This window comes from Nocardioides marmoribigeumensis (assembly GCF_031458325.1).
In the GTDB taxonomy this organism is placed as follows: Bacteria; Actinomycetota; Actinomycetes; order Propionibacteriales; family Nocardioidaceae; genus Marmoricola_A; species Marmoricola_A marmoribigeumensis.
In genome coordinates, this window is sequence record NZ_JAVDYG010000001.1 from 3,098,463 (window position 1) to 3,554,820 (window position 456,358).

Sequence of the window (456,358 nt, forward strand, 5' to 3'; positions counted from 1 at the left end):
GCTGGCCACGCCCTTGCCGGTCGAGAAGCACAGCGTGACGGTGTCGTGGGTCCAGCGGGTGTCCTTGGCGCGCCACCCGGCCCACACGTCGAGCACCTTCTCGCCGTGGAGGTACGCCGCCACGGCGCCGCCCCCGTCGCCGCGCCGTTGGAACCGCTCGAAGAAGCGGTCGGCGGCCGACCGGAAACGCGGGTCGACGTACATCTCGCGGGCGGGGGCGTCCCGTGGCTGCGTGCTGCTCATGCCCCATGGTGCCCACGAGAGGGGTGCGGACCCAGGTCAGGTGTCCGTCGACGGCGTGGCGCGGGGGCCCCATCCCGGCGGCGGGCCCCACCCGTGCGGGCCACCGAAGCCGCGGCCGTGCCTCATGCCCATCCCGGGACCGCCGGTGCTGAGCTCGACCGTCCCGAGGTCCTTGCTGACCTCGGCGTGGACCGGCTCGTCGCCGCGGACGCCCATCACGTCGTAGGACCCGTCGTCCTCCTTGAGGACAGCGACCACCTTCACCGCCTTGTCCTTCTTGGTGACCGCGTCGACCACGTCGGCCTTCTCGGACCCCGTGACCGGCGTGTGCCCGCGCATCCCGCCGGGACCGCCGGGGCCGCCGGGGAAGCCCGGACCGCCCCGCATGCCGGGGACCCTCCCGGGAGCCCTGAGCTCGACGGTGCCCAGGTCATTGCTCACCTCGATGCGGACCGGCCGGCCGCCCCGGGTGCCCATCACGTCGTAGGACCCGTCCTCGTCCTTCATCACCACCCGGACGGTGACGTCGTCGTACTTCCCCGTGACCGCGGAGGCGACCTTGCTCCGCTCGCTGCCGGTGACGGGGGTGTGGTCGTGACCCCACCCGTGGCCTTGGCCCATGCGCGGACCCGGGGACTCGTCGTCGTCGGTGGCGGCGGTGGCGAGGTTGACCCCGCCGGCGATGACGGCGCCGGCGGCGAGCGCGGAGGCCCCGAGGAGGACGGTCTTCGTGCGGTTCATGGCTCCATGGTGCGCCCCCGACCTGTCAGGAGCATGTGGGTGCGCTTGGCGCTGGTGGAGAGGGTGGGGGCATGCCGGAGGGCCACACCATCCACGCGCTCGCGCAGCGGCTCGACGCCGCGTTCGCGGGCACGTCGCCGCGGGCCTCCTCGCCGCAGGGCCGGTTCACCGAGGAGGCGGCGCTGCTCGACGGCCAGGAGTACGCCGGCGCCGAGGCGTTCGGCAAGCACCTCACGATCCGCTTCGCCGGCGCGCCGCTCGTGCACGTGCACCTCGGGCTGTTCGGCAAGCTCTCGGTCACGCAGCACCGCCGCAAGCTCCCCGAGGGCGGCCTCGCCGGGCTCGAGGTGCCGGTGACCGGGCAGGTGCGGCTGCGGCTGCTCTCGGAGACGCACGTCGCCGACCTGCGCGGGGCGGCCACCTGCGAGCTGCTGACCGAGCAGGAGTGGTCGGACAAGGCGACCCGCATCGGGGCGGACCCCCTGCGCCGCAGGTCGATCCCCGCCGACACCGCGCATCGCATCCTCCGCAGCAACCGTCCGGTCGGTGCCCTGCTGATGGACCAGTCGCTGATCGCAGGCGTCGGCAACGTCTACCGCGCCGAGCTGCTCCACCGGCTGCGGCTCGACCCCCACCTGCCCGGTCGCGAGCTGACCGAGGGAGTCGTGCAGCGGGTCTGGGAGGAGCTCGTCCGGCTCATGCCCTACGGCGTGCGGACCGGTCGCATCCTCGTCGACGACGGTGACCTACGACGGGCCGCGGCGCTCCTGCGCGAGGGCCGGAGCGGACGCATCCGGCCGACGTACGCCGTCTACCGCCGGCACGGCAGGGCCTGCCCCCGCTGCGGGGAGACCGTCCTCAGGGCGACGATGGCCGCGCGCAACCTCTACTGGTGCCCGGGCTGCCAGGGTGGTCTGCCGGACCTCGAGGACCCCGCCGTCGCCCGGCTGCTGGCCGGCGACGTGCGCGAGCTGGTCGCCGCGCGCCCGGCCGGGAGCGTCTGCCCCTCCGAGGTGGCCCGCAGGGCGGCCGACGAGATCGGCACCCCGGGCTGGCGTGACCTCATGCCACTGGTCCGCGAAGTTTCATTGTCACTCGCACAAGAAGGTGCGATCGAGCTGCGCCGTCGCGGCGAGCGGCTCGACCCCGCCGACATCGGCGCGGGACCCATCCGGCTCGCCCCGGTGTGACGGGGCTTTGGGCCCTGGGGCGACCCGCGGCGCGGGCGGACAATCCCGGCATGAGACCGCGCCTCGCCCTCGTCCCCCCGGTCCTGCTCCTCGCCGCGTGGGGCCCGGGACTCGCGCAGCCGGCCGGCGCCGCCCTCGAGTGCTTCGGCCGGTCCCCGACCCACGTGATGGGGACGGCCGAGGGCACGTACACCGGCACCAACGGTCCCGACGTGATCATCGGGTCGTCGGCGAACGACGTCATCTACGCCCTCGACGGTGACGACCTGATCTGCGGGCGCGGGGGCAACGACGACCTCTGGGGGGCCGGCGGCTACAACCGGTTCCTGCCGGGCGACGGCGACGACCGGGTCTTCGGCAACTCGAGCCTGCGCCAGGACTCGGTCTGGTACACCGGCGCCCCGGGCCCGGTGACCGCGTCCCTCGCGACGGCGACCGTGACGGGTGAGGGCACCGACGACCTCAGCTACGTCCGCATCCTGCACGGCTCGCCCTACGCCGACGACCTCACCGGCTACGACGGTCTCGGCACGGTGTACGGCGGTCCAGGTGACGACACGCTCCGGCTGGGCAACGCCTCCGGGGCCGCCGCGGAAGGCGAGGAGGGCGACGACACGCTGCTGGGCGGTCCGGCCGACGACTCGCTCAACGGGGGCCCAGGCAACGACGTGCTGGAGGGCGGGTCGGGCAACGACGACCTGGTCGGTGACCACACCGCGACCAGCTCCGACGACGACGGCGGGCCCAACGGCGACGACGTCCTGCGGGGCGGGGAGGGCGACGACCACCTCTGGGGCATGGGTGGGGCCGACCAGCTGACCGGCGGCCCCGGCGACGACTGGCTCAACGGCGCCGGTGAGATCTACTGCGTCAAGATGCAGGGCTGCGAGAGCTACGACTCGAGCGGCGCGGACCGGGTCGTCTACTCCTCCGCCCCGGGTCCTGCCGAGGTCGACCTCGGCGCCGGTTCGGCCGAGGGCGACGGCGCCGACCAGGTGACCGATGTCGAGCAGGTCGTGGGCAGCCGCTTCGCCGACGTGCTGACCGGGTCGGCAGGGGCGGACCGGCTCAGTGGTGTGGGCGGCTCGGACACCCTCGCGGGCCTGGGCGGCGCCGACGTGCTGCTGGGCGGGGCCGGTGACGACGCGATCGGCGGGGGCGCCGACGTCGACACCGTCTCCTACACCTCGTCGTCCACGGCGGTCGTCGTCGACCTGACCGCGGGGACCGCCGCCGGCGAGGGACGCGACACCCTCACCGACGTGGAGAACGCGACCGGCTCGGCGTACGGCGACCGTTTGCGCGGCACGCCCACGGTCAACGTGCTGGTCGGCAGCACCGGCACCGACACGCTCCTCGGGCGTGGGGGCGCGGACACCCTCACCGGCGGAGAGGGCAGCGACTCACTCACCCCGGGCACCGGGGCCGACACCGTGTCGGGCGGGTCGGGCACCGACCTGCTGCGCTACGCCGAGGCGACGGCCGGCGTGGTCGTGGACCTCGCCGCCGGCACGGCGACCGGGGAGGGGCCGGACGCGTTCACCGGCATCGAGAACGTCCTGGGATCGAGCCACGCCGACACCCTTCGCGGCAACGACCTGGCCAACCGCCTCAGCGGCGGTGCCGGCCCGGACCGGCTGGTCGGTCGCGGCGGCACCGACACCTGCCTGGGAGGCAGCGGCACCGACACCGCCGGCACGTGCGAGGTCCTGTCGTCCGTGCCGTGACCGAGTGACCGTGTGACCGACCAGACGACCGATCGCCTGGTGACCCGGCCCTGGCGGGAGGACGCTGGAGGCATGAGGACAGAGCGAAGGCTCCTCGTCCTCGGCGCCGGCACCGCCGGGACGATGGTGGCCAACAAGGTGCACCGCAAGATCCCCGAGTGGCACGTCACGGTCGTCGCGAGGGACGACGACCACGACTACCAGCCCGGCTACCTCTTCGTCCCGTTCGGGGCCAACCGTCCCGAGCAGCTGCGACGCAGGGTGCCCGACCTGCTGGCGAGCGGTGTCGAGCTCGTCACCGGCGAGGTCGACCTGGTCGAGCCCGTCCAGCACCTCGTGCGGCTGGCCGACGGGCGCGAGCTGGCCTACGACGTGCTCGTCGTCGCGACGGGGACCACGCCGCGACCCGACCAGACCCCGGGGATGCTCGGGCCGGAGTGGCACCGGTCGGTCGGTGAGTTCTACACGCTCGAGGGTGCCACCGCGCTCGCCGACCAGCTCGCCGCCTTCCGCGGCGGACGCCTGGTGGTGCACGTGACCGAGATGCCGATCAAGTGCCCGGTCGCCCCGCTGGAGTTCACCTTCCTCGCCCACGACTTCCTGACCCGCCGCGGCCTGCGCGACGCGACCGAGCTCGTCTACGTCACCCCGCTCGACGGCGCGTTCACCAAGCCCGTCGCCAGCCGCCGGCTCGGCCACGCCCTCGCCGAGCGCGACATCCACCTCGAGACCGACTTCGTCGTCGAGGAGGTCGACCAGGACCGCCGCGTCCTGTCGTCGTACGACGGCCGCGAGGTCCCCTACGACCTGCTCGTCACCGTGCCCCTCAACATGGGGGCCGACGTGATCGGACGCTCGGGACTCGGCGACGAGCTCAACTACGTGCCCGTCGACAAGCACACGCTGCGCTCGACCGAGCACGACGACGTGTTCGCCGTCGGTGACGCCGCCGACCTCCCGACCTCCAAGGCCGGGTCGGTGGCGCACTTCGCCGCCGAGGTGCTCGTGGACAACCTCGTCGACCTCGCCGAGGGCCGACCGCTCTCGCACTCCTTCGACGGCCACGCCAACTGCTTCGTCGAGTCGGGGCACGGCAAGGCCCTGCTGCTCGACTTCAACTACGACACCGAGCCGCTCACCGGCACCTTCCCCCTGCCCGGGGTCGGGCCGCTGCGCCTGCTCGAGGAGTCGCGGCTCAACCACCTCGGGAAGCTCGCCTTCCGGCACGCCTACTGGAACGTCCTGCTCCCCGGCCGCCCGCTCGGGCTCCCCTCGGCCATGTCGATGGCCGGGAAGCACCCCGAGTGAGCACGACGCTCAGGAGGAAGGACATGACCACCACCACGATCGCCGGCCGTCAGGTCGACGTGAACGAGGAAGGGTTCCTCACCGACCCCGGCCAGTGGGACGACCAGCTGGGCACCGAGCTGGCCCACCTCATCGGGCTCGAGCTGACCGAGGACCACTGGAAGCTGATCCGCTTCCTGCGCGAGGACCACGCCGTCACCGGCGAGACCGCGACGTTGCGCCGGGTCAGCACGCGGACCGGCGTGCCGGTCAAGCAGCTGTTCGCGCTGTTCCCGGCCAAGCCCGCCAAGAAGCTGGCCTACGTGGCCGGCCTGCCCAAGCCGAAGGGATGTGTGTGATGACCACCGAGATCACCGAGACCGCCCCGATCGTGCCGTCGTTCGACGACGTGACCACCGACCGCAAGCTGGCGATCATCTGCTCCAAGGGGAACCTCGACATGGCCTACCCGGGTCTCATCCTCGCCAACGCAGCGCTGGGGGAGGGCATCGAGACGCACCTGTTCTTCACGTTCTGGGGCTTCGAGATGATCAACCGCAAGACGATGGGCCACCTGCACTTCTCGCCCATGGGCAACACCGCGACGCACATGCCCAACGCCCTCTCCGGGCTGCCCGGCATGACCGCGATGGCCACGCACATGATGAAGAAGCAGATCGCGGACCTCGACGTGCCCGAGGTCCCGGAGTTCCTCGAGCAGATCCACGAGTCCGGCGGTCACCTGTGGGCGTGCCGCATGTCGGCCGACATGATGAAGCTGCACGAGGAGGACCTCTACGAGGGCGTCGAGGGCATCATCTCGGCCAGCGACTTCATGGAGCTGACCGACGGCGCTCAGATCCTCTTCATCTGACCCGCCTGAGGACGTGAGAGGACCGGCCCTCCGGGGTAACAGGCGCCCATGACCGACCGCGACTCCCTCGTCGAGCGCCTCGGCCGGCTCGCCGCCGACCGAGGCGCCTCCATCGTCACCGCCGAGAGCCTCACCGCCGGCGCCATCGCCAGCGCCCTGGGGCAGGGCCCGGACTCCGCCGACTGGTTCCGCGGCGGCATCGTCGCCTACCAGGAGCCGGTCAAGTTCGACGTGCTCGGCGTGCCCGAGGGCCCCGTCGTCAGCGCCGCCTGCGCGGAGCAGATGGCCCGCGGCGCGCGCGACCTGCTCGGCGGCAGCTGGGCGGTCTCCGTCACCGGCGTCGGTGGACCCGACCCGAGCGAGGGCGAGCCCGCCGGCACCGTGTGGATGAGCGTGGCGACCGAGGACGACGTGGTCACCACCAAGGTGCAGCTCGACGGCGAGCCCGCCGAGGTGGTCGAGGCGACCGTCGACCAGGCGCTCGAGCTGCTGCACGACGTGCTGCGCCGTTGAGGAGAAGCCCACCTCAAAGTGGGTAGACCTCCCCCGTGACCGATCGACGCCGGGCGGGTCCGGCTGCCGTCGTGGGGGCGCTCGGTGTCGTGTTCGGCGACATCGGGACCAGCCCGCTCTACGCGATGCGCACGATCCTGGGCGAGAGCGGACCCGTCACCCCGGACACCGTCTACGGCGTCACCTCGACGGTGATCTGGTCGCTGGTCGTGGTCGTCACCGTGCTCTACGTCGGCGTGCTGCTGCGCGAGGACAACCAGGGCGAGGGCGGCCTGCTCGCCCTGCTCGGGCTGCTGCGCCGCGCCGGCACCGGTGCGCGACTGGTCGCGGCCACCACGGTCGTCGCGATGGTCGGCGCGGCCATGTTCATCGGTGACTCGGTGATCACCCCGGCCATCTCGGTGATCTCGGCCGCCGAGGGGCTGGAGACCGCCAGCCCCTCGCTCGCGGCGTGGGTCCTGCCGGTCGCGCTGACCATCCTCGGGGGAGTCTTCGTCCTGCAGCACCACGGCAGCGGCAAGATCGGCGCGGTCTACGGGCCGGTCATGGTCGCGTGGTTCGCCGTCCTCGCGCTCGGCGGCCTCGCCTCGCTGGTGCAGGACCCGGCCGCGGTGCAGGCCCTCTCGCCCCACCACGCCGTCCTCTACTTCGTGCACGACCCGCTCACCGCGTTCCTCTCGCTCGGTGCGGTCGTCCTGGCGGTCACCGGCGGCGAGGCGCTCTATGCCGACCTCGGCCACTTCGGGCGACCGGCCATCGCACGGGCCTGGTTGTTCGCCGTCCTGCCCGCCCTGCTGCTGGCCTACCTCGGGGAGGCCTCGGCCGTCGTACGCGACCCCAAGGCGGCCGGCGACCCGTTCTACGCCGTCGTCCCCTCGTGGGGCACGATCCCGGTGCTCGTGCTGGCCACCCTGGCCACGGTCATCGCCTCGCAGGCGGTCATCGCCGGTGGGTTCACGGTCTTCCACCAGGCCGGCGGGCTCGGCCTGTTCCCCTTCCTCCGCACCCGTCACCCGTCGGCCACCGAGAGCGGGAGGATCTACGTCCCGGCGGTCAACTGGGCCCTCGCGGTGGCGGTGCTGGGCGTCGTCCTGCTGTTCCGCAGCAGCGAGCGCCTCGCCGCGGCGTACGGCGTGGCCGTCGCGTTCACGATGCTCACCACCACCACGCTGTTCCTCGTGCTCGACCACGTGCGGGGCGAGCGCCACCCCGTGCGGCGCGCCGCGGCCTGGCTCGGCCTCGTCGTGATGGTCGTGTTCTGCGCAGCGGCCCTGCCCAAGATCCCCCAGGGCGGCTGGGCGCCCGTGCTGATCGGGGCCGTCGTGTTCGTGCTGCTGTGGACCTGGTGGAGCGGGCAGCGCCGGCTGGCGGCCGCCCGCGCCGCCGACGAGGTCTCCCCGCGCGACCTCCTCGCCGAGCTCCACCGCAGCGGCATCGAGCCCCACCGCACGCCCCACACGGCGGTCTTCCTCACCGAGGACGACGCCGTCGCGCCGTTCGCCCTGCGCACGATCACCGAGCAGGCGCAGGTCCTGCCCGAGCGGGTGCTGCTGCTCAGCTGGCAGGTCGAGGACACCCCGGGCTCCGAGGCCCACGTCAACCACGTCGAGCTCGACCCGTTCGAGGACTGCGAGGGCGTCACGGGCCTGTCGGTGACCCTCGGCTACCGCGAGCGGCTGTCGGTGCAGCACGTGCTCGAGTGCGCGATCGAGCAGCACCCCGAGGCGCTGCGCGGCGTCGACCCGGGCGAGGCGACCTACCTGGTCTCCGACTCGATCCCGCTGGTGGCCAAGGGGTGCGGCATGGCCGTCTGGCGCCAGCGGCTGTTCGTCCTCATGGCCAGGCTCTCCACCGACCGGGTCGACCAGCTCGAGCTGCCGCGTGCGCGGACCATCGTGATCGGGCGGGAGTTCCAGCTCGCCGTGCGCAGCTGACCGCGCGTCCCCACCCGCGCGTACTCCGACGTACGCGTCCCCACCCGCGCGTACTCCGACGTACGCGTGGCTGATGTCCGATTTGTCCAGCGCGTACGTCGGAGTACGCGGGGCGGGGCGGCCGGGCGGGGCGGCCGGGCGGGGCGGGGCGGGGCGGGGCGGCCGGGCCGGTCAGCGGCGGACGGTGATCCGGCCGTCGCCCGCGACCACCTCGCCCACGACGGGGTGGCCGGGGAGCTCGCCGACGACGAGGAGACCGCCGGAGGTCTGGGCGTCGGCCAGCAGGACCAGCTCGTCCTCGTCGACGTCGGCGTCGAGGTGGGGGCGGACCCAGTCGAGGTTGCGGCGGCTGCCGCCCGGCACGTAGCCGGCGGCGTACGACGAGCGCGCGCCCTCGACGTACGGCACGGCCGAGGCGTCGAGGACCGCCGAGACCCCGCTGGCGCGGCACAGCTTGAACAGGTGCCCGAGCAGGCCGAAGCCGGTCACGTCGGTGGCGCAGGTGTGGCCCGCGGCGAGCGCGGCGCGGGAGGCGTCGCGGTTGAGCGTGGTCATCACCTCGACCGCCTCGGGGAAGACCTCACCGGTCGCCTTGTGGCGGTTGTTGAGCACCCCGAGCCCCAGCGGCTTGGTCAGGGTGAGGGGCGTCCCGGGCACGGCGGTGTCGTTGCGCAGCAGGCGGTCGGGGTCGGCGAGACCGGTGACGGCCAGGCCGTACTTCGGCTCGGGGTCGTCGATGCTGTGGCCGCCGGCGAGGTGGCAGCCCGCCTGCGCCGCGACGGCAGCGCCACCGCGCAGCACCTCGGCGGCCAGCTCGAACGGCACGCGGTCGCGGGGCCAGGCGAGCAGGTTGACCGCGAGCAGAGGCTCACCGCCCATCGCGTAGACGTCGGAGATCGCGTTGGCCGCCGCGATCCGGCCCCAGTCGTAGGGGTCGTCGACGACGGGGGTGAAGAAGTCGGTGGTGAGCACGACCGCCCGGCCACCGTCGATGCGGACCACCGCGCCGTCGTCGCCGTTCTCGACGCCGACGAGCAGGTCGTCCGGGGTGGTCGGGGTGAGGCCGGAGAGCACCCGCTCGAGCTCCCCGGGCGGGACCTTGCAGGCGCAGCCGCCACCGGCGGCGAGCTGGGTGAGGCGGACGGGTGCGGAGACGGTCACCTCGCCATCATGGCGCGGGGCGGGTAGGAGCGCGCCCCGGCGGGGTACGACGAGCGCATGCGCATCGGATACTTCCTGTCGACCGAGGAGTACACCCCCGCCGAGCTCGTGGCCCAGGCCCGGGCCGCCGAGGCGGCGGGTTTCGAGAAGCTCTGGATCAGCGACCACTTCCACCCGTGGAACAACGAGCAGGGCAACAGCCCGCTGGTGTGGAGCGTGATCGGCGCGATCAGCCAGGTCTGCGACCTGCACGTCACGACGGCGGTCACCTGCCCGACGGTGCGGATCCACCCGGCGATCGTCGCCCAGGCCGCCGGCACCTGTGCCGAGCTGCTGGACGGGAAGTTCACGCTCGGCGTCGGCACGGGGGAGGCGCTCAACGAGAGCATCGTCGGCGGCCCGTGGCCGCCGCTCGACGTCCGTCTGGAGATGCTCGAGGAGGCGGTCGGGCTCATCCGCGAGCTGTGGACCGGCGAGGTCGTGACGCACCGCGGGCGGCACTACACCGTCGACCACGCGCGCATCTACAACGTGCCGGAGACCCCGCCGGAGATCTACGTCTCCGCCTTCGGGCCCAAGGTGCTCGAGGGCGCGGTCCGGTTCGGCGACGGCTTCATCTCCACCCAGCCCGACTCCGACTCGGTGAGCACGTGGAAGGAGCGCACCGGCGGCAAGCCCGCGCAGGCCGGCGCCAAGGTCGCCTACGCGAGCACCGCCGAGGAGGGGCTCGAGCACGCCTACCGGTTGTGGCCCAACGCGGGCGTGCCCGGCGAGCTGTCCCAGGTGCTGCCGACCCCGGAGCACTTCGAGCAGGCGACCCAGCTGGTCACCCCGGACACGATCCGCGACTCGACGGTCGCCGGCAACGACCCGGAGGCGCACCTGCGCCAGGTGCAGGAGTACGCCGACGCGGGCTTCGACGAGATCTACGTCGCCAACATGGGCCCGCACCACCAGGAGATGATCGAGTTCTACGGCAAGCAGGTGCTGCCGCAGCTCTGAGCCCCGTCAGGAGGCCTCGGCCCGCGCCTTCTCCCGCGCGGCCAGGCGCTCGCGCTGGGGAATGACGACGTACTTCGGGTCGCGCGCGGAGTCCAGGCCCGCCTCGAAGATGCCGAAGCGGGTCGCCAGGGAGGCGCCGACGTAGGTCGCGCCGGCGAGGACGGCGGCCGTGCGCGACCGCCCGCCGAGCAGCACGTTGGCCGCGGTCGCGACCGCCGTGGCGTTGCGCGAGAGCTTCATCAGCCGACCGGGTCGGCCCTTGCGGTAGGGCTCGGCGGCGAGCCCGCGACGGTGGATGATCGTCTCCGCGGCCGCGATCTCGACCGCCGCGCCGAGCAGCGCCATCGTGCGCGCGGGCCCGGCCTGGTCGAGCGGCACCAGCATCATCGCCAGGCCCCCGGCCGCCTGCGAGCCCGAGCCGGCGAAGACGAACGGCAGCTCGCGGTGCGCCTCGTGCCACGCGGGTACGGCGGTGTCGGCGACCAGCGCGGCGGTGTAGGTCGCCAGCGGGGGCCCGAACACGGCCGCCCCGACCCCGGCCAGGCGACCCAGCGCCGGCAGGACGCCGGTGACGTGGGAGGCGACGGCAGCGCCGGACAGTGCGGAGAACGGCGCGAGGATGAAGGAGCCGACCGAGAGGGGGGAGGTCGGCTTGACCACCCGCAGCATGTGGAGGAACCGCTCGGGCCGGCCGAGGTCGTGGATCAGCGCGACCGTGCCCACCGCGGCACCGCCCGCGGCGGCGAGCCGGGTGACGCGCTCGAGCTCGGGGTTGTCGGTCAGCGCCGCACCCTCGGCCAGGATCGCCGAGCAGCCGGCCAGCCCGCCGAGGAAGAGGTAGAGCGGAACGTCGGGGGTCTTCCACGTCGGGGTCTTGAGGATCTGGCGGCCGTAGTAGGACTGGAACTCCGCCTCGGGGACCATCAGCCGGTCACCCTTGCCGCCGCCGCCCCTGGGTCGCCGGCGCTGCTCCGGCTGCGCCGTCATCGGCGTCGCCCGACGAACGAGGCCACGCCGAGGCCCACGATGGTCACGGCCGCCGCGCCCACGTGACGCCACATCGAGCCGAGGTCCTTGGTGGTGACGACCGGGTCCGGGGGCAGGCCGTAGACCTCGGGCTCGTCGAGCAGCAGGAAGAACGCCCCGTCGCCGCCGACCCCGTCGTCGGGGTCGTGGCCGTAGAGCCGGGCGGCGTCGACGCCCTGCTCGTGCAGCTCGGCCAGGCGCAGGTCGGCCTTGGCCCGCAGCTCGGACAGGTCGCCGTACTGGATGGACTCCGTCGGGCAGGCCTGCGCGCACGCGGGCGTCTGGCCGTCCTTGAGCCGGTCGTAGCAGAGCGTGCACTTGAACGCCCGGCCGTCCTCCTTGCGGATGTCGATCACGCCGTAGGGGCAGGCCGCGACGCAGTAGCCGCAGCCGTTGCAGATGTCGGGCTGGACGACGACCGTGCCGAACTCGGTGCGGAACAGCGACCCGGTCGGGCAGACGTCGAGGCACGCCGCGTGCGTGCAGTGCTTGCAGACGTCGGAGGACATCAGCCAGCGCACGCCCGAGTCGCCGGACTCGGCGCCCTGCGGGTCGGGCGCCTGCGGGTCGGCGCCGGGGAGCGAGAACGACGGCATGCCGAGGTCGGTCGTCGCGCTGGGCACCGGCTGCTCGACGAACGCCACGTGGCGCCAGGTGCTCGCGCCGAGCTGGGCGGTGTTGTCGTAGGACATGCCGGTCATGAGGTAGCCGTCGTCGGGCACCTCGTTCCACTCCTTGCACGCCACCTCGCAGGCCTTGCAGCCGATGCACACCGAGGTGTCGGTGAAGAAGCCCTTGCGGGGCGGGTGGTCGTCGGCGTAGCCGGCGTCGCCGGTCACGTCGTCCAGCCGGCTCCACAGGCTCTCCTCGGAGAAGAGGCTCACGTCTGCGCACCTCCGTCGGTGTGGTCCGGCGCGTCGGAGACCCCGGCGCGGCGGCGGTAGTCCTCGACGTACGCCGTGAGGGCGGGTCCGCGCGGGCGTCGCCCGGGGCGGATGTCGCAGGTGCCGACCTTGTCCTGGATGTAGACGTTGGGGTCCATCGTCACGTTGACCAGGTCGTTGGGGGAGTCGCCCTGGCTGATGCCGTTGCGGCCCCAGTGGTAGGGCAGGCCGACCTGCTCCACCCACTGGTCGCCCAGGCGGAGCGACCGCAGCCGGTCGGTGACCAGCACCCGCGCCTCGATCGCGCTGCGCGCGGTGACGATCGTGGCCCACTCGCCGTGCTCCAGGCCGCGCTCGCGCGCCAGTCGCGGCGACACCTCGCAGAACGGCTCGGGCTGCAGCTCGGTGAGGTAGGGCAGCGTGCGGCTCATGCCGCCCGCCGTGTGGTGCTCGGTCAGGCGATAGCTGGTGAAGACGTAGGGGAAGACGTCGCTGCAGCTGGGGTTGATCGGGTTGCTCGGGTCGGAGATGCCCTGCCGGCCGGGGTTGTTCTGCTGGCCGTAGAGCGGGTTGCGCACCGGCGACTCGGGCGGCTCGTAGTGCGCGGGGAGCGGGCCGTCGGCCACGCCCAGCGGCGCGAACAGCCAGGCCTTGCCGTCGGTCTGCATGATGAACGGATCGGCGCCCCCGATCGCGTCGGGGCCCTTGGCGTCGTCGGGCGGGACGTAGGACGGGTCGCGGTCGGCGATGAAGTCGGGCACGTCGGGCCCGACCCACTTGCCCTGGTCGGCGTCCCAGGTGATGTAGCGCTTGCGCTCGCTCCACGGCGTGCCGTCGGGGGCGGCGGACGCGCGGTTGTAGAGCTGGCGGCGGTTGGCCGGCCACGCCCAGCCCCACTCCGAGGCGACCCAGTCCTGCTCCCAGTGCGGCTTGCGCCGACGCGCCTGGTTGACCCCGTCGGCGTAGACCCCGGAGTAGATCCAGCAGCCGCACGCCGTCGAGCCGTCGTCCTTGAGCTCGGTGTAGCCCGACAGCGGGTTGCCCTGCGCGTCGGTGCCGTTGATCTCCATCAGCACGGCCTCGCCGTCGACGTCGCCGTGCTCGTCGACGGGGTAGTCCCACGCCAGGTCGAGCAGCGGGCGGTCCATCTCGTCGGTGGAGTCCTTGAGCTTCTCGCGGATGCGCACGCCCAGCTCGTAGTAGAAGTCCAGCTCGCTGCGGCAGTCGCCCGGCGGGTCGACCGCCTTGTCGCGCCACTGCAGCATGCGCTGGGTCTGGGTGAACGACCCGGCCTTCTCCACGTGGGTGGCGGCCGGGAGGAAGAAGACCTCGGTGCCGATCTCCTCGGTGACCAGCTCACCGGTCTCGATCTCCGGGCCGTCCTTCCAGAAGGTCGCCGACTCGATCATCTGGAGGTCGCGGACGACCAGCCAGTCGAGGTTGGCCAGGCCGAGTCGCTGCATCTTGCCGTTGGCCGAGCCGACTGCGGGGTTCTCCCCGACGATGAAGTAGCCCTTGGACCGGCCGTCGATCTGCGCCTTGACGGTGGTGTACGTCGACGCGTCGCCGGTCAGCCGGGGGAGGTAGTCGAAGCAGAACTCGTTGTCCGGCGTCGCCGCGTCCCCCCAGTAGGACTTGAGCAGGCTCACGGCGTAGGCGCTCATGTTGCCCCAGAAGCCGGTCTTGCCGGCGTCGCCCGCGACGTAGGCGGCGAGGTCCTGGTGCTCGGCGGCGTGCGGCATGGGGAGGTAGCCCGGGAGGATGTTGAACAGCGTCGGGATGTCGGTCGAGCCCTGGATGCTCGCGTGTCCGCGCAGGGCCATGATGCCGCCGCCGGGACGGCCGATGTTGCCCAGCAGGGTCTGCAGGATCGCCGAGGTGCGGATCATCTGCGCGCCGACGCTGTGGTGGGTCCACCCGACGGCGTAGCAGATCGCGGAGGTGCGCTCCCGGCCGCTGTTGCTGGTCAGCGCGTCCGCGATGCGAGCGAACTGGTCCGGGCTGATGCCGCAGACCTCCTGCACCATCTCGGGGGTGTAGCGCGCGAAGTGACGCTTGAGGATCTGGAACACGCAGCGCGGGTGCTGCAGGGTCTCGTCGCGCTCGCCCTTGCTGGCCACGCCCGGACCGCCCGAGCCGTGGGTCTCGGACCGCGCGGCCTCGTGCTGCTGCCCGTGGGAGCCGGCGTCGCCCGCCGGCTGCGCCGGGTCGCGCTGACCGGCCGCGGGCGCCGACGTCGCGCCGACGTACTGCCAGGTCCCGGGGTCGTACTGCCCCGACTCGGGGTCGAAGCCGGAGAAGAGCCCGTCGAGGTCCTCGGTGTCCTGGAACCCCTCCTCGATGATCGAGGCCGCGTTGGTGTAGGCGACGACGTACTCGCGGAAGTCGAGGTCGTTGCTCAGCACGTGGTTGACCAGCGCACCGAGGAACGCGATGTCGGAGCCCGCGCGGATCGGCGCGTGGATGTCGGCGACCGCCGAGGTCCGCGTGAAGCGGGGGTCGACGTGGATGATCGTCGCGCCCCGGCGCTTGGCCTCCATCACCCACTGGAACCCGACCGGGTGTGCCTCGGCCATGTTGGAGCCCTGGATCAGGATGCAGTCACTCTGCGCGAGGTCCTGCAGGAAGGTGGTGGCCCCACCACGGCCGAACGAGGTCCCCAGACCGGGGACCGTGGAGGAGTGTCAAATCCGCGCCTGGTTCTCGATGGCGATCGCCCCCATCGCCGTGTAGAGCTTCTTCATGAGGTAGTTCTCCTCGTTGTCGAGGGTCGCTCCTCCGAGGCTGGCGATGCCGGTGGTGCGGCGGGTGCGACGACCCTGGTCGTCCTCCCACTCCCAGAACTGCTTGCGCGTCTTGATCACCCGGTCGGCGACCATGTCGACCGCCGTGTCGAGGTCGAGGTCCTCCCACTCGGTGCCGAAGGGGCGGCGGTAGCGCACCTTGGTCACCCGGCTGGGGGACGTGACGAGCTGCTTGCTGGCGCTGCCCTTGGGGCAGAGGCGGCCGCGGGAGACCGGGCTGGCGGGGTTGCCCTCGATCTGGACGATCTTGTCGTCCTTGACGAAGACCCGCTGGCCGCAGCCGACGGCGCAGAAGGGGCAGACCGAGTCGACCACGCGGTCGGCGGTCACGGTGCGGGGGGTGAGGCTCTCGCTCCGGGCGGACATCGCGGCCTGGCCACGGCCCAGGCGGTCCGCGCCCGTGACCTGCCGCAGCACCGGCCACCCCAGGAACGCCTTCACGTGGGTGATGTAACCACGGCCGTCAAGGACCAAACCCCTCGCAGGTAGGTTGACCTGCGGAGGCGTACCTCGTCTGGTGACGGGCGCGGTCCTCAACACCGTTGTGACCGGGCATCCCGGTCAGGCGGGTTCGATTCCCGTCCGCCTCCGCCAACTCTTCGCCCGGGAGGAGCACCGTGGACGACCCGCGCCGCCGTACGCCGCGCACGGACGCGGTGCTCGCCGCGCCGACGGTCGCAGCCGCGGCCGACCGGCTCGGGCGCGACCGGGTCAAGGCCGCGGTCGTCGAGGTCCTCGCCGAGTGCCGGGCGGGCTCGCTGGCCCCGGAGGACGTGGTGGACGCCGTGGTCGCGCGACTCCCCGGCTCGTCCACGTCGATGCGCCCGGTGGTCAACGCGACCGGGGTCGTCGTGCACACCAACCTGGGCCGCGCGCCGCTCTCGACCGCGGCGCTCGAGGCGGTCACGCTCGCGGCGGGCCCGACCGACGTCGAGCTGGACCTCGCCACGGGGACGCGTGGACGCCGGGGCGCGGGCGCGCTGGCGGCGCTCTCGGCCGCCTGCCCCGACGCCGGCGGGGTGCACGTGGTCAACAACGGCGCCGCGGCCCTGGCCCTGGTCGCCTGCGCGCTGGGGGCGGGTCGCGAGGTCGTCATCGCCCGTGGCGAGCTGGTCGAGATCGGCGACGGCTTCCGCATCCCCGACCTGGTGCAGTCCCTCGGCGTGCGCCTGGTCGAGGTCGGCACGACCAACCGGGTGCGACTGGCCGACTACGAGGCGGCGATCGGGCCCGACACCGCGTTCGTGCTCAAGGTGCACCCGTCGAACTTCACGGTGGAGGGCTTCACCTCCTCGGTGGACGTCTCCGCGCTCGCGACGCTGGGGGTCCCCGTCGTGGCCGACATCGGCTCCGGCCTGCTGGCCCCGCACCCGCGGCTGCCCGACGAGCCCGACGCCGCCACCACATTGCGTGCCGGCGCCGCGCTCGTGACCGCCTCGGGCGACAAGCTCCTCGGCGGCCCGCAGTGCGGGCTGCTGCTCGGGTCGGCGCCGCTGGTCGAGTCGCTGCGGCGGCACCCGTTCGCCCGTGCGCTGCGGGTCGACAAGCTCACGCTGGCCGCGCTGGAGGCGACGCTGACCGGCCCGACCCCGCCGGTCGCGGCGGCACTCGCGGCACGGCCCGAGGACCTGCTCGCCCGGGCCCGACGACTGGCCGTCGCGATCGGTCCGGGCCTGGCGACCGCGGTGGAGTCGGAGGGCCGGGTCGGGGGTGGCGGGGCGCCCGGCGTGCCCCTGCCCAGCGCCGCCGTCGCCCTCCCGTCGTCGCTCGCGACGCCCCTGCGGCTCGGTGACCCCTCGGTGGTCGGGCACGTCAAGGACGGCCGGCTGCTGCTCGACCTGCTGACGGTGCCCGAGGAGCGCGAGGCGGACGTGGTCGACGCCGTACGCCGGGCCGCGGCCGCGGCGGGCACCGCTGAGGGAGCCTCCTGAGGTGCACGTCGTCGTGACCGCCGGCCACGTCGACCACGGCAAGTCGACGCTGGTGCGGGTCCTGACCGGGTCGGACCCGGACCGGCTCGAGGAGGAGCGGCGGCGCGGGCTGTCGATCGAGCTGGGCTACTGCTGGACGAGCCTCGACGGCCTCGGGGAGGTCGCCTTCGTCGACGTGCCCGGGCACGAGCGCTTCATCGCGACCACGCTGTCGGGCATGGGGCCCGTGCCGGTCGCGATGCTCGTGGTCGCCGCCGACGACCCGTGGATGCCGCAGGCCGCCGAGCACCTCGCGGCTCTCGACGCCCTGGGTGTCGCGCATGGAATTGTCGTCGTGACCAGAAGTGACCTCGCCGATCCCGCGCCGGCTCTCGCGCGAGCGCGCAGCGAGGTCGACCGCACGTCTCTGGCCGGTGCGCCCGTGGTGGCGGTGAGCGGCGCGACGGGCGAGGGGCTCGACGAGCTCAGGGCCCTGCTGCACAAGGTCCTCTCCGGCCTCCCGGCCCCGGATCCCGCTGCCGACGTGCGGCTCTGGGTGGACCGCCGCTTCCACGTCAAGGGGTCCGGCACCGTCGTGACCGGCACCCTGCCGGCCGGCACCGTGCGGGTCGGCGACGTGCTCGAGGTGGGCGGCCGCGAGGCGCGGGTGCGCGGGGTCGAGGCGCTCGGCGTCGCTCGCGAGGCGATCTCCGGGGTCGCCCGCGTCGCGCTCGACCTGGGCGGCCGCGCGCCCGAGGTCGCACGGGGCGACGCGGTGGTCACGCCCGGCGCCTTCGAGCCGACCACCCTCGTCGACGTGCGGGTGACGGGCGAGGGGGCGGTCCCGGCCAAGCCGCTGCTCCACGTGGGTTCGGCGCTGCTGGCCGTCCACGCACGACCGCTCGGGGACGACCTCGTCCGCCTGTCGCTGGAGCGACCGCTCCCGCTGCGGGTGGGGGACCGCGCGATCCTGCGCGACCCGGGCAGCCGCGCCCTCTGGGGGCTCGAGGTCCTCGACCCGGCACCACCACCCCTGCGGCGTCGCGGAGCAGCCGGCGTCCGCGCGGCGACCCTGCGGGGCCACGACGGGTCCCTCGCCGCGGAGCTCGAGGTGCGAGGCGTCGTGCGCCGGTCGCTCCTGCGGCGCATCGGCGTGCCCGACGGACCCCTGCCGGACGGAGCCGTGGAGACAGCCGGCTGGCTGGTCGGCCCGCGTCGGGCCGAGGAGCTGCGTCAGCGGCTGGTCGCCCTCGCGTCGACCCGGCCGGTCGCGCCGGCGGCGGCCGCGCACGAGCTCGGCCTCCCGGCCGACGACCTGGTCCTCGCCGTCGTGCGGCCCCCGCTGCGCCTCGAGCAGGGTCGGATCACCACCGGGTCGGACGTGCCCGCCGCGCTGCGTGACGCGGCGGCGCGGGTGTGTGCCGAGACCGACGGCTTCGCCGCGGTCGAGGCCGGGCGTCTCGACCAGCTCGGCCTCGGGCCCGCGGAGCTCGCCCGGCTGCACGGGGCCGGGCTCCTGCTGCGCATCGACCCCCGGCTGGCCCTCCCGCCGGGCGCCGACGCCGCAGCGGTCGAGGTGCTCCGTGGCCTGGACCAGCCCTTCACCACCAGCGCGGCCCGGCAGGCCCTGGGCACCAGCCGTCGCGTCGTGCTCCCGCTCCTGGCGCACCTGGACCGCACCGGCCGCACCGTGCGGCTCGCCGACGACCGGCGTCGGCTGCGCTGACCCGGGCGGTCACTCCGCCCGCGCGACCACCTGCACGACGGTCTCGCCCTGGCATTTGCCCGACTCGCGGATCGCCCAGCGGCCCTCGAAGCCGTTGCCGCGCCAGTCCGCCTCGGCGTCGTGCTCCTCGGTCTCGCCGTGCTCGACCTCGAACCCCGCGTCCTGCGCCGGGCCGTTGAGCGCGGCGAGCACCTGCTCGAACGGCAGCGACGTCACGCCCGTGGCGATCACCCCGTCGGCGCCACGGTCCTCGGCGTCGTAGACGACCGTCCTGTCGGGGAAGGGGAAGTCGGTGGGGAACCCGTCGGGGAGCGAGGAGACCTGCTCGGCGTCGGCGACGCACGTCTCGGTCGCCGAGGCAGGCAGTGCCTCGTGCTCCGCCTCGGCCTCCGACTTCTTGTCCGATCCACAACCACCCAGCACGAGGGCGCCGGCCAGCGACACGGCGGCGAGGACCGCCGTGCGCCGGAGCGGTGCCGTCATCGGGTGCGCGTGCCGACCAGCGGCAGCCGGCCCAGCAGGCCGGTCCCGCTCGTCGTCGCCGTCGGTGCCCCGGTCGCCGTGGCCGTCCCGCCGTCGTACGCCGCGAAGAGGCCGAGACCGCTGCTGCTGCGGGCGATCGTGGCGTAGGCCGCCTGCGCGTCGGCCGGGCCGGCCCCGCTGGTGTGGGTCGGGTCGGTGACGCAGGCGTCGATGCAGCCGTCGGCGTAGCCGACCTCGATGTGCCCGGTCCGGTCCACCGTCGCGTCGATGAAGTCGAGCAGGTTGCGGTCGCCGCCACAGGTGGTGCCACCGGTGCAGATCGAGCCGCGCTGGACCGGGTCGTTCGGCGTGGTGTCGGTGGTCTGCCAGGTCTTGCCGCCGTCGTACGTCGTGGAGACGTAGAGGTGCCAGACGCCCTTGAAGCCGGCGGTGTCCTGGTAGTTGCCACCGGTCGGCGTGCCGATGAAGGCCACCGCCGCGCGGTCGTCGTCACCGGCCACCGCGGCCGGGAAGACGGCGTTCTGGATGCCGAACTCGCCGCCGAGCTCCTGGTTGTCGGTCCAGGTCGCGCCCTGGTCGTGGCTGACCGCGACGCCGGGCTTGCCGTCGGCGCCGACGTAGCCGAAGTACGTCGTGCCGTGGGCGCCCACGGCGATCGACGGGTCGGCGTCGCTCTCGGTCGTGCCCGGGACCGGGCGGACCTTCCACGTGGTGCCGTTGTCGGTCGACACGACCGCGGCCTGGGTGCCGTTGCAGCCCTTGTTGGGCAGGTAGGCGGTGCCGTCGGGGGCGACCTTGACGTGGCCGTGGAGGCCGCCGCAGTCGAGCAGGCTGTAGGTCGGGACGCCGACGCCGAAGGTCGTGCCGCCGTCGCGGGAGACCGCGCAGAAGGCGGTCGCGATGTCCTGGCTGCAGTAGTAGACGGCGTCGGGGTAACCGGTCAGCGGGAGGCCACCGATGCCGGCGGCGCTGAACGGGCCGCCGCCGACGGTCTGGTGGTCGACGCCGCTGGGGATGCCACCGCCGGTGCTCGGGTTCCAGGTGGCGCCGTCGTCGTCGGTCCAGCAGGTGGCCGAGTCGAGACCGGTGAGCTGGGACTCGAAGGTGCGGCCGGTGGTGTGGTCGGTGAAGAGGATCGGGTCGAGGCTGATCGTGCTGCCGAGCGGGCAGCCGTTGGAGAGGTTGGCCGAGACGTCCGACCACGAGACGGTGGCCGGGGAGACGGAGTCGTCGAAGACGGCCTTGTAGGTCGACAGGCTCGCCTGGTACATCGTCGCGCCGGACTTCCAGCTGCTGCCGATCGACGGCTCCCCGGCGTTGTTCACGTCGGTCAGCGACGCGGGAGCGGGGTAGGTGGTGAAGCCGGGTGCGGAGGCGGTGGTCGCGGCGCTCGCACCACTCTCGGCCCCGCCGATCACAGCGGCGGAGGTGACCGTGCCGAGGGCGAGCACGAGGGCGGCGGGAACGGACAGGCGACGCAGGCGCGTGGAGGCCATCTGGAACCTTTCGGCGGTCGCTGCTCCCGGGGTGGGGGAGAGGAGCAGACCAGAGGGCTCAACGACCTGCGCGGGGTCGCGTTACGCCGTCGCGGGCTGCACCATCTCCCGGGTGATGCCGGCCAGGTCGCGCACGCCGGTGAGGCCCATCGTCAGGTCGAGCTCGGCCACGACGTTGGTGATGACGTCCTCGATGCCCTGCCGGCCCGCCAGGGCCATGCCGTAGACGTAGGACCTGCCGAGCAGGACCGCGTCCGCCCCGAGCGCGCGGGCGACGTACACGTCCGCACCCGAGCGCACCCCGCTGTCGAGCAGGACGGTCGGCTCGGGCCCGATCGCCTCGCGGATCGCGACGAGCGCGTCGAGGGAGGCGATCGCGTTGTCGACCTGGCGGCCGCCGTGGTTGGACACCACGATGCCGTCGACGCCGAGGTCGAAGGCCCGCCTCGCGTCGTCGGGGTGCAGGACCCCCTTGAGCAGGACCGGCAGCTCGGTGCGCTCGCGCAGCGTGGCGAGGTGGTCCCAGCTCAGGCCGGGGTTGGAGTAGACGTCGAGGAAGGTCTCGACCGACCCGCGCGCCTCGCCGGAGCGCAGGTTGTCGAGGAACGCGCCGGGGTGGTTGCGCAGGATGTCGACCAGGCTCCGGACGGCGGCGAGCGTGACGTCGGGCTTGGGTCCCTGGACCGGGCGCGCGATCCGCTCGCGCACGAGCTCGAGGAAGCGGCTGTCCCGGGTGTACTGCGCGATGCCGATCCCGCGGCTGAACGGCAGCGAGCCCAGGTTGAGGTCGCGGGGACGCCATCCGAGCTGCGTGGTGTCGAGCGTGACCACGACGGCGCCGGCGTCGATCTTGGCCGCGCGGTCGAGCAGGCTCTGCACCAGTCCCTCGTCCTTGCTCCAGTAGAGCTGGAACCAGCGCGCCGCCCCCGGCGACACCTCGTCCATCGCCGCCGCGCAGTCCTCCATGGAGGAGCTGCCCTGGTTGGAGAAGACGTACGGCGTCCCGGTCGCCGCGCTCGCGCGTGCGGTCAGCAGGTCGGCGTCGGGACGGACCAGGCCGCAGGCGCCGATCGGCGCCAGCAGCACCGGAGCCGGCAGCCGGCGTCCGAACAGTTCCACCGACAGGTCGCGGTCGGTCGCGCCCGCCGCCATGCGCGGCACGACCTGCCACTTGTCGAACGCGGCCCGGTTGCGCCGCACGGTGCGCTCCTCGCCCGCACCGCCCGCGATGTAGGCCCAGGCCCGCGGGCTCATGCGCCGCTTCGCGCGTGCCTCGAGGGTGGGGGCGTCCGCCGGGACCGACGGCTTGCGGCCGGCGATCCCGGCGCGGTAGATCGCGGACTGCCGGGCCAGGCCCGGACCGGCCGAGACCGCGGGCGTCGACATCGAGGTGGGGCTGTCGGTCACGGGCTCTCCCGGGGTCAGGTCGCAGGTGGCCGCCAGGCTAGCCGCTCCCGACCCACCGCTGTCGAGCAGCGAGACCCAGGTGGTCGAGCGCCCGGGAGTCGCCCGTGCACCGGAGAGAAAATGTCGGAGCTCGGTGGTGGGATGAGGTCATGACAGCGACCGCCGGGTTCACCGCCCCCGCCCCTGAGGACCTGACCTCCCAGGGCCGTGGGTGGCGTCGCGGGGTGCTGTTGTCCGGGGTCCGCGCCGAGCAGCGCACGATCGAGGCCGCCGAGGCCCGCAAGCTGTCCTTTGTCACCGAGTGGGCCGACCTGCACCGCGCCGACCAGGCCGCCCTCGACGGCGACACCCTCGAGCCCGCCTCTGTCCCGGTGCCGGCCTCGGTGGGCCTGGGCAGCCTGCCGATCCTGATGTCCGGGGTGCCGGTCGAGGAGTACTGCGTGACCGAGCTGGCCACCGCGCTGCGCACCAGCCACGCCGCGGCGCGGTCGTTGACCGAGGACGCCCTGGAGCTCCGTGGGCGTCTGCCCCGCTGCTGGGCCCGGGTCCACGCCGGCGAGCTCTCCGCCTGGAAGGCCCGCACTGTGGCCCAGCAGACCCGGACCCTGCCGGAGGAGGCGGCGGACTGGGTCGACCGCAACCTCGCCCCGTTCGCCGCCAGCCTGTCGGTGACCCGGATCAAGAACGCCGTCGCCGCGGCGGTGCTGCGCTTCGACCCCGACCGTGCCGCGGCCGAGGCCGAGGCCGCGAGTGACAAGCGGGGGGTGTGGTTCGACTACGAGCACGGCTCGGCCGAGCTCCCCACCGACGACGCCCGACCCGACGGCACCGGCCGCCTCGACGCAGTCGCCTCGATCCCCGACCTACGGGCCCTGGACGACACCCTCGACGAGGTCGCCGCGGAGCTGAAGATCCTCGGCGACGAGTCCTCCCACCAGGTCCGACGCTCCAAGGCACTGGGCATCATCGCCGACCCCCAGCACGCCATCGACCTGTCCCACTCCGCCGACCAGGCCCTCGATGCCGAGGCCGAGCCCGACGCGAGTGGGGAGCCGGTGCCGCGTCGCCGGCCGAACCGGGCCCGGAGCCCGCTGGGGGTCGAGCGCCCGATCCACCTGCACCTGCACACCTCGACCGACGTCGCCCGCATCCAGGCCAGCGGTCTGCCCCACGCCGCGTCACCGATCAGCCGGGCCGCGGTCGAGCAGTGGCTCGCCGACCTCGCCCCCGGCACACGCGTGAAGGTCACCCCCGTGATCGACCTCAACCACCACCACGCCGTCGACGCCTACGAAGCCCCCGACCACCTCCGCGCCCTGGTCGACGAACGCGACCACGGCTGCGTGTTCCCCTACTGCACCAACCAAGGCCGCTACGACCTCGACCACACCGACCCGTTCCTCGACCCCGACGACGGCGGACCACCCGGGCAGACGTCCAACCACAACCTCGCCAAGCTCTGCCGACACCACCACCGAGCCAAGACCCACGGACACTGGACCTACCGACGCATCACCGACCCCTGGGACCTCGACATCGGCTGGCCCGAACACCACCGGGACGAGCAGCACGCAGACCCACCACCCGTGATCAGCGCCGACGACCGCGGCGGACCACCCGCCGCCTACCGCTGGGACTCACCCCTGGGCCACGCCTACCTCGTCACCGCCACCGGCACCTACCCCCTCGACTGACGCCGCCGGCGTCCACCTGCGCCCTGCGACACTTGACGCATGACCGATGAAGCCGTGGACGCGCTCGAGCGCTGGCTCGCCTCGGGTGGAGAGGCGCGCGTGCTGAGCGAGCGCGGGGACGAGCTGGTCGTCGGCCTCTTCACCTGCGACGGCGGCGAGCAGATGGGCCAGGTCGTCGGAGAGGCCTCGCAGCTGCGGCCGCTCCTCGACCCGAGCTGAAGGCCCGCCCGTTCGGACGAGGCCACGCACCGTGACGCGCCTCTAGGCTGCCGGGGCCGGGACTCGGGAACCCCGGCCGGAGGGGCTCATGAAGCAGGTCGTGGTGGCGGCGGTGGTGCTGGTGGCGTTCTTCGTCGGAGGCCCCTGGTTCGCCGGCAAGGTCGGGCCCGGGCTCGCTGACCTGATCACGCAGTGGGCCACGCCCGACCAGCCCTGCCCGACGGCGACCGCGACGCCGGCGCGGCGGAAGCACCAGGCGCGGCCGCACCGTGCGCACGACCACCGAGCGCATCCTTCGCGGAGGGAACCGGCGCGCAGGCACCACGCCGCGGCGCCCCACCCGAGGAAGCCGCGCCCCTCGCCGAGCGCGTCCGCGACCTGCGAGCCCAGCAGCTCCGCGTCCGCGAGGTGAGTGGTCCCGACCGCTCGCTCGCTGCTTGCCAACCGCCGGACACCTGGGACGATCGGTGCTCGTGACGTGGCGTGAGCGACTGCGGGCGATGCGGATCGACCTGACCCCGCTGCAGGACTCCCGCGACTTCCGGCTGCTGTTCAGCGCGGGGACGGTGTTCTACCTCGGCGGGATGGTCAGCTACGTCGCGATCCCGTTCCTCATCTACCGCCTCACCGACAGCAACTTCGCGGTCGGTGCCGTGGCCCTGGTGGAGCTGGTGCCGCTCGTCGTCTTCGGGCTGTACGGCGGGGCGCTGGCCGACCACGTCGACCGGCGTCGGCTGCTCATCGGCACCGGCGTCGCCCAGGCCGTGCTGACAGCGGTGCTCGCGGTCAACGCGATGCAGGACCGGCCGAGCGTGGCGCTGATCTTCGTCGTGGCGGCGTTCCTCCAGAGCGCGAGCGCGCTCCAGCGGCCGAGCCGCGAGGCGGTGATGCCCCGCACGGTGCGCCACGACCAGATCACCGCGGGCAACGCGCTGACCAGCCTGGGGATGCAGGCCGGCGTGCTGGTCGGCCCGGCGATCGGCGGGGTGCTGATCGCCTACGTCGGGCTGTCCTGGTGCTTCGTCATCGACGTGTGCGCGCTGGTGGTCGCGACGGTGCTCTACGCCGCGATGCGGCCCTACCCGCACACCGAGGAGACCACCCCGCCGAGCCTGCAGGGGATCGCCGAGGGGATGCGTTACGCGGTCGGTCGCCGTGACCTGCTCGGCACCTACCTGGTCGACATCGCCGCGATGCTGCTGGCGATCCCGGTGGTGCTCTTCCCGGCGCTGGTCGAAGACATCTTCGAGCGGCCCGAGCTGCTCGGCATGCTCTACTCCGCCGAGACGGTGGGGGCCGTGCTCGCCACCGCGCTGTCGGGGTGGACCAGCCGGGTGCACCACCACGGCCGGGCCATCGTGACGGCCGCCGCGGTCTACGGCGGGTTCATCGCGCTGGCCGGCATCGCGCCGAACATCTGGCTGTGCGCGGTCGCGCTGGCCGGGGCCGGGGCCAGCGACATGGTCTCGGCGGTCTTCCGGGGGACCGTCTGGAACCAGACCATCCCCGAGCACCTGCGTGGTCGCCTGGCCGGCATCGAGATGCTCTCCTACTCGCTCGGCCCCCTGGGCGGCCAGGTGCGGGCGGGCCTGGTCGCGGACCTGTGGAGCGTGCGCGGGTCGATCACCTCGGGCGGCCTCGCCTGCGTGGGCGGGGTCCTGCTGACCGCGGCCTGGCTGCGCGACTTCTGGTCCTACGACGCGCGCACCGACCCGTACGCCGTCGCGGAGCGCGAGCTGCGCGCCGCACGCGGCGAGCGACCCCAGCCCGAGCGACCCCAGCCCGAGCGACCCCAGCCCGAGCGACCCCAGCCCGAGGTGTAGGGCGAGGAGAAAGGCGGGAGTGCTGCGTGTCCTGGTGGCGAGTGGGTACCGAGCGGCCGTGCAGCCGAGGGCGAGGAGCGCATGCATGGAAAACCCCACCGGGAGGCACGGCCCCCAGGACCCGCGCGACGGCGGTGCCTCGGGCGACGGGTCGCAGTGGCTGCTGCGCTCGGCCCTGATGGCCTCCGCGGAGGCGCAGGTGCTCCTGGACCGCGAGGGCCGGCTGGTGCTGGCCAACCGCCACGCCGACGAACGGCTCGGCCTCGCCGGCCGGCACCTGGGCCGTCCGGTCGAGGAGCTGCCGATCCCCCTCGAGCTGCGCGACCACCTGGAGCACGCCCGCGAGCAGCGCGCCCCGCTGTGGGTCCACGACGTCCTGGGCCGCGACGACCGGGGGGTCCGCTGCTACGACGTCGAGGTGGTGCCGCTGAGCGGCCAAGGACCGCTCGAGCACGGATGGACGGTGATCCTGCACGACTGCTCTCAGCCGACGCAGCCGACGCAGCGCCCGCAGGTCGACGAGCCGGCGGACGACTCGGTGCCCGGCGCCGAGCTGGGCGAGGTCTCGGTGGTGGACCTGTTCGTGATCCTCGTGGAGCACCACCGGTTCGAGGTGCGCGAGGCGGTGCGCCGGCTGACGGTCGGGCTGCTGGCGTCGGGCTATCCCGAGGACAGCGAGCGGGTCTCGGCCTCGGACGCCATGGGCATCCTGGAGGACGTCCTCAGGACGCCCTGACCGCGCTCAGCTGCTGGGCAGCAGACCTGCGCGGATCGCCAGCGAGAGCGCCTCGAGCTTGGAGTGCGCCCCCAGCTTGGCCGACAGGTTGGCCACGTGGTTGCGCACCGTGTGGACGCTGACGACCAGCTCGTCGGCGATGGCCTGGTTCGACTTGCCCTCCGAGACCAGCACGAGCACCTCGCGCTCGCGGGCGGTGAGCTCCGCGCGCGCGGCAGGGGCGCCGCGGCGCATCCGCGGCAGCAGGCGGGCCAGCAGCTCGGGGGAGATCACCGACTCGCCGGCCGCGGCCGCGCGGACCGCTGCGGTGAGCTCGTCGAGGGACCGGGTCTTGGACAGGAAGCCGGAGGCGCCCGCCTCGATGGCGTCGACCAGCACCTGGTCGGCCGCGCTCGCGGTCACCATCACCACACGGACCCCTGGTCGGATCTCGAAGATGCTCGGCAGGGCGCTCACCCCGTCGCCGTCGGGGAGACGGTGGTCGAGCAGCACCACGTCGGGGGCCGCCGACCGGATCATCGACCGGGCCTGCTCGAGCGTGCCGGCGCTCCCCACGCAGAGCATGCCGTCCTGGGCGTCGATGGCCATCGCGATGCTGCCCGCGACGATCTGGTGGTCGTCGACGACGAGCACCCGGATGGGGTGCCGACCGTCGTCGCTGGTGGACTCCACCCGAGTCCCCCCTTCGGTCGAGAGGACCCCACGGTCCCACATCTAGTGCAGGCGTACTAGGACGCCCGGCGGATGGGGGTCACGCGCCACACCGGCCCGCGCGGGACGATCAGGTGACGGCACAGAGTGGAGGTGGCACGTGCCCACGATCACGGTCGTCCTCGCCGACGACGACGAGCAGGTGCGCGAGGCCCTCCGGCTCACGCTCGTCGCTGACGGGCGCTTCACCGTCGTCGGGGTGGCCGGCACGGGGGAGGGCGTCCGGGACGTCGTCGCCTCCACCCATCCCGACCTGGTCCTCATGGACGTGCACATGCCCGCCGGCGGGCCCGACCTGTGCCGCGCGGTGTCGGGCTTCCGCGACGGGGGCGACCCTCCGGTCGTCGTGGCGGTCTCGGCCGACCACCGCGTCACCACGGTCAGGTCGATGCTGCTCGCCGGCGCCACCGGCTATCTCGGCAAGGGGCTGCTCGGGGAGGGCCTCGGCGACCTGCTGGCCGCCTGCTCGCGCGGGCGCGTCGTCCTGGCGGTGCCGCACGCGCGCCGCGTGTTCCAGGGCTGGGGCGAGGACCCCACCGGCTAGCGCTGCGAGGAGCCCGGCAGCCACACCTCGACCAGGGCGCCGCCCGAGTCCGAGGCTCCGAGCCGGAAGGTTCCGCCGGCCAGGTCGGCACGGTCGGCCATCGTCCGGAGCCCGCGGTGCCACCGCGGCGACTGTGCGGTGCGCGGGTCGTCCAGCCCCCGGCCGTCGTCGGTGACGGTGAAGAGCGCCCCGCCGTCGTACGCCCTCACCTGGATGTGGACGCTGCTCGCCGCTGCGTGTCGCCGGACGTTGACCAGCGCCTCGGTGAGGATGCGGGCGGCCTGCCGCAGGACCCGCTCGTCGAGGTCGACGTGCTCGGCGTCGACGACCACCTCGACCGGCTGCTCGGCGAACACCTGGCCGGCCACCTGCTCGACCGTGTCGCCGAGGGAGGTGCCCGGGGTGGGCGGGTCGAGGTCGAACATCATCGTGCGCAGCGACTCGCCGGTCGCGACCACGATGTCGCGCACCTCCCGCAGCTGCTCCAGCGCGTCCGTCCGGCCGGCGGCGGCCAGCTGCTCGACCAGGCCCAGGCGCAGCACGGCGGCTGCGAGGGCCTGGACGGGCTCGTCGTGCAGGTCGGCGGCGATGCGGCGGCGCTCGTCCTCCTCGGCTCCCACCACGCGCTCGAGCAGCGACTCGACGCGGGCCGCGTCCGCGAAGCGGTCGAGGGCGAACGAGACGTTGTCGGCGAGACCGTCGAGCAGGTCGCGGGCCTCGGGCCCGACCGCGCCGCTGTCCGCGGCGTAGAGCGACAGCACCGCCACCGTGGTGCCACCACGGCACAGGGGCAGGCTGACCGACGCGGCGATGCCGTGCTCCGCGGCGCGCTCGTGCCAGGGCGTGGTCGTCACGTCCTGGGCGAAGACGGAGCTCACCACCGGGACACCACGGAGGAAGGCGGTGCCGGTCGGGCCTGCGCTGGTCGGCAACGCCGGGTCGGTGGTCACCTCGAGCCCGTCGACGTAGGCGTCGAGGCTGCCGGCCAGGGCGACCGGACGGAGCCGCCCGCGCTCGTCGGGCTCGCCGACCCAGGCGCCCAGGAAGCCGCCCTCGTCCACCGCCACCCGGCAGGTCTCGGAGAACAGCTCGGCGACGTCGTTGGCCCGGACCACGGCCTGGTTCATGCGGGCCAGGGTGCGGTAGGAGCGCGTCAGGCTGCGGATCCGTGCCGTGCTGTCGCGCTCCGACGACATGTCGAAGATCGTCACCACGACCCACACGCCGTGACGGTTGGTCATCTTGTTGGCGACGTACTGCATCGGGAACTCGCTGCCGTCGCGGCGGCGTGCCATGAAGTCGGGCCGCCCGCCCAGCGTGCGCGGGTCCGCCTGCGCGAGGAACTCGTCGACCCGGCCGGCGAGCTCCTCGCGGTGGCGCTCGGGGAAGAGCTGCTCGTAGGGGCGGCCGAACACCTCGGACGCCGCGTAGCCGAAGACGTGCTCGAAGGACCCGTTGGCGTAGAGCACCGTGTGCTCGGGGTCGAAGACCACGGTGGGCAGCGGTGACCCGTCCAGCAGCTCGCGGGTCAGCGTCACGCCCTCGCCGTACGGCACGTGCGCGGTGTCCGGCACGCGCGACGGCGTACGACGCGACGCCGGACGGGTGAGCATGCCGATCAGCCTTCCAGGTCCTGCTGGTCGCGCAGGTCGCGGATCACCTGGTCGAGGACCGCGATGGTCTCCGCGACGAGGCGGTCACGGGAGTGCGGGTCGCGCTGGGCCTTGCACAACGAGAGCGTGCACCGCAGGAGCCTCTCGAGGACGTCGTCCCGGTCGGTGCGCCCGGCGACGCCCGCTGGCGTCGGTCCGGCGAGGGAGTCGGTCGTGGTGGTGTGGCTCATCGGTGTCGTGTCCTCTCGAGCGGGGGCCGTACCCCTGCCCCACCATCGTCGGGCGGGCAGGGTGTCCGGGCCCAGGTGCCGAGGGGGTGACCGTGCTGGGGCACGGGGCCCAGAGGCGTCTGGTACATCGGCACCAGAAGGTTCGACGCGGCCGCGCCATGTGCTCGGCCCCCTCCCCGCGCCACACTGGTGACGTGGCCCTCTGGGCCCGGGCCGCGCCGGAGATCCCCCCTCTCCGGCGCGGCCGCTCCACGCAGCGCCGGCACCCCCCACCGTCGCTGCAGCGCACTCCGCCGGTCCGCGCGTTCTGGGAGGACTCGTGGACCGGTGGGTGCCGTGCCGCAGGTGCGGCCGCTCCCGATCTGGGTAGGTCGTCGGGAGAGGCACGCGACCGGAGGAGTGAGCGATGGAGGACCGCGACCCGCGGGTGGAGAGCCGGGCCGAGCTGCTGCCGGAGGAGCAGGTCGCCGGCAGCGAGGACCCGGAGGCGCAGGCCGAGGCGATCCTGGAGGAGTCCCAGGACCGCACCGACGACCCGTCGGGCACGCGCGCCGCGTCCAGCCAGACGCCTGGGGAGGACTGAGCGCCCGGGTCGCCTCGCGCAGCGGGACCACGCACGCCGGGTCGACGTCGGGTCGACGCCGGGTCGACGTCGGGTCGACGCCGGGACAGTCCGGCGATGCGCCTGGGACACCGGGCGGCCGAGCCTCGGGGCATGACCACGAACACCCTCCTCCCGTCCTCGTCCACCTCTCCCGCCGCCCGCCCGGGCGCCGGCCGGCGTACGGCGCTCGCCGTGACCGGCTTCCTGGCGTGCTTCCTGCCGGCGGTCTTCGCGTTCAACATGGCGCGGTTCCTGCTGACCGGCGAGCTGCCCGACCACCGCTTCCACCAGGCCACCGGGCAGGGGCTCCTGCTGTGCGCGGTGTGGCTCGTCCCGCTCCTCGGCCTGTTGCGGGCCGGCTGGGCGGGCAGACGGCCCAGCGCCGCCGCCGGGTGGCAGCACGTGTCCTTCCTCACCGTGGGGGCCGTGTGCGCCGCCGTCGCCCCCGGGGGCGGGGCGCCGTCCCTCGTCGCGGTCGTCGCCGTCACGGGCGCGCTGGTCTGGGCCGCGCTGCCGCTGCGCCCCCGCCTGCTCGAGCCCGTCCTGGTGGACCCGCTGGTCGCGCCCCTGGCGCTGCTCGCGACCGCCTGGTTCGCGCCGTACGCCGTCGGCCAGCTGCAGGCGCAGGACGCGGTGACCGCGGGCAACCACCTGCACAACCCGCACCTGTTCGACATGGCGTGGCTGGTCGGCGTGCTCATGGTGACCGGCCTGCTCGCCGCGCTCCTGCCGTCGGTGCGTCATCTGGTCGGCTGGCTGGCCGGTCCGGCGGTCGTCCTGGGAGCCGCAGGCCTCGCCTTCGGGGAGCCGACCACCTGGTCGTTGGTGACCCTCTCCCTCGGGGTGGTCTGTGCCGCAGGGTCCCTCCTGCGACGCCGATGACTCCTATGCTTCGCCGCATGCCCACCCTGCGTGCCACCGCCGGGCTCCTGCTGCCCGGGGTGGCGTGCGGGGCCGTCGGTGGCCTCGCCGGGGTCGGGCTCATGGCCGCGCACGACCTGTGGGACCTCGCCCCGGCGGCCCAGAACCTCACCGACGCGACCGTCGGCGTGAGCTACTCCCTCATCGCGGCGGTCGTGCTGCTCGCGGGCCGCCTGAACGACGGGGCCCGGTCCCTCGCGACGGTCCTGCTCGTCGCGGGCGCGGCCTCCGGGCTCACCGCCTGGACGACGGCGGTCGCGATGGGCGCGACGCAGGAGACCGGCTGGGTGCGGCTGGCCGTGCAGCTGCAGTCGTTCCTGTGGGTGCCGGGGTTCCTGCCGCTGCTCACGCTGGTGCCGCTGCTCCACCCCTCCGGCCTGCTGCCCGGGCGGCGGTGGCGCGCGGTCGCCGTCGCCGCCGTCGTCGGCATGCTGCTGCTCGCCGTCGGGGCGGGCCTGTTCCCCGAGACCTTCGAGGGGCGGATCCGCCTGGAGCGGCCGGTCACCGCCGAGCCCGTGGCGCGCGTGGCCTTCACGGCCGGCGCCCTCGTCCTCGTGCCCACCGTGGTGGCCTCGCTGGCCTCGCTCGGCGTGCGGCTGCGGCGCACGCGCGGCCTGGAGCGGCGGCAGGTCGTGGTGCTGCTCGTCGCCGCCGGGGCGCTGGCGGTGGTGACCGCCCTGCAGGGCGTCCTGCCCTCGCCGGTCGACGTCCTGCTGCAGGCGGGCGCGGCCGCGCTGGTGCCGCTCGCGATCGGCGTCGCGGTCACCCGGCACCGGCTCTACGAGCTCGACATCGCGGTCTGCCGGGCGCTGGCCCTGGCCAGCCTCGCGGTGTGCCTCGCGGGGGCCTACCTCACGGTGTTCGCGGTCCTCCAGGGCCTGCCCGGGCACGCCTCGGCGGTCAGCGCCGCGCTCGCCGCCGGGACGAGCGGCGCCCTGGTGCAGCCCCTCGGGCGGCGCCTGGCGCGAGGCGTGGACCGGCTGTACTACGGCGAGCGCGCCGAGCCGTGGGTCGTCGCCACGCGCATGTCGCAGGCACTCGCCGGGGTCGGGCTCGACGTCGACCGCGTCCCCGGCACCGTCTGCCGGACCGTCGTGAAGGCGCTGCGGCTGCCCCGCGCCGAGCTGCGACTCGACGACCTGTCGCTGGCGGTGGCCGGTGAGGGGACGGGCCCGACCGAGGAGTTCGACCTGCGCCACCACGGCGAGACGGTCGCCCGCCTCGTCGCGACCGCCCGTCCCGGGGAGCGGGAGCTCGCCGACTCGGACCGCTCGGTGCTGCAGGGGCTCGCCGACCAGGTCGCCCCGGCCGTCGCCGCGCTGCGCCTGCACCACGAGCTGCAGCGCAGCCGCGAGCTCCTCGTCGCGGCCCGTGAGACCGAGCGCCGGCAGCTGCGCCGCGACCTGCACGACGGCCTCGGCGCGAGCCTCGCCGGGCTGCGGCTCCAGCTCGAGACGGCCGCCGACCTCGTGGAGCAGCCCACCGCCTCCGACCTGCTCGACCGCGCCGCCGGCACGGTCACCCAGGCCGTGGCCGAGGTGCGCAGCCTCTGCGACGGTCTGCGACCCCCGGGCATCGACGACCTCGGGCTGGCCCGCACCCTCGCCGCCCTCGCCGAGCGGACCCGGACGCCGGCGCTCGACGTGCGCCTCGACGTACCCCAGGACCTCGCGGGGCTGCCCCCGGCCGTCGAGGTGGCCGTCCACCGGATCGCCGCCGAGGCGCTGGCCAACGCGGCCCGGCACTCCGGCGCGCGCTGCGTCGACGTGCGGCTGACCGCGGGCGACACCCTGGACCTGGTCGTCGCCGACGACGGGCACGGCGTCCTGACGGGTGCGGCGACGTCGGGCGGCGGCCTCGGGCTGGACTCCATGCGGCTGCGGGCCGAGGAGATCGGCGGACGGCTCGAGGTCCGCAGCGACCACACCGGCACCCGCGTCACCGCGCGGCTGCCCTTGACGCCCGGAGGCGCGCGATGACCCGACTGCTGCTGGTCGACGACCACCCGCTGTTCCTCGACGGGGTCCGCGCCGCGCTCGCGTCGCACCCCGACCTCGAGGTCGTGGCCGAGGCGCACACGGTCGCCGAGGCCCGCGCGCTCGCCGTCGAGCACCGGCCCGACGTCGTGCTGATGGACCTCAACCTGCCCGACGGCTCCGGCATCGACGCGACCCGTGACCTGCTCGCCGCCCACCCCGACCTGCACGTCCTGGTGATCACGATGTCGGCCGAGGACGACGCCGTCGTCGCCGCGATGCGCAACGGCGCGCGCGGCTACGTCGTCAAGGGCGCGGGCCGCACCGACCTGATCCAGGCCGTCACCACGGTCGCCGCGGGCGGAGCGGTGTTCAGCCCGACCGTCGCGGCCCGCCTCGGCGACTTCTTCACCGGGCTCGCCGCGCAGCCCGGACGCGAGGTCTTCCCCCAGCTGAGCGAGCGTGAGCGCGAGGTGCTCGACCTGGTCGCCCGCGGGTGGGACAACCGCCGCATCGCCCAGCGGCTGTTCCTCTCCGACAAGACGGTGCGCAACCACGTCTCGTCGGTCCTCACCAAGCTGGACGCCGGCGACCGGACCGAGGCCGTGCAGCGCGCCAGGCGGGCAGGCCTGGGTCAGGAGTGAGGCGCGTCGAGCCGCCGCGGCACAGCGCCACCGTGGCGCGGAAGAGCTCCTCCAGGACCCGGTCGCGGACGGTGGTCGTGGCGGTGGGGTGGTGCGGGCGCACTACCGCGCCAGCGACTCCGCCCGCCGCTTGAGGTCCGCGGCGTGCCGCTCGAACCCGGCTTGCACCCGCTTCGGCCCGGCCAGCGGCACCAGCGGCCCGCGGAACTCCTCGACGGTGTCGTAGCGCGTGGGGCCGCCCGGCTCCTGGGTCAGCCGCTGGTGACGCACCCCGCGCACCAGCCCGAGGCGGGCCGGCCAGCCCTCGAAGACGTAGGACAGCAGCGCGGTCCGGGTGCCCTCGCCGGCCGGGGGCTCCACGGCGCTGATCCGCTCCGGTGAGGTGATCCGCCGCCCCCCGGGGGTGAACTCGACGTGCAGCACGATCGGGTCGCCCACGCTCGGGGGACTCGGGCACTGCGCCTCGCGCACGAAGCTGTTCCACTCGGCGTACGCCGCGGTGTCGGTCATCACCGACCACACCACCTCGATCGGGGCGTCGATCTCGACGTGGGCCTCGGGGGTGCGCATGGGCTGATCCTGCCAGCCATCCCGGCCCCGCGTACTCCGACGTACGCGTGGCTGATGTCCGATTTGTCCAGCGCGTACGTCGGAGTACGCGCGGCGGGGCGGTGCGCGCGGCGGGGCGGGGCGCGGCGGGGCGGGGCGGGCTCAGTCGGCGAGGCGGGCCGGGAAGCCTCCCGTGGCGATCGGGCCCCAGCGGGTGGGGGTGACCCGGATCAGGGACTTGCCCTGGTCGACCATCGCCTGGCGGTACTCCGCCCAGTCGGGGTGCTCGCCGGAGATGCAGCGGAAGTACTCCTCGAACGCGTCGAGCGCCGTGTCGTCCGGGGTGCCGTCGGAGACCGCGTCGAGCACCTCGGCGTCACCGTCGACCTGCACCCAGGCGTCGTCCCACTCGTCGGACAGCACGAGCACGGTCGCGCGCCCGGAGCGACGGGCGTTCCTGGTCTTGGCGCGCTCGGGGTAGGTCGCGATGACCAGCCGCCCGCCGGCGTCGACGCCCCCGCTGACGGGGGACAGCTGGGGGCTGCCGTCCTGGCGCTCGGTGACCAGGACGTAGTGGTGGCGGGTCCGGGCGAAGTCGAGCAGCTCGTCGAGCTCGACCCGATCGGTGGTGGCGATGGAGCGTGGCATGGGTGAGGCTTACCCGCGTGACCCGCACCAGCACACCTGTCGACCATGACGTGGTCGTCGTCGGCGCCGGCTTCTCCGGCCTCGGCGCCGCCATCAAGCTCCGGGAGTCGGGCTTCGACGACTTCGTCCTCCTCGAGGACGGCGACGGGGTCGGCGGCACCTGGCACTGGAACACCTATCCCGGCGTCGCGGTCGACATCCCGTCGTTCAGCTACCAGTTCTCCTTCGCCCAGCGCTCCGACTGGTCGCGCACCTACGCCCCGGGCAGCGAGCTGAAGCAGTACGCCGAGGACCTCGCCGATCGCTACGGCCTGCGGGACCGCATCCGGCTGCGCACCCGGGTGGAGCGCGCGTCGTGGGACGAGGACGGGTCCTGCTGGCGGCTGGACCTGCGCGGCGGGGCGCAGGTGACCGCGCGCCACCTGCTCAACGCCTCGGGCGTGCTCACCACGCCCAGGCTGCCCGACATCCCGGGCATCGAGACCTTCGAGGGCACCTCGGTGCACACCGCCCGCTGGGACCACGACCTCGACCTGACCGGCCAGCGCGTCGCGGTGATCGGGACCGGCGCGTCGGCGGTGCAGGTGATCCCCGAGATCGCCCCTCACGTCGCCGGGCTGACCGTCTTCCAGCGCACCCCGATCTGGTGCTTCCCCAAGCTCGACCTGCCCCTGCCCGCGCCGCTGCGGGCCGGGCTGCGCCTGCCCGGTGCCAAGGCCGCGGTGCGGCTCGCCGCGCAGGGGTTCGTCGAGGTGACGTTCCCGATCGCCGCGCACTACCACCGGTGGTTCCCGCTGGCGACGCAGATGGAGAAGGCCGGCCGGCGCTACCTTGCCCAGCAGGTCGAGGACCGCGAGACGCGCCGCAAGCTCACCCCGTCGTACGGCGTCGGGTGCAAGCGGCCGAGCTTCCACAACGGCTACCTCGCGACCTACAACCAGCCGCACGTGCACCTGGAGACCACGCCGATCCTCGAGGTCACGCCGACCGGGGTCCGCACCTCCGACGGCATCCTGCACGAGGTCGACGTGCTCGTCCTGGCGACCGGCTTCCAGGTGATGGAGGGCGACAGCATTCCGACCTTCGAGCTCGTGGGGCGTGAGGGCACGCTCGCGGAGTTCTGGGACGAGCACCGGCTCCAGGCCTACCAGGGCGTGTCCGTGCCGGGCTTCCCGAACTTCTTCACGGTCTTCGGCCCCTACGGCTACAACGGGTCGTCCTACTTCGCGCTGATCGAGGCGCAGGTGCACCACATCGTCCGCTGCCTGCGCCGTGCCCGGAGCGTGGGCGCCGACCGGGTCGAGGTGACCGAGGAGGCCAACCAGCGCTACTTCGCCGAGATGCTGCGGCGGCGCGACCGGCAGGTGTTCTGGCAGGAGTCGTGCACGCGGGCCAACTCCTACTACTTCGACAAGCACGGCGACGTCGCCCTGCGGCCCACGACGACGATCGAGTCGGTGTGGGCGAGCCGGCGTTTCCCCTTGCAGGACTACGAGTTCAGCGCGGGCTGACCGTTTGGGTGCTCGAGCCACCGGGCACGTCACTGCCATGAGCGAAGACCAGCTGCAGCCCGCCGACACCCTCGACGACCGGGGCGTGGACGACGTCCTCGACGAGGGCTACTCGCCGCCCGAGAAGCTGCAGGGCAGCCGCTCCCACGGCACCACCGCACGCGAGCTCGCCGAGGGCGAGAGCCTCGAGGACCGCCTCGCCCAGGAGGAGCCGGAGCCCGACCCCTACGACGAGGCCCACGCCGGCATCCCCGACCAGGAGTCCGGTGAGGTCGTCGGCGACCAGCGCGCCGGGCGCCTGACCGCCCCGGACGAGGGCGTGCACGAGGACGTCGACGCCGAGCTGGTCGCCGACGACCACGGCATCGACGGCGCGGCCGCGAGCGCGGAGGAGGCCGCCGTCCACGTCATCGACGAGGACGCCGACCCGACCCGGCTCTGAGCGCCACCGAGCCGGTCAGACCGGCTCGACCATCCCGAAGGGGACGGTGTAGACCCCCGACGGCACGCGCAGGTGGTAGCGCGTGCGGCCGACCTTGACCACGCGCCCGATCTGTCCCTGCAGGACGCCGGGTGCGACCACCCGGGCCCGCATGCCCGGGCCCAGCCGCTGGAGCCGGGCGCCCCGGGTCAGCGCGGCCAGCTCGACGGCGTAGGTCGGGTGGAGCACCTCCGGCGCGACGGGGCGGCCGTGGTGGGTCCACGCGAAGACCCGCTCGAGCGTGGGCCGCGACGCGCACGGTCGGCAGAGCAGGACGCGCTCGGGGCGCCGGTGGCGGTCGGCGGTGTGGCCCTGGGGGCACACCCCCACCCAGGCACCCGTCACGCGCGGTGAGTCGGCCGAGACGCACCGCTCGCCGCTGCACCCGATGCGCCGGGCGACCGCCCGCCAGCGAGGGCCGTGGCCCGTGCCGGGCCCCACCAGGGCGTGGGCGATCTCGTGCAGCACCGTGTCGCGCACCTCGTCCTCGCTGTGCAGCGCGGTGAGCGGCCTGGACAGGCCGATGACCCGGTCGGAGTAGCGGCAGATGCCGGCCCGCCGCTTGGCGTTGTCGAGCTGCAGCCGCCAGCCGGACAGGCCGTGCTCGGCCATCAGCTCGAGGGCGAGCCTGCGGGCGGCGGCGATCTCCATGCCCCGGAGGCTAGGCGAGCCCACCGACAGCCCCACCGACAGCCCCGCCGACAGCCCCGCCGACAGCCCCGTCGACAGCCCGCCGAGAGCGCCGCGGACAGCACGGCCGACGGTCTGTTTCGGGACCGACGGTCCTGTCGGCCCGGGGGGCGGGGGAGCAGCATGGAGGTGCCCCCGACCCACAGGAGGTCCCCCGTGACCGTCAGCTTCGAGGGACTCAAGGGAGTCCAGCACCGCACGTGGACCAGCGGCGACTACGCCAACGTCGCGCGCCTGACGGTGCCGCTGGCCCAGGAGCTCGTGGAGGCGGTCGACCCCGCCCCGGGCACCCGCGTGCTCGACGTCGCGTGCGGCACGGGACACGTCGCCCTGGCCGCGGCGCGACGGTTCTGCGAGGTCACCGGCGTGGACTACGTCCCGGCGCTGGTCGAGCGGGCCCGGGAGCGGGCGCACGCCGAGCGGCTGCACGCCGACTTCGAGGTCGGCGACGCCGAGGCGCTGCCCTACCCCGACGGCTCCTTCGACACCGTCCTGTCCTCGATCGGCGTCATGTTCGTCGCCGACCACCAGCAGGGCGCCGACGAGCTCGTGCGCGTGACGCGTCCGGGCGGGAGCATCGGGGTGGCCAGCTGGACGCCCGACGGCTTCGTCGGCCGGCTCCTGCGCGTGGTGTCCGGGCACGTGCCGCCGCCGGCGGGCGCCCAGCCGCCGACGCGCTGGGGTGCACCCGGCGTCGCGGCGGAGATGTTCGGCGACCGCGTGGAGGACGTGGAGGAGCGGGTGCTCACGGTGCGCGAGCGGTTCCACTCCCCGGAGCACTTCGCCGACCTGTTCCTGCACGACTACGGCCCCACGCACCAGGCGGCGCTCACGCTGGACACCGACGCCCGCGAGGCCTTCCGCCAGGACCTGGTCGACCTCGCGGCGTCCTCCGACGTGGCCGACGACGGCACGCTGGCCACCGAGTGGGACTACCTCCTCGTCACCGCCCGGCGCCGCTGAGGCAGGTCAGCGGCGACGGTCCGCGGCGTACCCCTCGGTCGGGACGGCAACCCCGTCCAGCCGCACGCGGACCTCGTCGCTCACCGAGAACGCCCCGCCCAGGAAGCGGACCGGGGTGACGCCGAAGTCGGTCTGTCGCAGCGTCTCCTTGGCCCGCAGGACGCCGCCCTCGTCCCGCAGCCGCAGCGTGAACGGGCGCGACCGGCCGCGGATCCGCAGCGTCCCGGCGACCCGCCACCCGTCCCGGTCGGCCGTGACGTCCTCGGAGTGCAGCTCGACGGTCGGGTGCTCGGCAGCGCCCAGCTCCTTGAGCGCGCGCCGGCGCACGATCGCCTTCTCCGGACCCGACAGGCCCTTCACCCCGCCCTCGCCCCGGACCACCTCGACGCCGTCGACCGGGACGGTCACGCGCACCGACGTCGGGGTGCCCTCGGCGTGCTCCACCTCGGCGCGCCAGCGCGTCCACCGCAGCGTGAGCGCGTGCCCCATCCGAGCGGCCGGGCCCTCCACCCCGGTGAGGACGAGCAGGTCGCCCGCGGTCTCGTCGTACGTCCAGACACCCATGGGGGTGAAGCTAGTGAGCTCGGGCGCCCGCTGCCACGCGACCTGCGTCACCCCCGTCCCGGCGGGTGCTGCCGGGGACCGGTGGGTACGTGTCCGCCATGACCTCGTTGTGGCACGCCACCCACCAGCCCCGCGCCGACCGCGCCCACTCGCTCGAGCCGCTGCCGGACCGCACGGACCTCGTCGTCGTGGGCGCCGGCATCACCGGGCTCACCACCGCCCTGCTCGCACGTCGCGCAGGGCTGGAGGTGCTCCTGCTCGAGGCCCGCTCGATCGGCGCCGCCGCGACCGGCAACAGCACCGCCAAGGTCAGCCTGCTGCAGGGCACCGTGCTCTCCGGGATCCGCAGGCACCACGACCAGGAGGTCGTCGACGCCTACGTCCGCTCCAACACCGACGGGCGCGACCTGCTCACCGGCCTGATGGAGGAGCTCGGCGTCTCCTACCAGCGCGAGACCGCCTACACCTACGCCACCACCGACCAGGGCCTGCGCAGCCTGGAGCAGGAGTACGCCGCCGCCGTGGGCGCGGGCCTGCCGATGCGGTGGACCGACCGGACCGAGCTGCCGTACGACGTCGCCGGCACGATCGCGCTCGACGGCCAGCTGCAGGTGCACCCGATGGAGCTGCTGGAGGCCCTGGCCTCGGCGTTCGAGGACGCGGGCGGCCGGCTCGTGGAGGGCGTGCGCGTGGTGAAGGTCGGCAAGACCGAGACCGTCGTCCACACCACGGTCGGCGACGTGCGGGCCGACAAGGTCGTGATGACGACCGGCGCCCCGACGCTCGACCGCGCCGGCCACTTCGCACGCGTGGTCGCCGCCCGCTCCTACGCGCTGTCGTTCGCGCTGCCCGACGAGGCGGCCGTGCCGCACGGGATGTACCTCTCCGCCGACCAGCCGAGCCGCTCGATCCGCTGGACGCCGTCGGAGCAGGGACGTCTCCTGCTGGTCGGCGGCAACGGCCACGACGTCGGCCGCGACGGGCACACCGACCGCCGCGTGCAGCAGCTGGTCGACTGGACCCGCGAGCACTGGGGCGAGGTCTCGCTGACCCACCAGTGGTCGGCGCAGGACTACACGGCCGAGAACCTGCTCCCGATCGTCCAGAAGCTCCCCGGCGGCGCCGAGGTCTGGCAGGCCAGCGGCTTCCAGAAGTGGGGCTTCACCAACGGCCCGGCCTCGGCGCTCGCGCTGCTCGCCGCCGTCACGGGCGAGCCCGAGCCGTCTGGCGCCGCACGCTCCGCCGGCGCGTCCCCGGAATGCGCGACCTCGGCCACGCGGCGATGGCGCAGCAGAAGGTCGGCTGGCACATGACCCGCGGCTGGGCCCAGGCGCTGGTCGACGGCCAGGGCGACCCCGAGCCGGGCCAGGGCGTCGTACGCCGGGAGGGCGCCAAGGTGGTCGCCACCGCCAACGTCGACGGCCGGCTGTGCTCGGTGTCGGGCATCTGCCCCCACCTCGGCGGGATCCTCACGTGGAACGCCGCGGAGCAGTCCTGGGACTGCCCGCTGCACGGGTCGCGCTTCGACACCGACGGCCAGGTCCTGGAGGGCTTCGCGACCCGGGGTCTGGCCTGACCGTCCGGGGCGTCGGAGACTGACCGCATGAGCGGTGCGCACCCCGACCTCCCGACCCTCGCCGTCACCGGCTCGACCGGCGCCGTCGGCGGCGAGGTCGCGCGGACGCTGGCCGGCCGCGGCGTGCCGCTGCGGCTGCTGGTCCGGTCGCCGTCGAGGGCACCCTCGCTCGAGGGGGCCGCCGTCGTCGGGTGCACCTACGCCGAGCCGGGGGAGGCGCTCGAGGGCGTCCGCGTGCTGTTCATGGTCTCCGCCTCGGAGTCGGCCGACCGCCTGGCCGAGCACCGGTCGTTCGTCGAGGCCGCGGCGCGGGCCGGGGTGGAGCACGTCGTCTACACGTCGTTCCTCAACGCCTCTCCGGAGGCGACCTTCACCCTCGCGCGGGACCACCACGCGACCGAGCTGATGATCCGCGAGGCCGGGCTCGGGTTCACCTTCCTGCGCGACAGCCTCTACCTCGACTTCCTGGCGTCGCTGGTCGGCGACGACGGCGTGGTCCGGGGACCCGCGGGCTCCGGCGCCCTCGCCGGGGTGGCCCGCCACGACGTCGCGGCCTCGGCCGTCGCCGTCCTGCACGACCCCGCCGCGCACGCCGGGGCGACGTACGACCTGACCGGGCGCGAGGCCCTGACCTTCGCCGAGGTCGCCGGCGTCCTCGCGCGGCACCTGGGCCGGGAGGTGCGGTTCCACGACGAGACCGTGGAGGAGGCCTACGCCTCGCGCCGCCGCTACGGCGCGCCCGACTGGCAGCTGGACGCGTGGGTCTCGACCTACACCGCGATCGCGGCCGGAGAGCTGGCCACGGTGTCCGGCGACGTCGAGCGGCTGACCGGGCGCCCGCCCCTCACCCTCGACGAGCTGCTGACCCGGCGGGCCTGACGCGCCCGCGCTCAGCGCCGGAAGCCGCCCTCGGTGCTGAGCACCTGGCCGACCACCCACTCGCCCTCGTCGGAGACCAGCCACGCGATGAGCCGCGCGGGGTCGTCGGGCAGGCCGACGCGACCGGTGGGGAACCGCCGGGCGAGCTCGCCCTCGACCTCGTCGAGGTAGCCGCTGTTCACCGGCCCCGGGTTGACCGTGTTGAGCAGGATCCCGGACTCGACCAGCTCGTCGGCCACCGACCAGGTCGCGCCGGCGAGGGCGGCCTTGGAGACGGCGTAGGCGAGGTTGTCCGACATCGGGCCGTGCCCCTGGCCCGACGTCATCCAGATGACCCGCCCGCCGCGTCGCCCGTCGTGCTGGGCCGCGAACGCCTGGGTGAGCAGGAGCGTGCCGCGGGTGTTGACCTCCCAGTGCCGGTCGAGGGCCTCCACCGTGGCGGTGCGCAGCCACACCTCGTCGCCGGAGCGGGCGTGGTTGCACACCAGGACGTCGAGGTGGCCGACCGCGCCGCGCGCGGCGGCCACGACCGCGTGGGGGGCGTCGGGCGTGCCGAGGTCGCCCGCGACGGCCGTGACCTGCGCGCCCGGTGCGAGCTGCGCGCGGAGCTCCTCCAGCAGGGCGTCGAGGTCCTCGACCCCGCCGTAGACGTCCTGGTCGTGCGGCGCGTGGTGGTGCAGCACCACCGACGCGCCCCTGCGCACCAGCCGTGTCGCCACGGCGAAGCCGATCCCACGTCGCCTGCTCGCCCCGGTCACCAGGGCGGTGCGACCCGTCAGCGAGGTCTCGTCCGTCACGCAGCCATGGATAGCAGGCTCAGTGCTGGTCGCGGACGGAGGTGTCGGCCCCGGCCCCCGGGACCTCGGAGGTGTCGTCGTCCGACGGCGTGCTCTTCTCGGCGAACTCCGCCCCCTTGGCGGGGGTGTCGGAGGTCTTGTCGGGGACCGCGTCGGCGCCGTTGAGCGGCCCGTCGGCCTCGGTGACCTCGCTGGGCTCACTGTCGGTGGAGTGCGTCATGGTCGTGGAGTACCCGCCCCGGGGGTGGGCAACCCCGTCAGCCCGTCCCGTGCGCGAGCGCGTGCTGCTCGCAGTCGGTGTGGCCCTCGTCGTCGCAGCAGGTGGCCAGCGGCGGGGCGCCGAGGCCGCAGTGGCTGAGCTGCCTGAGGTGCTCCTTGGGGGCCGGCTCCTCCGCCGGGGCCGTCTCGAGGACCGTGTCGCGGATGCCCAGGGCGGCCAGGACCCCGGCGACGACCATGAGCCCGGCGCTGACCCACAGGGCCACGGCGAACCCGTCGGCGAAGGCGACCGGGTCGTCGTACACCCGGCCGTCGAGCCCGGCCAGGGCCGGGATGCCGGCGACGGCGACGAGGCCGCCGGTGCGGGCCACCGCGTTGTTGACCCCCGACGCGAGGCCGGCGTGCTCGTCGGGGGCGGAGGCGAGAGCGGTCGCGGTGAGCGGGGCGACCATCGTGGCGAGGCCGAGCCCGATGACGAGGACGGCGGGCACCACGTCGAGGAGGTAGGACGTGTCGCGGTCCACGCGCAGCAGGAGCAGGAAGCCGAGCGCGCAGACGAGCGGGCCCACGGCCATCTGCCGGCGGGGGCCGATGCGCGCGGCGAGCTCTCCCGAGCGCGAGGACAGCGCCAGCATCACCAGCGTGATCGGCAGCAGCGAGGTGCCGGCCGCGATCGGGCCGTAGCCGGCGACGACCTGCAGGTCGATGACGAGCAGGAAGAACGCGACCCCGATCGCGGCGTAGGCCACGAACGTCACCGCGTTGGCGGCGGTGAACTGGGCGGAGCGGAAGACCTCCGGCGGCAGCATCGGGTGGGCCGAGCGGCGCTCCACGAGGACGAAGGCGACGCCGGCGACGAGGCCGAGGACCCCGGCGGGCAGGGCGAGGGCGCCACCCGAGCCGGCCTCGATCAGCCCGAAGCTCAGGCCGCCCAGCGCGACGGCGCCGAGCACCGCACCCCACGGGTCGAGCGACGGGGCGGCGCGGGGGTCGCGGGTCTCGGGGACGTGGCGGACCGCGACCGCCACGACGACCGCGGCCAGCGGGAGGTTGATCAGGAACACCCAGCGCCACGACGCGACGTCGACCAGCCAGCCGCCGAGGAACGGCCCGACCGCGGTCGCGACGCCGCCGAGCCCCGACCAGGTGCCGATCGCGCGAGCGCGGTCCTCGGGGACGAACGACGCCTGGAGCATCGCCAGGCTGCCCGGGGTGAGCAGGGCGGCCCCCAGCCCCTGCAGCGCGCGGGCGGCGACCAGCACGCCGGCCGACGGGGCGAGCCCGCACAGCAGCGAGGCCAGGGCGAACCACACCACGCCGACGACGAACACCCGCCGTCGCCCGAACCGGTCGCCCAGGCCGCCCCCGAGGAGGATGAACGCCGCGAGCGTGAAGGCGTAGGCGGTGACGGTCCACTGCAGCGTCGTGAACGAGGTGTCGAACGACCGGCCGATCGCCGGCAGCGCCACGTTGACCACGGTCGCGTCGATGCCGGCCAGCCCCGAGCCCAGGATCGAGGCGAGCAGGAGCCAGCGGCCCTGCGGGCTGGCGAAGGTCACCACGCGCACAGTCTGCCCCCTGCCGACTGCCCCTGCCGGCGTACGGCGTTTGGTGCTCCGGGCGGTCGGGGACTGATCGTCCATGGGAGACATCGAGAGGGAGAGCACCGGGCCGCACCGCTTCGTCGAGGCCGTGGACGGCATCCGGATGGTCATGCTGACCACGCTCAGCGGCTCCGAGCCGCACGCGCGCCCGATGGCCGTGCAGGAGACCGACGACGACGGGGTCGTGTGGCTGTTCGCCGAGCACGGCTCCGACAAGGTCGAGCAGATCCGCCGCAGTCCGCAGGTGGGGCTGGTCTACGTCGACGGTGGTGACTACGTCTCGGCCACCGGGCGGGCCGAGGTCGTCACCGACGTGGCCCGCAAGCGGGAGCTGTGGAACCCGTTCGCCGAGGCGTGGCTGCAGTGCGAGCCCGAGGACGACAAGGCCGTGCTGCTGCGGGTCGAGGTGACCGGTGCCGAGCTGTGGGAAGCGCCCGACCCGGTCTCCCGGGTGCTCGGCGCGGCCAAGACGCTGGTGCTGCGCCGACCGCCGGGGGTCGGCGACAACGAGACCGTCGTCGTGCGCTGACCCACCGGCTCTGCCGGGCTCAGCCCCGCAGCACGGTCGCCGTCGCGAGGGCGGCCACGACCAGCAGGCCCAGGACCAGCCCGAGCGCCGGGCCCCGGGCAGGGTCGACCGCGCCACCCTCGACGCCGGCGGTCACCCGCCGGAGCCGTCGCTCGGCGGTGCCGAGCAGGGCGACGCCCAGGACCAGCGCGACCATCCACGCCACGCTCGGACCGGCGTGCGCGAGCAGCGCGGCGGTGCCGAGGACCCCGAGACCCGTGCGCTGCCAGGCCAGGAACGTGCGCTCGGCCTGCAGACCGGGTGGCTCGCCGGGCCTCATCGACCGACCGCGCCGAGCACCAGGACGACCGTGACCGCGGCGACCACGACCACCAGGAGGGCGAGGACCCGCGGCAGCGTGGAGGTCGGCAGCGGCTCCCCGGCCCGCATCGCCGCCTCGGCCGCGCGCCAGCGCCGGTAGGCCAGCACCCCTCCGGTGGCGCCGCACGCCACCAGCAGCAGCGCGAGGACCTCGCGCAGGACGCGGTCGCCCGAGACCAGCTCGGAGACCGCGATGCCGCCCGCGACGAAGGCGAGGCTCGTGCGGACCCACGCGAGGTAGGTCCGCTCGTTGGCCAGGGTGAAGCGGTAGTCGGCCTGAGGTCGGTCCGTCATGGACCCATCATCGCGGGGTCACACGCCGTAGACCGACACCTCGGTCGCCTTGACCGTCAGGCTCACCCGCAGCCCCGGCACCAGGCCGAGCTCGGCGACCGACTGCGGCGTGACGTCGGCGGCCAGGGTGAGCCCGCCCGACTCGCCGGTCACGCGGACCAGGTCGCCGCGCGGCTCCAGGGCCCGCACCACGAGGGGGAAGTGGTTGCGCGGGGAGCCAGACACGTCGTGGAGGTAGACCGCGACCGCCGAGGGACGGAAGACCGCTGTCGCGGTCGAGGAGTACGACGGGACGTCGCCGTGGGTGAGCCCGTGCACCTCGGTGCCCTCCTCGGTGACGAGCCGGTCGCCCCGCCAGGTCCCCCGCACCAGGTTGAGCCCGGCGATCCGGGCCGCGAAGGCGCTGCGCGGACGGGCCAGCACCTCGGCGGTGGGCCCCTCCTCGACGACCCGGCCGTCCTCGACCACGGCCACCCGGTCGGCGAGCAGCAGGGCGTCGAGCACGTCGTGGGTGGCGAGCACGGTGGTCTGCTCGGCCAGGACCTCGCGGAGGCGGTGGCGCAGGGCGGGGGCGACGTCGACGTCGAGGGCGGCCAGCGGCTCGTCGAGCAGCAGCACCTCGGGGTCGGCGGCCAGGGCCCGGGCGACGGCGACCCGTTGCGCCTGGCCGCCGCTCAGCTCGGTCGCGCGGGAGGCGGCCCGGTCCTCGAGCCCCACGGCGGCGAGCCATCGCCGCGCGGTCGCCCGGGCCGCGTCCGGTCGCACGCCCGCGCTGCGGGGGCCGAAGGCGACGTTGTCGGCCACGCTGAGGTGGGGGAAGAGCAGCGCGCGCTGGTCGAGCAGCCCGACGCGACGGCGGTGGGGCGCGACCCAGGTGCGGGTGGTCCCGGACCTCACCGAGGTGAGGACGCGGTGGCCGAGGGTGACCTGGCCGTCGTACGGCGCGATCAGGCCGGCGACCAGGGAGAGCAGCGTGGACTTGCCGGCGCCGTTGGGCCCGAGCAGCGCGAGGGTCTCGCCGCGGCCGACCGCGAGCGCGGCGTCGAGCCCGCGCTCGGGCACGGTGGCGGCCACGCGCAGGTGCGCGTCGTCCCGGTCCGCAGCAGGGGTCACAGCGACCTCGCCCCCCGCCGGGCGAACCCGATCACGACGACGGCGACCAGGACGAGCACGAGCGACAGCGCGACCGCGGCGTCGGGGTCGGTCTCGCGCTGGAGGTAGATCTCCAGCGGCAGCGTGCGGGTCACGCCCTGGAGGCTGCCGGCGAAGGTGATCGTGGCGCCGAACTCCCCGAGGGCCCGGGCGAAGCACAGGACCGTGCCGGAGGTGAGCGCCGGCAGGACGAGGGGGAGGGTCACCCGTCGCAGGACGGTGGTCGGCGTGGCGCCGAGGGTGGCGGCGACGGTCTCGTAGCGGTCGCCGGCGGTGCGCAGCGCCCCCTCGAGCGAGATCACCAGGAACGGCAGGGCGACGAACGACTGCGCGAGCACGACGGCGGTGGTGGAGAAGGCGATCTCGAGACCCGCGACCTCCAGCGAGTGTCCGAGCAGGCCCCGTCGGCCGAAGGTGTAGAGCAGCGCGATGCCGCCGACGACCGGAGGGAGCACGAGCGGCACGAGCACGAGGGCGCGGAGCAGGTCGCGCCCGGCGAACTCGGTGCGGGCGAGGACGACGGCCAGCGGCACGCCGAGGACCAGGCACACGACGGTGCTCGCCGTGCACGTGCGCAGCGAGAGCCACAGCGCGTCACGGGAGGACGGGCTGGTGACCAGCGACCCGAAGCTCGCCCAGTCCACCCGGGAGGTCATCGCGACCAGCGGGAGCAGCATGAAGACCGCGGCCGCTGCGGCCGGCAGGAAGGCCCAAGCGGGCAGGCCGACCCCGGGGCGCCTAGGGCTTGCCGAACCCCGCACCTGCGAGCACCTTCCGACCGTCGGGACCGGTGACCAGGTCGACGAACTCCTGCGCCAGCCGCTGCTCCTCGCTGTCCTTGACGGTGGCGATCGGGTAGCGGTTGACCACGTCGCGCGCCTCCGGCAGGTCGATGCTGGCGACCTTGTCGCCCGCCCCCTCGGCGTCGGTGACGTAGACCAGGCCCGCGTCGGCCTCGCCGGAGACCACCTTGTTGAGCACGTCGGTGACGCTCTGCTCCTCGCTGACCGGCTCGAACCTCACTCCGGCCGCCTCGGCGAGCCTGGCCGCCGCGGAGCCGCACGGCACCTGGGGGGCGCAGGTGACCAGCCTGACCCCGGCCCGCGTGAGGTCCTTCAGCGACTCGACGCCGGCGGGGTTGTCCGGCGGCACCGCGGCGGTGAGCGTGTTGGTCGCGAAGATCCTCGGGTCGTCGACCAGGTGGTCGCCGGTGAGCTCGCCCATGGTGGCCTCGTCGGCGGAGGCGAGGACGTCGGCGTCGGCGCCCTGCTGGACCTGCGAGACCAGGTCGGAGGAGCCGGCGAAGCTGAACGCCACCCGGACCCCGGCGTGGTCGCCCTCGAAGTCCTTGCCCAGCTGCTCGAAGGCGCCCTTGAGCGACGCGGCGGCGTAGACGGTCAGGGTCCGGTCGCCGCCGGCGTCGCCGCCCGCGGACCCGCAGCCGGTGAGGAGCAGGACGAGGGCCGCCGCCCCGGCCAGCGCCCTCACGCGTGCCGCCCGTCGGCGGTCTCGACGACCACGTGGGTGGACTTGATCGAGGCCACGGCCGCCGACCCGCGCTCGAGCCCGAGCTCGCGGACCGCCTCGCTGCTGAGCAGGGAGACCACGCGGAACGGCCCGCACTGCAGCTCGACCTGGGCCATCACCCCGTCGACCTGCAGGTCGGTGACCAGGCCGACGAAGCGGTTGCGCGCCGAGCTGGCGATCCCCTTGGGCAGCCCGGGCGTGGTCGCGTGCTGGCGGGCGACGAGGGCGACCTCGTAGCCGTCGACCACCTTGCGCCCCGCCTCGTCGGTCGTCGCCGCGAGGAGCCCACGGTCGACCCAGCGGCGGACCGTGTCGTCGCTGACGCCGAGATAGGTGGCGGCGTCGCGGATCCTCAGGTGCGGCATGCCGACGAGTCTAGGCACATGGGTGCGGATCCACCAGGCGCGCTGAACCGCAGGTGCGTGCCACGCCCACATGCGGGGCGGTCAGGCCTGGCCGGCCTCCTGCGGTGCGTCGGCCCGCTCGGCGACCACCTCCGCGGCGACGTCGCGCAGCTTGACGTTGGTCGTCGAGCTCATCCGCTGGAGGAGGGCGAAGGCCTGGTCGGGGCCGAGACCGTAGCGCTCCATGAAGATGCCCTGCGCCAGGCCGATGGTGTGGCGCGAGGTCATCGCCGTCTCGAGGCCGCTGAGCTGCTCGACGGCGGTGAGCGCCAGCGCCGCGTGCGTGGCGTAGAGGGCGGCGAGGTCGACCACGTCGCGGTCGGCGAAGCGGCCCTTCTGCTCGGCGTAGAAGTTGAGCGCCCCCATCGGCTCTCCCTGGGTCAGGAGCTGGACGCTGAGCAGCGACCGCAGCCCCAGCGCGGCGGCCTCGGGCCCCCAGGCCGGCCAGCGCTCGTCGGCGCCGATGTCGCCGCTGCGGAAGAAGTCGGCCTCCTCGATGGCGTCGACGCAGGGTCCCTCCCGCAGGGCGTACTGCGCCTCGTCGGCCCGGACCGCCAGCTCCGAGGTGGAGCCGAGCGAGATGAACCTCCCCCGGCCACGACGCACGGTGATGCTCGCGTGGTCCGCCTCCGGCACCACCTCGAGCGCGCTCTCCGCGACGCGGCGCGCGGTGAGGGGCGGGTCGTCGTCACCGGCGCGCAGGTGGCTGGCGAGCTGGGCGAGCAGGGCAGCGTCGTGCTGGGTTGCCATCACATCGTTTCCAGGGGCGGGGCCGGAGGCCGTCGTCTCGACCGCTCCCAGGCTAGAACCCGGTGGGTGAGAGCGACAACCGGCGGCGACCCCGCGAGTGCACGCCGGCTCAGGGCTGGAAGACGACCTTCACGTAGCCGTCGCTCTTCTCCTGGAACTTCTTGTAGGCCTCGGGCGCCTCGCTGAGCGGCAGGTGGTGCGTGGCGAAGGACTCCACGCCCCACGCGTCGCCCTCGCTCAGCCGCTGGAGCAGCTCGTCGCTCCACGACCGCACGTTGGCCTGGCCCATCCGCAGCTGCACCTGCTTGTCGAACATCTGGAACAGCGGCAGCGGGTCGACCGCTCCGCCGTACACGCCGGAGACCGAGATCGTGCCGCCTCGCCGCACGGCGTCGATGGCGGTCAGCAGCGCGGCGAGCCGGTCGACGCCCAGCTTCTTGAGCATCGGCTGCGCGATGACGTCGGGCATGAGCCCGGTCACCTGGTGCAGCAGGTTGCCGGCCGCGGAGCCGTGGGCCTCCATGCCGACCGCGTCGACCACGGCGTCGGCGCCACGGCCCTGCGTGTGGTCGCGCACCACGTCGGCCACGCTCGTGCCCTTGTCGAGCGCGTCGAGGTCGATCGTCTCGGCCCCTGCGCCGTGGACACGGGCCAGCCGCTCGGGCACCCGGTCGACGGCGATGACCCGGTGGCCCTGGGCGACGGCCATGCGGCTGACCATGTCGCCGATCGGTCCGGCGCCGAGGACGAGGAGCGTGCCGTCGTCGGGCATCTCGGCGTACTTCAGGCCCTGCCAGGCGGTCGGCACGACGTCGGAGAGGAACAGGAACCGGTCGTCCGGCGGCCCGTGGGGCACCTTGACCGGCAGGTGGTCGGCGAACGGGACGCGGAGGAGCTCCGCCTGCCCGCCCGGCACCTGGCCGTAGAGCTTGCTGTAGCCGAACAGGCTCGCGCCCGTGCCCTGGTCGCGGTTCTGGGTGGTCTCGCACTGACTGTGCAGGTTGCGCGAGCACATCCAGCAGGTGCCGCACGAGACGTTGAACGGGACGACGACGCGGTCGCCCGGCTTCAACGTGGTGACCTCGGCCCCGACCTCCTCCACGATGCCCATCGGCTCGTGGCCGACGACGTCGCCGCGGTCCATGAACGCACCGAGCACGGTGTAGAGGTGCAGGTCGCTGCCGCACAGCCCGGTGGAGGTGATCCGGATGATCGCGTCCGTCGGCTCCTCGATGCGGGGGTCGGGGACCTCCGTCACCTGCATGTCTTCCTTGCCCTGCCAGGTCACTGCGCGCACGGGTGGTCCTTCCGAGAACGAGGGGATGAGGGGCTCCGGGTCGGAGCCCCTGGTGAGGGGGTGGGGTCAGGAGGCGTCGTGGAGGAGGTCGCCCAGCTCGGGGCCGAGCTCCTCGCGCAGGGTGCCGAGCAGCCGGGTCAGCGTGCGGGAGACCTGCATCTGGCTGACGCCGATGTCCTCGCCGATCTCCTTCTGGGTCCAGTCCTCGAAGAAGCGGAGGAACAGCACCCGGCGGTCACGCTCGGAGAGACGGCGTACGACGGGCTGCAGGACCGTGCGCGCCTCCGAGGCCCGGGTCTCGCGGTCGTCGCCGGGCAGCAGCTCGCCGAGGGGAGTGGTGCTGCCCGGGTCCGAGCCGCCCTCCGCGGCGGGCTGGTCCAGCGAGGTCGGGTGGAACGCGCCGACCGCGGCGTCGGCCTCGGCGATCTCCGACGGCTCCACCTCGAGCCGGTCGGCGATCTCGCGGCGCGACGGCTCGCGGCCGAGCTGCTGGTGCAGCTGGTCGATCACGCGGCCGCGCTGCCACTGGAGGTCCTGGATGCGTCGCGGGGGCCGCACGGTCCAGCCCTGGTCGCGGAAGTAGCGGCGCACCTCGCCGCGCATCGTCGGCACGGCGTAGCTGAGGAAGTCGTGCTGCAGCTCGGGGTCGAAGCGCGAGATCGCCTTGACCAGGCCCTCGTTGGCAGCCTGGACCAGGTCGTCGAGCGGGATGCCACGCTCGCGGTAGCGCCCGGCGATGGACTGGGCGACGTCGAGGTAGAGCAGCGCGATGTCGTCGTGCAGCTCGTGGCGTCGCTGCGCGGAGGCGGTCGCGGCGTCGCGGAACATCTCGATCGCGCGGGCGTCGCGGTGGGTGGGGGACAGTCGCGGAGCGGGGAAGCTCAGGGGCTGAGCAAGTGCCGTCATGACGTGCTCCAGACGAGGGGCGAGGCTCCAGCCGGTGTCTTCAGCGGAGAGCTGCTCCTTCCTGCCTACCCGGGCCTGGCCCACTGATGCCCACCCCAACAGGTGAAATCCGTGCCATCAGTCCCGAAGGGGGACCCGAATGGTCCCGATCCGGACGTCGTGGGACCTGCTGTGGGGCGTCGGGACGCCGACTAGCCTGGGCAGGTGAGGGAGGAGGCGCTGCTGCGCGAGGCGGAGGTGCTGAGCTTCGGCGTCCTGGGGCACCCGGTGCTCCCCGCCCTGCAGGCGGTCGCCGACCTGGCCCGCGAGCTCGTCGGCGTCACGATGGCCGAGGTCAACGTGGTCACCAGCCTCCACACCGTCCACCTCGCCACCTCCGACCGCCACGAAGGACGCGTGCCGCTCGGGGACAGCTTCTGCAGTCGCGTGGTCACCCAGGACTCCCGGACCATGGTCGTGCCCGACGCGACCGTCGACGAGACCTTCAAGTCCAGCCCCTACGTCGACGGCACCCTGGGCTCGATCGTCACCTACGCCGGCACCCAGCTGGTCTCGTCCACCGGCGTGGTCTACGGGACCCTCTGCCTCTGGGACGACGACTTCCGCGCGCTGTCCGAGGCCGACCTGGCGCTCCTCGAGCGGCTGGGCACGATCGCCGCGCTCGTGATGGACCAGCAGCGCAGCGCCGCCCAGATGGCGGCCGGGCTCCAGCGGGTGGTGGAGTCCCACCGCGACGTCGACCGGTCCAACGAGTCGCTGGCGCAGCTGGCCGGCCAGCTCGGGCACGACCTGCGCGGCCCGCTGGCGTCGCTGAAGCTGTCGCTGGCGCTGCTCGCCGAGCGCGCCGCCGAGGTCGGGGACCCGATGGTCGGGCGGCTGGCGGACCGGGCGATGCAGGGGGCGGACCGGCTCAACCGCACGATCGCCGAGGTGATGGAGTTCGCGCTGGTCGGCGGGGACCTCCAGGTCGAGCCGGTCGACCTGCACGAGGTGCTCATCGAGGTGCTCGACGACCTGACGGCGATGGCCCACGGCGTGCACGTGACCGCGGAGCACCTCCCGGTCGTGCTCGGTCACCGCGCCTCCCTCGCGGCGGTGCTGCAGAACCTCGTGGCCAACGCGGTGAAGTTCAGCGCCCACCACGCCGGCACCCCGCAGATCCGGGTGAGCTCGGTCGTCGACCACGACCGTGCCTACGTCTCGGTCGAGGACAACGGCCCGGGGGTGCCGGAGGACCTGCGCGGCGCGATCTTCGCCCGAGGGCACCGCGGGCTGGTGCGCGACGAGGTCGAGGGCTTCGGCATCGGCCTGTCGACCTGCCTGCGGATCGTGCGCCACCTCGGCGGCTCGATCGGGGTCGGCGAGTCCGACCTGGGTGGCGCGACCTTCTGGTTCGAGCTGCCGCTCGCGGTCCCCACCTCAGGCTGAGGTGGGGCCGTCGGCCAGGAAGCTCGGCCGCCGCGCGTGCGCCCGTCCCACGGTCTCCCAGCCGGTGGCGCCCAGGGTCACCACGGAGACCGGGAAGATGCCGACGTCCTCCCGCTCGATGTGGACGTCCAGCGACTCCAGCAGCGTGCGCACGCGACCGGCGAACCCCTCGTCGTCCGGGCTGCCCAGCCGCTCCAGCGCCTCGGCGAAGGACAGGTGCTCGCCCTCCAGGGCCTCCACCTCCTCGACGAAGTCGCCCTGGTCCCGCAGCGCGGTGAACACCCCGTCCTCCTCACGGGCGACGTGGTGCTCCAGGTGCGCCACGAACGGGCCCAGCAGCCCGGCAGCCGCGCGGTGGTCGCCCGCGGCGAGTGCCCGGCGTACGGCGTAGGCCTGCTCCTGCAGGGCGTCGTGCTCGTCGACCAGCTCCCGGATCGCGGGGACGTCGTGGCAGCCGCAGTGCGCGCACACCGGGGGTCACCCGACCTTGTCCCAGCCGGGTCGTGGCTTGTGGGTGCCGAGCTGGCGGCCCGGCCCCACGTCGCGGCTGCGGTAGACGATGTAGGGGCGGGTGACGTAGCCCAGGGGCGCGCTGAAGACGTGCACGAGCCGGGTGAACGGCCACAGCGCGAACAGCGCGAACGCCACGAGCGCGTGCAGCTGGAAGCCGATCGGTGCCTCGCCCATCAGCTCGGGCCGGGGGTTGAAGGCGAGGAACGAGCGGAACCACACCGAGACGCCCTCGCGGTAGTTGTACTCCCCGCCGATGGTGAGGATCGACCCGGCGACGGTGTTCCACATCCCCAGCAGGATCACCACACCGAGGAAGGCGTACATCACCTTGTCCATCACGGTGGTCGCGGAGAAGACCGGGCCGACGGTCCGCCGGCGGTAGACCAGGATCGCCAGCCCCACCACGGCCATGACGCCGGCGACGAGGCCGCCGACGACGGCGACCACGTGGTAGCCCTCGTCGCTGATCCCGACCGCCGCGGTCCACGAGCGCGGCACCAGCAGCCCGATCACGTGGCCGCCGACGACGCCGAGCATGCCGAAGTGGAACAGCGGGCTGCCCCAGCGCAGCAGCCGGTCCTCGTAGAGCTGGGAGGACCGGGTGGTCCAGCCGAACTTGTCGTAGCGGTAGCGCCAGAAGTGCCCGACCACGAAGGTCGCCAGGCACACGTAGGGCACGATCACGAACAGCAGGACGTCCATCAGCGGGCTCCTCCCGACGGCACGGTCGACAGGACGGTCGGGAGCGGCAGGTCGACCGGTCCGGCCTGGCCGTAGGGCGAGAGCCCGACCTCCTCCTCCGGCGGGCCCTCCGCGGCCAGCCGGCGTACGGCGTCCCGCTCGTCCCCGCGCAGCGTGGGCAGCGTGGCGCTCACCGCGGCCACGGCCCCCGCCCACGGGGAGCCCAGGTCGCGCAGCGCCAGGCGCAGCACCTCGAGCCCGGCGCGGTGGTCGAGCAGCAGTCGGCGGCCCTGCTCGGGGTCGACCGTGGCGGCGTACTCGAGCACGACGGCGAGGTGGTCGGGCAGCTCGCTGTCGTCGAGGGCGTGGCCCGAGCGCAGGTAGGTCTGGCGGAAGCGCAGCAGCGCCGTGCCGCGCTTGCGGGTGTCGCCGTGCAGGAAGTAGGTCAGGAACAGGCTGCAGCGACGCCGGGTGTCGAAGGTGGCGACGTACTCCTCCTGGAGCCCCTGCAGGGGCCGTGCCCCCAGCGCCGTCGCCGTGTCGGTGAGCGGACGTCCCAGGCGGTCGGGCAGCCGGGCCGCCACGTCACCGACGAGCTCGAGGTGGCTGCGCTGCTCCTCGTCGGGGTAGGCGAGCAGCAGCGAGGCACACTGCCAGGCCAGCGTGTCGTTCACGACCCCTCCTCCCCGTCGTGGCGAGGCGGGAAGAGCCCTGGTGGCGCGCTCTTGCCGTCCCAGTCGAGCAGGTTGACCCGGCGCTGCTTGTCCGGCGGAGCGGCGACCGTGTCGGAGGTCTGTCGCGCCTGCAGCATCGCGAAGTTCTCCACCGCGATCGGCTGGGCCTGGTGGCCCGAGCCCTCGCCGAACGGCCCGGACTCCATCATCCCGGGGCCGCCGTCGTAGTCCAGCGAGCACTCGGTGGCCAGCTCCTCCAGGTTGTGCGCCTGCTCGGCGTGGGCCGGGGGGATGACGTAGCGCTCGTCGTACTTCGCCAGCGCGAGCAGGCGGTACATGTCGTACATCTCCTCCTCGGTCATGCCGACCGCGGCCGGGGTCGAGGCGTCGGGCTCGCGTCCCAGGTTGATGTCACGCATGTAGGACCGCATCGCGGCCAGCTGGCGCAGCACCCGGTCGACCGGGGCCACGTCACCGGCGGTGAACAGCTCGGCGAGGTACTCCACCGGGATGCGCAGCGCGTCGACCGCGGCGAAGAGGTTGCCCGCGTCCTCGGCGTCCTCGCCGGTGTCACGGACCACGTCGACGACGGGCGAGAGCGGCGGGACGTACCAGACCATCGGCATCGTGCGGTACTCCGGGTGGAGCGGCAGCGCGACCTTCCAGTCGCAGATCAGCTTGCGGATCGGGGACCGGCGCGCGGCCTCCATCCAGTCGAAGGGGATGCCGGCCTTCTCCGCCTCGCGCTGCACCTCGGGGTCGTCCGGGTCGAGGAAGACCCCGAGCTGGGCCTCGTAGAGCGCCTTGTCGTCGGTGACCGACGCGGCCTCCAGCACCTTGTCGGCGTCGTAGAGCACGAGCCCGATGTAGCGCAGGCGCCCGACGCAGGTCTCGGAGCAGACGGTCGGCAGCCCGACCTCCACGCGGGGGAAGCAGAACGTGCACTTCTCGGCCTTGCCGGTGCGGTGGTTGAAGTAGACCTTCTTGTAGGGGCAGCCGGAGACACACATGCGCCAGCCCCGGCAGCGGTCCTGGTCGACCAGCACGATGCCGTCCTCGCTGCGCTTGTAGATCGCACCGCTGGGGCACGACGCGGCGCACGACGGGTTGAGGCAGTGCTCGCAGATGCGCGGGAGGTAGAACATGAAGGTCTCCTCGAAGGAGCGCTTCACCTCCGTGGACACCTTCTGCAGGATCGGGTCCTTGGCGAAGGTCGCCTCGGAGCCGCCGAGGTTGTCGTCCCAGTTGGCCGACCACTCGATCTTCATGTCCTCGCCGGTCAGCAGCGACTTGGGCCGCGCGACCGGGGTGTGCTGCTGGGCGGGGGCGTCGGTGAGCGTGGCGTAGTCGTAGGTCCACGGCTCGTAGTAGTCCTGGATCGAGGGCAGCTTCGGGTTGGAGAAGATCGTGGCGAGCTTCTTCCACCGGCTGCCGGACTTGAGGGTCAGGCGACCCTTCCTGGTCAGCGTCCAGCCGCCCTTCCACTCCTCCTGGTCCTCGTAGGTGCGCGGGTAGCCCTGGCCGGGACGCGTCTCCACGTTGTTGAACCAGACGTACTCCGTGCCGGCGCGGTTGGTCCAGGCCTGCTTGCACGTGACCGAGCAGGTGTGGCACCCGATGCACTTGTCGAGGTTCATGACCATGGCCATCTGGGCCATCACCCTCATGAGTAGCGCACCTCCTGGGAACGACGACGGATCACGGTGACCTCGTCGCGCTGGTTGCCGGTGGGACCGAGGTAGTTGAACGCGTAGGACAGCTGGGCGTAGCCGCCGACCAGGTGGCTGGGCTTGACCAGCAGGCGGGTCAGCGAGTTGTGGATGCCGCCGCGCTTGCCGGAGGTCTCCGCCAGCGGGACGTCGATCAGCCGGTCCTGCGCGTGGTGCATGTAGACCGTGCCCTCGGGCATCCGGTGGCTCACCACCGCTCGTGCGACCACGACGCCGTTGCGGTTGACCGCCTCGATCCAGTCGTTGTCGGCGATGCCGGCCTTGGCGGCGTCGACCTCGCTCATCCAGATCAGCTGGCCGCCGCGGGACAGCGAGAGCATGAACAGGTTGTCCTGGTACTCCGAGTGGATCGACCACTTGTTGTGCGGCGTCAGGTAGCGCACGGTGATCGTCGCCGCGCCCCGCTCGTCCCCGACGGTGCCGGGCGCGGGCTCGGAGAACAGCGTCGCCATGTCGAGCGGTGGCCGGTAGACCGGCAGCTCCTCGCCCAGCTCCTGCATCCAGTCGTGGTCGAGGTAGAAGTGCTGCCGTCCGGTCAGCGTGTGCCAGGGCTTGAGCCGCTCCACGTTGATCGTGAACGGGCTGTAGCGCCTGCCACCGCTCTCCGAGCCCGACCACTCCGGTGAGGTGATCACCGGGACGGGCGCAGCCTGGGTGTCGGCGAAGGTGATCTGCTTGCCCTCGTGCTCGGCGGCCAGGTCGTGCATCACCGTGCCGGTGCGCTTCTCCAGGGTCTTGAAGCCCTGCACCGCCAGGTGGCCGTTGGTGGTGCCGGACAGCGCGAGGATCGCTTCACAGGCGTGGACGTCGCGCACCAGCGAGGGCCGCCCGTCGGCGGGTCCGCCCCGCACGGCGCCGTTCTTGGCGCGCAGGTAGTCGATCGACGCCGTCACGTCGTAGGTGACGCCCTTGGTCGTCGTGCCGAGCGTGTCGAGCAGCGGACCGAGGGCGCCCATCTGGGCGCCGACCGCGGCGTAGTCCCGCTCCACCTCGACCAGCTTGGGCATGGTCCTCCCCGGCTCGGGCCGGCACTCGCCGCGCTTCCAGTCCTTGACGACCCCGTGGGGCGTGGCCAGGGCGTCCGGGGTGTCGTGCAGCAGGGGCATGGCGACCACGTCGCGCCGCGTGCCGAGGTGGGTCCAGGCCAGCTCGCTGAACCGGGCCGCGATCGCCTGCCACGCGTCCCAGTCGGTGCGGGTCTGCCACGGCGGGGCGATCGCCGGGTTGAACGAGTGGATGAACGGGTGCATGTCGGTGGTGTTGAGGTCGTGCTTCTCGTACCACGTGGCCGCCGGGAGGACGACGTCGGAGAACAGCGTCGTGCTGGTCTGGCGGAAGTCGAGGGTGAGCAGCAGGTCGAGCTTGCCCTCCGGGGCCTCGTCGTGCCACTCCACGTCCCGCGGACGGTGCCCCGCACCGGCCTCCTCCGCTCGCAGCGAGGAGTCGGTGCCCAGCAGGTGCTTGAGGAAGTACTCGTCGCCCTTGGCCGAGGAGCCCAGCAGGTTGGCCCGCCAGATCGACAGCACCCGCGGGAAGTTCTCCGGGCTGTCAGGGTCCTCGCAGGCGAAGCGCAGCCGCCCGGCCTCGAGCTCCTCGACGACGTGCTCGGCCACCGGCCTGCCGGCCGCGGCGGCCTCGTCGGCGAGGTCGAGCGGATTGCGGTCGAAGGTCGGGTAGGACGGCATCCACCCCATGCGCGCGCTCTGCGCGATCAGGTCGGCGGTCGTCAGGCCGGCGAACCGCCCGTCCGAGCGGGTCGAGGACAGCGCGTCGGCGCTGAACGGGTCGTAGCGGAACTGGTCGGTGTGGAGGTACCAGTAGGCCGTCTGGATCATCTGGCGCGGCGGGCGCGACCAGTCCAGCGCCGAGGCCAGCTGCGCCCACCCGGTGACCGGGCGGCACTTCTCCTGGCCGACGTAGTGCGCCCAGCCGCCACCGTTGACGCCCTGGCAGCCCGTGAGCGTGGTGAGCGCGAGGAACGCGCGGTAGATCGTGTCGGAGTGGAACCAGTGGTTGGTGCCGGCGCCCATGATGATCATCGAGCGTCCGCGGGACTCCTCCGCGTTCTGCGCGAACTCCCGCGCGATGCGCCTCGCCGCAGCAGCCGGCACCCCCGTGATCGGCTCCTGCCACTCCGGGGTGTAGCCGGCGTAGCGCGCCAGCATCAGCTCGTAGACCGTGGTGACCAGGTGGCCGTCCACGCGCCGCGCCCGCACGGTGGCCGTGGTCTCGCCTGCGCTGCCGTCGACGTCGCCGAAGGCCGGCAGCGTGAGGGTCACGGTCTCGGTGGCGTCGCCACCCTCCAGCGACAGCAGGGGATCCACGTCGCCGAGGTCGAGGTTCCAGCGCCCCGCGCCCTGCTCGCCGAACCGGTCGCCCAGCGTGCCGTTGGGCACCACCGGCTCGCCGGTGCGCGCGTCGAGCAGCACGGTCTTGAACGCGGCGTTCTCGGTGCCCTCCGGCGTCGAGCCCAGGTCCTCGGCGGTCAGGAACTTCCCGGGCCGCATCTCGGTGGTCGAGCCTGTCGAGACCAGCTTCACCAGGAACGGCAGGTCGGAGTAGCGCTTGACGTAGTCGGTGAAGTACGGCGTGGTCCGCTCGACGAAGAACTCCTGCAGGATCACCTGCCCCATCGACAGCGCGAGCGCCCCGTCGGTGCCGGGCCGCGCGGGCAGCCACTCGTCGGCGAACTTCACGTTGTCGGCGTAGTCGGGGGAGACCGCGATCACCTTCTGGCCGCGGTAGCGCGCCTCGGCCATCCAGTGCGCGTCGGGCGTGCGGGTCACGGGGACGTTGGAGCCCCACATGATGAGGTAGCCCGCGTCCCACCAGTCGCCGGACTCCGGCACGTCGGTCTGGTCGCCGAACACCTGCGGGGAGGCGACCGGCAGGTCGGCGTACCAGTCGTAGAACGAGAGCATCGAGCCGCCGACGAGCGAGGTGAACCGCGCGCCGGAGGCGTGCGAGACCATCGACATCGCCGGGATCGGGGAGAAGCCGGCGACCCGGTCGGGTCCCCACTTCTTGATCGTGTGGACGTAGGCCGCCGCGACGATCTCGACGGCCTCCTCCCAGGTGGCGCGCACCATGCCGCCCTTGCCCCGCTGGGACTTGTAGTGCCGCGCACGGTCGGGGTGGTCGACGACGTGCGCCCACGCGGCCACCGGGTCGCCGTGCTGGGACTTGGCCTCGCGGTACATCTGCAGCAGGGCGCCGCGGACGTAGGGGTAGCGCACGCGGGTGGGGGAGTAGGTGTACCAGCTGAAGGCGGCGCCGCGCGGGCAGCCGCGGGGCTCGTACTCCGGCCGGTCGGGACCGGTGGAGGGGTAGTCGGTCTGCTGGGTCTCCCAGGTGATGATCCCGTCCTTGACGTAGACCTTCCACGAGCACGAGCCCGTGCAGTTCACGCCGTGGGTGGAGCGCACCACCTTGTCGTGGCTCCACCGGTCGCGGTAGAACGCGTCCGCGTCGCGACCGCCCTGGTGGTGCAGCGTGCGGAGGTCCTCCGACACCGTCCCCTTGGTGAAGTAGCGCCGCGTGCGCACCAGCGCCTCGGCGAGCCCGTCGTCGAGACCAGGACGGGTGTCGCTCATGCAGGCACTCCCTTGCGTACGACGGTGAGGGTGAGGAGGAGCGTGAGGGCCGCCGTGACCGACAGCAGGCCCAGGCCGATCGCGTAGGAGTCGGTGCGGCCGTAGATGTAGCCCATGAGCAGCGGCGGGACGAAGCCGCCGAGGCCGCCGGCCGCGCCGACGAGACCGGTCACTCCGCCGACCCGCGAGGGGTCGGTCACCCGGGCGACGAGGGCGAAGGTCGCGCCGCTGCCCGACCCGAGGGCCGCGGCCATCGCGAGAAACGCGACGGTGCCGACGTGCTCGAGCAGCGGGTGCGTGGCGGCGACCGCGGCTCCGACGACCACGACGGCGTAGCCGGTCGCGAGCACGGGCACCGGGCCGAACCGGTCGGAGAGCCACCCGCCGACGGGGCGCATCACCACGGCGACCACCACGAACCCGGCCATGCGGTTGGCGGCGTCGGCCGGCGTGAGCTGGTAGTCGGTCTTGAGGTAGGCCGGCAGGTAGACCGAGAACGCGACGTAGCCGCCGAACGCGACGGCGTAGAGCAGGCAGGCCTGCCAGGTGATCGGCAGCCGTGCGGTGGCGGCGAGCCGCTTCGCGAGGGGGACCGTGGGGATCGTGCGGCCGGGCGCGTCGCGCAGCACGACCCAGGCCAGGACGGCGTACGCCGCGAGGACCGCGGCCACGATGAAGAACGGCGCGGTCTCGCCCAGCCCGGTCCACAGCTTGACCGTGGTGAGCGCGCTGATCGCCGTGCCGCCCATGCCCGCGCCGAACACCCCGACCGCGAGGCCGCGCCGCTCGGGCGGGAACCACGCGTTGACGAAGGGCACGCCGACCGCGAAGGCGGTGCCGGCGATGCCGAGCACGAAGCCGCCGCCGATCATCGCCCAGTAGGAGGTCTGCGCGAACAGCCCGATGAACAGCACCGGCAGGATCGTGACCGCGGAGACCGCCGGGAACATCACCCGGCCGCCGAGCCGGTCGGTGAGGGCACCGACCAGGATGCGCCCCAGGGAGCCGACCACGACCGGCACCGCGACCAGCAGCGCGACGTCGGACTCGCTGAGCGTGCCGAGCGTGCCCTTCTCGCGGAACAGCGGGCCGAGCGGGCTGAGCAGGGCCCAGGCCCAGAAGCACACCGCGAACCCGAGCGTGGCCACGGCCAGCATCGTCCACGGGTTGCCGGCGGTCGGGGGGGCCGTCGGCTCGGTCGTCTGCGCCGTGTGGGTCATCGGGCCTGCCTTCCTGAGCACGGGGGCGGAACTCCGGATCGGTCGGGTCCATCCCTATCAGAAGATTTACTACACTCGGACCCGTGGAAAATAATCGGAGGCGGGGTCCAAGCGGCCCTTCTTCGCAGTCATCCGTCCCTCCTACGAGGGCCCTTCTGCTCCGGCGGCTGTCGGCGCAGGCGCAGCCGACGACCCTCGCCGCGCTCGCCCACCTCACCGGACGGCACGAGAACACCGTGCGCGAGCACCTCGAGGCGCTGGTGCGCAGCGGTCACGTCACCAGGTCCGCCGCCGAGCCCGACGGGCGGGGCCGGCCCGCGTGGCTCTACGAGGTGACCGGCGCGCCGGAGGACGGTGGGCAGCACGCGGAGTACGCCGGCCTGGCCGCGGCCCTCGCCGAGACGCTGCAGCGCACCAGCGACCGCCCGGTCGAGCTCGCCGTCGAGGCGGGCGAGCGGTGGGGCCACGAGCTGGCCGCCCGTCGAGGGGCGCAGCCGCAGCCGACCGCCGCCCTCGCGCGGCGCCGGGTCGTCGAGCTGGTCGACGACCTCGGCTTCGGCACCGAGAGCGACAGCCGGGCCACCCGGGTCACGCTCACGCGCTGCCCGCTGCTCGAGGCGGCCCACCGCTTCCCCGACGTGGTGTGCGCGGTCCACGAGGGCCTGGTCCGGGCGGCGATGGAGGACTACGGGGCCGACCCCGACGGCGTGTCGCTGGTGCCCTTCTCCGAGCCCGGGGCGTGCCTGTTGCGGCTGACCGCTTCTGGGCACACTCGGAGCCGTGAGCACCGACGAGACTGACCACCAGCCCGAGCAGCCCCAACCAGACCAGCCCGTGGTGGTGGTGACCGGCGCCAACGGCCTCGTCGGCGCGCGTGTCGTGCGGCACCTGCTCGACGCGGGCGCCCACGTGCGGGCCGTCGTACGCCGGGAGGGGGCGGCGCCGGAGGGCACCGAGGAGCACGTCGGCGAGTTCGGGGACCCCGAGGTCGCCGCGTCGGTGGTCGCCGGCGCGAGCGCCGTCGTCTCGACCGTCCACCCGCTCGGCGGCGAGGACGAGGAGCAGCGTCGGGTGGCCGTGGAGAGCACGCCGACGCTGGCGCGGGCCGCGCGCGACGCGGGCGTGCCGCTGCTCGTGCACGTCTCGACCGCCGCGGTCTACGACCGGTCCCCGTCGGCCGGTGACGTCGACGAGCAGGCCGACCTGGTCGGCGACGACGCCGACGTCTACGCCACGACCAAGCGCGACGCCGACGCCGCGCTGGCCGAGGTCGAGGACCTCACGACGGTGCTGGTCCGGCCGCCCGCCGTCCTGGGCCCGGGCGCGACCTCGGTGTGGAACACCAAGCGGCCCGCGCAGCTGCGCGACGACGAGTCCGAGCGGCACGCGGTGCCCGAGCGCGCCTTCGCGTGGGTGCACGTGGACGACCTCGCGCGCCTGGTCGCCGACGTCGCCCTCGGGCGCATCGCGACCTCCGACGACCCCGACCGCGGACCGGTCGAGGGCGGCTGCACCGTGGTCAACGCGGCAGCGGCGCCGGCCACGGTCCGCGACTACGTCGGGGCCGTGACCGGCGCGCTGGGCGTCGACCCGGTGTGGGAGGAGGGCGAGGCCTGGACGGGGCGCATCGTCGCCGACCGCGCCCACGCCTGGGGCTGGCAGCCCCGGGTCTCCCTCGCGGAGGCTCTGGACGAGCTCCGCGAGGGGATCAGCGGGTCCGGCCCTCGGCGGTGAAGCACCCGGTCTGGAAGTAGCCGGTCTTGCCGGTCGACCCGCTGATCCGCCAGTACGGCGTGATCGAGTGGGTGCCGCGACCGACCGGGATCACCGCGAGGGTCGAGCGGGTCTCCCAGTATTCGTCGTGGTTGGCCAGGTTGGCCGGACCCCAGACGCGCTCCTGGATCGGGCCGTTGTCGACCTGGTAGCCGACGCGGACCTCGGCCAGCGTGTCGACCCCGAGGTCGGCCGCGAGCTGGGTGACGACCTTGCGGGCGGTGTCCCCGTTGTTGATCGTCACGCCCAGCCCCAGCGGCTTCCACCCCTGGTCGCTGGTGATGCTGGAGTAGGAGAAGCTGCAGGTCTTCTGCGGCACCGGGATCGCCTCGGCGGTGCCACCGAGGACGGTGGTCGCCGCGGCGCCGGCGAGGGCGGCGGTGGTCAGGGCGAGGGCGGTACGACGGGTGGTGCTGCGCGGTGCGCTCATGGAGGTTCCTCCTGGGACGTGGTGCCCCTGGGTGGGCACGCGGAGGAGGAGCCGGGCCGGGGCGCGCTGATACGGCGCCGATCGTCGGTCGAGCCGGTCGAGACCCCCGCGTCAGCGCGGCACCGTCAGGCGCACCGTCGACCCGGAGGCGGAGGCCTGCCCGCCGTGGAGGTCGGCGACCGCCCGCACCAGGGCCAGCCCGAGCCCGGAGCCACGGGTCGAGCGGCTCTCGTCGGCGCGGGCGAACCGGTCGAACGCGCGGTCGACGAACTCCGGGGGGAAGCCCGGACCCTCGTCGTGGACCTCGAGCAGCACGTCGGCGGCGTGCCCGGTCACGGTGACCGTCACGTCCCCCTCGCCGTGGGTCAGCGCGTTGGTCACCAGGTTGCCGAGGGCCAGCTCGAGCCGCAGGGGGTCGCACCGCGCACGTGCCGGCCCGTGCACCCGCAGCCCCAGCTCGCGGTCGGCGCGGTGGGCCTGCGGCGCGAGGCGGTCGACGACGCGTCGCGCGACCTCCGCGACGTCGGCGTCCTCGTGGGGGGCGGGGGCCGCGCGGACCTCCTCCAGGTCGAGCAGCAGGTCGGACAGCTCGACCAGCCGGTCGACCTGGATCGCCAACGAGGCAAGGGACTCCTCCACCTCGACCGGGTCGTCGGCGTGGCCGCGGACCCACTCCAGGTCGGTCTTCATCACGGTCAGCGGCGAGCGGAGCTCGTGGGCCGCGTCGGCCAGGAACGCCCGCTGCTGCTCGTGCGCCGACGCGATGCGGGCGAGCAGGTGGTTGAGGGTGTGGCCGAGGCGGGTGACCTCGTCGTCGCGGCGGCGCGGGACCGGCAGCGCGACCTGCTGGTCCGGGTCGGCCGCCTCCGCCGCGGCGCGGTAGCGCTCGACCGGGCGCAGCGCGCCGTGGGCCGTGCGGTAGGCCGCGTAGGACGCCGCGGCCAGCACCGCGAGCCCCGCGAGCAGCAGCTGGAGCAGCAGCTCGCGCAGCGCCTCGTCGTGCCCCCGCCGGTCGGCGGCGACGGCGAGCACCCGCGTGCCGACGGGCGTGTCGACCCGGAGGCCGCGCACCCGCTGGGCGCGGTCGGACGGGGGGAGCAGGGAGCCGATCTCCCGGCGTACCTCCTCACCGACGGCGGCCGCACGCACCTCGGAGCGGCGGAGCAGCCGGTGGCCGGCGTCGCCCGAGATCAGCCGGCCGTCGACGTCGTAGACCTGGTGGACCAGGCCCGGGGTCCCGGTCGGCGGGGCGTGGCCGAGGCGCACGTCGCCGGCCACGACGTCGGAGTAGGCCGTGAGGTCGCGGTCGACCTGCCGGTCCAGCGCGAAGGAGACGCGCCACCACACCACCGCCCCGGAGACCAGCAGCACCACCGACATCGCCGCCGTCACGGCCAAGACCAGCCGGGTGACGATCGTCCGCTCGGCGAGCCGGCTCACCGGGTCGTCTCGAGCCGGTAGCCGACGCCGCGCACCGTCCGAATCTCGACGCCGCCGCCCTCGACGCGCTGCCGCAGCCGCGAGACGGTCACGTCGAGGGCGTTGCTGCTGATGTCGGTGTCGTCGTCCCAGACCTCGTCGAAGAGCCGGTCCCGGCTGACCGCGCGCCCCGGGGACTCCATGAGCGTGCGCAGCATCGCGAACTCGCGCCGCGGGACCTCGGTCTCGGTGCCGGCGACCCACAGCCGGTGGCCGTCGGGGTCGAGCACGAGCGCACCGACCCGCAGGTGGTCGTCCTCGCGCGGCGCGCGGCGCCGGGTGATCGCCTGGAGGCGGGCGTGCACCTCCTCGAGCGCGAAGGGCTTGACCAGGTAGTCGTCGGCCCCCTCGCCCAGCCCGGCCACCCGCTCGTCGAGGGTGCCCCGGGCGGTGAGCAGCAGGACGGGCAGGTCGTTGCCCTCGGCCCGGAGCGTGCGGCACACCTCGAGCCCCGACAGGCCCGGCAGCATCAGGTCGAGCACCATCGCGTCGGCGTCGCCCCGGCGGGCAGCGGCCAGGCCCGACGGCCCGTCGTGGCAGGCGGTGGTGGTGATCCCGCGCTCGGCGAGGTAGCGGGTCAGCAGCGTGACGATGCGCTCCTCGTCGTCGACCACCACCACGTGCACGCGGACCAGACTAGGGGCGGATCCCACGTGTCATGTTGACGACAGGTCGGCGCCCTACGGTTCCCGACATGTCCCTGATCGCCGCAATTCCCCACGGCTCGTCGGCCGAGGCCGTCGGCCGGCTGGGCCTGGACGTCCTCGCGATGGTCGCCCTCGTCCAGGTGCTCTACCGGCGCCGCCCCTCCGCCCCCGAGATGGCGCTCGTGCTCGCTGTGCTCAACGTCGGGCTCTTCGCCGCCGTGCAGGCGATCGCCTCGGGCGACTTCTCGACCGGCGTCGGGTTCGGCCTCTTCGGCCTGCTCAGCCTGGTCCGGCTGCGCAGCGCGGCGTTCTCCCTGCGCGAGATGGCCTACACCTTCGCCGCGCTCGTCCTCGGCCTGGTCAACGGGCTGGCCGGCGTGCCGCCGCTGGTCGTGCTGCTGCTCGACCTCCTGCTCCTCGGCGCCATCCTCGTGACCGACGCCGGGACCGGCGCCCGCACCTCGCGGACCATGCGGGTCACGCTCGACCAGGTCTTCCCCGACCTCACCGCGGCCTCCGCGGCGGTCGAGAGCCGCCTCGGCGTGCGGCCGATCGGGATCGCGGTGACCGACGTCGACTACGTGCGCGAGACCACGCGGGTCTGGGTGCGCTACGAGGTCGACCCGTCGATGGGCTCCGTGCCCGAGCTGGTCGGGGTGGAGGCCGGAGATGAGTGACCTCGACCTGACCGCGCCCGCGCCGCTGTCGCTGGAGGCCGTCACCGGCACCGCGTCCGCGCTGACCCGCGTCGACCGGAAGTACGTCGTCCCGGTCGCCGTGGCGCAGCACCTCGTCGAGGAGCTGGCGGGCAGCGCCGGGGTGCTCGAGATCGCCGGACGGCGCACGACGTCGTACCTCACCACCTACCTGGACACCGCGCGCCTGACCTCCTGCCGCGAGCACCTGCAGCGCCGCCGCCGGCGGTGGAAGGTCCGCGAGCGCGTGTACGTCGAGGACGGGCTGCGGCGTCTCGAGGTCAAGCTGCGCGTGGGGGACGGCCGCACGGTCAAGCACCTCTCGCCGCTGGCCCCCGTGCGCGAGGGCTCCGGCCCGCTGCTGGAGGAGGACCTGCCGACGCTCGAGGGCTCGCTCGGCGCGGCCGGCCACGTCGTCGCCGCCCGGACGCTGCGCCCGACGGTGACGGTCTCCTACGAGCGCGCCACCCTCGCCGACCTCGACTCCGGCACGCGCGTCACCCTCGACACCGGTGTCGTCAGCCGGCTCGGTGACGGTCAGGTCTGGCTCGACCCGTCGATGGTGATCGTCGAGACCAAGGGCCACACACGGCCGGGGACCGCCGACCGCCTGCTCGTGGGCGCCGGACACCGTCCGCTCGCGCTGAGCAAGTACGTCTCGGCCGCCGCGCTGCTGCGCGATGACCTGGCCGACAACGACCTGCGACGGCTGCGTGGCACCGTCCTGCACGTCGGTCGCGACCGGGACCGGGTGGCGTCGTGAGGCGCCGCGGGACCGGGGCCCTGGTCGCCCTCGCCACCGTCGCCGCGCTGGCGGGCACGGCCGGACCGGCTGCCTACGCCCAGTGGGGCGACACCTCCGCCAAGGACCGGGTCGAGGCCGACCCGCCGCCGGCGCTCTTCGCCGACGGCGACCTCGCCCCCGCCCAGCAGGCGCTGGCCGGGACCGCGACCCGGGCCCACGCCGCGATGCGGCAGTGGTGGGCGCAGCACGGCACGAAGGCCGACGACGCCGCGTTCATGACGTGGGCCGCCGCCCAGGTCCCCGCCCCGCCGGCCGCCGCTGCGCGCACGCGCGAGCTCACCCGGGTCCAGCAGCTGTCCTCCCACCGGAGCACGGCGGGGGAGACCGCCGCGACCTGGCTCGAGGTGCACGGCAAGAAGGACGTCTGGAAGCTCGCCGCCCACGACGCCGCCGAGGTGCTGCCGTCCGACCGCGGACAGGCGCTGAAGGACGCGGTCGACCTCGGGCTCACGATGACCAAGACGCTGGCCGACGGGCTCGCGGCCGAGGACCGGCAGCCGGCGCCCTACGTCGTGCACCCGGAGCTGCGCCCCGACCACCACGTGTCACCGGGCCAGACCTGCCCCTGCTCCTACCCCTCGCGCCACGCGGCCCGAGGCGCGGCCTCGCGCACGGTCCTGTCGCTGGTCGAGCCGCACCGGGCGGCGGACTACCGCTGGACCGAGGACGAGGTCGACTACTCCCGGCTCTACATGGCCGGGCACGTGCCGAGCGACCTGACCGGCGGTGCCTTCCTCGGCGACCTGGTCGGGGAGTACGTCGCCCGCACGCGGCTGGGGATCAGCGCCGCCACGGGGTGAGCCTCGCGTGGGCGAGCGCCGCACGCGCGGCGTTCATGCCGCACGCGCCATGGACCCCGCCACCGGGGTGCGCGGAGGCGGAGGCGAGGTAGAGGCCGGCGATCCCGGTCTCTGCCCGCCCCGCCCCGGGGACGGGTCGGAACACCAGCTGCTGGTGCAGCTGCGAGGTGCCGCCGTTGAGGGCGCCGCCGACCAGGTTGGCGTCGCGGGCCTCGAGCTCGCGCGGCCCGAGCACGCGACGGGCGACCACGCGCGAGCCGAACCCGGGGGCGAGCCGCTCGATGCGGGCCTGCATGCGATCGCCGAAGCGCTCGCAGTCGTCGTGGTCCCACACACCACGGACCCCGCCGTCGCCGGCGTCCGGCGACTCGCCGTGGGGGACGTGGGCGTAGGCCCACGCGGACTCGGTGCCCGCCGGTGACCGGGTGGGGTCGCTGGTGGTCATCTGGCCCATCAGCATGAACGGGTCGGCCGGGATGATGCCGGCCGCGACCTGCCCGAGCGCCTCGCCCATCTGGGACACCGAGTCGGCGACGTGGACGGTGCCGGGGGCGTGCGGGGGCGGGACGGTCCAGGGGACCGGCCCGTCGAGGGCCCAGTCCACCTTGACCGTGCCGGGGTCGAGCTCGAAGCTGCGCATCTCGCGCGCCACCCGCCGGGGCACGTCGCCCGGGGCGACGAGCCCGCCGTACAGGTGCGAGGCGAGGACGTCGGCGCAGACCGCCCTGCGCGCGCCGATGCGCTCGCCGTCGGCGGTGCGCACCCCGACCGCGCGGCCCCGCTCGACGTCGACGTGGTCCACCCGCGTGCGGCAGCGGATCTCGCCGCCCAGCGACTCGAAGCGGCGCGCCAGCGCGGCCGCGAGCTCTCCCGCGCCGCCGACCGGGACGGGGTAGCCGACCTGCTGGCCGACGAAGGTGAGGAGCATCCCCAGCAGCCCCGAGCCCGGTGAGGTGAGCGGGATGTCGGCGTGGCCGGCGTTGCCGGCCAGCAGCAGGCCGGGGGCCTCGCCGCTGAAGCGCTTGCCGAGGCTCTGGGCCGGGGTGAGCAGCTCCTTGACCAGGCCGAGTCCGCCGCCGCGGGCCACCTTGACGAGCGCGGCCGAGCCGTGGCGCACGGGCGGGAACGGTGTGAGCAGGGCCCCGACGACCTGCTCGCCGATCACGTCCCAGGTGTGGCTGAGCTCGAGCCAGGCCTCGCCGTCCCCGGGGGACTGCGCCTCCATCAGCTCGGCCGTCCGGTGCCGGTCGCGCAGCAGCATCGCCCACTCCGCGTCCGGCCGGGCGTGGCCGAGCACGGCCGGCGCGTGCGACCACTCCAGCCCGTGCCGCTCGAGGTGGAGCGACTGCAGGGCCGGGGAGGCCACCCCCAAGGGGTAGAACGCGGAGAACGTGTCCTGGACGTAGTCGGGGTGCAGCTCGCGGTCGCTGTGCACCGCACCGCCGACCTCCGGCTGGGCCTCGAGGAGGAGCACCGACCACCCGGCGTCGGCGAGGTGGTTGGCCGCGACGAGGCCGTTGGGGCCCGCGCCGACGACGACCGCGTCGTACGACCGCGACGACGGTGCCTCGGAGCCCTGGGTCACGGGTGCTCGTGCGAGGAGGTGAGCGTGCGGGCGGCCCGGCCCTCGACGACGTGCGCGAGACGGTTGAGGGTCTCCGCGTTGCGGAGCTTCATCAGCGGTGCCTCCAGCGGCTCGGGCAGCAGGCTCCCGGGGCCGGAGACGGACTTCTCGTGGATCGCGACGCGGGTGCGCTCGCCGTGGGCCTCGAGCTCGATCCGGACCTCGGCCTCACCGCCGGGCCAGGCCTTGGCCCGCAGCCGGAGCTCCTTGCCGGGGCGGCACTCGAGCACCCGGGTCTCGTCGTCGACGACGAGCGGCCAGGCGCCGACGGAGTGGTGCAGGGCGGAGCCCGCAGCGGGCCAGGTGTCGTCGACGTCCCGCATTCTTGTCGCTCCGACAACCCACAACGGGTAGAGCCAGCCGTCGGAGAGGACGTCCCAGACCTGGTCGGGGGTCGCCGCGATGTCGCGTGTGTTGGTGGCCATGGGTGAGAGGTACCCCCCGGCAGGCGGCCCCATGCGGCGTCAGGGGGCGGGGTAGGGGTTGCCGGCCAGGAGTCGCGCCAGGTGGACGGTGTTGAGGGCCGCGGTCTGCAGCGTCGAGGCGACCGCCTCGGGGGTCTCGTCGAGGTCGTTGTAGTCCGTCCCGTGCATCGCCTCGCCGACCCAGTAGACGCCGGTGTTGGCCGCGACGGAGAAGCCCGTGTCGTTGAGCGCCTGCAGGGCCTCCGCGACGACGTGGTGGGCGCCGTCCTCGTTGCCCACCGCCACGACGGCGGCGACCTTGCCGAACGTGAGCAGGCGGCCCTCGTCGTCGGTCTCGGAGATCTCGGCGTCGAGCCGTTCCATCACCAGCTTGGCGACGGAGGACGGCTGGCCCAGCCAGATCGGGGTCGCGAGGACCAGGACGTCGGCGTCGAGCATCTTCTGCCGGATCGCCGGCCACTCGTCGCCGTCGCCCTCGTCGGTCGAGACGCCGAAGCGGACGTCGTGGTCGACCACCCGCACGACCTCGCCGGTGGCGCCGCGGCCGCGCATCTCGTCGAGCAGCTGGGTGCCGAGCTTCTCCGCGCTCGACGGCGCCGGGGACTTCTTCAGCGTGCAGACGAGGACGAGGACGCGGGGACTGAGGTCGGTGTGCGCGGTGTCGGGCATGGGACCACGTGCCCCGTCACCGGCGCGGCGAACCCCCGCCCGGGGATCAGGAGTCCTGGCGGTCGTGGATCGGCTCGGCCGGGAGCTTCTTGACCCGCTTGGGCCGCTTGCGGCGGCTGGGGATCATCGAGCGCATCTCCTCGAGCTTGCCGAAGCACAGCAGCCGGTCGCCCGCCTCGAGCACGCGGCGCCCGTTGGGGTTGGGGAAGACCGAGGTGCCGCGCTGGAGCGTGAGCACGCTGATGTCGCGCTCGCGCAGGCCCGAGTCCTTGAGGGTGTGGCCGACCATGTCGGAGGCCTCCTGGACGAGGATCTCCGCCACGCCGTAGCCGGTGGAGACCGTGAGCCGCTGGCGCACGTCGATCTCGGGGAAGGCCACCTGGTTGTCGATGTGGTCGATGATCGCGCCGGCGACGTCGAGCTCGGTGGCGCGCTCGATGCCCTCCAGGCCCGGGGAGGAGTTGACCTCCATCACCAGGGGGCCGTCGTCGCCCTCGAGCATGTCGACGCCTGCGACGCGCAGGCCCATGATCTGGGCCGACCGCACCGCGGTGCGCTCGAACTCGGGGTCGAGGTGCACCCGCTCGACCGAGCCGCCACGGTGCACGTTGGAGCGGAACTCGTCGCCCTTGGCGACCCGGCGCATCGCGGCCACCACGCGGTCACCCACGACCAGCGCACGGATGTCGCGGCCCTTGCTCTCGGTGACGAAGCGCTGGATCAGGACGTTCTGCCGTGTGCTCTGCAGCGTCTCGATGATCGCCTCGGCGACCTTGAGGTCGGGCGCCAGGATCACGCCGATCCCCTGGGTGCCCTCGAGCAGCTTGATCACGACCGGGGCGCCCCCGACCCGCTCGATCGCGGGGATCACGTCGGCCCGGTCACGCACGAACGTCGTCGCCGGCATCGGGATCTCGTGGCGCATGAGGATCTGGGAGGCGCGCAGCTTGTCGCGCGAGTTGGCGATGCCCCACGAGGTGTTGGGGGTGTAGACGTCCATCTGCTCGAACTGCCGGACGACGGCGGTGCCGAAGTAGGTGATCGAGTTGCCGATGCGGGGCAGGATCGCGTCGTACGTCGACAGGTGCTTGCCGCGGAACTGCAGGTCCGGCTCGTCGCCGGACAGGTCGATCCCGAAGCGGAGGGTGTCGAGCACCTTGACCTGGTGCCCCCGGTCGAGGGCGGCGGTCCGCAGGCGCTGCGTACTGTACGAGCGGTACGCACGGGACAGGATCGCGATCTTCATGTGTTCCTTCGGCACGTGGGCGGCATCGGTGACAACGGGACTCGCACGGACGGAGAGGCGGTCGCATGACGGACCACACCGTGGTCGGCTGGCGGGAGTGGGTGTCGCTGCCGGGCGTGGGCGTCCCCTGGATCAAGGCCAAGATCGACACCGGCGCCCGGACCTCGGCGATCCACGCCTTCGACCAGCAGGAGATCGACCATAACGGGGAGCGGTGGGTGCGCTTCTCGGTGCACCCCTGGCAGGCCACCGACGAGGACGCGGTCACGGTCGAGTGCCCGCTGGTGGAGATGCGGACGGTGCGGTCCTCGTCCGGTCACGCGGAAGAGCGTCCCCTCGTGCGTGTGGACCTAACCCTGTCGGGCAGGACGGTGACGGCTGAGGTGACGTTGAGCAGGCGGGACGAGATGGGGTTCAGGATGCTGGTGGGTCGAGAGGCGCTGGAGCAGGGCTTCCTCGTGGACCCGGCGCTCAGCTACGCGGGCGGGCGTCCCCGCCTCGCCGTACGCCGGCGCAACCGGGGACGCTGATGCCGCGGCCCTCCTTCGAGATCGGCACCGTCCGGGTCCGTCCCGGGTCCGAGAAGTCGGTGACCCTGCCGATCACCCGCCTGGTCACCGGCGCCGACGTGGACCTGCCGATCCGCGTGGTGCACGGCAAGCACGACGGGCCGGTCGTCTGGGTCGACGCCGCCATCCACGGCGACGAGGCGGTCGGCGTCGAGGTGATCCGCCAGGTCCTCGCAGGGCTCGACCCCAAGACGCTGCGGGGCACGCTCATCGCGATCCCGATCGTCAACGTGCTCGGCTTCATGACCGGCAGCCGCTACCTGCCCGACCGCCGCGACCTCAACCGGTCCTTCCCCGGGTCCCCGCGCGGGTCACTGGCCGCCCGCATCGCGCACCTGATGATGGAGCAGGTGGTCGCCAAGTGCAGCGTCGGCATCGACCTGCACACCGGGTCCGACCGGCGCAGCAACCTCCCGCAGGTCCGGGCCGACCTGGAGGACCCCGAGACCCGCCGTCTCGCCGCCGCCTTCGCCTCCCCGGTCATGCTGCACGCGCCCCTGCGCGACGGGTCGCTGCGCAGCGCCGCCCGCGAGCGTGGCGCCAAGGTCCTGCTCTACGAGGCCGGGGAGGCCTGGCGCATGGACGAGTGGGCGATCGGCGCCGGCGTCCTCGGCGTACGACGGGTGCTCGCCGCGCTCGGCATGACCGACCCCGTGGCCGAGGACGAGCCGGCACCGTCCACCGCGTGCCACCGCAGCGGGTGGGTGCGCTCCCGCGGCACCGGCATGATCCACCTCGACGTCGAGCTGGGGCGGCACGTGGAGAAGGGCGAGCGGCTCGGGGGGCTCTTCGACTCCTTCGGCAAGCGGGTCCGGCTGGTCCACGCCGACCGCGACGGCATCGTCATCGGGCGCACCGAGGCCCCGGTGGTGAACCGCGGCGACGCGGTCGTCCACATCGCCGAGGTCACCGAGGTCACCGAGGTCACCGGGCCGGCCGAGGGCTGACCCGGGTCACTGCCGCTTGCGCGCCACGACCAGCCCGAGGACGGCGTAGCCCACGACCAGGTGCGCGGCCGCGACCGCGCGCCCGGCCTCCTCGCCCCGCAGCGCCAGGGTCGGGATCACCACGAAGGCCCAGGACTCGGCGACCATCGGCCACCAGCGGCTGACGCCCCGCCACCTGCCGGCGACGGCGGTGCGGATGCCGAGGAGGAACATGCCGGCCATCGACAACGGCCAGCACACGTCGAGCAGGGCCCACCCGAGCCGGTCGAGGTCGTCCAGGTGCGTCGCGGCGCCGACCGTCGACGCCATCGCGAGCAGGACCAGAGCGGTCTCGACCCGCAGCGCGGCCCGGGCCAGCCGCCCCTCTCCGAGGGCCCGGGTCCGCCACAGCACGCGCAGCAGCGCGAGCAGGCCGACCTGGAAGAGGCCGGACCCGGTGTGCTCGACGCTCTGCGCGAGCTCGGGGCCGTCGAAGCCGAGCACGGCGATCGCACCGGCCCAGGCGGTGGCGCCCGCGGTCAGGGTGAGGCCGTGCCGCCGGAACGCGGGGACCTCGCCGGGCGGGGTCGGGGTGGGGCTCGCGGTCCGGGCGGGTGCGGGGGTGTGCTGGATCGTCATCACGTTCTCCTGAGGTGCCGTCCTCCGGGCCCTTCCCGGTGACGAGGACGAGCCTCGGCGTCCCGACGGTCCCCGTGACAGGGAGCGCCGTCCCGCCGCGCGCACGGGGCGGTCCCGACCCGCGAGGGACCGTGCTCCCAGGACGACGGGACTCCGACCGGGCGATACTCGGCGCGTGACCAGCGCTCCCGACGCCGTGACGAGCGGCTTCCGCCTGCGTCCCGGCCCCGCCCTGCTGGTCGCCGCGAGCGTCCTGGTGGTGGTCGGGTCGGCCGCCCTCGACGCTGCGGTGACCGACGCGGACCGCACGGCGGCGATCACCTCGCGCGGGTGGCTGATCGGCCTGCCGGGCATGCCGCTGGTGGTCGCCGGCGCGCTGGTGCTGTCGGCGCTCCCACGCCACGCGGTGGGCCGGGCCCTGGCGTTCTTCGGCGTCTTCTGGGTCGTGGACGGGCTGGCCTTCTCGTGGGCCACCTACGCCCTGGTCCACGACCTGCCCGGCCTCTCGGTCGCCTACTGGCTCGTCGCGCGCGCCGGGGCCGGGCTGCTGCTCGCCGTACCCGTCGTGCTGCTGCTGTTCCCGACCGGTCACCTCGTGGGCGGTCGGGGCCGGTGGGCGGCGGTGGCCGCCCTGGTGCTCGGGTCCCTGCTGCCCCTCGCGCTGGTGCTGGCCCCGGACGCCGTCGTCTTCGACCAGTCCTGGCCGGGTCGCGTGCGGACCGAGATCGTCCCGCTGGACGTGCGGATGTCGGTGATGGAGCCGATCCTGCTCACGTCCCGCACCCTGACGCTGCTCTCGATCCCGGCGACGTTCGCGGTCGTGCTCGTCCGCGCCCGTCGTGCCGGGCCCGAGGAGCGTCGGCAGCTGGCGTGGCTGCTGTGGGCCGGCATGGTGACCCTGCTCTGCGTCGCGGTGCTGACCGTGGCCGCCAGCAGCGCTCTCGGCTCGGTCGCCCTGGCCGTCATCATCCTGGTCAACGCGGCCTCGGTCGGGATCGGTGTGCTGCGACCCGATCTCGGTGACGTCGACGCGCTGGTCGCTGCCACGCTGACCTTCACCGCGGTCGCCGTCGTCATGCTCGTCCTCGACCTCGCCGTGCTGTCGGCGGTCACCGCCCTGGTGGGGGAGCGCCTGACCCAGCGCGAGGTCACCGTGCTCGTGCTCCTGCTCGCGGTCTCCGCCTACGGCCCGCTGCGCGCCGCGATCGGCGGACTCGTGCGGCGGCTGCTCTTCGGCCTGCGGGCCGACCGCTACGACGTCGTCTCCGGCTTCGCCGCCCGGCTCGAGGAGGCGGCCAGCGTGGAGGGCCAGGTGCCGGTGCTGGCGAGCGCCGTCGCCCGGGCCTTCAAGGTGCCCTTCGCGAGGGTCGAGGTGGCCCTGCCGGGCGGGGGGTCGGTCTCGGCCGACCACGGCACCCCGACCAGCCAGGTGCACGAGGTCGAGATCGCCTACCGCGGCGAGCAGGTCGGCCGGCTGGTGCTGCCCCGCCAGGGCCTGCGGTCCCTGCTCTCGCGGCGCGACCGCGACCTGCTGGTCGACCTGGTCCGGCAGGCGGCGGTCGCGGTCCGCGCCGGGCTGCTGGCCCGGGAGGTGCAGGAGAGCCGCGAGCGTCTGGTGCTCTCCCGCGAGGAGGACCGCCGCCGGATCCGCCGCGACCTGCACGACGGGCTCGGCCCGGTCCTCGGCGGGGTCGCGATGCGCCTCGACGCCGCCGGCAACGCGATCGAGCGGGACCCGGCCTCGGCCCGCGCGCTGGTGCGCACGGCCCGCACGGAGGTCGCCGAGGCGCTGGATGACGTACGCCGGCTCGTGCACGACCTGCGTCCGCCCGCGCTCGACGACCTCGGGCTGCCCGCAGCGCTCGCCCAGCAGGCCGACCGGGCGCGCGGCGCGGTCGCGGTGGACCTCGACACCGACGGGCTGGGCTCGATGCCCGCCGCGGTGGAGGTGGCGGTCCTCCGCATCGTCTCCGAGGCGCTGACCAACGTCGTCCGCCACTCGGGAGCCACCCGCTGCCACGTCTCGGTCCGCCAGGAGCCGGCCGCCGTCGTGGTGACCGTGAGCGACGACGGGCGCGGGATCGGCCCCGACGTCGTCGCCGGCGTCGGCCTGCTGTCGCTGCGCGAGCGCGCCGAGGAGCTCGGCGGCCAGTGCGAGGTGGTCTGCCACGAGGGTGGGGGTACGACGGTCCGCGCGCTGCTGCCGCACGGCCTCGAGGCCACCGGACCCGTGCTGGAAGGAGCCCTCCCGTGACCGCACCGACCGCGATCCGGCTGGTGATCGCCGACGACCACCCCGTCTTCCGTGACGGGCTGGCCTCGCTGCTCGACCCCCTCGACGGGATCGAGGTGGTGGCGCGTGCCCGGGACGGCGCGGAGGCGGTCGCGGCCGCGCGGGAGCACCGCCCGGACGTGGTGATCATGGACGTCCAGATGCCCGAGCTCAACGGCATCGAGGCGACCCGTCGCGTCGTGGCGGACAACCCGGCGACGGGGGTCCTGGTGCTCACGATGGGGGAGGACGACGGCACCGTGCTGGCCGCGCTGCGGGCGGGTGCGCGGGGCTACCTCCGCAAGGGTGCCGAGCAGGACGAGATCGTGCGGGCGATCACGACGGTCCACGAGGGAGGAGTGGTGTTCGGGGCGTCCCTGGCGGCGCGCATCGCCGAGGTGCTGGCGCCCGCCCCGTCGGGGCCCGTGCGGCCGTTCCCCGAGCTGACCGAGCGCGAGACCGAGATCCTGGACCGCATCGCCGCGGGCCGCAGCAACCCGCAGATCGCCGCCGAGCTCTTCCTCTCGCCCAAGACGGTGCGCAACAACGTCACCCACATCCTGGCCAAGCTGCAGGCCACCGACCGGGCGGAGATCATCATCCGCGCCCGGGACAAGGGGCTCGGGTCGGGCTGAGGGCCCACCCGGCAGGATGAACCCGTGCAGCTGCTCAGGACCCCCGGCCTCCCCGGCTGGGGGTTCCTGCTGCTCGGGGTGGTGCTGGTGCTCACCGGCGTCCTCCCGGCCGGCGCGGCCCGTGACGTCGGGGCCCGCACCTGGCCGATCCTGCTGTTCCTCGTGCTCGCGGCCGTCGCGGCGGAGCTGCTCGACGAGATCGGGCTGTTCGACGTGATCACCCACCGCGCCGCCCGCTGGGCGCGGGGGCGGGTCCCGGTGCTCTTCGCCCTCCACGTCGCGATCTGCACCGCCTGCACGGTGCTGCTCAGCCTGGACACCACCGCGGTGATGCTGACGCCGCTGGCCGTCAGCGTGGCCCGCGAGCTCGCCGTCGAGGTCCTGCCCTTCGCGTTCGCCACGCTCTGGCTGGCCAACACCGCCTCGCTCCTGCTGCCGGTCTCCAACCTGACCAACCTGCTCGCGCACGAGCGGCTCCACCTCGGCGCGCTCGACTTCGCGGGGCTCATGTGGCGGCCTCAGCTGGTCGCCCTCGTCGCCACGGTCGTGGTCGTGCTGCTGCTCCACGGACGCGCCCTGCGCGGCCGGTTCGCGCTGCCGTCCGAGCCGGCGTCGCACGACGGGCGGGCAGTCGCGGTCGCCGGGGTCGCGACGATGGTGTTCACCGCCCTCGTCCTGGCCGGGGTGGTCCCGTGGCTGGCGGCCCTGGCCATGCTGGTGCTGCTCGTGCCCGCCCGCTCGCTGTCCGGCCCCGGGACGCTCGCGCGGCTGCCCCGGATCGTGCCGTGGGCGACGACCGCGCTGGCCCTCGGCCTCTTCCTGGTCGTGGGGTCGGTGGTGGCCCGCGACCCGGGCGGCCTGCTGTCCGGGGTGTCCGACCGCGTGGCCGGCCACCCGGTGCTGCTCGGCGCGGCGGGCGGAGTGGCCGGCAACCTGGTCAACAACCTGCCCGCCTACCTCGCGCTCGAGCCCGCCGCCACCTCGCCCGCCCTGTCCGCGGCGCTGCTGGTCGGCACCAACGCCGCGTCGGTCGTCCTGCCGTGGGGCTCGTTGGCCACCCTGCTCTGGCTCCAGGCGTGCCGGCGGCGCGGCGTCGCCGTACCCCTGCGGCAGGTGGTGGGCGGCGGTGCCCTCCTCGCCGTGCTCGTCGTGACGGGATCCGCGTTCGTCCTCGGCGGCGTGGGGTAGAAGGGGCTGGTGGACGCGCATGACGCATGACGAGCCGGCCTGGCTGCGGGCCGTCGCACTCCCCGGGGCCTTCGTCGTCGGGGTGATGGTGACCCTGCAGAGCAAGATCAACGGCACCCTCGCCGGGCGCCTCGGCTCCGGGCCGCGGGCGGGCCTGGGGGCCGCGCTGGTCAGCTTCGGCACCGGGCTCGTGGTGCTCTCGGCGCTGCTCCTGGTGCTCCCCGCCTGGCGGCGCGACCTGCGCCGCCTGCGCGCGGCGGTGTCCTCCGGTGACCTGCCGCGCTGGCACACCTTCGGCGGGCTCGCCGGCGCCGCGCTGGTGGCCACCCAGGGCCTCAGCGTCGAGACGATCGGGGTCGCCCTGTTCGTGGTCGCGGTGGTGGCCGGACAGACCAGCTCGGCGCTCGTGGTCGACCACTACGGCCTCGGACCGGCGGGGCGAGCCGTGGTGACCCCGGGCCGCGTCGTCGGCGCCGGGCTCGCGGTCCTCGCGGTCGTGATCTCCGGGGCGGACTCGCTCTCCGGCGGCCTCCTCGTCGTCGTCCTGGCGCTGCTCCCGCTCGTGGCCGGCGGTGGCACGGCGGTGCAGCAGGCGGTCAACGCCCAGGTCGGCCGGCGCAGCAGCCCCTGGATCGCCACCTGGAACAACTTCGTGGTCGGCACCGCCGGACTCGTCGTGGCGCTGCTCCTCACGCTGCTCCTGCCCGGGCACCTCGAGGGCCTGCCGGGTGAGTGGTGGCTCTACTCCGGTGGCCTGATCGGCGTCTGCTTCATCGCGGGCGCGGCGGCGCTGGTGCCCGTCGTCGGCGTGCTGATGTTCGGCCTCGCGACCGTGGCCGGGCAGGTGCTGGCCGCGGTCCTCGTCGACCTGGCGACCGACCCCTCCCGGGTCACGGTCCGCACCTACGTCGCGGCCGTCCTGACCTTCGTCGGCGTCGCCGTCGCCGGGTTGAGCCAGCGCCGCGCCCGGCGGCTCGCGTCGCAGCGGCCCGCGCCTGCGGAGGCCTCGTGATGCCCGACCCACGCCAGCCCCGGATCGCCGACGCGGTCTTCGTCACCGACCGGCTGCTCGTCGGTGGGGACCTCGACGCCCGCGACGACGACCTCGCCGGTCGCCAGCTCGCCGAGCTGGTCGAGCTCGGCGTGACGCACGTGGTCGACGTACGCGTGGAGTGGGACGACCTGGACTACGTCGCCGAGCGCGCCCCCGCGATCACCTACCTCCACCACGGCATGGACGACGCCGGCCAGCAGGTGCCGCTGGAGTGGTTCGACGAGGGCGTGGCCTGGATCCGGTCCGCCCTGGAGGAGGGCGGGACCGTCCTCGCGCACTGCCACATGGGCATCAACCGCGGACCCTCCCTGGGCTACGCCGTCATGCTCACCCTGGGCTGGGACCCCGTCGAGGCGCTCGACGCGATCCGCCGCGCCCGGCCCCAGGCCTACGTCGCGTACGCCGAGCAGGCGTTGCGCTGGCACCACATCCGCACCGGCGGCACGGTCGACCAGCACGCCGCCGACCAGGCGCGCCTCAAGGAGTGGCGGCGCAGCCACGCCCTCGACCTGGAGACGGTGATCCGGCTCAAGCGGGAGCAGGGTGAGGGAGGACCCTGACGGGGTGAGTCCCAGCCGATCGGGCGTCGATCTCACCTTTGGGGAGGGTGGGGCTGGGTAGGAGTGGGGGCATGGGTCTCTTCAGGCGCTCTGCGCCACCTTCGCCACCGGACCCGCACCTCCCGCTGACCCTGGCGCAGGCGGCGAAGCTGCGCGACCTGGTCCGCACGACGTTCGCCGAGGCGGGCCTGGAGGTCGTCGTCCACGCCGACCACATGGAGGACGACGGCGGCCGCACGCTCGGCCTGTGGAACCTCGCCGCGCTGTGCAACGACGCGCCCGAGCGCGAGTGGCCCGACCTCGTGCGTCGCCACGTCACCGCCCTCGTCGACCCCGAGGACATCGAGTCCCTGACCGACGACGACCTGCTCGGCAGCGTCCACCTGCGGCTGGTCGAGCGGGCGGGCTTCCCCGACCCGAGCTGGCACCCCCAGGCGGTCGCCGTCGGTGCGGACCTGCTCGCGATCCTCTCCGTCGACCTCCCCGAGACCGTGAGCACGCCGCGCGAGGACTACTGGGACGAGCGCGGCGGTCTCGCCCGCTGGCGCCTGACCGGCCGGGCCAACCTGGTCGCGGTGGCGCTGTCCGACGAGCTCGAGCACCGACGGGTCGGCACCGACGGGGGAGCCGGCGCCTTCGACGTCGTCACCGGCGACTCGTTCTTCACCGGCAGCACGGCGCTGGTCGCCGACCACCTGGTGCGCAGGTTCTCGCCGGGCACCGACTTCTCGCTCGGTCTGCTCGTGGGGGTGCCGTTCCGTCACCAGGTCGTGTGGCGGGTGCTCGACGGCACGCCCGACTCCGCGCTCGCGATGGAGAACCTCTTCCGCTTCACCATGGTGGGGTTCTCCGACGCGCCGGGTCCGCTGAGCCCCAACCTGTTCTGGGTGTGCGGCGACGAGTGGCGCCAGGTCACGCGCATCGCGGACGACAAGGCCCACGTCGAGGTCGACGAGGAGCTCGCCCGGGCGCTGGGGATCTCAGGCCCCTGAGTCACCGGCCGCGAGGTCGGCGTGCTCCTGCCGCAGCTCGCGCTTGAGGATCTTGCCCGAGGGGTTCTTGGGCAGGGAGTCGGCGACGACGACGTACTTCGGCGCCTTGTAGCCGGCCAGCACCGACCGCGCGTGCTCCCGCACCTGCTCGGGGTCCAGGCTGGCGCCCTCCTTGGGCACGACGACGGCCGCGACCGCCTCGATCCACCGCGGGTGGCTCACGCCGAAGACTGCGACCTCCGCGACGCCCTCCAGCTCGTAGATCGCCTCCTCCACCTCGCGCGAGGCGACGTTCTCCCCGCCGGTCTTGATCATGTCCTTCTTGCGGTCGACGACGTAGAGATGACCGGTCTCGTCGACGTAGCCGAGGTCGCCGGAGTGGAACCAGCCGTTGCGGAACGCCTCGGCGGTCTTGGCCTCGTCCTCGTAGTAGCCCAGCGTCGCGTGCGGCGACCGGTGCACGATCTCGCCGACCGTCCCGGCCGGCACGTCCTGGTCGGCGTCGTCGACGATGCGGGTCTCGACGTTGACCGACGCGCGGCCCGCCGAGCCGGCGTACGCCAGCTGCTCGTGCGGTTTGAGGATCGTGGCCAGCGGGGCCATCTCGGTCTGGCCGTAGAAGTTCCACAGCCGGATCGACGGCAGCCGCTCCTGCAGCTCGCGCAGCACCTCGACGGGCATGGCCGCGGCGCCGTAGTAGCCCTTGCGCAGCGACGAGAGGTCGGTGGAGTCGAAGTCGGGGTGCCGCAGCAGGCCGATCCACACCGTCGGGGGCGCGAAGTACTTCGTCACCTGGTGCTCGGCGATCGCGGCGAGGACCGCGCCCGGGTCGGGGCCGGGCAGGATCACGCTCGTGGCGCCGAGGTAGACGTCGGGGCCGAGGAAGCAGTCGAGCTGCGCGCAGTGGTACATCGGCAGCGTGTGCAGCTCGACGTCGTCGCCGCTCATCTCGCCGTCGATGACGCACGAGGCGTACTGCCACAGCAGCGAGCGGCTGGAGAGCAGCGCTCCCTTGGGACGCGACTCGGTGCCGGAGGTGAACATCATGCGGACCGGGTCGTCGTCGGCGACGAGCACCCCGGGTGGCGTGCCGTCGAAGTCGAACCAGGCCTGCGCGTCGGGCCACCCGGTGCCGGAGACGTCGGCTCCCCGCGGGCCGATGGCGGCGCGGACCGGCACCTCGAGCCCGCTCTCGGCGACCGCCTCGTCGGCGGTGGGCACGAGGGCGTCTTCGACGACGAACGCCTTCACCCCGGCCTTGGCCAGGATGAAGGCGATCTCGTGGGCGCCGAGCATGAAGTTCACCGGCACCAGCACCAGCCCGAGCCGGGCGGTGGCGAAGTCGAGCACGGCGAACTGCCAGCAATTGTGGCTGAGCAGCGCGACCCGGTCGCCCTTGACCAGCCCCTCGGCAGCCAGCGCGGCCGCCGTGCGGTCCACGCAGGCCGCCAGCTCGACGTACGTCATGGTCGTCGGGCCGTCGACGAGCGCGACCCGGTCGGGTGCGTTGCGGGAGGTGCGCCGGGGCAGGTCGCCCAGCGACTGCTGCCGTGCGGTGCTGATCAGGGAGGTCAGGTCGCTCACCCCGGCACCGTACGACGGGAGGGGTCAGTCGGGCACGTAGTCGAACGTGTCGGGGTTGGGACCCTGGCGGCCGTCCTCGCCCTTGTCGAGCCCGTCGATCAGCGACATCTGCTCCTTGTCGAGCTCGAAGTCGAAGATCTCGAAGTTCTCCTTCATGCGGGCCGGGGTGACCGACTTGGGGAAGACGATGTCGCCGCGCTGCACGTGCCACCGCAGGGTGACCTGCGCCGGGGTCCGGCCAACCTGCTCGGCGATGTCGGTGATCGTGCCGTCGTCCAGGACCTTGCCCTGGGCGATCGGCGACCAGGCCTCGACCGCGACGCCGTGCTTGTGCGAGGCCTCGCGGGCGGCGTTGTTGGCGAAGTAGGGGTGGACCTCGATCTGGTTGACCGCGGGCGCCTTGCCGGTCTCCTCGACGATGCGGTCGAGGTGGGCCGGCTGGAAGTTGGAGACGCCGACCGACGCGGCGCGGCCGTCCTCGACGAAGGACAGCATCGTCTGCCACGTGGAGACGAAGTCGCCGTCGTAGAGCGTCGGGAGCGGCCAGTGGATGAGGAAGAGGTCGACCTTGTCGAGGCCCAGCGCCGACATGGTGCCGTCGAAGGCGCGGCGCGCGTCGTCGGGCTTGTGGAACCCGTTGTTGAGCTTGGAGGTGATGTAGAGCTCGTCGCGGGCGAGGCCCGAGGCGGCGACGGCCTCGCCGACGCCCTTCTCGTTCTTGTACATCTGGGCGGTGTCGATGTGGCGGTAGCCGATCTCGAGCGCCTGCGTCACGACCTCGGCGGTGTCCTCCGGCGGGACCTGGAAGACACCGAACCCGAGCTGGGGGATCGAGGTGCCGTCGTTCAGGGTGATCGTGGGAATTGACATGTCACCTACCTACCCAGACCCGCGCGACGCCTAACCCCCGAGCGACACCCCGAGCGCCTCGGCGAAGCCCTCGCGGTCGGCCACGGTGAGCGTCGCGCCGGGGTGGACGATCCGCTTGGTCGGGTCGATCGCGGGCACCGGCCGGTCGAACCGCACGCAGACGCCGGCCCGCCCGTTGGTCGCGAAGGACACGCCGCGGTCGCTGAACGACAGGTGCGGCGGGCCGGCCGTCTTGACGAAGGTGTAGCCGCCCGTCCGCGTCGCCGAGGTGATGTTGGACAGCGCCGTGCGCAGCGACCACGGGCCGTAGCGCACGCGGAGCGCGGTCGGGCTCACCTCGGCGTACGCCGTCCAGGGCGTGATGCCGAAGGGCAGACCGGCCACGCGGTAGGCGGCGTCCCAGTCGAACGCGAATCTCTGGCTCACCACTCGATCCTGCCGCGCAGGGGCAAGTGGCGCGAGGACGTGCCGACCCGGACCCGGTAGGTGCCGGGCGTGACGACCCACGCGTGCCGGCTCGGGCTCCAGCGCGCGAAGGCGCGGCGGGGCAGGTGGATCGTCACCCGCCGGGACTCACCCGGCTGCAGGCGTACGGCGGCGAACCCGCGCAGCTGCCTCGGCGGCTCACCGGCCCTGGCCGGGTAGGCGACGTAGACCTGCGGGACGGCCTTGCCCGGCCGGGTCCCGGTGTTGCGGACCGTGACCCGGACCAGCGCGCCCCGGCCGTCGCGGCGCACCGCCAGGTCGCGGAAGGAGTACGTCGTGTAGCCGAGCCCGAAGCCGAACGGGAACAGCGGCGAGACGCCCTGGGCGTCGTACCACCGGTAGCCCACGTGCAGGCCCTCGGAGTAGGTGACGCGGCCGTCGCGGCCGGGGTACTGCGCCGGGGTGAACCGCACCTGGCGCTCGGAGCGCGGGAAGGTCTGCGGGAGCCGTCCGCCGGGCTCGAGCTCGCCGTAGAGCACCGCGCCGAGGGCGTTGCCGTGCTCCGCCCCGCCGTACCACGGGACGAGGACGGCGCCGGCGTCGGAGAGCCACGGCATCCGGACCGGAGCACCGATGTCGAGGACCACGACGTTGCGCCGGTTGGCCTGCGTGACCGCGGCGATCATCTTCTCCTGCTCCAGCGGCACCGACTGGCAGAACAGCGTGACGCAGGCCGAGGGACGAAGCCCGAGGTCGGGCCGGTCGGTCCCCTCCGAGGACCCGTCGGTCGCGACCACGACGGCGACGTCGGCGGCCTGCGCCGCGAGGCGGGCGTCCTCGACGTTCGACCCCTCGACGTAGACCACGCGGTCGCCGTGGGCGGCGGCCTGGGCCTGGATGCCCTCGAGCGCGCTGACGATGCGCGGCGGGAGGTTGGGGCCGCGCGAGGACCCGCCACCGGAGACCGAGTTGGCGGCGCCGACCGGGTTGGCGGCGTAGCCGACGACCGCGATCGTGCGCCCGCCGTCGACGTTGCGCAGCGGCAGGAGGTGCTCGTGGTTCTTGAGCATCACGGTCGCCTCGGCCGCGACGCGGCGGGCGAGCGCGCGGTGCTCGGGGGTGGAGACGTCGGAGAGGTAGGGCACGGGTCCGGGTGCCACGACGTGGTCGAACAGCCCCTGCGCGAACATCGAGCGGGTGATGTTGCGGACCATCGCGTCGATGCGGGTGCGCGTGATCGAGCCCTTCGCCATGGCGGCCCTGAGCGAGTCCGCGCCGTAGTAGCGGGACCCGGCGCCGAAGACGCTCGTCGCGGGCAGCGAGGAGGCGAAGGCGTGCATCTCCAGGTCCATCCCGGCGTTGGCCGACGGGGCGGTGGAGTGGGTCGCGCCCCAGTCGGAGACCACGAAGCCCCGGAACCCCCAGTCCCTGCGGAGGATCCCGGTGAGCAGTGCGCGGTTCTGGCAGGCGTGCTTGCCGTCGATGCGGTTGTAGGAGCACATGATCGACCCGACGCCGGCCCGCCTCACCGCCGCCTCGAACGGCGCGAGGTAGAGCTCGCGGGCGGCGCGCTCGGGCACGTGGGTGTCGATCGTCATGCGGTCGACTTCTTGTTCGTTGAACGCGAAGTGCTTCGCGTCGGCGATCACCGGGTTGTCCTGGATGCCGCGGATGAACGGCACGGTCATCTCCGAGGACAGGTGGGGGTCCTCGCCGAAGTACTCGAAGTTGCGGCCGTTGTACGGCGTGCGCGCGAGGTTCATGCCCGGGGCCAGCATCACGTTGACGCCCTTGCTGTGCGCCTCGGCCCCGATGGCCCGGCCGAGGTCGCGCTCGAGCGCCGGGTCCCAGGTCGAGGCCTGTGCGACGCCGGACGGGAAGACCGTGGTGGCGAGGTGCATCCCGGCCACGCCGGACCCGGCGTCGGACAGCACGAGGTCGGGGACGCACAGCTCGGGGATGCCGTCGACGTGGCCGGCGTTGCCGTAGTAGGTCACCCAGGGCGGGTCGCCGAAGGTGAGCATGTGGAGCTCCTGGTCGAGCGACATCGCCCCGACCAGCGCGTCGGCCCGCTCGGATGCGGAGTCGCGGCGGTCCATCCAGCGCGCGCAGGCCGGGTCCGTGCCGGCGGTGGCCGGGCTCGTGCCCACCAGGCTCAGCAGGCCACCGACCAGGGTGGCGGCCGCCGCGGCGGTCAGGCTTCGCGGCATCCTCGTCGGGGTCCTCATGGGCTGCTCAACGAGCGGTGGCACGATCAGTGACATGACTCGACTCACCGTCGCGGTGCTCGGCACCGGGATCATGGGCGCTGCGATGGCGCGCTCGCTGGCTCGCGAGGGCCACACCGTGCGGGTGTGGAACCGCTCGCCCGAGAAGGCGCAGGCCGTCGAGCAGGAGGGCATCACCGCCGTCGGCTCGGTCAGGGAGGCGGTCCGCAAGGCCGACGCGGTCCTGACCGTCCTCTTCGACGCCGACAGCGTCCTCGCGGTCACCGACGACATCGTCGACGCGCTGCGCCTCGACGCCGTCTGGCTCCAGGTGAGCACGGTCGGCCCCGAGGGCGCCCGCCGCATCGCCAAGGAGGTGCCCCAGGCCCACGAGCGCCTGCTCGACGCGCCCGTGCTCGGCACGCGGCAGCCCGCCGAGGACGGCAAGCTCGTCGTGCTCCTCTCGGGGCCGAAGAAGGCGCGGGCGAGGGCCGAGCCGGTGCTCGAGGCGATCGGCTCGCGCACGGTCGTGGTCGGCAAGGAGGTCGGCCAGGCCAGCGCGCTCAAGCTGGCGTGCAACTCCTGGGTCGCCACGGTCAACGCCGGGACCGCGCAGGCCCTCGCCCTCGCGCAGGGCATGGGGGTCGACCCCGCGCTGTTCCTCGAGGCGGTCAAGGGCGGCCCGGTCGACGCGCCCTACGTGCAGCTCAAGGGCGCGCTGATGATCGAGCAGGACTGGGACACCCCGTCCTTCGCCGTCGACGGCGTCCGCAAGGACATCGCCCTCATGGTCGAGGCCGCCAAGGCCGCCGACGTCCCGCCCAAGCTGCTCAAGGCGCTGGCGTCGTACTACGAGCGCGCGTCCGAGGACGGGCTCGGCGGCGCGGACATGGCAGCCGTGCGGGCCGCCTTCGACCGCTGACCGTTCTGCGCACAGCAGAACGAACCGCGACCGCTCGGCCCCACCGCCGCCGTACGCTCGACCCATGAGCAACGAGCCTCTGTGGCGCGAGCTGGTGGGCGCCACGCTCCGCACGGTCCGGACCCGACGTGGCGAGCGCCTCAGCGACGTCGCCGAGCGGGCCGGCGTCTCGACGCAGTACCTCTCCGAGATCGAGCGCGGCCTCAAGGACCCGTCCTCGGAGATGCTGGCCGCGGTCGCCGGCGCGCTCGACCTGTCGGTGCGCGAGCTCGGGCTGCTGACCGTGCAGTCGGTCGTCGCCGTCGCGTCGACGCCGTTCTCGGTGACCTCGGTGACCTCGGCGCCCGGTGCCTCAGGCGCCCCGCACGGCGCGCTCTGCCTGGCCGCCTGAGAAGGCGTTGCTCCTGAGCACCACGTCGGCGATGCCGTAGTCCACCGCCGCCTGCCCCGGCAGCACCAGGTCGCGGTCGGTGTCCTCGCGGACCTGCTCGGGCGTGCGTCCGGTGTGGCGGGCCAGGACCTCCTCCAGCAGGGTGCGCACCCGCGCGACCTCGTCGGCCTCGAGGATCAGGTCGGGGATCGTCCCGCGGCCCTGGGCGGCCGGCTGGTGCAGCACGACCCGACCGTGCGGGAGGATCGCGCGCTGCCCGGGCTCACCGCCGGCGAGCAGCACGGCCGCGGTCCAGGCGGCCTGCCCCACGCAGGTGGTGTGGACGGGCGTGGAGACGAACTGCATCGCGTCGTACACCGCCAGCATCGCGGTGATCGAGCCACCGGGGGAGTTGAGGTAGAGGTTGATCGGCGTCTCGGGCGACTCCGACGCCAGGTGCAGCAGCTGGGCGATGACCACGTTGGCGACGCCGTCGTCGAGCTCGGTGCCGAGGTAGACGATGCGGTCCGCGAGCAGCCGTGAGAACAGGTCCATCGTCCGCTCGCCCCGCGGCGTGTGCTGGACGACGTAGGGGATCGTGAAGGAGCTCACGCCATCAGCCCCATCGAGCGTGTGTGCGCCGGCGCCACGTCGTCGACCGACGAGATCACCCGGTCCACGAAGCCGTAGGCGAGCGCCTCCTGCGCGTCGAACCACCGGTCGCGGCGCGAGTCCCGCTCGATCGTCGCGACGTCCTGGCCGGTGTGCTCGGCGACCAGCCCGATCACGGTGTCGCGGGTCTTGCGCAGGTCCTCGGCCTGGATCTCGATGTCGATGGCCGTGCCGCCGATGCCGGCCGACCCCTGGTGCAGCAGGACCCGGGCGTGCGGGAGGGCGTAGCGCTTGCCCGGGGTGCCGGCCGAGAGCAGGAACTGCCCGGCGCTCGCCGCCATCCCCATCGCCAGCGTGCTGACGTCGTTGGGGACCAGCCGCATCACGTCGTGGATCGCGAGCATCGCCGAGACCGAGCCGCCCGGGGAGTTGATCCAGAGGCTGATGTCGGAGCGGGGGTCCTCGGCCGAGAGCAGCAGGAGCTGGTGCATCAGCCGGTTGCCGTTGCCCTCCTCGAGGGCCTCGCCCAGCACGATGATGCGCTGGTGCATGAGTCGCCGGACCAGCTCGTCCTCGAGCCGTCCGTAGGTCGTCGTGGTCGTCATGCGGCCAGCGTGCGTCGTCGGCCGGCCGGGCCCCAGAGCGTGCTGCTGCTAGTGGATCAGCCGCGGGCGGATCACCCGGAGGGCCACCGAGGCGACCACTCCCACCACGTCCAGGGCGAGCTCCGCGCCGCGGCGGCCGGGGTGGATCGAGCGGTCGGCCTCCGACCAGGTGTCGAACCAGCCGAGCACCCGCACGACGCCGCCGGACTCGCGCTGGACAGTCACGTAGTCCAGCCGGCCCTCCCGGGTGCGGTGGGCCCGCACCTCGGGAAGGCCGACGAGTGGCGGCCGTGTGGCGACGGCCGTCATGCCGGGACCCGCTGGTCGTGGGTGCGGAGCGAGTCGCGGCGGCGCAGGTCGAGCGGCGAGGGCCGCCGCTCGAGACGGGAGTCCAGGACGGCGCGGGCGCGGTCGGCCCACCCGGCATGCGCGAGGGCCAGGAGCAACGTCTCCTCGACCACCTCGCGCTGGGCGGCCGACCCGCCCACCTCGGGCAGGGCCGGGACGATCTCCTCGAGGGTGTCGGCGGCCTCGACCCAGCGATCCTCGAGCGAGGCGCCCGGGGCCGTGCCCAGGGGCGCGACGACGGTGCGCATCGCGCCGCGGGCCGACCGCATGCGGCGCTCGAGGGCGGCCAGCCGCGTGGCGTCACCGTCGGCCGCGAGCGCGAGCGCGGCGTGCACGGCCACGAACGGCGTGCGGGGCTCCGCCAGCAGCTCGGGCTCGATGGTCCCGAGCACGGAGGAGGCCGGCGGCGCGGCGCCGTCGGCGGCCCCGGCGGGCCACGCGGAGGTGGTCACCCGCCAGCGCCACAGCGGCGACGCGGAGTCGACGAGTGCGAGGACGCCGGTGACGGCCCCGGGTCCGAGCTGGGTGTAGGAGCGCTGACGCACCGCCTCGGTGTCTCCCAGCGCGAGCTCGTGCAGGGCGGCGTGCCACGAGAAGTGCGCCCGGTGGATGGCCGCGCGGCCGCTCTCGGTGACCCAGTGGTCGAGCCACGCCCGCCCGGACTCGTGCTGGCCGGTCTCGGCGCTGACGTGGGTCTGCGCGTGCACCGCGTGGCCCGAGGACGGTTCACAGGTCAGCGCGCTCTCCGCCAGCCAGCCCGCCTCCTCGAAGCGGCCCTGGTCCTGGCGGGTGAAGGCCGGCAGCGAGATGTACCACCAGTGGTCGCCGTACGCCGGGGCAAGGCCCTCGACCAGGTCCCACGCCCCCTGCTGCACGTCGGTCACGCCCGAGAACGCGATGGTCGGGACGGCGGCGGAGACGGCGAGCACGTCGCGGGGGTGCTGCGCGATGTGGTTCATCAGCGCTCCGGCGCCGTTGCCGTTGACGTCGGCCACGCGCCGGGGCACCACGTCGACCAGGGAGCGCTCGCGGTCGTCACCACGTCGTCGCACGGCCTCCTGGGCTGCCTCGAGCGCGGCGGTGACGTCCGTGGTGGCGCCGGCCTCGTGGCCGAGCATCGCCAACGCGGCGTGGCCCGGGGCGAAGCCGGGGTCGAACGCGGTCGAGGCCTCGGCGGTGGACTCCCACAGCTCGCCGCGGCGCAGCGAGCCGAGCGTCCACAGGGGGCCTCGGCGATCCCGTTGGCGTCGACCAGCCGGCCCCGCTCGGCGCGAAAGCCCATGCCGCCGGACGCGCCGGCCCCGAGGATGGCGATGCGGGAGCGAGCGGGTGCGGCCACTATTTCTCCTAATCTGAGTAAGTCACTACAGATTAGAGGGCGTGGTCCAGGTTTCGCCAGCCGGACACGCCGGGTAGGGGTGACGCACCACCGACTGGTCGGGCTGTCGCAGGAGGAGAGGAACGCATGATCCGCAAGGGCAGCACGGTCTCGTGGAAGTGGGGCTCCAGCGCCGCCGAGGGCAAGGTCGCCGAGGTCCACCACGACAAGGTGACGCGTCAGAGCAAGGGCGAGTCGATCAGTCGCAACGGCAGCGACGACGACCCGGCCTACGTCATCGAGCAGGAGGACGGCACGACCGTCCTCAAGCTCAGGTCCGAGCTCCAGGAGTCCTGAGCCACCGCACTCTCAGCGCGGGGTGACGACGACCCGCACCCGGGTCACGCCGGCCCTCTGGGCGACGACGAGCCGGGCGGCGTTCGCGTCGGAGACGACCCGGCCACCGGTCACCGTCACGCGGTAGCCCTTCGGGTAGACGTACGCCGGGGTCGAGACGACCGTCCGGGAGCCGTGGCGGAAGCGCCCCTTCAGCGCACCGGCCTTGGCCGGTCGCCACGTCACCACGAGGCGGCGGGTGGCCCGGTCGTAGCGATCGGTCAGCGGGGTGCCGGCGACCACTGCCGGGTGGGGCACGACGAGGGCGCGCATCTTGGCCCAGTCGACGTTCTTGCCGCGCGGTGCCTCGGCCGGGTCGAGCACGAGCGCCTGGGTCGCGCCGGGACCGGTGGTGGTCGGGTCGTCGCAGCCGCAGTAGGCCCAGTACTGCCAGCCGGTCAGGTGCGCGGCCGCGCGCTGCACCATGCCGCGCAGCGTCGGCTGGTCGGTGGTCGCACCGAACTCGGTGAGCAGCGGCGGGTCGCCGGTCTCGTCGGCGTGCGCGTCGGCGTTGTCGAAGACCAGGTCGTCGAAGATGTGGCAGGCCAGCTCGCCGGCCCCCTCGGCGTCGGCCTCGGCGGTCAGGCAGTAGTCGTGGAAGGAGAACGCCAGCCGGGACCCCGTGGGGCGCACGCTCGTCCTCGCGCCGTTGTTGAACAGCACGTGCGGCTCGTAGAACACCGGCGTGCGTGAGTCCACGCGGCGGATCGCGTCGATGCTGCGCTGGCTGAAGGCCTGCAGGGTGGCGTCGAAGACGGGGCACCCCTCGGTGTTGGCGCAGGTCTGCCAGCCCGTGCCGGGCCACGGCTCGTTGAACAGGTCGTGGCCCAGGACGCCCGGCGTCCCCTTGAAGTACGACGCGACGTGGCGCCAGGCGCGGGCGTAGCGCGTCTGCAGCCCCACGCCACCGGGGCCGGCGTCGTCGGCCCAGAAGTGGTCGAACGCCCGGTTGAGGGCCAGGTTGCCGAAGTAGTTGTAGGGGAAGCCCAGCTGCGGCTGCGCCGGGACGCCGTCGTCGAGCACGGCCCAGTCGGGGGCGCCCTCGCCTTGGAACCGCTCGTTCCAGAGGTCCTGGTGGAAGTCGAGGAGGACCCAGATCCCTTGTGCAGCAAGGATCCTGGTGGTCCGACGGATCTTGGCGAGGTAGTCGTCGTCGTACCTCCCCGGGCGGGGCTCGACGGCCTTCCAGATCAGCCCCAGCCGCACGGTGTCGAACCCGTGGCGTCGCAGGAACGCCGCGTCGTCGCGGCCGAACCCGACCTGGCTGGGGGAGTAGGACCGGCGCTTGTAGACCATGTTGACCCCGTGCAGCAGGCGCACGCGTCCTGACGGGTCGACGATCCAGCGGCCGACGGGCCGCAGCCGCGTGGGCAGGTCGGTGGCGCGGACCACGGTCGGCGCGCTGGTCGCGGGCGCGGCTTCCCGGGCGGACGCCTCGACCGCGCCGGTGAGCAGGCCGGCGAGGAGCGTGGGCAGGACGGCGAGCAGCACCAGCAGTCGGGTCACCGGCCCAGGCTAGGAGCCGCCCGCGGACCCTGCCACTGAAACTGAATGTCGGTGGGCGCTGGTCTGATGGATCCATGGCGCACTACCCGTTCGGCACGGCCGAGGTCGAGCACGACCTCGGTGAGCTGACCCGTGGGTGGGACCGCACGGCCCGGCTCTCGCGGATGCAGACCCGGCGCCGCGCCCGTGAGGCGTCCGAGGCCCAGGACCTGCTCGACCTGGTCGGGTGGGCCGACGACCACCGCACCGACGCTCTCGAGTCGTGGGCGGGCGCTGCCCTGCTGCCCGGCCACGAGGGCCACTCCGAGCCGATCATGATGTCCGGGGTGCCGGTCGACGACTTCTGTCTCGCCGAGCTGTCCGCCGCCCTCGGCATCAGCCAGGGCGCCGCCCGGGCCCGGACCGAGGAGGCGCTCGAGCTGCGCGAACGCCTGCCCCGGTTGTGGACCGCGGTCCACGCCGGCAGGCTGGCTGCCTGGATGGCGCGCCAGGTCGCCCGGGAGACCAGGTCCCTGTCCGACGAGGCCGCGGACTTCGTCGACCGGCAGCTCGCCCCGTTCGCACGCACCCTGACCCTCACGCGCATCAAGCGTCTGGTGGCGGCAGCGATCAAGCGCTTCGACCCCGAGCGCGCCGCGGCCGATGAGCGCGCAGCCGCCGAGGATCGCGGGGTCTGGTTCGACCTGGAGCACGGCGGTGACGAGCTGGTCACCGAGGACTCCCGGCCCAACGGCACCGGCCGCCTGGAGGCGGTCGCCGACGTCCCCGACCTCCTGGCGCTCAAGGACGCCCTGGAGGTCAAGGCGCACGAGCAGCAGCTCCTCGGCGACGAGTCCTCGCACCAGGTGCGCATGGCGAAGGGCCTCGGCATCCTGGCCGACCCGCAGCACGCCCTCGACCTCTCCGCCGCCGCCGTCGACGTGCTCGACCCGGAGAGCGGGTCCGCCGTCGCGACCGACTCCCGGGTCCGTCGCGACCGGCGGCCGCACCGCAGCCGGCCGGTCTTCGGTGGTGACCGTCCCCTCCACGTCCACCTCCACACCAGCTCGCAGGTCGCACGCGTCGAGGCCAGCGGCCTGCCCCACGCGGGTTCTCCGATCAGCCGCGAGGCGATCGAGCGCTGGATCGCCGAGCTCGCCCCGGGAGTCCGGGTCAAGGTCACCCCCGTGGTCGACCTCAACCGCAACCACTCGGTCGACGCCTACGAGGCCCCGGACCACGTCCGGGCGATGGTCGAGCTCCGGGACGACACGTGTGTCTTCCCGTTCTGCACCAACCGCGGCAGGTTCGACCTCGACCACACGACTGCCTACGTCCCGATGGACGACGGCGGACCACCCGGCCAGGCGTGGACCTACAAGCGGGTCGACTCGGTCTTCGACCTCGATCCCGCCGGTCCCGACCCGTGGATGCCCGACTGGCTGCGTGAGCAGAGCCCCGGCCCCCGAATCCGGTGGGCCTCCGTGCGCCTACCTGTGGACCTCGCCCATCGGCTTCAGCTACCTCGTCACCTCGACCGGCACCTACCCCCGCGACTGATGCGCGCCCGTCGCGGTGTCGGCCGAGCTGGGGGGGTGCCGGCGGTGAGGCTCAGGGCTCAGGGCTCAGGGCTCAGGGGCGGCGGGTGGCGCGCACGACGACGTCGTGGATGGTCCTCTCGCGGCCGCCGGGGCCGGTCATGGTGCGCTGGGACTCCTCGGCGGTCACGACGTCCCACGTGGCCGGCTCCAGGAGCGCGGTGATGGCGGCCGCAGTCGCGGAAGCCTCGGCCGGCGGGTGGCCCTCATCCCGGTGCGTGTGGTCGTGCTGGCCGGGGTGGAGGTGGCCGACGATGAGCAGGGTGCCGCCCGGGGCGACCCAGGTGGCGATGCGCCCGTAGAACTCCAGCTGCGGGATGGCGGGGTGCGCGTAGTGGGTGGTGACGAGGTCGTAGGTGGCCTCGGGCTGCCAGGTCGAGAGGTCGGCCTGGACCCACTCCACCCGGGCGCCGAGTCCCGCGGTGGCGGCGCGCTCGCGGCCGAAGTCCAGCGCGGTGCGGGCGATGTCGGCCGCGGTGACCGTCCACCCCCGGCTCGCCAGCCAGATGGCTTCGGCGCCGCCGCCGCAGCCGGCGTCGAGGGCCGAGCCGGGCGCCAGGTCGGCCGCCTGGGCGAGCAGGTGCGGGTTCGGTGCGCTCGACCTCATGGCAGTCGCGCGGTCGCCGGACCAGATCCGGTCCCAGTAGTCGCTGTCGAAGGTGTGGTCCATCGGGTTCTCGGTCTCCTCAGTCGGGGGGCTGCGGCGAGCAGCGCACGACGAGGATGTCTCTCAGCAGGGCAGGAACGCAAAGACTGTTGCCGAATGGCAAAAGGCAACGCACGATGGCCGGCGTGGACATCGACCAGACCCTCGACGCCGTCGGCCCCCGCCTCAAGGAGCTGCGCCAGCGGCGCGACCTCACCCTCAGCGAGCTCTCCGCGGAGACCGGCATCTCGGTCAGCACCCTGTCGCGCCTCGAGGCCGGGCTCCGTCGACCCACCCTCGAGCAGCTCCTGCCGCTGGCTGCCTCGCACGGCGTGACCATCGACGAGCTCGTCGACGCGCCACCCGCCGGCGACCCGCGCATCACCCTCGAGCCGCTGCCGACCGACGACGGGCGCACCATCCTGCCGCTGAGCAGACGCCCCGGGGGCATCCAGGCGTACAAGTTCGTGCTCCCCGCAGGCCGAGACGACGACGAACCGGACCTGCGCACCCACGAGGGCTACGACTGGGCGTTCGTCCTCGACGGACAGCTACGTCTCGTCCTCGGCCAGCACGACCTCATCCTCAAGCCCGGCGAGGCCGCCGAGTTCGACACCCGTACCCCGCACTGGTTCGGTGCCACCAGCGCCGGCCCTGTCGAGTTCCTCAGCCTGGTCGGCAAGCAGGGCGAGCGCGCACACCTGCGAGCCGCACCGAGGCGTCGCCTGACGGATCCGAGCACGTAGCAGCCGACTGGCCATCGGCAGCACGACGTCCCCTGCCGCGTCGGGGCGGGACGGCTCGTGCCGCTTAGGCTCACGGCGTGCGGATCACCGGCCTCAGCCTCTTCCCGGTCAAGTCGATGGGCGGGGTCGACCTGACCGAGTCGGTGGTGACCCCGCTGGGCCTCGAGGGCGACCGCCGGTGGGCGGTGCTCGACGAGCAGGGGCGGACCCTGACCAGCCTCGAGCGGGCGGTGCTGTTCGGGGTGCGGGCCACGCCGACCCCGGCGGGGGTCCGGCTCGACCGGGGCGAGGAGACCGTCGAGGTGGCCGTGCCCGCCCTCGACGCACCGATGGTCGCCACCACGCTGAGCCGCATGGACCGGCTGCGTGCCGCGGACCCGGGGGCGTCGCGCTGGCTGTCCGGCGTGGTCGGTCGTGAGGTCGTGCTCGTCCACCAGGGCGACGACCTGCCCCGCTCGGTCTCGGAGGGCCACGGCGGCCGTCCGGGCGACCGGCTGAGCCTGGCCGACACCAACCCGCTCCACCTGGTCACCGAGAGCTCGGTGGACCGGCTCCGCGACTGGGTCACCGAGACCCAGGGCGAGGAGTGGCTGGCGCGCGAGGACGCCGTACGCCGGTTCCGCGCCAACCTGGTCGTCGACGGCGAGGAGCCGTTCGCGGAGGACGGGTGGCAGCGCCTGCGGGTCGGCGCGACGACCTACCGCCTCGGCGAGCTGTGCGACCGCTGCACGATGACCACCGTCGACCGTGACCTGGCGACGACCAAGGAGCCGATCCGGACCCTGGCGCGGCACCGCCGCTGGGACGGCGCGACGTGGTTCGGCGTCCGGCTCGTGCCGGAGCTCGACGGGCCGTCGAGCATCGCGGTGGGTGACGAGGTCGAGGTCCTCCCCGCCGGGTCCTAGCGCGGTCGGTCGCCGCTCACGCGCCCATCATGGCGTCCGCCGGAGTGCCCTCGTCGTCGTCCGCCGCGCTCGCGGTGGCCGCGACCGGCAGGGTGACGGTGACGGTGAGGCCCTGCCCGGGCGGGCTGCTGGCCTCGATGCGACCGCCGTGCCCGTGGACGATCGCCGCGACGACCGACAGGCCGAGGCCGGTGCCGTTGGCGACGTGCGGCTCGGCGTTGCTGGCGCGGTAGAAGCGGTCGAAGATCAGGGCGACCTCCTCCGACGGCACGCCGATCCCGTCGTCGGAGACGACCAGGCGCACGTCGGTGAGGTGGTGGTGGCGCAGGCTCACGCGGACCCGGCCGCCGGGACGGGAGTACTTCACGGCGTTGTCGACCAGGTTGTCGACGACCTGGCGCAGCCGCACCGGGTCGGCGTCGACGGTCGCGGCCTCCAGGTCGAGCTCGAGGTCGACCTCGTGCTCCCGGGCGGCGGCCTCGAAGTCCTCGCGCGCGCCGACCAGCACCTCGTCGAGGCGCACGGGCTGCCTGGCGAGCCGGATCATGCCCGTCTCCAGGCGGCTGAGGTCGAAGAAGTCGGAGAGCAACGACTCCATCTGCCGGCTGCGGCGGCTGATCGCCTCGAGGCCGTGGCGCCGGGCGAGGGGGTCGACGTCCTCGGCCATGAGGTACTCCGCATAGCCGCGGATGATCGTGAGGGGCGTGCGCATCTCGTGCCCGGCGATGGCGAGGAACTGGTTGCGCTGCTGGTCCAGCCGCTTGCGCCGGTGGACGTCGGAGGTGATGCCGTCGACCACCAGCCGGGCCCCGTCACGCCGTGGGAACCCGCGCGACCACATCCAGCGCACGGTCCCGTCGTCGGCCCGCATGCGGGTCTCGACCTCGGCGGGGTCGCCGAGCGCGAGGGTGTCGAAGAACGCCTCCAGGTCGGGGCGGTCCTCCTCCAGCGTCCGGCGGCGCAGCTGCTCGGCGAGGTCGACGCCGCCGAGGTCGACGCCGGTGAGGTCGTCGAGGCCCAGGACCGCCGCCGCGCTGGGGCTCAGGAAGGCCGCCGGCATCGAGCCGTCGAGGTGGACCTCGGCCGACCAGATCAGGTCCTCCAGCCGGGTGGTGACCCCGCGCAGCTGCTCGTCGGCCTCACGGGCACGCGACTCCGCGCGGCTGTGCCGGGCCGACAGCGACTGCACGAGCCCGCCGAGGAGCAGCGTGATGAGGAGGCCGAGCACGACCAGCGGCCACGGGGACCACTCCATCAGCGGCACGATCCGGTGCGAGTCGCCGTACGTCGAGAGGGTCCAGGTGCGCTGGGCGACCCGGACCGTGGTGGTGCGCCGCAGGTCCGGCTCGCCGGGGTACGACGGCGCGACGGTCGCGACGTCGACGCGCTGCCCGTCGGCCCCGGTGGCGGTGACCCGGGCGCCGATGACCCCCTGGGCCGACCTGCTGAGGATCCCGCCGGCGAAGTCCTGGCCGCGGATGCCCATGAGGATCCAGCCGCGCAGTCGTCCGTCGTGGCGCACCGGGACGGTCAGGGCGAAGGAGGACTGGCGCTGGTCGAACGGCAGGTCCCGGTCGATGAGGAGGACGTAGGACGGGGTGATCGTTGCCCGTCGGGTCGCGGCCGACTCGCGCAGGGCGGCGGCCGGTGCGGGAGCGACGGCGACGTCGATGCCGGTCCGGACCTGGCTCGCGCCGTCGAGGGCCGTGCTCATGATCGAGAAGATGTGCTCGTCGACGTCCGGCGACGGGACCATCGTGAGGCCGGCTGCCCCTCGCTCCCGCCACCGACGCTGCAGCGGGGCGACCCCGGCGTCGTCGACGGGCGGGGCGAGGAAGGCCACGCTCGTGGCCCCGGCGAGCCCCATGTCCCGCAGCGGCGCGACGGCGGTGTCGAACTGCTCCTGGGTGAAGCGGTGCGTCGAGCCCGCCGAGGCGGCGATGAGCCGCAGCGCGTCCTGGTAGCGGTCGGCCTCGCTCTGCACGGCTTGGGTCACCAGCGAGGCGCGGCGGTCCAGCCGGTCCTCGGCAGCCACGCGCAGCTGACGCTGGACCAGGCCCGAGGCCGCGGTGGTCACGACGAGCCCCGCGACCAGCACGACCGCCGCCGGGCGCGACACCGACAGCACGGTGCGGCGTGGGGCGGGGGGCATGTCGCGACCATAGGCGGCGCGAGCAGGCCGACGACGCCGCTACGACCATCTCGGGACCTTGGTCCCTTGACGTGTCACCCACCCGTGTCACCGGTCGTCGTGCAGCATCCTCCGGACGCGTGGGACGACCTCGTCACCGTAGAGACCGACGCACTCGAGCAGGTGGTCGTGGGGGAGCGGGCCGTTGGCGTACTTGAGGTCGAACCGCTGTGCCCCCAGCACCCGCAGGGTCTCCGCGACGCGGCGCGCGACGGTCTCGGGCGAGCCGACGAACACCGCCCCACGGTCGGCCTCGGCCTCGAACTGGTCGCGGGTCGTCGCGGGCCAGCCGCGCTCGCGCCCGATGCGGTCGCGGTTGGCCTTGAACGGCCCGAAGAGCAGGTCGCGGGCGGTCTGGTCGTCGGCGGCGACGAAGCCCGGGGCGTGCACCCCGATCGGCTGCGGCGGGTGGCCGAGCTCGGCGAGTGCACGCCGGTGCAGGTCGGCGTACGGCGCGAAGCGGGCGGGCGCGCCGCCGATGACCGCCAGCATCATCGGGAGACCGTGCCGGGCCGCGCGCACCACGGACTCCGGTGACCCGCCGACACCGACCCAGGTCGGCAGGCTGCCGCGCTCGGTGGTGGGGAACGCCCGCTGCCCGGTCAGCGGAGGGCGGACCGTGCCCTCCCAGTGGAGGGGGCCCTCGCGGCGCAGCGCCGTGAAGATCTCCAGCTTCTCCTCGAACAGGCGCTCATAGTCGTCGAGGTCGTGGCCGAACAGCGGGAACGACTCGGTGAACGACCCGCGACCCACGGTGACCTCGGCCCGCCCGTGGGAGAGCGCGTCGAGGGTGGCGAAGCGCTCGAAGACCCGGACCGGGTCGTCGGTGCTGAGGACCGTGACGGCCGTGCCGAGCAGGATGCGGCTGGTGCGCGCGGCGACCGCCGCGAGCACGACGTCGGGGGCCGAGATCGCGAAGTCCTCGCGGTGGTGCTCCCCGAGGCCGATCGCGTCGACGCCGACCGCGTCGGCGAGCACCGCCTGCTCGACCACGTCGCGCAGCACCTGGGCCTGGGAGGTCCCCTCGGTCACGTCGCCGAAGGTGTCGAGCCCGAAGGAGTACGCCGGCACGTCGGTCACGCCGCACCGCCGGTCACCTGGAGGATGCCCAGGCACATCTCGTCCGTGGTGCCCTCGCCCCACACGACGTAGCGCTCCTCCTGGCCGTCGAAGGCGGGCAGGACGTCGCGCAGCCCCTGGTCGTGGCGGCAGGTCACGCGGACCACGTTGCCCGGCTCGAGCCGCGCGGGCCGGCGCAGCGGGCGCGCCTGCTGGTTGTCGAAGTCCCACAACGGCATGTCGAGCAGGGTGCGGTGGCCGGGCCTGCCGGGGTTGAGCTCGATGCGGATCGACCGGCCCAGCAGGTGCATGTGTCCGGCCACGCCCATCACCGTCGTCGGCCGGCGGATCGTCCGGTCGCAGGTGGTCACCTGCCCGGGCCGGATCGCGGTGCCGCACAGCAGGTGGAGCAGGTCGGCGGCTCCGCCGGCCATGCCGAACCGGCGGTTGACGTCGGCCACGGACGTCTCGCGGTCGCACAGGGGGCTCGCGTCGTGGCCGGGGCGGCAGGGCAGCTCGACCGGCGCCGGCAGCAGCATCGTGGTGACCGGGGCGACGGGGCCACCGTCGGGGGCGCGGTCGGCGACCCGCAGGCGTGCGGCGGAGACGTCGGGGCCGTGCCCGACGAGCAGGTTGTAGTGGACCTGCATGACGATGCGGGAGCCCGCGGCCAGCCGGGTGCCGTAGCCGGGGCGCATCACCGACTCCCGCCCGCCGGGCGCCCAGGCGCCGAGCCACGGGGCGTCGTCGAGGCCGGTGCTCCCGCCGCCCATGCCCGTGCCGCCGAAGCACGTCCAGCCCTGGCCGCTGCTCACCGCGTCCTGGTCCTCGGCCTCCGCGACGTGCTCGGGCGGGACGGCGTAGAGGATCACGTGGTGGACGACCTCGGGGTTGCCCGGGCGCACGTCGACGCCGGTCACGAAGGTGTCCTCGGTCAGGCCGGGGTCGAGCAGGAAGCAGCGGTAGTCGTCGGTGCCGCCGCGGGTCGGCGCGCTGGGCTCGTAGGCCTCGGGCATCCGCAGGTCGAGCCGGCGCTCGCCCTCGCGCAGCGGGCGCTCGCGTCCGGCGGGCACGGGTCCGGCGGAGTGGCCCCCGGCCGAGCTGTCGCCGGGGCCGGCGGGGGCAGCGCTCGTCGTCCCCGCGGGTGGCGCGGACGCCCGCTCCTCGGGGCCACAGGCCGCGAGGAGGCCCGCTGCCAGCACGGCGGCGGCCAGGGCGGCAAGGGCTCGCATGCTCAGGAGTCTAGGTCGTTGGTCACTTGACCGACTCCCGTCGGGGGGCGAGGGTGCAGCATGAGGATCCCCCGCCTTCGTCGAGCACCCCGCGTCCTGGCCGGCCTGCTCGCGCTCCCGCTGCTCCTGCCCCTCGCGACCGCGCCCGCCGACGCCGCGTCGCCCCCGGTCCCCGCCGTCGCGGCCGACCCCGGGCGCACCGCCACGGTGATGACGCGCAACCTCTACCTCGGTGCCGAGCTCACCGACATCATCGACGCGCTCAGCAGCGGCAGCCAGAGCGCCGTCGTGATCGCCGCGACCTCGACCTGGCAGACCGTCCAGGACTCCCACCCCGCCGAGCGCATGGCGGCGGTGGCCGACGAGATCGTCGCGGCCGACCCGGCCGCTGTCGGCCTGCAGGAGGTCAGCACCTGGACGACGCTCCCGCTCGACCCCCGGACCCTGCAGCCGGCAGGCGCCCCGACCGTTCGTTACGACTTCCTCCAGCTGCTGCTCGACGCCCTCGCCGCGCGTGGCGTGTCCTACCACGCGGTCGACGGTGCGACCTCCACCAACTTCACCTCTGCGTTCATCCCGGTCCTCGTGGGGGGCGCTCCGAGTCAGGCGGTCAAGCTCGTCGACCGTGACGTGATCCTCGTCCGCGACGGGATCACGGCGACCAACGCCCACCACGGCAACTTCCAGACCGTCCTCCAGCCGCCCGCCGCACCGCTCAAGGTCGACCGCGGCTGGGGCTCGGCCGACCTGAGCACGCGCCAGGCGACGTTCCGGCTCGTCAACGCCCACACCGAGGCGTGGGGCCCCGAGCAGATCCGGGTCGGCGAGGTGCTCGAGCTGTTCGCGGCCCAGGACCAGATCGCCGCGCAGACCGGCGCGCTGCCCACGGTCTACGTCGGCGACTACAACTCCGCGGCTCCGTCCGGAGGTGGCTACCAGGCGCTGCGGACCCGCCTGTCCGACCTGGGCGGCACGCGGCCGACGTGCTGCCAGGAGGGGACCCTGACCGACCCGGTGCCGGCCTTCGACACCCGCATCGACCTGGTGCTCGGCACGGCCGGCGTCCGGGGGATCTCCTCGACCCGCACCGGCACCCAGCCGGTCGACCTGCCCGGTGACACGTGGTGGGCCAGCGACCACGCCGGCGTCGTCAGCCGACTGGTCTTCCCCGCCTCGGGCCGCTGAGGCCGATTGTGGACTGATCCACGCGACATTCGCCGTGACGTCGGGCGGTGCCGGGTCGTTGAGCGCGCATGCACGTGCGTCGCCACCGACTCGTCACCGCCCTCGTCACGTCCGCCCTCGGCCTGGTCGCCCTGGCCGGCACCTCCGTCGCCGCGCCCGTCGCCCCGATCCCACCCGGACCGGGCGACGCGACGGTGCCGTCGTTCATCGGCAGGGCCGCGGTCGACCGGCCGGTCGACGCGTTCCGGGTGCCGCAGCACCCGCACATGGCGCGCACGGGCTTCAACTCGATGCACGACGACGCCTATGCCACCGACGCCTACCGCGGCGGCGGTCCGCTCGGCAGGAGCCTCACCGTCACCAGCGCGACGTACGGCGTGGTGGAGTGCGCGACAGTGACCTTCGACAGCCGGGGGAGGCTGGTCGGGCTCTGCGGCGGGCTCGACGGCTTCCAGCTGATGCTGATCGACCCCGACACGCTCGAGCCCAGGGCCACGATGCAGACCTCGCGGCGCGACCTCACCTCGGGCAGCAACCCGCTGAGCGACCTGTGCGGAGGGGCGTACTTCTACCTCGACGACCGTGACCGCGCGATCGTCGAGACCGTCGACGGCACGGTGCGGGTGGTGCAGGTGACCGCCGACGGCTTCCGCCTCCGGCGGACGTACGACGCCAACGCGGCGATCCCCGACGGCGACTGCCTGATCGCGCTCCTGCCCGACTGGGACGGACGGATCTGGTTCGTCACCAAGGGTGGCGGGGTCGGCACGATCGACCGCGCGACCGGCCGGGTCCGCTCGCTGCGGCTGCCCGGCGAGAAGATCGTCAACTCCTTCGCCACCGACGAGACCGGCGGCGTCTACGTCGTCAGCGACCACGCGCTCTACCGCTTCGACGCCACCTCGACGGGACGTCCCCGGGTCACGTGGCGACAGCGCTACGACCGCGGCTCGACCCAGAAGCCGGGTCAGCTCTCGCAGGGCTCGGGCACGACGCCGACGCTGGTCGGCAAGGACCTCGTCGTCATCACCGACAACGCCGACCCGCGCATGCACGTGATCTCCTACGACCGGCGCCGCGGCGTGACCGGCCCGCGCAAGGTGTGCTCGGTCGCGGTCTTCCCGCGCGGTGCGAGCGCGACGGAGAACAGCCTGGTCGCGGTCGGGCGGTCGGTCGTCGCCGAGAACAACTACGGCTACGAGAACCCCTCCTCGACGATGTTCGGCAGGACCACCACACCCGGTGTCGCCAAGGTCGGGGTGGGGCGCGGCAACTGCGGTCCCCAGTGGACCTCGAAGGTCGTCGCTCCGACGTCGGTGCCCAAGGTGTCGCTGAGGTCCGGGCTGCTCTACGTCTACGGCAAGCCCGCCGGCCAGCCCGCCGACCCGTGGTACCTCACCGCGATCGACGTCCGCACCGGCCGGACCGCCTGGCAGCAGCTGACCGGCACCGGCCCGCACTACAACAACCACTACGCCGCGATCTACCTCGGACCCGACCGCACGGCGTACGTCGCGACGCTGGCCGGCCTGCTGAAGATCAAGGACGGCTGACCCGGCAGGGGATGTCGCGCCCCGCTCGGGGAAGGCTGGCCGCATGAGCGACGGGTCGTCGGAGGAGGCGCGGTGGTTCGTCGTGGACGGCCGGCGCTGGCGGCGCTCCGACCCCACACTGCCCAGCGAGGTGGAGGAGCGGCTGCTGCACCACCTGGGCCGCGGCCGCTCCGGCGTACGCACCGCGAAGCGGGCCGGCGACGAGGAGGCGCTGGCGGCGGCGCGCCACCGCGTCCGGGTCGCCAAGGTGGGTCTGGGCGAGCGGGGCGACCCGTGGTGGGAGCAGGACCCCGACGTCCGCGAGCGTCGCTGGACCGACGCGCTCGCCGGGCTCGACGGGCTCGACGGGCTCGACGGGCGCGAGTGACCGGTTCAGTCCTCGGTGGCGAGGGTGAGGTCGACCATCAGCTCGTCGGCGAGCTGCTCCAGCGAGCTGCGCAGGGCGGCCTCGTCCGCACCTGCCGGCGCCGCGAGCGTGGCGTGCGCCTCGAACAGCAGCCCGCCGGCCATCGGCGCCTCGCGCACCTCGGTCGTGAGCTCCTCGATGCTCACCCCGGCCCCGGCCAGCAGCGCCGAGATGTCGGCGACGATGCCGGGGCGGTCGGCACCGATCAGGTCGAGGGTGAACGGGGTGCCCGCGGGCGCGACCTCAGGCTCCTTCTCCGTGCGTTCCACCTGCACCGAGAGCCCGTGGTCGGACAGGGCCTCGAGGTCGGCCGTCAGCGCGTCGACCGAGGAGCTGGCGACCGAGACCTCGACGATGCCCGCGAACTTGCCTGCCAGGCGCGCCATCTGGCTGCGCTCCCAGCTCGCGCCGTTGGCCTTGAGCGGGGCGGACACCGCGGAGACGAGCCCGGCGCGGTCGTCGCCGAGCACGGTGAGGACGAGCGTGGTCATCGGCATGCGAGCAGCCTAGATCGATCTCGGCCACTCCGGCCCGGCCGCATTGATCGGTCACGGCCCGAGGACTGGTGGAATCGGTGCCACGAGGCGTCACCGAGCCCCCAGCCTTCGCCGGTCCGGTGGGGCGGCTGGCGAGCACTGAACAGCTCGGTGTCGTCAGGTGGCACCGAACTGCTCAGTGCCCCTGTGGTGGCCGGGCCCCGGCCTCATCGGAGCGGTCGATCAGCCGGGGCCGACGTCAGCGGGCGCGCCAGCGCTTCCAGACCGCGCGGGCCTCGGCGCGAACCTTGTCCTCGAAGACGATGCGGGACAGGACGGTCATCTCGGCCTCGGAGGACTCCAGCAGCTCGGCCTCCAGCGAGAGGTCCTCGTCGAGCGGGGTGGGCCGGCGGAAGGAGACGTCGAGGCCGGCGGTGACGTAGGGCAGCAGGGCGCCCGGCGGCGGCTCCCAGCCGTTGCGGTCGGCCTCGAGGATGACGGCCGCAGCGCCGTGGCAGTCCAGGACGGTCGAGATGATCCCGCCGTTGAGGTAGCCCACGCCGTTGTCGTGCTCGGGCCACGGGTGGAAGGTCCCCACGACCAGGCCCGAGCCGACGACGGTCTCGGACTCGTAGGACCGCAGCTTGAGCCCGCGCTCGTTGGCGTGCCCGCACCCGAAGCACGGGAGGTCGGGGTAGAGCCGTTCCTGGATGCTGCGCGTGTGCTCGGTCGCCGCGGTCATGCGGCGATCCTGCCACCGGACGGCCGCCTGCGGGATGCTGGGCCCATGGCGTACGACGCACCCCCTGCCCGCGCGGGCCGGCGCACGCGGCCCCCGAGCTGGTGGTGGTTCGCCGCCCCGGTGGTCCTCGGCGTCCTGGCGGTGGTGGTCGGCGCCGGAGCCTTCGTCTCGCTGCTGCACACCGTCGACACGAGGTACGGCGAGGTGCGGCCCGACGGCGAGCCGCACGCGATCAGCGTGCCCACTGCTCACCGCGTCGTGGTGATGGTCCCGACGCTCGGCAACACGGGGGACTGGACCTGCCGGGTCACGGACAGCCAGGGACGCGCGGTGACGACCTCCGACCCGAGCGGGACCTTCACCCTCGGTGGCGGCGAGGCGTCGGGCTGGCAGTCACTGCTCACCTTCGACCCGGCGGACGTGGACGGCGTGGGCGACACGAGCAAGGTGAGGGTCTACGTCGCGTGCCGGACGTCCGGCGTCGACATCGACGGCAACTCGGGCACGGTGCTCGTCGCGAAGGCACCTCAGAGCGGCACCCTGGTCGCGCTCGTCGCGCTGATGGTGCTGGGCCCGATCCTCCTGGGCGGCGCGGCCCTGGTGTGGCTGGTCGTGCTGGTCGTCCTCCAGGTCGTCAGGAGGTCGGGCGCATGAGCGTCACGGTCGACCGGGACGGCCCGGTCACGACGGTCACGATCAGCCGGCCCGAGCGGCGCAACGCCGTCGACGGGCCGACGGCCGCCGCGCTGGCCGAGGCCTTCCGTGCCTTCGACGCCGACGAGGAGGCGAGCGTCGCGGTGCTGTACGGCGACCACGGCACCTTCTGCGCCGGCGCGGACCTGACCGCGGTCGGCGGGCCCGACGGCAACCGGGTCGACCCGATGGGTCACGACGGCCCGATGGGCCCGACGCGGATGCGCCTGTCCAAGCCGGTCGTCGCGGCGATCGAGGGCCATGCCGTCGCGGGCGGGCTCGAGCTGGCGCTGTGGTGCGACCTGCGGGTCGCGGCGAGCGACGCCGTCCTCGGGGTGTTCTGCCGGCGCTGGGGCGTGCCGCTGATCGACGGCGGCACGGTGCGCCTGCCGCGGCTGATCGGCATCAGCCGCGCGATGGACCTCGTGCTCACCGGCCGCGCGGTGCACGCCGACGAGGCCGAGCGGATCGGCCTGGTCAACCGGGTCGTCGCGCCGGGCACGGCCAAGGAGGAGGCGCAGGCGCTCGCGCGCCGGATCGCCGCCCACCCGCAGCGCTGCGCCCGCAACGACCGCCTGTCCCTGCTCGAGCAGCACGGCCTGACCGAGGAGGAGGCCCTGGCCCGCGAGCTGGCGCTGGGGGAGGACTCGCTGCAGGACGTCGGGGTCGGGCTGGAGCGGTTCCGCTCGGGGGAGGGACGCCACGGACAGGGCACGTGACCGCCTGACGACATGACTCGCGGGTAGCCAGCGGGTGCGTGAAACTGGCCCATGTGAACGATCTAACGGCCCTGCCGGACGACACCGACGACGTCGCCGCCCCCGACGAGGCGCTGCGGGCCGACGTCCGCCTGGTCACCTCGATGCTCGGTGAGGCGCTGGTCCGCTCGGAGGGCCAGGACCTGCTCGACCTGGTCGAGCAGGTGCGCGCGCACGCCAAGAGCGACACGCTCGAGGACCTGCCCGAGCTCGACCTCGCGACGAGCGCGCGCCTCGCGCACGCGTTCACGGCGTACTTCCACCTCGCCAACGTCACCGAGCAGGTCCACCGCAGCCGTGCCCTGCTGCGCGCGCAGGAGGCCGAGGGCGGCTGGCTCGAGCGCACCTTCCGCCGCATCGCGGACAGCGACGACGGGACCGAGGTGCTCGCCGACGTGCTCGGCCAGGTGGGCGTGCGGCCGGTCTTCACCGCGCACCCGACCGAGGTGCAGCGCCGGTCCACCCTCGACAAGATGCGCCACGTCGCGCGGCTGCTCGACGAGCCGGCCTCCCGCCGCCGCGACCGCCGGCTGCGTGAGGAGATCGACCTGCTCTGGCTCACCGACGAGATCCGGGTCGAGCCGCCGGAGCCGGTCGACGAGGCACGCAACGGCGTCTACTACCTCGAGGGACTGGCCGCCGGCGCGCTGCCCGACGTCCTCGAGGAGCTGCGCGACCAGCTCGACGAGCTCGGCATCGAGCTGCCCGACGACGCGCGCCCGCTGCGCTTCGGCAGCTGGATCGGCGGCGACCGTGACGGCAACCCCAACGTGACCCCGTCGACCACGCGCGAGGTGCTCGACCTGCAGGCCGTGCACGGCATCCGCATGCTGCGCGCCGCGGTCGACCACCTGCGCCGCGACCTGTCCGTCAGCGAGAAGCTGTCGGGGGTCTCCGAGGCCGTGCGCGAGCGGCTGACCCAGCGCCTCGAGCACCTGCCCGAGGTCGAGAAGCGCTACCTGCGGCTCAACGCCGAGGAGCCCTACCGGCTGTTCCTCACCTGCATCCACCTGCGCCTCCGGCTGACCGAGCAGCGCATCAGCGAGCGCACCGGCCACGTCCCCGGCCGCGACTACGCCGACGACGACGAGCTGCTCTCCGACCTGAGGCTGCTGCGCGACTCGGTGGCCGAGCACCAGGGCGAGCTGCTCGCCGCCGGCGAGCTCGAGCGGCTGATCCGCACGGTCGCGGCGACCGGCCTGACCCTGGCCACCCTCGACGTGCGCGAGCACGCCGAGAAGCACCACGCCGTCCTCGCCACCCTGCTCGACCGCACCGGCGAGCTCGACAAGCCCTACGACGAGCTGTCGTCCGCCGAGCGCCTCGAGGTCCTCGGCGCCGAGCTGGCCGGACGCCGCCCGCTGGCCACGCGACCGCTGCCGCTGGAGGGCGACGAGGCCACGACCGCGGAGACCTTCGACGCGGTGCGCGAGGCGCTCGACGCCCTGGGCCCGCGCACGATCGAGAGCTACGTCATCTCGATGACCCGCGACGCCGACGACGTGCTCGCCGCGGTCGTCCTGGCTCGCGAGGCGGGGCTGGTCGACCTCGCCGCGGGGGTCGCCCGCATCGGGTTCGTGCCGCTGCTGGAGACCGTCGAGGAGCTGCAGCGCACCGAGGAGATCCTGCGCCGCCTGTTCGCCGACGAGTCCTACCGCGAGGTGCTGCGGCTGCGCGGCGACCTGCAGGAGGTCATGCTCGGCTACTCCGACTCCAACAAGTCCGGCGGCATCGCCCCGTCGCAGTGGCAGATCCAGCGAGCCCAGCGCGTGGCCCGCGACGTGGCGCTGGAGCACGGCGTGCGGCTGCGGTTCTTCCACGGTCGCGGCGGCTCGGTCGGCCGGGGCGGCGGCCCGACCTACCAGGCGATCATGGCGCTGCCCTACGGCACGGTCGACGGCGAGGTGAAGATCACCGAGCAGGGCGAGGTGATCAGCGACAAGTACGCCCTGCCGATCCTCGCCCGGCAGAACCTCGAGCTCTCCCTCGCCGCCACCCTCGAGGCCAGCGTCCTGCACCAGAAGGGCCGCCGCACCGAGGACCAGGCGCGCCGCTGGGACGCGACGATGGACGCGGTCGCCGACGCCGCGCACACGCGCTACCGCTCGCTGGTCGACCACCCGGGCCTGGCCGACTACTTCCTGGCCAGCACCCCGGTCGACCTGCTCGCCGAGCTGCACATCGGCTCGCGCCCGTCGCGCCGCCCCGACGCCGACGGCGGCATCGAGGGCCTGCGCGCGATCCCGTGGGTCTTCGGCTGGACGCAGTCGCGCCAGATCATCCCCGGCTGGTACGGCGTGGGGTCGGGCCTCGCGGCGGTCACCGACGAGGAGGCGCTGCGGGAGATGTACGCCGAGTGGCCGTTCTTCCGCACCTTCCTCGACAACGTGTCGATGACGCTGGCCAAGACCGACCTCGACATCGCCGCGACCTACGTGGCGGCGCTCGTGCCCGAGGAGCTGCACGAGCTGTTCGAGGACATCAAGGACGAGCACGCGCGGACCGTGGAGCAGGTGCTCGCGGTGACCGGGGAGGGGACGCTGCTCGGGGACAACCCGATCCTGCGCACGACGCTGGAGATCCGCGACCTCTACCTCGACCCGCTGCACCACCTCCAGGTCCAGCTGCTCGCACGGCGTCGCTCCGGCGGTGCCGACGGGGAGGACCCGCTGCTCGCCCGCGCGCTGCTGCTCACGGTCAACGGCATCGCGGCCGGCATGCGCAACACGGGCTGAGCCGGCACCACGCTCAGGCGTCGAGGCGGGCGTGCAGCCACGGGCGCTCGAGGACGAACCGGCGTCCCGACAGCTGCTCGGGCACGATCTCCACCACGTCGTACTTCAGCGTCGGCACCCAGGGGCGCAGCGGCAGCTGCTCGGCGCGGTGCGCCTCGTCCTCCTCCAGCCGCCGGGCCCGCCCGCGCACGATGACGCTCGAGGCCTCGTGCTCGTCGTACCGGTCGATCTCGAAGACCACCTGCGGGTGCAGCAGGACGCCGAGCAGCTTGGACCCCTCCGCGGTGCGGAACAGCAGGGTGGGTCCGTCGCGACCGGCGTCGTCGACCGCGTAGTTGACCGGCACCAGACCGACCTCGTCGCCGAGCGCGTAGGCCAGTCGTCCGAACTCGTCGGCGCGGAGCGCCGCCCAGCACTCCTCCGTGCTCAGCACGGTGACGACCTCGTCGTCGATGTCCTCGCCCATGACCCACCTCCGGTGGCTTCGCCATCGGCCGCGGCCCGAGCGGTCGCGACCACCCACCTCGACTCTAGGAGCGCCGGGCCCCCAGCGGGAGGTGTGCGCCTGTCTGGTGCATCACCACGCGGCGCCCGGCGGGCCGGACAGGTAGGCCCCGAGCGCCTCGGCGAGCCCGAGCCGCGCCTCGCCGGCGTCGGCGTACGTCGACAGGCGGCGCTCCAGGTGCAGGCCGCGCACCGCCCCGGGCAGCAGGCTGCGCACCCGCGCCAGGCGCACCGGGTCGACGTCGTACGCCGCGAATGCCGCCCGCACCTCCTCCTCCCACCTCTCGTCCCAGGCCCGGAGGGCCAGGGCGGTGTGGGGGTGGCTCGCCTCGAGCGCCGCCCGGTCGGGCGGGAGCGCGAGGCGCAGGTGGAGGATCGCGCGCATCCGCGGCCGGTCCAGGCCGTCCCACAGCAGGTCGACGATCTCGCGGACGCGCTCGGCGACACCGACGCCCGGGGCGCCCTCGCCGAGCATGGGGCCGGCCGGGGTCGCGTGCGCGAGCACCGCCGCCCACAGCCCGTCGACGTCGCCGAACTGGTGCTGGAGGGTGCCCCACGTGACCTCCGCCCGGCGGGCGACGAGGCTGGCGCTCGCGGCCTCGGGTCCCTCGGCCAGGCAGGCCAGCGCCGCGTCGAGGACCCGCGCTCGCGTCTCGAGCCCGCGGCGGTTGAGCCGCGTGCCGCGGGCGCTGAGGGGATGGTCAGCGGTCGTCACGCTGGCTATCCTCCTCCGGTGTCATAGAGACGTCTATGACAAGTCGACACGTCGAGCACGTCGGGGAGCGCCATGCGGCACGGCATCGTCCTGTTCACCAGCGACCGCGGGATCACCCCCGCCGAGGCCGCGCGCGCCGCCGAGGCCCACGGGTTCGACACGTTCTACGTCCCCGAGCACACCCACATCCCGGTCCGCCGCGACGCCGCGCACCCGGGCACGGGCGACGAGACGCTCCCCGATGACCGCTACCTCCGCACGCTCGACCCGTGGGTCTCGCTGGCCACCGCCGCCGCGGTCACCGAACGGATCCGCCTGGCCACCGCGGTGTGCCTGCCGGTCGAGTCCGACCCGATCACGCTCGCCAAGACCATCGCCACCCTCGACCACCTCTCCGGCGGCCGCGTCACCGTCGGCGCCGGCTTCGGCTGGAACACCGACGAGCTGGCCGACCACCACGTCCCCGCGGGCCGGCGCCGCACGGTCCTCCGCGAGTACGTCGAGGCGATGCGCGCGCTGTGGACCCAGGACGAGGCGTCGTACGACGGGGAGCACGTCTCGTTCGGGCCGTCGTGGGCCTGGCCCAAGCCGACCCAGCCCCACGTGCCGCTGGTCGTGGGCGCCGGGGGCGGCCCGCGGACCTTCGCCTGGATCGCCCGGCACGCCGACGGCTGGATGACCACGCCGGGCGAGGCCGACGTCGCCGACAAGGTCGCCCTGCTGCGCAGGACGTGGGCCGACGAGGGCCGTGAGGGTGAGCCGCAGCTGCACGTGCTGGCGACCAGCCGGCCGACCCCCGAGCTGCTCGAGCAGTGGGAGGAGCTCGGCGTGACCGACGCGGTCTGGGGCCTTCCGGACAGGTCGGCCGACGAGGTGGTGGCCTTCGTGGGGCGGCACGCCGAACGGCTGGGGATCGGGCCCGAACGGACGTCTTGAACCACGCGCCGCTCATGGGAGAGGGTGTGGCGCTCGGGGTCCGGTGCGCGAGGGGGGAGGCCAGGCATGCCTGAGGACAGGCCACCCGTGCTCGTCACGGGCGCGCTCGGCCACGTCGGACGCCACACCGTCCGCGCGCTGCTCGGGCGACGACGCCGGGTGGTGGCCACCGACCGGCGCACCCCGGCCACCGAGGCGCTGGCCCGCACCCTCCCCGAGTCGGTCGAGCTCCGGTGGGCCGACCTGACCGACGCCGACGAGGTGCACCGGCTGGTCGAGGAGGTCGAGCCGCTGGCCGTCGTCCACCTGGCCGCGATGATCCCGCCCTCCTCCTACGCCGCGCCGGAGCTGGCTCGTCGCGTCAACGTCGAGGGCACGCGCCACCTGGTCGCGGCGATCGAGTCGCTGATGGTCCGCGCGGAGCGCAACTGCCGACTGGTGCACTGCTCGTCGGTGGCCGTGCACGGGCCGCGCAACCCGCGCCGGGGCACCCTGCTGAGCGCGGAGACGCCGGTGCGGCCCGCCGACGTCTACGGCGCGACCAAGGCCGAGGCCGAGGCCCTCGTGCGCCGCTCCGGGGTGGACTGGACGATCCTGCGCCTGGGCGCCGTGGTCTTCCCCGACCTGACGATGACCGGCGACGTCGACACGCAGTACTTCTCCGCGATGCTCCCCTCCGACGGCCGCGTGCAGACCGTCGACGGACGTGACGTCGCCTTCGCCCTCGCGACCGCCGTGGGCGCCGACTGCTCGGGCCGCACGCTGATGATCGGCGGGGGCGAGAGCCACCGCATGACGCAGGGCGACCTGGTCCGCGCGATGGCGTGGGCGGTGGGCGTGCCCGGCGCGCTGCCGCCGGGGCGGCCGGGCGACCCGGACGACGACGACTCGTGGTTCTGCACCGACTGGATGGACACCGCCGAGGCGCAGCGGGTGCTGGGCTTCCAGCACCACACGTGGCGCGAGACCCGCAACGCCGTCGCCCACCACGCCGGGGTGCGGCGGTGGGTCAGCTGGCCGGCGATCCTGCCCGTGCGGGCCCTGCTCAGCGCGCGGTCGCCGCTGCGGGGGTTCCCCGGTCCGTTCGCGCCGATGTGGCGCGGCGTCGAGGCCCGCTGGGGCGAGGAGTCCCTGGCGCCCTGAGCGGGCGGGCGGTCAGCGGGTCCGGCGCACGCGCCGGCGCAGCTGCAGGATGCGCAGCGAGGCGGCGATGACCGCCAGGGCCAGTCCGGCTGCGGTGGCGATGAGCAGGGCGACCGACTGTGGCGCGGTGCCGCTCCAGCCGAGGAAGTTGACCTCGGCCTCCTGGGTGTTCTGCGCGATGAAGATGATGAGGAGCACCAGGAGGAGGCCGAGCCCCACCACGCCCGTCCACACCGCGCTGGTGCGCGACCCGCGCAGCGGGTCGTCGGGCGGTGGACCGGATGCGTGCTCGCTCACGCTCCGAACCTACCCGTCCCACCCACGGTCGGACGCCGCACGAGGGGTGCCCGGCGCGCGGCCGGGCACCCCTCGTGGTGCAGCAAAGTGGGTCAGCTCTTCTTCTGCTTGACCACCCACCAGTCGTAGCCCGCGTCGAGGACCGAGAGGTCACCGGTCGGCAGGTTGCTGATCGCCACGGTGAAGTCGGACTTCTTGCCGTTGGCGCACTTGGTCTCCAGCGTGCCCGTCCGGACCTTGCCGTCCGCGCCGGCCTCGTAGCGGTAGACGAAGTTGCCGGCCCCGTCGCGGATCTCCTCCGGGCTGGTGGTGCCCGGGGTGAGGTCGCACGCCGAGATGACCTGCACGACCCAGTTGTTGGTCTGCTTGCCGTCGGTCTGGGTCCACTCGTCACCCTCGGACGAGACCGCGGCAGGGACGCCGTTCACGGTCACGTCGTCGATGAACCAGCCCGTGTCGAGGTAGGCCGCGTCGGTGGAGTAGCGCCACCTCACGTCGGTCGCCCCGGCGGGCAGGGTGACGGAGTACTGGCGGTAGGTCGGCTCGTCGACGAAGTACGCCCCGCCCGAGGTGCCGGTGATGCCGTTGCCCTCGGTGTTGTTGCCCTGCGGGTCGTCATCGGTCGAGACGACCGCGCCGGTCGCCTTGTCGGTGACGGGCACCGTCTGCCACTCGCCGTCGACCAGGGCCTCGACGAAGCCGTAGTCCCAGCCCTCCTCGATGAAGTGCCAGTTCCAGAAGTCGACCGTCTCGCCGCCGGTCACCGGGGTGTCGAGCCCGAGCACGTGGTCGGACTGGCTCTGGTAGCCGCCCCACCAGTGGGTGTCGCCGGAGTGCGGCGCGACCTGGGCGTTGGGGTCGCCGTCGAAGGCGAGCGAGACCCGCGGGCCGGGGTTGCGCAACTTCTCGTAGGAGACGCCGAACGGCAGCGCCTGCGAGGCCGGCCGGTTCTTCAGCCGGTTGAACTTCGCCTGGGGCAGCGCACCCTGGTAGCTGCCGCGGTCGTCCCAGAACAGCTCGTTGGCCAGGTCCACCGTCCAGCCACCGGAGGCGGGACCGAGGTCGATGTTCTTCAGGTCCCACAGCGGCGACTTCTCGTCGTCGAGGTACATCGCGACCGCCCAGTCCTTGAACAGCTCGGCAGCGGACTCCAGCTGCTTGTCGCCGGAGGCGTTCCAGGTGTCGATGGCGTTCTGCACGCCCTCCATGCCGTCGGCCGGCTCGGCGAAGATGTCCTTGATCAGCTGGTCCCCGGTCTGGCCGCCCTGGAACTCCAGGTCGGGCTCGAGGCTGCCACCGCCGTTGCCGCCGGCCTGCTCCCACAGGTAGAGGAAGTAGCTGAACGACGCGCCGTAGTTCTCCAGGCCGCCGCCCCACCGGGTCAGCGAGGTCTCGCGGTGGAAGACCTGCTGGTAGGTCAGGTGGCTGCCGGTCATGTCGAAGCCGTTGAGGAACGCCGCGGTGTCGGCCAGGCCCTCGTCGACCCAGGACAGCTCGCCGGGGTCGGAGTAGTTCATCAGCATGTGCTCGAGCTCGTGGGCGATGACGCCCTCGTAGAGCTCGGGGCGGTCGTTGTCGGGGTTGCCGTCGCTCCACGGCTCGGTGTTCGGGTCCTCGCCGATGCGGTTGGCCCAGTCGAGGGCGTCGATCACCATGACGTTCATCCCGAGGCTGTCGGCGGAGAGGTACTCCGGCGCGAAGTAGCCCGCGGTGTAGGTGCTCACCGAGCAGTCGTAGTAGTTCTCGTCCTGGACGTTGTAGACCAGCGTGACCAGGGCGTCGCTGTCGCCGCCCTCGGGGGTGCCCAGCTCGCCGAAGTGATCCTCGTCGACGGCGAGGATCTGGTCCTCCAGCTTGGCGCCGAGGTAGTCGACCTGGGCCTGGGTGACCTTGAAGTCCGCGGGGTCGGCATCCGCGCACGGGGTGAAGTCGTCCGCCGGGTTGGGGTCGAACGACGGGTCCAGGCTGTGCACGCCGGACGGACCGTCGAAGGCGCCCTGCGGGACGTAGACGTAGACCGGGGTCCCCGAGTCGGTCTCGCCCGCGTAGGCACGCTCGAACGGCTGGTAGTAGGTGCCGCCGGCCTCGCTGTCGGTGATCGGCACCGTGATGGTGGCGTCGCCGGCGCTGCCGTAGTCGGCCGGGGGGGTGCTGCTGTGGCTGGCCATCGCGGGGGCGGCCACCGCCCCGAGGCTGACCGAGGTGGCGAGTGCAACGCCTGCGGCGACCAAGCGCCGTCGTCGGAGAATCTTCATCGATCCTGCTTCCTGGGTGGGAGACGAGCAGTGCTGAGCGTCCAGGAGCGGACGCCCTGGCAACGTACGTCGACCTCCGGAAGGTTGTCGAGACACCTGCAGGGGTGGGTCGACCACCCCTCACTGAACGTGAGGACTGATCAGGTCTGCGTAGCCAGGGGCCGCCTGGGTCGTTGAGGAGCGCATGAGGTCACGTCCCCTGCTCGCCGCCGTGCTGAGCGTCGCCGCGTCGCTCGCGGTCCTGCCCGCCCTGACCAGCCCGGCCAGCGCCGCGGCGAGGCCGCTGTCGATCCAGGTGGTCTCGACCCGCGCCGACCTGGTCTCCGGTGGCGACGCCCTCCTGCGCGTCCCGCTGCCGTCGGGCGTCTCGCCGTCGTCGGTGCGGATGTCGCTCAACGGGCGTGACGTCACCTCCCAGTTCGCCCGGCGGCCCGACGGGACGTACGCCGGCCTGCTCACCGGCCTGCGTCTGGGCGACAACACCGTGCGGGCCACCGCCCCGGGCTGGTCCGGCAGCCGCACGGTCACCAACCACCCCCAGGGCGGACCGATCTTCGCGGGGCCGCAGCTGGGCCCCTACCAGTGCCAGGCAGGGGCGAAGGACGCGCAGTGCAACCAGGCGCCGACGTACTCCTTCCTCTACAAGAGCACCGACCCGACCAAGCAGGGCCTGCAGCCCTACGACCCGAAGAACCCGCCCTCGGACGTCGCCACGACCACGACCGACCAGGGCCGGACCGTCCCCTTCGTCGTACGCCGCGAGGACGGCATGGCCGACCGTGACCGCTACTCCGTCCTCACGCTCTTCACTCCCGGCAAGGGCTGGAAGCCGTGGGCGGCGCAGAAGCAGTGGAACCACAAGGTGCTGGTCACCCACGGCGGCGGCTGCGGGGCGTCCTTCACCCCGGGCACGGTGCGGCTCGAGGACTACGCCGGCACGATCCCCTTCGACTTCCCCGGCACCGAGCAGACCTACGTCACCGCGCTCGGCAAGGGCTTCGCGGTCGCGTCCGCGGCGCTCAACAACACCGGGCACCAGTGCAACCTCCCGCAGGAGGCCGAGGCGATGATGATGCTCAAGGAGCGCGTCGTCGAGGCCTACGGCCCGATCCGCTACACGATCGGCACCGGCTGCTCCGGCGGCTCGATCGCGCAGCACACGATCGCCAACGCCTACCCCGGCATCTACCAGGGCCTGGTCACCACCTGCTCCTACCCCGACGTGCTCACCGCCGGCGCGCAGTTCGCCGACTACCACCTGCTGCGCAACTACTTCGAGAACCCGCAGAAGTGGGGCGCTCCCTGGAGCCCGACCCAGATGGCCGACGTCGAGGGCCACCTGAGCCACGTCAACGCCGTCGTCGCCGACGAGGGGCTGTTCAAGGAGGCGATCAACCCCGAGTCGGCCTGCCCCGGCAGCAAGGACACCGTCCCCGGCGACCGGACCACGCGCTACGACTCCGAGACCAACCCCGGCGGCGTCCGCTGCTCGATCCTCGACATGATGGTCACCACCCTCGGCAAGCGCCCCAGCAGCGTCTGGACACCCTGGGAGAAGGCCGCGGGCACCGGGTTCACCGGGGTCCCGTTCGCCAACCAGGGCGTGATGTACGGCTTCGAGCCGCTGAAGCGCGGCACGATCACGCTGGCGCAGTTCCTCGACCTCAACGAGAAGGTCGGCGGGCTCGACATCAACGCCGACCACTCCGCGACCCGCATCGCGGGCGACCCGGTCGCCCTGCGCAACGTCTACCGCTCCGGGCTGGTCAACGAGGCCGACCACATGTCGGGGGTCGCGATGATCAACCACGGCGGCCCCGACCCGGGCATCGCGCACGACTACGCCCACGCGTTCTGGACCGAGGAGCGGCTGCAGCGCGCGCAGGGCGACACCGACAACCGCGTGATGTGGTTCGGCACCACCCCGCTGATCGGTGACCCGCGCTGGGCCGGCGAGGCGTTCCTCAAGATGGACAAGTGGCTCGCCGCGGTCGAGAAGGACAGGCGCGACCTGCCGCTGGCCACCAAGATCGCCGAGGACCGCCCGGCCGACGTCACCGACCGGTGCCAGGACGTGCCCGGCGTCGAGCTGGTGGGCACCCCCGCCGAGCCCGTGTGCCGGCAGGACGCGTTGCAGCTGCACCTGTCGACCCCGCGCGAGCAGGCCGGCGACGACGTCGCCAACGACCGGGTCGCCTGCCGGCTGAAGCCCCTGACCAAGGACCTGTTCTCGTTCCTGCTGGTCCCCCTGTCGGACGTCGACCTCGCCCGCCTGCAGAAGGTGTTCCCCGACGGCGTCTGCGACTACAGCAGGCCCGGGATCGGCCAGGGACCGGCGGAGACGTGGCTGACCTACGGCACGCCCACCACCCCGACGTACGGCGGGACGAACCTGCCCGCCCGGCCGGCCGGGTCCGCGACCGGCTGGCAGAGCGCGAGCTTCGCCGGCCTCCTCGCCGAGTGACCCGCACCCCGCCGTCCGCGGTGCGGCCCGTCCTGGTCACCGGTGCCCTCGGCAACCTCGGCCGCCTGCTCCTCGAGGAGCTCGCGGGACGTGGGGTGGCCGTGGTCGCCACCGACCTGCGGACCCCCGCGACCGAGAGGGCCGCGGCCGCGCACCCCGGGGTCCACGTGGACTGGGCCGACCTCCGTGACCCGGCAGAGGTACGCCGGCTGGTGGCGACCCACCGCCCGCGGGCGCTCGTGCACCTGGCCGCGATCATCCCGCCGGCGGCCTACCACGACCCGGACCTGACCCGGGCGGTCAACGTGACCGCCACCGGCCACGTCGCGGAGGCCGTCGCCGCGGCGGCCGAGCCCTGCCGGCTCGTGCTCGCCTCGAGCATGGCGGTCTACGGCTCGCGCAACCCGCACACTACCGAGCCGGGGGTGACCGCGCAGACGCCGGCCCGGCCGTGCGAGCTCTACGGCCACCACAAGCTCGAGGCCGAGGCGCTCGTGCGGCGCGTCCCGAGCCACGTCGTCCTGCGCGTCGCGGCCGTCGTGGTGCCCGACAGCCTGCTCGCCCTCGACCCGGAGTCGGCCCACCTCGAGGCGCTGCTGCCGGTCGACGGGCGGGTGCACGTGGTCGACGGGCGCGACGTGGCGACGGCCCTCGCCGCGGCCACCGACCCTGCCGTCGACTGCGAGGGCCGCACCCTGCTCGTCGGGGGCGACGACTCGTGCCGCCTGCGCCAGGGTCAGCTGACCGAGGAGATGACGGCGGCGGTGGGCCTGCGCGGCGCCCTGCCGCCGGGCCTGCCGGGCGACCCGGCCGACGAGGACGGCTGGTTCTGCGTGGAGTGGATGGACACCACCGAGGCGCAGGCGCTGCTCGGCTTCCAGCACCACTCCTGGCCCGACATGCTGCGTGAGGCCCGTGCGGCGGTCGGCTGGAAGCGGCCGCTGCTGCGGGCCGCGGCGCCGCTCGCTCGCCTGTGGTTCTCCCTCACCCCGCCCCGCCGCGGACGGCGCGGGCCGTGGGCGCACGTGTGGGCCGACGTCACCGCCCGGTGGGGCGACGGCGCGACCGGCCGCTGAGCGACCTGGGAGCGGGCCCCTAGGAGGGGACCCGCTCGCTCGCGCGGCTCGCGCGGTAGGGGTAGGCCCGCATGCCGTGCTCGACGCCCCACAGCACGGCCTGGCTGCGGCTGGTGATGCCGATCTTGCGGTAGGCGCTGCGGATGTAGGACTTCACCGTGTTGGGGGAGAGGTAGGCCAGCCGGCAGATCTCCTGGTTGCTGCGGCCCTGGGTGATCAGCGCGATCATCTCCGACTCGCGCAGCGACAGGCCCTCGGGGCGGCCCGGCCAGTCGCCGCTGACCACCGGCGTGTGGCCGGGGCTGGGGGAGACCACCACCTCGCCGTTGTGGATCCGCTCGACCGACTCGACCAGCTCCTTGGCCGGCAGGGTCTTGGCGAGGTAGCCGCGGGCGCCGGCGGCGAGCGCCCCGTCGATCAGCTCGGGCTCGAAGTTCCAGGTGTAGACCGCCACCGCCTCGACCCGGTCGTCGCCGGTGAGCTCCTGGACCCCGCGGGGGTCCTCGCGTGGGCGGGAGTAGGTGTCGTAGAGGACGACGTCGACGGGGCTGGAGACGCCGTCCCGGGTGCTGAGCTCGACGACGCGCACGCGGTCGGCGTAGCCGCCGAGCATGTCGGCGAGACCCCGGACGACGACCTCGTAGTCGTTGATGATGGCGACCCGGATCGGGCCCGCTGCGGCCGGCATGGCGCACATCATAGGGGTGAGCAGGGGCACCCCGAGGCGGCTTCGCTCACCTGCCCAGACCAGTGCTCAGGTGCGTGCGAGACTCCGGCCCATGACGCATCACCACGGCCCGACGCCCGCGGGCCCGCCGCCGGGCCGCTACGGCCAGCAGTTCGGCCCGGACTTCACCTTCCTCGGCGTCTCGAGGTGCGACCTGTCCGACGAGTCGACCTACGCCGACGCCGACGTCGTCGTCCTGGGGGCACCCTTCGACGGCGGGACCTCACACCGGCCCGGCGCCCGCTTCGGGCCGATGGCGATCCGGATGCAGGACTACCTCCCGCACGACGGCTCGCGCCCCAGCCTCGCCCTGCGCACCGACGGGCTGCGCGACCTGCGCGTGGTCGATGCCGGCGACGTGGAGATGTACTCCGGTGACGTCCTCACCTCCCTCGGGGCGCTCGAGGCGGCCGTGGAGCTCGTGGCCCGCGCCGGCGCCATCCCGGTCGTGCTCGGCGGCGACCACTCGATCGCCTTCCCCGACGCCAAGGGCGTGGCCAACGTGCTCGGCCACGGCCGGGTCTCGATGATCCACTTCGACGCCCACGCCGACACCGGCGACATCGAGTTCGGCTCGCTGTGGGGCCACGGCCAGCCGATGCGCCGGCTGATCGAGTCCGGTGCGCTGCGCGGCGACCGCTTCCTCCAGGTCGGGCTGCGGGGCTACTGGCCCGGGCCGGAGACGCTGGACTGGATGGCTGGCCAGCGGATGCGGTCCTACGAGATGACCGAGATCGTCCACCGCGGCCTGTCCGAGTGCCTCACCGAGGCGTTCACGATCGCCACCGACGAGTGCGACGGGGTCTTCCTGTCGGTCGACATCGACGTGTGCGACCCGGGCCACGCCCCGGGCACGGGCACCCCCGAACCGGGTGGGCTGAGCGCGCGCGAGCTGCTGGACGCCGTACGCCGGATCTGCCTGGAGCTGCCCGTCGTCGGCGTGGACGTGGTCGAGGTGAGCCCGCCCTACGACCACGCCGACATCACCGCCGCCCTGGCCAACCGGGTCGTGCTGGAGGCGCTGTCCGCGATCGCGCGCAAGCGACAGGACGAGCGCGACGGCACGAGCTGGGACCCGCTGCGACCCCTGCTGGACCGGTGAGCATGACCGACACCGGCGCCTACGACGAGCTCCCGCGCCCCGAGGGGACCCGGGAGCGACGCCGCAAGCCCCACGAGCGGGTCGCCGGCCGCGCGATGCACCGCGTCGACCAGACGACCGAGCAGATGGTGCGCAGCGTGCTGGCCTACGCCGAGAACCGCCTGCGGATGGACCCCGTGCCCCTCGACCAGGGCACGCTGACCAACGCCCAGCTCTACGAGCGCCTCGAGGGCGTGATCTGCGAGCAGGCGAGCACCCCCGACGAGGTGCTCGGCGTCTACGCCTCGGTGATCGCGCCGAGCGTGATCTCCGCCGACAGCCCGCGCTTCCTGGGCTTCATCCCGGCAGCGCCGACCAAGGCGAGCCTGCTGTTCGACATGCTCGTCTCCTGCGCCTCGATCCAGGGCATCTCGTGGCTCGAGGCGTCCGGTGCGATCGCGGCGGAGAACACCGTGCTCTCGCTCATCGCCGGCGAGGCAGGCCTCGACCCGCGGACCGCCGGCGGCACCTTCGTCTCCGGCGGCTCGGCGGGCAACCTGTCGGCGCTGGCCGTGGCGCGCGAGGAGGCCAAGCGCCGCGACCCGTCGGTGGGCCGCTGGCGCGTGGTCGTCGGCACCGACGCCCACTCCTCGGTGGTCAACACCCTGCGCCTGCTCGAGATGGACGCGCTGGTCGTCGAGACCCCCGACCACCGGCTGACCCGCGCCGACATCGAGCGCGGCACGGCCGGGCAGGACCTCTCCGACGTCGCGGCCGTCGTGTGCACCTCGGGCACCACCAACGCGGGCATCATCGACGACCTCGACTCGGTCGGCGCCCTCGCGCAGGAGCGCGGCTGGTGGTTCCACGTCGACGGGGCGTACGGCGGCGCCGGCATCTTCGCGCCGTCGCTGCGGGCGAAGTACGCCGGCCTGGAGCGGGCCGACTCGTTCATCCTCGACCCGCACAAGTGGATGTTCACGCCGTTCGACTGCTGCGCGCTGCTCTACGCCGACCCGGCCAAGGCACGGCGCACGCACACCCAGGACGCCTCCTACCTCGACGTGATCCACGAGCACGAGGCCTGGAACCCGACCGACTACGCCTACCACCTCACCCGGCGTGCCCGCGGTTTGCCGCTGTGGTTCTCCCTCGCGGTCCACGGCGTGGGCGCCTATCGCGACGCGATCGAGGTCGCGGTGCGGCTGGCGGCCGAGACCGCGGCGATGATCCGCGCCGAGGACCACCTCGAGCTGGTGCGCGAGCCCGACCTCGGCATCGTGCTGTTCCGCCGCCTGGGCTGGGAGGAGGAGGACTACCACGCCTGGGCGCGCGAGCTGCACCAGGACGAGGTCGCCTTCATCCCGCCGAGCGCGTGGGAGGGGGAGACGGTGGGCCGTTTCGCCTTCCTGCACCCCGACACCAGCCTCGACCTGGTCAGGGAGGTGCTGGACCGCACGCGCTGACCCCGGGTGAGGCAGGATGGTCGGACCAACCCACCCGGAGGTGACCAGTGCGCTCCCACAGCGCCGTCTACGTCGACGTCGGCTACCTGCTGGCCAGCTCGGCCACCCGGGTGACCGGCACCTCGCTGCGCAGCGGCGTCGAGGTCGACCACCGCGCCCTCATCGAGGCGATCATGGAGCAGGCCGCGGAGAGCAGCGGTCTCCCGGTGCTCCGGGTCAACTGGTACGACTCCGGCGGCGGCCGCGGCGGCACCCCCGACCGCGAGCAGGAGCAGATCGGCCTGCTGCCGCGGGTCAAGCTGCGCCTGGGCCGGCTGAGCCACTCCGGCGAGCAGAAGGGCGTCGACCTCAAGATCGGGCTCGACCTGGTCACCCACGCCCGCAACAGCGCGGTCGACGTGATGTTCCTGCTCTCCGGCGACGACGACCTCACCGAGGCCGTCGAGGAGGCCCAGGCCCACGGCATCGAGGTCGTGCTGCTCGCGGTCCCGGGTGACCGCGGCAAGCCGCACGCGGTGAGCAAGCACCTGCTGCGCGCGGCCGACCGGCTCGAGCTGATCGACGAGAAGGCCATCGACGCGGCCGTCACGACCGTGGTCCGCGAGATGTTCCAGCAGCCGATCGTGCCCTACGTCCCCGATGAGCCCGGTCCCGACCAGGCGCCCGCCAAGCCGGCCGCCCCGGTCGACGGCGCGTCCGCGGTGCCGGCCGCACCGCCCGCCCCGGCCGGCGCCCCCTCCGGCGCGGGCCCGGACCTGGGGTCGCACGCGGGCTCGGACCCCGTCGACTCGGGACCCAAGCCGCCGACCCCGGCCCTCATGCCCCGCAAGCTCCCGGCGCCCGCGCCGCCCGCGGCGCCCGTCCCGCCCGCCGCGGTGCTCGCCTACCAGTCGACGACCGGGCGCCCCTCGGGCGGCTGGTTCGAGTCCGTCGACCCCCAGGAGGAGGAGCGCCTCGTCGACGAGGTGTGCGCCAGTGTCCTGGAGTCGTGGGCGCGCACCGCGTCGGAGGAGGCCCGCGGCACCCTCCTCCGGGGGGAGCCGACCATCCCCAGCGAGATCGACCGCGCGCTGCTGGTCGACCTGTCCAACCGCCTCGGCATCTACGCCCTCGACGAGCCGACGCGCCACATCCTGCGCTCGCGGTTCTGGGTGGTCGCGAGCGCCAAGCTGCGCGAGACCTGACCCGCCTCCCGGGGCTCCTCCGGAGTCGCCAACGCCACACCCGCGCCGGCCTCCCGGGCCCGCGCGCGGGCGTAGCGTGAGCAGCAGGAGGGTGAGTCGACATGGTCACCTCGAGTCCGCAGTTCCTCAGCAACAGCGACGCCTTCACCTGGGAGATGGAGCACGACGCCGCGCTCCGCTCGACGGTCGTCACCGTCTTCGTCCTGGACCGTCCGCCGGACCCCGCCCGGGTCCGTGAGGGGTTCGAGCGGGCTGTCGCCACCGTCCCCCAGTTCCGGCAGCGGGTCGTGCCCTCGGCCCCGCCCGCCCCGCCCCGCTGGGAGGACGACCCCGACCTCGACCTCGACTTCCACCTGCGCCACGTCACCGCCAGCCCCGTCGACGGGCAGGCGCCCGGGCTCGACGTCGTGCTCGAGATGGCCCGGCGGGCCGAGATGGCCGACTTCGACCGCGCCCGGCCGCTGTGGGAGGCCACGATCGTCGACGGGCTCACCGTCGACGGGGTGCCCGGACGGGCCGCCCTGCTGGTCAAGCTCCACCACGCGCTGACCGACGGCATCGGCGGGGTCCAGCTGGCCCTGTCGATCCTCGACCTCGGCCCCGAGCCGACGGAGAGGGGACCGCTGCCCGCCGTACCCGTGGCGCCGGAGGCGGGGCGCTGGGCGCCCTGGACCGCGTCCGCGGCCTACGACCTCTCCGCCGTGCGCACGCTGGCCCGCACGACCCTGCGGTCGGTGCCGGGGATGCTGCGCGGCGCCCTGCACCCGGTCGAGACCGCGCGCGACGTCGCCGCGGTGGCCGGGTCGGTGGCGCGGACCGTGCGGCCGATCAACCGGACCGGCTCCGCGCTGATGTCCGAGCGTCGCCTGGTCCGGCAGCTGGGGGTGCACCAGGTCCCGCTCGCGGGCCTCAAGGAGGCCGCGCACGCCTGCGACGCGACCCTCAACGACGCCTTCCTCGCGGCCGTGACGGGCGGCGTGCGCCGCTACCACGAGCGCCACCGCGCGGAGGTCGGCGACCTGCACGTCACCATGCCGTTGAGCCTGCGGGACGACGGCGACGCCCTCGGCGGCAACCGCATCACGCTGATGCGCTTCGACGTGCCCGCCCGCATCCCGCGGGCCGACACCCGCATGCGCGCGATCCACGTGCGCGCGCAGCGGATGCGCTCCGAGCGCTCGCTGCCCTACACCCAGGCCATCGCCGGAGCCCTCAACCTGCTGCCGCACGCCTACCTCGCCGCGATGCTGCGCCACGTCGACGTGCTCGCCAGCGACGTGCCGGGGATCCCGGTCCCGGTGTGGCTCGGGGGAGCCAGGGTGCTCGTGCAGTACCCCTTCGGCCCGACGATCGGCTCGGCGGTCAACGTCACGCTCATGTCGTACGTCGACACGTGCGCGGTCGGCGTGGACGTCGACACCGGCGCCGTGCCGGACCTGGAGGTGTTCCTCGAGTGCCTGCGCGAGGGGTTCGACGAGGTGCTCGCCCTCGGGGTCAGCCGGTGATCACCGGGAACGGCCGGGCGGCCTCGAGCTCGTAGGCGACCTCGAGCAGGGTCCGCTCCTGGCCGTGGTCGGCCGAGAGCATCGCCGAGAGCGGGACCGAGCCGCCCTCGACCTCGCCGAGGCCGGTGGGCACGGTGATCGCCGGCCCGCCGGAGACGTTGGCGGCGGGGGTGAACCCGACGTAGGCGCGCAGCCGCTCGAAGACCAGGTCGAACTCGACGTCGGAGCCGAGGTGGCCGATCGGCGGCGTCACGTGGCCCAGCGTAGGGGTCAGCACGAGGTCGAAGCGGCGGAAGACCTCGTGGTAGAGCGCGCCCGCGCCGCGCAGCCGGCGGATCGCGCCGGGCAGCGAGCGCCACCGGCCTGGCACCATCGCGGCCAGCCCCTTGACGATCGGGTCGACCTGCGCGTGGTCGAAGTCGCGGGAGTAGAGCACCTTGCCCAGCCGCGAGGTGAGCAGGCCGAGCAGCGCCCAGTAGAGCGCGAAGTCGTCGGCGAACGCCGGGTCGATCGGGAGGCGCTCCTCGACCAGCTCGTGGCCCGCGGCCGCGAGGAGGTCGGCGGTGCCGAGCACGCTCGCGCGGGTCGCGTCGTCGGTCGGGATGTCGGTGACCGAGTCGGTCATGACGGCGATCCGCAGCCGGCGCGCGGCGGGCCCCTCGACGAGCCCGACGGGGCGCAGGCCCCGGCGGGCGGGGCGCACCCGCTCGGCGGCGGCGAGGAAGTGGGCGGTGTCGCGGACGGTCCGGCTGACCGCACCCTGGGCCACCACCTGCACCGGGAGCACGGTGTCGGCCAGCTCGGCGGCGAGCCGTCCGCGGGTGGGCTTGAGCCCGACCAGCCCGCAGGCCGCGGCCGGGATGCGGATCGAGCCGCCGCCGTCGTTGGCGTGGGCGAGGGGGACGACCCCCGCGGCGACCAGGGCCGCGGCGCCGCCGGAGGACGCGCCTGCGGAGTGGCCGGTGTGCCACGGGTTGCGGACCGGGTCCTCGGTGAGGAACTCCGTCGACGCGGTGAGCCCGAACTCCGGGAGCCTGCTCTTGCCCAGCGTCACGGTCCCGAGCCCGCGCCACTGCTTCATCACGCCGCCGTCGTGCCGGGCCGGCCGGGCGACGTACGCCACGCTGCCGAAGTTGGTCGGCATCCCCTCGACGTCGACGTTGTCCTTCATGAAGGTCGGCAGCCCGGCGAACGCCTCGTCCCCGAGGCCGTCCCGGTCGAGCCGCGCGGCCTCGCGCCGCGCCTCGTCGTACGCCGCGTGCTGGACCGGGCACAGCGCCGGCTGCACCTGCTCGGCGCGGGCGATCGCGGCGTCGACCGCCTCGAGGACGCCGACCTCGCGGCTCCGGAGGAGGGCGCTGAGCCCGACCGCGTCGTGGTCGGCGAGGACGTCGTCGGTGAAAGCGTGCACGCGAGTCATGTCCGCATCCTTGCCGATCCGTCCGATTGGTGTGAGGTCGAACCATTGACGGGGGTGGCCGCCTTCGCCACACTCCGAAGCATCACAGCCCTCGTGGAAGGCGGTCCCCGATGAGCAGCGCAGACCTCGACGACGCCGACGCCAAACGCCTGGCAGAGCTCGGCTACACCCAGGAGCTCCACCGGGGCATGTCCGGGTTCTCCAACTTCGCGGTGTCGTTCTCGATCATCTCGATCCTGGCCGGGTGCATCACGACCTACTACCTCGCGATGGACGCCGGCGGCCCGATCGTCATCTCGCTCGGCTGGCCGCTGGTCGGCATCTTCGTCCTCCTGGTCGCCCTCTCGATGGCCGAGATCTGTTCGACCTACCCCACGGCGGGCGGCCTCTACTACTGGGCGGGCCAGCTGGCCAGGCGCAACAAGCGCGTCTGGGCGTGGTACGTCGGGTGGTTCAACTTCCTCGGCGAGGTCGCGGTCACCGCGGCCATCGACTACGGCGCCGCGATCACGTGGATGGCGGCCCTCAACCTGATGTTCGGCATCTCGGTCACGCCGACCTCGACGTTCATCGCCTTCCTGGTCATCATCGCGCTGCACGGGCTGCTCAACACCTTCGGCGTCAACCTGGTCAACCTGCTGTCGATGGTCTCGGCCTGGTGGCACCTCGCGGGCGTGGGCCTGATCGTGGCGATCCTGTGGATCGTGCCCGACCAGCACCAGTCGCTGGCCTGGACCTTCACCGAGTTCAAGAACGACACCGGCTTCAGCAACCCGCTCTACGTCTTCATGATCGGCCTGCTGATGGCGCAGTACACCTACACCGGCTACGACGCCTCCGCCCACGTCGCCGAGGAGACCAAGAACGCCTCGGTCGAGGCGCCCAAGGGCATCGTGCGCAGCGTGTGGGTCTCGATCCTCGCCGGCTGGGTCCTGCTGGTCAGCGTGACCGCGGCCATCCAGAGCTACTCCGGCGCGCGCAACTCCGACACCGGCCTGCCGCCCGCCCAGATCTTCATCGACGCGGCCGGCAAGGACCTCGGCGTCTTCATGCTGCTCATCGCGGCCGTGGCGCAGTTCTTCTGCGGCATGGCGTCGGTGACGGCCAATTCGCGCATGTCCTACGCCTTCTCGCGCGACAACGCCCTCCCGGGCTCGCGCCTGTGGTCGAAGGTCAATCCGCGCACCGGCACGCCCACGAACTCGATCTGGTTCTGCGTGTTCTGGTCGGTGGTGCTGACGCTGCCCTCGCTGTGGTCGCTCACGGCCTACTTCGCGGTGACGTCGATCGCGGTCATCGGCCTCTACATCGCCTACGTCACGCCGGTGATGCTGCGCCGGCTCAAGCCCGACTTCCAGGACGGGCCGTTCAGCCTCGGTCGCTGGAGCGCCCCGGTCGGCTGGATCTCGGTGGTCTGGGTGATCTTCATCGTGATCCTGTTCATGCTGCCGCAGTACTCCCCGGGCACGCTCGGCGACAGCACGTTCAACTACGCGCCGGTGGCGGTCCTCACCGTGCTGCTGTTCGCGACCGTGACCTGGTTCGTCGGCGGCCGGCAGCACTTCATGCACGGCGCCAAGGGCGAGCACACGACCAAGGACCTCGAGGACATCTTCGACGAGGGGGAGGGGCAGGAGGAGGCCCGTCGGGAGATCCTGGCCGAGGACGACTAGGAGGGGTGCCATGCCTGGCGTCGCCCGGCAGCCCGGGCTGGGGCACGCGGTGCTGCGGCCCGTGCGCACCCACCACGCGTTCGAGGGCTGCGTGGAGCAGCTCGCGACCGCCATCCGGCTCGGGGCCTATCCCTACGGCTCGACGCTCCCCGCGGAGCGCGACCTGGCCGAGCGGATGTCGGTCTCGCGGGCGACCCTGCGCGAGGCCATCGCCGCGCTGCGCCAGGCCGGCATGGTCGAGACCACGCGGGGCCGCGGCGGCGGCACGCGCGTGGTCTACCGCCCGCCCGTCCCCTCCGAGGAGGAGCGCGGGCGGCTCGCGGGACGTCGCGAGGAGCTGCTCGACTCGCTGGTGCTGCGACGGGTCGTGGAGCCGGGGGCCTGCTGGACCGCCGCCTCGCGCGACCTGCCGGCCGCGGACCGGATGATGCTCACCTCGGCGCTGATCGAGGTCGAGCAGGCGCGCGAGCCGGGGCGGCACCGGCAGGCCGACTCCCGGCTGCACCTCGCGCTGGCCACGGCCTCCGGGTCACGGCTGCTCCTCGACGCCGTCACCGCCGCCCAGTCGATGCTGCACGACATGCTCCAGGCGATCCCCGTCCTGGAGGCCAACATCGCCCACTCCGACACCCAGCACCGCGCGATCGTCCAGGCGGTGCTGCAGCGCGACCCGCCCAAGGCGCGCCTGGTGATGGAGCGCCACTGCGACGACACCGCCGCGCTGCTGCGCGGGCTGCTCGACCTGACCGGACCCTGACCGAAAGGACCCCGCATGGCCCCGTCGAACCCCGACGCCCCGCCGCTGCGCAACGACCGCCACCTCGGCGTCGACGACCTCCGCCTGCGCATCGAGCGCGGCGAGATCGACACCGTCGTGGTGGCCTTCACCGACATGCAGGGGCGTCTGCAGGGCAAGCGCCTGCACGGGCGCTACTTCCTCGACCACGTCCTCGGCCACGGCACCGAGGGCTGCAACTACCTGCTGGGGGTCGACGTCGACATGAACACCGTCGACGGCTACGCGATCACCTCGTGGGAGCGCGGCTACGGCGACATGGAGTTCCAGCTCGACCTGTCCACGATCCGCCTGCTGCCCCACCTCCCGGGCTCGGCGATGGTGCAGTGCGACCTCGCCTGGCCGGCCTCGAGCAGCGGCGGCGACCACCAGCCGGTCGTCCAGTCGCCGCGGACGATCCTCAAGCGGCAGGTCGACCGGGCGGACGAGCTGGGCTACGTCGCGCTCGCCGGCACCGAGCTGGAGTTCGTGGCCTACCAGGACTCCTACGAGGCCGCCTCCGAGCTGAACTACCACGGGCTGACCCCGGTCAACCAGTACAACGTCGACTACTCGATCCTCGGCACCACCCGCATCGAGGGCCTGCTGCGCGAGATCCGCAACGCCACCTACGCCGCGGGCATGAACGTCGAGGGCGCCAAGGGGGAGTGCAACCTCGGCCAGCACGAGATCGGGTTCCTGTACGACGACGTGGTCGTCACCGCCGACAACCACGCGGTCTACAAGACGATGGCCAAGGAGATCGCCGCCCAGCAGGGCAGGTCGATCACGTTCATGGCCAAGGTCAACGAGCGCGAGGGCAGCTCGTGCCACATCCACCTGTCGCTGCGCGGCAAGGACGGGTCGATCGTCTTCTGGGACGACGACAGGGACGACCGCACCGAGCTCTACGACCAGTTCATCGCCGGCGTGCTGGCGACGATGGCGGACTTCACGCTGCTCTACGCCCCCAACATCAACTCCTACAAGCGGTTCGCCGACGGGTCCTTCGCCCCGACCGCGATCGCGTGGGGCGAGGACAACCGCACCTGCGCCGTCCGTCTGGTCGGCCGCGGGCCCGCCGCCCGCATGGAGAACCGGGTCCCCGGCGGCGACGTGAACCCCTACTTGGCCCTGGCCGCCATGCTGGCGGGAGGACTGCACGGGATCGAGCGGGGGCTCGAGCTCGAGCCGCCCACGGAGGGCAACGCCTACACGTCGGGACGCCCGACCGTGCCTCGTACACTGCGCGAGGCGCGCGAGGTGTTCACCGCCTCCGAGGTGGCCCGCGCGACCCTGGGCGACGAGGTCGTCGACCACTACACCAACATGGCCGACGTCGAGCTCGCCGCCTACCAGGCAGCCGTCACGGACTGGGAGCTCCGTCGCGGCTTCGAACGCCTCTAGGAAGGAAGAGATGACCCACACCGTCATCAACCCGGCCACCGGCGCGCCCGTCGCCGACGTGGCCTCCGCGAGCGTCGAGGAGACCGACGCCGCGATCGCGCGGGCCAAGGCGGCCTTCCCCGGCTGGCGCGACACCGCGCCGGGGGACAAGGCGCGGATCCTGCGCCGGTTCGCCGCGGTGATCGACGAGCACCTCGACGAGCTCGCCGACCTCGAGGTGCGCAACGCCGGCCACACGCTGGGCAACGCGCGCTGGGAGGCGGGCAACGTCCGCGACGTCGTCAACTACTACTCCGCCGCGCCGGAGCGGCTGTTCGGCCGCCAGATCCCGGTCGCCGGCGGGGTCGACGTCACCTTCCACGAGCCGCTGGGCGTGGTCGGCGTGATCGTGCCGTGGAACTTCCCGATGCCGATCGCCGGCTGGGGCTTCGCCCCGGCGATCGCGGCCGGCAACACGGTCGTGCTCAAGCCGGCCGAGCTGACCCCGCTGACCGCGATCCGGATCGGCGAGCTCGCGCTCGAGGCGGGCCTGCCCGAGGGCGTGCTCACCGTCGTGCCCGGCAAGGGCTCGGTGGTCGGCGAGCGCTTCGTCACCCACCCCGACGTCCGCAAGGTCTGCTTCACCGGGTCGACCGGGGTCGGCAAGCGCATCATGGCCGGCTGCGCCGACCAGGTGAAGCGGGTGACCCTCGAGCTGGGCGGCAAGTCGGCCAACGTGGTGTTCGCCGACGCCGACGTCGCCGCCGCGGCGGCCGCCGCGCCGTACGCCGTCTTCGACAACGCGGGCCAGGACTGCTGCGCCCGCTCCCGCATCCTGGTCCAGCGCTCGGCGTACGACGAGTTCCTCACCCACCTGCAGACCGCGGTGGAGGGGATGCGGGTGACCGACCCGAGCGACCCGGACAGCGAGATGGGCCCGTTGGTCTCGGCCCAGCAGCGCGAGACCGTGCAGGGCTACCTCGACGGGGTCGACGTGGCGTTCACCGGCTCCGCCCCGTCGGGCGGCGACTGGGACGGCGGCTTCTGGATGCCGCCGACGGTGGTGCTCAACGAGGACCCGGCCGCGCGGATCTGGCGCGAGGAGGTCTTCGGCCCGGTCGTCGCGGTGATGCCGTTCGACGACGAGGCCGACGCGGTGCGCCTGGCCAACGACACGGAGTTCGGCCTGTCGGGCTCCATCTACACCTCCGACCTCGGGCGGGCGCTGCGGGTCTCGCGCGCCATCGAGGCCGGCAACCTCTCGGTCAACTCGCACTCCTCGGTGCGCTACTGGACGCCGTTCGGCGGCTTCAAGCAGAGCGGCCTCGGCCGCGAGCTCGGGCCGGACGCACCCCACGCGTTCACCGAGGAGAAGAACGTGTTCTTCGCACAGTAATTGTGGTCTCGACAAGCTCGACCACCAGCACAGGGAAAGGGAGGCGCCCCATGGGCGGCAGGCTCGACGGCAAGGTCGCGGTCGTGACCGGAGGATGCTCCGGGATCGGACTCGCCACGGTGAAGCGGTTCCTCGAGGAGGGAGCGCAGGTCGTCGTCGGCGACCTCGACGACGCCAAGGGCGAGGCCCTCGCCGCCGAGGCGGGCATCACCTACGTCCACACGGACGTGACGAGCAAGGACGACGTCGACGCGCTCTTCGGGACGGCGCACTCGACCTACGGGCGGATCGACATCGCCTTCAACAACGCCGGCATCTCGCCGCCGCAGGACGACTCGATCCTCGACACCGACCTCGACGCGTGGCAGCTGGTGCAGGACGTCAACCTCAAGAGCGTCTACCTGTGCTGCAAGGCGGTGCTGCCCTACATGATCGAGCAGGGGAGCGGCTCGATCATCAACACGGCCTCGTTCGTGGCCGTCATGGGCGCGGCGACCTCGCAGATCTCCTACTCCGCGTCCAAGGGCGGCGTCCTGTCGATGACCCGCGAGCTCGGCGTGCAGTTCGCCCGCCAGGGCGTGCGGGTCAACGCGCTGTGCCCGGGGCCGGTCAACACGCCCCTGCTCAAGGAGCTGTTCGCCACCGACGAGGAGCGGGCCGCGCGCCGGCTCGTCCACGTGCCGATGGGCCGCTTCGGCGAGCCGGAGGAGATGGCCAACGCCGTGCTGTTCCTGGCCAGTGACGAGTCGTCCTTCATGACCGCGTCGACGTTCCTCGTCGACGGCGGCATCTCGGGCGCCTACGTCACGCCGCTGTGACCCCGCTGATCGGCCTGACCGCCTACCGCGAGCAGGCCCGGTGGGGCGTCTGGGACACCCGTGCCGACCTCCTGCCCGAGGTCTACGCGCGGGCGGTCGAGGCCGTGGGCGGCGTGCCCGTGCTGCTCCCGCCGACCACGCACCCCTCGGTCGAGGAGGCGGCGCGCCTGGTCGTCTCGCGCCTCGACGGGCTGGTGATCTCGGGGGGCGCGGACGTCTCGCCGCACCAGTACGCCGCCGAGCCGCACCCGCGCACCCGCGGCTGGCGTGACGACCGCGACACCTGGGAGATCGCGCTGCTCGACGCGGCCGAGGAGCGTGTCCTGCCGGTCCTCGGTGTGTGCCGCGGCATGCAGGTGATGGCCGTCCGCGCGGGCGGCACCCTGGAGCAGCACTTGCCCGACGAGGTGGGCCACGAGCAGCACGGCCCCTCGCCGGGGGAGTTCGGCGAGGTCGGGGTGCGCCTGGCCTCCGGCACCCGGCTCGCCTCGCTCGTCGGCGACCGCAGCGTCGAGGGTCTCGGGGTCCGCTGCCACCACCACCAGGCCGTCCGCGAGCACCCCGGCTTCGCCCCGGTCGCCTGGGCCGAGGACGGCACCCTCGAGGCGATGGAGGCCCCGGGCGCCCGGTTCTGCGTGGCCGTCCAGTGGCACCCCGAGATGCTGGCCGACGTCGGGCTGTTCGCCGGCCTGGTCGAGGCTGCCCGGCGCTAGCCGGCCAGGCCGGCCGCGGACTCGACGAGCCGCCCGCCGAAGCGGGCCGGCCGACGCTCGCCGGTGTTCTCCAGCAGCACGACCGCGAGGTCGTCGGTGAGGAGCCGGCCCGGGACGTGCCGGCGCGCCTGGTCCAGCACCGCGTCGAGGGCGTCCTCCAACGGGTGCGAGGCGACGGTCGGGGCCAGGTCGATCGGGGCGAGGAACCGTCCGGAGTCGTCCCGGGCCTCGCTCAGGCCGTCGGTGTAGAGCAGGAGCCGGTCGCCGGGGCTCCACGCGAAGTCGACCGCGACCGCGGAGTCGCCCAGACCGAGGGGCAGCCCGGGCGGCAGGTCGAGCAGCCGCGCGGTCCCGTCGCGGCGGAGCAGCAGCGGCGGTGGGTGGCCGCAGGAGGCCAGGGTGAGCCGGCCAGGAGTGGTGACGTCGACGAGCAGCGCGGTCACGAAGCCCTCGTCGTCCAGGAACGCCTGGAGGTAGGCGTCCATGTCGTGGGCGAGGGCCCCGAGGTCGTCCTGGACGCCGCTGGACTGCCGGAACGCACGGATCACGCGCGCGGCCTGCTCGACCGCGCCGATGCCCTTGCCGCGGGCGTCGCCGATGAGGAAGCGGACCTTGCCGCTGGTCAGCGAGCAGTCGTAGAGGTCTCCGCCCACCAGCGCGTCCCGGGAGGCCGAGCGGTAGCGCGCCTGCACCAGGACCTCGGCCGCCGAGTCCGGGAGCACGGGCAGGATGACCCGCTGTGCCGCCTCGGCGATGTGGGACACGCGCTCGAACTCCGCCTCCCGGCGGATCCGCACCGCGGCGATGAGCACCGCGGCGCCGCTGATCAGCACCACGCTGGAGAACCGCACCCACTGCTGGGCGGTGTCCCAGACGTCGTTGTAGGCGCCGGACCACCCCGACCAGGCCACGGTGACCAGGGCGACCGCGGCCGTCACCCGCGTGGGCAGCACCGCGCAGACCGCGAGCGGCGCCAGGGTGACCAGGGGGTCGGGGACGAAGGTCGACCGGAACGTCAGGTTGACCACGGTCATCGCGACGAGCCAGAGGCCGGCGACCATCGCACCCACCCGGGCGCTCTGGTCGTGGTGCAACCAGCCTCGCTCCTGCCTCACAGCTGCCTCCACAACGCCCCCGCCACGTGTGCCCAGCCTACGGCGTGCGGAGCGCGAGGGCCCCCTCCCGGTCCCCGATGAGTTCTCGGGCAGTGCGTGGTCTGCAGGATGACCGTGCACCCGACGTCCGGAGGACCCGTTGAAGCTCCTGCTCACCTCAGGTGGGGTCACCAACCCCACCATCCGCTCCGCCCTCGTGCGCCTCCTCGGCAAGCCGGTGGAGGAGAGCCGCGCGCTCTGCGTCCCGACCGCCCAGTGGGGGCACCCGAGCTGCGGGCCGGCCTCGGCCCGCGGGTTCGTCGCCGCCGAGCCGACGTGGCGGCACTCCACCGGGCTCGGCTGGGGCTCGGTGGGCCTGCTCGAGCTCACCGCCCTGCCCAGCATCGGCGCCGACCGCTGGGTGCCGTGGGTCCGGGAGGCCGACGTCCTCGTGGTCGACGGTGGTGACGCCACCTACCTGTGCCACTGGGTGCGCGAGTCCGGCCTGGCCGACCTGCTGCCGACGCTGCCCGACCTGGTCTGGGTGGGCATCAGCGCCGGCAGCATGGTGATGACCCCGCGGATCGGCGAGCGGTTCGTGGAGTGGCACGGCGCTCCCGACGACCGCACCCTCGGGGTCGTGGACTTCTCGGTCTTCCCGCACCTCGACCTGTTCCCGACCAACACGACGGCCCGCGCCGAGCAGTGGGCCGCCGGGCTCGACCACCCGTCGTACGCCCTCGACGAGCAGAGCGCGATCACGGTCGTCGACGGAGCCGTCGAGGTGGTGTCCGAGGGGGAGTGGCGCAGGTTCGAGGCCGGTGGTCAGGTCACCGACAGGTGCCGGAGGTAGGTTCCACCGAATGGTGCACAGCGTGATCGACGCGATCCGGACGGTGCCGCCGATCGTGGCCTACCTGATCATCGGGCTGCTCGTCTTCGGCGAGGCGGCGGTGTTCATCGGCTTCGTGTTCCCGGGCGAGACGGCGGTCCTCCTCGGCGGCTTCCTGGCCAGCCAGGGTGACCTCGGGATCGTGACGCTGGTCGTCCTGGTCGTCCTCTGCGCGATCGTGGGCGACTCGGTGGGCTACGAGGTCGGCAAGCGCCTCGGGCCGCGCGTGCTCCGGCTGAGGATGCTGCGCCGGCACGGGTCGAGGATCGACAGCGCCCAGGACGCGTTGCGCCGGCGAGGCGGGCCGGCGGTCTTCCTCGGCCGGTGGACGGCCTTCCTCCGTGCGGTCATGCCGGGGCTGGCCGGCCTGAGCCAGATGCGCTACCGCACGTTCCTGATGTGGAACGCGCTCGGCGGCCTCGTCTGGGGGGTGACCTTCAGCCTGGTCGGCTACTTCGCGGGTGCGTCCTACCAGAAGGTGGCCTCCACGATCGGCAAGGACTCCGCGATCGTGCTGGCCGTGCTGGTCGTCGGCGTGCTGGTGTTCTGGCACTTCCGGCGCCGGCAGGGCGAGCAGGAGGAGCACGAAGGGCAGGACGCCGCCTGACCCGTCCGGTGACGAGGGCGTGGACAGATGTCCGCGCGGGGCGCGCCGGCGTGCGCGGACGGGCGGTCGTCCAGGGGCGAGGGTCCCGGTGCGGTTGGGGACCTTCGGTCCGAGTTCCAGCGGAACGGCACCCGGGACCGTATGCCGCCTCCGGTGCCCAGGCCTAGATTCGCGAGCGGCTCGCCTGGGCGGGCCAGGGAGGACGCACCCACCGGACCTCCCGTCCTCGAGGGGTAGGGGTCTCCCACATGTCCACTCGCCTGTACTCGCTGCGCACGACCATCGACGAGGCGAGGGGACGGGTCCTCGGTCGCGGCAGCCGGTTCTCCGGGCGGTGGCGGGTCTCGACGCTGCTGGCCCTCGCCCTGGCGCTGATGTTCCTGCGCCCGGTCGCCTACACCGGCGAGGCGAGCGGCAGCCCGGCCGACGGCTACCTCGACGACGTGCCGGACACCACCCCGGCCGGCCTGGGGGACGTCGACCTGACCAGTCTGCAGTACGCCGACCCGACCGAGGGCGTGGACGTGATGCAGCCGCCGGTCGCGGCACCCGACGGTGGTGCGAGCGCCTCCCTGCCGCTGAGCCTGCCGGCCGGACGGGCCGGCGTGCAGCCCGACCTCGCGCTCTCCTACGACTCCGGCGGCGGCAACGGCTGGACCGGCGTGGGCTGGGACCTCTCGGCCGGGGCGATCACCCTCGACACCGAGTTCGGTGCGCCGCGCTACCTCGCCGCCAAGGAGTCCGAGACCTACCAGCTCGACGGGGACCGGCTGTTCCCCAACGCCATCCGCACCGACCTCGCCACGCGGACGAACCCCAAGGAGGACTTCGTCCGCACGGTCGACAACGAGCGCGAGCACATCGCGCGCTACGGCAGCGGACCGGCCGACTACTGCTGGAAGGTCAGCGACAAGGAGGGCAACACCCGCTACTACGGGGGCGAGCCCAACGACGCGGGCACCTGCGACCGCGACCCCTCGGCGATCCTGTCGACCGCCGGCAGCTCCGGGGTGGACGGCGGCGGCACCGGTGACTTCTTCTGGGGGCTCACCTGGGTCGAGGACATCAGCGGCAACGTGATGCGCTACCGCTACGACAAGCAGTCCGGGGTCTCCTTCGGGCTCAAGTCGGAGTCGGGCGGCGACCCGACCGGGGTGTCGATCTACCTCCGCTCGATCGAGTACACCGGATTCCGCTGGGCGGACACGGACAACCCTGACGAGCCGGCCTACCGGGTGACCTTCCTGCGGGACGGGGACGTCTCCGGCGCCAGCCGACGCAAGGACTTCGGCGTCGACGCCAGCAGCGGACGCCCCGTGGTGGTCAAGGACCTGCTGCGCCGGGTCAGGGTCGACTACCTCAGCCCCGAGCACTACGACGACGGAGCGGCACCCCAGCTGGTCAAGGGCTGGCGCCTGACCTACGACCAGAGCGGGCCCTACGACAAGTCGCTGCTGACCAAGGTGACCGAGTTCGGCAGCGACGGCGAGGACGGGCCCGAGCACGTCTTCACGTGGTACGACGACGTGCACGCCGCGGACGGGACCTACCAGGGATTCGGTCCCAGCGAGCAGTGGGGGCGGTCCGGCACGGCGGGCCCCAACAGCCACGTCAACATCGCGGCGCAGAGCGCCCTGGGCACGTCCTACCGCGGCGGCGCGGACGGGGGGAGCTACATCGGCTTCAACCCGGTCATCCCCAGCAAGATCGGCTCCTTCGGCGGGTCGTTCAACATCGCGGGCGGCCAGTCGGTCACCGAGAGCACCCTGGTCGACCTCAACGGCGACGGCCTTCCCGACCGGGTGTGGGCCGACGGGGGCGTGATCAAGTACCGCCCCAACCTGCACCGTCCCGGCGGGAGCGTGAACCCCTCCGACCTGTCGTGGTTCGGCCCGGAGAAGACCATCTCCGGCATCGACTCCCTGGGTCGCTCCAGCGACCTGCGCATCGACCTGCACTTCGAGGCCTACCCGGTCGTGGCGATCCAGGTCGGCGGCGGCTTCGGCTTCTCCTTCGGCCAGGAGTACTTCACCGACGCCAACGGTGACGGACGCGTCGACTTCATCAAGGGCGACCGCTCGGTCTGGTACAACGTGCTCGACCCGGCCACCGGCACCCCCAAGTTCGTCAGCAGCAAGGCGATCGACCCGATCGCGCAGCACCTCGAGGTCCCGCTCGACGACTTCGTCTCCGACCTGGCCGACTCCATGCCCCAGTCGGTGACCGACCTCCTCACCGACTCCAGCCCGCGTATCGACACCGTCCGCCGGTGGGTCGCGCCCTTCACCGGCGACGTCGAGGTCACCGGTCCCGTCTCGCTCACCGATGGTGCGAGCTACGACGGCGACGGCGCCCAGGTCAGCATCGAGCACCACGAGACGACGAGGTGGAAGACGGTCCTCGACGCGTCCACGACCTCGGCGAGCCCTGACGTCACCTTCCACGTGGACGCCGGCGACCAGGTCTGGTTCCGCGTCCACGTGATCAAGACCGCTGCGGGCGACCACGTCACGTGGGACCCGACGGTCACCTACACCGGCGCCTCGGGCTGGGCGACGGACGCGCAGGGACGCAGCCAGTCGACGTACCACGCCTCGAGCGACTTCACGACGTTCGGCCGGACCGGTGCGCGCACCAGCCTGACCGACCCCGGCAGCACCCAGGTCGAGGTGACGCTGACGCCCGGCGCGAAGCTCTCCGACGACGTCGAGGTGGTGCTGCTCTCCGGCCGCGGGCACGGCGCCGGCACGGCCACGACGATCGCGACCCTCCCGCAGCACACCGACGCCGCGGTCACCGGGACCAAGACCCTCACCGTGACCGCCCCGTCGACCAACCCGGGCGCGAAGGCCGACGACACCTCCGACGACTACGAGGAGAGCGACTGGATCGAGGTCCACGTCGTCAGCGACTCGCCCGTCGACCCCACCAAGCTGGGCGTCCAGATCACCCTGTCCAACCCCTCCGCGCCGGACCCGGCCCTGCAGCTGACCGCGGACGACCAGTCGACCGTCGACGACCTCGACGTCCCGCTGGACATCCCGGTCGTGCCCGACGTCCGGGTCTTCGGTCGGAGCACCCTGACGTCGAGCTACGTCCCGTGGACCGCCCCGAAGACCGGCAAGGCGTCGCTGCGGGTCGTGCTCGACTCCTCCGGCCTCACCCCGTCCTTCAGCACGAAGGACAGCGAGAAGCCGCGCTCGAGCGACATGGCGATCACCGTGAAGCGGCCGGACGACGGCCTGGTCGCCAAGAAGACGTTCGTCGCGACGGAGAAGAACGACACCCTGGTCACCAAGCGTCGCTTCGACGAGGACCAGACGCTCACCTTCGACGTCACGGAGGGCAGGACCTACTGGCTCGACGTCAGTGCCGCCGATCCTGCGGTGGGGGCACGGCTCGCTGACCAGCACGGCGTCAGCTCGACCATCCACGTCACCTACCAGGGCAAGGACGGCGACGGCAACGACGTCGACGTCAACACCGCCGACGTCGACTCCGGCGCACCGCTCAGCTGGCCCGACGTCGACGGGGTCTTCCCCTCGGCCAACCGGGGCTGGGGCTACGCCGGCTACAACGCCGACGCCGACGGCGCGCAGGGCGGCGACCCGCTCGTGGAGTCGCAGTTCGACGTCAAGGACGACTTCAGCTCCTACGACAAGGACACCGACATCCCCGACGCGCCCACCCCGGGCGACGCGCGGGGCGGGTCGGTGAGCCCGTCGGACTTCGACGAGGTCTTCCCGTTCATCCCGTGGGTCTCGGCCGGCAGCGACGTGGCCGACCAGTGGCGCTCCGGCCCCAAGGCCACGATCTTCGGCAAGGCCGGGGACCTGCAGGCCGACCGGCTGGGCGAGGACATCGTCGTGCCCAAGGCGGGTGCGGCCTCGCAGGGCCGGCGAGCGCCCCTGATGACCTCGGTCGACGGTGACTTCAACATCATGGTCGGCCTCATCGCCAACTTCACCGCGGCCGCCGGCGGCGGGCGCGAGATCAACGAGTTCGAGGACTACAACGGCGACGGGCTGCCCGACGTCCGTTCGGGGAGCTCGATCGAGATGACCGGTCCTCGCGGCGCGAAGGCCGGCGAGGTCCAGATCGGCGAGAACCCCTTCGACACCTCGCTCGCCCTCGGTGGAGGACTGAGCGGGTCGGCGATCGCGATCTCACCGAAGAGCAAGAGCGGGGCGGTCAAGGGCAGCGGCCCCAACAAGACCTCGAAGAAGACCTCCCGCGGCATGAACGTCGGGCTGGGGTTCGACCTCGGCGCGGAGTGGACCAACCCGATCGCCGACGGCGAGGCGCAGGCGTCCACCAGTGGTCACGGTGACAAGAACACGATCACCTCGGACCTGGCCGACTCGCGTGAGGGCCTGACGCCCGCGGCCGGGGCCTCGGGGACGATCTTCGAGCGCGGCATGGAGGACATGAACGGCGACGGCCTGCCCGACCGGGTCGACACCTACACCTCGGGCGAGATCTGGGTGCGGCTCAACCTCGGCTACCGCTTCGCCGACAAGGCGGTGCAGTGGTCCACCGGGCGCCTGTCCTACGGAAAGAACGTGACCGGCAACCTGTCGGCCGGCTTCCAGTTCGACGCCTACGAGTTCGCCGGCGGCATCGCCTACAGCGAGTCCGTGGGCTACGACCTGATGAGCTGGGACGACATCGACGGCGACGGCGTGCCGGACCGCACCAACAAGGTGCGTGGTGGCGGCGACGGCGAGCCGCGCACGGTGTTCGGCTCCGCGGACGGCATGGGCCGCACCGAGGTCGACTTCGGCAACTACTTCCACGGCAACGTGCGGGTCGACGCCAACAAGGCGGACACCACCCTGGCCGACAGCAACGGCGACATGGCCGGCGTCAGCCTGCCCGGCGGCCAGACGTCGGTGTCCCGCTCGACCAGCCTGACCGGCGGCGTCGACTTCAGCATCTACATCGGCCCGATCTGCCTGGTCGCCTGCTACGTCGTGATCAACCCCGGCGTCCACGGCGGCTACGACCGGTCCACCGACCAGGTGCAGCTGACCGACGTCAACGGCGACGGCTACCCCGACTCGGTGCGCAGCACGTCCGACAACGACCTGCAGGTGCGGCTCAACCAGCACGGCAGGACCAACCTGCTCGAGTCGGTGACCAACCCGCTCGGCGGGCAGTTCCGCCTCGACTACGAGCGGACCGGCAACACCACGACCAGCCCCGAGTCCACGTGGGTGATGAAGAGCGTCGAGATGGAGGACGGGCGCTCCGGCGACGGGGTCGACGTCCAGAAGTCGACCTTCGACTACTCGGGCGCGCTCTGGGACCCGGCCCTGCGGGAGCAGCTCGGGTTCAGCAAGGTGGTCGAGAAGCAGCTCGGCGCCGGCGGCGCGACCCTGCGCTCCTTCGAGCGCACCTACCGCAACGCCACCCCGTTCGACGAGGGCCTCCTGGTGCGCGAGACCACCAAGGACGCGAGCGGCGCCACGCTGCAGGACCGGAGGTACGCCTACGCCCTGCTCGACGCGGACCCGCACAGCCCCGACTTCGGGTCCACGGTCGACGCAACCGGGCTCCCGGCCGTCGGCGCCGCCGACCGGTTCGACCTGCTCGACCGGGCGATGGACCCGGTGCTCACCCGCGACGACCTGCGCGGCTACGACGCCGCGGGGCACGAGCAGCAGCAGCTCACCGACTACACCTACGACGAGCTCGGCAACGTCAAGGGCGTCCACGACGGCAACGAGTCGGAGACCACGGGCGACGACACCTTCACCCAGGTCACCTACCCGCAGTGCGCCACGCGCTCGGGCGACCGCGTGCTGGGTCCGGACGACAGCTGGGTGTCGGTCCCGCAGACGGTCACCGTCTTCGGCAGCGACCACGCGGGTGGCGACGTCATGCAACGTCGCGACGGGGGCCCGGACCTGTGCGTCAACGCGGCGCCCGTGCGCCTGGCGGAGCTGGTCTCCCCGGCCTCGCAGAACGACTGCCACCAGGACCTCTACGGCATCACGGAGATGACCTTCGACGCCCACGGCAGCGTCAACTCCGTGGCGCGGCCGGACAGCGAGCGGCCCGCGTGCGACGACTACCCGGCGGCCCACGTCGAGTCCGACGACCTCACCTTCGACGGCTGCTCGTCGCTGGACGCCGAGGCGGACGCGCGGCGCTCCTGCGTCGACTACGTCTTCGACCCGCACCGGTTCACCGACATCGCCGAGGTGACCGACAACCACGGCATCGGCTCGAGCGCGACCTACGACCCGCTGACGGGACGGCTGGCCACCCGCACGGACGAGAACGGCAACGTCACCTCGTTCACCTACGACGCGCTCGGCCGCACCGCCTCGGTGGCAGCCCCCCGCGAGCACGGCGACGGCAGGACGACGATCACCTTCGAGCACGGGCCGTCCAGCGCCAGGCTCGACCCGAGCGGTCCCCACATCTGGGCGGCGGCGCACCAGTACGACGCCTTCCACCCGGCCAACACGATCGACACCGCGACGTTCGTCGACGGTCTCGGACGCGTGGTGCAGCACAAGCGCGACGCCAACGTCGACGGCGTCGACGCCGAGGTGCGCGTGGTCGAGGGGGCCGTGGAGTACGACGCCCTCGGGCGCGCCACCAAGGAGTGGTACCCCACGGTCGAGCGTGCCTCGGCGCGCCCTCTGTCGGCGTACAACACCAACACCTCGGAGTCCGGCCAGGCCGACGCCGGCGTCCCGGTGACCGCACCGTTCGTCCGCACCTTCGACCTGCTCGACCGGCTGACCAAGCAGGTGCTGCCGGACGGGTCGCAGGAGACCATGGCCTACGACTACGCGGTGATCCCCGACCCGAACCACGTCTACAGCAGCGTCGCGGACGGCCCCCTCACGCTGGCGCACCTGACCAGCACCGACGTGCTGGGCAAGAAGGACGAGGCCTGGTCCGACGTCGGTGACGCGGTCTACCTCCGCAAGGAGACGCCGGTCTCCGCGAACAACCCGGACGGCTCCGCCGGCCCGATGGCGTCGCTGCCCTCGGCCAGCCCGGTGATCGCCGCTCGGCGGGTCAAGGCCTCGGTCGGCACGCCGGGACCGATCAGCACCTACTACGAGTACGACCGGCTGGGACGCCTGACGGCCGTCGTCGACGCGGCGGGTGCGCGCACCACCCACGTCTACGACCCGAAGGACAACGACATCGCCACGACGACGCCCGACGGCGGGCTGGTCGCCCGCACGTTCGCGCCGGCCGGCAACGCGCTGACCGAGACGCGGGCACGTGGCACCACGGCGACGTACCTCTGGGACCGCGACCGGATGGTCGGCACGGACTACTCCGACAGCACCCCCGACGTGAGCTACACCTACGGCGAGGCCGGCGCGGACGAGAACGGCGCCGGGCGCGTGGTCGAGGTCGTCGACGGTGCGATGGACCGCACCTACGGCTACGACGTCGACGGCAACGTCGCGCGCGAGACCGCGACGCAGGACCCCGACCCGTTCGGCAAGGGCGCGGTCGACGACCCGGCGTCGTGGACCACGAGGTGGGCCTACGACAGCCTCGCGCGGGTCAAGCGGCTGACCTATCCCAACGGTGAGGTGCTCGAGCACGACTACGACCTGGGCGGGCGGCCGACCAGCCTGGTCTCGCACACGCCGCAGAGCGACCTCTACGACCAGTACGGCAACGTGGTCCACCGACCCGACCTGGTCCTGCACTACGTCGACGGCGTGACCTACGACCAGTTCGGCGCGACGGTGTCGCGGATGGACGGCAACGGCGTCCGCACGCGCTCGACCTACGAGCCGACGCGTCGCTTCCTGGCCTCGGTGAAGACCGACTCGACCGTCAAGCAGCAGTACGACGGGTCGACGTCGGTGGCACGTCCGCTGCAGCGCCTGCAGTACACCTACGACGCGGCCGGCAACGTGCGCGACGCGGTCAACCGGCTCTACGACAACGGCACCGCCACCAAGGTGACCGGCCTCGGCCCGGTCCCGGAGAACAACGTCCCCGGGCCGTCGCAGCAGGCCTACACCTACGACGGCTTCTACCGCCTCACCGGCGGGGTGGGCACCTATGTCGACCGGCAGCAGAACCGCGACTTCAACCTCACGGTCGACTACGCCCCCAACGGCAACCTGCTCGGCAAGACGCAGGCGACCACGACCACCGGGACGACCGGCAAGACCGGCGGCAAGAAGGGCACGGCGGCGGCGTCGCTGGCGTCGGCGGGACTGGTGCTGTCCGCGTCCACGGTGCGGGCCGGCAAGCCCGGTCCCGGAGGTGGCGGCACGACGACCACCACGACCTGCGACTCCGACACCACCTCCGGTGGCGGCACGGCCAACCAGGACCTGCACAACACGTTCACCCAGACCGCCTCGGACGTGGAGTACCTCAAGAACGCCGACGGCACGACCTCGCACAAGCTCAAGAAGCGGGGTCCGCGCACCTACACCTACGACGCGACGGGCAACCTGACGGGCTGGCGCGAGCCGTGTGCCGGCGGGACGAGCGAGGTCCGGCGCAGCTGGGAGTGGGACGCGGAGAACCGGGTGACGCGGATCCACGACGGCAACAACGACACCGTCTACCGCTACGACGCCGAGGGTGACCGGACGCTCGAGTGGGGCCCGGGCGGGCACCTGTGGTTCGTCAACGACCACTGGAACACCGCCAACGACGGCCACCGCTACGCCAACGTCTACCTCGGCACCGAGCTGGTGGCGATCCACCGCACCAGTCCCGACAAGGTGCAGACGCAGCCGGCGTCGTGCACGGACACGACCGAGACCATGTGCGCCTGCCCGAAGGGCGGCGCGTGCGTGGTCGCGGCGGCGACGTCCTGCTCGAGCGGGCAGCTCTACGACCCGGGGACGAGCACCTGCCAGCCCCGTCCCGAGGTCAACATCCACCACCTGCACAAGGATCTGCAGGGGAGCCTGCGGGTGGCCACCGACGAGGTGGGCGGGGTGTTCCAGTACCTCGACTACCTCCCGACGGGCAAACCATGGGTGCTCGGGCAGAGCACGATCAAGGACACGCCCTACCTCTTCGGGAGCGGCTGGACCGACGCGACCTACGACCTGGTCAACTTCGGCGCCCGCTGGTTCGCCCCACGCGAGCAGGCGTTCCTCAGCCCGGAGCCGCTGCTGGCCGAGGACCCGATGGCCGCGGTCGACGACCCCTCGCTGCTGTCGGCCTACACCTACGCGGCCGCCAACCCGCTGCGCTACGTCGACCCGACCGGGGGGGCGCCCCGCGAGGCGTTCGACTTCGGGACCGACTTCAGCAAGCACCAGCGTGGGACGTTCACCATCTCCGACGAGAGCCGGGCCAAGCGCCCCGGTCCCGCCATCACGTTCGGCGGTCGCAACGACGGCACGACCCAGAAGCGGATCGATGCCTGGGACGACGCGAACAGCAAGGCGGGCGAGTTCTCGACCGCGCTCAAGATCGAGCAGGGCGACGACGGCTCGTGGAAGGTGAAGTTCTTCGGGGTCGGCAAGAAGGACGCCAAGAAGAGCCCGGCGCCCGACCCGCAGGCGGGTGACAGCGGGGACGACGACGCGGCTGCGCCTCAGGCGGCGCCGACGGTCGCCGACCCGCAGGCGCCGAACGCCGTGCCGGCCGCGGCCGCCCAGCCGGGTGGGGCCGGGGCCGACGACGCCGGGGCGGCCCAGGCGGCGCCTCCCGCGGCAGCGCCGGCCGACGCGGCCGCTGCGGGCGACGACGCCGGTGGCGACCAGCCCGCGCCGCCGCCCCCGCCGCCCCCGCCGCCGGCCCCCGCGGCACCGGCAGCACCGGGGCCCGACAAGGAGTGAGGTCAGCCTGCGCCGCGGCGGCGCAGGGTGAGCGCCAGGACGACCGTCGCGAGCAGCTGCAGCGCGACGGTCACCACGAACAGCCAGGTCACCGAGACGTCGTACAGCGCGCCGGCGAGGGTGCCACCCAGCGTCGCGGCCACCCCGACGACCGCCGCGAACACGCCGTACGCCGTCGCACGCCGGCCGGGGCCGACGAGGTCGGCCACGGTGGCGCGCATGGTCGACTCCTGGATGCCCAGCGCCACGCCCCACAGCAGGCAGCCCGCGGCGGCGACCCAGACCGTGCCGCTGAACCCGAGCACGGGGACGAGGGCCGCGACGGCCGGGAGCGAGAACAGCACGACCGGGCCCCGGGCGTCGTACCCCCAGCCGCTGAGCAGGGCGGCGGCCGCGTCGACCAGCTGGGCGCCGGCGTAGAGCAGCGGGACGACGGCGGCGGCCATCATCCCGGTGGTGACCAGGTGGAACGACAGCACGCTGAACGTCGCGAACCCCGCCATGGTGAGGGCGGTGAAGCCGGCGTAGGCCCAGAACAGCCCGGGCAGGCGGTCGACGTGCGCGACGGAGCCGGGGGAGGCGTGGGCTGCCGGGTGGTCCTCGTAGGCGGCGGGGTCGGGCACCTGCCGGCGCAGCCACAGCACGAGCGCGACGAGGCCGACGCCCGGGACGGCCAGCACCAGCAGGGAGGGGCCGTAGTCGTCGCCGGTCAGCCACAGCATCCCGGCCACCAGGAGCGGCCCGACCAGCGCGCCGAACTGGTCGAGCGCCTCGTGGACGGCGAACCCGCGGCCGCGGCCGGTGACCGCGGTGGCGTGGGAGAGGAGCGTGTCCTTGGCCGGTGCGCGGACGGCCTTGCCGACCCGCTCGAGGATGACCAGCGCACAGGCGATCCAGAGGGCCGACGCGAGCCCGAGGAAGGGCACGCTGACCGCGGTGATCACGTAGCCCGCGATCGTCCACTCCCAGAAGCGCCCGCTGTGGTCGACCGCCGGGCCGGAGACCAGGCGGAGCAGGAGCGCCGCGCCCTCACCGATCCCGGAGACCAGCCCGACCAGCGCGGCGCTCGCGCCGAACGACGCGAGCAGCGGCCCGGTGATCGACCGGGCGCCCTCGTAGAGGATGTCGCCGAGCAGCGCCACGATCCCGAACCAGGCCACGAAGCCCCAGGCGCCGAGGCGAGCCGGTGCACCTGTGCGTGAGGTCACCGTCACAGTCTGACCGGTGGGCGGCGGGTGCCCTGCCCCCGTGGCCCGCGCCTAGACTCCGGCGCATGAGAAACCCCTCGACCCGCGGCCTGCTCGGCGCCCGCGACCTCGCTCTGGTCGCTGTCTTCGTCGGCATCGTCGCGGCCTTCGGGCTCGTGCCGGCGTTCCAGCCGACGGGCCTCGCCGTGCCGATCACGCTGCAGTCGATGGGGGTCATGCTCGCCGGCAGCATCCTCGGGGCCCGCCGCGGCGGCCTCAGCCTGCTCGTCTTCGTGCTGCTCGTGGCCGCGGGTCTCCCGCTGCTGGCCGGCCAGGTCGGCGGTCTGGGCATGTTCACCACCCCGCGCGCCGGCTTCCTCGTCGGCTTCCCGGTCGCCGCGTTCGTCACCGGGCTGGTCGCCTCGGCGGCCGCACGCCCGGGCCGGGAGTACGACGTCCGCTGGGGCTTCCTCGCCAACGTCCTGGGCGGCGTGGTGGCGCTCTACGCCTGCGGGCTCCTCGGCGTGATGCGCTTCGCGCACCTGCCGGTCGACGAGGCCTTCACGGCGCTGTGGGTCTTCGTGCCCGGCGACCTGGTCAAGGCGGCCGTCGCCACGGTCGTCGCCGCCGGCGTCCACCGCGGCTACCCCGGCCTGCTGGTGCGGGAGCGTGACGAGCAGCCCGAGCCGGCCGCAGTCTGACGCGGTCGCGCCGCTCGACCGCCCCGACCCCGTCGCGGCGGTCCTGCAGGCGCACCACGACGGTGCCCCGTTGCTGCTCGGCACGTCCGGCAGCACCGGCGCCTCGCGCCCGGTCCGTCGCACGACGGCCTCGTGGTTCGACTCGTTCCCGGTCGTTGCCGGGCTGACCGGCCTCGGCCCGGACTCGCTGGTCTGGGTGCCGGGACCGCTCGCGGGCACGATGAACCTCTTCGCCTCCGTGCTCACCGCGTGGGCCGGCGCGACCCTGGTCGACCGGCTCGAGGCCGCCACGCACGCCCACGTCACGCCGACCGTGCTGCGCCGGCTCTCCGGGCTGGCGGGCCGGCACGTCACGGTGGCGGGGGACCGGCTCGACCAGGCGTCGTACGCCGCGGCGGCGGCGGCCGGCGCGAGGGTCGCGCACTACTACGGCGCGGCCGAGCTGTCCTTCGTCGGCTGGGGCTCCCACGAGGGCGACCTCGCCGTCTTCCCGGGCGTCGAGGTCTCGGTGCGCGACGGGGTGATCTGGGCGCGATCCCCTTACCTGGCTGACGTCCCGACGATCGACGGGTTCGCGACGGTGGGTGACCGCGGGTCGCTCGACGGGGACCGGCTGCGGGTGGTGGGCCGCGGGGACGCCGCGGTCGTCACCTCGGGCGCGACGGTGCTCGTCGAGGACGTCGAGACCGCGCTGCGTCCGGTGGCGCGCGGCGAGGTCGTCGTCCTCGGGGTCCCGCACGCCGAGCTGGGACAGGTCGTCGCGGCCGTGCTCACCGACCGGGCGGACCAGGCCCGCTGCCGCTCCGTCGAGCTGCCGGCCACCCACCGCCCTCGTCTCTGGTACGCCGTCCCGGCGCTGCCGCGCACGTCCGCCGGCAAGGTCGACCGGGCCGCCCTGGCGTCTCTGGTGCACGACGGCGCCGAACGGCTCGTGCGATGACCGCCTGGGTCGTCGCGGCCCGGCGCTCCCCGGTGGGCACGGCCGGCCACGCCTTCGCCGAGGTCGAGGCCGCCCGGCTGGCCGCCCCCGTCCTGCGCGCGGTCGCCGACGAGGCGCGCACCGTCACCGGGCTGGCGCCGGACGAGGTCGTGCTCGGCAACTGCATGGGTCCGGGCGGCGACGTCGCGCGGGTCGCGGCGCTGGCCGCGGGGCTCGACGTCCCGGCCCTCACCGTCGACCGGCAGTGCGCCAGCGGGCTGGCGGCGGTGGTCTCTGCCGTCGCGCAGGTCCGGGCGGGTTCGCCGCTGGTGCTCGCGGGCGGGGTCGAGTCCGCCTCCACGGCCCCGTGGCGGTCCTGGCCGCCGGCGCCGGGTCGGGAGCCGGTGCGCTACGAGCGCGCGCCCTTCGCCCCCGCCGAGGTCGGCGACCCCGACATGGGGGAGGCCAACGACCGCCTCGCCGCCCGCGCCGGGGTGAGCCGCGAGCGGCAGGACGCCTACGCCGCCGAGTCCCACCGCCGCGCGCACGCCTCGCGGGAGGCCGGGCGGTTCGACGCCGAGGTTGTCCCGGTCGCCGGGGTGGCTCGCGACGAGCGGCCCCGTGCCGGGATGAGCGCCGCGCGGCTCGCCCGTCTGCGCCCCGCCTTCCGCACCGCAGAGGAGGGCGGCACGGTCACCGCCGGCAACTCCTGCGGCGTCAACGACGGTGCCGCGGTGGTCGCGGTGGTCGGTGAGCGCCCCGGCGTCCCGGCCCTGCGCGTCCTGGGCTCGGCCACGGTCGCCTGCGACCCGAACGACCCCGGCCGGGGGCTGGTCCCCGCCACCCGCCGCGTCCTCGAGCGCACGGGCCGCTCCCTCGACGAGGTCGACGTGGTCGAGCTCAACGAGGCCTTCGCGGGCCAGGTCCTCGCCTGCTGCGACGAGCTCGGCCTCGACCCCGCCCGGGTCTGCCCCGAGGGCGGGGCGCTGGGGCTCGGCCACCCCTGGGGCGCCTCGGGCGCGCTGCTCGTCGTACGCCTCCACGCGCAGCTGGTCCGCTCCGGACACGGAGGCCTCGGCCTCGCCGCGATCGCCGCCGGCGGCGGCCAGGGCGTCGCCCTCCTGGTGGAGGCGACATGAGCCGCCTCGAGCTGACCGGTGTCACCCACGCCTACGGCGTCGGGTCCGCGCGCCGCGAGGTGCTGACGGACCTGTCGGTGACCCTGACCGAGCCGCGCATCGGCGTCGTGGGCGCCAACGGGTCGGGCAAGTCGACCTTCGCCCGGCTGCTCAACGGGCTGGTCGTCCCCACCCGCGGCACCGTGAGCGTCGACGGGCTCGACACCCGCACCCACGCCAAGGACGTACGTCGGCGTGTCGGCTTCTGCTTCACCGACCCCGACGCCCAGATCGTGATGCCCACCGTGCAGGAGGACGTCGGCTTCGGCCTGCGCCGGCGCATGTCCAAGTCGCAGGTGGCCGAGCGGGTCGCGGCGGTGCTCGAGACCTACGGGCTGGCCGGCCACGCCGACCACCCCACCCATCTCTTGTCGGGTGGACAAAAACAGTTGCTCGCCCTCGTCAGCGTGCTGGTCACCGAGCCGTCCGTGCTGGTGCTCGACGAGCCGACGACGCTGCTCGACCTGCGCAACACCCGCCGGGTGGCCGAGACGGTCGCCGGCCTGCCCCAGCAGGTCGTCATGGTGACCCACGACCTGGACCTGCTCGACGACTTCGACCGCGTCCTCGTGTTCGACCGGGCCCGCCTGGTGCTCGACGGGTCGCCGAGCGAGGCGCTCGCCCACTACCGCGCGCTGATGGGGGCCTGAGGTGCAGGCGCTCGGGCTCTACCAGCCAGGGGACTCGGTGCTCCACCGCCTGCCGGCCGGGGTGAAGCTGCTCGTGCTGCTCGTGCTCGGCGCCGGCTCGTTCCTGCTCGACCGGGCCTGGCAGGGCGGCGCGGCGGTCGCGGCGGCGCTCGTGCTCTACGCCGTGGCCGGGCTGGGCCCCCGCCTGGTGTGGTCGCAGGTCAAGCCGCTGGTGCTCCTGCTGCTCGTCCTCGGCACCTTCCACGCGCTGGTCAACGGCGTCGACCGCGCGCTGCTCGTCACCTCGTCGATCCTCGCGCTGGTGCTCCTGGCGGGGCTCGTCACGCTCACCACGCGCACCAGCGCCGTGGTCGACGTCGTCGTCCGTGTCGCCGGTCCGGTGCGGCGACCGTTGCGGACGGTAGGGCTCGACCCCGAGCGGATCGGCCTGCTGGTGGCCCTGAGCATCCGCGCCGTGCCGGTGGTCGCCGGCCTGGCCGTCGAGGTGCGCGACGCCCAACGCGCCCGCGGCCTCGAGTCGGATCCGCGCGCCTTCGCCGTGCCGCTGATCATCCGCTCGATCCGCCACGCCGACGCGGTCGGCGAGGCGCTCGTCGCCAGGGGCCTCGAGGACTAGTGGCCCCGACGCAGCGGCATCGCCGCGGTGGTGCCCCGACAGTGGCATGGGCGCGCATCTCCCGCTTGCACTGATCGAAGGCGAATCCCGTCGACTCGGCGCTCGGGCGTGCGATTCGCCTTCAGTTTCCCTCCGGCCCGAGGCGAGCGCTCATCGGCATCGTCGCGCGCCGATCACCGAGCAGACCGACTCCGCACCCGGGTGCCGCAGGACCCGGTCAGCGCGCGTAGAGCTCGACGAACCGCTGCAGCAGCCGCGGAGGCTCGCTGACGGCGGCCCGGGCGGCGTTGGCCTTGAGCCACTCGGCCTCGTGGGGCTCGAAGTAGCCGTAGTCGCGGTAGACCTCGATGCGCGTCTGCAGCCCCGGCACGTCGAGCTCGGGGTGGAACTGCGTGGCGTAGACGTGGCGCCCGACCCGGAACGCCTGGACCGGGCAGCTCGCCGAGGAGGCCAGCAGCACCGCGTGGTCGGGCAGCGTGGTGACCGCCTCCTTGTGGCCGACGAACGCCTCGAAGGACCCGGGCAGCGCCGAGGTCAGCGGGTCGACCGCGCCCTCGCCGGTGAGCTCGATCGCGACCGCGCCGATCGCCTCGCCGAACGTGCCGTCGACCACGCCACCCTGGTGCACCCCGAGCGTGCCGACGCCGTAGCAGGCGCCGAGGAACGGTCGGTCCTCCACGACCACGCGGTCCAGCAGGGCGAAGACGTCGGCCTCGACCCGCACCTGCTCCGCCGACTTGGTCCCGGCCGGCACCGAGGTGGTGAACGGGCTGCCCCCGAGGATCACCCCGGAGAACGCGTCGAGGTCCAGCGAGGCGGCCGGAGGGGCGTCGGGCTGCTCGAGCCGGATGCGGACCAGCTCGCTCTCGGACAGGCCGCCGAAGCGCAGGAAGGCGGCGTACTCGTCGTCCGCCGCCACGTCCTCCGCGCGCGTGGCGAGCAGGACGAAGGGCTTCACTCCCGCGACTCGACCACGGGCTGGGCGAACTGGCGCGGCATGTCGGCCACCCGGGGGGTGCCGGCCTTGACCTCGGCCACCTCGCGGGCCAGCGCACCCGGCACCATGCCGTAGCGCAGGCGGGTGGTCGCCTCGCCGTCGCGGCCGTCGGCCCGCACGGTGGCGCCGACCTCGCCGGGCGCGGCGACGAAGGTGCGCTCGCAGGTGCGCAGCGAGACGCCGCCGTCGGGCCACAGCACCTCCTCGAACGCCTCCTGGGGTCCGAGCCCACCGGCGAGGGTCATCCGGAGCAGGCCGTCGGGCCCGAGCCGGCACGAGAGGTAGGTGCCGTAGGGCGTGCAGAGCGCGACCCGCTCGTAGGGCAGCTGCACCCGGTCCCACACCCCACCGAACGACAGCCCACCGTCGGCGACCACCACAGGCGTGCCGGCCACGACCGGACGGGGGGCGACGAGGTGGTGCGCGCCGATCCTGAGCGCGGTGAGATGCATCGGTCCTCCATGGCGGCCGGGGTGCGGGGGGCGGTCGCGAAGGCGCCGGGCGCCTTCTGTCCCCAGCCTGTCACGTCCCGGTTTGTCGTCCCACGGACCAAGGGACCGAACAGGACCCGGATGGACGGGACGCACGTCCCGAGGACCCTCGTGCCTAGTCGTCCCGGGCGGCGTCGTAGTCCGCCCAGATCTGCTCGTCGCTCTTGCCCGCCGCCTTGCCGGCACGCCAGATCGGCCCCGGGTCGACGGACCGCGGCTGTCGGCGCAGCACGCTGCGCCAGTAGCCCATCACGTGGTACGACGCCGCGGGCAAGCCGCGCTCGCGCATCAGGTGGGTGCGGATCGCGCGCATCTGCGCCGACTCGCCGCCCATCCAGAAGTAGCCGCTGCCAGGGGGCAGGTCCAGCTCGCGCACGACGTCGGCCAGCGCGCTGTGGCCGGGCTCGGGCGGGGAGAGCCAGGTGGTCGACGCCAGGACCTCGGCGGGCAGGTAGGCGGAGAGGTCCTCGGGCACCTCGGCGTGGATCGCCAGCGTCCGCTCGCCCCCACGGGCCAGGTGCCACTCGCTGATCCGCGCGATCGCGGGCAGCGCGGTGAGGTCCCCGACCAACACCAGCCAGGTCGCGTCGGCCGGCAGGACGAAGGCGCCCTTGGGCTCGGTCACGACCACCTCGTCGCCGACGCAGTCGCGGGCCACCCACTCGGTGACCAGGCCGACGTCGTGGACCATCACGTCGAGGGTGAGCAGGCCGTCGCGCCAGGAGCGCACGGTGTAGTAGCGACTCTGGAACTGGCCCGGCACGACCAGCCCGACCCACTCGTCGGGGAGGCCGGTCGAGGTGAACCCCGCCAGCCCGGCGCCGCCGAGGACGACCCGCACGAGATGCTCGCTCAGCTGCTCCCGCGCCACGACCGTCGCGGTGAACCGTGCCGCCCGCGCCGTCATGCCCGCACCGCCCAGATCTCGTGGACGCCCCCGAGGCCGCGCAGCTCGAACTCCCCGCACGACTCGACGGCGTACTCCTGCAGCGCGTCCACGACCGGTGTGGTCACCAGCACCTGTCCTCCCTCGGCGCCAGCGGCGACCCGCGCCGCGATCGCGACCGCTCGCCCGAAGTAGTCGCCGTCCCTGGCGATCGCGGGCCCCTCGTGGATGCCGACCCGCACGCGCACCGGCGTACGACGGCGGCGGGCTGAGCCCGCGGTCTCCGCCTGGATCGCCATCGCCGCGTCGACCGCGTCCGAGGGGGAGCCGAACGCCATCATGAAGCCGTCGCCCTGCGTCTTGACCACGTGTCCTCGGTGCTTCCTGACCTGGTTAGTGACCACCCGTGCGTGCGCCCCGAGCAGCTTGACGAAGTCGGCGTCGCCCAGCTCCTCGTTGAGCGGGGTGGAGTCCTCGATGTCGGTGAACATGAGCGTCACCGTGCCGTCGGGTGCGGCGACCCGGACGATCTCCTCGCGGTCGGCCATCGCCCAGTCGGTGAGGTCCTCGATCGAGGCGGTGACGAGCCCGCCGTAGAGCCCGCGCTGGCGCACCCGGCTGGCGGTGTCGACCATCCGGCGCATCGCCCAGCCGGCGGCGTGCGTGGCCCGGGCCGCGGGGGTGTCCATGCTCGACCGCAGCTCCTCGTGGGCCCGGCGCTCGAGGCGCAGGGCGCGCACCGCGGCGAGGAGGGCGATCGCGGTCACGGACTGGCTGGCCGCCAGGGATACCGTCCACGTGTCCACCGGTCCAGGGTCCCATGCGTCGTGAGGAGGTCGGCATGCCGCTCCCCGCCGACGACGCGGTCCGCGCGGTCGTCGCGCAGGTCGGCCGGGCGGGGACCTACCGACTGCTGTTCTCGGTCCTCGCGTCGCACCAGGGGCACGACGTCCCGGCCGCCCTCGAGCACCCGTCGCTGGCGGACCGCGACCTTCCGCCGCTGCTGGCCCACCTCGCGGAGTCGGTCCCGCCGGGGGAGACGGACCCCACGGCGGACCTGCTCGGCCTCGGCGACCTGCACCAGCGGCTGCTCGCGGACGAGGAGCGGCGGTCAGCCGGGGCGTGGTTCACGCCGTGGCCGCTGGTCGAGCACCTGCTCGACCTGTCCATGCCCGCGGGGGACGACGTGACGACCGTCCTCGACCCGGCCTGCGGGGCAGGGGTGTTCCTCGCCGCGGCCACCCGGCGTCTCGTCGCTCGGGCCGGACCCGCCGCCGACGTCGTCGACCTCGTCGTCCGCCACGTGCACGGCGTCGACCTCGACGCCGACGCGGTCGAGCTCGCGAGGGTCGTGCTGTGGCTCGAGCTCCTGCCGTGGCTCGACCCGGCCGGTCCGCTGCCCGGGCTCGCGCTCCGCGTGGGCGACACGCTCGGTGACGCGGCACCTGACCACGCGGCGTACGACGTCGTCGTGGGCAACCCGCCCTTCCTCAACCAGCTCGAGCGGGCGACCGCCCAGGAGCGTGTGGCTGCGGAGCGGGTGCGGCGCGAGGACCCCGGCCTCTACGGCGCCTACACCGACCTGAGCGCGGTCTTCCTCGCCCGCGCGGCGACCTGGGTCCGCCCCGGTGGTCGGGTCGCCCTCGTCCAGCCGGTCTCGCTGCTCGCGGCCCGCGACGCGGGGGCGGTGCGTGCGCGGCTGGCCGAGACGTGCGTGGTGGAGGGCCTGTGGACCTCCGACGGCCGGGCCTTCGACGCCTCGGTGGAGACGTGCGCTCCCGTGCTGCGGCGACGGATGGGTGCGGAGGCGCAGGGGACCGTCGACCGGTCGGGGGGCGTCCCGCCCGTCCCGTCCCCGGCCGTGCCGGCGGGGGATCTCGGTGGCTCGTGGGGGCACCTGCTCGCCGCCGGGCTGGGGGTGCCCGCTCTCGTCTGGCGGACCGACGGGGCGCTGGGCGACCTCGCCACGTGCACCGCGGACTTCCGCGACCAGTACTACGGCCTGGCCGGCGCCGTCGAGGAGGGAGCCGGGCCGGGCCGCGCCCCGCTGGTCACCTCCGGCCTCGTCGAGCCCGCACGCTGCGACTGGGGCGAGCGGCCGACGCGTTTCCTCAAGCAGGCCTGGCAGGCGCCGGCCGTCGTCCTCGACCGGCTCCCCGCCGAGCTGGCCGCCTGGGCGGCCGCGCGCCTGGTCCCCAAGGTGCTCGTCGGCACCCAGGGGCGGGTGGTCGAGGCGGTCGCCGACCCCGAGGGGCGGTGGCTGCCGTCGGTGCCGGTGATCAGCGTCGTCCCGGAGCGGGACCGCCTGTGGCACGTGCTCGCCGTCCTCCTCGCACCCCCGGTGAGCGTGCACGCGGCGACGGCGTACGCCGGGGCCGCGATGAGCCCGACCGCGATCAAGCTCAGCGCCCGTCAGGTGGCCGCGATCCCGCTGCCCGTCCGCGTCGAGCAGTGGGACGAGGCGGCCTCTTTGTTGTCAGACGGACAAGAAGCAGGTCTGGTCGAGGCCGCCCGCCTGATGTGCACGGCGTACGACGTCCCGCCCGGCCCGGTGCTCGACTGGTGGCTCGGGCGCGCACTCAGGAGCCCGCGCGGTCGACCTCGATCCGCCCGCCCGGCGCCCGGTCGAGCGCACGGCCGATGACCAGGCGCTGGATCTGGTTGGTGCCCTCGAAGATCTGCATCACCTTGGCCTCGCGCATGAACCGCTCGACCGGGAAGTCCTTGGTGTAGCCGTAGCCGCCGAGCACCTGCACCGCGTCGGTGGTCACCTTCATCGCGTTGTCGGTGGCGACGAGCTTGGCGACCGAGGCCTCGGTGGAGAACGGCAGGCCGCGGTCCTTGAGACGGGCGGCGTGCAGCATCGTGGCGCGCGCGGTCTGCACCGCGGCGGCCATGTCGGCCAGCAGGAACGACAGGCCCTGGTGGTCGATGATCCGCGAGCCGAAGGCCTCCCGCTCCTTGGCGTAGGCGACCGCGTGGTCCAGCGCCCCCTGCGCGAGGCCGGTGGCGACCGCGGCGATGCCGAGACGGCCGGAGTCGAGACCGGCGAGGGCGATGCGCAGGCCGTCACCCTCCTCGCCGAGCCGGCGCTCGGCCGGGACCCGGACGCCCTCGAGGCGGATCGTGGTCGTGGCCGAGCCGGTGAGCCCCATCTTGCGCTCCGGCGGGTCGGCGACGAGGCCGTCGGCGTCGCCCGGCACGAGGAAGCAGGAGATGCCGTTGCGGTCCTCGGAGGTGCGCGCCATCACCTTGTAGAAGTCGGCGTGACCGCCATGGGTGATCCACGCCTTGGCGCCGTCGAGCACATAATCGCCGGCCCCTCCTGAGCTTGTCGAAGGGTCGCGACGCGCACGTGCCTTCATCGCGGCCGGGTCGGACCCGGCGTGCGCCTCGGACAGCGCGTAGGCGCCGAGCAGCTCACCGCTGAGCATCTCGGGCAGCCACTTCTGCTTCTGCTCGTCGGTGCCGCGGGTGAAGAGCCCGAAGCACGACAGCGCGTGCACGCTCACGCCCACCCCGACCGAGGCCCACACCGCCGCGATCTCCTCCAGCACCTGGAGGTAGACCTCGTAGGGCTGCGCCCCGCCGCCGTACTCCTCGGGGTAGGGCAGGCTCAGCAGCCCGGCGCGCCCGAGGGTGCGGAACGCCTCGCGCGGGAACGTCTCGGTGGCCTCGGCGGCCGCCACCTGCGGGGCCAGCTCCTTGGTCATCAGGTCGCGGGTGAGGCGGATGAGGTCCGCGGACTCCTCGGTCGGCATCAGGCGGTCGGCAGGCATGGGCCCATCTTGTCCCACCACTCCCCGTGGAGGTCCCCGTGGAGGTCCCCGTGGAGGTCCCCGTGGAGGTCCCTGTGGAGGCGGGGACCCGCCTGTCGGCACCGCCGCCTACCGTGGCTCGCGTGTGGAACGACGAACGAGCAGCGACCGCGTCCCGGGTGATCACGGCGATGGCCGGCGAGGGGGCGACCCTGCGCGAGGACCAGCTCACCGCGGTGGAGGCGCTCTCCGACGCCGGGTCACGGGTGCTGGTCGTCCAGGCGACCGGGTGGGGCAAGTCGGCGGTCTACTGGGCTGCGACGGCGGTGCGTCGCTCCGAGGGCGCCGGGCCGACCCTCGTGGTCTCGCCGCTGCTGTCGCTGATGCGCGACCAGGTCGCGGCCGCCTCGCGGGCCGGTCTGCGGGCAGCGACGCTCAACTCCGGCAACGTCGAGGCGTGGGGCGAGATCGAGGGCGCCCTGCGCACCGGTGACCTCGACGTCGTGCTGGTCTCGCCCGAGCGGCTGGCCAACCCCGGGTTCGGGCGCCGCGTGCTGGAGGGGCTGGCCGGCCGGCTGGGCCTGCTGGTGATCGACGAGGCCCACGCGGTCTCCGACTGGGGCCACGACTTCCGGCCCGACTACCGCCGGGTCAGCGACGTGCTGCAGCGGCTCAACCCCGACACCCCGGTGCTCGCCACGACGGCGACGGCCAACGAGCGGGTCACCGAGGACGTCGCCGCCCAGCTGGGCGAGGCGACCCTCGTGCTGCGCGGTCCGCTCGCGCGCGCCAGCCTGCAGCTCTCGGTGGTCGACGACCTCAGCCCGATCGAGCGCTACGCGTGGGTGGTCGACCAGCTGCCGACCCTGCCGGGCTCGGGCATCGTCTACGCCCTCACCGTCGCCGACGCCGAGCGGCTGACCTCCGCGATCGCGGCCGTGCACGGGGCCGACGTCCCCGTCGCCGCCTACACCGGCCAGCTCGACCCGCAGGCGCGCGAGGGCCTCGAGGACGCACTGCGCGACAACCGGCTCAAGGCGCTGGTCGCCACCTCCGCGCTCGGCATGGGCTACGACAAGCCCGACCTCGGCTTCGTCGTGCACGTCGGCGCCCCGCCGTCGCCGGTGTCCTACTACCAGCAGGTCGGCCGCGCCGGCCGGGCGATCGACCACGCCGCCGCGGTGCTGCTCCCGTCGTCGGCCGACGCGGGTGTGTGGGACTACTTCGCCACGGCGACCATCGCGCGACCCGAGCAGGTCGAGCGCCTGCTGGCCGCGCTCGGCCACGTCAGCGACCCGGTGAGCGTCCCGGCGCTGGAGGCCCAGACGGGGCTGCGCCGGGCGCGGGTCGAGCTGCTGCTCAAGCAGCTGGCCGTCGACGAGGTGGTCGAGCGCGTCGAGGGCGGCTGGCTGCCGACCGGCAAGGAGTGGGTGTACGACGAGGCGCGGGTCCAGGCGCTGCTCGCCGTGCGCCGCCGCGAGGCCGACATCATGGAGGCCTACACCCGCGGCGAGCGCTGCCTGATGGAGCTGCTGCAGAGCGCGCTGGACGACCCCCACGCCGAGCCGTGCGGTCGCTGCTCGGTCTGCCGGGGCGGCCTGCCCGACGGCCTCCTGGCCGCTCCCGACCCCGCGACCGTGCGCACGGTGGCCACCCTGCTGCGCTCGACCAACACGGTGCTGGAGCCGCGCAAGATGTGGCCCGGCGGGGCGTTCGGCGCACGGGGCCGCATCGCCCCCGACGAGCTGGCCGAGGAGGGCCGGGTCCTCATCCACGCCGACGCCCCCGAGTGGGCGGAGGCGCGGGCGGTGCTGGGTGGCCCCGACCGCCCCCTCGGCGAGGAGGTGCTCGAGGCGAGCGTGGGGCTGCTGTCGCGCTGGCGGCAGACCTGGGCCGAGCGTCCCGAGGTCGTGGTGGGGCTGCCGGCCGCCGGGCGAGCCGCCGCGGTCGCCTCGGTCGCCGACCACCTGGCCGGGGTGGGGCACCTCGAGCGGGCCGACCTCGCCGGGGTGCGCCCCCTGCAGGGCGACCCGCCCTCGGGCGAGGAGGCGGCCCACTGGCGCGACGCCCTCGGTGGACCGGTCGACGCGGTCGCCGACTCGGTCAAGGGCCGGTCGGTGCTGCTGGTGGTCGACGCGACCCGCAGCGGGTGGGCGGTCACGATCGCCGCGGCCCTGCTGCGCCGGGCCGGCGCGAGGGTGGTCCTCCCGTTGGTGCTGCACCGCACCGTCTGACAACCTGACTGCGTGAGTGAGCGCAGCGAGCGAACCAGCAGGTCACCCGTGGCTCCGCCGCCGAGCGAAGCGAAGGCGGTGGACGGGTGAGCCTCCTGTCGCGCGCTGCCCGGGCCTACCGCGCCACCGGCGCCGACGCGCCGTACTCCGACCCCTGCCGGGCCCACGGGGTGACGATGGAGGGCTACTTCTGGCGCTTCAGCGACGCCGCCTCGGGCCGCGTGCTGATCGCCCTCGACGGCGTCAACCGGGCCGACGACGGGCTGTGGGCGACCCTCGGGGTGGCGGCGCACCCCACCGGTCACCTGGTCACCGTCGAGCACCCCGAGGCCGCGGCCGACCCGCACGATCTCGGCGCCTCGGCGGGCTCGGCCTTCGTCGGCACGCGTGACCGGCTCCGGGTCGAGCTGCCCGGCACGAGCATCGACGTGGAGGTCCGTGACCGCGTCGAGTGGCCGCGGTCGTCCCTGGGGGGGTCGAGCGTCTTCCAGTCGGTGCCGGCGCTCAACCAGTACTGGCACCCGTGGCTGCTCGGCGGCCGCGCGCACGGCGAGGCCACGCTGGGTGACGAGACCTGGGTCCTCGACGGCTGGCAGGTCTACGGCGAGAAGAACTGGGGCAAGGGCGGCTTCCCCGACTCGTGGTGGTGGGGCCAGGCGCAAGGGTTCGCCGAGGAGGGCGCGTGCGTCGCCTTCGCCGGCGGCGAGGTCACGGCCGGCCCGCTGCGCACCACCGTGACCGCCCTGGTCGTGCGCCTGCCCGACGGCCGCCTGCTCCGGCTCGGCGACCCCGTGGTCTCACCGGTCCGCGCCGAGGTCTCCGACGACCGCTGGCTGCTCAGCGGCCGCGGGTTCGGCTGGCGGGTCGAGGTGGAGGGCGTCGGCGACCTCGGCGCGGCCCACGTGCTGCCCGTCCCGCTGCCGGCCGAGCGGCGCAACATCGCCGGCGCGATCGAGCACCTCGGCGCGACCTTGCGGGTCGACGTACGCCGCTCCGGTCGCCGGGTCTGGTCGGGGGAGTCCCGCGTCGCCGCGCTCGAGCACGGTGGCATCGAGCGCGCCCAGGCCGAGATCCTCCGTCGTGGAGGCACGCGCGAGGACACCGACGCCCGCCCCGAGCGGGCGGGTTGAGGAGGACCCATGGAGCGGATGAGCGGGCTCGACGCGAGCTTCCTCTACGTCGAGTCGCCGACCCAGCTGATGACGATCGGGGTCGTCGCCCTGGTCGACCCGGGGTCGTTCGACCGGGCCGAGGGCGGCTACTCCTTCGAGCGGATGCGCGACCGGCTCGCCGAGCGGGTCGCGGAGATCCCGGTCCTGCTCCGCAAGCCGCGGCCCGTGCCGCTGGGCCTCGACCACCCGTTGTGGGTGGTCGACGAGGACTTCGACCTCGACCGGCACGTGCACCGGCTGGCCGTCCCGAGCCCTGCCGGGCTCGAGGAGGTCAGCGACATCGTCGGCCACATGTCCGGCATCCCGATGCCCCACGACCGTCCCCTGTGGGAGATGTGGTTCATCGAGGGGATGGCCGACGGGCGGGTGGCGATCTTCGCCAAGCTCCACCACTCGATGGTCGACGGCGTGGCCAGCGCCGACGTGATCGGCCAGCTCTGCGGCCTGGCGCCGACCGACGAGCAGGCCGCTCGCGAGGCGAGGGCCGAGCGGCAACCGACCGCCGCCGAGCTGCTCGGCCGGGGGCTGCTCAAGTCGCTGGCCCGGCCGGTCGGCATCGTCCGGCTGCTGCCCCACACGGTCACCGGCATCAGCCGCACGGTCCGCCGCGCCGCGTCGGGCACCACGATGGCCGCACCCTTCCGCGCTCCGCGGCTGCCGTTCAACGGCGCGGTGACCGGCCATCGCACGGTGGCGCTGGCCGACCTGTCGCTGGAGGAGATGAAGGAGGTCCGCGCGCTCACCGGCGCGACCGTCAACGACGTGCTGCTCACGGTGTGCGGGGGCGCGCTGCGGCGCTACCTCGCCGAGCGTGACCTGCTCCCCGAGCAGACCCTGGTCGCCAACATCCCGGTCTCGGTGCGGGCGACCTCCGAACGCGCGACCGGCAGCAACAAGGTGAGCATCCTGTTCGTGCGGCTCGGCAGCCACGTCGAGGACCACCTCGAGCGGCTGATGACCGTGCACAAGGACACCCGCTCGGCCAAGGAGCACTCGACCGCGCTCGGGCCCGACACGCTGCACGACTGGGCCGAGGTGGGGTCCAGCCCGCTGGTCGGCGTGGTGATGCGGTCCTACAGCAACCTGCGGCTGGCCGACCGGCACCGCGTGGTCCACAACCTGACCATCTCCAACATCCCCGGCCCACCTGGCCCGCTGACCTTCCTCGGCGGCCGGCTCGACGCCGTCTACCCGCTCGGGCCCGTGATGGACGGGGCCGGGCTCAACCTCACCGCGATGTCGCTCGACGGGACGCTCCACGTCGGCCTGCACGGCTGCCGGGAGCAGATCCCCGACGTGTGGTCCCTGGCCGGCCACGTCGGTCCCGTGATGGCCGAGCTGCTCGCGCAGGTCCGCAGCCGTGCTTGACTCGGAGGCATGGGCCTGACCGACCCGGTCGAGGCTGCCTTCGCGGCCGTGCCGCGCGCGGACTTCCTGCCGCGGGCGCAGCGCTCCCACGCGTCGTACGACGGCCCGCTGGCGATCGGCCACGGGCAGACCTGCTCCCAGCCGAGCACGGTGGAGGCGATGCTGCGGCTGCTCGACGTCCACGCGGGTCACCGCGTCCTCGACGTGGGCAGCGGCTCGGGCTGGACGACGGCCCTGCTCGCCCACCTCGTCGGACCGACCGGACGGGTCGAGGGCGTCGAGGTCGTGCCCGAGCTGGCCCACACCGCGGCGGTCCGCCTCGCGCGCACGGGGATGACGTGGGCAACCGTGCACGGCGCCGTCCCGCACGTGCTCGGTCTGCCCGACCTCGCGCCGTACGACCGGGTGCTGGTCTCGGCCGATGGAGGCCGGATGCCGGCGGACCTGGTCGACCAGCTCGCCGTGCCGGGTCGGCTGGTGGCGCCCGTCGCCGGCCGGATGCTCGTGGTCGACCGCACCGAGGAGGACCTGGTCACCCAGGCCCACGGGCACTACCGGTTCGTGCCGCTGGTGTGACGGCGGGTCTTTGGTCGTCCAGGTGCCAGGCACCAAGTCCCACTGCTACGTTGCCGAGGTCATGGCCGTGATCCCCGCCGCCGGGCGCCGGACGCCCCACACAACGGCTCACCTCCTGGTCGCAGGGGCGGTGACGGTCGTCGCACTGGTGCTGCTCAGCCCCCTGTCCCTGTCGGTCCGGTCCGCGACCACCGGCATCGCACTGGTGGTGCTCGCGGTCGCCCTGGCCCACGGCACGTGGCGCAACGCCCGGGCCTGCACGGGCACCCGCCGGCTGGCCTGGCGGCTGTTCACCGCGGCCGCCGCCTCGGCGATCATCGGCAACGGCTGGGCCGCCGCGGTGGGGGCCGACCCGGTGTCCTCGCCCAGCGTCGTCTCGGACTGCTGGATCGCGCTGGGGCTCGCGCTCTCGGTGGGCGGCCTCCTTGCGCTGCGCGCGTCCGGCGTCCGCAGCGCGGAGAAGGCGCTGCTGGTGCTCGACGGCCTGGTCGCGGGCAGCGCGGTCCTGCTCATCACGACCATCGCGGTCTACTCGCAGGTGCTGGACTCGCTCAGCGGGCCGTGGCTGCACCAGGTGATGACGCTGACCTTCCCGTTCCTCGACGTCGTGATGGTGACCGTCGCTGCGCTGCTGCTCACCGAGAATCGCACCCAGCCGGTCCTGCTGGGCCTCATCGGCGGCGGGTTCGCGCTCTACGCCATCGGCGACCTGGCGTTCGCCGCCCGCACCGCAGCCGGCTCCTCCTCGTTCGGCACCCCCTGGGACCTGGCCTGGATCGCGGGCTACGGGATGTTCCTGGTCGCGGTCTGGCGTCCCGACGCCACGGTGACCCCGCCGGTCACGCAGACGGTGCGCACCCCCGTACGCCGGACCGTGCTGGTCTTCGGCCTGCTCGCCGGGGCCCTCGCCGTGGAGGTGACGACGTCCGGCCCCGGGCTGGACGTGGTGCGCCAGCCGCTGTGGGTCCTCCTCGCCGCGGCCGTCGGGGCGAGGCAGACGCTGCTCACCGCCGACAACGCCGGCCTCCGCGCGGGGCTCGAGCGACGGGTGCAGGAGCAGACCGCCGACCTGCGCCGCATGGCCCGCCAGACCGAGGCCCTGGTCACCTCCGTCGCCGACGGCATCTACGGCGTGGGCCACGACGGGCTGGTCTCCTTCGTCAACCCGGCCGCCGCCGCGACGCTGGGCTACTCCGTGGAGGACCTGTTGGGCAGGGACCCGCACGACACCTTCCACGCCCCGCAGGCGGACGGCACGCCCTACCCCAAGGAGACGTGCTACGTCGCCCAGGCGATGCAGGACAACGCGACGGTCTCGGCGGAGGCCGACCGCTACCTCCGCGCCGACGGCACGGTGATCCCGGTCGAGGTGACCGCGAGTCCGCTGCGCGACGAGGCCGGGGTGCGCGGCGCGGTGGTGGCCTTCCGCGACACGACCGAGCGGCACGAGGTCGAGCGCATGAAGCACGAGTTCCTCTCGGTGGTCAGCCACGAGCTGAGGACCCCGCTCACCTCGATCAGGGGGTCCCTGGGGCTGCTCAGCGGCGGCGGCATCCTCGAGCTCAACCCGGCGGCCGAGCGCATGCTCACCATCGCGGTCGACGGCACCGAGCGGCTGGGGCGCCTGATCAACGACATCCTCGACATCGAGCGGATCGAGTCCGGACGGCTGTCGATGGAGCTCTCGTCGTACGCCGCGGCCGAGCTGGTGCAGCGCTGCCTGGACGAGCTGGCCGGGCTGACCGCCTCGAGCGGCGTCGTGGTGCGAGCCGCGCAGGTCGGCGGCTGGGTCCTCGCCGACGCCGACCGGGTCGTGCAGTGCCTGGCCAACCTGGTGGGCAACGCGGTGAAGTTCTCCCCTGCCGGCGCCGAGGTGGAGGTCTCCGCGGGCCCCGACCCGGCGGACCCGTCGCGGGTCCTGTTCGCGGTGGCCGACCACGGCCGCGGGATCCCCGAGGACAAGCTCGAGACCGTCTTCCAGCCCTTCGAGCAGGTGGACAGCTCCGACTCCCGGGACCACGGCGGCACCGGCCTCGGCCTGGCGATCACCCGCCAGATCGTGGAGGCCCACGGCGGGCGCGTCTGGGCCACCAGCGTGCTCGGCGTCGGCACCACGATGCGCTTCACCCTCACCCGGACCACACCTCGCCCCCACCCCCCCACCCCCACTGGAGAACCGCATGATCGGACGACAAGCCCTCGCTCCCGAGCGTGACCCCCTGCTGCGACGCGCGTCCAGCCCGCTGCCGATCGGCCTCCGGTCCGCGGCGGGGCACGGTCGCACGCTGCTCTCGGCCTTCGACGCGGCCCTGCTGGGCGCCGGGGTCGCCAACTACAACCTGGTCCGCCTGTCGTCGGTGATCCCGCAGCAGGCCGTGATCCGGCACGAGCCCGGCCCGGTGCCAGGTGAGCACGGCGACCGGCTCTACTGCGTCTACGCCGCGGCGTACGCCGAGCACCCCGGCGAGTCCGCCTGGGCAGGCATCGGCTGGGTGCGCGACGAGACCGGCCGCGGCCTGTTCGTCGAGCACGAGACCGCCAGCGAGGAGTCGCTGCTCGAGCAGCTCCACCTCAGCCTCGAGGACATGAACCGCAGCCGTGGCGGCCACTACGGTCCGGTGGAGACGCTGGTGACCTCCGCCCACTACGAGGACCGGCCCGCGTGCGCCCTCGTCCTCGCCAGCTATGCCGTCGCGTCGTGGGACGAGCCCGGCGCCTCGACGAGGAGCGCCTCATGACCGACCCCAGGACCACCGTCCCGCCGACGACCCCGGCCCAGCGCCAGGGGAGCACGCGCATCACCGTCGAGCCCGTCATCGAGGCCGAGGACATCGAGCGCTTCTACGGGCTCTACCTCGACGCGTTCGGCCCGCTGCGCACGATGGCGGTCGCCCGCCACGTCCTGCACGAGGAGGAGTTCCTCGACGAGATGGTCAACCCCCTGATCGACAAGTACGTCGCGTGGGGGGCGGACGGGCAGGCCATCGCCCTGGCCACGGTGACCCGGCACCTCAGCACGGTGCCGTGGATCAGCCCGGAGTACTTCGCCCACCACTACCCCGAGCAGACCGAGCGCGGTGCGGTGTTCTACCTCGGCTTCATCCTCGCCGCGCCGGGCCGGCAGCGGCAGCGGATGTTCAGCGAGATCTCCCGCGCCGTCATCTCCCGCGTGGCGGCAGCGCGCGGGGTCTGCGGCTGGGACGTCTGCGGCTTCAACGACCAGGTGGTGGGGCTGAGCCGCGTGGTCGAGGCGGTGTCGCAGGACATCTCCCCGGTGCAGGTCGAGGTGCTCGACACCCAGACCTACTACTGCGGCGTCCCCGAGGCCAGCCGCAATCTGACCAAACTGCCACGAATGCGACAGGACGAGGCCTAGCCTGGGGGCGTCACGTGTCCAGTGGGGAGCCTCAGATGACCAGTCGCATGGTGCTCGTCGTCGACGACGACGACTCCGTGCGCGAGATCACCCAGCTCAGCCTGGAGGCGGTCGCCGGCTGGCAGGTCCGCGCCGCGGGCAGCGGCTCGCGCGCGCTCGAGATGCTGCGCGAGCGGCGGCCCGAGGTGGTCCTGCTCGACGTGATGATGCCCGGCATGGACGGGCCCACGACGTTCCGAGCCATGCAGGCCGACCCCGAGCTCCGCGACGTGCCGGTCGTCCTGCTCACCGCCAAGGTGCGGATGGGGAGCGTCCAGCCCTGGGACGACCTCGGCGTCGCCGGGGTCATCGCCAAGCCGTTCGACCCGATGTCGCTGGCCCACGAGGTCTCGGCCCTGGTCGGGTGGGACGCGGCCGGCTGAGCGGCGGCCCCGTCACCCCACCTAGACGTTGCGGCGGTACTGCCCGCCGACCTCGAAGAACGCCTCGGTCACCTGGCCCAGCGAGCACACCCTCGCAGCGTCCATGAGGGCGGCGAAGACGTTGTCGCCCGAGGTCGCGGCGTCCTTGAGGCGCGCGAGCGCCGCCTCGGCCTCGGGGCGGTGCGCCTCCTGGAAGCCCTGCACGCGGCGCAGCTGGGACTCCTTCTCGTCCTCGGTGGCGCGGGCGAGCTCGAGCTCCTGGGGCTGGGCGTCGGCCGCGGACTCCTTGACGAAGGTGTTGACCCCGACGATCGGCAGCGAGCCGTCGTGCTTGCGGTGCTCGTAGAGCATGGACTCGTCCTGGATGCGGCCGCGCTGGTAGCCGGTCTCCATCGCGCCGAGCACGCCGCCGCGCTCGTTGATCGCGTCGAACTCGCGCAGCACGGCCGCCTCGACGAGGTCGGTGAGCTCGTCGATCACGAACGACCCCTGGAGCGGGTTCTCGTTCATCGCCAGGCCCCACTCGCGGTTGATGATCAGCTGGATCGCCAGCGCGCGCCGCACGGACTCGGTGGTCGGGGTGGTGACCGCCTCGTCGTAGGCGTTGGTGTGCAGCGAGTTGGCGTTGTCGTAGATCGCGATCAGCGCCTGCAAGGTCGTGCGGATGTCGTTGAAGTCCATCTCCTGCGCGTGCAGCGAGCGGCCCGAGGTCTGGACGTGGTACTTCAGCTTCTGCGAGCGCTCGTTGGCGCCGTACTTGTCGCGCATCGTGATCGCCCAGATCCGGCGGGCGACGCGGCCCAGGACGGAGTACTCCGGGTCCATGCCGTTGGAGAAGAAGAACGACAGGTTGGGCGCGAAGTCGTCGATGTGCATGCCGCGCGCGAGGTAGGCCTCGACGTAGGTGAAGCCGTTGGCGAGGGTGAACGCGAGCTGGCTGATCGGGTTGGCCCCGGCCTCGGCGATGTGGTAGCCGGAGATCGACACGGAGTAGAAGTTGCGCACCCCGTGCTGGATGAACCACTCCTGGATGTCGGCCATCATCCGCAGCGAGAACTCCGTGGAGAACAGGCAGGTGTTCTGCCCCTGGTCCTCCTTGAGGATGTCGGCCTGCACGGTGCCGCGGACGGTGGCCAGGCCCTCGGCGGCGAGCGCGGCGCGCTCGTCGGCGGTGGGCTCGCGGCCCTCGAGCTCGCGGAACTTCTCGACCTGCTGGTCGGCGACGGTGTTGAGGAAGAAGGCCAGGATCGTCGGCGCCGGGCCGTTGATCGTCATCGAGACGCTCGTCGTCGGCGCGACCAGGTCGAAGCCGTCGTAGAGCTCGCGCATGTCGTCGAGCGTGGCGATCGAGACGCCCGAGGTGCCGACCTTGCCGTAGATGTCGGGGCGCAGGTCGGGGTCGCGACCGTAGAGCGTCACGGAGTCGAACGCGGTCGAGAGCCGGGTGGCGGGCTGGCCCTCGGAGAGCAGCTTGAACCGGCGGTTGGTGCGGAACGCGTCGCCCTCGCCGGCGAACATGCGCGCGGGGTCCTCGTTGTCGCGCTTGAAGGGGAACACCCCGGCGGTGAAGGGGAAGTAGCCCGGGAGGTTCTCGCGGCGCAGGAACGACACCAGCTCGCCGTGGTCGCGGTAGCGCGGCAGTGAGACCCGCGGGATCTTGTTGCCCGACAGGGACTCGCGGGTCAGCCGGGTGTGGATCTCGCGGTCCCGCACGACGACGACCTGCTCGTCGCCGGAGTAGGACTCCACGACCTCGGCCCACCCGTCCAGCTGGCGGCGTACGGCGGACGGGAGCGCCTCGCGCGCCTCCTCCGCCAGGGGACGTGCCTCGGACACCTCCTCGGCCACCAGCGCCAGCCGCTGCGCGCGGGCAGCCGCCTGCGCCAGCCGCTCGGTCTCGGCGTGGTAGGCGCGCACGGTGTCGGTGATCTCGGAGAGGTAGCGCACCCGCTCCGGCGGCACGACCTGCTGGATGCGCGTGGAGAACCGCGTCTCCACGACCGGCAGCGTGCCCTCCGCGACGCCGAGCCCCTTGGTGGCGAGGAGGTCGCGCAGGTGCTGGTAGAGCGCGGTGACGCCGTCGTCGTTGAACGTCGCCGCGGACGTGCCGAAGACCGGCATGTCGGCCGGCTGCTTGCCGAAGGCCCCCTGGTTGCGGACCAGCTGGCGGCCGACGTCGCGCAGCGCGTCCTTGGCCCCGCGACGCTCGAACTTGTTGATCGCCACCGCGTCGGCGAAGTCGAGCATGTCGATCTTCTCCAGCTGGGAGGCCGCGCCGAACTCCGGCGTCATGACGTAGAGCGAGACGTCGACGTGCGGCACGATCGCGGCGTCGCCCTGGCCGATGCCGGGGGTCTCGACCACGACCAGGTCGTGGCCGGCCTTGAGGATCGCGATGACGTCGTCGAGGCACTCCGGCACCTCGTGGGCGCCGCGGGTGGCCAGGGAGCGGAAGAAGACGCGGTCGCCGTCCAGCGAGTTCATCCGGATGCGGTCGCCCAGCAGGGCGCCGCCGCCCTTGCGCCGGGTCGGGTCGATCGCGACGACGGCGACCCGCAGCTTGTCCTGCTGGTCCACCCGCAGCCGGCGGACCAGCTCGTCGGTCAGCGAGGACTTGCCGGACCCGCCGGTGCCGGTGATGCCGAGCACGGGGGCCTCGCGACCCCCGGACGCCTCGCGCACCCGGGTCAGGAACGCCTCGTCGAGCGACCCGCTCTGGGCGCCGCTCAGCGCGCGGGCCGTCGCGACCCGGTCGCCGGCCAGGACCGCCTCGACGTCGGCGGTGCCGACCTGCCAGACGTCGGTGTCGCACTCCTCGACGATCGTGTTGACCATCCGCACCAGCCCGAGACGCTGGCCGTCCTCGGGGGAGAAGATCTTCACCCCGTGCTCGGCCAGCCGCGCGATCTCGGCCGGCACGATGACGCCGCCCCCGCCGCCGTACACCCGGACGTGGCCGAGGCCGCGCTCGCGCAGGGAGTCGACGAGGTACTCGAAGTACTCCACGTGACCGCCCTGGTAGGACGAGACCGCCACCGCCTGGGCGTCCTCCTCGACCACCGCGTCGACGACCTCGCTCACCGCGCGGTTGTGGCCGAGGTGGATCACCTCGGCGCCCTGGCTCTGCAGGATCCGCCGCATGATGTTGATCGAGGCGTCGTGCCCGTCGAACAGGCTCGAGGCCGTCACCACCCGCACGGGGTGGGTCGGGACGTGCAGCTGGGGAGGGGTGGGGGAGTCGGCCACGGAGGCACCTCGGGTCATCACGAAGAAATAGTTGGACATCCTACTATCTCGCAGGATACCCGCCCCGGCGGGATCGGGCGAGACAGGTCAGGTCCGCGGCAGCTGGGCGACGAGCGTGGCGCCGCACGGGTCGCCGTCCCACAGGTCGAGCGTGCCGCCGCTGACCGCGATGCGGCGCCGCAGCGAGGCCAGGCCGGTCTCGACGACCCCCTGGGACAGCCCGCGGCCGTCGTCGGAGACGCGCACCCGGACCAGGTCGTCGGTGATCTGCAGGTCGACCCGGGCCGAGGTCGCCCGGGCGTGCCGGGCGATGTTGGACAGCGCCTGGTCGAGCACCTCGCAGAGGCGGTCCTGGGCGTCGGCGGCCAGCGGGTGGTCCACGGGCCCGGAGGTGTGGACCGTCGGGGTGAAGCCCAGGCTCGGCGCGTGCCGGGCCACCAGGTCGCGCAGCGTCACCCGCAGCGACTGCCGCGGCTGCTCGCGGAGGTCGAAGATCGTGCTCCGGATGGCCCGGATCGTCTGGTCGAGGTCGTGGGCGGTCAGGTCCAGGCGCTCCCTCAGCTCGGGGTCCGAGGCCAGCGCCCGGCTCTTCTGCAGGTGCAGGCCGGTGGCGAAGATCCGCTGGATGACCACGTCGTGCAGCTCGCGGGCGATGCGGTCGCGGTCGGAGACCACCGCCATGGCGGCGCGGTCCTGCAGCGCCTGCACGCGGTCCATGGCGAGCCCGGCCTGCTCGGCGTAGGCGCCCAGCAGGTCGGCCTCGTGGGAGTCCGGCACGGCGGAGGCCGGGTAGACCAGCACCAGGATGCTCGGCGCCGAGAGGTGCTCGCCGAGCGGCGCCAGCAGCGCGTGCTGGTCGTGGTCGAGCTCCACCTCGCCGGGCTCCTGGGTCTCGGCCACCGCGCGCACGGCCGCGTCGAGCAGCTCGGTCGACCCTCGGTCGAGCGTCGGCGTCGCGCCGCTCATCGCGGCGGGGAAGGGGGCGCCCGGCGAGGGGACGCTGATGATCAGCGCGCTCGTGGTGCCCGAGGCCTGCAGCGCGCCGGTGGCGATCATCGTCAGCGCGTCGTCGACGATCAGCGGTGGCTGGAGGTCGGCGGCCAGCTGGCTGCTCTGGTTGAGCCACACCCGGCGGCGCTCGGCGAGGGCGTCGGCCTGCGCGATCTCGAGGAGGTACGCCGCGACGCCGGCCAGGGCGCCCAGGGTGCCGGCGAGCTCGGTGCCGAAGTCGTCGCGGCGACGGTCGTCGCCGAGGAGGAGCATCCCCAGCGGGCGGCCGTGGGAGCGGATCGGCACGCCGATCAGCGTCGCCGCCCCGGGGTGGCCCGGGACGAGGAACGCCGAGCCGTGCACGTCGTCGTACACCAGCGGCTCCGTCGAGCGCGCGACCTCGCCGAGCACCCCGGTGCCGAGGGGGAGGCGGCCCAGGCCGGCGGCCTGCTCGTCGGTGAGCCCGTGGTGGAGCACCGTGCCGACGGCGCCGGAGCGGTCGAGCACGACCAGCGCCCCGTGCCGCACCCCACCGAGCGCGCACGCGGCGGCCAGCAGCCGCTCCAGGCACTGGGCCCGGGTCGCGCCGGACGTCACCGAGGCGATCGCCTCGGTGAGGGTCATCGAGCGCCCCGCCCGGTCCTCGGGGTGCTCAGGTCCGGGCGTGCGCATCGACGTCGGTTCCCAGTGACTCCAGCGCCGCACGGGTCGCTGCGGGAGCGAGGTCGCCGATCGCCCGCCCGCTGAGGCGGTCGGTGCGCAGGCGGAGGTAGAGGTTGCGCGTGCCGCCGGCCCACGGCGCGTCCGGGGCGGCGTCGCGGATGGCGCGGATCGTGCGCGGGTCGCTCTCGATGGTGGCCCGACCCCTCGCCACGACGCTCCAGCCGTGGCGCGTGGCCGGGTCCCAGCCGTCGATCTCCAGCGCCACGACGGCGTCGCGGGCGTGGGTGCCGAGCACGCTGTAGGAGGAGGTCCGGACCACGACGGTGTCGTCGAAGACGCTGTAGTTGACCGGGACGATGTGGGGGCCGTCCGGGGTGCTGACCGCCACGCGTCCGAGGGAGCCGGCTCGGAGGAGGGCCAGGCAGTCGGACGGGGTCAGGTCGCGGGACTCGCTCATCGTGCACCGACTCCCTTCCGGAACGCTGTCGTCACACAAGTATTGGCGCCTCGTCGTGCGGGTCCCAGCGTCCGATGGTCCCGCGCGGGACCCGTCTTCGACGGGCCTGTGGTCACGTTTCCCCGGCGCCGCACGGCCATGCCTGGACGACGTACGGCGGGCCGACGCCCCGCGCGACCCGTGACGTCCGTCCCGAACCGGGGCGAACCCGGGTCCACCCCCCGGTCACTCGGTGCCGCACCGGGACGGATCGACCGGTGGCGCGGCCCGCGGCGCGCGGCGAGAAGGCGACGAAGGTCCCGGCTCCTCCGGGCTCAGTCGGCCGCCGGCGCCGGCCTGGAGACGAGCCGTCGCGCCATCCGCACGCCCGGCAGGCCCTCCAGCTGGGCCACCGTCGCGTTGAGCTGGGCGATGCTGCCGTTCATCAGGCCCAGCGCGGGAGCAGTGGCCTCGAGGACCGGCATCGCCTGCTCGATCTGCACGGTCACCTGTTCCATCAGCTCGACCGCGCGACGGATGTCGGCGAACCCGGTGCGCAGCTCGAGCAGCAGCCCGTCCTCGATCGCGTCGGCGACCACGAGCAGGAGCCGTTGCACGGCCCGGGTGGTCACCCACACCTCGCCCAGGACGAGTGCGGTCTGGTCGCGCAGGGGCACGAGGTCCACCCTGTGCCATGATTGAAACACGTTCCAGTTTTCCCGTCTCTGAGAGGAACCGTCGTGGCCACACCCGTCGTCGAGGGCTGGTTCACCACTGGGTCGGACGGGGAGCAGCCGAGTCTGCTCGGCGGCCGTTGTACCACCTGCGGGACCGTCACCTTCCCCGCGCCCACGGCCGGCGCCGCGTGGTGCCCCGACCCGGCGTGCCCCGGTGCGGAGTTCGAGCAGGTCCCGCTCTCGCGGCGCGGGACGGTCTGGTCCTACACCGACGCGCGCTACCAGCCCCCACCGCCGTACCTCCCTCCGAGCGACGGCGAGCACGTCCCGTTCGCCCTGGCCGCGGTCGAGCTCGCCGAGGGCATCGTCGTCCTCGGCCAGGTCGCCGAGGGCTGGGGCGTCGACGACCTCCGCGTCGGCAGCGAGGTCGAGCTGGTCGTCGAGCCGCTCTACACCGACGAGTCCGGCGAGCGCCTGGTCTGGCGCTGGAAGCCCGTGACCGAGCTGGGCGAGGAGGCCGACCAGTGAGCGTGGGTCGAGACGTCGCGGTGCTGGGCGTGGGCATGCACCCGTGGGGCAAGTGGGGCCGGCCCTTCCACGAGTACGGCGTCGTGGCCGCCCGCGCGGCCCTCGCCGACGCGGGGGTCGAGTGGCCGCAGGTCGACCTGGTCGTGGGTGGGGAGACCGTCCGCAACGGCTACGCCGGCTACGTCGCCGGCTCGACCTTCGCTCGCGCCCTCGGCTGGAACGGCGCGCGCGTCGCGACGTCGTACGCCGCGTGCGCGACCGGCGCGCAGGCGATCGACACCGCGCGGGCCCGGATCCTGGCCGGCCTGAGCGACGTGGCGCTGGTCGTCGGCGCCGACACCACGCCCAAGGGGTTCCTGGCGCCCAACGCGGGGGAGCGGTGGGACGACCCCGACTGGCTGCGCTTCCGGCTGCTCGGCATGACCAACCCGATGTACTTCGCCCTCTACGCCCGACGCCGCATGGACCTCTACGGCGCGACCGCGGAGGACTTCGCCCAGGTCAAGGTCAAGAACGCCAAGGCGGGGCTGGAGAACCCCCACGCACGCTTCCGCAAGGAGGTGTCGGTCGCCGACGTGCTGGCCTCACCGGTGGTGAGCGACCCGCTGCACCTGCTCGACATCTGCGCGACCTCCGACGGCGCGGCCGCGGTGGTGCTGACCAGCCTGGAGTTCGCCCGCTCGCGCGGGCTGACCGACCCGGTGCGGGTCAGGGCGGTCTCGACGGTGACGCCGACCTATCCCCAGACGGTCATCGACATGCCGTTGTTCAGCACCGACAGCGCCGCCGCGGCCGAGCCGGGCGCGCGCACGTTCAAGCAGTCGATCGGCGACGCGGCCTACGAGGAGGCCGGCATCGGGCCCGAGGACGTCGACGTCGCGGAGGTCTACGACCTGTCCACGGCGCTCGAGCTCGACTGGATCGAGGACCTCGGACTGTGCGGCGAGGGCGAGGCGGAGCAGCTGCTGCGCGCGGGGGACACCGCGCTCGGCGGCCGGCTCCCGGTCAATCCCTCCGGCGGCCTGGCCTGCTTCGGCGAGGCCGTCCCGGCCCAGGCGCTGGCGCAGGTCTGCGAGCTGACCTGGCAGCTGCGCGGCCAGGCGACCGGCCGTCAGGTCGAGGGGGCCCGGGTGGGGGTCACCGCCAACCAGGGCCTGTTCGGTCACGGCTCGTCGGTGCTGCTCTCCACCTGAGCGAGCAGGTCGACGCTCGAGGCGTCGGCGACCAGCTGGGCGCCGAGCGGGGACAGCGAGAGCGCCTGGCGCACCACGCGCGGGGTGCTGCCGTCGACGTTGGCGCGGGCCAGCGCGCGCAGCACCAGCGGGTCGGCCAGCAGCGCCTGGAAGTAGTCGCCGAGCTCGTCGTCCACCACGCCGTCGAGCCGCACCAGGCCCAGCCACAGCAGGTGGCCGACGTACGTCGGGGTGAGGTCGGGCAGCGCGACCTGGGCCAGGCGCCCGATCCGGGAGGCGTTCTCCAGCACGGGCTCACCGGCGCCGCCGGTGTGGGGACGGGCCCAGATCTGCACCACGGGGACGCGGCCCAGCCTCGAGAGGCGGTCGAGGACGAGGGCCTCGTCGGGCACGAGGGCGTCCACGGCGCGCTGGAGTGCGGCCTGCTCGGCGGCGGCCGGGTCCTGCCGGCGCGCGAGGTCGAGGAGGGCCCGCAGCCCTTCCCCTGGCGTCCGACGTGGTGGTGCCATCCCGGAGGTGGTCACCCCTGACCTCCCACACGGCGAACCTAGGCCGCACGACGCTGCGCCGCAGGTGAATCGGACGGACGGGCCCGGTATCCCGATTCCGGGGGAACTCGGACCCGTAGGCTGGCGACCGTGACCCAGCGACTGAGCCGCGCCGAGAGCCAGGCCCTCACCCGGCAGCGGCTCGTCGAGGTCGCCCGCGACCTGTTCCTGCGCGAGGGCTACGCCAAGACCTCCCTGGAGCGGGTCGCCGAGGAGGCCGGCTTCTCCAAGGGGGCGGTCTACAGCAACTTCGGCGGCAAGGACGACCTCTGCCTGGCCGTGCTCGACTCGATCCAGGGTGAGGTGGCCGACGCGGTGCTGCACGCCCTGGGCGACGCGGCGAGCTTCGAGGAGGCGCTGGCGGCCTTCGACCTGTGGGCCGACAAGCGGCTCGGGGACCCCGACTGGTCGGCGCTGGAGGCGGAGTTCGCCGCACGCAGCCGCCGCGACCCGGTGCTCCGGGCGGCGCTGCGCGAGCGCAACGCCCGGCTGCACACGATGCTGGCCGGCGCGCTCGCGGGGACCGCCGACCGGCACCACCTGGCGTTCCGCATCCCGGTCGAGGAGGCCGCGCACGCCCTGCTCAGCATGGCGATCGGGCTCGGGCTGCAGCGCGCGATCACCCCGGCCCTCGACGTCGGGACGATCACCGACGTCGCCCGCGCCCTGGTCGAGGAGCTGCCGACCCCCCAGGGGTGAGGGCATCACCTGGACCTTGGTCCCGCCAAGAGGGGAAGGACTGCCCACCGCACCGCTCGGTAAAGCCGGTCATCATGGACTCAAGGCCGGTTGCCTCTCCCAACAACTGGACGTCGTCTCTGTTCTGGCGCGCGGACTCTCCCACCGCGTGATGAGACCCCTCGGGCCGATCCCTCGCGGATCGGCCCGAGATATTTTTCCGCACCCCATTCCGGTCTGGTCAGGCGCGTCACGGCTAACATGAGCCGTGTCCGCGTGTCACCCGCCGAACGAAGGATGCTCATGAGCGTCGTACGCGTGTTCCTCCTGGACGACCACGAGGTCGTGCGTCGAGGTCTCAAGGACCTCTTCGACTCCGAGGAGGGCTTCGAGGTCGTCGGCGAGTCCGGCTCCGCCAAGGACGCCGAGGCACGCATCCCGGCGCTCCGTCCCGACGTCGCGGTGCTCGACGGTCGCCTGCCCGACGGCAGCGGCGTCGACGTCTGCCGCTCGATCCGGTCGGTGGACCCCTCGATCCGCGCGATCATCCTGACGTCCTACGACGACGACGAGGCGCTGTTCGCCGCGATCATGGCCGGCGCCGCGGGCTACGTGCTGAAGCAGATCGTGGGCAACGACCTGCTCGACGTCGTCCGCAAGGTCGCCGAGGGCCAGTCGCTGCTCGACCCGGCCGTCACCCAGCGGGTGCTGGACCGGCTGCGCGACGGGGGTGCCTCGGAGCCCCAGGAGCTGCGCTCGCTCACCCCGCAGGAGCGCCGCATCCTCGAGCTGGTCGCCGAGGGCCTGACCAACCGCCAGATCGGCGAGCAGCTGTTCCTCGCCGAGAAGACGGTGAAGAACTACGTGACCAGCATCCTGACCAAGCTCGGCCTCGAGCGCCGCACGCAGGCCGCGGTGCTCGCCTCCAAGCTGCTCAACTGACCCCGTCGGTCAGCGCGCCCGTCCCGGGCGTCCGGCTCACGGCCCTGTCGAGATCTTCTCGATCAGGGCCGTCGTGCTGATGGCCGGCGTGCGGGGGAGGTACTCCACCCGGCAGACGTCGCCGAACTCGTCGAACTTGCCGGCCCAGTCGTCGCCCATGACGAGCACGTCGGCGGCGTACTGCAGGATGTAGTCCCGCTTCTGCTCCAGGCTCTCCTCGACGAACACCTCGTCGACGCACTTCAGGGCGGCCACGATCTCCAGGCGCTCGGCCTCGGAGAAGACCGGCAGGCGGTCCTTCTTGCGCAGGTTGAGCGCATCGGCCGAGACCCCGACCACCAGGCGGTCGCCGAACGCGCGGGCGCGCTCCAGCACGCGCAGGTGCCCCACGTGGAAGACGTCGAAGGTGCCGAAGGTGATCACGGTCGTCATGCGCCGGAGTCTAGGGGCCCGATAGTTTGCTCCTGATGTCCGCACCAAGCCTGGCCTCCAGCCCCGACCTCGACGCCGAGCGTCGCCGTGCGCTGCGCCGCATGCGCTCCCTGGCGGTCGGCCTCCTGGTGTTCGCTGCCCTCGTCTACCTCGTCACGCTCGGGCAGGAGGGCTTCCTCGGCTTCGTCAACGCCGGCGCCGAGGCGTCCATGGTCGGTGCGATCGCGGACTGGTTCGCCGTCGTCGCGCTGTTCAAGCACCCGCTGGGACTGCCCGTGCCGCACACGGCGCTCATCCCCGAGCGCAAGGCGATGCTCGGGCGCAGCCTCGAGGAGTTCGTCGGGGAGAACTTCCTCTCCGACGAGATCGTGGCCAACCACGTGCTGGAGGCCCAGCCGTCGGCCAAGGCCGGGGAGTGGCTCTCGCACGAGGAGCACTCACGCCGCGTGGTGCTGGAGGCCGCCGACCTCCTCGGCCTCGCGCTGCGCCGGGTGCGCGACGAGGACGTCGCCGACCTGATCCAGAGCGCGCTCGTGCCGCGCTTCAAGGAAGAACCGATCAGCCCCCTGGCCGGTCGCCTGCTGGAGGAGGTCGTCGAGGACGGTGCGCACCACGGCCTGGTCGACCTGCTGCTCGAGGAGGCCGGTCGCTGGCTCGAGGGCAACGAGCAGACCTTCCACGAGGTCGTGGTCGAGCGCGCGCCCTGGTGGGCCCCGGACTCGGTCAACGAGCGGGTGATCCGCCGCCTGCACGCCGAGCTGGTCACCTGGATCGGTGACATCCGCCGCGAGCCCTACCACCGCTCCCGCCTGGCCCTGGACCGGGTGCTGCGCCAGGTCGCGCAGGACCTGCTCACCGACGAGCCGACGATCGAGCGGATGGAGCGGTTCAAGGTCCGCATGCTCGAGCACCCGCAGACCTCGGCGACCTACATCTCCTTGTGGAACGCCCTGCGCCGCGCGCTCGTCCAGGCCCTCGACGACCCCGACGGCGAGCTCGTACGCCGGGGTGTGAGCGAGCTGCAGGCGTTCGGCGAGCGGCTGTGCGGCGACGAGGGTCTGCGCGCCCGGCTCGACAAGCGGGCCTCCGACCTCGCGGTGTTCCTGGTGGACCGCTACGGCCGCGAGCTGACCTCGGTGATCACCCACACCATCGACGAGTGGGACGGTCAGGAGGCCTCGCGCAAGATCGAGCTGCACGTCGGCAAGGACCTGCAGTTCATCCGGATCAACGGCACGATCGTCGGCGGGCTCGTCGGCGTGCTCATCCACGCGGTGTCGGTGGCGCTCTCATGAGGCTGGCAGGACGGCGGCGCAGCCGCGAGCCCGAGCCGCGCGTGGTGTCGATCCAGGACGACGTGATCCGGCTCGGCCAGTTCCTCAAGCTCGCCGGCCTGGTCGACAGCGGGGCCGAGGCCAAGGAGGTCATCGCCGACGGTCTCGTCGAGGTCGACGGACAGGTCGACACCCGCCGCGGGGCACAGCTCCGAGCGGGAGCCGTCGTGTCCCTGCGCGGAGAGCGGGTCCGGGTCGGGGAGCCCGGCGAGGAGCCCGACGTCCCCTGGTGAGGCGGCTGCTGCCTCGGCCAGGCACGTGTGGGCGCGCGCCAGGCGAGCTGTCATGCCGATGGTCGCTCGCGAAGAAAGGTTCGGCGGATCGGGTCCGAGTTCGGCGGATGCCGACATCCGACCACGGACAACCGGTGTCCGGATCCGCCGAACAGTGCACGGATCCGCCACACCTCGGCGGGCCGTGCCCATCATCCGTGAGAACGGGAAACGACTGATCCCCGATCCGCTGGGCGACTGGGTACGGATCGGACCCCGCAGCGAGGCCCGAGTCGCACCCAACCTCCTGCCCGACCATGCCGCGATCCGAGCGGTCAGGAGTGCGGCCGATCGGGGTCGACGGTGCTGCTCCGGCCGTCTTGCACGCTCGACAAGAACGGGATCACGTACGTTATCCATCTCCCATGACCCTGTACGCGGACCTGACTGAGCAGCAGGCGGCGGCTGCTCTCGAGGAATTCCTGGAGGAGCGGCCCGCTGCCCTGCGGCATCTCGTGCTCGCCGTGGGCGATGCGGTCGAGTTGGACCACTCGGTCAGGAGCCTCGAGCCGCTGTGGGTGTGGGTGAAGGAGAGGCTCCGGCTCGGGCCGCCCGGGCAGCAGCCCTCCTGGTCGAGGTTGGGGCTGGGAGGTCACGAGCGACTCGATGCGGGCTCTCTCCAGCTTCTCGACGGACTGATCTCTTACGTGGTTGACATCGTCGCGATCGCCGTCCCGGAGGCGACGTGGGAGGTGGCGACTGACCCGCACCCCAAGTTCCTCCACAAGAACCAGCCAATGCTGAGGGCCGGGGCCTGGGAGCAGGTGCCGGCTCGGACGATCGGCAACCTGGGGCGCCAAGTGTTCAGCGACTGGCCGCCGGCCGATGACCGACTCGCGTCGATCGTCGACTTCTGGCTCTTCTGCCTCGCGGAGGTCGCCAACACCTGATCAGGGAGTCAGGGGTCGCGGCGTTCAGTCGATGGTGGCGCTTGCCGTCATGAGACCGCACTTTCGAGAACTCGGGTCTGGCGTCGGTGCCCGGACCGGCTGAGCGCAAGCGCGGGGTTGAGCGGGAGTAGTGGCCAGCGGTGACCGGGACATCGCGTATCGGCGAACTCGCAAAGTTCTCGTGCTGCACCGGAGCACTGGAAGAGGGCTGGGTGGAGGTCCAGCGTGCGGTTGGTCGTGGGAGTTGTACTTGCTCCCGGACAGGGTGCCCAAGGATGTCGAGGCGGCCATCCGCGAGTGGCCACCGGCGACTGCTAAATCCGCCCGCTCATGCCGCGGAGCGTGCACCTCGCCTCCGCCGTTCAATGCATGATCGTCGCGTGCCCGAGTCAGCGTCACAAGGAGAGCTCGTGAGCGTCGTACGCGTGTTCCTCCTGGACGACCACGAGGTCGTGCGTCGAGGGCTGAAGGACCTTGTCGACTCCGAGGCGGGGTTCGAGGTCGTCGGTGAGTCCGGGTCGGCCAAGGACGCCGAGGCGCGCATCCCGGTCCTTCGTCCCGACGTGGCCGTGCTCGAGGTTCGCCTGCGCGACGGCAGCGGCGTCGACGTGTGCCGCTCGATCCGGTCAGCGAACCCCTCGATCCCGGCGATCATCCTGACCTCCTCCGACGACGACGAGGCGCTCTTCGCCGCGATCATGGCCGGCGCCGCAGGCTACGTCATCAAGCAGAAGATCGCAGGCGACCACCTGCTCGCCCTGGTCCGCAAGGTCGCTGAGGGCCAGTCGCTGCTCGACCCAGCCGTGACCCAGCGAGTGCTCGAGCGGCTGCGCGACGGCGGCGCCTCCGAGCCCGCAGAGCTGCGGTCGCTGACTCCGCAGGAACGGCGCATCGTGGAGCTGGTCGCCGAGGGCCTGACCAACCGCCAGATCGGCGAGCAGCTGTTCCTGGCCGAGAAGACGGTCAGGAACTACGTCACCAGCATCCTGACCAAGCTGGGCCTCGAGCGCCGCTCGCCGCTGTGGGGGCCGGACGAGCCCGACGACGGTTCTGCCGGCGTGCGGGAGCCACGAAGGCCGCACCCGGGCGGCGACAGCGGTGCGGCCTACGCCGACGAGTAGGCAGAGACCTGGAGCCCGAGCATCCCTCTACCTCAGGCAGAGCTCGACCACGCCGCAGTCGGGACGACAGCCCGCTCATGCCGCGGCGCGGGCGTGCCTGTACCTCCGGCCCCGAGGTGGGGTCGGACGTGCAGGGCTGGGGCGGTCAGGTGAGGGGTCGGGTGCCGGTGCCGTCGACGAGGTAGTGGTCGTCGAGGGGGGAGGTCCAGTGGTAGGCGCCGGGGTCGTCGGGGAGTCGGCGGTAGCGCCAGCCGCCGTGCGTTTTCACGCGATGGTGGTAGCGGCAGAGTCGGGCGAGGGTGAGGTCGCCGGTCTGGCCGGGTGGCCCGCCGTCATCAGGGTCGAGGTAGGGGTCGATGTGGTCGCGGTCTGCGCGGACCCGTCGGTTGCAGAAGGGGAAGACGCAGAGGTGGTCGCGCAGGTCGACCCTGTCCTTGATGTGGGCGGGGGCCTCGTGCTCGTCGACGGCGTGGTGGTCGTTGAGGTTGATCACCGGGGTGACCTTGACCTTCACGCCGGGGGCGAGCTCTGAGATCCAGCGTTCGACCGCGGCCTTGGCGACCGGGGAGGCGGCCCAGGGCAGGCCGGAGGTCTGGACCCGGGCGGTCTCGGTGGAGGTGTGCAGGTGGATGTGGATCGGGCGGTCGAGGCCGAGTGGTGTGCGGCGTCGCCGGGGTCGGCGGTCACCCTCGCCGTGGGTCTCGAGGGCGTCGTGGGCGGCGGCGCTGAGGTCGAGGGAGTACTGCGGGTCGGCGATGATCCCGACCGCCTTGGCCATGCGGACCTGCTCCGACGACTCATCGCCCAGGACCTCCAGCTCGGCGGCCTTGGTGGTGAGGGCGTCCTTGAAGGCCAGCACGTCGGGGGTGTCGGCCACGCCACCGAACCGCGCGGTGCCACCGGTGCCGGTGCTCTGCTCGAGGGAGCCGGGCTCGAGCTCGAACCACACGCCACGGCTCTCGCCGGCGGCCTCGGCCTCGGCGGCGGCGCGGTCGGGGTCGAAGCGCAGGACCGCGGCGTCGACGGCGGCCTTGATCCGGGTGGTCGACAGCTTGTGCAGGTGGGCGGCCAGGTGCCGGTCGACGTGCTCGGCGGCCTCCGGGGACAGGGTGCGGGCGCGGCGTGCCACGAGGCGGGCCTTCCACACCGGGACGGCCAGCGCGACGACGCGGGCCCAGGTGCGGGGCAGGCGCTCGCGCAGCTCGAGGGCGTCCTCGACCAGGTCGCGGGCGGTGGTGTCGGGGACCTGGAGGGTGGTGGCGAGCTCGGCCAGGGCGTACTCGTCGACCGGGATCCCCGACATGTCGACCGGGCAGGTGTCCCAGGCGGCGAGTCGCGGAGCCGGGAGCATCCCCGCCGCGACGCTCAGCAGGTGATCAGCGGCATCGGTGCGGTGCAGGTCGGCCCACTCGGTGACCGCGACGAGCTCGTCGGCCTCAGCCGCGCGGATGTCGGCCCGGCGCTGGGCGACCCGGTCCAGCAGGCCCCGCCGCAGCGTGGACCGCGCGTCACGGGAGGTCTCGTCGGCAGCCAGGGACGCCTGCACCCACTCGGGGCCCAGGTCGGTGGCGGCTGCTGCGGTCATGAAGCCATCACACCAGCGGCCACCGACATTTCCGGTGCCGCTCAGCCGGGACTTTCACCACTGTGCAAAGTAATTCCCAGTCCATTGGGGGCGGGCGGGGTCAGCTCACGCGGAGCAGGTCCACCACGAAGATCAGGGTCTCGCCGGGCTTGATCAGGCCGCCGGCGCCGCGGTCGCCGTACGCCAGGTGCGGCGGGATGACCAGCTTGCGGCGACCGCCGACCTTCATGCCCTGGACGCCGGTGTCCCAGCCGGAGATGACCTGGCCGACGCCGAGGCGGAACTGCAGCGGGCTGCCGCGGTCGTAGGAGGCGTCGAACTGCTCCCCGGTGGAGAAGGCGACGCCGACGTAGTGCACGTCGACGGTGGAGCCGGCGGTGGCCTCGGCGCCGTCACCCTCGGTGACGTCGGTGATCTCCAGCTCGGAGGGGGCCGGGCCGTCGGGGAACTCGATCTCGGGCTTGTCCATGGGCGCCACCCTACGGGTGGGCGCGGAGGTCAGGTCTGGTGGACGTAGCTGTCGAGCTGGTCGCGCTCGAACTGCAGGCTGCTGATCTTGTGCTTGACCACGTCGCCGATGCTCACGATGCCGACCAGGGAGCCGCCGGACACCACGGGCACGTGGCGGATGCGGCGCTCGGTCATCACGCCCATCATCTCGTCGAGGTCGGAGTCGGGGTCGCAGGTGTGGACGCTGGCGGTCATGATCGTGGAGACCTCGGCGGACAGCACGTCGGGGTTCTCGTGGAGGCGGCGCACGACGTCACGCTCGGAGACGATGCCGTCGACGCTCCTGCCGTCGTTGCTCACCACGAGGGCGCCGACGTTGTTCTCGGCGAGCAGGGCCAGGAGCTCCCGCACCGTGGCCTGGGGCGCGACGGTGACCACGCCCTGGCTGGGCTTGGCGGCGACGATCTCTCGGATGCGCATGTGCTGTCTCCTCGGGGTCGGGCTCGGGGGTGATCCGAAGGCTAGACCAGGACGGGGGCGCCCGGTAGGGCCGCTCGGCGCTGGTCGGCCTGGCACAATTCGGTCCGTGAGCGCTCCGACGACCCGTCTTCCCGCGAAGCATCTCCAGGGAGCCCGGGCCTCGGACCCCACCTCCCCGCTCGAGCACCGGGGCGTGCTCGCGGCGGTGCTGATGATGGGCTGGCTGACCGTGGTGCTCGCGGTCGACCACGACGGCTCACGCGCCACCCAGCGGGTGCTCGGCGCCCTGACCTGGCTCGTGCTGCTCGGCGCGCTGCGGTTCGCCACCCCGCTCGTGCGGGTGCAGGCGCTGGTCGTGGTCGCGTTCGCGACGGTGGTCGAGTACACCTTCTCGCCGGGGCTGGGGGTCTACCTCTACCGCTTCGGCAACGTGCCGGCGTACGTCCCTCCCGGGCACGGGCTGGTCTACCTCTCCGCGTTCGCCCTCGGGCACGCGCCGTGGGTGCGGGCGCGCCTGCGACCCGTCGGGCTGGCGGTGATGACCGCAGTCGGCGCCTGGGCGCTGTGGGCGCTGGTCGGCCCGCGACCGGACGTGCTGGGGGCGTTCTGGTTCGCCTGCCTGGTGGCGTTCTGGCGGTGGGGCCCCTCGCGCGAGGTGTACGTCGGCGCCGCGTTCGTCGTGACCTGGCTGGAGATCGTCGGGACGCACCTGCGCACCTGGGTGTGGCAGCCGCACGACCCGGTGCTCGGGATCTCGATCGGCAACCCGCCGACGGGGGCCGCCGGTGGCTACGGCTGGTTCGACCTCCTGGCGCTCCTCGTGGCGCCGTGGATCCTGGCGCAGGTCAGGCGGGCGCCACGACCCGTCCGTCGCTGAGCTCGACCACCGCGTCGGCCGACTCGATCAGCGACCGGTCGTGGGTCGCGACGACGACCGTGACGCCCTCGGTGGCGACCACCGACCGCAGCAGGTCCATCACCGCGGCGCCGGTGGCCGAGTCGAGCTGACCGGTGGGCTCGTCGGCGAGCAGCAGGCTCGGCGAGGCGGCCAGCGCGCGGGCCACCGCGACCCGCTGCTGCTGCCCGCCGGACAGCTCGTCGGGACGCTGCTCGGCGTGACGACCCAGGCCGACCAGGTCGAGCAGTCGGTCGACCCGCTCCTCCCGCTCGCGTACGGCGGTGCGGCGCAGGCGCAGCGGGACCCCGACGTTCTCGCGGGCGGTGAGCACCGGCACGAGGGCGAAGCTCTGGAAGACGAACCCGACCCGGTCGCGGCGCAGCCGCAGCAGCCCGTCCTCGTCGAGCCCGGTCACGTCGACGCCGTCGACGCGGACCGAGCCGGCGTCGGGGTGCTCGAGGCCGCCCACGCAGTGCAGCAGCGTGGTCTTGCCCGAGCCCGAGCGGCCGGTGACCGCGACCAGCGCACCGCGGGGCACGACCAACGAGACGTCGTCGAGGGCGACCACCGCCCGGCCGGACCCGGCGGCGTAGGTCTTGCCGAGGCCGCGCGCCTCCACCATCAGGTCGCTCACGACGCGCCTCCCTCGGGGCCGGCGGGCCGGTCGGGCCAGACCCCGATGTGGTCCTCCTCGAGCTCGAGCCGGACCCGCCGGTCCATCTGCAGCGCGGAGGTGAACTCCTGCGGCAGCTGGAGGCGGCCGACCCGGTCGAGGACGGCGTACTCCTGGGCGACCAAGCCCTCGTGACCCGTGTCGTGGCGCAGCACCTCGCTGGAGGTCCGCCCGTCCCGGATGCCGACGGTGCGGCCGACGTGCTCGGAGACGCCCGCGTCGTGGGTCACCACGACGACCGTCACGCCGAGCTCGGTGTTGACCCGTTGCAGGGCGCCGAACACCTCCTCGGCGGTGCGGGAGTCCAGCTCGCCGGTCGGCTCGTCGGCGAGCAGCACCTCGGGCCGGTTGGCCAGGGCGACCGCGATCGAGACGCGCTGCTGCTGACCCCCGGAGAGCTCGCCGGGCCGGCGGTCGCGGACGTCGGCGACCCCGAGCAGCCCGAGCAGCTGCTCGACCCGTTCGTGCCGCTCGTCGCGGCCGGTGCGCGAGGCGAGCAGCGGGAGGAGGACGTTGTCGCACACCGAGAGGTAGGGCACCAGGTTGCGCGCGGTCTGCTGCCACACGAACCCGACGACGTGGCGGCGGTAGCGCAGCCGTTGCCGCCCGCTCATCTCCAGCAGGTCCTGGTCGCCGACCCGGCACAGCCCGGCGGTCGGCTGGTCGAGCCCCGAGAGGATGTTGAGCAGCGTGGACTTCCCGCTGCCGGACGCGCCGATGACCGCGACGAGCTCGCCGCGGTCGACCAGGAGGTCGAGACCCTGCAGCGCGACCACCTCGACCTTGTCGGTGCGGTAGATGCGGATCAGGTTGTCGCACACGATGTGCGCGCCGGCGCCGTACGACGCGGGGTGGTGCCGGCTCTGCGTGGCTGCGGTGCTCATCAGCTCTCCCTGCTCTCGTCGGGTCCTCGTCGTTCGGCGGCGCCGACCAGGGCGGTGGTGACCGCCACCAGGACCAGGAGGCCGCCGGTCAGCAGGGCGGCCGCGGTCAGCGGTGGCTGCACGTCGGGCGGGCCGACGCCGCCGGTGAGCGGGGACAGGTCGACCGCGCCGAGGGCCAGCTCGACCAGCACGAGCCCCGCCAGCGCGCCGCCGAGGAGCATCGCGAGCGCCGGGGGCGCCTGCTCGGTGAGCGCGAGGCGCAGCGACTCGCGCCGGGACGCGCCGAGCCGGCGCAGCACGGCGGTGTCACGCCGCCGGGTGGGAGCGGCGAGCACGAGGGCCAGCACGGTCGCCAGGACCGCGTAGAGCAGCGCGGCCGGCACGACCAGCGCGAACAGGTCGCGGGTCGACCCGACGAACGGCGACTCCTGCACCCGGGTGAGCGCCGCCCGCCGGTCGGTCACCTGGTGCGGCTGGCCGCTGCGGCTGACGATCGCGTCGAGCTGCTCGGCGAGCCCGGGGGCGCCCGCCACGAGGATCGTGTTGGGGCGGACGGGTGCGCTCTCCCTCGCCTGCACGGCCGCCAGGTCGGCCACGACCGCGGGACGGCCGTCGTCGAGCGGGAAGCGGTCCACGGTCGCGCGCACGTCGAGCCCGGACTCGCCGAGCCCGCCGCCGAGGTCGGCCGTGGGGGAGCGCGGGTCGAGGACCTCCGCCGCCGCGGCGGTCGCCAGGACGGGCAGCGGGTCGTCCTTGCCGCCCGGGTCCTCGGCCAGGCCGCGCAGGGTGTCGAGGTCGGCCACCGTGCCGGGGGCCCCGGCCAGGACGCGGGCGTAGGCGCGGGTGTCGACCGCGGCCGAGACCCCGGGCACCCCGCGGTCGCGGGTGTCGGTGAGCTCGGCGTCGGTGCGGACGAACGCGGTGGCCACGGCCCGCACGCCGTCGAGGTCCTCCACGGCGGCCAGGATCTCCGGGGGGATGAAGGTGGCCTGCACGCGGTAGTCGGCGCCCACCTCCCGCCACGTCCCGGTCACCTGGGCGGAGTCGACCGACCGCACCGCGCCGGTGGCGAACACCGCGAAGCACAGGGCGACGAGCAGGGCGGCCAGCGGCGCGGCCAGGACGGCCGGCTGCCGGGCCGCGCGGGCCAGGCCGAGGAACGACACCAGGCCGCGGCTGCGGCTCCGGGCTGCGGCCAGCCGGTCGACGAGCAGGGGCAGCAGGCGCAGGAGGACCGCCGCGAGGGCGAGCGCCACGAGCACGGGCGCGGCGGCGAGCAACGGGTCGACCCCGGCGCCGCCCTCGTCCTCCGCGCTGCTGCGGGACCGCAGCAGCACCACGCCGGCCGCGGCGAGGACGACCAGCCCGGCCTCGAGGACCGGCCGGAGGGCCGGCGTACGACGGTGGGCCGCCGTGCGCCACCACGTCGCGACGGCGCACGAGGCGACCGCCCAGACACCGACCCCGGCGGCCAGGAGCAGGTCGCGGCCCCCGACGTCGCGACCGACCAGCGCGTGCGCCAGTCCACCCCCGAGCGCGGCGGCGGGCAGCACCGTCGCCGCGACGCCGAGCGCGACGACCGCGACGGCCTGGGCGACCGAGGCGCCGCGGGCGCGGGCCAGCGCGAGCACCGGCGACCGGCGTACGACGACCACGACGCCGGCCAGCGACATCACCAGCAGGGCCACGACGGACAGGCCGGCCACGACGACCGCCACCAGCGAGGAGGCGGTGCGCACCGACGCGAGGTGGCCGGAGAGGAGGTCCACCAGCCCGCTGCCCATGGCGACCGTGGGCTCGCGGTAGGTCTCCTGCTCCAGCGGGATCCGCGTGCTCGGGGCGCGCGCGACCGAGGAGCGGACGGCGGCCAGCACCTGCGCCGCCGAGCCGGGCTCGATGGTCGACGGGTCGACCGGGTAGTGCCACTCGTAGCGCAGCGTCCCCACCGCGCGGCGCAGGCGCTCGAGCTGGGAGTCGTCGACCAGGACGGCACCGACCTCGGCGAGCAGCGCGCCCTCGGGCGTGTAGCGCTCGCCGTTGTGCAGGACCTGCGGGAGGTAGTCCCAGCGTGGGTCGTCCGGGTCGGGCGCCTCGAACGTGCCGGTGAGGCGGACCGCGAAGTCGCCGATGCCGCCCGGCTGCGGGCTGAGCGCGTGGACGACGTAGGTGCGTCCGACGACGAGGTCGAGCACGTCGGCGACGTCGGCCGAGGCGGCCACCTCGACGGCCGGGAGCGTGCCGCCGCTGGTCCGGGCCGTCGCCGGGCCGCTGCCGTCGGGCGCCCGGCCTCGCACCCAGCGGACGTCGTCGAGCAGCCCGGGCTGGTGCGCCGGCTGGAGCCAGCTGAACGGCTGGGGCCGCAAGTGCCCGCCGGTCACGGTGAAGGTGTCGAAGGGGTTGGCCTGGGCGGTGCGCACCGGTGTGGTCACCCGGGGCGTCAGGACGGGCCCGAGGTTGCCGCGCAGCACGTCGTCGACGGCCTCGAGCTGGGTCGAGGGGGCGGTGTTGGTGGTGGAGGCACCCAGGTCCAGCTCGGCGGGCGCGGCCCGGGCGAGCGTCTCGCGCAGGGCGTCGTCCTCGGCCGCGGCGACCTGTCGGGGGACCGCGGCGAGGAGGAAGGCGGTGAGCAGCACCAGCAGGGTGAGCGCCGCGAGCGGGCCGGCCTCGGCGCGGTCCTGGGCGGCGACCAGGCGCAGGCGGGGGAGCGCGCGCCTCACGTCGTCTCCCGGAGGTCGGTGCCCAGCGGGCGGCGTGCGACCCGGGCGGCGGCGACGGCGGCCAGGGCGACGAGCGCGAGGAGCGCGAGGGCGAGGCCGCCGGCCAGCAGCAGCCAGGGCGCCACGGCCTGCGCGGGCGGCGAGGGGAGGACGCCGGAGTCGGCCAGGACCAGCCGCCCGAGGAACAGGCGTACGGCGAGCCAGCCGGTCGCTGCCCCCAGGAGGGTCGAGGCGACCAGGAGCGCACCGCGCTCGAGGGCGACCGCGAGGACCAGGCGCTGCCGGGACAGCCCCTGCGCCCGCAGGGAGGCCAGCTCGCGCCGGCGCACCCGCAGCGTGGTGGCGGTGTCGCTGACCGAGGCGAGCACGCCGAGCATGCCGGCCGCGACGAGCGCGAGGACCGAGCCGGCGAGCAGGCCGGTGCCGACCGGGCCGGAGCGGAGACGGTCGGCGACCGCGTCGCGGGCGAGGACGGTCGCCGCGGGCGCGATGCGGTGCGCGGCCTCGCGGACGGCGGAGACGCCGGCGCCGGTCCACACCTCGGTGTCGTCGCTGGACAGGCCCCGGGCGGGCGGTCCGCCGAGGACGGCGGCCAGGGCCCGGCTGTCGACCAGTAGCGCCGGCTCGGCCGGGGCGGCGGTGGGCAGGGCGGGCAGCACCCCGACCACGCGGACCGGGACGTTGCGGTCGGCCAGCTGGAGCGACACGGTGTCGCCGTCACCGGCCTGGGCGGCGACCGAGGGGCTCACCAGCGCGGGCACGTCGTCCGAGCCGGGGCGGAGCCGCGCGAGCAGGCCCGGCCAGCTCCCCGCCACCGGGGCCTCGAGCACCTCGCCGGCCCGGTCGGGGACCACGAGCACGGTGCCGGTGCCGCTGGGGAGGCCGGCCGAACGTCGCTGCACGACCACGCCGCCGACCTGCTGGGCCAGGTCGTCGGCCTGCGCCGTGCTCAGCCCGGTCACCCGGACGCGCGCGGCCGTCGTCACCGCGGCCTGGTCGTCCTGCGACGCCGCCCACGAGGTGACCAGCCCGGCCAGGAGGACCGTGACCGCGGCGGCCAGCCCGGTGGTGACCAGCGACGAGCGCTGCTGCTCCACCCGCCGGGTCAGCTCCCACCCCACGACCGAGGGGAGCAGCCCGCGCGTGCGGCCCACCCAGCCGCCCGCCACCCGGGTGAGCAGCGGCAGGAGCCGGGCCGCCAGCAGGAGCACCGCCAGCACCACGAGGGTCGGGGCGGCCGCCCTCGCGGTCGGGTCGGACGAGGCCTGCTGCCAGGCGACCAGGGCGAGCACCAGGACCAGCACCTCGACCACCTCGCGGGGACGCGGGACCAGCCGACGCCAGCCGGAGCGCGTGCGTGGGTCGCCGCCGCCGGCGTGACCGGCCGCGCGGGTGAGCAGCACGACCCCGACCAGCGCCGCCGCGGCCGCCCACAGCCAGTCGCGGGGCTCGAGCGAGATGGCCACCCCCGAGGTCCCGGTCGCGCCGACCACCGCGCGGACCAACGGCGCGGCGAGCCACGGGCCGACCGCCAGCACGGCGGCCCCGATCGCCAGCATCTCCGCCCCGGCGGCGCCGAGGACCTGGGCGCGGGAGTGCCCGCGCGACTCCCGCAGGGCCACGTCGGGGGCCCGGGCCTCCGCGACGACCCGGGCGGCGAGCACCAGCGAGGCGACGGCCAGCGCGAGCAGCAGCAGCGTGGGGACCACGACCGAGGTGCGGGCCGCGGTGAGCGAGGGGCCCAGGGCGAGCAGCACGTCGTCGAGGCTCGTGACCACCCGCGGGTCGGGCAGGGCGTCGGCCAGGTCGTCGGCGCCGTCCTCCTCGAGCGCGTCCACCCGGCCCCGGACGGAGTCCAGCTCGGCGGTGGAGAGCCGGGCCAGCGCCGGCGCCGAGACCCACGAGACCCGCGGGTCGACCAGCGTCCCCACCCCCCCGTCGGGGGTGTCGTCGGGCAGCAGCAGCGGCCCGAAGGTGCGGAAGCCGCCGTCGTCGACCCGCCCGACCGGGCCGAGCGGGTCCTCGGCCCAGAACCCGCTCTCGGGGTCGGTCGGCGTCCACACGCCCGACACGGTGAGGCGCCGCGATCGGTCGTCCTGCCCGACCAGGGTCAGGGCCTCGCCGACCCGCAGGCCCAGGTCCGAGGCCGCGGCGCGGGGCACGGCCACCTCGTCCGGGTCGCCCGGCCAGTCGCCGCCGGTGAGCCGCGCGTGCGCGCGGACCCCGGCGTACACCCCGAGGACGAGGCGGTCCCGCTCGGCCGCGCCGCGCAGGGCGTACGACGAGGAGACCGTGCGCCGCTGCACGCGCGCCGGGGCGGGGGAGACCGCGGTCGCGAGCGCCCGTCGTACGGCGGTGTCGGCGGCGGCCACCCCCGGGGCGTCCTCGGGGTTGCCGGACACGACGACCACCCGCTCGACGGCCGGGGCGCGGCCGAGGCCGGCGCGGATGCCCGACTGGGAGGCGACGCGCAGCGCCACCCCACAGGCGGTGACCAGGACGACCGTGACCAGCAGGACGGCGGCCGCGACCGCGAGGACCTCTCGCTGCGCGGACGCGCGGCGCCACACCAGGCGGACGGGGTCCGGACTCACAGGGGCGGGAGCTCCGGGCGCCGCCGTGCGCTGAGGTCGTGCAGGGTGCCCTCGCGGCCCTGGTGCTCGGGCTCGGCCGGCGTCTCGGGCGCGGGCCGGTCACCCGGCTCGCGCACGGCGCCGAGGAAGCCCAGCACGGTGTCGTGGAGGATCCCGTTGGTCGCCAGGGCGTTGCCGCCGGTCGGTCCGTCGCGGCCGTCGAGGCTGCTGAACCGGCCCCCGGCCTCCCGCACGATCACGTCGAGGGCGGCCATGTCGTAGAGCTCCAGCTCGGGCTCGGCGGCGATGTCGACCGACCCCTCGGCCACCATCATGTAGCTCCAGAAGTCGCCGTAGGCCCGCGTGCGCCAGCACCGCCGCGCCAGGGCGAGGAAGTCGTCGAGCTGGCCGGACTCCTCCCAGCCGTCGAGCGAGGAGTAGGACAGCGAGGCGTCGGTCAGCGAGCCCACGTCGGAGACCCGGCACGGCGTCGCCTTGTAGAACGAGCGGCCGGTGAACGTGCCGCCGTCGCGCATCGCCCACCAGCGGCGGTTGAGCTGGGGCGCGGAGACCACGCCGACGACGACCTCGTCCTCGACCATCAGGGAGATCAGCGTGGCCCAGACGGGGACGCCTCGCACGAAGTTCTTGGTGCCGTCGATCGGGTCGACCACCCACCGGCGCTGGCTCGCGCCGCTGCTGCCGTGCTCCTCGCCGAGGACCGCGTCACGGGGGCGGGCCCTGGACAGCGTGCGCCGGATGCCCTCCTCGACCGCGCGGTCGGCGTCGGTGACCGGGGTGAGGTCGGGCTTGGTGTCCACGCGCAGGTCGAGCGCCTGGTAGCGGCTCTGGCTGAGCGAGTCGGCGTCGTCGGCCAGGACGTGGGCGAGCCGCAGGTCGTCGGTGTAGCTCGTGGGCATGAGGGCGAGGCTAGCCGCGCGGGGCGTCGCGGCTCGACAGCAGCCGCCGGTAGGACGACACGCGCGCCTCCTCGACGGTGCCCGCCGCCACGGCCTCGTCGAGCGCGCACTCGGGCTCGGAGGCCGCGTGGGTGCACCCGCGGGGGCAGTCGACGGCCAGGTCGTCGAGGTCGGGGAACGAGCGCAGCAGCGACTGGGGCTGCAGGTGCGCCAGCCCGAACGACCGGATCCCGGGGGTGTCGACGATCCACCCGCCGCCGCTCGCCTCGGGCAGCCGCAGCATGAGCGCCGACGTGGAGGTGTGGCGCCCCCGCCCGGTCACGTCGTTCACCACGCCGACGGCCCGGTGGGCGCCCGGCACGAGCGCGTTGACCAGGGTCGACTTGCCCACGCCGGAGTGCCCCAGGAGCACGCTCGTGCGCCCGACCAGCCGCTCCAGGACCGGGGCGACGTCCGCGCCTCGCTGCGTGACGACGTACGCCACGTCGAGCGGGCGGTAGACCTCCACCAGCGGTGCGGGGTCGGCCAGGTCGGCCTTGGTCAGGCACAGCAGCGGCTCGATGCCCGCGTCGTACGCCGCCGCGATCGCGCGGTCCACCAGGCCGGTGCGCGGCTCGGGCTCGGCCAGCGCGACGACCACGACCAGCTGCTCGGCGTTGGCCACGATGACGCGCTCCACGGGGTCGTCGTCGTCGGCCGTGCGGCGCAGCACCGTCGTGCGCTCCTGGACCTCCACGATGCGCGCCAGGCTGCCCTCGTCGCCGGTGGTGTCGCCGACCAGCCGCACACGGTCGCCCACGACGACGCCCTTGCGGCCCAGCGGCCGCGACTTCATCGCGGTCACCACGCGGTCGGGCTCCTCGCGCAGCCGCACGGTGTAGCGGCCGCGGTCGACGGTGACCACCAGCGCGTCCACCGCGTCGTCGTACGTCGGGCGGTCCTTGGTGCGCGGACGCGTGCGACGGCGGGGCCGGTCGAAGTCCTCCTGGGTGACGTGGTCGTAGGAGTCGCGGGCCGACCGGCGCGTCACGCGTCGGCCCCGGAGCCGGTGACCAGGGCCGACCACGCCTCGGCGAAGCCGGGGAAGGTCTTGGCGGTCGTGGCCACGTCCTCGACCTCGACGCCGGGGACGACGACCCCGAGGAGCGCGCCGGCGTGGGCCATGCGGTGGTCGGCGTAGGTCGCGAACCGGGCGCCGTGCAGCGGCGCCGGCTCGAGGCCGAGCCCGTCGGCGTGCTCGGTGACCCGGCCGCCGAGCCGGGTGAGCTCGCGGTGCAGCGCGGCGAGCCGGTCGGTCTCGTGGCCGCGGATGTGGGCCAGCCCCCGCAGCCGGCTGGGGGAGTCGGCGAGCGCGGCGAGGGCCGCGACGACCGGCGCCAGCTCGCCGATGTCGCGCATGTCGAGGTCGAGCCCGTGCAGGTCGCCGCCGCGGACCGTCAGCCCCTCGTCGTCGAGGCGCACCTCGGCCCCCATGCGGGTCAGGATGTCGCGCAGCCGGTCACCGGCCTGGGTGGTGCGGGCCGGCCACCCCACGACGAGCACCTCGCCCCGGGTCGCCGCCGCCGCCGCCACGAACGGAGCGGCGTTGGACAGGTCGGGCTCGACCGTCACGTCGACCGCGCGCACCGGGCCGGGCGCGACCCGCCACACGTCGGGCTCGGAGTCGTCGACCTCGACACCCCGCTCGCGCAGCACGTCGACGGTCATGTCGAGGTGCGGCTGGGAGGGCACGGGCGGGCCGACGTGGCGCACGACCACGCCCTCGTCGTACGCCGCCCCGGCGAGCAGCAGCGCGGAGACGAACTGGCTCGAGGCCGAGGCGTCGAGGACCACCTCGCCGCCGCGGACCCGCCCGGCGCCCCGCACGGTGAAGGGCAGCGTGCCGCTGCCGCCGTCGTCGACGTCCGCCCCCAGCGCGCGGAGCGCGTCGAGCACCGCAGCCATCGGGCGCGTGCGGGCGTGCGGGTCGCCGTCGAAGGCGGCGGACCCGTTGACCAGGGCGGCCACCGGGGGGACGAACCGCATCACGGTGCCGGCGAGGCCGCAGTCCACCTCGGCGTCGCGCCGCTCACCCCGCACGAGCGGGGTCACGCGCCAGTCGTCGCCCGTCGTGTCGACCGTGGCCCCGAGCGAGCTCAGCGCCCGCGCCATCAGCTCGGTGTCGCGCGAGCGCAGCGCCCGGCGTACGACGCTGGGACCGTCGGCGATCGCGGCCAGGACGAGCGCCCGGTTGGTCAGGGACTTGGAGCCGGGGATCGTGACGCGGCCACGCACCGGGCCCCGGGACGTGGGGGCGCTCCACAGCTCGCTCATCGCGCGGGAGTCTACGCGGCCGCGACCGCGCCGACCGGCCGGCGGTGGGCGCTCAGCGGTGACGGTGGCGGTGGGAGGCGTGGGTGGCCTTGCCGCCGCCACGGCCGGGCCCCTTGCCGGACTTGTTGGCGGACGTGTTGCCGGACTTGTGGTCCGCCTTGTCGTGCCCCTTGGCAAAGGCGTGCCCCGGCTTGCCCTTGTCCTTGGCCTTGGCCTTGGCCTTGCCCTGGTCCTTGGCCGCGCTCTTCTCCGTGCTCGTGCTGGTGCTCGTGGTCGGGCGTGGCGCGACGAGCGGGGAGCGCAGCGGCGAGGTCACCGCGCCGAGCACCGCCGTCGGGTGGGGCAGCGCCGGCAGGCTCGCCCCGACGGAGGGCAGGGTCGGTGCGGGCACCTTGACCGGGGCGCTGGTCACCGGTGCCGACGGCGTGCGCGTGGGCGCCGTGACCGACGGGGCGGGCCGGGTCGGCGCCGTGGTGGGACGCGTGGTGGGACGCGTGGTCGGGCTGCCGACCGTCGGTGCGGACACGGGTGTGCTGGGTCGGGTGCTCGGGGTCGCCGGCGACAGGTTCTTCGGGGCCGGTCGGGTGGTCGAGGTCGTCGCCGCGCGGACGCCGCGCGCGAGCACCCCGCGCACCCGCTGGAGCACGCCGTCGATGTCGAGGATGCCGTCGCCGTCGATGCGCACGGTCGCGGAGTTGTCGGAGGTGTCGGGGTCGGTCTCGCCGAGCAGCGAGGCCGTGACGGTGATCGTCACCTCGTCGTCATCACCGTCGAGGTCCTCGTCCAGCAGGGTCGGGTCGGCGGAGATCACCACCTCGGCGTGGTTGCCGTCGGTGTCGCAGACCAGGCGGGTGGTGCTGTCGTCGGACCAGGCGCACTCGCGGGTGGAGGTGCTCAGGTCGATGTCGCGGCTCTTCTCGAAGTCGAGGACCAGGGGCGCCCGTCTGCCGGCCACGGGGACGTCGTCGACGCGCACGACGAAGCTGCGCCGGTCGCGACTCTTGTCGATCGACAGCGAGATGTCGCGACCGTCGGCAGGCGGGGTCTCGGTCGGGGTCTCGGACGGCGTCTCGGACGGCGTCTCGGAGGGCGTCTCGGAGGGCGTCTCGGACGGCGTCTCGGACGGTTCGTCGGTGGGGGACTCGGTGGCGGTCTCGGACGGTTCGTCGGTGGGGGACTCGGTGGCGGTCTCGGAGGGCTCGTCGGTGGGGGACTCGGTGGCGGTCTCGGAGGGCTCGTCGGTGGGGGACTCGGTGGCGGTCTCGGACGGTTCGTCGGTCGGCGACTCGGTGGCGGTCTGCGACGGCTCGTCGGTCGGGGTCGACCGGGCGGGCCGGAAGGTGAGCCCGGCGGTGGCCAGGGAGGGGTCGGTGACGCTGTAGCCCGGCACGCTCACGGTGAGGGTGAGGGAGTCCTCGGTGAGGTCGTCGGGATAGCTCAGCGGGAGCGTCCAGGTCTCGTCGCCGGTGGCCGCGTCGCGGGCCACGACCTGGCCTGCGGACCGGGCCGAGCCGCTGCCCACGGACCGGGCCGCGGCGGACATCGCGGCGCAGTCGGCGGTGCTCGTCGAGCCGCTGGTCACGGTGCAGACCCCGTCCTGGACCGCGAACGAGGTGAGCCCGCTGGACGAGCCCAGGGCCAGGGTGGCGCTCCGGGCGTCGGCGGGCATCCCGGTCACGCCGACGACCAGGGAGTCGCCGGAGATCTCGGCCCGCACCACGCGGATGTCGGCCCCGGCCATCTCGACCGGAGCCGTGGTCGACGAGGACGTCGAGGGGCTGAGCGAGATGTCGGCCACCACGGAGGCCGGGGGCACCAGGGGCAGCGCCGAGCGCTGCGAGGACGGCCTGCGGCCGGGGACGGTCGGCGCGGACGGAGCGGTGGAGGTCGGTGTGCTGGTCGGGGTGGGGGTGGGGTCGGCCGCGACCTGCTTCTCCGGACCGCCGCCCACGATGAGCGCCGTGGCGACCGCTGCGGCGGCGACCCCGGCGGCAGCGGCGGCGGTCGCGGCGCTGGCGACGCCGTTGCCCAGGACGGCGTCCTTGGCGCGGTCGAGCAGCAGGACGATGCCGCTGCCGGTGGCCCCGGCGCCGCTGGCGAGGTAGCCCGCGCCGAGCGTCCCGAGCAGCAGCGGCGCGATGATCCCGGCCAGGTTGGAGTTCACCTCGGCCAGCTCGAGGTACATCGCGGTGCAGGAGCGGCACTCCTGGAGGTGCCGGTCGACCTTGCCGGCGTCGCGGCGCGACAGGCCGCTGCGGACGTAGCCGCCGAGATTCTCGGCCACCCACTGGCAGTCGGCCTCGGCAGAGGCGCTGAGGTGGGCGGTGAGGAAGGCCTGGCGCAGGCCCTCACGGGCGCGGTAGGCCAGCGCCGAGACCGAGTTGGGGCTCATGCCCAGCAGGGGAGCGATGTCGGCCGGCTTCTGGCCCTCGACCTCCAGGTGCCACAGCACGACCTGCCACCGCTCGGGCAGCGAGGCGAACGCCTTGGCGGCGGCCCCGCTCTCGAACTGCTCCACGGCGGTGTCCCGGAACGGCACGCCGGGGTCGAAGTCCGTCATGTCGTCGGAGGTGGTCAGGCGCGACTGACCACGGATGCGGTCGACGTGCAGGCGTCGGATCGCGGTGAGCAGGTAGGCGCGGAAGGCGATGTCCGGCCCGTGTCCGGCCTGCAGCAGGGCCATCACCTTGGTGAAGGCCTCCGAGACCAGGTCGTCGGCATCGGCGCCGCGCAGCAGCTGCCGGGCCAGGCGGCGGGCAGCGTCGACGTGGCGCGCGTAGAGGACCCCGTACGCCTCGGTGTCCCCGCCGCGGACGGCGGTGATCAGCTCGGCGTCGCCGGGTGCCTCATGGGGCGACAACAGCTCGGTCATGACAGGTCAGGCCACTCAGGACTCCGGTCGAGGGTCAAACTCGCCCTATTCGGACAGGTTCGGACACCGTCACGATATACCGGGACGGTCGGTGTGGGGCAGGTCTGGAAAATCCCCTCAGTTGACCCGTTCGAGCAGATGACCTGGTCATTTCGGGCCAGGTCACCAGGTCACCTCCCCAGGAGGGCGAGACCGGCCAGCGCCTGCGCGGCCATCTCGGCGTCGTCGGGCAGGGCCTCCACCCAGATCCGCGTGCGCGGGAACCCCAGGTCGTGCAGCAGCGTGCGGAGCTCGACGACGGTCGCGCCCAGGTGCGCCGGGCGGCGCACCAGGGCGACGACCTTGCCGTGACCCACGCGTGCCAGCGTCTCCTCCCCAGGAAAGACGCTGCGCACCGCCTCGGCCACCCCGGCCAAGGTCAGTGCATGCGCGAACGGGTCGATCCCCACGTGGTCGATCGGTGAGAGCGAGAGGTCGCCGGCGTCGGCGACCAGCAGGGCGTGGCTGGTCCGGATGGAGGCGCCCACCAGGTCGGCGGCCCGGTAGATCTCCTCCAGCCGGGCCCGCAGGTGGGCGGCGCTGGCCAGCCCGGTCAGCGGGTCCTCGCACGAGACGTCGCCGAGGAAGGCCAGCGTGGCCTCGCTCCACGCGGTGGCGATCGCCTCGGTGACGTCGTACGTCGGGTCTCCCAGCCCGAGCAGCGTGGTGCAGGTGCGCAGGCCCGACAGCGTTTCTCCCAGGGAGGCGCCGTCGGCGGCCAGCGTGCGCCCGGCCTCGGCCGCGGCCGGGGCGGCGTCGTCCCCGGCGACCAGGCACTCGGCCACGGCCTCGAACCCTCGCGGGACACCGGCACGTTCCTGCGCGGTGAGCTCCCGGCCGGCCGGGGACTGCCGGGAACGGAGGAAGCGCGCCCGCCGACCCCTCGTCGGCCCGCTGAGCGGTGAGGACGACGGGTCGAAGACCGGCAGGTGGGCCATGTCTCCTCCTTCCCGTCGCGTCCCCCGGTCCCGGTCACAGCCGGGTGCGGGCACCGCGCTCCCTCTCGTTCTCAGCTCCCGGCGCCTCGCCCGTCGCGCTCCCAGGACGCGACCGGAGGGGTGCCGGCATGGAGGGGACGGCGCACCGGCCGGGTCGTGACGCGGATCTGCGGAAAAAAATCAGGGTTTCCCCGAGCGCGGCGTGACCGGGGACACGAGATTGGACAACGAGAGGGGTCTTGCCAAGCAGATTGACAAACCCTAGGGTTCTGTAAACTTCGGGCCGGTCCACCGGTCCCCCGGACGAAGGAGACGTCGATGGCGATGTCTGCAGGAGCACCCCTCGGAGCGGCCCGGGAGGCCGGCGCCCCGACGCAGGAGTGGCGCGACACCAAGCGCTACGCCTGGCTGCTCGGCGCGATCATCCCGATGGTCCCGGTGATGGCCTGGGGCCTGGTGCGGCTGACCGGGCTCGACGCCTTCTGGTTCTTCGGGCCGTTGTTCGTCTTCGGCGTCATCCCGCTGATCGACCTGCTGGTCGGCATCGACCCCAACAACCCCCCGGACGAGGTGATCGAGCAGCTCGAGAACGACCGCTACTACCGCTGGGTGACCTACGCCTTCATCCCGCTGCAGTACGCCGTGTTCGTCTGGACCTGCTGGATGCTCGGCCAGCCGCAGTACGACTGGGTCGACAAGCTCGGCATGGCCCTCAGCGTCGGCATGGTCGCCGGCATCGCGATCAACACCGCGCACGAGCTGGGCCACAAGAAGGAGTCCCACGAGCGCTGGTTCGCCCGCATCTGCCTCGCCCAGACGGCGTACGGCCACTTCTACATCGAGCACAACCGCGGCCACCACGTCCGCGTCGCGACCCCCGAGGACCCCGCCAGCTCGCGGATGGGCGAGACCATCTGGGGCTTCCTCCCGCGCACCATGGCCGGCAGCCTGCGCAGCGCGTGGGGCCTGGAGACCAAGCGCTTCGCCCGGCTGGGCCGGTCGCCCTGGACCCTGCGCAACGACGTGCTCAACGCCTGGGCGATGACCGCGGTGCTGTGGGGCTCGATGGTGGCGCTGTTCGGCGCGGAGCTCCTGCCCTTCCTGGTCGTGCAGGCCCTCGTCGGCATCTGGCTGCTGGAGTCGGTCAACTTCCTCGAGCACTACGGCATGAAGCGGCAGAAGAACGAGAAGGGCCGCTACGAGCGGGTCAACCCCAGCCACAGCTGGAACAGCAACAACATCGGCACCAACGTGCTGCTCTACCACCTGCAGCGCCACAGCGACCACCACGCCAACCCGACCCGGCGCTACCAGGCGCTGCGTGACTTCCCCGAGGCGCCCGTCCTGCCGACCGGCTACGCCGGGATGATCGTCCTGACGTGGGTCCCCGCGGTGTGGCGCAAGGTGATGGACCCCCGCGTCGTCGCGCACTACGACGGCGATCTCACCCGCGTCAACCTGCAGCCGCGCAAGGCCGAGAAGTACCTCGCCCGCTACGGCACGCGGGCCTCCTCGGAGCGCGCCGCCTGATGGCCCGCTTCCGCTGCCCCAGCTGCGGCTATGTCTACGACGAGCAGGCCGGCGCCCCCCGCGAGGGGTGGCCGCCCGGCACGCCGTTCGACCAGGTCGACGAGGACTGGCCGTGCCCCGACTGCGGGGTGCGCGAGCAGCAGGACTTCGAGCCGGTCCCGTGAGCGTCGTCGTCGTCGGCGCCGGGATCGCCGGGGTGTCCGCGGTCGCCTCGCTCCGCGCCGAGGGCTACGCCGGTCCGCTGGGCCTGGTCGGTGACGAGCCGGTCCTGCCCTACCGTCGGCCGACGGTCTCCAAGGGACTGGTCCGCGGCACCCAGACCCTCGACCAGGTGCTGGTCAAGCCCGAGGAGTGGTACGCCGAGCAGGGGGTCGACCTGCGGCGCGGCGTCCGGGTGACCGCGGTCGTGCCCGGGTCCCGTGAGGTGGTGCTCGACACCGGTGAGCGCCTGGGCTGGTCGCGGCTCGTGCTGGCCACTGGCGGCACCGCCCGGCTGCTCCCCGGCCTGGACCCCTCGCCGCTCGTCCACACCCTGCGCACCGCGGCGGACGCCGAGCGGCTGACCAGGGCGCTGGACGACCCGTCCGCCGACCGCGTCGTCGTGGTCGGCGCCGGCCTCGTGGGTGCCGAGATCGCCGCCGGCCTGCACGAACGCGGTCTCGAGGTCGTCCTGCTCGAGTCCGCGGCGCTGCCGCTTCCCCGGCTCCTCCCGCCGGCGCTGGGCGAGGTCTACGCCGACCTCCACCGCTCGCGCGGGGTCACGCTCGAGACCGGTGTCGACGTCGCCAAGGTGCTCGACACCGGCCGCGAGGTGCTCCTCGGGTCCGTCGACGGGCGCGCCTGGTCCGCCGCGCTGGTCGTCGTCGCCGTGGGGCTCGCCCCCGACCTCACGCTGGCCGACTCGGCCGGCCTCGACGTGGGCCCGGACCGCGCCGGGGTCGTGGTCGACCACGCCGGGCGCACCTCGGTCCCCGGGGTCTGGGCCGCCGGCGACCTCACGCTCCGCCCCTCGTCGTACGTCGAGGGCGTGCAGCGGGCCGAGCACTGGCAGGCCGCCCAGAACCACGGCACCGCCGTCGGGCGGGCGCTGGCCGCCGACCTGGCCGGCGACCCGCTGCCGGCGGACTTCGACGAGGTGCCCTGGGCCTGGAGCGACCAGTACTCCCTCAACCTCCAGGTCACCGGCTGGCCGGACCCGGCCGACGACCTCGTGCTCCGCGGCACGCCCAGCGGCGACGAGGGAGCGGCGTGGGTCGCGTTCTTCCTCCGCGACGGGGTGCTGCGTGGGGCCGTCGGGGTGGGCCGTGCCCGCGACATCCGGCACGCCCGCACCCTGGTCGGGCAGCGCGCGGTCGTCGACCCCGCCCTGCTCGCCGACCCCGATGTGGCGGTGCCTGCGACAGTGGCGACGTGACCGACCAGCCCTATCGCGCCGCCGTGCGCACGATGCTCCGCGACCGCCTGCTCGACGCGGCGGAGGCGGCGTTCGCCCTCGACGGCTGGCGCAAGCTCACGATGGCCAGGGTCGCCGACCGCGCCGGGGTGAGCCGGCAGACGGTCTACAACGAGTTCGGCACCAAGCACGCGCTGGCCGAGCAGCTGGTCCTGCGCGAGCTCGGCGTCTTCCTCGACGTGGTGGCGCAGCGCTTCACCGCCGAGACCGAGTTCGGCGACGCGATCACCGCCGCGGTCGACGGGGCGCTGACCACCGCCCGCACGAACGACCTGCTGCGCACGGTGCTCGACGCGACCCACTCCGGCGACAGCGAGCTGCTGCCGATCATCCTGCAGTCGCGCGACCTGGTCGACCGGGCCACCGAGTTCCTCTTCGAGCTGGTGCGGTCCGGCTACCCGGACTTCCCGCTCGACGACGACCGGCTGATGGTCGCCCTGGAGTCGGTGGTGCGCCTGGTGCTCAGCCACATCAGCAGCCCCTCGCACCCCGACGACAAGACCGTGGCCGACATCAGCTGGGCCGTGGAGACGATGATCGCCGGGGTCGCCTCGTCCACCTAGGGTGGGCGTCATGTGTGGTCGCTACGCCTCGAGCCGCAAGCCCGAGGACCTCGCCGAGGAGTTCGAGATCGACCGGGCGCGGGCCGCCGAGTCCGTGCCCGAGCCGCTCGCCCCCGACTACAACGTCGCTCCCACCAAGTCGGTGTACGCCGTGCTGACCCGTCCCGACGGACCGCGCGACCTGCGCGTGCTGACCTGGGGGCTGGTGCCGTTCTGGGCCAAGGACCCCAAGATCGGCAGCCGCATGATCAACGCCCGCACGGAGACCGTCGCGGAGAAGCCGGCCTACCGCCAGGCCTTCGCCAAGCGGCGCTGCCTGCTGCCGGCCGACGGCTACTACGAGTGGTACCCCACCTCCCAGGTCGGCCGGTCGGGCAAGCCGCTCAAGCAGCCGTTCTTCATCCGGCCCAAGGACGGCTCGTCGCTGGCGATGGCGGGGCTCTACGAGATCTGGCGCGACAAGGACAAGGCCGATGACGACCCGACCCGCTTCCTGTGGACCTGCACGGTCCTCACCACCGAGGCCGAGGACGAGGTCGGGGTGATCCACGACCGCATGCCGATGCTGGTCGAGCGCGACCGCTGGGCCGACTGGCTCGACCCCGAGCGCACCGCGACCGACGACCTCACCGGGCTCCTGGTGCCGGCGGCACCCGGGCGGCTGGAGGCCTACCCGGTCTCCACGGCGGTCAACGCCGTCCGCAACAACGGGCCCGAGCTCGTGGAGCCGCTGCCGCTCGACGACGTGCCCGACGGCGTCCCCGACGTCCCGGCGGCACCGTGACCACCGTCCGCGAGGTCGCCACCCCCCAGGGCACCGCCCGGCTGCACACCGACCGCTCGCGCCACCCGGTCGCCACGCTCGTCCTGGGCCACGGGGCCGGGGGAGGCGTGGACGCGCGCGACCTCGAGGCACTGGCCCGGGCGCTGCCCCGCGAGGGCATCACGGTGGTCCGGGTCGAGCAGCCGTGGCGCGTGGCCGGCAAGCGCATCGCCCCGGCCCCGCGCCTGCTCGATGAGGCGTTCGTCGCGGCGGTCGACCAGCTCCGGATCCGCACGCCGCTGGTGCTCGGCGGCCGCAGCGCCGGTGCCCGGTCCGCCGCCCGCACGGCCCACCACCTCGGGGCGTCGGGCTACCTCGGGCTGTCCTTCCCGCTCCACCCGCCCGGCCGCCCGGCGAGGTCGCGGGTCGAGGAGCTCCTCGGCGTCCACGTGCCCCGGCTGGTGGTCCAGGGGGAGCGCGACGCGATGGGGCTGCCCGAGGAGTTCCCCGAGCAGGTGCAGCTGACGATCGTCCCCGAGGCCGACCACGGCCTCAAGGTCCCGGCGCGGGCCGAGGTGACCCAGGAGGAGGCGCTCCTGGTGGTGACCGAGGCGACGCTGGAGTTCGTCGTGCGCGAGGTGGTCGGGAATCCCGGCAGCCGCTGAGGTGTTCTGCCTCCGTGACCTCGACCACCCTGCTGCCACCCCTCCCGCGTGGGCGGGTCGCTGACGGTCTGCCGCTGCGCACGCTCCCGGTAGGCTGGGAGGCGATGCCTGACACGCCTGAGACGCCGGATCTGCCCGATCCGGCCACCGAGACCCCCGAGGAGCGCACCGCGCGCTTCGAGCGCGACGCGCTGCCGTTCCTCGACCAGCTCTACGCCGCGGCGATGCGCATGACGCGCAACCCGACCGACGCCGAGGACCTGGTCCAGGAGACGTTCGCCAAGGCCTACGCCTCGTTCCACCAGTTCAAGCCCGGCACCAACCTCAAGGCCTGGCTCTACCGCATCCTCACCAACACGTTCATCAACAGCTACCGCAAGAAGCAGCGGGAGCCGCAGACGTCGATGGACGAGCAGGTCGAGGACTGGCAGCTGCACCGCGCCGAGTCCCACACCTCCGGCGGCCTCAAGTCCGCCGAGATGGAGGCGCTGGAGCACCTGCCCGACTCCGACGTCAAGGACGCGCTCTCCCAGCTGCCCGAGGACTTCCGCCTCGCGGTCTATCTCGCCGACGTGGAGGGGTTCCCCTACAAGGAGATCGCCGAGATCATGGACACGCCCATCGGCACCGTGATGTCGCGGCTGCACCGGGGGCGTCGCCAGCTCCGCGAGAAGCTCTCCGACTACGCTCGCGAGCGCGGCATGCGAGTGGAGACGGGAGCGGCCTCATGAGCGCGACGAACGACCCGCTCGACGGGCCCCTCGATGGTCCCTGTGGCGCCGGTGGCGGCGGCTGCGCCGAGATCCTGGCTCGCCTGGTCTTCTTCGTCGACAACGAGCTCGACGACGCCGACTGCGCCACCATCCAGCAGCACCTCGACGACTGCGGCCCCTGCCTGGCCGACTACGACGTGGAGCGCTCGGTCAAGGCGCTGGTCGCCCGGTCCTGCTGCGAGACCGCCCCCGAGGAGCTGCGTGAGCGGGTGCGGGTCTCGATCCGCCAGGTCCACGTCTCCGACGAGACCGGCCAGGTCACCCTCACCCAGTCGGTGACGGTCACCGAGACGCACCGCACCTGACGCCGCACCTGACCCATCCCGACGTACGACGAGGCCCCGGCTCAGCCGGGGCCTCGTGGTGTCTGTGCCTGTGACGGCGCTGAGCGGGAGCTCAGGCGTTGGGGCGCTTGCCGTGGTTCGCGCCCTTCTTCTTGCGCGCGCGGCGCTTGCGTCCGGTCTTGCCCATGGTGACTCCTCGTGAGGTCTGCAGGTTCGCCCGCCATTGTCGCAAACCGATCGGCCTGGCGCGAACCGGCATGATCGGGACCATGAGCAACGAGCCGGCCGCCACCTTGACCTTCACCGTGACCGACGACGACACCGCGGCGGCGCTGGGGTCGGGCGACCTGCCCGTGCTCGCCACCCCGCGGCTGCTCGCCTGGCTCGAGGCGGCCACCTGCGCGGCGGTCGAGGGCACGCTGGACGGCACCACCACCGTCGGCACGCGGGTCGCCCTCGAGCACCTCGCGGCGAGCGGGGTGGGTGAGCAGGTGCGGGTGAGCGCGAGCGTGAGCCACCGCGACGGACGTCTGCTGCGGTTCGCGGTCGAGGCCACCGACGCCCGGGGCCGGCTGGTCGGGCAGGGCGAGGTCACCCGCGTCGCGGTCGACCCCGAGCGGTTCCTCGCGCGCCTGGGCTGAGCCGGGCTAGATCCCGAACGTGTTGCGCGGGTAGGTCGCGTCCACGTCGGTGATCACGTTGACCAGGTAGGGGACGCCCGCGTCGAAGGCACGGTCGAGGGCCGGCCCGATCTGCTCGGGGTCGGTCACCATCTCGCCCGCACCGCCGAGGGCGGTGACCACCTGGTCGTAGCGGGTGCGGGGCGCGAGGTCGGCGATCACGTCGTAGCCGTAGAGCATCTGCATCGGGCCCTTCTCCAGCGCCCAGGCGGCGTTGTTGCCCATCACCATCACGACCGGGAGGTCGTGGCGCACGAGCGTGTCGACGTCCATCAGCGACATGCCGGCGGCGCCGTCGCCGAGCAGCAGGCAGACCTGGGAGGACGGCCGCGAGACGCGGGCGCCGATCGCCGCGCCGAGGCCCGCGCCGAGGCAGCCGAACGGGCCCGGGTCGAGCCAGCCGCCGGGGCGCTTGGGCTCGACGAACTTGCCCGCGAACGAGACGAAGTCGCCGCCGTCCCCGATCACGACCGCGTCGTCGGCGAGGCGGGGGAGCAGCTCGCCGTAGATCCGTGCCGGGTGCACCGGGTCGGCCTCGGCCGAGAGCAGCGCCCGGTCGCGCTCGTTGGCCTGCGCGACGGTGTCCTGCAGCGAGGTGACCCAGGAGGACCAGTCGGGCGTGCGGAGCTGCTGGGTCAGCGCTTCGTGGATGCCGTCGAGGACCGCGGTGAGGTCGCCGTGCGCCGACGCGGCGAGGTCGGCGTGCCGGCTCACCTGGTCGGCGGCGTCGGCGAGGTGCACGACCTTGGCGGCCGGCGCACCGTCCTTGCCCCCGAACGAGCCGTAGGACAGGCGGAAGTCCAGGGGGGTGCCGACCACCACCACGAGGTCGCTGGTGCCGAGCGCCTGGGACCGGGCCTTGGTGACCAGCAGCGGGTGGCCGCCCGGGACGATCCCGCGCCCCATCCCGTTGGTGACGGCCGGCAGCCCGGCGCCCTCGACCAGGCGCAGGGCAGCCTCCTCCGCGCCGTCGGCCCACACGTCGCTGCCGACCACCAGGACCGGGCGCTCGGCCCGGGCCAGCAGCTCGGCGACCTCGGTCAGCGCGTCGGGGTCGGGGTCCGCGCCGCGCGTGGGCTGCGCGTCCGGGCGCACGACCGAGGACGAGCCGAAGAAGGTGTCCATCGGCACGTCGAGGAAGACCGGGCCACGGTGGCTGGAGCGGGCGAGGGTGAAGGCGCGGTCGACCTCGGTGGCCACCTCGGCGGCGTCGTGGACGGTGGCGGCGTGCTTGGTCACCGACGCCACCAGCGGCACGTGGTCGAGCTCCTGGAGGCTGCCGGTGCCCCAACGGTTGTCGGGGGCACGGCCGCCGATGACCACCAGCGGCGCTCCGCTGAAGCGGGCCTGGGTGATCGGGCTGACGCCGTTGGTGATGCCCGGACCCGCGGTGAGGACGGCCAGGCCCGGCACCCGGGTGAGCTTGCCGACCGCCTCGGCGGCGAAGACCGCGGTCTGCTCGTGGCGCACGTCGAGCAGCCGCATCGGGGGATCGGCCTTGACCGCGCCGTCGTACATCGGGAAGACGTGGGCGCCCGAGAGCGTGAACTGGACGTCCACCCCGTGCGCCTGGGCGGCCGCCACGGCATGCGCGCCGCTGTGCGCCTCGACGGCGTCCTGGGTCTGTCCGGTGGTGTCGCTGGTCACGCTCGCCTCTGACATGAGCGCAACCTACCCGGCGGCCGGCCGTCTCCTACGCTGATCACGTGGCAACGGTGAGCGAGGCGGTGCGGGCGCACACCGACCTCGACGAGAGCGACCTGGCCTGGCTCTCGTTGCTGCTCGGTGACTGGCAGGTCGTCGCCGACCTGGCCTTCGCCGACCTGGTGCTCTGGCTGCCCGACAAGGACGGCGACGGGTGGTGGGCGGGCGCCCAGATGCGACCGACCACCGGCCCCACGGCGTACGTCGACGACGTCGTCGGCTCGCACGTGGTCACCGGCGGCCGGCCCATGCTCGAGGAGGCCATGCGCACCGGTCGGGTCGTCCGCGAGGGCAGGCCCGACCTGCGCGACGCGGTCCCCGTCCGCGTCGAGGCCATCCCGGTCCGGCACGGCGACCGACTCCTCGGGGTGGTCACGCGCACCACCAACCTGCTGGGGGTCCGCACGCCCTCACGGCTGGAGCTGGCCTACCTCTCCACCGCCGCCGAGCTGACCGCGATGATCGGCGCCGGGCTCTTCCCGTTCCCGGGCGGCGGCAGCACCTCGGGAGAGGGGGCCCGCGTCGGGGACGGGTTCGTGAGGCTGACCGCGGCCGGCCGGGTGTCCTACGCCAGCCCCAACGCCCTGTCGGTGTTCCGCAGGCTCGGGCTCACCACCGACCTCGCCGGGCTCGACCTCGCCGAGACCACCCGCGCCCTCATCCCGGCCGAGCGGCGGCCCGACGAGGAGACGATCTCGGCGGTGCTGGGCGGGCGGCGTGCCCGGGAGACCGAGCTGGGCGACGGGACGACCGTGCTCGTGGTGCGCTCGATCCCGCTGCTGGCGCCCGTGACGGGTGGGCCGCCCGAGCACCAGGGCGCGCTCGTGCTCGTGCGCGACGTGACCGACCTGCGCAGCCGCGACCGCGACCTGATCACCAAGGACGCCACGATCCGCGAGATCCACCACCGCGTGAAGAACAACCTGCAGACCGTCGCCGCGCTGCTGCGCATCCAGGCCCGGCGGATGACGGTGCCCGAGGCCCGGGCGGCGCTGGAGGAGGCGACGCGCCGGGTGGGCTCGATCGCGCTCGTGCACGAGACGCTGAGCCACTCCCTGGAGGAGTCGGTGGAGTTCGACGAGGTCGCCACGGGACTGGCCCAGGCGCTGGCCGACGTGTTCTCCACCGACGGCTCGGTCGAGGTCGTGCAGGAGGGCAGCTTCGGCACGATGCCGGCCGAGGCCGCGACCGCGCTCGCGATGGTGCTGACCGAGCTGCTGCAGAACGCCGCGGAGCACGCCTTCGGCGGCGGGTCGGGTCGGGTGGTGGTGCGCGCGGTCCGTTCCGGTGCCCACCTGGTGGTCGAGGTGTGCGACGACGGTGCGGGGCTGCCCGCGGGCCTGCCGCCCGAGAGCACCAGCCTGGGGCTGTCCATCGTGCGCACGCTGGTGGAGACCGAGCTGCGGGGGACCTTCGCGCTGGGTCCCGGCGACCCGCGGGGGACGGTCGCCCGGGTCGAGGCCGACCTGCCGTCCTGACCTCACAGCTCCCGGGTCATGAACGTGCTGAACGCGCTCTCGGCGTACGCCCCGAACGGGCCGCACTCGCCGAACCCCTCCGAGGCGTAGAGCGCCCGGGCCGGGCCGAACTCCGGCTGGGGCCCGGTCTCCAGGCTGACCCGGTGCAGTCCGCGGGCACGGGCCTCGTCGAGCAGGTGGCGCAGCAGCCGCCGCGCCAGACCGGCCCGGCGCAGGTCGCTGCGGGTGTGCATCGACTTGAGCTCGCCGTGGCCCTCGCCGAGATCGGCGAGCGCACCGATGGCGAGCAGGAGCCCGCCACGGCGGACCGAGAAGAACGCCACCGAGGGCCGGCACAGGCCCTCGAGGTCGAGGGCGTGGACGTCCTCGGGCGGCGACAGCGAGCGCATCAGTGCCAGGTGGTCCTCCAGGAGGGCGACCACGTCGGGGGTCCGTGGGTCGTCCGGGGCGAACCTCGGAGCAACGTCGAGCACCCCCTCCGACGGGTCGAAGGGGGTGCTCACTGCTGAGGGTGGGGGTAGGGGTGTGTGGTGCGGCGGGTCTCAGACCCCGGCGCGCACACGGGCACGGGCGTTGCGGCGCTTGAGCGCCCGGCGCTCGTCCTCGCTCAGCCCGCCCCAGACACCGTGGTCCTGGCCGGCTTCCAAGGCCCAGGCGAGACACTGCTCGCGGACCTCGCACCGTCGGCACACCTGCTTGGCCTCCTCGATCTGGAGGATGGCCGGGCCGGAATTACCGATGGGGAAGAAAAGCTCCGGGTCCTCGTCAAGACACGCGGACCGGTGACGCCAATCCATGGCGGGAAGCTCCTTAGCTCGACTGCGTGCGGGCGGCCACGGGGATCTCCCACGCTGCCCGACTGTTCTTGCACGAATCCCGTTGTGATCTGCAAGAAAACAACCGACTGCGCTTGATCGCGTCATGTCGGTTGTCGATTTCGAATGAGATCGTTCAAGTTCTGACACGCCCATGGTGTCAATCAAGCCGGACCCACACAAGGGGCGCGCCCGGTCTGTTTGATCACACGGATGGCCAGGTCCTGGGCCCGTAGGCTCGTGACCGTGCCTGGAGACCAACGTCCGACCACCCCGGAAGATTCCCAGCTCGCCCCTCGAGCTGTGCCGCCGCCGCTCTCGGTGGCGGTCTCGCTGACCTTCCTCGAGGTCTTCGCGCTGGTGCTCCAGGGCCTCTCGCTGCTGCCCAGCCTCTCCGGCGAGCGCATGGCGATGGGGGTCACCTCGGTCGCGTTCTTCCTGCTGTACGGCGCCGCGCTGGGCTGGTGCGCCTGGAACCTGCGCCGGCGGCGCTCGTGGGCCCGGTCGCCGGTCGTGCTGGCCCAGCTCATCCAGGTGCTCACCGCCACCAGCTTCTGGGGCGGAGGCACGACCTACGTCGCCGTCGCCCTGATCCTGGTCGGGGTGGTCGTGCTCGCCGGCATCTTCCACCCCGACTCGATCGCCGCCCTGGCCGCCGCCGACACCGAGGACGCCCGCGACCGGTGAACCCGACCGTCAGGCCGGCTGGTTCTCCTCGAGCTTGGCGCGCAGGTCCGACAGCGTGCGGCTGAGCAGCCGGCTGACGTGCATCTGCGAGATCCCGAGCTCCTCGGCGATCTGCGACTGGGTCATGTTGCGGAAGAACCGCAGCAGCAGGATGCGCTTGGAGCGGGCGTCGAGCGCGTCGAGCAGGGGCTTGACCGTCTCCCGGTCGACCACCGCGTTGAGCGCGTCGTCGTAGTCGCCGAGCTGCTCGATGACCGCCCCGACCTCACCGGCGGGGTCGGGGGCGTCGAGGCTGAGGGGGCTGTAGGCGTTGGCCGACTCCAGGCCCTCGAGGATCTCCTCCTGGCTCATCCCGACCTTGGCGGCGAGCTCGGCGACCGTGGGGGAGCGGCCGAGCTCCTGGCCGAGGTCGGAGACCGCCTGGCTGATCACCGACTGGATCTCCTGCAGGCGACGCGGCACCCGGATGGTCCAGCCGCGGTCACGGAAGTGGCGCTTGATCTCGCCCACGATCGTCGGCGTGGCGTAGGTGGAGAACGCCACCCCGCGCTCCAGGTCGAAGCGGTCGATCGCCTTGATCAGCCCGATGGTCGCCACCTGCACGAGGTCCTCGTGGGGCTCGCCGCGGTTGCCGAAGCGTCGCGCGAGGTACTCCGCCAGCGGCAGGTGCAGCTCGACCAGGGCGTTGCGGGCCACCTCCTTGGCGACCTCGTCGTCGGTGCCCATGCGGGCGAAGAGCTCGGCGGTCCGCTGGTGGAGGTCCGGACCCTCGTCCCCGAGGTCCGTGGTCTCGTCGGTCTGGCTCGTCACGGGTGGCGGCCCACCGATCGCGAGAGCCGGATGACCAGTCGGTCGCCCTCGACGTCCGCGCGCAGCGAGGTGGTCAGCGCCGAGAGCACCGTCCAGGCGAAACCCTGCTGGGACGGCGCGACGGGCGCGTCGCACGGAGCGCTGACCTGCACGGTGATGGTGGCCTCGCCGAGCCAGAACGCGCACTCGAGGTCGGCGCCCTCGCGCGCCTGCGTGATGAGCAGGGCGCAGGCCTCGTCGACGGCGATGCGGAGGTCCTCGATGTCGTCGAGGGTGAAGTTGACCCGCGCGGCCAGTCCGGAGGTGGCGGTGCGCAGCACCGCGAGGAACGAGCTGTCGGCCGGCAGGCGCAGCGTCGCGTGGGGGAGGGTGTCGGTCAGCAAGGCAGGTGGCCCCCTGGTGAGGTCTGGAGACTGGTCCGGACGCGGACCGAGGGACCGGCGTGCTGCCGGTCCCTCGGCGCGAAGTGGCTCAGCCCTTCTTGGTCTCGGCGAAGATCTCGGCGATCTCGTCGATCTTGGCCAGCAGGTCGTCGGCGACGGAGGCGTCCATGGAGCCCTTGGTGCCGGTCGCGCCGGCGAGCTTGGTGGCCTCGTTGAACAGCGTGTGGAGCTGGGGGTACTTCTCGAAGTGCGGGGGCTTGAAGTAGTCGGTCCACAGCACCCAGAGGTGGTGCTTGACCAGCTCGGAGCGCTGCTCCTTGATGATCACCGCGCGCGTGCGGAAGTCGGGGTCGTCGTTGTCGGCCAGCTTGCCGATGATCGCCTTGATCGACTCGGCCTCGATGCGGGCCTGGGCGGGGTCGTAGACACCGCAGGGGAGGTCGCAGTGAGCGTGCACGTCGAGGGTGCGGGCGAAGATCCGCGAGAGCATTCGGGGTCCCTTCGGTCGGGGTGTCTGGAGCAGGGTCAGGTCATGCTGTCCTGCGACACTACTCCGATGGTCGAGACGCCGGTACGCCTCCCCGCGCGCCTGCCGGGCACCTCACCCCAAGGGAGGGAACGACCGTGATCCGGCTCGGTCTGGCGCGGGTGCACGGCCGGTCGATGGAGCCCACCCTCCGCGCCGGCGACCTGCTCGTCGTGGCGCACGGTCTGCGCCCGCGCAGGGGCGGACTGGCCGTCGTACGCCTGCCGGACGGGACGGTCGCGGTCAAGCGCGCGACCTCCCACGGCCAGGACGGCTGGTGGGTCGAGCGGGACAACGTCGCGACGGGCGTCGACTCCTGGTCCGTGGGCGCGATCCCTGACCACGATGTGGTCGGTCGCGTGCTCGTGCGCCTCCCCCGAAGGGCTGTGGGAGACTGATCCGTCGTGACCACGCCTCCCCCCACCGTCGGTGCCGGCGGCCCCGCTGCCGCTCATGCCGGGTCCCCGGTCTTCGACCTGCACCTGCGGGGCAAGATGGAGATCCGCTCCACCGTGCCCCTCGAGGGCCGCGACGACCTGTCCCTGGCCTACACCCCGGGGGTCGCCGAGGTCTGCGAGGCGATCGCCGCCGACCCGGCCCTGGTCAACGACTACACCTGGGTGGCCAACACCGTCGCGGTCGTCACCGACGGCACCGCGGTCCTCGGCCTCGGTGACATCGGTCCCGCCGCCGCCATGCCCGTGATGGAGGGCAAGGCCGTGCTGTTCAAGCAGTTCGGCGGGGTCGACGCGGTGCCGATCTGCCTCGACACCACCGACACCGACGAGATCGTCGAGACCGTGGCCCGCCTGGCGCCCAGCTTCGGGGGCATCAACCTCGAGGACATCTCCGCGCCCCGGTGCTTCGAGATCGAGCAGCGGCTCAAGGACCTGCTCGACATCCCCGTGTTCCACGACGACCAGCACGGCACCGCGGTCGTCGCCCTCGCCGCCCTCGAGAACGCCCTGCGCCTGACCGGGCGCCTGCACGAGACCACCCGCGTGGTCATCTCGGGGGCCGGCGCCGCGGGCGTCGCGGTCGCCCGCATCCTGCTGGCCGCCGGGATCAAGGACCTCGCGGTCACCGACCGCCGTGGCATCCTCCACAGCGGCCGGGCCGACCTCACGCCGGTCAAGGCCGACCTGGCACGCGACACCGCCGACCTCACCGGTCGCCAGGGCACCCTGACCGACGCGATGCGCGGCGCCGACGTCTACATCGGCGTCTCCGGCGGCACCGTGCCCGAGGAGGTCGTCGCGACGATGGCCCCCGACGCGGTGATCTTCGGGCTGGCCAACCCCACCCCCGAGGTCCACCCCGACGTGGCACACCGGTTCGCCCGGGTCGTGGCCACCGGGCGCTCGGACTTCCCCAACCAGATCAACAACGTCCTGGCCTTCCCCGGCATCTTCCGCGGCGCGTTCGACGTGCGGGCCCGCGCGATCACCGAGGGCATGAAGCTCGCCGCGGCCACCGCGATCGCCGACCTGGTGGGTGAGGACCTGCGCGAGGACTACATCGTGCCGTCGCCGTTCGACCCGCGGGTCGGCCCGGCGGTCTCCGCGGCGGTGTCCGAGGCCGCACGCCGCGACGGGGTGGCCCGCACCGCTGGCTAGGCTGGCGGGATGTTCGCCGTCTACGCCTCCTCGTTCAGCAGCGACGACCCGCTCTCCGGCCTCGTGGTCGGCGAGCGGCCCGACCCGGAGGTGCCTGACGGCTGGACCACGGTCCAGGTCAAGGCCGCCTCGCTCAACCACCACGACCTCTGGTCGCTGCGCGGGGTGGGCCTCAAGGAGGACTCGCTGCCGATGATCCTCGGCTGCGACGCGGCCGGCCTCGACGAGGACGGCAACGAGGTCGTCGTCCACGCGGTCGTCTCCGACCCCGCGTGGACCGGTGACGAGACCTTCGACCCGCGCCGCTCGCTGCTCAGCGAGCGCCACCAGGGCACCTTCGCCGACAAGGTGGCCGTGCCCCGCCGTAACGTCGTGCCCAAGCCCGCCTCCCTCAGCTTCGAGGAGGCCGCGTGCCTGCCGACCGCGTGGCTGACCGCCTACCGCATGCTGTTCACCCGCGGCGGGCTCAAGGCCGGCGACTCCGTGCTCGTGCAGGGCGCCGGCGGGGGCGTGGCCACCGCCTGCATCGTCCTCGGCCGCGCGGCCGGCCTGCGGGTCTGGGCGACCAGCCGCGACGAGTCCAAGCGCTCGCGCGCCCTCGAGCTCGGCGCCCACGACGTCTTCGACTCCGGGGCCCGGCTGCCCGGCAAGGTCGACGCGGTGATGGAGACCGTCGGCCGCGCCACCTGGTCCCACTCGATCCGCTCGCTGCGTCCGGGCGGTTCCCTGGTGATCAGCGGGACGACCAGCGGGCCCCAGCTCGACGACGCCGAGCTCACCCGCATCTTCTTCCTCCAGCTGAGCGTCGTCGGCTCGACGATGGGCACCCGCGACGAGCTCGCCTCCCTGGTGCAGCTCCTCGACGCCACCGGCACCAAGCCGCTGGTCGACCGCACGCTCCCGATGGACCAGGCCCCCGACGGGTTCGCCGCGATGGCCGAGGGCGACGTCTTCGGCAAGATCGTCTTCACCCGTTAGCCCGGTGGTCGAGCCTGTCGAGACCACGTGATCTCGACAGGCTCGATCATCGCTACTTCCTCCCGGGCGGGGAGAGGAGCTTCATCGCCACGCCCATGATCGGGCCCGGCACGCGGTCCTTCGACCGCAGCGCGGCCTGGGCGACCTTGGTGCGGTTGGGCGTGCCGCGGCCCCACACGGCGTTGAGCGGCGGGCCGTCGGTCGGCGCGGTCACGTGGACCGGCGGCGGCGGGGTGGCGGAGGCCCCCAGGGTGCGGCCGATGATCAGCCGCTGGATCTCGCTGGTGCCCTCGAAGATCGTGTAGAGCTTGGCGTCGCGGTACCACTTCTCCACCGGGTGGTCGGTGATGTAGCCCCAGCCGCCCATCACCTGGATCGCCTTCTCGGTCGCGTCGACGGCGAGCTCGCTGGCCAGGAGCTTCGACATCGACCCCTCGGCGTGCTGGAAGGGCACCTTCTGCGCTGCCATCCACGACGCCCGCCAGGTCATCAGGCGGGCGGCGTCGAGCCGCGCGTAGAGGTCGGCGAGAGCGAAGGAGATGCCCTGGTTGTCGATGATCGGTGCGCCGAACGCCTCGCGCTCGTTGGCGTACGACGTGGCGTAGTCGAGTGCGGCCCGCGCGATGCCGAGCGCCTGGGCCGCCACCATCGGCCGGGTCTGCTCGAAGGCGCCGAGCGTGCTGGAGCGCTTGCCCTCGGGTGCCGCGGAGGCGTCCTCCTCCCGCACCTTGGCCAGCTTGTGCTCGAGCTTGTCGTCGCCGCCGAGGAGGTTCTCGCCCGGCAGCCGCACCCCGTCGAGCCTGAGCTCGGCGGTGTGGGAGGCCCGGCACCCGAGCTTGTCGAGCTTGCGCACCAGCTCGAGCCCCGGGGTGCCTCCTGGGACGATGAACATCGCCTGGCCCCGGTGCCCGAGCTCGGGGTCCACCGAGGCGTTGACGACGTGGACGTCGGCGATGCCGCCGTTGCCGATCCACATCTTGTGGCCGTCGATGATCCAGTCGTCGCCGTCGCGGCGGGCGGTGGTCCGGAGGTTCTTCACGTCGCTGCCGCCCTGCGGCTCGGAGATCGCCAGGGCCGCCAGCTTGAGGTCGCCGGGCTCGCCGAAGCACTCCGGCGCCCACCTCAGCATCTGCTCCGGCGTCGCCGCCTGGCCGATGGCCGAGAGGGCCAGGGCGGGCATCACGACGGCCAGGCCGATGCCGGCGCAGCCCCAGAACAGCTCCTCCATGAACAACGGGAGGCTGAGGCCGGTGGGGTCACCGATGAGGTCGCGGTAGAACAACGGGTTGTAGAAGCCCTGCTCGGCCGCCTCCTCCAGGACCGGCCACGGGAACTCCTGGCGCTGGTCGTACTCCTGCGCGACGGGCCGCACCACGTCCTCCGCGAACGCGTGCGCACGCTCGACCAGGTCGAGCTGGGCAGGGGTGAGGGACAGGTCGAAGCTCATGAGCACGGTCTCCGGGTGAGTGGACAGGTGTGCTCTGGCTCTACCCCCCTCGAGGTGGCCCTGAAACCGGTCCTAGAGGTCGGGGAGGTCGTCGTCCTCGTCGTCGAGACGGGCCAGCCAGGTGGCCAGGCGCTCGACGGGCACCTCGAACTCGGGGTTGAGGTCGACGAACTCCGAGAACCGGTCGGCCAGCCAGGCGAAGGAGACCTCCTCCTCGCCACGCCGGCCGGTCAGCTCCTCGATGCCTCGATCGGTGAAGTACACCCGTGCCTCCTCTGACCCGGCCGGCTCAGTCGGCGAACGCCTGCTGGAGCAGGGTCTTCTGCTCCTCGACGTGACGACTGTGCTGGCCCACCGACGGCGAGGTGCTCTCCGGGCGCGAGACCCGCGAGAAGTCCACGTCGAGCTCCGGGAGCAGGTTGAGCGCCAGGTGCGGCCACGGACCCATGTTGGCCGGCTCGTCCTGCACCCAGCGCACCTCGGTGAGGTCGGGGTACTTCGCCAGCTCGGCCTTGAGCTCCTTGAGCGGGCGCGGGTAGAGCTGCTCGATGCGGACGATCGGCGTCGTGGGCTCGTCGCCCTCCCGCTTCTTGCGCTCGACCACGAGGTCCCAGGTGATGCGACCCGAGCACATGAGCACCTTGGTCACCTTGTCGGGGTCGACGGTGTCGTCGCCGATGACCGGGCGGAAGGTGCCCTCGGTGAAGTCCTCCGGCTGGGAGGCCGCCTCCTTGCGCTTGAGCATCGACTTGGGCGTGAAGACGATCATCGGGCGGTGCCGCTCGCCGAGCGAGTGCTGGCGCAGCAGGTGGAAGTAGCTCGCCGGCGTCGAGGGCTGGGCGACCACGAAGGCGTCCTCGGCGGCCATGGTCAGGAAGCGCTCGATGCGGGCCGAGGAGTGGTCGGGACCCTGGCCCTCGTAGCCGTGGGGAAGCAGGAGCACCACACCCGACTGCTGGCCCCACTTGGCCTCGCTGGAGGAGATGTACTCGTCGATGATGGTCTGGGCGCCGTTGACGAAGTCGCCGAACTGCGCCTCCCACAGCACCAGCGCCTCGGGACGGGCGACGGAGTAGCCGTACTCGAAGCCGAGGGCGGCGTACTCCGAGAGCAGCGAGTCGTAGACGTAGAACTTCTCCTGCTCCTCGCCCAGGTTGGACAGCGGGGTCCACTCGTCGGCGTTCTCGCGGTCGATGATGACCGCGAACCGCTGGGCGAACGTGCCGCGGCGGGAGTCCTGGCCGGCGAGCCGGACGGGACGACCCTCGAGCAGCAGCGAGGCGAAGGCCACGATCTCGCCGGTGCCCCAGTCGATCGGGCCGGCGGTGATGGCGGCCGCGCGGCGCTGGAGCTGGGGGAGCACCTTGGGGTGCACGGTGAAGCCGTCGGGGGCGTTGAGGTAGGAGTCGGCGACCCGCTTGAGCACCTCGCGGCTGATCGCGGTCGCCTTCTCGGCCTGCGGCTTCTCGGGGTAGTCCGGGACGGTCAGCCACTCGTCGGGCTGCTTCTCACCCTCACGGACGTCGCGGAAGACCCGCTCCAGCTGCTGCTGGTAGTCCTTGAGGACCTCCTCGGCCTCCTCGATCGTGATGTCGCCACGTCCGATGAGGGACTCGGTGTAGAGCTTGCGCACCGAGCGCTTCTGCTCGATCAGGTCGTACATCAGCGGCTGGGTGTAGGACGGGTCGTCGCCCTCGTTGTGACCGCGGCGGCGGTAGCAGACCAGGTCGATGACGACGTCCTTCTTGAACGCCTCGCGGTACTCGAACGCCAGCCGCGCCACGCGGATGCAGGCCTCGGGGTCGTCGCCGTTGACGTGGAAGATCGGCGCCTGGACCATCCGCGCCACGTCGGTGCAGTAGAGCGAGGAGCGCGACGAGGACGGCGAGGTGGTGAAGCCGACCTGGTTGTTGACGACGACGTGGATCGTGCCGCCGGTGCGGTAGCCGCGCAGCTGCGAGAGGTTGAGCGTCTCGGCGACCACGCCCTGGCCGGCGAACGCCGCGTCGCCGTGGATCAGCAGCGGCAGGACGGGGAACTCCGCGCCGCGGTCGAGCACGTCCTGCTTGGCGCGCGCGATGCCCTCGAGCACCGGGTCGACGGTCTCGAGGTGCGAGGGGTTGGCCGCGACCGAGACGTTGATCTTGGCGCCGTCCTCCGCCACGAAGACGCCGTCGGCGCCCAGGTGGTACTTCACGTCGCCCGACCCCTGGATCGTGCGCGGGTCGATGTTGCCCTCGAACTCGCGGAAGATCTGGTTGTAGGACTTGCCGACGATGTTGGCCAGCACGTTGAGCCGCCCACGGTGGGCCATGCCGATGCAGACCTCGTGCAGCTTGGCCTCGGCCGCGGCCTCGCAGATCTCGTCGACCAGCGGGATCGTGGTCTCGCCGCCCTCGAGGCTGAAGCGCTTCTGGCCGACGAACTTGGTCTGCAGGAAGGTCTCGAACGCCTCGGCCTGGTTGAGCTTGCGCAGGATGCGCAGCTGCTCCTCGCGCGGGGGCTTCTTGTGCGGCTTCTCCACGCGCTCCTGGATCCACCGGCGCTGCTCGGGGTCCTGGATGTGCATGTACTCGATGCCGATGGTGCGGCAGTAGGAGTCGCGCAGGATGCCGAGGATGCCGCGCAGCTTCATGAAGGCCTGCTCGCCGCCGAACGAGCCGGTGGCGAACTCGCGGTCGAGGTCCCACAGCGTGAGCCCGTGGGACTCGATCTCGAGGTCGGGGTGGCTGCGCTGCTGGTACTCCAGCGGGTCGGTGTCGGCCATCATGTGGCCGCGCACGCGGTAGGCGTGGATCAGCTCGAGGATGCGGGCCTGCTTGCTGATGTCCTCGTCGTGGCTGGTGGAGATGTCCTTGGACCAGCGGATGGGCTCGTAGGGGATGCGCAGCGAGCGGAAGATCTCGTCGTAGAACCCGTCCTCGCCCAGCAGCAGCGCGTGGATGCGCTTGAGGAACTCCCCGGACTGCGCGCCCTGGATGACGCGGTGGTCGTAGGTCGAGGTCAGCGTCATGATCTTGCTGACCGCGTTGCGGGCGAGGGTGTCGTCGGAGGCGCCCTGGAACTCGGGGGGGTACTCCATCGAGCCGACGCCGACGATGCAGCCCTGGCCCTTCATCAAGCGCGGCACCGAGTGGTTGGTGCCGATCGTGCCCGGGTTGGTCAGGGACACCGTCGTGCCCTGGAAGTCGGTCACGGCGAGCTTGCCGCCGCGGGCCTTGCGGATCAGCTCCTCGTAGGCCGTCCAGAAGCCCGCGAAGTCCATGTCCTCGGCGGCCTTGATCGAGGGCACGAGGAGCTGGCGGGTGCCGTCGGCCTTGGGCAGGTCGATGGCGAGGCCGAGGTTGATGTGGGCCGGCTGGATGAGGGTCGGCTTGCCGTCGACCTCGTCGAAGCCGTTGTTCATCTCCGGCATGGTCTTGAGCGCCTTGACCAGCGCGTAGCCGATCAGGTGGGTGAAGGAGACCTTGCCACCACGCGCGCGGGCGAGGTGGTTGTTGATGACGATGCGGTTGTCCCACAGCAGCTTGACCGGGACGGTCCGGACGCTGGTCGCGGTCGGGACGCTCAGCGAGAGGTCCATGTTCTGCACGGTGCGCGCGGGGGCGCCCTTGAGGGTGGTCAGCGTGGGCTCGTCGCTGGCCTCGGGCTGGGGGGTGGGCTGGGAGTCGCGGGACGTGCGCGAGGGGGCCTTGTTGGGCGAGGCGTCGGCGCGGGGCTTGGGGCTCGTGCCGGAGTCGGAGGACCCGGTCTCCTTCTCGGGCGCCTTCTCGGCGGGGGCCTTCTTCTCGGGTGCCTTCTTGGCCGGTGCCTTCTGCTCCGGTGCCTTCTCGGCCGGCGCCTTCTTCTCCGGTGCCTTCTTGGCGGGGGCCTTCTCGGCGGGAGCCTGGGAGGAGCCGTTGGAGGAGGACCCGTTGCGTGCGGCGAAGTAGTCGGCCCACTCCTGGTCGACGCTCTTCGGATCCCGCTCGAACCGCTCCTGCATCTCCTCGACCAGCCACTCGTTGGCGCCGAAGTCAGAGGATGGGGGGGTGGTCGGGTTGTCCTGAGCAGACTCTGCCACGACTGAGCTCGCCTCTTCCGATGCGTACGAAGGTGCACGTCCGTCTGGAACGCTGCCGACAAGGCTAGTCCCTCGCCCATGCACGTGGGGTGCCTCGGGGAGGGACGGACGGTGCCGAGCGCGTCACACTCCCGGCCCCGCCCCGGTCGGGGGACCGGTCAGTAGCGCTTGATCGCCGTCCGGGCGTAGCCGAGGTTCTGGGTGCTGGTGCCCGTCGCCTCGGTCAGCGTCACCTTGACAGCGGTGATGTTGCCTCCCCGTCGCCACGTGTCCCGGACGAAGAACCGGATCGCGGAGACGCCGGGGATCGTCCCGAGCCGGACCAGCGAGGCGTTGGCCGGGGTCACGTCGCGCGCCTTGACCTTGCCGCCGACCAGGATCCGGTCGATCCGGCTCCCGGCGAAGCTCGTCGAGACGGCGCCGGACGAGCTCTGGCGGACCGTGGCCCTGCCGACCACGCCCTCCAGGACGAGGTCGGTGCCGTTGAGCTCGAACCTGGAGACCGTGCCCCGGGTCCAGGCGACGGCCTTGCCGCGGCGGCCCTGGACGCCGTACGACGACCCGGTGAGGCCGGTGGCCGTGGCCTGGTTGGTGTCCCCGAACTCGGCGCTCCGAGCCGTGCGGGTGCGGACCTTGCCGCGGGTGCCCTCGCAGGGCAGCTCCTTCCACCCGATGTCGCCGGAGTTGCCGAGACCGCCGCGGTTGGTCTCGCTGCCGCCCACGCCGACCCCGGCCATGACGCCGGAGCGGACGCCCTTGGTGATGCGGGCCCACGAGCGGCCGATGTTGAGCTCGATGTTGTCCTCGAGCGTGCTCTCGTCCTGGTCCTGGCCGAAGAGCTGGATGCGGATGAGGAACGAGGAGGCGTAGGCGGTCGTCCGGCCGACGCCGCGGCGGTTGAAGCCCTTGAGCAGCGAGATCCGGCCGAGGCCGGGGATGGTGATGCCGCCGGCGTTGTCGCCGAGCACGTCGATCACCTGGCCGATCGCGGCGCTGCCCTGGTCCTTGATCGCGTGGAGCAGGTCGTCCAGGGGGGTCCCCGTGGCAGGGGCCTCGGGCAGGACCAGGTCGACGTCGAGCGCCGAGACCTGGTTGCGGGCGTGCAGCTTGCCGTCGGTGGTCGCCCACGCCGTCGAGGTGGTCCGCAGCCCGGTGAAGCTGAGCTCGGGACCGCCGTCGATGCCGCCGACGACGATCGACCCGATCCGGCTGGTGCCCTGGGACGCCCCGGCGATGCCGCGCTTGGGCGCGCGGTAGGAGCGGGTGAGGCTCGTGACCGAGTTGACCTTGACCAGGGGCTGCTGGTCGTTGAGCGGCAGGCCGATCTCGTCCTCGAGGGAGTTCTGGGTGGTCCGGCCGGCCAGGCGCGTGCAGTAGATGTAGGAGAAGGCCACCCGCGGGAGGGTCAGGTCGGCCTGCGGGGCCAGCGCCCGGGCGCCGTACGCCGTGGCCTGGAAGCCGAAGCTGGTCTCGGCCAGCGCGGCCTGCGCCGGCGCCGGGGTGAGGACGACGGCGCCGCCGAGCGCCAGGCCCGCCGTCACCGCGAGGGCGGCCGCGCGCGAGCGCAGCCTCGTGATCGGTCCCATCGGTGTGCTCCCACGAGGTCAGGGTCCGGGGCAGGGTGCGCCCCGGACGTGGCCGGTCCCGGTCTCCCCTGAGGTCGGCGCCGCCCAGACTGCGGAGCCGCTCGGGACCGAGGTCCAGGGTAAGGAGGATCGGGGGCCTGTGTGGGCGAAGCGGACATCTCGGTGCCGGGGCACGTCGGGCACGTCGGGCACGTCGGGACGCACGAGGGGCGGCGGCCGGTCGGCCACCGCCCCTCGTGGGCGTCGTGCGGGTGCGGTCAGTAGCGCTTGATCGCCGCCCGCGAGTAGCCGAGGGTCACCGTCACCGGCTTCACCGCCTCGGCCAGGACCACCTGCGCCGCGCTGATGTGGCCGCCACGGCGCCACTTGCCGCGCGGGAACAGGCGGACGCTCACGACCCCGGGGATCTCCGGGAGCTTGACCGAGCTCGCCGTCCTCGGTGTCACGTCGCGGCCCAGCACCCGGCCGTTGACCAGGATGCGTCCGATGCGGCTGCCCGCGAAGTCGGTCCTGACCGCGCCCGAGGAGCTCTGGTGGACGTTGGTGCGTCCCACGACCCCCTCGAGGACCAGCTTGGTGCCGTTGACCGTCACCTTCTGGACCGCGCCCCGGGTCCAGGCCTCGGCCCGGCCGCGACGTCCCTGGACGCCGTACGACGAGCCGCTGGCGTTGCTGAGGACCGTCGGGACCGACATGCCGAGGTTGACGGTGGCGGCCTTGCGGGTGCGCACCCGGTCACGGGTGCCCTCGCAGGGCAGTTCCTTCCAGGCGAGGTCCCCGACCGCGCCGATGGCGGTGTCGGTCTGGACCCGGCTGCCGACGCCGACCCCGGCCATGACACCGGAGCGGACGCCCTTGGTGATGCGGGCCCACGAGCGGCCGATGCCCAGCTGCATGTTGTCCTCGAGCGTGCTCTTCTTGCCGTCGAGACCGTAGAGGTCGAGCCGGAACAGGAACGACGACGCCGCCGCACTGACCTTGCCGGCGTAGTGGCGGTCGAAGCTGCCCAGCGAGATCGTGCCGAGGCCCGGGATCTCGATGCTGCCCAGGTTGTCCTGCAGCACGCCGATGACCTGGTCGAGGACGTCGCCCGTCGTGCTGTTGACGGCGTCCAGCAGGTCGTCCAGGGGGGTGCCGGTCTTCGGCGGGGTGGGCAGCTTGAGGTCGAGGTCGAGGGCCGAGACCACGTTGCGCGCGTGCAGCTTGCGGTCGTTGTCGGCCCAGGCGGTGGAGACGGTCCGGAGCCCGTCGAAGGAGAGCTCGGGGCCGCCGTCGATCCCACCGAGGACGACCGAGCCGATCGAGGTGCTGCCCTGGGAGGCGCCGGAGATGTTGCGCCTCACGTCCCGGAAGGAGCGCGAGGAGGTCTTGACGGCGTTGATCTTGACCAGCGGCTGCGAGGCGTTGAGCGGCAGGCCCAGCTGGTCCTCGAGCGAGTTGGTCTGCGAGCGACCGGCCAGCCGCGTGCAGTAGATGTAGGAGAAGGCGGTCCGTGGCAGCCCGACCTGCGCCTGGGGCGCCTGCACCCGGGTGCCGTAGGCCGTGGCCTGGAAGCCGTAGCCGGTCTCGGTCAGGGCGGCCTCCGCGGGGGTGCTCAGCACCACCGCTCCCGCCAGCGCCAGTCCCGCGGCCGCCACCAGGGCGGCGGCGCGCGCGCGCAGGGTCTTGCTCGATCTCATGTATGTGCTCCCACCGTGTCGACGGGCCGACGAACCGGGCCCGCAGACAGGGTAGGGACGGCGAGCCGTCGATGGGGTAAAAGTCCGGTCTGCCGCAGGTGCGGACGAGACCAGTGGAGGGGCGCCCCCGGAAGGATTCGAACCTTCGCTCCCGCCTCCGGAGGGCGGTGCTCTATCCCCTGAGCTACGGGGGCCGGTGGCCCAGTCGTGACGGTGGCCGTCACGGCGCCGGGCCAGCGTACACGTCACGGGGACGGACTCCGGACCGGGAGTGCGGCGGGGCCTTTGTAGGCTTGGGCAGGTGACCCCCCTCGAGCTCTCTGCCCTGGTCGTTGCCGCCCTCGGAGCCCTCCGGGACCGCGGTGAGCTCGACCTGCCCGAGCTGCCCGAGAGCGTCGTCGTCGAGCGTCCCAAGCAGCGCGGCCACGGCGACTACGCCACCAACGTCGCCCTCCAGCTCGGCAAGCGCGCCGGCATGGCGCCGCGCGCGCTCGCCGAGCTGCTCGCCGCCGAGCTCGTGGCCGACCCGGCCGTCGCGGCCGCCGAGGTGGCAGGTCCCGGCTTCCTCAACCTCACCCTCGACGCCGGCGCCCAGGGCGCGGTCGCCGCGCAGGTCGTGGCCGCAGGCGCGGCCTACGGCCGGGGCGACGCCCTGGCGGGCCGCCGGGTCAACGTCGAGTTCGTCTCGGCCAACCCGACCGGGCCGCTGCACCTGGGACACACCCGCTGGGCGGCCGTCGGCGACGCCCTGGCCCGGGTGATGGAGGCCGCGGGCGCGGACGTCGTGCGGGAGTTCTACGTCAACGACCGCGGCAGCCAGATGGACAAGTTCGGCGCCTCGCTCGAGGCCTCGGCGCTGGGGCGGCCGGTGCCGGAGGACGGCTACCACGGCGACTACGTCCACGACCTGGCCCGCCAGGTCGTGGCCCAGGAGCCCGGGATCCTCGAGCTGCCCGAGGGGGAGCGGCTGGTCGCCTTCCGGGAGGCGGGCTACCGCCTCCAGCTGGCCGACCAGCAGGCCGACCTCGAGGGGCTGCGCACGCACTTCGACACGTGGTTCTCCGAGCGCTCGCTGTTCGACGACGGCAAGGTGCAGCACGGTCTCGAGGTCCTGGAGAAGGCCGGCCACCTGTTCGAGGCCGACGACGCGCTGTGGATGCGCACCACCGACTTCGGTGACGACAAGGACCGGGTGCTGCGCCGCGGCAACGGCGAGCTGACCTACTTCGCCTCCGACACCGCCTACTACGTCGACAAGCGCGAGCGCGGCTTCGACCTGTGCGTCTACCTCCTCGGCGCCGACCACCACGGCTACGTCGGGCGGCTGCGGGCCATGGCCGCCTGCGCCGGCGACGACCCGGACAGCACCATCGAGGTGCTCATCGGCCAGCTGGTCAAGATCCTGCGGGGCGGGCAGGAGGTGCGGCTGAGCAAGCGGGCCGGCTCGATCGTCTCCCTCGCCGAGATCGTCGAGCTGATCGGCGTCGACGCGCTGCGCTACACGCTGGCGCGCTACCCCAACGACTCACCGCTCACCCTCGACGTCGAGGCGGTGACCCGGCAGAGCTCGGACAACCCCGTCTTCTACGTGCAGTACGCCCACGCGCGGCTCAGCGCGATCCTCCGCAACGCCGCCGACCTCGGCCTCGCGGTGGACCCCTCGGTCGACCCGGCGCTGCTCGACCACGAGCGGGAGGGCCTGCTGCTGCGTGCCCTCGCCGAGTACCCCCGGGTGGTCGCCGCCGCGGCGAGCCTGCGGGAGCCGCACCGCGTGGCGCGCTACCTCGAGGAGACCGCGGCGACCTTCCACCGCTTCTACGACGTGTGCCGGGTGCTGCCGATGGGCGACGAGGAGGCCGGCGACCTCCACCGCGCGCGGCTGCTGCTGGTCGCCGCCACCCGGACCGTGCTCGCCAACGGCCTCGACCTGCTCGGCGTCAGCGCCCCGGAGCGGATGTGAGGGCCCACGAGGCGGGCGCCCTCCACGCCGACATCAACCACCGGGGGCCGTCCTGGCTGCGCACGCCGCGCGAGGTCAACGACCTGGTGCCGTCGCTGTGGTCCTCGACCGCCCGCAAGAACGACGACGGCGCGCTGGAGGTCGGCGGCGTCGACCTGCGTGACCTCGCCCGCGAGGTGGGGACGCCGGCCTACGTCCTGGACGAGGCCGACTTCCGCGCGCGGGCCCGCGCCTTCCGGCAGGCGTTCGCCGACTACGACGTCTACTACGCCGGCAAGGCGTTCCTCTGCACGGCGGTCGCCCGCTGGGTCGCCGAGGAGGGGCTCAGCCTCGACGTCTGCTCGGGCGGCGAGCTGAGCGTCGCGCTGCGCGCCGGGGTCGACCCCGCCCGGATCGGGTTCCACGGCAACAACAAGACGACCGGCGAGCTGCGCCGGGCCGTCGAGGCCGGCGTGGGCCGCGTGATCGTCGACTCCTTCCACGAGATCGACCGGCTCGAGGCGCTGCTCGCCGGGTCCGCCCCCCGCCACCCGGTCGGCGTGCTGGTCCGGGTGACCGCCGGCGTGGAGGCGCACACGCACGAGTACATCGCCACCGCCCACGAGGACCAGAAGTTCGGCTTCTCGATCAGCGCCGGCGACGCCGAGGCCGCTGCCCGCCGGGTCGAGGCCGTCGACGGGCTCGACCTGCTCGGGCTGCACAGCCACATCGGCTCGCAGATCTTCGACACCTCGGGCTTCGAGGTCGCCGCCCGGCGCGTGCTGGCGCTGCAGGCGCGGCTGGCCGAGGTGCTGGGCCGCGAGCTGCCCGAGCTCGACCTGGGAGGCGGCTTCGGCATCGCCTACACCACCCAGGACGACCCGGCCGAGCCCGACCGGCTCGCCCAGGAGCTCACCGGCATCGTCGAGCACGAGTGCCGCGCGCTCGGCATCGTCGTACCCCGTCTGTCGATCGAGCCGGGGCGGGCGATCGTGGGTCCCTCGACCTGCACCCTCTACGAGGTGGGCACGGTCAAGGCGGTGGGGCTCGACGGGGGAGCGGTCCGGTCCTACGTCTCCGTCGACGGCGGGATGAGCGACAACATCCGCACCGCCCTGTACGACGCCGACTACTCCGCCACGATCGCCTCGCGGCGCTCCGACGCCGAGCCGGTGCTGGGCCGCGTGGTCGGCAAGCACTGCGAGGCCGGCGACATCCTGGTCAAGGACGAGTTCGTCCCCGGTGACCTCCTCCCGGGCGACCTCCTGGCGGTGCCCGGCACGGGGGCCTACTGCCGCTCGATGTCGAGCAACTACAACCACGCGCTCCGCCCTCCGGTGGTCGCGGTCCGCGACGGCAGCACCACCGTGCTGGTCCGGCGCGAGACCGAGGACGACCTGCTGGCCTGCGACCTCGGCTGAGGGCTGACAGGATGGGGCGGCCAGCGAGCGGAGCAGAGGGAGTGACGGACGTGAGCGCGACACCGGTGCGGGTGGCCCTGCTGGGCTGCGGCTCCGTCGGCAGCCAGGTGGTCCGGCTGCTGCGGGAGCAGTCCGCCGACCTCGAGGCCCGGGTGGGAGCGCCGGTCGAGCTCGTCGGCGTCGCCGTACGCCGGCTCGACGCGCGGCGCGAGGTCGAGGTCCCCGAGGGCCTGCTGACCACCGACGCGGCCGGCCTGGTCGCCTCGGGGGTCGACGTGGTCGTCGAGGTGATCGGCGGCATCGAGCCCGCCCGGTCACTGATCCTGTCCGCGCTGGAGCACGGGGCGAGCGTGGTCACCGCCAACAAGGCGCTGCTCGCCGAGGACGGCGCGACGCTCTTCGCCGCCGCCGACAAAGCCGGTCGCGACCTCTACTTCGAGGCCTCCGTGGCCGGGGCGATCCCGATCCTGCGCCCGTTGCGCGAGTCCCTCGCGGGCGACCGGGTGCGCCGTGTGCTCGGCATCGTCAACGGCACCACCAACTTCATCCTCGACAAGATGGACACCAGCGGCGCCGGCTTCACCGAGGCGCTCGAGGAGGCGCAGGCCCTGGGCTACGCCGAGGCCGACCCCACCGCCGACGTGGAGGGCTTCGACGCCGCGGCCAAGGCCGCGATCCTGGCCAGCCTGGCCTTCCACACCCGTGTGGTCGCCACCGACGTGCACCGCGAGGGCATCTCCGAGGTCTCCGCCGCCGACGTCGCCTCCGCACGCCAGATGGGCAGCGTGGTCAAGCTGCTCGCGATCTGCGACCTGGTCGAGGGCCCCGACGGCCCCGCGGTCTCGGCCCGCGTGCACCCCGCGATGATCCCCAGGTCCCACCCGCTGGCCAGCGTGCGCGAGGCCTACAACGCGGTCTTCGTGGAGAGCGACGCCGCCGGTCAGCTGATGTTCTACGGCCCCGGTGCCGGGGGCTCGCCGACCGCCTCGGCCGTGCTCGGCGACCTGGTCACGGTCGCCCGCAACCGGCTCCAGGACGTGCGTGGCGTCGGCGAGTCGACGTACGCCGACCTGGGCGTGCTGCCCATGGGCGCGACGACCACGCGCTACCACGTGGCGATCGACGTCGAGGACAAGGCCGGTGTGCTGGCCGCGGTGGCGCAGGAGTTCGCCAAGCAGGACGTGTCCATCCAGACCGTGCGCCAGCAGGGTCGGGGCGAGGACGCCCAGCTCGTCGTGGTGTCCCACCGGGCCACCGACGAGGCGCTGTCGGCGACCGTCGCCGCGCTGCGCGAGATGAGCGAGGTCCGCGAGGTGACCTCGGTGATGCGGGTCGAGGGGGACAGCGAGTGAACCAGTCAGCACGCACCGGTGCGCACCAGTGGCGCGGGGTGATCGAGGAGTACCGCGAGTGGCTCCCGCTGCCGGAGGGCACCCCGACCCACACCCTGCGTGAGGGCGGCACCCCCCTGGTCGACAGCCCGTGGCTCTCCGGGCTCACCGGTGCCGACGTGTGGATCAAGGTCGAGGGCTCCAACCCGACCGGGTCGTTCAAGGACCGCGGCATGACCGTCGCGCTGTCGGTGGCGGTCGGGCAGGGCGCCAAGGCGGTCGTGTGCGCGTCCACCGGCAACACCAGCGCCTCGATGGCCGCCTATGCCGCGCGCGCCAAGGTCAAGCCGCTCGTGCTCGTCCCCCAGGGCAAGATCTCCGCCGGCAAGATGGCCCAGGCCATCGTCCACGGCGCCCAGGTGATCATGGTGCGCGGCAACTTCGACGACTGCCTGCGCATCAGCCGCGAGCTGGCCGAGAAGTTCCCGGTCGCCCTGGTCAACTCGGTCAACCCGTTCCGGCTCGAGGGGCAGAAGACCGCGGCGTTCGAGATCGTCGACCTGCTCGGCGACGCACCCGACGTGCACGTGCTGCCGGTGGGCAACGCCGGCAACATCTCGGCGTACTGGAAGGGCTACACCGAGTACCACCGCGAGGGCATGAGCACCCGCCTCCCGCAGATGCTCGGCTGGCAGGCCGAGGGCGCGTCGCCGCTGGTGCGGGGCGAGGTGGTGCGCGACCCCGAGACCGTGGCGTCCGCGATCCGCATCGGCAACCCGGCCTCCTGGCACCTCGCGGTCGAGGCGGCGGAGACCTCGGGCGGCCGCTTCCGCTCGGTCACCGACGAGCAGATCCTCGACGCGCAGCGCCGTCTGGCCGCCGCGGAGGGCATCTTCGTCGAGCCCGGCTCGGCCGCCTCGGTGGCGGGGCTGCTGCAGGACGTCGCCGCGGGGGAGGACTTCCGCGGCCGGACGATGGTCGTCACGGTGACCGGCCACGGGCTCAAGGACATCGACACCGCGCTGTCGACCTTCACCGACCTGGTCGACGTGGTGGTCGATCCCGAGGTGAGCGCGGCCGCCGAGGCCGCGGGGCTCGCCTAGATGGACGCCCAGCGGGCCCACGACACGGAGCAGGTCTCGTTCGCCGAGGGGCCGGTCGCGGTCCGGGTGCCGGCCACCAGCGCCAACCTCGGTCCGGGCTTCGACGTCCTCGGCCTGGCCCTCACGCTGTACGACGACGTGGTCACCGAGGTGCTCTCGACCGAGACCGGCGACCCCGTGATCACAGTCGCCGGCGAGGGGGCCGGCGAGGTCCCGCTCGACGAGACCCACCTCGTCCATCGGGCGATGTTCGCGGCCTTCCAGGCGATGGGTGTCACGCCTCCCCGGCTGCGGCTGGACTGCCGCAACGAGGTCCCCCACGGGCGGGGGCTGGGCTCGTCCTCGGCCGCGATCGTCTCCGGGCTCTGGGCGGCCCGGTCCCTGGTCCAGGACGGCCCCGAGCGCTGGAGCGATCACGCCCTGTTCGAGCTCGCGGCCCGCATCGAGGGGCACCCCGACAACGTCGCGCCGGCCGTCTTCGGCGGGCTGACCCTCGCCTACGAGGCCGACGCGCAGTACCAGCTGGTCCGGCTCGACGTCCGTGCCGACGTCGTGCCGCTGGTGCTCGTGCCCGACCACCCGATGGAGACCGAGGTCGCCCGCGGGCTGCTGCCCACGTCGGTGTCCCACGCTGACGCGGTCTTCAACTCCGCCCGCACCGCCCTCCTCGTCGCTGCGCTGAGCGGCGCCCTCCCGCTCGAGGTCCTGGTCGACGCCAGCGACGACCGCCTGCACCAGCCCTACCGCACCGAGGCGATGCCGCAGACCATGGCCGCGGTCGCCGACCTGCGCGCGGCCGGAGTGCCCGCCGTGCTCTCGGGAGCGGGCCCCTCGGTCCTGGCCCTCGCCCGCCCCGGACAGGAGGCCACGGTCGAGGCCCACCGCCCGGAGGGCTGGCGGCTGCACGCGCTGGCGGTCGACGCCGACGGCGTCCGCACGCAGGACGTGCCCGGCTGACCGGGTGCCGGTCCCGTCCTGGCCCGTGTGACGGCGGTCTCGGTCGCCCGGTGCTAGGGTGGGCTCGGCCCTCGTCCCAGGCGTGAGGACGCCGTCGCCCGTGCGACGACTCCCAGCCGCCGAGGCGCTGCCTCTCTCGAATCCCCGGTCGACCGGTCCGTGGCGCTCTGCCACGCGGCCCCTGGGCCCCGGGTTCTCGGAAACTCACCAGATGTGACGGCCGTCCGGTCCCCGGACGGTCACGACGTGGGAAGGACCTCACGTGTCGGAATCCGCAGTCAGCACCCCCTCCACCCCGGACGTCCCCGCGGACGCGCCGGCGTCGGGGGCTCGGCGCGCGAGCGGCGGCGGCCTCAGCGGCAAGCTGCTCCCCGAGCTCAAGCAGATCGCCGGGGGTCTCGGCATCAAGGGCGTGAGCGCGATGAAGAAGGCCCAGCTCATCGACGCCATCCGGAGCGCCCAGGGCGGCGGCCAGGGTGGCCAGGGGAGCGGTCAGGGTGGCCAGGACCGGCCTGCGCGCGCTGAGAAGCCGGAGCGTCCGGACGCCCAGCAGGGTGGCGACCAGGGTCGCGAGCCGGCCCGCGCCGCGCGCGAGTCCGCCCCCGCGGAGGCACCCCAGGACCGGCAGGACAAGCAGGACCGGCAGGACAAGCAGGAGCGTCAGGACAGGCCCGAGCGCCAGGACCGCCAGGACAAGCAGGAGAAGCAGGACAAGCAGGAGCGGCGCGACCGTCAGCAGGACGGCGGCTCGCAGGACCACGACCGCCAGCAGGACCAGGACCGCCAGCAGGGCGGCAAGAACCGCCAGCAGGGTGGCCAGGGCAACCAGGGCAACCAGGGCAACCAGGGCGGCCAGGGCAACCAGGGCAACCAGGGCAACCAGGGCAACCAGGGCAGCCGGCCCGCCAACCGTGACGACGACGGCGGGAGCCGGCGCAGCCGGCGCCGTCGCGGGCGCGACCGTCAGGTCGCGGGCCCGCCGAGCACGTTCCGCGAGCGGCGCGGTGGCGGGATGCAGGACGTCGACCTGGAGGTCACCGAGGACGACGTGCTCGTGCCCGTGGCCGGCATCATCGACATCCTCGACAACTACGCGTTCGTCCGGACCAGCGGCTACCTGCCCAGCCCCAACGACGTCTACGTCTCGCTGTCGATGGCCCGCAAGTTCGGGCTCCGCAAGGGCGACGCGGTCACCGGCCAGGTGCGCCAGCCGCGCGAGGGCGAGCGCAAGGAGAAGTTCAACCCGCTCGTGCGCATCGACTCGATCAACGGCGGCGACCCCGACGCCTCGCGCCACCGGGTCGAGTTCAGCAAGCTGACCCCGCTCTACGCCTCCGAGCGCCTGCGGCTGGAGACCGACTCGACCAACATGATCGGCCGGGTCATCGACATCGCCGCCCCGATCGGCAAGGGCCAGCGCGGCCTCATCGTCTCCCCGGCCAAGGCCGGCAAGACGATGATCATGCAGTCGATCGCCAACTCGATCACCACCAACAACCCCGAGTGTCACCTCATGGTCGTCCTGGTCGACGAGCGACCCGAGGAGGTCACCGACTTCGAGCGGTCGGTCAAGGGAGAGGTCATCTCCTCCACCTTCGACCGCCCGGCCTCCGACCACACGATGGTCGCCGAGCTCGCGATCGAGCGGGCCAAGCGCCTCGTCGAGCTCGGCCACGACGTGGTGGTGCTGCTCGACGGCATCACGCGACTGGGCCGCGCCTACAACCTGGCGGCCCCGGCCAGCGGACGGATCCTCTCCGGTGGCGTCGACTCCGCGGCGCTCTACCCGCCCAAGCGGTTCTTCGGCGCGGCCCGCAACATCGAGGACGGCGGCTCACTGACCATCCTGGCCACCGCACTCATCGAGAGCGGCTCCAAGATGGACGAGGTGATCTTCGAGGAGTTCAAGGGCACCGGCAACATGGAGATCCGCCTGCGCCGCGACTTCGCCGACAAGCGCCTCTACCCCGCGATCGACGCCGTGCAGTCGGGCACCCGCCGTGAGGAGCTCCTGATGAGCAAGGAGGAGCTGGCGATCATCTGGAAGCTCCGCCGCGTGCTCTCGGGCCTCGACGGCCAGCAGGCCCTCGAGCTCCTGCTGGAGCGCCTGAAGAAGACGCACAGCAACATCGAGTTCCTCATGCAGGTGCAGAAGACGACGCCGAGCTCCAACGGCAACGACTGACCTCGAGCGGGCTCGCCCGCCCAGGGCGGGGAAGGATTCGCTCCCGGCCCGCGTTGACTGGCAAGATAGATCCTCGGCTCCGGTTCACGCCGTGCACAGCACGCTCGGCGACCCGGCGGCCGCGACCCGAGAGGACACCATGAAGAAGGACATCCACCCGGCGTACGTCGAGACCCAGGTGACCTGCACCTGCGGCAACACGTTCACCACCCGCAGCACCGCCACGAGCGGCTCGATCCACGCCGACGTCTGCTCGGCGTGCCACCCGTTCTACACCGGCAAGCAGAAGATCCTCGACACCGGCGGTCGCGTCGCCCGCTTCGAGGCCCGCTACGCCAAGTCCAAGGCCGCTGCCAAGAAGTAGCCCGTCGCACGGACGCCGGCGCCCCACGCAGGACCACCTGCGCTGCGGGCCCGGCGTCTCGTCGCGTCAGGAGCCGGGACCACGACCCGGGACCACGAGCCGAGGGAGGTCGATGAGGTGAAGGACGCCGTCGCGGCGCTGCTCGCCGAGCACGCCGACCTCGAGCAGCAGCTCGCCGACCCCGCGGTCCACGCCGACCAGCACCTGGCCAAGCGCCTCAACCAGCGCTACGCCGAGCTCAGTGCGGTCGCGCGCGTCCACGAGGAGCTGGTCGCGCTGACCGGTGACCTCGAGGCCGCCGCCGAGCTGGCCGAGGAGGACGAGTCCTTCGCCGCCGAGCTCGCGTCGCTGACCGAGCGCCGCGAGGCCGCGGAGGAGCGGCTGCGCCGGCTGCTCGTGCCGCGCGACCCCTCGGACGCCAAGGACGCCCTGCTGGAGATCAAGTCCGGCGAGGGCGGCGAGGAGTCGGCGCTGTTCGCCGGCGACCTGCTGCGGATGTACACCCGCTACGCCGAGCGCCGGGGCTGGCGCACCGAGGTGCTGGACGCCACCGAGTCCGACCTGGGTGGCTTCAAGTCCGTGACCGTCGCGGTCAAGGCCAAGGGGACGTCCCAGCCCGGGGAGACGCCCTACGCGCTGCTGAAGTTCGAGGGCGGCGTCCACCGCGTGCAGCGGGTTCCCGTCACCGAGTCCCAGGGGCGGGTGCACACGTCGGCGGCCGGGGTGCTCGTGATGCCCGAGGCCGAGCAGGTCGACGTCACGATCGACGACAAGGACCTGCGCATCGACGTCTTCCGCTCCTCCGGTCCCGGCGGCCAGAGCGTCAACACCACCGACTCCGCCGTGCGCATCACCCACCTGCCGACCGGCCTGGTGGTGAGCTGCCAGAACGAGAAGTCCCAGCTGCAGAACAAGGAGCAGGCGCTGCGCATCCTGCGCTCGCGCCTGCTGGCGCAGGCCGAGGAGGCCGCGGCGGCCGAGGCGTCCGACGCCCGCCGCTCCCAGGTCCGCACGGTCGACCGCTCCGAGCGCATCCGGACCTACAACTACCCCGAGAACCGGATCTCCGACCACCGCACCGGCTACAAGTCCTACCACCTCGACCAGGTCCTCGACGGTGACCTCGAGCCCGTCGTCGAGTCCTGCGTCGAGGCCGACCTGGCCGCGCGGCTCGAGGCGATCGGGTCGTGAGGCGGCTGCTCGACGGTGCCGCGAGCCGGCTCCGCGACGCGGGGGTGGACTCGCCCGAGCACGACGCCGCCGAGCTCCTCGCCCACGTCCTGGGCGTGCGCCGCGGCTCGCTGGTCACCGCGCCGGAGCCCGACGCCGACCAGCTCGAGGCCTTCGACGCGCTCCTCGAGCGCCGCGCCGCGCGGGTGCCGCTGCAGCACCTCACCGGCTCCGCCGGCTTCCGGTACGTCGAGCTGCAGGTCGGCGCGGGCGTCTTCGTCCCGCGCCCCGAGACCGAGGTCGTGGCCGGGTTCGCCGTCGAGCGGGTCCGTGAGGCCCTGCAGCGCCGCCCGGACCCGGTCGTGGTCGACCTGTGCACCGGCTCGGGCGCGATCGCGCTCGCGGTCGCCACCGAGGTGCCGGAGTCCCGGGTGCACGCCGTCGAGCTCGACCCCGGCGCGGTCGAGTGGGCCTCGCGCAACCTCGAGGGCAGCGGGGTCGACCTGCGCTCGGGCGACATGGCCGAGGCGTTCCCCGAGCTCGACGGGACGGTCGACGTGGTCGTGAGCAACCCGCCGTACATCCCGCTCGAGGCGTGGGAGTCGGTGACCGCGGAGGTCCGCGACCACGACCCCGCCCTCGCGCTGTGGTCCGGCCAGGACGGCCTCGACGCGATGCGCGTGGTGGAGGCGACCGCGGCGCGGCTGCTGCGTCCCGGGGGCGTGGTCGCCGTCGAGCACGCCGACGTGCAGGGCGAGGCGGCGCCGGCGGTCTTCCGCGCGACGGGCCGCTGGCGCGAGGTCGCCGACCGGCCCGACCTGGCCGGACGCCCTCGCTTCGTGACCGCGGTGCGTGCGTCATGATGGCCCCGTGAGCGGAGCCAAGCGATGAGCACGACGCGGGTGGACGCGTGAGCGCGCTTCGCTTCGACCTGTCCGTGGACGCCGAGCGCGAGACGGGCATGGACGAGGCGGCCCGCAGCGTGCAGCGGGGGCGGCTGGTCGTGCTGCCGACCGACACGGTCTACGGCGTCGGCTGCGACGCCTTCAACGCCGGCGCGGTGCAGCGGCTGCTCGACGCCAAGGGCCGCGGGCGCGAGATGCCGCCGCCGGTGCTGGTGTCGGCCAAGACCACGCTCGAGGCGCTCGCGATCGGCATCCCCGACTGGGCGCGCGCCCTCGTCGACGAGCTCTGGCCGGGTCCGCTGACCCTGGTCCTCCGCCAGCAGGCGAGCCTGCAGTGGGACCTCGGCGAGACCCGCGGCACCGTCGCGGTCCGCATGCCCGATCACGACGCCGCCCTCGAGCTGCTGGCCCGCACGGGCCCGCTGGCGGTGAGCAGCGCCAACCTGTCCGGCGAGCCGGCCGCGACCGACGCCGACGAGGCCGAGCGCATGCTGGGCGAGGCGGTGCGCGTCATCCTCGACGGCGGCCCGACGCCCGGGCCGCTCCCCTCCACGATCGTCGACTGCACCGGCGAGCAGGGCAGGCTCCTGCGCAGCGGCGTCGTCCCGCTGGCGACCCTCAACGAGGTCGTGGCGCCGATGGAGACCCTGATCCTCGATGCGTGAGTACCTCCTGGTCCTCCTGGTGTCGCTCGGCGTCACCTACCTGACCACGGTGCTCGCCCGTGAGGCGGCCCTGCGCTTCGGCGCCGTCGCCGCCGTCCGCGACCGCGACGTGCACGCCGAGCCGATCCCCTACTTCGGGGGCGTCGCGATGCTCGCCGGCATGTCGGCGGCCTTCCTGGTCTCGCGCGAGCTGCCGTTCCTCTCGCGCTCGGGGGACCAGGTCTTCCACGACACCGCGGTGGTGCTCGGCGCGGGCGCGCTGGTGTGCCTGCTGGGGGTGGTCGACGACCTGATCGAGCTCGACGCGCTCACCAAGCTCGGGGGGCAGGTGCTGGCCGCGGGGTTCATGGTCCTCAACGGCGTGCAGTTCTACTCCCTCGGGCTCTCCGAGGGCGGCGTGCTCACCCTCGACCCGGCCCAGGCCACCCTGGCCACGATCTTCGTGGTCGTGCTGACGATCAACGCGGTCAACTTCGTCGACGGCCTGGACGGGCTGGCCGGGGGAGTGGTCGGGCTCGGCGCCCTGGCGTTCTTCTTCTTCTCCTACTCCGTGGCGGCCAAGAACGGCGACTCCCTGGCCATCCCCACGGCCCTGCTCTGCGTGATCCTGTGCGGCGCCTGCGCCGGCTTCCTGGCCCACAACTTCAACCCGGCCCGCATCTTCATGGGGGACAGCGGGTCGATGCTGATCGGCCTGGTGCTCGCCGGCTCGGCGCTCTCGCTGACCGCCGGGTTCCCGGCCCTCGACATCCAGAACGCCGCCTGGGCCAGCTCGAGCGTGCTCGTGGTGCTCATGCCCGTCCTGCTGCCGCTGGCCATCCTGGTCCTGCCGTTCGCCGACCTGATGCTGGCCGTCGTACGCCGGACGCTGCGGGGGCAGTCGCCCTTCGCCCCCGACAAGAAGCACCTGCACCACCGGCTGCTGGAGTTCGGCCACTCCCACCGTCGTGCCGTCGTGGTGCTGTGGCTGTGGGCGGCCCTGATCGCCCTGGGGGGAGTGGCGCTCAGCCTCTACCCGAGCCCGCTGGTCGCGGGCGGCCTCCTGGGCTGGCTGGCGGTCACCGTGCTCCTCACGATCGTGGTCCCCCGGGTCGAGCGGCCGGCCTGGACCCACCACGAGGACTACTCCGGTCCGCCCCCGCGACCGGGTCCCTACCTCCGCGAGGAGCCCCGCGACCATGCGCACTGACCGACGGCCCGGACGGGTCGCCGATCCGGCCCCTGACCTGCGCAAAGAGGCTTGTGCGGTTTTTCACAAGCGTCCGGGCGGGTCCACGTCGGTTGGATCGGTCAAGTGACGGTCGCCGGCCTGCGCAGCGCCCTGCTCGTCACCCTCGGGGCGGGTGCCGTCGGGGTCGTCGTCGCCCTGCTGACCGCCGGGGGTGCCGCGGCCGCGGGGGTGCTGGTCGGCGTGGGCCTGCTGGTCGGCTTCTACGTCCTCGGCCTGGTGACGATGCAGGTCGCGGCCGCCGTGGCGCCGGCGACCTCGCTGCTCCTGGCGCTGCTGACCTACACGTTGCAGGTGGTGCTGCTGGGACTGGCCTTCGTCGCCCTGCGGGGCTCGGGCCTGCTCGAGGGCCAGGTGGACGCTCGCTGGCTCTCCGGCACGGTCGTCGTGGGCACGCTGGTGTGGACCGCCACCCTCGTCCGGGCTGCGACGCGGGAGCGGATCCCCCTCTACCACACCCCCGCCGACCTCGCGAAACCGTCGGGAGCGGCCTCACCGGAGCGACCCGACGCCGGGTGAACCCGCCCCTGTGCTGCTGCTATTGTCCGGAACGCGATGAGTCAGCAGAGTCCGCCATCGTCGTCAGGGAAGCCCTCCACGGATCCCTGGCACGCCTTCGGTTACCTCACCTCGGGCGTGGCGATGTACGGCGTGCTGGGCTGGCTCCTGGATCGGTGGCTGGGCACCTCGTTCCTGGTCGCGGTCGGCATCCTGGTGGGCGCTGGTCTGGGTCTCTACCTGACCATCTCCCGTCTGAACGCCGGAGCCGCACCGGAGGAGGGCGAACGCCCCCAGCGGACCACGCGCCCGACGGACCAGCCCGAGCAGGACTGACAGAGGAGACCCGGTGCACCTCACCGCAGCCACCCTGGTGACCACGGGGGAGTCGTTCACGCCGCCCGGCCCCGCCATCTTCGACCTCCCGCCGGTCTTCAGCGTGGGCGGCGTGGGGGTCACCAAGCCGATGCTGCAGCTGCTGCTCGCCGCGCTCCTGGTGGGTGGCTTCTTCGTCCTGGCCGCCCGCCAGCGCCGCCTGGTGCCGAACAAGCTCCAGTTCGTCGGTGAGGGCGCCTACGGCTTCGTCCGCAACACCGTGGCGCGCGACATCATCGGCAGCCACGACTTCGTGCGCTTCCTGCCCTACCTCACCGCGCTCTTCTTCTTCGTGCTGCTCAACAACCTCTTCGGCAGCATTCCCTTCATCGAGTTCCCGACCTTCTCCCGCGCGGGCATGGCCTACGCCCTGGCCGGGCTGTCGTGGGTGATCTACAACGCGATCGGCATCCAGAAGCACGGGTTCCTCGGCTACCTCAAGCTCCAGACCGTGCCCGCCGGCGTGAGCAAGGCGATCCTGCCGCTGCTCATCCCGCTGGAGTTCTTCTCCAACATCCTGGTCCGGCCGGTCACCCTGGCCCTTCGACTCTTCGCGAACATGTTCGCCGGCCACATCCTGCTGGTCCTGTTCTCGACCGGTGGCCTCTACCTGCTCGAGAACCAGGGCGTGATCGGTGCGATCGCCGGACCCCTGGCCTGGGTGCTCGCGATCGCGGTCGCCTTCCTGGAGATCCTGGTCCAGGTGCTCCAGGCCTACGTCTTCGTCCTGCTCAACGCCATGTACATCTCGGGCGCGCTCGCAGACGAGCACTGAGAACCCGCAGACCTGCACCACCCGCACGACCCACGTAGTACCAACCGAAAGGAATCACAGTGGACGGCAATGTGAACATGATCGGCTACGGCCTCGCCGCCATCGGCCCGGGCGTCGGCATCGGCCTGATCTTCGCCGCCTACATCAACGGTGTGGCGCGTCAGCCGGAGGCCCAGAGCCGCCTGCAGTCGATCGCCATCCTGGGCTTCGCGCTCGCCGAGGCGCTCGCGATCATCGGTATCGCCCTCGCGTTCGTGCTCTGACCAACACCTCGAGTCTCTAGGACCACCGCATGATCAAGACATCGATCGTCCGCCTCGCGGCCGAAGGGGGCGGCGAGCACAACCCGCTCGTCCCCGAGTGGATCGAGGTGGCCCTCGCCCTGGTCGTCTTCGCGATCCTGGTGTTCGTCTTCGCCAAGTTCATCGTCCCGAACTTCGAGAAGACCTACGCCGAGCGCACCGACGCCATCGAGGGCGGGCTCAAGCAGGCCGAGCAGAAGCAGGCCGCCGCCGACGAGAAGCTGGCCGAGCTGGAGAAGCAGCTGGGCGAGGCTCGTCAGGAGGCCGCCCGCATCCGTGAGGAGGCTCGTGAGCAGGGCGCGCAGATCGTCTCGGAGATGCGCGACCAGGCGCAGACCGAGGCCGCTCGCATCGTCGAGCACGGCAAGGCGCAGATCGAGGCCGAGCGTCAGCAGGCCGTCACCGCGCTGCGCGCCGAGGTCGGATCGCTCGCGACCGGTCTCGCCGGCCGCATCGTGGGCGAAGCGCTGGACGACGAGGCTCGCCAGAGCCGCGTGATCGAGCGCTTCCTGGCCGACCTCGAGACCAGCAGCCCTGCCAACGGCACGGGCCACGGGGCGAGCTGATGGCCCGATCGGCGTCGGGACTCCGCGGTGCGTCCGCGGAGGCCTACGACATGCTCACCGGCCGGCTCTCCTCGGTCCTGTCCGACGGCGGCTCCGCCAACGGCTACGACGTGGCGCGGGACCTCTTCGGCGTGGCCGAGGTGCTGCGCCGCGAGCCCGGCCTGCGACGTGTGCTGACCGACGTGTCGGTCGGCTCGCAGGCCAAGTCGGGGCTGGTGCGCCGGGTCTTCGGCGAGAGTCTCGGTGAGGGCGGCCTCGACGTCGCCGCCACCGCGGCCGGCCAGCGCTGGGCAGCCGTGCGCGACCTCGCCGACACCCTCGAGCACCTCGCGGTCATCGCGGTGGTCCGCGCGGCCGAGGCCGACGGGGAGGCCGACGCGGTCGAGGAGCAGCTGTTCACCGTCGAGCGCCTCGTGGCCGACAACCCCTCGCTGCGCGACGCCCTCGGTGACCCCGCCCGGTCCGTGGAGGACAAGCAGGGTCTGCTGCGCGGCCTCCTCGAGGGCAAGGCGGCGCGGGGGACCATCCAGCTCGTCGAGCAGGCGGTCACCGGCACCCACCGCACCGTCGGCCTGGCGATCGAGGCCTACCAGCGCCTCGCGGCCTCGGAGCGGGAGCGGGTGGTGGCGCTCGTCCGCGTCGCGCGCCCGCTGTCGGACACCGAGTCCGACCGGCTCAAGGCGGCGCTGACCCGGCAGTACTCCCGCGCGGTGGACCTCAACGTGCTGGTGGACCCCGCGGTCCTGGGAGGCGTGCGGGTCGAGGTCGGTGACGACGTCATCGACGGCACCGTCTCCACCCGCCTCGACGACGCCCGCCGCAAGCTCGCCGGCTGAGCCGGCCGAGCCGGCCGAGCCGGCCGAGCCGGCCGAGCCGGCACCGCCCCCACCGACACCGATCCAGACATCCGAGAACGAACTTGAAGAGAGCAGGAACAGAAGATGACGGAGCTTTCGATCCGTCCGGAGGAGATCCGGGACGCTCTGCAGCGCTTCGTGGCTGACTACCAGCCCGAGACCGCCAGCCGTGAGGAGGTCGGCCTGGTCGCCGAGGCCGGCGACGGCATCGCGCGCGTGTCGGGTCTGCCCTCGTGCATGGCCAACGAGCTGCTGGAGTTCGAGGACGGCACCCGCGGCCTGGCGCTCAACCTCGACACCCGCGAGATCGGTGTCGTCGTCCTGGGTGACTTCGAGGGCATCGAGGAGGGCCAGACGGTTCGCCGCACCGGCGAGGTGCTCTCCGTGCCCGTCGGCGACGGCTTCATGGGCCGCGTCGTGGACCCGCTCGGCGTGCCGATCGACGGCATGGGCGAGATCGAGGCCGAGGGGCGTCGCGCGCTGGAGCTGCAGGCCCCCGACGTGATGCAGCGCAAGTCGGTGCACGAGCCCCTGGCCACCGGCATCAAGGCGATCGACGCCATGACCCCGATCGGCCGCGGCCAGCGCCAGCTGATCATCGGTGACCGCCAGACCGGCAAGAGCACGATCGCGATCGACACGATCATCAACCAGAAGGCCAACTGGGAGTCCGGCGACCCGGACAAGCAGGTGCGCTGCATCTACGTCGCGATCGGCCAGAAGGGCTCGACCATCGCCTCCGTGCGTGGCGCCCTCGAGGAGGCCGGCGCGATGGAGTACACCACCATCGTCGCCTCCCCGGCCTCCGACAGCGCGGGCTTCAAGTACCTCGCGCCCTACACCGGCTCGGCCATCGGCCAGCACTGGATGTACGACGGCAAGCACGTCCTGATCGTCTTCGACGACCTGACCAAGCAGGCCGAGGCCTACCGTGCGGTGTCGCTGCTGCTGCGTCGCCCGCCGGGCCGCGAGGCGTTCCCCGGGGACGTCTTCTACGTCCACTCCCGCCTGCTGGAGCGCTGCGCGAAGCTCTCCGACGAGATGGGCAAGGGCTCGATGACCGGTCTGCCGATCATCGAGACCAAGGCCAACGACGTCTCGGCGTTCATCCCGACCAACGTCATCTCGATCACCGACGGCCAGATCTTCCTGCAGTCCGACCTGTTCAACGCCAACCAGCGCCCCGCGATCGACGTGGGTGTCTCGGTGTCCCGCGTGGGCGGTGCGGCGATGACCAAGGCGATGAAGGCGGTCACGGGCTCGCTCAAGGTCGACCTGGCGCAGTTCCGCGCGATGGAGGCGTTCGCGATGTTCGCCTCCGACCTCGACGCGGCCTCGCGCCAGCAGCTCGACCGCGGCCAGCGCCTGATGGCGCTGCTCAAGCAGCCGGCCTACTCGCCGTACTCCCTCGAGGACATGACGGTCTCGCTGTGGACCGGCACCAGCGGCAAGCTGGACCGCGTGCCCACCGAGGACGTCCTGCGCTTCGAGTCCGAGTTCCTGGACTACCTGCGTCGTCAGGAGTCGGGCATCCTCGAGGGCATCCGCGAGAGCCGCACCTTCACCGACGACACCGAGTCCTCGCTGGAGAAGGCGTTCGAGAAGTTCGCCCAGCAGTTCGAGACCTCCGAGGGCGGCTCGATCAAGCCCGGTCACGAGGAGCACGAGGCACTCGAGGACGAGGACGTCGAGCAGGAGCAGATCGTCAAGCAGAAGCGAGGCTGACGGTGGCCGTATCGCTGCGCGAGTACCGCGCCCGGATCAAGTCGGTCGAGTCGACCAAGAAGATCACCCGGGCCATGGAGCTCATCGCTGCGTCCCGCATCATCAAGGCGCAGCAGCGGGCCCAGGCCGCCGCGCCCTACGCCCGTGAGCTCACGCGGGCGGTCTCCGCGGTGGCGACGTTCTCCAACGTCGAGCACCCGCTGACCACCGAGAAGGACGACCCGAAGCGGGCCGCGATCCTGGTCGTGACCAGTGACCGCGGCCTGGCCGGGGCCTACTCCTCGAGCGTGCTGCGCGAGGCCGAGCGCCTGGTGGAGAAGCTCAAGGAGGAGGGCAAGGAGGTCGACCTCTACGTCTCGGGTCGCAAGGGCGTGGCCTACTACAAGTTCCGCGGCCGCGAGGTCGTGGAGACGTGGACCGGCCACTCCGACCAGCCGACGTACGACGTGGCCCGCGAGATCGGCGCCACGCTGATCAGCGCCTTCACGATGGAGGAGGGCGACGAGGGCAGGGACGCCGACGGCAACGGCATCCCGGTCAAGCCGGTCGACGAGGTCCACGTGGTCTACACCCGCTTCCGCTCGATGCTGACCCAGGAGCCCACCGCCGTGCGGATGCTGCCCCTGGAGATCGTCGAGGGCGAGACGCCGCCGGAGAAGGACGACGTCCTGCCGCTCTACGAGTTCGAGCCGAGCGCCTCCGACGTCCTCGACGGGCTGCTGCCGAAGTACGTCCAGTCGCGCATCTACTTCGCGCTGCTCCAGGCCGCGGCCTCCGAGCTCGCAGCCCGCCAGCGGGCGATGAAGTCGGCGACGGACAACGCCGAGGACCTGATCAAGAAGTACAAGCGGATCGCCAACCAGGCTCGCCAGGCGGGCATCACCCAGGAGATCAGCGAGATCGTGGGCGGCGTGAACGCCCTGGCCGACGCCAACGCCGGTTCCGACTGAGCCTTATCGATTCCGACTGAGGAGAACGAAGAGAATGACTGCCACCCTGAACGAAGAGGCCACCGGGACCACCGGCGGCAGCGTCGGCCGCATCGCCCGAGTGATCGGGCCCGTCGTCGACGTCGAGTTCCCCAGCGACTCGATGCCCGAGATCTACAACGCGCTCACCGTCGACGTGACGCTGGGCGACGACACTCAGACCATCGTCCTCGAGGTCGCCCAGCACATCGGTGACGGCATGGTCCGCTCGATCTCGATGAAGCCGACCGACGGCATGGTCCGCGGCTCGCAGGTGACCGACACCGGCGGCCCGATCTCGGTGCCCGTGGGTGACGCGACGCTGGGCCACGTGTTCAACGTGACCGGCGACTGCCTCAACCTCGAGGAGGGCGAGAAGCTCGAGGTCAAGGAGCGGTGGGGCATCCACCGCAAGGCGCCGGCCTTCGACCAGCTCGAGTCCAAGACCGAGATGTTCCAGACCGGCATCAAGGTCATCGACCTGCTCACCCCCTACGTCCAGGGCGGCAAGATCGGCCTGTTCGGTGGTGCGGGCGTCGGCAAGACCGTGCTCATCCAGGAGATGATCGCGCGCGTCGCCAAGGACCACGGTGGTGTGTCGGTGTTCGCCGGTGTCGGCGAGCGCACCCGTGAGGGCAACGACCTGATCGCCGAGATGGACGAGGCGGGCGTCATCGGGCAGACCGCGCTGGTCTTCGGCCAGATGGACGAGCCGCCGGGCACGCGTCTGCGCGTGGCCCTGTCGGCCCTGACGATGGCGGAGTACTTCCGCGACGTGCAGAACCAGGACGTGCTGCTGTTCATCGACAACATCTTCCGGTTCACCCAGGCGGGCTCCGAGGTCTCCACGCTGCTGGGCCGCATGCCGTCCGCGGTGGGCTACCAGCCCAACCTGGCCGACGAGATGGGCGTCCTGCAGGAGCGCATCACCTCCACGCGAGGCAACTCGATCACCTCGATGCAGGCGATCTACGTCCCCGCCGACGACTACACCGACCCCGCTCCGGCCACGACGTTCGCGCACCTCGACGCCACGACGGAGCTCTCGCGTGAGATCGCCTCGCTCGGCATCTACCCCGCGGTGGACCCGCTGACGTCGACCTCGCGGATCCTCGACCCGCAGTACATCGGCAAGGAGCACTACGACGCCGCGATCCGGGTCAAGCAGATCCTCCAGCGCAACAAGGAGCTGCAGGACATCATCGCGATCCTCGGTGTCGACGAGCTCTCCGAGGAGGACAAGGTCACCGTGCACCGGGCGCGCCGCATCCAGCGCTTCCTGTCGCAGAACACCTACGTCGCCAAGCAGTTCACCGGCATCGAGGGCTCGACGGTCTCCGTCGAGGACACCATCGAGGCGTTCAACAAGATCAGCGACGGCGAGTACGACCACGTCGCCGAGCAGGCCTTCTTCATGTGCGGTGGCCTGGACGACGTCGAGCGCAAGTGGGCGGAGATCCAGAAGTCGACGGGGTCCTGATGAGCGACGCCACGATGCAGGTCGAGCTGGTCGCCGCCGACCGGCTCGTGTGGTCGGGCGAGGCCACGATGGTCATCGCCCGCACGACCGAGGGTGACGTGGGCATCCTGCCCAACCACGCCCCGATGCTCTCGCTCATGGTCGACGGGGTGGTCGACGTGACCACCGCCGACGACGAGACCTGGATCGCCGCGGTCGACGCGGGGTTCCTCTCGGTGGCCGGCAACCGGATCTCGATCCTGGCCGAGCACGCCGAGATGGCCCACGACATCGACCTCGAGAACGCCCGTCACGACCTGGAGCGCGCCGAGCACAACGGCGAGAACACCGACGAGGCCCACGAGGAGGCCGAGCGGACGGCCGCTCGCGCGTGGGCGGAGGCTCGGATCCGGGCTGCCGAGAAGCGGTCCTGACCCGTGCCCTGGTGGCAGTGGTTGGCCGATGTCGCCGGCCTCTGCCTGCTGCTGCTCATCCTGTACGCCGCCGCACTCCTGGTGCGGCGGCGTCTGCTCACCCGGGCCGGGGGCACCTTCGAGGTCAGCCTGCGCACCCGGGCCGACCGCCCCGGTCGTGGCTGGGTGCTCGGGGTCGGTCGCTACGCCGGTGACCAGCTCCAGGTCTTCCGGCTCTTCTCCCTGCGGATGAGGCCCCTGCGTGCGCTCGAGCGCCACGGCCTGGAGGTCGTGGGACAGCGCGAGCCCGAGGGCATGGAGGTCTACTCCCTCTACGCCGGCCACCGCGTGGTCGAGTTCCGGGCCGAGGGCCGGCCGGTGTGCCTGGCGATGGCCCCGGAGGCCGTGACCGGGCTGCTGGCCTGGCTCGAGGCGGCGCCTCCCGGCCGCCGTCCGCGGGCGATCTGAGCCCTGGAGCCCCGCGGTGCGGACCCACCCCCTCGGGCGTCTGACGCGGGGACCCTGGTCCCAGCAAGTGGGGACCAAGGGGTGGTCCTGGACCAGTCGGCATGGTCCACCTTCAGCCCTTCTGCCCGTTCCGCTTGACGCGGCGCTGTCCACGTCCGAGTCTGGCGCTTCAGGTGGTGCACGTGGGGTGACGACCGGGCGTGATCACGGCATGGACGATGGGAGCAGCCGTGAGTGTGGTGAGCGCGGACGAGCGCATGGCGAGACTGGCGCGCGCGGGCAACGAGAGCGACGGGTTCGGACCCTTCGCGCGTGAGGCGCTGCCGCTGGTGGCCGCGCTGACCGGCTCGGGCGGCGCGGCCGTCGTACGCCGCAGCGGCGAGGGCTGGGTGGTCGACGCGAGCACCGGGGCCCCCTACCCCGGCGAAGGTCCCGATCCCTCCCTCGTCGGGTCGCTCGAGGACGGCACCGAGGTCGCCGGCTGGGGCGGCGCCCGGACCAGCCGGGCGGTGACCCTTCCCGGTGAGGGCCTCGTGCTGCTGCTGGCCGACCCGACCGATTCCGAGGACGCCGCACCGTGGGCCACCGCGGCGCTGGACGCCTTCCGTGCCGCGTGGGGCCGCCTGGTCGCCGAGAGCCGGCTGGCCGACCTGACCCAGCGGGTCGACAACGCCCAGCAGCTGGCCAACATGGGTGACTACGACTGGCACATCCCGACCGACACCAACCGGTGGTCCGACCAGCTGTTCCGCATCTACGGCCACGAGCCGGGCTCGTTCAACGCCTCCTACGAGCGCTTCCTGTCGATGCTGCACCCCGAGGACCGCGAGCGGATCATGGCCGTGCACCAGGCGGCCTACGCCTCGGGCGAGCCCTACCAGATGATCGAGCGCGTGGTGCGCCCCGACGGCGAGCTGCGCTACCTGTCCTCCAACGGCCAGGTGATCATGAACGACGAGGGCGTGCCCGTGCGCATGCGCGGCACGTGCGTCGACATCACCGACCGCGTCCTGGCCGAGCAGGAGCGCGAGCGCAGCGCCGCCCGCTTCCGGCTGCTGGTGGAGTCCAGCCCCGACGCCGTGCTCGTGCTCGACGCCGACGGCCGGGTGCTCCAGGCCAACGCACGCGCCGACGAGATCCTCGGCGGCGACCCGGTCGGCCACGAGATCGGCGAGATCCTGCCCGAGCCGGCCCGCGTGGGCGGGGAGGCCGTCGAGGCCCGTGGGATCGACGGGCGCGAGCTGCGCCTCGACGCCGCCATGGCCAACCTCGCCGACGCCTCCGAGCCCGGCCTGACCGCGGCGTTCCTGCACGACGCCGCGCCCCGGCTGGCCGCCGAGGAGACCGCACAGCGACTGCGCGACTCCCAGCTGCGCCGCCGGCAGGCGCTGGAGATCAACGACAACGTGGTCCAGGGCCTCACCATTGCGGTCTACGCGATCGAGGACGGGGACTACGATCGCGCCGTGTCCTACCTCGACCGCACCCTGGCTGCCGGTCGCAAGATGATGAACGACCTGCTCGAGCCCCTGGACCACGGCACCCTCGCCCCCGGCGAGCTGGTGCGCTCGGTGGCCACGTCCCTGGACGAGGTCCCCGGACCGCCCGCGCCGGCGGAGGTCGCCCCGTGACCCGCTGGCGCACCTGGACGCGCCGGCGCAGCCGGAGTGAGGGGTGACCGGTCCCGTGAAGGTGCTCATCGTCGATGACTCGCGTGACCTGCGCGACCTGCTCGGGATCAAGGTCGAGATGTGGGGCGGCTACCAGGTGGTCGGTCTGGCCGCCGACGGCGAGGAGGCGGTCGACCTCGCCCGCACCCGCCAGCCCGACCTGGTCCTGCTCGACCTCGCCATGCCCAAGATGGACGGGCTGCAGGCGCTGCCCCTCATCCTCGAGGCCGCGCCCGGCGTGCGCGTGGTCGTGCTCTCCGGCTTCGACAAGGGATCGATGGCCGAGCGGGCGCTGGCGGCCGGAGCCCACCGCTACGTCGAGAAGGGCCTCTCCACGCGCGAGCTCGGCACGGTCGTGGCCGAGGTGCTCGCCTCCGCGTGAGGCAGGGCTCAGCGCTCGCCGCCGGGCTGCCAGAGCACGTCGCCCTGCCGCCGGTTGGCGTGCCGGGCGAGGATGAAAAGCAGGTCGCTGAGCCGGTTGAGGTAGGTGATCGCGACCGGGTTCATCGTCTCGCCGTGCACCTCGTGCGCGGCCCAGGCGGCGCGCTCGGCGCGGCGGGCCACCGTGCGGCACACGTGCAGCGCCGCCGCCCCGGTCGAGCCGCCGGGGAGGATGAAGGAGCGGAGCGCGGCCAGGTCCTCGTTGTAGTGGTCGCAGCGCTGCTCGAGGCGCTCGACGTACGCCGGGAGGACGCGCAGCGGCGGGAACTCCGGGTCCGCCACGACCGGGGTGCACAGGTCGGCCCCGACGTCGAACAGCTCGTTCTGGACCAGCCGGAGCAGGTCGGCCACGTCGTCGTCGAGGTCGCCGAGCGCGAGGGCCAGGCCGATCTGGCTGTTGAGCTCGTCGACGTCGGCGTAGGCCTCGAGCCGGGGGTCGGTCTTGGTGGTCACGCTGTTGTCCCCCAGCCGCGTGGTGCCCGTGTCGCCGGTGCGGGTGTAGATGCGCGTCAGGTTGACCATGCCCGACAGCCTAGGCCCGGCCGCGGGGCGCCCCGGTGTCGCTATGGTCACAGGATGCTCGCCACCGACCACGACGTCGACGCCGCGCGACGTGTGCTGGTCGTCGGGGTCACCGGGTCGGGCAAGTCGACCCTGGCCCGGCGCCTGGCCGAGGCGCGCGGCGTGCTGCTCGTGGACGGGGACGAGATCGGATGGCTGCCGGGGTGGGTCCAGCGCGACCCCGACGAGCAGCGCTCGATCGCCGCGCGGCTCCTCGCCGCCGAGGACTGGGTGCTCGCGTCGGCCTGGAGCGCCTGGTCGGACCTGGCCCTGTCGCGCGCCGACCTCGTCGTGGCGCTGGACCTGCCACGGCTGGTCTCGCTGCGTCGCCTGGTCGTGCGCACGGCTCGCCGGCTGTGGACGGGTGAACGGGTCTGCAACGGCAACACCGAGTCCCTCCGCGCGGTGCTCTCCCACGACTCGGTGGTCCTCTGGCACTTCCGCACCTTCGCCCGCAAGCGGGCCACCGCCCGGGAGTGGACGGCCGACCCGACCGCGCCGCCGGTGCTGGTGCTGCGATCGGCCGCGGAGGTCGAGGCGCTCGCCGCACGCCTGGTCGTCGTGAGGGCCGGGTGATGGAGGGCTTCCTCGTGCGCTCGCCCGGCGGGCAGGGCCGCCCGCTCCGGGGCGAGGTGCGCGTCGGCGGGGCGAAGAACAGCGCGCTCAAGCTGATGGCGGCCAGCCTCCTCGCCCCCGGCACGACGACCATCACCAACCTGCCCGACATCCTCGACGTCGACGTGATGGCCCGGCTGCTCGACGAGCTGGGCTGCACCACCCGGGTCGACCACACCCGCGCGGTGGTGGAGATCGACGTGCCCGAGGAGCTCGCGCACCACGCGCCCTATCAGCTGGTGCGCCGGCTGCGGGCGAGCATCAGCGTGCTCGGCCCCCTGCTCGCGCGCTGCGGGCGCGCCGAGGTGGCCCTGCCCGGCGGCGACGCCATCGGCTCGCGCGGGCTCGACATGCACCTGGAGGGGCTCGAGCGGCTGGGTGCCGAGAGCCGCATCGAGCACGGCTACGTCGTGGCCGAGGCCACCGCCGGCCTGCACGGGGCCGAGGTCGGGCTGGAGTTCCCCAGCGTGGGCGCCACCGAGAACATCCTGCTCGCCGCGACCCTCGCCGACGGCACCACCGTGCTGGACAACGTGGCGCGCGAGCCCGAGATCGCCGACCTGTGCGGGATGCTCGTCGCGATGGGCGCCCGCATCGACGGGATCGGCTCGGGGACCCTGCGCGTGGAGGGCGTACGACGGCTCTCGCCGGTCGAGCACGCCACCGTCGGCGACCGGATCGTCGGCGGCACGTGGGCCTTCGCCGCCGCCATCGCCGGCGGCGAGGTCGAGGTGCACGGGGTGGACCCCGCCCACCTCGGCATCGTCCTCGACAAGCTCGACCGTGCCGGGGCACAGGTCACGCGGCACGAGCACGGGTTCGGCGTGCGCGTCGAGCGTCGGCTGCGGTCCTTCGACGTGGTGACGCTGCCCTTCCCGGGGTTCCCCACCGACCTGCAGCCCTTCGCCATGGCGCTGGCCGCGGTCTCCGACGGCACCGCGATGGTGACCGAGAACGTCTTCGAGGCGCGGTTCATGTTCGCCCAGGAGCTGGCCCGGCTCGGGGCCGACGTGCACGTCGACGGCCACCACGCCGTCGTACGCGGTCGTCCACGGCTGTCCGGCGCCGAGGTCGTGGCGCACGACATCCGCGCCGGGGCGGCGCTCGTGCTGGCCGGGCTCGCCGCCGAGGGGGAGACAACGGTCGCGGACTCCTTCCACGTCGACCGCGGCTACCCCGGTTTCGTCGAGCAGCTCACCGGCCTCGGCGTCGACATCGAGCGGGTCGAGCTGGCGGACCTCGACGACCGGTGACACCTGTCACGGGTTGGTCGGCTGACCAACTATTTGTGCGCGAAAGTCCGGGCTGTCAGGCAACCGATCGCGCTCGTGGTGCGTCACTATCAGTGAGCAGGCGGCGGAGGGGAACCCCCACGACCCGAGAGTGACTCCGCCGGGAGGGGAGCCGGATGTTCATGGCCAACGAGGACAGTGCGATGGCGTTGTCCGGCCGTCTGGACGGCCGGCACGCCGCAGAGGTGCGGGAAGCCCTCTACGAGCGCATCGAGGGCGAGCAGGGCGACGTGGTCGTGGACCTCACCGAGGTGGAGTCGATCGACGGCACGGTCCTCAAGCTCCTCGCCGCCGCCGCGCTGCGACTGCAGCGCACCGGGCGCCAGATGGTGCTCCGGGGCTGCTCCCCGGCGCTGCGCCGGGTCTTCGCGTTCGGCGGGCTGCGCAGGCTCTTCGCCTGGGACCGCGGCTGAGGGGGGACCGGCCGAGCACAGCGACGACGGCGGGTGGGGTGCAGGTGCACCCCACCCGCCGTCGCTGTGCCCGGACCGGCCCGGACCGGCCCGGACCGGCCAGGACCGGCCAGGACCGGCCCGGACCGGTCGTGGTCAGACGCAGACGAGCTTCTTGGCCTTGCGGGCCACCGCCTCCTGGGCGGTCAGGTCGCAGCGCTGGCCGCCGCTGGCGGGGTAGCCGTAGCTGCGGAACGACCCGGTCCTCCACTCCACGACGCCGACGTAGGTGGGCATGCCGGAGTAGTGGTGGCAGAAGGAGTAGTCGAACTTGCCGCCCACGTGACGCCAGCCGCGGAACCACGCCACCGACTTGCCGCCGGGGATGGTCATCGTCGTCTTGGCGAAGACGTAGTAGGCCTCCTTGGTCGTGGAGGAGAAGGACGACTTGAACGCGGTGCGCCCGCTGATCTCGCCGTAGAGGTTGATCACCTTCTTGAGCATCGCGCTGGCGCCGAGCGTGGCGGAGCTGCTGAAGGAGACCGCGACCTTGAGGTTGCTGTTGCGGTGCAGCTCGACGCGCTGGCCCTGGGTGATCCTGGTGCGACCCGGGTAGGTGATGCCCTCCAGGCGGGTGATCCCGATGGACTGGGTGCCGCGGACGTTCTTCACGCGGGTGCGGTACTCGTCGGTCATGCAGCTGTTGGCGCGGGGCGCGACGGTGGTGGCGCTCGTGCCCGAGGTGGTGAGGGCCTGGCTGGCCGGGGCCACCAGGGCGCTGCTCAGCAGGGCGGCGGTGAGCAGGGGGAGGATGCGGAGAGGTCTCACGGGTGCTCCAGGGTTCCGAGAAGGGGAGAAGAGGCCACAAACTACCCCGAGGTGTGACGTGTTCGCGCGTGTTGAACACTTCACAAGTTCGCTACCCGGGGGTAGCCCGGGCCTACGCTTGGCGGCTATGAGCGAGCAGCCCGAGACTCCCACGCCCCCCACCGCGACGCGGCCCGAGCGTGACCGCCCCTGGGTGATGAGGACCTACGCCGGCCACAGCTCGGCCGCGGAGTCCAACGCGCTCTACCGGCGCAACCTGAGCAAGGGGCAGACCGGTCTCTCGGTGGCCTTCGACCTGCCGACGCAGACCGGCTACGACCCCGACTCCACCCTCGCGCGCGGCGAGGTCGGCAAGGTGGGCGTGCCGATCCCGCACCTGGGCGACATGCGCAAGCTGTTCGACCAGATCCCCCTCACCGAGATGAACACCTCGATGACGATCAACGCCACTGCGATGTGGCTGCTCGCGCTCTACCAGGTCGTCGCGGAGGAGCAGGCCGGGGCGACCACCGACGAGGAGATCGAGGCCGTCCACAACAAGCTGGCCGGCACGACCCAGAACGACATCATCAAGGAGTACCTCTCCCGCGGGACCTACGTGTTCCCGCCCGAGCACTCCCTGCGGCTGACCACCGACACGATCGCCTACACCGTCAACCACATCCCCAAGTGGAACCCGATCAACATCTGCAGCTACCACCTGCAGGAGGCCGGCGCGACGCCCGTGCAGGAGCTCGCCTACGCGCTGTGCACGGCCATCGCGGTGCTCGACGCCGTGCGTGACTCCGGTCAGGTCGCGCCCGAGGAGATGGGCAAGGTCGTCGGGCGCATCTCGTTCTTCGTCAACGCCGGTGTGCGCTTCGTCGAGGAGACCTGCAAGATGCGGGCCTTCGTCGAGCTGTGGGACGAGATCACCCGCGAGCGCTACGGCGTCACCGACGACAAGATGCGCCGCTTCCGCTACGGGGTGCAGGTCAACTCCCTCGGTCTCACCGAGGCCCAGCCCGAGAACAACGTGCAGCGCATCGTGCTCGAGATGCTCGGCGTCACACTGTCCAAGAACGCCCGTGCCCGCGCGGTCCAGCTGCCGGCGTGGAACGAGGCCCTCGGCCTCCCGCGGCCCTGGGACCAGCAGTGGTCGTTGCGGCTGCAGCAGGTGCTCGCCTTCGAGTCCGACCTGCTGGAGTACGACGACATCTTCGAGGGCTCGCACGTCATCGAGACCAAGGTCGCCGAGCTGGTCACCGGCGCGCGCGCGGAGATCGACCGCGTGCAGGCGATGGGCGGCGCGATCGCGGCGGTCGAGTCCGGCTACATGAAGCAGGCGCTGGTCTCCAGCCACGCCGCCCGCCGCGCCCGCATCGAGGCCGGCCACGAGGTCGTGGTCGGCGTCAACAAGTTCGAGACCACCGAGGAGTCGCCGCTGACCGCCGACCTCGACGCGGCCATCCAGGTCGCCGACCCCGAGGCCGAGCGCGCCGCCCAGGCGAGCGTGGAGCAGTGGAAGTCCCAGCGCGACCAGGCCGAGGTCGACGCGGCGCTCCAGCGCCTGGTCGAGGACGCCAAGTCCGGCGCCAACCTGATGGAGGCGACCCTGGCCGCCGCCCGGGCCGGGGCCACCACCGGGGAGTGGGCCGGCACGCTGCGCGAGGTGTTCGGCGAGTACCGCGCCCCCACCGGCGTCTCCGGCGCGGTCGGCGTGGCCGAGGCGGGCGCCGAGCTGACCGCGGTGCGCGACGCCGTGAAGGCGACCGGCGACGAGCTCGGCGGGCGCCTACGCCTGCTGGTCGGCAAGCCGGGTCTCGACGGGCACTCCAACGGTGCCGAGCAGGTCGCGGTCCGGGCGCGCGACGCCGGCTTCGAGGTGATCTACCAGGGCATCCGGCTGACCCCGGAGCAGATCGTGTCCGCGGCGGTGGCCGAGGACGTGCACTGCGTCGGGCTCTCGATCCTGTCCGGGTCGCACATGGAGCTCGTGCCGGCCGTCCTCGACGGGCTCAGGGCGGAGGGCATGGACGACGTGCCGGTCATCGTCGGCGGGATCATCCCGTCCTCGGACGCCGCACGGCTCAAGGAGCTCGGGGTCGCCGAGGTGTTCACGCCCAAGGACTTCGGGCTCACCGAGATCATGGCCGGCATCGTGCGGGTGATCCGGAGGGCCAACGGCCTGGACTGACCGGGTCCCGCCTCAGCGGCCCTTCCAGACCGGCTCGCGCTTCTCGGCGAACGCGGCGACGCCCTCGACGGCGTCCTCCGAGACCAGCGCGACGCCGGCCAGGTCGCTCTGCCGGTCGAACTCCTCCTCGGTGGACCAGTCGGGCGACTCCTCGACGATGCGCTTGCTCATCGCCACCGAGAGCGGCGCGTTGGCGACGATCTCCGCGGCGAGCTCCAGCGCGGCGTCGAGCACCTCGCCGGGCTCGGCCAGCCGGTTGACCAGCCCGAGCTCGGCCATGCGGGTCGCCGGCATCGGGTTGCCGGTGAGCGCCAGCTCCATCGCGACGTTGCGCGGCAGGCGCTGGGTCAGCCGCATCACGCCGCCGGCCGCGGCGACCAGGCCCCGCTTGGGCTCGGGGATGCCGAACTGGGCCTCGCGCGAGGCGATGATCAGGTGGGAGACGAGGGCGAGCTCGCAGCCTCCGGCCAGGGCGTGGCCCTCGACGGCGGCGATCAGCGGCTTCTCGACCCGGCGCGCGGCGATGCCGAGCGGCCCTCCTCGTTCGGTCATCGCGAAGCTGCCCTGCGCGGCCGCCTTGAGGTCCATGCCGGCGCTGAACGTGCCGCCGGCGCCGGTGAGGATCGCGACGCGGATCTCGTCGTCCGACTCGACGAGGTCGACGACCTGCTCGAGCAGCTCGGCGGTGGCCAGGTCGATGGCGTTGCGGCGCTCGGGCCGGTTGAGCGTGATCACCGCGACGCCGCCGCGGCGGTCCAGCAGCACGGGCATGGGCGGGGGAGCGGGCAGGTCGCTGCGGCTGCGGTCGGTGAACGACACCTCCTGGCCGGCCACCTGCACGGTCCACCCGAGCAGGTCCTCCCCGAGCGCCGCCCGGGCGACCTCGGGCTGCTCGCTGCGGACCAGCACCCTCGCCCCGGCGGGGGTGAGCAGGCTGAGGATCGTCGCGCGCGGGTCGCCCGACCGGTCCACGTCGACGGTGTAGGACTCGACGACGGCCGGGCCGTCGTAGCTCTCGGGCGCGGGGCGCTTGGGGGTCGGCTCGAGGACGGGGTGCAGCGAGCAGAAGCGCCGCGCCGGCGGCGTGGCGGAGTAGATCCCCAGGGCGTGCTTCGTGGCGAACCACCCGAGCGAGGTGGTCAGGCCGTAGGCCGTCGGGTCCGCGCGCAGCAGCGGCACGATCGAGGCGATGCCGTGGCCGCCGTAGTTGTTGCCGGGACCGCCGGCGAAGGTCAGGCCGCCGGTGACCGTGAGCGGGCGCCCGGGGTCGCCGACCGGCAGGCCGAGCTCGGTCGCGGCGATCTGCACCGCCGCGGGGAAGCACGAGTAGAGGTCGACCGGGCCGAGGTCGTCGACGGTGATCCCGGCGTGGGTGAGCGCCTTGTCGCCGATGGTGCGGATGGCGGGGGACGCGGCCAGGTCGCCGCGCTCGCTGACGAACCACTCGTCGTACGCCGCGGCACCGGCGTGCACGAAGACCCACCGGTCCTGCGGCACCCCGGCGGCCTCGGCGGCCGAGGCGCTGGTGAGGACCAGCCCGCTGGCGAGGTCGACCTGGAGGTTGGCGCACAGCAGCTTGGGATAGGGCGTGCTCACCATGCGGTTGTCGGCGTCCGCGGTCGCGAGCCGCTCGGCGCCCTGGGCCTCGGGCTGCCAGGCGAAGGGGTTGCCGGCGGCGACCTCGGAGAACGTCGACCAGAGCCCGGTGATGCGCGCGGTGTGCTCCTCCGGCGTCGTGCCGAGCTTGCCGCGCAGGGCCTGCTCCATCAGCGCGTAGGTGTGGACGGGCAGGTTGAGCCCGGCCGAGACCTCGGCCGGGGTGTTGGCGTCGCGGTCGCTGCCGATGACCGAGTCGGGTGCGAGGTCGGCCGGCTGCTCCGGCCAGCCGGGGTCGACCCCGGCCTTCTGCGCGTGCGACAGCGTCGCTCCGGCCTCCGCGCCGCAGACCAGGACCACGGCCGCCTCGCCGTCGACCACGGCCTGGGCGGCCTCGTTGACCAGGGCCTGGCCCGCGTCGCCGCCGAAGCGTGCGGACATGACCGTGCGGTGCGGCGCGACGCCGAGGCGGTCGGCCACCGCGCGGCCGAGGTCGCGGTAGGTCCAGCTCGCGCTCGCGACGGCGTAGACCGAGTCGGCCTGGGCGAGGAGCGCCGGGACCCCGGCGTCCTCGGCCGCACGCTGCAGGGCGTGTGCCGCCAGGGCCGCGGGGTCCTCGAGCCGGTCGGTGGAAGGCTCGCGCTCGACCACCTGGCCCACGCCGACGATGACCGGCGTCCGTCCGTCGATGGTGCGCCCCGAGGCGTGGTGCAGCACCGGGAGCGCGGCGAACCGGGGGGCGTCGTCACCCTCGTCCCCGGCCTGCTCCTCCAGGAGCCTGGCCAGCTCCTCGAGGGAGGACTCCAGGGACTCCTGCATGCTGCGGACCACCGAGCCGCCCAGCGGGCCGCTGACCGGGTCGCCGCCCACGCCGGCGTCGACCACCACGACGGTCCCGCCCGCCGCGGGCAGCAGGCTCACCCACATGCCGATGACCAGGCCCATCGGGCCCGTGCCGCCCAGGCCGAGCCGCTGCTCGGTGGACTCGGTCACCGTCCAGGAGACGTCGGCGGGGATGCCCATGAGCTTGACCTTCTGGACGAACCTCACGCCCTCCGCCGCGCCGGTCGGCGCCTCGCCGCGCCAGCCCTGGTGCAGGGCCAGCCAGTCGCCGATGCGGCCCAGGTCGGTGACGGTCCGGTGCGTGCGGGCGGGGTCGGTGGGCACCTCGCGGACCGCCCGAGCCGTGCGGGAGTAGTCGGCGAGCCCGGCCGGCGGCTCGTGGGCAGCCTCGGCAGCGGCCGCGACCGGCCCGGTGGAGCGCTGGGGGAGCAGGCCCTTGGCCGCGTCGATGAGGACCTCGGGGTGGTCCTTGAGCCACTTGGCGGTGTTGACCAGCCGCGCGAAGGGATCGGGTCGGTCGGCCACGGCGTACCTCCTGGGAACGGGTGGCCCCATCGTGGCAGCACGAACTGTCACGGTGCGTGACCGGCACCGGTCGCGGGTCCTCCCACAGCCTCGTCGGGCGGGAGTCACGGTGTCGCCTCAGGGTGAGGGGGCACGATGGAGTCATGAGCATGCAGAACGCCGTCCCCGCCGCCGCCCAGAGCTCCAGGCTGGCCCTTGAGTTCCCGCAGTCCCTCGCGGTCTACGACGACTACGCGACGGCCCAGAAGGCGGTCGACCACCTCTCCGACGAGGAGTTCCCGGTCGAGAACCTGATGATCGTCGGCACCGACCTCAAGCAGGTCGAGCGCATCACCGGCCGCTTGACGACCGGCAAGGTCGCGGCCGCCGGTGCGCTGTCGGGGCTGTGGCTCGGTCTCTTCGTCGGGGTGATCTTCTCGCTGTTCGGGCAGGGCAACCAGCTCGCCACGATCCTCTCGACGGTCGTGATGGGCGCGCTCTTCGGCCTCATCTGGGCCCTCCTCGGCTACGCCGCGACCAAGGGGCAGCGCGACTTCTCCGCCGTCTCGGCGGTGGTGGCCACCCGCTACGAGGTGCTGGTCGAGCACAAGCACCTCGCCCGCGCGCAGGAGCTGCTCCAGCAGCGCGCCGACCTCCGGCCCCAGCCGACCTTCTGACGGGCACCTGAGGCGGCCTCCTGCGGCGGACGCCGGATCTTGCGATGATCGGGCCCGTGAGCGAGCGCGTCGTGGTCGTCGGTGCCGGGGTGATCGGCCTGACCTGCGCGGTGCGCCTGCTCGAGCGGGGCCACGACGTCGCGGTGGTCGCGCGCGACCTGCCGCAGGAGACGACCTCCGCCGTCGCGGCCGCCCTGTGGTACCCGCACCGCGCCTACCCCTTCGAGCGCGTGACCGCCTGGGGCGCCACCACCTACGCCGCCCTCACCGACCTGGCCGACCGGCCCGGGACCGGCGTGACCCTGCGCCGGGGGACCGAGGTGCTGCGCCGCACCGGCCCCCGCCCGTGGTGGGCCGACGCGGTCCCCGAGCTGGCACGGGCGACCGCCCTGCCCGCGGGTTACGCGGACGGCTGGACCTTCGTGGCGCCGGTGGTGGAGATGCCGGTCCACCTCGACTGGCTGCGGTCCCGCGTGGACGAGCTGGGCGGCACCCTCACCCGTATGGCCCTCTCGGCCCTCCCGAGCGCAGGCACGGTCGTCGACGCCAGCGGGCTCGGCGGCCGGCTGCTCGGCGACGACGGCTCGGTGCAGCCCGTGCGCGGCCAGGTGGCCTACGTCGAGCAGGTGGGTCTCGACGAGTGGTGGCTGGACGCCGGTGCTGACGGGCCTGGGCCGACGTACGTCGTGCCGCGCGAGCACGACATCGTGGTCGGCGGCACCCAGGACGAGGGCGTCTGGGACCGCTCGTTCGACCCCGCGGCGGGGAAGGAGATGCTCGCCCGGGCCCGCGAGCTCGTCCCGGCGATCCGCCGCGCGCAGGTGCTCGGCACCCGAGTAGGTCTGCGACCCGCGCGCCCGCAGGTGCGGCTGGAGGCGGAGGAGCGCGACGGCCGGCGAGTGGTCCACTGCTACGGCCACGGCGGCGCCGGGGTGACGTTGTCGTGGGGCTGCGCCGACGAGGTCGCCGACCTGGTCAGTGGCTCGGGGCCAACCCCTCCAGCCGGGTGAGCTGGGCGGTGAGCCGCTCGCGCTCGGTCTCGACCTCCGGCGAGCGCGGCAGCAGGTCGAGCTCGGCCCGGAGGACCTCGAGGTCGCGGGCGAGCCGGGCGAGCACGTCGCCGGTCGCCTTGTCCAGCAGGAAGCGGTAGGTGCGCAGCACCTTGGCGGCCTGTTGGTGCTGGCGGGACTCCCGCGCCACCACCGCGGCCGAGTAGAGCGCGTCGAGGAGGTCGTCGACGTCGCGGTCGGGGTAGACGACCGCGACCGCGTCGGAGGCGGGCGCGCGCTCACCCTCCGCCACCCAGCGTGAACCGAGGTCGCGCAGCGCGTGAAGGGCCTGCGCGGCGATGGCCGGGTTGTGCTTGGAGGTCGACCCGCTGCTCCACCCGATGTTGCTGATGTCGCGGACCGCGGTGCTGGGGTCCACGTCGATGTCGGGTCTCGGGCTGATCTGGACGGCTCGGGGCAGCGCCTCACAGATCCTGCGGGCGGTCGCCTCCTCCGGGTGTCGCACCACCGCCAGCAGGTCGCCGCGCACGACCTCGTCGCCGATCGTGAAGCGCATCTCGACCTCGCCCTGCCCGTCGGAGAGGACTCCGGACAGCTGGTCGAGGTCGACCGACTCGACGTAGCCGAAGGTCGGGCAGCGGTGCTCGGCCCGCACCGGGGCGGAGCACGTCGAGCGCCGACGTGTGCGGCACACGGTCGCGCCCTCGTGCGCGCGGGCCCGGACCGCCCGGTCGTGCAGCTGGCGCATCACGTTGTCCGGCCGCATCTGGTCGATCGTGGAGTAGACGAGGACCAGCAGGCACCCGAGCGCGACGACGGTGAGCGCGGTCGCCACGAAGGCCCCGATGATCGGCGGGGTCTTGGGCTGCACGGCCGCCATCACCAGGTAGGAGTAGAGCGCGAGCCCGACGAACAGGCCGAGGTAGAGCTGGTTGCCCCGCCGACGGACGAATTGGTCGAAGACGACGGGCGAGAGGCTCGAGGCCGTCTGCTGGACGGCGAGGAGGAGCACCGAGAACGTGATCGAGGTGACCGTGACCAGCCCGGTCGCCACCGCGCCGAGGGTGTCCGCCGCGGTCTGCTTGCCGATGTAGTGCCCCAGGAACGTGCGAAGCCCCCGGACGAACGGCCCGTGCGCCTGGTCGCCGATGATCGAGGCGGCCGCCAGGACGACGAGCACCACGACGACGGCGAGCGGGACCGCTGCGAACTCGCGGAGCGCCCGGGGCACCCGCAGGCGCAGAGGCGGTGAGGCGCTCGGCCTGGTGCGCCTGCTGTGCATGACTGACCCCCGAAGATGAGCCGGGCTCGGACGATGTATGCCTACCCGCATGGAGTTTGGGGTATGCGCATCCGCGTGTGGGACCCGACGCTGAGCCCGGCCGCCGTGCTGCTGCACCTCCTCGGCGGCGCGGCGGTGGTCGGCCTCGCCCTGAGCGACGTGTTCGCCACGGTCCTGCTCCCGGGGAGCGGGCGGGGCCCGGTGCGTCGGCCGCTGTCCAGGTGGGTCCGAGCGGTCTTCCGCTGCACCCGGCACCTCTCGCCCGGCCTGAGGAGACGGCTGCTGGCCTACGCCGGCCCCACCGAGGTGACCGCGAGCCTGCTGGCGTGGTTGGTGCTGCTGCTGGTCGGGTGGGCAGCGATCTACCTCCCGGCGCTGGGTGGCGCCGTCACCGCGGCGCAAGGCCCGACGGAGCGCTCGTGGGGCACGGCGCTGTACTTCAGCGGCTACGACCTGACCACCCTGGGCCTGGGGGACCTCGTCGCCACGACGGCGGCGTACCGCATGCTCGTCGTGGGGGAGGCGGCCACGGGCTTCCTGACGTTCACGATGGCGATCTCCTACTTCATCTCTGTCTACGGCACGCTCAACGGGCGCAGGACCTTCGCGCTGGCCCTCCACCAGCGCAGTGGCGGGACCGGGCACGGCAGCGAGGTCGTGCGGGCGCTGTGGGAGGAGGGGCCGGTGGCCGCCGCGGTCGACCTCGCCGCCATGGCCTCCGACCTGCGGGAGGTCGTCCAGACCCATCGCGCCTACCCGGTCCTGCGCTCGTTCCACGACCCGGCCGGGTGGGACGCGTTGCCGCAGGTCCTCCTGACCTCGTGGGAGACCGTCACCCTGCTGCGCACCTCGGTGGACCTCTCGCAGGCGGACCGGCCGGAGCTCGGGGGCTCCGCGCTCCGCGAGATCGAGATGGCGGCCACCGCCCTGACCGAGAGCCTGGTCGGGCCCGTCGACGCGGACCCGTCCCCCGACCGCCGCGCCGGGTGGTGCCGCGACCACGGGCGGACCCTGGCTGACCTGCGCCGGGCCGGGGTGCCGGTCATCGAGGACTCGTGCGCGGGGTACCTCGACGCGCGGGCCCGCTGGGACGGTGCGCTCCAGCGACTGGCCGAGGAGCTGCTCCACGACTGGCCCGGCGGGCTTCGTGGGAGCGACTGAGCCGCCCGTCCGCGGTCAGGCCGGTCGCGCGAGGATCCGCGACACCACGCCGTCCGCGGCGAGGGAGGGCCTCCGGTGGCTCAGAACAGGCGGGCGGTGGGGTCGTCGATCCCGCGCAGAGCGTCGTAGTCCACGACCACGCACCGGATGCCGCGGTCCTCGGCGAGGACCCGGGCCTGGGGCTTGATCGCCTGGGCGGCGAACACGCCGCGCACCTGGCCCCTCGTGGTGAGCAACGGGTCGCGGTTGAGCAGCTCGAGGTAGCGGGTGAGCTGCTCGACCCCGTCGATCTCGCCGCGGCGCTTGATCTCGACCGCGACGCACAGGCCCTCGGCGTCGCGGCACATCAGGTCCACCGGACCGATCGCGGTGGGGTACTCCCGCCGGACGAGGGTCAGGCCCTCGGCGAGGGTCGCGGGGTGGTCGGCGAGGAGCTCCTGCAGGTGCTTCTCGACCCCGTCCTTCTGCAGCCCCGGGTCGACGCCGAGGTCGTGGGAGGAGTCGTGGAGGACCTCCTCGAGCAGGATGCGCAGGGTGTCGTCGGACTTCGGGTTGCTCACGACCCACTCGACCTGCCCGTCGTCGGTCACGCCCTCGCGGACCGTGCACGGGGGAGACATCCAGTTGAGCGGCTTGTAGGAGCCGCCGTCGGAGTGGACCAGCACCGACCCGTCGGCCTTGACCATGAGCACCCTGGTGGCCATGGGCAGGTGGGCGGTCAGCCGTCCCGCGTAGTCGACCTGGCACCGCGCGACGACGAGTCTCACGCGCGGCACGCTACCAACCGCCGTACGTCGGCCCGCGACCCGGCGGGGCGCGTGGCCAGGGTCACAGGGCGACCGGTCCGCGGGACCCTGTTACCGAGAGGTAACAACGTGGGATCATCCAGCACATGTCTGAGATCCACGACCTCCTCGTGCTGCCCTACCTCAACCACGCCGTGCGCATGTACGAGGCCGACTACGCCTCGCGCGCCGACATCGACGCCGCGATGCGCTTCGGGTGCGGCTACCCCGAGGGCCCGCTGACCGTGATCGACCGCATCGGGCTGGACGTGGTCCGGGACCGCCTGGCCGCGCGCTTCGAGCAGACCGGGGACCACCTGCACCAGCCGGCCGACCTGCTGGAGAAGCTGGTCGCCGAGGGTCGCACCGGTGTCGCGGCCGGGCGCGGGTTCTACACCTACGCCGACGGTGCGGTCGCCGCCGACGAGGAGACCCCCTCGGCCGACGACGCCCCCCAGCTGCGTCACGACATCGCCACGGTCGGCGTCGTGGGCACGGGCACGATGGCCAGCGGCATCGTCGAGGTGTTCGCCAAGGCCGGCTACGACGTGGTCGTCGTGGGCCGCAGCGACGACAAGCTGGCCGGCGTGGTGAAGGGCATCGAGAAGTCGCTGGACCGGGCGATCGAGAAGGGCCGGCTGGACGCGGCCGCCAAGGAGCAGGTGCTGGGCCGCCTGACCGGCTCGACCTCCCGCGAGGCGCTCGCCGACGTCGACCTCGTGGTCGAGGCGATCGCCGAGGACCTCGCGGTCAAGACCGAGCTGTTCGGCGACCTCGACCGCATCTGCAAGCCGGGCGCGATCCTGGCGACGACGACCTCCTCGCTGCCGATCGGCGACTGCGCCGCGGCGACCAAGCGTCCGGAGTGGGTCATCGGCATGCACTTCTTCAACCCCGCCCCGGTGATGAAGCTGGTCGAGGTCGTCACGACCGAGCAGACGCTGCCCGAGGTGGACGAGACCACCAAGGCGCTGTGCGCCGAGGTCGGCAAGGTCGCGGTCTCCTGCGGCGACCGGGCCGGCTTCATCGTCAACTGCCTGCTGTTCCCCTACCTCAACGACGCGGTGACGCTCTCGGAGTCGGGCGTCGCGCTGGACGAGATCGACGCGGCGATCAAGGCCGAGGCCAACTTCCCGATGGGGCCGTTCCAGCTCCTCGACGTGGTGGGCAACGACGTCTCCCTGGCGATCCAGGAGGAGCTGCTCAAGGAGTTCGGCGAGCCCGGCTTCGAGCCCGCGGCCACCCTGCGCGACAAGGTCGCGGCGGGCGAGCTGGGTCGCAAGACCAAGAAGGGCTTCCACGACTACTCCTGAGCGGAGCCTGAGGGCCCTGGACCTGCGGGTCCGCGGGTCCTCGACTGTGGATCGGGTGGGTCAGGCCTTGTGGCGCCCGGGAGCGGCGTCGTCACTGCTGGGCCGCGGGCCGGTGGAGGCGTCGGACTCGGCCTCCTGCGCCGCGGCCTCGCCCTCCTCGTCGGTGTCGGGGGACGCGTCGTCCTGGGCGTCGTCCTGGGCGTCGTCCTTGACGTCGCTCGCGGAGCCCGCCTGGGCCTCGGGGTCGGGCTCCTTCTGGCCGATCCCGTCCTGGGCGTCGTTCTCCGAGATGTCGCTGTCCTCGAAGCGGGCCTCCTCCGGGATGAAGGTGCGCTGGGTGTTGTCGACCTCGGCGTTGTCGGGTCGGTTGTCGGGGTCGAGGCGCTCCTGGCGCTCCTCCTCGATCGTCTCCAGCAGGTCCTTGTCGACGTCGTCGGGGGAGCTGGCCTCCATGATGGCCCGGGTCTCCTCGCGGGAGTTGTTGGTCGACTCGTAGGGGGTGTCGTCGAGACCGACGGCGTCCGCGGGCTCGGCCGACTCGGTCGACTCAGCCGACTCGGTCGCGTCCTCCCTCGAGTCGTCCTTCGCCTTGATGTCGTCGCTCAACGTGGGCTCCCTCGGGTCGGTCGGGACAGGGTCCGAGTGGCCCTGCCGCTCCTGGGATGCATTACCGTTCGGACCCACCCTCAAACGCGAGGCGCTAGCGAGCCTCCTGCCGGGGCACCCAGACCTCGCGGAGCAGGAGCAGCAGGGCGGCCGCCGTGGGGATGGCCAGCAGCGCCCCGACGACCCCGAGCAGGGCGGCCCCCGTGAGCGCGGCGATCACGGTGACCGCGCCGGGGACGTTGACCGAGCGCGACATCACGCGGGGGTAGATCAGGTAGTTCTCGACCTGCTGGTAGACGACGTAGAAGATCACGCAGACGATGCCGGTGCGGACGTCGGTGGCCAACGCGATGGCCGAGACGATCGCGGCGCCGATCGTGGCGCCGATCATCGGGATGATGTCGAGCAGCGTCACCACCGCGGCCAGCGCGACGGCGTAGTCCTTGAGCCCGACGACGGCCAGGAACACCAGCGAGGAGATGCCGGCGCACGAGGCGACGACGACGGCGCCCGAGACGTAGCCGCCGATGCTCTCGAGCATGCGGTCGCCCAGGTCGCGCACACGGTCGCGCCTGCTCGCCGGGGCCAGCTCGTAGATGGCGCTCTTGGTGCGCTCGAGCGAGGCGAGGAAGTACAGCGTCAGCACGATGACGATGAAGGCGTTGCCGAGGAACCCCAGCACGGCGACGGTCACGCCGAGCACGCCGCCGAACACGCCCCGGGCGAACGTGCCGTTGCTGATGAAGGCCTGGGCCTTCTCGATGAAGTGGAAGTGGTCGTCGAGGGACTGGATCTGCTTGTTGCGCTGGAGCTGCTGCAGCCAGTCGGGGGCGTTGGACACGATCGCGTTGACCTGGTCGGTGATGACCGGGACCAGGGCGACCACGAAGAGCACCAGGGCCGCGAGGAAGCCGAGGATCACCGCCAGGACCGCCCACGGCCGTCGCAGCCCTCGACCGGTGAGCCAGCGCACCGACGGGTCGAGGCCGGCCGCGAGGAAGAACGAGACGACGACCAGGATCAGCACCGAGCTGATCGAGACGAGCAGGCCACCGAGGACCTGGGCGAGGAACCAGCCCAGGCCCACCAGGAACCCCAGCGCCACCGGGCTGTGGTGGACCCACCGCGGGACGGCGGGGCGCCGTGCCCCGGCAGCAGGTGCCGGGGCCGAGCCGTCGGTCACTCGGAGGCGGGGGCCTGGTCGGTCGCCGTGCCCGCGAAGCCGCCCATCACCTCGCGCAGCGCGTTGAGCTGGGCGGCGATCGCGTCGCGGCGCTTGGTCAGGGCGTCGACCTCGTTGGTCAGCTCGACCAGCTGACGCTCGGCCTCGGCGTGGCCGGCGTCGATGAAGGTCTGGGCCTGGGACTGGGCGGCCGCGACGACCTGCTCGGCCTCGCGGCGGGCGCGGGACAGCACCCGCTCGGCCTCGGTGTGGGCGTCCTGGCGCGCGACCTGCGCGGCCTGGATGGCCTCGCGCGAGCGGGTCTCGGCGGCGTCGGCGCGCTCCTCGGCCTGCGCGAGCAGGGCGTTGGTCTCGGCGATCGCGTTGGAGTGGTTCTCCGCGGCCTCACGGGTGAGGCGCTCCTTCTCGACCGCGAGCGTGCGCTGCATCTCGGAGACCTCGCGCTGGGCGGTGGCCAGCGCGGTCTCGGCCTCGCGGCGCGCGGAGGTGAGCAGACCCTGGCTCTCCTGCTCGGCGGCCATGCGGCGCTGCTTGGCGTCGCGCTCGGCCGCGGCGAGCATGTCGGCGGCCTCGGTCTCGGCGGTCGTGCGCAGCCGCTCGACCTCGCTCATCGCCTTGGAGCGGGCCTCGTCGAGCTCCTTGAGCTGGGTCATGCGCATGTCGTCGGCGTCGCGGGAGGCCTGGTTCTTCAGCGCACCGGCCTCGTGGTTGGCCTTGCGCACGATCTCGTCGGCGCGGGTGCGGGCCGAGGCGAGGACCTCCGAGGCCTGCTCCTCGGCGAGCCGCAGGATCTCGCTGGCCTTGCCGCCCAGGCCGGCGAAGGTCGGGTTGTCGCGCTCGGAGGCGTCGGTCTTGAGGGACTCCAGCTCCTGGGCGATCTCGGCGTTGCGCTTCTGCAGCTCGGCCACCTGGGAGGTGAGCAGCTTCTTCTCGGCGGTGATCGTCTGGAACAGACGGTCGACGCTGGTGGTGTCGTAGCCACGGCGGGCGACGGGGAACTGCGGGGAGGCCCCGGCGACCGGGACGACCGGCTGGGTCTGGGTCGCGGTGGCGCTCGCGCCGCCCTGCCCGGCCGCGGGCCTGGCTGCGCCGGCCTTCTGCGGTGCGGCGGACCCTGCGGGCGACGCGGGTGCTGCGGTGCCCTGCTTGTTCTGGTTGTCCTCGAAGATGGACAGTCCGCGCTCACTCATGGGGGTTCCCTCTCTCCTGCTGGTGCTGCGGCGACGCCCCTAGTCTCACCCAGGCAGGGCACGACGACGGGGCGCCACCCCGTCGTGTCGACGGATTTGGTGGCGCCCCGATGTCGGGAGTGGCTCTGACCAGCCGGTTCAGACCCCGCGGAAGGCGTTGATCTGGTCCAGGTGCTGGGACCGCAGCTCCTCGTCGCGGACCCCGAGGCCCTCCTCGGGCGCCAGGCAGAGGACGCCGACCTTGCCCTGGTGGGCGTTCTTGTGGACGTCGAGCGCGGCCTGGCCGACGTCGGCCAGCGCGTAGGACTTCGACAGGGTCGGGTGGATCTTGCCCTTGGCGATGAGGCGGTTGGCCTCCCACGACTCGCGGTAGTTGGCGAAGTGCGAGGAGATGATCCGCTTGAGGTTCATCCAGAGGTAGCGGTTGTCGTACTCGTGCATGTAGCCGGTGGTCGAGGCGCAGGTGGTGATCGTGCCGCCCTTGCGGGTGACGAACACCGAGGCGCCGAAGGTCTCGCGGCCCGGGTGCTCGAAGACGATGTCGATGTCCTCGCCGCCGGTCAGCTCGCGGATCTTGGCCCCGAAGCGCTTCCACTCCTTGGGGTCCTGGGTGCGCTCGTCCTTCCAGAACCGGTAGTCCTCCTCGGAGCGGTTGATCACCAGCTCGGCGCCCATCTTGCGGGCGATCGCGGCCTTCTCCTCGTTGGAGACCACGCAGATCGGGGTGGCGCCGCCGTTGAGGGCGTACTGCGTCGCGAAGCCGCCCAGGCCGCCCGAGGCGCCCCAGATCAGGACGTTGTCGCCCTGCTTCATGTTGCCGCCGTTGGTCGAGACCAGCTGACGGTAGGCGGTGGAGTTGACCAGGCCGGGGGAGGCGGCCTCCTCCCAGGTGAGGTGCGCGGGCTTGGGCATGAGCTGGTTGGACTTGACCAGCGCGACCTGGGCCAGACCACCGAAGTTGGTCTCGAAGCCCCAGATGCGCTGCTCGGGGTCGAGCATCGTGTCGTTGTGGCCGTCGGGGCTCTCCAGCTCGACCGAGAGGCAGTGCGCGACGACCTCGTCACCGGGCTTCCAGGAGTGCACGCCCAGGCCGGTCTTGAGCACGACGCCGGCCAGGTCGGAGCCGACCACGTGGTAGGGCAGGTCGTGACGCTTGGCCAACGGCGACATCCGGCCGTAGCGCTCGAGGAAGCCGAAGGTGGAGACGGGCTCGAAGATCGAGGTCCACACCGTGTTGTAGTTGATCGCGCTGGCCATCACCGCGACCAGGGCCTCGCCCGGCCCGAGCTCGGGCAGCGGCACGTCCTCGACGTGCAGCGACTTGCGGGGGTCCTTGTCGCGGCTGGCGAGCCCCTCGAACATCCCCTGCTCGTCCTTCTTGACGAAGGCGGCGGTGTAGTGGTCGGGGACCTCGAGGGCGGCGTAGTCCTCCGAGGAGGTGTCACCGGCCATGATCGCGTCGAGGATGTGCTGCACAAGGGCTCCTGGGTGTCGAGGAAGGCAGACAGGGTTCGCAGGAGGTTACCGGCGGGTCACCGCGTGTGGCACCTGCGTGTGACCAATCCGACGAGGGGGGAACGCTGGTCCCATGAAGCTCTCTCGGATCGTGTCGGGCGTCGGAGCGGCGCTGGCGGGGGTCGCCGCCCACGACCTCCTCCAGCGCCGGCACTCCCTGCTGCGGGCCTTCCCGGTCCTCGGGCACGGGCGCTACCTGGTGGAGATGGTCGGCCCCGAGCTGCGGCAGTACGTCGTCGCCTCCAACGACGAGGAGCGGCCCTTCAGCCGCGACCAGCGGCGCTACATCTACGCCTCGTCCAAGGGAATGGACAACTACTTCGGGTTCGGGACCGACAACGACCTCGAGCACTCGCAGGACTACCCGATCATCAAGCAGCGGACGTTCAGCGACGTCGTCCCCTCCAGCACCCAGGCCCACCACGGGCTCGACGCCTGGATCCCCGGCGCCAAGGTGCTCGGCGGCGCCCGCGGACGGCGTCACGCCTTCCGGCCCCAGTCCGTGGTCAACACCTCGGCGATGAGCTACGGCAGCCTGTCCGGACCGGCCGTCGAGGCGATCAACCGCGGGGCCGCCCTGGGCGGCTTCTGGCAGAACACCGGCGAGGGCGGCCTCTCGGCGCACCACCGCCACGGCGGCGACCTGATGCTGCAGATCGGCACGGCGTACTTCGGCTGTCGCGACGAGGACGGCCGCTTCGACCTCGACCGTCTGGTCGACCTGGTCGGCTCGGCGCCGGTCCGCGCGATCGAGATCAAGCTCAGCCAGGGCGCCAAGCCCGGGCTGGGCGGCGTGCTGCCGGCGGCCAAGATCACCCCGGAGATCGCCGAGATCCGCAACGTGCCCCGCGACCGCGACTGCGTGAGCCCCTCGCGTCACACCGCGTTCCACGACGTCGACTCGATGCTCGACTTCGTCGAGACGATCGCCGACGCCACCGGCCTGCCCGTCGGCATCAAGTCCGCGGTCGGCGACGAGCGCTTCTGGGAGGAGCTCGCCGCCACGATGGCCGACGGCCAGCGCGGGGTCGACTTCGTGACGATCGACGGGGGCGAGGGCGGCACCGGGGCGGCTCCGCTGGTCTTCGCCGACCACGTGGCGCTGCCCTTCCAGGCGGCCTTCCCCCGCGCCTACTCCGCCTTCGCCCGGCGGGGCATCAGCGACCGCGTCGTCTTCATCGGCTCGGGCAAGCTCGGCCTCCCCGAGAACGCCCTGATGGCGTTCGCGGTGGGTGCCGACCTGGTCAACGTCGCCCGCGAGGCGATGCTGGCCGTCGGCTGCCTGCAGACCCTCAAGTGCCACGAGGGCACCTGCCCGACCGGCGTCGCCACCCAGAACCCGTGGCTGACCCGCGCCCTCGTGCCCGAGCTCAAGGCCGAGCGGGTCGCGAGGTACGTCGGGGCGTTCCGCCGCGACCTGAGCAAGCTCGCCGAGGCGGTCGGCGTGGCGCACCCGTCGCTGGTCACCGCGGAGGACGTCGAGCTGCTCGACGGGCGCGCGACCTCCCGCACGCTGCGCGAGGTGCTGGGCTACCAGAGCGGCTGGGGCCAGCCGAGCCAGGCCGACATGGACGAGGTGGCCCGGCTGGTGCGGGGGCCGCACCCCCAGCACCGCGTGCCCGAGCGCCGGCCCGGCTGGGCGGTCGACCGCTCGTGAGCACCCCTCCTCCCGGGCCGCCGGACGGGCCGCGCCACCTCAGCCCCTGGTCGGTGCTCCGCAGCACGATCCACGTCCTGGTCACCCAGGATCCGTCGACCGGCCGCCTCGCCCTGGTGCACGGCGCCACCGACGCCGGCGAACCGATGGCCGTCGCGTTCACCGACCCGGCCTTCGGCCGCGCCCAGGCCGCGGCCAACCCCGTGGCCGGCACGCCCCAGGAGGTCAGCGCCGCGACCGGCTACGAGATCGTCGCGCTGCTCCCGCAGGGCTGCGGGCTCTGGATCGACCCCGGCACGCCGGGCTGGACCACCCTCACCCCGGCGACGGTCGAGGACCTGCGCCCCTACGCCGTGCCGGTGCCCGACGGCGTGCACCTGGTCTGGGAGGACTTCCCGCCGATCCCCGCGGTCAAGGAGCTCACCGCCGGGGTGCGGCGGGCGGCCAGGGCCCACGAGGGGGTCGCCGCGGTGTGGATGCTCGGCATGCAGGTCGGCGACGCCCCGCGCGAGGGGCTGCTGGTCGTCGGGTCCGAGGACGTCGGCCCGGCCCTCACCGCAGTCGCCGACGCCGTGCGCACCGCCCTGCCCGACCCCGCCGCACGAGGGGCGGAGATCCGGCTGGTCGCCTTCCCCGACGTGCCCCCGCGCGTGCAGGAGCTGCTCGCGACGCGACGGCCGACGTACTCCCGCATCGGCAACCCTCCGCCGACCCCGCACGCGCGCAGCACGGTCGACCACCTGCGGATGGTCGTGGTGCTCGAGGAGGCGCGCGGCAACAGCGTGGTCAGCGGCGACGGGGCGCTCGTGGACGGGCGCCCCGCCGTGGTGATGAAGCACCACCTCGACGTCGACGCGCTCAGCCTCGAGCTCGCCCTGCAGGAGGGGCATCGGCTGGTCGATCTCGGCGACCGGTGGGCGGTGGTGTGCGACCACGGCAGCCCCTCGGTGGTCGGCGGCACGGCCGAGCGCGGGCGGCTCGCCCAGCGCCTCCAGCGCACCTGGTGGAAGCGCTGGAACAAGAAGCCGCGCGACCCGATCCCGTTGTAGGGCTCAGTGACCGCCGTCGGAGGCCGGCTCGACGAGCTCGACGAGCACGCCGCCGGCGTCCTTGGGGTGCAGGAAGTTGACCCGGCTGTCGGACGTGCCGCGCTTGGGAGCGTCGTACAGCGTGCGGACGCCGCGCTCGTTGAGGATCGCGGCGACCTTCTCCACGTCGGTGACGCGGTAGGCCAGCTGCTGCATCCCCGGCCCGTTGCGGTCCAGGAACTTGGCGATCGTGCTCGTCTCGTCGAGCGGGGCCAGCAGTTGGATGCACGAGCCGGAGTCGCCGACGCCGACCATCGCCTCGCGGACGCCCTGCTCCTCGTTGGTCTCCTCGTGGAGGACCTTCATGCCGTAGACGTCGCGGTAGAACGCCATCGCCTCGTCGAGGTCGGGCACGGCCACGCCGACGTGGTCGATCGCGATGAACAGGTGCTCGGGGATCTGCAGGGAGGCGTCGCTCATGCCGCCATCGTCGTACGACGGCCGCGCGGGCGTCCACGGCGCAGGCGCGACTGTGACCTGTCCCTCAGACACCAGGGCCGGTCACCCCTGCCGCCGACCGGCTACCCGTCGGTATCGTCGGTGAGTCCGCCACGTCCCTCCAGGAGGCACACATGTCCGGTTCCGTCATCGTCGCTGGGGCTCGCACCCCGATCGGTCGTCTGCTGGGCGGTCTGAAGAGCCTGTCCGCCGCGGACCTCGGCGGGGTCGCCATCAAGGGCGCCCTCGAGAAGGCCGGCGTCTCGGGCGACCAGGTCGACTACGTCATCATGGGCCAGGTCATCCAGGCCGGTGCCGGCCAGAACCCCGCCCGTTCGGCCGCGGTCGCCGGCGGCATCCCGATGAGCGTCCCGTCCATCACGATCAACAAGGTCTGCCTCTCCGGCGTCAACGCGATCGCGATGGCCGACCAGATGATCCGCGCCGGCGAGCACGACATCGTCGTGGCCGGCGGCATGGAGTCGATGACCAACGCCCCGCACCTGCTGCCCAAGTCCCGCGAGGGCTTCAAGTACGGCGACACCAAGCTCGTCGACTCGATGGCCTACGACGCGCTGTTCGACCAGACCACCGCCCAGGCGATGGGCCTGCTCACCGAGGAGTGCAACGCCGCGGCGCAGAAGCTGACCCGCGGGGAGCAGGACGAGTTCGCCGCCCAGTCGCACCAGAAGGCCGCGACCGCGTGGAAGAACGGCGTCTTCGACGACGAGGTCGTCCCGGTGACGATCTCCGGCCGCGGCGGCGACACCCAGGTCACCACCGACGAGGGCGTGCGCGGCGACACCACCGCGGAGTCCCTCGGCAAGCTCCGCCCGGCGTTCTCCAAGGAGGGCACGATCACCGCCGGCACCTCCTCGCAGATCTCCGACGGCGCCTGCGCCGTCGTCGTGATGAGCAAGGCCAAGGCCGAGGAGCTCGGCCTGACCTGGCTCGCCGAGATCGGCGCGCACGGCCAGGTCGCCGGCCCCGACTCGACCCTGCAGCTGCAGCCCGCCGCCGCCACCGCGAAGGCGTGCGAGAAGGAGGGCATCGCCCCGGCCGACCTCGACCTGGTCGAGTTCAACGAGGCCTTCGCCGCCGTGGGCATCGCCTCGGCCCGCGAGCTCGGCCTGTCCGACGACAAGGTCAACGTCAACGGTGGCGCGATCGCGCTGGGTCACCCGGTCGGCATGTCCGGCGCCCGCATCGTGCTGCACCTGGCGCTGGAGCTCCAGCGCCGCGGTGGTGGCGTCGGCGCCGCCGCGCTGTGCGGTGGCGGCGGTCAGGGCGACGCCCTGATCGTGAAGGTGCCGTCGGCCTGAACGTGGTCTCGACAGGCTCGACCACCGGAGGTGGCCTGAGCACACGCAGAGTCGTCGCCGTCCCCGAGCTGGTCGACCAGGCCCGCTCGGGGAAGGCGCGCGCCGTCGGACGGCTGATCTCGCTGGTCGAGGACGGCTCGCCCCAGCTGCGTGAGGTGATGGCCGCGCTCGCGCCGCACGTGGGTCGGGCGCACGTCGTGGGCGTCACCGGCGCCCCGGGCGTGGGCAAGTCGACCTCGACCAACGCGCTGGTCCGCTCCTGGCGGTCCCAGGGCAAGCGGGTCGCGGTCCTCGCGGTCGACCCCTCGTCGCCGTACTCCGGGGGCGCGCTGCTCGGCGACCGCGTGCGGATGGGCGACCACGCGACCGACCGCGACGTCTACATCCGCTCGATGGCCTCCCGCGGCCACCTCGGCGGCCTGGCCTGGGCCGCGCCGCAGGCGGTGCGCGTGCTGGACGCGGCCGGCTTCGACGTGGTGCTGCTCGAGACCGTCGGCGTCGGGCAGAGCGAGGTCGAGGTGGCCGGCGCCGCCGACACCACCGTCGTGCTCCTCGCCCCCGGCATGGGCGACGGGATCCAGGCGGCGAAGGCCGGCATCCTCGAGGTCGGCGACGTCTACGTGGTCAACAAGGCCGACCGGCCCGAGGCGGCGACCGTCCGCCGCGACCTGCGCTCGATGCTCGCGCTGACCGAGCGGCGTGACGCCGCCTGGCGGCCACCGGTCCTGCTCATGTCGGCCCAGTCGGGCGAGGGCGTCGAGGAGGTCACCGAGGCCCTCGACCGCCACCTCGCCCAGGCCCAGGAGAGCGGCGACCTCGAGCGCCGTCGCCTGCGTCGTGCCCGGGCCGAGGTCGAGGCGCTCGCGGTGGACGCCCTGCGCAGGCAGTGGGAGGGCGTCGGCTCCGACGGACGCGTCGACGACCTGGCCGCCCAGGTCGCCGAGGGACGGCTGGACCCCTACGCCGCCGCCGACGCGCTGCTGGGATGAGGCCGAATCCCACTCCGCCCGGCTGGACCGTCGCTAGGGTCGTCGGGACTCTCGAGGGAGGACGGGGAGCCCATGAAGGGGATCATCTTCAACCTGGTCGAGGAAGCCGTGACGGCCCGCCACGGTGAGGACGCCTGGGACCAGGTGCTCGACCGCGCCGGCGTCACCGGCGCCTACACCTCGCTGGAGCTCTACCCCGACGAGGAGCTGCGGGCGCTGGTCGCCTCCGGCGCGGAGCTGCTCGACACCGACCCGGGCGAGCTCACCCGCTGGCTGGGCCACGAGGCCCTGCTGGGCCTCGCCGAGCGCTACCCGCACTTCTTCGCGCCGCACGCCTCGACGCGGCCGTTCCTGCTCACGCTCAACGACGTGATCCATCCCGAGGTCCGCAAGCTCCACGTCAACGCCGACCCGCCCGACTTCGGGTTCGACGAGGGGGAGGGGGACGCGCTGCTCCTCACCTACGCCTCGCGCCGCCGGCTGTGCGACCTGGCCGTCGGCATGATCGACGGTGCCGCGACCCACTTCCGCGAGACCTCCCGGCTGACCCACGACGTCTGCATGAAGGACGGTGCCGAGGCCTGCGTGCTCACGGTGTCGTTCGCGCCGGCGCATGCTTGACGGGGTCCAGGGGGGACCGGTCGAGGCGGAGCGGGCCTCGGAGGTCGCGCGCCTGCGCCAGCGGCTGACCCGCGAGCGCGAGGCGCGCCGCGCGGCGGAGCGCACCGGCGAGGCGGCCACGACCGCGTTGTACGACGCGCTGCAGGACCTGCGCGCCGCCCAGGCCGACCTGGTGGAGCAGGCGGGCCGCGAGCGGCTCGTCGCCGAGCTGGTCCGCGACTTCCGGCAGGACCTCGACCCGGTCAAGCTGCGCGACCGCGCGTGCACCGGGCTCCAGGCGGCCCTCGGGGTCGACCGCTGCGAGGTGCTCGCCCATCCGTGGGTGGACCACCCCGCCCTCGCCACCCGGCTGGCGGCGCTCACCGAGCCCGCCGACGGGCTGTGGGTCGACGACCTCGAGGACCTCGAGGACGACCCCGAGCTGTGGGAGGACATGGGGGGCGCGGCGCTCGGCTGCGAGCCGATCCTGGTGGGCGCGGACTACCAGGGCTGGCTCCTGGTCGTCTCGTCGACACCGCGGACCTGGGCCGGTCGCGACCGCGCCCTGCTGCGCGGCATCGTGCGCGACCTGGGCGCCTCCCTGGTGCAGGCCGACGCCTGGGAGCAGCAGGCGCAGACCATGCGCCGCCTGCGGGAGCTCGACCAGGCCAAGACCGACTTCGTGGCGACGGTGTCGCACGAGCTGCGCACCCCGCTGTCCAGCATCCGGGGCTACAGCGAGCTCCTGCGTGAGGGGATGCTCGGCGCGCTGTCGTCCGAGCAGGACCGCGCCGTCGAGGTGATCGACCGCAACGCCGACCGGCTGCTGCGGCTCGTGGGCGACCTGCTCACGCTCGCCGAGGTCGACTCGGGCGCGGGCTCGCACCACGAGGCGCTCGAGCCGGTCGACCTGACTGCCGTCGTGCACGACAGCCACCGCTCACTGCTGCCGATCCTCCGGGCGCGGCGGCTCGAGGTCGTGCTGCCCGAGCGCGGGCTCGTGCCGACGGTCCTCGGGGTCGCCAGCCACCTCGACCGGGTGGTCCTCAACCTGCTGAGCAACGCGGTGAAGTTCACCGAGGACCTCGGCCGGGTGGTGGTCGAGCTGTGCCTCGCCGACGCGCCCGACCCGACGCGGCCGGCCCACGTCGTGCTCAGCGTGCGTGACTCCGGCATCGGCATCTCCCGGGAGCAGCAGCACCGGCTCTTCGAGCGTTTCTTCCGCTCGGTCGAGGCCCAGCAGGCCGCGATCCAGGGCACCGGGCTCGGCCTGGCGGTGTGCAAGGCGATCGTCGACGCCCACGGCGGCACGATCCACGTCGACTCCGAGGTCGGCGTCGGCACCACCGTCACCGTCTCGCTGCCCACCGCCGTCTGAGCGCGGACCTCACGACCGGCCGAGGGTCGTTGCGAGGAACGCTTAACGCGGCCGCGACGCCACCGGCCACGACCCGAAACACGGTCCGGCTTGTCTGTGCGTCACGAGGTCCCGACGGGGGGCCCGTGGACGACGGGAGACAGCCGTGGCGGCAACCGACGTGGTCTCGGCAGGGACCACCCAGACCGGAGCGGCGACCGGCGCCGGGCGGTGGATCGAGCACTGGGACCCCGAGGACGAGGTGTTCTGGGAGACGACCGGGCGCCGGGTGGCCCGGCGCAACCTGGCCTGGTCGGTCCTCGCCGAGCACCTCGGCTTCTCGGTGTGGGTCCTGTGGAGCGTGAGCGCCGCCCTGCTGGCGAAGGCCGGCTTCGCCTTCACCCCGCAGCAGCTGTTCTGGCTGGTCGCGGTGCCCAACCTGGTCGGCTCGCTGCTGCGCCTGCCCTACACGTTCGCGGTGCCGCGCTTCGGCGGCCGCAACTGGACGGTCGTCAGCGCGCTGCTCCTGCTGGTCCCGACGCTGCTCTTCGCCTACGTCGTCCAGCAGCCCGGGACGCCGTACTGGGTGTTCGTCGCGATCGCCGCGACCGCCGGCGTCGGCGGCGGCAACTTCGCCTCGTCGATGGCCAACATCAACCACTGCTACCCGGTGCGCCGCAAGGGCGCGGCGCTCGGGCTCAACGCGGCGGGGGGCAACGCGGGCGTCGCGGTGATCCAGCTCTTCCTGCCGGTGGTGGTCGGGGGTGCGGGCCTGTTCGGCCTGGTCAAGGGGTCGGAGGCGCTGGACCTGCCGCGGGCCGGGTTCCTGTACGCCGGCCTCGCGCTGGTGGCGGCCGCCGCGGCGTACTTCTTCATGGACAACCTGCGCACGGCCCACTCCACGCCTCGCGAGCAGCTGGCCGTCGTGCGCTACCGGCACACGTGGGTGATGGCGTTCCTCTACATCGGCACCTTCGGCTCGTTCATCGGCTACTCCTCGGCGATGCCGCTGCTGATCAGGCTGAACTTCTGGAACCAGCCGGTCCCGACGGTCCCCGGCATCGGCATCAACTTCGTGTACTACGCGTTCCTCGGGGCGCTCGTCGGCTCCGCCGCACGGCCCTTCGGCGGCTGGCTGGCCGACCGCTTCGGCGGGGCGCGGGTCACGTTGGCCGGCTTCCTGGCGATGGTCGTCGGCACTCTCGCGGTGCTCGCCACGCTGGTGCAGCTCAGCCCCGTGCCCAAGCCGACCGGCGTCCCGGACCCGGCCACCTTCGAGTACTCCGACGCGGTGCGCGCGGCGGTCGACGACAACGCGGCGGTGTTCCCCTTGTTCCTGGCGGCGTTCCTCTTCGTCTTCGCGGCGACCGGCATCGCCAACGGGTCGGCCTACCGGATGATCCCGGCGATCTGGAAGGGCCACTACGCCGCCCGCACCGGCGCGCCCGGCTCGCCGGAGCGCCGGCTCGCCGAGCGGCGGGCGGCCAAGGAGTCCTCGGCGGTGCTCGGCCTGGTCGGCGCCGTCGGCGCGATGGGTGGCTTCCTCGTCCCGATCACCTTCGGCGCCCCCTGGGTGTCCGACCCGGTCGCCGCCACCAAGAGCGCGTTCGTGGTGTTCACGGGCTTCTACGTCGTGTGCCTGGCGGTCACCTGGGCGGTCTACCTGCGCAAGGGCGCCGCGCTGGCGGAGGTCCGCGTGTGAGCGAGCCCGTCCGCACGCACTGCCCCTACTGCGCGCTGCAGTGCGCGACGACCCTCCACGCCGTCCCCGGCGGTGGCGTGGAGGTGTCGCCGCGCGACTTCCCGACCAACCGGGGTGGCCTGTGCCAGAAGGGCTGGACGGCGGCCGAGGTGCTGCGCGCACCGGACCGCCTCACGCACCCCTGGGTGCGCCGCGACGGGGCCCTCGTGCCGGCGTCCTGGGACGAGGCGCTCGGGCTCGTCGCCTCGCGGGTCCGGTCGCTGCAGGCCGAGCACGGCCGCGACTGCGTCGGCGTCCTCGGTGGGGGCGGCCTCACCAACGAGAAGGCCTACACGCTGGGCAAGTGGGCGCGTCTCGCGCTGGGCACCCGGATGATCGACTACAACGGCCGCTTCTGCATGTCCGCCGCGGCCGCTGCGGGCAACCGGGCCTTCGGGATCGACCGCGGGCTGCCCTTCCCCGTCGCCGACATCGACCGCGCACAGGCCGTGCTCCTGCTGGGCAGCAACGTGGCGGACACGATGCCGCCGTTCGTCCAGCACCTCGCCGGTGCCCGGCGGGCCGGCGGCCTCGTGGTGGTCGACCCCCGCCGGTCGGCGACCGCGGCGCTCTGCGCGGACGGGGGCGGCCTGCACCTGCAGCCGGTGCCCGGGACCGACCAGGTGCTGCTGCTCGGCCTGCTGCACGTGCTCGTGCGCAGCGGCCGCGTCGACGCGTCGTACGTCGGGTCGCGCACGACGGGCTTCGACGCGGTCGCACGCTCGGTCGCGGACCTGTGGCCGGAGCGGCTGGCGTCGCTGACCGGTGTGCCCGCGCCGCTGGTGGAGCAGGCCGCGCACCTGCTGGCCGACGCCGCCCCGGTCCACGGGGGTGGCGGCGCGATGGTGCTCAGCGGCCGCGGCGTGGAGCAGCACGTCGACGGCAGCGACACCGTGGCCGCCGCGATCAACCTCGCCCTGGCGCTCGGCCTGCCGGGTCGCCCGGCCTCGGGCTACGGCTGCCTGACCGGCCAGGGCAACGGGCAGGGCGGCCGCGAGCACGGGCAGAAGTCGGACCAGCTGCCCGGCTACCGCTCGATCTCGGACCCCGGTGCCCGTGCCCACGTGGCCGCGGTGTGGGGCGTCGAGGAGTCGGCAGTCCCCGGGCCGGGCGTGCCGGCCGTCGAGCTGCTGGCACGGTGCGGCTCGTCGGTGCGGGCGCTGTTCGTGCACGGCAGCAACCCGGTCGTCAGCGTCCCCGACGCCTCGGCGGTCACCCGCCGGCTGCGGTCCCTCGACCTCCTGGTCGTGAGCGACCTCGTGCCCAGCGAGACCGCGCTCCTCGCCGACGTCGTGCTCCCCGTGCCGCAGTGGGCGGAGGAGGAGGGCACGGTCACCAGCCTCGAGGGCCGCGTGCTGCGCCGGCGCCGCGCGCTGGCGCCCCCACCCGGCGTACGCGACGAGCTGGAGGTGCTCGCCGACCTGGCCGCGCGGCTGGGGTGCCCGGTGCGGTTCGAGACCGAACCGGCGCGGGTCTTCGACGAGCTGGCGCGGGCCTCGGCCGGTGGGCGTGCGGACTACTCGGGGCTGAGTCACGCGCTGCTCGACGACGACGAGGCGCGGTTCTGGCCGGTGGCCGACGGCGTGGGCACACCGCGGCTGTTCGCCGACCGCTTCGCCCACGAGGACGGGCTCGCCCGCTTCCACCCCGTGCGGCCGGGCGACCCGGCCGAGGACCTGCGACCGGACGCGCCGGTCCACCTGGTGACGGGCCGCGTGCTCGCGCACTACCAGTCCGGCGCCCAGACCCGCCGGGTCCCCGCGCTCGCCGAGTCCGCGCCGGGACCGTTCGTCGAGGTGCACCCGCGCCTGGCCGAGCGGCTCGGTCTGCACGACGGCGAGCCGGCCGAGGTCGAGTCGGCGCGGGGCGTCGTCGTCGTGCCGGTGCGGGTGACCACCGCCGTGCGGCCCGACACCCTCTTCATGCCCTTCCACTGGCCGGGCTCGGCCAACGTGCTGACCACCGACGCGACCGACCCCGTCTGCGGGATGCCGGAGCTCAAGGTCTGCGCGGTGCAGGTGCGGCCGCTGTCCCCCTCGCGGGAGGCGGCCGCCGAGATCGAGGAGGTCCTCGTATGACGACCCGTGTGGTGGTCGTGGGCGCCGGGATGGTCGGGCACCGCCTCGCCGAGGAGCTGTGCCGGCGCGACCCGGAGGGGCGGCTCGACGTGCGGGTCGTGGGCGCGGAGGCCTACGAGCCCTACAACCGCGTGCTGCTGAGCGAGGTGGTCGCGGGCCGAGCCGCGTGGCGCTCGCTGACGCTGCCCGAGCTGCCTGCGCGCGTGGAGGTGCGACGCTCGGTCGCCGCCTGCTCGGTCGACCGGGAGGCGCGGACCGTGCTCCTCGACGACGGCACGGCCTGGGGCTGGGACCACCTGGTGCTCGCCACGGGAGCGGCGGCGTTCGTGCCGCCCGTGGCCGGGCTGGAGGAGCGGCCACGCCACGTGCACGTGCTGCGCGACCTCGACGACGTGCGCGCGGTGGTGTCCCGCTCGGCCAACGCCCGGCACGCGGTCGTCCTCGGTGGAGGGGTGCTGGGCCTGGAGGTCGCGGCGGGCCTGCACCACCGCGGGGTGGGCGTGACCGTCCTCCAGGTCGACCCCTCGCTGATGACCGGCCAGCTCGACCCTGCCCCGGCCGCGGTCCTCGCGCGCCGGCTCGAGGAGTCGGGGGTGCGGGTGCGGACCGGCACGAGCGTCGCCGAGGTCCTGCAGGCCTACGGCGAGCTGGTGGCGGTGCGGCTCACCGACGGCACCGTCATGTCGACCGACCTGCTGGTGATGAGCTGCGGGGTCCGTGCCCGCACCGGGCTGGCCGCGGACGCCGGTCTGCCCGTGGACCGCGGGATCGTGGTGGGTCGCGACCTGGCCAGCCCGGCCGACCCCCGCGTGCACGCGATCGGCGACTGCGCGCAGGAGCCCGGGTCCGTCCCGGGGCTGGTCGCGACGGGCTGGGACCAGGCGGCCCGGCTGGCCGCACGGCTCGTGGGTGCGCCGCTCGAGGAAGCGCCCGCGGTCGACGACGGGTCCGGTGACATCAGGCTCAAGGCCGTCGGGGTCGACCTGGTCGCCCTCGGGGTCCGGGCGTCGGCGGCGCTGCCCGAGGACCGGGTGATCACCGTCGACGACCCCTCGGGCGGGCGGCACCTCAGCCTGGTCGTGCGCGGGGAGCACCTGGTCGGGGCCACGGTCCTCGGCGCCCCCGCGGTCGCCGCGGAGGTCTCGGTCGCGCTCGACCGTCGTACGCCCCTGCCCCGCGACCCCCTCGCCCTGCTGACCCCCGAGCGCACGGGGGAGTCCACCTCGCCGATGCGCATGCCGGGCGCGACCACCGTGTGCCGGTGCAACTCGGTCACCAAGGCGCAGGTCGTCGAAGCGTGGGAGGCGGGCGCCGACTCGGTCGAGAAGGTCGCCGCCCGCACCCGGGCCACGACCGGTTGCGGTGGATGCCGGGAGGTGGTCTGCGGGCTCGTCGACTGGCTCGCGTCGGTCGACCCGCTGGAGCCGGTGCCCGTCCCCGTTACATCGGCGTAACGCCACGTCACCGTCACAGAAACCAACGACTGGAAAGGTCCCTCACATGTCTCACGACTCCGCCCTGCCGCCGACGGCCCGACGACGCCTGGTCGTCGTGGGCGGCGGGATGGTCGCCCACCGGCTGGTCGAGGCGCTCGTCGCCCGCGACAGGGCCGGCGAGTGGCTGGTCGACCTCGTCTGCGAGGAGGACGTCGCGCCCTACGACCGGGTCGCGCTCACGTCGTACTTCTCGGGCCGGACCGTGGAGGACCTCCTCCTCGGCGACGCCTCGCTCTGGGACGACCCGGCGGTCACCCTGCACCTGTCCGCACAGGTCACCTCCGTCGACACCGACGCCCGGCGGGTGGTGCTCGCCGGCGGAGGGACGCTCGCCTACGACGCGCTCGTGCTGGCGACCGGGTCCTCCGCCTTCGTCCCGCCCGTCCCCGGGAGCGAGCTGCCGGGCGTCTTCGTCTACCGCACCGTGGAGGACGTCGTCGCGCTGCGGACCTGGGTGATGGGCCTCGCCGGCCGGCCGCTGCGCGGCGCGGTGATCGGCGGCGGCCTGCTCGGGCTCGAGGCGGCCGGCGCCCTCACCGGGATGGGCGTCGACACCACGGTCGTGGAGCTCTCCGACCGGCTGATGCCGATGCAGGTGGACGCCGGCGGTGGTGAGGCGCTGCGCCGCATCGTGGAGGGCCTCGGTGTCACCGTGCGGACCGGCGTCGGCACCTCGGCGATCCGGGCCGCCGCTGACGGGTCCGTGGGGTCGATGGCTCTCAGCGACGGCACGACCGCCGAGGTCGACGTCGTCGTGATGGCCGCCGGCGTGCGGCCGCGCGACGAGCTCGGACGCGGGGCCGGCCTCCCGGTCGGCGAGCGTGGCGGCGTGGTCGTCGACGAGGCCTGCGCGACCCCGGTCCCGGGTGTCCACGCCGTCGGCGAGGTGGCCTGCGTCGACGGTCGGTGCTGGGGCCTGGTCGGGCCGGGCAACGCGATGGCCGAGGTCGTGGTCGACCGGCTCCTCGGGGGCAGCGCCGTCTTCCCCGGCGCCGACACCTCCACCAAGCTCAAGCTCCTCGGGGTCGACGTGGCCAGCTTCGGCGACGCGTTCGCCACCACTCCGGGCGCGCTCGAGGTGGTGTACGCCGACCCGGTCGCCGGTGCGTACAAGAAGCTCGTGCTCTCCGACGACGCCCGCACGCTGCTGGGCGGGGTGCTGGTGGGCGACGCGTCGGCGTACACCACGCTCCGCCCGCTCGTCGGCACGGCCCTGGAGGGCGACCCCAACGCCTGGCTGCTGGGCAACGGCCCCGAGCGGCAGGGCGACCTGCCCGACGAGGCGTCCGTGTGCTCGTGCAACAACGTCAGCGCCGGCGCGGTCCGCTCGGCCGTCTCCGAGCAGGGTGCGTGCGACCTGGCCGCGGTGAAGGCCTGCACCCGGGCGGGCACCAGCTGCGGGTCCTGCCTGCCGCTGGTGAAGAGCCTGATGGGGGCCGAGCTGGCCAAGCAGGGCGTGACCGTGAGCAACGCGCTGTGCGAGCACTTCGAATTGTCACGAGCACAATTGTTCGACGTGGTGCGCGTGACGGGCCTGCGGACCTTCAGCGAGATCATCGCCGCGCACGGGCGCGGTCGGGGCTGCGACATCTGCCGCCCGGTGGTGGCCTCGGTGCTCGCCTCGCTCGGCACGGGGCACGTGCTCGACGCCGACCAGGCCCGGCTGCAGGACACCAACGACCACGTGATGGCCAACCTGCAGAAGGACGGCACCTACTCGGTCGTCCCGCGCATCCCCGGCGGCGAGATCACCCCGGAGAAGCTCATCGTGATCGGCGAGGTGGCGCGCGAGTTCGAGCTCTACACCAAGATCACCGGCGGCCAGCGCATCGACCTCTTCGGCGCCCGGCTGGAGCAGCTGCCCTCGATCTGGCGGCGCCTGGTCGACGCGGGGTTCGAGTCCGGGCACGCCTACGGCAAGTCGCTGCGCACGGTGAAGTCGTGCGTCGGCTCGACGTGGTGCCGCTTCGGCGTGCAGGACTCGGTCGCGCTCGCGATCGACCTCGAGCTGCGCTACCGCGGGCTGCGGGCGCCGCACAAGATCAAGCTCGGCGTCTCCGGGTGCGCCCGCGAGTGCGCTGAGGCCCGGGGCAAGGACGTGGGCGTCATCGCCACCGACAAGGGGTGGAACGTCTACGTCGGCGGCAACGGCGGCTTCACGCCCCGGCACGCGAGGCTGCTCGCGGAGGACCTCGACACCGAGACCCTCGTGCGCACGGTCGACCGCTTCCTGATGCTCTACGTCCGCACCGCGGACCGGCTCCAGCGCACCGCGGCCTGGGTCGAGGAGCACGAGGGCGGCCTGGACGCGATCCGCGCGGTCGTCCTCGAGGACAGCCTGGGCATCGCCGAGGAGCTGGACCGCGCGATGGCGGAGCACGTGGGCAGCTATCGCGACGAGTGGGCCGCGACGCTGGCCGACCCGGCCAAGCTGGCGCAGTTCTCCTCGTTCCTCAACGCCCCCGACGTCGCCGACCCGGACCTGGCCTACGTCGACGAGCGGGGCCAGCGACGACCCGCGCGGCCCGACGAGCGACCGCTGATCGCCGGCGCGACGCTGGAGGTGCGGTCATGACGTTCACCGCCGTGTGCACCGTGAGGCAGCTCGTCCCCGAGCGCGGGGTGGCGGTCCTCGTCGGCGGCCGTCAGGTCGCGCTGTTCCTCGTGAGCGGGGAGAGCGGCTCGTTCGTCCACGCCGTGGGCCACCGCGACCCGTTCAGCGGGGCCAACGTGATGGCCCGCGGGCTGCTCGGCAGCGTCGGCGACCGCGACACGATCGCCTCGCCGATGTACAAGCAGGTCTTCGACCTCGTCACCGGCGAGTGCCTCACCGACCGGTCCGTCCGGCTGCCCGTGCACCGCACCTGGGTCGCCGGGGGAGTCGTCCACGTCGAGGACGCCCCTCGGTCCGTCGCCGAGCCGACGCGGGTGGAGGTGGTCGCGGGGTGATCGAGCTCGCTCCGGTCCTCGCCGGGTGCCGCATCCTCGTGACCGCCCAGCGGCGCAGCGAGGAGCTGGCGTCCGCCCTCGAGCGCCGCGGCGCCGTGGTGGACCGGGTGCCGGCGCTGAGCGTGATCCGGCACGTCGACGAGCCGGAGCTGCTGCGCCGCACGGTCGAGCTGCTCGCGCAGCCGCCGGACATCCTGGTGGTGACCACCGCGATCGGCTTCCGCCAGTGGATGGAGACCGTCGAGGCGGCCGGGCTCGTCGAGCAGGTGCTGGCGACGCTCGACTCGGCCTACCTCGTGGCCCGCGGGCCCAAGGCGCAGGGCGCGCTGCAGAGCTTCGGGCTGGCCGCCGACCGCGTGGCCGAGTCCGAGACCTCCGCGGAGATCCGCGAGTTCCTGGTCGCCGACGGAGTGGCCGGCCGACGGATCGCGGTCCAGCACCACGGCGCCCTCGACCACGCGCTCGACGACGCCTTCCGCGCGGCCGGCGCGGCCGTCGTACCGCTCGCGGTCTACAAGTGGGGCCCGCCCCCCGACCCGGAGGCGGTCGCGAGGTCCGCCCGCGGCCTCGGCGAGGGGGAGTACGACGCGGTGACGTTCACCAGCGCCCCCGCGGTCCTGGCCTGGCTCGACGGCCTCCGCGCCCACGGCGTGGAGGAGCAGGTGCGGGCCCGGGTCGGCACCGGCGAGCTGATGCTCGCAGCCGTCGGGTCGGTCACGGCCGAGCCGCTGGGCTTCGCCGGCCTGCTGGCCCGGCAGCCGACCCGCCCGCGCATGGGGGCGCTGGCGCGCCTGGTGATCGAGGAGCTCGGCCACGGCAGGCACGTGCTGCACACCGAGGGAGGCAGCCTGCGCGTGCGTGCCGAGGTGGCCACGCTCGACCACCGGCCGCTCGCGGTGCCGCCGACGAGCCTGGCCGTGCTGCGCCGGCTCGCCGCGACGCCCGGTCACGTGGTCTCCCGCGACGCGCTCCTGGACGCGCTGCCCGGCGGCTCGGACGACCCGCACCGCGTCGAGGTCGCGGTCGCGAGGCTGCGGGAGTCGCTGCGCGCGGCGGGCGTCGACGCCGCCCTGGTGCGAACCGTCGTGAAAAGGGGATACCTCCTGGCAGGGAAGAGGTGAGGTCATGGATGGTTCGCTGGTGCTCTGCGCCCACGGGACGCGGTCGGACACCGGCCGCGCGGCCGTGCAGGCGCTGGTGCAGCGCGTCGCTGACGTGTGGCCCGCCCCGGTCGAGGAGGCCTACGTCGACGTGCACGGCCCGACGCTCGGCAGCGTGCTGCGGCCCGGGGCGACCGTCGTGCCGCTGCTCCTCTCACCCGGCTTCCACACCGAGGTCGACATCGCCGGGGCCGCCGCCACGGTCGGTCGCGTCCACGTCACCCCGCCGCTGGGCCCCTCCACCCGGCTCGTGGCGCTGCTGCACCAGCGGCTCGTCGTGGCCGGAGTGTCGCCGGGGGACGCGGTGGTCCTCGCGGCCGCCGGGTCCAGCCGTCCCGAGGCGGCCGAGGCGGTGGCGCGCACCGCCGAGGACCTGGCCCTGCTGGTGCGCCGCCCGGTCACGGTCGGCTACGCCGCACCGTCCGCGTCCTCGCCGGTCCCGTCGGTCCCCGAGGCGGTCGCCGCGGCCCGCGCCGCCGGTGCGCGGCGGGTCCTCGTGGCGTCGTACCTCCTGGCCCCGGGGCACTTCCAGCAGCGTCTGCGCGAGAGCGGCGCCGACGTGGTGACCAGCCCGCTGCTGCACCCCTCCCGGGTGCCCGACCTGCTCGTCGAGCTGGTCCTCGGCCGGGCGGGGGACACTTGTGACAACGCCCGTTTCCTGTTGCAATGGGCGCGTGACCAGCGCCGCCGCCCCCACGCGCCCCTCCTCGCCGGCTGAGCCCCCGTCGTACGCCCCCCGGCTCGGTGAGCCCCTCGGCCCCGACAGCCTGACCTGGCGCACGCTCGGCGACTGGCGTCTGGCGCTGGTCGGGATGCGCGCGGGGGTCCTGCAGACGATGCACCCCGCGATCGAGAAGGGCGTGCGCGACCACAGCGACTACTTCAAGGGGCCGTTCGACCGCATCTGGCGCTCGGTGCCGCAGATCGTCGGGGTCGTCTACGACGCCGACCGGCTCGGGGTCGCGGCCAAGGTGCGCGACTACCACAAGCCGATCAAGGGGTCGCTGGACGACGGGGAGCGCTACCACGCCCTCGACCCCGAGACCTACTACTGGGCGCACGCGACGTTCTTCGAGGCGCAGATCGCCGCGATGCACTTCTTCGGGGAGGAGCTGAGCGACGCCGACAAGGAGCGGCTCTACCAGGAGTCGGTCCAGTGGTGGTCGCTCTACGGGATGTCGATGCGGCCCGTGCCGCCCGACTACGCCGCGTTCTGCGACTACTGGGACCGCATGTGCGCAGACGTGCTCGAGCACAACCGGTTCAGCCGCGGCACCTTCAAGAAGCGTCGCGGGGCCTTCGGACCGTCGCCGTCGCGGTGGGTCCCGGGGCCGGTGTGGCGGGTCGCCTCCGACGCGGCGTACGACGCCGGGGTGTGGATGATCCGTGGCACCCTCCCGCCCGCCCTGCGCGAGCGGATGGGGCTGGAGTGGTCGGCGGCCGACGAGCGCCGGCTGCGCCGGATCGGGTTCCTCACCCGCCACACGATCGGCCGCCTGCCGCTGCGCTGGCGGCTCGCGCCGCAGGCCTCCTCGGCGTACACCCGGGAGGGCGTCCGCCCACCGGGCTGGTGACCCCGACGCCCGGAGGGGGTCACCAGACGACGCCCCGGTCGACGACCAGGTTGGACCCGGTGATCGAGACGGCGTGGTCGGAGGCGAGGAAGAGCACCGCGTCGCAGACGTCGGAGGGCGGCATGAACCCCGGGAAGGCGCTGGAGTGCCGGGTGAGCAGGTCCCAGTCGATGTCCTCGGGCAGCTGGGCGGCGGAGGTGTGGGGCATCGGTGTCTCGATCCCGCCGGGGGAGACGCAGTTGACGCGCACGCGCACCTTGGCCAGCTCGATCGCCATCGACCGCATCGCCATCAGCAGGCCGGCCTTGCTCGCGCAGTAGACCGAGTTGTAGCCCTGCGCGGTGACCGCCGAGATCGAGGCGATCGTGACCACGTTGCCCCGTGACTCGGCGAGCGCGGGGACCAGGGCCTGGGTGAGCAGGACCGGGGCGACGAGGTTGACGTCGAGGTGCAGGTGGAGCGCGTCGGCGGTGATGTCGCCGACCTGTGCGAACCGCTGGACCCCGGCGACGTTGCACAGCACGTCGACCCCGCCGAGCCGGTCGACCGCCGAGGCGGCGAAGGCCTCCACCGCCGTGGTGTCGCGCAGGTCGACCTCGAGCAGGTCGGGGTCAGTCGACGTCGTGACGTCGCAGCCGACCACCCGTGCGCCCTCGGTCCGGAACATCTCGACCAGCGTCGCGCCCACGCCCCCGGCGGCCCCGGTCACCACGACCCGCTTCCCCGCGAAGCGGGCAGGACCAGAACGAGAACGTGTTTCAGTCACGGGGGGAGTGTAGGGCCACGGCGCGCCTCGGTGCACCCGCCCGGCGTACCTGCTACCAATGGCCCAGAACTGTCGTACCCGCGGCAGTGTGGCGGGCGGAGCCCGACAGCCTCGCGTCGTGCAGAGCCCCGCCCGACGACGGACGACCGGACGGAGCAAGCCCGTGAAGTTCCTCGTGATCGGCGTCGTCGCGCTGTTCCTGGGCTACTGGATCGTCCAGGACCCCGCGTCGCTGGCCGGCCTCACCCAGGACGCCCTGGCGTGGACCTGGGAGATGGCCCAGACGGTCTTCGGCGGCATCATCGACTTCGCCAAGCAGCTGCTCGCCTAGCCCCCGAGGGCTCCGCGCATGGCTCTCCGGCTCGAGCTCCGGCCCCGGCACCGCATCGAGGACCAGCTCCTCGAGCAGCTGGGCGAGGAGATCGTGCGCGCGATGCCCCACCACCCGATCGCGTTCCTGCGCGGCGGTCTGTGGCTGCTGCTGTCGGCACTCTGGACCGTCGCGGTCATGATCACCAACGGCCCGGTCGGGGCACTGCTGCCGGTGTTCCTCTTCCTCCTGCGCGGGGGATGGCTGCTGCTCGCGGTCTACGAGGACTGGTTCGTCATCACCGACATGCGGATCTTCCGCATCCGGGGCGTCCTCAACCAGCGGGCGGCGGCGATGTCGCTGAGCCGCATCGTCGACTTCACCATGGAGCAGCCGCTGATGGGCCAGCTCCTCGGCTACGGCCACTTCGTCTTCGAGAACGCCGCCCAGGACCAGGGCCTGCGCGAGATCCGGATGCTGCGCGACGTGGTGGCCGTCAACAACCTCATCCAGCAGCTCGTGTTCGAGGCCGGTGGTGGCCCGGCCAAGCACAAACGCGGCAAGGTGCCCGAGTCGGTCGCGGTCGCCCCCGGCGCCGAGGGCGGGCCGCTGGTGCCCCAGGAGCCGCTCGGCGACCCCGTCGTCGGGTGGGGGACGTACGACGACCCCGACGCGACCGGCCAGATCCCTCACGTGCGCGACGAGGACTGAGACCGTGGGACGCACCCCCGACCCCCTCCCGTTCGACCCGATCGACGAGGCCGCCCGGCAGTGGGCGCTGCGCTGGGAGGGCGTGCCCCAGATGCACGCGGTCACCTCGCTGATGCGGGTGCAGCAGCTGGTCCTGGCCGGCCTCGACGAGACGCTCAAGCCGCACGGGCTGACCTTCGCCCGCTACGAGGCGCTGGTGCTGCTCACCTTCACCCGCGCCGGCTCGCTCCCGCTGGGCAAGATGGGCCGCCGGCTGCAGGTGCACCCGACCTCGGTCACCTCGATCGTCGACCGGCTCGAGCGGGCGGGCCACGTGCGCCGGCGTCCCCACCCCGACGACGGGCGCACCGTCCTGGCCGAGATCACCCCCGAGGGGCGGGCCGTCGTGGAGGCTGCGACGGCCGACCTGGTGGCCGCCGACTTCGGTCTCGGGGCGATGGCGGTCGAGGACCTGGCCCGGCTCTCGGAGATCCTGCGGCCGGTGCGGGCCGCCGCGGGCGACTTCTGAGGGGTGGGCGCGTGACCGGCCCGACCGGCGGCTTGGGATGATCGGGTCATGACGATGCCGTTCTCCCGTCCTGGTGCGATCGACCTCTCCGCGCTGAAGCAGCCCGCCCCCCGGCCCAGCGCCCCCGCGGGTGGCCCCGGCGGGACCGGTGGGTCGTTCTCCGTCGACACCGACGAGCAGAACTTCCAGACCCTGCTCGAGGCCTCGATGACCGCGCCCGTGGTCCTCGTCGTGCACAGCGCCTCCCGCATGCCGGCCAGCGTGCAGCTCGCCGACGACCTCAGCACGCTGGCCGAGGAGCTCGACGGTGCGATCGCGGTCGGTCGCGTGGACGCCGACCGCCAGCCCTCGATCGTGCAGGCGATGCAGGTCCAGTCGATCCCGTTCGCCGCGATGGTCCTGCAGGGCCGCCTCGCCCCGCTGCTCCAGGACGCGCCGCCGCTGGCCGAGCTGCGCCCGATGATGCAGCAGCTGGTCCAGCAGCTGGCGAGCCAGGGGATGAGCGGGCGCCACCAGCCCTTCGGTGCCGCGGCGCCGGCGGCTGACGAGGGCGAGGAGCCGGCCGGCGACCCGCGCTACGCCGCGGCCGAGGACGCCCTGATGGCCGGTGACCTCGACACGGCGGTCGCGGAGTACGAGCGGCTCCTCTCCGAGAGCCCCGCCGACGCCGAGGCGCAGGTCGGGCTGTCCCGCGCGCGGCTGATGCAGCGCACCGCCGGCGCCGACCTCGCCGCCGCCCGGGAGGCCGCGGCGGCCCGTCCCGACGACGTCGAGGCCCAGGTCCTCGTGGCGGACCTCGACCTGCTCGGGGGCCACGTCGAGGACGCCTTCCGGCGACTGCTGGACGTCGTACGCCGGACGTCGGGCGACGAGCGCTCGGCCGCCCGTCTCCACCTGCTCGAGCTGTTCGCCGTGGTCGGCAACGAGGACCCGCGCACGCTGCGCGCCCGCCGCGACCTCGCCTCCGCCCTCTTCTGACCCGGCCGGCGCCCCGTCCTGGCCCGCCTGCGCCAGGTCGGCCGGGACCTAGGTCCTGCGGTGTGGCATTCGGGTCACGAGGCCCGCTCCGCACCCAGGAGGATGACCCGGTGAGCCCTGAGACCCGGGCCGGCCTGGGGTCGATCGTCGTCCTGCTCTTCGAGGTGCTGTGGTGGGGCGGCCTGGTCGGCGTCGCGGGCCTGCTCGTGACCAGCCTCCGCGCGCGGCGCGCGGAGCGCCGTCCCGTCCCCATCGGCCCCCCACGTCAGCCGGCGCCGCCGGGCGAGCAGTGGCCCCTGCGCGTCGCGGTCGCCCTGGCGGCCGCCGCCGCGGTCCACCTGGTGATGGTGCTCGCCCACGCCGCCGACGGTCCGGCCCACCAGGCGTTCTTCCTGCTCACCGGGCTCGGCCAGCTCGTGCTCGCGGTGCTGGTCCTGCTCGCCCCCTCCCGCCACCTGCACACGGTCCTGTGGTCCGGGGTCGGCCTGGTCGCGCTGTGGGCGGCGAGCCGCACGGTCGGCGTGGCCGGACCCCGCGAGGCGGTCGGGTCGTGGGACCTGTGCGTCGTGCTCTGGCAGGGCTACACCGTCGTCGAGGCGCTCCGGCGGCTCCCGTCCCCGCTGCCCACCACCTGGCGTCCGGCGGTCCCGCGGGCCTGGACGCCCGAGACGTACGGCGTCGCCGGGCTCACCGGCCTCGTGCTGGCCGTGCTCCCCTGGAGCGGGGGGCACGGATGACCGGGTCACGACCGAGGAGGTCCTGATGGAGTGGTGGCAGGCCGGCATGGTCGCCAACGGCGTGATCGCAGTGGCGTACTTCCTCATCTTCGGCGCGATCGTGCTCCCGCTCGTGCGCGGCCGGCAGCTGCGCAAGAACCCGCTCGGCACCGCGACGGCCGCGATCTTCCTCACCTGCGCGGTGCACCACGGCGTGCACGCGGTCCACATGGTGATGCCGGTCTTCGGCCTCGACCTCGTGCAGGGCAACGCGATGCGCGCGGCGTGGACCTGGCAGCTGGCGGTGTGGGACGTCGTCGGGGCGGTCGTGGCGACGTACTACTGGTCGCTGCGGCGCACCTACGGCTCCCTGATGCAGGGCGCGCAGCTGTTCGAGGACATGAAGCGCCGCGAGGAGCAGGCGCTGGAGATCAACGACACGATCCTCCAGGGCATCGTCGTGGCCAAGATGGCGCTCGACCTCGGCGACCGCGACCGCGCGATGAGCGCCTTGGACAGCTCGATCAGCTCGGCCAGCCACCTGGTCACCGACCTCCTCGGCCCCGGGCACCTGCCGGCGTCGCGGATGACGCGCAGCCAGGCCGCCACGATCCAGCCCTCTCCGCGCGACGGGGACGGCGGGTCGCGCGGCGGGTGAGCGGACAGCTGCGGGTCGTCATCGTCGACGACACCCCCGACATGAGGCTCCTGGTGCGGCTCAGCCTGGAGCTCGACCCCCACATCGACGTGGTCGCCGAGGGCGCGGACGGCCGGGCGGCGATCGACCTCGCCGAGCGGCACCGGCCCGACGTGATGCTGCTCGACCTCGCGATGCCGGTGATGGACGGCATGCAGGCGCTGCCGCAGGTGGTGCGCCGCAGCCCCGGGACCGCGGTGCTCGTGCTCTCCGGCTTCTCCGCGACGGCGATGCGCGACGAGGCGCTCGCGGCCGGGGCGGCCGGCTACGTGCAGAAGGGCATCGTCGCCGAGGAGCTGTGCGAACGCGTCTGGGCGGTCAGCGGCCGGGAGCGTCCGGCTCGCGGTCCCGAGGTCATCCCCACGCTGCCGCTCCCGGCCGAGCCACGGGTCGAGGGAGCCGACCGGGTCGAGGTGGCCGCCGCTCGGGCCGCCGAGGCCGCCCCGTCCGGCCTGGTCGTCCTCGACGCCCCGGCGGACCGCCCTGCCGCGTCCTGGACGGTGCGCTGGCTCAACGACCGGGCCTCCGAGCTGCTCGGCCTCGCGACCGGCCCGGCCGGCGCCCGCGTGGGCGACCTGCTCCCCGACCTGGCCGGGGTCCTCGACGGGCTCGTCGCCCGGCCGCGTGAGGACGCCCGGGTCGGAGCGGTGCGGGTGCGGGCGAGCCGCACGGGGGACGAGGTGGTGCTCAGCCTGGACCCGAGCGCCTCGGACGTGGACCGCGACGACGTCGAGCGCCTGCGCACGGCCCTGGCCCGCACGGCTCACGAGCTGCGCAACCCGGTCGCGGTGCTGGTCGGCATCTCCGAGGCCGTCCGCGTCGGCTACGACCGGCTCTCCGACGGGCAGCGCGACCACCTGCGGGCGGCTCTGCGTCGCCAGTCCGACATCCTCCAGCGGCTCACCAACGACCTGGTGACCGCGGTCCAGGTGGAGCGCGGCGGGCTGTCGGTCGAGCTCGAGGCCGTCGACGTGGCAGCGGTGGTCCGGGCCTGCCTCGACCAGGAGCCCGCCGACCAGGGCAGCCCGGTCACGGTGCGGGTGGACGGCGAGGTCACCGCCCTCGCCGACCCGGCCCGCCTCACCCAGGTCGTGACCAACCTGCTGAGCAACGCGCGGAAGTACGCCGACCCGCCGTACGACGTGCGCGTGGCCCGCGAGGGCGACCAGGTCGTCCTCTCCTTCGCCGACCGCGGCGACGGGGTGCCGGAGGCGTTCCGGCCCCGGCTGTTCGAGGAGTTCACCCGCGCCGGGACCGACGCCCGGGGGACGGGGCTCGGGCTGTTCGTGGTCCGCTCGCTGGCCGAGGCCCAGGGCGGGTCGGTGGACCACCGCCCGCGCGAGGGCGGCGGGTCCGTCTTCACGGTGCGGTTGCCCGCGTCCTGACCCGCTCGCGCGCCCACGGGGTGCCGGGCGGACCGTCTGGTTCGGCCACGATGGGGCTCCGTCGGACCGGGCAGGAGGAGGCGAGCATGGTGCGGGTCGCGATCGCGGACGACGCCCCGGACATCCGGCTGCTCGTCCTCGACCTGTCGATGCCGGTGATGAGCGGCCTGGAGGCCCTGCCGCACGTGCTGCGCGCGAGCCCCTCGACCGGGGTCGTGGTCCTGTCGGGGTTCTCCGCGAGCGTCGGCCTCCTGACCCGACGCGGTCAGACGGGCCGCCCCGACTCGGTGTAGACCGGGCCCTCGCCCGCCGCCAGCGAGGCGAGCGCGGAGTCGATGCGGCGTGCGGTGAAGTCGGCGCACAGGTGGTGCACCTCGGCCGTCGTGCACCAGGCCGCACGGCGGATCTCGCGGGCCTGCGGCCGGATCCGGTCGGCCAGTGACGCGTCGTGCACCCCGCCGTCGAAGACCAGGCACACCGCGTCGTCCCAGCCGCCCCACGGCGGCAGCCAGTCGGTGAGCAGCAGCGCGCCGGGCTCGACCCGCAGCGCGAGCTCCTCCTCCACCTCGCGGAACGCCGCCAGGAGCGGCGACTCGTTGACCTCGACCACGCCACCGGGCAGGTCCCAGTCCTGCTTGTAGGTCAGGTTGCACAGCAGCACGCGGCCCTCGGTGTCGCGCAGCAGCACCTGGGAGATCGCCCGCTTGCGCGGCAGGAACGAGTTGAGCAGCGCGCGGAACCCGCGGCCGCCCCGGCTCACCGGTGCGTCGGTGTGGAGGCGGGCGAAGACCACGCGGTCCAGCCGGCCGTCGTCACCCTCGACCGCGCCTCGGCGCACGCCCTCGCGCTGCAGGCCCGACCAGGTCGCGATGCGCGCCGCCTGCTCGTCGTCGGGGTCGACCAGCGCCTCGACGCGCGCCTGCTTGAGGTCCTCGAAGGCGATCCGGACCTGCTCGCGCACCGCGGCGCTCGCGGTCTCGAAGCCGGCGTCCTGGAGCCGGTGGGTCCAGCTGACGCGGGTCACGCCGTTGCCGACCGGTTCGAGGTGCACGCCGTCCTGGGTCACGCCCCGACCCTAGCCCGGCCCGGTCAGCCGACGTGGCGCAGCCAGACCGCGCTCATCGCGGGCACCATCACGCGCGCCGAGGCCGGGAGGCCGTGGCTCGGGGTGTCGGTGGCCTCGACCCCACCGAGGTTGCCCTCGCCGCTGCCGCCGTACGTCGTGGCATCGGTGTTGAGCACCTCGGTCCACCTCCCCGTGTGGGGGAGACCGACGGTGTAGCCGTGGTGGGGGGAGCCGGAGAAGTTCGTCACGCAGGCCAGCAGGTTGCCGTCCTGGTCGCTGCGCAGCCAGGAGAAGACGTTGCCGTTGGCGTCGTTGGCGTCGATCCACCGGAAGCCGGCCGGGTCGGAGTCCAGCCGCCACAGCGCCGGGTTGTCGCGGTAGCGCGCGTTGAGGTCGTCGACCAGCCGCAGCAGCCCCGCGTGCTGCGGGTCGTCGAGGTGCCACCAGTCGAGGTCGCGCTCCTCTGCCCACTCGCGGTCCTGGCCGAGCTCGCAGCCCATGAACAGCAGCTGCTTGCCGGGGTGGGACCACATGAAGGAGAGGTAGGCGCGCAGGTTGGCCAGCTGCTGCCAGCGGTCGCCGGGCATCTTGCGCAGCAGCGACCCCTTGCCGTGCACGACCTCGTCGTGGCTGATCGGGAGGCAGTAGTGCTCGGAGTAGGCGTACATCATCGAGAACGTCATCTGGCCGTGGTGGTAGGAGCGGTGCACCGGCTCGTGCGCGACGTAGCCGAGGCTGTCGTGCATCCAGCCCATGTTCCACTTCAGCGAGAAGCCGAGGCCGCCGAGGTGGGTCTCCCGGGTGACGCCGGGCCACGAGGTCGACTCCTCCGCGATCGTCATCGCGCCGGGGTTGCGGCGCAGGGCGGTGGCGTTCATCTCCTGCAGGAACGTGACCGCCTCGAGGTTCTCGCGGCCGCCGTAGATGTTGGGCGTCCACTCACCGTCCTTGCGGGCGTAGTCGAGGTAGAGCATCGAGGCGACCGCGTCGACGCGCAGGCCGTCGGCGTGGAACTCCTCGAGCCAGTAGAGCGCGCTGGCGACCAGGAAATTGCGCACCTCGGCGCGGCCGAAGTCGAAGATGTAGGTGCCCCACTCGGTGTGCTCGCCGCGCTGCGGGTCGGGGTGCTCGTAGAGCGGGGTCCCGTCGAAGCGCGCCAGGGCGAAGGCGTCCTTGGGGAAGTGCGCCGGCACCCAGTCGAGGATCACGCCGATGCCCGCGGCGTGGAAGGCGTCGATGAGGAAGCGCAGGTCGTCGGGGCTGCCGAAGCGCGAGGTCGGTGCGAAGTACGACGTCACCTGGTAGCCCCACGAGCCGCCGAACGGGTGCTCCATCACCGGCAGCAGCTCGACGTGGGTGAAGCCCCGGTCGCGGACGTAGTCGACCAGCTCGGTGGCCAGGTCGCGGTAGGAGCGACCCTGCTTCCACGAGGCGAGGTGCACCTCGTAGACCGACATGGCCTCGCGGTAGGGCTCCTTGGTGGCGCGCTCGGCCAGCCAGGCCTCGTCCTGCCACTCGTAGGTCGACTCGAAGACCACGCTGCCGGTGGCCGGCGGCACCTCGGTCGCCGTCGCCAGCGGGTCCGCCTTGTCGCGCCACTCGCCGTCGGCGCCGAGGACGGAGTACTTGTACGTCGTGCCGCCGCGCACGCCGGGCACGAACAGCTCCCAGACCCCCGAGACGCCCATCTGGCGCATCGGGTGCTCGCGGCCGTCCCAGGAGTTGAAGTCGCCCTTGACCCGCACGCCGCGGGCGTGGGGCGCCCACACCGCGAACGACGTGCCGGTGATCGTGCCGAACGGGGAGTCGTAGTGCTGCACGTGCGAGCCGAGGACGTCCCACAGCTGCTCGTGCCGGCCCTCGTTGATCAGGTGCAGGTCCATCTCGCCGAGCGTGGGGAGGTAGCGGTAGGCGTCGTCGACCACGTGGGGCACGCCGTCGCCGTAGACCACCTCGACGCGGTAGTCCGGGACCTCCGTGGTGTCGAGCTCGCCGGTCCACACGCCGTGCTCGAGGTGCGTCAGCTCGACGCGCTCCTCGCCCAGCACGACGCTCACCCGCTCGGCCAGCGGCTTGAGCACGCGGACGGTGACGCCGCCGGCGTGCGGGTGGGCGCCCAGCACCGAGTGCGGGTCGCCGTGGCGACCTTCGACGAGCAGGGTCAAGGAGTCGGGGGACGGAGCGGGGGCGGGCATGTCGGACCTCCGGGTCAGGACGGGTCGGTGGCGGCCAGTCGCCGCAGGGCGGCGAGCGGGATGGACAGCCACGTCGGGCGGTTGCGTGCCTCGTAGACCGCTTCGTAGACGGCCTTGTCGACGGCGTAGGCGGTGAGCAGCGCCTCGTCGAGGTCGTCGGCGCACACCTCGTCGTAGCCGGCGAGGAACGCGTTGACGTTGCGCGCGGCCCACTCGCGGGCGCCTTGGGCGGCGGAGGAGTCGATGTCGCCGACCGCCTCGAGACGGTCCTGCAGGCTGCCCTCGGCGGCGTAGTCGAAGGACCGCAGCATGCCGGCCACGTCGCGCCACGGGCTGTCGGGCCGGCGGCGCTCGGCCAGCGGCTTGGCGGGCTCGCCCTCGAAGTCGATGATCTTCCACCCGCGCACCGTGCGCAGGGTCTGGCCGAGGTGCAGGTCGCCGTGCACCCGCTGGATGGTCACCGGACCCTCCACCCGGCGTACGCCGTCGAGCAGGGGACGCAGGGACGGCGCGAGCTCGGCGACCTCGGGCACGGCAGCGGCTGCGGCGTCGAGGCGACCGACCATCGTGTCGGCCAGGGCTGCGAGGTCGTCGGGACCCCACTGCTCGGTGCCGAAGGCGCCCGCCATCGTCTCGTGGACCTCGGCGACCGCGACGCCGAGGCGGTGGGCCTCGGCGGCGAAGTCCCCGCCCGAGCTGCGTGGTGTGTCCACGTCGTCGGCGAAGAGGGTGCGCAGGCTCGACAGCGCCAGTCCCCAGCCGTCGCTGGCGGTGGTGAGGAACTGCTGGAGGATGCCCAGCTGCAACGGCTCGTCGTCGGTGCCCAGCGCGGGGGCGTCCATCCAGCCGTAGAGCGTGGCGACGTGGTCGCTCCCGGCCTCGGTCAGGGCGGCGAGGATCTCGATGTCGGGGTTGACGCCGGGGGTGACGCGCCGGAAGAGCTTCATCATCGCGGTGTCGCCGAAGAAGACCGAGCTGTTGCTCTGCTCGCCGCTGAGCAGCGTCGAGCGGGCCTCGGGGTCGAGGTCGGGCTCGCCGACCACGTGGAAGTGCACGGCCTCCCGGTCGTCGGGGGCGGTGGCGGCCGCACCGGCGTCGGTGAAGCCGCGCAGCCACAGCGCCATCGCGTGGTGGTCGTGCACCGCGTCGTAGGCGTGCACCTCGCCGAGCTGCTCGTCGGTCCACGACCCGATCAGGGCGTGGGCGAGGTCCTCACGCGGCTCGGGGTAGTAGGACAGCGGCACGTGGTAGTGGTCGCGGCCCGTGCCGTCGGCCGAGGTGACCTCGACGACGAACACCCGCACCGCGGGGTCACCGGCGCCCGGCATCGTGAGGCGCCGCACGCTGTGGATCTCCACCTCGCGCCCCTTGCCGGCGTACCACCGGGCCGTGGAGAGGTAGGCCGCGAGCTTGGCGGTGCGTTCTGCCTGGTCGGTGACGGTCACGCAGGGCCACCTCCGGCCTCGATGCGGGCCGAGGACGGCAGGCGGAACCAGTAGAAGCCGTAGCCGCTGAGCGTGAGCAGGTAGGGCAGCTCGCCGATCTGCGGGAACCGCGCGCCGCCGAGCAGCTCGACCGGGACGACGCCCTCCCAGCGACGCAGGTCGAGCTCGACCGGCTGCGGGAAGCGCGACAGGTTGTTGACGCACAGCACGGTGTCGCCGTCCCACTCCCGGGCGAAGGTCAGCACGCTGGGGTTGGAGCCGCCGAGGTCGCGGAAGCCGCCGAGCCCGAAGGCCGGGTGGTTCTTGCGGACGTGGAGCATGCGGCGCATCCAGTGCAGCAGCGAGGAGGCGTTCTCCATCTCGGCCTCGACGTTGACCCGCTGGTGACCGAAGACGGGGTCCTGGATGACCGGCAGGTGGAGCTTGCCGGGCGTCGCCTTGGAGAACCCTGCGTTGCGGTCGGCGGTCCACTGCATCGGCGTGCGGACGCCGTCGCGGTCACCGAGCCAGATGTTGTCGCCCATGCCGATCTCGTCGCCGTAGTAGAGCACCGGCGACCCGGGCAGCGAGAGGAGCAGCGCGTTGAACAGCTCGATCTGGTTGGTGTCGTTGTCGAGCAGGGGAGCGAGCCGGCGGCGGATGCCGATGTTGGCCTTCATGCGGGGGTCCTTGGCGTACTCGCCCCACATGTAGTCGCGGTCCTCGTCGGTGACCATCTCGAGGGTCAGCTCGTCGTGGTTGCGCAGGAAGATGCCCCACTGGCAGTTGTCCGGGATGGCCGGGGTCTGCTCCATGATCTCGGAGATCGGGAAGCGCGACTCGCGTCGCACCGCCATGAAGATGCGCGGCATCACCGGGAAGTGGAAGCACATGTGGCACTCGTCGCCGCCCTTGTCGAAGTCGCCGAAGTAGTCGACGACGTCGGCGGGCCACTGGTTGGCCTCGGCGAGGAGCACGCGGCCCGGGTAGTTGGTGTCGACGAACTCCCGCACCCGCTTGAGCGCGTCGTGGGTCTCGGGGAGGTTCTCGCCGTTGGTGCCCGGACGCTCGTAGAGGTAGGGCACCGCGTCGAGGCGGAAGCCGTCGAGGCCCATGTCGAGCCAGAACGCCATCGCCTCGAGCATCGCCTCCATGACCTTGGGGTTGTCGAAGTTGAGGTCGGGCTGGTGGTGGAAGAAGCGGTGCCAGAAGTACTGCTGGCGGACCGGGTCCCAGGTCCAGTTGGACGGCTCGGTGTCGACGAAGATGACCCGCGCCTCGGAGTAGAGGTCGTCGGTGTCGGACCAGACGTAGAAGTCGCCGTAGGGACCCTCGGGGTCCTTGCGCGACTCCTGGAACCACGGGTGCTGGTCGCTGGTGTGGTTCATGACGAAGTCGATGATCACCTTGATGCCGCGCTCGTGGGCGGCGTCGAGGAAGGCGTGGAAGTCCTCGGTGTCGCCGATCTCGGGCAGGATCGCGGTGTAGTCGCTGATGTCGTAGCCGCCGTCGCGCAGCGGGCTGGCGAAGAACGGCGGCACCCAGAGGCAGTCGACGCCGAGCCACTGCAGGTAGTCGAGCTTCTCGGTGAGGCCCTTGAAGTCGCCGGTGCCGTTGCCGTCGGAGTCGTAGAACGAGCGGACCAGCACCTCGTAGAAGACCGCGGTCTTGAACCAGTCGGGGGTCTGGTTGACCGGTTCGTATGTCGGGCTCGGCGCGGCGACCGGCTGGTCGGGGTGGTCGGGGGTCGGGATGGTCGGCTGGTCTGCCATCAGGCCGAGGCGCTCCTCACGGTCAGGATGTGGGCGGGTTCGTGGAAGGGGTCGAGCCGCACGTAGTTGTGCTCGCCCCAGGTCCAGTCCTCTCCGGTGACCTCGTCGTGGACGACGAAACGGTCCTGCCAGTCCATCCCGAGGGACGGCAGGTCGAGGTGGACGGTGGTCTCGTGGGTCTGGTGCGGGTCGACGTTGACGACCGCGATGACGGTGTCGCGCACGCCGTCGGTCACCGTGCTTTTGGAGAACGCGATCACCGAGCCGTCGTCGGACCCGTGGACGCGCAGGTTGCGCAGCTCGTGCAGGGCGGGGTGCGCCTTGCGGATCTCGTTGAGCCGCGTGATGTACGGCGCGAGGGTGCGCCCCTCGGCCTCGGCGGCCTTCCAGTCGCGGATGCGGATCTGGAACTTCTCGGAGTCGAGGTACTCCTCGGCCCCGGGGCGCAGCGCGACGTTCTCGCACAGCTCGTAGCCGGCGTACATCCCCCACGACGGGGAGCCGAGGGCGGCGAGGACGGCACGGACCTTGAACGCCGGCCGGCCGCCGTCCTGGAGGTAGCCCGGGAGGATGTCGGGGGTGTTGACCCAGAAGCTCGGGCGGAGCACGTGGGCGGTCTCCTGCGAGACCTCGCGGAAGTACTCCTCGATCTCCCACCTGGCGTTGCGCCAGGTGAAGTAGGTGTAGCTCTGGTGGAAGCCGACCATGGCCAGCGCGCGCATCATGGCCGGCTTGGTGAAGGCCTCGGACAGGAAGATCACGTCGGGGTCGGTCTTCCGCACCTGGCCCAGCAGCCACTCCCAGAACGCGACCGGCTTGGTGTGCGGGTTGTCGACCCGGAAGACGCGGACGCCGCGGTCCATCCAGACGCGCAGGACGCGCAGCGTCTCGGCGTAGATGCCCTCGGTGTCGTTGTCGAAGTTGATCGGGTAGATGTCCTGGTACTTCTTCGGCGGGTTCTCGGCGTAGGCGATGGTGCCGTCGACGCGGGTGGTGAAGAACTCGGGGTGCTCGGTGGCCCAGGGGTGGTCGGGCGCCGCCTGGAGCGCGAAGTCCAGCGCCACCTCGAGGCCCACCTCCTTGGCCCGGGCGACGAAGAAGTCGAAGTCGTCGAACGTGCCGAGGTCGGGGTGGATGGCGTCGTGGCCGCCCTCGTCGGAGCCGATCGCCCAGGGCGAGCCGACGTCGTCGGGGCCGGGGGTCAGGGTGTTGTTGCGGCCCTTGCGGTTGACCTTGCCGATGGGGTGGATCGGCGGCAGGTAGATGATGTCGAAGCCCATGTCGGCCACCGCGGGGAGCCGCTCGGCGGCCGTGCGGAAGGTGCCCGAGACGACCTTGCCGGTCTGGGGGTCCTGGGTCGCTCCCTCGGAGCGCGGGAAGAACTCGTACCACGCCGAGAACAGCGCGAGCGGCCGGTCGGCGAAGACCGGGAACGGCCCCTCGACGGTGACCAGGTCGCGCAGCGGCTGCTTGCTCAGCACCTCGTGGACCGAGGGGGAGAGGCCGGCGCCGAGACGGACGGCGTCCGGACGGCCGGAGTCGGACAGCCCGGTGATCGCGTCCTGGAGCACCTTGGCCGAGGCCGGGTCGGCCGCGCCCTGCTCGTCGATCCAGCGCTGGAGGAGCACCTGCCCCTCGGTGAACATCAGCTCGGTGTCGATGCCCGCGGCGATCTTGATCTCGGCGTTGTGCTCCCAGGTGCCGAACGGGTCGCTCCAGCCCTGCACCTCGAAGCCCCACGCCCCCTCCTCGTCGAGGGTGACCGTGGCGCGCCAGCCGTCCGGCGCGTGGGCGGGGTCGCGCTCCATGCGCACGGGGGGCCGTCGGCTGCCGTCGGGTGCGACGAGGACCACCTCGGCGCTGAGCGCGTCGTGTCCCTCGCGGATCACCGTGGCAGTCACCTCGAAGGGCTCACCCACCGCCGCCTTGGCGGGGTAGGCGCCTCCGGCGAGCTGGGGCATGACGTCGAGGACCGGGATTCTTCCGACCATGGGCTCACCCTGCCCAACTCAGGGGAGAGCATGCAACGCCGCCCCCGGCGAGGGTCAGCCGCCGAAGACCTCCAGCTCGGCGGCGTGGACGATCGAGCCGCGGTCCGAGGCCGACTTGCAGTCGGTGTCGTTGGTCGGGTCGTTGTCGATCTCGCCGGCGTAGCCCGCGAACCCGGTGCACTGGTTCTCCAGCGCGACGAGCCGCACGTGGGTGGCCCGGACCGCCGAGCGCAGGCGGAACACCCGGGCGTTGAGCGTCGGCGCCGTCGGTCGCGGGCGCACGCTCGGGAACGCCGAGCCGCTGCTGGTGTAGACCCGCTTCCAGACCGCGCCCGAGGTGGTGCACGCCTTGGTGCACACGTCGATGCCGAACTTGCGCAGCGCGGTGAAGCGCGACCCCGAGTCGGGGTCCTGCGCGAGCGGCACGTCGGTCGGACTGGCCGGGGCCGGCCGGAGCATCGCGCTGACCAGGAACCGGGTGATCCGCTGCGAGTGCGAGCCGGCCAGGTCGACCACGACGAACGGGTGCTTGCCCTTGTCGTCGACGTTGCCGCTGCCGACGACGCCTGCCCAGTTGGTGCCCTCCGTCGCGTCGATGAGGTACGACGGGTTGAGGCTGCCGCTGCTGGACCGGACCACCTTGGCGCCGTTGGCCTGGCCGGCGAGGTTGGGGTGGACGGTGAACCGCACCGCCTGGGTGCCGCGGCCGGCGCGGACGGTGAACCGGACCCGCTGGAGGCCGGTCCGGGCGCTCTGCACGAGGCCGCGGTAGGTGCCGGGGGCGAACCTGTCGACCGCGTCGCGGCCGGTCTTGCTCAGCGTGTCGGCGACCGGGGTGGCGCGCGCCTCGTAGGTGCCGACGTACACCTTGCCGGCGACGGCCTTGCCGCTCGGCAGGCGCAGCCCGAAGCGCACCGAGCGGTGGCCGGTCGGCGTCGCGAAGCTCGGCGTGGGGTTGCTGCTGTCGGCGTCGGGCGTCCTGGCGCGGGTGCCCATGCCGCTGCGGGCGAAGGCCTTCCACAGCACCTTCTGGTCCGCACCGCCGAAGCGCATGCGGTCCGCGGCGAGCATGGCGTCGCGGGCGTCGAGCATGCTGGTGGCCCCCTGCTGCAGCAGGAAGGCGTCGAAGACGAGCTGGATCCAGCGGCGGTTGCCCGGGCAGCGCGACGCGGGCAGCGGCGACTGGACGCCCTTCCCCCGAGCGCAGCGCAGCTGCAGCGCCTTGTCGGAGTAGGGGTACGTCGCGTTCCACTTCCGGACCAGCGCCTGGCGGACGCGCCAGTTGGTCGCGTTCCAGATCTCGCCGTCGGCGTGGACCTCGGGCCCGGTGGAGTCGAAGCCGTACTCGCCGTAGGTCAGCGGGTTGTGGTTGATCGAGTAGTCGCGGATCGCCACGGACTTGTTGCCGGTCGCGTAGAGGCCGACCGCCCACGGGTTGCCGCCGTTGCGGTAGCCGTTGCTGAACATGTACTCGCCGGCGGTCAGGTCGCCCCACGACTCGCCCATGGCGCCGCCCTGCTCGGAGGTGAGCCCCTCGTCGGGGCCGCCGACCATGCGGTTGCTGATCGCGTGGGTGTACTCGTGGCCGACGATCCCCATGTCCATCCCGCCGTCGGTGCAGGGGGAGTAGAACGACCCTGCGATCGGCTGGAAGAGGTACTGGTTGGTGATGCCTGGCACGCCGTCCTGCAGCGCGATCTGGTTGGCGTTGTCACGACCGAGGTAGGACGGCTGGCCGCCGGTGAGCGCACCGGCCTGCGTGTTGCCGATCTCGGCGTCCCCGCCGGCCCCACCACGACCGAAGTTGCTGGACTGCAGGTTGTAGTTCCGCTCGGTGAAGCCGAGGAAGTAGGCGTAGTCGTGCATGCGGTTGTGCGCGACGAACAGGTTGGTCACCGAGGCGAGGATGTCGTTGCCGCCGGGGACGAGCTGGGTCGGGTCGCACTTGGAGTTGTTCCACGCGTCGGTGAACTTCGTGGTGTAGTCCCGCTGCGGCGACTGGGGTGCCTGGGCGGTGCCACCGGGGGTCAGGGGGCTGGCCCACGCCTCGTGGGTGTTGGCGTTGTTGCCGATGGTCGTGCCGGTGGTCTGTCCCGTGGACGGGTCGGCGTCCCACGGCAGGCGCGAGGCGAGGTTGTCCCACGGGCCCGTGGGCTCGGTGCACCCGGCACCCTTGACGAAGCAGCCCACGACGGAGTTCTTCGGAGTGGTGCCGTCGAAGACGGGGGTCGGGTTGGCGTCGAAGTAGCGCCAGCGGGCCTGGGTGTCGGGCGTCGTGCTGGGGGTCTCCTGCTCGCTCAGGCTGACCGAGGCGGCGTACTGGTCGGGGCCGACGAACGGCACGGTCGGGTCGTCGAAGGGGCAGACCTGGACGGCGTAGGAGCCCTGCGGGAGCGCGCCGCCGGGGGCGTAGCTCGCGGTCTCGGGGCTGGTGCCGGTGTCACCGGTGGTGAGCAGGGTCCCGCCGGGGCCGAACAGCTTGAGCTCGATGTCGTTGGTGGCGATCGCCACGCCCGCCGCGGCGTCGATGCGCTTGGTCGCGTTGTCGGAGATCGCGAAGGCGTGCTTGGGGCCGCAGTCGGTCGCGGTCAGCGTGCCCTGGAAGGTCTTGGTGTCGGTGGCCTGGTCGACCTTGTTCTCGCGGTAGAGCACCGCGCCGGTGACCGCGTCGACGAGCGAGGTGTACGCCGCGACGGCCGATCCCTGCACGTCGACGACGTTGGCCTCGACGACGGGGCGCACCGACCCGTCGGCCAGGGCGAGCGAGCGGGGCCGGGCCATCTGCACCTGGGCGAAGCCCGGCACGGCGAAGCGCGTCCAGCCCTGGGAGACCCCGGTGCGCGTGGGCAGCGAGACCTGGGCGCCGAGGTCGCGCGCGGCCCGGAGCCACCCCTGGGCCGGACTGAGGCGCGCGGCGGCGGGCGTGCCGGAGGCCTTGACCAGCGAGGAGGTGACGAGCTGGATGCGTCCACCGGCCACGCCGACGGTGACCATGCTGCCGAGCGCGGTGGGCAGCCCGCCGAAGCGCTGGCGGAACAGCACGGCCCGTGCCCGGCTCTGGGTGAACGGCTGGGCGCCCACGAGCTCGAGGGCGTCGACCTGGGCGGCGCTGAGGCCGAGGAGGGAGGCGTGCTGCCGCAGCCAGGTGCGCGCGGCGACCGCGGGGTCGCTGCTGCTCGCGCGGCCCAGCGACCCGGTGCGGGGAGAGATCACCGCGGGGGTGCCGAAGCGGTTCCAGCGCACCTGGGCCGAGATGGCCGAGGACAGGGCCGAGGCCGCACGGCGCTGCGTCGCGCTGGGCAGCGCGCTGCCGCGGCGGTCGAGGTCGGGCATGGCGAGTGGGGTGTCACCGAGCACGCGGACGTCCGCCGCCCGGTCGACGGTCGGGTGCAGACCGGGGACGCCGGGCAGGTCGAGGGCGCCTGCCGGTGCGGCCAGCCCCAGTGCGACGGCGCCGGCGACCAGGCCGGTGGTCGCGGTGAGGGCGAGGCGGGGACGTGGGACTCGTGCTGACGCTCGTGCTGGCACCGGGGGCTCCCGAGGGGTGAGGGGGCGGTCTGAGCCGCACCTGAGGGGGTCGAGGTGCAGCCGCCCCCACAACGAGGGAGCCCGCACAGTGTTACGACACCTGCTCAGATTTTCTTTACCTCTCGGCGCGCGTCGCAGGAGGGGAGTGCGGAGCCCGAACTGGATCGGTCCGGGTGTGACGAAGGCTTGGATCGATCCAACAATCTGGGCTAGCGTGACGCCGTGCGCGCGATCCGACGATTCACCGTCCGACCTGTCCTGCCCGAGGCCCTGCTCCCGCTCGGCGAGCTGGCCGGCAACCTGAGGTGGTCCTGGCACCCCCCGACCCAGGACCTCTTCGCCTCGATCGACCAGCAGCTGTGGACCCGCAGCCGCCAGGACCCGACCCGCATGCTCGGGCTGGTCCCGACCGCGCGGCTCGAGGAGCTGGCCGAGGACGCCGACTTCCGTGCGCGCCTCGAGGCCGTCCACGCCGACCTGCGCGACTACCTGGAGAACCCGCGCTGGTTCCAGGGCCTGCCCGAGGGCGCCCCGCGCGGGATCGCCTACTTCTCCCCGGAGTTCGGCATCACCGCCGCCCTCCCGCAGTACTCCGGCGGCCTCGGCATCCTGGCCGGTGACCACCTCAAGTCGGCCAGCGACCTGGGCGTGCCGATCATCGGCGTGGGCCTGCTCTACCGCCACGGCTACTTCAAGCAGTCGCTGTCCCGCGAGGGCTGGCAGCAGGAGCGCTACCCCGTCCTCGACCCCGACGAGCTGCCGATCTCGGTCCTCCGCGAGGCCGACGGGTCCCTGGCCAAGGTCACCGTCGGCATGCCGGAGGGCCAGACGGCCACCGCTCGGGTCTGGGTGGCCAACGTCGGCCGCGTCCCGCTGCTGCTCCTCGACACCGACGTGGAGGAGAACAACGAGGTCCTGCGCGACATCACCGACCGTCTCTACGGCGGCCAGACCGAGCACCGCCTGCGCCAGGAGATGCTCCTCGGCATCGGCGGCGTGCGGGCGATCCGCACCTTCACCCGCCTGACCGACCGCCCCGCGCCCGAGGTGTTCCACACCAACGAGGGCCACGCCGGCTTCCTGGGCCTGGAGCGCATCCGCGAGCTCACCGAGGAGCAGGGCCTGGAGTTCGACGCCGCGCTCGAGGTCTCCCGCGCCGGCACCGTCTTCACCACCCACACCCCGGTCCCGGCCGGTATCGACCGCTTCCCGCGCGAGCTGGTGGCGCAGTACTTCGGCGGCGACAACGCCCAGCCCGGCGTGCCGGTCGAGCGCATCCTCGCCCTGGGCGCGGAGAGCTACGAGGGCGGCGACCCCGGCGTCTTCAACATGGCCGTGATGGGTTTCCGGCTCTCCCAGCGCGCCAACGGCGTCTCGCAGCTGCACGGCCACGTCAGCCGCGGCATGTTCGGCGGACTGTGGCCCGCCTTCGACGAGTCCGAGCGGCCGATCGGCTCGATCACCAACGGCGTGCACGCGCCGACGTGGGTCGCCCGCGAGATCTTCGACCTCGCCCGCGAGATGGGCGTCGACCCCGACAGCTCCCCGCAGGCCGACAGCCCCGAGCGCGTCTTCGAGGTCGCGGACCAGGTGCCGGGCAAGCGCGTCTGGGAGATCAAGCGCATCCTCCGCGAGCGCCTCGTCCTCGACGCGCGTCGCCGGCTCAAGGAGTCGTGGCTCGAGCGCGGTGCCAGCTCCGCCGAGCTCAAGTGGGTCGACAGCGCCCTGGACCCCGACGTGCTCACGATCGGGTTCGCGCGCCGCGTGCCGTCGTACAAGCGTCTGACGCTGATGCTGCGCGATCCCGCGCGCCTCAAGGCGCTGCTGCTCGACCCCGAGCGCCCGATCCAGCTGCTCATCGCCGGCAAGGCCCACCCGGCCGACGACGGCGGCAAGCGCCTGATCAACGAGATCGTCCGCTTCGCCGACGACCCCGAGGTCCGCCACCGCATCGTCTTCATGCCCAACTACGACATCGCGATGGCCCAGCCGCTCTACCCCGGCTGCGACGTGTGGCTCAACAACCCGCTGCGTCCCTACGAGGCGTGCGGCACCTCCGGCATGAAGGCCGCGCTCAACGGCGGCCTCAACCTGTCGATCCTCGACGGCTGGTGGGACGAGTGGTACGACGGCAACAACGGCTGGGCGATCCCGTCCGCCGACGGCGTCGAGGACCCCGACCGCCGCGACGACCTCGAGTCGGCTGCGCTCTACGACCTGATCGAGAACGACGTCGCGCCGCGGTTCTACGACCACGACGCCGACGGCGTGCCGCAGCGCTGGCTGGAGATGGTGCGCCACACTCTGCGCTCGCTCGGCCCCAAGGTGCTCGCCGACCGCATGGTGCGCGACTACGTCACCACGCTCTACCAGCCCGCCACCGAGTCCGCCCGCACGCTCAACGACGACTACAAGGGCGCCCTCGAGCTCGCCGCCTGGAAGGACCGCGTCCGCAAGGCGTGGCCGGGCGTGCGTGTCGACCACGTCGACTCCAGCGGCATCGGCGACGCCCCCGAGGTCGGCGCGGTCATGAAGGTCCAGGCGTTCGTCACCCTCGCCGGCCTCAGCCCCGACGACGTCGACGTCCAGGTGCTGCACGGTCGGGTCGGTGAGTCCGACACGCTGCGCGACCTCACCGTCTCGCCGCTGCAGCTGGCCGAGTCCTACGAGGCCGACCGGCACCGCTACGACGGCGAGGTCCGGCTCAGCACGAGCGGCGCGTTCGGCTACACGCTGCGCGTCGTGCCCCGCAACAGCCACCTGGCCTCGGTCGCAGAGCTCGGACTGGTCACGCTGCCGAGCTGACCCGTGCACCAGGCCGGGCCGGGGTGAGGACGGCGCCCCCCGGCCCGGCCTGTGCGTGTCTGTGGTCTATGCCTTGACGCGTCTCAAGCGGCGGAAGGACGCACCCTTTCGAGGTGCCCGACTCTGCCGATGGTCGCTCGCGAAGAAAGGTTCGGCGGATCGGGTCCGAGTTCGGCGGATGCCGACATCCGACCACGGACAACCGGTGTCCGGATCCGCCGAACAGTGCACGGATCCGCCACACATCGGCGGGCCGTGCCCATCATCCGTGAGAACGGGAAACGACTGATCCCCGATCCGCTGGGCGACTGGGTACGGATCGGACCCCGCAGCGAGGCCCGAGTCGCACCCAACCTCCTGCCCGACCATGCCGCGATCCGAGCGGTCAGGAGTGCGGCCGATCGGGGTCGATGGGTGCTGATCCGGCCGTCTTGTACCTGCTCGACGAGAACGGGATCTCGTACGTTATCCATCTCCCATGACCCTGTACGCGGACCTGACTGAGCAGCAGGCGGCGGCTGCTCTCGAGGAATTCCTGGAGGAGCGGCCCGCCGCCCTGCGGCATCTCGTGCTCTCCGTGGGCGATGCGGTCGAGTTGGACCACTCGGTCAGGAGCCTCGAGCCGCTGTGGGTGTGGGTGAAGGAGAGGCTCCGGCTCGGGCCGTCCGGGCAGCAGCCCTCCTGGTCGAGGTTGGGGGTGGGAAGTCACGAGCGACTCGATGCGGGCTCTCTCCAGCTTCTCGACGGACTGATCTCTTACGTGGTTGACATCGTCACGATCGCCGTCCCGGAGGCGACGTGGGAGGTGGCGACGGATCCGCACCCCAAGTTTCTGCACAAGAACCAGCCAATGCTGAGGGCCGGGGCCTGGGAGCAGGTGCCGGCTTGGACGATCGGCAACCTGGGGCGCCAAGTGTTCAGCGACTGGCCGCCGGCCGATGACCGACTCGCGTCGATCGTCGACTTCTGGCTCTTCTGCCTCGCGGAGGTCGCCAACACCTGATCAGGGAGTCAGGGGTCGCGGCGTTCAGTCGATGGTGGCGCCTGCCGTCATGAGACCGCACTCTCGAGAACTCGGGTCTGGCGTCGGTGCCCGGACCGGCTGAGCGCAAGCGCGGGTTGTGCGGGAGTAGTGGCCAGCGGTGACCGGGACATCGCGTATTGACGAACTCGCAAAGTTCTCGTGCTGCACCGGAGTACTGGAACAGGGCCTGGTCGACGTCCAAGGCCTTGAGTTCGCCGTTGCGAATGCGGTCGGCCGCGTTGGAAGCCAGCCGACCGCTCATGCCGCGTAGCGTGCGCCCGCGGCCACTCGCACATGCCGCTGAGAACTCGGTCCTGCCGACGAGCGGGCGGCTCCCATGATCGGCGGCGTCGGTCCTGCACTACCGTCCACACCCATGCGCACCCTCGGTACGGCCGCGTCTGCGGCCCTGGTCCTGGTCCTCCTCGCCGGCTGCGGCGGCAACGACTCCAACAACACGAGCTCGCCGAAGCCGACCGCCCAGAGCGCCGCCCTGGTGGTGAAGGCCCAGGTCGATGAGGTGAGCGAGGCGATCGCGGTCGACGAGAACAACGACCCCAACAACCTCATCGGGCGCCCGAACGGCTACACCGCCGCGACCGTCCTTGTCGACGACCGAGCTGGCTGCGACACCACTGATACCAGCAGCACCGGCGACTTCGGGGTCGATTGCGGCGCCACCATCGAGCAGTGGCCCTCCGACGACGACGCCCAGAACCGCTCCGAATACATCCAGGAGCTCCAGGACGGCAACAGCATCCTGGGCAGCGAGTACGACACCGTGCGCGACAACCTGCTGCTGCGCGTCAGCGGAGACCTCAAGCCGTCGGAGGCCAAGGAGTACGCCGAGGTGTTCAAGTCGGCCGACCTGGCGAAGAAGGTCACCGACGATACGTCCGTACAGACGGGCGAGGAGGCCGGCGACCCGTGGAAGCTCATCGACGCCGGCTTCGGGTCCCAGTACGGGTACGCGTGGGTGATTGCACGAGTGCGGAACAACGACGACCACGCCGGACACACCGTGACCGTCAACTTCAACCTGCTCGACAAGGCTGGTGAGCTCGTCTCCAGCGGCTCCCAGGTCTCCCACTTCAGCTGGCCCGGGCAGGTCCTGCCAGTCGCCACCCAGGTCGACGTCCCCAAGGGCCGTAAGCCCGTCCGGGTTGAGGCGACCCTCGACGTCAAGGACGATGGCACCTTCGACGACCAGACCTCAGGGGACCTCGGCACCGTGCGCGGCAAGATCTACCGGCCGGAGTTCTCCGACTCCTTTGGTGCCCGCTTCGAGGTGGCCAACCCGACCGACGAGCCGCTCGAGGGGCCCTCGCTGGAGGTCGTGTGCACGAATAGGGCCGGCAAGATCATGGGCGGCGCCGGTGAGTATCCCGACCTCATCCCCGCCTCCGGACGCGTCCTGGTCGACGTGACCTCGCTCTACACCGCGGCCAGGCCGGCCAAGTGTGTCGGCTACCTCGCACCCTGGATGTAGGGACGCTCCCGCACAGGGCACCCCCGTCGCGAGCGGATCAGGCCGGCGGCGCAGTCCGTGGAGGTACGGGGTTGGCTACTCGAGCAGAGTCGCCGAGCCCCGGTAGTAATCGTCGGAGTCCAACCGCACGTCACAGGTCCAGTCCGCTCGGATGTTGGCACCGAAGCCGTTCTCCGCGTCTACGTAGCCAGTGACTGTCCAGGGTCCGGAGCCGCTGACCTCGACGTCGCCGAAGTCGGCTGTCGATGGTGACTTGAGCTGATCCTCAACCCAGTCCTTGCAAGCGGATTCCGCGCCATACGAGTCCCCAGAGCCGCCACCACTGTCGTCACCGCCGCTGCACATGCTTGACAGGCCGCCTACGACCAGCACGACAGCCACCAGACCAAGACATCCACTCGACCCTTCGGCCATAAGTTCTCCCCCGAGATTCAGCTGATACCGCGGCTATCAATATCAGCGAATGTCCCGCACCGGACTTGAAGCGGACGGCGGGGTGCCGAATGGCGACTAAAGGCCCCCTGGGAGTGGACCTATCGCCCAGTGCGGCGACGACCACGCCCTACGGCAGCCATTCCCAACGGTACGAGCCGTCGCGCGAGAACGTGAGCTCGACAGCTGCGGTGCCTTGCTTGTCGCGGGCGTAGCAGATGGTGGTGTCGCCGTCGCGGCGGACGTCGTCCACGTCCGGGCAGGAAACCCTGACCCGCCCCCCGCCCTCCTCGCGAATCGCAGTCGCGAGACCACTCTCGATGGCCCAATCGAACACCTCAAGCTGCCTCACGTAGGCATTCCCAATGGCGGCGAGCGCGACGACCGAGACAAGCCAAGCGACCGGGATCAAAGGTGTCCCTCGCAGCTTGATGGTGCGGAGAAGCAGGTACGCCGGCGACACCAGCAAAAGGCTGGCCGGGAAGATGATGGAGCCGGAGCGGGGCTCACCCCAGAAGGTGCGCCAGTCAAGGAAGCCCAGCACGAGCATCGCGATCCCGACGGGTGGCCCTATGGTCTCCCACTCGGGGTCGGCGGCACTCATGGCGTACAGGAGCCCACCAAGCGGCGTCAGCGCTGCCAGCCAGCCCCAAATGTCCTGAGACGTGTCCCGGTTCGCTCGCGCCACAGCAGGCGCGGGCTTAGGCTCCGCGTGTACCACCGGCGGTGGGGGCGGAGGTGGGGGTGGAGCTGGCGGGGTCGGGACGGCCCTCTTGCGTGGCCGGATGGTCGGATAGTGGGTCTGCTGCAGGGGTCGGTGACATCTGATCTGTGGTGCCGAGAGGTGCCGCTGGAAGGATGTGCACCATGCCCAAGCCCTATCCCCAGGAGTTCCGCGACGATGTCGTGCGCGTGGCCCGCAACCGGGAGCCAGGTCAGCATCTGAAGCAGATCGCGGCCGACTTCGGGATCAGCGAGTCGTGCCTGACGAACTGGATGGCCAAGGCCGATGTCGAGGACGGCACCAAGCCCGGGGTGACCGCGGCCGAGAACGCCGAGCTGCGTGAGGCCAGGAAGCGGATCCGGCTGCTGGAGCAGGAGAACGAGGTCCTGCGTCGTGCGGCGGCGTATCTCTCGCAGGCGAACCTGCCGGGAAAGTGATGTACCCGCTCGTCCGCGAGCTGGCCGAGGACGGGATCCCCGTCACGGTGACGTGCCGGGTGCTGAAGATCGCTCGCCAGCCCTACTACCGCTGGCTGGCGGGCCCGGTCACCGAACGCGACCTGGTCGAGGCGCACCGGGCCAATGCCCTGTTCGACGCCCATCGCGACGACCCGGAGTTCGGCTACCGGTTCCTGCTCGACGAAGCCGTCGAGGCCGGTCAGGACATGGCCAGCAGGACTGCGTGGCGGATCTGCTCGAGCAACGGCTGGTGGAGCGCGTTCGGCAAGCCCAAGCGCGGCAAGAACGGCCGGACGGGGCCGCCGGTGCACGACGACCTGGTGGAACGCGACTTCACCGCTGAGGTCCCCAATGAGCTGTGGCTGACCGACATCACCGAGCACCGCACCGCCGAGGGCAAGCTCTACCTCTGCGCGATCAAGGACGTCTTCTCCAACCGGATCGTGGGCTACTCCATCGACTCGCGGATGAAGTCACGCCTGGCCGTCGCTGCCCTGGACTCAGCGGTCGCCCGACGCGCCGCCGAGGGCTACTCGGCGGCGGGGTGCATCGTTCACTCGGACCGCGGGTCGCAATTTCGCAGCCGGAAATTCGTCCATGCCCTGAACCGGTACGGCTTGGTCGGATCGATGGGCAGGGTGGGCGCGGCTGGCGACAACGCCGCCATGGAGTCGTTCTTCTCGCTGTTGCAGAAGAACGTCCTGGACCGACAGAGCTGGGCCACTCGCCAGGACCTGCGGATCGCGATCGTGACCTGGGTCGAGAGGACCTATCACCGTCGTCGCCGACAAGACGCGCTCGGTCGGTTGACCCCCATTGAGTACGAGACCATCATGACCACGCCAGCCACTCAGGCTGCGTGACCCAACCTGTCACCCGTCCCTGCAGCAGACCCAGAGACGGTCGCTGGCTTGTAGCGACGCTCCTCCTGCATCCAGCGCACGAACAACTCGATGTGGACACGCTTGGCCTCCACCGGATCGAGCTGATGCTCCGCACACCACATCAGGTACGAGCGGAGGTCGGACTCAGCATGTTGACGGGTCAGTCCCTTGTACTGCGCGAGGTATGCCGCTGCAGCGCGCCAGGTCCGGTCCTGACCGGGAACGATGAGAGAGGAAATGAGGACTGCATTCATCTGATGAGTCCCGCACCGCCACCCCCTACAGTCAACCGGCCCGAGTGGCACGGGGCTACGCCATGCAGTCGCGACTCCGCCCCGACAGCGGCATGGTCGGGCTCCGCCCCGACAGCGGCATGGTCGGGCTCCGCCCCGACAGCGGCATGGTCGGGCTCCGCCCCGACAGCGGCATGGTCGGGCTCCGCCCCGACAGCGGCATGGTCGGGCTCCGCCCCGACAGCGGCATGGTCGGGCTCCGCCCCGACAGCGGCATGGTCGGGCTCCGCCCCGACAGCGGCATGGTCGGGCTCCGCCCCGACAGCGGCATGGTCGGGCTCCGCCCCGACAGCGGCATGGTCGGGCTCCGCCCCGACAGCGGCATGGTCGGGCTCCGCCCCGACAGCGGCATGGTCGGGCTCCGCCCCGACAGCGGCATGGTCGGGCTCCGCCCCGACAGCGGCATGGTCGGGCTCCGCCCCGACAGCGGCATGGTCGGGCTCCGCCCCGACAGCGGCATGGTCGGGCTCCGCCCCGACAGCGGCATGGTCGGGCTCCGCCCCGACAGCGGCATGGTCGGGCTCCGCCCCGACAGCGGCATGGTCGGGCTCCGCCCCGACAGCGGCATGGTCGGGCTCCGCCCCGACAGCGGCATGGTCGGGCTCCGCCCCGACAGCGGCATGGTCGGGCTCCGCCCCGACAGCGGCATGGTCGGGCTCCGCCCCGACAGCGGCATGGTCGGGCTCCGCCCCGACAGCGGCATGGTCGGGCTCCGCCCCGACAGCGGCATGGTCGGGCTCCGCCCCGACAGCGGCATGGTCGGGCTCCGCCCCGACAGCGGCATGGTCGGGCCGGGCTCCGCCCCGACAGCGGCATGGTCGGGCTCCGCCCCGACAGCGGCATGGTCGGGCTCCGCCCCGACAGCGGCATGGTCGGGCTCCGCCCCGACAGCGGCATGGTCGGGCTCCGCCCCGACAGCGGCATGGTCGGGCTCCGCCCCGACAGCGGCATGGTCGGGCTCCGCCCCGACAGCGGCATGGTCGGGCTCCGCCCCGACAGCGGCATGGTCGGGCTCCGCCCCGACAGCGGCATGGTCGGGCTCCGCCCCGACAGCGGCATGGTCGGGCTCCGCCCCGACAGCGGCATGGTCGGGCTCCGCCCCGACAGCGGCATGGTCGGGCTCCGCCCCGACAGCGGCATGGTCGGGCTCCGCCCCGACAGCGGCATGGTCGCGCGGCTGTCAGCTCGAGGCTAGTTGCCCTGCGAGTCTGATCTCTATTCCATGAGTCGACGAGGCCGCTCTGCGGCTTGGGCACGAGTGGGCTCGTGGCCCGCTGACCCACCTACGCTTGGCGTCCTCGGTCACGCTCAATCGGACTGTCGAATCGGACAGGTAGCGTGTCGAACCGTGCTTAGTGGAATTCTGCCCGGGCTCAGGCAAGTCAGAGCCCCACTCATTTCTGGCGCCATTTACTTCGTTGTGGTGTGGGTCGTGATCGACGGCAAAGACCGGCTGTCAGACCTTGGACACTCGACGGGTCTGGAAAGGATCGCAGAGCTTGCGCAGACTGTAGGCCCAGGCGTGACGCTCGCTGCTGCGGGACTCGCGGCTTACCTGCTCGGAACCTTTCTCGTCATCCGTGACTGGCCTCAGTTCCTCACACTGCAGCACTGGAGACTCCTCCCATCGACACTGACGGAGGAAGAGATGGCCAACTGGCGCCGCTTGGACCCACTGCGCCGGTTCTTACGGAATTCCTGGAATGCGGTGGCTGCCATCTGGCGCGGATATCGATCAATCGAGATGTCAACGATGGAGTTCACCGAGTGGCGCCGTCGTGAGTACCCGTACAACCATGACCGATTCGATCCCGTTTGGAGTTATGACCGCGCGGACGGGCTTGGCACCGAGATGTCGGCCAGGCGAACCCACGAGTGGGCTGGTCGCCTCGACAACTGGGTGTACCGCCAAATGGACAACCTCCACAGGACCTTCACCTACAAGGACCTAAAGTCCATTGATCCTCCCGACGACTTCTGGGGAGAGGTATATAGCTCGTGGAACGACTTTCGCGACTTCCAGTGGAGGCGTGCTAACAATGAATGGCAATATCGCGGTGGTGACTGGGAGGGTGGCCTGCGGCTTGAGGACAACGAAACCGTCAGCCTTCCATCACACTATTTTCCGCTGCGAAGCGATCAGATCCCGCCATGGGCGCCGACCCCTGATGGCTGGGAAAAGAATCCAGAGCACGAGTGGTGGGATTTTGACCGCAACCTCCATGAGGACGTTCACCACATCGTTCTGCGCGAAGCCTTTCTGGCAAACCTAAGCGAAGAGCGGCAGCGTCTCGTTGCGAAACTCAAGGCGGATGGCGGGGTGCACTTCGGCGAGTATGATCGAGCCAAGGCTGAAGCCGAGTTGCGCTATTCAGCCGCGCCGCCTCTACTTCTACTAATCGTCGTGTTGGCGGTGCTGTGGTCGCCAGTAGTTCTGGTGGGTGTCGTGCTCCCGCTACTAATGATCAAACAAGGTTTAAGTATCGAGCTCAGTGGTGTCGTCGATTTATACATGGCGCTCCAGTACGGCGGAGTCAAGTCGCCGACGATGGCCTTGCTTTACGAATGTCGGGCACGTTCACGCCCTCCCCAAACGGAGAACAGCGACCTTGCGGCGAGCGAAGTCAACCAATCGGTTTGACGACTTCTGCGCCCAACTCCTGTCGTGCTATGAGTCGAGCGTGTCCCGATGCCCGACCATCGGCAGAGTAGGGCACCTCAGGGCGGCATCGGACCGACCCACAGTGGGCGGAATGCCGCTCGTTACAGGATCGGTGGCGCTTACGACTTCCGCAGGACTCAGCGGCGGAGGTTGATCTCGACAGACAGAGGCTGGTCAGGGAAGTAGAGCTCGACCTGCTCGCCGGCCCCGAGCATCTGCCGAGCCTCATCGGGGTCGATGCGTCGTGACCCGCGGTGGTCGACCAGGAATGCCAGGCCGTGAGGGGTGAGCCAGACGTAGCGGCCGTGGCCGCACTGCCGGGAAGTGAAGCCCGCACGAGTCTTCCAGCGGTGGTGTCGCCGACCGAGTGGGCCGGAGTTGTGGGTGCCTGTCTGGGGCGGGTGGTCCGGTGGTGCCCCCGGTCTGTAGGGGGTGGGATGGTCGTAGTCCACGCCCCGGCCGGTGGAAGAGGCGTAGGGCCAGTAGTCACCGCCGGTGATCAGGTGCACCCGCTCCTTGATCGACTCCGGGTGCTCGTAGGCGGTGGTGCGGACCCGGTCGGAGAGGTCGATGACCGGTTGGACCACCACGTTGTGCCGAGCCAGGAGGACCTGGAGCTCGGAGAGTGTCATGGCGCCGAGGCCCTCGACCCGGGCGACCCCCTCCTCGCCGAGCAGGACGGCTTCGTGGAGGTGGACGTAGAGCTTTGCCTGAGGGGCGATTCGTGCGGCGATCGCCGGGTCACGCAGCAGGTCCAGCACGTCGGCCGGGATCGCGAGGGCGCGGGCGATCGCGTCGGGATCGGTGTTGGGGTCGGTGGTCGGGTCCACGCCGCGGAGCAGGAGCTCGAACAGCTGCCCGAGGCGACCGAAGTAGCCCATCGCCATCGATCGCCGCTCATCGAGCGTGGCGTCGGGGTGGGAGGTCAGGAGGGCCTCGGCCACCCGCTCGAGGACCGCGTCGATGCCGGGCCCGTCGGCGGCGTCGATCCGCGCCACGACCATCCGGGTCCCGTCGTCCTCGGTCTGCCCGACCGCGGCGAAGCCGCGCTGCTTGGCCTCCGCGACCTCGTCCTCGTGGGTGCCGGTGTCGGCCTCGATGATCTTGGCGTCCGCCACGTCGAGGATGCGCTTGATCGACTCGGTCGCGATCATCCGGGCCACAGCCTGGTCGACGATCCACATCCGGTCCGCCGGGACCCTGCGAGAACGGGAGGCGACCGTGCGGGCCACCCACACCTCGGCATCGCCGGCCAGGCAGACCGCCCACGTGAGCGGCATCCGGTGGACCAGGTCGAGCACGTCGGCCATCGCGGACCGAGTGGCGTTGACGTGCTCCTCGCGAGCCAGCGCGATCTCGCCCAGACAGAAGTCCTGGACCCCGGGGGTGCCTTCACCGCCGAGCTGACGCAGGACCTTGCCGATCGCGCGCGCGTGCTCGCGGCCACGAGCGTCGAGACCGTCCAGCGGGTCCGCGCCGTGCATCGCCACCCACTGCTCCAGGACCCGCAGCTCCTGGACCTCCAGGAGCCGCCGCGTCCGGAGCGTGCTCGTCGCTGCGTCGAGCACGTCGCGCGCGGAGAGGTCGCGGAGGTCTTCGGGCATGAGTACAGCCTACCCGGCCATGACGATATCCGCACGGGTGTTCGGCACCCTGTGGAGACGACGCCCAGGGGTGCGTGAGGGGGATCAGTGCTGGCGAAGGAGCACCAGCGAGCGCGCGGACATCGTGAGCGTGTCGCCGGCCTGGACGGCGGTGCCGACGGGGTTGTCGGGACAGGTGGAGAGGACGACCTCGCCGCTGCCGACCCAGGGGTTCTCCATCTGCGTCACGTCCACGGGCTCGTCGCGTGCGTTGAACCACACGAGGAACGACCGGTCCCGCTGCTGCTCGCCCTCGGGGCCGGGGGAGCGGAGGGGGTCGCCGGAGACGAACATGCCCACGGTGCGCAGGCGGCCGTCGTACCAGTCCGGCTGGGACATCTCGCGCCCGTCGGGGTGCAGCCAGGCGAGGTCCTTGGGGCCGCCGGCGAGCGTCGGGGTGCCCTGGAAGTGGTGCCGTTGCCGCAGTGCGGGGTGCTGCCGGCGCAGCCGCAGTGCGGCCCGGGCGACCTCGTAGACGTCGAGCCAGGCATCGTCGGCCCGCCAGTCGACCCAGGAGATCTCGTTGTCCTGACAATAAGCATTGTTGTTGCCGCGCTGCGTGCGTCCGCGCTCGTCGCCGGCGGTGATCATCGGGGCCCCGGACGACAGGCAGAGCGTGACCAGGAGGTTGGCTGCCTGGCGCCGGCGCAGCGCGCGGATCTCCTCGTCGTCGGTCTCTCCCTCGACGCCGTAGTTGGAGGACAGGTTGTTGTCCGTGCCGTCGCGGTCGTGCTCGCCGTTGGCGTGGTTGTGCTTGCGCTCGTAGGAGACCAGGTCGCGCAGCGTGAAGCCGTCGTGGGCGGTCACGAAGTTCACCGAGGCGTACGGCGAGCGCCCGTCGTCGGCGTACAGGTCGGAGGACCCGGCCAGCCGTGAGGCGACGTCGCGGACGCCGGTGCCGTCCCCGCGCCAGAAGCTGCGCATCGTGTCGCGGTAGCGGTCGTTCCACTCCACCCACGGCGGCGGGAACGATCCGACGAGGTAGCCGTCCATGCTCGCGTCCCACGGCTCGGCGATGAGCTTCACGTGCCGCAGCACGGGGTCCTGGCTGATCGTGGTGAGGAAGGCGCTGCGCATGTCGACCGCGTGGCCGGTGCGCGCGAGCGCCGAGGCGAGGTCGAAGCGGAAGCCGTCGACGTGCATCTCGGTCACCCAGTAGCGCAGCGAGTCGAGGATCAGCCGCAGCGCGCCGAGGCTGGTCGAGTCGACGGTGTTGCCGCACCCGGTGACGTCCCAGTAGGCGTCGCCGACGGTGCCGGCCCGCTTGTAGAAGCCGAGGTCGTCGAGCCCACGGAAGGAGTACGTCGGCCCGTCGGCTCCGCCCTCGGCGGTGTGGTTGTAGACCACGTCGAGGATCACCTCGAGCCCGCGCTCGTGGAACCGCTTGACCATCTGCTTGAACTCGGTGACCTGCTGGCCGAGGTCGCCGGAGGAGGAGTACGCCGCGTGGGGGGCCAGGAACGCCAGGGTGTTGTAGCCCCAGTAGTTGCTCAGCCCCCGGTCGACGAGCGCCCGCTCGCTGACGAAGTGCTGGACGGGCAGCAGCTCGACCGCGGTCACCCCGAGGTCGGTGAGGTAGTCGAGCACGTGGTCGGTCGCCAGGCCGGCGTACGTCCCCCGCAGGTGCTCGGGCACCCGGTCGTGCAGCTGGGTGAACCCCTTGACGTGCAGCTCGTAGATCACGGTGTCGCGCCAGCGGCGGCGCAGCTGGGTGTCGCCCTGCCAGTCGAAGTCGTCCTTCACCACCACGCACTTGGGCATGTACGGCGCGGAGTCGACCTGGCTGCGCCGCCGCGGGTCGCCGGGGTCGTGGGCGAGGAGCTCGTGGTGGCCCCACACGCTCCCGGTCAGCGCCTTGGCGTAGGGGTCGAGCAGCAGCTTGTCGCGGTTGAACCGCAGCCCGTGGTCGGGCGCCCACCGGCCGCCGACCCGGAACCCGTAGCGCTGCCCGACCGGCACGTCGGGCAGGGCGCCGTGCCACACCCCGAGCGTGTGCTCGGTCAGCTGGTGGCGGGTCTCGGTGCCGTCCTCGTCGAACAGGCAGACCCACGCGGCCGTCGACTCGGGGGAGAAGACCGCGAAGTTCGTCGACCGCTCGGACCACGTCGCCCCGAGCTGCTGGTGGTAACCCGGCCACACGGGGGCTCGCTCGTCCAGGGCGCTCCAGCTCCAGGTGTTCGTCGGCACGGGTCGATTGTGGACTACGGTGACGCAGGTTCGTGGAGGTGCAACCGAGAGGACGGTCCGGCGTGGGTGAGTTCGTGCGGCTCGAGGTCGAGGACGGTGTCGGGACGATCCGCATCGACCGACCCAAGATGAACGCGCTCGACGTGCAGGTGCAGGAGGAGATCCGCGCCGCGGCGCTCGAGGCCACCGACCGCGACGACGTCCGCGCGGTCGTCGTCTACGGCGGCGAGCGGGTCTTCGCGGCCGGCGCCGACATCAAGGAGATGGCCGACATGTCCTACCCGGACATGGTCAAGCGCTCCGGGGCACTCCAGTCCGCCTTCACCGCGGTCGCCCGCATCCCCAAGCCGGTCGTCGCGGCGGTCACCGGCTACGCCCTCGGCGGCGGCTGCGAGCTCGCGCTGTGCGCCGACATCCGCATCGCCGCCGACAACGCGACCTTCGGCCAGCCCGAGATCCTGCTCGGGATCATCCCGGGCGCGGGCGGCACCCAGCGGCTCACCCGCCTCGTCGGGCCGAGCAAGGCCAAGGACCTGATCTTCACCGGCCGCTTCGTCAAGGCCGACGAGGCGCTGGCCATCGGCCTCGCCGACAAGCTGGTCCCCGCCGACCAGGTGTACGCCGAGGCGGTCGCCTGGGCGCGCCAGTTCACCAAGGCCGCCGCGCTCGCCGTACGCGCGGCCAAGGAGTCGGTCGACCGGGGCCTCGAGGTCGACCTCGAGACCGGCCTGGAGATCGAGCGGCAGCAGTTCGCCGCGCTGTTCGCCACCGAGGACCGCACCATCGGCATGCGCAGCTTCCAGGAGAACGGCCCGGGCAAGGCCGAGTTCGTCGGTCGCTGAGCCAGCGACCTCCCGGACCCAGGCATCAGCCGGGTCAGGTTGGATAACCTCCCTGCGGGAAGCAGCATCGGGGTAGTCGGGTGACAGGAGCCACCAGTGAGCGAGTCGGAGACGGCGGGCAAGCGCCGCGCTGAGACACCGCGTCGGGACGGACTCAACGCGGGGTCCCGCAAGGCGCGGTCGACCATCGCCTCGGTGGTGTGGCTCGTGGCCGTCGTGGCGGCCGCGGTGCTGGCCGTCGGCGCCCTGCTGGTCGCGCTCCGCTTCAACCTGGACAACGCGGTGGTCAAGGCGATCACCGACCTGGCCGACAAGATCGACTTCGGCGAGCTCAAGAGCTTCGAGGTCAAGAAGGGCGCCGGGGCCTCCGCCCGCCAGGACGCCGTGGTCAAGTCCGTGCTGGTCAACTGGGGCGTCGCGGCCCTGATCTACCTCGTCGCGGGCAAGGTCCTGGACCGCGTGATCCGCCCGCGCGGCTGACCCGGACCGGGCGGGCACCGAGGTGTAACTCGGTGTCACAGTCTGTGACTGATCGCACCTGCCCCATCTCGTGCGACCGCTGTGGCTCGCGGGTAGCCTCTTGGCATCCCGAGACCCGAGGAGGGGCCCGCTCAGGGCTTTGCCATGAACATTGTCGTATGTGTGAAGTACGTCCCGGACGCGACCGGTGACCGCAAGTTCGAGTCCGACAACACCGTGGATCGTGACAACGTCGACGGCCTGCTCTCGGAGCTCGACGAGTACGCCGTCGAGCAGGCGCTGCAGCTCAAGGAGAAGCTCGGCGACGACACCGAGGTGACCGCGCTGACCATCGGGCCGGCCGACGCCGAGACCGCGGTGCGCAAGGCGCTGCAGATGGGCGCCGACAAGGGCGTCCACGTCGTCGACGACGCGATCGCCGGCTCCGACGCGCTGGCCACCTCGCTGGTGCTCGCCGAGGCGCTGAAGAAGACCGACTACGACCTGGTCATGTGCGGCATGGGCTCGACCGACGGCGCCATGGGCGTCGTCCCGGCGATGGTCTCCGAGCGCCTGGGCATCCCGGGCATCACCTTCGCCTCCGAGCTGAGCGTCGAGGGCGACACCGTCAAGATCCGCCGCGACGGCGACACCGCGACCGTCATGGTCGAGGGCACGCTGCCCGTCGTCCTGTCGGTCACCGACCAGACCGGCGAGGCGCGTTACCCGTCCTTCAAGGGCATCATGGCCGCGAAGAAGAAGCCGGTCGAGACCTGGAGCCTGTCCGACCTCGGCGTCGACGCCGAGCTGGTCGGCCTCTCCGCCTCCTGGTCGCAGGTCGAGGGCACCGAGGAGCGTCCGCCCCGCAGCCAGGGCGAGATCGTCACCGACGAGGACGGGTCGGGCGCCACCGCGCTGGTGGACTTCCTGGCCTCCAAGAAGTTCATCTGACCGCCCTCCGGCCCTGACTGAGTTCCTGAAGGAAGAGCAACCACATGTCTGAAGTCCTGGTCCTGGTCGACCACGCGGGCGGCACCGTCCGCAAGACCACCAACGAGATGCTGACCATCGCCCGCAAGCTGGGCGAGCCGTCCGCGGTCTTCATCGGCAAGCTGTCCGACGAGGCCACTGCCGCGCTCAAGAAGTTCGGCGCCGCCAAGATCTACGCCGTCGACGGCGGTCACGTGAACCCCTACATCGTGGCCCCCAAGGCCGAGGTGCTCGCCGACCTGGTGAAGAAGACCTCGCCCGCCGCTGTGCTGATCGCCTCGTCCGCCGAGGGCAAGGAGATCGCGGCCCGCCTCGCGGTCAAGACCGAGTCCGGCCTGATCACCGACGCCGTCGACGTGGCCGAGGGTGGCGTGACCACCCAGTCCGTCTTCGCCGGCAACTACACGGTGCAGGCCAAGGTCACCAAGGGCACGCCGATCATCGCGGTCAAGCCCAACTCCGCCACCCCGGAGGAGTCCGAGGGCGCCGGCGCGGTCGAGGAGATCACTCCCGAGATCTCCGACGTCGCCAAGGGCGCGCGCATCGTGGGGGTCGAGCCCAAGAAGTCCTCGGGTCGACCCGAGCTCAACGACGCCGCCATCGTCGTGGCCGGTGGCCGCGGCACGGGCGGCAACTTCGAGCCCGTCGAGGAGCTCGCCGACTCGCTCGGTGCGGCCGTCGGCGCCTCGCGTGCGGCCGTGGACTCGGGGTGGTACCCCCACTCCTTCCAGATCGGCCAGACCGGCAAGGTCGTCTCCCCGCAGCTCTACATCGCCAACGGCATCTCCGGTGCGATCCAGCACCGCGCCGGCATGCAGACCTCCAAGACGATCGTCGCGGTCAACAAGGACGAGGAGGCGCCGATCTTCGAGCTCGTCGACTTCGGCGTCGTGGGCGACCTGCACTCGGTCCTGCCCAAGGCCACCGAGGAGATCAACAAGCGCAAGTGACCGCTGCCCGCGTCCCCGGTTAACGTCGGGGGCATGGACGGGCGAGATCATCGGACGGACCGTCGCCTGCGGGCGGCGGTCCGTCGCGCGTTGCAGCGCACGGGCTGGGACGTCCGCGGCCTGGGCGACCGCGCCTGGGTCGTGCGGCACAGCACGAGCCGCCACCGGGTCGTCCCCATCGGGGGCGACGCGCTGAGGGCCACCCTGGTGTGGGACCGGCGCCGGGTCCGGGCGCGGCCCGCGCGCCTGCAGCAGCGCCTGGCGCAGGTGGCCCAGCGCGAGCTGGTGATGTGGGTCCTGCGGGCCGGCGAGGTCGACTGCGTGGTCGACGCCGGCGCCAACACCGGCCAGTTCGCCCAGGGCCTGCGCCGCGCGGGCTACCGCGGACGCATCGTGTCCTTCGAACCGGTGCGCTCGGCGTACGACGGGCTCGCGGCGGCCGCGCGCGACGACGACGCGTGGTGGGTGCGTCACTGCGGGCTCGGGTCGAGCGACGGCACCGCCACGATCCACGCGATGCGCGGCACGATGAGCAGCCTCCTGCCGCCGAGCGACTTCGGGCGGGAGTGGGCGGCGGGCCTGCGCAACATGACGTCCGAGGAGGTGACCATCCGCCGCCTCGACGGGCTGATGCCCGAGATCCTCGACGGGCTGGACGCGGGCCGGGTCTACCTCAAGATGGACACCCAGGGCTACGACCTCGAGGTGGTGCAGGGGGCGGGCGAGGCCCTCGACCGGGTCGTCGCGCTCCAGGCGGAGCTGTCGTGCGTGCCGATCTACGACGGCATGACGCGGCTCCCGGAGCAGTGGGTGGCGCTGGAGGCGGCTGGGTTCGAGAGCGCGGGGGTGTTCCCGGTGTCCTTCGACCACGAGACCGTCCGGGCGATCGAGTACGACGTGGTGATGGTCCGCGCGCGGGAGATGCGCGGGCTCTAGCGGGGCCGCAGGGGGCAGCCCGTGGAGCCACGCCGTACGCTTGAGGGCGATGTCCGCTCCGCCCCGACCCGCCTACCTCGACCACGCGGCGACCACGCCGATGCGTCCCGAGGTCGTGGACGTCTTCTCCGAGCACCTCACCCGCACCGGCAACGCCAACAGCCTGCACGGCGCCGGGCGGGCGGCCCGTCGTGTCGTCGAGGAGTCGCGCGAGCGCATCGCCGCCGCCCTGGGCGCCCGGCCCGGCGAGGTGCTCTTCACCTCCGGCGGCACGGAGTCGGACAACCTCGCGGTCAAGGGCGTGACCTGGGCGCGGCAGTCCACCGACCCCGGCCGCGTCCGCGTGCTCAGCGCCGCGACCGAGCACCACGCGGTGCTCGACCCACTCGACTGGCTGGCCGAGCGCGGGTCCAAGGTCGAGCTGGTGCCGGTCGACGGCAACGGGCGGGTCGACGTGGGGGCCTACGCCCACCTGCTCACCGCCGACGCCGAGTCGGTCGCCCTGGTCTCGCTGATGTGGGCCAACAACGAGGTCGGCACCGTGCAGCCGATCGCCGAGCTGGCGGCGGTCGCGCGCGAGCACGGCATCCCGTTCCACACCGACGCCGTGCAGGCGGTCGGCGCCGTGCCCGTCGACTTCGCCGCGAGCGGCGTCGACGCCCTCACGCTCACCGCGCACAAGATCGGCGGTCCCTACGGCGTCGGGGCGCTGGTCGCCTCCCGCTCGCTCGAGATGTCGCCGCTGCTGCACGGGGGCGGCCAGGAGCGCGGCGTGCGCTCGGGCACGCTCGACGTCCCCGCGGTCGCCGCCTTCGCCAGGGCCGTCGAGCTCGCCGTGGGCGACCAGGAGTCCTACGCCGCCCGGGTGCGGGGGCTGCGCGACGACCTGGTGCAGCGCGTGCGCGCCGTCGTGCCCGACGTGGTGCTCAACGGCGACCCGATCGAGCGGCTGCCGGGCAACGCCCACCTGACCTTCCCCGGCTGCGAGGGCGACTCGCTGCTGATGCTGCTGGACCACCAGGGCGTGCAGTGCTCGACCGGGTCCGCCTGCTCGGCCGGCGTCCCCCAGCCGAGCCACGTGCTGCTGGCGATGGGCCGCACCCCGGCCGAGGCACGCGGCTCGTTGCGCTTCTCGCTGGGCCACTCCTCGACGCCCGCCGACGTCGACGCGGTCGTGGCCGCGATCGGGCCGGCGGTGGAGCGGGCGCGGGCGGCGTTGCTGTGAGGGTCGTCGCCGCCATGTCCGGAGGGGTGGACTCGGCGGTGGCCGCGGCCCGCGCCGTCGAGGCCGGCCACGAGGTCACCGGCATCCACCTCGCGCTGTCGCGCAACCCCGCCTCCCACCGCACGGGGGCCCGCGGCTGCTGCACCATCGAGGACGCCAACGACGCCCGCCGCGCGGCCGACGTCATCGGGATCCCCTTCTACGTCTGGGACCTGAGCGAGCGGTTCCATGACGACGTGGTCGAGGACTTCCGGTCGGAGTACGCCGCCGGCCGCACCCCCAACCCCTGCCTGCGCTGCAACGAGAAGATCAAGTTCGCCGCCGTCCTCGACCGCGCCCTGGCGCTGGGCTACGACGCGGTGGCGACGGGCCACTACGCCTCGGTCCGCCAGGGGCCCGCCGGCCCCGAGCTGCACCGAGCGGTGGATGCGGCCAAGGACCAGTCCTACGTGCTCGGGGTGCTCACCCAGGAGCAGGTCGCGCACTCGCTCTTCCCGCTCGGCGACTCGGTCAAGGCCGACGTGCGCGCCGAGGCGGCCCGGCGCGGACTGCTCGTCGCGGACAAGCCCGACAGCCACGACATCTGCTTCGTCGCCGACGGCGACACCGCCGGCTGGCTGCACGACAGGCTCGGCTCGTCGGCCGGGTCCTTCGTCGACGAGTCCGGGGCCGTCGTCGGCTCCCACGACGGCGCCTTCGCCTTCACCGTCGGCCAGCGGCGCGGGCTGCGGCTCGGCACGCCGGCCCCCGACGGGCAGCCACGGTTCGTGCTCGACATCGAGCCGGTGTCCGGGACGGTGACCGTCGGCCCGCGGGAGGCGCTCGCGATCGACGGGCTGACCGGCATCCGGCCGCGCTGGTGCGGCGCGGCTCCGGCACGCCTGGAGTGCACCGTCCAGCTGCGGGCGCACGGCGCCGAGCACCGGGCCGTGGTCCACGTCGACGGCGACTCGGTCACGGTCGACCTCCTCGACCCCGCGTCCGGCATCGCCCCGGGGCAGGCCGCCGTGGTCTACGACGGCACCCGGGTGGTCGGCTCGTGCACGATCGCCTCGACGCACCGGACGTCGCGGTCATGACCGTCGCGTCCGGGGTCGGGTCGCATCCCGGCGACGACCAGCACGCCTACGACGAGGCGCTGCGCATCGTGCTCGACCTGCTCGGCGGCGACCTGCCCTACCTGCCCGAGGTCCCCGGTCGTGGGGCGGTCGCCGACCTGACCGGTCGCAGCCTCGCGCTGCTCGACTCCCTCGGTGCCGACCTCCAGCCGGCGGGGTGGCGGCTGACCGGCTCCGGCGGCGGCGTCGACCACCGGCGCGCGGTCTCGCTGCTCGCCCAGGACCTCGACGCGCTGGAGGAGCGGACGCAGGACTTCACCGGCTCGTTCAAGGTCCAGGTCGCCGGCCCCTGGACGCTCGCCGCGATGGTCGAGCGGCCGCGCGGCGACCGGGTCCTCGCCGACCACGGCGCGCGGCGCGAGCTGGCCCAGTCGCTCGCGGCGGGCCTCACGACCCACCTGGCCGACCTGCGCCGCCGCGTGCCCGGCGCCTCGCTGGTCCTCCAGGTCGACGAGCCGCTCCTGCCCGCGGTGCTCGGCGGCGGCGTGCCCACCGCCTCGGGCTTCAGCCGGCACCGGTCGGTCGACGCTCCCGCGGCGGCGGCGCTGCTCGAGGAGGTCTTCTCCGCGGCCCCAGCCGACGACGTGGTGGTCCACTGCTGCGCCCCCGAGGTCCCGTTCGTCCTGCTCGCCAGGGCCGGCGACCCCGGCCTCTCGGTCGACCTCGCCGTCCTCACCCCGGGGGAGTACGACGCCCTCGCAGCTGCCGCCGAGCGCGGCCGGCGGGTCCACCTCGGCGTGGTGCCCGGCCTCCGGCCCTCACCCGAGCCCACCGCGTCCTCGGTCGCCCAGCGCGCGGAGCGGTTCTGCGACCTGGCCGGGATCGACCCGGCCTCGCTGGTCCTCACACCGGCCTGCGGGCTCGCCGGCGCGGACCCGGCGTGGGCACGGACGGCCCTGGCCGTCGTACGGGACGGGGCGCGGGCGCTCGGCTGACCCTCGGCCGGAGGTCGCCGCTCAGCCCGTGCCCGTCGCCTGACCGGCCACGACCTCGCCGGTCAGGCCGTCGACCAGCTGGGTGCCGTCCGGGGCCGAGCGCAGGGCGCGCAGCGCGATCGCGCGGCGGTCGTACGACGGGGCGTCGGTCCCGCCCTGGGGTCCGGCCAGGATCCAGCGCCGGGGTGGCCGGGCCGTCCGCGCGGGCCGCTCGGGCGGGGGCTCGCGGTCGGCCGGGCCGACGTACTCCCCGTGCAGGGCCTCGAAGAGCCGGGCGGCCCGGACGCGACCGATGCCGGGGTGGGCGAGGAGCCCGTCGGGGGCCGCGGCGGCGACCGCCGAGAGGCTGCCGAAGGAGTCGAGGAGGCTGCGCGCCATCGCGGCGCTGATCCCGGGCACGACGGAGAGCATCAGCTCGGCCTGGGCGGACGGGTGTCGCGGTGCGCGGCGGCGACCCTCGGTGCGGGTGGTCGGGGCGGACCGTCGCGCCCGCTTGGCGAGCCGGACGACCCACGCCGCGCTGTCCTCGGCATCGAGGCTGTGCAGCACGGTGACGCCGTCCTCGATCAGCCGGCACACGGCACCGCGCCAGGCGTCCTCGCCCATCCCGCGCGGCTCGCCCTCGATCAGCAGCACCGCCTGCGGGAACGCCGACTGCAGGCGGACGGCCTGGTCGAAGATCCGCCCGTCGCGGATGGAGGCGCCCAGGTCGTGGGGTCCCTTCCGCTCCACCGCCAGCCCCGGACCGAGCACGTAGTCGCCCACCGGCAGGTCGGTCAGGCGGACGTCCAGCCCCGCCTCGGCCAGGGCCTCGGCGATCCCGCTCTCGCGCTCCCGGTGGTCGACCAGCACCGGGCCCGTCTCCTCCGTCGCCATGGGACGAGCCTAGGCAGACTGCGTTCACGGTTTTCCGGGACGCGGCTCCCGGTCGGACCTAGCGTTGATCCGGATCTCGGGGGGTGCGCGGTGACGCGACAGTTGTCGTTCGGACGAGAAGAGCAAGGTGGCAGGGGGGCGGCCCGCCGCTCGAGGGGTTCTGCGCGAGCAGTCGCCCTCTGCCTGGTGGCGGCGGGGGTGGCGTTCGGGAGCGGGTCCGGCGCCCTGGCGGGGGCCACGTCCGTCCCGTCCGTCGCCCAGAGGGTCCAGCAACCGCGGCCCAACGTCGTCATGATCATGACCGACGACATGCGCGACGACGACCTGCGCTTCATGCCCCTCACACGGCGGCTGGTCGGCGGCGCCGGGGTCCGGTTCCGCAACAGCTTCTCGCCGTACCCCCTGTGCTGCCCGGCACGCGCCTCCGTGCTCACCGGCCGCTACACCCACAACCACCGGGTCCTCGACGTGGAACCCCCGTGGGGCTTCCCGTCCTTCGACGACCGGTCGACGATCGCCACCTGGCTCAACCGGGCCGGCTACGCGACCGTCTACCTCGGGAAGTACCTCAACGGCTACGGCAAGTGGCCCGCGCCCCGCAGCTCCGGCGGCCGCTCCCTGCACTACGTGCCGCCCGGGTGGAGCGACTGGCGAGCCTCCTTCGACGGAGGGTTCAGGCGCGGCTCCCGCTACGACGGCGGCACCTACCGCTACTTCGACACGACGCTCAGCGCCGACGGACGCGGGTTCACGCCCTACCCGGGCCGCTACCAGTCGCGGGTGTACGGCGACCTCAGCGAGCGGATCATCCGGTCGCGCGCCCGGTCCGACCGTCCCTTCTTCCTCTATGTCAGCTACTCCGCCCCTCACCACGGCCTGCCCGACGAGCCCGACGACCCGCGTCCGGTCCGCCGCGTCGACGGCCAGGTCAGCCGGTTCCCGACCCCCGCCCGCCCGGACGGCGTGAAGGGCAGGTTCGACGCCCGGGTGCGGGAGGCTCCGGGTGCCTCCTGGTCGGACCCCGACTTCAGCGACAAGCCGGGCTACCTGCGCAAGCCGCCGCTGAACCGTGCCGAGAAGCGCGCGCTGCTCGAGGTCACGCGGCAGCGTGCGGAGGCGCTCGCCGTCGTCGACCAGCAGGTGGGCCGGACGATCCGCGCGCTCCGGGTCAGCGGCGAGCTCGGACGCACGCTGGTCGTGTTCACCTCGGACAACGGCTTCTTCCTGGGTGAGCAGCGGATCCGGGAGGGCAAGGTCCTGCCGCACGAGCCCTCGCTGCGCACGCCCCTCCTGGTGCGCGGACCCGGCATCCCGCGCGGAGAGGTGCGTCGCGACCCCTTCATGTCGGTGGACTTCGCCCCGACGATCGCCGCCGCGGCCCGCGTCACGCCGCCGACCTGGACCGACGGCGTCTCGATGCTGGGCGTCGCCCGGCACGGCGACTCCGGCTGGCAGCGGGGAGTGCTCACCGAGACCGGCCCGCGCGGCACCGTCCGCCGGTCCACCGACTGGTCCGGCGAGCCGCTCACCGACGGCGGTGACCGGGACCTGCGCTACCTGATCGGTCTGCGCACCTCGCGCTACCTCTACGTGGACGTGGCCACCGGCTCCAAGGAGCTGTACGACGTCGTGGCCGACCCCCGCGAGTACGTCAACCTCGCGCGCGACCCGTCGTACGCCGGCCTGATGGCGAGCTTCGCCGAACAGCTGAAAGGGTTGCGCAGCTGCAGGGGAGCGGCGTGCCGGACGCCCCTGCCGGACGAGCTGTCCGCGCCGCCGGCCAGCTGACGGGCCGGGTATTTCTCCACATTATCGAACACGCGTTCGTTTGTCGTCGTCACGGGCTAGGGTGGGGGCATGTCCATCGACCTGCGTGAGGCGACCCCGGCCGGCCTGCTGGCCCAGGCCCACGACGCCGCCCGCGCACGCCGGTTGGCGGAGGTCGCCGACCTGGAGGTCCTGGCGCAGTGGGCCGCGATCCACGACACCGACCCCCTCGAGGGACTCTCCCCCCACGAGCAGGACCACGCCCGGCGGATCGGCAAGGTCCTGCGTCAGGTCGGCGGCCCCGGCACACCCGGGGTGCAGGACTTCTGCCTCGGCGAGATCGCCATCGCCCGCGGCGCGGGCCAGACCGCGACCCGCCACACGATGGCCGACGTGCTCGACCTGATCCACCGCCTGCCCCTGACCTGGGCGGTCCTGCAGACCGGGGACGCCGAACCCTGGGTCGCCTGCAAGATCGCCACCCTGTCCCGCCACCTGCCCGCCGACCGGGTCTGGGTCGTGGACCAGGCCGTGGCCCGGGCCATCGCCCACGAGTCGGTCTGGCGCACCCTGGACCTCGCCCGCGCCAAGATCGTCGAGGCCGACCCCGCCGCCCACGAGCAGACCCGCGAACAGGCCGAGCAGACCCGCTTCGCCACGGTCGGGCAGTCCGAGGACGACGGCACCCGGATGGTCGTGGCCAAGGTCAGCGCCGCCGACGGCGCCGGACTGGAGGCCATGATCGAGGCGATCGCCGCCCACGTCCTGACCACCCACCTCGACACCACCCTGGACGAGCGCCGCTCCATCGCCCTGGGCTACTTCGGTCGCCTCGGCCAGCTCCTGCTGCTCCTGCTGACCGGCCTCGCCACCACCACCCCACCCACCGACCCAGCCGACCCCGGCGACCCGACCGAGGACCCGGGAGAGAACCCGGGAGAGGTCGCTCGGGCGTTCGCGATCCCGGCCGAGGTGCTGCAGCTGCTGCGTGACCCCGCGATCGCTTCTCGGATCGCCCCCCAGGCGGTCCTCTACGTCCACCTGCACGAGACCACGCTCCTGACCGGCGAGGGGGTCGCCAGGGTCGAGGGCTTCGGGGCGATGACGCTGTCCCAGCTGCAGGTCCTCCTCGCCGGCCACACCGTGACGGTCAAGCCCGTCATCGACCTGTCCGACCGGGTCCGCACCACCGCCTACGAGCACCCCGAGACCCTCAAGGAACGGGTCCACCTGGTCACCGGCGGGGACTACTGGCCCTACGCCACCTCGACCGCCCGGACCGTGGACTACGACCACCCCACCCCCTACCGACCCGGCGCCCCACCCGACGACCCGCCCCAGACCGGCACCCACAACTCCGGCCCCCTGGGCCGACGACACCACCGGTGGAAGACCCACGCCGGCTACCGCGCACGCCAGTGCGGCGCCGGCCGCTACCTCTGGCAGACCCCCCACGGACTGACCTACCTCGTGGACCACCGCGGCACCCGTACGATCGACCCCGACCACGCCCGCCAGATGTTCCACGCCGGCGACGGCATCGAGCTCTACTTCCCCGAACAACCCCTCACCATCGAGATCGACCTCGACCCCTGACCGCGGCGGAGGACAACGCCTCGGCCCCGTGCATCAGAGGCGCGGTGGGGAGGATCAGTGAGCGGCGGGAGCAGCCCCGGGGCCGCCGCCGGAGCCGAGGTCCTGGTGCTTGATCCGGTTGAACGCGATCGAGATGACACCGGCCGCGGCGAGCATCACCGAGCACCAGAAGAACCCGGTCGTCGCGCCGTGGACGAAGCCGACCCCGAGGACCTCCTGCGAGGGGCCCTTGGCGCAGGTGCCCTGGGCGGCGAGCCCGCGGCACAGCTGGGCGACCTTGTCGTCGCTGGAGTTGAAGGCGATCGTCGCCAGGGTCGCGAGGCCGAGGGCGCCGCCGACCTGCTGCATGGTGTTGAGCACGCCGGAGGCGATGCCGCCGTCGGCGGGGCTGACCCGGTGCAGCACGCTCATCGTGTTGGAGATGAACATCAGGCCCATGCCGACGGGCATCAGCATGATGAACGGCAGCACGTCCTTGGCGTAGGAGATGTCGACGCCGACCCCGCCGGCCAGCGCGTCGTCGTACGGCATGCGGGACATGCCGAACACCGCGACGGCGGCGACGAGCCCACCGATGCCGGCGAGGATGCCGGGGTTGACCTTCTGGACCAGGCGCGAGACCACGACGGCCCACACGACCATGACGACGCTGAACGGCAGGAACATCAGCCCGGTGCGCATGGGCGACTCGCCCATCACGTTCTGGATGACGAGGGTGAGGAAGAAGAACATCGTGAACATCGCGGCGGGCGCCAGCATCATCACGGAGTACGCCGCGGCGCGGTCGCGGTTGGCGAGGATGCGGCCGGGCAGCATCGGCTGCGCGACCCGCATCTCGACGACGACGAACGCCGCGAGGAGCGCGCCACCGACGACCAGTGCGGTGACGGTCCACTGGTCGCCCCAGCCGTAGGACCGGTCGCCGGCGCGGGTGATGCCGTAGACCAGCGACAGCAGGCCCGCCGTGGCGGTGAAGGTGCCCGGGATGTCGAGCCTGCCGGGGTGCCGCTCGCTCTCGGAGAGGACGAACAGCGCACCGAACGCCGCGGCGGCGCCGATCGGGACGTTGATCAGGAAGGTGAGGCGCCAGCCGTCGATCACGGTGCCGAACACCTCGGGACTGGAGCCGGTGAGCCAGCCGCCCAGGAGCAGGCCGACCGCGGCGCCGACGCCCGACATCATCGCGTAGACCGCGAACGCCCTGCTGCGCTTGGGACCAGGCTCGAACGTCGTGTTGATCAGCGCGAGCGCGTTGGGGGAGGCGAACGCGGCGCCGAGGCCCTGCAGGGCGCGGGAGCCGAGCAGCATGGCCTCGTTCTGCGCGAAGCCACCGATCAGCGAGGCGACGGCGAACACGGTCAGGCCGAACACGAACGCCTTGCGGCGCCCGAGCATGTCGCCGACCTTGCCGCCCAGCAGCAGGAAGCCACCGAAGGTGAGGGCATAGGCCGTGATGATCCACGGCAGCGCGTGCGCCGAGAAGTCCAGGTCGGCCTGGATGTAGGGGAGCGCGATGTTGGCGATCGTGGCGTCGAGCACGACCATCAGCTGCGCGGTGCAGATGATGGCCAGCGCCCAGCCCAGGTGCCGGTGGCCGTGGCCCGTTGCGTCGGCGGGGGCGTCGGTGGTGGTCTCGGAGAGGTCGGTCACGGGGTCTCCTGGTCGGGTGAGTGGGGGGTGCTCGCGACCGGTTCGCACCCGGCGGCGGGGAGGATGATCGTGTCGACGATCTCCTCGAGCGTGGAGTGGTCGACCGGCTCGCCCAGCACGAACGACCGGTGCAGCACGATGCCGGCCAGGCTCGCGGTCAGCAGGCCGCCGTCGACGTCGCTGGTGATCTCGCCGCGCTCGCGGGCCCGGTCGATGACCGCCTCGCCCACGCGTCGGCGCTGGTCGACGAACCTGGTGCGGAACTCGGCGGCGAACTCGGGATCGGTGAGCAGGGCGGTGAAGACCGCGGCGACGGCCCGGGTCTCGCGCTGGCCGGGCCCCACCGCCTTGCCGGCCTTGGGGGCGACGAGGGCGAGCAGGTCGGCGCGCAGGCTGCCCTCGTCGGGCACCCGGGCGTCGGTGGCTCCCTTGTGACGCAGGATCGCGTCGACCACGAGGGCCGACTTGGTCTCCCAGCGCCGGTAGAGCGTCGCCTTGCTCGCGTGCGCCCGCTTGGCCACGGAGTCGAAGGTCAGCCGGTCGTAGCCGACCTGGAGCAGCTCGCCGAACGTCGCCTCGAGGATCTCGTCCTCACGCTCGCCCGCGACGCGAGGACGCGTCTGCGGTGAGCGGGGCGTGCTCGACAGCGACATGCAGGGACTCCAGGCGGGGGGATGGAACGGTACGGTTCCGTTTCATCCAGGGTAGCCCGGGTGATGGGCTCCGGTCACGCTGGTCTCGACAGGTCGACCACCGGTGGGATCCCCGTGGCTCAGTACACGGTGGTGACGAAGACGTCCCAGGTGTGGTTGTCCTTGGTGACGGTGTCGAGGTTGGTCGCGCGGGACTGGAACGCGGCGTACTTGCCGTTGGGGCTCAGCGAGGGCGCCGTGGAGTCGCCGTTGCCGGGGACGCCGCCGCTGCCCGAGAGCAGGCGGACCGACCCGTTGCTGCGGTCGCGCAGCAGGATCTGGCCCTGGTCGGAGGCCTGGGCGGCGATGCCGGTGAGGTCGGCGTCCGAGGCGAAGGCGACGTAGCGCCCGTCGCGGGAGATCGACGGTCCCCACGAGCCCTCACCGCGCGCGCCCTGGACGCCCTTCTTGGACACCGAGATGCGCGCGGTCGACCCGCGCTCGCGCACGAACACGTCGCGGACGCCGTTGGTGTCGTTGCCGACCAGGTTGCTCGCCGTGGAGGTGAAGACCACGGTCGGGAAGCAGGTGCCGTCGAGGCAGCGCTTCGCGACGGCAGCGGACCCGGAGGCGCGGTTGGCGATCTTCTCGTCGCGGCTCTGCGAGACCAGGGACGTGCGACCGGCGGTGAGGTCGCGCAGGTAGACGTCCGACCACGTGTTGGTGTCGCGGGGCACGGCCCGCCCGCGGGTCGAGAAGGTGACCAGCTGGCCGTCGGCGCTGATCGAGGGGTGGTCCGAGGGGCTGCCCAGCTGGGCGCCGGAGCTGCTCACCGAGACGCGGGTGACCGCGCCGCTTCGGACGTTGGCGACGAAGACGTCGCGCACGCCGTTGGTGTCGTCCTTGACCCAGTTGCTCGCGTCGGAGGCGAACGCGACCCACTTGCTGTCGGCCGAGAGCCGCGGGTGCATCGAGTCGCCGTCGGGCTCCATGCCGCGCGCGACCCAGCCGACGGAGAAGCACGTGCGCGTGCAGGCGTAGATGTCCTTCTTCTCGTTGTGGTCGGAGTTCCACAGGTTGGAGGCGTCGGTGGCGAAGGCGACGGTCTTGCCGTCGGCGGAGACCTGCACGTCGCTGCTGGCCCCGTCGGCGTCGCCCCCGCCGGGCGGGGTCGAGATCTTGGTGGTGACCCCGTCGCGACGCCGCCAGAACGCGTCGGCGGCCCCGTTGGCGTCCTTGCCGACCACGTCGGTGGCGCTGCTGCCGAAGAAGGCGCGGCCGCCCCCGTCGGGCACCGTCGGGCGCCCGGAGATGCCGGAGGCCTCCTTGCTGACCGCCCAGACGTCCCCCGCCGCGGCGAAGGTCGTGCCCGAGGAGAGCGCGAGCGGGACGCCGACGGCGGCCGCGGCCAGCATGAGCAACGGGGTGCGGGGGAGACTCATGGGGCGATTGTGACTCAGAAGCACCGGTGGTGGCACCGAAATCGGACGAACCGGTGATGCCTCAGCGCAGGTACATCGCCAGCACCTGCCGGCGCACGGTCGCGTTCCAGCTGGTCAGCCCGTCCATCATCGTGTGACCGCGCGCGCCCATGTCGACCATCTCCACGTGGGAGGCGACGCCCACCGCGCGCTGGAGCAGCGCCTCGGTCTCGGCGTACGACGTCACGCTGTCCTCGCGACCGTGCAGCGCCACGAGCTCCTTGCCCCGCACGGGCTCGACCGGCTCCCCGAGGGGGAACCACGGCGCCATCCCGACGACCCCCCGCACGAGCGGGTCGTCGGCGACGGCCAGGGCGGTGCGGGCGCCCATCGAGTGGCCGAGCAGGACCACGCCGCGGGGACGGGGGTAGCGACGGCGGGCCTCCTCCAGCGCCCAGCGGGCGTCCCGGACCGGGGCCGGGCACGGGTCGCCCGGCCCGAGGTTCCAGCCGACCTGGCGGTAGCGCAGCATCCACAGGTCGAGCCCCGCGCGGTGCAGCCCCGGCGCGACGTGCCGGGCCAGCAGCCGGGCGCGCAGCCAGGGACGACTGCTCCAGGTGACCCGGGCACGGTCCTCCTCGGCCCCTCCGTGCAGGAGGAGGACGAGCCCGCGCGGCGTGCGCCCGACGTGGTGGCGACCCGGCCGCTCCAGGAGCAGGGGAGCCTGCTGCGGGTCGTCGGTCACGCTCCATGTGTACCGGACGCGCCCATGTCGGTGGCGGTGGGCAGGATGGGGCCATGCCCGACGACGCCCAGCAGGCCGAGCCCGTGACCGACGTCTCCGCCGAGGTGCGGTCGGAGCACCGCGAGCTCGCCGAGCAGGTGGACGACGCCCGGTGGCGCTACTACGTCCTCGACCGGCCGACCGCCTCCGACGCGGAGTTCGACGGCTGGATGCGACGGCTCGAGGAGATCGAGGAGGCCCACCCGTCGCTGCGCACGCCCGACTCCCCGACCCAGCGGGTCGGCGGCGCGGTCTCGACCGAGTTCACCGCCGTGGACCACCTCGAGCGCATGATGAGCCTCGACAACGCCTTCAGCCTCGAGGAGCTCCAGGCGTGGGAGGCCCGGCTGCGCCGCGAGGGCGTCGGGGACGCCGACTACCTCTGCGAGCTCAAGGTCGACGGCCTGGCGATCAACCTGCTCTACGAGGACGGCCGGCTGGTCCGTGCGCTGACGCGGGGGGACGGTCGCACCGGCGAGGACGTCACCCCCAACGTCCGCACGATCGACAACATCCCCGACCGGCTCACCGCCACCGAGGAGTTCCCTGTGCCCGCGCGGGTCGAGGTGCGCGGCGAGGTGTTCTTGTCGGTGGCGGCCTTCGAGCGGCTCAACGCCTCGTTGCTCGACGCCGGCAAGCCGGCCTTCGCCAACCCGCGCAACTCCGCGGCCGGCTCGCTGCGCCAGAAGGACCCGCGGGTCACCGCGAGCCGCGAGCTCGCGATGGTGTGTCACGGCATCGGCTTCCGCGAGGGCTTCGAGGCGCAGCGCCAGTCCGAGGCCTACCGCGCCCTCGAGGCCTGGGGTCTGCCGGTGAGCACGCACACCTTGGTGGTCAAGGACCTCGCAGCCGTCATGGACTACGTCGAGCACTACGGCGAGCACCGCCACGACGTCACCGAGCACGAGATCGACGGGGTCGTCGTCAAGGTCGACCAGGTCGCGCTGCAGCGCCGGCTCGGCTCGACCTCGCGGGCCCCGCGGTGGGCGATCGCCTTCAAGTACCCCCCCGAGGAGGTCAACACCGAGCTCCTCGCGATCGAGGTCAACACCGGCCGCACCGGCCGGGTCACGCCCTTCGGTCGCATGCGGCCGGTGGTCGTGTCCGGGTCGACGGTCGAGATGGCCACGCTGCACAACGCCTCGGAGGTCAAGCGCAAGGACGTGCGCCCCGGCGACACGGTGATCCTGCGCAAGGCCGGCGACGTCATCCCCGAGATCGTCGGGCCTGTGCTCGACCTGCGGCCCGAGGGGCTGGCGGAGTGGGTGATGCCCACCGAGTGCCCGTCGTGCGGCACGACGCTGGCCCAGCAGAAGGAGGGTGACGCCGACCTGCGCTGCCCCAACCACCGCTACTGCGAGGCCCAGGTGCGTGAGCGCGTCTTCCACGTCGCGGGGCGCGGTGCGTTCGACATCGAGGGGCTCGGCTACGAGGCGGCGATCGCGTTCCTCCAGGCGGGGGTGATCGCCGACGAGGGCGACGTGTTCGACCTCGACGAGGCCAAGCTCAAGCAGACCGACCTGTTCACGCGCGCCCCCAAGAAGGGGGAGGAGGGCCCGCAGCTGTCGGCCAACGGCCGGCGCCTGCTCGACCACCTCGCCGAGCGCAAGGACGTGCCGCTGTGGCGGGTCCTGGTGGCGCTGTCCATCCGCCACGTCGGGCCGACGGCCGCCCGCGCGCTGGCCACGTCGTTCGGCTCGCTCGACGCGATCCGCGCGGCGTCGCTGGAGGAGCTGGCCGGCGCGGAGGGGGTGGGCCTGACCATCGCCGAGGCGGTCAAGACGTGGTTCGAGGAGGACTGGCACGTCGACATCGTCGAGAAGTGGCGCGCCGCGGGGGTCTCGCTGGAGGACGAGGTCGACGAGTCGACCCCCCGCACGCTCGAGGGGCTCTCGGTCGTGGTGACCGGGTCACTGGGCGGCTGGAGCCGCGACGAGGCCAAGGAGGCGATCCTGGCCCGCGGCGGCAAGGCCGCCTCGTCGGTGTCGAAGAACACCGCGTTCGTCGTCGTCGGCGACGCGCCCGGGTCGAAGTACGACAAGGCGCTCAGCCTCAAGGTGCCCGTCCTCGACGAGGACGGGTTCAGGGTCCTGCTCGAGCAGGGTCCCGAGGCGGCACGGGAGGTCGCCCAGGTCGGCGAGTGACCCGTTCGGACCGGGCGCACGCGTCAACTGGGTCATCTGTCCTAGTTTGTCGCGCAAACCGCTCCGCGGCGGCTCCCGGCGGACGATCATGGGACGGACACAGGTGCTCCGTGGGGTTCGGCGCGCCTGTCTCGGGTTGGGAGGCCCTCACATGTTCCGTGCGTCCGCACGCGCGCTCGTCGCACCCGTCCTCGCCACCGCGCTCGGCACCGCCGGCCTGGTCCTGGCGCCGCCCGTCGACGCGATTCCCGTCGTCGCGCAGTCCGAGGGCCGGTTCGTCTCCGGCACGGCCGGCGCGACCGACCTGACCACGCTGCCCGACGCCTCGTCGGCGCTGGCGATCGTGCCCGGCACGCCCGGCCCGGTCGTCGTGCCCGTCGGCGCCGGCAGCCTCGACGCCGCCCCCGGCCTTGCCGGCGTGGTGCGCTACGGCGCGGCCAACCAGGTGGCGGGGGCCTCGGCCTCCGGCTCCTCCTGGTCGGCCTCCGGCGCGGTGACCGACGCCGGCGACATGGACCTCGGGGGGCAGCACCCGGCCTCGGTCTCGCTCGACCTCGCACCGTTCCTCGCCGACGTCCCCGCGGTCGGCTCCGCGCTGAGCGGTCTCCAGGTCAGCCTGGCCGGTGTGGCCGCCAAGGCGACCCAGGCTGCGGGCACCGACGGCGCCCAGTCCGGTGACTACGCCATCAAGGGCGGCCGCCTCGTGCTCACCAGCCCGACGCTGGCCGACCTCCCCGGCACGGTCAGCGCCGCGGTCGCCCCCGTGCAGGCGGCCGTCGACGGGCTCGCCGGTCCCACCGGCGGCCTGGCCACCGCGCTCTACGGCATCCCGGTCGTCTCCGACGTGCTGGGCGCGCTCACCGGCGCCCCGACGACGGTCTCGACCGTCACCGCCGACCTGGACGCCGTCGTCACCCCGCTGCTCGGCGCGCGCACCTCGACCGACGGCCTGGTCACCTTCGACCCGGCCACGGGCAAGGTCACCGTCGACCTCGGCGCCCTGACCGGCGGCGCGGACGGGCTCAACGGCCTGCCGGTCGACACCGAGGTGATCACCCCCTCGGTCCTGGCCGCCGTCACCAGCCGCCTGTCCACGCTGGTGCAGGACCTGGTCGCCGACGTGCAGTCAGCGGTGGAGTCCGCCGTCGCCGGAGCGCAGGTCAGCCTGACGTCCACGCAGGGCGTCGTCACCGGCCTCCTCGCCACGGGCATGGCCCTCACCACCACCGGCACGCTGGGCCAGGTGCTCGACGGCACCGCGACCACGACCCAGGTGCTCACGCTGCTCGGCGTGACCCAGACGCTGTCCAAGGCCACCCTGCTCACCGCGCTCGCGGGCCCGGTCACCTCCGCGCTGACCGACGGGGCGCTCCCGGCGCTGGTGACCGACCTGCTCGACGGCGTGCTCACGCCGCTGACCGACCTCGTCCTGCCCGGCCTCGACGCGCTGCCCGACCTGCTCTCGCTCGTGGTCAACCACCAGGAGACCGCCTCGGGCGCCTTCACGCAGTCGGCCGCGGTCGCGACCGTGCTGCCGTCGGCGCCGACCTCGCCGGGCAAGGCGTCCTTCGCCAACGCCAGGACGGGCAGGAACAACGGCCCCGCTCCCGACGCGGCGCCGGTGCTCGACACGATCGACCCCTCATCCGGCCCGACCGCCGGTGGCCAGTCGGTCTCCCTCACCGGCTCCGGCTTCGAGGCGGGGATGGCCGTCCGCATCGGCGACAACGACGTGACGGGCTCCTCGGTGGAGGTCACCTCGCCCAACGCCCTCACCTTCACCACGCCGGCCCACGCCGCCGGTGACGTCTCCGTCACCGTCGTCGCCAGCCACGGCACGAGCAACGCGCTCTCCTACCGCTACGTGCCGCCGCCCACCCTCACCACGGTCGCGCCGATCGCCGGGCCCGCCAACGGCGGCGCCAAGGTCCACCTGCTCGGTGGCGGGTTCGTCCCGGGTGGCACCTCGGTCGTCCTCGGCGGTCTCACGGTCGGCCCGTCCGCCGTGCACGTGGTCACGCCCCAGCGGCTGTGGCTCCGCTCGCCGCGGCACGGTGCCGGCATCGTCGCCGCGACCGTCTCCACGATCGGCGGCACCAGCGGCACGAAGCCCTACGTCTTCCTGCCCAAGCCGACGCTGACCCGCATCAAGACCAGCGGCGGCGGGTCGACCGCCGGCGGCACGGTCGTGATCCTGCGCGGCTCGGGCTACCGCGCCGGCGCCACCCACGTGCTGGTCGGCTCGCAGGTCGTCCCGGCCACCTCGGTCGACGTGCGCTCCTCGACCGAGCTGCGCTTCACCACGCCGGCCCACCCCCGTGGCGGCGCGCAGCTGCGGGTGGTCAACCCGGCCGGGATGAGCGGCTACAAGACCTTCACCTACACCCGCGGGTCCGCGGTCAGGCCGCGGCTCACCCGGCTCAACCGCTCCGCGGTCAGCACCACGGGCGGCCAGCTCCTGGTGCTCAGCGGCTCGGGCTTCGTGCCCGGCAGCACCTCGGTGCGCTACGGCGGGACGACCGTCGGGCCGGCATACGTCCGCGTGCTCTCGCCCTCCCGCCTCTCGGTGCTGACCGCGGCAGCCGGCGCGGGTGCGGCCAAGGTCTCCGTCGTCACGCGCGGCGGCCGCTCGGGCGCGCGCCAGGTCTCGGTCCGCGCGCCCCGGCCCCGGGCGGCGCTCAGGCCGACCTTCGGCGGGCCCACCCAGAGCCCCGACCTGGCCCCGCTGTTCACCGGTCGCGGTCGCCCGGGCGCCACGGTCACGGTGTACGCCGACGGGCTGGCCTGGTGCTCGACCACGGTCGGCGCCGACCGCAGGTGGCAGTGCGTCGGGTCCCGGCCGCTGCTGCGCGGTGTCCACCGGGTCGCCGCCCGGCAGGTCCGCGACGGCTGGTCGCCCTCGCAGCTGACCGGCTGGCTGAAGGTGACCGTCGGCCCGGCGTGACCTGCCTCAGGCGACCGGCCGCGGCCTGAGGTCGACCGGCAGGCCGTCGGAGGGGAACGGCAGGGACGTGTAGTCGATCGGGCAGACGTAGCCCGGGTCGACCCGCCACTCGAAGCGGCGCAGGAGGTGGCTCATCACGGTGAGCACCTCCGCGCCGCCGAAGTGCATCCCGAGGCACTTGTGGACGCCACCGCCGAAGGGGTGCCACGCGTAGCGGTGCACCTTGTCCTCGCGCCGCCCCTCGGCGAACCGCTCGGGGTCGAACCGCTCGGGGTCGCGCCAGACCTCGGGGCTGTGGTGGGTGAACAGCGGCGCGGTCATCACGAAGCTGCCGGCCGGGATGCGGTGCCCCAGCACGGCGGTGTCCTTGACCGCCTGGCGCGCCACGACCGGCACGGGGGTGACCAGGCGCATCGACTCGCGCATGACGAGGTCGAGCGAGGGCAGCGCGGCGTGGTCCGCGCGGGTGGGGCGCGACCCGAGCGCGAGCACCTCGGCACGGCAGCGGTCCTGCCAGTCGGGGTGCTGCCCGAGGTGCTGCATCATCGCGCTCAGCGTGATCGTCGAGGTGTCGTGGGCGGCCATGAGCAGGAAGATCATGTGGTTGACCACGTCGGCGTCGGTGAACACCTCGCCCTCCTCGGAGCGGGCGTGGCACAGCGCGCTGAACAGGTCGTCGGTCTCGACCGCCCGCGCCCGGGGCAGGTGCTCGCGCAGGAAGTCCTCGAGCAGGATGCGGCCGCGCAGCCCGCGCCGCCACCGCGTGCCGGGCAGCGGCACCCGGACCACCGACGTGGCCGCCTGCACGCAGTCGACGAAGGCCCGGTTGAGGGCCGCCATCCGCTCGGGCGAGGCGTCGGTGCCGCCCATGAAAAGCCGGGTCGCGAGGTCGAGGGTCAGCTCCTTGAGGGCGGGGTACGCCGCGAAGCCGCCGGTCGGGCGCCAGGTGTCGAGCGAGGCGTCGACGGGCCCGTGCATGGCGTCGGTGGAGCGGGCGATCCGGTCGGCGGTGAACGCCTGCTGCATGATCCGGCGGTGGCGGTGGTGCTCCTCGCCGTCGAGCAGCATCAGGCCCCGGTCGAAGAACGGCCCGACCAGGTAGCTCCAGCCCGGCCCGCTGGCGAAGGCGTGGTCTGCGTTGCGGAACACCGCCTCGGAGGCGTCGGGGCCGAGCAGGCAGGTCCAGCGGCGACCCGCCGCGCCCAGCCAGGAGACCGGGCCGTGCTCGGCGTACACCTCGTCGAAGAGGCCCAGCGGATCGCGGACGTAGCGCAGGGTGTGGCCGATCCACGGCAGCCCCTGCCGGCCGGGCGGGAGGGGGAGCGTGGCGGGGTCCTGCACCGTGCGGCTGGGGCTCATGGCACCTGATCATCAATCTGACAGGAGGCCCTGTCAACATCCGCCGCGGCTGCGACACGGCATGACAGGGCAAGATGCGCCCATGGGAGCAGGAGAGGGTCGGGCCTACCGCGGCGTGAGCGCGGGGGACCGCACCGCCGCGCGGCGGGCCGCGCTGCTCGAGGCCGCCCTCGACCTCCTCGGGGGCGACCCGCCGGCCGCGGCCACGATGACTGCCGTGTGCGAGCGGGCCGGGCTCACCGAGCGCTACTTCTACGAGAGCTTCCGCAGCCGCGACGAGCTGCTCGTGGCCCTGCTCGACCAGGTCGCCGGCGAGGTGCTCTCGGCCACCGTCGCCGTGCTCGACGAGGAGGGCGGCGCCGACGTGCTGGTCCGCCGCGGCCTCGAGGCGCTGGTCGCCGTGCTCGGCGGCGACCCGCGCAAGGGCCGCTTCGCGCTGGTCACCTCGCTCGAGGTGCCGGTCCTGCGCGAGCGCCGGGCGGTGCTGCTGACCGACTTCGAGCACCTGCTCGCCGAGCGCACGCGCCGGCTGTACGGCGACCGCGCCTGGGTCGCGCCCGACGACCGGATCGAGGCGCTGCTGTTCGTCGGCGGGCTGGCCGAGCTGCTCGCGGCGTGGCTGGCCGGCACCGTGCCGGCGACGAGGGAGCAGGTGGTCGCCGCGGCCGCCCGCCACTACGAGGCGACCGCGCACCGCTGATTCACCGGCCCGGAACTCCTTCCGTGGCTACGATCCCGCCATGGCCCGACCCGTCCGACCCACCGCGCTGGTCCGGCTCCCCGCCACCGCCCTGCGCACCGGCGCCCGCGTGGGGCTCGGGGTCGCCGGGTGGTGGGAGCGGCAGACCATGTCGCTGCTGGGCTCGCGCATCGACCACGCCCGCGAGCGACGCGAGCTCGCCGCCGGGCCGAGCGGGCCGTCGTACCCCCCGACGCGGAAGGACGCCGACGAGCTCGGGCCGCGCATGCGCGCCCTGCTCGACCGGGCGCTGGCCAACACCCCGGCCGACAGCAGCCTCGACCTCTACCACCGCATCCTCGACCAGATCGGCCCCGACGAGGCGCGCATCATCGGGGCCCTGTCCGACGGGCACGCCTCGGCGCTGCTGCACGTGCGCCCGCTGTCACCGGCCGGGATCCTCGGCGACCCCACGCTGGAGAACGCCTCGCTGATCGGCAAGCTGGCCAACGTCTCGCTGCCGCAGCTCACCCCGCAGTACGTCACGCACCTGCTCGCCCTCGGCCTGGTGCAGATCGGGCCGGAGCGGTCCTCGCTCAAGGACGACTACCAGATCCTGATGGCCGACCCGGGCGTGCTGAAGGCCTCCAAGCGGGCCAGCCGCGGGCCGATCGCCCCGCGCTACGAGAAGCACACCCTGCGGCTCTCGCCGCTGGGCCGGTCGCTGTGGGAGGCCTGCTTCCCCGACCCCGGCTCCGGTACGGCGGACGCGTGAGCGCCGACGTCGTCCTGCCCTACCTGCAGTCGTGGTCGCAGATCACCCACGACGTGGGGCGCTACTGGTACGTCTACGCCTCCATGCCGCTCATCGCGGCCCTCATCGGCTACGTCACCAAGCTCGTTGCGCTGGAGATGCTCTACCGCCCGCTGGAGTTCGTCGGCGTCGGGCCGTTCGGCTGGCAGGGCGTCGTCCCGCGACGGGCCGGCAAGGTCGCGGCGATCACGATCGAGCTGCTCACCGAGAACCTCCTCAAGCCCGAGGAGCTGCTCGACCGCTTCGACCCGCACGAGGTCGCGGAGGAGCTGCGCGGCCCGCTCAACGAGGCGGTCGAGGAGATCGCGCGGGAGGTGATGGAGGACTACCGGCCCGGCCTGTGGGACAGCCTGCCCGCCGCCGCCCGCAACGCCCTGGTCAACCGTGTGCACGCCCAGGCCCCGCAGATCATCGACAACCTGATGACCCAGATGCGGGCCCAGCTCGACTCCGTGGTCGACCTGCAGTTCCTCACCGTCACCACCCTGGTGCGCAACAAGGCCCAGCTCAACGAGCTGATGCGGCGTACGGGCGGGTCGGCGATGGCGTTCGTACGCCGCAGCGGCGTCTACTTCGGCTTCCTCATCGGCCTGGTGCAGATGATCGCGTGGGCCACGATCCACAACATCTGGATCATGCCGGTCTTCGGCTTCATCACCGGCTTCGTCAGCGACTGGCTGGCGCTCAACATGCTGTTCCGGCCCAAGCAGCGACGCTCGTTCCTCGGGATCTCGTTCCAGGGCGTGCTGCAGGTCAAGCGCGAGGAGATCACCCGCGACTACGCCGAGATCATGGCGACCGACCTCTTCGCGCCGTCCGTGCTGTTCGAGGCCGTGCTCAACGGCCCGGGCGCCGACCGCCTGTTCCACATGGTCCAGCGCGAGGTCGCCCAGGCGATGGACCAGCAGGGCGGCACGCTGGTCCAGCTGACCGTCGGCACGCAGCGCTACCGCGCGCTCAAACAGAAGATCTCCGACCGCGTGATCGCGCGGATGACCGACAGCTTCGCCGACTTCGAGGCCTACGCCGCCCGCAAGCTCGCGGTCGAGGAGCTGCTGCAGGAGAAGATGGACCAGCTGTCCAACGACGAGTTCGAGTCGATCATGCGGCCGGTCTTCAAGGACGACGAGTGGCTGATGATCTCGGTCGGGGCGATCCTCGGCTTCCTGGTCGGCGAGCTCCAGGTGGAGATGATCCACCTCCTCACCGGGTAGCCACCTCCGTGACGGGGTAGGACTGCCTCGTGCCCGAACGCCTCGCCGACCAAGGTGCGGAGAACCTCGCCGGTGGCGGTGAGAGCACCCGCACCGTCATCATCGCCTTCTTCGCCAACCTCGCCATCGCCCTGGCCAAGAGCGTCGTGGCCGCGATCAGCGGCTCCGCCTCGATGCTCGCCGAGGCGGCTCACTCGTGGGCCGACACCGGCAACCAGGTGCTGCTGTTCATCGCCGACCGGCGGGGGCGCAAGGACCCGGACGCCACGCACCCGTTCGGCTACGGCCGCGAGGCCTACGTCTGGTCGATGTTCGCCGCCCTCGGGCTGTTCACCGTCGGTGCCGCGGTCTCGGTGTGGCACGGCATCGACCAGCTGATCGCGGGTGGCGGGGAGGGGGAGTACACCTGGGCCTACGTCGTGCTCGGGGTCTCCTTCCTGTTCGAGGGCGCGTCGTTCCTGCAGGCCTTCCGGCAGACGCGCAGCGAGGCCGACCACCTCGACCGCGAGGTGCTCGACCACGCCCTGCGCACCTCCGACCCGACGCTGCGCGCCGTCTTCGCCGAGGACTCCGCCGCCCTGGTCGGCCTGGTGATCGCGGCCGTCGGTGTCGGGCTGCACCAGCTGACCGGCCAGGCCGCGTGGGACGCGATCGGCTCGATCCTGGTCGGCTTGCTGCTCGCGGTCGTCGCCCTCGTGCTCGTCCGCCGCAACCTGCGCTTCCTCACCGGGGAGGAGAGCGACCAGCGGCTGCGCCAGGCGGCGATCTCCACGGTCAAGTCGATGGACTCCGTCGAGCGCGTGACCTACCTCCGCATGGAGTACGTCGGCCCGCGCAAGGTCCTGCTCGTCGCCGCCGTCGACATCCACGGCGACCAGGCCGAGCCCGACGTGGCCCGCCAGCTGCGGGCCGTCGAGGCCGAGCTGGAGAAGGACCCCAACATCGTCGACGCCGTCCTGACCCTCAGCACCCCCGACGAGCAGTCCCTCTGACCCACCTACGATGAGGGCCATGCCCGACATCACCCGCGACGACGTCGCGCACCTGGCGGGGCTCGCTCGGATCCAGCTGGACGACGCCGAGCTGGACCGCCTGGCGGCCGAGCTGCCCAAGATCCTCGACTCGGTCGCGACCGTGACCCAGGCGCTCGAGGGCGCCGGCGACGTGACGCCCATGAGCCACCCCACGCCGCTGACCAACGTCTTCCGCGAGGACGTGGTCCGCCCGAGCCTGTCGCCCGAGGACGCCCTGGCCGCCGCTCCGGCCAGCGAGGAGCAGCGCTTCCTGGTGCCCAAGATCCTGGGGGAAGAATGAGCCTCACCGACCTCACGGACCTCACCGCCGCCGAGGCCTCCGAGCGCCTCGCCTCCGGCGACCTCAGCTCCCGCGACCTCACGCAGGCCCACCTCGACGCGATCGCCGCGCACGACGAGACGATCCACGCCTTCCTCCACGTCGACCCCGAGGGCGCGCTCGCCGCGGCCGACGAGGTCGACCGGCGCCGCTCCGCCGGTGACGCGCTCGGCCCGCTGGCCGGCGTACCCATCGCGGTCAAGGACCTGCTCTGCACGGTGGGCCAGCCGACCACCTGCGGCTCGCGCATCCTCGAGGGCTGGGTGCCGCCGTACGACGCGACCGTGGTCACCCGCCTGCGCGAGGCCGGCCTGCCGATCCTCGGCAAGACCAACCTCGACGAGTTCGCGATGGGCTCCTCGACCGAGCACTCCGCCTACGGCCCGACCCGCAACCCGTGGGACACCGAGCGCACGCCCGGTGGCTCCGGCGGCGGCTCGGCCGCGGCCGTCGCCGCGCGGCTCGCCCCGCTCGCGGTCGGCACCGACACCGGCGGCTCGATCCGCCAGCCCGGCGCCCTGACCGGCACGGTCGGCGTGAAGCCGACCTACGGCGGGGTGTCGCGCTACGGCATCGTCGCGATGGCCTCCTCGCTCGACCAGGCCGGCCCGGTCACCCGCACCGTCCTCGACGCCGCCCTCCTGCACGAGGTGATCGGCGGCCACGACCCGATGGACTCCACCTCGATCGACGCCCCGGTCCCCGGTGTGGTCGAGGCGGCGCGGCGCGGTCACGCCGACGGCGTCGCGGGCCTGCGCATCGGCGTGGTCCGCGAGCTCGGCGGCGAGGGCTTCCAGACCGGTGTGCAGCAGCGCTTCGACGAGGCCGTCGAGCTGCTCACCAAGGCGGGCGCCGAGGTGGTCGAGGTGTCCTGCCCGAGCTTCACCCAGGCGCTGGCGACCTACTACCTGGTCATGCCGAGCGAGGTCTCGTCCAACCTCGCGCGCTTCGACGCGATGCGCTACGGCCTGCGGGTCAGCCCCGACGGCGTCGCCGACCCCAGCGCCGAGCAGGTGATGGCCGCGACCCGTGACGCCGGCTTCGGCGACGAGGTCAAGCGCCGCATCATCCTGGGCACCTACGCCCTGTCCAGCGGCTACTACGACGCCTACTACGGCTCGGCGCAGAAGGTCCGGGCGCTCGTCGCCCGCGACTTCGACAACGCTTTCGCGCAGGCCGACGTGCTGGTCTCCCCGACCTCGCCGACCACGGCGTTCAAGATGGGGGAGAAGCTCGACGATCCGCTGGCGATGTACCTCCAGGACGTCGCCACCATCCCCGCCAACCTCGCCGGCGTCCCGGGCATCTCGCTGCCCGCGGGCCTGGCCGAGGACGGCCTGCCGGTGGGCGTGCAGTTCCTCGCGCCGCTGCAGGCCGACGACCGGCTCTACCACGCGGCCGCCGCGCTCGAGCGGATGCTGCTCGAGCAGTGGGGAGCGCCCCTGACTCCCGGAGGTGTCGCATGACTGCCACGCTCGTCCCGTTCGAGGAGGCGATCGAGCGCTACGACATCGTCATGGGCCTCGAGGTCCACGTCGAGCTCAACACCGCCACCAAGATGTTCTGCGGCTGCCCCGCGGTCTTCGGCGGCGAGCCCAACACCCACGTCTGCCCGGTCTGCCTCGGCCTGCCCGGCGCGCTGCCGGTGGTCAACGGCAAGGCGGTCGAGTCCGCGATCCGCATCGGGCTCGCGCTCAACTGCGAGATCGCCGAGTGGTGCCGGTTCGCGCGCAAGAACTACTTCTACCCGGACATGCCGAAGAACTTCCAGACCTCGCAGTACGACGAGCCGATCGCCTTCGAGGGCTTCATGGACGTCGAGGTCGAGGGCGAGACCTACCGCATCGAGATCGAGCGGGCCCACATGGAGGAGGACACCGGCAAGTCGACCCACATGGGTGGCGCGACCGGTCGCATCCACGGGGCGGACTACTCCCTGCTCGACTACAACCGTGCGGGCATCCCGCTGATCGAAATTGTCACCAAGACAATCGAGGTCCCGTCGCACCTTGCCCCTGCGGTGGCGCGCGCCTACGTCACCCAGCTGCGTGACCTGGTGCTCGCGCTCGGGGTCTCCGACGCCCGCATGGACCAGGGCTCGCTGCGGTGTGACGTCAACCTGTCCCTCAAGCCCACCGGCTCGTCCACCTTCGGCACCCGGTCGGAGACCAAGAACGTCAACTCCTTCCGCTCCGTCGAGCGGGCGGCACGCTACGAGGCGACCCGTCACGCGGGCCTGCTCGACGCGGGTGAGCGCGTGGTCCAGGAGACGCGTCACTTCCACGAGGACACCGGCACCACGAGCCCGGGCCGCGAGAAGTCCGACGCCGAGGACTACCGCTACTTCCCCGAGCCCGATCTCGCGCCCGTGGCGCCGAGCCGCGAGTGGGTCGAGGAGCTCCGCGCGACGCTGCCCGAGCCGCCGGCCGAGCGGCGTCGCCGTCTGCAGGCCGACTGGGGCTTCTCCGACCTCGAGATGCGCGACACCGTCGGTGCCGGCGCGCTCGAGCTGGTGGCGCAGACCGTCGAGGCGGGCGCGAGCCCCCAGTCAGCGCGCAAGTGGTGGCTCTCCGAGCTCGCTCGCCGGGCCAACGAGCAGGGCGTCGAGCTGGCCGAGCTGGCGATCACGCCGGCCCAGGTCGCCCGCATCCAGGCGCTGGTCGACGAGGGCACGGTCAACGACAAGCTGGCCCGCCAGGTCTTCGAGGGTGTCCTCGCCGGTGAGGGCGACCCCGACGCCGTCGTGCAGGCTCGCGGCCTGGCCGTGGTCAGCGACGACGGCGCGCTCTCCGCGGCGGTCGACCGCGCGATCGAGGCCAACCCCGACGTCGCCGACAAGATCCGCGACGGCAAGGTCGCGGCCGCCGGCGCGCTCATCGGCTCGGTGATGAAGGAGATGCGCGGCCAGGCCGACGCGGCGAAGGTCCGCGAGCTGATCCTGTCCAAGCTCACCTGACCCGGTCGGCGCGTTCGCCCGCGGGCGGACGCGCCGGTGCGACATACTTCCCGGGTGACCGGCGCCGCGAGGTGCCGGGCTCGCGGACGTGGTGTAGTTGCAGCGCGCTTCTCTTCCAGAGAAGAGGTCGAGGTTCAAATCCTCGCGTCCGCTCCAGTCTTCAGAGGGACAGCGCGTCCATCGCGCCGAGGACCGCCCGCACGTGGGCGACCTCGTGCACGCGGTAGAGGTGCGCGCCGCCCAGCGCGGCGAGGACCGCGAAGAAGCCCTCGGCCTTGCGGTACTCCGCACCGAACAGGTCGAAACTGTGCGGCAGGGAGTGGCACAGCGGCGCGCCGAGCGGACGTAGCCGGAACGTCTGGGCGAGCATCCGTGCCTGCCATCCCGCGCGCTCGGCGGGGGTGGTCAGGTTGGCGTAGGTGAACCCGAGCCCGGGGTCGAGCACGACCTCGCGCACCCCCACCGAGCGGGCGTGCTCGAGGCGGGGACCGAAGTGGTCGAGCAGCGCCGGCAGCGCGTCGTCCCCGGCGGGCGCCGACGACGCCGACTCGCGGACGTCGGCCTCCTCGCCGAAGCACATCACCACCGTGGCGCCGTGGTCGGCGGCCAGCCGCAGCATGGTCTCCTCGTCGCGCCGCCCGGTCAGGTTGAGCACGCGCGCGCCGGCCTTGAGGCAGGTCTCGACGACCTCGGGGTGGTAGGTCTCCACCGAGACCACGACGTCGTCGGCGAGCGCAGCGACCACCTCGCCGAGCACGGCGCTCTGCTCCTCGGCCCCGACGCGTCGGGCGTGCGGTCCGCTGGACTCGGCGCCGACGTCGATCACGTGGGCGCCCTGGGCGGCGAGCACCCGGCCCATGCGGACGGCGGTCTCGGCGTCGACCGCCACGCTGTCCTTGTAGGTCGAGTCGCGGGAGAGGTTGACGCACCCCATGAGGGCGGGGGAGCCGTCGCCGATCACGACGTCGTCGCGCGGTCCGGCGACCGTCACAGGCGTCACCGGAGCGGCCAGCGCGTCGGCGTAGCGGTCGTGGAGGGAGGCCAGGTCGGCCAGGGAGATCACGCCCGGAAGTCTAGGGAGCCGCGTGCAAGACTGACCGCGTGACCGACGTCCTCGCCCTGGCGGACCTGTCCGACGAGCAGCTGCGCGAGGTGTACGCCGCCCCGCGACGACCCTGGACACGCGTGCTCTTCGTGGCCACCGTCGACGGGGCGACCCAGGGCGCCGACGGCCTCAGCAAGAGCATCAGCAACGACGCCGACCAGCGGGTGTTCCAGACGCTGCGCGACCTCGCCGACGTGATCGTGGTGGGGGCCGGGACGGTGCGCGAGGAGGCCTACGAGCCCAACCCCAAGCCCCTGGTCGTCGTGTCCCGGTCGGGCCGCGTCCCCGAGTCCCTGCAGGCCGGAGACCTCTCCCAGGTCTTCCTCGCGACCGGCTCCGACGCCGAGGCGATGGACCAGGCGCGCGAGCTCCTCGGTGACCGCGTGCTGGTGCTCGGCAAGGAGGGCCCCGAGCTGTCGCAGCTGCGCGACGCCCTCGTCGGGCGCGGCTTCACCGACCTCCTCTGCGAGGGCGGCCCGAGCCTGGCCGGCGACCTGTGGGCACAGGGACTCGCCGACGAGCTCGCGCTCACCGTCGTGCCCCGCATCGTGGGCGGCGAGCACCGGCGGCCCGTCCAGGGCGCCGACTCCGACGTGGAGCTGCGTCTCGCCTCCCTGCTGACCGCCGGCGACACCCTGGTGCAGCGGTGGGTGGTGGCATGACGGAGGAGCACGAGGTCGTCGTCGTCGGCGCCGGTCTCGCCGGCCTCGTCTGCGCCCGCGAGATCGCCGGCGCCGGCCGCGACGTGCTGGTGCTCGAGGCCTCCGACGGCGTCGGCGGACGCATCCGCACCGACCGGGTGGACGGCTTCCTGGTCGACCGGGGGTTCCAGGTGCTCAACACCGGCTACCCCGCGCTGACCGACAACCTCGACCTCGACGCCCTCGACCTGTGCCGTCTCGACGACGCGGTCGACGTGCGCCGCGGAGGCACGATGCACACCGTCACCAACCCGCTCGCGCAGCCGGCCGGGCTCCCGGGACTGGTCTCCACCGACCTCCTCCCGCTGGGCCAGAAGCTCCGGCTCGGGGCGTACGTCGCCCAGTGCGCCGCGCTGCCCGTCCCGCGGCTGCTCGCCCGCGACGACGTGCCGGCCCGGGAGGCCTGGCGCCAGGCCGGGCTGACCACGCGCACCCTCGACGTGGTGCTCAAGCCGTTCTTCGCGGGGCTGGCCCTCGAGCCCGAGCTGAAGACCTCACGACGCTTCGTCGACCTGATGATCCGCATGTTCGCCCGCGGTCGCTCGACCGTGCCCGCCCGGGGGATGCAGGCGATGCCCGAGCAGGTCGCGGCGGCGCTGCCGGCGGACGCGGTCCGGCTGTCGTGCAAGGTCGACGCCGCCGACGCGACCGGGGTCCGGACGCCCGGCGGCCGGATCAATGCCCGCGCCGTCGTCGTCGCCACCGACCACTGGACGGCGCACGAGCTCGTCCCCGACCTCGGACCCGTCCGCGGGGCCGGTGGCGTCACCACCTGGTGGCACCGCACCCCGGTGTGGGAGGGCCAGCGGGGCCGGCTGGTCACCGACGCCGACGGGTCGCCCGTCGCCAACACGGTCGTGATGTCGGCGGCCGCGCCGTCCTACGCCCCGCCCGGCGCCGGGCTGGTCGCGACGTCGGTGATCCACCGTCGCGGGCAGAAGCTGCCCGACGACCGGCGCGTGCGCGAGCTGGCCACCCAGCTGCACGGGCAGCCCGACGAGGGTTGGGAGCTGGTGGCCCGCCACGACGTGCCGCGCGCGCTGCCGCTGATGATGCCGCCGCACGACTTCCGTCGCCCGGTGCGGGTCGGCACGGTCTTCGTCTGCGGCGACCACCGCGACACCAGCTCCATCCAGGGGACGCTGGTCTCCGGCCGGCGCACGGCCGCTGCCGTGCTCACCCGGCTGCGCTGAGCACCTTCTCCACCAGGTCGACGGTCAGGTCCGAGACGTCCTCGACCACCGCGTCGGCCCCGGCCAGCTCGCCCTCGCCGAAGCCCCCGGTGAGCACCGCGATGCACGGGATGCCGGCGCGGTGCGCCGACTCCACGTCGTACGGCGTGTCCCCGACGAGCAGCGCGCGCTCGCCCCCGTGGTCCTCGCGGACCCGGGTCCACGTCGTCTCGACCAGCTCGGGGTCGGGCTTGGACTCCTCGGCGTCGCTGCTCGTGGTGAGCTCGGTGACCACGTCGGCGAGGCCCAGGTCGTCGACCGCCTTCTCGGCGAACCGGCGCTCGCCCGAGGAGGCCAGCGCGACGACGTAGCCCTCGTCGACCAGCCGGCGCACGGCGTCGGCAGCCCCGGGCACGGGCCGCACGCGGTCGGCGACCTCGGCGTACTCCTCGGCCCACGCGTCGCGCAGCGCGTCGCCCTCCGACTCCTCGACCTCGTCGCCGGCCGCGGCCGCGACGAGGCGGTCACCGCCCATGCCGATCAGCCGGTGCAGGCGGTTGACGGTGAGGTCGTGGCCGTGCCGGGTGAAGGCGCGGTGCCAGCACATGGCGTGGTGGTAGGTCGAGTCGACCAGGGTCCCGTCGATGTCGAACAGCAGGACGTCGGGCATGTCAGCCCTCCTCAGGACCTCGGGATGACGCGCCCTCCTGGAGGTGACGGGCGCGCCGGGTGCAGTAGACGAATCCGAATACCCCCAGACCCAGCCCCGCGAAACACGTCCACAGCCACCACAGCCGGTCGGTCTCGCGCATCCAGTCGAGCTGGAACACCAGGAGGTAGAGCGTGGCGCCGAGGAACCCGGCCGTCCCGACCCCCACGGTCCGCAGGCCGGTGACGTCGAGGGGCTGGATCGGCGCCTCGACCACCTCGCCGCGGGTCATGCGCGCCTTGATCGGCTGCGCGACCGGGCCCGGGGCGGGCTCCTGCTCGGGGGAGTGCACGGTCAGAACCTACCGGGCGGTCGCGTCGGGTCCGGGTCACGCTCCACCGCCGGGGTGAACCTGAGAGATGCCTGACCACCTGGGGTCCTTGGTCCCTGTCGCGGGCCGGGCCACCGGCGGTAGAACGGCCGAGCCACGCCATCCCCCGGCGCGGCACCCGCCGCCGTCGCCCCGCGGCCCGTCCTGGAGGACCCACCATGTCCCAGGCCCACCGCTCCACCATCTCCGGGCTCGCCGCCCTCAGCCTCGGGCTCGCGGGCCTCGCGGCCGTCGCCGTCACGGCCGTCCCGGCCGCCGCGGCGCCCAACGGGAACGGTCACGGTCTGGGCAAGCACGACCGCGAGCTGCTCGCCGACGCGGTCGCGAGCGGCGACCGGACCGTCACGCTGCTCATCGCCAGCCGGCCCGGTGCCAACCGGACGGTGGTCAGCGGGATCACCGGCCTCGGTGCCACCGTCGCCAAGCGCGACGACGACGTGGGCTACCTGCGGGCCGTCGTACCGACCGGCAAGGCGGAGCAGGCCGCCCGCCTCGCCGGCGTGCAGGCGGCGGACCTCGACGAGGTCGTGCCGCTCGACGACCCGGCGCCGGGTGGCTCGCAGGCACCCACCCCCCAGACACCTCCCTCGGCCTCGACGCCGAACGACAACCCCTACCTGCCGATCGGCGACACGGGTGCCTCGCAGTTCATGGCGGCGCACCCGACCTGGGACGGCCGCGGCACCACGATCGGCATCCTCGACACCGGCGTCGACCTTGACCACCCCGCGCTGCGGACCACCACCACGGGGCTGCCCAAGGTCACCGACTGGGTCACCTACACCGACCCGTTCGCCGACGACGACCCCACCTGGGTGTCGATGGCCGACCAGGTCAGCGGGTCGTCCTTCACCTACCAGACGGTGACCTACACCGCGCCCGCCGCGGCGTCCTACCGCATCGGTCTGTTCAACGAGCGTGACCCGCGCCTGGGAGGGGAGGTCGGCAGCGACGTCAACCGCGACGGCAACCCGACCGGCAGCAGCGGCCTCTTCGCCGTGCTGTGGAACACCGCGACCAACAACGTCTACGTCGACACCGACCAGGACCGGTCGTTCGCCGACGAGCAGGCCATGACCGACTTCCGGGTGCGCCGCGACATCGGGCACTTCGGCAAGGACGCCCCGGACACGGACGTCCACGAGACGATGCCGTTCGTCGTCCAGACCGACGGCAAGGACAAGGTCGTCAACATCGGCATCGTGTCGGGCGAGCACGGCACGCACGTCGCCGGCATCGCGGCCGGCAACGGCCTGTTCGGCGGGGCGATGACCGGCGCGGCCCCGGGTGCGCAGGTCAAGTCCGTGCGCGTCTGCATGTTCATCGCCGGGTGCACCGCGCACGCGCTCGTCGAGGGCATGATCTGGGTGGTCAAGCAGGGCAACGTCGACGTGGTCAACATGTCGATCGGCGGCCTGCCGGCGCTCAACGACGGCAACAACACCCGTGCGGTGCTCTACAACCGGCTCGTCGACCAGTACGACGCCCAGATCTTCATCTCGGCCGGCAACAACGGCGCCGGCCTCAACACCGTGGGCGACCCGGCGGTCGCGAGCAAGGTCGTGGCCAGCGGTGCCTACGCCTCCCAGGAGTCGTGGCAGAAGAACTACGGCTCCGACTCCGACCTCGCGGACACGATCCAGGGCTACTCCTCGCGAGGGCCGCGCGAGGACGGTGGCTTCAAGCCGGAGGTCCTGGCGCCGGGCTCGGCGGTCTCGACCACCCCGATGTGGCAGCCGGGCGGACCGGTGGCGGGGACCTACGACCTGCCGGCCGGCTACGGCATGCTCAACGGCACCTCGATGGCCTCGCCGCAGAGCGCGGGTGCCGGTGCGCTGCTGGTCAGCGCGGCCAAGCAGGCCGGCGTGCAGTCCAAGCCCGCGCAGCTGCGCCAGGCGCTGTTCTCGTCGGCGCGCTTCCTCCCGGACTACGGCGCCTACGAGCAGGGCAACGGCCTGATCGACGTCGGCGCCGCGTGGGACGTGCTGAAGAAGACCGTCAAGCCGGTGAGCATCACCTCGTCGGTCGCGGTGCACTCGGTCCTGTCCGGGTTCCTGGCCACGCCGGGCACCGGCGTCGGGATCTTCGACCGTGAGGGCGTGAAGGCGGGCGACTCCTACACCCGCACCTACACCTTCACCCGCACCAGCGGCGGCGCCAAGGCGATCACCTACGCCGCGAGCTGGGTCGGCAACGACGGCACGTTCAGCGGCCCGGCCTCGGTGTCGCTCCCGCTCAACACGCCCACGACGTACGCCGTCACCGTGCACCCGCAGAGCGCCGGCGCGCACTCGGCGATCCTGAATCTCGACGACCCCGCTACCCCAGGAGTCGACGAGCAGACGCTCAACACGGTCGTCGCGGCGGAGAGCTTCACCGCCGCCAACGGCTACTCGATCACCCACGCCGGCACGATCGGCCGCAACCGCACCACGTCGTACTTCTTCGACGTGCCGGCCGGGACGCCCGCGTTCAAGGTCGACCTGACCGGCGGCGGCAGCACCCCGGGGGCCGGGCAGATCCGCTTCCTGCGGTTCCACCCCTACGGCCTGGGGCTCGAGGACAACTCCAGCCTGAGCTGCTACAACCCGTCATCGGGGAGCTGCTCGGGGTCGCCGACCTCGCGGACGACGTCCAACCCGCAGGCCGGGGTGTGGGAGGTCGTGGTGGAGGCCCGCCGCACCTCCGACGTGGCGGAGGCGCCCTACAGCCTGACCGCGTCGATCCTCGGCGCGTCGGTCTCGCCGAGCACCGACACGATCGCCTCGGCCACGCTGGGTGTCCCGGTCGCCCGCAGCTACACGCTGACCAACCTGTTCGGCACCTTCACGGGCCGCGCGGTCGGGACCACGCTGGGCAGCGCCAGGTCGGCCACGCCGACGATCACCACCGGTGTCCTGCAGCAGCGCCTGGTCGACGTGTCCGCCGGCTCCACCAGCCTCCGGGCGACGATCGGCGGGACGTCGGACCCGGGTGCCGACCTCGACCTCTACGTCTACAACTGCACCACCGGCACCTGCCTGCTCGCCGGGCAGTCGGCGGACGGGGACTCCGAGGAGTCGGTGACGATCGCCAACCCGGCCGCGGGTGCGTGGGTCACGCTCGTCGACGGCTACGCCGTGCCGTCGGGCTCCACGACCTTCGGCTACACCGACGTCTTCACCAACCCCGCCTTCGGGTCGGTCTCGGTGACGGACGCCAACGCCTCCCGGCCGGCCGGGTCGTCGTGGACGGCGCCCGGGACGGTCACGGCCGCCGCCGCGCCCGCCGCGGGCCGGGTGCTCCTGGGCAACGTCCAGGTGCGCACGGACGGCAACGTCCTGGTGGGCTCCGGCGACGTGGTGGTGCAGTCGGTCACTCCCTGAGACCAGGACGACGGACGACGCCGTTGTGGGACGGCGTCGTCCCACGTTCTAAGGTGCTCCCGTCATCCAGGGCGAACAGACGGGAATCCCCACAGCGTGGACACGTTCTTCAAGATCACCGAGCGCGGCTCGACGGTCGGCCGTGAGGTCAGGGGTGGCATCGTCACCTTCTTCACGATGGCCTACATCATCGTGCTCAACCCGCTCATCATCGGCACGCAGACCGACGGCGCGGGCAAGTTCCTCGGCGGGGGCGACGCGCCCAACATCCCGCTGGTCGCGCTGGCGACGGCGGTGGTGGCCGGCGTCATGACGATCCTCATGGGGGTCGTCGCGCGCTACCCGCTCGCCCTGGCCACCGGCCTGGGCCTCAACGCCTTCGTGACGTTCTCGATCGCCAAGGTCTACACCTGGAACCAGGCGATGACCTTCGTGTTCCTCGAGGGTGTGATCATCCTCGTCCTGGTGCTCACCGGCTTCCGGACCGCGGTGTTCAGGACCGTCCCGGCCTCGCTCAAGACCGCCATCAGCGTCGGCATCGGCCTCTTCATCGCGCTGATCGGCCTGGTCGACGCGGGCTTCGTGCGCCGGACCGGCGCCGGACCGGTGCCGGTCGAGCTCGGCATCGGCGGCCTGCTCGACGGCTGGCCGACGCTGGTCTTCGTCGTCGGCCTGTTCCTCGTCATCGCGCTCTACTCGCGCGGCGTCAAGGGCGCGATCCTGATCTCGATCATCGCCACCACCGTGCTGGCGATCGTCGTCGAGGCGGTCGCCAAGGTCGGCCCCACGTTCATCTCGCCGGAGAAGTCCAACCCCGAGGGCTGGAACCTCAACGTCCCCAAGCTCCCGAGCGACGTGGTCACCTCGCCGTTCAACAAGCTCGACGACCTGTGGCACCTGTCGATCTTCGACGACGTCGGCAAGCTCGGCGACACCATCGGGGGGTACGACGCCGCGGCGTTCATCGCGATCGCCCTGCTGATCTTCACCCTGCTGCTGGCCGACTTCTTCGACACGATGGGCACGATGACCGCGATCGGCGCCGAGGCCGGGCTGCTCGACGCCCAGGGCATCCCGCCCAAGAGCGAGGCGATCCTGATCGTCGACTCCCTCGCGGCCGCGGCCGGTGGTGCCGCGTCGGTGTCCTCCAACACCTCCTACATCGAGTCGGCCTCGGGTGTCGGCGAGGGGGCGCGCACGGGCCTGGCCTCGGTGGTCACGGGCGTGATGTTCCTGCTCGCCACGATCTTCACGCCGCTGGTCGAGATCATCCCCAACGAGGCGGCCACCCCGGCGCTGGTGCTGGTCGGCTTCCTGATGATGACCCAGGTCAAGAACATCGACTGGGAGGACCTCGAGATCGCGATCCCGGCGTTCCTGACGATCGTGCTGATGCCGTTCACCTACAACATCACCGTCGGCATCGGCGCGGGCTTCATCGCCCACGTCGTCGTCAAGCTGGTCCACGGCAAGGCCCGCGAGATCGCCCCGCTGATGTGGGTGGTCGCGGCGATGTTCGTGGTCTACTTCGCGATCGCGCCGATCCGCCAGCTGCTCGGCGTCGGCTGACCCCCGCACGACGACAGGAGGGGACCCCCGGGCGGGGGTCCCCTCCTGTGCGTCCGGTCAGCCGGTCAGCTCTTCTTGCCCCCACCCGGGTGGGTGCCGTTCTCGGAGCAGTACGTCTCGACGCTCTGGTTCGCCGCAGCGGCGGCGGCCTCGAGGCCCTGGAACGGCGGTGCCTGGTGCTTGTGGTCCTGGCCGGTCTGCGAGCCGGCGAAGTACGCCGTGCACAGGCCGAAGGTGTTGTGCCCGTTGGGGCCGGGCTCGCCGGCGGAGGCGAAGCCGACGGCGCCGAAGCTCAGGGCGAGGGTGGTGACCGCAGTGGCCGCGAGGGTGGGGACCCGCATGGTGGTTGCCTTTCGAGGAGTCCTGCTGTGGTGTGGGGGGCGGAGTAGTCTCGGCCCGCCGCCGACCCTCAAGGACTGTTCCGTGAGACCCCGCACCGTTCCGACACTGCTCCTCGTGGCCCTCCTCCTGCCCGGCTGCGCCGTGGGGGAGGAGCCGACCTCCTCGTCGGAGACCGGACTCCACCCGCGGATGACGCCGGAGAAGCGGAAGGCGGGACACCCCCACCCGGGCCGGAGGTCCGGCAAGGGGCGTTCCGACCACCAGAACGACCGGCCGAAGCGGCGGGTTACGCCCCCGGCGGCAAAACCTGAGAAGTCGTCAGCAATGGACGCGTCACCTACCTCGACCGCCCGCTCGGAGCCGACGGCCCAGCCGACCGTCCGCGCACCGGCGGGCCCGCCGAGCGCCTCGGTGCGCGACCGCACGGGGGACGCGCGTGGTGTCGGCGTGCCGGCGTACGCCGACCTGACCGGCGCCTCGCTGCGCCGCGACGGTGACCGGTTCACCCTCCGGGCCGGCGCCGCGGCGGACTTCCCGACCTCCTCCGAGGAGGTCGAGCACGTGATCCTCTTCGCCGACACCGACGGGGACGGCCAGGTCGACTACGAGATCTGGGCGACGCTCGCCGACGACGGCTGGAGCGGCACCTGGCGCTACCCCGACGGGGCGAGGTTCGGCTCGGGCAGCGGGGTCGACGTCCAGCCCCGGGGCCGCGACCTGGTCGTCGGCTTCGACGCCTCGCGACTCGGTGGGGCGTCGTCGTTCCGCTGGCTCGTCGGTGCCGAGCAGGGCACCGCCGAGCAGCAGTCGACCGGGACGCTGTCGGAGGACTACGCCCCGGACTCGGGTGCGGTGCGCTTCCCGGGCTGAGCCCGGTGGTGCTCGGCCGGGTGGCCCCGGTGCGCGGGACCGGCGCGGTCGTGCCGGGCCCGGTGCACGGGCCGCGCGTGCGGCGGCCGGGCCCTGCGCGTCGCCCGGGCGGCGGACCGGGCGTCCACCCCGTCGCTGACCAGGCCGGGGGCCTCACCCGCGACCCACACGCGCATCTGCCCGCGGGGATGGGTCACCACCGAGGCCGTGCCGTCGGACGTGGTGACCCCGCGCGCCAGCAGGACCGGAGGGGCGCCCTTGCGCTGGCCCCACCAGGTGACCGGCAGGCCGACCACCGGGGCGCCGCCGGGCAGACGGAGCGTCGAGGACAGCGCCACGGTGCCCCACGGCCCACGCGTGGTGGTCGGGCGGGTGAAGGCGGGCGCGGCGGTGAGCGTGACGGGCGCCTCGGCGCTCGCGGTGCGGCCGTCGGCCTGCACCGCGGTCACCTGCACCGTCCGCACCGAGCCGGCCGTGCCCACGGCGCACAGCAGACGGGCCTGCGCCTGCTGGGTCCCGCTCGGGGTGATGGTGCAACCGTCGGGGGCCCGCCAGCGGTGGGTGCCGCCGCCCGGGCCGAACGTCGAGCGCACCCGCAGCTCGAGGGGGAGGCCGGCGGGCACCGAGGCGGGGGAGGGCAGGACGGCGTCGATGGTCGGAGCGGCCGGCTCGGTCACCGCGGCGAGGTAGCCGGTGCGCAGGCCGTACTGGTCGAGCCGGTCGACCCCGACGCTCATCCGCAGCGCCGAGCCGGTCTCGCAGACCACCTGGATGCTCGGGCCGTCGGAGGCCCCGAGGACGCGGCACTGGCCCCCGTTGGCGACGTCCCAGGAGTAGCGGAGCCCGGGCCGGTCGACGGAGTCGGTCACCCGCGCGGTGAGGGTGACCGGCGTCCCGGCCGGGATCGAGGTCGGCCCGTCGATGCTCAGGCCGGTCAGCGTGTTGGGGGCGATCGAGGGTCCGGTGGTGAGGAACACCGAGTCGGCGACGTTCCAGTGGGTCGCGAGGTAGGACCTGGGTGCCGGCGTGGCCGTCGAGTAGTAGTCGTCGTGGCCGCAGTCGAGCAGCATCGGCCGGTCCGGCACGCAGGAGTCGGCACCGGTGCTGCCGGCTCCGTCACCGTCCCGGACGCACATCAGGTCGCCCGCCGTGGTGCAGTGCCCGTCGGAGGTCGCGTGCGGGGCGTCGGGCTGCACCGCGCCGAGCACGTGGACCAGCGCGTGGGCCAGGCGGGTCGGCGTGGTGCGACCGTCGTCGCTGTAGCAGCTGACGACCAGCCGCGCGGGCCCCGGATCGGTCGTGCCGGTGCCGACGGGCGCCTGCGAGCACCAGCCCTCGGTGCCCGGCAGCGAGGACCAGGGGAGGAAGACCGCGTAGCGGCGGTCGTCGCGGGTCAGGTCGAGCGCGGCGAGCGCCGTGTCGAGCGCGCCGGGGTCGGAGAAGTAGTCGTGGGTCGGGATCGTGCGGTGGGACACGGTCGGCGCGCACTGCGCGTCGGTCGCCCAGCGCACGCGCCGCGCCGTGCCGGGTGACGGGGTGGAGGCGGCGAGGGCGTCGTCGGTGCGGGCGGCCTGCTCGCGGATGCGCGCGACCAGCGCGGGGGAGTACGACGTGTCGCCCTCCTGGGTGACGACGACGAGCTGGACGCGCGGCCCGGACTGGCCGTCGTCGACGCACGCGCTGCTGGCGTGACCGACGAGCTCGCCGGCAGGCGGCGCCTCGGTCGCCGCGGTGCGGTGGGGCTGGGCGGTCGCGGCGACGCCCCCCAGGGTGCCGAGCGCGAGGGCGGCGACGGACGTGCCGACGACAGCAGCGAGGCGCATGTGTGATTCCCCCGATTCACGAATGGGCTTGTGGCCGCCGCCACTGTACGACGGGGCACGCGAGCCGGGCACCTCCGAACGGCCGATGGTGATTTTTGTTAGCAAAGGTAATGACCTAGACTAAGGACATGCCTGCTGCTGTCGAGACCCGCAACGTGTCCCCGGCGCTGGCGTCCTCACTCCGCGTGGCGATCGCCCGGGTCAACCGCCGTCTGCGCGCCGAGCGCCTCCACGGCGCCGAGGTGAGCCTCGGCCAGATCGGGGTCATCGCGCGCCTGCACTGCGACGGTGACCAGACCATCGGGTGGCTCGCGGAGTCCGAGGGCGTCAAGCCGCCGTCGATGACCCGCACCATCGCCTCCCTCGAGGCGCTCGGCCTGGTCCGGCGCCGTCCGCACCCCAGCGACGGACGCCAGGTCCTGGTCACCCTGACCCCCGAGGGCAAGGACACCCTCCTGGCCGACCGCCGCCGACGTGACGTCTGGCTGGCGCGGGCCCTGGCCGACCTGACCCCTGAGGAGCGCTCGACGCTCGCCGCCGCGGCGCCGGTGCTGGAGAAGCTCGCCGGGAGCCGCCGGTGAGCCCGACGTTCCGCAGCCTGGCCCACCGCGACTACCGGCGCTACGCCACCGGCGGGTTCGTCTCCAACGTCGGCACCTGGATGCAGCGGGTCGCCCAGGACTGGCTGGTGCTGGTCGTCACGGGCGGCAGCGCCTCCGCGCTGGGCATCACCACCGGCCTCCAGTTCCTGCCGATCCTGCTCTTCTCGGCGTACGCCGGGGCGCTGGCCGACCGCTTCCCCAAGCGCACGATGCTGATGATCACCCAGGCCTCGATGGCCGTGCCCGCGGCCGTGCTGGGGGTCCTGGCGCTGACCGGCTCGGTGCAGGTGTGGCACATCTACGCCATCGCGTTCTCCTTCGGCATCGCCACCGCGTTCGACGCCCCTGTGCGGCAGTCGTTCGTCAGCGAGATGGTGGGACCGGACGACCTGGCCAACGCGGTGAGCCTCAACTCGGTGTCGTTCAACGCCGGTCGCATCGTCGGGCCCGCGGTCGCCGGCCTGATGATCGCCGCGCTCGGCTCCGGGGAGTGGGCGACCGGGGTGGTCATCCTCGTCAACGCCGTCTCCTACCTCGCCGTGCTCACCGCGCTGCTGGGCGTGCGGGCCGGCCGCCGTGATCCCGCGCGGGACCGCAACGCGCCCAAGGGCCGCATCCGCGACGCGGTCGCCTACCTCCGCACGCGTCCCGACCTGATCCTGGTCATCTGCGTCATGGGGTTCACCGGCACCTTCGGCCTCAACTTCCAGATGACCTCGGCGCTCATGGCGACCCAGGTGTTCGACAAGGGCGCGGGGGAGTACGGCATCCTCGGCACCACGATGGCCTTCGGCTCGATCGCCGGCTCACTGATCGCAGCCCGCCGCGAGCGGCCGACGGTGCGGCTCGTCGTGGTCGCCGCGGTCGTGTTCGGCTCGATCGAGGTCGTCTTCGGGCTCATGCCGACCTACGCCACCTTCATGCTGATGACCCCCCTGATCGGCATCACCGCGATGACCACGATCACCTCGGCCAACGCGGTCACCCAGCTCACCGCGCCCGCCCACCTGCGCGGGCGGATCATGGCGATCTACCTGATGGTCTTCATGGGCGGCACCCCGCTCGGCTCGCCGCTGATCGGCTGGCTCGCCGACCAGTTCGGCGCGCGCTGGTCGCTGATCGGCGGCGGCATCGGCACCCTGGTCGGCACGCTGGGCGTGCTCGCCCTCCTGGTGGCCCGGCACGGCAAGGACGCTCTCTACAATCCTGTGGGTGAACCCCCGCTATCGACGCCTGGTGATCCCGGGCGCACTGGTCCTGCTGATCGTGATCGTGCTGGTCAGCGCCCTGACCCGTGGGTGAGCGACCCGGCGGACACCACCGACCCGGCGGCAGCGGTGCCGAGGCAGGTGCCGGTGCCGGCGCGGCGGAGGTCCGCCTAGCCCTCCTCGACGACAGCGACGCCACGGGCCTGCACCGGGCGGTCGCGTCGGGCAGGCAGCGGGGCCGCGAGCCGCGGTGGCGGCGGGTCGAGCTGAGGTACGTCGACCTCAAGGCCGGCCGCCGCCTCCAGGTCACGGCGTACGACGACACGCAGGCGTTCACCAGCAACCACGACGCCGGGTCGGCCCCGGGCGCGGTGGACGAGCTGCTCGCCGAGGGCTTCTCCAGCTGGCACGTGGAGTCGGTGACCGGGACCCTGCAGGCGCGGGTGACCAAGAAGGGACGGCTGCTCGTGCACCGCAGCGGCGCGGCCGCGCCGGCGCCCGACCGCAGCCACGACCGGACCAAGCAGCGGCTGCTCCCCGAGGACGACCCGGTGCTGCGTGAGCTCGGCATCACCGACGCCCAGGGACGGGTCAAGCCGAGCCGGCAGGCGAAGTACCGCCAGGTCGAGGAGCTCCTGCGCGCCCTGGACGCGGCGTTGAAGGACGCCACCGCGGCCGGGGCGGTCCGGACCCCGACCCCCGACGACCCGCTGCGGGTGGTGGACCTGGGCTGCGGCAACGCCTACCTCACCTTCACCGCCCACCGCTACCTCACCTCGGTGCTGGGGATCCCGGTCCGCACGACCGGCGTCGACGTCAAGGCGCAGTCCCGCGAGCACAACACCGCTGTCGCCGAGCGCCTCGGGCTGGGCGACGTCACCTTCGTGCAGGCCGGCATCGACGGGTGGACCCCGCACCAGCGGCCCGACGTCGTCCTCGCGCTGCACGCCTGCGACACCGCCACCGACGACGCCCTCGCCCAGGCGGTCCGGTGGGAGGCGCCCCTGGTGCTCGCCGCCCCCTGCTGCCACCACGACCTCTCGGCACAGCTGCGGGAGGTGACCCCGCCGCCCGGGGGTGCCGCCCTGCTGCGCGACGGCATCCTGCGGGAACGCTTCGCCGACACCCTCACCGACGCGGTCCGGGCGCTGCTGCTGCGCACCCGGGGCTACCGCGTCGACGTCGTCGAGTTCGTCGACAGCGCCCACACGCCGCGCAACACGCTGCTGCGCGCGGTCCGCACGGGCGCGAGCGGCGCCGAGGCGCAGGCCGAGCTCGACACCCTGCTGGGCCAGTGGCCGGTGCGACCGGCGCTGGCGGAGCGGCTGCGGTGATCGCGCTCGCCCTCTCGCTGGCCCTCGCCGGCCCGACGCTGACCGACGACCTGTTCACCCTCCACGACCCCGCGATCACGGAGTCAAGCGCGGTCGTCGAGGTCGGCCGGGGACCCGACCACCGCGTGCTGACGATCAACGACTCCGGTGACGGCCCGGTCGTCTACGTGCTCGACCCGCGCACCGGCCGCACGGTCGGCCGCTCGTCGTACGACGGCGACGCGGTCGACGTGGAGGCGCTCGCGCCCGGCCTCGGCGGCGAGGTGTGGGTGGGCGACATCGGCGACAACGGCGCGGTGCGGGCCGACGTGCAGCTCTACCGCCTCCCGGCGCTGAAGGACGGCGACCGCGAGGTGCCCTCGACGCGCTACGACCTGGTCTACCGCGGCGGCGCGCGCGACGCCGAGACCCTGCTGGTGCAGCCGCGCACGGGCCGGGTCTTCGTGGTGAGCAAGTCGTTCTTCGGCGGCAAGGTCTACGCCGCGCCGCGGGACCTGCGCGCGGACCGCCCCAACCAGCTGGTGCCGGTCGGGCCGGCCCCGGCCGTGGTCACCGACGGGGCGTTCTTCCCCGACGGGCGGCACGTGGTCCTGCGCGACTACTCCCGCGCTTACGTCCTCGACACCACGCGCCTGCCCTGGCGACGCGTCGACAGCTTCGAGCTGCCCGACCAGCCCCAGGGCGAGGGCGTCGCCGTACGCCGCGGCGGCAGGTCGCTGCTGGTCTCCACCGAGGGTGAGGCTCAGCCCGTGCAGGTCGTGCCGGTCCCGGCCCGCGTGCTGGCCGAGCTCGAGCCGCCGACGCCGACCTCCACGCCGCAGGTCCGCGACGAGGAGCAGCCCAGCCGGCTCGAGGCCCTCACCCAGGACGGCGCCGTGCCGTGGACCCTGGTCGGCGGGATCGTCGGCGTCTGCGCCCTCCTGGGGCTCGGGTTCCGGCTGCGTCGGGTCAGAGCTGCCCGACGACGTAGTCGATCGACGCGGTGAGCGCCTCGACGTCGGCGGGGTCGATCGCGGGGTACATCGCGATGCGCAGCTGGTTGCGGCCGAGCTTGCGGTAGGGCTCGGTGTCGACCACTCCGTTGGCGCGCAGCACCTTGGCGACCCGGGCGGCGTCGATCGACTCGTCGAAGTCGATGGTGCCGATCACCAGCGAGCGGTCGGCCGGGTCGGTGACGTAGGGGGTGGTCCACGACGTGCGCTCCGCCCAGCCGTAGAGCGTCTCGGAGCTCTGCGTGGTGCGGTCGACCATGCCCTTGAGGCCGCCCTGGGCGTTCATCCAGTCCAGCTGCTCGGCCATGAGGAACAGCGTCGCCACCGACGGGGTGTTGTAGGTCTGGTTCTTGAGCGAGTTGTCGATCGCGGTCGGCAGGTCGAAGAACGCGGGGATCCAGCGCCCGGACGCGTCGATCTCGGCGGCCCGGTCGAGCGCGGCGGGGGACATCACCGCGAGCCAGAGGCCGCCGTCGGAGGCGAAGCACTTCTGGGGGGCGAAGTAGTAGGCGTCGACCTCGTTCAGGTCGACCGGCAGACCGCCCGCACCCGAGGTCGCGTCGACCAGGACGAGCGCGCCCTCGTCGGCGCCCTGGACCCGCTGCACCGGGGCCATCACGGCGGTGGAGGTCTCGTTGTGGGCCCAGGCGTAGGCGTCGACGCCTGCCTCGGCGACCGGGTCGGGCCGGCTGCCCGGCTCGCTGCTGATCACCGACGGGTCGGCGAGGAACGGCGCCTGCTGGGCGGCCTTGGCGAACTTGGAGCTGAACTCGCCGAAGGTCAGGTGCTGGCTCTTCTCCCGGACCAGGCCGAAGGTCGCGATGTCCCAGAACGCCGTCGCGCCGCCGTTGCCGAGCACGACCTCGTAGCCCTCGGGCAGCGAGAACAGCTCGGCGAGTCCCTCACGCACGCGGCCGACGGTGTCGCGCACCGGCGCCTGCCGGTGGCTGGTGCCCATGAGAGACGTGCCGGTGGCGGCGAGCGCGTCGAGCGCGCCGGTGCCGACCTTGGACGGGCCGGCGCCGAAGCGGCCGTCGGCGGGCAGGAGGTCGGCGGGGATGGTGATGGCGTCGGACACGGGTCCTTCTCTCGCTGGGGACGTGGAGGGCACTGGGTGCGGGGCCTGACGACGCTGTCAGCACGTGCGCGGCGAGCCGCTCGTGGGCTGTCTATTGTGGCATCCCCGACCGCCGTCCCCAGGAGCCCGTCCACGTGACCACGACCCCGTCGGCCCCGTCCTCCGGGGAGGACCGCAGGCGCGCGATCTCGCGAGTGGCCGGTCTCGTGCTGGTCGCCCTCGGGGTGCTGGCGGTCGGCGCGGCCGTGGTGGACCTCGTCGGTGGCTTCGACCGCACCGTCGCCGTCGTCCCGGTGGAGGGGCTGCCCGACCGGGTCGCGGTCGACAACGGGCCCGGTCTGCTGTGGCTGGCCTTCCTCGGCATCCCGATGGTCCTCGTCGGCGGCGCGGGGCTCCTCTACGGCTACCTCGGCCCACCGCCGACCACCCCGCTCGAGCCCGGCACCTGCCGGGCCTGCGGGCGCCACAACGGCCCCGAGGCCACGTTCTGCGACAGCTGCGGCTCCCGGCTGGTCGCCGCGTGAGCGTGCGCGTCGAGGAGACGGCGTACGACGACCCGCGCGTGCAGCGCCTGGTCGAGGCGGTCCAGGCGGAGTACGTCGAGCGCTACGGCAGCCCCGACGACAGCCCCATGGAGGCCGGCGCGTTCGCGCCGCCCCGGGGCCGGTTCTTCGTCGCGCTCGCCGGTGACGAGCCGGTCGCGATGGGCGGGTGGCGCCTGCGTCCCGACCTGGTCGACCTCGGGGGCTCGCGCGCCGCGGAGGTCAAGCGGATGTACGTCGCCCCGGCCGCCCGCCGCAGCGGCCTGGCCCGGCTGGTCCTGCGCCGGCTGGAGGACTCCGCCCGCGAGGACGGTTGTGACCTGCTGGTCCTCGAGACCGGGCTCATGCAGCCGGAGGCGATCGAGCTCTACGAGTCCTCGGGCTACGTCCCGGTCACGCCGTTCGGCCACTACAAGGACTCGCCGCTCTCGCGCTACTTCGGCCGGCGTCTGGTCGACTGGTCCGGACCTGAACCTAAACCGTGACCTCGTTCACATTGGCTCGTTGACGGCCCTGGAACACGTTCTAGTCACCAGGAGCGGTCGTCGTGAGAGCTCGTCGTCCCCGCTGGGTCGCGCCCGTCGTCGTCGGGCTGACCCTGTCCCTCGCCGGGTCCCTCGCCGCCTGCGGGTCCCAGCTGGACCCCGACACCGTCCGGGCGGCCAACGGCGGTGGCGCGGGGGTCGCCGGCGACGGCCGGCTGGGTGGCGACGCCGGCGCGGCCGGGACCACCGGCACGACGGGTGACTCGGGGGCCGCGGTCGGCGACGCCGGTGGGGGCGCGGCCGGCGCCGCCGGGCCCGCGGGCGGCGGGACCACAGGGAGCGGGACGGGCGGGACCAGTCGCGGCGGCAGCGCCGCGGCCGGCGAGGACCCGCCCCCGGTGGCGGCGCCCAAGGGCGTCAGCTGCGACGGGTTCAAGAACGGTCCCGGCATCACCGACAAGACGATCACCCTCGCCAACGTCTCCGACCTCAGCGGTCCCGTGCCCGGCCTCTTCCAGCCGGCGTACGACGGCGCCAAGGCGTTCATCTCCTACTTCAACGCCACCTCCGACATCTGCGGGCGCAAGCTGCAGCTGCAGAGCTACGACAGCCGCACCGACGCCGGGGGCGACCAGCAGGGCTACGCCAAGGCGTGCGACAGCGCGTTCGCGGCGGTCGGCTCGATGAGCGCCTTCGACTCCGGGGGCGCCCAGACCGCCCAGTCCTGCGGACTCCCCGACATCCGTGCCGCCGCCGTCACCGCGGCCCGGGCCGCCTGCTCGACCTGCTACGGCGCGTCGTCGGTCAACGCGGCCACGTTCGAGAACGCGGTCCCCGACTACGTGCTGAAGAACTACAAGGCGGCCGGCCAGAAGGCCGCGATGATCTACCTCAACGCCGGAGCGGCCGCCGAGAACGGCAAGGGCCAGGTCAACGCGATGACCCGACGCGGGATGAAGTTCGTCTACGTGCAGGGCGTCGACGTCTCGGAGTTCAACTACGCGCCGTTCGTGCAGAAGCTCAAGGAGAAGGGCGCGCGCTACGTCCAGGCGCTCGGCTCCTACCAGCACGGCGTCAAGCTCGCCCAGGCCATGCAGCAGGCCGGCTACAAGCCCGACCTCTTCATGATGGACGTCGTCGCCTACGACCCCGGGTTCGTCCAGTCCGGCGGCTCCGCGGTCGAGGGCACGACGGCGTTCATCAACTTCGTGCCGTTCGAGCAGGCCGGCTCGAACAACGAGATGGGCCTCTACCTGAAGTACCTCCAGCAGGTCTCACCCGGCGCCAAGCCCAATTTCTTCGGCGTCTTCGGCTGGTCCGCCGCGCGACTGTTCGTCACCGAGGCGGTGTCCCTCGGCGGGCGGCTCAGCCGCCAGACCCTGCTCGACAAGGTCCGCGGGGTCGACAAGTGGACCGCCAACGGCATGCACGCACCGCAGTACGTCGGCTCCAAGCAGACCGCCGACTGCTGGCGGTTCCTCCAGCTGAGCAAGGGTCGTTGGGTCCCCAGGACCAACGGCTACCTCTGCAACGGCGTCTCGTCGTCGAAGTGAGGCCGTGATGGAGTCGTTGCTCACCTACACGCTGACCGGGGTCTTCACCGGCGCGGCCTACGCCATCGCCGCCTCGGGGCTCGTGCTCACCTACAGCACCACCCGCGTCTTCAACGTCGCGCACGGCGCCTTCGGGATGCTGCTGGCCTTCGTCTTCTGGGACTTCAGCACCCGGCAGGGGCTGCCGCCGGGCATCGCCCTGCTGCTGGTGCTGTTCGTGGTCGCGCCGCTGGTCGGCCTCCTGGTGCAGCGGTTCCTCGCCCGCGGCCTCGGCGAGGCGCCCGTCGGGGTCGGCATCGTCGTCACCGTCGGGCTGCTGGTCTCGCTGATCGGCGTGGCCCAGCAGATCTGGCCGCCCGACGAGATCCGGCAGGTGCCGCAGTTCTTCCAGGGCCACGGGGTCCACGTGTTCGGCACCTTCGTCACCGCCCACCAGCTGATGACCATCGCGCTGTCCGGGGTCGTGGCCGGCCTGCTGTTCCTGCTGCTCAACCGCACCCGCATCGGTGCCGCCATGCGGGCCTCGGTCGACAACCCCGACCTGCTCCGGCTGTACGGCGGCCGCCCCGACACGGTGGCCGCGCTCGCCTGGGCGATCGGCGTCAGCCTCGCGGCGCTGGGCGGCATCCTGCTGGCGCCGACGATCGGCCTCAACTACTACGACCTCACGCTGCTGGTGATCAACGCCTACGCCGCCGCGATGCTCGGCCGGCTCAAGAGCCTGCCCATGGCGTTCGCGGGGGCGATGGGGCTCGGCGTGACCCAGGCCTACCTCGTCGGCTACCTGCCGAGCAGCTCGGCGTTCGGGGGCCTGCGGGCCGTCGTACCCACGCTGTTCCTGTTCATCGTCATCGTCCTCATGCCGCAGGCGCCGCTGCGCATCGGGCAGGTCAAGGGGCTCAAGGCGGCGCCGGTGCCGACCGCGGTGCGCTCCACCGCCGCGGGCGGCGCGCTGATCGTGGGCGTGGCCGCGCTGGCGATGGTGCTCGGCGAGGCCGACCTGCTGCTGCTCGGCACGGCCATCACCTACGCGATCGTGATGCTGTCGCTGGTGCTGCTCACCGGCTACGGCGGCCACGTCTCGCTGGCCCAGTTCACCTTCGCGGGGGTCGGCGCGCTGGCCTACGCCAAGCTCGACTCGCCCACCCTGCTGGGCGTCGTGCTCGCGGCGCTGGTCGCGGCCGCCGTCGGCGCGCTGGTGGCGCTGCCCGTCCTGAGGCTGACCGGCCTCTACCTCGCGCTCAGCACGCTGGCGTTCGCGCAGCTGATGGACAAGCTGGTCTTCCAGTCCGAGTTCGGCTTCGGCTTCAACGGCTCGCTGGACGCGACCCGGATGTCCTTGCTGGGCGTGCGGATCAGCGACACCGGCGCCTATGCCACGCTGATGTCGCTGTTCTTCGTGCTCACCGCGGTCGGCGTCCTCGCCCTGCGGCGCGGCACCATCGGCCGCCTGCTGATCGCGATGCGCGACAGCCAGGCCGCGTGCGGCACGCTCGGCCTCAACATGCGCTGGTTCCGGGTCGGGCTCTTCGCGCTGTCCGCCGGCATCTCCGGCATGGCGGGCGCGCTGTTCGCCGGGCTGCGCGGCACCTTCGGCGCCGCCGACTTCCAGTTCTTCGCCAGCCTCCTGCTGCTGCTGATCGCGGTCGTCTGCGGGGTCACCTCGGTCACCGGGGCGGCCATGGGCGGTGTGCTGCTGATGTACCTGCCGGTCGCGCAGTCGGCCAACCCGGCGGTCGCGGGCCTCGCCTTCGTGGTCGTCGGCGGAGGCGCGGTCGTGCTGGGCCGCGACCCCAACGGTCTGGCCAACCGCCTGTTCACGTTGGGCAGACGGCTCGAGCCGTACGTCGCCGCGCGGGTCCCCGCGCTCCTCGCGCCGGGGCTGTCCCGCGTCCGGCCGGGCTCCGACCGACAGGGGGTGACCGACGATGTCGCTGTTGCAGGTTGAGCACGTGGTGGTCCAGTTCGGTGGGGTGACCGCGGTCGACGACGCCACCTTCTCCGTCGAGCCGGCCACGATCACCGGGCTGATCGGACCCAACGGGGCGGGCAAGACGACGTGCTTCAACGTCATCTCCGGCCTCCAGCGGCCGACCAAGGGGCGGGTGCGCTTCCGGGACCAGGACGTCACCTCGCTCAGCGTCGACGGCCGCGCGCGACGGGGGATGGGCCGCACCTTCCAGCGCCTCGAGGCCTTCGGGTCCCTGTCGGTGCGGGACAACGTCATGGTCGCCCTCGACATCAACCGCGGGCTGCGCGGGCTGTTCACGAACGGCCGCAAGGACGCCGACGCGCTGCTCGAGCGGGTCGGCATCGCGTCGTACGCCGAGGAGCGCGCGGACTCCGTGCCGACCGGCACCGCGCGCCTGCTGGAGCTGGCCAGGGCGCTGGCCTGCGAGCCCAGGCTGCTGCTGCTCGACGAGCCGTCCTCCGGCCTCGACGAGGCCGAGACCGACGACTTCGGGTCCCTGCTGCAGGAGCTGGCCGCCTCCGGGGTCGCGATCCTCATGGTCGAGCACGACATGGACCTGGTGATGGCCGTCTGCCAGGAGCTCCACGTGCTCGACTTCGGCCGGATCATCGCCTCCGGGACGCCCGCCGCGATCCGGCAGGACCGCACGGTCCAGGAGGCCTACCTCGGCTACTCCGAGGAGGTCGTGGCGTGATCCCCATCCTCGAGGTCGTCGACCTCCACGCCGCCTACGGCCGGATCGAGGTCCTGCGCGGCGTCGACCTGCGGGTGCCCAAGGGCGCCGTCGTGGCGCTGCTCGGGCCCAACGGCGCGGGCAAGTCGACGCTGATCAAGGTGATCAGCGGACAGATGAGGCCGACGTCCGGCGAGATCCACATGGCGGGCGTGCACGTGAAGGGCGCCGGTCCCGACGAGCTCGCCCGGCTCGGGCTCACGACGGTCCCCGAGGGCCGCAGCGTGTTCCCCAACCTCACCGTCGCGGAGAACCTGCGCCTGGTCTCCTACGCGGGGGTCCCGGCGGCCCAGGTCTACGACACCGCCTACACCTACTTCCCCCGGCTGCACCAGCGGCAGGACCAGCTGGCCGGCACGCTGTCCGGGGGCGAGCAGCAGATGCTCGCGATGGCGCGGGCGCTGGCCAGCGACCCCGCCCTGCTGCTGCTCGACGAGCTGTCGATGGGACTCGCGCCGCTGATCGTCGAGGAGCTCTACCGGACCGTCGCGCAGATCGCGGAGTCCGGGGTCTCGATCCTCGTGGTCGAGCAGTTCGCCCGCACGGCGCTGGCGGTCTCGGACCACGCCGCGGTGATGAGCGGGGGCCGCATCGTGGCCACAGGTGAGCCCGACGAGATCGGCCGGCAGATGGCCGACGTGATGCTGGGAGGTGCCGCATGAGGCGGTTGCTCGTGAGCGGACTGGGGGCCGGGGTCGCCGCGCTGGCGGTGCCCGTCGTGGCCACGGCGCCGGCGACGGCCGGGCAGGAGCTCGGTGGCTTCGTCACCAGCGCGACGGCTACGCCGCTGCGCGTCGAGGTCTACGAACGGACCATCCCGCTGCCGACCGAGCCGCAGGGGGAGGTCAACCTCGCCTACACGCGCTCCAGCGGGACGAGCGGCCCGCAGGGACAGGGGCGCGCGTCGTACCTCTGGCCGGGCGCGGCGGTCGGCGACGGGTTCAAGACGATCGCCGACCAGCTGCAGCTGCCGCCCCAGGTCGGGGAGCAGGGCTACCCGTTCCAGGTCAACTCCACCTATCCCGGCGGCGCGGCCAAGGACAAGGACGAGCCGTTCCCGGGCACGGTCATGCGTACGAGCTCCGACGGCACCGCGACGGTCGCCAAGGCCGGCTTCTCCACCACCGGCGACGTGGCGGAGGAGGGTGACCAGCCGTCCTCCTCGCCTTCCCCGGGGCCGGGCCTGCCGACCGGGCTCCCGGGGGTGCCGGGCGCGCCGAGCCCGAAGGCCAGGGCCGCGGGCGACCCCCCGAACGACGGTGGCCTCGGCGCCCTCTCCGCGCTGGTGCAGGTGGGCTCGGCGACCAGCGTGAGCCGGTCCTCCTACGCCACCGACACGATCACCTCGGTCGGCACCGCCCGCCTGGTCGACCTGTCGATCCTGGGAGGCGTCATCACCGCCGACCAGCTGCGGCTGACCGGCCGCACCTCCAGCAACGTCGAGCGCTCCACGAGCCGGCGGACGGTGGCGATCTCCGGGCTGGAGGTCGCGGGCACGCCGGTGACCCTCACCGAGAAGGGCCTGGTCGTCGGTCCCCAGGGCGGTGACCTGCCGTCGCTGGGCGAGGAGCCCGACAAGGCGCTCGCCGAGCTCGGCATCGCGGTCTCGCTGCCGACCGTGACCACCAGCAAGGGGCGCGACGCCCAGGAGGTGCGCGGCATCCAGGTCTCGATCGACCTCGCCAAGCTGCGCGACCGGGTCGACACCTCGCCGCTGGACGGTCCGCTCGGGCAGGTGGTCTCGCAGCTCCCCGACCAGCTCGGCCCCCTCAAGGGCCTGCTCGGCGCGCCGACGCAGGCGCGGCCGCGCCTGGTCCTCGTGCTCGGCGACGTCCTCACCGACGCCGCCGCGTCGCCCGCCATCCAGGTCGACCTGCCCTCGACCGGCGCCCCGGTCAAGGCCGGGAGCGGCGGCGGCGCTCCCGCGCTCAGCGGGGGATCACCCGGTGGTGGCGTGACGGGGGGAGGAGCCCCGGCCGCAGTACCCGCGCCCCTCGCCGGCGGCCAGACGCAGGAGGTCGTGCCCACGACCAGCGCGGCCCTGGAGCCGGTCGCCTCGGGCCTGCCGCCGCTCGGGAGCGTGCCCGGGATGCTCCTCCTGCTCGGGGTCGCGGTCGCCGGCGGTGCCGGCTGGTGGCTGCAGAAGGTGGGTGGCGTGGTGCTCGGCGCCGGTGCCGCCTGCCCCCACGGACTCGACTCCGGCGTACCCGACCTCCGAAAGGCCTGACATGACGACGACCGCTCCCGAGACCCGCCTCACCCTGCCCAAGGTCGGCACCCGCAGCGGGTCCGGCATCGCGCCGCTGCGCGGCAACGGCGCGGCCACCCTCCAGCTGGTGCTGTTCGTCGGCGGAGCGGTGATGCTGCCGCTCGGGCTGGTGGTGATCATCCTGGGGTGGTACGGCGCGTCCAACACGCCCTACCAGTACGACCAGCTGTCCTACCTCGTCTCCGGTGGCCTCTTCGGGCTCGGCCTCACGTTCTGCGGAGGCTTCCTGTACTTCGGGGCCTGGCTCGCGCGCATCGCCGCCGACCAGCGCGAGAGCGCCAAGCGGCTCGCCGACACGCTGCTGGTGCTGGCCGACGTGGTGTCGGCCCCGGGTCCGGTGCGTGAGCCGGGCTCGGTCCTCGTCGTGGCCGGGGGTGGCGCGACGGTCCACCGTGCGGACTGCGCCCTGGTCGCCGGCCGCGACGACGTCGCGCCGGCCGGTGCCGACGGGGCGGACCTGCACCCCTGCCGGGTCTGCCGCCCGGGGGCCTAGACGATCCCGACCCGCCTGCCTGCCTGCCTGCCTGGCGCGACCTGCCACATTCACCCTTCACGACGAGGGCGGAAGGCCCGGGTCGTCGGGACGAACCTCCCCATCTCGGGCGACAGTGGGGGAAACGCACACCGCTGCCGTCACACTTTACTTCCGTGATGAGGTCGCGAACGCTCGGACTGGCCACCGGCAAGGCGCTCGGTGATGCCTCGGTGCACCTGTTCGACGGGGACGAGGGGCACGCGCTGTGCGCGCGGCCCCGCCTCCCCGCGACCCCGTCGGAGGGCTTCCGCACCGCTCCCTGCGGGGAGTGCCTCGGACGCGCGCTGGCGCGCGGCCACCTGAGCGCTCGCGACGGGGGCGAAGCGTTCATCAACCTCCGCCGGGTCGGCCTGCCTGCTTGACCCGGAGGACGTCACACCTTGGGGCAGGCATGCGACCGGACGTCGGCGGGAAGAGATGTTTGCGTGAGCGCATCGATCTCCACTGCCTCGTCCACCACCTCCGCCACCACCCGTCCCGACGGCGGCATCGGCCTCTGGTCCTGCGTGGCCTTCGCCGTCGGCACGATGGTGGGCGCCGGGGTCTTCGTGCTCTCGGGCCTCGCGGTCGAGCGCGCCGGTCCGGCGGCCCTGGCCTCCTTCGTCCTCGCCGGGGTCCTCGTGCTCCTGTCCGCGCTGTCGTTCACCGTGGTGGCCAGCCGGGCGGGCCAGGGGGAGTCGGGCTACGCCTACGTCGGCCGCGCGCTCGGCGGCTACTGGCGGTTCTTCGCCCTGTGGGCCTTCTACGTCGGCGGCGTCATCGGGGTGGCGTTCGTGCTGGGCGCCTTCGGCGCCTACGTCCACGACTTCTTCGTCGACGGGGTCCCGGCCCTGGTGTGGGCGGTCGCGGGCGCGGTGGTCCTGACCCTGCTCAACCTCGGCCCTGCCGACCTGATCGGGCGAGCCGAGACCGCGCTGGTCGCGCTCAAGGTCGGGATCCTGGCCCTCCTCATCGTCTTCGCGTTCATCCACCTCGACCGGGCGAGTTTCACGCCGTTCGCGCCGCACGGGGCGTCGTCGGTGGTGACGACCAGCGGGCTGCTGTTCGTGGCCTACCTGGGGTTCAACGTCGTGTGCAGCATGGCGCCCGAGGTGCGTGACGCGCGCCGGACCATCCCGCGGGCGATCGTGCTCAGCATGGCCATCGTGGTGGTCGTCTACCTCGGCGTGGTGGTCGCCCTGCTGGCCGGCGGCATCACGACGTACGACGAGGCGTCGGTCGGCCAGGCCGCGGAGAACCTGATGGGCTCCTGGGGCGGGGTGCTGATCCCGGTCGCGGCGCTGGTCTCGACGCTGTCGGCCGCCAACGCCAACATCCTCGGCTCCTCGGAGATCATGGTGCGCCTGGCCGTCCGCAAGGACGTGCCCACCGTCCTGGGCCGGATGTGGCACGGGCACCCGGCGGTGAGCGTCCTGGGTGGTGCCGTGCTCTACGTCGTGCTCCTGCTCACCGGCAGCACCGACAGCGTGGTCTCGCTGGCCAACGTCGCGGCGATCGCGGCGATGGCGGTGGTCAACGTGGGGGCCTACGCCGCGATGCGCCACGACCCCCGCGGCGGGGTCCGGCTGCCGGGTGGCCCGGTGCTCCCGGTGCTGGGCCTGGTCACGGCCCTGAGCCAGCTGTTCTTCCTGGACTGGGTCCCGGTGCTCGTCGGCGCCGGACTGCTCGCGGCCGGGTCCGTGCTCTACCTGGTCCGGCACCGCTTCCACCACCCGGTGGACCACGCCGCGCTCCAGCACGAGGTCGACCACGGCCGGACCCCGGGGGTCCGAGCCGTCGGCGGTCGTCGACGGGTGCAGGCTCAGCCCGAGGCGTCGGCGGGGTAGACGAGGTCCTGCCCGACGACCGTCGCGGACTCGGGTGGGACGTGGACCGTCCTCCTGCCGTCGTGCCCGAGGTGCTCCACCTGCAGGCCGTGCAGGAGGACCGCGGCGTCGGCGACCAGCCGCCGGTGGCACCGCCACCACAGCGACTCGCTGCACATCACCGCGGTCAGCGGGTCGGCGGCGGGCAGCACGGCGGCGAGACCCTCGCGGAACTCGTCGGTGCGCATGTGGGCGGCGTACGCGCGGAAGGCCGTCACGCGCCACCACCGGTCGCGGTCGTCCTCGGCGACCGGGATCCTCCGCCGCCCGCCCAGCCGCGGCTCCCATCGGTAGGCGATGCCGGCCGCGGGCAGCCAGACCTCCATCGCCTCGCGTGCGAGGTCCGGCTGTCGCCGGCTGCCGGGGAAGCGGCGCACGTCGACGACCCGCCCCACGCCCGCGTCGCTCAGCAGGGCGACCAGGTCGTCCGGCGTGGCGGTCCCGTGGCCGAAGGTCAGCAGCATGCGTCCTCGGTGCCCAGGGTGAGCCCGCGCAGCCGCACCGACAGGCAGGTCACGCTCGACTCGCGCTTCTCCAGCTCGGAGATGTCGACCGCGACCAGCTCGTAGCCCCGGTCCACCAGCATCTGGGAGGTCCGCGGCGCGCTGGTCGAGACCAGCAGCCGGTCGTCGCCGAGCAGCACCACGCGCCAGCCGTTGCGCTCGGGCACCGGCGTGAGGTTCGGGAACGCGTCCGGCTCGTCGAGCAGCGGCACGTAGCCGAGCAGCGTCCCGTCGGGCAGCGCGGTGACCGTGGTCTTGAGGTGCAGCGCGCGGGACGTGCGCACCGGGACGACGCGGATGTCCAGAGGGGCGACGAGGTCGGCCAGCTGACGGGCTCCTTCGTGGCTGGTGCGACCGCCCACCCCCACGAACCACGACGACCCGAGCTTGAGCACGTCGCCACCGTCGAGCGTGGCGGGCGCGGTGATCCGCTCGATGCGGAACCCGAGCCCCGCCAGGGCGCGCTCGGTCCCGGTGGTCTCGGCCAGGCGCTCGCGCGCACCGGGTCGCGCGACGACCGCGAGGTCGTCGACCACCACGACCGTGTCCTCGACGAACGGCGCGTCGGGCAGGTCGTCGGCGGGCTCGACCTCGACCGTGGCCCAGCCGCCGGCCCGGAACGCGGCGACGTAGTCGGCCCACTGCCGCGCTGCCAGGTCGGGGTCGACCGGCACGCGGTCGATGTGGGTGGTGAGCCCGTCGTCGAAGCGGGGGCCGGGCCGGCGCACGAGCGCCGTGCCCGGTCGGTGGTCGGGCACCTGGGCCGGGGACATGGGCGCAGGCTAACGGGGGTAGGACCCCGCCATGACCGAGGCACCTTCTCCTGCACCCCTGACCGTCGCCGTCACCGGACCCACCGGCACGTTCGGCTTCGGGCTCATGCCCCTCCTGCAGGACGACGAGCGCGTCGGCAAGGTCGTCGGCATCGCTCGCCGGCCCTTCGACCCCGGTGAGCACGGGTGGTCGAAGATGGTCTACCGCCAGGGCGACGTGCGCGACCCCGACGCGCTGGCCGAGGCCTTCGCCGGCGCGGACGCCGTGGTGCACCTGGCCTTCCTCATCGTCGGCGGGTCCAAGGAGACGACGCAGGCGATCAACGTCGAGGGCACGGTCAACGCCTTCCGCGCCGCGGCCGAGGCCGGCGTGAAGCGGTTCGTCTACTCCTCGTCGATCGCCGCCTACGGCTTCCACCCCGACACCCCGGTCGGCATCACCGAGGACTGGCCGACCCGTCCCGCCGACCGGCTCTTCTACGCCCAGGAGAAGGCCGAGCTCGAGCGCCGGCTGGGGGAGGAGGCGGCGCAGCACCCGGAGATCGACGTCTACCTGCTGCGACCCCCGATCGTCCTGGGCCCGCACGCGGTCGGCGCCAAGGTCGTCCTGCCCGCGCCCCTCGGTGCCCTGGCCAAGGCGATGGCCGGTGGGTGGAAGCGCCTGCCGGTCCGGGTGCCGGTGGTGGTCGCGGACGTGCCCATCCAGTTCATCCACGAGTCCGACGTCGGCCGGGCCCTCCTGCAGTGCGTCGTCGCGGCCGGCCCGCCCGGGGCCTACAACATCGCCGCCGACGACGTGGTCAGCAGCGTGCAGATCGCGCGCGAGGTCGGCGCCCGGCCGATCCCGCTCCCGGGCCGGCCGCTGCACGCCGCGGCCCGCGCGCTGTCGCGCGTCCCCGGCCTGCCGTCGGTGACCGGCTGGGTCGAGGCGCTCGCGCAGCCGATGGTGATGGACACCACCAAGGCGCGCACGGAGCTCGGGTGGACCCCCGAGCACTCCGGGCTCGACGCCCTGCGCGACACCCTGGGCTGATCAGACCTTGCCGCGCAGGATGCGGTGGAAGTAGACGCGGGGGAGGCCGTAGCGGTCGAACAGCCAGGTCGATCGCCTCGGTCGGGTCAGGTCGGGGAAGGGCGTGCTCGGTGCCGGCCGACCGTCCCGGTCGACCTCGACGAGCAGCAGCCTGCGCCGGCCGGTCGTCACCGGCATGACGGTGTAGCCGTCGTACGCCCGGAGCGCGGTGCCCGCCCGCGCGGCGGCGAGGTTGTGGGCCAGCACGTCGACCTGCGGGCGGAGCGCCCCGCCGGACGGGCGGGTGCCGAGGTCGGCGCCGTCGCCGATCGCCCAGACCTCGGGGTGGCGGCGGTGCCGCAGCGTCTCCGGGTCGACGTCGACGAGGCCGGTCTCGGCGCTCGCCAGGCCGCTGTCGGCCACCCACCGCGACGCGCGGTAGTGCGGCACCACGTGGGCGAAGTCCACCTCGAGCACCCGGTCGCCGCCCGGCGAGGCGACGGCGACGCTGCGGTGCTCGTCGTCGAGCCCCGTCACCCGGGACTCGCGCAGCACCTCCACGCCGTACGACGCGAAGGCGCGCTCGAGCGCCTGGTCCGCCCCCTCGTGGCCGGTCGCCGTCTGCCCAGGGAGGACGAGGCGCACGTCGAGCGAGCCCAGGTGACCCTCCCGCCGCCAGTGGTCGCAGGCCATCAACAGGGGCTTGAGCCCGGTCACCCCACAGGGAGCCGGCTCGGGAGGCACGGTGAACAGCACCGAGCCGGCACGCCGCGCGGACAGGTGCCCCCAGACGCGGCCGGCCGAGGGGATGACGAAGGTGGAAGCCGCCCAGCCCGAGGCGTAGGCCGCCTCGAGCCCGGGCGTCGCGTCCCAGTCCTCCTCCAGACCGGTGCAGAGCACCAGCGAGTGCCAGCCGATCGCGAGCCCCGACCCGGTCGTGAGCGTCGAGGTCGCCGGGTCGACGGAGGTGACCCGGTCACGGACCCAGACCGCACCCTCGGGCACCACGTCGGCCATCGGGCGCTCGAGCGACGCCATGGACGCCTCACCCGCGCCGACGTAGTTGAGCAGCGGGCGGTAGCGGTGCACCTGGTTCGGCTCGACGACCGCCACGTCCCGGGCGCCGTTGCGCAGCAGGCGCGCCGCCAGCGAGATCCCGGCGTTGCCGCCGCCCACGATCACCACGTCGTGCTGCTGCACGTCCACCTCAGCTCCCTCGGGCCCGACCTCTGGTCCAGGGCTCAGCCGACCCGCGAGCTCACTCGTCGGCGCCACCCACGAGCTCGTCGGCCGCGGACGTGTCGCCCCAGGCCTCGTTCCAGCCCTCGATCTCGCTGGCCGGCCGTGTGCTCGGGCCGGTGTAGATCGCGGAGGGCCGGATCAGGCGCCCGGTGGTCTTCTGCTCGAGGATGTGGGCCGACCAGCCACCCGTGCGCGCACAGGTGAACATCGAGGTGAACATGTTGGCCGGCACCTCGGCGAAGTCGAGGACGATGGCCGCCCAGAACTCCACGTTGGTCTCCAGCACACGGTCGGGGCGGCGCTCGCGCAGCTCCTTGAGCGCGGCCTGCTCGAGCCGCTCGGCCACCTCGTAGCGGGGCGCACCCAGCTCCTTCGCCGTACGACGGAGCACGCGGGCGCGCGGGTCCTCGGCGCGGTAGACGCGGTGACCGAAGCCCATCAGGCGCTCGCCGTCGTCGAGCAGCTTCTTGACGTAGGCGTCGGCGTCGCCGGACTTCTCGACGTCCTCGATCATGCCGAGCACGCGCGAGGGCGCGCCGCCGTGCAGCGGGCCGCTCATCGCGCCGATCGCACCGGAGAACGCGGCCGCGACGTCGGCGCCGGTCGAGGTGATCACGCGGGCGGTGAAGGTGGAGGCGTTCATGCCGTGCTCGGCCGCGCTGCTCCAGTAGGCGTCGATCGCCTTGACGTGCTTGGGGTCCGCCTCGCCCTTCCACCGGGTCAGGAACTTCTCGGCCAGCGTCGAGCCCTTGTCGACCTCGGCCTGCGGGACGATCGGCTTGCCGAGCCCGCGGGCGGCCTGGGCGGCGTACGACAGGACCATGACGGCGACGCGGGCCAGGTCGGTGCGCGCCTGCTCGTCGGAGATGTCGTAGGTCTGGCCCATGCCCAGCATCGGCGCGAGCATCGCGACCGCGGACTGCACGTCGGCCCGGACGTCGCCGGTGTGGATGGGCAGCGTGTAGGGCTCGGCGGGCGGGAGACCGGGCTCGAACTTCCCGTCGATGAGCAGGCCCCAGACCTTCTCGAACGGGATGCGGCCGACGATCTCCTCGATGTCGACACCGCGGTAGCGGAGCGCGGAGCCCTCCTTGTCGGGCTCTGCGATCTGGGTCTCGAACGCGACGACGCCCTCGAGCCCGTGGTGTACCTCGGTCATTCCGCCTCCTTGGCAGTTTGCGTGACGCTGGGCATTCTGCCCCACGACTACATTCGGCGACATGGCCGACGCCTCCGAGGACCTGAGCCCCGACGACCTGCCCGCCGCCGGCACCCACCGGTCCGCGGACCTCCGGGCCGTGCGCGAGGACTACTCGCTGGCCGGGCTGTCCGAGGAGGAGGCCGGCGACGACCCGTTCGCGCTGCTGCGGCGGTGGATGGACGACGCGATCGAGGCCGACCTCTACGACCCCACCGCGATGGTGGTGAGCACCGTCGGCGACGACGGGCGACCGTCCTCGCGCATGGTGCTGTGCAAGGGGTTCGACGAGCGGGGGCTGGTGTTCTACACCAACCAGCAGTCCCGCAAGGGCCAGGAGCTGGGGGAGCACCCCGACTGCGCACTGCTCTTCCCCTGGCACCCCCTGCAGCGCCAGGTGCGCATCGAGGGCACGGCCTCGGTGGTCGACGCGGGGGAGAGCGACGAGTACTTCGCCTCCCGTCCCCGCCCCTCCCAGCTCGGCGCCGTCGCCTCCCCGCAGTCGCAGCGGGTGGCGTCACGCGAGGCGCTGGACCAGCGGCTCGCCGCCCTCGAGGAGCAGTACGACGGCCAGGACGTCCCGCGGCCGCCGCAGTGGGGCGGCTACCGCGTCGCCCCGACGTACTTCGAGTTCTGGCAGGGCCGCAAGGGGCGCCTGCACGACCGGGTGGTCTTCGAGAAGTGCGACGACGGCTCCTGGGAGCGCTACCGCCTGGCTCCCTGAGCGCGCCGTCCCTCCGGTCCCGGGTAGTAGATCGGAGCTTCATCCGGCGTTGTGCCACGTGCGAAGCGACCACAACCTGCAGAAAGCAGTGTCAGGAAAAGTTGACAACCTGCAGTACGTCAGGTTTACTTGACGCATGGACGACGCCCGAGGACTCTCCGACGCCGCCGCCGACGCCGTGAGCGGAGACCCGGAGACGGGTCTGGCCGCGGTGCGCGCCCTCCGGGCACTCGCCGACCAGCTCGAGGACATCCAGGTCCGCAACGCGCGGGCCCGGGGCATGAGCTGGCAGGCGATCGCCGACGTGCTGCAGGTCAGCCGTCAGGCCGTCCACCAGAAGCACGCCCGCGACTGACGACGCGCCCGGGACCCCGGTGTCGCGCCCGCGGGCCCCGACCTGCCTTCAGGAGGCACCCATGTTTTCCCGACTCGACAACACGACCCGCATCGCCCTGATGCAAGCGTCCGAGGAGGCCCGCGACCTGGGTCACCCGACCCTGGGACCGGAGCACCTGCTGCTCGGTCTCCTCTCCGACCGGCGCAGCTCCGTCGCGGACCTGCTGCTCGCGCACGGCCTCTCCTTCGAGGGGTGCCGCGAGGCGGTCGTCACCTTCCACCGCGACCACCCCGCGCTCGACGAGGCACCCGCCTCCGAGGAGCCGGCGGGCGAGTCGCCCGACTCCGGCCCGGCCCAGGCCTACGAGGAGGACCGTGAGGCCCTCCGCGCCCTGGGCATCGACCTCGACCGCGTGCGCGAGGCGGTCCGCTCGACCTTCGGCGGCGACCTCGCCGAGGGCTGGGGCGGTCGCCCGGACCGTCGCGGCCGGGGGCGCGGTCGCGGCCGCGGTCCGTACGCCGGCCCGCACCGTCACGGTCACGGCCGTGGGCGTCGCGGCCCCCGCGGGGGCGGCGGCCCGTTCGGCCGGCCCTTCCGTGACTCGCTCAAGGACGTCCTGCGCGACACGATGCGCTCGCTGGCCGTGGAGCGCGTCGAGGAGCGGATCGAGGGACGCTTCGAGGGGCGGCCCGAGCGGGGGGAGCGCGGCCCCGGTCGCGGTCGCCGCGGGCCAGGTCGGCTCGACGTCGAGCGGGTGCTGCTCGCGCTGCTCGACAACCCCGACCCGGCGCTACGGGCCGCGGTCGCCGGGCTGGACGTCGACGGCGTACGGCGGGCGCTCGGCACGGTCGACGCCTGAGGTTTCGAGGCTCGGCTAGCGCCTCGCACCTCAACCAACGCCGAGGACGACCTACTTGTGAGTGAGCGCTCACTCACTTACGCTGGGCGGCATGTCACCCCGCGCCACCCCGATGCCCCCCGAGGAGCGTCGCCGCGCACTCGTCGCGGCGACGCTCCCGCTCCTGATGGAGCACGGGCGGTCGGTCACCAGCCGTCAGATCGCCGACGCGGCCGGCGTCGCCGAGGGCACGATCTTCCGGGCCTTCGCGTCCAAGGACGACCTGCTCGAGGCGGCGGCGCTGAGCGCGCTCGACCCGTCCCCGCTGGTCGAGGCGATCGGGCAGATCCCGCTCGACCAGTCGCTGCGCGACCGGATGCTCGCGCTCACCGAGCTCTACCGCGAGCGCTTCCACCGCGTCGGCGGCGTCATGCGCGCGATGGGGTGGATGGGCCCGCCCGCGATGCACCTGCGCAAGCACCACGGCGCCCCGGCGTCGTGCAGCCCCAGCCAGCAAGAGGTCAGGTCCTGGCGCACCGCCGCCGACGGGGCGATCGACCGGCTCTTCCTCGACGACGCGCAGGAGCTGCGGGTCAGCCCGCACCAGGCGGGGCGACTGCTCTGGATGCTCACCTTCTCCGGCTCCCACCCCGAGCTCTCGGGCGGCGAGCCCCTCACCGCCGACGACATCGTGGACACCGTCCTCCACGGCGTCCTCAAGACGCCCGACCGAGTCTCCCGGGAGGCCCTGTGAACCTCGTCCGTCTCGCCCGCGACTTCCTCGCGCCCTACCGCTCCGCGGTCACCGCGATCGTGCTGCTCCAGCTGGTCAACGTCGTCGGCATGCTCTACCTCCCGAGCCTCAACGCCGACATCATCGACAAGGGCGTGGTGACCGGAAACACCGGCTACATCGTCCGCACCGGCGGCTGGATGCTGCTGATCTCGCTCGCCTCGATCGTCGCCGCGGCGTCGGCGGTCTGGTTCGGTGCGCGCACCGGCATGGGCGTCGGACGCGACCTGCGCACGGCGCTGTTCCGCCGCGTGGAGTCGTTCTCCACCCGCGAGGTCGAGCACTTCGGCGCCCCGTCGCTGATCACCCGCACCACCAACGACGTGCAGCAGGTCCAGATGCTCGTGGTGATGGGGCTCAACATGTTCGTCTCGGCCCCGATCATGCTCGTCGGCGGCGTCCTCATGGCGATGCGCGAGGACCTCGGCCTCTCGTGGATCGTGGCCGTGCTCCTGCCCACGCTGATCCTGGCGCTGGGCTTCATCGCCTCCCGGATGGTGCCCTCGTTCCGGGCCATGCAGGAGCGGATCGACCAGGTCAACCGGGTGCTGCGCGAGCAGATCACCGGCATCCGCGTGGTCCGCGCGTTCGTGCGCGAGCCCTACGAGCGCGAGCGTTTCGCCCGCGACAACCAGGACCTCACCGACGTCTCGATGCGCGCCGGGCGCTGGTTCGCCGCGATGTTCCCGACCGTCTTCACGATCCTCAACCTGTCGATGGTCGCGGTGCTGTGGTTCGGCGGCCACCGGGTCGACGCCGGCACCACCCAGGTCGGCCAGCTGACGGCCTTCCTGTCCTACCTCGCCCAGATCCTCATGTCGGTGATGATGGCGACCTTCATGCTGATGATGGTGCCCCGCTCGGCGGTCTGCGCCGACCGCATCACCGAGGTGCTCGAGACCGAGTCCAGCGTGCCCGAGATCGCGGGCGAGCCGTTGGCCGTGGCCGGCGAGGGCGTGCTCGAGCTCGACCACGTCTCGTTCTCCTACCCCGGCGCCGAGGTGCCCGTCCTCCGCGACGTCTCACTGACCGCCAGGCCGGGCCGCACGGTCGCCGTGATCGGCTCCACCGGTGCGGGCAAGTCGACGCTGGTCAACCTCGTCCCCCGTCTCTTCGACGTGACCGCCGGCGCGGTGCGGGTCGACGGCGTCGACGTACGCCGGCTCGCGCCCGAGGTGCTCTGGCGCACGGTGGGCCTCGTCCCCCAGAAGGCGTTCCTGTTCTCCGGCACGGTGGGCAGCAACATCCGGCACGGCAAGCAGGACGCCACCGACGAGGAGGTCTGGGAGGCGCTGCGCATCGCCCAGGCCGACGACTTCGTCGAGCGGATGGGTGGGCTCGACGCGGCGGTCGCGCAGGGCGGGACCAACGTGTCCGGCGGCCAGCGGCAGCGCCTGGCGATCGCGCGAGCACTGGTCGGCCGGCCCTCGATCTACCTCTTCGACGACTGCTTCTCGGCCCTCGACGTGGGGACGGAGGCGAGGCTCAGAGCGGCCCTTCGGCCCCTGGCCGCGGACGCCACGGTCGTCGTCGTGGCGCAGCGGGTCTCGAGCATCCGCGAGGCCGACGAGATCGTGGTGCTCGACGACGGCGAGGTGGTCGGGCGCGGGCGCCACGACGAGCTGCTCGAGACCTGCGAGACCTACCAGGAGATCGTCGCCTCCCAGGCGAGCGCGGAGGAGGCGGCGTGACCAAGGAACACACTTCTCCTCAGACTGACAAGAAAACGCTCAAGGTCACCGAGCGTGCCGTCGGCGGCCCGATGCCCGGCCGCCCGGGCGGCGGCATGGTGGGCCAGAAGGCGCACGACTTCAAGCCGTCCGCCCGTCGCGTCCTGGGGCTCATGCGGCCCGAGCGCGCGCTCGTGGTGCTGGTGGTGGTGCTGGCCGCGGGCGCAGCGACGCTCAACGCCCTCGGCCCCAAGATCCTGGGCCGGGCCACCGACCTGATCTTCGAGGGCGTCGTCGGTCGGAGGCTCCCTGCGGGCGCGACCCAGGACCAGGTCGTCGAGGGGCTGCGCAGGCAGGGGGACGAGCAGCAGGCCGACCTCCTCTCCGGCATGCAGCACCTCGTGCCCGGGCAGGGCGTCGACTTCGCTGCCGTCCGCGAGGTCCTGCTGCTCGTCGTGGGCCTCTACGTGCTCTACGCGCTGGTGGCGTTCGCGCAGGGCTACCTGATCAACGAGGTCGTCCAGCGCACGATCTACCGTCTGCGCAGCGACGTCGAGGACAAGGTGCACCGGCTCCCGCTGGAGTACTTCGACCGCCAGCCCCGCGGCGAGCTCCTGAGCCGGGTCACCAACGACATCGACAACCTCGCCCAGAGCCTCCAGCAGACGATGAGCCAGCTGCTCAGCTCGCTGCTCATGCTCGTGGCGGTGCTCTCGATGATGTTCTGGATCTCACCGACCCTGGCCCTGGTCGCGCTCGTCTCCGTGCCCGTGTCGGTGGTGGCGACCTCCCAGGTGATGAAGCGGTCCAAGGACCAGTTCATCAGCCAGTGGCGCACCACCGGACGCCTCAACTCCCACATCGAGGAGTCGTTCTCGGGCCACGCGCTGGTCAAGGTCTTCGGTCGCCGCGACGAGGTGCTGCGCGAGTTCGACGAGCACAACGCCACGCTCTACGACGCCTCCTTCCGGGCGCAGTTCGTCAGCGGGCTGGTGATGCCGATCCTGATGTTCGTCGGCAACCTCAACTACGTCGTGGTCGCGGTGATCGGTGGTCTCAAGGTGGCCGGCGGCTCCATCAGCCTCGGCGACGCCCAGGCGTTCATCCAGTACACCCGCCAGTTCGGCCAGCCGCTCACCCAGATCGCGTCCATGGCCAACCTGCTGCAGTCCGGCGTCGCCTCGGCCGAACGCGTCTTCGAGCTGCTCGACGCCGAGGAGCAGGTGCCCGACCGGGCGGACCCGTCGTCCCTACCGGTCGGCGGGCGCGGCGAGGTGCGGTTCGAGCACGTCGCCTTCTCCTACGACCCGGAGCACCCCCTCATCGACGACCTGTCGCTGGTGGCGCGCCCGGGCGAGACGGTCGCGATCGTGGGGCCGACCGGTGCGGGCAAGACGACGCTGGTCAACCTGGTCATGCGTTTCTACGAGGTGCAGGGCGGCCGCATCACTCTCGACGGCGTCGACGTCGCGAGCCTGCCGCGGTCCGAGCTGCGCAGCCGCATCGGGATGGTCCTGCAGGACACCTGGCTGTTCGGCGGCACGATCCGGGACAACATCGCCTACGGCCGCCCCGGAGCCACCGAGGAGGAGATCCTCGAGGCGGCGCGGGCGACGTTCGTCGACCGGTTCGTGCACTCGCTGCCCGACGGCTACGACACGGTCCTCGACGAGGAGGGCACCAACCTCTCGGCCGGCGAGAAGCAGCTGCTCACGATCGCCCGGGCGTTCCTGGCCGACCCGGCGCTGCTGATCCTCGACGAGGCGACCTCCTCGGTCGACACCCGCACCGAGCTCCTGGTCCAGCACGCGATGGCGTCCCTGCGCCAGGACCGCACCTCGTTCGTGATCGCCCACCGGCTCTCCACGATCCGCGACGCCGACCTCATCCTGGTGATGGAGGACGGGCGCATCGTTGAGCAGGGCACCCACGAGCAGCTGCTCGCCGCCAAGGGCGCCTACGACCGGCTCTACCAGTCGCAGTTCGCCGCAGCGGTCGCCTGAGCGGTCTGCCGCCCAGGCGACCGAGGGGTCAGAACCGCACGCTGTCGGTGTACGACGTGCAGCCGACCCAGCGGGTCCTGCACGCGTTGTCGGCGGTGGTGCTCGGCACCACGACGGTGTAGGCGAGCAGACGGCCGGTCGAGTAGTCGGTCCACGTCACCAGCTGCATGACCCGGTAGAGCTCGCGGCGCTCGAGGTAGGTCGGAGGGCTCCAGGTCCACTCAGGGAACCCGGCCCACTGGCTGCCCCCGGCGTAGCGGCTGACCTCACGCGCCGCGATCGTGGTCCAGCGTGAGTAGTCCCAGCGCTGCACCATCGACCGCACGGTGACCGTCTGCCAGCCGCTCGAGGAGGGGCTCGGGGCCACGGAGAGCCCCCCGGCCGTGAAGTGCTTGGAGTAGGAGTAGTAGCCGTTGGCCATCTGCCTCGCGAGGTCCGAGGCGGCGAGGCGGGGACCCTGGAGGCTGATGCTGCCCAGCCGGCCCGACGAGGCGGACAGGTAGGCAGCGTCGGCCCGCGCGGGGAGCAGGGCCGTGAGGATCGCGAGGGCGAGGGCGAGGATCGCGAGCGCGACGACGTGGGCCGGGCGGGCCGGGCGGGCCCGGCGGGCCCGGCGGGTCAGTGCGGTGGTCATGGGCGAGTTCCTCTCGTCGGGGCCCGGCGGGCCCGGTGAGAGGAGAGTTCGGGAGGTGGGTTAGCGGTCGCTTAGCGCCACACGTCCGGCGTACGAGCGGAGAATTGGACGACCCGCAGGCGTTGGTCTTCCCCCGGTCGGACTTGTCGGGGCGCCTGCGGGTCGGGTGGCTGCCGTTGGATTCACCAGCCGCGCGGCCGACGCGCGGTCGAGCCGGCTGGTCGGTGCGCTGCTAGCGGGCAGCCACCTCACGTGTCCGATAAGAACTCATTCTCTGGACCACCTCCTTCCTCGTGTGCGACCACGATAGGTCGGCCCGGCAAGGCCGGACAACGACATTTCGACGGCCCGGACGACCACATCTGAGACGGTCGCGACACACACAGCGACCGGTGGTCCGTTTGATTCGGTGTGGTGTGGGTCACCATGGGGCCATGGCACGACGAGCGCTGTTCACGCGCCGCTACCGCCCCTCGGGAAGCCGCCGCACCGGTCACGGTGAGCCACTGCTCCTCATCCACCCCTTCATGCTGTCGCACCACTCGTGGCGGCCCGTGGCCGAACGTCTCCCGCAGTACGACGTGCTGGCGGTCTCGATGCCGGGCCACTACGGCGGGCCGGGGGTGTCGCTGACGGCGAGGTTCGACGACCTGGTCGACCACCTCGAGGCCGAGATGGACCGGCACGGCTGGGACACCGCCCACGTGGTGGGCAACTCGCTCGGCGGCTGGGCCGCGCTCGAGCTCGGCCGTCGTGGTCGTGCCCGGTCGGTCACCGCGATCGCGCCGGCCGGGGGCTACGACTCGCTGACCCTGCGCGACGCGGCCATGGTCGCCTCGTTCCTGGTCGCCGCGGCCGGACGGCGGCCCGCGCGCCTGACCAACGTGCTGCCGCTGCTGCCGGCCGTCGCCTCGCTCGGTCTGCGCGCCGTCGCCCACGACCCGCGGCAGATCGTGCCGGCCGACGCCCGCCACGTGATCCGCACCGCCCTGGGCGCGACCCATCCCGTCCGGGTGCTCCTGGCGTGCGCCCGCTCGATCCCCGCTCCGGGCATCGAGACCATCCCGGTGCCCGTGCACCTGGTGTTCGCCGACAAGGACGTGGTCATCCCGCCGCGGCGCTACGCGCCGTACTTCACCGACCGGCTGCCGCACGCCAAGGTGACCACGCTCCAGGGCGTTGGCCACTGCCCCCAGGTCGAGGTGCCGGGGCTCGTCGCCGAGATGGTGCACGACTTCGTGGTCGCCAGCACCGCTCCGGTCGCCGCCACCGCCTGACCTCGGTCGTGCAGATCGGAGTGACGACGCCCGCTGAGCGGCGGTGACTCCGATCCACAGCTGGTGGGTCAGCGCAGCTCGCGCTTGAGCACCTTGCCGGTCGGGTTGCGGGGCAGCTCGTCGAGCACGACGACCTCGCGGGGCACCTTGTAGCGGGCGAGGTTCTGGCGCACGTAGTCGCGCGCCTCCTCCTCGTCCAGCGAGGCGCCCTCGTGCAGGACGACGAAGGCCTTGAGGCGCTGGCCGAACTGCTCGTCGGGCACCCCGATCACCGCGCACTCGACGACGGCCGGGTGGCGCTCGAAGAGCTCCTCGACCTCCTTGGGGAAGACGTTCTCCCCGCCGCTGACGATCATGTCGTCGTCGCGGCCGTCGACGTGGAGCAGGCCGTGCTGGTCGAAGTGGCCCACGTCGCCGGACGACATCAGCCCGTCGACGAGCTCCTTGGTGCCGCCGCCGGTGTAGCCCTCGAACTGGATCGAGTTGCCGACGAAGATCCGGCCGGTCTCGCCGCGCGGCACCTCGCGGCCCTGGTCGTCGACCAGCTTGACCATCGACCCGCGCAGCACGCGCCCGACGGTGCCGGGGTCGAGCGCAAGGTCCTCGGGCGACGCGACGGTGGCGACCGCGACCTCGGTCGAGCCGTAGAGGTTGTAGACCACGGGCCCGATCCGTCGCAGCGCGCGCTCGGCGAGCGGGGCGCCCAGCTGCGATCCGCCGCAGAGCACGACCGACAGCGAGGACAGGTCGGTCCGCGAGCCCGACTCGTCGTCCTGGTCGAGCATCCGCGCCAGCATCACGGGTACGACGACCAGGTTGTCCGCGCGGTGCTCGGCGACGTCGGCCAGGCAGGTGGCGGGGGAGAACCGGCGCCGCAGCACCACGGTGTCCCCGAGCGCGATGCCGAGCATCATCGTGGCGAAGCCGAGGGAGTGGAACACCGGCGCCGCGACGACCATCGTCTGCCCCGAGTGGAAGGGCACCTTGCCGAGCAGGCCGCCGATCGGGCCCAGGCTCTTGGGGGTCGGGCGGTTCGCGCCCTTGGGGGTGCCGGTCGTGCCGCTGGTGAGGATCGTGACCTTGAGCTCTGCCGACGGCCGGGGCGGGGCCTTCCTCGAGCTCCGCGCGACCAGGGAGGCCAGCGTGCCCGCGGCGTCCCCGGCGTCGGTCCCCTCCTCGACCCACGCCCGCCAACGGCCCAGTCGCACGTCGACGCCGGCGAGCAGCTCGGCGTACTCGTCGTCGTGGACCAGCAGGTCGGTGCCCTCGCGCTCGGCGACCTCGCGCAGCTGCGGGGCGGCGAAGTCGGTGTTGAGGAGGATGACCTTGGCGCCGACCTTGCCGCCGGCGAAGAACGCCTCGACGAAGTGCCGGTGGTTGCGGCACAGGATCGCCACGCCGTCGCCCGCCCTCAGCCCGCGCGCGATCCAGCCGTTGGCGATCGCGTTGGCGTGGGCGTCGAGCTCGGCGTAGGTGATGGTGCCGAGCTCGTCACTGATCGCGACCCGGTCGCCGTAGGCGAGGGCGGCGGCGTTGAGCAGGCCCGCGACGCTGCCGTGGGTGACCAGCCCGAGACCCATGCGGGCCAGGCGGATGGGCGGATGGGGGCGCAGGATGCCGCGCTGGGCCAGGGCCCCGACGAAGTAGACCTCGTCGGCGGCGCGGCGCGCGAGCGCCAGCGGGTCGGGCAGGTTCACGGGCAGCCGGTGACGTCGCACGGCCCGAGGATAGGGGTCGCCGGTCAGCCGCGCCGGGCCTTCTCGTAGCGCGACAGCGCCTCCTGGCGCTCGGCCTTGTGGTCGACGATCGGCGCGGGGTAGCCCTCCACCCCCGACGGCTCGTGGATCTCCTTGGCGGACAGGTCCTTCAGCTCGGGGACCCAGCGGCGGATGTAGTCGCCGTCGGGGTCGAACTTCCTGCCCTGCAGGGTCGGGTTGAAGACCCGGAAGTACGGCGCCGCGTCGGTGCCCGTGCCGGCGACCCACTGCCAGCCGTGCTGGTTGGACGCGAGGTCGCCGTCGGCCAGCCGCTCCATGAACCACGACGCCCCGTGGCGCCACCACACGTGGAGGTCCTTGACCAGGAACGAGGCGGTGATCATCCGCAACCGGTTGTGCATGAAGCCCGTCGCGGCCAGCTGCCGCATCCCGGCGTCGACGATGGGGAATCCGGTGCGACCGGCCTTCCAGGCCTCGAAGCCCTCGCCCGGGTCGTCGTACCGCAGCGTGGACAGCTCGGGGCGCAGGTCCTCCCGCGCGCTGTGCGGGTGGTGGAACAGCACGTCGGCGTAGAACTCGCGCCAGGCGATCTCCTGGCGGTAGGTCGTCGCGCTCGTCGAGGACTTCTCGGCGAGGTCGGCCAGGATCGTGCGCGGGTGGATCTCGCCCCAGCGGAGGTAGGTCGACATGCGGCTCGTGCCGTCGCCGCCCGGGATGTCGCGCGCGTCGTCGTACTCCGACAGGGCGTGGTCGCGGAAGCGGAACCACGCCTTGCGGGCGGCCTTCTCGCCGGCCTCGACGATCTCGGTGCCCCTCGGCAGGTCGGCCGCGGGGATCTCCGCGCCCTTCATCTCGGCCCACGACGGGTCGCGCGGCGCGTCGACCGGGCCCCGCCAGCCGTGCGCGGCCCACGCCTTGGAGAACGGCGTGAAGACCTTGAACGGCTGGTCGCTGCCGTTGCGCACCCGGCCCGGCGACACGGCGTACGGCGACCCGGTGCGCTCGAGGGTGACGTCCAGCCCGGCGAGCGCCTCCTCGACGGCCTCGTCGCGCCTGCGGCCGTAGGGGTTGAAGTCCTCGGCGACGTGCACGCTCTCGGCCCCGATGTGCTCGGCGACCTTGCGGACCTCGTCGGCCGGGGCGCCCCGGCGTACGACGAGCGCGCCGCCCATCGACTCGTCGAGCGCTCGCAGCGACGCGGCGAGGTAGGACCGTCGCACCGGGCCGGACCGGCCCCACAGGGTCGGGTCGAGCACGAAGAGAGGCAGGACCTCGCCGCAGGACAGGGCGGCGAGGAGCGCGGGGTTGTCGTGCAGGCGCAGGTCGCGCCGGAACCACATGACGGCAGCCATGCCCCCACCCTCCCCGACGCGGGAAGGGCGAACCGCCGCCGGTTTGGGAGGATGGCCCCTGTGAGCGACCTGATCGACACCACCGAGATGTACCTCCGGACCATCTACGAGCTGGTCGAGGAGGGCGTCGTGCCGTTGCGGGCCCGGATCGCCGAGCGTCTGCACCAGAGCGGCCCGACGGTGAGCCAGACGGTCGCACGGATGGAGCGTGACGGCCTGCTGACCGTCGAGGGGGACCGCCACCTCGAGCTCACCGACGAGGGCCGCCGCCTCGCGACCCGCGTGATGCGCAAGCACCGGCTGGCCGAGCGGCTCCTCACCGACGTGATCGGCCTGCCGTGGGAGCTGGTCCACGCCGAGGCCTGCCGCTGGGAGCACGTGATCTCCGAGGCCGTCGAGCTGCGGCTGATGGAGCTGCTCGATCACCCGACCGAGTCGCCGTACGGCAACCCGATCCCGGGTCTCGACGAGCTGGGCGAGGCGATCGCGGGCGAGTTCCGCGAGGGCGTCCGGCCGCTGTCGGAGATGCGGACGGGCCCGGAGGAGGTGCGGGTGCGCATCGGCCGCATCGGCGAGGAGGCCCAGAAGGACGAGGCGCTCATGGGCGCCCTGCGCCGGGTCGGCGCCCTGCCGGGCCGCGAGGTCTCGGTCCGCGGGACCGACGACGGCTGGCTGGTCGGCTCGGGCGGCGAGACCGCCGAGCTCGACCAGGCCGCGGCCGACCACGTGTTCGTCCTGCGCTGACGGTTTCACTAGGTACCTAGTGATGTTGTCGCCCCCCGAGCGAAACTTCGCTCGGGAAGTGACAGGTTCACTAGGTACCTAGTGAAACCGCGCCCCTACGCGTACCGCGTGGCGGCGCGGGCCCGCGCCTTGGCCGCCTCGACCTCGCGGTCCTTGGGCGGGGCGGTGGTGGTGAGCGCGTCGAGGAGGTGCTGGGTCGCGTGGGCGACCTCGCGTACGGCGGCCGCGAACGCCTCCTCGTTGGCCTTGCTCGGGCGGGTGGAGCCGCTGACCTTGCGGACGTACTGCAGCGCGGCGGCCTCCACCTCCGCCGAGGTGGCCGGCGGCTCGAAGTTGTGGAGCTGGCGGATGTTGCGGCACATGCCGCCACCCTAGACACGGCACAGCACCACCTCAGGGCACCCGCACCACCTGCACGCCCTCGCCGACCAGCGCGACGCGCCCGTCGCCGAGGGGGAGGGCCCGCGGGGTCGCCGGCCCGTCCACGGCGTACGACGGCCCGAGGGTCCACGCCCGGCCGCGGGCCAGCGACCCGTCGGGCCCCACACGCAGCTCGAGCACCGAGGGCCGGCCGTCGATCGAGGAGGACGCGCCGGCCAGCACGGTCCCGCCCGAGCCGGAGCCCGACGGCAGCCAGGTCAGCGCGCGGGGGTCGTACTCGGCCAGCAGCATCGCGCCGTCGACCGGGAGGCGGGACAGCCGGCGAGGGGCGGCCAGGTCGGAGAGGTCGAACACCGAGACCTGCGTCCCCCGGGTCACCCCGGAGGCCGAGGCGTCCTGGCCGACGCCGAGCAGCCGCCCGCCGCCGATCGGGTGGAGGTAGGTGGAGAAGCCCGGGACCTTCAGCGCGCCGAGGGTGCGCGGAGCCGACGGGTCGCGCAGGTCGACGGTGTAGAGCGGGTCGGTCTGCCGGAACGTGACCACCACCGCGAGGTCGTCGAACCACCGCACCGACTTGATCTCCTCGTCGAGGCCGAGCCCGCGCACGGATCCCAGCTGTCGCAGCGTCGAGCCGTCCTCGCGCAGCGTCACGACCCCGTTGTCGGCGGTGCCGCGGAGCGCGACGGCCAGCCGCAGGACGCCGTCGTGCTCGTCCATCGCCCACCGGTCACGGACCGTCCCGTCGACCGTCCCCGAGGCGGCGTAGCGGGTCGCCGACCCGTCCAGGGAGAAGGCGTGCACGTCGGTGGTCCCGTCGAGCCCGCTCAGCGCGACGTAGAGCCGGTCGGGGGAGGAGTAGACGGTCTCGGCGCCCGTCGTCACCCCCGTCGCGTCCGTCGAGGTCGGGTCGCTGAACGGCAGCGTGACGATGCTCAGCGTGCCGAGGTCGGAGCCGGGCACCGACCAGGAGTCGGTCGACGTGCTCGGCGAGGGCAGGTCGCGGGCCAGCGGGTGCCGGACCTCGTCGCAGTCGAGGAGGGCCTCGGTGCCCGACCCGTCCGTGTCCCGCACCTGGGGCAGCCAGTCGGCGAGGGTCGAGCCGCGCACCACGCGCCGGTTCGCCTCGGTCGCCTCGGCCTCCGACCGGCTGCGGTTCGGCTGGACGAAGTCGAGCGTCGGGGCGCCGGTGTGCAGCACGAGCCGCACGACCGACCCGCCCGCGGCGTCGTACTGCCGGGCCGAGACCAGGCTGCCGCCGTGCGTCCGGTCCGACAGCACCCGCGGCGCCGCCGGGTCGGTGAGGTCGACCTCGACGACGCGGCTCGAGTCCGGGCTCGGCGGAGCGAACGGCAGCACGCGCGCAACCGGCGGCTCGGGCCTCGGCAGGGGCACCGGCTCACCCGGACCGGGGAAGCCGGGCGCCGCCAGGTCCTCCGACGGTCGCGGCAGGGGCATCACGTCCACCTGGGGCACGACCCGCCGGGGGGCGTACGACGACCCGACGACCAGCACGCGGGTCCCCGACAGCAGCAGCTCGGAGGCCCGCAGGTCCTCGGGCAGCCCGAGCGCGCCGACGTCCTCGACGGGGCCGACCGGGCCGTCGCCGACCCGGGCCACGAGCAGCCGGTCCCCGCGCACCCGGACCACGAGCTCGCCGTCGGTCTTGGCCAGGTCCGGCTCGTCCACGCGGGTCTCCTGCACGTTGGTGCCGGTCCCGCTCGCGACCTGCCCGGTGTCGGCCGCGTCGCGGGCGGCCGGCATCGGCACCGGCATCCCGGACGTGTCGGAGGGTGACCCGGCCGATCCTGAGGCGGCCCAGCCGGACCCTGCCGAGTCCTCCATCGCGCCGTACACGATCGGGCCCCCGCCGAGGCCGTAGGGCCCGACCAGCGGGAGCGCGCGATCGACGTACCACCGGAGCAACTCGTCGCACCCGCCGAACGCCGGCAGGGGCGAGGCGCTCGCGGCGGGGGAGCCCGCGAGGGCGAGGGAGAGGCCGATCCCGAGGCCGAGGGCGCCGGCGGTGGTGCCGACCAGGGCGGTGCGTCGTGTCGTGCTCATGCGGGTGGGACGCGCCGGCGGCCTGACCGGTTCCGGGGATGGACGCCGAATTGGCCGTGCCTGGGTGCGACCCGTCAGAATGATCCGGCCCCCGCGCACCGTGAGCGGGCCCGCACGACAGGAGCTCATGTGGCCTCCAAGGACGCCCAGCAGGACCGGCCCTACGACATCGTCCTCTTCGGGGCGACGGGCTTCACCGGCGGACTGACCGCCGACTACCTCGCCGCTCACGCCCCGGCAGCCTGCCGCTGGGCGCTCGTGGGCCGCAACAAGGCCAAGCTCGAGCAGGTCCGCGAGCGGCTGGCCGCCGACCACCCGGGGTGCGCCGACCTGCCGCTGCTGGTCGCCGACGCCACCGACGCCGACTCCTTGCGCGAGGTCGCGGAGTCCGCCCGCGTCGTCGTGACCACGGTCGGTCCCTACCTCGAGCACGGCGAGCCGCTGGTCGCCGCCTGCGCGGAGGCCGGCACCGACTACGTCGACCTGACCGGCGAGCCGGAGTTCGTCGACCGGATGTACCTCGCCCACCACGACCGCGCCTGCGAGACCGGCGCGCGGCTGGTCCACTGCTGCGGGTTCGACTCGATCCCGCACGACCTGGGGGCGCAGTTCACCCGCCAGCACCTCCCGGCCGACGCCCCTGCGACCGTGCGCGGGGTGGTCCGCTCCAACGCCGCGTTCTCGGGCGGCACCTTCCACTCGGCCCTCGGGCAGATGTCGCGCGGGCGCCAGATGCAGAAGGCCTCCTCCGAGCGTCGCGCCAAGGAGCCCCGGCCCGAGGGCGGGCGCAAGGTCCGCGCGCAGGGCGGCCGCCCGCAGCGCGACCCGGTGCTGGGCTACTGGCTGCTGCCGCTTCCGACGATCGACCCGTTCGTGGTCAAGAGGTCCGCGGCGGCGCTGGCGGACTACGGCCCCGCCTTCACCTACTCGCACTACGCCGGCTTCAAGACGCTGCGCTACGCCCTCGGGGCGGTCGCCGGCATGGCGACGATGATGGGCGCGATCCAGGTCCCGCCGCTGCGCGAGCAGCTCAAGAAGCGCGTCCCGCAGGGCAGCGGTCCCAGCGAGACCAAGCGTGGCCGCTCGTGGTTCACCGTCGAGATGGTCGGCGAGGGCGGGGGTCGTCGTGTGGTCACCGAGGTCGCCGGAGGTGACCCCGGTTACACCGAGACCGCCAAGATGCTCGCCGAGTCCGCCCTGTCCCTGGCTTTCGACCCTAATCCTGTGACCTTCGGACAGGTGACGACCGCCGTCGCGATGGGAGACAATTTGCGTGAACGCCTGACGAAGTCAGGCATTTCGTTCACCTTGGTCAAGGACGAGCCGATCAGGTAGGACGAGGCCCGACCGGCCGCTCACGGGGGTCAGCCGCCATCCGGGTCTCGCGACCGGCCGGCGGCGGGCGAGCGTCACGGGCCACACCCGCACACACACGCACGACACACGCACGACACACGCACGACATTGGGGATGACAACGGTGTTGAGCACGCTTCGCGCCCACCGCGAAGGATCTCGGAAGTCCGTCGACCGCACCCGCACCCGCCGCCACCTGCTGGTGGCCGCGGTTGCCGGGAGCACGCTGGCCGCAGGGGGCGTGGCGCTCGGGGTCGGCGCCGCGCTGGCGGCAGCGGGCGGTGAGCCCGACCTGGCGTCGGTCGCCGACTCCGCCGAGGCGCCGCCGCCGGCGGAGCCACAGGTGACGATGGTGCAGAAGGTGATGGCCCCGGTGGTGATCCGGTCGGTCCGCGACCCGCGGTCCAGGCTCAGCGCCAACGGCCGCGACCTGTGGGCGATCAGCAGCGAGGGCAGCTACGACGTCCCCTCCGCCGCCCTCCGCGCCTACAAGCACGCCGCCGAGACCGTCAACGCGGCTCGTCCCGGCTGCCAGATGCCCTGGACGCTGCTGGCCGGCATCGGCCGGGTGGAGTCCGACCACGGGAGGTACGGCGGCTCGGTGCTCGGCACCGACGGCCTGCCCCGCCCGGCGATCGTCGGCATCGCGCTCGACGGCCAGGGGCCGGTGGCCGCGATCCACGACACCGACGGCGGCGAGTGGGACGGCGACAGCGTCTGGGACCGTGCGGTCGGGCCGATGCAGTTCATCCCGGGCACGTGGTCCTCGTCGGGCCGCGACGGTGACGGGGACGGCATCGAGAACCCCAACGACATCGACGACGCGGCGATGGCCGCGGCCTTCTACCTCTGCCCCTCCAGCGGCAGCATCCAGTCGGGCTCGGCGATGGACGCCGCCATCCGCAGCTACAACAACTCCGACTACTACATCGACCTCGTCGAGGCGTTCGCGCACGGCTACGAGACCGGCGTGTTCGTCATCCCGTCGCCGCCCCCGGCCCCCGGGGTCAGCGCCGACGCGCCCAAGGTGAAGCCGGCGGTCGTCAAGGTCGACAAGCACGGCAAGCCGGTGAAGACCGGCAAGGGCGCCAAGGGTGGCAAGGGCGCGACCGGCAACCACCACGGCACGGCTGGCACGCCCGGCACCACGGCCGGTCACCAGCCCAGCTCTCCGAGCTCTCCCAGCTCGTCCGGCTCCTCGGGAGCCTCGGGCGGAGCGACCGGTGGCAGCACGGGAGGCGGGTCCACCCCGAGCGGGACGCCCACCCCGACCCCGACCCCCGAGCCGACCCCGGAGTTCACGACCTACACCGGCGCGGTCGCCGCGTGCGGCAGCGGCTACTGCGTCGACGGCAAGGCCCTCGTCTGGGGCCCGCTGAGCGCCCAGGCGTCGTACGACGTCGACGGCGACGGGACGGTCGGGACGCGGGGCCAGGAGCTCAGCGGCGCGGTCGGCAAGAGCGTGGCGGCCGACGTCTTCTACGGCACCACCAGGGTCGCCCAACTCGACGGCCACCCCTGGTGACCTGACCCGCCGCGGTCTGCCTGATCAGGCCGTCGGGTCGACCAGGACCTTGGCGTGGTGCTCGGCCGAGCCGAGGTCGTCGAAGGCCTGGGCCACCTCGCCCAGGCCGACGGTGCCGGTGTGCAGCGGGGACGGGTCGACCGCCCCGGAGGTCAGCATCCGGAGCGTGTCGGCGTACTCCGCCGGGTCGTAGGCGAAGACGAACTGCAGGGAGATCTCCTTGTTGATCGCCATCACCGGGGTGATCCGGTCGGGCTCCATGCACACGCCCACCACGACGACGCGGGTGTAGAGCGGGGCGCCGGCGATGACGTGGTCGAGGACGCCCGGCACCCCGACGCACTCGAAGACGACGGGACCCTGCTGCGGGCTCTGGCCCGCGAGCTCGGCGGCGCGCACGAGCCGGGTCCACGGCAGGAACGGCACCTTGCGCAGGTCGCCGATCGCCTTGTGGGCGTAGTCCAGCAGGGGAGTGGCGTCGGTGCGGTAGCGCTTGTGGCCCTCGAAGGTCGACCACGGCGAGGTGGCAGCGGGGTCGACCACCTCGTCCGCACCGCACCGCTCGGCCAGCGCCCGGCGCGCGGCGGAGTAGTCGCTGGCCACGACGTGACGCACCCCGCGGGCCTTGAGCATGAGGATCACCGCCAGCCCGATCGGTCCGCACCCCACGACCACGGCGGTCTCGCCCTTGCCGATCCGCGACTTGCGGACCGCGTGGTGGGCGACGGCCATCGGCTCGGTCAGCGCGGCGAGCTCGGGGCTGTAGCCGTTGTCGACCTCGAACAGGAAGGCGTCCTCCACCAGCACCTGCTCGGCGTAGGCGCCGGTGCACCTGGGGGACAGGCCGATCATCTGCATCGCCCCCTCGCGCCGCACCATCGGGAACGCCACGACCGGCGTGCCCTCGGCGTAGCGCTTGCGCGTCCCCGGGCCGTACGACGCGACGCGGCCGCTGAACTCGTGCCCCATCACGACGGCGTCGGTGGTCCGCATGATGTCGGTCATGCCGATCGCCGAGGAGACCTCGGCCAGCTCGTCGGCGTGGAACCTGGCGTGCAGGTCCGAGCCGCAGATCCCGGCCCGCACCACCTCGAGGACGACCTGGCCGGGCCCCGGCTCGGGGTCGGGGAGGTCTCGGACGGACAGCTCGGTGCGCTCGCAGACGACGGCCTTCATGAGGACGACCGTAGCGATGTCGGCGGGCGAGCTTGTCGAGACCAGGAATGGGACGGGCACCACTGGGCCAAGATGCCTCCGTGCACATCCCGTTCCTCGGTCCCGCCGTGAGCGCGGCGACCGCTCCCGCGCGAGGCGTCGTCTCGGCGCTGACGCCCCGCTTCCGTCCCGGCGACCTCGACGACCGCGACCCCGACTTCATGCGCGAGCTGCTGCCGGGCCTGTGGCTGCTGGTCAGCGCGTGGTACCGCCCCGACATCCGTGGGCTGGAGAACATCCCGCGCGAGGGCCCGGTGCTCGTCGTCGGCAACCACAGCGGCGGCACGTCCTCGCCCGAGGTGTTCATCTCCCAGCTGGCGATCAGCACCTACTTCGGCGTCGAGCGCCAGCACTTCCAGCTGGCGCACCGCATGGTGCTCAACTCGCCGCTGGGGTGGATGCTGCGCCGCTTCGGCACGATCGAGGCCGACCACGGCAACGCCGAGCAGGCGCTGGACGCGGGGGCCGTCGTGACGGTGTTCCCCGGCGGGGACTACGAGGTCTTCCGGCCCAGCTGGCAGTCCGGGCGCATCGACATGGGCGGCCGCAAGGGCTTCCTCCGCCTCGCGCTGGCCAAGGGGGTGCCGGTGGTGCCGATGGTCTCCCTCGGCGGCCAGGAGACCGCCCTGTTCCTCAGCCGCGGCGAGGGGCTGGCGCGGCTGCTGCGGCTCGACCGGTCGATCCGGCTCAAGACCCTGCCGGTGATGCTCTCGCTGCCGTTCGGCCTGCAGGTCGGTCCGCAGCCCCACCTGCCGCTGCCGGTCAAGGTCGCGATGCGGTTCCTCCCGCCGGTCGACCTGGCCGAGCGGTTCGGCGACGACGCCGACGTCGACGAGGTGTACGACGCGCTGGTCGCCGAGATGCAGGCGGCACTGACCGAGATGCAGGGCGAGCGCCGCTTCCCGGTGCTCGGGTGAGGGGGCGGGCATGAGGCTCGAGGAGCAGATCGTCGTGGCGGCGCCCCCGGAGAAGGTCTGGGACGTCGTCGCCGACCCGTGCCGCATCGGCCGGCTGGGCGACCGGTTCATCGTGGAGGAGCTCGCCCCCGACACCGTGCCCGGTCCCGGGGCGCGCTATCGCGTGCTGCTCAAGGTCGGCGCGGTCCCGGTCGGCGGCAACGTCGAGGTGATCGAGCACCTGCCGCCGCGCGAGCTGACCTGGACCACGATCACGGGCGTGGACCACCGGCTCCGGCTCCGGCTGCGGCCCCACGGGGACGGCACCCGGGTGGTCCTGCGGTTCGCCTACGACTCCCCGGGCCTGCTCGGCACCGCCGCCGACCTCGCGGCCTACCTCCCGGTCCGGCGCGCCCTGCGGGAGCTCCTCGAGAGCGTCGCCGAGCAGGTCGGCTGACCCGCCCGGGCGCGGACGGGAAGGGCGGGGGGTGCCCCAGGCCAGAGTCGAACTGGCGACCTTTCGCTTAGGAGGCGGCTGCTCTATCCACTGAGCTACTGGGGCGGGGCGCGGGTCCGGGGTGCAGCGACCCACGCCGGGCCGAGTCTAGTGACAGCGCTCAGGTGACCCGGCGCGCAGGTGGGATGCCGTGCGGCGGGTTGGCGCGCAGCAGCCAGACCGGGTTGCTGGAGCCCAGGAGACGTCCGCGCTCGTCGAGCACCTGGACGCGGAAGAACTGCGAGGCCGATGTGTCCAGCGTGACCGCGGCCGTGTCCCCGCTGAACGACGAGGGGCTGAGCGTCGCCACGACCGAGGTGGCGGGGTCGGGGTTGCCGGCGTAGTCGACCGGACCGCCCACGACCTGCACCGCACCCCCGGGCGGCAGCTGCGTGGCCCAGACGGCCAGCGACCGCGAGCCCTTGTCGCTCACCGAGACCGCTCCCATCGGCACCGAGTCGTCGACCAGCAGGTCGAGCGCACCCGACCACTGACCGGCGTGGGCGACGTACACCCTGCCGGCCGCCAGTGCCCGGACGACGTCGGCCCGCCCGGTGGAGGGCGCCCAGATCCCGGTGGCGAACCCGTTGGGCTTCTCCGCCCAGCCCTTGCCGGAATGGTCGTCGGTCACGCCGTTGCCGGTGAGGAAGTTGCCGTTGCGCGAGAACGTGTCCCACAGCGCCAGGTGGGTCGGGCAGTCGACGTTGCCGCGCACGTTGTAGCCCACCTCGAGGATGTCGGCGTCGAAGCGGCCGACGGCCTGCATGTCGCGGAAGATCTTGCGCCGCCGCGCCGCCTGGTCGGCCGGGCTGAGCAGCGGACCGAGGTGCGCCCCGAACGGGTGGTTGTAGGAGATCAGCCCTCCCATCGCGTGCACCTTGTCCGAGATCTGCTGGTGGTAGGTGACCCGGTCCTGCGACATCGTCGAGTAGTCGGGGATCCACGGCGGGATCCCGAAGGGGTTCATGTCGGGGAGCGTGCGGCTGGTCTCGATGAGGGCCTGCACCGTGAGGGACGGGAACCGCGGTCGGTACCTCGCGAGCATGGCGGCCTGGTCGGCGATGACGGCGGCCGCGGTGCTGCGCGAGCGACCGAACCGCACCGACCGCACCCTCACGTCGCACGCGGACCCACGGCGAGGACTCCTGGCGCGGAAGGCCAGGCCGTAGCTGCTGTTGTCGATGGCCATCATCTCAGGCCAGATCGCGGCGATGTCCTTGACCGGGACGAGGGTCTGGGTGGTGCCGGCCCCGGGCCTCGGCAGGCCGACGACGCCGGTGAAGCCGCCGTTCTCGGTCCGACGGCCGGGGTGCGCGCCGAACCGGTAGACCAGCTCGTACTGCCCGGCCGGCCGGCCCGCCAGCGCCGGGTGGTGGGAGAGGGTCAGGACCACCTCGTAGCGCGCGCCGGTGCCCAGACGCACCGAGTCGACGGTGTGCTTGATGGTGAGTCCGGAGACGGAGGTCCGGAACCTGGTGCGGCCGTAGATCGGCATCGTGACCGAGGCCGGGAGCGTCAGGGCGGAGCTCTCGGCGAGCAGGTGGAAGGAGCCCCGGTCGACGCTCGCCGCGAGCCGGGTCAGCCGGCCCGTGCTCGTCACCGGGTCCCACTCCATGCCGGTCAGCGAGGTCGCGTAGCCCATCGCCAGCGCCCGACGGTCGTGGTCGGTGAGGTAGAGCAGGTCGTAGCCGTTGGTCGCGGCCTGGTGCAGCTGCGCCTCCCAGCTCCCCTCCTGCTCCGACCAGCTGCCGTGCACGTGCATCGCCGCGCGCAGGGGCCGGCCGGCCCCGAAGCCCCTCGTCGCGAGCGGCTCGGCGGCGGCGTACGGCGTCCAGAGGCCCGTCGGGACCGCCATCGCCCCGGCGGCGATGCCGGCGGCCTCGAGGAACCGGCGACGGCTCAGCGCCGCGGTGCCCCCCGTGGCCCGGTCGCCACCGACGACCTCACCCACTGCGTCACGCATCGCGACACCCCACGTCCTGCCCGAAGAGATCGAGGACGGTGGTCGGCCCGAGACCAGGCGAACTGCCAATCCCCCCCCTGCGTCCGTCCTATCGCCCTGACGCAGCGAGGCACAGGGCAGTGAGGCACCCGGCCAGGGGCTGGGTGACACGTGCGTGCAAGGACCAACTACCCCCTCCGCGCGATGCCGTCCGGGTGGTCGGCGTCACCGGAGGTCTTCCGGCGTTCGCCCCCCGGATGGGGGCGATCCTGGTTTCATCGGCGTGTCGACGGGACAGGATGCCCAGGTATCCTTCTCGGTCGCGGCCGACCACCTCCTCCGGGGTGGTGGCCTGACGGGGTGACATCGGTCCGAGGGGTCGGACCGACGAGCGAGAAGCGAGGATCGTGGCGTACTACGGCAAGCACCTGCAGGGGCGTCGCCATCCCGTCGTGCGGGCCGTCGCGGTCTCGACCGTCATGGTGCTGCTCGCGCTCGGGTGCAGCGGCTACCTCGTCTACCGCCACCTCGAGGGCAACGTGACGGTGTCCAACGCCTTCGACCAGATCACCGGGCCGCGACCCGATCGCGAGGCCGTCAGCGGCCCCAAGGAGCCGCTCAACGTGCTGGTGCTGGGCAACGACTCCCGCGCCGGTCAGAAGGCCGTCGCCGGCAGCACGCCCGGTCTCTCCGACACCACGATCCTGCTGCACCTCTCGGCGGACCGGAAGCGCGCCTACGGCGTCAGCGTCCCGCGTGACCTCATGGTCGAGCGGCCCGCCTGCACGGACAAGCACAGCGGCGACCGGGTGCCGGCCCAGGACGCGGTGCAGTGGAACGACGCGTTCGCGGTCGGCGGCGAGTCGTGCACGATCCAGCAGTTCGAGCACATGACCGGCGTCCGCGTCGACCACTTCCTGGTCGTCGACTTCGCCGGCTTCAAGAACATGGTCGACGCCCTCGGCGGCGTCCCGGTCTGCCTGCCGCAGGAGGTCAACGACCCGATCGGTCGCATCTACCTCCCGGCCGGGTCCTACACAGTCAAGGGCGAGCAGGCCCTCGACTACGTCCGCGTGCGCCACTCGATCGGCACGACCGACACCGGCGACATCGGTCGCATGAAGCGTCAGCAGACCTTCCTGGCTGCGATGGCCAACAAGGCGCTGGCCGCGGGCACGTTGTTCAACCCCAAGCGTCTCTACGACTTCCTCAACGCCGCGACCAAGTCGCTGACCACCGACCGCGGCCTCCACAAGCTCACCGAGATGGCCTCGCTGGCCAACCAGGTCAAGGGCATCGGCCTCAAGCGGGTGCAGTTCCTCTCGATGCCGTTCGAGGCCTACGAGCCCGACCCCAACCGCCTCCAGGCCGCGCCCGACGCCAAGCAGCTGTGGCGCCTGCTGCGGGCGGACAAGCCGCTGCCCAAGAAGTTCACCGGCAACGCGGCCAAGGCCTCCGACCAGACCCCCAAGCCCGGCCAGACCCCCTCCCCGAGCAAGGACCCGACCCGCGCCGCGGAGGCGGCCAGGGCCGGCCTCTGCGCCTGAGGGCCCGACCCCCGATGAGCCCCCGATGAGCCCCCGATGAGCCCCCGATGAGCAGCGTCGGCCTCGTCACCGGCACGTCCTCCGGGATGGGCCTGCACACCGCCGTGGAGCTGGCCCGGCGAGGCATGGTCGTGGTGGCGACGATGCGCGACATGGACCGGAACGGCCACCTGCTGGCGGCGGCGCAGCGGGCCGGCGTCGAGGTCGACGTACGCCCGCTCGACGTCACCGACCACGCTGCGGCCCGCGCGTGCGTCGACGGCGTGCTCGCCGACCACGGACACCTCGACGTCCTGGTGAACAACGCCGGTCGCGGCGCCGTGGGCACCGCCGAGCAGCTGAGCCTCGACGAGGTGCGCGCGCAGCTCGAGGTCAACTACCTCGGCCCCGTCGCCCTGACCAAGCTGGTGCTGCCGCACATGCGTGCCGCCGGCTCGGGCCGGGTGCTCACCGTGACCAGCGTCGGCGGGGCGGTTGGCCAGCCGTTCGCCGACGCCTACTGCGGCGCGAAGTTCGCGGTCGAGGGCTTCATGCAGTCCCTGGCCACCGTGGTGCTGGCCCACGGTGTGTGGGTCTCGGTGATCGAGCCGGCTGCGGTGTCCAGCGAGTTCGTCGGCAACGTCGATCGGCCCGAGGTGTCCGACGAGGACCCCTACGCCGCCCAGCTGCGGGCCTACGTCGCGCGCACCGAGGGCGCGTTCGCCGCGGCGCAGAGCGCAGTCGACGCCGCCCGGTCGATCGCCGAGGCGGTCACGGCCGACGGCTACCGCTTCCGGTGGCAGACCTCGGAGGCCGCGGGCGCGTTCGCGGGCCTGTCGCTCGGCGACCTGGACGGCAGCCGGGTCCTCGGCGCCACGCGTGGCTGGATCGAGTGATCAGCGACCCGCGCGGGTCGGGGTCCTGATCGCGAAGTCGTCCACGGACGCCAGGTCGTAGGTCCCCGCGTCGGTGCCCACCCCGCCGACGACCTGGGCTGCCGTCGCGTTGCCCAGGACCGCGGCCTGGGCCGGCGTACGCCCTCCGGCGACGCCCAGCAGGAAGCCGGCGCTGAACGCGTCGCCGCAGCCGGTGGTGTCGACCACGTCGACCTCGAAGGCCGGGACCCGCTCGACGCCCGCGGCCGTGGCGACCAGCGCGCCGTCGCCGCCGCAGGTCACCGCCACGCACCCGACGCCGCGGTCGAGGAGCACGCGGGCGGCCTCGCCGAGGTCGTCGAGTCCGGTGAAGCCGCGCAGCTGCTCGTCGTTGGGCAGGAGGTGGTCGACGTGGGGCAGGCAGGCGCCGACCCACTCGAGCATGTCGGGGTCGCCGGGCGCGAGGAGGTCGACCGAGGTCGTCGCACCGGCCGCGCGCGCGGCCTCGAGCAGCGCGCCGGCCGCCTCGCCGCCGAGGAACTCAGGGCCGCCGAGGTGCACCACGTCGTAGTCGCCGAGCGTGGTGAGGTCGAGGTCGTCCAGCGTGTAGGAGCCGTTGGCGCCGATGCAGTGCCAGGCCGGGCGGGCGCCGTCGGGCCGCACGGGCAGCACGCTCGCCGAGGTCTGGACGTCCGGCCGGGTGACCAGGCGGGTGGTGTCGACCCCGTGGTGCTCCAGCAGCTGCCGGAGCACGCCGGCCAGCGGGTCGCGTCCCAGCGCCCCGGCGCTGTGGACCTCGGCCCCCAGGCGGCTGAGCACCACCGCGGTGCCGCCGGCCGTGCCGGCGGGGGACACGCGGATCTGGTCGACGATCTGTCCCTCGGACCCCTCGGGGATCGACTCGACGTGGCGGACGTGGACGTCGAGGACGTGGACCCCGACGGCCAGGACTCGGACCGGACTCATGCTGCTTCCCCCTACGTGCTGGTGGTGCTGGTGCTGCCGGCGGCTCGGGTGGAGCCGTAGGAACGGGTGAGGGCGGCCTCGACGACCGCGGTCTGCTCGGCCTCGGTGAGCGGGCGGGGCGTGCCCATCAGGCAGGCGTCGCGGTGGACGGTGCACAGCCACTCGAGCAGCACCGCGTGGTCGAGGGCCGTGGCGAGCGAGGGTCCCCAGGCGACCGACCCGTGGTTGGCCATGAGCGCGGCCTGGCGGCCCTCGAGGGCGGCGTGCACGTGGGCGGCCAGCTCGGGGCTGCCGAAGGGGGCGAACGGGGCCACCCGGACCTCCCCGCCGAGCAGGAGCTGCTGGTAGTGCAGGACGGGCAGCGTGTCGGTCACGGTGGAGACCGCGACCCCGACCGGCGCGTGGGTGTGCACCACCGCGACGGGCTCGTCGTGTGCCCGGTGGATCCCGAGGTGCAGCTCGAGCTCGGAGGTGGGCTCGAGGTCGCCCTCGACCAGCCGCCCGGACCGGTCGACCAGGACGACGTGCTGCTCCTCGAGGGTGGCGAAGTCGGCTCCGGTCGCGGTGATCGCGACGTGGTCGCCCACGCCGAGCGAGACGTTGCCGGCCGTGCCCACGACCAGCCCCTGCGCCGCGGCGCGGCGGCAGGTGGCGACGACCTCGGCTCGCGCCGAGGCCCAGGGCGCCTGGGTCACACCTCGATCCCGGTCAGGCCGGCCGGGGTGGCGTAGCGCTGCAGGTAGGTGGTCAGCAGGGTGACGGCCTCGGAGATGATCGCCGGGTCGCCCTCGAGGGTCTCCTCGTAGGCCAGCTGGAACAGCCGGTCGCCCATCTCCACGGCGAGCTCGGCGATGAGGACGGTCACCTCGGGCATCGTCAGGCCGAGGTCGGCGGCGAAGCCGAACAGCATCGCGGCGACCTTGCGGTTGTGGTCGCGGCCGTAGTCGCGGATCGCCTGGTTGGTGCGCCCGCGCAGGTAGATCATCACGAAGGCCGGCCGCTCGGCGTAGACCTGGGTGAAGGCGCTGATCGTGGCCTCGACGAGGCTCTCCAGGCTGATGCGTCGCAGGGCCCCGACGTGGGCCGCCACCCGCTCATCCATTTCTGCCATGTCTCGCTCCACGAGGGCGAGCAGGATGTCATCCTTGTCGGCGAAGTACTGGTAGAGCGAGGCCACCGGGACGCCAGCGAGATCCGCGATGCTCCGGGTGCCGACGGCGTCGACCCCTTCCGCGACCACGATCCGGGCGGCTGCGTCGAGGATGGCCTCGACCCGCCGGCGGCTGCGCTCCTGCTGGGGCACCCGCCGCATGCGCGGCTCGCCGGGGTCGACCGCAGGGGCGGTCTCGGAGGTCGGTGGCGTCATGCGAGAAGCGTAGCAATCTGGACGGGAACCTGACAGGTGTTTATATTTATTTCCTCCAGATCGCTCTGACCCGGCCCGCCGGGAGACAAGGGAGGCACCATGACCGAGCAGGAGCCCACCTCGGGAGAGCTTCCCACGGTCCCGGCGCTGAGCCGGCGCGCGCTCGTCGGTGGGGCCGGCGCGCTCGCCGCCACCGGCGCGCTGACCGTCGCCGGAGCCGTCGAGGCCGACGCCGCCACCTCGGGCGGCAGGCTGCCGTCGCGCGTCGACGTGGTCGTCGTCGGTGGCGGGCTCTCCGGCCTCGTGGCCGCCCGCAAGATCCGCCACGCCGGGAAGTCGGTCCTCGTGGTGGAGGCCCGGGACCGGGTGGGTGGCCGGCTGCTCAACCACCGGCTCAGCACGGGCCACGTGGTCGAGGCGGGCGGTGCGTTCGTGGGCCCGACCCAGGACCACGTGCTGCGCCTGGCCCGGCAGCTCGGGGTCGACACCTTCCAGGAGTACATCAAGGGCAACAACGTCTACATCGACTCCCTCGGCCAGCGGGAGGAGTACACCGGCACCGTCCCGACCGGCGACCCCGCGATCGCCGACGCGCTCAAGCTGATCAACGACATCAACAGCTACGCCGCCGAGATCGACGTCAGCGCCCCGTGGACCCACCCCAAGGCCCGGGAGTGGGACCGGATGACCCTCGACGAGTGGGTGCGCCGCAACGTCGTCGTCCCGCCCAAGCCCGGGCAGATGAACTCCCAGACCCAGAAGCTGCTGCTGGCCTACCTCCAGGCCGCGTTCGGCAACGACGGGCTGGAGATGTCGTTCCTGTTCTTCCTCTGGTACACCGCGTGCTCCGGCAACGAGCGCCACGTCGGCACCTTCGACCGCAACTCCGGCACCGACAACGCCGCCCAGGACGCCCGCTTCGTCGGCGGCTCCCAGCTGCTGCCCATCCGGCTCGCCCGGATCCTCGGTGACCGGGTGGCGCTCAACGCGCCGGTCCAGCGGATCCGCCAGACCTCGTCGTACGTCGACGTGCACACCTCGCGCGGCGTCGTGCGGGCCAAGCGGGTCGTCGTCGCCGCTCCGCCGGCCGCGGTCCTGGGCATCGACTGGTTCCCGATGATGCCGGTCAAGCGCATGGCGATGCTGCAGCGCATGCCGATGGGCACGCTGATGAAGTGCGACGCGGTCTACGAGACCCCGTTCTGGCGCAAGGCGGGCCTCTCCGGCTCAGGCCTCAACACCTCCGGGGCCGTGCTCACCTGCTTCGACAACTCCCCGCCGGGGGCCGACGCCCCGGGCGTGCTGCTGTCGTTCGTCGGCGGGTCCACGTGGCGTCGCTACGGCACGATGACGCGGGCCAAGCGACGTGCGGCCGTGCTCGAGGGCTTCGCCAAGATCGTGGGCGACCAGGCGCTCAAGCCGATCGAGTACACCGAGCACGACTGGACCCACGAGCGGTGGACCTACGGCAGCCCGGTCGCCTCCATGGCGCCGGGTGCGCTGACCACCTACACCGACGCGCTGTGGCGGCCGTTCCGCCGGGTGCACTGGGCCGGCACCGAGACCTCGACCTACTGGACCGGCTACATGGACGGTGCCGTGCGGGCCGGCGAGCGCGCCGCCGTCGAGGTCCTGGAGCGGCTGTGAGGCGCGCGTTCGCGGCCGCCGCCGCGCTCGCCGTCCTCGTGCCACTGGCCGGCTCGGTCCCGGCCACCGGCGCCGCCACCCGCGCGAAGTTCGACACCCGGGTCTTCGCCCGGGTCGCCCGGCCCGGCTACCCGGCGTACGTCCACGTCAGCACGACCACCGGACGCGTCTACGCCGGCACCTACACCAACCCGCAGGGCGACACGCAGCGCTCGCGTGTCTACGAGTGGACGCCGTCGGGGGCCCTACTGCGCTCGTGGACCGTCCCGGGCCAGGACCTCAGCCAGGAGCACGGCGTCCAGGTCGCCACCAACGACGCCGCCGGCCGGCTCGTGCTGCTGGAGAAGTCGACGCGGCGGATCATGCGGCTGAACGTGCGCACCGGCCGGTTCTCGACGTACTCCCGCCTCCCCTCGGGCTCGATCCCCAACTACGCCGCCTGGGGTCCCACCGGCGCGCTCTACGTCACCGACTACGCCAAGGGAGTCATCTGGCGGGTGCCCAGGGGCGGCGGCACGGCGCGGGCGTGGTTCCGCGACCCGCGGCTGGCCGGCAACGAGTTCGGCACCACGGGCATCGTGATGGGCCCTGCCCGCAAGGCCTTCTACCTCACCCAGCAGACGACCTCGGCGCCCGGCTTCGACCCGACCAAGGGCTACCTCTTCCGCCTCGGGCTGCGCGCCGACGGCCGGCCCGGGGCGCTGCGCCTCCTGTGGACCAGCGGCTCGACTGACCTGCCCGACGGGTTCGGCATCGGCAGGTCGGGGCGGTTCTACATCTCGCTGGCCGGGCTGACCAACCAGCTCGCCGTCGTCGCACCGGACGGCACCGAGCTGCGGCGGTTCCCCGGGACCCCGTTCACCGGTGACAACGGCTCCGCGATCCCGTTCGACACCCCGTCGAGCGCGACCTTCAGCGGGCGCCGGGTCCTGGTGGCCAACCAGAGCTTCACCGGCGACACCACCCACCACGCGATCCTCGACGTGTACGTCGGCGAGGAGGGCATGCCGATCTACGTGCCCCGGAGCGCCGGCGTGCGCTGATCCCCTCGGCGGTCGAGCCTGTCGAGACCACGCCGCCGATCCCATCGTGCCTACCATGGCGGCAGGGACGGGGAGAGCGACGGGAGCGCAGATGACGACGACCACGGGGACCACGTCGGGACTGTTCGACGAGGGCACGGCCCTCTCGAGCCAGGAGCACATCGCGCTCACCGAGCGCTACGCCGCGCACAACTACCACCCGCTGCCGGTGGTGCTGGCCTCCGGCGAGGGCGCCTGGGTCACCGACGTGGAGGGCCGTCGCTACCTCGACTGCCTCGCGGGCTACTCCGCGCTCAACTTCGGCCACGCCCACCCGCGGCTCGTGGCCCGCGCCGAGACCCAGCTGCACCGGCTCACCCTCACCTCGCGCGCCTTCTTCAACGACCAGCTCGGGCCGTTCGCCGAGGCCCTGGCCCGGCTGACCGGCAAGGAGATGGTCCTGCCGATGAACAGCGGCGCGGAGGCGGTCGAGACCGCGCTCAAGGTCGCCCGCCGCTGGGGCTACCAGGTCAAGGGCGTCGCGCCCGAGCAGGCCTCGATCGTCGTCATGCGCGGCAACTTCCACGGCCGCACCACCACGATCGTCAGCTTCTCCGACGACGCCGAGGCCCGTGACCACTACGGTCCCTACACCCCGGGCTTCCGCGTGGTCGAGTACGGCGACGCCGCGGCCCTGCGCGCCGCCGTCGACGACACGACCGTGGCCGTGCTCCTCGAGCCCATCCAGGGCGAGGGCGGGGTGGTGATCCCGCCGGAGGGCTTCCTGCGCGAGGTCCGCCGGGTCTGCTCCGAGGCGCGGGTGCTGATGGTGGCCGACGAGATCCAGTCGGGCCTCGCCCGGACCGGCCGCACCTTCGCCTGCGACCACGAGGACGTCGTCCCCGACGTCTACGTCCTGGGCAAGGCCCTCGGAGGTGGCCTCTACCCCGTCTCGGCGGTGGCCGCGGACCGCGACGTGCTCGGCGTGATCACCCCCGGCTCCCACGGCTCGACCTTCGGTGGCAACCCGCTGGCCGCCGCGATCGGCCACGAGGTCGTCCTCATGCTCGAGACCGGCGAGTTCCAGGAGCGCGCATCCGTCCTCGGGGCCCGCCTGCTCGCCGGCCTCCAGCCGCTGGTCGGCGACGGCCTGGACGCCGTACGCGTGCGCGGGCTGTGGGCCGGTCTCGACGTCTCCCGCGGGATCACCGGCCGCGCGGTCTGCGAGCGGCTGATGGACCGCGGGGTCCTGGCCAAGGACACCCACGGCAGCACCATCCGCCTCGCCCCGCCGCTGGTCGCCTCCGAGGACGACGTCGACCTCCTGCTCGAGGCGGTCCGGGCCTCCATCGCCTGACCCACCCGCCTCCACCTGCCACCGGCTTCCCCGGGCGGGCGGGTCAGGGCAGGCGGCCGACCGCGTCGTCGTACGCCTTGGCGGCGGCGGCCCAGGGCCCGACGGGCGGGTGGTCGCCGAGACCGAGGAGGTGGGGGGTCAGGTCGGCGGAGAAGGTGATGCTGGCCTCGCGGGGGAGCAGGGACGGCAGGTTGTCGACCGCGATGACGTCCATCCAGCCGCCCTCGGGGCCGGTCACCCGGCGGACGGGGGACTCCCACGAGGTGATCGAGGTGTTGACCGGCAGCATGTTGGTGTCGGAGGTGACGTCGCAGGTCACGTCGGCCAGCACGCGCAGGCGGCGGCGCCGGTCGAGGTCGTCCCTGGTGACGAACGGCGTCGTCGGCACGGTGGTGAGCACGCAGTTGACCAGCAGGTCGTGTCCGAGCAGGTGGGAGACGTCGCGGGTGCGCGACTCCGAGCGGTCCCAGCGCATCGGGGCGAGCCCGGCGACGGCGAGCGCGTCGACCGCGCCCCGGCCCGAGCGGCCGCGGGCCCCGGTCACGACGGTCAGCGTGTCGACCGGGTCGAGCCCGGTGGCCTTCACCGCGGCGTCGAGGGTGGGCTGGTCGGTCGGCGCCAGCGGCGTCTCGAGCGCCCCGGCGAGCTCGAGGACGCCCAGGGCGGCGCCGACGTAGCCCGCCCAGTAGCCGAACGCCACGACGCGGCGGCCGTTGTCGTCGGTGAGGTACTCGATGTCGAACAGCTGCCCGCGACCCTTCTCGAACCGGGTCAGCGTGTCGACCGCCTCGTGCTGGCCCTTGAACGAGTGCGCGAAGTAGATGTGGCGGTGGTGCAGCTCGGCGGGTTCGTCGGGCAGCTCCTTGATGCCGAGCACCCAGGCGTCCTCGGGGGCGTCCACCCAGGACCCGGTGGCGGCGGTCGACGCGCCGGCCTCGGCGTACTCCTCGAGGTCGAAGACGCGCTGGGGCGACTCCTCGACGGTGACGCGCAGGCCCGAGGCGACCAGGCGGCGTACGTCGTCGGGGACGACCGGCGCGCGGCGCTCGGTCGAGCGGGTCTCGTGGCGGACCCAGACGTGCGGGGACAGGGACGAGCGGGAGGGCATCAGGCCATTGTCGGGGAGGGCCGGTGGCTGCCCAAATCGGCTACTTCTCGATCACGTGGCCCTTGCCGATGACGGTGATGCCGCCCTCGGAGACGCTGAAGCCCCGACGCCGGTCCTCGTCGTGGTCGACCCCGATCAGGCAGCCGTCGGGGACGACGACGTTCTTGTCGATGATCGCGTTGCGCACCACCGCGCCCTTGCCGATCTGGACGTTGTCGAGCAGCACGCTGCGGAAGACGGTCGCGTGGTCGGCGACGTAGCCGTGGATCCCGACCACGCTGGCGTCGACCGAGGCGCCGGAGACGATCGAGCCCGCGCAGACGATCGAGTCGCGCACCGCGGCGCCGGAGACGAACTTCGCGCCGGGCAGCTCGCTGTGGTGGGTGAAGATCGGCCACTCGGTGTTGTAGAGGTTGAACACCGGGACCGCGGAGACCAGGTCGAGGTGCGCCTCGTGGTAGCTGTCGATCGTCCCGACGTCGCGCCAGTAGTCGCGGTCGCGCGGCAGCGAGCCGGGCACCTCGTTGCGCTTGAAGTCGTAGACCGCGGCGCGGCCGTCGTCGACCATCATCGGGATGATGTCGCCGCCCATGTCGTGGCGCGACGAGGGGTCGGCGGCGTCCCGCTCGAGCGCCTCGACCAGCGCCTTGGCGGTGAAGACGTAGTTGCCCATCGAGGCGAACGACTCCTCGGGGGAGTCGACCAGCCCGGGTGGGTCGGCCGGCTTCTCGAGGAACTCGTCGATCGAGATGCCGTCCTCGCCGGTCTTGATCACCCCGAACTGCCAGGCCTCCTTGCGCGGCACGCGGATGCCGGCGACGGTCACGTCGGCCCCCGACTCGATGTGCGCGGCGACCATCTGCGAGGCGTCCATGCGATAGACGTGGTCGGCACCGAAGACGACGATGTACTCCGGCTGCTCGTCGCGGATGAGGTTCATCGACTGGTAGATCGCGTCGGCGCTGCCCTGGTACCACCGCGGGCCGCGACGCTGCTGGGCCGGCACCGGGGCGACGTACTGCCCGAGCATCGGGGCGAGTCGCCAGGTCAGCGAGATGTGGCGGTCGAGCGAGTGCGACTTGTACTGCGTGAGGACCGCGACGTGGCGGAACCCTGCGTTGACCAGGTTGGACAGGGCGAAGTCGATGAGGCGGTAGGACCCTCCGAACGGCACGGCCGGTTTGGCCCTGTCCTCCGTCAGCGGCATCAGCCGCTTCCCCTCGCCTCCGGCCAGCACGATGCTCAAGACGCGAACCATGTCCTCAACCTAGCCGCGCGACTACGTTGAAGCCATGCGCGCAGCGATCCTGACCCGCGAGTTCCCTCCTGACGTCTACGGCGGAGCCGGTGTCCACGTCGACTTCCTGGTCCGCGAGCTCCGCCGGCTGATCGACGTCGACGTCCACTGCATGGGCGAGCCACGCGAGGGCGCGACCGCCCACTCCGAGAAGGATCCGCGCCTCGCGGGGGCCAACGCGGCCCTGCAGGTGCTCAGCACCGACCTGGAGATGGCGGCGGCCGTGTCGGAGGCCGAGGTCCTCCACGCGCACACGTGGTACGCCGGGATGGCGGGACACCTCGGCAAGCTGCTGTACGACGTCCCGCTGGTCATGACCGCGCACTCCCTCGAGCCGCACCGGCCGTGGAAGGCCGAGCAGCTGGGCGGCGGCTACCAGGTCTCCACCTGGGCCGAGCGGACGGCGTACGAGAACGCCGACGCGGTCGTGGCGGTCAGCCACCAGATGGCGGCCGACGTGGTGGACGCCTACCCGGCCGTCGACCCGTCGAGGGTGCACGTGATCCACAACGGCATCGACACCGACTTCTACCGCCCCGACCCCGACCGCTCCGTGCTCGACCGCCTGGGGGTGGACCCCGACCGCCCCTACCTCGCGTTCGTCGGCCGGATCACCCGCCAGAAGGGGGTCCCGCACCTGCTGCGCGCCGGGCTGCACCTCGACCCGTCGATCCAGCTCGTGCTCCTCGCCGGGGCCGCCGACACCCCGGAGCTCAAGGCCGAGACCGACGAGGCGATCGCGGACCTGCGGGCCTCCCGCGACGGCGTCTTCGTCGAGTCGACGATGCTGCCGCGCGAGGAGGTCCGCCAGGTGCTCACCGGGGCGGCGGTCTTCTGCTGCCCGTCGGTCTACGAGCCGCTCGGCATCGTCAACCTGGAGGCGATGGCCTGCGAGACCGCCGTGGTCGCCTCCCGCATCGGCGGCATCCCCGAGGTGGTGCAGGACGGCGAGACCGGGCTGCTGGTCGACCTCGACCCGCAGGACCCGGCCGGGTTCGAGCGCGCGTTCGCCGAGGCGGTCGACGCGGTGGCGCTCGACCCCGTCCGCGCCGAGGCGATGGGCACCGCCGGACGGCGGCGCGCGGTGGAGCAGTTCGCCTGGGCGCAGATCGCCGAGCAGACGGTCGCTCTTTATGATTCGGTGCGTTAGCGGTGCCATGGCGCGGAAACATGCGTCACATGCGTCGCAGGCCGCAGGAATTGCGTGACGAACACCACGTGGCGGGCTTGCCGTGACCAACCTGTTACCGCATGATGGGGCGGATTTGTCCCGACCAGGAGGTTGCGCTTTGAGGGTGGCCGTCGCCGGCGCCGGCTCCGCAGTGGGGTGCTGTGCGGTCCCGTGGCTGCAGGACGCGGGACACGAGGTGGTCAGCCTCGGGCGCTCGATGCGCAGCCTCCTCGACGTCGACCGCATGGCAGGTCTGCTGAGCGGCTGCGACGTCGCGCTCCACCTCACGCCCCCTGCGCCGCCGGGCTTCTCCGTCGCCGCGTGGAGCCGTGACTGGCGGCTGCACGACCTGACCCTCACCCTCGGCGTCCAGCGGCTGCTCGAGGCCGCCCGGGCTGCCGGCGTACGCCGGGTGGTCGCCCAGAGCGCCTCCCTGGTCTACGCCGACCAGGGCGAGGACTGGATCACCGAGGGCTCGCCGGTCTGCGTGACCTCGGCGACCGAGCCCGCCTCGGAGGGCGAGCTGGCCGTGCAGGAGTTCGCCGCCGAGCCCTGCCACACCGGCGTCATCCTCCGGATGGGCCAGCTGGTCGGCGACTGCCACCACACCGAGCACTCCCTGCGCAAGGCGGCCAGGGGCAAGGCCGTCGCGGTGGGGGAGCCCGAGGGCTTCGTCCACCTGATCCACAGCGACGACGTCGGCCCGGCGATCGAGGCCGCGATGACCATCGGGTCGGGGGTCTACAACGTGGGCGCCGACCCGGTCCGGCGCAGCGAGCTGGCCGACCGGCTGGCCGCGGCGGTCGGCCGTGACCGCGGTGCGTTCCTGGGGCCCCTGCGCCGCCGTCTGGGCGGGGACCGCCTCGAGCCGCTGCAGCGGTCGCTGCGGGTGAGCTCGACGAGCTTCACCCACGCGACCGGCTGGATGCCGCGTCGCAACTCCCTCGACGCCACGTGGTTCGAGCTCCCGCCGCGCGCCGGCGCCCTGCGGTGAGCGGCGAGCCCCGCGACCGGCCGGGCGAGGACGCCGCCCTCGACGCCGAGGAGGCACGCCGGCGCGCGCGTCGACGGGCCGAGGTGTTCGGCGAGGTGCTGCCCGAGTCGACCCGCGACGACCGGGACCCCGAGCAGCCCGTCGAGTCCCGCGACCGCGACGCCGAGCTGAAGCGCAACGTCCCGCCCCACCACGGCTGAGCCGCGTGGGACGGGACGTCGAGGGTCTCGGTCAGACGCCGGCAGGCGGGATGCCGCCGGTGGTGCCTCCGGTGGTGCCGCCCTGGGCGACGAGCACGTCGCGGATCTGGGTGAGCAGCGCGATGTCCTCCGAGACGCCCTCCTCCTGGACCTCGGTGGGGAAGAAGCGGTCCTTGGCCTTCTGGTAGGGCAGGACCACGAAGAAGTAGACGACCGCGGCGAGGATCACGAACGCGATCAGCGCCGTGAGGAACGCACCGACGGGGAGGTGGCCCGGCTTCCACTTGGTGAAGTCCGGGTTGCCGCCGGCGATCTTGGCGACGATGCCGAGGATCAGGGCGGTGAAGGCGGTCACCACGGTGGCGAAGGCGCCGCCCATGATGAACGCGACGGCGAGCTCGACGAGGTTGCCGCGCAGCAGGAAGGCCTTGAAGCCACTCATGAGTGTTCCCCCTGGGATGGGTGGGGTGGGTAGGACACCAGCACACTAGCCACTCCAGGTGACCGTGAGCAGCCGCGACCCGGCCGCCGCCACCAGGCTCTCCACCTGCTCGGGTGGGACGGCCAGGACCACCAGGCCCCCGCCCACCGCCTCCACCGAGGAGGCCCGCCCGGTGTCCTCGTCGGGGACGGTGACGACCTGCGCGTCGGGCGCGACGACCCAGGCCCGGCCCGCGCCCTGGACGGGCGCGGCGAGCACGTCGACGCTGTCGCCCGGGCGGAGCAGTCTCAGGACGCCCGCCTCGGCGACCCGCACCGGGACCGCGACGAGCCCGGGGTAGCCCGCCACCAGCGACGGGGCGACGAACCGCCGGTCGGTGAGCACCTCGCCGGCGCGGACGGGGGCGGCGAGGGTGCGTCCGGCCAGGTCGGCGACGACCGCCGTGGCGCCGGACGGCACGGCGTCCGCCGGGAGCCGGCGTACGACGAGGTCCCCGGCCCCGAGCGCGCCGCCACCGGGCAGGTCACGGGCCGCGACGACGACGGACCTGGTCGGGGGAGGTGGGGGATCGGTCCCGCGGAGGCCCACCAGCACCGCGAGGCAGGCGAGGCCCGCGGCGAGCCACCGGCGGCGCAGCACCACGAAGCGGTGCAGCCGACGGCGGACCGAGGACGAGGCGAGCGGCCCGGTGGGCGACGTCGTGGGCGGGGTGGAGGGGGCCATGGAGCGGACGCTAGGAGCCCCCGGCGACGCCCGCCCGGTCTCTCCACAAGGGGATGATTCCCGGCCCTGCTGATTGTTTGGGATCATGTCCCAGCGCCCACCCCGTCGACCCGGAGGACCCCCGTGCCCACCTACCAGTACTCCTGCACCGAGTGCGGTCACTTCTTCGAGCAGGTGCAGAGCTTCACCGAGGACTCGTTGACCGTGTGCCCGGAGTGCCAGGGCCGGCTCCGCAAGGTCTTCAACGCCGTCGGCGTGGTCTTCAAGGGCTCCGGCTTCTACCGCACCGACAGCCGCGGCAGCAGCTCCGCCACCGAGCCGAGCACGGGCGGCACGACCACCGCCTCCGGCTCCACCACCGGTGGCTCCTCCGGCTCGAGCGAGAAGAGCAGCACGACGGGCACGCCGTCGGGCTCGGGTTCGGGCTCGGGTTCGGGCTCCTCCGGCGGGTCGACCGCCGGCGCCGGCGTCGGCTGAGCGGGCCGGGGTGAGCCCGGACGAGGCACGACCCTCGCCCCTTCCTCGTCGCACGTGGCTCGGCCGTCCGCGCTGGGTGCGCTGGTCGGCGTACGCCTCCCTCGCGGTGGCGCTGCTCCTGGTCGCCGGCAGCGTCTCGGCGGTGCGGGCGGTCCGCGCCTCGTTCCCGCAGACCACGGGGACCCTCGACCTGCCCGGCCTCGACCACGAGGTCCGCGTGCTGCGCGACGACGCCGGCGTCCCGCAGGTCTACGCCTCCACGCCGCACGACCTGTTCCTCGCGCAGGGGTTCGTGCAGGCGCAGGACCGGTTCTACGAGATGGACGTCCGGCGCCACCTCACGGCCGGCCGGCTCTCGGAGCTGTTCGGCTCCAGGACGCTCGACGCCGACAAGGTCGTGCGGGCCCTGGGGTGGCGGCGCGTCGCGGAGCGCGAGGTGGCCCAGCTCGACCGCGACACGCAGGCCCACCTCGCGGCGTTCAGCGACGGCGTCAACGCCTACCTCGCCGACCGCTCACCGGGCGACATCGCCCTGGAGTACACCCTGCTGTCCCTGGGTGGCCTCGACTACTCGCCGGAGGCGTGGACCCCCGCCGACTCCGTCTCGTGGCTCAAGGCGATGGCCTGGGACCTGCGCGGTGACATGCAGGACGAGGTCGACCGGGCGCTCATGTCGACCCGGCTCGACCCGGCTGAGATCGACGAGCTCTACCCCGACTACCCCTACGACCGCCACGCCACGGCCATCCCGGGACGCGCGGCGGGCCGCCCGGCTCCGGCCACGACGGCCGGACGCGTCCCGGCCCTGGCCGCGCTCGTCCGCGTCCGGGACGCGCTCGACCACCTGCCCGTGGCGGTGGGTGCCGGCGCGGAGATCGGTAGCAACGCCTGGGCGGTCGACGGGACCCACTCCGCCACCGGCGAGCCGCTGCTGGCCAACGACCCGCACCTGACCACCAGCCTGCCCGGTGTCTGGTACCAGATGGGGCTGCACTGCGAGCCCTACGGCGACGCCTGCCCGTACGACGTCAGCGGGTTCACCTTCGCGGGGTTCCCGGGCGTGGTGATCGGCCACAACCGCGACATCGCCTGGGGGATGAGCAACCTGCGGCCCGACACCACCGACCTCTACCTCGAGGGCGTGGACGGCGACCGCTACCGCCGCGGGGCGCGGTGGGTCCCCTTCGCCCGCCGCACCGAGACGATCCGGGTGGCGGGGGAGGACGCCTACACCTTCACCGTCCGGTCGACGGTCCACGGCCCCGTCCTCTCCGACGTCGGCCAGACCTACGCGACGGTCGGCGCCAACGCGCCCGACGGGGGCTTCGGCAGGCCGGGGTCCACCGCCCCCGACGGCCCCTACGCGGTCTCGCTCGCCTGGACCGCACTCCGGCCGTCCCGCACCGCCGCCTCGATCCTCGCCCTCGACCGGGCCACCGACTGGGAGTCCTTCCGCGAGGCACTGCGCGGGTTCGCGGCTCCGGCGCAGAACGTCGTCTACGCCGACCGCGCGGGCCACATCGGCCTCCAGGTCGCCGGGCGGCTCCCGATGCGCCCGCGGGACGTCTCCGGTGCGGACGCCAAGCCCGGCTGGCTGCCGCGACTGGACTGGTCGCGTCGCACGGTCCCGTTCGACGACCTGCCCTCCGAGCTCGACCCGGCCGACGGCCTCGTGGTCTCGGCCAACCAGCCACCGCTGACGCCCCCGACGCTGCCCGGGCTGGTCACCACCAACGGCTACGGCTACCGCAGCCAGCGCATCCGCGACGTGCTCGAGGACCTCGGCACGGGGGGCAAGGTCACCGCCGACGACCTGCGCGCGCTCCAGCTCGACTCCCGCAACGACTTCGCCGCGGTGCTCGTGCCCTACCTGCTGCGCGTCGGGGTGGGCGGCCCTTACTACTCCGCCGGCCCCAGGCTGCTCGAGCACTGGGACCACACCCAGCCGCGACGGTCGCCGGCCGCCGCCTACTACAACGCGGTGTGGAGGCAGCTGCTGCTGCTCACCTTCGGCGACCAGCTCCCGGCGTCGGTGCCGATCAACGGCGGCGAGCGGTGGTTCGAGGTGGTGCGCTCGATCCTCGACCAGCCGCGCAGCCACTGGTGGGACGACGTCCGCACCGACGTGGTGGAGGACCGTGACACGGTGCTCCGCGAGGCGATGCGCGCCGCCCGAGACGAGCTCACCCGGCTGCAGTCGCGGCGGGCCGCGCGCTGGACCTGGGGCCACCAGCACCGTCTCGAGCTGCGCGACCAGACCCTCGGCGAGTGGGGCAACGGGCTGGTCCGGCGCCTGCTCGACCGCGGTGGGTGGCACGTCGGGGGCGGTCCCGGGACCGTCGACGCGACCGGGTGGGACGTGCGCGAGGGCTTCACGGTCACCGCGGCCCCGTCGATGCGGATGGTGGTCTCCCTGGCCGACCTCGACGACTCCTCGTGGGTCAACCTGACCGGTGCCAGCGGTCACGCGTTCTCCGCGCACTACACCGACCAGACCGACCTGTGGGCCGCCGGGCGCACCCGCCCGTGGCCGTTCACCCCCCCTGCGGTCCGGGCCGCCGCCGAGGACGTGCTGGTGCTCAGGCCCGCCCGCAGGGACTGACCCCGCCCGGAGTCGCCACGGCGGTGACCCGCCGGTCGTGCGGGTCGACGGGCACCTCGAGCGGCCACTCCCCGTCGTACAGCAGGGTGCAGGTGAAGGTGCCGACCGGCACCCGGCCCAGCGCTCGGTCGTAGGAGCCGCCTCCGCGCCCCAGCCGGTGGCCCTCGGTGGAGACCGCGAGGCCGGGGGTGAGGACGACGTCGGCGGTGCCGATGCTCTCCGGGCCGAGCCGGCGGGTCGCCGGCTGGAGCGTCCCGCGCCCGCCGCTGACCAGGTCGTCCGGGCCGGTGTACTCGGCCCAGTCGAGGTCGTTGTCGCCGAGCAGCACCGGCACCACGACGCGCTTGCCGGCCGCCCGGAGGCCGTCGATCAGGGGGCCGGTCCCGGGCTCGCGCCCGACGGAGACGTAGGCCGCGACGGTGGCGGCCCGGCGCACGGGGGTGCAGGCCAGGAGGTGGCTCGCGATCGCCTCGGCGTCCTCGCGCTGCTGCAGCAGCGAGCGGCGCCCGCGGGCGGTCAGGATCTGGTCGCGCAGCGCCGTCTTGGCGGCCGCGGCGCCGTGCTCGAGTGCCACGCCCGCCAACCTAGCCCGCGCCCCTAGGCTCTCCCCATGAGCGACGAGGGGCTGGAGCAGGCGCGGGCCAAGATGCAGGCCGAAGGAGTCGACGACACCGCGATCGAGGTGTTCGCCCACTACTACCGCCTGGTCGAGAGCGGCGAGTCCGGCATGGTGCCCGAGGACACGATCGAGCCGGTCGAGATGGACTCCCTGGCCGACGTCGAGGTGCCCGAGGACGAGGCCGCCCGCGCGCTGGCCGGCACGGTCGTGATCAAGCTCAACGGCGGTCTCGGCACCTCGATGGGCATGGACCGCGCCAAGTCGCTGCTCGAGGTGCGCGACGGGTTGTCCTTCCTCGACATCACCGCGCGCCAGGTGATCTCGCTCCGGGAGAGGTACGACGTCCGCCTGCCGCTGCTGCTGATGGACAGCTTCCGCACCAGTGACGACACCCTCGCCGCCCTGGCGCAGTACGACGGCCTGGAGACACCCGACCTGCCGCTGGACTTCCTGCAGAGCAAGGAGCCCAAGCTCCGCTCCGACGACCTGACACCGGTCGAGTGGGAGGCCGACCCGTCGCTCGAGTGGTGCCCGCCCGGGCACGGCGACCTCTACCCGTCGCTCCGGTCGAGCGGCCTCCTGCAGCGCATGCTCGACGCGGGCTACGAGCGCGTGTTCGTGGCCAACGCCGACAACCTGGGCGCGGTCGCGGATCCTCGCGTCGCGGGCTGGTTCGCGCAGAGCGGTGCGCCCTTCGCCATCGAGGCCGTACGACGGACGCCGAGCGACCGCAAGGGCGGTCACTTCGCGCGGCGCAAGGAGGACGGCCGCATCGTGCTGCGAGAGACCGCGCAGACGCTGCCCGAGGACCAGGAGGCGCTGCAGGACCTCAGCCGCCACAAATATTGTTCGACCAACAACTTGTGGTTCGACCTCCGCGCGATGGTCGACCTGCTCGACGAGCGCGACGGCGTGCTCGGCCTGGCGATGATCAAGAACACCAAGACCGTCGACCCCTCTGACGCCGACAGCCCCGAGGTGATCCAGATCGAGACCGCGATGGGCGCGGCGATCGAGGTGTTCGAGGGCGCGGTGACGATCGAGGTCGGACGCGACCGGTTCGTGCCGGTCAAGACGACCGACGACCTGCTGGTGCTGCGCAGCGACTGCTACGAGCTCGACGAGCACCACGTGCTGCAGCAGGTGCCCGAGACGATCCCCTTCGTCGACCTCGCCCCGTCCTACAAGCTGGTCGAGGGCTTCGAGCGGCTGGTCGAGGAGGTGCCCTCGCTCAAGGACGCGAGCAGCCTCCGGGTCGAGGGGGAGTGGGCGTTCGGGCCGGGGGTCCGCGTGGTCGGGGACGCGACCCTCCCCGCGGAGGGCGGGCGCGTGGAGGACACGGTCCTCGGAGATGCCGGGGACCCCGGGGACTCCGCGGACGAGGGCTAGGGTCCCGACCATGGCGTTCGAGCCGCACGACCGCGAGCCGCTGGGCACCGTCGAGGAGCACCTCCACCGGGTGCTGGAAGGGATCGAGCCGCTGCCTGCCTTCGAGCAGCCGCTGATCGACAGCCTCGGCCTGCCGGTGTGCCGACAGATCACCTCGCCGATGGACGTCCCGTCCTTCGACAACTCCTCGATGGACGGCTACGCCGTGCGCCGTGAGGACCTCGCGGGCGCGTCGGAGGACTCGCCCGTCCAGCTGCCGGTCGTGGGGGAGTCCGCCGCCGGCCAGAGCAAGATCCTCGGCATGTCCGGCGGCTCGGCCGTCCGCATCATGACCGGTGCCCCGCTGCCGCAGGGGGCCGACGCGGTCGTGCCGGTCGAGTGGACCGACGCAGGGTCCGCCAGCGTGCGCATCCGGCGGCAGCCCGACGCCGGCCAGCACGTCCGGCGCCGGGGCGACGACATCGCCGAGGGCGAGCTGCTGATGGAGGAGGGCGCCCTGCTCGGTCCGCGCCAGGTCGGCCTGCTCGCCGGCGTGGGCATGGCGCGGGTGGCCACGCGCCCCCGGCCCCGGGTGGTCGTGATCTCCACCGGCGCCGAGCTGCGCGAGCCCGGCGGACGGCTGTCCCACGACACCATCTACGACTCCAACTCGTTCATGCTCGCCGCCGCGGTGCGCCAGGCCGGGGCGATCGCCTACCGCGTCGGCATCGTCAGTGACGACCCCACCGAGTTTGCCGACGCCCTCTCCGACCAGCTGGTGCGCGCCGACGCGGTCATCACCAGCGGCGGGGTCAGCAAGGGGGCCTACGACGTCGTCAAGGAGGTGCTCAGCCAGACCGGCACGGTGTGGTTCGGCGGCCTACGCATGCAGCCCGGCAAGCCCCAGGGGTTCGGCCACGTCGGCGAGGACCGGGTGCCGATCTTCACGCTTCCCGGCAACCCGGTGTCGTCCTACGTCTCGTTCCAGGTCTTCGTCCTGCCCGCGCTGCGCAAGATGATGGGCCGCACGCCGGTCAGCCGGCCGCGCGTGCGGCTGCGGATCGACGAGGGCTTCCGCTCCCCGGCCGGCCGCGAGCAGTACGTCCGGGCACGGGTCCGCCCCGCCCCCGACGGGGGCTCGACGGTCAGCCCCGTCGGCGGTCACGGGTCCCACCTGCTGGGCGACCTCTCCGCGTCCGACGCGCTGGTCGTCGTACCCGCGGACACCGAGGTGGTCGAGGCCGGCTCGACCGTCGACGTCCTCCTGCTCGACCAGGACTTCTGATGGCTCCGTCCGAAGGACCCCGCCTGACCCACGTCGACGAGTCCGGCGCCGCGCGCATGGTCGACGTCTCGGCCAAGGACGTGACCACCCGCCAGGCGGTCGCCACCGGGCGCGTCCTGGTCAGTCCCGAGGTGGTCGGCCTGCTCCGCGGTGAGGGCGTGCCCAAGGGCGACGCGCTCGGGGTGGCCCGGGTCGCCGGCATCATGGCCGCCAAGCGCACCCCCGACCTCGTGCCGCTGTGCCACCCGCTGGCGATCAGCGGGGTGGTGGTCGACCTCGACGTGGCCGACGACGGCGTGGACATCCGCGCCACCGTGCGCACCAGCGACCGCACCGGGGTGGAGATGGAGGCGCTGACCGCGGTGTCGGTCGCCGCCCTCACGGTCGTCGACATGGTCAAGGCCGTCGACAAGGGTGCGGTGATCACCGACGTCCGGGTCGAGTCCAAGTCGGGCGGCAAGAGCGGCGACTGGGAGCGGTCGTGAGGGCGGCCGTCGTGGTCGCGAGCAACCGCGCGGCCCGGGGGGTGTACGCCGACACGACCGGCCCGCTCATCGTCGAGGCCCTGCGCGCGGCGGGGTTCGAGACCGGCGACCCGGTCGTCGTGCCGGACGGCGAGCCCGTGGGGGAGGCGATCCGTCAGGCCGTCGGCTCGGGCGCCCGGGCGGTGCTCACCACCGGCGGCACCGGCCTGACCCCCACCGACCTCACCCCCGAGGTGACCAGGGCGCTGCTCGACCGGGAGGTGCCGGGCATCGCCGAGGCGGTCCGGGCGCACGGCGTCGCCAAGGGGGTCCACACCGCGGCCCTCTCGCGCGGGGTCGCCGGCGTGGTCGGACAGGCTCTCGTGGTCAACCTGCCCGGCTCGCGGGGCGGTGTGAAGGACGGGCTCGCCGTCGTCCTGCCCCTACTGCGGCACGCGGTCGAGCAGATCGTGGGCAGCGACCACCCCCGGGACGACGGCCAGTGAGTGCCGCGCCGCTCGGGTGGCCGTCGGTCACGCTCCGGCACGGCCACGTGGCCCTGCGACCGCTCGCGGGCCGGGACCGCCGCGCCTGGACCGAGACGCGCATGCGCAACCGAGGCTGGCTGGAGCCGTGGGAGGCGACCCGACCGGCCGAGGCGCCCCCGGGCCACCAGTCCTACCGCAGCATGCTGCGCGACCTGCGTGCCCAGACCCGGGAGGGCAGGTGCCTGCCATTCGCGCTGACCGTCGACGAGCGGTTCGCCGGGCAGGTGACGGTGAGCAACGTGGTCGCGGGCTCGGCGCTCTTCGCCTCCGTCGGCTACTGGATCGACCAGCGGCACGCGGGGCACGGCTACATGCCGCTCGCCGTGGCGATGACGGTCGACTACTGCTGGGAGCAGGTCGGCCTGCACCGCATCGAGGTCGCCATCCGCCCGGAGAACGTCGCGTCGTTGCGAGTGGTGGAGAAGCTCGGCTTCCCCGAGATCGGCTACGCCCCCAAGTTCCTGCACATCAACGGGGCCTGGCGCGACCACCGGTTGTTCGCGCTGTGTCGTGAGGACGTCCCCGGCGGGCTGCTGCGGCGACTTCTGTCGTCCTGACAAGAAGTCCTCGGGCGGCTGACCGGGCCGCTCAGGACCCGAAACCTCAGCAGTCACACGAGTTCCCCTGCGACACACCCTCCGCGATCCCGCTCTGCGGCGTTCGTCCCTCTAGCGTTCTCCTATGCTCTCCGGCGTCATCTTCGTGGCACTCGCCCTCCTCTGGGCCCTCTTCCTCATCCCCAAGGCGCTGCGGTCCCACGACGAGGCCGCGCGCCCGCGCTCGGTCGAGAGCACCTCCGACCACGCGCGGGTGCTCCACCGGCGCGACGGCGTCGCCGACCCGGTGACCGGTGCCGTGACCGACGCCGTGACCGAGGTCCCCGCCGCACCCGTCGCCGGGTCCCGCCCGGCGCCCCAGCCCGTGACGGTCCCCGAGCAGCGTCGACCCTCCGCCCGGGCGCTGACCGAGCGGCGGCGTCGCCAGGCCGCGGCCGCGGCCCGCCGTCGCCGCCGTGTGCTGGGTCTGCTGCTCGGCGTCACCGTCGTCGTCGCAGTCCTGGCCGGCACCGGCGTGCTGCTGCCCTGGGCGCCCGCCGTCCCAGTCGTCGTCGTCGCCGGCTTCCTCGTCGTGGCCCGGGCGACCGTGCGCGGCGAGCGTCGCCGCTGGGAGTCGGTCCGCACCGGCCTCGCCGAGCACGGCGCGCAGACCATGGAGCCCACCGAGCAGACCACCTCGCAGGTGGCCGAGGCCGCGCAGCCCGTCCTCGAGGCGGCGGCGACCTGGCAGTCCGGCCCGGTCCTCGTCCCCGTGCCGCGCAACGAACAGGGTGTCGCGCTGGTCAGCGACGTCGAGGACACCTCGGCGTTCAGCGCCGCCGCGCTGGCCGAGGCCGTCGGTGCCTCGGGGCAGACCTCCACCTTGTGGGACCCGCTGCCCGTCACCCTCCCGACGTACGTCGGCAAGCCGCGCGCGACGCGCTCGGTCCGCACGATCGACCTCAACGCTGCCGGCGTCTCCAGCTCCGGCCGCAACGCCGCCGACAGCGCCCTGGTGGCCGAGTCGGCGACCGCGGGCCGCGACGAGCAGGGCGGTCAGGGACGGCGGGTCGTCGGCGGCTGAGACCACCGACGGGCGGGCCCGCGGCCGGTGCCGGAGACGCCGCCGGACCCTGGTAATCTTCCCGTCGTCCTCACGGACATGGGGCTGTGGCGCAGTTGGTAGCGCGTCTCGTTCGCAATGAGAAGGTCAGGGGTTCGAATCCCCTCAGCTCCACCACCGGGCCGCTGGGCGGCCCGCCCCCACCCCAGGGGAGGGGATTTTCGAAAGATCGCGATTCCGGCCGGTGTTCGGTTGGTGATTGCCTCCCGCAGGGCGTACGGTCGAGAGACCGGGAGCTTCTCGGCGATGCGTACCGCGTCACCGTTTCCGGTTGGAGTTATTCGGAGCTCGTCCTCCGAAGTAAGGGCCAAGGGTGATCCATGGCTGAGATCCGAACCTTCCAGCACCCGCTCGTCCCGTTCGCCGTCAGCAGTGACATGCACGACGGCCACCTCGCACTCGACCTCTCCGGTGAGCTCGACCTCGCCTGCACCGATGCTCTCGACCGTGACGGCCACGAGGACGACCTGTCGGTCTCGGACGTGACGGTCGACATGTCCCACCTCGAGTTCATCGACACCGCCGGCGTCCGCGCCCTCGTCGAGGTCAAGAACCGCCACCTCGACCGCGGCCGGAGCGTCCAGATGGTCAACCCGGTCACGCTCGTCCGCAAGGTCGTCGGCCTCTACGGCCGCGCCGACCTGCTCGCGGGCTAGGAGCGACCCGGCAGCCGGTCGCCCGACTCAGTCGGCGACCGGCAGCCCTGCCGCCCTCCAGGCGGCGAAGCCACCGACCACGTCGGTGGCGCGGTGCAGCCCGAGGCTCCTCAGGGCGTCCGCAGCCAGTGACGAGCTGTAGCCCTCCTGGCACAGCACCACCACCCGCGCGTCGTACGACGCCTGCGGAAGCCGCGCCTCGCAGCGCGGGTCGAAGCGCCACTCCAGGTGGTTGCGCTCGACCAGCAGCACCTCGACCGACGGGGCGACCTCGCCCTCCTCCGCCCGTTGCCAGCCCGGCCGGATGTCGACCAGCAGCGCCGCCCCGCGGCGCACCTCGTCGTGGGCCTGCTCGACGGAGACGCGCTCGAGCCGGGACCGGGCGTCGGCCAGCATGGCGTCGACGCCGTCGTGCTGCGGCGGCAGGGGGGTGCTCACGTGCTCATTGTCGGGCACTGCGCCACGAGCCCCGCCCTGCGGGTGCGGGACGGGGCTCGAGGAGCGCGAGGGCCGGTCAGCCCTCCAGCGCGGCGTCCAGGGTGATGTCGACCGCCTTGAGGGCCTTGCTGATCGGGCAGCCGGCCTTGGCCTCCTCGGCCGCCTGCACGAAGCCGGCCTCGTCGAGGCCGTCGACCTCGCCGCGCACGGTGATCTTGATGCCGGTGAGCTGGAAGCCGCCGGCCGGGTCGGGCCCGAGCTCGACATCGGCTCGCACGTCCAGGGACTGCGGGGTGCCGCCGGCCTTGGCGATCAGCGACGAGAGCTGCATCGCGTAGCAGGAGGAGTGCGCCGCGGCGACGAGCTCCTCGGGCGAGGTGGTGCCGTCGGCGTCGTCGGCCGCGCGCTTGGGGAAGGAGACGTCGAACGTGCCGACCTTCGAGCTGGACAGCTCGACCTGGCCGGATCCGTCCTGCAGGCCGCCGTTCCAGGCGGTGCGGGCTGTGCGAGTGGGCATGAAGGGGTCCCTTCGAGTCTGGGCACGTGGTCACTGCCCAGCCTGCCCCGGCCGGACAAGCCGCGCCCGGGAGGTCCGGCGGCCGGACAGGGTCAGGCGCGGGGAGCGGAGGCGCTCGCGAGCACCCGGCGTACGGCGTCCCAGCGCTCGAGGCTGCGCACGCCCTCGTCGTGGAAGGACCGCAGTGCCGGGTCGTCGCCGGGGTCGAGGGCCGCGGCCTCCTCCCACATGCCGCGCTCCTGCCGGCGCCAGTCGGGCCGCTCGATCACCACGACGTCCTCGAACCCGGCTCGGGCGAGGCCGCCCGCCAGGTCGACGGACCGGAGCCGCTCGGGGAGGAGGACGTCGCCGCGGTCCACCGGCTCCCAGCAGGTGAGCACGACCCGGCCGCCGGGTCGCAGGACGCGGCGGAGCTCGGCGTACGCCGCGGCCGGGTCGGCGGCGAACTGGATCGCGTCGATGTACACCACGGCATCGGCGCCGGCGTCGGGGAGCCCGGTGGCGGCGAGCTCGCCGGTGGCGAAGGTGGCCTCGCACGCCCAGCCTCGAGCCACCTCGCGGGCCTGTCGGAGCGCCTCGTCGGAGAAGTCGACCCCGGTGAGCCGCGCCGCCGCCCGGGTCGCGAGCTCCAGGCCGTAGCCACCGCGTCCGCACGCGAGGTCGACCAGGTGGCCGCCGGCGGGGAGCCGCAGCAGCCCGTGCACCTCGGCGACGCCGTCCCAGGTCAGCAGGCTGTTGGAGGGCAGCCGCTCGGGGAGTCCGAGGTGCCGCCGGTGGACCTCGTCCTTGTCCACCGCGGCGGTCCGCAGGTCGCCGGGACCGGGCGCACGCAGGTCGGCGTACCAGCGGTCGAAGTAGTCGGCCAGGGCGCGGGTCTGCTCGTCCATGGAGGGCAGTATCCCCCCCAGGGGTGGGGACCGCACCCGCATCCGGTTTGTCCGCGTGGGGTGCGGGTAGGTGTTCGGTATCCCCTGATCGGAGGAGAGACCCATCATGGCCATCTTCAGACGAGGCTCCGGCACCACCACGGAGCCGACCACCACCGGCACCACCACTACCACCGGCACCCCCGCCGGCACCCGGACGGTCGAGCGCGACCGGGAGCTGCGCGACGAGCACGCCGCCCACACCTCCCACGTCGTGGGCGAGGACCGCGCCGAGCGCGCGGCCATCGCCCGCGAGAACGCCCACGAGCGCTTCGGCGGGATCAACTGGGGCGCGGCGTTCTTCGGCTGGCTGGTGGCGGTCGCGGTCACGGTCCTGCTCACCAGCATCATCGGCGCGATCGTCGCCGCGGTGAGCGACTCCACCAACGTCACGCAGACCGAGGCCGACCGCCAGGCCGGCACGATCGGGCTGGCCGCCGCGCTCACGCTGATCCTGGTGCTCGCGCTGGCCTACTACACCGGCGGCTACGTCGCCGGCCGGATGTCGCGCTTCGACGGCGCGAAGCAGGGGCTGGCCTCGTGGCTGGTCGGCCTGTTCGCGACGATCCTCGCGGTGGTCATCGGCTGGATCGCCGGGGACCAGTACAACGTCTTCGACCGCGTCGACCTCCCGCGCATCCCGATCCCGACCGACCAGGTCACCTCCGGTGGCGTGGTCGTCGCCGTGGCGGTGATCGTGCTGACCATCCTCACTGCCGTGCTCGGCGGCAAGGTGGGCACGCGCTACCACCTGCGCGTCGACCGGGCGCACACCGTCTGACGGACCGACCCGCACGCTCCAGGACCCCGGTGGCCACGGCCGCCGGGGTCCGGTGCGTCCGGGCGGGGTCGGGCTCAGTGCTCGAGGATGCGGTCGAGCCGCGAGCGCAGGAGGTCGGCCCGGTGCTCGTTGCCGTGCAGCGCGAGGTAGCGCTCGCCGAAGATCGCCAGCAGGCTGTCGTCGAGCCGGCGGACGGCACCGGGTGGGTACTTGTAGCCCATGTGCGCGGTGACCTCCTCCTCGTCGACGGAGTCCAGGACCACGGCCAGCGCGGCGATCGAGGTGATGCCCAGCTCGAGCAGCAGGCCAGAGACCCACTCGTAGTGGTCGGGGCGTGACCAGCCGGCCTCGATGTAGCGCTCGGTGAGGAACTGCGCCAGGTCCTCGGTGCCGATGCCCAGGGAGCTCGGCAGCCCCGGCGGCGGGGTGTAGGACGACCCCTGCAGCCGCTCGTGGATCGCGGAGAACTCCTGGTCGGCCAGCTCCAGCAGACCGGCCGCCAGGGTGAAGCGCCGGTCGAGGTCGCGCACGTGTTCGTCGGGGACGACCCCCTTGTAGCGCGTGGCGTGCTCGAACTCGGCCCACGCGTGCTGGAGCACGGTGCGGACCTGGACCTGGGCGGGCCGGGCCCGCATCTCCTCGGTGCCCTCACCCTCACGCAGGCGTACGACGAGGTGGCGGCTGGCGTAGCCGAACCGACCCTCGCTCGCGGTCTGCAGCCCCAGGTCGCGGTCGTCGAGGACCTCGAACTCGCCGTGCAGCACCCGGGCGACCACGTCGACGTCGCCGCGGAGGTAGGTGATCACCCGCAGGCCGATCTGGTCGGTGATGTCGTGCAGGGGGTCGGGGAACATCGGGCGGCCCTCGCGCAGACGACCCGCCTTGGCGGCGAACGACGCGATGCCCTTGGCCCGGCCGCTGACGCTGAGGTAGTTGATCCCGGACTGGTCGAGCAGGTCGGTGAGCATCGCGACGAAGCCGTCGGTGGCGCTCTGCAGGGAGGAGTGGCCGGCGGCGTAGCTGCGCACCAGCCTGGTCATCGCGTCCTCGTCGGGCAGCACCACCGGAGTCTCCGGCACGACGCCGCGCGGGTCCAGGGGCGCCGCCTCGTGGCCCTCGGGGAGCGTCGGGGTGACGATGTAGCCGGTCTCACCGTCGCCGTACACCGTGGTGCGCTCCGGGACGGTCTGGCGGTAGAGCGCGAGGTAGGCGCACAGCACCGCGTCGACCTGGTCCTCGGCGCGCCGCAGGTCGACCTTGCGCTCGGCCTCCTCGAGGGAGCGGACCAGGTCGAGCCAGCCACCGTGGTGCTCGAGGTGGAGCGGGACCTCGGCGTCGGCGAGGGAGCGCAGGTGCCCGACGAGCTCGAGCAGCGCGGAGCGCATCTCCTCCATCGTGCGCCCGGGGCGGTTCTTGTACTTCAGCGTCCGGCCGAGCCGGAACAGCGAGATCGTCGCCGGGTGCGGGTAGACCTCGATCGCGCGGCGGTGGGCCGTCGAGCCGGGCGCCAGGTCGAGACCGAGCCGCTCGCACAGCCGGGCCGCGCGCGTGCCGTCGGCGAACTCCGGCTTGCCCGTGTTGGCCGGGTGGCAGCCGGCCTCGAACCGGCCGAAGTCGGCGTTGAGCGCCGCCTCGCAAAGACGGTTGCCGGTCGGGTTGACCACGATGAGGGGGGCGTCGATCGCCACCAGGCAGTCCACGTCGTCGTACGGCGCGAGGGCCGCGGCGATCTCGTCGTCGGTCACGCGGGAGGCCACCTCGAGCAGCCGCCCGTCCCCGTCGAGGACCGCGACGCCGGTGGGTCGCTTCTCACCCCAGGCGAGGTCGAGTCCGATGTAGTGCACGTGCCCACCCTGCCGCATCGGTCCGCCTGCCCCCTGGAGCGCCACCGCTCAGATCCAGCGCCGGAACCAGATCCGGTCGAGCCACTGGGGCGTGGTGAGGAGCTGGTCGGTGTAGATCGGCCAGAACCACGCGAAGTTGGCCATCACCAGCACGACGATGGCGCCGGCGAGCACCGCACCCACGGTGCGGCGGCGGCGCGAGGCCAGCTCGCTGCCCAGGACCCGGCCGACCACGAGGGTCAGGGCGAGCACGGTGAACGGCAGCGTGACGACGGCGTAGAAGGAGAAGATCGGCCGCCCGGCGTAGGGCAGGAACGGCAGCCAGGTGGTGAGCACCCCGACCACGACCAGGCCGAAGCGCCAGTCTCGCCGGGCGATCCAGGAGTACGCCGAGTAGAGCAGCGCGGGCACGCCCATCCACCACAGGGCGGGGGTGCCGAGCAGCAGCACCTGGCGCAGGCACGTGGAGTCGGCCGGCGCGTTGCAGCCCTGGGTGCCGGGCTTGATGCCGAGGTCCGCCGCGACGCCGACGGGCCGGTTGAGGATCAGCCAGCCGCCCGGGTTGGAGGCGTAGACGTGCGTGACGCCGTCGAGGCCGTGGCTGTGGAACGACCAGACGTCGCGGTGGTAGTGGTAGAGGCTCCGCAGCCCCTGGACCAGGCCGTCGACGAAGCCGTGGGCCTGGACCTTGGTGTAGCTGCCCCAGTAGGGGCCGTAGTTGTTGTCGCTGAGGTGGACCTCGTAGGTGTGGGCGTGCAGCAGCCACCCGGTCCAGGTGGCGACGTAGACCACGAGGGCGACGCCGACGAGGTAGCCGAAGGCGAGCAGCCCGTCGGCCACCGCGGCCTTGACGAAGGCCCAGCGCACGCCGATCGAGCGACGGACCCCGGCGTCCCACACGACCACGAGCAGGCCCAGGCCCGCGAGGGGGACCAGGGCGCTCCACTTGGACCCGATCGCCAGGCCGAAGAGGACGCCGGCCGCGAGACGCCACGGCCGCCACCGCAGCCCGCGCACCGGCCCGAAGCCGTCGCCCGGGGCGTAGCCGGGCTCGACCAGCGTCGCCATCCGGGCGCGGCCCCAGTCCCGGTCGGCGACCAGGCACGAGACCGCGGAGAGGAGGAAGAAGGCGACGAAGATGTCGAGCAACGCCAGGCGGGACAGCACGAACTGGAGGCCGTCGAAGCAAAGCAGGAGCCCGGCCACGCCGCCCAGCAGGTTGGAGCGGGTGATGCGGCGCGCGAGCCGCACCATCACCAGGACCATGAGCGTGCCGACGACCGCGCTGGCGAGCCTCCAGCCGAGCGAGTCGAAGCCGAGGAGCTTCTCGCCCGCCCCGATCAGCCACTTGCCGACCTCGGGGTGGACCACCATCGAGGGCGTGTCCTTCTGCATCGACGGGTTGTAGCGGCCGTCGACGATCGCGTCGTTGACCTTGTCGACCCAGTCGCGCGCGTAGCCGAACTTCCACAGCGAGAAGGCGTCCTTGGCGTAGTACGTCTCGTCGAAGAGGAACTGCTTGGGGTAGCCGAGGTTCCAGAAGCGCAGCACGCCGGCCAGCAGGGTGACGCCCGCGGTCACCAGCCAGCCGACCAGCCGGTCGTCCGGTGCCCGTCCGGCGAGACGAGTGCGGGCCGTTGGGACCTCGCGACCGTCGGCGGTGCGCGAGAGGCCGACGGTGGCAGGGCCGGGTGGGGAGGGGGTCGTGTCCGGGTCGGCGGTCGGGGCGGTCGCGGTCACCGGGTCAGCGTACGCAGCCAGGACCTGTCGTCCCCACAGGCGAGGGACAGGCGGCGCGGGCACCGTGGAGGACATGGATCACATGGACGGCACGGAACAGAGCGACACGCCACCGGACAGCCCTCGGTCCCGCGAGGAGCGCCGTCGCCGACTGCGGCGCGGGCTCCTCGGCGGGGTCCTCGCCTCCTCGCTCGGCCTCACGGTCGCCTACGGCGCCGTGGGCGCCACCACGGCCACCGGCCACGCCTCGACCGGTGCCGGCGGGTCGGCCTCCGCCTCGTCGGGCTCGTCGTCGTCCTGGTGGTCCAGCGGCGGCGGCGTGGGCCCGGCGAGCGCCGGCGGGTCCACCCACGCCGCGTCGAGCGGGTCGTGATGGCCGGCCCTGGCCCGGCGTACGACGACTGGTCGCTGTGGAGCACCTCGGCCCGCCTGGTCGTCACCGAGGCCCGGCCGGTGTGGCGCACGGTGACCGTCGCCGCCCCCACCTGCCTGCTGGCCAACGCCGCCTCGACCGCGTCCGTGGTGCTCGGCGAGGACGCACCGGCCTGGCTCGCCGAGCGCCACCTCGACGCGCGGCTGGTCGGTGCCGACGGGCGGGTCGTCCGGGTCGGCGGCTGGCCGACCCCCGGCGACAGGGTCCACGCCGCCTGACCCGCCCTGAGAGACTGGCCGGCATGGAGACGGCCGAGCGCGAGGAGGGGCTCCTGGTCCTCGCCGGGACCCCGATCGGGCGCGTCGCCGACGCCCCGCCCCGCCTGGCCGAGGAGCTCGCGAGCGCCGACGTGGTGGCGGCCGAGGACACCCGCCGCCTGGCCCGGCTGGCCGCCGAACTCGGGGTCGAGGTGACCGGTCGGGTCGTGTCCTACTTCGAGGGCAACGAGGCCCAGCGGACGCCTGCGCTGGTCGAGGCCCTGACCCGCGGGGAGCGCGTGCTCCTGGTGACCGACGCGGGGATGCCGTCGGTCTCCGACCCCGGCTTCCGGCTGGTCGCGGGCGCGGTCGCGGTCGGCGTGCGGGTCACCGTCGTGCCGGGTCCGAGCGCGGTGCTCACCGCCCTCGCGCTGTCGGCCCTCCCGGTCGACCGCTTCTGCTTCGAGGGGTTCCTCCCGCGCAAGGCGGGGGAGCGGGCACGGCGCCTGGCCGAGGTCGCCGACGACCCACGCACGCTGGTCTACTTCGAGGCCCCCCACCGGACGGCCGCGGCCCTGGCCGCGATGGCCGAGGCCTTCGGGCCGGACCGGCCCGCTGCGGTCTGCCGCGAGCTCACCAAGACCTACGAGGAGGTCGTGCGCGGCCCGCTGTCCGAGCTCGTCGCCTGGGCCCAGGGCGAGGTGCGCGGCGAGGTCACGCTCGTCGTCGGCGGTGCGCCGGCACCGGACACCTCCGACCTCGACTGGGCCGCCCTGGTCGAGGCCGAGACGGCTACCGGGGTGAGCCGCACCGACGCGGTCAAGGCCGTCGCCCGGAGGCACGGCGTCCCCAAGCGCACGGTGTACGACGCCGCGCACCGACCCTCAGGAGGCCCCGCGTGAGCGCCCCGAAGGACCCCCGACCGCCCGCCCCCGAGCCGCTGCCGCACCCCGTCGTCGACAACCACTGCCACCTCGACATGACGCTGGACGGCTGCGGGGAGTGGTCGCCCGAGACCGCGCTGGCCGCGGCGGCCGAGGTCGGCGTGACGCGCATCGTGCAGATCGGCTGCGACCTCCAGGGCGCGCGCTGGGCCGTCGACGTGGCCGACCGCGTCCCGGGGATCGTCGCGGGCGTCGCGCTGCACCCCAACGAGGCTCCGCGACTGGCCGAGCAGGGGTGGCTCGACAGAGCCTGGGGCGAGATCGAGCAGCTGGCCGAGCACCCGCGCGTCCGGGCCGTGGGGGAGACCGGGCTCGACCACTTCCGCACCGGCGAGGAGGGCCGCGCCGCCCAGGAGGACTCCTTCCGGCGCCACGTCGACCTGGCCAAGCGCCTGGACCGCACGCTGGTGATCCACGACCGTGACGCGCACGCCGAGGTCCTGCGGGTGGTCGACTCGGAGGGGCCGCCGGACCGGGTGGTCATGCACTGCTTCTCCGGTGACGCGGCCTTCGCCCGCGAGTGCCTGGACCGCGGGTTCTGGCTGTCCTTCGCCGGCACGGTGACCTTCAAGAACGCCGTCGGCGTGCGCGAGGCGATGCAGGCCGCGCCCCGCGACCGGGTGCTGGTCGAGACCGACGCCCCGTTCCTGACCCCCACGCCGCACCGCGGCCGTCCCAACGCCTCCTACCTCGTGCCGCTGACCATGCGGTTCATGGCCGAGCACCGGGGGGAGGACCTGGCCGAGCTCTGCGCCCGGGTCGAGGCCAACACCTTCGCCGCGTTCGGGGGCGAGTGGGAGCCCGCCGGCCCGTGAGCCACCCCTGAGTCGTAGGTCCCGATCCGGCCGAGGCCCAACGTCCCGAACCGGCACTCGTCACGACGGGCGGGCGGCGGTCTGGACCGATCGGGCACCCGCTCCGCGTGAGGTGCCTCACCCCTGACCTGCGGTGATCCGCCTGACCCCGGCGTGTCGCGCCGTCCGCGTGTGGCGTGTGCCACAGGCGCTTTTGTTGGGCACGTGACCAACTTGTTACGGTCGTCCGGACAGCCGGGAGCGGATCGCACCACCTGCACCGAGCCGGGACGTCGACCCCCCGCGCGTGACCGGACGGACCGGCCACGACCTGCCCACCAGGGCGGGGGACGCGACGGACCGGCCCCGTGGCCCGGAGAGCGCGAACATTGGAGAGCCGTGGCCGCCGACGCGACCCCGACCACCCCCACGACCAGCACCACCGGCACCACCCCCGAGACCACCGGCGAGACCCCTGGCGCCCCGCGCCGCAGGAAGCGTCTCGCGATCGTCCTCTCCACCCTCACCCTCGCGCTCGTCGCGACCACGGTCGGCTTCGCCGCCATGGGTGACGAGATGACCCTCAGCATCGACGGCCGGGCCACCCAGATCCGCACCTCGGCCGCGACGGTCGGCGAGGTCCTCGACGACCAGGGCGTCGAGATCGGTGACCACGACGTCGTCGTCCCCTCCCTCGACACCCCGGTGAGGTCGGGCTCCCGCATCGCGGTGCGCTTCGGCCGCCCGCTCCAGGTCAACGTGGACGGCAAGAAGTCCTCCCACTGGGTGACCGCCACCAGCGTCTCGAGCGCCGTCCGCCAGATCGGGCTGCGCCTGGGCGAGGCCCGGCTGTCGGCCAGCCGCTCGGCCTCCATCGACCGCGACGGCATGTCGCTGACCGTGGTGACCCCCAAGAAGCTCAGCCTCGTGCTCCTCGGACGCAAGCCGGTCCGTCGCACGATGACCGCGCTCACCGTGGGCCAGGCCCTGCGCATGCAGGGCGTGCAGGTCGACGGCAACGACCTCGTCCGTCCCTCGCGCGGCCGCCTCGTGCACGACGGCGACCGGATCACCTTCAGCCGGGTCACGATCACCCGCCACCGGGTGAACGACGAGCGCATCGGCTACACCACGATCACCCGGTCCGACTCCTCGATGGACAAGGGCGACACCGAGGTCGTGCGCGCCGGCCGAGCCGGCAGCCGCGACGTGGTCTACCGCCTCCGCAAGGTCAACGGCAAGGTCGTCGGACGCCAGGCGCTCAAGGTGAGCGACCGCCACGCGCCCGTCGCCGCGATCGTCAAGGTCGGCACCAAGGAGCCCGCTCCCGCCCCGACCGCCAACTACGCCTCCGGCGGCACCGTCTGGGACCAGATCGCGCAGTGCGAGTCCGGCGGCAACTGGGCGATCAACACCGGCAACGGCTACTACGGCGGCCTGCAGTTCAACCTCTCGACCTGGCACTCCTACGGCGGTTCGGGCTACCCCAACCAGAACAGCCGGGAGACCCAGATCATGATCGCCGAGCGGGTCCGCGCGGCCACGGGTGGCTACGGCTCCTGGCCGGGCTGCGCGTCCGCCCTGGGCCTGCCCATGTGACGCGTCACGCCCACTAGAGTCGGACGGTCATGACCCGACCGGCCGATCATCCCCAGCAGCAGCACTCCGCCGGTCCGAGACTCCTCGGGCCGGCGGAGGTGCGTTCGCTCGCGGACGCGCTCGGCGTACGCCCCACCAAGCAGCGGGGCCAGAACTTCGTCATCGACGCCAACACCGTCCGCCGCATCGTCCGGGCAGCCGGGGCCGGCCCGGAGGACTGCGTGCTCGAGGTCGGTCCCGGGCTCGGCTCGCTGACCCTCGCCCTGCTCGAGGTGGCACGCCACGTCGTCGCCGTCGAGATCGACGACGTGCTCGCCGGCGCCCTGCCCGCCACGGTCGAGCGCTTCGCCCCCGAGCAGGCCGACCGCTTCTCCCTGCTGCACGCCGACGCGATGCGGGTGACCGAGCTGCCGGGGCCCCCGGCGACCGCGCTGGTCGCCAACCTGCCCTACAACGTCTCCGTGCCCGTCCTGCTCCACCTGCTCGAGCACGTGCCGACCCTCGAGCGCGGGCTGGTCATGGTGCAGTCCGAGGTCGCCGACCGGCTCGCCGCACCGCCGGGCTCGCGCACCTACGGCGTCCCGTCGGTCAAGGCCGCCTGGTACGCCGACGTACGCCGCGCGGGCGCGGTCGGCCGCAACGTCTTCTGGCCGGCGCCCAACGTCGACTCGGGGCTGGTCGCGTTCACCCGGCGCGAGCCGCCCGCGCACCGCAGCGGACGCGCGGAGGTGTTCGCCGTCGTCGACGCGGCGTTCGGCCAGCGGCGCAAGGGGCTGCGGGGTGCGCTGCGCGTCCTCGCGCCCGTGGAGCAGGTCGAGCGCGCTCTCGAGGCGGCCGGGGTCGACCCGCTGGCCCGCGGCGAGGCGCTGGACCTCCAGGCCTTCGTCCGCATCGCCGACGCCCTGCACGACCTCCGGCAGGAGGGGCAGGCATGACGAGCGAGGTGCGGGTCAGCGCCCCCGCCAAGATCAACCTCCACCTCGGCGTCGGCCAGGTGCGCCCCGACGGCTTCCACCCGCTGGTGACGGTCTTCCAGGCCCTCGGGCTGTACGACGAGCTGACGCTGCGTCCGGCGCGCACGTCCAGCCTCACGGTGTCCGGCGAGGACGTCGACGTCACCGCGGTGCCGACCGGCTCCTCCAACCTGGTGCTGCGCGCGGTCGAGGCCCTCGCGGCCCACCACGGGCGCACCGACCTCGCGGTGAGCTGCCACCTGCGCAAGCGGATCCCGGTCGCCGGTGGCCTGGCCGGGGGCAGCACCGACGCGGCCGCGGCGCTGGTGGGGGTGGACTCGCTGTTCGAGCTGCACACCCCGCGCCAGGAGCTGCACGACCTCGCGGCCGGCCTCGGCAGCGACGTGCCCTTCTGCCTGCACGGCGGCACCGCCCTGGGCACGGGCCGCGGCGAGGAGCTGGCGCCGCTGATGTCGCGCGGTGACTACTGGTGGGTCCTGCTGCCCGACGACGAGGGCCTCTCGACCCCGGCGGTCTACTCGGCCTACGACCTGCTCGGGCACCACGCGGAGCCCGAGCCGCCGACCGAGCTGCTCGCCGCGCTGCGGGTCGGCGACGTCGCGCGGGTCGGCGAGCTGCTGCACAACGACCTCGCCCCGCCGGCCTGCTCCCTTCGCCCCGACCTGGCCGAGGTGGTCGCCGCGGGCGAGGAGTGCGGGGCGTTCGGCGGCCTGGTCTCCGGCTCCGGACCGACCGTGGCGTTCCTGTGCGGCGACGCCGAGCACGCCGCCTATGTCGACGGCCGGCTGCAGGAGACCCTCGGCACCGCGCCTGGCATCGTGGTCAAGGCGCCGGCCCACGGCGCCCGCGTCGTCGGTGCCCGCGTGGGCGGGATCTACCAGTGAGCGAAGCGCGCCGACGGCCACTCGTGGCTCCGCCGCCCAGCCGAGCGAGGGCGGTGGACGAGTGAGCACGGTGAACCTGGTCAACCTCGAGCGGGTGTCGCACTCCTACGGCATCCGCATGCTCCTCGACGGGGTGAGCCTCGGGGTGGGGGAGCGCCAGCGCATCGGCGTCGTCGGCCGCAACGGCGACGGCAAGAGCACGCTGCTCGACATCCTCGCCGGGGTCACCGAACCCCAGGAGGGGCGCGTCTCGAGGTCGCGCAGCCTGCGGCTCGGGCACCTGGTCCAGGGCGACCCGTTGGTGCCCCACGAGACCGTCCGCGACGTGGTCCTCCAGGGCCGGCTCGAGCACGAGTGGGCCGCCGACAGCACCACCCGCGAGGTCGTCGAGGTGCTGCTCGCCGGCATCGACCTCGACCGCCTGGTCGACGGCCTCTCCGGTGGCGAGCGACGGCGCTGCTCGCTGGCGCGGCTGCTGCTGGAGGACCACGACCTGGTGCTCCTCGACGAGCCGACCAACCACCTCGACGTCGAGGCGGTCGACTGGCTGGCCCGCCACCTGGTCGCTCGTGAGCTGGCGCTGGTCGTGGTCACCCACGACCGGTGGTTCCTCGACGCGGTCTGCGACCAGACCTGGGAGGTCCACGACGGCACGGTCGACGTCTACGACGGTGGCTACGCCGCGTTCGTCCTGGCCAAGGCCGAGCGGCAGCGCCAGGCCGCGGCCTCCGAGTCGCGCCGGCTCAACCTGGTCCGCAAGGAGCTGGCCTGGCTGCGCCGCGGCGCGCCCGCCCGCACCTCCAAGCCCAAGTTCCGCATCGACGCCGCCAACGAGCTGATCGAGGACGTCCCGCCCCCGCGCGACCGCCTCGAGCTGCAGAAGTTCGCCACGCAGCGGCTCGGCAAGGACGTCGTCGAGCTCGAGGACGCCGACCTCGTCCGGGGTGACCGGACGCTGCTCGAGCACGTCACCTGGCGCCTCGGCCCCGGTGACCGCGTCGGTCTCGTCGGGGTCAACGGCGCGGGCAAGACCTCCGTCCTGCGCCTGCTGGCCGGCGAGCTCGAGCCGACCCAGGGCCGCGTGCGCACCGGGCGGACGGTCGCGCTGGCCCACCTGACCCAGCAGGTGACCCTGCCCGACGCCGCCTCCGACGTGCGCGTCCTGGACTCCGTCGAGCGGATCAAGCGGGTGACCCGCACCCGCGACGGGGAGGTCACCGCGAGCTCGATGCTCGAGCGCTTCGGGTTCACCGGCGAGCGGCTCACCACCCGCGTCTCCGACCTCTCCGGCGGGGAGCGCCGGCGCCTCCAGCTCCTCCGGCTGCTCCTCGGTGAGCCCAACGTGCTGCTGCTCGACGAGCCGACCAACGACCTCGACATCGAGACCCTCAACGTCCTCGAGGACTTCCTCGACGGCTGGCCCGGCACCCTCGTCGTGGTCAGCCACGACCGCTACTTCCTCGAGCGCGTGTGCGACACCGTCCACGGCCTCTACGGCGACGGCACGCTGCGGCTGCTGCCGCGCGGGGTCGAGGAGTACCTCGAGCACCGCCGTGCCGCCCTGGCCGCCGAGCCCGCGGCCGCGCCCGGCGGCCCTGCCGCCGCACCCGTGACGGATGCGGCGGCCCAGCGCGAGGCCCGCAAGACGATGGCGCGGCTGGAGCGCCAGATCGACAAGCTCCAGGCCGACGAGACACGGCTGCACGACGCCCTGGCCGCCCACGCCTCCGACTTCGAGCGCCTGGCCGACCTCGACCGCGAGCTGCGCGAGGTCGTCGCCCGCCGCGAGGCCCTCGAGGAGGAGTGGCTCGAAGCCGCGGACGGGAGCTAGGCAGGGAGTCTCGGGTGTGGTCAGGGAGGCGAGCAGACCGCTCAGCTCTCCACCGCGACGGACAGCTGGCGCAGGAGGCTCGCGAGCCGCCGTCGGTCGCCGACGCCGAGGGCGGACAGCAGGCCCTGCTCGCGGTCGAGGAGCCCGGCCAGGGCGCCGTCGACGGCCTCACGGCCGGCGTCGGTCAGCCGGACCAGGACGCCGCGCCGGTCCTCGGGGTCGGGCAGGCGGGTGACCAGGCCGCGTCCGACGAGGCGGTCGACCCGGTTGGTCATCGTGCCGCTGGTCACGAGCGTCTCGCGGATCAGCCGCCCCGGTGACAGCTCGTACGGCGCCCCGGCCCGCCTGAGTGCCGCGAGCACGTCGAACTCCCACGGCTCGAGGTCGTGCGCGGCGAACGTGCCGCGTCGCAGCTGGTCGAGGTGGTGGCTGACCCGGGTGACCCGGCTGAGCACCTCCATCGGCGAGAGGTCCAGGTCGGGACGCTCCCGGCCCCACGCCTCGACCAGCCGGTCGACCTGGTCCGCGGGCCGGTCGGAGGCGGAGGGCTGGGGCATGCGGCCAGGGTAGTCCCGGATCGGCCCCGTCAAGATTCTTGACGTCGAAAGACCTGGGCGGCGGCGTAGGTTCGCCTCATGCAGCTCGGCGTCCACTACGCGAACTTCACCCACCCCGACTGGCAGTCCCGGCTGGCCGACCGGCTCGACGAGACCGCGCGGGTCGCCGACCAGGGCGGTGTCTCGCTGCTCTCGGTGATGGACCACTTCTTCCAGATGGAGATGCTCGGCGGTCCGCCCGAGCCGATGCTGGAGGGCTACACCACCCTGGGCCACCTCTCCGGCCTCACCGAGCGGGTCCGCCTGACCCTCCTCGTCACCGGGGTGACCTACCGCCACCCGGGCCTGCTGGCCAAGCAGGTGGCGACGCTCGACGTGCTCTCCCGCGGGCGGGCGGTGCTCGGCCTCGGCGCCGCCTGGTACGAGCGCGAGCACCTCGGCCTCGGAGTCCCGTTCCCGCCGCTGGCCGAGCGCTTCGAGCGGCTCGAGGAGACGCTGCGCGTGGTCCACCAGATGTGGGGCGACGACGACGGCGCCTTCGAGGGCACGCACTACCGCCTCGCGGAGACCGTGTGCGTCCCGCCGCCGGTCCAGCGGCCGCACCCGCGCATCCTCCTCGGCGGCAGCGGGGAGCAGAAGACCCTGCGCCTGGTCGCGAGGTACGCCGGTGCGTGCAACCTCTTCGGCGCCGAGACCGACGTGATCGGGCACAAGCTCGACGTGCTGCGCCGCCACTGTGAGGTCGAGGGCACCGACTACGACGCGATCGAGAAGACCGTCCTGGTCAGCCCCGACGCGGAGGGGTGGCAGGGCCTGGTCCGCCGGGCGGAGGCGCTGGCCCCGCTCGGGGTCGACACGGTCGTGACGATGCCCGGCAGCGACGACCCGGTCGCCGAGGTGACCACGCTGGTCGAGGAGGTCGTGCCGAGGCTGGCCGACCTCGGCTGATCGAGGTGCCGGCCGCGGGGCCGCGGGACCCGGCCGTTCGGCACTTCCCCCGGACCCCGGCGGCAGGGGAGCATCCGGCCATGATCAAGCTCGAGCTCGCCTTCGGACTGCTCGTCCTGGCGCTCTGGGTCTTCTCGGTGATCGACGTCATCACCAGCGACGAGGGGGCCATCCGCTACCTGCCCAAGGTGCCCTGGCTCCTCCTGGTGCTGTTCTTCCCGCTGGCCGGCTCCGTCGCGTGGCTCGTGGCCGGTCGTCCCGCCGGTCCTCCCACGCCCCGGCCCTACGAGCGCGCCGCCCCCGCCTACCCGGAGTACGACCGTCCCGGCCGCGCCGCCGCCGGCAGCCCGGGCGAGGACGAGGCCTTCCTCGCGCGCGTCCGCGAGCGGGCCGAGGAGCAGCGGCGCGCCTACGAGCAGCGCCGACGGCCGGAGGAGGCCGGCGGGGCCGAGGGCGCCGGCGGACCGGGCGGGGCCTGACTCGTGGGGTCCCTGCTCCCGGGCCACCTGCCCGGGCATCACGGTCAGCATGCTGGCGACCGGGTCGTCGTACGGCCTGGTGGTGCTGGCCGGCATCCTCGCCGGGCTGTGGCTGCGCGGGCGCGTGGAGCGACGGGAACCAGGTCGCGCCCACGTTAGGCTGAGCGCCTCCATCCCCGGTTGGTCTGTCGGCAGGGCCCGCCGCACTTTGAATGCGGACAAAGCGACGTAGGTTCGACTCCTACCCGGGGAGCGACCGGTCCCGATCCACCCGTCCCTCGATCGACCAGGAGATCCCGTGGCGCGTCCTGCCGCCGTCATCGTCCTCGCCGCCGGCAGCGGCACCCGCATGAAGTCCAAGACGATGAAGGTCCTGCACCCGATCTGCGGACGCTCGATGGTGGGGCACGTGCTGACCGCCGCAGTCGCCGTCGACGCCCGCCGGGTCGTCGCGGTCGTGGGCCACGGCCGGGAGCAGGTCGGCCCGCACGTGCAGGAGCACGTGCCCGGGGCCGTGCTCGCGGTGCAGGAGACCCAGGAGGGCACGGGGCACGCGGTGCGCATGGGCGTCGAGGCCCTGCTCGCCGCCGACGCCGAGGGCACCGACGGCACGGTCGTGGTGATGACCGGCGACACCCCGCTGCTCGAGGGCGCCACCCTCGTCGACCTGGTGGCCGACCACGACGCCGCCGGCCGCGCGGTCACCATCCTCACCGGCGAGCTCGACGACCCCTTCGGCTACGGCCGGGTGGTGCGCGACGAGGCCGGCGAGGTCCTCGCCGTGGTGGAGGAGAAGGACGCCACCGACGAGCAGCGCGCGGTCCGCGAGATCAACTCCGGCATCTACGCCTTCGACGGCCGCTTCCTCGCCGACGCCCTCGGCCGGATCACCAACGACAACGCCAAGGGCGAGTACTACCTCACCGACGTCGTGGCGATCGCGCGCGCCGACGGTGCCTCCGTGGGCGCCCACGTCACCGACGACGTGATGCAGACCGAGGGGGCCAACGACCGCGCCCAGCTCGCCGCGCTCGGCGCGCACCTCAACCGCCGCACGCTCGACCACTGGATGCGGGAGGGCGTCACCGTCGTCGACCCGTCCACGACGTGGATCGACGTCACGGTCACGCTCGAGCGCGACACGACGGTCCTGCCCGGCGTCCAGCTCCTGGGTGCGACCACGGTCGCCGAGGACGCGGTCGTGGGCCCCGACTCCACGCTCAAGGACTGCGAGGTCGGGCCCGGTGCCAAGGTCGTGCGCACCCACGGCGAGCTCGCCGTGATCGGTGCGGGGGCCAACGTCGGGCCGTTCTCCTACCTGCGACCTGGCACGGTGCTGGGGGAGGGCGGCAAGATCGGCGCGTTCGTCGAGACCAAGAACGCCCGGATCGGCGACGGCGCCAAGGTGCCCCACCTGTCCTACGTCGGCGACGCCGAGATCGGCGAGCAGACCAACATCGGTGCGGGCACGATCTTCGCCAACTACGACGGGGTCGCCAAGCACCGCACCACGGTCGGGCGCCACGCCCGCACGGGCAGCAACAACACCTTCGTCGCCCCGGTCACGATCGGGGACGGCGCGGTGACCGGCGGTGGCACCGTCGTACGCCGGGACGTGCCGGCGGGCGCGCTGGCCGTCAACGACGTGCAGCAACGCGTCGTCGAGGGCTGGGTCCAGGAGCGGCGACCCGGCACGCCGGCCGCAGAGGCGGCTGGGGCTGCTGGGGCGGCCGTGGCGGGCGCCGACACCGGACGTGACCAGACCGACACGTCCCAGGGGGCGACCCGTGACGACGGATCACCTACCCCTGGGTGAGACTAGACGTGGCACACCGGCGGACCCAGACCCAGGAGACCCACGCGTGACCAGCATCAAGCGGACCACCGAGAAGAACCTGATGGTCTTCACCGGCCGAGCGCACCCCGACCTGGCCGAGGAGGTCGCGTCCCTGCTGGGGATCACGCTGGTCCCGACCACCGCCTACGACTTCGCCAACAGCGAGATCTACGTGCGGTTCCAGGAGTCGGTGCGCGGCTCCGACGCCTTCGTGATCCAGAGCCACACGGCACCGGTCAACGAGTGGATCATGGAGCACCTGATCATGGTCGACGCGCTCAAGCGCGCCTCGGCCAAGCGCATCACGGTGGTGATGCCGTTCTACGGCTACGCCCGGCAGGACAAGAAGCACCGCGGCCGCGAGCCGATCTCGGCCCGCCTCATCGCCGACCTCTTCGCCACCGCCGGCGCCGACCGGCTCATCGCCGTCGACCTGCACACCGCGCAGATCCAGGGCTTCTTCGACGGCCCGGTCGACCACCTGATGGCGCTGCCGATCCTGGCCGACTACGTCAGGGACCGCTACGGAGACCAGCAGCTGGCCGTGGTCTCGCCCGACGCCGGCCGGATCAAGGTGGCCGAGCAGTGGTCGAGCCGCCTGGGTGGGGCGCCGCTGGCGTTCATCCACAAGACCCGCGACATCACGCGCCCCAACGAGTCGGTGGCCAACCGGGTCGTCGGTGACGTGACCGGCCGCATCTGCATCCTGGTCGACGACATGATCGACACCGGCGGCACGATCGTGAAGGCCGCCGAGGCGCTGATGAACGACGGCGCCGCCGGCGTCGTCATCGCCGCCACCCACGCGATCCTCAGCGACCCGGCGCTCGACCGGCTGAAGAACTCGCCGGCGGTCGAGGTGGTCGTCACCAACACGCTGCCGATCCCCGACGACCGCCAGTTCGACAAGCTCACCGTCCTGTCCATCGCACCGCTGATCAGCCGGGCGATCCAGGAGGTCTTCGAGGACGGGTCGGTCACCTCGCTGTTCGACGGCCAGGCCTGAGGCCCGCGGGCGGTTCGGGGCCCAGGGCCCGATTCGCCTGCCTGCGGCGGCCCCGCTAAGATCGTCAGGTTGCCTCGGCGAGGGAGACACCCCGTCACCTGTGAACCACGACAGGGTCCCTCCGTGATCGACGCGGTCGCGCCCTCGGGTGCGCGCGCTCACGTCTCGCCGGCAGCCGGCCGGTGTCGCTCAGCGGCACCACACACGCAGACGCAACCGAGCTGAGGAGTTCCCCCGAGATGTCCGAGACCAAGCTGACCGCGGAGACCCGCACCGAGTTCGGCAAGGGCGCCGCCCGCCGCATTCGCCGCGAGCACAAGGTTCCTGCCGTCCTCTACGGCCACGGCACCGACCCCGTGCACATCACGCTGCCGGGCCACGACACGATGCTGGCGCTCAAGCACGGCGGCACCAACGCGCTGCTGGCGATCGACGTCGACGGCAAGGAGACCCTGGTGCTGCCCAAGCAGGTCCAGCGGCACCCGGTCAAGGGCGAGCTGGAGCACCTCGACCTGCTGATCGTCCGCCGCGGCGAGAAGGTCGTCGTCGAGGTCCCCGTCCACGTGGTCGGCGAGGCCGCGTCCGAGACACTGGTGACCGTCGACCACGCCACCTTGTCGGTCGAGGCCGAGGCCACCCACATCCCCGACTTCTTCGAGGTCTCGGTCGAGGGTGCCGAGGCCGGCACCCAGATCCTGGCCAAGGACGTCGAGCTGCCGTCCGGCTCGGCCCTCATGACCGACGCCGAGGCCCTCGTGGTCAACGTCTCGGCCGCCCCGACCGCGGAGGAGGTCGAGGCCGAGCTCGCCGACGCCGAGGCCGAGGCCGGCATCGAGCACGAGGCCTCCGACAAGGAGCTCGAGGCCGAGGCTGCCGCCGAGGGCGAGTCCTCCACCGACTCCGGCGACGCGGCCGAGGGCTCCACCGAGGAGTGACCTCACCGTGAACCTGCGACGGGCCGGGGCCGCCGAGCCGTCCGACACCTGGTTGGTGGTCGGGCTCGGCAACCCCGGCCCGTCCTACGCCCGCACGCGCCACAACGTCGGCTACCGCGTGGTCGACGAGCTGGCCGACCAGGTCGGCGGGCGGCTGCGGCGCCACAAGTCCCAGCACGCCGACGTGCTGGAGGGGCGGCTGCAGGTCGGCGGCCCCCGCCTGGTGCTCGGCCGGGCCCGCACCTACATGAACGAGTCGGGCGGTCCGGTGAAGTCGCTCATGACCTTCTACCGGGTCCGGACGGACCACCTGATCGTGGTCCACGACGAGCTCGACCTGCCGTTCGGCGGGCTCCGGGTCAAGCTGGGTGGCGGGGACAACGGTCACAACGGACTACGGTCGATCAGAAGTGCCCTCGGCAGCGGCGACTACCATCGGGTGCGAGTGGGCATCGGGAGGCCAACGGGCCGGCTGGTGACGTCGGACTACGTTCTGGGGCCGTTCAGCCCTGGTGAGGAAGCCGAGCTTTCTTTACTGTTGGACCGTAGCGCCGAGGCTGTCGCCTCGTTGATGGAGCAGGGGTTGGAGAAAACCCAGCAGAGCTTCAACAACGCCAGGACGTAGGGGGCGGGGCCGCAGCTCGCGAGGGGTGAGCCGGTCCCGACAAATGAACAGATGCCGTCCCGTGGGGGGACGGCCGCAACCACCTACCAACCTTGGGGAGCTGGGGGACATGCCGACGATGCCTTCGACGGGCACCGCCACGACCGCGCGGGGGATGCAGCGGTCCGTCGCCCGCTCGGTGCCTGCCGAGCAGCGACGACGAGGCGCGATCCACCTCGAGGTGGGTCTTGCCATGATGGCGGCCGCCACGACGGCTCTCACCATGACCACCGACGCGGTCCTCCTCTGCGGCCAGCTGGTGCTCTGGGGCACCCTGGCCTACCGCCGCTCGGTCCCGCTGGCCGGACCGCCGCTGCGCCAGGTCCGTCCGCTCTTCCAGTCCCTCGGCATCGTGCTCGCGCTGACCTCGCTCGGCATCGCGCTGGGTCTCAACGACCTGGCCGGGCCTGCGCTCGCGCTGCCGATCTGCGCCGCCGCCCTCGCGGCGGCGGTCGGGCGGCTGCTCATGCTCCGACTGGCCGGCCCGATGCGCGTGCTGGTCGTGGGGGACCTCATGGCCGCCTCCCGGGCCGGACTGACCTGGCGGGGGAGCCGCCAGGTGAAGGTCGTGGGCAACATCGTCGTCCAGCCCGAGCAGACCTCGGCCGAGCCGCTCAAGGAGCTCCTGGGCGTGCCCGTGTGGAGCGACCTCGACCAGCTGCCCGCGCTCGCCGAGGCCAGCCAGGCCGACCTCGTGGTCCTGGCGCCCGGCACCGGGCTCACCAGCGCCGACGTACGCCGGATCACCTGGGCGCTGCAGGACCACCACGCCGGTGTCGCGATGCTCGGCCTGTTCGACGCCGTCGCGCCCGAGCGCATCCGCGCCGGCCGCCTCGGCAACGAGACGCTCTGCGAGATCGACCCGCCCAAGGGCTCGCCGGTCGCGACGTTCCTCAAGGGCGCCTTCGACCGCCTCGCCGCGGCGCTGCTGCTGGTGGTGGCCGCGCCCGTGATGGCGGCGGTCGCGCTGGCGGTCAAGCTCGACAGCCGTGGACCCGTGCTCTTCCGCCAGACGCGGGTGGGGCGGCACGGCGCGCTGTTCACCGTCCTCAAGGTCCGCACGATGCGCTCCGACGCCGAGGAGGTCAAGGCCGAGCTGATCGACTCCAACGAGTTCGACGGGGTCCTGTTCAAGATCAAGCGCGACCCGCGGGTGACCCGGGTGGGCCAGTTCCTGCGGAAGTTCTCCCTCGACGAGCTGCCCCAGCTGCTCAACGTGCTGCGCGGCGAGATGTCGCTGATCGGACCGCGCCCGTTCCTGCCCGCCGAGACCGCCCAGATGGCCGCCGACGACCTGCGGCGCCTCGCGGTCAAGCCCGGCATCACCGGGCTGTGGCAGGTCAGCGGTCGCTCCGACCTCGACTGGGACGAGTCGGTGGCCCTGGACACCTACTACGCCGACAACTGGAGCCTCGGCTCCGACGTGCAGATCGCCCTGCGCACGGTCGGTGCGGTGATCAACGCCAAGGGCGCCTACTGAGGCACGTGGCCCCGTGAGAGGGTGACCGCGTGACCGACCACGAGCCCGAGCAGGCCCTCTCCGACGTCGTCTCCGGGTTCGACCCGGGCACCCCCGCGCCAGGCCTCGACGACCACGGTCTCGCCGCCTGGCTGGCGACGGCGGCGGGCGACCTCCTCACCCAGGTGCGGGCGACCGGGCTCGAGGGCAAGGCCCTCAAGGACGCCGGTGACGGCGCCGCGCACGATCTCCTGATGCGGCTGCTGGCCGAGCACCGCCCCGGCGACGCGGTGCTGTCGGAGGAGGGCAAGGACGACAAGGTCCGCCTCACCTCCTCGCGCGCCTGGATCGTCGACCCGTTGGACGGCACGCGCGAGTTCTCCGAGCCCCCGCGCGAGGACTGGGCGGTGCACGTCGCTCTCTGGGAGGGGCACGACGGTGAGGGCGACCTCGTCGCCGGCGCCGTGGCGCAGCCCGGCCTGGGCCGCACGTTCCACACCGGTGAGCCGCCGGTCGTGCCCGAGCGCACGTCCGAGCGCCCGCGCATCGCGGTCTCCCGCACGCGCCCACCGGCCTTCGTGCAGGCGCTCGCGGAGGAGATCGGCGCCGAGCTGGTCCCGATGGGGTCGGCCGGGGCGAAGGTGATCTCCGTGGTGCGCGACGTCTCCGACGCCTACGTCCACGCCGGCGGCCAGTACGAGTGGGACTCCGCCGCGCCGGTGGCGGTCGCGCGCGCCGTGGGCCTGCACACGAGCCGCGTGGACGGCAGCCCGCTGCGCTACAACCAGGACGAGGTCCTGCTGCCCGACCTCGTCGTGTGCCGCCCCGAGCTGGCCGAGCCCATCCTGGCCTTCGTCCGCCGCCACGGCACCGAGTGAGCGCACCGCGGCCCGCAGCGGTCCTGTGGGACGCCGACGGGGTGCTGCAGACCGTGCCCCGGGGGTGGGAGCACACGATGCGTCCCGTCGTCGAGGGCCACGTCGACGACGTCGAGGCGTTCCTGGTCGAGGCGTTCGAGGCCGAGGCGCCGTCGTTGCGTGGCGAGGTGCCCTGGTCGCGCCAGCTCACCGACCTGCTCGAGCGCTGGGGGGTGCCGGAGCTGCACGACCGCGCCCTGGAGGTGTGGTTCACCATCATCCCCGTGACCGGGTCGCGCGACCTGGTCCGCCGCGTCCGCTTGGGCGGGACCGGCTGCCACCTGGCCAGCAACCAGGACCGCACCCGGGCCGAGCACATGGTCACCGAGGTCGGCTACGACGAGCTGCTCGACGGCTGCTTCTTCAGCTGCTTCCTCGGGATCGCCAAGCCGGAGCCGGCCTTCTTCCGCGCGATCCTGGACGAGCTCGCCCTCGTGCCGGAGCAGGTGCTGTTCGTCGACGACAACCCGGTCAACGTCGCGGCCGCGGAGGGGCTCGGCATCCGGTCCCTGTGCTGGAACGACCGGGAGGACCTCGACCTGCTCGAGTCCTGGCTGCGTGGGCAGGGCGCGCTGGACGACCGAGGTCCCGCCCACGTGGCCCCCGCACGCACAATTTCAGGCCCTTGGGCCTAACCCCGGGCCCGGAGGTCCGTTGGTAAAGAAAGCGTGATTTGCCACGATTCACGCAGGGGGTCTGCTACAGGCTCCGTCCTGGGGGATCGAGGGGTTCGTGTTCCGTTCACAGCTGCTGCGCTGGCTCGTGCTGGCGGTCGGTCTCGCCACGATCTGGGGGGCCACCTCCCTGGTCGTCGCCCAGGCCGCCGTCCAGGTCAGCCCCAGCGCGTCCCCGAGCTGGCGGGTCAACGGCAAGGTGTCGGCGACCGTGGTCAGCGGCGACACCCTGGTCGTCGGTGGCAGCTTCACCACCGCGACCGCTCCTGACGGCACGACCGCCCCGCGGGCCAACCTCGCGGCGTTCTCCATGTCGACCGGCGCGCTCCTGACCGGGTGGCGCGCCGACACCGACGGCAAGGTGCTCGCCCTGAGCGTCACCGGCACGCGGGTCTTCGTGGGAGGGTCCTTCACCACCGTGGCCGGCCAGTCCCGCCCCCACCTCGCGCGGGTGAGCCTCGCCGACGGCGCGCTCGCGGCGCCCTCCTGGCAGCTCGACGGCGACGTGATGTCGCTGGAGTCGGCGGGCGAGACGGTCTACGCGGGCGGTTCCTTCCTCACCCTGGGCGGGCTCGACCAGTACCGCCTGATGAAGCTCGAGGCCGGCACCGGCGCCGTCGACCGCACGTTCTTCCCACGCACCAACGGACCCGTGCAGGCGCTGCAGCTGGCTCCGGACGGCAGCCGGCTCTTCGTCGGCGGCTCGTTCACCACCCTCAGCGGCCTGAGCCGCAACGGTCTCGGTGTCCTCGACCCCGCCACCGGCGAGCCGACCGCCACCGTCTTCCCCTACTCCGTGTCGCCCACCCTCAGCCTGGCCATCGACGACACCGGCAGCCGGATCTTCGCCGGCTCCGCCAACGTCAACAACGTCATCAGCGCCTACAGCACCGCGACCGGTGCCTTGGCGTGGCAGCACGTCGCCGACGGTGACATCCAGGCGGCCGACTACTACGACGGCACGGTCTACTTCGGCTTCCACGAGGGCGACGGCGGTGACACGACCGTCCGGATGCTCGCCGCCGATGCGGCCACGGGCGCGATCGACACCGCCTTCCGGCCCACCTTCGACGCGTTCTACGGCGTCTTCGCCATCGACGCCGGACCGTGGGGGATCGCGGCGGGCGGCGTGTTCACCAGTGTCTCCGGGGTGCCGGCCCAGGGCTTCGTGCGCTTCACCACGCCCCGGACGTCCGCGACCACCACGCTGCTGCCCTCGGGCTCCACGTGGCGCTACCTCGACACCGGCCAGGTGGCCGCGGGGTGGCAGACCGTGGGCTTCGACGACCGTGGCTGGTCGAGCGGGCCGGCCCAGCTCGGCTACGGCGACGGTGACGAGCGCACCGTCGTCAACAGCGGGCCCTCCACCGGCCACTACCCGACGACCTGGTTCCGCACGACCTTCGACGGGGGGTCCACCGCGCCGACCTCGCTGGTCCTGTCGCTGATGGCCGACGACGGTGCGGTGGTCTACCTCAACGGCGTCGAGGTGGCGCGGGACAACCTGCCGACCGGCACGATCACGGCCGACACCTGGGCGCTCACGGCGCGGGCGGGTGCCGAGGAGTCGGCGTTCCGCGACGTGCAGCTGGCCGACGGGGTGGCCCGTGCGGGCACCAACGTGGTGGCGGTGGAGGTGCACCAGGAGAGCGCCTCGTCCTCCGACGTCAGCTTCGACCTGGCGCTGCGCGGGGCCACCACGGCCTCGTCGCCCTCCAGCTCCCCGACGAGCCCGGTCAGCTCGCCGACCAGCCCCACCACGTCGCCGACGAGCCCGACGACCTCGCCGACCTCGCCGACCTCGCCGACCTCGCCGACCAGCCCCACCACGTCGACCACCAGCCCCACACCGCCGCCGCCCACGACCTACGTCCCGGCCGGCACGGCGTGGCGCTACTGGGACAAGGGGACGCGTCCGACCGGGTGGTCGGCGACCTCGTTCAGCGACACCACCTGGGCCTCCGGCAACGCCGAGCTCGGGTTCGGTGACGGTGACGAGGCCACGGTGGTCTCCTCCGGAGGTCGCAAGTCGGTCTATCTGACGTCGTACTTCCGCCGCACCTTCAGCGTCCCGGTCCTGCCGACGGTCGACCTGCGGCTCTCGATGGTGATCGACGACGGCGCGGTGGTCTACGTCAACGGGCGCGAGGTCGCCCGCGACAACATGCCGACGGGCACCGTGAGCAACACGACCAGGGCCTCGACGGCGCGTGCCGGCGCCGCCGAGCGGGCCTGGCGGGACTTCACCGTGCCGCGGTCGGCGCTGGTCGCGGGGACCAACCTGATCGCCGTCGAGGTGCACCAGGACAGCACGTCCTCGAGCGACCTCAGCTTCAACGCCCTGCTGCGCACCCCCTGAGGCGGCTCAGCTGGTCTTCAGCATCCGGAACATCTTGAGGTCGAAGCGCACGTCGGACGAGCTCCGGTCGGCGTTGTGGATCTCGACCGCGATCACGTTCTTGCCCTTGCGCAGCAGCCGGCTGGAGAAGCTGCGGCTGAGCCAGGTGGTCTCGGCGTCGATGTCGGAGATCGTGGTCCGCGCCGGCGTGCCCCAGCTGAAGCCGCTGGGCAGGTTGTCGGTCCAGACGCGACGGTTGTTGACGTAGACCGCGATGGCGTCGTCGCGCTGCACCTGGAGCCAGAAGCGGCTGGTGGCGCCGGGCTTGGCGATCCAGAGGTTCTTGCGGAACGCGTAGGTCATGCGCGAGGCGTGCACCCGGGAGCGCAGGCCCTCGTCGCCGTAGCCGAGCACCGAGGTGCCGGTCTTCCAGGAGCGGGCGTTGAACCGGATCTTCTTCCAACCCCAGGCCTTGCGGCCGGAGTCGTTGAACTTCCAGCGCGACCCGCTCGGCACGAGCGTCTGCCGCCGCATCGTGGGGATGATCCGAGGCTCGGACGTGGGGTCGGAGGTCGGGGCCGTGGTGGGGGTGCTGGTTGGGGTGCTGGTGGGGGTGCTGGTCGGGGTGCTGGTCGGGGTGCTGGTGGGGGTGCTGGTCGGAGACGCGGTGGGGCTGGTGGTGGGCAGCTGGACGGTGCCACGCAGGACCTTGAAGAGGGGGAGGACCGCGCGCGGGGTGAAGTCGCGCTTCATCAGGCCGTAGCCGTCCTGCTGGGCGTTGCCGGTGTTCTTGTCGCGGCTGTTGTACCAGATCATCGTCTCGACCTGGGGCCAGCGCTTCTGGGTGAGGGCGACGGCGCGCTGGAAGTAGTCGGCCTGGGTCGCCTCGGTGACGCCGCGGTTCCACGGCTCGGTGGTCGAGCTGTTGTCGTGCACCGACCAGCCGAACTCGGTGAACCAGATCGGCTTGGCGGAGTCGCCACGGGTGGCCATGAGGGAGACCAGCGTGTCGGTGTACATCATCGTCCAGATGTTGCCGTTGGCCGGCGTCTCGGGGGCGGCGTCGGCGGGGCCCATGTAGGGGTGCACGGCCATGGTGTCGAAGTAGTTCTTGGCGCCGGCGTCGTAGGTCTTCTGGATCCAGGGCGTGTCGACGTACATCGTGCCGCCGAAGACGATGTTGACGCCCGGGTCGGCGGCGTGGGCCGCGGTGTAGCCCGCCTTGAGCAGCGCCGTGTACTTCGCGGGGTCGGCGCCGACGAAGAAGTCGGCGGAGTTGGGCTCGTTCCAGATCTCCCAGGCGTCGACCTTGCCCTTCCACAGCGACACGAAGTGCGCCAGTGCGGTGCCGTAGGTCCGGGGGTCGGTCGGGGCGGCGAGGGGACCCTTGCCGCCGTTGGCCCAGTCGGGCGTGCGCCAGAAGGTGACCAGGACCTTGAGGCCGCGGGCCTTCGCCGCCTCGATCTGCTTCTGGACGAAGGGCACGGCCCAGCCGGTGTCGTAGGTGCCGGCCTGGGGCTGGAGCATCGCCCAGCCGACGTCGATGCGCACCCACTGGACGCCGTTGGCCGACATCGCGTCGAGCTCCTTGGCGCGGTCGGTGTCGGTCTGGTCGGACCAGGTGGCGTGCCACTGCGCGCCGAGACCGGGGCCGGTCGTGGTCGCCGCGCCCGCGGGGGATGCGGTCGAGGCGGTCGCCACGGTGACCAGCAGCGCAGCCAGGACGGCCGACGTCACGGTGGCCACCAGGGCCTTCAGCAGGGTGTGCGGTGCTGTGGGGCGCACGGCAGCAACAGTCATCTCGAGGTCCTCCCAAACCGCGAATGGAATCCGGGCCGGCCTCTCCCAAAGCAGCGGCCCAGGACTTAAGTGTGCACTGTTATGGGACCTAGGTCCCGAAAAGGGGGCAATAGGGCGATTCTTTTTACGCTGCCCCTGTGACGAGGTCGTGACCGGTCGGTGGTGGCGACCGGTCACGACCTCGGTGGCGGGGGCACAGGCCCCGCCGGGGGCCCTGCCTCAGCGCTCCATCTTCAGGTTGAACTTGATGTCCGAGGAGGTCGTGTCGGCGTTGTGCACCTCGACCGCGATCACGTTGGTGCCACTCACCAGGAGGCTCGTGGGGAGCGTCTTGGAGATCCAGGTGGACTCGACGGCGTTGTCGTAGATCGTGGTGGCCGCCGGCGTGCCCCAGCTGAAGCTGCTGGGCAGGTTGTCGGTCCAGGCGAGCCGGCCGTTGACGTAGACGGCGACCGCGTCGTCACGCTGCACGGACAGCGTGAACGTCGAGGTCCGACCCGGGTCGGTCACCGAGACGGTGCGCCGGAAGGCGTAGGTCATCCTGCCCGAGGCGACCCGGGTCACGATGTCGCTGTCGCCGTAGCCCAGCTGGGCGACGCCCTGCTTCCACCTGGAGTCCTTGAAGCTCGTGGAGCTCCAGCCCCTCTGCATCGACCCCGAGTCGTTGTAGCGCCAGGTCGCTCCGGAGGGGATGAGCACCTGGGTGGGGGCCGTCGACGTGGTGGTCGACGTGGTGGCGGTGGCCGTCGCGGTGGGGGTCGCGGTGGCCGTGGCGGTGGGGGTGGCCGTGGCGGTCGCCGTGGGCGTGGCCGTGGCGGTCGCCGTGGGCGTCGCGGTGGCGGTCGGGCTCGTGGTGGTGGTGGTGGTCGTCGTGGCGCCGGTGGAGCCCGCCAGCTGCCCGAACAGCGGGAGGATCGTGCGCGGGGTGAAGTCGCGCTTCATCAGGCCGTAGCCGTCCTGCTGGGCGTTGCCGGTGTCCTTGTCGCGGCTGTTGTACCAGATCATGTTGGTGACCTGGGGCCAGCGGCTCTGGGTGAGGGCGACGGCACGCTTGAAGTAGTCGGCCTGGGTCGCCTCGGTGACACCGCGGTTCCACGGCTCGGTGGTCGAGCTGTTGTCGTGCACCGACCAGCCGAACTCGGTGAACCAGATCGGCTTGGCGGAGTCGCCACGGGTGGCCATGAGGGAGACCAGCGTGTCGGTGTACATCATCGTCCAGATGTTGCCGTTGGCCGGCGTCTCGGGGGCGGCGTCGGCGGGGCCCATGTAGGGGTGCACGGCCATGGTGTCGAAGTAGTTCTTGGCGCCGGCGTCGTAGGTCTTCTGGATCCAGGGCGTGTCGACGTACATCGTGCCGCCGAAGACGATGTTGACGCCCGGGTCGGCGGCGTGGGCCGCGGTGTAGCCCGCCTTGAGCAGCGCGGTGTACTGCACCGGGTCGGCGCCGACGAGGAAGTCCGAGGAGTTGGGCTCGTTCCAGATCTCCCAGGCGTCGACCTTGCCCTTCCACAGCGACACGAAGTGCGCCAGCGCGGTGCCGTACGTCGCCGGGTCGGTCGGAGCGGTCAGGGGGCCCTTGCCGCCGTTGGCCCAGTCGGGCGTGCGCCAGAAGGTGACGAGCACCTTGAGGCCGCGGGCCTTCGCCGCCTCGATCTGCTTCTGGACGAAGGGCACGGCCCAGCCGGTGTCGTAGGTGCCGGCCTGGGGCTGGAGCATCGCCCAGCCGACGTCGATGCGAACCCACTGGACGCCGTTGGCCGACATCGCGTCGAGCTCCTTGGCGCGGTCGGTGTCGGTCTGGTTCGACCAGGTGGCGTGCCACTGCGCGCCGAGGCCGGGGATCGGGTTGGTGGCGGCACCGGCGGGGGCAAGGCCGGTGCCGAGGGTGACGAGGATTCCGGTGACGACGGTGGTCACCAGGCTCGCGACGAGCGCGCGGGCAGGCAGCTTCATTCGGGGTCCTCCCAAACCTCGATGAAATGGTGGGTGTCCGGACGGGCTCTCCCAAGCGCGACCAGGACTTAAGTGTGGGGGGACCCGGGACTTTGGTCCCGGAAACGACACCGAACGGACGGATCCTTTACTCACCCGTCTGGACAGGGGTGGTTCGGCGGACGTCCACGGCGGTGCCCGGCATACTGATCCGCGGCGTCTGCGCGGCGCCGAGGGCGACCACGGAGGTGTCGTGATGGGGGGCTCCCGGACGGGGCGGCGCCGGCTGCGACCCCGGGGTCGGTCGCCGGTGGTGCTGCTCTACCACGGCTTCACCGACGTCCCCCGCACGGACGACCCGGAGAACCTCTACGTCACCGGGCACGACTTCGCCGCCCAGCTCGACCACCTGCTCGCCGCCGGCTGGAAGCCGCTGGACCTCGACCAGTACCTTCAGGCACTGGACCGTCCCGGTGCCCACGGCCGCAGCTTCCTGGTCACCATCGACGACGGGCTGGGCTCGGTCGGTGAGATCGCGGCCCCCATCCTCGAGGCGAGAGGGATTCCGGCCGTGCTGTTCGTCCCCGCGGGGCTCGCGGGCGCCACCGCCGAGTGGCTCCCCGAGCCCGCCGACGAGCCGATCATGTCCCCCGACGACCTGCGCGAGCTCGCCGCCACGACCCGGATCGAGATCGGCGGCCACGGCTGCCGGCACGTCCAGATGGTCGACCTGACCGACGGCCAGCTCCACCAGGAGACCACCGAGGTCAAGGAGACCCTGACCCGCATGCTCGGCCGACCCGTGCGGGCCTTCGCCTACCCGTTCGGCGACCACGACGCCGCCTCGGTCCGGGCGGTCGAGGAGGCCGGCTACGAGGTGGGCTTCTCGGTGCACCGCGACCTCGGCCGCTTCGCGATCTCGCGCGTGGACGTCAACGCCAGGGACAACGAGCGCACGTTCCGCCTCAAGCTCATCCCGTGGTACCGCGTGTGGTGGCGCCTGCTGGAGTACGTCCCGCTCGTCCGCCGGACCGCCAACCTCCTGCTGACCCGCCGCGGCGGCAACGCGCGAGCACCACGCGGATGACCCCCGAGCGCACCTCTCGGACCGGTCACACCGCGCGGGTCGCCGCGCTCAACGTCGTCGTCCGCGGCTCCGCGGAGGTCTTCGGCAAGGTCGCGACGTTCGTCTGGACGATCTTCGCCGCTCGCCAGCTCACGCAGGGCGAGTTCGGCGCGGTGTCCTACGCCCTCACGCTGATGCTCGTGCTCAGCGCGCTGCCCAACGGTGGCTTCGAGGTCGGGCTCGTGCGCCAGGGGAGCGCGAGGCCCGAGCTGCTCAACCGCGTCTTCAGCCAGACGCAGGCGTGGAAGTCGCTCCTGGGGGTCCCGGTCTTCGGGGTCGCGGTCCTGGTGACCGTCCTGACCGAGCCGTCGCCGACGACCGCCCTGGTGGTGGTGCTGTTCCTGGTCGCGGGCTTCCCCGAGATGTGGAGCTCGACCCTGCGCAGCGCCTCCACCACGATCCAGAAGCCCTGGGCGTCCTCCTCCGCGCTGGTCCTGCAACGCATCGTCACCGCGGTGCTCATCGTGGCGGTGGCGTGGGCCAACCCGACACCGCTCGGGGTCGCGATCGGCTTCTGCCTGGGCACCTTCGTGGGCTGGGTCGCCCACGTGGTCGCGCTGCGTCGTGCAGGCGTGCACCTCGTCCCCTCGGAGATCCACCGCGCGGGGCTGGTCGACCTGCTCAAGGACACGTGGGTCGTCGGCATCAGCGGCATGGTCCTGATGGCGCTGTTCCGGCTCGACGCGATCCTCCTCCAGGCCATGGTCGGCTACGAGGCGGTCGCGAACTACTCCGTGGCCTACCGCATCCTCGAGACGGTGCTGTTCGTGACCTTCTCGGTCAACCAGGCGATCTTCCCGGTGATGAGCGCCACCACCCAGATCGAGCGCATCCGCAACGCCTACGAACGCGGGCTCGCGGTCATCGGGTTCGTCTACCTGCCGTTCGCCACCGTCTGCGTCGTCGAGAGCGGCGAGGTGATCCAGCTGCTCTTCGGCCCGCGCTACGTCGACAGCGCCACGCCGATCCTGCAGTGGCTCGCACCGGCGCCCATGTTCTACGCCGTCGCGTTCTTCGGGGCAGCGGTGCTCTACTCACGGCAGCGGCAGGTCGAGACGCTCGCCGCGGCCGTGACGGCGACCGTGGTCAACGTGACGGCCAACCTCCTGCTGATCCCGAGGTGGGAGGGCACCGGCGCGGCGGTCGCCACCTCGCTGAGCTACCTCGTGCACGGGTCGATCATCCTGGTCGCCGTGCGGCGTGCGGGCATCAAGGTCGGCGTCCTGCGGCCCCTCCTCGAGTCGGGCGTGGCCTCGGTCGTGCTGGTCCTGCTGCTGCTCGCCCTCTCGACGCCGCTGCTGGTCGAGCTCGCCCTGGGGGGCGTCGTCTACCTCGCCGTCTGGACCGCCCTGTGCCGGGTGACCGCTCCTGAGCAGCTCGAGGTCGTCGGCTCCCTCCTCAACCGGGTGCGGTCCCGGTGAGCCGCACGACGGCGGCCTCGTCGTACGCCGGCTCCTACGCGCGGGTGCGTGCCCCCCGCCCGACCGTCTTCGACGCCTCCTCGCCCGTGCCCGCCCGCTACCTCGCCCGGCTGCTCGACGCCGAGCTCAACCACGGGATGCCCGCCCAGCGTCGCCTGGGCCGCGTGCTCTCGGCGGCGGGGCGACACAGGCTCCCCACGCGGCTCCTGGGTCAGGTCGTCCGGGTGCGACGGCGCCGCCCCCGGCCCGACCTCGACGACCTGCTCGGTCAGGTGGCCGCGGCCTGGCCCGGCCTGGCGGCCCGCACCGATCGACTGCCCCCGACCCCGCCGTTGCTGCGGTGCGCCCTGGTGGAGCGGTCAGCGGTGGGCATGGTGTTCGTGTTCGGCGAGGGCGAGCTCCCCCTGCTCGTGCTCAAGCGGGCGCTGGGCGAGCGGAGCCTCGCGGGCCTGCAGCGCGAGCGTGCGGCCCTGGTCGCGCTCGCCGGTCACGGCCTCGCCCCCCTGCACCTCGGCGAGGTCGGGGGTCACTGGGTCCAGGAGGCGCTGCCGGGGCTGCCGCTGCGGCTCTCGCCGGTCCGGCCGGGCAACGCTCCCACCCTGCTGCGACCCGCGCCCTTCGCCGACCTCGACCGGGCGCTGGAGGGGATCGCCGCGCTCACGGCCAGGCCCGGCCCGCCGCCGGAGACGCTGGTCGCGCTG

Annotated in this window: 415 protein-coding genes, 6 tRNA genes and 2 pseudogenes (2 of these 423 only partly in view); 261 read left to right on the plus strand and 162 right to left on the minus strand. The window is 73.1% G+C overall.

Going from position 1 to position 456,358, the window contains the following annotated elements:
- On the minus strand, positions 1-243 hold the 5' end (the start) of the coding sequence (locus J2S63_RS14790; protein ID WP_310303736.1) for a serine hydrolase domain-containing protein. It extends 951 nt beyond the left edge of the window; only the first 243 of its 1,194 coding nucleotides appear in the window; it begins with the start codon at positions 241-243; its stop codon lies beyond the left edge, outside the window.
- Between the two features lie 36 nt (positions 244-279).
- Entirely contained in the window at positions 280-984 is a 705-nt protein-coding gene (locus tag J2S63_RS14795) for a hypothetical protein (protein WP_310303738.1), read from the minus strand.
- Positions 985-1,055: 71 nt separating this feature from the next.
- Between J2S63_RS14795 and J2S63_RS14800 the strand changes: the two genes are divergently transcribed.
- From J2S63_RS14800 to J2S63_RS14830, 7 genes are all read left to right on the plus strand, one after another.
- Positions 1,056-2,174 (plus strand): DUF3253 domain-containing protein, encoded by a 1,119-nt coding sequence (locus tag J2S63_RS14800; protein WP_310303740.1) that lies wholly within the window; start codon positions 1,056-1,058, stop codon positions 2,172-2,174.
- 50 nt (positions 2,175-2,224) lie between these two features.
- Positions 2,225-3,901, plus strand: coding sequence for a calcium-binding protein (locus J2S63_RS14805; RefSeq protein WP_310303742.1), 1,677 nt, complete (start codon positions 2,225-2,227; stop codon positions 3,899-3,901).
- Between the two features lie 72 nt (positions 3,902-3,973).
- Positions 3,974-5,209, plus strand: coding sequence for a type III sulfide quinone reductase, selenoprotein subtype (gene sqr / locus J2S63_RS14810; RefSeq protein ID WP_310303744.1), 1,236 nt, complete (start codon positions 3,974-3,976; stop codon positions 5,207-5,209).
- Between the two features lie 23 nt (positions 5,210-5,232).
- On the plus strand, positions 5,233-5,547 hold the full coding sequence (locus tag J2S63_RS14815; RefSeq protein WP_310303746.1) for a TusE/DsrC/DsvC family sulfur relay protein: 315 nt from the start codon (positions 5,233-5,235) through the stop codon (positions 5,545-5,547).
- Positions 5,547-6,062: a DsrE/DsrF/DrsH-like family protein gene (locus J2S63_RS14820; protein ID WP_310303749.1), complete on the plus strand. Its 516-nt coding sequence runs from the start codon at positions 5,547-5,549 to the stop codon at positions 6,060-6,062. Before J2S63_RS14815 ends, J2S63_RS14820 begins: the two co-directional genes overlap by 1 nt.
- Before the next feature lie 48 nt (positions 6,063-6,110).
- Entirely contained in the window at positions 6,111-6,575 is a 465-nt protein-coding gene (locus tag J2S63_RS14825; protein WP_310303751.1) for a CinA family protein, read from the plus strand.
- Between the two features lie 35 nt (positions 6,576-6,610).
- A complete protein-coding gene (locus tag J2S63_RS14830) occupies positions 6,611-8,509 on the plus strand; it encodes a KUP/HAK/KT family potassium transporter (protein WP_310303753.1) in 1,899 nt (632 codons plus the stop codon).
- Between the two features lie 171 nt (positions 8,510-8,680).
- Here J2S63_RS14830 and selD read toward each other — a convergent pair whose 3' ends face one another.
- On the minus strand, positions 8,681-9,670 hold the full coding sequence (gene selD, locus J2S63_RS14835) for a selenide, water dikinase SelD (RefSeq protein ID WP_310303755.1): 990 nt from the start codon (positions 9,668-9,670) through the stop codon (positions 8,681-8,683).
- Between the two features lie 57 nt (positions 9,671-9,727).
- Between selD and J2S63_RS14840 the strand changes: the two genes are divergently transcribed.
- Positions 9,728-10,672 (plus strand): TIGR03557 family F420-dependent LLM class oxidoreductase, encoded by a 945-nt coding sequence (locus tag J2S63_RS14840; protein WP_310303757.1) that lies wholly within the window; start codon positions 9,728-9,730, stop codon positions 10,670-10,672.
- Positions 10,673-10,678: 6 nt separating this feature from the next.
- Here the strand turns inward: J2S63_RS14840 and nrfD are convergent, their stop codons facing one another.
- From nrfD to J2S63_RS21380, 4 genes and pseudogenes are all read right to left on the minus strand, one after another.
- Positions 10,679-11,659, minus strand: a complete 981-nt coding sequence (gene nrfD / locus J2S63_RS14845; RefSeq protein ID WP_310303759.1) for an NrfD/PsrC family molybdoenzyme membrane anchor subunit — start codon at positions 11,657-11,659, stop codon at positions 10,679-10,681.
- A complete protein-coding gene (locus tag J2S63_RS14850; protein ID WP_310303761.1) occupies positions 11,656-12,582 on the minus strand; it encodes a 4Fe-4S dicluster domain-containing protein in 927 nt (308 codons plus the stop codon). The genes nrfD and J2S63_RS14850 overlap by 4 nt, the downstream gene beginning before the upstream one ends.
- Positions 12,579-15,254 (minus strand): annotated as a pseudogene (gene fdh / locus J2S63_RS14855) (formate dehydrogenase); the annotation flags it as partial. The gene J2S63_RS14850 and the pseudogene fdh, both read right to left, overlap by 4 nt.
- 12 nt (positions 15,255-15,266) lie before the next feature.
- Positions 15,267-15,827 (minus strand): hypothetical protein, encoded by a 561-nt coding sequence (locus J2S63_RS21380; RefSeq protein WP_486348062.1) that lies wholly within the window; start codon positions 15,825-15,827, stop codon positions 15,267-15,269.
- 58 nt (positions 15,828-15,885) lie between these two features.
- On the opposite strand from J2S63_RS21380, the gene J2S63_RS14860 reads away from it, so the two are divergent.
- From J2S63_RS14860 to J2S63_RS14870, 3 genes are all read left to right on the plus strand, one after another.
- Positions 15,886-15,980 (plus strand) — tRNA-Sec (locus J2S63_RS14860).
- Between the two features lie 23 nt (positions 15,981-16,003).
- Entirely contained in the window at positions 16,004-17,317 is a 1,314-nt protein-coding gene (gene selA / locus J2S63_RS14865; RefSeq protein WP_310303762.1) for an L-seryl-tRNA(Sec) selenium transferase, read from the plus strand.
- A 1-nt stretch (position 17,318) separates the two neighbouring features.
- Positions 17,319-19,022: a SelB domain-containing protein gene (locus tag J2S63_RS14870; protein WP_310303764.1), complete on the plus strand. Its 1,704-nt coding sequence runs from the start codon at positions 17,319-17,321 to the stop codon at positions 19,020-19,022.
- Between the two features lie 9 nt (positions 19,023-19,031).
- Here the strand turns inward: J2S63_RS14870 and J2S63_RS14875 are convergent, their stop codons facing one another.
- The 3 genes from J2S63_RS14875 to J2S63_RS14885 all read right to left on the minus strand — a co-directional run bounded on the left by J2S63_RS14875 (position 19,032) and on the right by J2S63_RS14885 (position 22,408).
- Positions 19,032-19,505: a hypothetical protein gene (locus J2S63_RS14875; protein WP_310303766.1), complete on the minus strand. Its 474-nt coding sequence runs from the start codon at positions 19,503-19,505 to the stop codon at positions 19,032-19,034.
- A complete protein-coding gene (locus J2S63_RS14880) occupies positions 19,502-21,001 on the minus strand; it encodes a sialidase family protein (RefSeq protein WP_310303768.1) in 1,500 nt (499 codons plus the stop codon). The genes J2S63_RS14875 and J2S63_RS14880 overlap by 4 nt, the downstream gene beginning before the upstream one ends.
- 81 nt (positions 21,002-21,082) lie before the next feature.
- Complete coding sequence (locus tag J2S63_RS14885; RefSeq protein WP_310303771.1) at positions 21,083-22,408, minus strand: alpha-hydroxy-acid oxidizing protein; 1,326 nt, start codon at positions 22,406-22,408, stop codon at positions 21,083-21,085.
- 149 nt (positions 22,409-22,557) lie between these two features.
- Between J2S63_RS14885 and J2S63_RS14890 the strand changes: the two genes are divergently transcribed.
- The 5 genes from J2S63_RS14890 (at position 22,558) to J2S63_RS14910 (ending at position 26,880) form a co-directional block, all read left to right on the plus strand.
- On the plus strand, positions 22,558-24,102 hold the full coding sequence (locus J2S63_RS14890) for an HNH endonuclease signature motif containing protein (RefSeq protein WP_310303773.1): 1,545 nt from the start codon (positions 22,558-22,560) through the stop codon (positions 24,100-24,102).
- 39 nt (positions 24,103-24,141) lie between these two features.
- Positions 24,142-24,321, plus strand: a complete 180-nt coding sequence (locus J2S63_RS14895; protein ID WP_310303774.1) for a hypothetical protein — start codon at positions 24,142-24,144, stop codon at positions 24,319-24,321.
- Positions 24,322-24,409: 88 nt separating this feature from the next.
- The gene (locus J2S63_RS14900) at positions 24,410-24,733 is read left to right on the plus strand and encodes a hypothetical protein (protein WP_310303777.1); all 324 of its coding nucleotides are present in this window, start codon (positions 24,410-24,412) and stop codon (positions 24,731-24,733) included.
- Between the two features lie 61 nt (positions 24,734-24,794).
- Complete coding sequence (locus J2S63_RS14905; RefSeq protein WP_310303780.1) at positions 24,795-26,144, plus strand: MFS transporter; 1,350 nt, start codon at positions 24,795-24,797, stop codon at positions 26,142-26,144.
- Between the two features lie 85 nt (positions 26,145-26,229).
- A complete protein-coding gene (locus tag J2S63_RS14910; RefSeq protein ID WP_310303782.1) occupies positions 26,230-26,880 on the plus strand; it encodes a PAS domain-containing protein in 651 nt (216 codons plus the stop codon).
- A gap of 6 nt (positions 26,881-26,886) precedes the next feature.
- On the opposite strand, the gene J2S63_RS14915 is transcribed toward J2S63_RS14910, so the two are convergent.
- A complete protein-coding gene (locus J2S63_RS14915) occupies positions 26,887-27,552 on the minus strand; it encodes a response regulator transcription factor (protein WP_310303784.1) in 666 nt (221 codons plus the stop codon).
- A 139-nt stretch (positions 27,553-27,691) separates the two neighbouring features.
- Here J2S63_RS14915 and J2S63_RS14920 point away from each other — a divergent pair, with 139 nt between their 5' ends.
- The gene (locus J2S63_RS14920) at positions 27,692-28,135 is read left to right on the plus strand and encodes a response regulator (protein ID WP_310303786.1); all 444 of its coding nucleotides are present in this window, start codon (positions 27,692-27,694) and stop codon (positions 28,133-28,135) included.
- Here the strand turns inward: J2S63_RS14920 and J2S63_RS14925 are convergent.
- Together J2S63_RS14925 and J2S63_RS14930 are read right to left on the minus strand one after the other, a co-directional pair.
- Positions 28,132-29,748, minus strand: coding sequence for a sensor histidine kinase (locus J2S63_RS14925; RefSeq protein WP_310303788.1), 1,617 nt, complete (start codon positions 29,746-29,748; stop codon positions 28,132-28,134). The two genes, J2S63_RS14920 and J2S63_RS14925, sit on opposite strands and share 4 nt — an antisense overlap.
- A gap of 5 nt (positions 29,749-29,753) precedes the next feature.
- Complete coding sequence (locus J2S63_RS14930) at positions 29,754-29,978, minus strand: hypothetical protein (protein ID WP_310303790.1); 225 nt, start codon at positions 29,976-29,978, stop codon at positions 29,754-29,756.
- A 406-nt stretch (positions 29,979-30,384) separates the two neighbouring features.
- On the opposite strand from J2S63_RS14930, the gene J2S63_RS14935 reads away from it, so the two are divergent.
- From J2S63_RS14935 to J2S63_RS14950, 4 genes are all read left to right on the plus strand, one after another.
- Positions 30,385-30,561 (plus strand): hypothetical protein, encoded by a 177-nt coding sequence (locus J2S63_RS14935; protein WP_310303792.1) that lies wholly within the window; start codon positions 30,385-30,387, stop codon positions 30,559-30,561.
- Between the two features lie 132 nt (positions 30,562-30,693).
- Complete coding sequence (locus J2S63_RS14940) at positions 30,694-31,464, plus strand: hypothetical protein (RefSeq protein WP_310303795.1); 771 nt, start codon at positions 30,694-30,696, stop codon at positions 31,462-31,464.
- Between the two features lie 17 nt (positions 31,465-31,481).
- Complete coding sequence (locus J2S63_RS14945; RefSeq protein ID WP_310303798.1) at positions 31,482-33,482, plus strand: histidine kinase; 2,001 nt, start codon at positions 31,482-31,484, stop codon at positions 33,480-33,482.
- Positions 33,479-34,123: a response regulator gene (locus J2S63_RS14950; RefSeq protein WP_310303800.1), complete on the plus strand. Its 645-nt coding sequence runs from the start codon at positions 33,479-33,481 to the stop codon at positions 34,121-34,123. Before J2S63_RS14945 ends, J2S63_RS14950 begins: the two co-directional genes overlap by 4 nt.
- Positions 34,124-34,225: 102 nt before the next feature.
- Here J2S63_RS14950 and J2S63_RS14955 read toward each other — a convergent pair whose 3' ends face one another.
- Together J2S63_RS14955 and J2S63_RS14960 are read right to left on the minus strand one after the other, a co-directional pair.
- Positions 34,226-34,693 carry an SRPBCC domain-containing protein gene (locus J2S63_RS14955; RefSeq protein ID WP_310303802.1) on the minus strand — a complete coding sequence of 156 codons (468 nt, stop codon included), beginning with the start codon at positions 34,691-34,693 and terminating at the stop codon, positions 34,226-34,228.
- Positions 34,694-34,834: 141 nt separating this feature from the next.
- Positions 34,835-35,320 carry a PPOX class F420-dependent oxidoreductase gene (locus tag J2S63_RS14960; RefSeq protein WP_310303806.1) on the minus strand — a complete coding sequence of 162 codons (486 nt, stop codon included), beginning with the start codon at positions 35,318-35,320 and terminating at the stop codon, positions 34,835-34,837.
- Between the two features lie 17 nt (positions 35,321-35,337).
- Here J2S63_RS14960 and J2S63_RS14965 point away from each other — a divergent pair, with 17 nt between their 5' ends.
- Both J2S63_RS14965 and J2S63_RS14970 read left to right on the plus strand, forming a co-directional pair.
- Positions 35,338-36,831, plus strand: coding sequence for a flavin-containing monooxygenase (locus J2S63_RS14965; RefSeq protein WP_310303809.1), 1,494 nt, complete (start codon positions 35,338-35,340; stop codon positions 36,829-36,831).
- Between the two features lie 37 nt (positions 36,832-36,868).
- Complete coding sequence (locus tag J2S63_RS14970) at positions 36,869-37,273, plus strand: DUF5709 domain-containing protein (RefSeq protein WP_310303811.1); 405 nt, start codon at positions 36,869-36,871, stop codon at positions 37,271-37,273.
- Positions 37,274-37,288: 15 nt separating this feature from the next.
- Here J2S63_RS14970 and J2S63_RS14975 read toward each other — a convergent pair whose 3' ends face one another.
- A complete protein-coding gene (locus J2S63_RS14975; protein WP_310303813.1) occupies positions 37,289-37,963 on the minus strand; it encodes a SprT family zinc-dependent metalloprotease in 675 nt (224 codons plus the stop codon).
- A gap of 195 nt (positions 37,964-38,158) precedes the next feature.
- Here J2S63_RS14975 and J2S63_RS14980 point away from each other — a divergent pair, with 195 nt between their 5' ends.
- Positions 38,159-38,965, plus strand: coding sequence for a class I SAM-dependent methyltransferase (locus J2S63_RS14980; RefSeq protein WP_310303815.1), 807 nt, complete (start codon positions 38,159-38,161; stop codon positions 38,963-38,965).
- A gap of 6 nt (positions 38,966-38,971) precedes the next feature.
- On the opposite strand, the gene J2S63_RS14985 is transcribed toward J2S63_RS14980, so the two are convergent.
- Positions 38,972-39,529, minus strand: coding sequence for a YceI family protein (locus J2S63_RS14985; RefSeq protein ID WP_310303818.1), 558 nt, complete (start codon positions 39,527-39,529; stop codon positions 38,972-38,974).
- Positions 39,530-39,627: 98 nt separating this feature from the next.
- On the opposite strand from J2S63_RS14985, the gene J2S63_RS14990 reads away from it, so the two are divergent.
- From J2S63_RS14990 to J2S63_RS15000, 3 genes are read left to right on the plus strand one after another with little or no spacing between them, the layout of a single operon-like run.
- Positions 39,628-40,842 (plus strand): NAD(P)/FAD-dependent oxidoreductase, encoded by a 1,215-nt coding sequence (locus tag J2S63_RS14990; RefSeq protein WP_310303820.1) that lies wholly within the window; start codon positions 39,628-39,630, stop codon positions 40,840-40,842.
- Positions 40,812-41,105 (plus strand): Rieske 2Fe-2S domain-containing protein, encoded by a 294-nt coding sequence (locus J2S63_RS14995; protein WP_310303825.1) that lies wholly within the window; start codon positions 40,812-40,814, stop codon positions 41,103-41,105. The genes J2S63_RS14990 and J2S63_RS14995 overlap by 31 nt, the downstream gene beginning before the upstream one ends.
- 27 nt (positions 41,106-41,132) lie before the next feature.
- On the plus strand, positions 41,133-41,984 hold the full coding sequence (locus tag J2S63_RS15000) for an SDR family oxidoreductase (protein WP_310303828.1): 852 nt from the start codon (positions 41,133-41,135) through the stop codon (positions 41,982-41,984).
- A gap of 11 nt (positions 41,985-41,995) precedes the next feature.
- Here J2S63_RS15000 and J2S63_RS15005 read toward each other — a convergent pair whose 3' ends face one another.
- From J2S63_RS15005 to J2S63_RS15015, 3 genes are read right to left on the minus strand one after another with little or no spacing between them, the layout of a single operon-like run.
- Positions 41,996-42,781 (minus strand): SDR family oxidoreductase, encoded by a 786-nt coding sequence (locus J2S63_RS15005; protein WP_310303830.1) that lies wholly within the window; start codon positions 42,779-42,781, stop codon positions 41,996-41,998.
- Positions 42,782-42,800: 19 nt separating this feature from the next.
- Positions 42,801-43,001: a hypothetical protein gene (locus J2S63_RS15010; RefSeq protein ID WP_310303833.1), complete on the minus strand. Its 201-nt coding sequence runs from the start codon at positions 42,999-43,001 to the stop codon at positions 42,801-42,803.
- A gap of 37 nt (positions 43,002-43,038) precedes the next feature.
- Positions 43,039-44,562, minus strand: a complete 1,524-nt coding sequence (locus J2S63_RS15015) for an MFS transporter (protein ID WP_310303836.1) — start codon at positions 44,560-44,562, stop codon at positions 43,039-43,041.
- 79 nt (positions 44,563-44,641) lie between these two features.
- On the opposite strand from J2S63_RS15015, the gene J2S63_RS15020 reads away from it, so the two are divergent.
- Positions 44,642-45,133 (plus strand): pyridoxamine 5'-phosphate oxidase family protein, encoded by a 492-nt coding sequence (locus tag J2S63_RS15020; RefSeq protein WP_310303838.1) that lies wholly within the window; start codon positions 44,642-44,644, stop codon positions 45,131-45,133.
- Positions 45,134-45,152: 19 nt separating this feature from the next.
- Here J2S63_RS15020 and J2S63_RS15025 read toward each other — a convergent pair whose 3' ends face one another.
- From J2S63_RS15025 to J2S63_RS15065, 9 genes are all read right to left on the minus strand, one after another.
- A complete protein-coding gene (locus tag J2S63_RS15025; RefSeq protein WP_310303839.1) occupies positions 45,153-45,452 on the minus strand; it encodes a DUF202 domain-containing protein in 300 nt (99 codons plus the stop codon).
- Positions 45,449-45,787: a YidH family protein gene (locus tag J2S63_RS15030; RefSeq protein WP_310303842.1), complete on the minus strand. Its 339-nt coding sequence runs from the start codon at positions 45,785-45,787 to the stop codon at positions 45,449-45,451. Before J2S63_RS15030 ends, J2S63_RS15025 begins: the two co-directional genes overlap by 4 nt.
- An 18-nt stretch (positions 45,788-45,805) precedes the next feature.
- A complete protein-coding gene (locus tag J2S63_RS15035; protein ID WP_310303844.1) occupies positions 45,806-46,900 on the minus strand; it encodes a sulfate/molybdate ABC transporter ATP-binding protein in 1,095 nt (364 codons plus the stop codon).
- Positions 46,897-47,700, minus strand: coding sequence for an ABC transporter permease (locus J2S63_RS15040; protein WP_310303847.1), 804 nt, complete (start codon positions 47,698-47,700; stop codon positions 46,897-46,899). The genes J2S63_RS15035 and J2S63_RS15040 overlap by 4 nt, the downstream gene beginning before the upstream one ends.
- Complete coding sequence (gene modA, locus J2S63_RS15045) at positions 47,678-48,427, minus strand: molybdate ABC transporter substrate-binding protein (protein WP_310303849.1); 750 nt, start codon at positions 48,425-48,427, stop codon at positions 47,678-47,680. Before modA ends, J2S63_RS15040 begins: the two co-directional genes overlap by 23 nt.
- Entirely contained in the window at positions 48,424-48,831 is a 408-nt protein-coding gene (locus J2S63_RS15050; RefSeq protein WP_310303851.1) for a TOBE domain-containing protein, read from the minus strand. The genes modA and J2S63_RS15050 overlap by 4 nt, the downstream gene beginning before the upstream one ends.
- An 81-nt stretch (positions 48,832-48,912) precedes the next feature.
- Positions 48,913-49,620, minus strand: a complete 708-nt coding sequence (locus J2S63_RS15055; RefSeq protein WP_310303853.1) for a GAF and ANTAR domain-containing protein — start codon at positions 49,618-49,620, stop codon at positions 48,913-48,915.
- 109 nt (positions 49,621-49,729) lie between these two features.
- Positions 49,730-50,917 (minus strand): alcohol dehydrogenase catalytic domain-containing protein, encoded by a 1,188-nt coding sequence (locus tag J2S63_RS15060; RefSeq protein ID WP_310303855.1) that lies wholly within the window; start codon positions 50,915-50,917, stop codon positions 49,730-49,732.
- A gap of 66 nt (positions 50,918-50,983) precedes the next feature.
- Positions 50,984-51,823, minus strand: a complete 840-nt coding sequence (locus J2S63_RS15065) for a sigma-70 family RNA polymerase sigma factor (RefSeq protein ID WP_310303857.1) — start codon at positions 51,821-51,823, stop codon at positions 50,984-50,986.
- A 204-nt stretch (positions 51,824-52,027) separates the two neighbouring features.
- Here J2S63_RS15065 and J2S63_RS15070 point away from each other — a divergent pair, with 204 nt between their 5' ends.
- Positions 52,028-53,251 carry an ATP-binding protein gene (locus tag J2S63_RS15070; protein ID WP_310303859.1) on the plus strand — a complete coding sequence of 408 codons (1,224 nt, stop codon included), beginning with the start codon at positions 52,028-52,030 and terminating at the stop codon, positions 53,249-53,251.
- On the opposite strand, the gene J2S63_RS15075 is transcribed toward J2S63_RS15070, so the two are convergent.
- The 6 genes from J2S63_RS15075 to J2S63_RS15100 are packed head-to-tail and all read right to left on the minus strand — an operon-like array spanning position 53,243 to position 61,662.
- Positions 53,243-53,722: a hemerythrin domain-containing protein gene (locus J2S63_RS15075; protein ID WP_310303862.1), complete on the minus strand. Its 480-nt coding sequence runs from the start codon at positions 53,720-53,722 to the stop codon at positions 53,243-53,245. The two genes, J2S63_RS15070 and J2S63_RS15075, sit on opposite strands and share 9 nt — an antisense overlap.
- Positions 53,723-53,728: 6 nt before the next feature.
- Positions 53,729-54,466: a respiratory nitrate reductase subunit gamma gene (gene narI, locus J2S63_RS15080; protein WP_310303863.1), complete on the minus strand. Its 738-nt coding sequence runs from the start codon at positions 54,464-54,466 to the stop codon at positions 53,729-53,731.
- Positions 54,466-55,119: a nitrate reductase molybdenum cofactor assembly chaperone gene (gene narJ, locus J2S63_RS15085; protein ID WP_310303865.1), complete on the minus strand. Its 654-nt coding sequence runs from the start codon at positions 55,117-55,119 to the stop codon at positions 54,466-54,468. Before narJ ends, narI begins: the two co-directional genes overlap by 1 nt.
- Complete coding sequence (narH, locus tag J2S63_RS15090; protein WP_310303867.1) at positions 55,116-56,786, minus strand: nitrate reductase subunit beta; 1,671 nt, start codon at positions 56,784-56,786, stop codon at positions 55,116-55,118. Before narH ends, narJ begins: the two co-directional genes overlap by 4 nt.
- A complete protein-coding gene (locus tag J2S63_RS15095; RefSeq protein ID WP_310303869.1) occupies positions 56,783-60,442 on the minus strand; it encodes a nitrate reductase subunit alpha in 3,660 nt (1,219 codons plus the stop codon). Before J2S63_RS15095 ends, narH begins: the two co-directional genes overlap by 4 nt.
- Positions 60,439-61,662, minus strand: coding sequence for an MFS transporter (locus tag J2S63_RS15100; protein ID WP_310303871.1), 1,224 nt, complete (start codon positions 61,660-61,662; stop codon positions 60,439-60,441). The genes J2S63_RS15095 and J2S63_RS15100 overlap by 4 nt, the downstream gene beginning before the upstream one ends.
- A gap of 236 nt (positions 61,663-61,898) precedes the next feature.
- Here J2S63_RS15100 and J2S63_RS15105 point away from each other — a divergent pair, with 236 nt between their 5' ends.
- Positions 61,899-62,462, plus strand: coding sequence for a helix-turn-helix transcriptional regulator (locus J2S63_RS15105; protein ID WP_310303874.1), 564 nt, complete (start codon positions 61,899-61,901; stop codon positions 62,460-62,462).
- Complete coding sequence (locus J2S63_RS15110; protein ID WP_310303876.1) at positions 62,443-63,396, plus strand: NAD-dependent epimerase/dehydratase family protein; 954 nt, start codon at positions 62,443-62,445, stop codon at positions 63,394-63,396. Before J2S63_RS15105 ends, J2S63_RS15110 begins: the two co-directional genes overlap by 20 nt.
- On the opposite strand, the gene J2S63_RS15115 is transcribed toward J2S63_RS15110, so the two are convergent.
- From J2S63_RS15115 to J2S63_RS15125, 3 genes are all read right to left on the minus strand, one after another.
- Positions 63,371-63,865 (minus strand): hypothetical protein, encoded by a 495-nt coding sequence (locus tag J2S63_RS15115; RefSeq protein WP_310303878.1) that lies wholly within the window; start codon positions 63,863-63,865, stop codon positions 63,371-63,373. The genes J2S63_RS15110 and J2S63_RS15115 overlap by 26 nt on opposite strands.
- A gap of 111 nt (positions 63,866-63,976) precedes the next feature.
- Positions 63,977-65,305 (minus strand): sensor histidine kinase, encoded by a 1,329-nt coding sequence (locus tag J2S63_RS15120; RefSeq protein WP_310303880.1) that lies wholly within the window; start codon positions 65,303-65,305, stop codon positions 63,977-63,979.
- Positions 65,302-65,970, minus strand: a complete 669-nt coding sequence (locus J2S63_RS15125; RefSeq protein ID WP_310303882.1) for a response regulator transcription factor — start codon at positions 65,968-65,970, stop codon at positions 65,302-65,304. The genes J2S63_RS15120 and J2S63_RS15125 overlap by 4 nt, the downstream gene beginning before the upstream one ends.
- A gap of 68 nt (positions 65,971-66,038) precedes the next feature.
- Between J2S63_RS15125 and J2S63_RS15130 the strand changes: the two genes are divergently transcribed.
- From J2S63_RS15130 to J2S63_RS15140, 3 genes are read left to right on the plus strand one after another with little or no spacing between them, the layout of a single operon-like run.
- On the plus strand, positions 66,039-66,668 hold the full coding sequence (locus tag J2S63_RS15130) for a DUF4956 domain-containing protein (RefSeq protein ID WP_310303884.1): 630 nt from the start codon (positions 66,039-66,041) through the stop codon (positions 66,666-66,668).
- Positions 66,661-67,449: a VTC domain-containing protein gene (locus J2S63_RS15135; RefSeq protein ID WP_310303886.1), complete on the plus strand. Its 789-nt coding sequence runs from the start codon at positions 66,661-66,663 to the stop codon at positions 67,447-67,449. Before J2S63_RS15130 ends, J2S63_RS15135 begins: the two co-directional genes overlap by 8 nt.
- Complete coding sequence (locus J2S63_RS15140; RefSeq protein ID WP_310303888.1) at positions 67,446-68,291, plus strand: phosphatase PAP2 family protein; 846 nt, start codon at positions 67,446-67,448, stop codon at positions 68,289-68,291. Before J2S63_RS15135 ends, J2S63_RS15140 begins: the two co-directional genes overlap by 4 nt.
- On the opposite strand, the gene J2S63_RS15145 is transcribed toward J2S63_RS15140, so the two are convergent.
- The 4 genes from J2S63_RS15145 to J2S63_RS15160 are packed head-to-tail and all read right to left on the minus strand — an operon-like array spanning position 68,272 to position 72,255.
- On the minus strand, positions 68,272-69,876 hold the full coding sequence (locus tag J2S63_RS15145; RefSeq protein ID WP_310303891.1) for a phytoene desaturase family protein: 1,605 nt from the start codon (positions 69,874-69,876) through the stop codon (positions 68,272-68,274). The genes J2S63_RS15140 and J2S63_RS15145 overlap by 20 nt on opposite strands.
- Positions 69,873-70,340 carry an SRPBCC family protein gene (locus J2S63_RS15150; protein WP_310303893.1) on the minus strand — a complete coding sequence of 156 codons (468 nt, stop codon included), beginning with the start codon at positions 70,338-70,340 and terminating at the stop codon, positions 69,873-69,875. Before J2S63_RS15150 ends, J2S63_RS15145 begins: the two co-directional genes overlap by 4 nt.
- A 39-nt stretch (positions 70,341-70,379) precedes the next feature.
- Entirely contained in the window at positions 70,380-71,009 is a 630-nt protein-coding gene (locus J2S63_RS15155) for a flavodoxin family protein (protein WP_310303896.1), read from the minus strand.
- A 46-nt stretch (positions 71,010-71,055) separates the two neighbouring features.
- A complete protein-coding gene (locus tag J2S63_RS15160; RefSeq protein ID WP_310303897.1) occupies positions 71,056-72,255 on the minus strand; it encodes a RimK family alpha-L-glutamate ligase in 1,200 nt (399 codons plus the stop codon).
- A gap of 65 nt (positions 72,256-72,320) precedes the next feature.
- Here J2S63_RS15160 and J2S63_RS15165 point away from each other — a divergent pair, with 65 nt between their 5' ends.
- Positions 72,321-72,785 (plus strand): ATP-dependent zinc protease family protein, encoded by a 465-nt coding sequence (locus tag J2S63_RS15165; protein WP_310303899.1) that lies wholly within the window; start codon positions 72,321-72,323, stop codon positions 72,783-72,785.
- Positions 72,785-73,771 (plus strand): succinylglutamate desuccinylase/aspartoacylase family protein, encoded by a 987-nt coding sequence (locus J2S63_RS15170; protein WP_310303902.1) that lies wholly within the window; start codon positions 72,785-72,787, stop codon positions 73,769-73,771. The genes J2S63_RS15165 and J2S63_RS15170 overlap by 1 nt, the downstream gene beginning before the upstream one ends.
- 6 nt (positions 73,772-73,777) lie before the next feature.
- On the opposite strand, the gene J2S63_RS15175 is transcribed toward J2S63_RS15170, so the two are convergent.
- Positions 73,778-74,389 (minus strand): hypothetical protein, encoded by a 612-nt coding sequence (locus tag J2S63_RS15175; protein ID WP_310303905.1) that lies wholly within the window; start codon positions 74,387-74,389, stop codon positions 73,778-73,780.
- A gap of 175 nt (positions 74,390-74,564) precedes the next feature.
- Between J2S63_RS15175 and J2S63_RS15180 the strand changes: the two genes are divergently transcribed.
- The 6 genes from J2S63_RS15180 to J2S63_RS15205 all read left to right on the plus strand — a co-directional run bounded on the left by J2S63_RS15180 (position 74,565) and on the right by J2S63_RS15205 (position 81,090).
- Positions 74,565-76,643: a histidine kinase gene (locus J2S63_RS15180; protein WP_310303907.1), complete on the plus strand. Its 2,079-nt coding sequence runs from the start codon at positions 74,565-74,567 to the stop codon at positions 76,641-76,643.
- Complete coding sequence (locus J2S63_RS15185) at positions 76,640-77,296, plus strand: response regulator (protein ID WP_310303910.1); 657 nt, start codon at positions 76,640-76,642, stop codon at positions 77,294-77,296. The genes J2S63_RS15180 and J2S63_RS15185 overlap by 4 nt, the downstream gene beginning before the upstream one ends.
- 24 nt (positions 77,297-77,320) lie before the next feature.
- Positions 77,321-78,484, plus strand: a complete 1,164-nt coding sequence (locus J2S63_RS15190; protein ID WP_310303912.1) for an SLC13 family permease — start codon at positions 77,321-77,323, stop codon at positions 78,482-78,484.
- Positions 78,485-78,503: 19 nt separating this feature from the next.
- Entirely contained in the window at positions 78,504-79,496 is a 993-nt protein-coding gene (locus J2S63_RS15195) for a DMT family transporter (protein WP_310303914.1), read from the plus strand.
- Positions 79,496-80,098 carry a dual specificity protein phosphatase family protein gene (locus tag J2S63_RS15200; RefSeq protein WP_310303916.1) on the plus strand — a complete coding sequence of 201 codons (603 nt, stop codon included), beginning with the start codon at positions 79,496-79,498 and terminating at the stop codon, positions 80,096-80,098. Before J2S63_RS15195 ends, J2S63_RS15200 begins: the two co-directional genes overlap by 1 nt.
- Positions 80,099-80,169: 71 nt before the next feature.
- On the plus strand, positions 80,170-81,090 hold the full coding sequence (locus tag J2S63_RS15205) for a hypothetical protein (RefSeq protein ID WP_310303918.1): 921 nt from the start codon (positions 80,170-80,172) through the stop codon (positions 81,088-81,090).
- Here the strand turns inward: J2S63_RS15205 and J2S63_RS15210 are convergent.
- From J2S63_RS15210 to J2S63_RS15225, 4 genes are read right to left on the minus strand one after another with little or no spacing between them, the layout of a single operon-like run.
- Complete coding sequence (locus J2S63_RS15210) at positions 81,079-82,674, minus strand: acyl-CoA synthetase (protein WP_310303920.1); 1,596 nt, start codon at positions 82,672-82,674, stop codon at positions 81,079-81,081. The two genes, J2S63_RS15205 and J2S63_RS15210, sit on opposite strands and share 12 nt — an antisense overlap.
- 24 nt (positions 82,675-82,698) lie before the next feature.
- Positions 82,699-83,544, minus strand: coding sequence for an aldo/keto reductase (locus J2S63_RS15215; protein ID WP_310303922.1), 846 nt, complete (start codon positions 83,542-83,544; stop codon positions 82,699-82,701).
- 30 nt (positions 83,545-83,574) lie between these two features.
- Positions 83,575-83,970, minus strand: coding sequence for a hypothetical protein (locus J2S63_RS15220; RefSeq protein ID WP_310303924.1), 396 nt, complete (start codon positions 83,968-83,970; stop codon positions 83,575-83,577).
- Positions 83,967-86,180 (minus strand): glycoside hydrolase family 3 N-terminal domain-containing protein, encoded by a 2,214-nt coding sequence (locus tag J2S63_RS15225; RefSeq protein WP_310303926.1) that lies wholly within the window; start codon positions 86,178-86,180, stop codon positions 83,967-83,969. Before J2S63_RS15225 ends, J2S63_RS15220 begins: the two co-directional genes overlap by 4 nt.
- Before the next feature lie 52 nt (positions 86,181-86,232).
- Between J2S63_RS15225 and J2S63_RS15230 the strand changes: the two genes are divergently transcribed.
- Both J2S63_RS15230 and J2S63_RS15235 read left to right on the plus strand, forming a co-directional pair.
- Positions 86,233-87,099, plus strand: coding sequence for an NAD(P)-dependent oxidoreductase (locus tag J2S63_RS15230; RefSeq protein WP_310303927.1), 867 nt, complete (start codon positions 86,233-86,235; stop codon positions 87,097-87,099).
- Positions 87,100-87,163: 64 nt separating this feature from the next.
- Positions 87,164-87,490: a helix-turn-helix domain-containing protein gene (locus tag J2S63_RS15235; protein ID WP_310303929.1), complete on the plus strand. Its 327-nt coding sequence runs from the start codon at positions 87,164-87,166 to the stop codon at positions 87,488-87,490.
- Here the strand turns inward: J2S63_RS15235 and J2S63_RS15240 are convergent.
- From J2S63_RS15240 to J2S63_RS15255, 4 genes are read right to left on the minus strand one after another with little or no spacing between them, the layout of a single operon-like run.
- Positions 87,452-88,081 (minus strand): ClpP family protease, encoded by a 630-nt coding sequence (locus J2S63_RS15240; RefSeq protein WP_310303931.1) that lies wholly within the window; start codon positions 88,079-88,081, stop codon positions 87,452-87,454. The genes J2S63_RS15235 and J2S63_RS15240 overlap by 39 nt on opposite strands.
- Positions 88,078-88,686 (minus strand): ClpP family protease, encoded by a 609-nt coding sequence (locus tag J2S63_RS15245; protein WP_310303933.1) that lies wholly within the window; start codon positions 88,684-88,686, stop codon positions 88,078-88,080. The genes J2S63_RS15240 and J2S63_RS15245 overlap by 4 nt, the downstream gene beginning before the upstream one ends.
- A 48-nt stretch (positions 88,687-88,734) precedes the next feature.
- Positions 88,735-88,995, minus strand: coding sequence for a hypothetical protein (locus J2S63_RS15250; RefSeq protein WP_310303935.1), 261 nt, complete (start codon positions 88,993-88,995; stop codon positions 88,735-88,737).
- A complete protein-coding gene (locus J2S63_RS15255; protein WP_310303937.1) occupies positions 88,992-90,152 on the minus strand; it encodes a tetratricopeptide repeat protein in 1,161 nt (386 codons plus the stop codon). Before J2S63_RS15255 ends, J2S63_RS15250 begins: the two co-directional genes overlap by 4 nt.
- 347 nt (positions 90,153-90,499) lie before the next feature.
- Between J2S63_RS15255 and J2S63_RS15260 the strand changes: the two genes are divergently transcribed.
- Entirely contained in the window at positions 90,500-90,709 is a 210-nt protein-coding gene (locus J2S63_RS15260; RefSeq protein WP_310303938.1) for a hypervirulence associated TUDOR domain-containing protein, read from the plus strand.
- A 12-nt stretch (positions 90,710-90,721) separates the two neighbouring features.
- Here J2S63_RS15260 and J2S63_RS15265 read toward each other — a convergent pair whose 3' ends face one another.
- Positions 90,722-92,254 (minus strand): cellulase family glycosylhydrolase, encoded by a 1,533-nt coding sequence (locus tag J2S63_RS15265; RefSeq protein ID WP_310303941.1) that lies wholly within the window; start codon positions 92,252-92,254, stop codon positions 90,722-90,724.
- A 317-nt stretch (positions 92,255-92,571) separates the two neighbouring features.
- Between J2S63_RS15265 and J2S63_RS15270 the strand changes: the two are divergent.
- Positions 92,572-92,925 (plus strand): annotated as a pseudogene (locus J2S63_RS15270) (DUF222 domain-containing protein); the annotation flags it as partial.
- A gap of 940 nt (positions 92,926-93,865) precedes the next feature.
- On the opposite strand, the gene J2S63_RS15275 reads toward J2S63_RS15270, so the two are convergent.
- The gene (locus tag J2S63_RS15275) at positions 93,866-94,501 is read right to left on the minus strand and encodes an SAM-dependent methyltransferase (protein WP_310303943.1); all 636 of its coding nucleotides are present in this window, start codon (positions 94,499-94,501) and stop codon (positions 93,866-93,868) included.
- Positions 94,502-94,623: 122 nt separating this feature from the next.
- Here J2S63_RS15275 and J2S63_RS15280 point away from each other — a divergent pair, with 122 nt between their 5' ends.
- Together J2S63_RS15280 and J2S63_RS15285 are read left to right on the plus strand one after the other, a co-directional pair.
- A complete protein-coding gene (locus J2S63_RS15280) occupies positions 94,624-95,223 on the plus strand; it encodes a helix-turn-helix domain-containing protein (RefSeq protein WP_310303945.1) in 600 nt (199 codons plus the stop codon).
- Positions 95,224-95,300: 77 nt separating this feature from the next.
- Positions 95,301-96,128 carry an MOSC domain-containing protein gene (locus tag J2S63_RS15285; RefSeq protein ID WP_310303947.1) on the plus strand — a complete coding sequence of 276 codons (828 nt, stop codon included), beginning with the start codon at positions 95,301-95,303 and terminating at the stop codon, positions 96,126-96,128.
- Positions 96,129-96,144: 16 nt separating this feature from the next.
- Here J2S63_RS15285 and J2S63_RS15290 read toward each other — a convergent pair whose 3' ends face one another.
- The 3 genes from J2S63_RS15290 to J2S63_RS15300 form a co-directional block, all read right to left on the minus strand.
- Positions 96,145-98,280, minus strand: coding sequence for an ATP-binding protein (locus J2S63_RS15290; protein ID WP_310303949.1), 2,136 nt, complete (start codon positions 98,278-98,280; stop codon positions 96,145-96,147).
- Between the two features lie 87 nt (positions 98,281-98,367).
- A complete protein-coding gene (locus tag J2S63_RS15295; protein WP_310303951.1) occupies positions 98,368-99,399 on the minus strand; it encodes an LLM class flavin-dependent oxidoreductase in 1,032 nt (343 codons plus the stop codon).
- The gene (locus tag J2S63_RS15300; RefSeq protein ID WP_310303953.1) at positions 99,396-100,610 is read right to left on the minus strand and encodes a hypothetical protein; all 1,215 of its coding nucleotides are present in this window, start codon (positions 100,608-100,610) and stop codon (positions 99,396-99,398) included. The genes J2S63_RS15295 and J2S63_RS15300 overlap by 4 nt, the downstream gene beginning before the upstream one ends.
- A gap of 60 nt (positions 100,611-100,670) precedes the next feature.
- Between J2S63_RS15300 and J2S63_RS15305 the strand changes: the two genes are divergently transcribed.
- The 3 genes from J2S63_RS15305 (at position 100,671) to J2S63_RS15315 (ending at position 103,715) form a co-directional block, all read left to right on the plus strand.
- Positions 100,671-101,795, plus strand: coding sequence for an endonuclease/exonuclease/phosphatase family protein (locus J2S63_RS15305; RefSeq protein WP_310303955.1), 1,125 nt, complete (start codon positions 100,671-100,673; stop codon positions 101,793-101,795).
- A 68-nt stretch (positions 101,796-101,863) separates the two neighbouring features.
- Complete coding sequence (locus J2S63_RS15310) at positions 101,864-103,348, plus strand: PQQ-binding-like beta-propeller repeat protein (RefSeq protein WP_310303957.1); 1,485 nt, start codon at positions 101,864-101,866, stop codon at positions 103,346-103,348.
- Positions 103,349-103,391: 43 nt separating this feature from the next.
- Positions 103,392-103,715: a hypothetical protein gene (locus J2S63_RS15315; protein WP_310303959.1), complete on the plus strand. Its 324-nt coding sequence runs from the start codon at positions 103,392-103,394 to the stop codon at positions 103,713-103,715.
- A gap of 5 nt (positions 103,716-103,720) precedes the next feature.
- Here J2S63_RS15315 and J2S63_RS15320 read toward each other — a convergent pair whose 3' ends face one another.
- Positions 103,721-104,251 carry a glycine cleavage system transcriptional repressor gene (locus J2S63_RS15320; RefSeq protein ID WP_310303960.1) on the minus strand — a complete coding sequence of 177 codons (531 nt, stop codon included), beginning with the start codon at positions 104,249-104,251 and terminating at the stop codon, positions 103,721-103,723.
- A 238-nt stretch (positions 104,252-104,489) separates the two neighbouring features.
- Positions 104,490-104,972, minus strand: a complete 483-nt coding sequence (locus J2S63_RS15325) for a PaaI family thioesterase (protein WP_310303961.1) — start codon at positions 104,970-104,972, stop codon at positions 104,490-104,492.
- A 45-nt stretch (positions 104,973-105,017) separates the two neighbouring features.
- On the opposite strand from J2S63_RS15325, the gene J2S63_RS15330 reads away from it, so the two are divergent.
- The 3 genes from J2S63_RS15330 to ppc are packed head-to-tail and all read left to right on the plus strand — an operon-like array spanning position 105,018 to position 109,158.
- Positions 105,018-105,626, plus strand: a complete 609-nt coding sequence (locus tag J2S63_RS15330; protein WP_310303962.1) for a hypothetical protein — start codon at positions 105,018-105,020, stop codon at positions 105,624-105,626.
- A complete protein-coding gene (locus tag J2S63_RS15335) occupies positions 105,623-106,384 on the plus strand; it encodes a crotonase/enoyl-CoA hydratase family protein (protein WP_310303964.1) in 762 nt (253 codons plus the stop codon). Before J2S63_RS15330 ends, J2S63_RS15335 begins: the two co-directional genes overlap by 4 nt.
- Positions 106,385-106,437: 53 nt before the next feature.
- Positions 106,438-109,158, plus strand: coding sequence for a phosphoenolpyruvate carboxylase (gene ppc, locus J2S63_RS15340; protein WP_310303966.1), 2,721 nt, complete (start codon positions 106,438-106,440; stop codon positions 109,156-109,158).
- A 13-nt stretch (positions 109,159-109,171) separates the two neighbouring features.
- Here the strand turns inward: ppc and J2S63_RS15345 are convergent, their stop codons facing one another.
- Positions 109,172-109,624, minus strand: a complete 453-nt coding sequence (locus tag J2S63_RS15345; RefSeq protein WP_310303968.1) for a pyridoxamine 5'-phosphate oxidase family protein — start codon at positions 109,622-109,624, stop codon at positions 109,172-109,174.
- 111 nt (positions 109,625-109,735) lie between these two features.
- Positions 109,736-110,377, minus strand: coding sequence for a TetR/AcrR family transcriptional regulator (locus J2S63_RS15350; protein WP_310303970.1), 642 nt, complete (start codon positions 110,375-110,377; stop codon positions 109,736-109,738).
- 72 nt (positions 110,378-110,449) lie between these two features.
- Here J2S63_RS15350 and J2S63_RS15355 point away from each other — a divergent pair, with 72 nt between their 5' ends.
- Both J2S63_RS15355 and J2S63_RS15360 read left to right on the plus strand, forming a co-directional pair.
- Entirely contained in the window at positions 110,450-111,313 is an 864-nt protein-coding gene (locus tag J2S63_RS15355; RefSeq protein ID WP_310303972.1) for an LLM class F420-dependent oxidoreductase, read from the plus strand.
- A 66-nt stretch (positions 111,314-111,379) separates the two neighbouring features.
- Positions 111,380-112,456, plus strand: a complete 1,077-nt coding sequence (locus tag J2S63_RS15360; protein ID WP_310303974.1) for an NAD-dependent epimerase/dehydratase family protein — start codon at positions 111,380-111,382, stop codon at positions 112,454-112,456.
- 12 nt (positions 112,457-112,468) lie between these two features.
- Here J2S63_RS15360 and J2S63_RS15365 read toward each other — a convergent pair whose 3' ends face one another.
- Both J2S63_RS15365 and J2S63_RS15370 read right to left on the minus strand, forming a co-directional pair.
- Entirely contained in the window at positions 112,469-112,753 is a 285-nt protein-coding gene (locus J2S63_RS15365) for a lipopolysaccharide assembly protein LapA domain-containing protein (protein ID WP_310303976.1), read from the minus strand.
- Positions 112,754-112,845: 92 nt separating this feature from the next.
- Positions 112,846-114,936, minus strand: coding sequence for a hypothetical protein (locus tag J2S63_RS15370; protein ID WP_310303978.1), 2,091 nt, complete (start codon positions 114,934-114,936; stop codon positions 112,846-112,848).
- Between the two features lie 256 nt (positions 114,937-115,192).
- On the opposite strand from J2S63_RS15370, the gene J2S63_RS15375 reads away from it, so the two are divergent.
- Positions 115,193-117,472 carry a DUF6351 family protein gene (locus J2S63_RS15375; protein WP_310303980.1) on the plus strand — a complete coding sequence of 760 codons (2,280 nt, stop codon included), beginning with the start codon at positions 115,193-115,195 and terminating at the stop codon, positions 117,470-117,472.
- A complete protein-coding gene (locus J2S63_RS15380; protein WP_310303982.1) occupies positions 117,469-118,548 on the plus strand; it encodes an NAD-dependent epimerase/dehydratase family protein in 1,080 nt (359 codons plus the stop codon). The genes J2S63_RS15375 and J2S63_RS15380 overlap by 4 nt, the downstream gene beginning before the upstream one ends.
- A gap of 19 nt (positions 118,549-118,567) precedes the next feature.
- On the opposite strand, the gene J2S63_RS15385 is transcribed toward J2S63_RS15380, so the two are convergent.
- Entirely contained in the window at positions 118,568-119,236 is a 669-nt protein-coding gene (locus J2S63_RS15385; RefSeq protein WP_310303984.1) for a response regulator transcription factor, read from the minus strand.
- A gap of 91 nt (positions 119,237-119,327) precedes the next feature.
- Between J2S63_RS15385 and speB the strand changes: the two genes are divergently transcribed.
- The 4 genes from speB to J2S63_RS15405 all read left to right on the plus strand — a co-directional run bounded on the left by speB (position 119,328) and on the right by J2S63_RS15405 (position 124,511).
- A complete protein-coding gene (speB, locus tag J2S63_RS15390) occupies positions 119,328-120,377 on the plus strand; it encodes an agmatinase (RefSeq protein ID WP_310303986.1) in 1,050 nt (349 codons plus the stop codon).
- 2 nt (positions 120,378-120,379) lie between these two features.
- A complete protein-coding gene (locus J2S63_RS15395; protein WP_310306715.1) occupies positions 120,380-121,822 on the plus strand; it encodes a pyridoxal phosphate-dependent decarboxylase family protein in 1,443 nt (480 codons plus the stop codon).
- Between the two features lie 47 nt (positions 121,823-121,869).
- Positions 121,870-123,006, plus strand: a complete 1,137-nt coding sequence (locus tag J2S63_RS15400) for an NYN domain-containing protein (protein ID WP_310303987.1) — start codon at positions 121,870-121,872, stop codon at positions 123,004-123,006.
- A 101-nt stretch (positions 123,007-123,107) separates the two neighbouring features.
- Positions 123,108-124,511 carry a wax ester/triacylglycerol synthase domain-containing protein gene (locus tag J2S63_RS15405; protein ID WP_310303988.1) on the plus strand — a complete coding sequence of 468 codons (1,404 nt, stop codon included), beginning with the start codon at positions 123,108-123,110 and terminating at the stop codon, positions 124,509-124,511.
- Here J2S63_RS15405 and J2S63_RS15410 read toward each other — a convergent pair.
- Entirely contained in the window at positions 124,501-125,931 is a 1,431-nt protein-coding gene (locus J2S63_RS15410) for an amidase (protein ID WP_310303990.1), read from the minus strand. The two genes, J2S63_RS15405 and J2S63_RS15410, sit on opposite strands and share 11 nt — an antisense overlap.
- A gap of 110 nt (positions 125,932-126,041) precedes the next feature.
- Here J2S63_RS15410 and J2S63_RS15415 point away from each other — a divergent pair, with 110 nt between their 5' ends.
- Genes J2S63_RS15415 through J2S63_RS15440 form a run of 6 tightly spaced genes read left to right on the plus strand, consistent with a single transcriptional unit; the run spans position 126,042 to position 132,692 of the window.
- Positions 126,042-127,604 (plus strand): amino acid permease, encoded by a 1,563-nt coding sequence (locus J2S63_RS15415; RefSeq protein WP_310303992.1) that lies wholly within the window; start codon positions 126,042-126,044, stop codon positions 127,602-127,604.
- A 10-nt stretch (positions 127,605-127,614) separates the two neighbouring features.
- Positions 127,615-128,361 (plus strand): FadR/GntR family transcriptional regulator, encoded by a 747-nt coding sequence (locus J2S63_RS15420; RefSeq protein WP_310303994.1) that lies wholly within the window; start codon positions 127,615-127,617, stop codon positions 128,359-128,361.
- Between the two features lie 15 nt (positions 128,362-128,376).
- A complete protein-coding gene (locus J2S63_RS15425) occupies positions 128,377-129,786 on the plus strand; it encodes a glutamine synthetase family protein (RefSeq protein ID WP_310303996.1) in 1,410 nt (469 codons plus the stop codon).
- Between the two features lie 10 nt (positions 129,787-129,796).
- On the plus strand, positions 129,797-131,161 hold the full coding sequence (locus tag J2S63_RS15430) for an aldehyde dehydrogenase family protein (RefSeq protein ID WP_310303998.1): 1,365 nt from the start codon (positions 129,797-129,799) through the stop codon (positions 131,159-131,161).
- A 50-nt stretch (positions 131,162-131,211) separates the two neighbouring features.
- On the plus strand, positions 131,212-131,979 hold the full coding sequence (locus J2S63_RS15435; protein WP_310304000.1) for a 3-oxoacyl-ACP reductase: 768 nt from the start codon (positions 131,212-131,214) through the stop codon (positions 131,977-131,979).
- On the plus strand, positions 131,976-132,692 hold the full coding sequence (locus J2S63_RS15440) for a gamma-glutamyl-gamma-aminobutyrate hydrolase family protein (RefSeq protein WP_310304002.1): 717 nt from the start codon (positions 131,976-131,978) through the stop codon (positions 132,690-132,692). Before J2S63_RS15435 ends, J2S63_RS15440 begins: the two co-directional genes overlap by 4 nt.
- Here the strand turns inward: J2S63_RS15440 and J2S63_RS15445 are convergent.
- Positions 132,689-133,807: a PP2C family protein-serine/threonine phosphatase gene (locus J2S63_RS15445; RefSeq protein ID WP_310304004.1), complete on the minus strand. Its 1,119-nt coding sequence runs from the start codon at positions 133,805-133,807 to the stop codon at positions 132,689-132,691. The genes J2S63_RS15440 and J2S63_RS15445 overlap by 4 nt on opposite strands.
- A 139-nt stretch (positions 133,808-133,946) precedes the next feature.
- On the opposite strand from J2S63_RS15445, the gene J2S63_RS15450 reads away from it, so the two are divergent.
- The 3 genes from J2S63_RS15450 (at position 133,947) to J2S63_RS15460 (ending at position 145,085) form a co-directional block, all read left to right on the plus strand.
- The gene (locus J2S63_RS15450) at positions 133,947-134,639 is read left to right on the plus strand and encodes a Type 1 glutamine amidotransferase-like domain-containing protein (protein WP_310304005.1); all 693 of its coding nucleotides are present in this window, start codon (positions 133,947-133,949) and stop codon (positions 134,637-134,639) included.
- Positions 134,640-134,649: 10 nt separating this feature from the next.
- Positions 134,650-135,285 (plus strand): DedA family protein, encoded by a 636-nt coding sequence (locus tag J2S63_RS15455; protein WP_310304007.1) that lies wholly within the window; start codon positions 134,650-134,652, stop codon positions 135,283-135,285.
- A 248-nt stretch (positions 135,286-135,533) separates the two neighbouring features.
- On the plus strand, positions 135,534-145,085 hold the full coding sequence (locus J2S63_RS15460; protein ID WP_310304009.1) for a SpvB/TcaC N-terminal domain-containing protein: 9,552 nt from the start codon (positions 135,534-135,536) through the stop codon (positions 145,083-145,085).
- 2 nt (positions 145,086-145,087) lie between these two features.
- Here J2S63_RS15460 and J2S63_RS15465 read toward each other — a convergent pair whose 3' ends face one another.
- Entirely contained in the window at positions 145,088-146,293 is a 1,206-nt protein-coding gene (locus tag J2S63_RS15465; RefSeq protein WP_310304011.1) for an MFS transporter, read from the minus strand.
- Between the two features lie 65 nt (positions 146,294-146,358).
- Between J2S63_RS15465 and J2S63_RS15470 the strand changes: the two genes are divergently transcribed.
- Genes J2S63_RS15470 through J2S63_RS15490 form a run of 5 tightly spaced genes read left to right on the plus strand, consistent with a single transcriptional unit; the run spans position 146,359 to position 150,336 of the window.
- Complete coding sequence (locus J2S63_RS15470) at positions 146,359-146,973, plus strand: biotin transporter BioY (protein WP_310304013.1); 615 nt, start codon at positions 146,359-146,361, stop codon at positions 146,971-146,973.
- On the plus strand, positions 146,942-147,913 hold the full coding sequence (locus tag J2S63_RS15475) for an acyl-CoA synthetase family protein (RefSeq protein ID WP_310304015.1): 972 nt from the start codon (positions 146,942-146,944) through the stop codon (positions 147,911-147,913). Before J2S63_RS15470 ends, J2S63_RS15475 begins: the two co-directional genes overlap by 32 nt.
- Positions 147,910-149,031, plus strand: coding sequence for a thiolase family protein (locus J2S63_RS15480; protein ID WP_310304017.1), 1,122 nt, complete (start codon positions 147,910-147,912; stop codon positions 149,029-149,031). Before J2S63_RS15475 ends, J2S63_RS15480 begins: the two co-directional genes overlap by 4 nt.
- Positions 149,028-149,720: an energy-coupling factor ABC transporter ATP-binding protein gene (locus J2S63_RS15485; RefSeq protein ID WP_310304019.1), complete on the plus strand. Its 693-nt coding sequence runs from the start codon at positions 149,028-149,030 to the stop codon at positions 149,718-149,720. Before J2S63_RS15480 ends, J2S63_RS15485 begins: the two co-directional genes overlap by 4 nt.
- 1 nt (position 149,721) lies before the next feature.
- The gene (locus J2S63_RS15490) at positions 149,722-150,336 is read left to right on the plus strand and encodes an energy-coupling factor transporter transmembrane component T (protein ID WP_310304021.1); all 615 of its coding nucleotides are present in this window, start codon (positions 149,722-149,724) and stop codon (positions 150,334-150,336) included.
- Positions 150,337-150,553: 217 nt separating this feature from the next.
- Here the strand turns inward: J2S63_RS15490 and J2S63_RS15495 are convergent, their stop codons facing one another.
- The 4 genes from J2S63_RS15495 to J2S63_RS15510 all read right to left on the minus strand — a co-directional run bounded on the left by J2S63_RS15495 (position 150,554) and on the right by J2S63_RS15510 (position 153,516).
- A complete protein-coding gene (locus tag J2S63_RS15495; protein WP_310304023.1) occupies positions 150,554-151,294 on the minus strand; it encodes a glutamine amidotransferase in 741 nt (246 codons plus the stop codon).
- Positions 151,291-151,785: a fascin domain-containing protein gene (locus J2S63_RS15500; RefSeq protein WP_310304025.1), complete on the minus strand. Its 495-nt coding sequence runs from the start codon at positions 151,783-151,785 to the stop codon at positions 151,291-151,293. Before J2S63_RS15500 ends, J2S63_RS15495 begins: the two co-directional genes overlap by 4 nt.
- Positions 151,786-151,939: 154 nt before the next feature.
- Positions 151,940-152,731: a siderophore-interacting protein gene (locus tag J2S63_RS15505; RefSeq protein ID WP_310304027.1), complete on the minus strand. Its 792-nt coding sequence runs from the start codon at positions 152,729-152,731 to the stop codon at positions 151,940-151,942.
- Complete coding sequence (locus J2S63_RS15510; protein ID WP_310304028.1) at positions 152,728-153,516, minus strand: adenylate/guanylate cyclase domain-containing protein; 789 nt, start codon at positions 153,514-153,516, stop codon at positions 152,728-152,730. The genes J2S63_RS15505 and J2S63_RS15510 overlap by 4 nt, the downstream gene beginning before the upstream one ends.
- Before the next feature lie 35 nt (positions 153,517-153,551).
- Here J2S63_RS15510 and J2S63_RS15515 point away from each other — a divergent pair, with 35 nt between their 5' ends.
- Positions 153,552-155,354 carry an N-6 DNA methylase gene (locus J2S63_RS15515; RefSeq protein WP_310304031.1) on the plus strand — a complete coding sequence of 601 codons (1,803 nt, stop codon included), beginning with the start codon at positions 153,552-153,554 and terminating at the stop codon, positions 155,352-155,354.
- Here J2S63_RS15515 and J2S63_RS15520 read toward each other — a convergent pair.
- Positions 155,290-156,489, minus strand: a complete 1,200-nt coding sequence (locus J2S63_RS15520; protein ID WP_310304033.1) for an acyl-CoA dehydrogenase family protein — start codon at positions 156,487-156,489, stop codon at positions 155,290-155,292. The genes J2S63_RS15515 and J2S63_RS15520 overlap by 65 nt on opposite strands.
- 122 nt (positions 156,490-156,611) lie before the next feature.
- Here J2S63_RS15520 and J2S63_RS15525 point away from each other — a divergent pair, with 122 nt between their 5' ends.
- The 8 genes from J2S63_RS15525 to J2S63_RS15560 all read left to right on the plus strand — a co-directional run bounded on the left by J2S63_RS15525 (position 156,612) and on the right by J2S63_RS15560 (position 165,616).
- The gene (locus tag J2S63_RS15525; RefSeq protein WP_310304035.1) at positions 156,612-158,702 is read left to right on the plus strand and encodes a RecQ family ATP-dependent DNA helicase; all 2,091 of its coding nucleotides are present in this window, start codon (positions 156,612-156,614) and stop codon (positions 158,700-158,702) included.
- An 86-nt stretch (positions 158,703-158,788) separates the two neighbouring features.
- The gene (locus tag J2S63_RS15530; protein WP_310304037.1) at positions 158,789-159,832 is read left to right on the plus strand and encodes a tocopherol cyclase family protein; all 1,044 of its coding nucleotides are present in this window, start codon (positions 158,789-158,791) and stop codon (positions 159,830-159,832) included.
- Positions 159,833-159,841: 9 nt separating this feature from the next.
- Positions 159,842-161,242, plus strand: coding sequence for a WS/DGAT/MGAT family O-acyltransferase (locus tag J2S63_RS15535; RefSeq protein ID WP_310304039.1), 1,401 nt, complete (start codon positions 159,842-159,844; stop codon positions 161,240-161,242).
- 9 nt (positions 161,243-161,251) lie between these two features.
- On the plus strand, positions 161,252-161,818 hold the full coding sequence (locus J2S63_RS15540) for a protein-L-isoaspartate O-methyltransferase family protein (protein WP_310304041.1): 567 nt from the start codon (positions 161,252-161,254) through the stop codon (positions 161,816-161,818).
- A 22-nt stretch (positions 161,819-161,840) separates the two neighbouring features.
- Positions 161,841-164,033 (plus strand): sensor histidine kinase, encoded by a 2,193-nt coding sequence (locus J2S63_RS15545; protein WP_310304042.1) that lies wholly within the window; start codon positions 161,841-161,843, stop codon positions 164,031-164,033.
- A complete protein-coding gene (locus tag J2S63_RS15550; RefSeq protein WP_310304044.1) occupies positions 163,999-164,556 on the plus strand; it encodes a pyruvoyl-dependent arginine decarboxylase in 558 nt (185 codons plus the stop codon). The genes J2S63_RS15545 and J2S63_RS15550 overlap by 35 nt, the downstream gene beginning before the upstream one ends.
- The gene (locus J2S63_RS15555) at positions 164,553-165,194 is read left to right on the plus strand and encodes a hypothetical protein (RefSeq protein WP_310304047.1); all 642 of its coding nucleotides are present in this window, start codon (positions 164,553-164,555) and stop codon (positions 165,192-165,194) included. The genes J2S63_RS15550 and J2S63_RS15555 overlap by 4 nt, the downstream gene beginning before the upstream one ends.
- A 35-nt stretch (positions 165,195-165,229) precedes the next feature.
- A complete protein-coding gene (locus tag J2S63_RS15560; protein WP_310304049.1) occupies positions 165,230-165,616 on the plus strand; it encodes a response regulator in 387 nt (128 codons plus the stop codon).
- 21 nt (positions 165,617-165,637) lie between these two features.
- Here the strand turns inward: J2S63_RS15560 and icmF are convergent, their stop codons facing one another.
- The 4 genes from icmF to J2S63_RS15580 all read right to left on the minus strand — a co-directional run bounded on the left by icmF (position 165,638) and on the right by J2S63_RS15580 (position 171,637).
- Positions 165,638-168,880, minus strand: coding sequence for a fused isobutyryl-CoA mutase/GTPase IcmF (gene icmF / locus J2S63_RS15565; protein WP_310306717.1), 3,243 nt, complete (start codon positions 168,878-168,880; stop codon positions 165,638-165,640).
- 69 nt (positions 168,881-168,949) lie between these two features.
- Positions 168,950-170,476, minus strand: a complete 1,527-nt coding sequence (locus J2S63_RS15570) for a GAF domain-containing sensor histidine kinase (protein WP_310304051.1) — start codon at positions 170,474-170,476, stop codon at positions 168,950-168,952.
- Positions 170,477-170,504: 28 nt separating this feature from the next.
- Complete coding sequence (locus J2S63_RS15575; RefSeq protein ID WP_310304053.1) at positions 170,505-170,972, minus strand: pyridoxamine 5'-phosphate oxidase family protein; 468 nt, start codon at positions 170,970-170,972, stop codon at positions 170,505-170,507.
- Positions 170,973-171,286: 314 nt separating this feature from the next.
- On the minus strand, positions 171,287-171,637 hold the full coding sequence (locus J2S63_RS15580; protein WP_310304055.1) for a hypothetical protein: 351 nt from the start codon (positions 171,635-171,637) through the stop codon (positions 171,287-171,289).
- 54 nt (positions 171,638-171,691) lie between these two features.
- Between J2S63_RS15580 and J2S63_RS15585 the strand changes: the two genes are divergently transcribed.
- The gene (locus tag J2S63_RS15585; RefSeq protein WP_310304057.1) at positions 171,692-172,156 is read left to right on the plus strand and encodes a Zn-ribbon domain-containing OB-fold protein; all 465 of its coding nucleotides are present in this window, start codon (positions 171,692-171,694) and stop codon (positions 172,154-172,156) included.
- Complete coding sequence (locus J2S63_RS15590; protein ID WP_310304059.1) at positions 172,153-173,349, plus strand: lipid-transfer protein; 1,197 nt, start codon at positions 172,153-172,155, stop codon at positions 173,347-173,349. The genes J2S63_RS15585 and J2S63_RS15590 overlap by 4 nt, the downstream gene beginning before the upstream one ends.
- Here the strand turns inward: J2S63_RS15590 and J2S63_RS15595 are convergent.
- Positions 173,319-173,873, minus strand: a complete 555-nt coding sequence (locus J2S63_RS15595) for an Abi-alpha family protein (protein WP_310304061.1) — start codon at positions 173,871-173,873, stop codon at positions 173,319-173,321. The two genes, J2S63_RS15590 and J2S63_RS15595, sit on opposite strands and share 31 nt — an antisense overlap.
- Before the next feature lie 114 nt (positions 173,874-173,987).
- Here J2S63_RS15595 and J2S63_RS15600 point away from each other — a divergent pair, with 114 nt between their 5' ends.
- Positions 173,988-174,596 (plus strand): TetR/AcrR family transcriptional regulator, encoded by a 609-nt coding sequence (locus J2S63_RS15600; protein WP_310304065.1) that lies wholly within the window; start codon positions 173,988-173,990, stop codon positions 174,594-174,596.
- Between the two features lie 282 nt (positions 174,597-174,878).
- Positions 174,879-175,517: a response regulator gene (locus J2S63_RS15605; protein ID WP_310304067.1), complete on the plus strand. Its 639-nt coding sequence runs from the start codon at positions 174,879-174,881 to the stop codon at positions 175,515-175,517.
- Between the two features lie 36 nt (positions 175,518-175,553).
- Here J2S63_RS15605 and J2S63_RS15610 read toward each other — a convergent pair whose 3' ends face one another.
- On the minus strand, positions 175,554-175,949 hold the full coding sequence (locus J2S63_RS15610; RefSeq protein WP_310304069.1) for an FAD synthase family protein: 396 nt from the start codon (positions 175,947-175,949) through the stop codon (positions 175,554-175,556).
- A 35-nt stretch (positions 175,950-175,984) separates the two neighbouring features.
- Between J2S63_RS15610 and J2S63_RS15615 the strand changes: the two genes are divergently transcribed.
- The 4 genes from J2S63_RS15615 to J2S63_RS15630 all read left to right on the plus strand — a co-directional run bounded on the left by J2S63_RS15615 (position 175,985) and on the right by J2S63_RS15630 (position 179,566).
- Positions 175,985-177,244, plus strand: coding sequence for a DUF445 domain-containing protein (locus J2S63_RS15615; RefSeq protein ID WP_310304071.1), 1,260 nt, complete (start codon positions 175,985-175,987; stop codon positions 177,242-177,244).
- Positions 177,241-177,516, plus strand: a complete 276-nt coding sequence (locus J2S63_RS15620; protein ID WP_310304073.1) for an RNA-binding S4 domain-containing protein — start codon at positions 177,241-177,243, stop codon at positions 177,514-177,516. Before J2S63_RS15615 ends, J2S63_RS15620 begins: the two co-directional genes overlap by 4 nt.
- A gap of 404 nt (positions 177,517-177,920) precedes the next feature.
- Positions 177,921-178,445 carry a hypothetical protein gene (locus J2S63_RS15625; RefSeq protein WP_310304075.1) on the plus strand — a complete coding sequence of 175 codons (525 nt, stop codon included), beginning with the start codon at positions 177,921-177,923 and terminating at the stop codon, positions 178,443-178,445.
- 410 nt (positions 178,446-178,855) lie between these two features.
- Entirely contained in the window at positions 178,856-179,566 is a 711-nt protein-coding gene (locus J2S63_RS15630; RefSeq protein WP_310304077.1) for a response regulator, read from the plus strand.
- 145 nt (positions 179,567-179,711) lie between these two features.
- Here the strand turns inward: J2S63_RS15630 and J2S63_RS15635 are convergent, their stop codons facing one another.
- The 3 genes from J2S63_RS15635 to J2S63_RS15645 form a co-directional block, all read right to left on the minus strand.
- On the minus strand, positions 179,712-181,151 hold the full coding sequence (locus tag J2S63_RS15635; protein WP_310304079.1) for a hypothetical protein: 1,440 nt from the start codon (positions 181,149-181,151) through the stop codon (positions 179,712-179,714).
- A gap of 100 nt (positions 181,152-181,251) precedes the next feature.
- Positions 181,252-181,620, minus strand: coding sequence for an FKBP-type peptidyl-prolyl cis-trans isomerase (locus J2S63_RS15640; protein WP_310304081.1), 369 nt, complete (start codon positions 181,618-181,620; stop codon positions 181,252-181,254).
- 29 nt (positions 181,621-181,649) lie between these two features.
- On the minus strand, positions 181,650-182,081 hold the full coding sequence (locus J2S63_RS15645; RefSeq protein ID WP_310304083.1) for a CBS domain-containing protein: 432 nt from the start codon (positions 182,079-182,081) through the stop codon (positions 181,650-181,652).
- A 106-nt stretch (positions 182,082-182,187) separates the two neighbouring features.
- On the opposite strand from J2S63_RS15645, the gene J2S63_RS15650 reads away from it, so the two are divergent.
- Positions 182,188-182,958, plus strand: a complete 771-nt coding sequence (locus tag J2S63_RS15650; RefSeq protein WP_310304085.1) for a hypothetical protein — start codon at positions 182,188-182,190, stop codon at positions 182,956-182,958.
- Here the strand turns inward: J2S63_RS15650 and J2S63_RS15655 are convergent.
- The 9 genes from J2S63_RS15655 to J2S63_RS15695 all read right to left on the minus strand — a co-directional run bounded on the left by J2S63_RS15655 (position 182,927) and on the right by J2S63_RS15695 (position 196,908).
- The gene (locus tag J2S63_RS15655) at positions 182,927-183,613 is read right to left on the minus strand and encodes an ABC transporter ATP-binding protein (RefSeq protein WP_310304087.1); all 687 of its coding nucleotides are present in this window, start codon (positions 183,611-183,613) and stop codon (positions 182,927-182,929) included. The genes J2S63_RS15650 and J2S63_RS15655 overlap by 32 nt on opposite strands.
- The gene (locus tag J2S63_RS15660; protein ID WP_310304089.1) at positions 183,610-184,536 is read right to left on the minus strand and encodes an ABC transporter ATP-binding protein; all 927 of its coding nucleotides are present in this window, start codon (positions 184,534-184,536) and stop codon (positions 183,610-183,612) included. The genes J2S63_RS15655 and J2S63_RS15660 overlap by 4 nt, the downstream gene beginning before the upstream one ends.
- Positions 184,536-187,253 carry an ABC transporter permease gene (locus tag J2S63_RS15665; RefSeq protein ID WP_310304091.1) on the minus strand — a complete coding sequence of 906 codons (2,718 nt, stop codon included), beginning with the start codon at positions 187,251-187,253 and terminating at the stop codon, positions 184,536-184,538. Before J2S63_RS15665 ends, J2S63_RS15660 begins: the two co-directional genes overlap by 1 nt.
- Positions 187,250-189,847 carry an FtsX-like permease family protein gene (locus J2S63_RS15670; RefSeq protein WP_310304093.1) on the minus strand — a complete coding sequence of 866 codons (2,598 nt, stop codon included), beginning with the start codon at positions 189,845-189,847 and terminating at the stop codon, positions 187,250-187,252. Before J2S63_RS15670 ends, J2S63_RS15665 begins: the two co-directional genes overlap by 4 nt.
- Positions 189,844-190,746: a histidinol-phosphatase gene (hisN, locus tag J2S63_RS15675; protein ID WP_310304096.1), complete on the minus strand. Its 903-nt coding sequence runs from the start codon at positions 190,744-190,746 to the stop codon at positions 189,844-189,846. Before hisN ends, J2S63_RS15670 begins: the two co-directional genes overlap by 4 nt.
- A 10-nt stretch (positions 190,747-190,756) precedes the next feature.
- Complete coding sequence (gene rsgA, locus J2S63_RS15680; RefSeq protein WP_310304098.1) at positions 190,757-191,776, minus strand: ribosome small subunit-dependent GTPase A; 1,020 nt, start codon at positions 191,774-191,776, stop codon at positions 190,757-190,759.
- Positions 191,773-193,059 carry a 3-phosphoshikimate 1-carboxyvinyltransferase gene (gene aroA / locus J2S63_RS15685; protein ID WP_310304101.1) on the minus strand — a complete coding sequence of 429 codons (1,287 nt, stop codon included), beginning with the start codon at positions 193,057-193,059 and terminating at the stop codon, positions 191,773-191,775. The genes rsgA and aroA overlap by 4 nt, the downstream gene beginning before the upstream one ends.
- Positions 193,060-193,111: 52 nt before the next feature.
- Positions 193,112-195,931, minus strand: a complete 2,820-nt coding sequence (locus tag J2S63_RS15690; RefSeq protein ID WP_310304104.1) for a sigma-70 family RNA polymerase sigma factor — start codon at positions 195,929-195,931, stop codon at positions 193,112-193,114.
- Positions 195,932-196,101: 170 nt separating this feature from the next.
- The gene (locus tag J2S63_RS15695) at positions 196,102-196,908 is read right to left on the minus strand and encodes a hypothetical protein (protein WP_310304107.1); all 807 of its coding nucleotides are present in this window, start codon (positions 196,906-196,908) and stop codon (positions 196,102-196,104) included.
- 318 nt (positions 196,909-197,226) lie between these two features.
- Between J2S63_RS15695 and J2S63_RS15700 the strand changes: the two genes are divergently transcribed.
- From J2S63_RS15700 to rsrA, 8 genes are all read left to right on the plus strand, one after another.
- Complete coding sequence (locus tag J2S63_RS15700; protein WP_310304108.1) at positions 197,227-198,438, plus strand: alkane 1-monooxygenase; 1,212 nt, start codon at positions 197,227-197,229, stop codon at positions 198,436-198,438.
- Positions 198,438-198,602 carry a rubredoxin gene (locus J2S63_RS15705; protein WP_310304110.1) on the plus strand — a complete coding sequence of 55 codons (165 nt, stop codon included), beginning with the start codon at positions 198,438-198,440 and terminating at the stop codon, positions 198,600-198,602. The genes J2S63_RS15700 and J2S63_RS15705 overlap by 1 nt, the downstream gene beginning before the upstream one ends.
- Positions 198,599-199,852 carry an NAD(P)/FAD-dependent oxidoreductase gene (locus J2S63_RS15710; protein WP_310304112.1) on the plus strand — a complete coding sequence of 418 codons (1,254 nt, stop codon included), beginning with the start codon at positions 198,599-198,601 and terminating at the stop codon, positions 199,850-199,852. Before J2S63_RS15705 ends, J2S63_RS15710 begins: the two co-directional genes overlap by 4 nt.
- Complete coding sequence (locus J2S63_RS15715; protein ID WP_310304114.1) at positions 199,849-200,454, plus strand: TetR/AcrR family transcriptional regulator; 606 nt, start codon at positions 199,849-199,851, stop codon at positions 200,452-200,454. The genes J2S63_RS15710 and J2S63_RS15715 overlap by 4 nt, the downstream gene beginning before the upstream one ends.
- Before the next feature lie 10 nt (positions 200,455-200,464).
- Positions 200,465-201,238 (plus strand): SOS response-associated peptidase, encoded by a 774-nt coding sequence (locus J2S63_RS15720; RefSeq protein ID WP_310304116.1) that lies wholly within the window; start codon positions 200,465-200,467, stop codon positions 201,236-201,238.
- Positions 201,235-201,882, plus strand: coding sequence for an alpha/beta hydrolase family protein (locus J2S63_RS15725; RefSeq protein WP_310304118.1), 648 nt, complete (start codon positions 201,235-201,237; stop codon positions 201,880-201,882). Before J2S63_RS15720 ends, J2S63_RS15725 begins: the two co-directional genes overlap by 4 nt.
- A gap of 104 nt (positions 201,883-201,986) precedes the next feature.
- Positions 201,987-202,613 (plus strand): sigma-70 family RNA polymerase sigma factor, encoded by a 627-nt coding sequence (locus tag J2S63_RS15730; RefSeq protein WP_310304121.1) that lies wholly within the window; start codon positions 201,987-201,989, stop codon positions 202,611-202,613.
- Entirely contained in the window at positions 202,610-202,960 is a 351-nt protein-coding gene (gene rsrA / locus J2S63_RS15735; protein WP_310304124.1) for a mycothiol system anti-sigma-R factor, read from the plus strand. The genes J2S63_RS15730 and rsrA overlap by 4 nt, the downstream gene beginning before the upstream one ends.
- A 91-nt stretch (positions 202,961-203,051) precedes the next feature.
- Here the strand turns inward: rsrA and J2S63_RS21335 are convergent, their stop codons facing one another.
- A complete protein-coding gene (locus J2S63_RS21335) occupies positions 203,052-203,126 on the minus strand; it encodes a 50S ribosomal protein bL37 (protein ID WP_369759046.1) in 75 nt (24 codons plus the stop codon).
- 82 nt (positions 203,127-203,208) lie between these two features.
- Here J2S63_RS21335 and J2S63_RS15745 point away from each other — a divergent pair, with 82 nt between their 5' ends.
- Positions 203,209-203,580, plus strand: coding sequence for a thioesterase family protein (locus J2S63_RS15745; protein WP_310304129.1), 372 nt, complete (start codon positions 203,209-203,211; stop codon positions 203,578-203,580).
- Positions 203,581-203,586: 6 nt separating this feature from the next.
- Here J2S63_RS15745 and J2S63_RS15750 read toward each other — a convergent pair whose 3' ends face one another.
- Positions 203,587-205,281 carry an acetolactate synthase gene (locus J2S63_RS15750; RefSeq protein ID WP_310304133.1) on the minus strand — a complete coding sequence of 565 codons (1,695 nt, stop codon included), beginning with the start codon at positions 205,279-205,281 and terminating at the stop codon, positions 203,587-203,589.
- 44 nt (positions 205,282-205,325) lie between these two features.
- On the opposite strand from J2S63_RS15750, the gene J2S63_RS15755 reads away from it, so the two are divergent.
- Positions 205,326-206,801, plus strand: a complete 1,476-nt coding sequence (locus J2S63_RS15755) for a sensor histidine kinase (RefSeq protein WP_310304135.1) — start codon at positions 205,326-205,328, stop codon at positions 206,799-206,801.
- 2 nt (positions 206,802-206,803) lie between these two features.
- On the opposite strand, the gene J2S63_RS15760 is transcribed toward J2S63_RS15755, so the two are convergent.
- Entirely contained in the window at positions 206,804-207,304 is a 501-nt protein-coding gene (locus tag J2S63_RS15760; RefSeq protein ID WP_310304138.1) for a GNAT family N-acetyltransferase, read from the minus strand.
- 39 nt (positions 207,305-207,343) lie between these two features.
- Entirely contained in the window at positions 207,344-207,598 is a 255-nt protein-coding gene (locus J2S63_RS15765) for a WhiB family transcriptional regulator (RefSeq protein WP_310304140.1), read from the minus strand.
- A 321-nt stretch (positions 207,599-207,919) separates the two neighbouring features.
- Here J2S63_RS15765 and J2S63_RS15770 point away from each other — a divergent pair, with 321 nt between their 5' ends.
- Positions 207,920-208,303: a hypothetical protein gene (locus tag J2S63_RS15770; RefSeq protein WP_310304142.1), complete on the plus strand. Its 384-nt coding sequence runs from the start codon at positions 207,920-207,922 to the stop codon at positions 208,301-208,303.
- A gap of 9 nt (positions 208,304-208,312) precedes the next feature.
- Here J2S63_RS15770 and J2S63_RS15775 read toward each other — a convergent pair whose 3' ends face one another.
- The 3 genes from J2S63_RS15775 to sodN all read right to left on the minus strand — a co-directional run bounded on the left by J2S63_RS15775 (position 208,313) and on the right by sodN (position 209,986).
- Complete coding sequence (locus J2S63_RS15775) at positions 208,313-209,113, minus strand: RNA polymerase sigma factor SigF (RefSeq protein ID WP_310304147.1); 801 nt, start codon at positions 209,111-209,113, stop codon at positions 208,313-208,315.
- A complete protein-coding gene (locus J2S63_RS15780; protein ID WP_310304149.1) occupies positions 209,110-209,496 on the minus strand; it encodes an ATP-binding protein in 387 nt (128 codons plus the stop codon). Before J2S63_RS15780 ends, J2S63_RS15775 begins: the two co-directional genes overlap by 4 nt.
- 88 nt (positions 209,497-209,584) lie before the next feature.
- Positions 209,585-209,986, minus strand: a complete 402-nt coding sequence (gene sodN / locus J2S63_RS15785; RefSeq protein ID WP_310304152.1) for a superoxide dismutase, Ni — start codon at positions 209,984-209,986, stop codon at positions 209,585-209,587.
- A 134-nt stretch (positions 209,987-210,120) separates the two neighbouring features.
- On the opposite strand from sodN, the gene J2S63_RS15790 reads away from it, so the two are divergent.
- The 3 genes from J2S63_RS15790 (at position 210,121) to J2S63_RS15800 (ending at position 212,616) form a co-directional block, all read left to right on the plus strand.
- Complete coding sequence (locus tag J2S63_RS15790; RefSeq protein WP_310304155.1) at positions 210,121-210,420, plus strand: S24/S26 family peptidase; 300 nt, start codon at positions 210,121-210,123, stop codon at positions 210,418-210,420.
- A 96-nt stretch (positions 210,421-210,516) separates the two neighbouring features.
- On the plus strand, positions 210,517-211,638 hold the full coding sequence (locus J2S63_RS15795) for an NAD(P)-dependent malic enzyme (protein ID WP_310306718.1): 1,122 nt from the start codon (positions 210,517-210,519) through the stop codon (positions 211,636-211,638).
- A 9-nt stretch (positions 211,639-211,647) separates the two neighbouring features.
- Entirely contained in the window at positions 211,648-212,616 is a 969-nt protein-coding gene (locus tag J2S63_RS15800) for a zinc-binding dehydrogenase (protein ID WP_310304157.1), read from the plus strand.
- A 52-nt stretch (positions 212,617-212,668) separates the two neighbouring features.
- Here the strand turns inward: J2S63_RS15800 and J2S63_RS15805 are convergent, their stop codons facing one another.
- The 6 genes from J2S63_RS15805 to J2S63_RS15830 form a co-directional block, all read right to left on the minus strand.
- On the minus strand, positions 212,669-214,063 hold the full coding sequence (locus J2S63_RS15805) for an acyl-CoA dehydrogenase family protein (protein ID WP_310304160.1): 1,395 nt from the start codon (positions 214,061-214,063) through the stop codon (positions 212,669-212,671).
- Positions 214,064-214,135: 72 nt separating this feature from the next.
- Positions 214,136-214,327 (minus strand): DUF6104 family protein, encoded by a 192-nt coding sequence (locus J2S63_RS15810; protein WP_310304162.1) that lies wholly within the window; start codon positions 214,325-214,327, stop codon positions 214,136-214,138.
- 25 nt (positions 214,328-214,352) lie between these two features.
- Positions 214,353-218,126 (minus strand): multifunctional oxoglutarate decarboxylase/oxoglutarate dehydrogenase thiamine pyrophosphate-binding subunit/dihydrolipoyllysine-residue succinyltransferase subunit, encoded by a 3,774-nt coding sequence (locus J2S63_RS15815; protein WP_310304165.1) that lies wholly within the window; start codon positions 218,124-218,126, stop codon positions 214,353-214,355.
- A gap of 158 nt (positions 218,127-218,284) precedes the next feature.
- Positions 218,285-219,712: a hypothetical protein gene (locus tag J2S63_RS15820; RefSeq protein ID WP_310304167.1), complete on the minus strand. Its 1,428-nt coding sequence runs from the start codon at positions 219,710-219,712 to the stop codon at positions 218,285-218,287.
- Positions 219,713-219,969: 257 nt separating this feature from the next.
- Positions 219,970-221,391, minus strand: coding sequence for a choice-of-anchor P domain-containing protein (locus tag J2S63_RS15825; protein WP_310304169.1), 1,422 nt, complete (start codon positions 221,389-221,391; stop codon positions 219,970-219,972).
- 122 nt (positions 221,392-221,513) lie between these two features.
- Positions 221,514-221,585, minus strand: a tRNA-Arg gene (locus tag J2S63_RS15830).
- A gap of 107 nt (positions 221,586-221,692) precedes the next feature.
- On the opposite strand from J2S63_RS15830, the gene argS reads away from it, so the two are divergent.
- From argS to J2S63_RS15950, 24 genes are all read left to right on the plus strand, one after another.
- The gene (argS, locus tag J2S63_RS15835) at positions 221,693-223,351 is read left to right on the plus strand and encodes an arginine--tRNA ligase (protein ID WP_310304172.1); all 1,659 of its coding nucleotides are present in this window, start codon (positions 221,693-221,695) and stop codon (positions 223,349-223,351) included.
- Positions 223,348-224,751 (plus strand): diaminopimelate decarboxylase, encoded by a 1,404-nt coding sequence (lysA, locus tag J2S63_RS15840; protein ID WP_310304174.1) that lies wholly within the window; start codon positions 223,348-223,350, stop codon positions 224,749-224,751. The genes argS and lysA overlap by 4 nt, the downstream gene beginning before the upstream one ends.
- A gap of 11 nt (positions 224,752-224,762) precedes the next feature.
- Positions 224,763-226,103 carry a homoserine dehydrogenase gene (locus tag J2S63_RS15845; protein WP_310304176.1) on the plus strand — a complete coding sequence of 447 codons (1,341 nt, stop codon included), beginning with the start codon at positions 224,763-224,765 and terminating at the stop codon, positions 226,101-226,103.
- Positions 226,100-227,185: a threonine synthase gene (thrC, locus tag J2S63_RS15850; protein ID WP_310304178.1), complete on the plus strand. Its 1,086-nt coding sequence runs from the start codon at positions 226,100-226,102 to the stop codon at positions 227,183-227,185. Before J2S63_RS15845 ends, thrC begins: the two co-directional genes overlap by 4 nt.
- Entirely contained in the window at positions 227,186-228,142 is a 957-nt protein-coding gene (gene thrB, locus J2S63_RS15855; RefSeq protein WP_310304180.1) for a homoserine kinase, read from the plus strand. It begins immediately after the preceding gene.
- 262 nt (positions 228,143-228,404) lie between these two features.
- Positions 228,405-230,327: a transcription termination factor Rho gene (gene rho / locus J2S63_RS15860; protein ID WP_374725118.1), complete on the plus strand. Its 1,923-nt coding sequence runs from the start codon at positions 228,405-228,407 to the stop codon at positions 230,325-230,327.
- Positions 230,328-230,466: 139 nt separating this feature from the next.
- Positions 230,467-230,691 carry a 50S ribosomal protein L31 gene (gene rpmE / locus J2S63_RS15865; protein WP_310306722.1) on the plus strand — a complete coding sequence of 75 codons (225 nt, stop codon included), beginning with the start codon at positions 230,467-230,469 and terminating at the stop codon, positions 230,689-230,691.
- A 117-nt stretch (positions 230,692-230,808) separates the two neighbouring features.
- A complete protein-coding gene (gene prfA / locus J2S63_RS15870) occupies positions 230,809-231,882 on the plus strand; it encodes a peptide chain release factor 1 (RefSeq protein WP_310304182.1) in 1,074 nt (357 codons plus the stop codon).
- Positions 231,879-232,724, plus strand: coding sequence for a peptide chain release factor N(5)-glutamine methyltransferase (gene prmC / locus J2S63_RS15875; RefSeq protein ID WP_310304184.1), 846 nt, complete (start codon positions 231,879-231,881; stop codon positions 232,722-232,724). Before prfA ends, prmC begins: the two co-directional genes overlap by 4 nt.
- Positions 232,725-232,771: 47 nt before the next feature.
- Positions 232,772-233,431 (plus strand): L-threonylcarbamoyladenylate synthase, encoded by a 660-nt coding sequence (locus J2S63_RS15880; RefSeq protein ID WP_310304187.1) that lies wholly within the window; start codon positions 232,772-232,774, stop codon positions 233,429-233,431.
- Positions 233,424-234,620 (plus strand): MraY family glycosyltransferase, encoded by a 1,197-nt coding sequence (locus tag J2S63_RS15885; protein WP_310304189.1) that lies wholly within the window; start codon positions 233,424-233,426, stop codon positions 234,618-234,620. Before J2S63_RS15880 ends, J2S63_RS15885 begins: the two co-directional genes overlap by 8 nt.
- A gap of 105 nt (positions 234,621-234,725) precedes the next feature.
- On the plus strand, positions 234,726-235,178 hold the full coding sequence (locus J2S63_RS15890) for a hypothetical protein (RefSeq protein WP_310304192.1): 453 nt from the start codon (positions 234,726-234,728) through the stop codon (positions 235,176-235,178).
- 36 nt (positions 235,179-235,214) lie between these two features.
- Positions 235,215-235,493 (plus strand): AtpZ/AtpI family protein, encoded by a 279-nt coding sequence (locus J2S63_RS15895; protein WP_310304194.1) that lies wholly within the window; start codon positions 235,215-235,217, stop codon positions 235,491-235,493.
- Positions 235,494-235,506: 13 nt separating this feature from the next.
- Entirely contained in the window at positions 235,507-236,307 is an 801-nt protein-coding gene (atpB, locus tag J2S63_RS15900; protein ID WP_310304196.1) for a F0F1 ATP synthase subunit A, read from the plus strand.
- A gap of 59 nt (positions 236,308-236,366) precedes the next feature.
- Positions 236,367-236,570 carry an ATP synthase F0 subunit C gene (atpE, locus tag J2S63_RS15905; RefSeq protein ID WP_310304198.1) on the plus strand — a complete coding sequence of 68 codons (204 nt, stop codon included), beginning with the start codon at positions 236,367-236,369 and terminating at the stop codon, positions 236,568-236,570.
- A 29-nt stretch (positions 236,571-236,599) separates the two neighbouring features.
- Complete coding sequence (locus J2S63_RS15910) at positions 236,600-237,175, plus strand: F0F1 ATP synthase subunit B (RefSeq protein WP_310304201.1); 576 nt, start codon at positions 236,600-236,602, stop codon at positions 237,173-237,175.
- A complete protein-coding gene (locus tag J2S63_RS15915) occupies positions 237,175-238,011 on the plus strand; it encodes a F0F1 ATP synthase subunit delta (protein WP_310304204.1) in 837 nt (278 codons plus the stop codon). Before J2S63_RS15910 ends, J2S63_RS15915 begins: the two co-directional genes overlap by 1 nt.
- A gap of 105 nt (positions 238,012-238,116) precedes the next feature.
- Positions 238,117-239,757 (plus strand): F0F1 ATP synthase subunit alpha, encoded by a 1,641-nt coding sequence (gene atpA, locus J2S63_RS15920; protein WP_310304206.1) that lies wholly within the window; start codon positions 238,117-238,119, stop codon positions 239,755-239,757.
- A gap of 2 nt (positions 239,758-239,759) precedes the next feature.
- On the plus strand, positions 239,760-240,707 hold the full coding sequence (locus tag J2S63_RS15925) for a F0F1 ATP synthase subunit gamma (RefSeq protein WP_310304208.1): 948 nt from the start codon (positions 239,760-239,762) through the stop codon (positions 240,705-240,707).
- Positions 240,708-240,741: 34 nt separating this feature from the next.
- Complete coding sequence (gene atpD / locus J2S63_RS15930) at positions 240,742-242,205, plus strand: F0F1 ATP synthase subunit beta (protein ID WP_310304210.1); 1,464 nt, start codon at positions 240,742-240,744, stop codon at positions 242,203-242,205.
- A complete protein-coding gene (locus J2S63_RS15935) occupies positions 242,205-242,618 on the plus strand; it encodes a F0F1 ATP synthase subunit epsilon (protein WP_310304213.1) in 414 nt (137 codons plus the stop codon). The genes atpD and J2S63_RS15935 overlap by 1 nt, the downstream gene beginning before the upstream one ends.
- A gap of 3 nt (positions 242,619-242,621) precedes the next feature.
- Positions 242,622-243,065, plus strand: a complete 444-nt coding sequence (locus tag J2S63_RS15940; protein ID WP_310304215.1) for a DUF2550 domain-containing protein — start codon at positions 242,622-242,624, stop codon at positions 243,063-243,065.
- 230 nt (positions 243,066-243,295) lie between these two features.
- Positions 243,296-244,696, plus strand: coding sequence for a PAS domain-containing protein (locus J2S63_RS15945; RefSeq protein ID WP_310304217.1), 1,401 nt, complete (start codon positions 243,296-243,298; stop codon positions 244,694-244,696).
- 43 nt (positions 244,697-244,739) lie between these two features.
- Complete coding sequence (locus tag J2S63_RS15950) at positions 244,740-245,117, plus strand: response regulator transcription factor (protein ID WP_310304220.1); 378 nt, start codon at positions 244,740-244,742, stop codon at positions 245,115-245,117.
- Between the two features lie 8 nt (positions 245,118-245,125).
- Here J2S63_RS15950 and J2S63_RS15955 read toward each other — a convergent pair whose 3' ends face one another.
- A complete protein-coding gene (locus tag J2S63_RS15955; protein WP_310304223.1) occupies positions 245,126-245,698 on the minus strand; it encodes a cob(I)yrinic acid a,c-diamide adenosyltransferase in 573 nt (190 codons plus the stop codon).
- A gap of 54 nt (positions 245,699-245,752) precedes the next feature.
- Here J2S63_RS15955 and J2S63_RS15960 point away from each other — a divergent pair, with 54 nt between their 5' ends.
- The 3 genes from J2S63_RS15960 to J2S63_RS15970 all read left to right on the plus strand — a co-directional run bounded on the left by J2S63_RS15960 (position 245,753) and on the right by J2S63_RS15970 (position 248,057).
- Positions 245,753-246,313 (plus strand): AAA family ATPase, encoded by a 561-nt coding sequence (locus J2S63_RS15960; RefSeq protein WP_310304225.1) that lies wholly within the window; start codon positions 245,753-245,755, stop codon positions 246,311-246,313.
- Complete coding sequence (gene murA, locus J2S63_RS15965) at positions 246,313-247,605, plus strand: UDP-N-acetylglucosamine 1-carboxyvinyltransferase (RefSeq protein ID WP_310304227.1); 1,293 nt, start codon at positions 246,313-246,315, stop codon at positions 247,603-247,605. The genes J2S63_RS15960 and murA overlap by 1 nt, the downstream gene beginning before the upstream one ends.
- Before the next feature lie 155 nt (positions 247,606-247,760).
- Positions 247,761-248,057 (plus strand): STAS domain-containing protein, encoded by a 297-nt coding sequence (locus J2S63_RS15970; protein WP_310304231.1) that lies wholly within the window; start codon positions 247,761-247,763, stop codon positions 248,055-248,057.
- A gap of 135 nt (positions 248,058-248,192) precedes the next feature.
- Here J2S63_RS15970 and J2S63_RS15975 read toward each other — a convergent pair whose 3' ends face one another.
- Positions 248,193-248,864 carry a hypothetical protein gene (locus tag J2S63_RS15975; protein ID WP_310304233.1) on the minus strand — a complete coding sequence of 224 codons (672 nt, stop codon included), beginning with the start codon at positions 248,862-248,864 and terminating at the stop codon, positions 248,193-248,195.
- A gap of 127 nt (positions 248,865-248,991) precedes the next feature.
- Between J2S63_RS15975 and J2S63_RS15980 the strand changes: the two genes are divergently transcribed.
- Complete coding sequence (locus J2S63_RS15980; protein ID WP_310304235.1) at positions 248,992-251,040, plus strand: ethylmalonyl-CoA mutase; 2,049 nt, start codon at positions 248,992-248,994, stop codon at positions 251,038-251,040.
- 12 nt (positions 251,041-251,052) lie between these two features.
- Here J2S63_RS15980 and J2S63_RS15985 read toward each other — a convergent pair whose 3' ends face one another.
- Entirely contained in the window at positions 251,053-254,004 is a 2,952-nt protein-coding gene (locus J2S63_RS15985; RefSeq protein ID WP_310304238.1) for a type II toxin-antitoxin system Rv0910 family toxin, read from the minus strand.
- Between the two features lie 149 nt (positions 254,005-254,153).
- Between J2S63_RS15985 and J2S63_RS15990 the strand changes: the two genes are divergently transcribed.
- Both J2S63_RS15990 and J2S63_RS15995 read left to right on the plus strand, forming a co-directional pair.
- On the plus strand, positions 254,154-254,660 hold the full coding sequence (locus J2S63_RS15990) for a YflT domain-containing protein (protein ID WP_310306724.1): 507 nt from the start codon (positions 254,154-254,156) through the stop codon (positions 254,658-254,660).
- Positions 254,661-254,716: 56 nt separating this feature from the next.
- Positions 254,717-255,670, plus strand: a complete 954-nt coding sequence (locus J2S63_RS15995) for an FAD-dependent oxidoreductase (RefSeq protein ID WP_310304240.1) — start codon at positions 254,717-254,719, stop codon at positions 255,668-255,670.
- On the opposite strand, the gene J2S63_RS16000 is transcribed toward J2S63_RS15995, so the two are convergent.
- Positions 255,636-256,952, minus strand: a complete 1,317-nt coding sequence (locus J2S63_RS16000) for a DUF2254 family protein (protein ID WP_310304242.1) — start codon at positions 256,950-256,952, stop codon at positions 255,636-255,638. The genes J2S63_RS15995 and J2S63_RS16000 overlap by 35 nt on opposite strands.
- Before the next feature lie 63 nt (positions 256,953-257,015).
- On the opposite strand from J2S63_RS16000, the gene J2S63_RS16005 reads away from it, so the two are divergent.
- Positions 257,016-258,113 (plus strand): potassium channel family protein, encoded by a 1,098-nt coding sequence (locus tag J2S63_RS16005; RefSeq protein WP_310304244.1) that lies wholly within the window; start codon positions 257,016-257,018, stop codon positions 258,111-258,113.
- A gap of 80 nt (positions 258,114-258,193) precedes the next feature.
- On the opposite strand, the gene nucS is transcribed toward J2S63_RS16005, so the two are convergent.
- Positions 258,194-258,880, minus strand: a complete 687-nt coding sequence (gene nucS / locus J2S63_RS16010) for an endonuclease NucS (RefSeq protein WP_310304247.1) — start codon at positions 258,878-258,880, stop codon at positions 258,194-258,196.
- Positions 258,881-259,005: 125 nt separating this feature from the next.
- Between nucS and J2S63_RS16015 the strand changes: the two genes are divergently transcribed.
- A complete protein-coding gene (locus J2S63_RS16015) occupies positions 259,006-260,211 on the plus strand; it encodes a 3-hydroxyacyl-CoA dehydrogenase family protein (protein WP_310304249.1) in 1,206 nt (401 codons plus the stop codon).
- Between the two features lie 60 nt (positions 260,212-260,271).
- On the opposite strand, the gene J2S63_RS16020 is transcribed toward J2S63_RS16015, so the two are convergent.
- The 4 genes from J2S63_RS16020 to ccrA form a co-directional block, all read right to left on the minus strand.
- Positions 260,272-260,817 (minus strand): hypothetical protein, encoded by a 546-nt coding sequence (locus J2S63_RS16020; RefSeq protein WP_310304251.1) that lies wholly within the window; start codon positions 260,815-260,817, stop codon positions 260,272-260,274.
- 94 nt (positions 260,818-260,911) lie between these two features.
- Entirely contained in the window at positions 260,912-261,922 is a 1,011-nt protein-coding gene (locus J2S63_RS16025; protein WP_310304253.1) for an AI-2E family transporter, read from the minus strand.
- 74 nt (positions 261,923-261,996) lie between these two features.
- Positions 261,997-263,190, minus strand: coding sequence for a coiled-coil domain-containing protein (locus tag J2S63_RS16030; protein ID WP_310304255.1), 1,194 nt, complete (start codon positions 263,188-263,190; stop codon positions 261,997-261,999).
- A 138-nt stretch (positions 263,191-263,328) separates the two neighbouring features.
- A complete protein-coding gene (ccrA, locus tag J2S63_RS16035) occupies positions 263,329-264,666 on the minus strand; it encodes a crotonyl-CoA carboxylase/reductase (protein WP_310304257.1) in 1,338 nt (445 codons plus the stop codon).
- Positions 264,667-264,778: 112 nt separating this feature from the next.
- Here ccrA and J2S63_RS16040 point away from each other — a divergent pair, with 112 nt between their 5' ends.
- Together J2S63_RS16040 and J2S63_RS16045 are read left to right on the plus strand one after the other, a co-directional pair.
- Entirely contained in the window at positions 264,779-266,362 is a 1,584-nt protein-coding gene (locus J2S63_RS16040; protein WP_310304260.1) for a glutamate synthase-related protein, read from the plus strand.
- Complete coding sequence (locus J2S63_RS16045; protein WP_310304262.1) at positions 266,359-267,411, plus strand: hypothetical protein; 1,053 nt, start codon at positions 266,359-266,361, stop codon at positions 267,409-267,411. The genes J2S63_RS16040 and J2S63_RS16045 overlap by 4 nt, the downstream gene beginning before the upstream one ends.
- A 3-nt stretch (positions 267,412-267,414) precedes the next feature.
- Here the strand turns inward: J2S63_RS16045 and mce are convergent, their stop codons facing one another.
- Positions 267,415-267,870: a methylmalonyl-CoA epimerase gene (mce, locus tag J2S63_RS16050; protein WP_310304265.1), complete on the minus strand. Its 456-nt coding sequence runs from the start codon at positions 267,868-267,870 to the stop codon at positions 267,415-267,417.
- A 152-nt stretch (positions 267,871-268,022) separates the two neighbouring features.
- Here mce and J2S63_RS16055 point away from each other — a divergent pair, with 152 nt between their 5' ends.
- From J2S63_RS16055 to J2S63_RS16110, 12 genes are all read left to right on the plus strand, one after another.
- On the plus strand, positions 268,023-269,210 hold the full coding sequence (locus tag J2S63_RS16055; RefSeq protein WP_310304267.1) for an acetyl-CoA C-acetyltransferase: 1,188 nt from the start codon (positions 268,023-268,025) through the stop codon (positions 269,208-269,210).
- Between the two features lie 2 nt (positions 269,211-269,212).
- The gene (gene meaB, locus J2S63_RS16060; RefSeq protein WP_310304269.1) at positions 269,213-270,199 is read left to right on the plus strand and encodes a methylmalonyl Co-A mutase-associated GTPase MeaB; all 987 of its coding nucleotides are present in this window, start codon (positions 269,213-269,215) and stop codon (positions 270,197-270,199) included.
- 72 nt (positions 270,200-270,271) lie between these two features.
- A complete protein-coding gene (locus J2S63_RS16065) occupies positions 270,272-270,820 on the plus strand; it encodes a heme NO-binding domain-containing protein (protein WP_310304271.1) in 549 nt (182 codons plus the stop codon).
- Positions 270,813-272,177 (plus strand): sensor histidine kinase, encoded by a 1,365-nt coding sequence (locus J2S63_RS16070; protein WP_310304274.1) that lies wholly within the window; start codon positions 270,813-270,815, stop codon positions 272,175-272,177. The genes J2S63_RS16065 and J2S63_RS16070 overlap by 8 nt, the downstream gene beginning before the upstream one ends.
- 145 nt (positions 272,178-272,322) lie before the next feature.
- Positions 272,323-273,858: an MFS transporter gene (locus tag J2S63_RS16075; RefSeq protein WP_310304276.1), complete on the plus strand. Its 1,536-nt coding sequence runs from the start codon at positions 272,323-272,325 to the stop codon at positions 273,856-273,858.
- Positions 273,855-275,975 carry a molybdopterin oxidoreductase family protein gene (locus tag J2S63_RS16080; RefSeq protein ID WP_310304278.1) on the plus strand — a complete coding sequence of 707 codons (2,121 nt, stop codon included), beginning with the start codon at positions 273,855-273,857 and terminating at the stop codon, positions 275,973-275,975. The genes J2S63_RS16075 and J2S63_RS16080 overlap by 4 nt, the downstream gene beginning before the upstream one ends.
- Complete coding sequence (locus J2S63_RS16085) at positions 275,972-277,429, plus strand: FAD-dependent oxidoreductase (protein WP_310304280.1); 1,458 nt, start codon at positions 275,972-275,974, stop codon at positions 277,427-277,429. Before J2S63_RS16080 ends, J2S63_RS16085 begins: the two co-directional genes overlap by 4 nt.
- 46 nt (positions 277,430-277,475) lie before the next feature.
- A complete protein-coding gene (nirB, locus tag J2S63_RS16090) occupies positions 277,476-280,046 on the plus strand; it encodes a nitrite reductase large subunit NirB (protein WP_310304282.1) in 2,571 nt (856 codons plus the stop codon).
- Complete coding sequence (locus J2S63_RS16095) at positions 280,043-280,420, plus strand: nitrite reductase (NAD(P)H) small subunit (protein WP_310304284.1); 378 nt, start codon at positions 280,043-280,045, stop codon at positions 280,418-280,420. The genes nirB and J2S63_RS16095 overlap by 4 nt, the downstream gene beginning before the upstream one ends.
- Positions 280,417-281,541, plus strand: a complete 1,125-nt coding sequence (locus J2S63_RS16100) for a uroporphyrinogen-III synthase (protein ID WP_310304286.1) — start codon at positions 280,417-280,419, stop codon at positions 281,539-281,541. The genes J2S63_RS16095 and J2S63_RS16100 overlap by 4 nt, the downstream gene beginning before the upstream one ends.
- Before the next feature lie 4 nt (positions 281,542-281,545).
- The gene (locus J2S63_RS16105; protein ID WP_310304288.1) at positions 281,546-282,298 is read left to right on the plus strand and encodes a sirohydrochlorin chelatase; all 753 of its coding nucleotides are present in this window, start codon (positions 281,546-281,548) and stop codon (positions 282,296-282,298) included.
- A complete protein-coding gene (locus J2S63_RS16110) occupies positions 282,255-283,154 on the plus strand; it encodes an oxygenase MpaB family protein (RefSeq protein ID WP_310304290.1) in 900 nt (299 codons plus the stop codon). Before J2S63_RS16105 ends, J2S63_RS16110 begins: the two co-directional genes overlap by 44 nt.
- 19 nt (positions 283,155-283,173) lie before the next feature.
- Here J2S63_RS16110 and J2S63_RS16115 read toward each other — a convergent pair whose 3' ends face one another.
- Positions 283,174-283,920: an SDR family NAD(P)-dependent oxidoreductase gene (locus tag J2S63_RS16115; RefSeq protein ID WP_310304292.1), complete on the minus strand. Its 747-nt coding sequence runs from the start codon at positions 283,918-283,920 to the stop codon at positions 283,174-283,176.
- A 118-nt stretch (positions 283,921-284,038) separates the two neighbouring features.
- On the opposite strand from J2S63_RS16115, the gene J2S63_RS16120 reads away from it, so the two are divergent.
- From J2S63_RS16120 to J2S63_RS16155, 8 genes are all read left to right on the plus strand, one after another.
- Positions 284,039-284,251: a hypothetical protein gene (locus J2S63_RS16120; RefSeq protein WP_310304294.1), complete on the plus strand. Its 213-nt coding sequence runs from the start codon at positions 284,039-284,041 to the stop codon at positions 284,249-284,251.
- A gap of 18 nt (positions 284,252-284,269) precedes the next feature.
- On the plus strand, positions 284,270-284,941 hold the full coding sequence (locus J2S63_RS16125) for a PH domain-containing protein (protein ID WP_310304296.1): 672 nt from the start codon (positions 284,270-284,272) through the stop codon (positions 284,939-284,941).
- A 4-nt stretch (positions 284,942-284,945) separates the two neighbouring features.
- Positions 284,946-285,449, plus strand: a complete 504-nt coding sequence (locus J2S63_RS16130; protein ID WP_310304298.1) for a MarR family winged helix-turn-helix transcriptional regulator — start codon at positions 284,946-284,948, stop codon at positions 285,447-285,449.
- 48 nt (positions 285,450-285,497) lie between these two features.
- A complete protein-coding gene (locus J2S63_RS16135) occupies positions 285,498-286,427 on the plus strand; it encodes a tetratricopeptide repeat protein (RefSeq protein ID WP_310304300.1) in 930 nt (309 codons plus the stop codon).
- A gap of 110 nt (positions 286,428-286,537) precedes the next feature.
- On the plus strand, positions 286,538-287,164 hold the full coding sequence (locus J2S63_RS16140) for a hypothetical protein (protein WP_310304302.1): 627 nt from the start codon (positions 286,538-286,540) through the stop codon (positions 287,162-287,164).
- A gap of 25 nt (positions 287,165-287,189) precedes the next feature.
- Positions 287,190-287,801: a hypothetical protein gene (locus J2S63_RS16145; RefSeq protein WP_310304304.1), complete on the plus strand. Its 612-nt coding sequence runs from the start codon at positions 287,190-287,192 to the stop codon at positions 287,799-287,801.
- Positions 287,798-289,225: an ATP-binding response regulator gene (locus J2S63_RS16150; RefSeq protein WP_310304306.1), complete on the plus strand. Its 1,428-nt coding sequence runs from the start codon at positions 287,798-287,800 to the stop codon at positions 289,223-289,225. The genes J2S63_RS16145 and J2S63_RS16150 overlap by 4 nt, the downstream gene beginning before the upstream one ends.
- A gap of 86 nt (positions 289,226-289,311) precedes the next feature.
- Positions 289,312-289,518 (plus strand): response regulator transcription factor, encoded by a 207-nt coding sequence (locus J2S63_RS16155; protein ID WP_310304308.1) that lies wholly within the window; start codon positions 289,312-289,314, stop codon positions 289,516-289,518.
- Here the strand turns inward: J2S63_RS16155 and J2S63_RS16160 are convergent.
- The 6 genes from J2S63_RS16160 to J2S63_RS16185 are packed head-to-tail and all read right to left on the minus strand — an operon-like array spanning position 289,491 to position 301,201.
- Positions 289,491-290,291 (minus strand): NUDIX hydrolase, encoded by an 801-nt coding sequence (locus J2S63_RS16160; protein ID WP_310304310.1) that lies wholly within the window; start codon positions 290,289-290,291, stop codon positions 289,491-289,493. The two genes, J2S63_RS16155 and J2S63_RS16160, sit on opposite strands and share 28 nt — an antisense overlap.
- A 23-nt stretch (positions 290,292-290,314) precedes the next feature.
- Positions 290,315-292,486 (minus strand): 1,4-alpha-glucan branching protein GlgB, encoded by a 2,172-nt coding sequence (glgB, locus tag J2S63_RS16165; RefSeq protein WP_310304312.1) that lies wholly within the window; start codon positions 292,484-292,486, stop codon positions 290,315-290,317.
- A 14-nt stretch (positions 292,487-292,500) separates the two neighbouring features.
- Positions 292,501-293,931, minus strand: a complete 1,431-nt coding sequence (locus J2S63_RS16170; RefSeq protein WP_310304314.1) for a maltokinase N-terminal cap-like domain-containing protein — start codon at positions 293,929-293,931, stop codon at positions 292,501-292,503.
- Complete coding sequence (gene treS, locus J2S63_RS16175) at positions 293,928-295,682, minus strand: maltose alpha-D-glucosyltransferase (protein WP_310304316.1); 1,755 nt, start codon at positions 295,680-295,682, stop codon at positions 293,928-293,930. Before treS ends, J2S63_RS16170 begins: the two co-directional genes overlap by 4 nt.
- Complete coding sequence (locus J2S63_RS16180; RefSeq protein ID WP_310304318.1) at positions 295,682-297,673, minus strand: alpha-1,4-glucan--maltose-1-phosphate maltosyltransferase; 1,992 nt, start codon at positions 297,671-297,673, stop codon at positions 295,682-295,684. Before J2S63_RS16180 ends, treS begins: the two co-directional genes overlap by 1 nt.
- A 54-nt stretch (positions 297,674-297,727) precedes the next feature.
- Entirely contained in the window at positions 297,728-301,201 is a 3,474-nt protein-coding gene (locus J2S63_RS16185; RefSeq protein ID WP_310304321.1) for a M36 family metallopeptidase, read from the minus strand.
- Between the two features lie 222 nt (positions 301,202-301,423).
- Between J2S63_RS16185 and glgP the strand changes: the two genes are divergently transcribed.
- From glgP to J2S63_RS16200, 3 genes are all read left to right on the plus strand, one after another.
- The gene (gene glgP, locus J2S63_RS16190; RefSeq protein WP_310304324.1) at positions 301,424-304,006 is read left to right on the plus strand and encodes an alpha-glucan family phosphorylase; all 2,583 of its coding nucleotides are present in this window, start codon (positions 301,424-301,426) and stop codon (positions 304,004-304,006) included.
- 478 nt (positions 304,007-304,484) lie between these two features.
- A complete protein-coding gene (locus J2S63_RS16195) occupies positions 304,485-305,009 on the plus strand; it encodes a hypothetical protein (protein WP_310304327.1) in 525 nt (174 codons plus the stop codon).
- 397 nt (positions 305,010-305,406) lie between these two features.
- Positions 305,407-306,519 carry a hypothetical protein gene (locus tag J2S63_RS16200; protein WP_310304329.1) on the plus strand — a complete coding sequence of 371 codons (1,113 nt, stop codon included), beginning with the start codon at positions 305,407-305,409 and terminating at the stop codon, positions 306,517-306,519.
- Positions 306,520-307,081: 562 nt separating this feature from the next.
- On the opposite strand, the gene J2S63_RS16205 is transcribed toward J2S63_RS16200, so the two are convergent.
- Positions 307,082-307,555: a hypothetical protein gene (locus tag J2S63_RS16205; protein ID WP_310304331.1), complete on the minus strand. Its 474-nt coding sequence runs from the start codon at positions 307,553-307,555 to the stop codon at positions 307,082-307,084.
- A 263-nt stretch (positions 307,556-307,818) separates the two neighbouring features.
- Between J2S63_RS16205 and J2S63_RS16210 the strand changes: the two genes are divergently transcribed.
- The 3 genes from J2S63_RS16210 to J2S63_RS16220 all read left to right on the plus strand — a co-directional run bounded on the left by J2S63_RS16210 (position 307,819) and on the right by J2S63_RS16220 (position 311,951).
- A protein-coding gene (locus J2S63_RS16210; protein WP_310304333.1) for an IS3 family transposase occupies positions 307,819-308,996 on the plus strand; the annotation gives its coding sequence in 2 pieces (ribosomal slippage) (positions 307,819-308,103 and positions 308,106-308,996; 1,176 coding nt in all).
- A gap of 1,128 nt (positions 308,997-310,124) precedes the next feature.
- Positions 310,125-310,505: a hypothetical protein gene (locus J2S63_RS16215; protein WP_310304335.1), complete on the plus strand. Its 381-nt coding sequence runs from the start codon at positions 310,125-310,127 to the stop codon at positions 310,503-310,505.
- Positions 310,506-310,742: 237 nt separating this feature from the next.
- Positions 310,743-311,951: a hypothetical protein gene (locus J2S63_RS16220; RefSeq protein WP_310304337.1), complete on the plus strand. Its 1,209-nt coding sequence runs from the start codon at positions 310,743-310,745 to the stop codon at positions 311,949-311,951.
- A gap of 158 nt (positions 311,952-312,109) precedes the next feature.
- On the opposite strand, the gene J2S63_RS16225 is transcribed toward J2S63_RS16220, so the two are convergent.
- Positions 312,110-313,576, minus strand: coding sequence for a hypothetical protein (locus tag J2S63_RS16225; protein ID WP_310304339.1), 1,467 nt, complete (start codon positions 313,574-313,576; stop codon positions 312,110-312,112).
- Between the two features lie 84 nt (positions 313,577-313,660).
- The gene (glgX, locus tag J2S63_RS16230) at positions 313,661-315,802 is read right to left on the minus strand and encodes a glycogen debranching protein GlgX (protein WP_310304341.1); all 2,142 of its coding nucleotides are present in this window, start codon (positions 315,800-315,802) and stop codon (positions 313,661-313,663) included.
- A 62-nt stretch (positions 315,803-315,864) separates the two neighbouring features.
- On the opposite strand from glgX, the gene J2S63_RS16235 reads away from it, so the two are divergent.
- The 8 genes from J2S63_RS16235 (at position 315,865) to J2S63_RS16270 (ending at position 323,257) form a co-directional block, all read left to right on the plus strand.
- The gene (locus tag J2S63_RS16235) at positions 315,865-316,644 is read left to right on the plus strand and encodes an enoyl-CoA hydratase/isomerase family protein (RefSeq protein ID WP_310304343.1); all 780 of its coding nucleotides are present in this window, start codon (positions 315,865-315,867) and stop codon (positions 316,642-316,644) included.
- 96 nt (positions 316,645-316,740) lie between these two features.
- Positions 316,741-317,124, plus strand: a complete 384-nt coding sequence (locus J2S63_RS16240) for a hypothetical protein (RefSeq protein ID WP_310304345.1) — start codon at positions 316,741-316,743, stop codon at positions 317,122-317,124.
- A gap of 144 nt (positions 317,125-317,268) precedes the next feature.
- On the plus strand, positions 317,269-318,054 hold the full coding sequence (locus J2S63_RS16245) for an electron transfer flavoprotein subunit beta/FixA family protein (protein WP_310304347.1): 786 nt from the start codon (positions 317,269-317,271) through the stop codon (positions 318,052-318,054).
- Between the two features lie 44 nt (positions 318,055-318,098).
- Positions 318,099-319,043: an electron transfer flavoprotein subunit alpha/FixB family protein gene (locus J2S63_RS16250; RefSeq protein ID WP_310304348.1), complete on the plus strand. Its 945-nt coding sequence runs from the start codon at positions 318,099-318,101 to the stop codon at positions 319,041-319,043.
- 33 nt (positions 319,044-319,076) lie between these two features.
- A complete protein-coding gene (locus J2S63_RS16255; protein ID WP_310304350.1) occupies positions 319,077-319,979 on the plus strand; it encodes an FkbM family methyltransferase in 903 nt (300 codons plus the stop codon).
- A 49-nt stretch (positions 319,980-320,028) separates the two neighbouring features.
- Positions 320,029-321,204: a cysteine desulfurase family protein gene (locus tag J2S63_RS16260; protein WP_310304352.1), complete on the plus strand. Its 1,176-nt coding sequence runs from the start codon at positions 320,029-320,031 to the stop codon at positions 321,202-321,204.
- Positions 321,201-322,283 carry a tRNA 2-thiouridine(34) synthase MnmA gene (gene mnmA / locus J2S63_RS16265; RefSeq protein ID WP_310304354.1) on the plus strand — a complete coding sequence of 361 codons (1,083 nt, stop codon included), beginning with the start codon at positions 321,201-321,203 and terminating at the stop codon, positions 322,281-322,283. Before J2S63_RS16260 ends, mnmA begins: the two co-directional genes overlap by 4 nt.
- On the plus strand, positions 322,280-323,257 hold the full coding sequence (locus J2S63_RS16270; protein ID WP_310304356.1) for a uroporphyrinogen decarboxylase/cobalamine-independent methonine synthase family protein: 978 nt from the start codon (positions 322,280-322,282) through the stop codon (positions 323,255-323,257). The genes mnmA and J2S63_RS16270 overlap by 4 nt, the downstream gene beginning before the upstream one ends.
- 21 nt (positions 323,258-323,278) lie before the next feature.
- On the opposite strand, the gene J2S63_RS16275 is transcribed toward J2S63_RS16270, so the two are convergent.
- Positions 323,279-324,133: an ERCC4 domain-containing protein gene (locus J2S63_RS16275; protein ID WP_310304357.1), complete on the minus strand. Its 855-nt coding sequence runs from the start codon at positions 324,131-324,133 to the stop codon at positions 323,279-323,281.
- A gap of 291 nt (positions 324,134-324,424) precedes the next feature.
- On the opposite strand from J2S63_RS16275, the gene J2S63_RS16280 reads away from it, so the two are divergent.
- Both J2S63_RS16280 and J2S63_RS16285 read left to right on the plus strand, forming a co-directional pair.
- The gene (locus tag J2S63_RS16280; protein ID WP_310304359.1) at positions 324,425-325,921 is read left to right on the plus strand and encodes a sulfatase family protein; all 1,497 of its coding nucleotides are present in this window, start codon (positions 324,425-324,427) and stop codon (positions 325,919-325,921) included.
- 69 nt (positions 325,922-325,990) lie between these two features.
- Complete coding sequence (locus tag J2S63_RS16285) at positions 325,991-327,496, plus strand: hypothetical protein (protein ID WP_310304361.1); 1,506 nt, start codon at positions 325,991-325,993, stop codon at positions 327,494-327,496.
- A 54-nt stretch (positions 327,497-327,550) separates the two neighbouring features.
- Here the strand turns inward: J2S63_RS16285 and J2S63_RS16290 are convergent, their stop codons facing one another.
- The 4 genes from J2S63_RS16290 to J2S63_RS16305 all read right to left on the minus strand — a co-directional run bounded on the left by J2S63_RS16290 (position 327,551) and on the right by J2S63_RS16305 (position 331,944).
- Positions 327,551-329,146, minus strand: coding sequence for an MFS transporter (locus tag J2S63_RS16290; RefSeq protein WP_310304363.1), 1,596 nt, complete (start codon positions 329,144-329,146; stop codon positions 327,551-327,553).
- The gene (locus J2S63_RS16295) at positions 329,143-329,799 is read right to left on the minus strand and encodes a TetR/AcrR family transcriptional regulator (protein ID WP_310304365.1); all 657 of its coding nucleotides are present in this window, start codon (positions 329,797-329,799) and stop codon (positions 329,143-329,145) included. Before J2S63_RS16295 ends, J2S63_RS16290 begins: the two co-directional genes overlap by 4 nt.
- 119 nt (positions 329,800-329,918) lie before the next feature.
- Entirely contained in the window at positions 329,919-331,220 is a 1,302-nt protein-coding gene (locus tag J2S63_RS16300; RefSeq protein WP_310304367.1) for a TolB family protein, read from the minus strand.
- Positions 331,221-331,281: 61 nt separating this feature from the next.
- Positions 331,282-331,944, minus strand: a complete 663-nt coding sequence (locus J2S63_RS16305) for an alpha/beta hydrolase (RefSeq protein WP_310304369.1) — start codon at positions 331,942-331,944, stop codon at positions 331,282-331,284.
- A 53-nt stretch (positions 331,945-331,997) separates the two neighbouring features.
- Here J2S63_RS16305 and ligA point away from each other — a divergent pair, with 53 nt between their 5' ends.
- Both ligA and J2S63_RS16315 read left to right on the plus strand, forming a co-directional pair.
- Positions 331,998-334,127 carry an NAD-dependent DNA ligase LigA gene (gene ligA / locus J2S63_RS16310; protein ID WP_310304371.1) on the plus strand — a complete coding sequence of 710 codons (2,130 nt, stop codon included), beginning with the start codon at positions 331,998-332,000 and terminating at the stop codon, positions 334,125-334,127.
- Positions 334,128-334,278: 151 nt separating this feature from the next.
- Positions 334,279-337,071, plus strand: coding sequence for a choice-of-anchor G family protein (locus tag J2S63_RS16315; protein WP_310304373.1), 2,793 nt, complete (start codon positions 334,279-334,281; stop codon positions 337,069-337,071).
- Between the two features lie 6 nt (positions 337,072-337,077).
- On the opposite strand, the gene J2S63_RS16320 is transcribed toward J2S63_RS16315, so the two are convergent.
- Complete coding sequence (locus tag J2S63_RS16320) at positions 337,078-338,430, minus strand: cytochrome P450 (RefSeq protein ID WP_310304375.1); 1,353 nt, start codon at positions 338,428-338,430, stop codon at positions 337,078-337,080.
- An 82-nt stretch (positions 338,431-338,512) separates the two neighbouring features.
- Here J2S63_RS16320 and J2S63_RS16325 point away from each other — a divergent pair, with 82 nt between their 5' ends.
- The 8 genes from J2S63_RS16325 (at position 338,513) to J2S63_RS16360 (ending at position 345,602) form a co-directional block, all read left to right on the plus strand.
- Positions 338,513-339,130: a TetR/AcrR family transcriptional regulator gene (locus J2S63_RS16325; RefSeq protein ID WP_310304377.1), complete on the plus strand. Its 618-nt coding sequence runs from the start codon at positions 338,513-338,515 to the stop codon at positions 339,128-339,130.
- 40 nt (positions 339,131-339,170) lie between these two features.
- Entirely contained in the window at positions 339,171-339,884 is a 714-nt protein-coding gene (locus tag J2S63_RS16330) for an Abi-alpha family protein (protein WP_310304379.1), read from the plus strand.
- The gene (locus J2S63_RS16335) at positions 339,881-341,137 is read left to right on the plus strand and encodes a DUF445 domain-containing protein (RefSeq protein WP_310304382.1); all 1,257 of its coding nucleotides are present in this window, start codon (positions 339,881-339,883) and stop codon (positions 341,135-341,137) included. The genes J2S63_RS16330 and J2S63_RS16335 overlap by 4 nt, the downstream gene beginning before the upstream one ends.
- Positions 341,138-341,166: 29 nt before the next feature.
- Positions 341,167-342,129 (plus strand): cation diffusion facilitator family transporter, encoded by a 963-nt coding sequence (locus tag J2S63_RS16340; protein ID WP_310304383.1) that lies wholly within the window; start codon positions 341,167-341,169, stop codon positions 342,127-342,129.
- A 19-nt stretch (positions 342,130-342,148) separates the two neighbouring features.
- Positions 342,149-342,451, plus strand: a complete 303-nt coding sequence (gene gatC, locus J2S63_RS16345; protein ID WP_310304386.1) for an Asp-tRNA(Asn)/Glu-tRNA(Gln) amidotransferase subunit GatC — start codon at positions 342,149-342,151, stop codon at positions 342,449-342,451.
- The gene (gatA, locus tag J2S63_RS16350; protein ID WP_310304389.1) at positions 342,448-343,956 is read left to right on the plus strand and encodes an Asp-tRNA(Asn)/Glu-tRNA(Gln) amidotransferase subunit GatA; all 1,509 of its coding nucleotides are present in this window, start codon (positions 342,448-342,450) and stop codon (positions 343,954-343,956) included. Before gatC ends, gatA begins: the two co-directional genes overlap by 4 nt.
- Complete coding sequence (gatB, locus tag J2S63_RS16355) at positions 343,953-345,446, plus strand: Asp-tRNA(Asn)/Glu-tRNA(Gln) amidotransferase subunit GatB (protein ID WP_310304391.1); 1,494 nt, start codon at positions 343,953-343,955, stop codon at positions 345,444-345,446. Before gatA ends, gatB begins: the two co-directional genes overlap by 4 nt.
- Positions 345,447-345,528: 82 nt before the next feature.
- A tRNA-Gly gene (locus J2S63_RS16360) sits at positions 345,529-345,602 on the plus strand.
- A gap of 4 nt (positions 345,603-345,606) precedes the next feature.
- Here the strand turns inward: J2S63_RS16360 and J2S63_RS16365 are convergent.
- Positions 345,607-346,509 carry a dihydropteroate synthase gene (locus J2S63_RS16365; RefSeq protein WP_310304394.1) on the minus strand — a complete coding sequence of 301 codons (903 nt, stop codon included), beginning with the start codon at positions 346,507-346,509 and terminating at the stop codon, positions 345,607-345,609.
- Between the two features lie 38 nt (positions 346,510-346,547).
- Here J2S63_RS16365 and J2S63_RS16370 point away from each other — a divergent pair, with 38 nt between their 5' ends.
- Complete coding sequence (locus J2S63_RS16370; protein ID WP_310304397.1) at positions 346,548-347,213, plus strand: dihydrofolate reductase family protein; 666 nt, start codon at positions 346,548-346,550, stop codon at positions 347,211-347,213.
- Positions 347,210-348,445 carry an NAD(P)/FAD-dependent oxidoreductase gene (locus J2S63_RS16375; RefSeq protein WP_310304400.1) on the plus strand — a complete coding sequence of 412 codons (1,236 nt, stop codon included), beginning with the start codon at positions 347,210-347,212 and terminating at the stop codon, positions 348,443-348,445. Before J2S63_RS16370 ends, J2S63_RS16375 begins: the two co-directional genes overlap by 4 nt.
- Here J2S63_RS16375 and J2S63_RS16380 read toward each other — a convergent pair.
- Positions 348,429-349,094 carry an HAD family hydrolase gene (locus tag J2S63_RS16380; protein WP_310304402.1) on the minus strand — a complete coding sequence of 222 codons (666 nt, stop codon included), beginning with the start codon at positions 349,092-349,094 and terminating at the stop codon, positions 348,429-348,431. The two genes, J2S63_RS16375 and J2S63_RS16380, sit on opposite strands and share 17 nt — an antisense overlap.
- A gap of 1 nt (position 349,095) precedes the next feature.
- Positions 349,096-349,425, minus strand: coding sequence for a DUF2530 domain-containing protein (locus J2S63_RS16385; RefSeq protein ID WP_310304404.1), 330 nt, complete (start codon positions 349,423-349,425; stop codon positions 349,096-349,098).
- 197 nt (positions 349,426-349,622) lie between these two features.
- Between J2S63_RS16385 and J2S63_RS16390 the strand changes: the two genes are divergently transcribed.
- Together J2S63_RS16390 and J2S63_RS16395 are read left to right on the plus strand one after the other, a co-directional pair.
- A complete protein-coding gene (locus J2S63_RS16390; protein WP_310304406.1) occupies positions 349,623-352,829 on the plus strand; it encodes a S8 family serine peptidase in 3,207 nt (1,068 codons plus the stop codon).
- Positions 352,830-352,925: 96 nt separating this feature from the next.
- On the plus strand, positions 352,926-354,398 hold the full coding sequence (locus J2S63_RS16395; RefSeq protein WP_310304409.1) for an NCS2 family permease: 1,473 nt from the start codon (positions 352,926-352,928) through the stop codon (positions 354,396-354,398).
- Between the two features lie 65 nt (positions 354,399-354,463).
- On the opposite strand, the gene J2S63_RS16400 is transcribed toward J2S63_RS16395, so the two are convergent.
- Positions 354,464-354,739: a hypothetical protein gene (locus J2S63_RS16400; protein WP_310304410.1), complete on the minus strand. Its 276-nt coding sequence runs from the start codon at positions 354,737-354,739 to the stop codon at positions 354,464-354,466.
- Between the two features lie 325 nt (positions 354,740-355,064).
- Here J2S63_RS16400 and J2S63_RS16405 point away from each other — a divergent pair, with 325 nt between their 5' ends.
- Complete coding sequence (locus J2S63_RS16405) at positions 355,065-355,610, plus strand: hypothetical protein (RefSeq protein WP_310304413.1); 546 nt, start codon at positions 355,065-355,067, stop codon at positions 355,608-355,610.
- On the opposite strand, the gene J2S63_RS16410 is transcribed toward J2S63_RS16405, so the two are convergent.
- Positions 355,571-357,433 (minus strand): hypothetical protein, encoded by a 1,863-nt coding sequence (locus J2S63_RS16410; protein ID WP_310304415.1) that lies wholly within the window; start codon positions 357,431-357,433, stop codon positions 355,571-355,573. The two genes, J2S63_RS16405 and J2S63_RS16410, sit on opposite strands and share 40 nt — an antisense overlap.
- A gap of 128 nt (positions 357,434-357,561) precedes the next feature.
- On the opposite strand from J2S63_RS16410, the gene J2S63_RS16415 reads away from it, so the two are divergent.
- From J2S63_RS16415 to J2S63_RS16430, 4 genes are read left to right on the plus strand one after another with little or no spacing between them, the layout of a single operon-like run.
- The gene (locus tag J2S63_RS16415) at positions 357,562-358,014 is read left to right on the plus strand and encodes a MarR family winged helix-turn-helix transcriptional regulator (protein WP_310304418.1); all 453 of its coding nucleotides are present in this window, start codon (positions 357,562-357,564) and stop codon (positions 358,012-358,014) included.
- The gene (locus J2S63_RS16420; protein ID WP_310304420.1) at positions 358,011-359,417 is read left to right on the plus strand and encodes an MFS transporter; all 1,407 of its coding nucleotides are present in this window, start codon (positions 358,011-358,013) and stop codon (positions 359,415-359,417) included. The genes J2S63_RS16415 and J2S63_RS16420 overlap by 4 nt, the downstream gene beginning before the upstream one ends.
- Positions 359,330-360,577, plus strand: a complete 1,248-nt coding sequence (locus J2S63_RS16425) for an SAM-dependent methyltransferase (RefSeq protein WP_310304422.1) — start codon at positions 359,330-359,332, stop codon at positions 360,575-360,577. Before J2S63_RS16420 ends, J2S63_RS16425 begins: the two co-directional genes overlap by 88 nt.
- Positions 360,574-361,563 (plus strand): hypothetical protein, encoded by a 990-nt coding sequence (locus J2S63_RS16430; RefSeq protein WP_310304424.1) that lies wholly within the window; start codon positions 360,574-360,576, stop codon positions 361,561-361,563. The genes J2S63_RS16425 and J2S63_RS16430 overlap by 4 nt, the downstream gene beginning before the upstream one ends.
- Here the strand turns inward: J2S63_RS16430 and serC are convergent.
- Positions 361,526-362,647: a phosphoserine transaminase gene (gene serC, locus J2S63_RS16435; protein WP_310304426.1), complete on the minus strand. Its 1,122-nt coding sequence runs from the start codon at positions 362,645-362,647 to the stop codon at positions 361,526-361,528. The two genes, J2S63_RS16430 and serC, sit on opposite strands and share 38 nt — an antisense overlap.
- Before the next feature lie 134 nt (positions 362,648-362,781).
- On the opposite strand from serC, the gene J2S63_RS16440 reads away from it, so the two are divergent.
- The 10 genes from J2S63_RS16440 (at position 362,782) to J2S63_RS16485 (ending at position 372,562) form a co-directional block, all read left to right on the plus strand.
- Positions 362,782-363,171, plus strand: coding sequence for a zinc ribbon domain-containing protein (locus tag J2S63_RS16440; RefSeq protein ID WP_310304429.1), 390 nt, complete (start codon positions 362,782-362,784; stop codon positions 363,169-363,171).
- Entirely contained in the window at positions 363,168-363,674 is a 507-nt protein-coding gene (locus J2S63_RS16445; RefSeq protein WP_310304432.1) for a GNAT family N-acetyltransferase, read from the plus strand. Before J2S63_RS16440 ends, J2S63_RS16445 begins: the two co-directional genes overlap by 4 nt.
- A gap of 62 nt (positions 363,675-363,736) precedes the next feature.
- Positions 363,737-365,227, plus strand: coding sequence for an ABC transporter substrate-binding protein (locus J2S63_RS16450; protein ID WP_310304435.1), 1,491 nt, complete (start codon positions 363,737-363,739; stop codon positions 365,225-365,227).
- A 7-nt stretch (positions 365,228-365,234) separates the two neighbouring features.
- Positions 365,235-367,175, plus strand: a complete 1,941-nt coding sequence (locus J2S63_RS16455; RefSeq protein WP_310304438.1) for an ABC transporter permease — start codon at positions 365,235-365,237, stop codon at positions 367,173-367,175.
- Between the two features lie 4 nt (positions 367,176-367,179).
- Positions 367,180-367,893, plus strand: coding sequence for an ABC transporter ATP-binding protein (locus J2S63_RS16460; RefSeq protein ID WP_310304441.1), 714 nt, complete (start codon positions 367,180-367,182; stop codon positions 367,891-367,893).
- Positions 367,890-368,594 carry an ABC transporter ATP-binding protein gene (locus J2S63_RS16465; RefSeq protein ID WP_310304443.1) on the plus strand — a complete coding sequence of 235 codons (705 nt, stop codon included), beginning with the start codon at positions 367,890-367,892 and terminating at the stop codon, positions 368,592-368,594. The genes J2S63_RS16460 and J2S63_RS16465 overlap by 4 nt, the downstream gene beginning before the upstream one ends.
- Positions 368,591-370,159 carry a choice-of-anchor P domain-containing protein gene (locus J2S63_RS16470; RefSeq protein ID WP_310304445.1) on the plus strand — a complete coding sequence of 523 codons (1,569 nt, stop codon included), beginning with the start codon at positions 368,591-368,593 and terminating at the stop codon, positions 370,157-370,159. The genes J2S63_RS16465 and J2S63_RS16470 overlap by 4 nt, the downstream gene beginning before the upstream one ends.
- A gap of 1 nt (position 370,160) precedes the next feature.
- Entirely contained in the window at positions 370,161-370,694 is a 534-nt protein-coding gene (locus tag J2S63_RS16475) for a DUF1700 domain-containing protein (protein WP_310304448.1), read from the plus strand.
- 158 nt (positions 370,695-370,852) lie between these two features.
- Positions 370,853-371,098 (plus strand): hypothetical protein, encoded by a 246-nt coding sequence (locus J2S63_RS16480; protein WP_310304450.1) that lies wholly within the window; start codon positions 370,853-370,855, stop codon positions 371,096-371,098.
- Between the two features lie 63 nt (positions 371,099-371,161).
- On the plus strand, positions 371,162-372,562 hold the full coding sequence (locus J2S63_RS16485; RefSeq protein WP_310304452.1) for an APC family permease: 1,401 nt from the start codon (positions 371,162-371,164) through the stop codon (positions 372,560-372,562).
- On the opposite strand, the gene J2S63_RS16490 is transcribed toward J2S63_RS16485, so the two are convergent.
- Together J2S63_RS16490 and ddaH are read right to left on the minus strand one after the other, a co-directional pair.
- Positions 372,538-373,065 carry a DUF488 domain-containing protein gene (locus tag J2S63_RS16490; protein WP_310304456.1) on the minus strand — a complete coding sequence of 176 codons (528 nt, stop codon included), beginning with the start codon at positions 373,063-373,065 and terminating at the stop codon, positions 372,538-372,540. The genes J2S63_RS16485 and J2S63_RS16490 overlap by 25 nt on opposite strands.
- Entirely contained in the window at positions 373,056-373,877 is an 822-nt protein-coding gene (ddaH, locus tag J2S63_RS16495; RefSeq protein WP_310304458.1) for a dimethylargininase, read from the minus strand. The genes J2S63_RS16490 and ddaH overlap by 10 nt, the downstream gene beginning before the upstream one ends.
- A gap of 31 nt (positions 373,878-373,908) precedes the next feature.
- On the opposite strand from ddaH, the gene J2S63_RS16500 reads away from it, so the two are divergent.
- Positions 373,909-374,910, plus strand: a complete 1,002-nt coding sequence (locus tag J2S63_RS16500) for an NAD-dependent epimerase/dehydratase family protein (protein ID WP_310304460.1) — start codon at positions 373,909-373,911, stop codon at positions 374,908-374,910.
- On the opposite strand, the gene J2S63_RS16505 is transcribed toward J2S63_RS16500, so the two are convergent.
- Both J2S63_RS16505 and J2S63_RS16510 read right to left on the minus strand, forming a co-directional pair.
- A complete protein-coding gene (locus J2S63_RS16505; RefSeq protein WP_310304463.1) occupies positions 374,911-376,095 on the minus strand; it encodes an NAD(P)/FAD-dependent oxidoreductase in 1,185 nt (394 codons plus the stop codon).
- A gap of 52 nt (positions 376,096-376,147) precedes the next feature.
- Positions 376,148-377,290, minus strand: a complete 1,143-nt coding sequence (locus tag J2S63_RS16510; protein ID WP_310304466.1) for a citrate synthase 2 — start codon at positions 377,288-377,290, stop codon at positions 376,148-376,150.
- A gap of 61 nt (positions 377,291-377,351) precedes the next feature.
- On the opposite strand from J2S63_RS16510, the gene pdxH reads away from it, so the two are divergent.
- From pdxH to J2S63_RS16540, 6 genes are all read left to right on the plus strand, one after another.
- Positions 377,352-378,053, plus strand: a complete 702-nt coding sequence (gene pdxH, locus J2S63_RS16515; RefSeq protein WP_310304468.1) for a pyridoxamine 5'-phosphate oxidase — start codon at positions 377,352-377,354, stop codon at positions 378,051-378,053.
- Positions 378,054-378,189: 136 nt separating this feature from the next.
- The gene (locus J2S63_RS16520; RefSeq protein WP_310304471.1) at positions 378,190-378,408 is read left to right on the plus strand and encodes an RNA polymerase subunit sigma-70; all 219 of its coding nucleotides are present in this window, start codon (positions 378,190-378,192) and stop codon (positions 378,406-378,408) included.
- A 61-nt stretch (positions 378,409-378,469) separates the two neighbouring features.
- Positions 378,470-379,249: a Clp protease N-terminal domain-containing protein gene (locus tag J2S63_RS16525; RefSeq protein ID WP_310304474.1), complete on the plus strand. Its 780-nt coding sequence runs from the start codon at positions 378,470-378,472 to the stop codon at positions 379,247-379,249.
- A 91-nt stretch (positions 379,250-379,340) separates the two neighbouring features.
- Positions 379,341-379,982 carry a TetR/AcrR family transcriptional regulator gene (locus J2S63_RS16530; RefSeq protein ID WP_310304476.1) on the plus strand — a complete coding sequence of 214 codons (642 nt, stop codon included), beginning with the start codon at positions 379,341-379,343 and terminating at the stop codon, positions 379,980-379,982.
- On the plus strand, positions 379,979-381,712 hold the full coding sequence (locus tag J2S63_RS16535; protein WP_310304478.1) for an ABC transporter ATP-binding protein: 1,734 nt from the start codon (positions 379,979-379,981) through the stop codon (positions 381,710-381,712). The genes J2S63_RS16530 and J2S63_RS16535 overlap by 4 nt, the downstream gene beginning before the upstream one ends.
- Positions 381,713-381,783: 71 nt before the next feature.
- Positions 381,784-383,694: an ABC transporter ATP-binding protein gene (locus tag J2S63_RS16540; RefSeq protein WP_310306726.1), complete on the plus strand. Its 1,911-nt coding sequence runs from the start codon at positions 381,784-381,786 to the stop codon at positions 383,692-383,694.
- A 28-nt stretch (positions 383,695-383,722) separates the two neighbouring features.
- Here J2S63_RS16540 and J2S63_RS16545 read toward each other — a convergent pair whose 3' ends face one another.
- Positions 383,723-384,328 (minus strand): hypothetical protein, encoded by a 606-nt coding sequence (locus J2S63_RS16545; protein ID WP_310304481.1) that lies wholly within the window; start codon positions 384,326-384,328, stop codon positions 383,723-383,725.
- A gap of 434 nt (positions 384,329-384,762) precedes the next feature.
- On the opposite strand from J2S63_RS16545, the gene J2S63_RS16550 reads away from it, so the two are divergent.
- Positions 384,763-385,605: an alpha/beta fold hydrolase gene (locus tag J2S63_RS16550; RefSeq protein WP_310304484.1), complete on the plus strand. Its 843-nt coding sequence runs from the start codon at positions 384,763-384,765 to the stop codon at positions 385,603-385,605.
- A gap of 68 nt (positions 385,606-385,673) precedes the next feature.
- On the opposite strand, the gene J2S63_RS16555 is transcribed toward J2S63_RS16550, so the two are convergent.
- Positions 385,674-387,323, minus strand: coding sequence for an acyl-CoA synthetase (locus J2S63_RS16555; protein ID WP_310304487.1), 1,650 nt, complete (start codon positions 387,321-387,323; stop codon positions 385,674-385,676).
- 23 nt (positions 387,324-387,346) lie between these two features.
- The gene (locus J2S63_RS16560) at positions 387,347-388,675 is read right to left on the minus strand and encodes a cryptochrome/photolyase family protein (RefSeq protein ID WP_310304490.1); all 1,329 of its coding nucleotides are present in this window, start codon (positions 388,673-388,675) and stop codon (positions 387,347-387,349) included.
- A gap of 60 nt (positions 388,676-388,735) precedes the next feature.
- Here J2S63_RS16560 and J2S63_RS16565 point away from each other — a divergent pair, with 60 nt between their 5' ends.
- Entirely contained in the window at positions 388,736-389,419 is a 684-nt protein-coding gene (locus tag J2S63_RS16565; RefSeq protein WP_310304493.1) for an iron-dependent transcriptional repressor DtxR, read from the plus strand.
- Positions 389,420-389,514: 95 nt separating this feature from the next.
- On the opposite strand, the gene J2S63_RS16570 is transcribed toward J2S63_RS16565, so the two are convergent.
- Together J2S63_RS16570 and J2S63_RS16575 are read right to left on the minus strand one after the other, a co-directional pair.
- Positions 389,515-389,781 (minus strand): DUF2277 domain-containing protein, encoded by a 267-nt coding sequence (locus tag J2S63_RS16570; RefSeq protein WP_310304495.1) that lies wholly within the window; start codon positions 389,779-389,781, stop codon positions 389,515-389,517.
- Between the two features lie 31 nt (positions 389,782-389,812).
- A complete protein-coding gene (locus J2S63_RS16575; protein WP_310304497.1) occupies positions 389,813-391,861 on the minus strand; it encodes a beta-propeller domain-containing protein in 2,049 nt (682 codons plus the stop codon).
- Positions 391,862-391,990: 129 nt separating this feature from the next.
- Between J2S63_RS16575 and J2S63_RS16580 the strand changes: the two genes are divergently transcribed.
- Positions 391,991-393,196 (plus strand): saccharopine dehydrogenase family protein, encoded by a 1,206-nt coding sequence (locus J2S63_RS16580; RefSeq protein ID WP_310304500.1) that lies wholly within the window; start codon positions 391,991-391,993, stop codon positions 393,194-393,196.
- 147 nt (positions 393,197-393,343) lie between these two features.
- Positions 393,344-394,741: a lysozyme family protein gene (locus J2S63_RS16585; protein WP_310304503.1), complete on the plus strand. Its 1,398-nt coding sequence runs from the start codon at positions 393,344-393,346 to the stop codon at positions 394,739-394,741.
- 24 nt (positions 394,742-394,765) lie between these two features.
- Here J2S63_RS16585 and J2S63_RS16590 read toward each other — a convergent pair whose 3' ends face one another.
- Positions 394,766-395,917: a zinc-binding dehydrogenase gene (locus J2S63_RS16590; protein ID WP_310304505.1), complete on the minus strand. Its 1,152-nt coding sequence runs from the start codon at positions 395,915-395,917 to the stop codon at positions 394,766-394,768.
- Between the two features lie 80 nt (positions 395,918-395,997).
- Between J2S63_RS16590 and J2S63_RS16595 the strand changes: the two genes are divergently transcribed.
- Positions 395,998-396,873 (plus strand): 1-acyl-sn-glycerol-3-phosphate acyltransferase, encoded by an 876-nt coding sequence (locus J2S63_RS16595; RefSeq protein WP_310304507.1) that lies wholly within the window; start codon positions 395,998-396,000, stop codon positions 396,871-396,873.
- 10 nt (positions 396,874-396,883) lie between these two features.
- Positions 396,884-397,309, plus strand: coding sequence for an SRPBCC family protein (locus tag J2S63_RS16600; protein ID WP_310304511.1), 426 nt, complete (start codon positions 396,884-396,886; stop codon positions 397,307-397,309).
- Positions 397,310-397,341: 32 nt separating this feature from the next.
- On the opposite strand, the gene J2S63_RS16605 is transcribed toward J2S63_RS16600, so the two are convergent.
- Together J2S63_RS16605 and J2S63_RS16610 are read right to left on the minus strand one after the other, a co-directional pair.
- Positions 397,342-397,414 (minus strand) — tRNA-Arg (locus J2S63_RS16605).
- Between the two features lie 55 nt (positions 397,415-397,469).
- The gene (locus tag J2S63_RS16610; protein ID WP_310304514.1) at positions 397,470-399,311 is read right to left on the minus strand and encodes a twin-arginine translocation signal domain-containing protein; all 1,842 of its coding nucleotides are present in this window, start codon (positions 399,309-399,311) and stop codon (positions 397,470-397,472) included.
- 386 nt (positions 399,312-399,697) lie between these two features.
- Between J2S63_RS16610 and J2S63_RS16615 the strand changes: the two genes are divergently transcribed.
- A complete protein-coding gene (locus J2S63_RS16615) occupies positions 399,698-400,837 on the plus strand; it encodes an LCP family protein (protein WP_310304518.1) in 1,140 nt (379 codons plus the stop codon).
- A 47-nt stretch (positions 400,838-400,884) separates the two neighbouring features.
- The gene (locus tag J2S63_RS16620; protein ID WP_310304520.1) at positions 400,885-401,712 is read left to right on the plus strand and encodes an SDR family NAD(P)-dependent oxidoreductase; all 828 of its coding nucleotides are present in this window, start codon (positions 400,885-400,887) and stop codon (positions 401,710-401,712) included.
- On the opposite strand, the gene J2S63_RS16625 is transcribed toward J2S63_RS16620, so the two are convergent.
- Genes J2S63_RS16625 through J2S63_RS16635 form a run of 3 tightly spaced genes read right to left on the minus strand, consistent with a single transcriptional unit; the run spans position 401,713 to position 404,023 of the window.
- Positions 401,713-402,657, minus strand: coding sequence for a carbohydrate kinase family protein (locus J2S63_RS16625; RefSeq protein WP_310304523.1), 945 nt, complete (start codon positions 402,655-402,657; stop codon positions 401,713-401,715).
- 11 nt (positions 402,658-402,668) lie between these two features.
- Positions 402,669-403,352 carry a class II aldolase/adducin family protein gene (locus J2S63_RS16630; protein WP_310304526.1) on the minus strand — a complete coding sequence of 228 codons (684 nt, stop codon included), beginning with the start codon at positions 403,350-403,352 and terminating at the stop codon, positions 402,669-402,671.
- A complete protein-coding gene (locus J2S63_RS16635; RefSeq protein ID WP_310304529.1) occupies positions 403,349-404,023 on the minus strand; it encodes a TetR/AcrR family transcriptional regulator in 675 nt (224 codons plus the stop codon). Before J2S63_RS16635 ends, J2S63_RS16630 begins: the two co-directional genes overlap by 4 nt.
- Positions 404,024-404,122: 99 nt before the next feature.
- On the opposite strand from J2S63_RS16635, the gene J2S63_RS16640 reads away from it, so the two are divergent.
- The 3 genes from J2S63_RS16640 (at position 404,123) to rocD (ending at position 408,049) form a co-directional block, all read left to right on the plus strand.
- Positions 404,123-405,670: a flavin monoamine oxidase family protein gene (locus J2S63_RS16640; RefSeq protein WP_310304532.1), complete on the plus strand. Its 1,548-nt coding sequence runs from the start codon at positions 404,123-404,125 to the stop codon at positions 405,668-405,670.
- Complete coding sequence (locus J2S63_RS16645) at positions 405,667-406,713, plus strand: SMP-30/gluconolactonase/LRE family protein (RefSeq protein ID WP_310304535.1); 1,047 nt, start codon at positions 405,667-405,669, stop codon at positions 406,711-406,713. The genes J2S63_RS16640 and J2S63_RS16645 overlap by 4 nt, the downstream gene beginning before the upstream one ends.
- Positions 406,714-406,804: 91 nt before the next feature.
- Complete coding sequence (gene rocD / locus J2S63_RS16650) at positions 406,805-408,049, plus strand: ornithine--oxo-acid transaminase (protein ID WP_310304539.1); 1,245 nt, start codon at positions 406,805-406,807, stop codon at positions 408,047-408,049.
- Between the two features lie 43 nt (positions 408,050-408,092).
- Here the strand turns inward: rocD and J2S63_RS16655 are convergent, their stop codons facing one another.
- Positions 408,093-409,157, minus strand: a complete 1,065-nt coding sequence (locus J2S63_RS16655) for a Rossmann-fold NAD(P)-binding domain-containing protein (RefSeq protein WP_310304542.1) — start codon at positions 409,155-409,157, stop codon at positions 408,093-408,095.
- A 40-nt stretch (positions 409,158-409,197) separates the two neighbouring features.
- The gene (gene glgC / locus J2S63_RS16660; protein WP_310304545.1) at positions 409,198-410,415 is read right to left on the minus strand and encodes a glucose-1-phosphate adenylyltransferase; all 1,218 of its coding nucleotides are present in this window, start codon (positions 410,413-410,415) and stop codon (positions 409,198-409,200) included.
- 34 nt (positions 410,416-410,449) lie between these two features.
- Here glgC and glgA point away from each other — a divergent pair, with 34 nt between their 5' ends.
- The 3 genes from glgA (at position 410,450) to J2S63_RS16675 (ending at position 412,819) form a co-directional block, all read left to right on the plus strand.
- Positions 410,450-411,604 (plus strand): glycogen synthase, encoded by a 1,155-nt coding sequence (glgA, locus tag J2S63_RS16665; RefSeq protein WP_310304548.1) that lies wholly within the window; start codon positions 410,450-410,452, stop codon positions 411,602-411,604.
- A gap of 145 nt (positions 411,605-411,749) precedes the next feature.
- Positions 411,750-412,619, plus strand: coding sequence for an NAD-dependent epimerase/dehydratase family protein (locus J2S63_RS16670; RefSeq protein ID WP_310306728.1), 870 nt, complete (start codon positions 411,750-411,752; stop codon positions 412,617-412,619).
- Complete coding sequence (locus J2S63_RS16675; RefSeq protein WP_310304551.1) at positions 412,616-412,819, plus strand: hypothetical protein; 204 nt, start codon at positions 412,616-412,618, stop codon at positions 412,817-412,819. The genes J2S63_RS16670 and J2S63_RS16675 overlap by 4 nt, the downstream gene beginning before the upstream one ends.
- Positions 412,820-412,850: 31 nt before the next feature.
- Here the strand turns inward: J2S63_RS16675 and J2S63_RS16680 are convergent, their stop codons facing one another.
- Entirely contained in the window at positions 412,851-413,261 is a 411-nt protein-coding gene (locus J2S63_RS16680) for an MscL family protein (RefSeq protein WP_310304552.1), read from the minus strand.
- A gap of 45 nt (positions 413,262-413,306) precedes the next feature.
- Complete coding sequence (cpaB, locus tag J2S63_RS16685; protein WP_310304555.1) at positions 413,307-413,984, minus strand: Flp pilus assembly protein CpaB; 678 nt, start codon at positions 413,982-413,984, stop codon at positions 413,307-413,309.
- A 123-nt stretch (positions 413,985-414,107) separates the two neighbouring features.
- Between cpaB and J2S63_RS16690 the strand changes: the two genes are divergently transcribed.
- Together J2S63_RS16690 and J2S63_RS16695 are read left to right on the plus strand one after the other, a co-directional pair.
- Positions 414,108-414,461 (plus strand): FmdB family zinc ribbon protein, encoded by a 354-nt coding sequence (locus J2S63_RS16690; RefSeq protein ID WP_310304559.1) that lies wholly within the window; start codon positions 414,108-414,110, stop codon positions 414,459-414,461.
- Positions 414,462-414,471: 10 nt separating this feature from the next.
- Positions 414,472-417,063, plus strand: coding sequence for a penicillin acylase family protein (locus J2S63_RS16695; protein WP_310304561.1), 2,592 nt, complete (start codon positions 414,472-414,474; stop codon positions 417,061-417,063).
- Here the strand turns inward: J2S63_RS16695 and J2S63_RS16700 are convergent.
- The gene (locus J2S63_RS16700; RefSeq protein WP_310304564.1) at positions 417,041-417,637 is read right to left on the minus strand and encodes a 5-formyltetrahydrofolate cyclo-ligase; all 597 of its coding nucleotides are present in this window, start codon (positions 417,635-417,637) and stop codon (positions 417,041-417,043) included. The genes J2S63_RS16695 and J2S63_RS16700 overlap by 23 nt on opposite strands.
- A 36-nt stretch (positions 417,638-417,673) precedes the next feature.
- Here J2S63_RS16700 and J2S63_RS16705 point away from each other — a divergent pair, with 36 nt between their 5' ends.
- From J2S63_RS16705 to J2S63_RS16740, 8 genes are all read left to right on the plus strand, one after another.
- Positions 417,674-419,071 carry a UTP--glucose-1-phosphate uridylyltransferase gene (locus tag J2S63_RS16705; RefSeq protein ID WP_310304567.1) on the plus strand — a complete coding sequence of 466 codons (1,398 nt, stop codon included), beginning with the start codon at positions 417,674-417,676 and terminating at the stop codon, positions 419,069-419,071.
- Between the two features lie 10 nt (positions 419,072-419,081).
- Entirely contained in the window at positions 419,082-420,335 is a 1,254-nt protein-coding gene (gene glp / locus J2S63_RS16710; RefSeq protein WP_310304570.1) for a molybdotransferase-like divisome protein Glp, read from the plus strand.
- Positions 420,335-420,820, plus strand: coding sequence for a cyclic pyranopterin monophosphate synthase MoaC (gene moaC, locus J2S63_RS16715; RefSeq protein ID WP_310304574.1), 486 nt, complete (start codon positions 420,335-420,337; stop codon positions 420,818-420,820). The genes glp and moaC overlap by 1 nt, the downstream gene beginning before the upstream one ends.
- Positions 420,817-421,305, plus strand: a complete 489-nt coding sequence (locus J2S63_RS16720) for a MogA/MoaB family molybdenum cofactor biosynthesis protein (protein WP_310304577.1) — start codon at positions 420,817-420,819, stop codon at positions 421,303-421,305. Before moaC ends, J2S63_RS16720 begins: the two co-directional genes overlap by 4 nt.
- Positions 421,302-421,904 (plus strand): GNAT family N-acetyltransferase, encoded by a 603-nt coding sequence (locus J2S63_RS16725; RefSeq protein WP_310304580.1) that lies wholly within the window; start codon positions 421,302-421,304, stop codon positions 421,902-421,904. Before J2S63_RS16720 ends, J2S63_RS16725 begins: the two co-directional genes overlap by 4 nt.
- Before the next feature lie 124 nt (positions 421,905-422,028).
- On the plus strand, positions 422,029-422,967 hold the full coding sequence (gene sepX / locus J2S63_RS16730) for a divisome protein SepX/GlpR (protein ID WP_310304581.1): 939 nt from the start codon (positions 422,029-422,031) through the stop codon (positions 422,965-422,967).
- Between the two features lie 80 nt (positions 422,968-423,047).
- A tRNA-Ala gene (locus J2S63_RS16735) sits at positions 423,048-423,123 on the plus strand.
- 203 nt (positions 423,124-423,326) lie between these two features.
- Complete coding sequence (locus J2S63_RS16740) at positions 423,327-423,662, plus strand: STAS domain-containing protein (protein ID WP_310304584.1); 336 nt, start codon at positions 423,327-423,329, stop codon at positions 423,660-423,662.
- A gap of 27 nt (positions 423,663-423,689) precedes the next feature.
- Here J2S63_RS16740 and J2S63_RS16745 read toward each other — a convergent pair whose 3' ends face one another.
- The 3 genes from J2S63_RS16745 to J2S63_RS16755 form a co-directional block, all read right to left on the minus strand.
- Positions 423,690-424,100 (minus strand): rhodanese-like domain-containing protein, encoded by a 411-nt coding sequence (locus J2S63_RS16745; protein WP_310304586.1) that lies wholly within the window; start codon positions 424,098-424,100, stop codon positions 423,690-423,692.
- Positions 424,101-424,176: 76 nt separating this feature from the next.
- Positions 424,177-424,617, minus strand: coding sequence for an OsmC family peroxiredoxin (locus tag J2S63_RS16750; RefSeq protein ID WP_310304589.1), 441 nt, complete (start codon positions 424,615-424,617; stop codon positions 424,177-424,179).
- 92 nt (positions 424,618-424,709) lie between these two features.
- Positions 424,710-425,504 (minus strand): class I SAM-dependent methyltransferase, encoded by a 795-nt coding sequence (locus J2S63_RS16755; RefSeq protein WP_310304592.1) that lies wholly within the window; start codon positions 425,502-425,504, stop codon positions 424,710-424,712.
- 106 nt (positions 425,505-425,610) lie between these two features.
- On the opposite strand from J2S63_RS16755, the gene J2S63_RS16760 reads away from it, so the two are divergent.
- Positions 425,611-426,324: a hypothetical protein gene (locus J2S63_RS16760; RefSeq protein WP_310304596.1), complete on the plus strand. Its 714-nt coding sequence runs from the start codon at positions 425,611-425,613 to the stop codon at positions 426,322-426,324.
- 74 nt (positions 426,325-426,398) lie between these two features.
- On the opposite strand, the gene J2S63_RS16765 is transcribed toward J2S63_RS16760, so the two are convergent.
- Together J2S63_RS16765 and J2S63_RS16770 are read right to left on the minus strand one after the other, a co-directional pair.
- Complete coding sequence (locus J2S63_RS16765; RefSeq protein ID WP_310304599.1) at positions 426,399-428,168, minus strand: DUF429 domain-containing protein; 1,770 nt, start codon at positions 428,166-428,168, stop codon at positions 426,399-426,401.
- Positions 428,169-428,216: 48 nt separating this feature from the next.
- A complete protein-coding gene (locus tag J2S63_RS16770) occupies positions 428,217-429,908 on the minus strand; it encodes a dolichyl-phosphate-mannose--protein mannosyltransferase (protein ID WP_310304602.1) in 1,692 nt (563 codons plus the stop codon).
- An 82-nt stretch (positions 429,909-429,990) separates the two neighbouring features.
- On the opposite strand from J2S63_RS16770, the gene J2S63_RS16775 reads away from it, so the two are divergent.
- From J2S63_RS16775 to J2S63_RS16810, 8 genes are all read left to right on the plus strand, one after another.
- Positions 429,991-430,281, plus strand: coding sequence for a hypothetical protein (locus J2S63_RS16775; RefSeq protein WP_310304605.1), 291 nt, complete (start codon positions 429,991-429,993; stop codon positions 430,279-430,281).
- Positions 430,281-430,559, plus strand: coding sequence for a hypothetical protein (locus tag J2S63_RS16780; protein WP_310304608.1), 279 nt, complete (start codon positions 430,281-430,283; stop codon positions 430,557-430,559). The genes J2S63_RS16775 and J2S63_RS16780 overlap by 1 nt, the downstream gene beginning before the upstream one ends.
- 23 nt (positions 430,560-430,582) lie before the next feature.
- Positions 430,583-431,440, plus strand: coding sequence for a 16S rRNA (cytidine(1402)-2'-O)-methyltransferase (rsmI, locus tag J2S63_RS16785; protein ID WP_310304611.1), 858 nt, complete (start codon positions 430,583-430,585; stop codon positions 431,438-431,440).
- Positions 431,437-432,297 (plus strand): TatD family hydrolase, encoded by an 861-nt coding sequence (locus J2S63_RS16790; protein WP_310304614.1) that lies wholly within the window; start codon positions 431,437-431,439, stop codon positions 432,295-432,297. Before rsmI ends, J2S63_RS16790 begins: the two co-directional genes overlap by 4 nt.
- A gap of 378 nt (positions 432,298-432,675) precedes the next feature.
- Positions 432,676-433,875: a resuscitation-promoting factor gene (locus J2S63_RS16795; protein ID WP_310304617.1), complete on the plus strand. Its 1,200-nt coding sequence runs from the start codon at positions 432,676-432,678 to the stop codon at positions 433,873-433,875.
- Between the two features lie 29 nt (positions 433,876-433,904).
- Positions 433,905-434,810: a 16S rRNA (adenine(1518)-N(6)/adenine(1519)-N(6))-dimethyltransferase RsmA gene (rsmA, locus tag J2S63_RS16800; RefSeq protein WP_310304620.1), complete on the plus strand. Its 906-nt coding sequence runs from the start codon at positions 433,905-433,907 to the stop codon at positions 434,808-434,810.
- On the plus strand, positions 434,807-435,733 hold the full coding sequence (locus J2S63_RS16805) for a 4-(cytidine 5'-diphospho)-2-C-methyl-D-erythritol kinase (RefSeq protein WP_310304621.1): 927 nt from the start codon (positions 434,807-434,809) through the stop codon (positions 435,731-435,733). Before rsmA ends, J2S63_RS16805 begins: the two co-directional genes overlap by 4 nt.
- 118 nt (positions 435,734-435,851) lie before the next feature.
- Positions 435,852-437,564 carry an ABC-F family ATP-binding cassette domain-containing protein gene (locus tag J2S63_RS16810; protein WP_310306730.1) on the plus strand — a complete coding sequence of 571 codons (1,713 nt, stop codon included), beginning with the start codon at positions 435,852-435,854 and terminating at the stop codon, positions 437,562-437,564.
- A 41-nt stretch (positions 437,565-437,605) separates the two neighbouring features.
- Here J2S63_RS16810 and J2S63_RS16815 read toward each other — a convergent pair whose 3' ends face one another.
- Positions 437,606-438,121, minus strand: coding sequence for a MarR family winged helix-turn-helix transcriptional regulator (locus J2S63_RS16815; protein WP_310304624.1), 516 nt, complete (start codon positions 438,119-438,121; stop codon positions 437,606-437,608).
- A gap of 78 nt (positions 438,122-438,199) precedes the next feature.
- On the opposite strand from J2S63_RS16815, the gene J2S63_RS16820 reads away from it, so the two are divergent.
- From J2S63_RS16820 to J2S63_RS16870, 11 genes are all read left to right on the plus strand, one after another.
- Positions 438,200-439,069, plus strand: a complete 870-nt coding sequence (locus J2S63_RS16820; RefSeq protein ID WP_310304627.1) for an LLM class F420-dependent oxidoreductase — start codon at positions 438,200-438,202, stop codon at positions 439,067-439,069.
- Between the two features lie 80 nt (positions 439,070-439,149).
- Positions 439,150-439,548: a PLD nuclease N-terminal domain-containing protein gene (locus tag J2S63_RS16825; protein ID WP_310304630.1), complete on the plus strand. Its 399-nt coding sequence runs from the start codon at positions 439,150-439,152 to the stop codon at positions 439,546-439,548.
- Positions 439,549-439,721: 173 nt separating this feature from the next.
- A tRNA-Gln gene (locus J2S63_RS16830) sits at positions 439,722-439,801 on the plus strand.
- A 45-nt stretch (positions 439,802-439,846) separates the two neighbouring features.
- Positions 439,847-441,364, plus strand: coding sequence for a bifunctional UDP-N-acetylglucosamine diphosphorylase/glucosamine-1-phosphate N-acetyltransferase GlmU (gene glmU / locus J2S63_RS16835; RefSeq protein ID WP_310304632.1), 1,518 nt, complete (start codon positions 439,847-439,849; stop codon positions 441,362-441,364).
- A 46-nt stretch (positions 441,365-441,410) separates the two neighbouring features.
- Positions 441,411-442,391, plus strand: coding sequence for a ribose-phosphate diphosphokinase (locus J2S63_RS16840; protein WP_310304634.1), 981 nt, complete (start codon positions 441,411-441,413; stop codon positions 442,389-442,391).
- A 239-nt stretch (positions 442,392-442,630) separates the two neighbouring features.
- On the plus strand, positions 442,631-443,326 hold the full coding sequence (locus J2S63_RS16845) for a 50S ribosomal protein L25/general stress protein Ctc (RefSeq protein WP_310304636.1): 696 nt from the start codon (positions 442,631-442,633) through the stop codon (positions 443,324-443,326).
- 7 nt (positions 443,327-443,333) lie between these two features.
- Positions 443,334-443,951, plus strand: coding sequence for an aminoacyl-tRNA hydrolase (gene pth, locus J2S63_RS16850; RefSeq protein WP_310304638.1), 618 nt, complete (start codon positions 443,334-443,336; stop codon positions 443,949-443,951).
- A gap of 109 nt (positions 443,952-444,060) precedes the next feature.
- On the plus strand, positions 444,061-445,470 hold the full coding sequence (locus J2S63_RS16855) for an exopolysaccharide biosynthesis polyprenyl glycosylphosphotransferase (protein ID WP_310304640.1): 1,410 nt from the start codon (positions 444,061-444,063) through the stop codon (positions 445,468-445,470).
- Between the two features lie 29 nt (positions 445,471-445,499).
- Positions 445,500-446,327: a 3'(2'),5'-bisphosphate nucleotidase CysQ gene (locus tag J2S63_RS16860; protein ID WP_310304642.1), complete on the plus strand. Its 828-nt coding sequence runs from the start codon at positions 445,500-445,502 to the stop codon at positions 446,325-446,327.
- On the plus strand, positions 446,324-447,001 hold the full coding sequence (locus J2S63_RS16865) for an HAD family hydrolase (RefSeq protein WP_310304644.1): 678 nt from the start codon (positions 446,324-446,326) through the stop codon (positions 446,999-447,001). Before J2S63_RS16860 ends, J2S63_RS16865 begins: the two co-directional genes overlap by 4 nt.
- Positions 447,002-447,098: 97 nt before the next feature.
- On the plus strand, positions 447,099-449,399 hold the full coding sequence (locus J2S63_RS16870; RefSeq protein ID WP_310304646.1) for a hypothetical protein: 2,301 nt from the start codon (positions 447,099-447,101) through the stop codon (positions 449,397-449,399).
- Positions 449,400-449,405: 6 nt separating this feature from the next.
- On the opposite strand, the gene J2S63_RS16875 is transcribed toward J2S63_RS16870, so the two are convergent.
- The gene (locus J2S63_RS16875) at positions 449,406-451,178 is read right to left on the minus strand and encodes a cellulase family glycosylhydrolase (RefSeq protein WP_310304647.1); all 1,773 of its coding nucleotides are present in this window, start codon (positions 451,176-451,178) and stop codon (positions 449,406-449,408) included.
- A gap of 219 nt (positions 451,179-451,397) precedes the next feature.
- Positions 451,398-453,131, minus strand: coding sequence for a glycoside hydrolase 5 family protein (locus tag J2S63_RS16880; RefSeq protein ID WP_310304649.1), 1,734 nt, complete (start codon positions 453,129-453,131; stop codon positions 451,398-451,400).
- A gap of 235 nt (positions 453,132-453,366) precedes the next feature.
- On the opposite strand from J2S63_RS16880, the gene J2S63_RS16885 reads away from it, so the two are divergent.
- The 3 genes in view from J2S63_RS16885 to J2S63_RS16895 are tightly spaced (each overlapping or abutting the next) and all read left to right on the plus strand, a layout consistent with a single transcriptional unit that may run on beyond the window.
- Positions 453,367-454,197: a polysaccharide deacetylase family protein gene (locus J2S63_RS16885; protein WP_310304650.1), complete on the plus strand. Its 831-nt coding sequence runs from the start codon at positions 453,367-453,369 to the stop codon at positions 454,195-454,197.
- Positions 454,194-455,657, plus strand: a complete 1,464-nt coding sequence (locus J2S63_RS16890; protein WP_310304652.1) for a flippase — start codon at positions 454,194-454,196, stop codon at positions 455,655-455,657. The genes J2S63_RS16885 and J2S63_RS16890 overlap by 4 nt, the downstream gene beginning before the upstream one ends.
- A protein-coding gene (locus J2S63_RS16895) for a phosphotransferase (protein ID WP_310304653.1) crosses the window boundary here: on the plus strand, positions 455,654-456,358 show its 5' portion. The gene runs 501 nt beyond the window's last position; the window shows 705 of its 1,206 coding nt (coding positions 1-705); it begins with the start codon at positions 455,654-455,656; the stop codon falls past the right edge of the window. Before J2S63_RS16890 ends, J2S63_RS16895 begins: the two co-directional genes overlap by 4 nt.

Excerpts from the sequence above, each read along its gene's own strand:
- J2S63_RS14795 (WP_310303738.1), bottom strand. The coding sequence starts at position 984 with ATGAACCGCACGAAGACCGTCCTCCTCGGGGCCTCCGCGCTCGCCGCC.
- J2S63_RS14800 (WP_310303740.1), top strand. The coding sequence starts at position 1,056 with ATGCCGGAGGGCCACACCATCCACGCGCTCGCGCAGCGGCTCGACGCC.
- J2S63_RS14805 (WP_310303742.1), top strand. The coding sequence starts at position 2,225 with ATGAGACCGCGCCTCGCCCTCGTCCCCCCGGTCCTGCTCCTCGCCGCG.
- sqr (WP_310303744.1), top strand. The coding sequence starts at position 3,974 with ATGAGGACAGAGCGAAGGCTCCTCGTCCTCGGCGCCGGCACCGCCGGG.
- J2S63_RS14815 (WP_310303746.1), top strand. The coding sequence starts at position 5,233 with ATGACCACCACCACGATCGCCGGCCGTCAGGTCGACGTGAACGAGGAA.
- J2S63_RS14820 (WP_310303749.1), top strand. The coding sequence starts at position 5,547 with ATGACCACCGAGATCACCGAGACCGCCCCGATCGTGCCGTCGTTCGAC.
- J2S63_RS14825 (WP_310303751.1), top strand. The coding sequence starts at position 6,111 with ATGACCGACCGCGACTCCCTCGTCGAGCGCCTCGGCCGGCTCGCCGCC.
- J2S63_RS14840 (WP_310303757.1), top strand. The coding sequence starts at position 9,728 with ATGCGCATCGGATACTTCCTGTCGACCGAGGAGTACACCCCCGCCGAG.
- nrfD (WP_310303759.1), bottom strand. The coding sequence starts at position 11,659 with ATGACGGCGCAGCCGGAGCAGCGCCGGCGACCCAGGGGCGGCGGCGGC.
- J2S63_RS14875 (WP_310303766.1), bottom strand. The coding sequence starts at position 19,505 with ATGACGGCACCGCTCCGGCGCACGGCGGTCCTCGCCGCCGTGTCGCTG.
- J2S63_RS14880 (WP_310303768.1), bottom strand. The coding sequence starts at position 21,001 with ATGGCCTCCACGCGCCTGCGTCGCCTGTCCGTTCCCGCCGCCCTCGTG.
- J2S63_RS14890 (WP_310303773.1), top strand. The coding sequence starts at position 22,558 with ATGACAGCGACCGCCGGGTTCACCGCCCCCGCCCCTGAGGACCTGACC.
- J2S63_RS14895 (WP_310303774.1), top strand. The coding sequence starts at position 24,142 with ATGACCGATGAAGCCGTGGACGCGCTCGAGCGCTGGCTCGCCTCGGGT.
- J2S63_RS14900 (WP_310303777.1), top strand. The coding sequence starts at position 24,410 with ATGAAGCAGGTCGTGGTGGCGGCGGTGGTGCTGGTGGCGTTCTTCGTC.
- J2S63_RS14910 (WP_310303782.1), top strand. The coding sequence starts at position 26,230 with ATGGAAAACCCCACCGGGAGGCACGGCCCCCAGGACCCGCGCGACGGC.
- J2S63_RS14925 (WP_310303788.1), bottom strand. The coding sequence starts at position 29,748 with ATGCTCACCCGTCCGGCGTCGCGTCGTACGCCGTCGCGCGTGCCGGAC.
- J2S63_RS14930 (WP_310303790.1), bottom strand. The coding sequence starts at position 29,978 with ATGAGCCACACCACCACGACCGACTCCCTCGCCGGACCGACGCCAGCG.
- J2S63_RS14935 (WP_310303792.1), top strand. The coding sequence starts at position 30,385 with ATGGAGGACCGCGACCCGCGGGTGGAGAGCCGGGCCGAGCTGCTGCCG.
- J2S63_RS14940 (WP_310303795.1), top strand. The coding sequence starts at position 30,694 with ATGACCACGAACACCCTCCTCCCGTCCTCGTCCACCTCTCCCGCCGCC.
- J2S63_RS14945 (WP_310303798.1), top strand. The coding sequence starts at position 31,482 with ATGCCCACCCTGCGTGCCACCGCCGGGCTCCTGCTGCCCGGGGTGGCG.
- J2S63_RS14950 (WP_310303800.1), top strand. The coding sequence starts at position 33,479 with ATGACCCGACTGCTGCTGGTCGACGACCACCCGCTGTTCCTCGACGGG.
- J2S63_RS14955 (WP_310303802.1), bottom strand. The coding sequence starts at position 34,693 with ATGCGCACCCCCGAGGCCCACGTCGAGATCGACGCCCCGATCGAGGTG.
- J2S63_RS14960 (WP_310303806.1), bottom strand. The coding sequence starts at position 35,320 with ATGCCACGCTCCATCGCCACCACCGATCGGGTCGAGCTCGACGAGCTG.
- J2S63_RS14970 (WP_310303811.1), top strand. The coding sequence starts at position 36,869 with ATGAGCGAAGACCAGCTGCAGCCCGCCGACACCCTCGACGACCGGGGC.
- J2S63_RS14975 (WP_310303813.1), bottom strand. The coding sequence starts at position 37,963 with ATGGAGATCGCCGCCGCCCGCAGGCTCGCCCTCGAGCTGATGGCCGAG.
- J2S63_RS14985 (WP_310303818.1), bottom strand. The coding sequence starts at position 39,529 with ATGGGTGTCTGGACGTACGACGAGACCGCGGGCGACCTGCTCGTCCTC.
- J2S63_RS14990 (WP_310303820.1), top strand. The coding sequence starts at position 39,628 with ATGACCTCGTTGTGGCACGCCACCCACCAGCCCCGCGCCGACCGCGCC.
- J2S63_RS14995 (WP_310303825.1), top strand. The coding sequence starts at position 40,812 with ATGGCGCAGCAGAAGGTCGGCTGGCACATGACCCGCGGCTGGGCCCAG.
- J2S63_RS15000 (WP_310303828.1), top strand. The coding sequence starts at position 41,133 with ATGAGCGGTGCGCACCCCGACCTCCCGACCCTCGCCGTCACCGGCTCG.
- J2S63_RS15010 (WP_310303833.1), bottom strand. The coding sequence starts at position 43,001 with ATGACGCACTCCACCGACAGTGAGCCCAGCGAGGTCACCGAGGCCGAC.
- J2S63_RS15020 (WP_310303838.1), top strand. The coding sequence starts at position 44,642 with ATGGGAGACATCGAGAGGGAGAGCACCGGGCCGCACCGCTTCGTCGAG.
- J2S63_RS15025 (WP_310303839.1), bottom strand. The coding sequence starts at position 45,452 with ATGAGGCCCGGCGAGCCACCCGGTCTGCAGGCCGAGCGCACGTTCCTG.
- J2S63_RS15030 (WP_310303842.1), bottom strand. The coding sequence starts at position 45,787 with ATGACGGACCGACCTCAGGCCGACTACCGCTTCACCCTGGCCAACGAG.
- J2S63_RS15050 (WP_310303851.1), bottom strand. The coding sequence starts at position 48,831 with ATGCCGCACCTGAGGATCCGCGACGCCGCCACCTATCTCGGCGTCAGC.
- J2S63_RS15055 (WP_310303853.1), bottom strand. The coding sequence starts at position 49,620 with ATGGCAACCCAGCACGACGCTGCCCTGCTCGCCCAGCTCGCCAGCCAC.
- J2S63_RS15065 (WP_310303857.1), bottom strand. The coding sequence starts at position 51,823 with ATGACGGCACTTGCTCAGCCCCTGAGCTTCCCCGCTCCGCGACTGTCC.
- narI (WP_310303863.1), bottom strand. The coding sequence starts at position 54,466 with ATGGACGTCCTGCTGTTCGTGATCGTGCCCTACGTGTGCCTGGCGACC.
- narH (WP_310303867.1), bottom strand. The coding sequence starts at position 56,786 with ATGAGGGTGATGGCCCAGATGGCCATGGTCATGAACCTCGACAAGTGC.
- J2S63_RS15095 (WP_310303869.1), bottom strand. The coding sequence starts at position 60,442 with ATGAGCGACACCCGTCCTGGTCTCGACGACGGGCTCGCCGAGGCGCTG.
- J2S63_RS15100 (WP_310303871.1), bottom strand. The coding sequence starts at position 61,662 with ATGACCCACACGGCGCAGACGACCGAGCCGACGGCCCCCCCGACCGCC.
- J2S63_RS15115 (WP_310303878.1), bottom strand. The coding sequence starts at position 63,865 with ATGAGCGCACCGCGCAGCACCACCCGTCGTACCGCCCTCGCCCTGACC.
- J2S63_RS15130 (WP_310303884.1), top strand. The coding sequence starts at position 66,039 with ATGTCCCTGATCGCCGCAATTCCCCACGGCTCGTCGGCCGAGGCCGTC.
- J2S63_RS15135 (WP_310303886.1), top strand. The coding sequence starts at position 66,661 with ATGAGTGACCTCGACCTGACCGCGCCCGCGCCGCTGTCGCTGGAGGCC.
- J2S63_RS15150 (WP_310303893.1), bottom strand. The coding sequence starts at position 70,340 with ATGGCCACCAACACACGCGACATCGCGGCGACCCCCGACCAGGTCTGG.
- J2S63_RS15155 (WP_310303896.1), bottom strand. The coding sequence starts at position 71,009 with ATGCCCGACACCGCGCACACCGACCTCAGTCCCCGCGTCCTCGTCCTC.
- J2S63_RS15160 (WP_310303897.1), bottom strand. The coding sequence starts at position 72,255 with ATGAAGATCGCGATCCTGTCCCGTGCGTACCGCTCGTACAGTACGCAG.
- J2S63_RS15165 (WP_310303899.1), top strand. The coding sequence starts at position 72,321 with ATGACGGACCACACCGTGGTCGGCTGGCGGGAGTGGGTGTCGCTGCCG.
- J2S63_RS15170 (WP_310303902.1), top strand. The coding sequence starts at position 72,785 with ATGCCGCGGCCCTCCTTCGAGATCGGCACCGTCCGGGTCCGTCCCGGG.
- J2S63_RS15175 (WP_310303905.1), bottom strand. The coding sequence starts at position 74,389 with ATGACGATCCAGCACACCCCCGCACCCGCCCGGACCGCGAGCCCCACC.
- J2S63_RS15195 (WP_310303914.1), top strand. The coding sequence starts at position 78,504 with ATGACGCATGACGAGCCGGCCTGGCTGCGGGCCGTCGCACTCCCCGGG.
- J2S63_RS15200 (WP_310303916.1), top strand. The coding sequence starts at position 79,496 with ATGCCCGACCCACGCCAGCCCCGGATCGCCGACGCGGTCTTCGTCACC.
- J2S63_RS15205 (WP_310303918.1), top strand. The coding sequence starts at position 80,170 with ATGGGTCTCTTCAGGCGCTCTGCGCCACCTTCGCCACCGGACCCGCAC.
- J2S63_RS15215 (WP_310303922.1), bottom strand. The coding sequence starts at position 83,544 with ATGTCAATTCCCACGATCACCCTGAACGACGGCACCTCGATCCCCCAG.
- J2S63_RS15225 (WP_310303926.1), bottom strand. The coding sequence starts at position 86,180 with ATGCCGCGAAGCCTGACCGCCGCGGCGGCCGCCACCCTGGTCGGTGGC.
- J2S63_RS15230 (WP_310303927.1), top strand. The coding sequence starts at position 86,233 with ATGACTCGACTCACCGTCGCGGTGCTCGGCACCGGGATCATGGGCGCT.
- J2S63_RS15235 (WP_310303929.1), top strand. The coding sequence starts at position 87,164 with ATGAGCAACGAGCCTCTGTGGCGCGAGCTGGTGGGCGCCACGCTCCGC.
- J2S63_RS15245 (WP_310303933.1), bottom strand. The coding sequence starts at position 88,686 with ATGACGACCACGACGACCTACGGACGGCTCGAGGACGAGCTGGTCCGG.
- J2S63_RS15250 (WP_310303935.1), bottom strand. The coding sequence starts at position 88,995 with ATGACGGCCGTCGCCACACGGCCGCCACTCGTCGGCCTTCCCGAGGTG.
- J2S63_RS15255 (WP_310303937.1), bottom strand. The coding sequence starts at position 90,152 with ATGCTCGGCCACGAGGCCGGCGCCACCACGGACGTCACCGCCGCGCTC.
- J2S63_RS15260 (WP_310303938.1), top strand. The coding sequence starts at position 90,500 with ATGATCCGCAAGGGCAGCACGGTCTCGTGGAAGTGGGGCTCCAGCGCC.
- J2S63_RS15275 (WP_310303943.1), bottom strand. The coding sequence starts at position 94,501 with ATGGACCACACCTTCGACAGCGACTACTGGGACCGGATCTGGTCCGGC.
- J2S63_RS15290 (WP_310303949.1), bottom strand. The coding sequence starts at position 98,280 with ATGCCCCCCGCCCCACGCCGCACCGTGCTGTCGGTGTCGCGCCCGGCG.
- J2S63_RS15300 (WP_310303953.1), bottom strand. The coding sequence starts at position 100,610 with ATGCGAGCCCTTGCCGCCCTGGCCGCCGCCGTGCTGGCAGCGGGCCTC.
- J2S63_RS15305 (WP_310303955.1), top strand. The coding sequence starts at position 100,671 with ATGAGGATCCCCCGCCTTCGTCGAGCACCCCGCGTCCTGGCCGGCCTG.
- J2S63_RS15310 (WP_310303957.1), top strand. The coding sequence starts at position 101,864 with ATGCACGTGCGTCGCCACCGACTCGTCACCGCCCTCGTCACGTCCGCC.
- J2S63_RS15315 (WP_310303959.1), top strand. The coding sequence starts at position 103,392 with ATGAGCGACGGGTCGTCGGAGGAGGCGCGGTGGTTCGTCGTGGACGGC.
- J2S63_RS15320 (WP_310303960.1), bottom strand. The coding sequence starts at position 104,251 with ATGCCGATGACCACGCTCGTCCTCACCGTGCTCGGCGACGACCGCGCC.
- J2S63_RS15325 (WP_310303961.1), bottom strand. The coding sequence starts at position 104,972 with ATGACCGCGGCGACCGAGCACACGCGCAGCATCCAGGAACGGCTCTAC.
- J2S63_RS15330 (WP_310303962.1), top strand. The coding sequence starts at position 105,018 with ATGGCGTACGACGCACCCCCTGCCCGCGCGGGCCGGCGCACGCGGCCC.
- J2S63_RS15335 (WP_310303964.1), top strand. The coding sequence starts at position 105,623 with ATGAGCGTCACGGTCGACCGGGACGGCCCGGTCACGACGGTCACGATC.
- J2S63_RS15345 (WP_310303968.1), bottom strand. The coding sequence starts at position 109,624 with ATGGGCGAGGACATCGACGACGAGGTCGTCACCGTGCTGAGCACGGAG.
- J2S63_RS15355 (WP_310303972.1), top strand. The coding sequence starts at position 110,450 with ATGCGGCACGGCATCGTCCTGTTCACCAGCGACCGCGGGATCACCCCC.
- J2S63_RS15360 (WP_310303974.1), top strand. The coding sequence starts at position 111,380 with ATGCCTGAGGACAGGCCACCCGTGCTCGTCACGGGCGCGCTCGGCCAC.
- J2S63_RS15375 (WP_310303980.1), top strand. The coding sequence starts at position 115,193 with ATGAGGTCACGTCCCCTGCTCGCCGCCGTGCTGAGCGTCGCCGCGTCG.
- J2S63_RS15385 (WP_310303984.1), bottom strand. The coding sequence starts at position 119,236 with ATGCCGGCCGCAGCGGGCCCGATCCGGGTCGCCATCATCAACGACTAC.
- speB (WP_310303986.1), top strand. The coding sequence starts at position 119,328 with ATGACGCATCACCACGGCCCGACGCCCGCGGGCCCGCCGCCGGGCCGC.
- J2S63_RS15395 (WP_310306715.1), top strand. The coding sequence starts at position 120,380 with ATGACCGACACCGGCGCCTACGACGAGCTCCCGCGCCCCGAGGGGACC.
- J2S63_RS15405 (WP_310303988.1), top strand. The coding sequence starts at position 123,108 with ATGGTCACCTCGAGTCCGCAGTTCCTCAGCAACAGCGACGCCTTCACC.
- J2S63_RS15410 (WP_310303990.1), bottom strand. The coding sequence starts at position 125,931 with ATGACTCGCGTGCACGCTTTCACCGACGACGTCCTCGCCGACCACGAC.
- J2S63_RS15415 (WP_310303992.1), top strand. The coding sequence starts at position 126,042 with ATGAGCAGCGCAGACCTCGACGACGCCGACGCCAAACGCCTGGCAGAG.
- J2S63_RS15420 (WP_310303994.1), top strand. The coding sequence starts at position 127,615 with ATGCCTGGCGTCGCCCGGCAGCCCGGGCTGGGGCACGCGGTGCTGCGG.
- J2S63_RS15425 (WP_310303996.1), top strand. The coding sequence starts at position 128,377 with ATGGCCCCGTCGAACCCCGACGCCCCGCCGCTGCGCAACGACCGCCAC.
- J2S63_RS15430 (WP_310303998.1), top strand. The coding sequence starts at position 129,797 with ATGACCCACACCGTCATCAACCCGGCCACCGGCGCGCCCGTCGCCGAC.
- J2S63_RS15435 (WP_310304000.1), top strand. The coding sequence starts at position 131,212 with ATGGGCGGCAGGCTCGACGGCAAGGTCGCGGTCGTGACCGGAGGATGC.
- J2S63_RS15455 (WP_310304007.1), top strand. The coding sequence starts at position 134,650 with ATGGTGCACAGCGTGATCGACGCGATCCGGACGGTGCCGCCGATCGTG.
- J2S63_RS15460 (WP_310304009.1), top strand. The coding sequence starts at position 135,534 with ATGTCCACTCGCCTGTACTCGCTGCGCACGACCATCGACGAGGCGAGG.
- J2S63_RS15470 (WP_310304013.1), top strand. The coding sequence starts at position 146,359 with ATGAGAAACCCCTCGACCCGCGGCCTGCTCGGCGCCCGCGACCTCGCT.
- J2S63_RS15480 (WP_310304017.1), top strand. The coding sequence starts at position 147,910 with ATGACCGCCTGGGTCGTCGCGGCCCGGCGCTCCCCGGTGGGCACGGCC.
- J2S63_RS15485 (WP_310304019.1), top strand. The coding sequence starts at position 149,028 with ATGAGCCGCCTCGAGCTGACCGGTGTCACCCACGCCTACGGCGTCGGG.
- J2S63_RS15500 (WP_310304025.1), bottom strand. The coding sequence starts at position 151,785 with ATGCATCTCACCGCGCTCAGGATCGGCGCGCACCACCTCGTCGCCCCC.
- J2S63_RS15505 (WP_310304027.1), bottom strand. The coding sequence starts at position 152,731 with ATGACGGCGCGGGCGGCACGGTTCACCGCGACGGTCGTGGCGCGGGAG.
- J2S63_RS15515 (WP_310304031.1), top strand. The coding sequence starts at position 153,552 with ATGCCGCTCCCCGCCGACGACGCGGTCCGCGCGGTCGTCGCGCAGGTC.
- J2S63_RS15520 (WP_310304033.1), bottom strand. The coding sequence starts at position 156,489 with ATGCCTGCCGACCGCCTGATGCCGACCGAGGAGTCCGCGGACCTCATC.
- J2S63_RS15535 (WP_310304039.1), top strand. The coding sequence starts at position 159,842 with ATGGAGCGGATGAGCGGGCTCGACGCGAGCTTCCTCTACGTCGAGTCG.
- J2S63_RS15540 (WP_310304041.1), top strand. The coding sequence starts at position 161,252 with ATGGGCCTGACCGACCCGGTCGAGGCTGCCTTCGCGGCCGTGCCGCGC.
- J2S63_RS15550 (WP_310304044.1), top strand. The coding sequence starts at position 163,999 with ATGATCGGACGACAAGCCCTCGCTCCCGAGCGTGACCCCCTGCTGCGA.
- J2S63_RS15555 (WP_310304047.1), top strand. The coding sequence starts at position 164,553 with ATGACCGACCCCAGGACCACCGTCCCGCCGACGACCCCGGCCCAGCGC.
- J2S63_RS15560 (WP_310304049.1), top strand. The coding sequence starts at position 165,230 with ATGACCAGTCGCATGGTGCTCGTCGTCGACGACGACGACTCCGTGCGC.
- icmF (WP_310306717.1), bottom strand. The coding sequence starts at position 168,880 with ATGACCCGAGGTGCCTCCGTGGCCGACTCCCCCACCCCTCCCCAGCTG.
- J2S63_RS15570 (WP_310304051.1), bottom strand. The coding sequence starts at position 170,476 with ATGACCCTCACCGAGGCGATCGCCTCGGTGACGTCCGGCGCGACCCGG.
- J2S63_RS15575 (WP_310304053.1), bottom strand. The coding sequence starts at position 170,972 with ATGAGCGAGTCCCGCGACCTGACCCCGTCCGACTGCCTGGCCCTCCTC.
- J2S63_RS15605 (WP_310304067.1), top strand. The coding sequence starts at position 174,879 with ATGAGCGTCGTACGCGTGTTCCTCCTGGACGACCACGAGGTCGTGCGT.
- J2S63_RS15610 (WP_310304069.1), bottom strand. The coding sequence starts at position 175,949 with ATGACGACCGTGATCACCTTCGGCACCTTCGACGTCTTCCACGTGGGG.
- J2S63_RS15615 (WP_310304071.1), top strand. The coding sequence starts at position 175,985 with ATGTCCGCACCAAGCCTGGCCTCCAGCCCCGACCTCGACGCCGAGCGT.
- J2S63_RS15620 (WP_310304073.1), top strand. The coding sequence starts at position 177,241 with ATGAGGCTGGCAGGACGGCGGCGCAGCCGCGAGCCCGAGCCGCGCGTG.
- J2S63_RS15625 (WP_310304075.1), top strand. The coding sequence starts at position 177,921 with ATGACCCTGTACGCGGACCTGACTGAGCAGCAGGCGGCGGCTGCTCTC.
- J2S63_RS15635 (WP_310304079.1), bottom strand. The coding sequence starts at position 181,151 with ATGACCGCAGCAGCCGCCACCGACCTGGGCCCCGAGTGGGTGCAGGCG.
- J2S63_RS15640 (WP_310304081.1), bottom strand. The coding sequence starts at position 181,620 with ATGGACAAGCCCGAGATCGAGTTCCCCGACGGCCCGGCCCCCTCCGAG.
- J2S63_RS15645 (WP_310304083.1), bottom strand. The coding sequence starts at position 182,081 with ATGCGCATCCGAGAGATCGTCGCCGCCAAGCCCAGCCAGGGCGTGGTC.
- J2S63_RS15660 (WP_310304089.1), bottom strand. The coding sequence starts at position 184,536 with ATGAGCACCGCAGCCACGCAGAGCCGGCACCACCCCGCGTCGTACGGC.
- hisN (WP_310304096.1), bottom strand. The coding sequence starts at position 190,746 with ATGCCCACGAGCTACACCGACGACCTGCGGCTCGCCCACGTCCTGGCC.
- aroA (WP_310304101.1), bottom strand. The coding sequence starts at position 193,059 with ATGAGCGAGCTGTGGAGCGCCCCCACGTCCCGGGGCCCGGTGCGTGGC.
- J2S63_RS15690 (WP_310304104.1), bottom strand. The coding sequence starts at position 195,931 with ATGACCGAGCTGTTGTCGCCCCATGAGGCACCCGGCGACGCCGAGCTG.
- J2S63_RS15695 (WP_310304107.1), bottom strand. The coding sequence starts at position 196,908 with ATGGCCCACCTGCCGGTCTTCGACCCGTCGTCCTCACCGCTCAGCGGG.
- J2S63_RS15700 (WP_310304108.1), top strand. The coding sequence starts at position 197,227 with ATGGCGATGTCTGCAGGAGCACCCCTCGGAGCGGCCCGGGAGGCCGGC.
- J2S63_RS15705 (WP_310304110.1), top strand. The coding sequence starts at position 198,438 with ATGGCCCGCTTCCGCTGCCCCAGCTGCGGCTATGTCTACGACGAGCAG.
- J2S63_RS15720 (WP_310304116.1), top strand. The coding sequence starts at position 200,465 with ATGTGTGGTCGCTACGCCTCGAGCCGCAAGCCCGAGGACCTCGCCGAG.
- J2S63_RS15730 (WP_310304121.1), top strand. The coding sequence starts at position 201,987 with ATGCCTGACACGCCTGAGACGCCGGATCTGCCCGATCCGGCCACCGAG.
- rsrA (WP_310304124.1), top strand. The coding sequence starts at position 202,610 with ATGAGCGCGACGAACGACCCGCTCGACGGGCCCCTCGATGGTCCCTGT.
- J2S63_RS15745 (WP_310304129.1), top strand. The coding sequence starts at position 203,209 with ATGAGCAACGAGCCGGCCGCCACCTTGACCTTCACCGTGACCGACGAC.
- J2S63_RS15750 (WP_310304133.1), bottom strand. The coding sequence starts at position 205,281 with ATGTCAGAGGCGAGCGTGACCAGCGACACCACCGGACAGACCCAGGAC.
- J2S63_RS15765 (WP_310304140.1), bottom strand. The coding sequence starts at position 207,598 with ATGGATTGGCGTCACCGGTCCGCGTGTCTTGACGAGGACCCGGAGCTT.
- sodN (WP_310304152.1), bottom strand. The coding sequence starts at position 209,986 with ATGCTCTCGCGGATCTTCGCCCGCACCCTCGACGTGCACGCTCACTGC.
- J2S63_RS15795 (WP_310306718.1), top strand. The coding sequence starts at position 210,517 with ATGGAGATCCGCTCCACCGTGCCCCTCGAGGGCCGCGACGACCTGTCC.
- J2S63_RS15800 (WP_310304157.1), top strand. The coding sequence starts at position 211,648 with ATGTTCGCCGTCTACGCCTCCTCGTTCAGCAGCGACGACCCGCTCTCC.
- J2S63_RS15805 (WP_310304160.1), bottom strand. The coding sequence starts at position 214,063 with ATGAGCTTCGACCTGTCCCTCACCCCTGCCCAGCTCGACCTGGTCGAG.
- J2S63_RS15820 (WP_310304167.1), bottom strand. The coding sequence starts at position 219,712 with ATGGGACCGATCACGAGGCTGCGCTCGCGCGCGGCCGCCCTCGCGGTG.
- J2S63_RS15825 (WP_310304169.1), bottom strand. The coding sequence starts at position 221,391 with ATGAGATCGAGCAAGACCCTGCGCGCGCGCGCCGCCGCCCTGGTGGCG.
- J2S63_RS15845 (WP_310304176.1), top strand. The coding sequence starts at position 224,763 with ATGGGGCGGCCAGCGAGCGGAGCAGAGGGAGTGACGGACGTGAGCGCG.
- thrB (WP_310304180.1), top strand. The coding sequence starts at position 227,186 with ATGGACGCCCAGCGGGCCCACGACACGGAGCAGGTCTCGTTCGCCGAG.
- rpmE (WP_310306722.1), top strand. The coding sequence starts at position 230,467 with ATGAAGAAGGACATCCACCCGGCGTACGTCGAGACCCAGGTGACCTGC.
- J2S63_RS15885 (WP_310304189.1), top strand. The coding sequence starts at position 233,424 with ATGCGTGAGTACCTCCTGGTCCTCCTGGTGTCGCTCGGCGTCACCTAC.
- J2S63_RS15895 (WP_310304194.1), top strand. The coding sequence starts at position 235,215 with ATGAGTCAGCAGAGTCCGCCATCGTCGTCAGGGAAGCCCTCCACGGAT.
- J2S63_RS15910 (WP_310304201.1), top strand. The coding sequence starts at position 236,600 with ATGATCAAGACATCGATCGTCCGCCTCGCGGCCGAAGGGGGCGGCGAG.
- J2S63_RS15915 (WP_310304204.1), top strand. The coding sequence starts at position 237,175 with ATGGCCCGATCGGCGTCGGGACTCCGCGGTGCGTCCGCGGAGGCCTAC.
- atpA (WP_310304206.1), top strand. The coding sequence starts at position 238,117 with ATGACGGAGCTTTCGATCCGTCCGGAGGAGATCCGGGACGCTCTGCAG.
- atpD (WP_310304210.1), top strand. The coding sequence starts at position 240,742 with ATGACTGCCACCCTGAACGAAGAGGCCACCGGGACCACCGGCGGCAGC.
- J2S63_RS15935 (WP_310304213.1), top strand. The coding sequence starts at position 242,205 with ATGAGCGACGCCACGATGCAGGTCGAGCTGGTCGCCGCCGACCGGCTC.
- J2S63_RS15955 (WP_310304223.1), bottom strand. The coding sequence starts at position 245,698 with ATGGTCAACCTGACGCGCATCTACACCCGCACCGGCGACACGGGCACC.
- J2S63_RS15960 (WP_310304225.1), top strand. The coding sequence starts at position 245,753 with ATGCTCGCCACCGACCACGACGTCGACGCCGCGCGACGTGTGCTGGTC.
- murA (WP_310304227.1), top strand. The coding sequence starts at position 246,313 with ATGGAGGGCTTCCTCGTGCGCTCGCCCGGCGGGCAGGGCCGCCCGCTC.
- J2S63_RS15970 (WP_310304231.1), top strand. The coding sequence starts at position 247,761 with ATGTTCATGGCCAACGAGGACAGTGCGATGGCGTTGTCCGGCCGTCTG.
- J2S63_RS15980 (WP_310304235.1), top strand. The coding sequence starts at position 248,992 with ATGAGCGAGCAGCCCGAGACTCCCACGCCCCCCACCGCGACGCGGCCC.
- J2S63_RS15990 (WP_310306724.1), top strand. The coding sequence starts at position 254,154 with ATGCAGAACGCCGTCCCCGCCGCCGCCCAGAGCTCCAGGCTGGCCCTT.
- J2S63_RS16000 (WP_310304242.1), bottom strand. The coding sequence starts at position 256,952 with ATGCACAGCAGGCGCACCAGGCCGAGCGCCTCACCGCCTCTGCGCCTG.
- J2S63_RS16005 (WP_310304244.1), top strand. The coding sequence starts at position 257,016 with ATGCGCATCCGCGTGTGGGACCCGACGCTGAGCCCGGCCGCCGTGCTG.
- J2S63_RS16015 (WP_310304249.1), top strand. The coding sequence starts at position 259,006 with ATGTCTGAGATCCACGACCTCCTCGTGCTGCCCTACCTCAACCACGCC.
- J2S63_RS16030 (WP_310304255.1), bottom strand. The coding sequence starts at position 263,190 with ATGAGTGAGCGCGGACTGTCCATCTTCGAGGACAACCAGAACAAGCAG.
- J2S63_RS16040 (WP_310304260.1), top strand. The coding sequence starts at position 264,779 with ATGAAGCTCTCTCGGATCGTGTCGGGCGTCGGAGCGGCGCTGGCGGGG.
- mce (WP_310304265.1), bottom strand. The coding sequence starts at position 267,870 with ATGAGCGACGCCTCCCTGCAGATCCCCGAGCACCTGTTCATCGCGATC.
- J2S63_RS16055 (WP_310304267.1), top strand. The coding sequence starts at position 268,023 with ATGTCCGGTTCCGTCATCGTCGCTGGGGCTCGCACCCCGATCGGTCGT.
- J2S63_RS16065 (WP_310304271.1), top strand. The coding sequence starts at position 270,272 with ATGAAGGGGATCATCTTCAACCTGGTCGAGGAAGCCGTGACGGCCCGC.
- J2S63_RS16070 (WP_310304274.1), top strand. The coding sequence starts at position 270,813 with ATGCTTGACGGGGTCCAGGGGGGACCGGTCGAGGCGGAGCGGGCCTCG.
- J2S63_RS16085 (WP_310304280.1), top strand. The coding sequence starts at position 275,972 with ATGACGACCCGTGTGGTGGTCGTGGGCGCCGGGATGGTCGGGCACCGC.
- nirB (WP_310304282.1), top strand. The coding sequence starts at position 277,476 with ATGTCTCACGACTCCGCCCTGCCGCCGACGGCCCGACGACGCCTGGTC.
- J2S63_RS16095 (WP_310304284.1), top strand. The coding sequence starts at position 280,043 with ATGACGTTCACCGCCGTGTGCACCGTGAGGCAGCTCGTCCCCGAGCGC.
- J2S63_RS16105 (WP_310304288.1), top strand. The coding sequence starts at position 281,546 with ATGGATGGTTCGCTGGTGCTCTGCGCCCACGGGACGCGGTCGGACACC.
- J2S63_RS16125 (WP_310304296.1), top strand. The coding sequence starts at position 284,270 with ATGGCTCTCCGGCTCGAGCTCCGGCCCCGGCACCGCATCGAGGACCAG.
- J2S63_RS16135 (WP_310304300.1), top strand. The coding sequence starts at position 285,498 with ATGACGATGCCGTTCTCCCGTCCTGGTGCGATCGACCTCTCCGCGCTG.
- J2S63_RS16145 (WP_310304304.1), top strand. The coding sequence starts at position 287,190 with ATGGAGTGGTGGCAGGCCGGCATGGTCGCCAACGGCGTGATCGCAGTG.
- J2S63_RS16155 (WP_310304308.1), top strand. The coding sequence starts at position 289,312 with ATGGTGCGGGTCGCGATCGCGGACGACGCCCCGGACATCCGGCTGCTC.
- glgB (WP_310304312.1), bottom strand. The coding sequence starts at position 292,486 with ATGCCCGCCCCCGCTCCGTCCCCCGACTCCTTGACCCTGCTCGTCGAA.
- treS (WP_310304316.1), bottom strand. The coding sequence starts at position 295,682 with ATGGCAGACCAGCCGACCATCCCGACCCCCGACCACCCCGACCAGCCG.
- J2S63_RS16180 (WP_310304318.1), bottom strand. The coding sequence starts at position 297,673 with ATGGTCGGAAGAATCCCGGTCCTCGACGTCATGCCCCAGCTCGCCGGA.
- J2S63_RS16195 (WP_310304327.1), top strand. The coding sequence starts at position 304,485 with ATGACCCTGTACGCGGACCTGACTGAGCAGCAGGCGGCGGCTGCTCTC.
- J2S63_RS16200 (WP_310304329.1), top strand. The coding sequence starts at position 305,407 with ATGCGCACCCTCGGTACGGCCGCGTCTGCGGCCCTGGTCCTGGTCCTC.
- J2S63_RS16205 (WP_310304331.1), bottom strand. The coding sequence starts at position 307,555 with ATGAGTGCCGCCGACCCCGAGTGGGAGACCATAGGGCCACCCGTCGGG.
- J2S63_RS16215 (WP_310304335.1), top strand. The coding sequence starts at position 310,125 with ATGGTCGGGCTCCGCCCCGACAGCGGCATGGTCGGGCTCCGCCCCGAC.
- J2S63_RS16225 (WP_310304339.1), bottom strand. The coding sequence starts at position 313,576 with ATGCCCGAAGACCTCCGCGACCTCTCCGCGCGCGACGTGCTCGACGCA.
- J2S63_RS16245 (WP_310304347.1), top strand. The coding sequence starts at position 317,269 with ATGAACATTGTCGTATGTGTGAAGTACGTCCCGGACGCGACCGGTGAC.
- J2S63_RS16250 (WP_310304348.1), top strand. The coding sequence starts at position 318,099 with ATGTCTGAAGTCCTGGTCCTGGTCGACCACGCGGGCGGCACCGTCCGC.
- J2S63_RS16255 (WP_310304350.1), top strand. The coding sequence starts at position 319,077 with ATGGACGGGCGAGATCATCGGACGGACCGTCGCCTGCGGGCGGCGGTC.
- J2S63_RS16260 (WP_310304352.1), top strand. The coding sequence starts at position 320,029 with ATGTCCGCTCCGCCCCGACCCGCCTACCTCGACCACGCGGCGACCACG.
- J2S63_RS16270 (WP_310304356.1), top strand. The coding sequence starts at position 322,280 with ATGACCGTCGCGTCCGGGGTCGGGTCGCATCCCGGCGACGACCAGCAC.
- J2S63_RS16275 (WP_310304357.1), bottom strand. The coding sequence starts at position 324,133 with ATGGCGACGGAGGAGACGGGCCCGGTGCTGGTCGACCACCGGGAGCGC.
- J2S63_RS16280 (WP_310304359.1), top strand. The coding sequence starts at position 324,425 with ATGATCATGACCGACGACATGCGCGACGACGACCTGCGCTTCATGCCC.
- J2S63_RS16285 (WP_310304361.1), top strand. The coding sequence starts at position 325,991 with ATGTCCATCGACCTGCGTGAGGCGACCCCGGCCGGCCTGCTGGCCCAG.
- J2S63_RS16295 (WP_310304365.1), bottom strand. The coding sequence starts at position 329,799 with ATGTCGCTGTCGAGCACGCCCCGCTCACCGCAGACGCGTCCTCGCGTC.
- J2S63_RS16300 (WP_310304367.1), bottom strand. The coding sequence starts at position 331,220 with ATGAGTCTCCCCCGCACCCCGTTGCTCATGCTGGCCGCGGCCGCCGTC.
- ligA (WP_310304371.1), top strand. The coding sequence starts at position 331,998 with ATGCCCGACGACGCCCAGCAGGCCGAGCCCGTGACCGACGTCTCCGCC.
- J2S63_RS16315 (WP_310304373.1), top strand. The coding sequence starts at position 334,279 with ATGTTCCGTGCGTCCGCACGCGCGCTCGTCGCACCCGTCCTCGCCACC.
- J2S63_RS16320 (WP_310304375.1), bottom strand. The coding sequence starts at position 338,430 with ATGAGCCCCAGCCGCACGGTGCAGGACCCCGCCACGCTCCCCCTCCCG.
- J2S63_RS16325 (WP_310304377.1), top strand. The coding sequence starts at position 338,513 with ATGGGAGCAGGAGAGGGTCGGGCCTACCGCGGCGTGAGCGCGGGGGAC.
- J2S63_RS16330 (WP_310304379.1), top strand. The coding sequence starts at position 339,171 with ATGGCCCGACCCGTCCGACCCACCGCGCTGGTCCGGCTCCCCGCCACC.
- gatC (WP_310304386.1), top strand. The coding sequence starts at position 342,149 with ATGCCCGACATCACCCGCGACGACGTCGCGCACCTGGCGGGGCTCGCT.
- gatA (WP_310304389.1), top strand. The coding sequence starts at position 342,448 with ATGAGCCTCACCGACCTCACGGACCTCACCGCCGCCGAGGCCTCCGAG.
- gatB (WP_310304391.1), top strand. The coding sequence starts at position 343,953 with ATGACTGCCACGCTCGTCCCGTTCGAGGAGGCGATCGAGCGCTACGAC.
- J2S63_RS16375 (WP_310304400.1), top strand. The coding sequence starts at position 347,210 with ATGACGGAGGAGCACGAGGTCGTCGTCGTCGGCGCCGGTCTCGCCGGC.
- J2S63_RS16380 (WP_310304402.1), bottom strand. The coding sequence starts at position 349,094 with ATGCCCGACGTCCTGCTGTTCGACATCGACGGGACCCTGGTCGACTCG.
- J2S63_RS16390 (WP_310304406.1), top strand. The coding sequence starts at position 349,623 with ATGTCCCAGGCCCACCGCTCCACCATCTCCGGGCTCGCCGCCCTCAGC.
- J2S63_RS16400 (WP_310304410.1), bottom strand. The coding sequence starts at position 354,739 with ATGCGGGTCCCCACCCTCGCGGCCACTGCGGTCACCACCCTCGCCCTG.
- J2S63_RS16405 (WP_310304413.1), top strand. The coding sequence starts at position 355,065 with ATGGACGCGTCACCTACCTCGACCGCCCGCTCGGAGCCGACGGCCCAG.
- J2S63_RS16410 (WP_310304415.1), bottom strand. The coding sequence starts at position 357,433 with ATGCGCCTCGCTGCTGTCGTCGGCACGTCCGTCGCCGCCCTCGCGCTC.
- J2S63_RS16415 (WP_310304418.1), top strand. The coding sequence starts at position 357,562 with ATGCCTGCTGCTGTCGAGACCCGCAACGTGTCCCCGGCGCTGGCGTCC.
- J2S63_RS16455 (WP_310304438.1), top strand. The coding sequence starts at position 365,235 with ATGGAGTCGTTGCTCACCTACACGCTGACCGGGGTCTTCACCGGCGCG.
- J2S63_RS16470 (WP_310304445.1), top strand. The coding sequence starts at position 368,591 with ATGAGGCGGTTGCTCGTGAGCGGACTGGGGGCCGGGGTCGCCGCGCTG.
- J2S63_RS16475 (WP_310304448.1), top strand. The coding sequence starts at position 370,161 with ATGACGACGACCGCTCCCGAGACCCGCCTCACCCTGCCCAAGGTCGGC.
- J2S63_RS16480 (WP_310304450.1), top strand. The coding sequence starts at position 370,853 with ATGAGGTCGCGAACGCTCGGACTGGCCACCGGCAAGGCGCTCGGTGAT.
- J2S63_RS16490 (WP_310304456.1), bottom strand. The coding sequence starts at position 373,065 with ATGCTGCTGACCTTCGGCCACGGGACCGCCACGCCGGACGACCTGGTC.
- ddaH (WP_310304458.1), bottom strand. The coding sequence starts at position 373,877 with ATGTCCCCGGCCCAGGTGCCCGACCACCGACCGGGCACGGCGCTCGTG.
- J2S63_RS16500 (WP_310304460.1), top strand. The coding sequence starts at position 373,909 with ATGACCGAGGCACCTTCTCCTGCACCCCTGACCGTCGCCGTCACCGGA.
- J2S63_RS16510 (WP_310304466.1), bottom strand. The coding sequence starts at position 377,290 with ATGACCGAGGTACACCACGGGCTCGAGGGCGTCGTCGCGTTCGAGACC.
- pdxH (WP_310304468.1), top strand. The coding sequence starts at position 377,352 with ATGGCCGACGCCTCCGAGGACCTGAGCCCCGACGACCTGCCCGCCGCC.
- J2S63_RS16520 (WP_310304471.1), top strand. The coding sequence starts at position 378,190 with ATGGACGACGCCCGAGGACTCTCCGACGCCGCCGCCGACGCCGTGAGC.
- J2S63_RS16525 (WP_310304474.1), top strand. The coding sequence starts at position 378,470 with ATGTTTTCCCGACTCGACAACACGACCCGCATCGCCCTGATGCAAGCG.
- J2S63_RS16530 (WP_310304476.1), top strand. The coding sequence starts at position 379,341 with ATGTCACCCCGCGCCACCCCGATGCCCCCCGAGGAGCGTCGCCGCGCA.
- J2S63_RS16540 (WP_310306726.1), top strand. The coding sequence starts at position 381,784 with ATGCCCGGCCGCCCGGGCGGCGGCATGGTGGGCCAGAAGGCGCACGAC.
- J2S63_RS16545 (WP_310304481.1), bottom strand. The coding sequence starts at position 384,328 with ATGACCACCGCACTGACCCGCCGGGCCCGCCGGGCCCGCCCGGCCCGC.
- J2S63_RS16550 (WP_310304484.1), top strand. The coding sequence starts at position 384,763 with ATGGCACGACGAGCGCTGTTCACGCGCCGCTACCGCCCCTCGGGAAGC.
- J2S63_RS16560 (WP_310304490.1), bottom strand. The coding sequence starts at position 388,675 with ATGGCTGCCGTCATGTGGTTCCGGCGCGACCTGCGCCTGCACGACAAC.
- J2S63_RS16570 (WP_310304495.1), bottom strand. The coding sequence starts at position 389,781 with ATGTGCCGCAACATCCGCCAGCTCCACAACTTCGAGCCGCCGGCCACC.
- J2S63_RS16575 (WP_310304497.1), bottom strand. The coding sequence starts at position 391,861 with ATGAGCACGACACGACGCACCGCCCTGGTCGGCACCACCGCCGGCGCC.
- J2S63_RS16590 (WP_310304505.1), bottom strand. The coding sequence starts at position 395,917 with ATGAAGGCCGTCGTCTGCGAGCGCACCGAGCTGTCCGTCCGAGACCTC.
- J2S63_RS16600 (WP_310304511.1), top strand. The coding sequence starts at position 396,884 with ATGAGGCTCGAGGAGCAGATCGTCGTGGCGGCGCCCCCGGAGAAGGTC.
- J2S63_RS16610 (WP_310304514.1), bottom strand. The coding sequence starts at position 399,311 with ATGCGTGACGCAGTGGGTGAGGTCGTCGGTGGCGACCGGGCCACGGGG.
- J2S63_RS16620 (WP_310304520.1), top strand. The coding sequence starts at position 400,885 with ATGAGCAGCGTCGGCCTCGTCACCGGCACGTCCTCCGGGATGGGCCTG.
- J2S63_RS16625 (WP_310304523.1), bottom strand. The coding sequence starts at position 402,657 with ATGAGTCCGGTCCGAGTCCTGGCCGTCGGGGTCCACGTCCTCGACGTC.
- J2S63_RS16635 (WP_310304529.1), bottom strand. The coding sequence starts at position 404,023 with ATGACGCCACCGACCTCCGAGACCGCCCCTGCGGTCGACCCCGGCGAG.
- J2S63_RS16640 (WP_310304532.1), top strand. The coding sequence starts at position 404,123 with ATGACCGAGCAGGAGCCCACCTCGGGAGAGCTTCCCACGGTCCCGGCG.
- rocD (WP_310304539.1), top strand. The coding sequence starts at position 406,805 with ATGACGACGACCACGGGGACCACGTCGGGACTGTTCGACGAGGGCACG.
- J2S63_RS16655 (WP_310304542.1), bottom strand. The coding sequence starts at position 409,157 with ATGCCCTCCCGCTCGTCCCTGTCCCCGCACGTCTGGGTCCGCCACGAG.
- glgC (WP_310304545.1), bottom strand. The coding sequence starts at position 410,415 with ATGGTTCGCGTCTTGAGCATCGTGCTGGCCGGAGGCGAGGGGAAGCGG.
- glgA (WP_310304548.1), top strand. The coding sequence starts at position 410,450 with ATGCGCGCAGCGATCCTGACCCGCGAGTTCCCTCCTGACGTCTACGGC.
- J2S63_RS16680 (WP_310304552.1), bottom strand. The coding sequence starts at position 413,261 with ATGAGTGGCTTCAAGGCCTTCCTGCTGCGCGGCAACCTCGTCGAGCTC.
- cpaB (WP_310304555.1), bottom strand. The coding sequence starts at position 413,984 with ATGGCCCCCTCCACCCCGCCCACGACGTCGCCCACCGGGCCGCTCGCC.
- J2S63_RS16705 (WP_310304567.1), top strand. The coding sequence starts at position 417,674 with ATGAGCGACGAGGGGCTGGAGCAGGCGCGGGCCAAGATGCAGGCCGAA.
- glp (WP_310304570.1), top strand. The coding sequence starts at position 419,082 with ATGGCGTTCGAGCCGCACGACCGCGAGCCGCTGGGCACCGTCGAGGAG.
- moaC (WP_310304574.1), top strand. The coding sequence starts at position 420,335 with ATGGCTCCGTCCGAAGGACCCCGCCTGACCCACGTCGACGAGTCCGGC.
- sepX (WP_310304581.1), top strand. The coding sequence starts at position 422,029 with ATGCTCTCCGGCGTCATCTTCGTGGCACTCGCCCTCCTCTGGGCCCTC.
- J2S63_RS16740 (WP_310304584.1), top strand. The coding sequence starts at position 423,327 with ATGGCTGAGATCCGAACCTTCCAGCACCCGCTCGTCCCGTTCGCCGTC.
- J2S63_RS16750 (WP_310304589.1), bottom strand. The coding sequence starts at position 424,617 with ATGCCCACTCGCACAGCCCGCACCGCCTGGAACGGCGGCCTGCAGGAC.
- J2S63_RS16755 (WP_310304592.1), bottom strand. The coding sequence starts at position 425,504 with ATGGACGAGCAGACCCGCGCCCTGGCCGACTACTTCGACCGCTGGTAC.
- J2S63_RS16760 (WP_310304596.1), top strand. The coding sequence starts at position 425,611 with ATGGCCATCTTCAGACGAGGCTCCGGCACCACCACGGAGCCGACCACC.
- J2S63_RS16775 (WP_310304605.1), top strand. The coding sequence starts at position 429,991 with ATGGACGGCACGGAACAGAGCGACACGCCACCGGACAGCCCTCGGTCC.
- J2S63_RS16780 (WP_310304608.1), top strand. The coding sequence starts at position 430,281 with ATGGCCGGCCCTGGCCCGGCGTACGACGACTGGTCGCTGTGGAGCACC.
- rsmI (WP_310304611.1), top strand. The coding sequence starts at position 430,583 with ATGGAGACGGCCGAGCGCGAGGAGGGGCTCCTGGTCCTCGCCGGGACC.
- rsmA (WP_310304620.1), top strand. The coding sequence starts at position 433,905 with ATGACCCGACCGGCCGATCATCCCCAGCAGCAGCACTCCGCCGGTCCG.
- J2S63_RS16805 (WP_310304621.1), top strand. The coding sequence starts at position 434,807 with ATGACGAGCGAGGTGCGGGTCAGCGCCCCCGCCAAGATCAACCTCCAC.
- J2S63_RS16810 (WP_310306730.1), top strand. The coding sequence starts at position 435,852 with ATGCTCCTCGACGGGGTGAGCCTCGGGGTGGGGGAGCGCCAGCGCATC.
- J2S63_RS16815 (WP_310304624.1), bottom strand. The coding sequence starts at position 438,121 with ATGCCCCAGCCCTCCGCCTCCGACCGGCCCGCGGACCAGGTCGACCGG.
- J2S63_RS16820 (WP_310304627.1), top strand. The coding sequence starts at position 438,200 with ATGCAGCTCGGCGTCCACTACGCGAACTTCACCCACCCCGACTGGCAG.
- J2S63_RS16825 (WP_310304630.1), top strand. The coding sequence starts at position 439,150 with ATGATCAAGCTCGAGCTCGCCTTCGGACTGCTCGTCCTGGCGCTCTGG.
- J2S63_RS16845 (WP_310304636.1), top strand. The coding sequence starts at position 442,631 with ATGTCCGAGACCAAGCTGACCGCGGAGACCCGCACCGAGTTCGGCAAG.
- J2S63_RS16855 (WP_310304640.1), top strand. The coding sequence starts at position 444,061 with ATGCCGACGATGCCTTCGACGGGCACCGCCACGACCGCGCGGGGGATG.
- J2S63_RS16875 (WP_310304647.1), bottom strand. The coding sequence starts at position 451,178 with ATGACTGTTGCTGCCGTGCGCCCCACAGCACCGCACACCCTGCTGAAG.
- J2S63_RS16880 (WP_310304649.1), bottom strand. The coding sequence starts at position 453,131 with ATGAAGCTGCCTGCCCGCGCGCTCGTCGCGAGCCTGGTGACCACCGTC.
- J2S63_RS16885 (WP_310304650.1), top strand. The coding sequence starts at position 453,367 with ATGGGGGGCTCCCGGACGGGGCGGCGCCGGCTGCGACCCCGGGGTCGG.
- J2S63_RS16890 (WP_310304652.1), top strand. The coding sequence starts at position 454,194 with ATGACCCCCGAGCGCACCTCTCGGACCGGTCACACCGCGCGGGTCGCC.